Below are 333,348 nucleotides of genomic sequence, written 5' to 3' on the forward strand. Positions count from 1 at the left end.
CTAAGGGGACTCCGCTTCACGTGCTCCGCTCGGAAGCTCCCCGAATCACTCAGCCGTATAGACGAAGAAAGCCCCTCCGTGCTTGCGCTCGGAAGGGCTTCTTCGTCTGTGGACCTAAGGGGACTCCGCTTCACGTGCTCCGCTCGGAAGCTCCCCGAATCACTCAGCCTGATAGACAGAAGAGAACCCCCCGTGCTTCGCTCGGGGGGTTCTCTTCTGTCGGTGGACCTAAGGGGATTCGAACCCCTGACCTCCTCGATGCGAACGAGGCGCGCTACCAACTGCGCCATAGGCCCTGACGTCTTCTACGCTATCACGCCGGAAGAGGTGCCCGTGCCGGTGAGATCAGCCGGCTGCGCGCTTCGCGAGCAGGTCACGCACGTGCGCCTCGATCTCGGCGTCGTCCACGTAACCCATCTTCGCGAAGGGCGACGCGGCTGCCGGGATCTGCACGGGCGTCGCCGGCGCCATCCGCTCGGCGCGCTCGCGCAGCTCGGCGAGACGAGCAGCGGTACGACGCTCCTCCTGCGCATCCATCTCGGCCCGTGCGACCTGCGCGCGGGACCCCGCGACCGAGACCAACGGCTCGGGAAGCGGACGCGGCGTCCAGGTGGCACGGCCCTGATCGTGCAGCTTCGGTTCGACGCGGGCGACGGGCTGCTCGATCGGAGCGACCAGTCGCCGAGCGGCACGAGCCGCAACCGACGCCATGCGCTGAAGAGCGAATCCGGCAGCGAATACTGTCGCGCCACCGAGCCAGAGAAGAAGTTGAGCCTGGGTCGCGACGACCTGCCACACACCGAGTCCCGTGAGAGCCAGTCCCAGAACGAGTACAGAGGTCGAGACGATGCGCACCCGTCGACGCGCACGCGCCTGTCGGACGACCGGATCCGCCCGGGCGGCCGCGAGCTCCTCGCGGAGAAGCATGAGCTCGGCGGCCTCTTTCTCGGACTGCACCCGCTTCGCGAGCTTCTGCTGCGCGAGGGCCGTTCGAGCGTTCAGTTCGAGGCGCACCTCACCGGGCGTCTCGCTGGTCTCGGCCAAGACACGCAGAGCCTGGTTCAGACGGACGGCGTTGCGCTCGGCGGCGTCGTACTGAAAACGACCGCGCCACGAGGGCAGCAGATAGAGCATCCACAGGAGCACGGCGACGAGGACTATCACTCCCCCGCTCAGCACCGGCCCGTCCATGTCGACAACGGTACGGGAACATCGCTGTTCACACGGCTCAGTCCGGGCGTGTGTCGCGACGAGTTCGGCGTGTCGCGCCCTCAGATCGCGAGTCGGTCCGACGGAGGGATCGTCGCGGCGTCCGGGGGAACCTGACCGTTGAGCCATCGCGCCAGCACGCCCTGGGGAACATCCTCCCGAGTGAGCGCGAACGCATAGTGGTCGCGCCAGTCCCCGTCGATGTGGATGTAGCGCCGACGAAGCCCCTCATAGCGGAAGCCCAACTTCTGCACCACGCGCAGACTCGCCGCGTTCTCGGGTCGGATGCAGATCTCCATCCGATGCAGCGCGTACTCGGTGAAGCATGCGTCCGTGGCCAGCGCCACCGCCGTCGGAGTGATGCCCTTGCCGGCGAATCGCTCGCTCACCCAGTAGCCGATCGTCGCCGAGCAGAGCGACCCCCGGGAGACACCCCAGACGTTGAGCTGCCCGGCGACCTCTCCGTCGTACTCCATGACGAACGGGTAGCCCTGACCGTCGCGGTACTGCTGGAGCAGACGTCGGATGCTGAGCCGCATGTCGAACGAGACGGATCCGTACGGGACGGTGGCCTCCCACGGCTGCAGCCACGAGCGGTTGCTCAGAAGCTCATGCTGCAGCGGCCTGGCATCCCGAGACCGCACGAGACGCAGCTCGATCGGACCGTGCCTCATCCCCGTCGCCTGATCCATCCGAGCGCTCCGACGCCGCGACGACGCCTAGAGGCGTTCCGCGAACTCCTTCAGCCACGGCCGCAGCTCGGGGCCGAGGTCGTCGCGGTCCGAGGCGAGCTGGACGATCGCCTTGATGTAGTCGACGCGGTCGCCGGTGTCGTAGCGGCGTCCGCGGAAGATCACGCCGACGACGCCGGGGCCCTCGGGCCGGGTCGCCAGCTCCTGCAGAGCATCCGTGAGCTGGATCTCGCCGCCCTTGCCGGGTTCGGTGTGCTCGAGCACGTCGAAGATCGATGCGGGCAGGACGTAGCGGCCGATGATCGCGAGGTTCGACGGTGCGTCCTCTTGCGCGGGCTTCTCGACGAGACCGGTCACGCGCACGGAGTCGGATCCGTCGATCTCCTCGACGGCTGCGGCGCCGTACATGTGGATGTTCGCGGGGTCCACCTCCATGAGGGCGATGACCGCGGCACCGCTGCGCTCGTGCTCGGCGATCATGGCGGTCAGCAGCGGGTCGCGCTCGTCGATGAGGTCGTCACCGAGGAGCACGGCGAACGAGCTGTCTCCGACGTGAGTGCGGGCCCGCAGCACCGCGTGCCCGAGCCCCTTGGGCTCGCCCTGGCGGACGAAGTGGATGTCGGCGAGGTCGCTCGAATGGATGACACGCTCCAGGCGACCGGTATCACCCTTCTCCATGAGCTTGACCTCGAGCTCCGGCACCGCGTCGAAGTGGTTCGAGATCGCGTTCTTGTTGCGTCCGATGATGACGAGGATGTCGTCGATCCCGGCGCTCGCGGCTTCTTCGACCACATACTGGATCGCCGGCTTGTCGACGACCGGCAGCATCTCCTTCGGCATCGCCTTCGTCGCCGGCAGGAATCGCGTCCCCAGTCCTGCGGCGGGAATAACGGCCTTCATCTTCATGGTTCCCATCGTCACAGCCTAGCCGGGATGCCGCCGTAGACTCGGAAGCATGTCCCATGACGTCGAGCATGAGAAGCGCGCGCTGCGTGCCGAGCTCCGCGAGCGCCGCCAGCTGCTCAGCGACTCGCAGCGGGAGAACGCAGCTGCAGCCATCACGCAGCGTCTGGACGAGCTCGTCGAATCGCTCGGAGCGCAGTCGATCTCGTGCTTCCTCTCCACGACGACAGAACCGGGCACACGCGAGTTCGTGACCGGCGCAGTGCGCCGCGGCATCCGCGTGCTCCTTCCCGTCACGCGCGCGGACGGTCTGCTCGACTGGGCCGTCGCGACCGACGATGACGACGTCGCCGAAGGCCTGTTCGGGCTTCCGGAGCCGACCGGCGAGGTATTGGGGCCGATCGCCGTCAACGACGTCGATCTGATGGTGATCCCCGCCGCGGCCGTCGACCGCACCGGGATGCGCATGGGCTGGGGCCGCGGCTACTTCGACAAGACGATCGGATCGATGGAGAAGTGCCCGCCGGTCTACGCGGTCATCTATGATTCCGAGGTACTCGACTTCCTGCCGCGGGAGGTTCACGACCAGCCGGTCACCGGCGTCGTGACCCCCACGCAGACCCTTCTCCTGTCGCAGTCGCGACGCTGACCCCCGCGAGGACCGCAATGCCCACCTATGCCTATGCCTGCCGTTCCTGCGGCCATGCCTTCGACGCCGTGCAGAGCTTCTCCGACGACGCTCTGACCGTCTGCCCCGAGTGCGGCGGTGAGCTGCGCAAGCAGTACGGATCCATCGGCGTGACGTTCAACGGATCCGGCTTCTATCGCACCGACTCGCGGGCAGGGTCCGGTGCATCGGCATCGACCCCGGCATCATCGAAGTCGGAGCCGACGAAGAGCGCCACCCCGGCGCCCGCGTCGAGCACCGCCTCTTCCTGACCCACAACGGACCTCCGGAGGTTCCCATGCTCAAAGGTTTCAAGGACTTCATCCTCCGCGGCAACATCATCGACCTGGCTGTCGCGGTCGTCATCGGCACCGCATTCACGGCCATCGTCACCGCTCTCGTGAACAGCATCATCACCCCCCTCGTCGCCCTGTTCTTCCAGGCCGACGCCACCGGCGAGTTCGGCTGGACCGTCAAGAACATCTACGGCGACGAGGTCACGTTCCCGATCGGCGACCTGATCTCGGCGATCATCAGCTTCCTCGCCGTCGCAGCCGTCGTCTACTTCGTCTTCGTCCTTCCGATGAACACGTTCAAGGCGCGCGTCGAGGCTCGCAAGGGCACCGCCGCAGAAGAGCCCGCCGAGGAGCCGGCCGCCGCGACCGAGGCCGAGCTGCTCGTCGAGATCCGCGATCTGCTCGCCCGGAACGCCCGCAGCTGACGCTCACCGCATTCATACGAAGCGCACGGTCCCGTGGAGGCCGTGCGCTTCGTCATATCCGAGTCAGTAGTGGGGAGGCACGTCCTGCATCAGCCGGTCGTCGTTGGGCCCCTTCGGTCCCTTCGGCACGCGAGGGGCCGACGCGATCGGCTTCTGAGTCGCCGCCGTCTCCGGGTCGATGTCCGTGCCGGGAACGGGCGTCAATCGCGCGCGGCGGGATCCCGGAACCCGCACGACCTTCTGCCGCGGAGCACTCGGGTCGGGCTGATCAGTCATTCTGCGGATCGATGAGATCGATCGGCTGCGTGTCGTTCTCGGCGCGGACAGCGGATGCCGAGATGCCGAGGACCTCTGCGATGCGGGCAGCCGCGGTCACGGGATCGCTGTAGAGGTCGAAGGCGTGGACGCGGACGTAGTGCCAGCCGAGGCGGCGCAGCACGTGCGGGCGCAGGCGCAGAGCCTCTCGCAGGGACTCCCCCCGTGACTCGGGGTCGGACTCGATCACGACCGCCTTGCCCTTGTGCTGGGCGACGAGTGGCAGGAGACCGCGGTAATCGACGTCCACGGCCGCACCCAGGCGGCGCAGCTCGCGCGCGAGCGCGAGAGTGAGCGGGTCGGCGAGATCCTCGAGGCGCGCCTCGCGCCCCCGGGAGGCCAGGCCGCCGAGGATCGACATCAGGGTGGCGGCGCCGAACTCGAGGCGGCCGTCGTCGAACGAGGACGGTCTGATCGACGACACGATGACCATCGAGCGGCGCGCTCTGGTCATGCCGACCGTGAGCAGCCGCTCGCCGTCGGGCGTCGACAGGTCGCCGAAGTCGCTGAGGACGCGGCCGTGCTTGGTGAGACCGAATCCGAGGGAGAAGATCACGCGATCACGGCTCTCCGCCACGGACTCTTCGAGAGTCAGCACCGCGAAGGGCTCGGCCGTGTCGCGTCCGACGAAGTCTGCGACGTCGGAACGGCCGGCGAACGCCGATGTGACCGCGGCGCGCACGCGCTCGGCATGGCGCCTGCTGGCGGTGACGACCATGAGCGACTCGTCCGGGCGGTGCACCGCGTGCTCGACGACCAGGGTGACCACACGGGCGACCTCGGCATCCGGGCTCTCCACCGCTCCCGAGATGGGGTCGGGGGCTCCGGTGCCGCCTTCGACGTAATCGACGGTCAGGCTGCCGCGGCCCAGATACGAGCCCGCCCACGGCAGGGAGACGATCTCGCCGCCGTAGAACGCGTCGTTGATGAGCTCGGCGAGGTCTTCGCCGCCGGCCCGATAGCTGCGCGTGAGCGTCATCACCGGGAGCAGTTCGGACAGGCGCTCGAACACCGAGACCGCGTCGAACGGGACCTCGTGCTCCCACTCGGCGCCGGGGTCGACGGCGACGTGGAACGGGGTGGGGAGCTGCGTGACCGGGTCGCCGAACGCGACGATCTGGCGCGCACGGCGGATGGCCGGTGCGGCCTCCGCGAGGTTGATCGCAGCCGCGTCGACGAGGAGAACCGTGTCGAACTCGACCGAATCGGGAATCTGCGGCACGAGATACGGCGACGAGATCCACACGGGCGCCAGCACGTCGACGAGGGTGGGCGCGGCGCTCACGATCTCGGCGGTGGTCGTGGCCGGCTGCTTCAGCGCGCGGCGCAGATTCTGCGACTCCTGCGGCTCGTCGACGATCGCGATCTTCCACTGGTTCGCGAGCTGCCAGGCGAGCAGCGGGCCCGCCATCGCCGCGTGCGCCTCATCGACGAGACGGAAGTCGCGCTCGAGACGGTCGACCACAGCGGTGTTCGCGCCCAGAAGAGCACGGTCGTCCTGCAGGGCGCGCTCGAGCAGCGTCTGCCACCAGGCGAACTCCAGCTCGTCCCCTACGCGGGCCTCGGAGACATGGCGCACCGAGAGCTCCGCGAGCAGCGGCTCGAGCCCCAGGTCGGCGAGGCGATCGCGCAGCTGTGCGCGCTCGACGAGGTTGTCGAAGACGTCGGACTTGGCCGCGAGGCCTGCCAGGGTCCGCACGAGTCGCTCGACGGGCAGGGTCGAGAGCGGCTCACGGCGACCGAGGGCGACGTCGAGCTCGGCCAGCTCGGCCGTCACCCGCTGCCATGAGGCGTAGACGTCGGCGAGTCCGAGCGGGACCTCGGGCGCGACGCCTGCCTCCACACAGCGCTGCCACTGCGTGCGCTGTGCCTGGATGCGGAGCAGCGACTCGTGCATCTCGGTGACGTGCACGCCGGGGCGTACGTACTCCTTGGCGAGACGACGAAGACGACGTCGGTTCGCACCCGACATGTTGGGCGCGTCGCGTCGGGACCCGTGCGCCTGGATCAGCTCCCCCAGTGGGCGCTCGAACACCGTCGGGCTGAAGCGATCGAGGGAGTCCCGGATGCCCTGCAGCAGCCGCAGGTACTCACCGAGCTCGTCGATTGTCGAGAACGGACGCATGTGCGTCTGCGCGATGAGGGCGTAGCCGCGCTCGAGCAGTGCAGGGACGCTGTCGGAATGCAGCCGTCCGGCGAGCTGATGAGCGGACTTTGCGGCCTCGGTGCTCGAGAACGTGACCCCGTACCAGGGCGAGTCGTTCGGGCCGAAGCGGAACTCGCCGAGACGAGCCGCATACGCGAGGGCCGCCGCTGCCGAGGAGCGGTCATCGGCCAGGCGGCGCAGAGTCTCGATGCTGAGCCGTGCCGTGGTCGACGGCGGAGTGGGCAGCGACGCGAGCCGCGTGAGATGGCGTGTGGCGTCGAGCACGGACGATGTGGTCCCCGCGACAGGAGACGTGAGCGCCTGACGATAGTCGCGCAGCACGGTACGCAGCCGCACCAGCGCGTCGTCGACGTCACTCACCTTCGGTGCTGTCGCCTTCTCGTTGCGTCCGATCGCGCGCACGAGGTCACGGCGGACGCTCGCTGGCGACACGGCCAGGCTGTCGAGTCCGATGCCTGCCAGACGATGCCGCACTCCGTCGAGCGTCGACCGTCTCGCCGACACGACCAGAACGCGCTTGCCGTTGCGCACCAGTTCGCCGAGCGCGTTGATCACGGTCTGCGTGCCACCGGTGCCGGGGAGCGTCGCGACGGTGAGGGAATGCCCGGCGGCGATCTTGGCGAGCAGTGCTTCCTGCTCGGCATCCGCGTCGAGCAGGAGGTTGTCGGATGCAGGCGCACGGTCGTCCGGTCCGGTGTGGTGCGGCTCCGGTCTGCGCGCCGAGACCTGCTCGCGGTCGCCCACGTGCCCGGCGAGCGCATTGAGCACGATGTGGTCGAGGCTGCCGCCGTCGCGCGCCATCGCACCGCCGACGTCCGCGAACGTCGAGACCACGAGTCTCGGGAGGACCGTGAACGTGTCGATCGATCGTGTGGTCGCCCGAAGGCTGTCGATCACGGGCTGCGGCTTGAATATCCCGCCGTCGTACGCGAGCGCGGCCAGCGCTGCGGCATCGATCGTGATGCCGAAGTGCTCGCGGGCGATGCGCACCAGCTCGGGGTTGACCTCGAAGGCCCCCTGCAGCTTGAGCTCGAAGTCGGTGTGGTGACGACGGATGGCGAGCGGACGGAGCAGGACGGGAGCCGCGAAGTCTGCGCCGCCGATGCGCCATCCCGCGACGCCGACGGCGAGATGCACGGCCTCGATGCCTCGGACGGTGCGGAGCTCCGTGTTCTTCGCCGTGATCCGCTCGGCCGCGAGCCGAGCGGTCCGAAGACCGACCTCGTCGCGGAAGAGGTTCGACAGGAGCGTCGACTTTCCGGTGATGAACTGGGGAAGACTGCCCGGGTGCGCCTTGGAGATGTCGATGCCCGATTCGACGGTGTCTCGGAACGTCACGAGGGGCGACAAGCCACCGAGGTCGGCGGCTTCGGCACGCAGACGCGTGCGCTCGGCCTCTGCGGCGTGGGCGATCCCGAAGCCGACGACGGGCTCGGGCGGCGCACTCAGGGTCGCTGAGGCATCGGTCGCTGCATCATCCGCAGCCTTGCCTTCACGTCGCCACACACCTCACACACTAAGCGCGCCTCGCCGAGACGGCGGTATCCCGGGCGGGTTTCACCGTATTTCCGCCCCTCTGAGGGCGGTCGGAGGCACACGGATGCGCGGAGGACTGCTCCTGCACGGCCGAGACGTGGCGACGGGCTCTCCCCCGGCACCGTGATCGCGCACGTCGAGGGGCGGCCGCGGAGGTCAGTATGGAGGCATGACCTTCCGCTACGACTTCGCACCGACCCCCTTCGGAGACGCCCTCGCCGTGTTCTCCGACGAGGGGATCGTCCGATTCGACCTCTCGGAATCCGACGACCCGTCCGTCCCCTGGCTCCTCGAGAACGTCTCCGGCCAGCTGCACTCCGTCCCCGAGCCCGACCCTGGAGCGGCAGACGAGCTCGCGCACCTCCTCCACGACTACTTCGACGGCGCCCCGGTGCGCTTCGACGAGCACCTGCGCTTCGACTGGCGTCTCAGCACCGGTTTCGCCCGCGCCGCGCTGCAGACGATCAGCACGATCGAATGGGGGCAGAGGCTCAGCTACGGCGAGGTCGCGGTGCTCGCCGGTCGCCCCGGTGCCGCGCGTGCGGTCGGGACGGCCTGCAGACTCACGCCGTTCTCCGTCATCGTTCCGGTGCACCGCGTGGTGAGGTCGGACGGAAGCCCCGGGCAGTACGGCGCGCACCCCGAACGGAAGACGTTCCTGCTCGACCTCGAGTCCCACGGCTGAGCACCGACCGACGACGTGGACCCCGACGAGTAGGCCGTCGGGGTCCACGTGCTGTTCACCGCCTCTTGCGGCCCGAGCTCTCGGTGCAGATCAGTGATCCGTCGCCTTCTCGGCACCGAATCCGGTGAGCGAACGTACCTCCATCTCTGCGGCGAGCGCCGGGGACTCCTTCTGCCGACTCGTGATCGTGCCGAGCCAGCCGAGGAAGAACCCGAGCGGTATCGAGACGATCCCGGGGTTGTTCATCGGCCAGAGCACGATGTCGATCCCGGGGATCATCGACGTGGGCGACCCCGAGAACACCGGCGACAGCACGATCAGGATGATCGCCGCAGCGAGCCCGCCGTACATGCTCCACACGGCACCCCGGGTGTTGAAGCGGCGCCAGAACAGCGAGTAGAGGATGGTGGGCAGATTCGCCGAGGCGGCGACCGCGAACGCCAGTGCGACGAGGAAGGCGATGTTCTGCCCCTGCGCGCCGATGCCGCCGACGATCGCCAGGATGCCGATCACGACCACCGTGCGCCGTGCGACCCGCACCTCGCCGTTCGGGTCGGGCTCGACGGCGTTGCCTGCCGCATCCTTGCGGCCCTTCTGGATCACGTTCGCGTAGATGTCATGCGCGAACGATGCGGCCGCCGTGATCGTGAGCCCCGCCACGACCGCGAGGATCGTCGCGAACGCGACAGCCGAGATGAATCCCAGCAGCACGGGCCCGCCGAGGTACAGCGCGAGGAGCGGAGCCGCGGAGTTCGGCCCACCGGGAGCCGCCGCGATGACGTCGGCCCCGACGAGGGCGCCGGCGCCGTAGCCGAGCACGAGGGTCAGCAGGTAGAAGCCGCCGATGAGCCAGATGGCCCAGACCACCGAGCGACGGGCCTCCTTCGCCGTCGGGACCGTGTAGAAGCGCATCAGCACGTGCGGGAGTCCGGCGGTTCCCAGCACGAGCGCCATGCCCAGCGACAGGAAGTCCCAGGGGTTCGCACCGTACTGTAGGCCTGGCCCCAGGATCGCATCACCCTTGTCGGAGTTGGCGACGGCCGCCTCGAGCAGCGTGTTCAGGCTGAACCCGTTGATCGCGAGCACCCAGATCGTCATCGCGATGGCGCCGCCGATGAGCAGGAACGCCTTCACGATCTGCACCCAGGTGGTGCCCTTCATACCGCCGATGAGGACGTAGACGATCATCAGCACGCCGACCACCGCGATCACGATCGACTGTCCGATCCTGCCGTCGATGCCGAGCAGCAGCGACACCAGGCCACCGGCTCCCGCCATCTGCGCGAGCAGATAGAAGAAGCAGACGGCGAGTGTGGTGATCGCCGCTGCCATGCGCACGGGCTTCTGCTTGAGCCGGAACGACAGCACGTCGGCCATCGTGAACTTGCCCGTGTTGCGCATCATCTCGGCGACGAGCAGCAGCGCGACCAGCCAGGCGACGAGGAACCCGATCGAATAGAGGAAGCCGTCATAGCCGTTGATCGCGATCGCACCGCAGATTCCGAGGAACGACGCGGCGGACAGGTAGTCTCCCGCGATCGCGAACCCGTTCTGGGGGCCTGTGAACGAACGTCCGGCCGCGTAGTAGTCGGCCGCGGTCTTGTTGTTGCGGCTGGCGCGGATCACGATGAACAGCGTCACCGCGACGAATGCCGCGAATATCGAGATGTTGAGGACGGGATTGCTTTCGACGGTCGGCTGTTCGGTCGCCGCGTGAAGGAGATTCATGCGCCGGCCTCCGCCTTCTCGAGCTCTTCACGGACTTCCGTGGCTATCGGGTCGAGCTTTCGGTTGGCGAAAGCGACGTATCCCATCGTGATCGCGAACGTCGTGACGAATTGTCCGAGTCCCATCAGGAGCCCGACGGTGATATCGCCCCACACCCGCTGCGACATGAAATCCGTCGCGAATGCCGCGAGCAGGACATAGACGAAATACCAGATGAGGAAGAATGCAGCGAGCGGGAAGATGAACGAACGCTGGGTCTTCTTCAGCTCTCGGAATCGTGGCGATTCCTCGACGGCGATGTAGTCGATCGCTCCTGCCCGATCGGCAGGTGAATGGTCGGTCATGGGGCCTCCTTGCCTCATGGTCTACGGCTCGCCCTCGTGTGCCGGGCGAATGGTAGGGTCGACGCTACGAAACGGGGAACAGGGCCGTCACCCCCGAAAGTAGGTAGTCGTGAGCACGACGACAGGGATGGAATCCGAGACCGAGCTCGTCGCCAGAGCGGTGCGCGAGCTCGCTCAGCGCACCCGGTTCCCCGTCGCATTCGGGGGCCTGATCGATGAGGGCGTGGTCAGCGTCACGAGCATCGTCGGCAATCGCACCCGCAGCCTCGATGGCCTCAGGGTGCGGCCGGAGCGCGGGCTGGGCGGTCGGGCGATGATGGAACTCCGCCCTCGCATGACCAACGACTACGGCTCCTCGCAGCAGATCACCCACGACTACGACGTCTTCGTCCTCGGCGAGGGGCTGCGGACCCTCTTGGCGCTGCCCATCGTGGTGAGCGGTCGCCCCCGCGGCGTCCTCTACGCCGGCGCGTGGGAGAAGACGCCCGTCGGTGGCGTCACGACCGCCCCTGCGATGCAGGTCGCGCACTCCGTCGCGGAGGAGCTCCGCATCCGCGACGAGGTCGACCGGCGTCTGCGCTCCGTCTCCCCCGGCCCCGAATCCGTCGCCCCGCGCCAGCGCGAAGAGCTGCGCGAGAGCTTCGCCGAGCTGCGCAGCATCGCGGCATCCGTGGACGACGCGGATCTGCGGGCACGCATCGCCCAGGTCGAGCGCCGACTCGTTCTGCTCGCGGAGGATGCCGTCGCACCTTCGACCGGACCGATCCCCACCGTCCACCTCTCCCGCCGGGAGACCGATGTGCTCGCCTGCGCCGCCCTGGGAGCGACCAACGCCGAGATCGCCAGCCAGCTCGGCCTGCGCGAGGGAACGGTCAAGGCGTACCTCGGCACCGCGATGTCGAAGCTCGATGCATCGACCCGTCACGCTGCCGTGACGAAGGCGCGCCGCGCCGGCCTGCTTCCCTGAGCGGCCGGCCGGGACACGACAAGGTGCTCCACTGCACAGTCACTGCCCAGACCGGGTGGCTAGCATGGATACTGGTCGGTGAACCCCGGCCCCGGACGAGGCAGACCAGTACCCGGTGAGCGAAAAGACTGGTCCGAAAGGACCATCATGTCGTGGATCGTGCTGATCGCATCCGGAGTCCTCGAAGCCGTCTGGGCGACCGCCCTGGGCAAATCGGATGGACTCACCAAACTCTGGCCGAGCGTCATCTTCGTCGGCGGGCTGATCCTCTCCATGATCGGGCTCGCTTTCGCGATGCGCGACATCTCCACCGGAACCGCCTATGCCGTCTGGGTGGGCATCGGCGCGACCCTCACCGTGGTCTGGGCCATGATCACCGGCGACAGCGATATCTCCTGGCTGCGAATTCTGCTGCTGCTCGGACTCGTCGGATGCATCGTCGGACTGAAACTCATCGACCCCGGACACGAATGAATACGCGACCCGGGCTCGGATGACGTGTCGCAATTCTTCTCGCCACGGTAATGTCATTTCCATGGCGAGAAGAATTGTGCACCAGCTGGTCGATGACATCGACGGATCCGTACTCGAGGTCGGCGAAGGCGAGACGGTTCATTTCTCGCTCAACGGCGCGTCGTATGAGATAGATCTGAATACCGCGCACGCAGAAGAATTGCGCAAGGCATTCGAGCCCTACATCTCGGCCGGGCGCCGGGCGGGCTCGTCGGGCGCTGTGCGCTCTGCGGCTCCGAGGAAGCGTCCTGGACGCAATCCCGAGGTCGCGGCGATCCGCGCCTGGGCGAACGACAACGGCTACACGCTGTCTGAGCGGGGCCGCATTCCGGCACCCGTCGTCGAGGCGTACAACGCCGCGCACTGACTCACTCGGAGGCCACGACTCCGGCCTGGGCCCACGGCTCATCCCGGAGCGTGATCTCCTGTGCCATGTCCGACAGGAATCGGATGACGACATCGCGCTCCTCCGGGGTGAGCCGGGCCGCCGAATAGAAGCGCTTGGCCTGCTGACGACCGACGGTCTCCATCGCCGCCTGGCGCGTCTCCGGCGTGATCGTGATAGCGAGCGCGCGTCGATCTGTCGGATGCGGCGCACGACGGATGTGCCCGCCCTTCTCGAGACGGTCGAGGAGCTTGGTGGTCGACGCCGTCGAGATGCCGAGGTGTGTGGCGATGCCACCGGGGGTCGCGGTCGCGCCTTTGTTCGCGCACACGATCAGATAGTGCAGCGCGCGCATGTCTGTCTCGTTGAGCTGCATGTAGCGTCTCGACGCGAGCGACAGCTTCTGCTCGGCATCCCTCAGGTCGCCCAACGCACCCATCACCAGAGCTATCTGACGCAGATCTTCTTCCGCGACACCTGATCGATCGATCAGCACGCTGCGCGGATCGCTCGATTCGACGTCGTAGATCGCCGAATGGGCGAGGCCGTCAGGAGAGTGGGAGCCCCGATACGGGAGCACGTCCGACGCCCCGTTCCCCCGGGGACTGGCGTCAGATCCGTTGTCCATGCCATCATGCTACACACCATTGGATTCATGTTATGTTGATTATTAGCTAAGCTAGCGAAATCGAGGAGGTTCCCGTTGGATGAGGTCACCCTCCTTTCCCCGGATGGCGTCGCGATCGGCGTGATCGCGAAAGACGCGGTGCACACGACGGACACTCCCCTGCACCTGGCCTTCTCCTGCCACGTGCTCAACAGAGACGGTCTTCTGCTGGTGACGCGTCGGGCGCTCGCGAAGCGCACGTGGCCGGGCGTCTGGACGAACAGCTTCTGCGGCCATCCTCGCCCCGGCGAGGACATGACCGACGCCGTCCATCGCCGCGCGCTCGACGAGCTCGGCCTCCGCATCACGGACGTCTCGCTCGCGATCCCCGACTACCGCTACCGCGCCGTGGATGCGAGCGGGATCGTCGAGAACGAGATCTGCCCGGTGCACATCGCCGTCGCGGACGGACCGCTCTCCCCCGACCCCGACGAGGTGTCCGAGTGGGTCTGGGTCGACCCGGCCGAATTCGCCGACGCCGTCACTGCCGCCCCCTTCGCCTTCAGCCCCTGGCTGGTGGAGCAGCTTCCTCGGCTGCGCGAGCTCGGGGCGGTATGACCGTGGCATCCACAGCGATCCGAGAAGAGATGAGCACCCGGGTCGAAGAAGTGCTGCGCCAGCGCTTCGCACTGCACTGCGAGAACGCGGAGACGTACGGCGCGGAGTTCGCCGCGCTCTGGCGGGCGACGGCGGACCATGCTCTCGGAGGCAAGCTCGTGCGCCCGCGATTGCTTCTCGACATCCACCGAGCCCTCGTGGCCGACGCGGGCGCCGAGCCTGACATCGCCGCCGTGGACATCGCCACGCACATCGAGCTGCTGCACTACGCCTTCCTCCTCCACGACGACGTGATCGACGGAGACCTGACCCGGCGCAAACGGCCCAATCTGATCGGCGAGCTCGCTGCGGCCAGCCCGGGGTCGACCGAGGAGGACTCGCTGCACTGGGCCAGATCCAGCGCGATCCTGATGGGCGACCTGCTGCTCTCGGCGGCCATCATGGGCTTCGCCCGTGCGGATGTGCCCGCGCACGCTCGAGGGCGTCTCCTCGATCTGGTCGAGCGGACGATCCTCGAGACCGTCGCCGGCGAGCACACCGATGTCGCCCTGAGTCACGGCATCATCGCCTCGGATGTCGACACGGTGCTCACCATGAGCGTGTACAAGACGGCGACCTACTCGTTCTCCCTCCCGCTGCAGGCGGCCGCGCTGCTGGCTGGATCCTCGGTGTCGGCGGAGGAGACGCTGCAGGTGGTCGGACGCCACCTGGGCTTGGCGTATCAGCTGCAGGACGACCTCCTCTGTGTATTCGGCGACCACCGCACACACGGCAAGGACGCCTTCTCCGACCTGCGCGAGGGCAAGGAGACAGCGATCATCGCGTTCGCCAGGTCGACCAGTGCCTGGCCCCGCGTCGAGCGGCGCTTCGGGTCGGCTGACCTGAGCCTGCACGATGCCTCGGAGATCCGCGAAGTGCTTCGCGAATGCGGCGCCGAGCGATTCGTCGTCGGCCTGATCGGCGACCAGTTGGATGCCGTCTACGCACTGCTCGCACAGGCGGAGCTGGCCGGCGAGATCAGCGCGGATGCCGCGCGTTCGATCCTGGTCTCCGCGTCCCGACTCGAGGGCCGACAGTCATGACCCTGCCGCCGAGCGACGCGTCGGACGGGAGTCTGGGGCGCTTCAGTCGGGCAGCCGACACCGCCTCCACCGAGGTGATCCGCGCATACTCGACCTCGTTCGGGCTCGCGACCCGCCTGCTCGGGCAGCGGCACCGGCAGCACGTGCGCAACATCTACGCGATGGTCCGCATCGCCGACGAGATCGTCGACGGCGTGGCCGCTCAGGCGGGTCTCGACGCCTCGGCGCAGACTGAGGCACTCGCCTCGTATGTCGCCGAGACCCATCGTTCGATGCGCGCCGGCTACAGCACCGACCTCGTGCTGCACGCGTTCGCGCGGACCGCGAGGGAGTGCGGCATCGGCGAGGACCTCACCCAGCCGTTCTTCGACTCCATGGGCGCCGACATCGCGGATGCCACGGGTTTCACCGCCTACGACGCCGAGGCGCACGAACGCTATGTCTACGGCTCCGCCGAAGTGGTGGGGCTGATGTGCCTCCGGGTGTTCCTCCGAGATGAGACCCGCACCGACAAGGAGCACGAGATCCTCGAGCACGGAGCCCGCCAGCTCGGCGCGGCCTTTCAGAACGTCAACTTCCTCCGCGATCTCGCCGACGACACCGATCGGCTGCAACGCGGATATCTCGGAGAATCGGGCCGCCTCGGCGATGCAGACCGAGATGCGTGGGTGCGCACGATCTCGACCCAGCTCGACGATGCCCGGCGCTCCATCCCTCTTCTGCCGAAGGACGCGCGCGCGGCCGTGCGCAGCGCGCAAGCCCTCTTCGAATCGCTGACCCGACGCGTGGCGACGACGCCCGCGGCCACCCTGTACGAGCGGAGGGTTCGCGTGCCCGACCCCATCAAGGCCCTGCTCGCCGCACGATCGGTGCTGGTGACGGCTGTGGGGCGGGACCGATGAGCCGGGTGGCCGTGATCGGCGCCGGTGTCGCCGGACTCGCTGTCGCCGGACTTCTCGCCAGAGACGGCCACGACGTGACCGTCTACGAGAAGAACAGCAGGGTCGGAGGGCGCGCGGGCACCATCGAACGCGACGGCTTCCGGTTCGACTCCGGGCCGTCGTGGTACCTGATGCCCGAGGTCTTCGACCACTTCTTCGCGATGATGGGCACCACGACCGAGGAGCAGCTCGACCTGACGCGCCTCGACCCCGGGTACCGCGTCTTCCAGGCGCCGGATGCCGAAGGCCGCCCCGCAGCGTCCGTCACCGTGCCCTCGGGGCGCGCGGAGGTGTCGCGCCTGTTCGAGTCGCGTGAGCCCGGCGCCGCGAAGGCTCTGGACGCGTACCTCGACTCGGCGCACGACGCACGCGTCATGGCCGAGCGGTACTTCCTCTACAACCCTTTCACCCGGTTGCGCGGGCTCATGACCCCCGAGGTGCTGCGAGCCCTCCCCCGACTGTTCACACTGCTCGGCACACGCCTGCAGTCCTTCGCCGCCCGGCGTTTCCGCGATCCTGTGATCCGGCAGCTGCTGGGATACCCGGCCGTCTTCCTCGGCACCGACCCGCGCACGGCGCCCGCGATGTACCACCTCATGAGCGCGCTCGATCTCGACGAGGGCGTCAGCTACCCACAGGGCGGCTTCTGGCGGGTCGTCGAGCGCCTCGCCGAGCTGGCGGAGGGCGCGGGCGCACGGATCGTGCTGGATGCCGATGTCACCGCGATCAGCACCGGCATCCGCTCCGGCACGCCGACCGTGACGGGCGTGGAGTGGCGTGATGCCGACGGAGCCGCGCACCGCGCGGACGCCGACATCGTGGTCTCCGGCGCCGACCTGCACCACACCGAGACGGCACTGCTCCCGCCGCACCTGCGCACCTACCCCGACTCGTGGTGGCAGCGACGCACGAGCGGACCCGGTGCCGTGCTCGTGATGCTCGGCATCCGCGGCTCCCTCCCTGAGCTCCCCCACCACTCCCTGTTCTTCACCGAGGACTGGGATGCCAACTTCGACGCGATCTTCAGCGATCGCCCCATGATCCCCTCGCCTGCGTCGACCTACGTCTGCCGCCCGAGCGCGACCGATGACACTGTCGCGCCGGAGGGGCATGAGAACCTCTTCGTGCTGGTCCCCGTCCCCGCCGACACCGGGCTCGGCGGCGGCGGATCCGACGGCGCGGGCTCTGCCCGGATCGAGCAGGCGGCGGATGACGCGATCGACCAGATCTCGCACTGGGCGGGCATCCCCGACCTCCGCGACCGCATCGTCGTCCGCGAGACGAAGGGCCCCGCGGACTTCCGCGACGACTACAACTCGTGGCGGGGCGGCATGCTGGGCCCCGCGCACATCCTGTCGCAGAGCGCGATGTTCCGTGCTCAGAACGCCTCGCGCCGGGTCTCGGGTCTCTACTACGCGGGCGCGACCACCGCGCCGGGTGTCGGTGTGCCCATGTGTCTCATCAGCGCCGAGATCGTGCTCAAGCGGATCCGCGGCGATCACTCGTCCGGGCCCCTCGACGCCGCGACCTTCACCCCCGCGAAGAGCGGAACCGCGTGATGGGGTTCGTCTATCTGGCGCTCCTCCTCGTGACCCTCGGCTGCATGCTGCTGCTCGACCGGCGCTTCCGGCTCTTCTTCTGGCGCGATGCCGTCTCGGCATCCGTCGTGACGGTGACGGGACTCGCCTTCTTCCTGATCTGGGATGTCGCCGGGATCGCCGGGGGGATCTTCTTCCGCGGTGAGGCCGCAGTGGCGACGGGTATCGTGCTCGCCCCCGAGCTGCCGATCGAGGAACCGGTGTTCCTGCTCTTCCTCGTCGTGTGCACCATGGTCGTCTACACGGGCGCAGTGCGCATCCTGTCGAGCATCCGCCGCCGCTCCACCGTGGAGGAGCGCTCATGACTTACCTGCAGCTCTCGGCGTGGTTCGTCGGCGCGGCGATCGTGGCGGCGATCGTGCTCTCGATCCTCGTCGGTCGGCATCGCGCCCATGCGGGCGCGGTCGCGGTGACACTCGTGGTGCTCGTCATCCTCACCGCCGTCTTCGACACCGTGATGATCGCGACAGGACTCTTCCACTACTCCCCCGAGCACCTGCTCGGCGTGCACATCGGTCTCGCCCCGCTCGAGGACTTCGCCTACCCGATCGCCGGCGCGATTCTGCTGCCAGCCCTGTGGGCAGCGCTCCGCACCCGCCGCCGCTCGCAGGTCGACCGTCGATCCGACGCGGAGGATGCCTCATGACCGCGCCCGCCCGCGGATCCGTCGGCCGGGACTTCGCTCAGATCGTCCTGTCGTCGCGTCCCATCAGCTGGATCAACACGGCCTTCCCCTTCGCGGCCGCCTACCTGCTCAGCACACGCGAGATCGATCTCACGCTGATCATCGGCACCCTCTACTTCCTCGTTCCGTACAACCTCGCGATGTACGGGATCAACGACGTCTTCGACTACGCCTCCGACCTCGCCAACCCGCGCAAGGGCGGCATCGAGGGCGCACTCCTCTCCCCCCGCATCCACCGAGCCACCCTGTGGGCCGCTGCGGCGACGAACATCCCGTTCCTCGTCTACCTCGTCGTCGTCGGCAACCCGGCGTCGTGGGTCTGGCTGGCGATCAGCGTGTTCGCCGTGATCGCGTACTCGGCGCCCGGGCTTCGGTTCAAGGAGCGCCCCTTCCTGGACTCGACGACCTCGAGCCTGCATTTCGTGACCCCGGCGATCGTCGGCCTCACTCTCGCGACCGGGACCGTCACCCCCACCGCGGTCATCGTCCTCGTCGCCTTCTTCCTGTGGGGCATGGCCGCACACGCGTTCGGCGCGGTGCAGGACATCGGCCCCGACCGCGAGGGCGGCATCGGCTCGATCGCCACGGTCATCGGCGCACGATCCACGGTGCGCCTGTCGATCGCTCTGTGGACCCTCGCCGGGGCGGCCATGCTGTTCACCACCTGGCCGGGGCCGCTGGGCGCCCTGCTCGCGGTGCCCTACATCGTGAACGCCGCCCCCTGGTGGAACGTCACCGATGAGACGTCGGGCGGCACGAACCGCGCATGGCGACGCTTCATCGCACTCAACTACTTCGCCGGCTTCCTCGCGACGATGATCCTCATCCTCGCCTGGATCTCCTGATCACCAGCTTGAATCCCCACCTGCACGCCCCGAGAGGAACCTGATGTCCAGCCCCGAGCACGCGCCCATTCCGCCGACCCGCGAACGCACGCGTCGACACTCCTGGGTCCGCGTCCTCATCCCCGTGGTCCTGATCCTCTTATGGTTGGTGGGTGCTGGTCTCGGCGGACCTCTCTTCGGCAAGGTCGACGAGGTGTCCTCTAACGACCAGACCAGCTACCTGCCGGAGTCTGCCGACGCGACCCAGGTGCAGGAGCTCCTCGGGGAGTTCAACGACAGCGACGCGATCCCGGCCATCGCCGTCTTCGTGTCCGACGACGAGCTCTCGGAGTCCGACGTCGACACCATCTCGGATGCCGTGGCAGACGCCCCCACCGTGGAAGGTGTGAGCGAGGACGTGTCGCCCGCCCTCACCTCGGAGGACGGCAAGGCGATCCAGGCGTTCATCCCGATCGAGGGCGACGCCGAACTCGCGGACGCGATCGAAGCGCTGGGGGCGCAGCTCCGAAGCGCCTCCCCCGATGGCGTCACCGTGTACATCACGGGACCGGCAGGCTTCAGCGCCGACCTCGTCGCCGGCTTCGCCGGTATCGACGGCCTGCTGCTCGGCGTCGCCCTCCTGGCCGTCCTCGTCATCCTCGTGCTGGTCTACCGTTCGCTCCTGCTGCCCATCGTCGTGCTCTCGACCAGCCTGTTCGCCCTGTGCGTGGCGCTGCTGGTCGTGTGGTGGCTGGCCAAATTCGAGGTGCTGCTGCTCAGCGGCCAGACGCAGGGCATCCTGTTCATCCTGGTGATCGGAGCCGCGACCGACTACGCCCTGCTGTTCGTCGCGAGGTTCCGAGAAGAGCTGCGCGTCGCCCAGGACAAGGGCACTGCCGTGCTGGCCGCCTGGAAGGGCTCGTTCGAGCCGATCGTGGCTTCTGGTGGAACCGTGATCGCAGGGCTCCTGTGCCTGCTGCTCAGCGACCTCAAGTCGAACAGCACGCTCGGCCCGGTGGCAGCGATCGGAATCGTGTTCGCGATGCTCGCCGCTCTCACCCTGTTGCCGGCGCTGCTGCTGCTCTTCGGACGCGCGGTCTTCTGGCCCCGGCGCCCGAAGTTCGAGCCGGAGGTCGTGGCCGAAGAGCACGGCATGCGCAAGACCGGCCTGTGGGCGCGACTGGCTCAACTGATCACGAAGCGCCCTCGCCTGATCTGGGTCGCCACGACGCTCGTGCTGCTCGCGGGCGCCGCGGGTGCACTGCAGCTCAACGCCGTCGGCGTACCGCAGTCCGATCTGGTGCTCGGCGCATCCGAGGCCCGTGACGGTCAGGTCGCGCTCGGCGAGCACTTCCCGGGCGGCTCCGGCAGCCCGGTGTACGTAGTGGTCGCGGAGGACGAGCTGCAGGACGCGGCCGACGTGCTCCTCGCCGACGACGGAATCGACGGGGTGACGGTCACGGCAGCCGATTCGCCGAGCGGTTCGGCGACGGTCACCGCGGACGGACTGGAAGCGGTCGGCCCTCCCGGAACAGCTGCCCCCGAGCCCACCGTCGTAGACGGCGACGTGCTGCTGCAGGGAACGCTGACGGATGCCGCAGACTCCGATGCCGCAGCCGCGACCGTTCGCGACCTGCGCACCCAGCTCGGCGACCTCGACGCTCTCGTCGGTGGAGTCACGGCCACGGCGATCGATACGAACGACGCCTCGATCCATGACCGCAACCTGATCATCCCCGTGATCCTCGTCGTGATCATGCTCATCCTCATGCTGCTGCTGCGCTCGGTCCTCGCACCGGTGCTGCTGATCCTCACGACCGTACTGTCGTTCGGCACCGCGATGGGCGTCTCGGCGCTGGTCTTCAACGGCGTGTTCGACTTCCCGGGCGCCGACCCCGCGGTTCCGCTCTACGGGTTCGTGTTCCTGGTGGCACTGGGCATCGACTACAACATCTTCCTGATGACCAGGGTGCGGGAGGAATCGCTCGAGCACGGAACCCGCGAGGGCGTGCTCCGAGGTCTGTCGATCACGGGAGGCGTCATCACGTCGGCCGGACTGGTGCTCGCGGCGACCTTCGCGGCGCTCTCGGTGATCCCGATCCTGTTCCTCGTGCAGCTCGCGTTCATCGTCGCGTTCGGCGTGCTGCTCGACACGTTCGTGGTGCGCTCGCTGCTCGTGCCGGCGCTCGCCTACGACCTGGGTCGAGTCATCTGGTGGCCGTCGAAGCTGTGGCGTCGCGGTCGCGACTGATGGGGTGCCCTCGACTGGATTCGAACCAGCGACCTGCCCTTTAGGAGAGGGCTGCTCTATCCTGCTGAGCTACGGGGGCGAGGGTTCCATTCTAGAGGAAGCCTCGCTCCCCGCTCACGCGGCGAGTGCCAGGTACGGCTCCCACCGAGGATCGCTGCGCTCGATGCCGCGGACCGTCCAGGCGGTGCCGTGCGGCGGACGCGGCGCGAATCGCAGCTCCCACCGCATCTCCTGCGGCGTGCGGTCGCTCTTGGTGTTGTTGCAGCGCAGGCAGCAGGCGACCAGGTTCTCCCAGGAGTCCGCTCCCCCGCGTGAACGCGGCATCACGTGGTCGATGGTCGAGGCGGCTTTCCCGCAGTATCCGCAGCGATGGTTGTCGCGACGCAGGACTCCCCGCCGGGTCACAGGCACCCGTCGACTGATCGGAATGCGGACGTAGCGTGAGAGGACGATGACGGCGGGGCGATCGTAGACTCCGTGGCTGCCCCAGACAGGGTCGTCCTCGATGTGTTCGACCACGGTCGCCTTGTCATTCATGACCAGGACCAGGGCTCTCTTGAACGACACGATCGCGAGCGGTTCGTATCCTGCGTTCAGTACAAGTGTGCGCATCGTCATCCTCTCGATCCGCCGGGACGGCTTCCCGGCACTCTCGACTCACACGAAGCCGCACAGGACGGAAGCGTTCGCGGGGATGCAAAAAAGGCGCTGTCTACAGACAGCGCCTCATGCGCACGGCGAGACCGTGGCTTCCCTGCGGACGATGCAGAAGGACGTGACGACCGAGGGCATCCATGGTTCGGATGTTCGGTATTCGCTCCATCAGCTTCTCCCGACTATGCGACAACGGGTTCAGGCTAACCCATCAGGAGCGCGCGAAGGCCAAACAGCGGATGAACGCCCGAAGGCGTGTCCGAAAAAGGAGTAGCAGGAGGAGGAGGGCTCAGCCGGCGTTGGCGGCGAGCCAGGCGATCGGCTCCATGAGCCCGCCGTTGACGTGCACCTCGAAGTGGAGGTGGTTCGCGGTCGAGCGTCCGGTGCTGCCGACGAAGCCGATGAGCTGGCCTGCGGCGACGGTCTCGCCGGCCTGGACCTGACGCGAGCCGTAGATCATGTGACCGTAGGTGGTCTGCACGCGCTGGCCACCCACGACGCTGTCGAGCATGACGCACACGCCGTATCCGCCGATGCTCTCGGCCGAAGCACGGACGACACCCGCGGCTGCCGCGTAGATCGGAGTTCCGGCCGGGGCCAGCATGTCAGCGCCCTGGTGTGCTCCGCCGACGGTGCGGCTGACGCTGTACGAACCCTGAGGCAGCGGGTAGCGAACCTCGCCCGAACCGGGCGAGACGAGCGCGTAGTTGCCGATGTTGAAGCTGCTGGACGATGCCGTCGTGGCGGAGGCGGCAGCGGCGGCACGCGCGGCGGCGGCCTCTTCTGCCTTCTTCTTCTCGATCTCGTCGGGGGTGGTGGCGGTGAACGTGCCACGGCTGAGCGAAGCGGCAGTCGCATCGGAAGCGACGACGAGCGACTGGGCGTCGACGGCAGCGAGCTGCTGGACGGTAGCGGTCGCCTCGGAGGGCTTCGTCGCGGCGTATGCAGGAAGAGCGACGGCGGCGACGAGAGCACCGACGGCCCCGAAGATGGCGACCGAACGCAGGGGCTTCACGACCTTGCGTGCGTCGACCCTGCCGCGGGAGCGGCGGGCGACTGCTCGATCTTCAGTTGTCTTCGCGGGCGATTCGATGTCTTTTGCCAAAACCTGATCCTCCTGCGCCTGCACGCTCGGGTAGCGCTGGCTCGTCGGCACTCTGCTCTCGGGGCACCATGTAGCTCGGGTACGTTGTGCGGTCTGACCGGGAGGGCGACGAGCCTGGAAGGCGAATCCTCTCGGGTGTCGTCAGCGGGCTTCTTCGACGACCTGTCCGAGGTTACCGGAAGATAACGATCCTGTCACCCTGTGAACCTGGCAATCCGCGGAGAGGCGGAATCACGCGGATCTCGGGGTCGATTCACCCTTGAATCCAGCCCCAGGTCAGGCGGGCTCGCCGACGAGGAAGATGTGCGAGGCGAGTTCGACGGGAAGCTCGAGCCCGTCTTCCTTGCCCTCCATCTGGATCAGCACGTAGCCCTCGTTGAAGCGGTAGTCGCCCTTCGCGCCGGGCACGACCCCTGCGTCACGAAGCTGTTCGAGAAGTTCGGGGTCGACCTGAGCAGGCTCGGCGAGGCGGCGAACGGTGCCGTCGATCGGAGCTCCGGCGGCGTTCAGCTTCTGCACGAGGCCGATGACGCCCTCGTCGAACGTGCGAGCGGGGGTGTCACCCAGCTGATCGAGACCGGGGATCGGGTTGCCGTACGGCGACTCGGTCGGGTGGCCGAGCAGCTCGACGAGCCGACGTTCGACCTGCTCGCTCATGACGTGCTCCCAGCGGCAGGCCTCTTCGTGCACGTACGCCCAGTCCAGTCCGATCACGTCGGAGAGCAGGCGCTCGGCCAGACGGTGCTTGCGCATGACGTTCACCGCCTTGCTGCGACCGGCGCCGGTCAGCTCGAGTGTGCGGTCTTCGGAGACGACCACGAGACCGTCGCGCTCCATGCGGCCGACGGTCTGCGAGACCGTGGGACCCGAGTGACCGAGGCGCTCGGAGATGCGTGCGCGCAGCGGCACGATGTTCTCCTCCTCGAGTTCGAGGATGGTGCGGAGATACATCTCCGTGGTGTCGATCAAGTCCGTCATGTGGCCCTCCGGGTCTTCTTAGGCAAGCCTACATTCCCGCGCGGACATCAGGGCGTCACGCGGTGAAGCGACCGGAGGGTCACGCCGTAGAATCGACGCATGGCGATCGAGATTCCCCGTGACCTCCTGCCCGCTGACGGCCGCTTCGGCTGCGGTCCCTCGAAGGTGCGCACCGAGCAGCTCGATGCGCTGCTCGCCGCAGGGCCGACTCTGCTCGGCACCTCGCACCGGCAGGCGCCGGTCAAGAACCTGGTCGGCAGCGTCCGCGAGCAGCTGGCCGCCCTCTTCCGCCTTCCCGAGGGCTACGAGATCATCGTCGGCAACGGCGGATCGACGGCGTTCTGGGATGCCGCGGCATTCGGGCTGATCGAACGACGCAGCCAGAACCTCGTGTTCGGCGAGTTCGGCGGCAAGTTCGCGGCCGCTGCCGCCGCTCCGTGGCTCGAGGCACCCGACGTGCGCAAGTCCGAGCCGGGCTCGCGCACCGCGGCCGAGATCGTCGACGGCGTCGACGTCTACGCCTGGCCGCACAATGAGACGTCCACCGGTGTCGCGGCCCCCGTCGAGCGCGTCGCCGCCGATGGCGCGCTGACCGTCATCGACGCGACCAGCGCCGCAGGCGGCATCGACTTCGACGCCGCGCAGGCCGACGTCTACTACTTCGCGCCCCAGAAGAACCTCGGATCCGACGGAGGCCTCTGGTTCGCGGCTGTGTCACCCGCCGCGATCGACCGGATCGAGCGCATCGCCGCCTCCGACCGGTACATCCCCGAGTTCCTCAGCCTGAAGAACGCCGTCGACAATTCGCGTCTCAACCAGACTCTGAACACACCGGCGCTCACGACCCTCCACCTGCTCGACAGCCAGCTCAGCTGGATTCTGTCGAACGGCGGCCTCGCCTGGGCGGGAGCTCGCACGGCGGAGTCCTCCGGCATCCTCTACGACTGGGCTGCGGCGTCCGCCGTCGCCACCCCGTTCGTGACGGATGCCGCGCACCGCTCCCCCGTCGTCGTCACGATCGACTTCGATGACAGCGTCGACGCCGCAGCCGTCGCCAAGACCCTGCGCGCCAACGGCATCGTCGACACGGAGCCCTACCGCAAGCTCGGCCGCAACCAGCTCCGCGTCGCGACCTTCGTCTCGATCGAGCCCGAGGACGTCCGCCAGCTGACGCGTGCGCTCGACTACGTGCTCGCGAACACCGGCTCCTGACACACCGGGACGTCAACGAGAAGAGGGGCCGCGTTCTCACGCGGCCCCTCTTCTGTTTCACGTCGCTATCGCTCGCGAGTCATTCCTCGTCGTCGGAGTCGTCGTCATCGTCGGAGTCGTCGGAGTCGTCCTGGTCGGAGTCGTCGTCCTCGGAATCCTCGTCCGCGTCGTCGACGACGGAGTCGTCGAGCTCGTCGATGTCGACGCCGTCGAGGTCGCCCGCATGCAGCACGCGCGGCTCCGCGGCGAGGTCCTCATCATCGAGCTCGTCGTCATCATCATCATCATCGTCGTCGTCGTCGTCGTCGAGATCCTCGTCCTCTTCGAGTTCCTCGTCGAGTTCGTCATCCTCGTCGGACTCCGCGTCATCGGCATCGCCCGCGACCGCACCGTCAGCGGCCGCCGCGGCGGCCTGCTCGGCGAGCTCCACCTGATGCGCGCGGTACTCGGCGAGACGCTCGGCCCACGGAATCCACTCGGGGGCGAGAAGCGCGCCGTCGCCGGGCAGCAGCTCGACCTCGAGCACGGTCGGCTCCTCGTCGTCGACGCGAGCGACCGTGACGGTCCAGAACCACCCCGGATATCCGGGGAGGCGGTTCTCGAAGCGCAGCGACACCGACCCGTCCTCCTCGGGGAGGTAGTCGGCAGCGGGGCCGACGGTCGACGCCGGCGTGATCTCGTGCAGCGCGGCGAGCGCGAGATCGTGGGCGTCGATCAGACGCTGATCGACTTCAGGCTTCGAGGTCATCGGCTACCTTGCGCAGGACTGCCGCGATCTTGTGGCCCTGAGCGGACGAGGGATAACGGCCGCGACGAAGGTCGCCGCCCATGCCGTCGAGGAGCTTCACGAGGTCCTCGACGATGATCGCCATGTCGTCGGCGGGCTTGCGCTTCGCCTTCGCGAGGCTCGGGGGCGCATCGAGCACGCGGACCGAGAGTGCCTGCAGGCCGCGCTTGCCGTCGGCGACACCGAACTCCACACGCGCACCCGCCTTCACCGCCGCGCCTGCGGGCATGGCTGAGGCGTGCAGGAAGACGTCCTGGCCGTCATCTGCGGCGATGAAGCCGAAACCCTTGTCTTCGTCGTAGAACCTGACCTTGCCGGTGGGCATGGGAGAAACCTCGCTGAGTCGGTGTGGAGCTGGATCGGACGCACGTGTGCGCTCACCTCCAGCCTACCGGTCACAGGCCGGGGAATCCGTAGGTCAGGGTGCGGAACCACGGGGCGCCGCAGCGAGTAGGCTGTGAGCGATGAGTACCAAGAGTCCCGAACCTGAGGTTCCCGTTCGCCGTATCGATCGCATCCTGGCGTTCTCGGCACTCGGACTCGCCGCGGCATCCATCATCTGCTTCTTCGCGATCATCATCGGCACCGCCGTGGGCATGGAGCAGGCGGATTTCGGTGCGGGCGTCTGGCCTTTCATCGCTGCGATCCCCTACTGGGGCCTGCCCGTGGCCTTCGTGATGATCATCGCGCTGCTGATCATGAGCTTCATCCGCAAGGGGCGCGCGGCATCGCGGCCCTGAGGCATCCGGCATGAGCACGCACGCCCGACCGCTGGCCGAATGGCTGTCTGAGGCGAGCGACGAGCAGCTGGCCTCGCTCTTCTCGGCTCGGCGCGTGCGCCCGGATGCCGGGTGGAACGACTTCTTCGACGCGGCTGAGGCGCTGCTCGACCCCGGTTCCCTCGCCCGCGTCCTCCCCTCGCTCACGCACGACGAGGCGACGGGGCTGGTCGCTGCTGCTGTCGACCCCTCCACCGAGACGATGCCGCAGCGCGCGACTCTCGAGAGCCTCGCGCTTCTCCGGCCCGACGGCGCACCCTTCCCTCCTGTGATCGCGGCTCTCGCCGACCGTGCTGCGCCGACTCCACTCGATGTCTCCCCGCCGCGGGCGGCGAACGAGGCCGACACGGCTCACGCGGCTGAGCGCGCGTTCACGACCGTGGCGGCGCTCGCCGACCTGCTGCTCCTCGCACGCGAGAAGCCATTCGCGCTGCTCACCGGTGGCGCTGTCAGCGCCGGCGAGAAGCGGCTGCTGGCTGAATCCGGAGTCGCGGCTGAATCCGTCGATGCCCTCATCGCCATCGCCGCGGACTCCGATCTGGTCGCGCCAGACGGCCGGCGTCTGCGAACGACGGCACGTGCAGAGGAGTGGCTGAGGTCATCAGTGGCGGATCGATGGAGCGCTCTCGTGTCCGGATTCCGTGACGCGCTTCCCCGAGGAGTGCGCGCGGACCATGAAGGCTGGCTCCCCATGACCGCCTGGTCGCAGGCGCACCCGTGGGATCCGGCCTGGCCCGAACGCAGCGAAGCTCTTCTCGAGCGGGCTCGCCTGCTCGGCCTGCTCACCGATGACGGCGGCGAGCCCGCATGGGCGGCGTCGCTCCGGCAGGGCGGGACCATCGACTCCGCGCCGCTCTCCGGCCTTCTTCCGAGCGAGGTCGATCGGATCTTCCTGCAGAACGACCTGAGCGCGATCTCCCCCGGCCCGCTCGCTCCCGCACTCGATGTCCGGCTGCGCACGATCGCCGCCCGCGAATCCGCGGCGCAGGCCTCCACCTACCGCTTCACTCCCGAGTCGATCGCCCATGCTCTCGTCGCCGGAGAGAGCGAGGAGTCCATCCTCGAGTTCCTCGAGTCTCTGTCGCTCACCGGCATTCCCCAGCCGCTGCGGTACCTCGTCACTCAGACGTCGCAGCGACACGGACTGGTTCGGGTCTCCACCGATTCCGAGACCGGACGCACCCGCATCGAGAGCAGCGACCCGCATCTGATCGAGGCTATGGCGGTCGACCAGGGGTTGCGTCCGCTCGCTCTGACGAAGCACGTGGCCGCGCTCTCGACGCGGGTCGGACGCGACACCGTGTACTGGGCACTGACGGATGCGCGCTATCCGGCGACGCTCGTCGCCGAGGACGGCACCGCGATCACCGGCGAGCGCAATCCCGTCATCGAGGCAGCCCCCGAGAGCGCGGCCGACTACGCGCCGCTCATCGCCGCCCTCCGATCGCATCAGGGCCCCGATGCGGATGCCGCGTGGCTGGACCGCGAGCTCGAAGCCGCCGTGCGCGCGAAGGCAGTGCTGCGTGTCAGCGTGGGCATGCCGGACGGGTCTACGAGGGAGCTGATCCTCGAGGCGACCGGGCTCGGCGGCGGACGCCTGCGCGGACGGGATCGTGCGGCAGACGTCGAGCGCACGCTTCCGGTGTCGAGCATCCGCGCCGCCACCGTGATCGCGCAGTAAGCTGGACAGCTATGTCTGATGGACCCCTGATCGTCCAGAGCGATCGCACCGTGCTGCTCGAAGTCGCCCACGCCGATGCTGAGAGCGCCCGCCACGAGCTGGCGATCTTCGCCGAGCTCGAGCGCGCGCCCGAGCACATCCACACCTACCGCATCACCCGCCTCGGGCTGTGGAACGCGCGCGCCGCCGGTCATACCGCCGAGGACATGCTCGAGACGCTCGACCGCTGGTCGCGCTTCCCCGTGCCCCCGTCGGTCGCCGTAGACCTGCGCGAGACCGTCAACCGCTACGGACGCCTCGTGATCGAGCGCGACGATGAGGGCACTCTGATCCTGCGCTCGACCGACCCCGCCGTGCTCGCCCAGGTCGCGAACAACAAGCGCATCCAGCCGCTGCTGATCGGTCACCCGTCACCCGACACCTTCGTCGTCGACGCCTGGGCGCGAGGCCAGATCAAGCAGGAGCTCCTGAAGATCGGCTGGCCCGCCGAAGACCTCGCCGGGTACACGCCAGGCACCCCGCACGAGATCGAGCTGGCCGAGGACGGCTGGGCGATCCGCCCGTATCAACAGGATGCCGTCGACGCGTTCTCGAAGGACGGATCGGGCGTCGTGGTGCTGCCCTGTGGTGCCGGGAAGACGATCGTCGGAGCCGGCGCGATGGCGGCGACGAAGACGACCACGCTGATCCTCGTGACGAACACCGTCTCTGCGCGCCAGTGGCGCGACGAGCTGCTCAAGCGCACGAGCCTCACCCCCGAGGAGATCGGCGAGTACTCCGGGCAGGCCAAGGAGGTCAAGCCGGTCACGATCGCGACCTATCAGATCCTCACGGCGAAGCGGAAGGGCGAGTACGCCCACCTGGCCCTCCTGGATGCTCTGGACTGGGGCCTCATCGTCTACGACGAGGTGCACCTGCTCCCCGCTCCCGTGTTCAAGCTGACCGCCGACCTGCAGGCGCGGCGCCGGATCGGCCTCACAGCCACGCTCGTCCGCGAGGACGGCCGCGAGGGCGATGTGTTCAGCCTTATCGGCCCCAAGCGCTTCGATGCGCCCTGGAAGCAGATCGAGGCGCAGGGGTTCATCTCCCCCGCAGCCTGCTACGAGGTGCGGGTCGACCTGCCGCCGGACGACCGGCTCGAGTACGCCGCCGCGACCGACGACGAGCGCTATCGCCTCGCTGCATCCGCCCCGGCGAAGATCGACGCCGTGCGCGAGCTCATCGCGAAGCACAAGGACGAGCGGATCCTCGTGATCGGGCAGTACCTCGACCAGCTCGACTCGCTGTCGCAATCGTTGAATGCGCCGCAGATCACGGGCGCCACGCCCATCGACGAGCGCGAGGAGCTGTACCGAGCCTTCCGCGAGGGTGAGATCTCACTGCTCGTCGTGTCGAAGGTCGCGAACTTCTCGATCGACCTCCCCGAGGCATCCGTCGCTATCCAGGTCTCCGGCTCGTTCGGCTCGCGCCAGGAGGAGGCGCAGCGCCTCGGCCGACTCCTCCGCCCCAAGCAGTCGGGCCGCACCGCGAGCTTCTACACGCTAGTCGCGCGCGACACGATCGACCAGGACTACGCGCAGAACCGCCAACGGTTCCTCGCCGAACAGGGATACAGCTACACGATCATGGATGCTGACGCGATCGCTGCCTGAGCGCTCCGCCGGCGCTTCGGGGAGCCCGGTACGCGGTGGGCGAAACCGCCGCTCCGAAGGATAATCAGCATCCCCATGGCCGAAGTCACCATAATGGGGTCATGACTGATGCGCGCATCCTGGTCGTCGACGACGAGCCCAACATCCGCGACCTGCTCTCCACAGGTCTCAGCTTCGCCGGGTTCCAGGTGAAGACCGTCGCCAACGGCGCCGCCACGATCTCGGCGGTGCTGGAGGAGGAGCCCGACCTCATCATCCTCGATGTCATGCTCCCCGACATGAACGGCTTCAGCGTGACCAAGCGCCTGCGCGGCGCCGGGTTCACCGCTCCGATCCTGTTCCTGACGGCGAAGGACGGCACCGACGACAAGATCGAGGGCCTCAACGCGGGCGGCGACGACTACGTCACCAAGCCGTTCAGCCTCGACGAGATCGTCGCACGCGCCCAGGCGATCCTGCGGCGTACGATGCAGGCCGACGAGGAGTCGATCATCCGCGCCGGTGAGCTGTCGATGGACCAGGACACCCACGACGTGCACGTGGGCAAGGAATCGATCGAGCTGAGCCCGACCGAGTTCAAGCTGCTGCGCTACCTGATGCTCAACCCGAACCGGGTGCTGTCGAAGGCGCAGATCCTCGACCACGTCTGGGAGTACGACTTCAACGGCGACGCCGGCATCGTCGAGAGCTACATCTCGTACCTCCGCCGCAAGATCGACCCGCACACCGAGGAGTCCGTGATCCAGACGAAGCGCGGCTTCGGCTACATGCTCAAGGTCGGCAAGTAGTCCGGCCCACCGCCGTTCGCTGACGCCGCACAGCATCCGTATCCCGGGAGGTCCGCATGGCGCACAAGCCTGACGCGATCACCCGCTGGTGGCGGTCGATCAGCCTGCGTGCGAAGGTCACAGGCGTCACCGTGGCCGTTCTCGCGCTCGGACTGCTGGCCGCCGGGCTCGGAACAGTGCCCATCCTTCGCAACTCGCTGATCGACAACATCGACTCCCAGTTGCCGGCGCTGGTGTCCGCCGATCTCGCCGACCGCTACTTCGAGGTGACGGTGGAGGACGGCAAGACCGTCTACACCCCCACCGACTCCCCCAGAGACTTCTTCGTCGCGATCTACGACGCCGAGGGAGTGCTGCAGACGACGACGGGCAACTCCGCCAACGGGGCACCCCTGTTCCCCTCGACATACTCGCCGCTCGCGGTGCAGAACAACGAGGACACCCCGTTCACCCTCGAGGGCACCCAGGGCACGAGCTTCAGGGCGGCTGTCGCCCGTGTGCCCGGTGAGGGCGACGGGTCGCTGCGCATCCAGATCGTCGCGATGCCGCTGGAGTATGCCGATCGCATCATCGGCCAGTACTTCGGGATCTACATCACGGTCGCGCTCGTCACGATCCTTCTGGCGGCCCTGCTCACTCGAGGACTCGTCACGCTCACCTTCCGCCGGCTCGGACAGGTCGAGTCCACAGCCATGTCGATCGCCGCCGGCGACTTCACCCAGCGCCTGACGGATCTCGAGCCCACGACCGAGGTCGGCCGACTGAACAGCGCGATCAACACCATGTTGGATCGCGTCGACGGGTCGCTCGCCCAGCGAGACCGCACCGTGCAGCACATGCGGCGCTTCATCGGCGATGCCAGCCACGAGCTGCGCACACCGCTCGTCAGCGTCCGGGGCTATGCCGAGCTCTATCGGATGGGCGCGATCAAGGGCGAGGAAGACACCGCTCGAGCCATGGAGCGCATCGAGAAGGAGGCGATCCGGATGGGCGTGCTGGTCGAGGACCTCCTCGCGCTCGCCCGGCTGGACGAGGAGCGCGAGCCCGAGATCGAAGCTCTCGACCTCCGCCCGATCGCCCGTGACGCCGCCCTGGATCTGCGCGCGGCCGCGCCCGCGCGCACCGTGTCCGTGATCGACCGCACCGTCGAGGCACCGCTGATCGATGTGACCACGCGCTCGAACCCCGTCGCTCCGTCCCCACAGCCTCCGGTACCGAGGGGACTCTCCCGCGGCACGCTCGCGCGTCTGCGCAGGCGGCCTCGCAACTCATCGACAGAGGTGCCGGCCATCGACTTCACCGAAGCCGCGGACATCCCGGTGCGCACCCCGCCGATCGTGCTCGGCGAAGAGAACAAGGTGCGACAGGTCGTCACGAACCTGCTGGGCAACGCCCGCCGGTTCTCCCCCGAGGAGAGCCCGATCGAGCTCGTCGTCGATGCCGACAGGGTCCGAGGAACGGGGAGCATCGCGATCGTCGATCACGGCGAAGGTATCCCGCCGCAGATCCGCGAGCAGATCTTCGAGCGGTTCTGGCGAGCCGACACCTCACGCGCACGCGAGACGGGTGGCTCCGGCCTCGGGCTCGCGATCGTGTCGTCGATCGTCAGGGCGCTGCACGGCAGCGTCGCGGTGTCCGAGACGCCGGGCGGCGGTGCGACGTTCACGGTGACCTTCCCCCTTGCGCCGTCACGCGCGACCCCGGCGCACCTGCTCGAGGACACCCAGCCGCTCGAGCCTCTCGACCTCTGACCGCCACTGCACGAGAGCCCGCTTTCGCAGATTCTGCACAGCAAGCGGTAGCTGCCCGGAATCGCACGGATGCCGGCATCCGCACTCTCCTATGGTCGGAGCACCAATCGAGAGGAGTTCCATGTCCGTCATCACCGTAGACACCGAAGCCGTAGGTGCCGCTCAGGCCGCAGCGCTGGCAACCATGGGGCGTCTGCAGACCGAGTCCGCGACTCTCATGTCGCAGCTCAACCAACTGCAGGGGTCCTGGGTCGGCACCGCATCGACCGCGTTCCAGTCATGCGCCGAAGAGTGGCGAGGGGCGCAGCTGCACGTCGAGCAGGTGCTCGAATCGATCGGGCATTCGCTCGGCAGCGCGGCGACCCAGTATGCAGACGCCGACCAGTATTCGGCGAGTCTGTTCCGCTGACCTCGTCCGTCCACCTGTGAACGCAGAAACGCCCCGACCGAGGTCGGGGCGTTTCTGTCAGTGCTGATGGATCAGAAGTCCATGCCACCCGACGGGTCACCCATCGGAGCTGCAGCCTTCTCGGGCTTGTCAGCCACCACGACCTCGGTGGTGAGGAAGAGAGCCGCGATCGAGGCTGCGTTCTGCAGCGCCGAGCGGGTCACCTTCGCCGGGTCGATGATTCCTGCAGCGAACATGTCGACGTACTCGCCCGTTGCCGCGTTCAGGCCCTGGCCCGAGGGGAGCTCGGAGACCTTGTTCGCGACGACACCCGGCTCGAGACCGGCGTTCAGCGCGATCTGCTTGAGCGGAGCCTCGATCGCGACGCGAACGATGTTCGCACCGGTCGCCTCGTCGCCCGTGAGCGACAGAGCGTCGAGAGCCTTGGTGCCCGACTGGATCAGCGCGACGCCACCACCGGGGACGATGCCCTCTTCGACGGCTGCCTTCGCGTTGCGGACGGCGTCCTCGATGCGGTGCTTGCGCTCCTTGAGCTCGACCTCGGTTGCCGCGCCCGCCTTGATGACGGCGACGCCACCTGCAAGCTTGGCGAGACGCTCCTGCAGCTTCTCACGGTCGTAGTCGCTGTCGGTGTTCTCGATCTCACGACGGATCTGCGTGACGCGACCCTCGATCTGGTCGGCCTCGCCAGCACCCTCGACGATCGTGGTCTCGTCCTTGGTGACGATGACCTTGCGTGCACGACCCAGCAGGTCGAGCGTGGCGTTCTCGAGCTTGAGACCGACCTCTTCGGTGATGACCTGACCACCGGTGAGGATCGCGATGTCCTGCAGCTGCGCCTTGCGACGGTCACCGAAGCCGGGGGCCTTGACGGCGACCGACTTGAAGATGCCCTTGAGCTTGTTGAGCACGAGAGTCGCGAGAGCCTCGCCCTCGACGTCCTCGGCGATGATGACGAGCTCCTTGCCGTCCTGGATCACCTTGTCGACGATGGGCAGAAGGTCCTTGATGTTCGAGATCTTCTGGTTCGCGATGAGGATGTAGGCGTCTTCGAAGACAGCCTCCTGGCGCTCCGGGTCCGTCACGAAGTACGGGTTCAGGTAGCCCTTGTCGAAGCGCATGCCCTCGGTGAGCTCGAGCTCGGTGCCGAAGGTCTGCGACTCCTCGACGGTGACGACACCCTCCTTGCCGACCTTGTCGATCGCCTCGGCGATGAGCTCGCCGATCGCGGGGTCAGCGGCGGAGATCGACGCGGTCGCGGCGATCTGCTCCTTGGAGTCGATCTCCTTCGCGCTGGCGAGGAGCTCCTCGGTGATCGCTGCGACGGCCTTCTCGATGCCGCGCTTGAGCGAGATGGGGTCTGCGCCGGCCGCGACGTTGCGCAGGCCCTCGCGGACGAGTGCCTGAGCGAGCACCGTGGCGGTGGTGGTTCCGTCACCGGCGACGTCGTCGGTCTTCTTGGCGACCTCCTTGACGAGCTCCGCACCGATCTTCTCGTACGGGTCGTCGAGCTCGATCTCCTTGGCGATGGACACGCCGTCGTTCGTGATCGTGGGGGCGCCCCACTTCTTCTCCAGCACGACGTTGCGACCGCGCGGGCCGAGCGTCACCTTGACGGCGTCGGCGAGAATGTTGAGGCCGCGCTCGAGGCCGCGGCGGGCCTCCTCATCGAAAGCGATGATCTTTGCCATGAGTTTTGTCGTCCCTCCTGGACGTAGACGTTGGGTTTAGCACTCAGAGTGAGAGAGTGCTAACGCCATTCTGGCACTCGACCCCTTCGAGTGCAAGCTGCGCGGAGGGACTGCGCGGCGGTCTACGGGGCGGGCGTCTCCGCCGGAGTCTCCGGCGCGCTCGTCGATCGGTCGAGTCCGATGACGACCGTGAGCTGCTTCGCCCCGGTGTCGTTCAGATCGGCGTAGAAGTCGCTCTGCTCGACCGCCGCTCCGCCGATCAGATTCGCGAGTCCGATGGCCGCCAGCTCATCCTCGTCTGCGATGTAGTACACGGTCGTGGTCGAGAAGTCCTGGCTCGCGCTGTCGCTGGCGAACACGGCGTCGGCCGCCCAGCCGTTGTTGATCAGCACATCGCGCATCTGCTCGTCCAGCCCCGCGTCGGGCGAGGCGTTCAGGATCATCACCGAGTACGTGACGTCGACCACGCCGGTCTCCACCGGCGTGGGAGTCGCGGTCGGGACGGCCTCGGGGAAGAGGCTGATCCGCCCCATCACCACCAGCGAGCCGAAGATGCCGCCGATGATCAGCACCAGTGCGGCCACGAAGGACCAGAGCAGGACCACCCAGCCGTTCATCCCGGGGGCTTCGGCGCGGTGCGCTCCGACGCGTCCGGACGATCGGGGGACGTCGTCGAATCGATCTCGGCTGGGCTTTGACACTCCTCGATGCTAACGGCACCGACCCGTGTATCCGCATCGTGGCGCCTCAGCGCGTGGCGGGAAGCTCCGTCAGCCGACGAAACCGGGGGTTCGCGACGCCCTCTGGAACGATCGCGCGTCGCGGATGCGGCGGAGGCGGCGCACCAGCATGGGGTCGTACTCCAATGCCGCCTCGGACTCGAGGAGACGGCCGAGGAGCTGGTAATAGCGGGCCGAGCTCATGCCCAGTTGGGTGCGGATGGTCTCCTCCTTCGCGCCGCCGTGCCGCGGCCACGCGGTCTCCAGCGCGAGGATCGCACGATCCCGCTCGCTCAGCTCTTCCAGCATGAGATCAGATTAGGTCGCCGGCGCGTCGATCCCTGCGCGCCACTCCCACCATCGGCCGAGTGGGTCGGCTGCCGCACGCACCTCCCCGTCGAGCGCCACCACGAAGCCGGGCCATCCTTCGGCGGCGACGGGAGGCACCCAGACGTCGAGGAGCGCGGGAGGGTCGATCGTGACCCAGCGCGCGTCGAGCCCTCGGATTCGGTCGACGAGTGCCTCACGTGCCTCTCTGGGGATGTGCACGAGCACGCCGGGAGTCGTCACGACGAGCGTGGCGTCGCGCGGCGCGTCGGCGGCGAGCGCGTCGATCCGCTCGATCGCGTCCCCGACCACGAGCATCGGCGGGTCGGATGCCGCGATGTCGAGCGCTGCGGTCACCCGCTGCTCCCGCCCGCGCTCCCCCGGCCACACGAGTCCCTGCAGCCAGCGTCGATCGCGGTCATCACGGGCGTCGAGAGGCGCGAGGTCGATGCCGGCACGCCACACGACGTCGGGCATCCGGATAGGGGGAAGGTCTCCCTCGACACGACTCTCGAGCAACACGGTCGATGGGCCGCCAGCGGGGTCGAGCGACGACCGCAGTCGCCCGTCGGCGCCCACGAAGCGATACGAGTACCGGTCGGGGTATAGGCAGAGCCCTGCGGAGGCGCCGACCTCGAGCAGCGCGATCGGGCCGTCGATCTCAGACAGCACGGGAAGCAACGGGGCGAGTCGCAGCGGCTCGTTCGTCTGCAGCCGCCGCCCGGTGCACTCGACGACGATCTCGTCGGCACGTGCGACGACGAACGACCGCCAGGCGCCGTATCCGTCGAGTGTCGCACCCAGCATCCGCGTCACCGCGAACACGAGCGGAGGCTGCCGCCTGTTCTCCGGGATCCGCGCGAGGATCCCCTGCACCTCAGGGTCGCCCGCGACACCCTCCGCCCATTCGACATACAGGTCGCTGCGCCCTGGCGCCTCCTGCTCGGCGAAGCGCGCGTAGCGCTGCTGCACGGCATCCGTCATGCATCCATTGTCTCGTGGCGCCGAGGGGCGTCGAACGCGAGAGAATGGAGCAGACCCCCAGGAGGACCGATGTCGTACAGCGTGGACAAGACCGAAGAAGAGTGGCGCGAGGAGCTCGGCGAAGAGCAGTACGCCGTGCTGCGTGAAGCCGCGACCGAGCGTGCATGGACGGGCGAGCTGCTCGACGAGGGCCGCGCAGGCCTCTACACGTGCGGGGCGTGCGGCGCCGAGCTGTTCAAGAGCGGCACCAAGTTCGACTCCGGATGCGGATGGCCGAGCTTCTACGAGTCGATCCGCCCCGACGCGGTGCAGCTCATCGAGGACACGACCCTCGGCATGGTGCGCACGGAGGTCCGCTGCGCGAACTGCGGCTCGCACCTGGGCCACGTCTTCCCCGACGGCTTCGGCACGCCCACCGGCGACCGCTACTGCATGAACTCCATCGCGATGAACTTCACGCCCGAAGAGTCGTGAAGGCCCTAGAAGCCGTCCGCGCGCGACAGTCCTGGTCGAAGGTCACAGATGAGGCGCCGTCGCGCGACGAGCTGCTGAAGCTCGTCGCCGCGGCCGGACGGGTCGCCGACCACTCGTCGCTGCGTCCGTGGCGGCTCATCGAGCTGCGCGGGTCCGACCGCGAGGTGCTCGGTGCGGCGATCGCGAAGGCCGAGGGAGACAAGTCACCGTCGTCGAAGCCCCTCCGTGCACCGCTGCTGATCGCCGTGGTCGCCAGCTACCGCAAGAGCGACAAGGTGCCCCGGTGGGAGCAGGAGGCCGTCGCCTCCGGCGTCGCGCACATGCTCAGTCTGCTGCTCGACGAGGCCGGCTGGGGCGTGCTCTGGCGCACCGGACGGTACACGCGCTCGAAGGCCGTCGCCAAGGCTCACGGCATCGGCAAGAACGAGGAGCTGCTCGGGTGGCTCTACGTCGGGGGCAAGCCCGCGGGAAAGAAGCCGGGGCGACGGAAGCCCGTCGACGCCAGCGCTCTCGTCACCCGGATGCCGCAGCCCAAGAAGAAGTAGTCAACTCCGTCGGCGACGCGGCAGCGCGACGATGACGGACGCCACGGCGACGACCACCATCCCGACGATCTGCCAGGGGGCGGGTCCCGCGGCCGCAGGCCACAGCAGGTCGATGATCACCGACGTCGCGAGCTGCCCCAGCACCGACCCGAGCCCCATCAGCAGCACACCCGTGTGCGCCACGATGAAGGCGCCGAGCAGGATGTAGGCCGATCCCAGGAACCCGCCGAGGTACAGCCAGGGCTCGGCGGGCGGCGCCTGCGGCAGACCTCGCACGGCGACGCTGATGCCCGCAGCGACGAGAAGCGCGATCGTTCCTGCGATGAAGCTCATGAGAGTCGCCGAGAGGGGCGACTGCACCCGCTGCGCCAGACGACCGTTCGTCGCCGCCTGCCATGCGATGCCGACACCCGCGGCGAACGGCAGGAGGAGCATCCACAGCGGCGCCGTGGCGAGCACGTCGCCGCTGAGCGAGATCCCGACTGCGGCGAGCGCCAGCGCCCCGCCGAGCACACGCCCGGGGGTCACGGCGACGACGCCGGCGGGTCCGAAGCCGATGCGATCGAGCACGAGGCCGTGGAGCGTCTGCCCCGCGACGACTCCGACCGTGAACAGCGAGACGCCGAGCACGCCGGCCGTGACGCCCTGGGCCGAGACGGTGAGGGCTCCGCACGCGCCGCCGAGGAGCATCCAGAACGGGATCGTCCGATCGCGGATGCCGTCGCGCAGCCGGCCGACTCCTCGCCGGGCCGAGGGGATGCAGGCGATCACGACGATCAGGGCGGCGAGCCCGACCGCGAAGGAGATGAGGCCCGCGACGATGCCGTTGTCGACCTTGACGCCGAGCACCCCGTTGATGCGCGCCTGGATGGCGGTCATGACGCCGATCGCCACCGCCCCGCCGAGCGCGACGGGCGGGGAGAGTCGGCGGGTCTGGGACACCTGTCGACCCTAGCCGAGCGGGCGGATGTCGGCGGCCGGGCGTACCCTGACGGCATGTGCGCGAGTTATGGTCTGGATCCGCGGTTCACCGACACCGAGCTCCTCGCTGCGGCCGACGAGGCGGTGCTCGAGGGGCTCCGGGGGTGGGCGCAGGAGAACGCTCGAGAGACCGTGCGTCCGACCGGCAAGAACCTTCGCAACCTCAATCCGATCGTGGTGCAGCCCGAGACCTCTCCGACGTTGGAGCCTGCGTGGTGGGGGTTCCTGATCGGCGGAGAGCCCTCGAAGTTCCCGTCGATCAACACCCGTTCCGAGCGCCTGCAGGACCGGCCCGGTGGGTTGAAGACCAGGGCGCTCGTCCCCGCGACCAGCTGGTACGAGATGAAGAAGCCCGAGCGCGTGTGGCACGAGTTCCTCATCGACGACGGAGCGCTCTTCGGCATGGCCGCCGTCACCCAACGCGGGCGCACAGCCGACGGAGAGTCCTACACGTGCTACTCGATCGTGATGCGCCCGGCCCCTCCGCACCTCGCCGGCATCCACGATCGGATGCCGCTGCTGATCCCTGCCTCGCTGAGCGAGGACTGGCTCACCGCCGAGCCGACGAAGGAGATCATCGACGAGGCACTGCTCGCCGCCGCGACGCTCGACGAGCGCGTGCACGCCGCCCCTCGTGAGGACGACAAGGGCGCGGAGCGGCTGTTCTGATCACCATGGACTCGACACAACTGAACGCTGCCGCGACCGAGCGCGCAGAAGAGCTGCCCGGCGCAGAGCGGGAGAACCCGTTCGGCCCCGAATGGGACGTGTACAAGGTACGAGGGCGGGTGTTCCTACTGGTCCCCCTCGACGGCACCGGCAGGATCACGCTCAAGTCGCACCCTGACGACGCCGTGGCGCTGCGCGAGACGTTCGCCGACATCGTGCCCGGCTATCACATGAACAAGAAGCACTGGATCACGCTGACGCCCGGGCCTTCTCTGGAGGAAGACCTCGTGACCGAGCTCGTCACAGAGTCGTACCGATTGGTCGTCGAGAAGCTTCCGAAGGCGCAGCGTCCGGTCGATCCGAATCTGTTCGGACGCCCCGCTCCGTGATTCGGCACTGACAACGCGGCACCGGCACCGCGGGACACCGCGCATCCGCCTCGAGGATGACCCCCGGCATCGGCGGAACGGTACCCCGGGAGGACGCGCGGGCCTGGGCGCCGTCTGTAGCGTCGAAGACATGATCACAGCAGAAGGCCTCACGAAGAGATTCGGAGACAAGACAGCCGTCCAGGATGTCTCGTTCACGGTGCAGCCGGGCACGGTCACGGGATTCCTCGGGCCGAACGGCGCGGGCAAGTCCACGACGATGCGCATGATCGTCGGCCTCGACCGGCCCACCTCCGGCACGGCGACCGTCGGCGGACGGGAGTATCGGAAGCTCCGCGCACCGCTCACCGAGGTCGGCGTTCTGCTCGACGCGAAGGCGGTGCACACGGGCCGCACCGCACGCAATCACCTCCGCGCGATGGCGGCGACCCACGGCATCCCCGCCTCCCGCGTCGACGAGGTCATCGACCTCGCCGGCATCGGCCCGGTCGCCCGCAAGCGCGCGGGCAAGTTCTCGCTCGGCATGGGACAGCGACTCGGAATCGCCTCCGCGCTGCTCGGCGACCCGCACACGTTGATCCTCGATGAGCCGGTGAACGGCCTCGACCCCGAGGGTGTGCGCTGGGTGCGCCAGTTCGTGCGCCACGCGGCGTCCGAGGGGCGGACGGTCCTGCTGTCCAGCCACCTGATGAGCGAGATGGCGCAGACCGCCGATCACGTGATCGTGATGGGCCGCGGCCAGGTGCTCGCCGATGCTCCGCTGCAGGAGCTGGTGCGCGCATGGACGACGAACACCGTGCGCGTGCGCACCCCCCGTGCCGCCGATCTGGCGGCCGCCGTCGGAGGGCCCTCGGTCGAGATCGTGAGCTCTGCTCCCGACCTTCTCGACATCGTCGGTCTGCCCGCGTCGCGCATCGGCGACCTCGCCGCGGATCGCGGCATCCCCCTGCACGAACTCACCCCGACCACAGGATCGCTCGAAGACGCGTACCTCGCGCTCACCGGCGACTCGGTCGAGTACCGGACGAAGGAGATCTCATGACCGTCCAGGCTCCTCCCCTCACCCGCGCGCAGGTCGACACCGGCCGACGCCTCACGTTCGTCCGGGCGGTCCGCGGCGAGTGGACCAAGCTCTCCACGCTGCGCTCGACCTGGTGGTCGATCGGCATCGCCGCCGTCCTCACGATCGGCATCGCCGTGCTCATCGCCCAGGCGGTCGACGTGCCGGGCTTCGAGCCCATCCAGGCCGTCGTGATGCCGATCCAGTTCACGATGCTGCTCGCCGGCATCCTCGGCGCGATCTCGGTGACCGGCGAATACTCGACCGGGATGATCCGCTCGACGCTGGCGGCCAACCCGAAGCGCGGATCCGTGCTCGCCGCCAAGGCGACCGTGATCGGCCTCTTCCTGTTCGTGTCGTCGCTCGTGATCTTCACCGCTGCGGCCTTCGCGGTCTCCGCGATCGTCGCCCCGCGTGACCAGAGCATCGACTGGAGCGACCCGTCGATGTCGATCCTGCCGATCGTCGTCTCCTCACTCGCCATGGCGGTCTTCGCCCTGATCGGCGTCGCGTTCGGCTTCATCCTGCGCTCGGGTGCCGGAGCGATCGCCGCGACGGTGGGACTCCTGTTCGTGCTGCCGATCGTCGCGAGCTTCTTCGCGATCGCCGGCGAGGGCTGGGCATGGGTGATGGATGCCGCGAACTACCTGCCCGTGGCCGCCGCGCAGAGCGCGATCCTGCCCGACGGCGCTGCTCTCGAAGGCCCGGTCGCGTACCTGGCGCTGGCCGGCTGGGTCGCCGCGGGGATGCTCGCAGCCTGGGCCGTGCTCCGCACCCGCGACGCGTGATCGCGATGATCCGCGATGCAGCCGCGTAGAGTCGGCCGGTGAGCAGAACGCGCAGCCGCAGCACCTCAGTCCGCGAGGACGAGGCGCTGCGGCTGCCGCGTCCGCCCGGGGTGCTGAGACGCTTCTGGGCACGGCATCCGGTGGTCGCCGACGTCCTGATCGCACTGGTGTGCCTGCTGCTCTCGCTGGTACCCGCCGGCGTCATCACGAACGATCTGCCGATGCCACTCGCGATCGGGGTGGCCATCCTGGTTCCCGCATCAGTCGTCGCCGCCTGCGCGACGCTGCTGTGGCGGCGCCGACGTCCGGTCATACCGTTCGTCGCCTCCTTCGCGCTCGAGGCCGGATTCCTCTTCGCACTGCAGCCGATCGGGTCGCCGCTGCTGCTGGTGACCTGCTACTCGCTCGCTGTGTACCGCTCGTCGCGGGCCGCGTGGACGGGCTTCGGCATCGGGCTGGCCTCGCTCGGTGCCATCGGCGGGCTGCTCACGCTCTCGGGCGTCATCACGCTGCAGATCGCCGCGAACGCCGTCATCATGTCGCTCGTGCTCGGGTTGATCGGCACCCTCATCGGTGTCAACGTGGGCGGCCGCAAACGCTACCTCGACGCCGTGATCGACCGGTCCCGGCAGTTGCTCGTCGAGCGCGACCAGCAGGCGCAGCTCGCGGCCGCGGCAGAGCGCGCACGAATCGCCCGCGAGATGCACGACATCGTCTCCCACTCACTGACGGTCATCGTCGCGCTGTCCGAGGGAGCCTCCGCCACATCCGATCCCGAACAGGCGCGGGCAGCGGCCACGGCTTCAGCCGAGACGGCCCGCAGCGCCCTTTCCGAGATGCGCGCGATGCTCGGCGTCCTGCGAGCCGACGACTCCCCGCTGCCGCTCGCGCCCCTGGCGCCGACGCCGCCGCAGGAGACCGTCGCACACGCGCAGCGGGCAGGTTACCCCGTGACGCTCTCGGTCTCAGGTGGCGCCGACCTCTCCCCGGCCGTGGCCCACGCGGTCGGACGCATCGTGCAGGAGGGCGTCACCAACGCGATGCGGCACGCACCGGGTGCGACGGCGATCGCCGTCCGCCTCGTCTACACGGCGGATGGAGTGACGGCCGAGATCGTCAACGACGGCGCCACGGGCCCGGTCGGCACGTCGGGATTCGGACTGCGCGGTCTCGCCGAGCGCGCCGCGCACGCCGGCGGAACCGTCGTCTCAGAACCGCTCGAGGGCGGCAGATGGATGCTGCGCGCCGAGCTCCCGACGACGCCTGATCCGAGCGAACCCACCGCCCCTGACCTGGAGGACAGACCATGACCGACTCGATCTCGATCCTGCTCGTCGACGACCAGCAGCTCATCCGACTCGGGTTCCGGATGGTGCTCGAAGCCGAGGCCGACATGGTGGTGGTCGGCGAGGCGGAGGACGGCCACGCGGCCATCGCTCAGGCTGCGGCGCTGCAGCCCGATCTCGTGCTGATGGACATCCGGATGCCCGGACTCGACGGCATCGCTGCGACCGAGGCGATCGTCCGCGCGCACCCCGAGACTCGTGTTCTGGTGCTGACCACGTTCGATCTCGACGAGTACGCATTCGGTGCGATCCGGGCGGGTGCCAGCGGATTCCTGCTGAAGGATGCGCAACGGCACGAGATGATCTCGGCCATCCGCGCCATCCACCGAGGAGACGCGGCGCTCGCGCCGAGGGTGACGCGGATGCTGCTCGAACACGTGGCCCCGGGACTGGGTGCCTCTCCCGCGCGGCCGGTCGTCACGATCGATGATCCTACGACCGACCTCACCGACCGGGAGCGCGACGTGTTCCTCGAGATCGCGCGCGGGCTGTCGAATGCCGAGATCGCGCAGGTGCTGTTCGTGAGTGAGTCGACGGTGAAGACGCACGTGGGGCGCGTTCTCGCGAAACTCGGCGCCCGTGACCGCATCCATCTGGTCATCCTGGCCCACCGGCTCGGGCTCATCGACGACGACGCCCTGCCCTCCGACGCGTAGGCCGGCGGGCAGGGCGCGAGGTCTGTCAGGCCTTCGCCGGAGTCCACTCCGACACGCGGTCGAGCGCGTCGACCTCCTCGGTCCTCAGCTCGAGACGCGCGCCGGCGAGGAGATCCGGCACCTGCTCGACACTGCGGGCGCTGGCGATAGGAGCGGCCACGGTCGGCTGGGCGCGCAGCCATGCGAGCGAGGTCGCGGCGATCGAGGCGCCGTGCGCGTCGCCGATCTGTTCGAGCGTGTCGATGATGCGCAGACCCGCTTCGGTGGCGTACTTCGCTGCACCCGAGGCACGGGGCGATGTCTGCCCCTCAGTGTCGGCCGAGCGATACTTTCCGGTCAGGAATCCGCTCGCGAGCGAGTAGTACGGCACCAGGCCGAGTCCGAACTCCTCGGCCACCGGGATGATCGTCTCCTCGACGACGTTGCGGTGCACGAGGTTGTAGTGCGGCTGCACGGCGACGGGCAGGGCGACGCCGGTGCGGCGGGCGATCTCGACCCACTCGCGGATGCGATCGGCGCTGTAGTTCGAGACGGCGACGTTGCGCACCAGCCCGTCGGCGACGAGCTGGCCGAAGGCCCCGACGGTCTCCTCCAGCGGCACGGTCTCGTCGTCGAAGTGCGCGTAGTAGAGGTCGATCGTGTCGACCCCGAGGCGGCCCAGCGATGCTTCTGCGGCCTTGCGGACGTTCGAGGCCGCGAGACCCTTGAACTCCGGGTGCTGACTCACCTTGGTGGCGACGACCACGCCCTCGGGCTTGCGCGAGGCCAGCCACTCGCCGATGATCGCCTCGCTCTCACCGCCTGAGTTCCCCGGCGCCCACGAGCTGTACGAGTCGGCGGTGTCGATGAAGTCGCCTCCCCCGTCGACGAACGCGTCGAGCACGGCGAACGATGCGTCGCGGTCGGCCGTCCAGCCGAACACGTTGCCACCGAGCGAGAGGGGGAGGACGTCGAGGTCACTGTTTCCGATACGAGTCATACTCGGGACAACCCGTGATTCCCGCACACTATTTCGCGTGTGACGCCGAATGTCGTGCGAACCCCGTCGAACAGCAGCCGGGAAACGACGAAGGCCCGCGTCCCCGGTTTTCACAGGGGATGCGGGCCTTCGTGCACTGTGCCGACTACAGGACTCGAACCTGCAACCCCCGTATTACAAGTACGGTGCGCTACCAATTGCGCCAAGTCGGCGGACGCCACCCAGCTTAGCGAGGGGCGGCTCGTGCCGAGAACTACGGCGTGGTGGTCGGGGTGGGAGTCGGCGTCGGGCTGGGCGACTCGGTGGCGTAGTACGCGTCGCTCGCGACGGTCAGCACGAACTGCGAGAACTCGCTCGGGTCGTCGAGCGCACCGACGTAGGCCTCGCCGTTGACGACGATCATGGGCGCTGCGGTCAGCACGAGGTCGTCCGAGCCGACGAGCGGGCCCTCGAGGGCGCGCGAGGTGGCATCCTTCGCCCAGGTCACATAGTCCTGGTCCTCGATGCAGGAGCGCACGCTCTTGACGTTGTCCGAGCCCACGGCGCCGGCGATGTCGGCGAGCTGCGCGTCTGAGAAGCCGTCGGTGTTCACCTCGGGCTGGTCGTCGAGCAGGTCGTGGTTGAAGGCGTAGAACTGCGCCGGCGAATGCGTCGCGACGCATGCCGCGGCCGCGGCGGAGCGCAACGAGTACTTCGTGCCGTTCGAGCTCGCGGTGAGCAGTGCGACCGGGTGGTACGTCACGGTCGCCGCGCCCTCGGTGATCCAGTTCACGAGCTGGCGAGCGTTCGCGCGCTCGAATTCACCGGCATCCGGCGACAGGTAGTCGACGTAGATGTGGATGTCGACGGTGCTCGAGGTGGTCGGTGCGGGGGTCGGTGCCGCCTCGCCTCCGGCCTCGGTCTCGTCGGGGCTGGGAGCTGCGACGCCCTCGTCGGACGCTGCGGTCGCGCTGATGTCCGAGACGAGGATGCCGTCCTCGTCCATGCCGCCCGGGGTGAGCTGCGGCTTAGACACCTGCGCCGAGACGGCGAGGGTGATGGCAGTGCCGATCGCACCGACGGCGACCACGGCGATCGCGCCGAGGATGATCCGTCGCATCACGCGCGCCCTCGACTGCTGGGCATGCACCTTCTGTGCCTTCTCCCGCACGACCTCACGCGAATTGCGAGGGCTGGGGACGTTCGGCGTCTCGTCGCTCGACATCGTTCCTCTAGACAGTCTCAGGGGGGCAGGGTGGCCCCGGACGCCACTCGGGCGGCGAACGCCGCGTTAAGCGGCCGAGAACGATGTTAACCAGCCAGGCTGAGAAATACCCAGATAGACAGGTTTCTGACATACTGAACCCGACCCGATGAGGGGTCACGGCGGATCACTCCGCCGCTCTATCACTACGGATCGTCCGGCACGTACCTGCCGGTGAAGGAGAAACACAATGGCATCTGTGACTTTCGACGAGGCCACCCGCCTCTACCCCGGCGGAACCCGCCCGGCTGTCGACAAGCTCAACCTCGAGGTCGCCGATGGCGAATTCCTCGTTCTCGTCGGCCCTTCCGGCTGCGGAAAGTCCACCTCGCTGCGTATGCTCGCCGGCCTCGAAGAGGTCAACGCCGGTCGCATCCTCATCGGTGACCGCGACGTCACCGACGTGCCGCCGAAGGACCGCGACATCGCGATGGTGTTCCAGAACTACGCGCTGTACCCGCACATGACGGTCGCCGAGAACATGGGCTTCGCGCTCAAGATCGCCGGCGTCGGCAAGGAAGAGCGCGCCAGCCGCGTTCTCGAGGCCGCCAAGCTGCTCGACCTCGAGGAGTACCTGACCCGCAAGCCGAAGGCCCTCTCGGGTGGTCAGCGTCAGCGTGTCGCGATGGGTCGCGCGATCGTCCGTCAGCCCCAGGTCTTCCTCATGGATGAGCCGCTGTCGAACCTCGACGCCAAGCTCCGCGTCCAGACGCGTACGCAGATCGCGTCGCTGCAGCGTCGCCTCGGAGTCACCACGGTCTACGTCACGCACGACCAGACCGAGGCTCTCACCATGGGTGACCGCATCGCTGTCCTCAAGGACGGTCTGCTCCAGCAGGTCGGCTCGCCGCGCGACCTGTACGAGAAGCCCGAGAACGTGTTCGTCGCCGGCTTCATCGGCTCGCCCGCCATGAACCTGTTCAGCGCAGACCTGGCTGAGGGCGGCATCCGCTTCGGCACCGAGGTCGTCCCGCTCGACCGCGACACCGTCGGCCGTGCCAACGGCTCGCAGGTCACTGTGGGCGTGCGTCCCGAGGACATCACCGTCGGCCCGGCCGACGGCAAGGGCCTCTCGGTCGTCGTCGACCTCGTCGAGGAGCTCGGCGCCGACGGCTACCTCTACGGTCACACCGAGATCAACGGCAAGCGCGCCGACCTGGTCGCCCGTGTCGACGGTCGCAGCCACCCCAACGCTGGCGAGACCGTCACCCTGGCTGCGAACGCGGGCCACGTGCACGCGTTCGACATCGAGTCGGGTGTGCGCCTGAACGACAAGCCGATCGTCTCCGCCTGATCGGATCCACAGACGCGGCGCGGGCTGACTTCGGTCACCCGCGCCGCTTCTGCTTTTCTCACCCACCGTCTGGAGAGCCATGCAGGATGCGCTGCGGATCACCGCGAGCTCGATCGACCCGGGGCTGCTCGCCCTCCCCTGGTCGACGACACTGGCCAAGTGGCCGTCCGACCTGATCGTGTCGCTGCCGAAGGGCCTCTCCCGCCATCTCGTGCGGTTCGCCGATCTCTCAGGCCGCGTCGTCGCAGTCAAGGAGACGACCGATGAGATGGCGAAGCGCGAGTACGAGATGCTCGGCAACCTCGCACGACTCGACATCCCCTGCGTCGACCGCGTCGCGGTGATCGCAGGACGGACGGATGCCGCAGGCGAACCGCTTCCGGCCGCGCTCGTGACGTCGCACCTGAGATTCTCGATGCCGTACCGGGCCCTGTTCACCCGGGTGCTGCGCCCCGACACCGCCACACGCCTCGTCGACGCCCTCGCGGTGCTGCTGGTGCGCCTGCACAACGTCGGCTTCTACTGGGGCGACGTGTCGCTCTCGAACACCCTCTTCCGGCGCGACGCGGGTGCCTATGCGGCATACCTCGTCGACGCCGAGACCGGCGAGCTGCACGAGGAGGGTCTGACCGACGGCCAGCGCGCCTACGACCTCGATCTCGCCCGCACCAACATCGCCGGCGAGATCATGGACCTCGCCGCGGGCGGCCGGCTCGAGCACGGCGTCGACGCGATCGCGATCGCCGACGGCATCGTCTCGTCCTACCGCTCGCTGTGGGCCGAGCTGACGGTGCAGGAGTCTTTCGCGTCGGCAGAGACCTGGCGCATCACCGAGCGCGTCGAGCGTCTCAACGCGCTCGGATTCGACATCGACGAGATGTCGATGTCGACGACCGCCGACGGCACGGTCGTCGAGATCCAGCCGAAGGTGGTGGATGCCGGGCACCACCAGCGGCGGCTCATCCGCCTGACCGGACTCGATGTCGAGGAGAACCAGGCGCGGCGCCTGCTCAACGACCTCGATGAGTTCCGGGCTCGATCCACCAAGCAGTGGGCCGACGAGGAGATGTACGCGCACGAGTGGCTGACCCGCGTGTTCGAGCCCGTCGTGCGCGCGATCCCCTGGGAGCTGCGCGCCAAGCTCGAACCCGCCGAGGTGTTCCACCAGGTGCTCGAGCACCGCTGGTACCTGTCACAGGCGCAGGGGCGCTCCGTACCTCTTGCGGAAGTGCTGACGAGCTACATCAACGAGGTGCTACGGCACCGGCGCGACGAGGCGACCATCATGGGTCCGCCCACCGAGACCATGAGCCTGCCGGTGATCACGGGCTCGAATCCCGTCACCGATGACGACGACGAGATCGACTGGCGCGACCTCGTCTGATCGTGTTCTCCGCGGTTCAGTACCCGACGGTGAAGCGCCCGCGACGGTGCGCACCGCGCTCGACCTCGTCGACCACGGCGATCGCGAAGTCCGCACCCGAGATGAACGATTTGCCGTCTGCGTCGCGCACGAGGACGTCGCCGCCGTCGCGGTAGTGACCGGTGCGCTCTCCCTCGGCCCAAGGCCCGAAGACCTCGGCCGGGTGGATGAAGAACCAGTCGAGCGACTCGTCGGTCGATTCGAGCAGTGCGAGAGAGTCGATGCCGACCTGCGCCTCGTGCTTGTACTCCTCGGGGAAGTCGAGGTCGAAGAGGCGAGGGCCGCCGGGAGCGACCAGGCTGCCGCCGGCTCCGCCGACCACGCCGATGCGGGTCTTCGTGCCGCTCAGCTTCTCGACGAGGCCGCGGAGCGCGTCGAGCACCGAATTCTCCATGTCGCCACGGGGAGACAGCGCCGACACGACCGCATCCGCACCATCGAAGACGTCGCCCAGACTCGCGAGGTCGAGCACGGATCCCTGCACATTCCGCGCACCGTCGACCGGGTTCGACGGCTCGGAGCGCGACACCGAGACGACCTCGTGGCCGCGGCTCACCGCCTCCGAGACGATGTGGCGTCCGGCGTAGCCGGTTCCTCCGAGGACGACGATGCGAGCCATGTGCTTCTCCCCTACTTCTTCGCGTTGCGGATCGACGACACCTGGTACAGCGCGACGGACGTCGCGATGCCGGCGTTGAGCGACTCGGTCACGGCCGAGATCGGGATCGAGACGATCTGGTCGCATGTCTCGGCGACGAGGCGCGAGAGCCCCTTGCCCTCGGATCCGGTGACGATCACGACGGGGCGGTCTGCCAGCTGCAGCTCGGGCAGCAGCACGTCGCCGTCGCCGTCGAGGCCGAGCACGAAGACGCCCTGCTTCTTGAATTCCTTGAGCTGCGTGGTGAGGTTGGTCGCCAGGGCGACCGGAACGCGGGCGGCGGCGCCGGCGCTGGTCTTCCATGCGGCCGAGTTCACACCGGCCGAGCGACGCTGCGGAAGGATGATCCCGTGGCCGCCGAAGGCTCCGGTCGAGCGGATGATCGCGCCGAGGTTGCGGGGATCGGTGATGCCGTCGAGGGCGACGAACAGCGGGACCTCGCCCTTGTCGATCACGGCCTCGAGCAGGTCCTGCGGGTGCGCGTACTCGTACGGCGGCACCTTGACGGCGACGCCCTGGTGCACGCCGTCGAAGCCGGCCATGCGGTCGAGCTCCTGACGCGTGACCTCGAGCACCGGGATGCCGCGGTTCGTGGCGATCGACAGCATCTCCTTGACGCGGTCGTCCATCTCGACGCGCTGCGCGATGTAGAACGCCGACGCGGGGATCTTCGCGCGCAGTGCCTCGAGCACCGAATTGCGGCCGGTGACGACCTCGACCTCGGTGGTGTTGTCCTTCGAGCGTGCCGAGCGGTTCGGGTTGCCGCCGGACGTCTGACGCTGCCCCGGCTTGCCCTTTCCACCCGATGCCGCATAGCGCTCGGCGGCGGCCTTGCGCTTGCCGGCGGGGTGCCAGGCGCGATCCTCGGCCTTCGGGGTCGGTCCGCGACCCTCGAGCGACTTGCGCCCCATTCCGCCGGTGCCCTTCGTGGGGCCCTTCTTGTTTCCCTTGTTCGCGCCGGGGCGCTGTGGCTTAGCCATCGATACTCCAATGAGTTCCGGCCGGAGAGTCCTCCAGCGTGATTCCTGCGGCGGCGATCGCATCACGGATGCGATCGGCCGCCGCCCAGTCCTTGTCAGCGCGCGCCTGCGCACGCTGGGTGATCATCGTCTGCACGAGCGCGTCGAGGGCGGATGCCGTGGCACCGCCACCCCCGTCGCTCCATTCGCGTGCGAGCGGGTTGATTCCGAGCACGGCCGTCATGTCATGGACGTCGGAGACATCCTGCCGCGCCTCGTCGAGCTGCCCTGCATCCAGTCTCGCATTGCCGGAGCGGATGCTGTCGTGGATCACGGCGAGCGCGCGCGGCACTCCGAGGTCGTCGTTCATCGCGTCCCAGAACGGCGTGGGCAGCCCCTCTTTATGCTCCTGCCAGCGAGCAGGCGCGAGCCGATTCCCTCGCTCCAGGAACGAGCGGATCCGTCCGAGCGCGGCCTCGGCCTCGGTCCACGACGACTCGGTGAGGTCGAGGCTCGAGCGGTAGTGCGCGGCGGCGAGGGCGTAGCGGATCACCAGAGGATCGCGCTCGGCGAGCACATCGCGCGCGAGAGTGAAGTTGCCGAGGGACTTCGACATCTTCTGCCCTCCCACGGTCACGAGGCCGTTGTGCACCCAGTACCGCGCGAAGCCGTCGCCGGCCGCAGTCGACTGGGCGAGCTCGTTCTCGTGATGCGGGAAGCGCAGGTCGAGACCGCCGCCGTGGATGTCGAACTCCGCACCGAGGTACCGCTTCGACATCGCGGAGCACTCGATGTGCCAGCCGGGACGCCCCGCGCCCCAGGGCGACTGCCACACGGCATCCGCCTGCTCGTCGGCCTTCGCGCCCTTCCAGAGCGCGAAATCCTGCGGGTTGCGCTTGCCACGGGGGTCGGCGTCCTCCGCAGCCTCCATGGCATCCACCGACTGGTTGGTGAGGGATCCGTAGTCGGGCCACGAGCGGACGTCGAAGTAGACGTCACCGGAGCCATCGGGCGCCGGATACGCGTGACCGCGGTCGATCAGGGTGGTGATGATCTCCTGCATCTGCGGGATGGATGCGGTCGCCCGAGGCTCGTACGTCGGCGGGAGGATGCCGACGCCGGCATACGCCGCCGTGAACTCCTGCTCCATGCGGTACGCCAGCGCCCACCACGGCTCGACGTCGGTCGCGTTCGCGAGCACCTTGTCGTCGATGTCCGTGACATTTCGCACGAAGGTGACGCGGCCATAGCGGAGCGTCAGCCAGCGACGGAGCAGGTCGAAGCTCAGTGCGGCGCGCACGTGCCCGATGTGGGGACCGGACTGCACCGTGGGTCCGCACACGTACATCGTGATGTTCTCGGGATCGAGAGGCACGAAGTCGCGCAGCTGCTGTGCGCGGGTGTCGTAGAGGCGGAGAGTCACCGCACAAGCTTACCGGGCCGCCGATTCCGAAGACTGGGTGCGATTTCGGGCCCTGCCGCAGATCGGAAAGGAGCTGGTCAGTCGACCGGGAAGACCCGTCCCGTCTGCACCCCGAGCACGCTCTTCGCGAACGCCTGTCCGACGCGATGCGATGACACGGGCACGAAGCCGGGGAACGACGAGTGGTACGACGGGGCGTCCTCGAGCACCGACGGGCTCACGGCGTTGATGCGGATGCCGCGGGGCAGCTCGGTGGCGGCGGCGAGCACGAAGGACTCGACGGCGCCGTTGACGAGAGACGCGGCGGCACCGGTCGCGATGGGCTCGCGCGAGAGGATGCCGGAGGTCAGGGTGATCGAGCCGCCGTCGCGCACGTACGGCGTGCCGATGCGCACGACGTCGAGCTGTGACAGCACCTTGCCGCGGAACGCCGACTCGTAGTCGGCGCGGCCGAGCTCGCCGAGCGGACGGAACGGCACCTCTCCGACCGCGACGATCACGGCGTCGACCTGTCCCACCGAGGCGAAGAGGCGCTCGATGGACGCCGAGTCGGTGACGTCGGCCGACGGCTCGCTGCTGCGCGACGCCGAGACGACCTCGTGTCCCGTCAGCGCGTCGACGGCCGTGCGACCCACCTGTCCGGTGGCTCCGATGATCAGGACCTTCATGATGCCTCCTCCTCTTCTTCGTGCGAGGACCGCACGACGCTCTCCGACAACGAGCGCGGATGCCGGGGCATTCCCGCGCTCGCGATGCACCGTGTCAGCGCGGGCGCACCATCGCGACCGCAGTGACGGCGATCCCCTCACCGCGGCCGGGGAAACCGAGTCCGTCCGTGGTCGTCGCCGTGATCGACACGGGTGCCCCGCCCAGTGCCGCGGACAGCACCCGCTCAGCCTCCGCTCGGCGGGCACTGAACCGAGGACGGTTGCCCTGGAACTGCGCAGACACGTTCCCGATCGCGAAGCCCGACTCCTCCAGCAGCTCCCTGGTGCGCGCGAGGAAGACCTCGGCGTGCGCCCCGGCGTACTCGGGATGGGCTGTTCCGAAGTGCTCGCCGATGTCGCCGAGCCCCGCGGCTCCCAGCAGAGCATCCACGATCGCGTGCGCCACGGCGTCGCCGTCGGAGTGCCCGGACAGCGCCGGCTCCCCCGGCCACTCGAGGCCCGCCAGCCACAGATCGCCGCCGCCGCCGAACGCGTGCACATCCGTCCCGAGTCCCACTCGAGGTCCGCTCCACGGGACGGGGGCAGCGGCGGAAGCCTCTGCAGAAACCCCGGTGACTGCGGCGAGCAGGTGACGGGCACGCTCGAGGTCGGCTGCGGTGGTGATCTTGAATCCGCGCGCAGACCCGGGGATCTGCCGGACCCCATGTCCCGCGGCAGCATAGAGGGCCGCGTCGTCGGTGTACTCGACGCCGGACGCGAGCGCGGTCTCGTACGCCGCCTCGAGCAGCGCACGCGGGAAGCCCTGCGGAGTCTGCGCCGCGGCGAGCTCCGAGCGATCGATCGGGCCGACCACCGCGTCGCCGTCCACGCGCTTCAGGGTGTCGACCACGGGAAGCGTCGGGAGGATCCCGATCTCACCGTCGATGGCGGCAGCGACCGCGTCGATCACCTCGGGAGGAGTCAGCGCGCGCGCCGCATCATGCACCAGCACGCGCGTGACGTCCCCCCACAGTGCATCGAGCCCGGCCGCCACTGATCGCTGGCGCGTATCCCCGCCGGTGACGACCTTGCCGAGATCGGCACGGTCGCCCGCGGCCGCACGGAGCTCCGTCTCGGCATCGCCCTCGAACCCCGAGGGGGCGACGACGATCACCTGGGCGGGTGCCGCTGCGAAGACGCCGTCGAGGGCGTGGCGGAGGATCGAATGGCTGTCGATGCCTACGAACGCCTTGGGCGCTCCGGCATCGAGTCGTGTGCCGGAGCCGGCGGCGACGACGATGATCGCGGTGTCAGGAACGGGAAGCATGCTCACCCGGTTCACGTTACCGGCGCGCACGAAAAAAGGCGGATGCCGAAGCATCCGCCTTGTCTCGATCCGCTCAGGACGCGAGGACCTCGTCGAGCAGTGCGCTCGCCTTGTCTTCGTCGGTCTTCTCTGCGAGAGCCAGCTCGGAGATGAGGATCTGACGAGCCTTCGCCAGCATCCGCTTCTCACCGGCGGAGAGACCGCGGTCCTGATCACGACGCCACAGGTCGCGTACGACCTCGCTCACCTTGATCACGTCGCCGGAGGCGAGCTTCTCGAGGTTCGCCTTGTAACGGCGCGACCAGTTCGTGGGCTCTTCGGTGAACGGAGCGCGGAGCACCTCGAACACATGGTCGAGCCCCTCACGGCCGATCACATCGCGGACCCCGACGAGATCGACGTTCTCCGCGGGCACCTCGATGATGAGGTCTCCCTGCGTGACGTTGAGCTTCAGGTATTTCTTCGCCTCACCCTTGATGACGCGCTCCTTGACCTCGATGATGGTCGCAGCGCCATGGTGCGGATAGACGACAGTTTCGCCAACCTCAAAAAGCATAAAAACTTGTCCTTTCGGCAACCTCAAGGATACCACAGCAGACATGCGCTAAGGTTCGCGCCCCCACGTCCTCGGGCGCACCCTCGCTTGCGCATAGAATGGGATGCGGATATCCCGTCGGACCTCAGGAGGACCCGTGAAATCGCGCCTTGTTGCGTCTGCCGCCATCAGCGCCCTCGTTCTTCTCGGCGCGACGGGCTGCACGTTCATCTCGCCGCAGGCGACGACCATCGAGTACTCGGCCTCGGACGGCGTGAACGTCTCCGACTCCGACGGACCGATCGACGTGCGGAACGCCTTCATCGTCGCGAACGAAGACGGCTCGGTGGGCAACTTCATCGGTGCGGTCGTCAACCCGACCGCCGAGAAGGCCACGCTCACCATGACCGTCGCGGGCCTCGACCCGTTCACCGTCTCGGTCCCGGCGGGCAAGACCGTCAGCTTCGGCGCCGACGAGGAGCCGCTGCGCATCGACGGCCTCGACACGATGCCCGGCGCCACGATCGAGATCCACTTCCAGTCGGGTGACGGCGCCGGCACCAAGACCGAGATCCCCGTGCTCGACGGCGCGCTGCCGTACTACGCCGACCTCGTGCCCACCGCCGAGAAGGCCGAGCCGACGCCGGTCCCGACCGACACGGCGGCACCGGCTCCGCAGGAGTGATCCGCACCACGATGTGACGAAGAGGCCGGCACCCCCAGGGATGCCGGCCTCTTCCGTCGCCTGAGCGACGTGTGCGCTCAGCCCTCGAAGCGGTAGCCCAGTCCGCGCACGGTGACGAGCATCACGGGCTCCCCCGGGTTCTCCTCGATGCGCGAGCGGATGCGCTTGATGTGCACGTCGAGCGTCTTGGTGTCGCCGAAGTAGTCGCTGCCCCAGACGCGGTCGATGAGCTGGCCACGGGTGAGCACACGACCGGAGTTGCGCATGAGCACCTCGAGGAGCTCGAATTCCTTCAGCGGCATGTTGATCTGCTGACCGGCGACCGAGACGGTGTGCCGGTCGATGTCGAGCGAGACCCGTCCGCCGTCGAGCACGCGCTCGTCGAGTTCGTTCTCGGCCTGCACCACGCGGCGCAGCACCGCCCGCATGCGGGCGAGCAGCTCACGCGACGAGTAGGGCTTGGTGACGTAGTCGTCGGCGCCGAGCTCGAGCCCGACGACGATGTCCACCTCCGAGTCCTTGGCCGTGACCATGATGATCGGCACGGCTGAGGTGGAACGGATCTGCCGGCACACCTCGGTGCCGGGCATCCCCGGCAGCATGAGGTCGAGCAGCACCACGTCGGCTCCGCGCTCGCGGAACGCCGTCAGAGCGCCGGGCCCGTCCTCGGCGATCTCGACCTCGTACCCCTCGCGGCGCAGCAGGTAGGCGAGCGGGTCGGCGAGGTCGGGCTCGTCTTCGACGAGAAGGATGCGGGTCATGCGTTCTCTCCGTTTCGGACGCGAGTCGCGGCCTTCGCCGCCTTGCGCTCGCGCTTCTTCTTGTTCTTCTTGTCCGCGTCGATCCTCGGGGGAGCATCGATCCTCGGAAGCCTGATGGTGAAGGTCGATCCGCGTCCGGGGCGTGACCACAGCCTCACTTCGCCACCGTGTCTCTGCGTCGCGTGCTTGACGATCGAGAGTCCGAGGCCCGTGCCGCCCGTGCGGCGAGATCGGGCCTCGTCCGCGCGGTAGAAGCGCTCGAAGATGCGCTCACGGTCACCCTCGGCGATCCCGATGCCCTGGTCCGAGACGGCGATCTCGACGACGCCTTCGTCGGCTTTCACGCCGATGCCGACCCGGGAGCCCTTCGGCGAGTAGGCGATCGCATTGGCGATGAGGTTGCCGAACGCCTCGATGAGGATCTGCGAGTCGCCACGCACCCACACTCCCCTGTCGCCGCCGCGCGCGATCTCGACACCTGCCGAGTCCGCCTGCACGACATGCGCCTCGAGGGCCGTCGCGAGCACCTCATCGATCGCGACAGGTCGCACATCCGACAGCGCGTCCTCGGCCTGCAGCCTCGACAGGCTCATGATGCGCCCGGTGAGCTGGCCGAGACGCGCGGCCTCCGCCGAGATCCTGGTGGCGAAGTGACGAACCTGAGCGGGGTCGTCCGCCGCCGACTCGATGGCCTCGGCCAGCAGCGTGACCGCACCGACCGGCGTCTTCAGCTCATGACTGGTGTTCGCCACGAAGTCGCGGCGCATCTGATCCAGGCGCTCCTGCTCGGTCACGTCGCGGATGATCAGCAGGGTCATCCGCGGACTGATCACGCTCGCGCGGGCCGACACCAGACGCGGGTCGAGGCTGAGGCCACCGCGCGTCAGTCGCATGGACTCGGAGGCCGAGCCGCCCTCGTTCCGACCGCCGCGCACCAGCTGACGCAGCTCTGGATTCTCGAGCGGAGCGCCGACCTCGATACCGAAGCGCGTCGCCGCATTCGACACCGCGAGCACGAGCCCGGACGAGTCGACCACGCAGGCCGCGTCGTCCATGCTGCCCAGCACCGCGGTGACGCCTTCGGGCACCGAGAGCGAGGTCTCCTCGGCGACCCGCGCTCTCGCGCGATACGCCCATGCCACGAGCAGGGAGAGGCCGACGCCGATCACGAGGCCGACGGCCAACGCGAGCAGCGCGATCTGCGGCAAGGTCATAACCCCAGCGTAGAGTGCGTTCACCTGCGGATCGGCGGGTTCACCCGCCGTCGCGGCGCAGCGAGAAGTACTATTCACGTGCTGGGCACCGTTCGTTAACCTTCGGAGCAGACAATCGCTTTCGGGCCTGTGCGGGAGCGCTGAGCTCTCCTCTCGCGCGAACGGCCCGGCCGTCTCGCGTTGACATCACAGCCGAGACCCGAACGAAAGGTTGCGCCGACATGCGCGAAGTCTTCCATCAGTCCCTCGAGGACCTGCAGTCCCAGCTCGTGGAGATCGCAGACCTCGTCACGGTCTCCATCGACAAGGCCACCCGCTCCTTCGCGACCAGCGATGTAGAGCTCGCCGAAGAGGTCATCGCCGATGACGCCAAGATCGACGAGCTGGCCGTGGCCCTCGACGAGCAGGCCATCGAGATCCTCGCCCGTCAGCAGCCGGTCGCACGTGACCTGCGCGTCGTCGTCACCGCACTCCGCGTCAGCGCTTCGCTCGAGCGCATGGGCGACATGTCCGAGCACATCGCGCAGCTCGCACGCCTGCGCTTCCCCGAGCGCGCGATCCCGAAGGGCCTCAAGGGCACTTTCACGAAGATGGGCGAGCTGGACGTCGAGATCTCGCGCACACTGTCCGAACTGCTGCGCACGCAGGATCTGAAGCTGGCCGACACCATCCGCAACACCGATGACGACATCGACGAGCTGCATGCCAGCGTCTTCGAGAAGGTGCTCAGCGACAACTGGAAGGGCGAGGCCACAGCGACCGTCGACGCCACGCTCGCCAGCCGCTACCACGAGCGCTTCGCCGACCACGCGGTCGCCGTCGCGAAGAAGGTCATCTACCTGGCGACCGGTGACTGGCGCATCGAAGAAGAGGACATCGCCCTCGCGATCGAGCAGCAGCAGGAGCTCGGCCACGCCTGAGGCGCACGAGACACGCGAAAGGGGGCGGATGCTGACAGCATCCGCCCCCTTTCGTCTGCGGTGTTACTTCTTGCCCTGCGCGGCGACCGCTGCGGCACCGGCGGCGGCGGCCTCGGGGTCGAGGTAGCGGCCGGGTCCCGTGGGGACGTTGTTCTCGTCGAGCTCGTAGACCAACGGGATGCCGGTGGGGATGTTCAGCTCGGCGATGTCGTCGTCGCTGATGCCCTCGAGGTGCTTCACGAGACCGCGGAGCGAGTTGCCGTGGGCGGTGACGAGAACCGTCTTGCCGGCTTCGAGGTCGGGGACGATGGCGTCGTTCCAGTACGGCAGCAGGCGGTCGATGACGAGCTTCAGCGACTCGGTGCGCGGCACCTCTCCATCGATGTCGGCGTAGCGCACGTCGCCGACCTGGCTGAACTCGTTCTCGTCGTCGAGCAGGGGCGGCGGCACGTCGAACGAGCGGCGCCACAGCTGGAACTGCTCGGGGCCGAACTCCTCGAGGGTCTGGGCCTTGTCCTTGCCCTGCAGCGCACCGTAGTGGCGCTCGTTGAGCCGCCACGAGCGGGTCACGGGGATCCACAGCCGATCTGCGGCGTCGAGGGCGATGTTCGCGGTCTGGATCGCGCGGCTCAGCAGCGAGGTGTGCAGCACGTCGGGCAGGATGCCGGCCTCGGCCAGCAGCTCGCCGCCTCGGCGAGCCTCGTTCTTGCCCTGTTCGTTCAGGCGGACGTCCACCCAGCCGGTGAAGAGGTTCAGTTCGTTCCACTCGCTCCGGCCGTGACGGAGCAGGATCAGGGTGCGGTTCGCAGTCATGAGCCCAGTTTATCGGCGGAGGTCCACGCGTCCACGCCCCGGCCCTGCGAGGATTGACGCATGGCGTCATCTCCTCTCGGTCGGCCGACCCGCGGCACCACCGGGACGAACAGGCTGCGACGCAACGACAGATGGATCGCGGCGAGCCCGGCCTTCCGACGCGCCGCCGATCCGCTGGTCATCGACCTCGGCTACGGATCGAGCGGCGTGACCGCGTTCGAGCTCGCGACCCGACTGCAGCGCGTGCGGGCGGATGCCGAGGTGCGCGGCCTCGAGATCGACCCGGCCAGGGTCGCGACGGCGACTCGGCAGCTGGTCGAGGTGCAGGCGGGGAGCACCCCCTTCTCCCCCGATCTGCGGGTGTCCTTCGCTCGCGGAGGGTTCGAGGTGCCTCTTCCCGCAGGACGTCGCCCCGCGGTGATCCGGGCGATGAACGTGCTCCGCCAGTACGACGAGGCCGATGTGCCGGGAGCCTGGCGCACGATGGCCGGGCGCCTCGCAGCGGACGGTCTGCTCGTCGAGGGCACCTGCGACGAGATCGGTCGGGTGTCGAGCTGGATCGACGTCGACCCCGCCGGCGCACCGCAGCGCTTCACGATCTCGCTGCGGCTGGCCGATCTCGAGCATCCGAGCATCGTCGCCGAGCGGCTGCCCAAGGCGCTCATCCATCGCAACGTCCCCGGCGAACGGGTGCACGCGCTGCTCGTCGACCTCGACCGTGAATGGGACAGAGCCGCACCCCTGTCGACGTTCGGGGCGACGCAGCGGTTCCTCGCAGCCGTCGGAGCGTTGCGCGATCAGGGCTGGCCGGTGCTCGGTAGCAAGAGCCGATGGCGATTGGGCGAGCTCACCCTCCCGTGGGAGGCCGTCGCACCGCTTGCGTGATCCGCGCGCTCAGCTCGCCTGGCGGGGATCCGGTGCGCTCGGGCGTCGTGACAGGCGCGTGAGGCGAGGGATGTCGGCCGTGGCACCGGCATCCGCGGGCACGATGACCTGCTGGGTCGCGGCGATGTCGGCGCCCTCTGCGCGGACGATGAGATCTCCGACCGGAGTGCGGCGGGACAGGATCGCGAGCGCGATGGGTCCGTCCTCGTGGTGGCGGGCGACCGACGTGATGTGACCGACCTCGTCGTCACCGGCGAGCACCGCATCACCGACGGCGGGAAGCACGGCCTCGCTCCCGTCGAGGTGGAGGGCCGCGAGCCGACGCGGCGGGTGTCCGAGGTTGTGGACCTTCGCAACCGTCTCCTGCCCGCGGTAGCAGCCCTTGTTCAGGTGCACGGCGGTGCGGATCCAGTCGGACTCATGCGGCAGCGAGCGCTCGTCGACCTCGGCCGACCACCGCGGCCGCCAGGCTGCGACACGCAGCGCCTCGGCGGCGAGCAGGCCGGCGACCTCGTCGGCCGCGAGCGTCGCGGCGAGCGCGTCTGCGGCCTCGTTCGTGGCGATCGCCACACGCCAGTCGAGTTCGGCACCGGGGTGCTCTGCCGTCTCGGCGTATTGGTGACCGCCCGCGCTCACGCGCTGCCACGGGTCGACCCAGACGAGTGGAGCGCCGGCAGGAGCCGATGCCGCGGCGAGTGCGCGATCGGCGGCCGTGCCGCCGTCGACGAAGCCGAGGAGCACGAGGTCAGGGCGCACGTCCACCGTGGCCTGCGTGCGGAACTTCATCCGCGTCAGCCACGTCGCGAGCGCTTCGGCGTCGCCGGCATCCGCGATCAGCCACGTGGACGATCCGTCGTCCAGGACGCCGGCCGCGTGCTCGACGCGGCCCTGGGGGTCGAGCACGAGGAGCTCGGTGCTCTCACCCGCAGCGAGTCGGCCCACGGACTGCGAGGTGATCGAATCCAGCCAGCCCAGTCGCTCGGGCCCTGCGACCTCGATGACCGTCCGGTCGTCGAGGGGCACGATCGCCCCGCCCGCGGCGAGGCGGCGCTGCTCGCGGAACGCATCGCCGAAGTGGGCGATGCCGTCGCCAGCGAGCACAGCGCCGGGGATGTCGGTGAAACCGGTCATGTCAGACCTTGGCCAATCGCGCAGACGCGTGCGCCCGCATGGGAGTGCCGAGGGCCGCGATGTCCCAGGCCCACAGCAGGTGGTTGTCGACGAGTCCGTACATGCGCGTCGCGGCGCCGTACTCTTTGGCTCCCGCACCGCGGACGATCGCGTCGGAGGCGATGTCGATGCGCGGACCGCTGATCTCGCCCAGGTAGAGCTCGAGTGTTCCGTCGGCGTGGGCGATCGAGACCTCGATGGGGAATCCCCCCGATGCGGCACGCAGTTCTTCGACGTCGTCGACTCCGCGCGTCACCGGCTCGGTGAGCGGCGGCAGCAGACCGGGGCCGGGATCGGCGTCCGTCGCCGGACGGCTGAGCCGCCAGAACCCGGTCTCTGCGACGAGCGGGATCGAGACGGCCTGGTCGTCGCCGGTGAACGTCGCTGTGGCCGAGTAGTTCAGGAACGGGCCGCCGTCATGGCTGAAGCTCACGCGATGCGTGAACTCGCCCTGGAGCCGTTCATCACCGACCGGATAGTCGATGACGCCTGTTCCCTCCCAGACGCCGACGAGCCACGAGAGCGGCGCGAGGTCTGCGGGAAGATCGGTCGGCAGCTCGAGCACGGTGCGCTCAGCGCTGGCCGCGGAAGAGGTTGCGCAGCACGACGACCGAGACGAACACGATCGCGAGGCTCGCAAGGCCCAGGAGGCCGATGAAGAAGAGTTCGAGCGCCAGGAGGTCCATACCGTCCACATTACCCTCCGTGCGCGCGGGTGTCGCGTCGTGAAATCAAGTGACGAGGGCCGCCAGGCCGAATCCGACCGAGATCACACCCATCAGCAGCAGCGCACCGATCGTGCTTCCGCTCACGCGGAAGATGAATCCCTGGGTGCGTCCGTACCAGAGCTGCACCGCGAAGGAGAGCAGCACGATCCCCCCGAAGGCGACGAGCAGCCACGGCACGCGCCATTCCTCGGGCACGAAGATCCCCACCGCTATGGAGGCGACGAAGGCGACCGCCCAGACGACGAGCACACCGACGAAAGCGTTACGCGGTGCGAGGGCAGGTTCCGACATGAATCCATTGTGACTCACCGACGACGATTCTCACCCATCAGCGCCCGGTATCATTGCGGCACGGCGTATCCCGCCGCCCGGAAGGAGTGCGTGTGGCCCAGGTCCTGGTGTTGACCAATGCTCCGGTCTCGGAGCAGGTCCTGCCCGCGCTCGAGCTTCTCAGCCATCGTGTGCGCCAGATCCCGGCCGAGCCCGCCCAACTCGTGAGCGCCCCCGACTACGACATCGTGATCGTCGACGGCCGCCTGGACCTCGTCGGGGCGAAGTCGCTGTGCCGTCTGCTGCGCGCCACCGGACAGGATGCTCCGCTCCTCCTCGTCGTCACGGAGGGCGGCATGAGCGCGCTCTCCGGCGAGTGGGGGATCGACGACGTGCTGCTCTCCACCGCGGGTCCGGCCGAGACCGACGCCCGTGTGCGCCTCGCGCTCGCCCGCCGTGATGAGGTCGCGGAACCCTCGCGTGTGCAGGCCTCCGGCGTAACGATCGACGAGCAGTCGTACTCGGCGAAGCTACGCGGCCGTCCGCTGGATCTCACCTACAAGGAATTCCAGCTGCTGCACTTCCTCGCCACCCATCCCTCACGGGTGTTCACCCGCGAGCAGCTGCTCAGCGAGGTGTGGGGTTACGACTACTTCGGTGGCACACGCACGGTCGACGTGCACGTCAGGCGCCTGCGCGCGAAGCTCGGCGACCAGGAGCAGATCATCGGCACGGTGCGCAACGTCGGCTACCGATTCAACGTCTACGACGACGAGACGGTCCCGGCGACGCGCTGACGGATGCGACGCCCGTTCACGCGCGCGTCACCTCACGGTGCTTAGATGTACCCCATGATCGATCCCGCTCTCGCCGACGCTGGTCTCGGTGACGCTGAAGATGACGACTTCGATGCCGTCGAGGCCCCGGATGCGCTCCTCCCCGACCATCGCTACCTCGATCGCGAGCTGAGCTGGCTCGCGTTCAACCAGCGCGTGCTCGAGCTCGCCGAGGATCCGTCGCTGCCGGAACTCGAACGGGCGAACTTCCTCGCGATCTTCGCGAGCAACCTCGACGAGTTCTTCATGGTGCGTGTCGCCGGACTGAAGCGCCGCATCGTGACGGGCCTCGCGGTCCCCACGAACATCGGCCGCTCCCCCGCCGACGCACTCGCCGACATCGCTCGCGAGGCGCACGCTCTGCAGTTGCGCCACGCCGAGGCCTGGACCTCGCTCGTGCGTCCGGCGCTCGCCGAGTCCGGCATCGAGATCACCGAGTGGTCCGCGCTCACCGATGACGAGCGCGCCAAGCTCTCCGAGTACTTCGGCGCCCAGGTGTTCCCGGTGCTGATGCCGCTCGCAGTCGACCCCGCGCATCCGTTCCCGTACATCTCCGGGCTGTCGCTGAACCTGGCGATCCGCATCCGCAACGCGCGCACCGGCCGCCAGGAGTTCGCCCGTCTCAAGGTGCCGCCCATGCTGCCCCGCTTCGTCGAGGTGCCCGGTACCGGCGAGATCAAGCGGTTCCTCACGCTCGAGGAGCTCATCGCGAACCACCTCGGAGACCTCTTCCCGGGTATGGAGGTGCTCGACCACCACGCGTTCCGCCTCACCCGCAACGAGGATGTCGAGATCGAGGAGGACGAGAGCGAGAACCTCATCCAGGCTCTCGAGGCCGAACTGCTGCGACGCCGCTTCGGCCCGCCCATCCGCCTCGAGATCACCGACGACATGGACGAGGTCACGATGGACCTCCTCGTCCGCGAGCTCGAGATCACCGATCAGGAGATCTACCGCCTGCCAGGGCCGCTCGATCTGCGCGGCCTGTTCGACCTGTCGCGCATCGATCGCCCCGATCTGCGCTACCCGCCGCACCTGCCGACCACGGCTGTCGCCTTCCAGCCGACAGGAAGCAACACGCGGGCCGACATCTTCAAGGCGATCCGCAAGTCGGACGTGCTCGTGCACCACCCGTACGAGTCGTTCACGACCAGCGTCGTCTCCTTCCTCGAGCAGGCCGCCCGCGATCCGCACGTGCTCGCGATCAAGCAGACTCTCTATCGCACCTCGGGCGACAGCCCGATCGTCGAGGCGCTGATCAACGCCGCTGAGTCCGGCAAGCAGGTGCTGGCGCTGGTCGAGGTCAAGGCCCGATTCGACGAGGCCAACAACATCGTCTGGGCGCGCAAGCTCGAGAAGGCCGGCGTGCACGTGGTCTACGGCCTCGTCGGCCTGAAGACCCATTGCAAGCTCGCACTCGTCATCCGCGAGGAAGACGGCGTGCTGCGCCACTACTCGCACATCGGCACGGGCAACTACAACCCGAAGACCAGCCGCATCTACGAGGACTTCGGACTGTTCACCACCGACGCGCAGGTCGGCAAGGACCTCACCCGTCTGTTCAACGAGCTCAGCGGATACGCGATCGAGAAGAAGTTCAAGCGGCTTCTCGTCGCCCCACTGCACCTGCGCAAGGGGCTGGTACGCCAGATCGACAACGAGCGGCGCAACGCCGAAGACGGCAAGCCCGCGAGCATCCGCATCAAGGTCAACTCGATGGTCGACGAAGAGGTCATCGACGCGCTGTACCGTGCGAGCGCAGCCGGTGTGAAGGTCGACGTGTGGGTGCGAGGCATCTGCAGTCTGCGCACCGACCTCGACGGCATCAGCGACAACATCACCGTCCGCAGCATCCTCGGCAGGTATCTCGAGCATTCCCGCATCTTCGCGTTCCACAACGACGGCGACGCGCAGGTGTACATCGGCAGCGCCGACATGATGCACCGCAACCTCGACCGTCGCGTCGAGGCGCTCGTGCGTGTGACGGACCCCGGGCACATGAAGGACCTGCTCGACTTCTTCGATCTCGCCATGGACCCCGGAACCACCTCGTGGCACCTGGGTGTGGACGGAGTCTGGACGCGGCATTCCGAGGACGCCGACGGCAAGCCGCTCATCGATCTGCAGGACAAGACGATGGGGTTGATCCAGCGGCGCCGTCGAGCGCGGGCGGTCCGATGAGCAGCCAGTCGAGCGCCCAGGCGACGAGTTCGAAGTGGACGGACAAAGCCGTCTACGCGGCGGGCGCCGTCGTCTGGCGACTCATCGACGGCAAACTGCGGATCCTGCTGATCCACCGCACCAAGTACAAGGACATCACCCTCCCGAAGGGCAAGGTCGACCCCGGCGAGATGCTCGCAGAGACCGCCGTGCGCGAGGTGCACGAGGAGACCGGCATCCGCGTCTCTCTCGGCGTGCCGGTCGGCGTGAGTCGCTACCACCTGCCCTCGAGCAAGCAGAAGGTCGTGCACTACTGGGCGGCCGAGGCGACCGTCGACGCCATCCGCGCATCGACCTTCGTTCCGAACAAGGAGATCGCGGCCCTGGAGTGGGTGAGCGTCAAGAAGGCACGCTCCCGGTTGAGCTATCCGGTCGACGTCGAGATCCTCGACTTCTTCGCGAACCTCGTCGATGACGGCGTGCTGCGAACCTTCCCGATCATCGCGCTGCGTCACGCCAAGGCACTCTCCCGCTCGGACTGGGACGGCGCGGATGCCGCACGCCCGCTCACCGATCGCGGCCGCGAGCAGGCGAAGTCGATCGTCGGCCCTCTGCGCGCTTTCGGAGTACGCAAGATCATCACCAGCGACGCCGTGCGCTGCGTGCAGACGGTCAAACCACTCGCGAAGGCTCTGGATCGCAAGGTCGTCACGACCGAGAAGATCAGTCAGGACGCCTGGGAGGACGGACACGACGACCTGCGTTCGGTGATCGGTCGCCGCGTGCGGGCGGTCAAGCCGGCCGTCCTCTGCAGCCACGGCCCCGTACTGCCGGGCCTCCTCACCGAGATCGCACTCGCAACCGGCACGATCCGCGGCTCGTACGTCAACAGTGCAGCCGATCTCGAGCCGGCCGCCTTCTCGGTCGTACACGTCTCGGCATCCCATCCCGGGTCGGGGATCATCGCGATCGAGACGCACATCCCCAAGATCTGACCGCTCGTCGAGCGGCCTCGGGACACGAGTGCGCGCCTGGGGTGCACCCCAGAGAGACGCGCGCCGTTCACCTTCCGTTCACCTGCGCGGGAGAGTCTCGTTAACCGCCGCACATAGCGTCACTGTGTGCCCTGCACCGGGCCCCACCCATCCAAGATCGAAGGATCCACAGTGAAGATCTCCCGAATCGCACGAATCGGCGCCATCGGCGCCGTCGCCGCTCTCGCACTCGCCGGCTGTGCCGCGAACGAAGGCGGCACGGGCTCCACCGACGCGCCGAGCGAGTCGACCCTCTCCGGCACCATCGAGGCCACCGGCGCCTCCTCGCAGGAGGCCGCGCAGCAGTCCTGGGTCGCCGCATTCCAGACCGCCAACCCCGACACCACGGTGAACTACACCGCGACGGGTTCGGGCACTGGCCGCGAGAACTTCATCGCCGGCTCCTCCAACTTCATCGGATCCGACCGCGCGTTCAACGCCGACGAGATCGCCGCCGGCGGCTTCGGCTCCTGCACCTCCGACGACATCGTCGAGATTCCCGTCTACATCTCGCCGGTCGCCGTCGCCTTCAACCTCGAGGGCATCGACGAGCTGAACCTCGACGGCGAGACCATCGCCAAGATCTTCTCGGGCGCCATCACCAACTGGAACGACGCCGCCATCGCGTCGCAGAACGAGGGCGTCGAGCTGCCCGACCAGGCGATCGTCCCCGTGCACCGCGCAGACGCGTCCGGCACGCAGGAGACGTTCACCAAGTACCTCAGCGCCGTCGCCCCGGACGTCTGGACCTACGAGGCCAGCGACGAGTGGCCGCTGTCGACCGGTGAGGCCGGAGACGGCACCTCGGGCGTCGTCGACGCGATCACCAACGGCGTGGGCTACATCGGCTTCGCCGACGCATCGCGCACCGCGGACCTCGGTCAGGTCGCCGTCGAGGTCGAGGGCGAGTACGTCGCGTACTCCGCCGAGGCCGCCGCAGCGCTCGTCGAGGCGTCGCCGCTCGAGGAGGGTCGCTCGGACCACGATCTCGCGTTCGCCGTCGACCCGGCCGCAGCCCCCGCCGGCTCGTACCCGATCGCGCTCGTCTCGTACCTCATCGGCTGCGTCGAGTACGACGACGCCGAGACCGCAGGCCTCGTGAAGGCGTACTTCGAGTACGTCGCATCGGCCGAGGGCCAGGATGCCGCCGCCGAGGCCGCCGGCAGCGCGCCGATCTCGGACACCCTGCGCGACCAGATCAACACGGCGATCGACGCGATCGTCACGGAGTGACCGTCGGCTCAGCCCACCGCTGAGCCCCGGTCCGACGCCCCCGGGTGTCGGTCGTAGTACAAGACCGACGCCCGGGGGCACCCGCATGAAAACCCCGAAAGTCCCTCAGAGCCTGGAGTCGCTCCGATGACCACAACCTCAACGGGTCCCGATACCACCCGTTCCACCGGGACGCGCCCTCAGCTGCGCCGACGGGGTGACCTCGTCTTCTCGGGCACCGCTCTGGCGGCGGGAATCATCATCCTCGTCACGCTCGCGGCGGTCGCCGTCTTCCTCATCGTGCAGGCGATCCCGGCTCTGTCGGCCGACACCTCGAACAACCACATCCTCGAGGGCCAGTCGTTCCTCTCGTGGGTCTGGCCCTTCGTCTTCGGAACGCTGTGGTCGAGCCTCATCGCGCTCGTCATCGCCGCACCGATCGCGATCGGGATCGCACTCTTCATCTCGCACTACGCCCCGCGCCGGCTCGCCGGATTCCTGGGTTACATCATCGACCTGCTGGCCGCCGTGCCGTCGGTCGTCTTCGGTCTCTGGGGTGCCCTCACCTTCGCGCCGATGCTCGTGCCCTTCTACAAGTGGCTCAACACCAACCTCGGCTGGATCCCGATCTTCGGCGGAACGCCCTCGGGAACCGGAAAGACGATCCTCACGGCATCCCTCGTCCTCGCGGTGATGATCCTCCCGATCATGACCGCGATCTGCCGCGAGGTGTTCCTGCAGACTCCGAAGCTGCATGAGGAGGCCGCGCTCGCGCTCGGCGCCACACGCTGGGAGATGGTGCGGATGGCCGTGCTCCCCTTCGCACGCAGCGGAATGGTCTCGGGCGCCATGCTCGGACTCGGCCGCGCGCTCGGCGAGACCATGGCCGTGACGCTCGTGCTCTCGCCTCTCGGCATCATCACGTTCAACCTGATCAACCCGGAGAACCCCACGACGATCCCCGCGATCATCGCGCTGCGGTTCCCCGAGGCCCACGACGAGGGCGTCAACACGCTCATCGCGGCGGGTCTGATCCTCTTCATCGTCACCTTCGCGGTCAACTTCGTGGCCCGCTGGATCGTCTCGCGCCGCGCCGAGTTCTCGGGAGCCAACTGACATGACCGCCACACTCACTCCCTCCCCCGCGCCGTCGTCCGTCGTCGCCCCCGTGCACACCACCTCGGCGGGCCACCTGCCCAAGTGGGCACCGTGGGCGCTGCTGCTGGTCGCATTCGTCATCTCCGCAACGATCTTCGCCTTCATGAACGCCGGCGGCGACCCGGCCGACTTCAACATCGCGCTCACGCTCGTGGTCGGCCTCGTGTTCTACATGGTGCTCGTCTTCGTCATCTCCACCGTGGTCGAGAGCCGTCGTCACGCGATCGACCGACTCATGACCGCGCTCGTGTCCGGCGCCTTCGTGGTCGCGCTCCTCCCCCTCATCTCGCTGCTCTACACCGTGGTCGTCAACGGCCTCATGCGGTTCGACGGCGAGTTCTTCAGCTTCTCGATGCGCAACATCGTGGGCGAGGGCGGCGGCGCGGTCCATGCGATCTGGGGCACGCTCCTGATCACCCTCGGCGCGACGATCATCTCGGTGCCGATCGGCCTGATGACCTCGATCTACCTGGTCGAGTACGGCGAAGGCCGCAAGCTCGCCCGCGGCATCACGTTCCTCGTCGACGTCATGACCGGCATCCCCTCGATCGTCGCCGGTCTGTTCATCTACTCGGTGTTCGCACTGATCGTCGGGCCCGGAACCCGCATGGGCATCATGGGCTCCCTGGCCCTCTCGGTGCTGATGATCCCGGTCGTCGTGCGCGGATCCGAAGAGCTGCTGCGCATCGTCCCGAACGAGCTCCGCGAGGCGGCCTACGCACTCGGCGTGCCGAAGTGGCTGACGATCATCAAGGTCGTGCTCCCGACCGCGATCGCCGGAATCCTGACCAGCATCATGCTGGCCATCTCGCGCGTCATCGGCGAGACCGCGCCGCTGCTGCTCACCGTCGGAGTCGTCCAGGGCATGAACCTGAACATGTTCGGCGGCCAGATGGCGACGCTACCCGTGTTCTCGTACATGCAGGCGAAGTACCCCGGCATCCCGGTCGATGCCTACCTCGACCGGGCATGGGCCGCGGCCCTCACCCTGATCGTCATCGTGATGGTGCTGAACCTGGTGGCACGCATCATCGCCAAGGTGTTCGCCCCCAAGATCAACGGCCGCTGAGCCGTCATACCCGACTGAACCAAAGGATCCCTCTCGTGTCCAAGAGCATCGAAGTCAACGACCTCAACGTCTACTACAGCGACTTCCTCGCCGTCGAAGGCGTCAGCATCGACATCAAGCCCAACACCGTCACGGCATTCATCGGCCCGTCCGGTTGCGGCAAGTCCACGTTCCTGCGCACCCTCAACCGCATGCACGAGGTCATCCCCGGCGCCCGCGTCGAGGGCGAGGTGCTGATCGACGGGAAGAACCTCTACGGTGCAGGCGTCGACCCCGTGCTCGTGCGTCGCCAGGTCGGCATGGTGTTCCAGCGCCCGAACCCGTTCCCCACGATGTCGATCAAGGAGAACGTGCTCGCGGGCGTCAAGCTCAACAACACGCGCATGGCGAAGAGCGACCAGGAGGCCCTGGTCGAGAAGTCGCTGCGCGGCGCCAATCTCTGGAACGAGGTCAAGGACCGCCTCGACCGCCCCGGCTCCGGCCTCTCGGGCGGACAGCAGCAGCGTCTGTGCATCGCCCGCGCGATCGCCGTCTCACCCGACGTGATCCTGATGGACGAGCCCTGCTCGGCCCTCGACCCGATCTCCACCTTCGCGATCGAGGAGCTCATCGCCGAGATCAAGACCCAGTACACGGTCGTCATCGTGACGCACAACATGCAGCAGGCGAGCCGTGTCTCCGACAAGACGGCGTTCTTCAACATCGCCGGCACCGGCAAACCCGGCAAGCTCATCGAGTACGACGACACCCGCACGATGTTCACCACCCCGTCGGTGCAGGCCACCGAGGACTACGTCTCGGGTCGCTTCGGATAAGCATCCCCTCCCCTCTTCTGCCCCCTGGAAAACCCAGACCATCGCGTCCCACGACCGCGTGTCGACTTCTCGACGCGCGGCTCGGGAGGCCGACGGTCTGGGTTTTCCCGTCGATGACCGGGCCTGCACTTCTGGAGGCCCGGATGCGCCATGCACAGAACATGGGAGAACACAGGATTTCTCAGGTCGGTGACGACGGCGATCATCCATCGTCTTCGGATGACGTTCACCCGAGCGGACTCCGCTCTCCGCACACTCCGCCGCATGGCTCGCACCTCCGAACTGAAACGTCTGGGGGTGACCGATTCCGAACTCACCAGGGCCGTGAGATCGGGGGAGGTTGTCCGGCCCCGCCAAGGCGTGTACGCGCTCGCTGACACTCAGGACCGCATCGTCCACGCAGCCTCGCACGGCGGCACGGTCGGATGCTGCGCCGCGGGGCTGCTATACGGTCTCTGGATCCTCGAGACACCGCCGAAATGCCATGTCTGGATGGGGACGGCCGGAACACCGCGCTCTTCCTGCGAGGACTGCCATATCCATTGGGACGAGGGAAAGGTCGCCGTCGGCGCGCCACCGCCGGTCCGGAACGTAATTCTGCAGATCTCACAGTGCGCGTCGGAGGACACGTTCTTCGCGGCATTGGAGTCGGCGCTGCGGCAGTCGCTGCTTCGAGCCGGGGATCTGACGTGGCTCGTGGCGCATCTCCCGGTCGCGATGAGGTGGCTCGTCGCCTTCGCACGAGCGGATGCCGACAGCGGACTAGAGTAGAGTCGCTCCTCCGTCTCCGGCTGCACCGGCTCGGCATAGAAGCCCGGCCTCAGGTGTGGATCGCCGGCGTGGGAGAGGTGGACTTCGTCGTCGGAGCGCGCCTGATCATCGAAGCCGATGGACGCGCGAACCACGACGGCGAGGATCTGAGGGCGAAGGATCTTCAGCGAGACGCAGCCGCAGCCGCACGGGGTTATCAGACCCTACGTTTCACCTACGGGATGATCGTGCACGATTGGCAGGCGGTTGTCGATGCGATCAACGGTGCGCTGCTCCAGGACGGGCATTGATGAGAGGGGAATCCCAGAGCGATGGCCGTCACCCCGGCATGTCGTCCGGCGCCACACCGCTGAGGACGCGGATGATCTGCGTTTTCCAAGTGCGATCGAGGCGACAGTCAGTCCGGGGCGATCGTCAGTCGCGAGGGGAGAGCAGGTACCGGTTCAGGTCGGCAGTGAGCGCGTGGTCGACCGGCAGCTCGACACCGTCGACTGCGGTGATCGGAGCGGCGAGCCGGACGCTCGAGACCAGCCAGGCGGCATCCGCCCGGGGAAGGTCGGATGCCGGGATCTGCCCGTACTCGACCTCGAAACCGCGGCCGGCGAGGTATTCGTAGACGCTGAGCTGGGTCGTGCCGTGCAGGATGCCGCCGTTCGGCGCCGGCGTGACGAATCGGTCGTCGAGGCGCAGGATCAGTGAGGCGGTCGGCGCCTCGAGCACGAAGCCGTCGCGGGAGAGGAAGATCGCGTCGTCCGCGCCCCGCCGGTGCGCTTCGCGCAGCGCGGCCATGTTCACCGCATACGAGAGGGTCTTGGCGCCGAGCAGCAGCCAGGGCGCGTTCTCGGCGACGTCGAGATCGTATCCGCGGTCGAGCGTGACCACGCGGATGCCACGCTCCCGCACCTCGGAGAAGTCGGATGCCGGTGCAGCAGTGACCCACGCGGTCGGGGTGGGTCCGTGCTCGACGCCTCTGCTGAGGATGAGCTTGATGACGTACTCGCCCTGCTCGCAGTGGCTCGCCGCCTGCTCGATGGCCTGTCTCCACTGGGTCTGATTCGGCAGCGGCAGGTCGCAGAGCTGGGCGGAGTGCGCAAGCCGCTCGAGATGAGGGATGACCTCCTGCGCGTGCCCGTCGACGACGCCGATCGACTCGAAGACGCCGTCACCGCGCTGGGTGCTCAGCTCCCCCACACTCAGTGCGGGCGCCGCCGCATCGACGAGCGTGAAGGTGTCGGCGTAATCGGAGCGGTCCGCGTCCGGTGCCGCCGGATCGATCATGAGAGCAAAGCGCCGGGTCATGCTCCGAGCCTAGACTCCCGGGAATAGCCGCAGTGCGATCTTGTTACAATGGAATGGCCGGGCCGCATAACCCCGGGCTCCAAATTTTGCCGCTATGAGCGGCCTTCCGCCGAGAGGCGTTCTTGCGGCCCGGTCTTTTCATGTCTGGGGGCGGATCCGCAGGGGCCGTTCGGCTCAGGCGAGCGCATCCGTGCGCCAGAGCACCGCCGACGCCGACAGGTCCTGCGCGTAGCTGCTGAGCCGCAGGGCCCTGGTCGTGAGTTCGCTCGCACGCGAGGGCTCGGTCGCCTCGTAGTCATCGGCGGTGTGCGTGGCGCCCGATGCCTGCACCCGGCAGAAAGCCGCGGCACGGTCGAGGGCGACCGCGAAGTCGCCACGGAACGCGCCACGGAGAATCGTGTCGATGAGGGCGACGAGCTCGTCGGGATTCGCCGGCACCGGGGCGCCGGCTACCACCGAGTCGACGGAGGTCAACTCGACCCGACCGCGCTCGTAGAGCAGCGCCGCCGTCTGCGGATCGCTGTGGATGGCGAGCTGCAGCAGGTAGAGGCGCCACAGCGCGCCCGGCAGCGTCCGCGCGGGCGCCTTGGACCACAACTCGGCGATCTCGTCGATACCGTGCTCGGCGGTGAAGGCGACGAGACGGTCCGCACTGACACCGCTCTCGTCCGCGCGCACCCGCGTGAGCAGGGCGGATGCGGTCGCGTGCGCGACTCTCGTCTCTTCCGCAGGGTCGTGAGCGCCGACGATGTTGTCGAAAGCGCTGGTCGGGCGGCGTACAGGACGCGAGAACTGCTCGGGCATCAGTCCAGGGTACGCGTGATCGACGACGTCAGGCGGTGGGGATGACGACCACCGGGTCGGTCGTCGGCAGCCCCGACGGCGACCCTCCGGCCTTCTCCACGGTGACGGCGATCACATCGCCGGCATGCATCTCGCCGTCGAGCACCGCGGTCGCCGCTCCGTCATCGACCGCGAACACGCCGGCCGGGATCGGAGTCTCGCCTCGGACGTACCAGAGCTCGTACGTCTCGCCCTCGGACAGAGCGGGTACGCCGTCGGTCACGAGCACGGACTTTCCGAGCGATGCCGACCAGTGCGCGGTGGCGGTGCCGCCGCCCTCGAGCGGGACACTGGCCTGCTGCGCGTCGCCGGACGCCTGGATGTCCTGCAGGGCGATCACGCTCGCGGGCCGATTCAGGTACTCGTTGACGGCTACCGCCCCGACGCCGACACCGACGAGCAGTGCGAGGCACGCGGCGAGTGCGAAGAGGATGCGCAGGCGGTGCGCCGGAGCCTTGGGGCTCGCCTCGCCGCCGATCGATGAGGGCTGCGTGGAGACGGCACGAGCGACGTCCGGTGCTGAGTTCGCATCCGGTGCTGACTTCGCATCCGGTGCTGACTCTGGCAGAGCGTCCGTCGCCGACCCCGTCATGATCACATCGCCGCTCTGCGGCGTCACGGCGATACGTGCGAGCAGCGCAGCGCGGATCTCGGGTGAGGGAGCGGTCGGAGCGACACCGGTGGAGAGGAGCGCCGCACTCTCGGCATCCGCATCCGCGATGCGCTGCCACTCAGGGTGCATGGCGAGCGCCGCGTGATAACGCTGCTGATCATCGGGCGACAGCGCATCGAGTGCTGCTCCTGCCGCGAGTTCCGCGAATTCCTGCTCGTTCATGCTGTCACCCCCATGGCTGTCCTCAGGCGCGAGAGCCCATCTCGCATCCGTGTCTTGATCGTCCCCAGCGGTGCCCCCACGAGCACCGCGACTTCATTTTGACTGTATCCGCCGTAGTAGGCCAGAACGAGAGCTTCGCGCTGCGCCTCGGGAAGACCCGAGAGAGCATTCACGACCTTCTCGCCCTCGATACCCAGCTCGACCGTTTCCGCGACACTGTCGTGCGCGACCCCGATATCCCTGAACCCGGCCCGTACGTCTCTGTCCGCGCTGGACTGGGACGCACGCACCCGGTCGACCGCACGACGGTGCGCGATCGTCATCACCCAGGTTCTTCCCTGCCCCTTGTTCGGAGCGAACTTGGAAGCGGATTGCCAGATCTCCAGAAAAACCTCCTGAAGCACCTCTTCGCTCTGCGAGCGGTTGACGAGCACACGGAGGATGAGCCCGAACACCCTCGAGGAGAGAGAGTCGTAGAGCTCCGCGAATGCGCGCTGGTCACCGTCGCCGATGCGAACGAGCAGGTCAGCGACAGCATCCTTTGCCGTACCGTCTTCGGGTACGTCCATCCCATCGATGACCATCTCTACAAGCATGCCGCATCCACATTGCTTTCTCGTGCAGCCGCCGCCCGAAAGTGACGGAATCGAGTCCTCTTAAGTGCTGTTCGTCGAAAGCTGTTCGCGACAGCCCTCGAAACGGATTGGATCGGGCCGCGACGAAAAAACTTTTGAACTTTCTCCCATCCGATATCCGGGGGGCTCCGAACAGCTGTCAACGCCACGGAGAGGCCGTGGCACAGTTCTGAAGGAGCTCGAGATGTTCAGCACCAAGAAGAAGGTCACCGCAGCGATCACCCTCGGCCTTGCGAGCGCATTCCTGCTCTCCGCATGTTCCATGGGCGGAACCACGGACGAGCCGGCAGAGTCGACGGCACCGGAGTCTTCCGAGGAGACGATGGCACCCGAGACGATGGACCCGGCCGCGAACCTGGTCGGCGCCGGCTGCGCCGCATACGCAGAGGCTGTGCCGGACGGCGCAGGATCGGTCGAGGGCATGGCTCTTGACCCGGTCGCCACCGCAGCATCCAACAACCCGCTGCTCACCACGCTCGTCGCAGCAGTCAGCGGCCAGCTGAACCCGGATGTCAACCTCGTCGACACGCTGAACGGCGACGAGTTCACCGTCTTCGCGCCGGTCGATGACGCATTCGCAAAGATCGACCCGGCCACCATCGAGGCTCTCAAGACCGACAGCGCCACGCTGAGCTCGATCCTGACGTACCACGTGGTCCCCGGACAGATCACGCCTGATGACATCGTCGGCATGCAGACCACCGTTCAGGGAGCTGACCTCGAGGTCACCGGCAGCGGCGACGAGCTGATGGTCAACGACGCCAACGTCATCTGCGGTGGAGTGCAGACCGCGAACGCCACCGTGTACCTGATCGACTCGGTGCTGATGCCCCCGGCTGAGTAAGCCATGGGATGCCGAGGCAGGACTCGGCACACACCATCTCGCCACTCAGGGGGAGGACGGTGAGATGGAGAAGGAGCCGCTGGCGACACGTCGTCAGCGGCTCCTTCTTTGCGCCCTAGACTGGAGGGGCGGGCCTCTAGCTCAGTTGGCAGAGCATCGGACTTTTAATCCGCGGGTCGTGGGTTCGAGCCCCACGGGGCCCACCGTTATCACCGCCGCGTCCATCCGGCCACCCCCTTCACGGCATCCGTCCCGTGCGAGAGTGTCGAGTCATCCCCCACCGGGACCTCCACCTCCACGAAAGGACGCATCATGGCGACTCTCACCGACAGCCGAGTGGCATTCCTGGCCACGGACGGATTCGAGGACAGCGAGCTGACCAGTCCGTGGGAAGCGGTGCAGGGCGAGGGCGCGAGCGCCACGCTGATCGCACCCGAAGGACTGCAGATCACCGGCAAGAACGGTCACGTCCAGCACGTCGATCTCACGTCGGACGCCGCGACGGCCGACGAGTTCGACGCGCTCGTGCTTCCGGGCGGCGTGGTGAATGCCGATCACCTGCGGCTCGACAAGCCGTCGATCGATCTCGCCCGCTCGTTCTTCGAGCAGCACAAGCCCGTCGCCGTCATCTGCCACGGCGCATGGATCCTGATCGAGGCCGGCGTCGTCGACGGACGCACCCTGACGAGCTACCCGAGTCTCGCGACCGATCTCCGCAACGCCGGAGCGACCTGGGTGGACGAAGAGGTCGTGGTCGACGAGGGCCTGGTCTCGAGCCGCACCCCCGACGATCTGCCCGCGTTCAACGCCAAGCTGATCGAAGAGGTCGCCGAAGGGCGGCACGCCGAGCAGACCGCGTGATCTGATCCGCGTATCCGGCGGTCCGGTGTCAGGCGCCCACGCGCGCCCTGTGACGCCGGACCGCCGCTCTGTTCGCGCAGCGCACCGAGCAGAAGCGCTGCCTGCCGTTTCGTGTCACGTCCACGACCACGTTCGTGCACGGCGAGGCCTCGCAGCGTCCGAGGCGATCCATGCCACGCGTGACGAGATGCAGCGACGTGCCGACCGCGAAGATCGCCCGGAGGACGTACGGCAGTGACTGCACGTCGTCTCGGTAGTGCAGGTGCCATCCCTCGCCGTCGTGATTCGTGAGGCGTGGATAGGCCGCGGCCTTCGCCATCTGCGCATTGAGCACTTCGGCTCTCGCCGCGGGGTCCCGCTCGTCGACGATCTGCAACCAGTCATCCACGACCTCGCGGACTCGCTCATGGTCGTCGGGTGCAGGCGGGAACGTCATCGTCATGCCCATCTCGAGCGTTCTCTCCTCGATTCCGGCGCGATCGGCGGGGAAGTCGTCGGCGAGCGATGCGGCCAGCAGCACCGCATACTCGCCGTAAGGGTTGAGATGCATAAGGCCATTACATCACGCTGGATGCATGACGTCACTGCACACCCTCCCGATCCCCCGTCAGACCGCCCCCGCGCACGAGCACGAGCACTCTTGGATCGTCGACTCGCGGCATCCGACCAGCGAGGGCATCGTCCTCTACGTGCGCTGCGGCGGATGCGGCACGCGCAGGGTGGATCTGCAGGCTCACCCGCAGGTGCCGCCGGCTGCACTGAGTCGAGCGACCTCGGGGTGAGCGCTCATGCGGTCAACTCGGCGAGCTTTCTGACCGTGCGGAGGTTGCGCGCGGTGCCGGCGACACCGAGAGCACGATCGAGGACGACTTTCGTGAGCTTCGTGCTGTGCACGCCGCCCTCGGCATAATCGATCCACAGGTCGTCGCCGACGAGCGCGATCCGCTCCCCCGCCACGAGACGCTGCTGCAGCGCCTCGACGGCCCCGGGGGCTGCCGGCCCCTCGAGGAACATCGCGTGCAGCAGCTTCTCGGTCGATCCGCTGAAGGGGTGCGCCTGCAGAGCCTGCACGAGCGCGTCGTGCGTCCGCAGGATCACCGGAGTGTCGACGCCGAACTCCCGGACGATGAGAGCGCGCACCTCCGCACACGCGGATGCCGGATCGTGCGGATGCTCGCACAGGATGTTCCCGCTCGCGATGTAGGTCGACACCTCGCCCAGCACCGGGACCAGCGCCTCGCGCAGCTCTGCCATCGGCACACGATTGCGGCCGGAGACGTTGACCGCGCGCAGCAGGAGCACGCTGCGCGTCACGCAGCGTCGCTCTCGACCAGCGCGGCGCCTGCGTGGGCGAGCTCGGCGAGCGCCGCCGCGCTCGGTTCGGGGGCGACACCCGCGATCAGGTCGGTGAGGATCCGCACCTGCACGCCGTGCGCGATCGCGTCGAGCGCCGACGCGCGGACGCAGTGGTCGGTGGCTATCCCGACGACATCCGCGGTGAGCACGCCCGCGTCCGTCAGGATCGCGCCGACGGTGACGCCCGTCTCGGTCGCCCCCTCGAACATCGAATACGCCGGCACGCCCTGCCCCTTCTGCACGTGATGCGTGATCGCATCCGTCACCAGCAGCGGGTCATACTCCGCACCCATCGTCCCGGCGACGCAGTGCGCGGGCCACGTGTCGACGAAGTCGGGGCTTTCGGCGAAGTGACCCCCGTTGTCGCCCGAGGCATCGTGCCAATCCCGCGACGCGACGATCACGTCGTAGTCACCGGCATGCGCGGCGAGGAAGGCGGACACGGCGGATGCGACGGCATCGCCGCAGGCGACGGCCAGCGCACCGCCCTCGGTGAAGTCGTTCTGCACATCGACGATCAGAAGCGCTCTGCTCATGTCTCGAGGGTACGCCGAGAGGGACGCTCTGTGGCTCCGTGCGTGCCTGGCCCAGGAAACCAAAAGGCCCTGTGATGTTGTTCACATCACAGGGCCTGCTGGAGCCGCTTGTCAGAATCGAACTGACGACCTTTTCATTACGAGTGAAATGCTCTGCCGACTGAGCTAAAGCGGCGCGATCATCGATATTACCCGTTCTGGGGCCGCACCGCGAATCGAGCCTGACTCACTCGCAGCGGAGGCCGTCTTCGGGCACGACGTCGTCGAGGAGGAAAGCCTCCACAGCGCTGTCGACGCACGTGTTGCCCTTGTTGTACCCGGTGTGACCTTCGCCGACGCGGGTGATCAGAACACCCTCTTCGAGCTGGTCTGCGAGCGACTCGGACCACTCGTACGGCGTCGCCGGGTCGTTGGTCGTGCCGACGACGAGAATGGGTCCTGCACCCTCTGCCGTGATCTCGCCGCGGGTGCCGGTGGGCGGGTACGGCCACACCGAGCAGGAGTCGGGACCGTTCCAGTAGGGCGCGATGGTCGGTGCGCCCTCGGCGATCTTCGCCATGGTGTCGGCCTCGGCCGCCGGGTCATCCTCGACCGGATAGTCCATGCAGTTGTACGCGCGGAACGCTTCGCTCGAGTTGTCCAGGTAGGTGCCGTTCTCCCGACCGTTGTAGAAGTCGGCGAGGAAGAACGCCGTCGTCGGGTCGCCCTGGAGGGCCTCGTCGAATGCCTGCGTCAGGTAGGGCCAGCTGTCGGCCGAGTACAGAGCCGCGATGATGCCGGTCATCAGCGCATCGGCGCCCAGCATGCGTCCGTCGCCGTTCTCGAGGGGGGACGCGTCGACGCTCGCGAGCAGCGCGCCGAGGTCGGCCATCGCCTCATCGACCGAGCCGTTGAACGGGCACTCACCCGAATCCAGGCAGTCCTGCATGTAGGCGCGGAGCGCGGACTCGAAGCCGATCGCCTGGGTCGCTCCGACGTCGAGACCCGAGACCGCCGGGTCGATCGCGCCGTCGAGCACGAGGCGCCCCGCCTTCTCGGGATAGAGGTTGGCATACGTCGCACCGAGGAAGGTGCCGTACGAGTAGCCGAGATAGTTCAGCTGCGTGTCGCCGAGCACCGCACGGATCAGGTCCATGTCTCGCGCCGCGTTGATGGTGGTGATGTACGGCAGGATGCCGCCGCTGTTCGCCTCGCACGCGTCGGCGAATTCCTTGTGCGCCTGGAGCAACTCGGTCTCCCACTCGGCGCTCCCCCGGGGGGCCGCGGGGATCGTGTAGAGGTAGTCGTCCATCCCCGCCGCATCGAAGCAGGTGACGGCGCTCGATTGTCCGACGCCGCGCGGGTCGAACCCGATCACGTCGTAGTTCTCGATCAGGTCGGCGCCGACGGCGAAGTCGAGGCTGTCGCGGACCAGCTCGACGCCGCTGGCACCGGGGCCACCGGGGTTGGTCAGCAGCGACCCCTGAGCGGTTCCCTCGGCCTGATGGCGCACGACCGACAGCGTGATCTCACCCTCGCCCGGGTTCTCCCAGTCGAGGGGGGCGGTCACATCGGTGCAGTCGAAGCCCGTGCCGCACTCGGTCCAGCTGAGCGTCTGCCCGTAGAAGGGCATTAGATCTTCAGCGACGCCTTCGGTGTCCGGCGCGTTGGTCACCGACGGCTTCGGCTCGGCCCCCTCGGGGATCATCGCGTACAGGCAGCCGGACAGCGCCACGGATGCAGCGGCGAGGCCGGCGATCACGGCCACGGCGCGTCGGATGCGGGAAGTCGGTCGAGTGTTCACGGTGTCCTCCCGCTCGTGACAGTCACGAGCAAGCTCTCGAGTGCGAGAAGCGGTGCGACGTTGCGCTCCAGCGACTGGCGAGTGTCGGCAAGGTGGTCGAGTACGACAAGCGTACGGGTCTCGGGCCAGGCGGCAGCCAGGGCCGCCAGTTCTTCGCGGAGCTCTCGGTTGATGAGTTCGCCATCGCGGCCGAACTGCAGCATGACCACGTCGCGGAAGAGCGACTGCAGGTCGGTCAGCACCCTGTCGATCCCGTCACGCAGGCTGCGGGTCGCGCGCTTCTTCTGATCGTCTTCGAGCGCGGAGATCTGGGAACGCAGAGCAGGCGGCACGGCCTGGCCCTCGGCGATGCCGACCGTGCGCAACAGGCTCGCACGCTCGGCCGCATCGCGTTCGGCTGTGAGCGCCTTGGCATCGTCGTTGGCTGCCTGGATGATGCGCCCGGCGACCTCGACCGCGTCGCTGACGCCGCGGACTCCCAGCACCGATCGCAGGGTCTCGTCACGACGCCTGCGGGCCGCATCGTCGGTCGCCAGACGCTGAGCCATGCCGATGTGACGTTGCGCGTGACGAGCGGCCTGTTCGGCCACGACCTCGTCGACGCCGGTGCGGAGCGTGATCAGCCGCGCCACGTCTGCGACGTCGGGCTCGCGCAGTCGCAGCGAGCGCACCCGCGATCGGATCGTCGGCAGCAGATCGGCCTCGCTGGGCGCGCAGAGGATCCAGACGGTCTGCTCGGGCGGCTCCTCGAGTGCCTTCAGGAGGACGTTGGAGGTGCGCTCGACCATGCGATCAGCATCTTCGACCACGATCACTCGGTAGCGGCCGGCAGACGGTGCGAAATAGGAACGCTCGACGAGAGCGCGGGCCTCGGCGATCGTGATGATGACCTTGTCGGTGCGGAGAGCAGTCACGTCGGGGTGTGTTCCCGCGAGCACCTGGCGCATCGCCGCCTCGTCGTCGGGGCGATCGGCGACCAGAGCGGCGGCGAAGGCGTGGGCGAGGGTGGAGCGCCCCGAGCCGGGAGGACCGGTGATCAGCCAGGCATGCGACAGTGCAGTCGGATCGGATGCCGCGTTGCGCAGGGTCTCGACGGCGGCGTCCTGCCCCCACACATCGGCCCACGGGAAGGGGGCGGCGACAGTCTGGGGCATGGACTCAGCCTAATCGGGAGCACCGACGTGCGCGGCACCCCTGGGGGGAATGAGAGACGCCCGATGCCTCAGGCGACGAGGGTCGCGACGCGCTCGCGGATCTGAGCAGCGATCACCTCGGGGGTCGCGGCGGCGTCGACCACCAGGAATCGCCCGGGCTCGGCCGCCGCCAGGGCGAGGAAGGACTCGCGGACGCGCGCGTGGAACTCGGTCCTCTCAGCCTCGAGCCTGTCGAAGGGCTTGTCCGCAGAGTCGAGACGCACGCGTGCGGACTCGGGATCGAGGTCGAGCAGCACGGTGAGGTCGGGCAGAGCACCCTCTGCGGCCCACATCGAGAGGTTGCGGACCTCGTCGCCGTCGAGCACACGGCCAGCGCCCTGATAGGCCACGGACGAGTCGAGGTAGCGGTCCTGCAGAACGACCTCGCCGCGCTCCAGCGCCGGTCGGACGACCGTCGCCACGTGATGCGCGCGGTCTGCGGCATAGAGCAGAGCCTCCGCACGGGGAGCGATGTCACCCCGGTGGTGCAGCACGATGTCGCGGATCAGCTGGCCGACCTCCGACCCGCCGGGCTCGCGCGTGCGCACCACGGCTCGGCCCGCGTCTCTCAGCCATTCGCCGAGGAGCTCGGCCTGCGTGGTCTTGCCTGAGCCGTCTCCGCCTTCGAGGGTGATCCAGACGCCGGGATGCGACGTCACGAACCGGCCTTCTTCGCGGCGTTCGCGGCACGGGTCGCCGCCGCCTTCTTGGCTGCAGCGGAGCGCGCGGCGGCCTTCTCGGCATCCGTCGCAGGCTTCTTCGCGGCCGGCTTCTTGACCGCCGCCTTCTTGGCGGGAGCCTTCTTCGCCGCGGGCTTCTTCGCGGGAGCCTTCTTGGCGGCTCCGCGCTTGGGCGCAGGGCCCTTCGCACGCTTGTCCGCCAGCATCTGCACGGCGGTCTCGAACGTGATGTCCTCGACCTTCTGGCCGCGCGGGATCGTCACGTTGGTCTCGCCGTCGGTGACGTACGCACCGAAGCGTCCGTCGCGGATGCGGATCGGCTTGCCGCTGACCGGGTCGGCCTCGAACTCGGCGAGCGCGCTCGACGCACGACGGGAGCCCGCGCCGTACTTCGGCTGAGCGTAGATCTCGAGTGCCTTCTCAAGGGTCACATCGAAGATCTCCGATTCGCTCTCGAGCGACCGGGAGTCTGTGCCCTTCTTGAGGTACGGACCGAAACGACCGTTCTGCGCGGTGATCTCGTCGCCCGTCTCGGGATCGTTGCCGACCACGCGAGGCAGGCTGAGCAGCTGCAGCGCGGTGTCGAGCTCGATCGTGTCGACCGACATCGAACGGAACAGCGAGGCGGTGCGCTGCTTGGGTGCTGCGGCCTTCTTCGCTCCGCGCTTCGGCTTCGGCGCCTCGACGACCTCGCCGGTCGCCTCGTCGACGGCGGCGTCTTCGGACACCGGGTCGTTCTCCTGCACGTAGGGACCGAACCGGCCGTCCTTGACGACGACGATCTTGCCGTTCTCGGGGTTGGTGCCGAGCACACGGTCGCCGGCGACCGGAGCATCGATGAGCTCCTGCGCCTTGGCCGCCGTGAGCTCATCAGGCGCGAGATCTTCCGGCACGTTGACGATGCGCGGCTTCTCGTCCGGGGCCTCGGGGTTCGCGACCTCGAGGTAGGGACCGTACTTGCCGAACCGCAGCGTCGCGTTGTCTGTGATCGGCGTCGAGTTCAGCGCGCGCGCGTCGATCTCACCGAGGTTGTCGACGACCTGACGGAGTCCTACGTGGGAGTCGGACCCGTAATAGAAGGAACGCAGCCACTCGACGCGCTTCTGCTCACCACGGGCGATCGCGTCGAGGTCGTCTTCGAGTGCGGCGGTGAAATCGTAGTCGATCAGATCGGCGAAGTGCTCTTCGAGCAGACGGACGACGCTGAACGCGAGCCAGGTCGGCACGAGTGCCTGGCCGCGTTTGGTCGCGTAGCCGCGGTCGATCACGGTGCCGATGATGCTGGCGAACGTCGACGGGCGACCGATGCCGTGCTCTTCGAGTGCCTTCACGAGCGAAGCCTCGGTGTAGCGCGGCTTCGGCGTCGTGCGGTGACCCTTGGCCTGGGACTCCGACATGCGCAGCTCGTCGCCGACGGCGACGATCGGGAGCGACTGGTTCTCGTCGGCATCCTTGTCATTGCGCTTCTCGTCGCGACCCTCTTCGTACGCCTCGAGGAAGCCCTTGAACGTGTACACGGTTCCGGAGGCCGTGAACTCGGCCTTCTGCCCGGCAGCGTCGACGGCGATCGTGACCGTCGTGGTCTCGTACTTGGCGTCGGCCATCTGGCTGGCGACGGTGCGCTTCCAGATCAGGTCGTAGAGGCGGAACTCCTCGCGGTCGAGCTCGGACGACACAGACTTCGGAGTGCGGAAGGTCTCTCCCGAGGGGCGGATCGCCTCGTGCGCCTCCTGCGCGTTCTTGCTCTTCGACTTGTAGACGCGCGGCTTGAGCGGCACTGCGGTGTCGCCGTAGAGCGCGACGGCCTGGCTGCGCGCCGCCTGCACCGCCTGGGTGCTCAGCGCCACGGAGTCGGTACGCATATAGGTGATGTAACCCTTTTCGTACAGACGCTGGGCGACGCTCATCGCCTGCTTGGCGCTCATCGAGAGCTTGCGCCCCGCCTCCTGCTGCATCGTCGAGGTCGTGAACGGCGCGTACGGGCTGCGGGTTCCGGGCTTCGCCTCGACCTTGGTCACCGCTCCGGTGCCTGCCGCATCGACGGCATGCGCGAGTGCCACGGCCTTCTTCTCGTCGAGGATGACGACGGCCTTCTTGAGCTTTCCGTCATCGTCGAAGTCCGTGCCGCGGGCGAGCTGGCCGCCGTCGACGCGAACCAGACGCACCGTGAATCCGGAAGACGAGGAGGCGAGCGCCTCGACGTCCCAGTACTCGGCGGAGACGAACGCCATGCGCTCGCGCTCGCGTTCGACGATCATGCGGGTGGCGGCGGACTGCACGCGTCCGGCCGACAGCCCGGTCTTGACCTTGTACCAGAGAACGGGCGAGACGTCCCAGCCGTAGAGCCGGTCGAGGATGCGGCGGGTCTCCTGCGCATCGACGAGGTCGATGTCGAGTTCGCGGGTGTTGCCGATGGCGGCCTGGATCGCGTCCTTGGTGATCTCGTGGAAGACCATGCGCTTGACGGGGACCTTGGGCTTGAGGGTCTCGAGCAGGTGCCACGCGATGGCCTCGCCCTCGCGGTCCTCATCAGTTGCGAGCAGGAGCTCGTCGGCGGTCTTGAGCGCGCGCTTGAGCTCGGCCACGGTCTTCGTCTTGCGATCGGAGACCACGTAATAGGGGTCGAAGTCGTTGTCGACGTCGATCGAGTACTTCCCGTATGCCTGCTTGTCGGCAGCCGGGATGTCCTTCTTGTCTGCGAGGTCGCGGATGTGGCCGACAGAGCTGAGCACCTCGTAGCCATCGCCGAGGTACCCCTGAATCGACCGCATCTTCGTCGGAGACTCGACGATGACGAGCTTCTTGCCTTCAGCCAAGGGAGCGTCCTTTCTTCGAAGCACACCATACACACCGCCGTGATGGGTTGGTCACAGTGGTCGCCCGCATTTTCGCCGGAAAGTGCTTCGTGCCGCCGTCAGGATCCCTCGGGTGGCCCAGCACGGGCTCGGGAGACGGCAGCGAGTCCAGCGTACGCCGCGTTCACCTGCACGGTCGCCACGAAGCCGTCGACGGCGCAGTCGGTGAGCGTCGCGCCGGAGGCGGCGGCGACGCGGGCGGCGAGTGCGCACGGTTCCTCGCCGGTCGCAATCGCCCCGCTGGCGGCGTCTGCTGCGGCGAGCGCCGCGGCATCCGCCGCTCCGGCTGCACGCTGCGCAGTGACCGCCGCTCCCCCGACGGCAGCGAGGCCCAGAGAGAGCGCTGCGGCGACCGACAGGAGACCGGCGGCGAGGGCTGAGCCCGCCATCAGCCCTCCCCCTCCGAGGGCCCGTGCATCACAGCCCTCCGGCGAACGCGCAGCTGGACGCCTGCAGCCCGATCCTGATGAGCCCGCCGACCTCGACGTCCGTCTGCGCGGACACGCACACGAGATCTCCGGACGAACTCGTCGACATCCCCGCTCCCGGGACGGCGGTGGTTACCGCCCGCGCCGCGGCTCCCTCGTCTTCGCCCCGGCCGAGCAGTCGTGCGGCATCCGCTGTCGCATCCTGAAGGGCGACTTGACGGGAGGCCGCGCCCAGCGCGCCCGCGCCCAAGAGCAGCGCGAGCAGGACAGCGGGGAGCGCGAGCGCGAGTTCGGCCGCGACGGAGCCGCGTTCCCCGCAGCGGACCACCCCCATCACGACACCGTGAGCGCCCGACGGACGAGGTCGGTGAGGATGCCGCGCACCTCGTCCGACCTCATGATGACGACGAGGAGTCCGGCGAAGGCGACGGCGGCCATTGTCGTGATCGCATACTCGGCGGTGGCTGCGCCACTGTCGTCGCCGAAGAGCGTCGCTGCGCGACTGCGGGTGAGTTCGGGGAGGGTGTTCATGGGTTCCTTCTTTCTGTGGGCGGATGCTCGGTGCATCCGGAGGTGTGCGGTCGTCACAGCGGCAGCGGTGTCGATACGAGGACGCTCAGCAGCATCGGAGCGACCCCGAGCAGGAGAAAGGCCGGCAGGGTGCAGACTCCCAGCGGGATGAGGAGCTTCGTCGAGAGCTTCGCCGCGCGCATTCGGCCATCGACGCGGGACGCGTGGCGCTCCTGACCCGCGGATGCGCGCAGGAGTTCGCCGGCGGGCACACCGGCGGAGCGCGACAGATCGAGCACCGAGCGGATGCGCGCGTCGTCCCCGAGGCGCGATGCGGGGCTCTCCTCGACGAGGCGCAGGGCGCGTGGGATGGAAGCCCCGCCTGCGAGTGCGACCGCCATGAGCTCTGCCCGCATGCCGGGCGTGCCCGGTTCGGGACGAGCGCGCCTGAGCAGCCGCGCCGTCCACATTCGCGCCGCGAGGACGAGCAGCAGACCGGCGATGACGCAGCCCGCGCCGGCCGGAGTGCCGACGATCACGCCGAGCGTGTCGAATCCGAGCGCGAAGCCGAGAAGGAGCCCCGCGAACGGCATCCAGAGGAGCAGCCGGGCGGTGCCGGCCGGCTCGGCCAAGGCGATGCGAACGTCATCAGCGGCTGACGCCGCATCACGAAGCGTCTCGGCGATCATTCTCAGCACCTCGGCGAGCGGAGCGCCCACGGTCGTGGCCACCTCCCACGCCGCGGCGAGATCCTGCCACGCCCCGCCTTCGGCTTCGATCGCGGCGACCAGCGGGGCGCCTGCGTCGATCCGAGCGACGATCGACTCCGCATGGACGTCGCCGATCGAGGCGAGGTGGCGCCACGCGACCACCGGCACCGCGCCCGCCTGCAGCAGCACCGCGAGTGTCTGCACCGAGGTCGCAGTGTCGGCGCCGGTGTCGGGAGCGCCTCGTCGCCTACGACTCACCATGGCCGCACCTCATCGATGCCGAGGCGATCGCCGATCAGAGTGAACTCTCCCGCCTGTGCGATGCGCCGCTGCCCGCCCGGTGCGCGTTCGAGGTGCAGGACCACGGTGAACGCGCTCACGGCCTGGCGCGCGAGCGCCGTGGCATCCATCGAGGCGAGGGCACCGAGGGCCTCCAAGCGCGCCGGCACATCGCTCAGTCCACTGGCGTGCAGGGTGCCGGCGCCGCCGTCATGTCCGGTGTTCAGTGCGGTGAGGAGCTCTCTGACTTCCTCACCGCGGCATTCGCCGACGACGAGCCTGTCGGGTCTCATGCGCAGCGACTCCCGTACGAGCCGGGCCAGAGTGATGCCGCCAGCACCCTCGAGGTTCGGCTGCCTGGCCTCGAGGGCGACATGGTGAGGGTGCCGCGGCCTCAGCTCGGCCACGTCTTCGATCGTGACGATGCGCTCAGCGGTCGGCACCTCCGACAGCAGTGCTGACAGCAGAGTCGTCTTGCCCGTGCCCGTGCCCCCGGTGATGAGGATGTTCGCGCGCTCCGCCACGAGCCCCCGAAGCCAACTGTGCTGACGAGCGTCGAAGGAGCCGAGCGCAGCCAGCGCCTCGAGGTCGGCTGCGCGCACTCGCGGCACGCGGATCGAGAGCGCCGTGCCCGTCGTCGAGATCGGTGACAGCACCGCGTGCACCCGGATGCCGGACTCCAGCCTCACGTCGACACACGGCGCCTGATCGTCGAGGTGTCTGCCGCCGAGGCCGACGAGTGCGACCGCGAGGTCGCGCGCCTCGCGCTCGGAGGCGCTCCAGCCGGAGACGGGTTCGGCGCCGTGACCGCGGTCGACGAAGAGTCCCGATGCACCGTTGACGAAGATGTCGGTGACCGACTCGTCTGCGCAGTGCTCCGCAAGCGGCCCGAACACAGGATCCACGGTCAGCGGTGTGTGCGCTCCGGACCGGAGATCTGCGCTCCACGGCGAGACTCCGCGCGGTTGGAGGACGAAAGGATCAGGCATCCCCCGAAAGTAGGCGAGCGCCCAGCCCTGCATCCGCCGCTGCGCGGCACCTGGCCACGCCCTGTGAGGAACCCTCAACGGACGATAACCGTGCAGAGGGGATGCGGTTCTTGACAGCGCACGGAGGCGCGATCCGTGAGAACGCTCCCAGACAGAGAAGGGCGGCATCTCACGGGGGGAATGAGATGCCGCCCACGGCGTCCCCTCATGGGGGAATCGGGCACGCCAAGGCCAGAATGAGAATTCGGCTGACGTCGAGTGTACGCAAGGCGACCGTCCTGACAAAACCCGGCGCACTACCTACTTTCGGCAGTATGCGACGTCGGTGGCCGAGACTAGATTCGCCGTGACCTGATCGTGCCCCCGCACGGTCTCGCCCGCACGACCTGCCATGCCGCAAAGGAGCGTCTGCCGATGAGCAGTCAGATCGATCATCTTCTCGATGAGACCCGCCAGTTCCCGCCGTCCGAGGACTTCGTCGCCCAGTCGGTCTCGTCACCGGCGCTGTACGAGAGTGCGGCGATCGACCGCGAGGCGTTCTGGGCCGCGCAGTCCCGCGAGCTCCTCGAGTGGCACAAGCCGTTCACGCGGGTGCTCGACTGGTCGACTCCTCCGTTCGCCAAGTGGTTCGACGACGGAGAGATCAACGTCGCCTACAACTGCCTCGACCGCCACGTCGAGGCAGGAAACGGCGACCGGGTCGCACTGCACTGGGAGGGCGAGCCGGGCGACTCCCGGTCGATCACCTACGCCGAGCTGACCGAGGAGGTCAAGCGCGTCGCCAACGTGCTCGAGGGGCTCGGGATCGGTCACGGCGACCGCGTCGCGATCTACCTGCCGATGATCCCCGAAGCGGTCGCGTCGATGCTCGCGGTCGCCCGCGTCGGGGCGATCCACTCCGTCGTGTTCGGTGGATTCAGCGCCGACAGCCTGCGCTCGCGAATCGACGACGCCGGGGCGAAGCTCGTGATCACCGCCGACGGCGGATACCGCAAGGGCCGCGTGTCCGCTCTCAAGCCCGCGGTCGACCAGGCACTCGCCGACCGGGGCGACGGTGAGCAGCAGACGGTCGAGCACGTGCTCGTCGTCAAGCGCGGCGAGAACGAGGTCGAGTGGGAAGAGGGCCGCGACCTGTGGTGGCACGAGGTCGTCCCCGCGGCATCCCCCGAGCACACCGCCGAGGCCTTCCCCGCCGAGAACCCTCTGTTCATCCTCTATACCTCCGGCACCACCGGAAAGCCGAAGGGCATTCTGCACACGTCCGGCGGCTATCTCACCCAGGCGGCCTACTCGCACAAGTACGTGTTCGACCTGCACCCTGAGACCGACGTCTACTGGTGCACCGCCGACATCGGCTGGATCACCGGGCACAGCTACGTCACCTACGGCCCCCTCGCCAACGGCGCCACGCAGGTGATCTACGAGGGCACTCCCGACGCTCCGCACCCCGGCCGCTGGTGGGAGATCATCGAGAAGTACAAGGTCTCGATCTTCTACACCGCACCGACAGCGATCCGCTCGTTCATGAAGATCGGTCGCAGCGTCCCCGCGAAGTTCGACCTGTCGTCGCTGCGCCTGCTCGGCTCGGTGGGCGAACCCATCAACCCCGAGGCGTGGATCTGGTATCGCGATGTGATCGGCGCCGGCAAGACCCCGATCGTCGACACGTGGTGGCAGACCGAGACGGGCGCGATCATGGTCTCGGCGCTTCCCGGCGTCACGGCGACCAAGCCCGGTTCGGCGCAGGTACCGCTTCCCGGAATCTCGATCGATGTGGTCGACGAATCAGGATCCGAGGTGGGCAACGGCAACGGCGGCCTGCTCGTCGTCACCGAGCCGTGGCCGAGCATGCTCCGTGGCATCTGGGGCGATCCCGAGCGCTTCACGGAGACCTACTGGGAGAAGTTCGAGAAGCAGGGCTACTACTTCGCGGGCGACGGCGCACGTCTGGATGCCGACGGCGACCTGTGGCTGCTGGGTCGCGTCGACGACGTCATGAACGTCTCGGGCCACCGCCTCTCGACGGCCGAGATCGAGTCGTCGCTGGTCGCTCACGAGGCCACCGCCGAGGCCGCGGTCGTCGGAGCCGCGGACGAGACCACCGGTCAGGCCGTCGTCGCGTTCGTGATCATCAAGGAGAGCTACCTGTCGGCTCACGACCCCGCGGGCCTCGCACAGCAGCTGCGTCTGTGGGTGGGCGAGCAGATCGGTGCGATCGCACGACCGCGCGACGTGTACATCGTCGGCGAGCTGCCGAAGACCCGCTCGGGCAAGATCATGCGGCGCCTGCTGCGCGATGTCGCAGAGGGCCGCGAGGTCGGAGACACCACGACCCTCGCCGACACAGCGGTGATGAGCATCATCTCGGCCCAGGTCAAGTAGACCGCGCGCAGAACGCCCCCTCCCGGATCCAAGGCCGATTCGGATCCGGGAGGGGGCGTTCTGCACGTGCGGACTCAGGCGAGGATGAAGACGACGTCCACCTCGACCGGGCTGTCCAGCGGCAGCACGGGCACGCCGACTGCGGCGCGCACGTGTCGACCGGCATCTCCGAAGATCTCGCCGAGCACGAGGCTCGCACCGTTGATGACACCGGGCTGTCCCGTGAAGTCGGGAGTGGATGCCACGAAGCCGCCGACGCGGAGCACTCCGGCGATCCGGTCGACACCGCCTGCGGCATCCGCGGCCGCCGCGAGGGCGTTGAGGGCGCAGGTGCGGGCGTAGGTGTTCGCGTCTTCGGCGGAGACCTCGGCGCCGACCTTGCCCGTGGCGGGCAGAGCGCCACCCGAGAAGGGCAGCTGACCGGAGGTGTAGACAAGACCGGCGTGCACCACGGCGGGGACGTATGCCGCGACTGGCGCTGCGACCGCAGGCAGCTCGATGCCGAGTTCGCTCAGACGCTCGGAGACGCTCATGCCGCGCCCCCGTCGAACTGGCGGGATGCCTCGGCGGCCGCGGCAAGACCCGCGTTGCCTGCGGCATCCGCGGTCACCGGGCGCTTGAAGTAGGCGACGAGCCCTCCCTCAGGTCCCTGGATGACCTGCACGAGCTCCCAGCCCTGCTTGCCCCAGTTGTTGAGGATCGCGGCGGTGTTGTGGATCAGCAGCGGGGTGGTCAGGTACTCCCACGTGGTCATGGCACTCCTGTCTGGCCGCATCCGCGCGCGCGGATGCGTCAAAGGCGGTATTCAGGGAACTCCCCTACGATCAAGCGTATGCCTCAAAAGAATCGCACGGTGAAAGGTGCGCTCGGCGGAGTCCTCGGACTCGTCGGGCTCAGCGCCGTAGCCGGCCTCCTCGTCGCGGCCAGCGTCACCCCTGTTCTCGCCATGACGGGTATCGCCGGATCCCAGGCCCTCACGATCTTCGAAGACCTCCCCGCGAACCTCCAGGTGAACCGGCCGATGGAGCAGTCGACGATCTACGCGACAGCCTCCGACGGAACCCCGGTCGAGCTGGCATCGTTCTACGAGCAGAACCGCGTGCCTGTGACGTATGAGCAGATCAACCCCGTCGTGTTCGACGCGGTCCTCTCGAGCGAGGACAAGGACTACTTCAGCCACGGCGGCATCAACGTCGGCGCGACGACGAAGGCCCTCGTCGACAACCTGCGCGGCACCGACGACCGAGGCGCCTCGACCATCACCCAGCAGTACGTCAAGAACGTGCTGATCCAGGAGTGCGAGCAGGAGGCCGACCCGGCGTCGGGCACCTACGCCGACGACCTGCAGCAGTGCTGGGCCGATGCGACCAACGCGGTCGGCGCCAAGGGCATCGAGCGCAAGCTGCAGGAGATGCGTTACGCCCTGCAGATCGAGAAGGAGTACTCGAAGAACGACATCCTGCTCGGGTACCTCAACATCGCCAACTTCGGCGGCACGGTCTACGGCATCGAGTCGGCGGCGAACTATTACTTCTCGACGACGGCCGCGAACCTCACGGTCGCGCAGGCCGCCACGATCGCCGGCATGGTGCAGAACCCGAACCAGTACCGGATCGATCAGGTCGCGGGCACGTGGACCGACAAGGACGGCGTCGGGCACAACAGCGAGGCGGACGGCTACGCCCTGACGATGGAACGCCGCCACTACGTGCTCGACCGCATGCTCGCACTCGGCAAGATCACGCAGGCCCAGTTCGACGAGGCGGATGCCTCCCCGATCACGCCCGCGATCACGCAGCCCACGCAGGGCTGCGTCTCGGCAGGCAACGTGGCCCGCAGCGCCTACTTCTGCGAGTACGTGAAGTCCGTCGTCCTCAACGATCCCGCCTTCGGCGAGACGGAGCAGGAGCGTCGCGATCTTCTTCGCCAGGGCGGCCTGAAGATCTACTCGACGATGAACATCGACATCCAGAGCGCGGGCGCCGAGGTCATGGCGAACACGGTTCCGGCGAACTACGACAACCAGTTCTTCGGCGCTGCCGGCATCTCTCTCGAGACCAGCACGGGTCGAGTGCTCGCGATCACGCAGAACACCAACTTCAGCGAGACGATCCAGGGCGATCAGGCGTACACCGCACTGGTGTTCGGCACCGACAAGGCCCACGGTGGATCCAACGGCTTCTCGGTCGGCTCGACCTACAAGCTCTTCACCCTGATCGACTGGCTCGAGGAGGGCCACTCGGTGCGGGAGACCCTGAACGGCAGCAACCGCGTCTTCTCGAAGTTCAAGTGCGGCGATGATGGCATCCGCAACTCCACCAAGATCCAGAACTTCAACAACGCCGGCGGATACACCGGAACAGTGATGAAGTTCACCGCGGACTCGCTCAACAGCGGCTACCTCGCGATGGCCGAGAAACTCGACCTCTGCAAGATCAACGCCGTCGCCGACCGCATGGGCGTCACCCTTGCCAACGGCGGCAAGACCACGGACGGAAGCCCGGCTCCGTACGACATCCTGGGATCGAAGTACATCTCCCCGCTCGCGATGGCGGGCGCTTACGCCACCGTCGCCAACAACGGCATCTACTGCACCCCGAAGGCCATCGACCGCGTGGTCGACGCCGAGGGCAACGACCTGCCTATCCCGGAGACGACCTGCTCGCAGGTCATCTCGCCCGAAGTCGCCGCGACCGCCGCCTTCGCGCTGCAGGGTGTCATGAACGCCGGCGGAACCGGTAACAAGGCGAACACGCGCGACGGAGTTCCCCTCATCGGAAAGACGGGTACCCACGAGTCGTGGGGAACCATGATGATCGAGTCGAGCACCAAGGTCACCACGGCGATCTGGGTCGGACGCTCGGAGGGCCAGGCCAGCATCCTTCGTCAGAGCTGGGGCGGCACCGCGCTGAACGAGATGCGATACCAGCTCGCGCGAACGATGCAAGGAACGGCGAACGATATCTACGGCGGCGATGCGTTCCCGCAGCCCGATGCGAACCTGAGCAAGCAGGTGCTGACCGATGTCCCCTCCGTGATCGGGATGGACACCGCGACGGCGACAGCCACGCTCGAGAACGCCGGCTTCCAGGTCGTCGTCGGCGCGCCGTCTGACGGCCCCGCCGGTGACGTCATCGTCGCGCAGGACCCCTCTGGTCAGGCCCCGAGCGGTGCCACGGTCACAATCTCGCCGAGCAACGGCCAGGGAACGACCGTGCCGGACATCACCGGTCAGCCGAAGGCCGCCGCACAGAACGCGCTGTTCGGCGCAGGGTTCTCGTCGATCTCCTTCGACAACTCGTGCAACCCGCCTAGCGCCGTCGTGGCGAGCACCAACCCCCCTGCGAACACGGTGACCAACAAGTCCACGGCGATCTCGGTCACCTGCCAGTGACCTCACGACCAACGGCACACCCGGCCCTCATCGCGCTCGGCGCGGTGGGGGCCGCTGGTGCTGCGGCCGCTGTCTGGAGCATCGGCATCGAGCGCTACCTGTTCACGGTTCGGGAGGCGACGGCATCCGCTCTCGCCCCCGGATCCGCACCGCTGCGCGTGCTGCACATCTCGGATGCGCACATGGCGCCGTGGCAGCATCGCAAGCAGGACTGGCTCGCCTCGCTCGCGCAGCTGAAGCCCGACCTCATCATCAACACCGGCGACAACCTCGGGCACCGCGACGGCCTCGAGGGGATCCGTCGGGCGTTCGAGCCGTTCGCCGGCATCCCCGGCGTGTTCGTGCACGGGTCGAACGACGTCAACGGCCCGTCGCCGCGCAATCCGATCCGCTACTTCGCCGGTCCTTCGCAGCGGCACCACGAGCCCACATTCCTCGACACCGATGCGATGGACGCCTTCTTCACCGAAGAACTCGGCTGGGCAGACCTGAACAACACGGCCGCGCGGCTCACCGTCGCCGGCGACACCATCGACTTCTTCGGGGTGAGCGATGCGCACCGGCAGTGGGACCGCCTCGAGGATCTGCCCGCAGCGATCGACGCGCTCGGACCGCGGGAGCCGGGCACCTCGGTACTCGGAGTGACGCATGCGCCCTACCAGCGCGTGATGAACCGCTACATCGAGCTCGGCGCGGATGCGATCTTCGGCGGACACACGCACGGCGGCCAGGTATGCCTCCCCGGCTTCGGCGCTCTCGTCGCGAACTGCGACATCCCCCTCAAGCAGGCCAAGGGCCTGAGCACGTGGACGCAGGGCCGGCGCACGGTGTCCCTCAACGTCAGCGCCGGCTGCGGTCACTCGATCTACGCACCCGTGCGCTTCGCGTGCCGCCCCGAGGCGACGCTGCTCACGCTGACGGCGCGCGGTTGACCCCTCGATTCGGCGCTGAGAGCATTTCGCTGTAGACTCGGAGGGTTGCAAAACGGGGTGTGGCGCAGCTTGGTAGCGCGCTTCGTTCGGGACGAAGAGGTCGCAGGTTCAAATCCTGTCACCCCGACCAGTAACACCGGAAGGCCGCCCTCACGGGCGCCCTTCTCTGTACCAGGACCGAGGCGAAAGGGACCACGTGAGCACCCTGTTCCCTCCCCCGCGTCGCCTCACTCGCGGCATCGCGCTGGCGCTCAGCATTCCTTTCTTCGCGGGCCTCGCCCTGCTCACCCTCACGCCCTCGCGTGTCGAGCAGTCGATGCCGAACCTGCTCGACCTCGTGCTCTCGGCGACGCACCGTCTGGGCTGGGAGTGGCTCGACTTCACGCGCCTCGAGATCATCGCGAACGTCCTCGTGTTCGTGCCGGTCGGCATCCTCGCGTTCGTGCTGGTGCCTCGGCGCTTCTGGCCGCTCGCGGTGGTCCTGGGACCGGCGCTGTCGCTCTCGATCGAGGTCGCACAGCGTGTGGCACTGCCCCATCGCGCTGCCACCGTGACCGACGTCATCGCGAACTCGGGAGGCGCCCTGATCGGTGTCTTCGTCGCGATCGCCGGCACCCTGTTGTTCGCGCCTCAGAGCTCTCACCGTCCACGACGTAATCTGGAAGCATCATGACCTCGCCTGCTCTCGTGGCCTTCGATCTCGACGACACCCTCGCTCCCTCCAAGGGCCCCCTCGACCCGCGCATCTCCTCGCTGTTGCTCGCGCTGATGGAGAGGGTCGACGTCGCCATCATCTCCGGTGGCAACGAGACCCAGTTCCGCTCGCAGGTCATCGCCCGGCTCGGCGAGATCGACGCCACCACGGCCGCGCGACTGCATCTGCTTCCGACGTGCGGAACCCGGTACTTGCGCTACGACGGTACGGACTTCGCCCCCGTGTACGCGCAGGATCTCACTGCCGTGCAGAAGACCGGTGCGCTGACCGCCCTGCGCGAGGAGGCCGAGCGTCTGGGGCTCTGGGAGGAGGAGCCCTGGGGTGACATCCTCGAGGACCGCGGCTCGCAGATCACGTTCTCGGCCCTCGGACAGAAGGCTCCGCATGATGCGAAGCGCGACTGGGATCCGTCCGGAGCGAAGCGCGAGGCTCTGCGGGATGCCGTGGCCGCCCGTCTTCCCGAACTCGAGGTGCGCTCTGGCGGCTCGACGTCGATCGACATCACCCTCGCCGGGATCGACAAGGCCTACGGGATGCGGCAGCTCGCCGAGCACACCGGCATCCCCCTGACCTCCATGCTGTTCTACGGCGACCGTCTGGACGAGGGCGGCAACGACTACCCCGTGCTCGCGATCGGCGTTCCCTCCGTCGCGGTGGAGGGCTGGGAGGACACCGCCGACAAGCTCGACGCGCTCCTCCCCACGCTCTGACGCTCGACCCCTGCCTCCGGCCCGCACGGGAATAGGAGTTCTAGCATGTCGATATGGAACCGCTGCTGATCGTCATCCTGACCGCGGCCGTCGCGAGCGCGGCGTGCTGGATCCTGTCGCTCGTGACCCGCGACACCTCGTGGGTCGACCGCGCCTGGTCGATCGTGCCGGTCGTCTACGTGTGGATTTTCACGGGCACATCCCTCGCTGGCGGTGAGGACGCGAGCCGTCTGGTGCTCATGGCCGTGCTCGTGACCCTGTGGGGTGTGCGCCTGACCTACAACTTCGCGCGCAAGGGCGGGTACACCGGCATGGAGGACTACCGGTGGGCGATCCTTCGCGGACGCATGAAGCCGTGGCAGTTCCAGCTCTTCAACCTGCTGTTCATCATCGGGTACCAGATGACGCTGCTCGTGCTGATCACGCTGCCGGCCGAGATCGCGCTGCAGCATCCTGCTCCACTGAACGCGTGGGACCTCGTGTTCGCCGCGATCTTCCTGGCACTGCTCATCGGCGAGACCGTCGCCGACCAGCAGCAGTGGGAGTTCCACCGACGCAAGAAGCAGGCGGGCGGCACCCTCTCCCCCGGCTTCGCCACCGATGGGCTTTTCCGCGTCAGCCGGCACCCCAACTTCTTCTTCGAGCAGAGCCAATGGTGGGCGTTCTACGCGATCGGAGCGACGGCTGCGGTCGCCTCGGGTGCCGGCTTCCTCGGCGGCGCGCTGAACTGGACGGTGATCGGGCCGTTCCTGCTCAGCATCCTGTTCATCGGATCGACGATCTTCACCGAGTCGATCACCGCGGGCAAGTATCCTTCGTACGCCGAATACCGCCGGACGACGTCGATGCTCGTCCCCTGGCCGCCGCGGACCCGACGAGTCGCCGAGTCCGCGGCCTGACCGGGCCCCGCGTCAGCGCACCACCGCGTCGGATGCAGAGCGCGTCACCGGCACGAGGCGCGTGAGCTGGGTGACATGCGCGGGCTCGAGCTCGGCGAGCGAGGCCACCCCGAGCAGGCGCATGGTGCGCTCGATCTCGGTGCGGAGGATGCTGATCGTGCGGTCGACGCCCGCACGGCCACCGGCCATCAGGCCGTACAGGTAGGCACGGCCGATGAGCGTGAAGTCGGCACCCAGCGCGACCGCGGCGACGATGTCCGCACCGTTCATGATGCCGGTGTCGATCATGACCGTGAAGTCGTCGCCGACGGCCTTGCGCACCTCCGGCAGCAGGTGGAACGGGATGGGCGCACGATCGAGCTGGCGCCCTCCGTGGTTCGAGAGGACGATGCCGTCGACCCCCGCGTCACGCAGTCGCACCGAGTCCTCGACGTTCTGCACGCCCTTGATCACGATCTTGCCGGGCCAGATGTCGCGGATCACCGCGAGGTCGTCGTAACTGATGGTCGGGTCCATCGCGGCGTCGAGCAGCTCGCCGACGGTGCCGCCGGTGGTGCTCAACGACGCGAACTCGAGCTTCGGCGTGGTGAGGAAGTCGTACCACCACCACGGACGAGGAATGGCGTTGATGATCGTCCCGAGCGTCAGCTGGGGCGGGATGCTGAAGCCGTTGCGCTTGTCGCGCAGACGTGCGCCCGCGACGGGGGTGTCGACCGTGAACTGCAGGGTGTCGAAACCGGCAGCGGCCGCCCGACGGGTCAGCTCGTACGAGATCTCGCGGTCGCGCATGACGTACAGCTGGAACCAGTTGCGACCGTTCGGGTTCGCCGCCTTCACGCCCTCGATCGACGTCGTACCCAGGGTTGACAGAGTGAACGGGATGCCTGCCGCGGCGGCGGCGCCGGCCCCTGCAACCTCACCCTCGGTCTGCATGAGGCGCGTGAACCCGGTGGGCGCGATGCCGAAGGGAAGAGCTGACGGGCCGCCGAGGATGTCGACGGACGTGTCGACCGAGGGAGCCGGGCGCAGGATGCCGGGGTGGAACTCGACGTCCTGGAAGGCCTGGCGCGCACGCGTGAGCGAGAGCTCGCCCTCAGCAGCGCCGTCGGTGTAGTCGAACGCCGCCTTGGGCGTGCGGCGTTTGGCGATGGTGCGCAGGTCGTCGATCGTGAGCGCCGAGTCGAGGCGGCGCTTCTTGCCGTCGAACTCGGGCTTCTTGAACTTCATCAGCTCGAGCAGCTCTGCGGGATTGGGAAGCTGGCGCTGGACCATGTCGTGTCCTCTCAGTCGGTGGGTCGGGTGCTGCGGGTGAGTCCCGCCGCCGTGTAGTAGCCGGTGATGTGCGCTCGCACGAGGGCCTGCGCTGTCGTCGCGTCACCCGCGGCGATGGCCGTGATGATCGCGCGATGCTCGGCGCGCAGGCGGTCGGCCATGGCATCCCAGTCGGCGATGGATGCCGCCCCCTCCTGCACGTATGACTCGATGGCGGTGCGGAGCCCGGCCATGATCGCCGCGACGACGGTGTTGCCGCTCGACTCAGCCAGCGCGAGGTGCAGCTGCGCGTCGAGGGCGAGGAACTCGGCGGAAGTCAGCCCCTCGGCATCCATCGCATCGAGGACGCTGTGCGCAGCGGCGAGATCCGGGGCCTGCTGGCCGGCGAGGGCTGCGGCGACGGCATCCTCGAGCAGCAGACGCGTCTGCACGACATCGGTCAGAGGGAAGCCTTGAGCGGCGACCTGGAGGCGCAGCAGTGTCGACATGCCTCCGGTCGGAGTCGCGATGACGATGGCACCCGATTGGGGTCCGGACCCCGTAGCCGTGCGGATGAGGCCCATGACCTCGAGAACGCGCAGCGCCTCACGGACGCTCGATCGCCCCACACCGAGATCGGCGGCGAGGTCGCGCTCCGAGACGAGCCGGTCGCCGGGGCCCAGGCGACCGTCGAGCAGGTCCCGCTCGACATGCTCGAGAACGAGGCGCCAAGCGCGCGCGGGCTGCTCGGGCATCCGCTCTCCTCGTCGTTCGCGTCGGCGGCGTCGATCATCGACGCGCTCCATGTGGTCTGACCACAGTAGCGCGTGTGGTCAGACCACGCAATCCGGGCATGGCAAGACACCGCCCGCAGGCGGGAGGATGAGTCGTGGGCTGTCAGCCCAGGCGTCCGCCGGACTCTTCGAGGTAGCAGGCGCCGCACAGCGACTCGTAGGTCGTGACCTCGGGAGCGACGGAACCGCCCGCTCCCTCGTCGATGGCGACCTGGTCTCCGTCGAACACGAACCGGCCGCCGATCACGCGACCGTTGAAGACCGCCTTGCGCCCGCAGCGGCAGATGGTCTTCAGCTCCTCGAGCGAGTGCGCGATCGCGAGGAGGCGGGCCGAACCGGGGAAGGCGTGGGTGAGGAAATCGTTGCGGATGCCGTAGGCGATCACGGGGATGCCGTCTTCGATCGCGATGCGGAAGAGATCGTCGACCTGCTCGGCGGTGAGGAACTGCGCCTCGTCGATCAGAAGGCAGGCGACGTCGACCGATCCACCGCGGACCGGTTCACCGGCGACGGCGCGACGCACGCGCTCCCGATGCTCGCCGAAGAGCGCCCGGACGTCGGCATCCGGCGCGATGAGGTAGTCGACCTCACGCGTGACGCCGAGGCGACTCGCGATCTCCGACGCGCCCTTGGTGTCGATCTCGGGCTTGGCGAGCAGCACATGCTGCCCGCGCTCCTCGTAGTTGTACGCGGCCTGCAGCAGCGAAGTGGACTTGCCCGAGTTCATCGCCCCGTAGCGGAAGTAGAGCTTCGCCACAGGCCGCTTATTCGTTGATGCCGAGCGTGGCGGCCGTCGCCGCGGTGGACTTCGCTGCCAGCGTCGCATCCGTGTTCAGCTTCTCGCCGAACGTGGGGATGAGCTCGCGCAGCTCGGACTCCCAACCCGGGTACTCGGCCGGGAAGCACTTCTTGAGCAGATCGAGCATGATCGGCACAGCGGTGGATGCTCCGGGCGATGCGCCGAGCAGACCCGCGATCGATCCGTCGGCCGCCGCGACGACCTCGGTGCCGAACTGCAGGATGCCGCCCTTCTTGGCATCCTTCTTCATCACCTGTGCACGCTGGCCGGCATCGATGAGCGTCCAGTCCTCATCCTTGGCCGTGGGCATGAACGTGCGGAGGCTGTCGACCTTCTTGGCGTGGTTCTTCATCAGCTCGCCGACGAGGTACGTGATGAGGTCGGGGTTCGCGAACGCGACACGCAGCATCGGCCACAGGTTGTGCGTGCGCACCTGCGACACGATGTCGAGCATCGAGCCGTTCTTGAGGAACTTGGGGCTGAACGTCGCGAAGGGGCCGAACATCAGCGAGGCCTCTCCACCGACCACGCGCGTGTCGAGGTGCGGCACCGACATGGGCGGAGCGCCCACGGATGCCTGCGAGTAGACCTTGGCCTGGTGCTGGGCGACGATCTTCGGGTTGGAGGTCTTCAGGAACTGACCGCCGATCGGGAAGACTCCGTAGCCCTTGATCTCGGGGATGCCCGAGCGCTGCAGCAGCTTGAGAGCCCAGCCGCCTGCGCCCACGAACACGAAGCGGGCCTTGACCTGGTTCGGCGTGCGCCCGATCGTGGTGCGGTAGTTGACCAGCCAGGTGCCGTCCTTCTGCTTCTTCAGGCTCTTGACCTCGTGGTTGGTGCGCAGCGTCACGCCCGAGTCGGTGAGGTGGTCGAAGAGCTGGTGCGTCAGGGCACCGAAGTCGACATCGGTACCGGCGGGCACGCGCGTGGCGGCGAACGGCTCGCCCTTGCGGCGCTGCTGCATGAGGAGCGGCGCCCACTTGTTGATGACGCGGGAGTCCTCGCTGTACTCGATGCCGTCGAACAGGGGCTGCTTCTTGAGGACCTCGTAGCGATCCTTGAGGTACTTGACGTCCTTCTCGCCACGCACGAAGGTCATGTGCGGCGTCGCGTTGATGAAGGTCGAGGGAGCGTCGAGCACTCCCCGATCGACCAGCGACGACCAGAACTGACGGCTCTGCTGGAACTGCTCGTTGATCGAGACGGCCTTCGCCGGGTCGAGAGGCGCGCCCTTCTGCTGCGGCATGTAGTTCAGCTCGCAGAGCGCCGCGTGGCCCGTGCCCGCGTTGTTCCAGGGGTTCGACGACTCCTGAGCCACATCGGAGAGTCGCTCGAACGCGACGATCTTCCAATCCGGCTGCAGCTCGTGCAGAAGGGTACCCAGGGTGGCGCTCATGATGCCACCACCGATCAAGACGACATCGACGGTTTCGGTCACCACGACAGTCTAGTTCGAGGTCACAGCACGACTGACCACGCGGGCCGGTCTCGTCAGACCGGTTCCGCATGGCGGGGATGCGGTCAGGCTATGGCCACCAGGCGCTCGGCGAGGATCTCGGCGATCTGCACGGCATTCAGCGCCGCTCCCTTGCGCAGATTGTCGTTGCTGATGAACAGCACGAGGCCCTTGTTCTCGGGCGCGGACTGGTCAGCGCGGATGCGGCCGACGAAGCTCGGGTCCTTGCCTGCGGCCTGTAGCGGCGTCGGCACCTCGTCGAGCACCACGCCGGGGGCCGTGGACAGCACCTCGGCGGCGCGCTGCGGCGTGATGTCGTTCGCGAACTCGACGTTGATCGAGAGCGAATGACCGGTGAAGACGGGGACGCGCACGCAGGTCCCGGCGACGCGGAGATCGGGAAGCTCGAGGATCTTGCGGCTCTCGTTGCGGAGCTTCTTCTCCTCGTCGGTCTCGTTCTGACCGTCGTCGACGAGGTTGCCGGCGAACGGGATGACGTCGAAAGCGATCGGGGCGACGTACTTCTCGGGCTCGGGGAAGTCGATCGACGAGCCGTCGTGCACGAGGCGCAGGGTGTCACCCTGGGCGAGGACGCCCTCGACCTGACCGAGGAGCTCCTGGGCGCCGGCGAGACCGGATCCGGAGACGGCCTGATAGGTCGAGACGATGAGGCGCTCGAGGCCTGCCTCGGCGTGCAGTGCCTTCAGCACGGGCATCGCGGCCATGGTCGTGCAGTTCGGGTTCGCGATGATGCCGCGGGGACGGTCGTCGATCGCGTGCGGGTTGACCTCGCTGACGACGAGAGGGACCTCGGGGTCGTTGCGCCAGGCGCTGGAATTGTCGACGACGACGGCTCCGGCCTCGGCGAACCGGGGAGCGTAGGCACGGCTGGCGGTCGCGCCGGCCGAGAAGAGGGCGATGTCGATGCCCCCGGCATCCGCGGTCTCGACGTCTTCGACGATGACCGTCGCGCCGCCGAACTCGATGGCCGTGCCCGCCGATCGCGACGACGAGAACAGACGCAGCTCGCGAATCGGGAAGGACCGCTCGGCGAGAATCTCGCGCATCACGGTTCCCACCTGGCCGGTGGCGCCCACGATGGCGACGGAGAGTCCTGAGTCGGAGATGCGGGTCATGATGTTCCTTGGCGTCGTGCAGTGGTGCAAGAGAGGCTTCGGGCGCGACGTCGGGATGCGGATGCCGCGCCTGGCGCCGATGTCAGGGTTTCGGTGAGTCTATCGTGCCGTGCGGCGGTCGAGGATCGTCGAGGCCGCCAACTCGCTGGCCGTCGGCGGTACGACTGGCTGGAGGATTCCCGCCCGGCGGTCAGCATCCGGTCGAACCGTCAGCCAGGCGGGGAGACTTCAGCCGTTCGTGCGGGGTTCAGCGGCCGGTGCCGGCGTGGACCGTGGCCTCGGCGTCGCCGTCGAGACCATAGGCGGTGTGCACGGTGCGGGCGGCCTCGGCGAGGTCGGTGTCGCGGAGCACCACCGAGATGCGGATCTCGGACGTCGAGATCATCTCGATATTGATGCCACCGGCGGACAGCGCCTCGAACAGCACCGCCGAGACCCCGGAGTGCGTGCGCATTCCGGCACCCACGACCGAGAGCTTGCCGATCTGGTCGTCGTGCACGAGGTTCTGGAAGCCGACCTCGGTCTGCTCCCCCGCGAGCGCCTTGAGCGCTGCCGCCGAATCGGCCTTGGGGACCGTGAACGAGATGTCGGTGCGTCCTGTGGCCGACACGTTCTGCACGATCATGTCGACGTTGGCGCCCGACTTGGCGACGATCTTGAAGATCTCGGCCGCCTTGCCCGGCACGTCGGGCACGCCGGCGACGGTGATCTTGGCCTGGCCGAAATCGGTGGCGACACCGGCGACGATCGGTTCTTCCATGGCTGCTGCTCCCTCGGCTTCGCGAGGGTTCTTCATGCCCTCGCCCAGAACGTATGTGCCCTCGGACGACGAGAACGTCGACCGAGCGTGGATCAGGACGCCGTGACGGCGTGCGTACTCGACGGCACGGATGTAGAGAACCTTGGCGCCGTTCGCCGCGAGCTCGAGCATCTCCTCGCTGCCGATGTGGTCGAGCTTCTGCGCCTTCGGGATGACGCGGGGGTCTGCCGTGAAGATGCCGTCGACGTCGCTGTAGATCTCGCAGACGTCGGCATCGAGAGCCGCGGCGAGAGCGACGGCCGTCGTATCGGAGCCACCGCGCCCGAGCGTCGTGATATCGCGGGTGTCGCGGTTGAACCCCTGGAAGCCGGCGACGATGACGATCGCACCCTCGTCGAGCGCTTCGCGCAGACGGATCGGCGTGACGTCGACGATGCGGGCGGCGCCGTGCTGGGAGTCGGTGATCATGCCGGCCTGGCTGCCGGTGAACGATCGGGCCTCGAAGCCCATCGAGTGGATCGCCATGGCCAGGAGCGCCATCGAGATGCGCTCGCCGCTCGAGAGCAGCATATCGAGCTCGCGCGGCGCGGGGATCGGTGCGACCTCGTTGGCGAGGTCGAGCAGTTCGTCGGTCGTGTCGCCCATCGCACTCACGGCGACGACGACGTCGTGCCCTGCGCGACGCGTGTCGACGATGCGCTTGGCGACGCGCTTGATGCTCTCTGCGTCGGCGACTGAGGAGCCGCCGTACTTCTGCACGATGAGGGCCACGTTCACTCCCTGGGATGTCGGGCGGATCCGCCCACGCTCATTCTACGATCGGCGCATATGCCCTGCTTCGCATGTGACGGGATCGGTGGCCTGTCAGGGGGCGGGCGGGAGTGGAGCGGGCGTGAGATCGGGAGCGACGGATGCCGGTGGACGCAAACGCCCTCCGGTCGCGGCGAACCAGCATCCGACGATGATCAGCGGGAATCCGATGAGCAGCCCGGGAGTCAGAGGTTCGGCGAGCACGATCGCTCCGAGGATGATCGCGACCACCGGATTGACGTAGGTGAACAGCGGCGCCCGCACGGGACCGACCTCCCGGATGAGCGCGAAGAAGGCGAGGAAGGCGACGGCTGTGCAGATGACGGCGAGAGCGAGCAGCGCGACGATCGAGGGCAGCGTCGGCATCTGATGCTGGGTCAGCAGACCGATCGGAAGGTAGATGATCCCGATCATCAGCAGCGACAGAGTGATCGTGCCGAGCGAGGGTACGTCGTTCAGCTTGCGGGCGACGATGAACGGTGCGATCGCGTAGAGGATGGCGACGAGCAGCACCTCTCCCGCGGCGAGCAGACTGACCTCGCCACCGAAGAGCCCCGGACCGGCGACGACGATCGCGACGCCGACGAAACCCACCAGGAGTCCGATACCCCGCGCGGGGCGAAGAACGCTTCGGTCTCCTCCGCCCAGGGCGATGAGCGCGGCGAACAGGGGCACGGTGGCGACGAGCAGACCCGTCATGCCCGAAGGCAGCGTCATCTCGGCGTGGCCGAGCAGCACGAAGGGTCCGGCCATCTCGACGAGTCCGAACGCCAGAACCCACGGCCAGTGCTTCAGTGCCGCACGCAGCGCGCCCCCACGGAACGCGAAAGACAGGAGAAGCAGCGCGGCGATCAGAGTACGCCCCGCGACGATGGCGGGCGGCGAGAGCGACTCGACCGCGATGCTGATGAACAGATACGGGACGCCCCACAGCAGGGCCATCGCCCCGAAGAGCACCCACCCGCGGCGGGAGAACCCTCCCTGGGCGTTCACCGCACGCGCCGGGCGATCACAGCACGCGCCGACCCTCGAATGCGCGACCGAGGGTGACCTCGTCGGCGTACTCGAGGTCGCCGCCGACCGGGAGCCCCGAGGCGAGACGCGACACGGTGATCTGCATGGTCGTGAGCAGGCGGCTGAGGTAACTCGCCGTGGCCTCGCCCTCGAGGTTCGGGTTCGTCGCGAGGATGACCTCCTGCACCGTCCCGTCGGCGAGGCGCGTCATGAGCTGGGCGATGCGCAGATCGTCGGGCCCGATGCCGGCGATGGGACTGATCGCCCCGCCGAGCACGTGGTACAGCCCACGGAACTCGCGGGTGCGCTCGATGGCGGCCACGTCCTTGGCATCCTCGACGACGCAGATCAGTTCGGGATTGCGACGCGGGTCGCGGCAGATCGTGCAGCGCTCCTGCTCTGCCACGTTGCCGCAGACCTCGCAGAAGCGCACGCGGACGCGGATCTCGACGAGCAGCTCGGACAGACGCGCGACGTCGAACGTCGGGGTCTGCAGGATGTGGAACGCGATGCGCTGCGCGGACTTGGGGCCGATTCCGGGGAGCCGGCCGAACTCGTCGATCAGCTCCTGGACGATTCCGTCATACATCAGGAGAACCTCGTCGGGGGCTCGTAGGGCTCTTCGCGCACGAATGTCGCGCCGAGCACCTGGCGGATCACGGCCTCACCGTAGCGCTGGACTCCCCCGGCAGGGGTGCGCTCGGTGATCACCGGGGCTGCGGCGGCGGATGCCACCTTTCGCACCGGCGCAGCAGGCTGCACGGGCGCGGACTGCGCGGGGGCCGACGACGACGGATGCGCCTGCGCGCGGCCGGCGGATGCCCCGGTCTGGGGTGTCGGCACCGGCTCGTACGCGGGGTCGTACGGCGGCTCGTCATCGAAGTACGGCGGCTCGTCATCGAGCGGAAGCGGCGGCTCGTCGCCTCCGACAGGCCGATCGGCACCAGGAGCGTCGACCGGATGGCCGGCAGCCGGCGCGGGCCTGGGTGCGGAGGCTACCGGAGCGGTCGGGGGTGCCGGAGCGGTCGGGGCTGCCGAGACCGGAGCGGCGGACGACGCCGCCTGAGCAGCGGCCGGTGCGGCGATCGGAGGGGTTGCAGGGTCGGCGGATGCCGGGATGGCGGCCACCGCCCACTCGGTCACCGGCCCCGCAGAAGCATCACGTGTCTGAGAGCGCGGTGAGCCCGCTGACGCAGGCTCCGATGCGGCGGCGTCGCCTGTCGGCGCACCGGAAGCGGATGTCGACGGCTGACGAGGCGCCCCGCCCGCGGGCATCGGTGCGGGCCGATACTTCACCTTGACGCCGACTTCGTGCTCGATCGCCATGCGAAGGTGATCCGACGGGCCTGCGCCCGGGATCGTGCCCTTGAACTTCGCGACGTCGTGCTGGCTCGTGAAACCGAGGGTGAGCACCTCGGAATCGGTGTCGAAGGCGAGCGGCTGAACCGCGGTCGCGAGCAGCCAGGAGGTGCGGCTGAGTCCTTCGAGACGCTTGAGCACCCCGGGCCAGGCGGCGGTGATTCCGTCGAACGTGACAGGACCGGCCGGTGCTGGGGGCGCAGCCTCTGTCTCGGCGGCCGACGCCGCGTCGGATGCAGCGGCTTCGGAAGCGGCGGCTGCTTCGGACACCACGGCTCCGGGTGCATCCGATGCGGGCGCCGCACCCGCGGGCGCCTCGTCCTGAGGTGTTGCCGCTGCCCCGGCAGCAGGCGCCGCAGCGGCGGCGGCAGCAGAGGCAGGCGCAGTGGAAGCAGCAGGGGCCGGCGCAGCAGCAGGGGCCGCTGTCGAGCCAGCGGCGTGGGCGCGCGGCTCGGACTGCGTGGCAGCCGCCGGCGCCTGAACTCGCGCGGGCGCCGCGGCAGACACGGAAGCGGTAGTCGGGGCGGCAGCCTCGGCATCCGCTCCGGCGGCCAGCACGCGGGCCACCATCAGCTCGAGGTGCAGTCGGGGCGATGTCGCGCCGGACATGTCGTCGAGGGCCGCGCTGACGACGTCCGCCGTGCGCGACAGGCGCGCGGAGCCGAACGACTCGGCCTGCGTGCGCATACGGGCGAGCTCGTCTTCGGCGACTCCCCGCAGCACCGAGGCAGCACCGGCGCCGACGGCCGCGATCACGATGAGGTCTCGCAGTCGCTCGAGCAGATCGTCGACGAAGCGACGGGGGTCCTGCCCGGTCTGCACGACGCGATCGATCGCGGGGAACGCCGCAGCGGCATCGGCGACGGCCAGCGCATCGACGATCTCGTCGAGCAGGGTGGCGTGCGTGTAGCCGAGCAGCGCCACTGCCCGCTCGTACGCCACCGTCACGGTCTCAGAACCGGCAGGGGAATCGGAGCCGGCGATCAGCTGGTCGAGCAGCGAGAGGGTGTCTCGGGGCGAGCCGCCTCCGGCGCGGACCACGAGGGGCAGCACACCGCGCTCGGCGACCACGCCCTCTTCGGTGCAGAGCTTCTCGACGTACTCGAGCATCGCGGCCGGCGGCACCAACCGGAACGGATAGTGGTGCGTTCGCGAGCGGATCGTGCCGAGCACCTTCTCGGGCTCGGTGGTCGCGAAGATGAATTTGACGTGCTCCGGCGGCTCTTCGACGAGCTTGAGCAGCGCGTTGAACCCCTGCGGCGTCACCATGTGCGCCTCGTCGAGGATGAAGATCTTGTAGCGGTCGCGGCTGGGGGCGAACGTCGCGCGCTCACGCAGGTCGCGGGCGTCGTCGACTCCGTTGTGGCTGGCGGCGTCGATCTCGACCACGTCGAGCGATCCGCCACCCGCGCGAGACAGTTCGACGCAGCTCGGGCACGTTCCGCAGGGGACGTCGGTGGGCCCCTCGGCGCAGTTCAGGCACCGCGCCAGGATGCGGGCAGACGTGGTCTTTCCGCACCCACGGGGTCCGGAGAAGAGGTAGGCGTGGCCTACACGGTCACCGCGCAGCGCGGTCATCAGCGGTTCGGTCACCTGGGACTGCCCGATCATCTCGCCGAACGACTCGGGGCGGTAGCGGCGGTAGAGGGCTGTGGTCACCACAACAGCCTACGGCGTGCCACGGACGTTCAGGCAGGCCAACCCCGTCGACCGACCCGGCGACGCGCGCCGCGCCGCCGAGATAGCGGGGGCGACGCCGAGAATCACGACGAGACGGCCTCGAACACGCCGCCGACCACCTCGACGACCCCGCCGGTCGCGTCGACCAGGTCTCCGACCGCACCGACGAGATGGACGACTCCACCGACGATCTCGATCACGTCGAAAACGGCGCCTGCGACCTCGATCGCACTGTCCAGGCTCTCCCCCGCCCGCAGCACCTGCGACTCGGTGCGGAGTGCCGCCGTCCACGAGCGCTCGAGTCCGAACAGCACGGCATAGGGCAGCAGCCGCTCGTTCAGGAGGAAGCGCTGCAGCCGCGCGGACTCGGCCTCGGCGGAGACGTCCGACCGCAGATCCGCCCCGCCCGTCGACTGGAGGAACCGCAGCGGCTCGGCCTCGGCGAGGGCGACGTACTCGCGGATTCCGGCGAGGTGCTCACGCAGCGGTTTCGCGGCCGGAAGGAACCGTCGCCACGGCCGCGGGGCGACCACGATCACCGCGACGGCGACAACGACACCCGCGATCGGCACGGCGTACACGCCGGCGCCCGGTTCGCTCACCACGAGCGCAGCGAAGAGCAGCAGCAGACACACGCCGATCACGAGGCAGGCAGCCACCCGCAGCAGAAAGGTCACCCAGCCGCGGCGGCCACGGGCGATCAGCCCGGCGGAGGCGAGTCGTGTCTCGGTCTCGTCGAGCACGCCGCGCACTCGACGGTGCAGCGCCCGAGCATCCGAGCTGAACCGTCGCACCCGACCGGAGGTGTGGTCCGGCCCGAACAGCGCCTCGAGGACGCTCAGCTCCTCCGGCGTGAAGGTCGCTCCGTCGACGACTTCGATGCCGATCGGCGCGCGCGTGCGCGCTCCCCCGGCCGGCCGGTCCTCGGCATCCACCAGCAGCCGCACCTTCCGGCGCACCGCCAGGTCGATCAGCGCCGCGGCGATCGCCCTGCGGTCGGCGTTGAGCAGCAGCGCGTCGTACAGCACCGTCGCATCGGGCGACGGTGCGAACCGCGGTCCGGGCGACGCCACGCGCTGCACCGATCGCACCCGCTCGATGACAGCGAGGACGAGCAGCAGCAGCGCGGGCGCGAGCCCGAACAGCGAAGCGGTGATCAGCACCGTCAGTCGATCGGCTCGATCACCGGGATCGCGGTGGTGATGACGGGGACGGATGCCGACAGCCGTGTGCCGTCCTCCCGCAGGGCACCGGCGAACTGGCGCAGCGACGGGCGTCCGGGGATCAGCGGCCCCTGGTCGGCCAACGGGACGACGACCTCTTCGTCCGTCGTGGCGATGTAGGCGACGTCGCGCACCGTGAACGGCACGGGCTCGCCGGTGCGCACCTGCACGCGCAGAGCATCCTTCGTCAGGGTGATCTGCAGCGCCGATCCCTGCCACTGCAGCGGGTACGACAGCGACGGCCAGTCGGCCGGCAGCCGAGGATCGAAGCTCAGCTCACCGGCGTAGTCTCGCATGCCTCCGAAGCCGCAGACGAGCGCGGTCCACACCCCGCCGGCGGATGCGACGTGCACGCCGTCGGCCGCATTGTGGTGCAGATCGTGAAGGTCGACGAACAGCGACTGCTGGAAGTACTGCAGCGCGAGCTCCTGGTATCCGACCTCCGCGGCGAGGATCGACTGCACGACAGCCGACAGCGTCGAGTCGCCCGTCGTCAGCGGGTCGTAGTAGTCGAAGTCGGCCTTCTTCTCTTCGGGCGTGAAGTGGTTTCCCTGCAGGAACAGCGCGAGCACCACGTCGGCCTGCTTGAGCACCTGGAACCGGTAGATCACGAGCGGGTGGAAGTGCAGCAGCAGCGGACGCTGCTCCGACGGCGTGTGTGCGAGATCCCAGAGCTCGCGCTCGAGGAAAAGGGAGTCCTGCGGATGGATGCCGAGGCTCTCGCTGAACGGGATGAACATCGCATCGGCCGCGCGCTCCCAACCCTCGGCCTCGTCCTCGGAGAGCCCCGTGCGCTCGACGACCCTGGCGAACTCCTCGCCGTTAGCCTCCTGCGCCTCCCGCACGACCTTCGCCGCGTAGCGCAGGTTGTAGCGAGCCATGACGTTCGTGTAGAGGTTGTCGTTCACGACGGTCGTGTACTCGTCGGGGCCGGTGACGCCGTGGATGTGGAACGTCTCGATGCCGTCGTCGTCCGCGGTGTCCGCGACGAGGCGCGAGGTGCGCCAGAAACCGAGCGTCGCCCAGAGTCGCGCGGTCTCGATCGCGATGTCGATGCCCTCGCGACGCAGGAAGTCGTCATCGCCGGTGGCGCGCACGTACTTGCCCAGCGCGAAGCTGACATCGGCGTTGATGTGGTACTGCGCGGTGCCCGCCGCGTAGTACGCCGACGCCTCTTCACCGTTGATCGTGCGCCAGGGGAACAGCGCCCCCGCCTCGTTCAGCTGGGCCGCCCGACGACGCGCCGCCGGGAGCATGAGCACTCGTGCCCGCAGCGCGTTGCGCGCCCACTGCGGCGAGGTGTACGTGAGGAACGGGAGGACATAGATCTCGGTGTCCCAGAAGTAGTGGCCGCTGTACCCCGACCCCGAGACGCCCTTGGCGGGCACGCCGGTTCCGTCGGCGCGGGCCGATGCCTGAGCGAGCTGCAGGAGGCACCAGCGGGTGGCCTGCTGGATGTCGTCGTGCTCGCCGATCTGCACGTCGCTGCGGGCCCAGAACGCCGCGAGCCACTCGGCCTGGCGGTCGAACTGCGCCTGCACGCCCTCGACGGCGACGCGGTCGAGCGAGCGGCGGCAGCGGTCGACGAGCTCCCGAGCGGGCACGCCGCGCGAGGTGTGATAGCTGACCAGCTTGGTGACCGAGATGGGGACACCGGCCTTGGCCTGCACACGGAAGACGTTCTTCGAGATGTCCTCTTCGATGAGCGTGCGCGAGGTGTAGTCGTTCTCGGTCTCGATGATGTGGTCGGCGACGACCGCCACCGTCATGCCCGATGCGGCGACCGAGTACGACAGGGCAGACCGGAGTCCGTCCTGCCAGTGCTCGGCGGTCTCGAGCACGCGCTCGGCGATCTTCTCGGACTTGCGGGGGTCGAACCCGCTCTTCGCCTGGTTGGGCGTGCCCGCGTACACGCCGGCGCCGTCCTGCCGGTTGATCATCTGGCAGCTGACCGTGACGGGGGCGTCGGCGTTCTCGACGACGACCTCGAGACGCAGCACCGCGAGGTGGCGCTCCTCGAAGCTGACGATCCGCTCGTCGCGCATGCGCACGCGCTTGCCCGAGGGCGTCTCCCACACCACGACGCGCTCGAGCACGCCGGTGCGCATGTCGAGCGTACGGCGGTATTCGCGGACGTCCGCCTCGTCGAAGGAGATCGGCTCGTCGTCGACGTAGACGCGCATGACCTTGGCGTCTGGCGCGTTGACGATCGTCTGCCCGACCTCGGCGAAGCCGTAGGCCTGCTCCGCGTGGCGGATCGGCCACGTCTCGTGCAGGCCGTTGATGAAGGTGCCGTGCTCGTGCGCGCCGCGGCCTTCGATGTGGTTGCCACGGAGTCCGAGGTAGCCGTTGCCGACGCTGAAGAGGGTCTCCCCCACTCCGTCTTCGGAGTAGCGCGTCTCGATGAGCCGCCAGGGGTCGACGGGGAAGCGGTCGCGGTCGATCATGCGGTCTCCTCGGAGTCGGGGCTGAGGGTGGAGGCGGGGCTGACGGGGGATTCGGTGCTGAGGGGGGATTCGGTGGCCGTCGCGGTCTGGTCTGCGAGGAACACGTCGAGATCCTCGACGACGACGGTCGCGCCGGCGTCACGGAGAGCATCCGCTCCCGCGCCGCGGTCGACGCCGATGACGATCGCGAATCCGGCGGCGGCGGCGGACGCCGCGCCGGACGTCGCATCCTCGACGGCGATGCTGTGAGCCGGGTCGACCCCGAGAGCCACGGCACCGGCGTGGAACATGTCGGCGGCGGGCTTGGAGGCGAGATTCTCGCGCTCGGCGACGACGCCGTCGACCACGATGCGGAAGAACGAGCGGATGCCGGCCGCGGCCAGCACCTCCTCGGCGTTCTTGGAGCTCGACACGACGCCGAGCGGCACACCCGCCGCGGACAGCTTCTCGACGAGCGCGAGCGAGCCGGGGAACGGCGCGATGCCCTCGGCCCGGAGCGACTGTGCGAAGGCGGCGTTCTTGCGATTGCCGATGCCGCAGATCGTCTCGGCCTCCGGCTCATCGTCGACCGCGCCCCACGGGATCTCGACGTTGCGGCTGCGCATCAGGCTCGCGACGCCGTCGTAGCGCTTCTTGCCGTCGACGTAGTCGAAGTAATCGGCGTCCGAGTACGGCGGCGTGATGCCCCAGCGCTCGAAGACGTCGTCGAACACCACCTTCCACGCGCGCATGTGCACCTCGGCCGTCGGCGTGAGCACACCGTCGAGGTCGAACAGGACGCCTTCGGCGCGGAGCGGATCGGGCAGGGCTTCGGGCACAAAAGCCTCCAGGAGAAGGACGACGGGTTCCGGCACCTCTCCGTGCCACTGTGCAAGCGTAGTGCGGCACGGCATCACCGGAAACCCCCGAGGGCGTATGGATCAGAGCATGCGAGAGGTCTGTCTGGCGATCTCGAGCTCTTCGTTCGTCGGCACGACGAGCACTGTGACGGGCGAGTCGTCGGTGGAGATCCGACGGATGCCGCGCTGTCGCGCCTCGTTGCGCGCGTGGTCGATCTCGACTCCGGCGAAACCGAGTGTCGCCATGGCCTCTGCACGGACCGCTGCGGAGTTCTCTCCGACGCCGGCGGTGAAGGAGATCACATCGGCCCCGCCGAGCTGGGCGATGTACGCACCGGCATAGGCGCGCAGACGGTGGATGTAGACGTCGAACGCGAGCGTCGCCGCCTCGTCGCCGCTCTCGCGGCCGGCGAGGATGTCGCGCATGTCGCTGCGCCCGGCGAGCCCCTTGAGCCCGCTGCGGGAGTTCAGAAGCGCGTCGAGGTCGTCGATCGACAGGCCTGCTCGACGAGAGAGGTGCACGAGCGCCGCCGGGTCGAGATCGCCCGAGCGCGTGCCCATGACGAGGCCCTCGAGCGGGGTGAGTCCCATCGAGGTCTCCACCGAACGGCCTCCGTCGATCGCGGTGACCGACGCGCCGTTGCCGAGATGGAAGACGAGCTGGCGGAGCGTGCCGAGGTCGCGTCCGAGGAACGCGGCGGCCGACTCGCTGACGAACTGGTGGCTCGTGCCGTGGAACCCGTAGCGGCGCACGCGGTGCCGGGCCGCGAGTTCGGCGTCGATCGCGTAGGTGTACGCGGCAGGGGGAAGCGTCTGATGGAACGCGGTGTCGAACACCGCGACGTGCGGCACCTCAGAGAACACGGCCTTCGCCGCGAGGATGCCTGCGAGGTTCGCCGGGTTGTGCAGAGGAGCGAGCACCGAGAGCTCCTCGATCTGCTCCTCGACGTTGCGCGTGACGAGCGTCGGCGCATAGAAGCGAGCACCTCCGTGCACGACACGATGACCGACGGCGACCGGCGGATGCTCGTCGAGGAGCGGACCGTGCTCGGCGAACTGCTCGAGCATCACGGCGAACGCCGCGTCGTGGTCCGCGAGAGGCCGCTCGGACTCGTACGAGGCATCGAGCATCGTCACGACGGCATCAGCGGAGGCATCCGGTCGCACCGTGTGCCGGATCGCGCTGACATCCTGGCCGATCCGCTCGATGAGGCCGGCGGCCAGTTCGTTCTCGTTCTCGATGTCGATCAGGCTGTACTTCAGCGAGGAGGACCCGCTGTTGATGACGAGGATCGCGCTCACGGAGTCAGTCCTTGGGTCTGCGCCTGGATGGCCGTGATGGCGACGGTGTTCACGATGTCGTCGACCAGCGCTCCGCGGGACAGATCGTTGATCGGCTTGTTGAGTCCCTGCAGCACCGGTCCGATCGCGACGGCGCCCGCCGACCGCTGCACGGCTTTGTAGGTGTTGTTGCCGGTGTTGAGGTCGGGGAAGACGAAGACGGTCGCGCGCCCTGCGACGGCGGAGTCGGGGAGCTTGGCCTTGGCGACTGCAGCGTCGGCCGCCGCGTCGTACTGGATCGGCCCCTCGACGAGCAGCTCGGGCGCGCGCTCGTGCACGAGCGCGGTGGCGGCGCGGACCTTGTCGACGTCGGCGCCGGTCCCCGATTCCCCCGTCGAGTACGACAGCATCGCGATGCGCGGCTCGATGCCGAACTGGCGGGCGGTGGCGGCCGACGAGATCGCGATGTCGGCCAGCTGCTCGCTGGTCGGGTCGGGGATCACCGCGCAGTCGCCGTAGACGAGCACGCGGTCGGCGAGGGCCATCAGGAACACGCTCGAGACGACGTTGACGCCGGGCTTCGTCTTGATGATCTCGAACGACGGGCGGATCGTGTGCGCCGTGGTGTGCGCGGCACCCGAGACCATGCCGTCGGCGAGCCCGAGGTGCACCATCATGGTGCCGAAATACGACACGTCCGTGACCGTGTCGGCCGCCTGCGCGAGCGTGATGCCCTTGTGCGCCCGCAGTCGCGCGTACTCGGTCGCGAAGCGCTCCACCATCTCCGGATCCGAGGGGCTGATGACCTGCGCGGCGCTGATGTCGACCCCGAGCTCGACGGCACGGGAGCGCACGGCGGATTCGTCTCCGAGGATGGTGAGGTCTGCGACCTCCCGCGCGAGCAGGGTCGCGGCCGCACGGAGGATGCGGTCGTCGTCGCCTTCGGGCAGGACGATCCGTCGGCGGTCGGCGCGCGCCCGCTCGATGAGTCCGTACTCGAACATGAGGGGCGTGACCACGCGGGACTCGGCGAGGCCGAGCTGGGTCGTGAGCTCGGCGATGTCGACATGCGTCTGGAAGAGCCCGAGCGCACGGTCGTACCGGCCTCGCGACTCGGGTGAGATCCGGCCGCGCGCGCCCATCACGCGCACCGCGGTGTCGTAGGTGCCGAGGTCCGTGGCGATGATCGGCACGGTCGAGGTGAAGCCGTCGAGCAGCTGCACGATCGGATCAGGCAGCGGGAACGGACCGTTCAGGATGATGCCGGCGACCCGCGGGAAGGTGCCGGACGCGTCGGCGAGCAGAGTCGCCAGCAGCACCTCGGTGCGGTCGGCGGGGATCACCACGACCGATTCCTCGGTGAGCCGCGGGAGCACGTTCACCATCGACATCCCGGCGACGACGATCGTCAGCGCCTCGCGTGCCAGTCGGTCGGGGTCGCCCTTGATCAGTCGCCCGTCGACGGCCGACAGGATGCCGTTGATCGACGGCGCCACCAGGGTGCGGTCCTCGGGGATCGCCCACACGGGCGTGGTCTTCTGCGGGCGCACCGCGGCGACGGCGGCTTCGATGTCGGTGAGAGCCTCGGGGTCGGCCCGGTTCACGGCGACCGCGAAGAGCTCGGCGCGCTCGACCTCGAGTTCGGAGAGCGCGAGCGCGGCGATCTGCCCGACGGCCGCGGGGATCCGTGCGGTCGTGGTGCCGAGCTGCTCGGCCTGCCGCTGCTGGTCACGCCCGCTGAGCACGAGCAGCACGGGGGCTGCGAGGTTCGCGGCGATCCGGGCGTTGTAGCCGAGCTCTGCGGGGCTCGCCACATCGGTGTAGTCGCTGCCGATGATCACCACGGCGTCGCACTGGGCCTCGACGGCCTTGTAGCGGGCGACGATGGTCGAGAGTGCGCGGTCGGGATCGTCGCGGACGTCGTCGTAGGTCACCCCGATGCAGTCCTCGTAGTCGAGCTGCACGCCGTCGTGCGCGAGCAGCAGCTCGAGCACGTCGTCGCGCGCGGTCACGGACCGGGCGATCGGGCGGAAGACCCCCACTCGCGGCGTGACGCGCATGAGCGCGTCGAGCACGCCGAGGGCGATGGTGGACTTGCCGGTATGACCTTCGGCCGAGGTGATGTAGATGCTCTTCGCCACAGCTCCACACTAGGCGCAGCTCCCCGGGGCCGCGCCGGGTTGACAGCCGTGCGAAATCCGATCAGCAGGGCGTCGAGAGGGCGTCGACGACCGCGGCGGCATCCGCCGAGTAGCGCGTGTAGTACGTCGGGTCGAGGTTGATCTGCACCCGGTGGATCGCGAGCGACTGCTCCATCGACGGCCAGTCGGGCACGCGCGCGAGCCGCTCGTAGAACAGAGTCGCGGCGGTCGCCGGGTCCATCCGCTGCTCCGCCGTTCCCCACCATTCCTGCTGCTGGAAGAGTCCGATGCTGGTCGTGCGGCTGCCGTCCGGGTTCGTGAATCCGCTCGTCTCCCAGTCCCCGTAGTCGATGTTGTGCAGGCTGCTCTCGCCCATCGCGGTCATCACCCCGAGGATCTGACCGTCGCGTCCGAACCCGAGCGCGGTGGCGGTCTGCATGATGGTCGCGGCGTTCACGAGCTGCTCACCCTGCCAGCCCTCGACGCCGGCCTCGGGAAACGTCGCCGGGTCGGTGATGCAGACAGCCAGGGGCTTCTCGTGGGCGAGCCCGAGCGGGATGAGCACTGCGGCGAGCGCGACGACGATCACCGCCACGGCTGACCAGCCGATGCGGCGCAGGACCTTCAGGCGCCGGAGCCGGCGCTGGGCACGCCGACGCGGTGACGGCCGTCGTGTGCGCGAGCGCGGACGACGGGTTGGGCGCCTGCGCGTACGCGGTGCCGCACGCCGCGCGTTCTGAGTGACGCTCATGTGCGCCGGGTTCCGCCTCTGCCGATGAACGCCGCGAGGCTGCCGCCGATCGCGCCGAACAGGTGGGCCTGCCACGAGATCCCCTCGCGCACGCCGACGACGCCCGCCAGCATGGATCCGCCGTACAGCGCGATGACGATGAGAGCGATGACGGCATAGAGCACGCGGTGGGCGACCCGACCGGGGGCGAACACGCGCATCACGGTGTAGCCGAAGTATCCGAAGACGAGGCCGGAGGCGCCCACGGTGAGCGTTCCCGGCGCGTTGACCAGCCACGTTCCGACACCGCCGATCACGGCGGCCATCGCGGTCACGGCCCAGAACCGGCGCGCCCCTTCGACGGCGACGAGGCAGCCGAGCACGAGCAGCGGCACGGTGTTGCCGATGAGGTGCGCCCAGTCGGCGTGCAGCAGGGGTCCGACCAGGATGCCGGCGAGGCCCTCGACGTCCCACGAGCGCAGTCCGAAGCCGGTGAAGGAACCCGGGAGGATCGCGTCAGCGAGCTGGACGAGCCACATGAGGGCGACGAGGAGGACGGGAGACGCGAAACGGCCGAGAGCGCTCGAGCGCGGAGAGTCGGCGGTGCTGATCACGTCTGGTCTTGTCACGTCACGATCCTGGCAGGACTGCCCCGGAGGACGCTGACAAAAAGAAAGTGACCCTCCGCGCACCCAGCAGAGCCCGGTTACCCTTGCTGCGTTTCCGCCCTGGGGGAATTGGCCTGGATGCCGCCACGCGGAGAGCCGTCGACAAGTCTAGCCGATGTCAGCACCTGCTCTTTGACAGACTGGACAGGTCATGGATCCCGCCACCACCTCTCCCCTGTCGACGTGGCGTTTCTCCGGCACTCTGCGCACCTATCAGGCCGAGGTCCTCGATCGGCTCGCCCCCGGCGGCGACGACCCGCTGCACATCGTGGCGCCTCCGGGCTCGGGAAAGACGCTGCTCGGTCTGCTGCTCGCCGCACGCGAGGGCCACCGGGCGCTCGTGCTGTCGCCGACCGTGACGATCCGCCAGCAGTGGATGCGCACCGCGGCAGAGCTGACGACCGACGCGACGACCGTCTCGGACGACCCCGAGCGCCTCGGGGATCTGACGGTGCTCACCTATCAGCTGCTCAGCGTCACCGGAGACGGCTCCCCCTTCGACGACCTCGCCCGTGCGGTGTGGACGGACGAGCTCGTCGCGAGCGGGCGCACCGAGGCGGATGCCGCGACCTGGCTCGCCGAACTCGCGGTCGACAACCCCGCGCGCCACCGTTCCGGCATCCGCAGTCGTGCGCGCCGACTGCGTTCGCGATTCACCCGTCAACGCCCCTCCGAGCTCGCCCGGGTGCTGCACCCGAACGCGGTCGCCCTGATCGACCGGCTCGTCGAAGCGGGTGTGCGCACCGTCGTCCTCGACGAATGCCATCACCTGCTCGATCACTGGGCGATCGTCGTGGCCTACCTCGCCGGACGCATCCGCGAGAACGGCACCGAGCCGAAGCTCATCGGCCTCACCGCGACCCTGCCGTCACCCGACGACGAGACCGAGTTCGAGAACTACAGCCACCTGCTCGGCGACGTCGACTACGAGGTGCCCACACCCGCGGTCGTGAAAGAGGGGCATCTGGCCCCGTATCGCGACCATGTGCTGTTCACCGAACCCACACCCGCAGAGGCCTCCTTCATCCGTCGGCACGAGTCCCTGCTGCATGACCTGATCAGGCAGGTGCTGTCGACGCCGGATGCGCTGTCGTATCTCGAGGAGCATCTGCAACCCTCGGACCCGCCCGGCAGTGCAGAGACGACGATCGATTCAGAGACTCCGCTCGCACTCCTCGACCGGGCGTTCTCGACGGACTTCGCCCTCACCCGATCGTGCGCCCTGGTGCTGCGCGAGGTCGCACCGCAGCATCCGCTCATTGCGGCGATCCCGCCCGCGCTGCTCGATCGCTGCACCACCGACGACCTGCTCACGGTGCTGTCGCGGTTCGCCCAGGCGAGGCTGCTCGCCGACCCCGCGGCGGTGCGCCAGTGGGAGTACGTGCGGCGGTCCCTCGCTGACTTCGGCTATGCCCTGACCGACCGGGGCATCCGACGCGGTCGCAACCCGATCGAGACCACGCTGGCGTTCTCGGCGGCCAAGGATCACGCCGCCGTCGAGATCCTGCACCGAGAACTCGCGGGGCCAGACGGCGACCGGATCCGCGCGGTCGTCGTGACCGATTTCGTCGAGCACGGCAATAACCGGGGACTCGCCGGGGATGCACCCGCAGGGGCACTGCGGACGTTCGACCTCCTCGCGGTCGATCCCGTCACGGCGAGACTGCGTCCGGCTCTGCTCACCTCGCAGCATCTGCGCGTCCGCACCGCCGATGCGGCCCACATCGCCGCCGCGCTGGGCGACCTGCTCGGCGAGCCCGTCGGCGTCGCAGAAGGCATCGGCCCCGTGCGCGATCTGCAGGTGCGTGCCGCCGGCAGCGGACGGGTGGTCGGTGCCGTGTCGGAGCTGATCCGCCGGGGCGACGTGCGGCTGCTCGTCGGCACACGCGGACTGCTCGGCGAAGGATGGGACTGTCCTTCGGTCAACACCCTCGTCGACCTCACCACCGTGGCCACGTCATCGGGCACCCAGCAGCTGCGAGGCCGCACTCTGCGGCTCGACCGCGCGTGGCCCGAGAAGGTCGCGCACAACTGGTCCGTGGTGTGTCTGATCCCGTCGCACGTCGACCTCGACGACGGCTCGGAGTCCGGTCGACTCCGCCGTCGGCATTCCCATCTGTGGGGTCTGAGCGCCGAAGGTGACGGCCGGATCGTCAGCGGTCTCGGGCATGCGCTCTCCCCGCCCGCCATCGAGGCGTGGGAGCGCGTGCTCGACAAGGACCCGTCGACCTCGATCGGGGATCTCGACGCCGTCCTGTGCGAGCGCTGGCCCTCTCGCAGCACGACCAGGGCGGAATGGCGGATCGGCGATGCCTATCGCCCTCAGGAGCGCGAGACGATCGCGGTCCGCCGGACCTCACGCGCGCCGCTGCTGCGCGCCGGCCAGACGGCGAGCGCCGGTGCTGTCGCCGGATTCGTCGCCGGCACCGCGGCGGTCGGCGCCCTCGTCGCCGTGGTGGCCGTCTCAGGGGTCTCCCTCGCTCCCGTTCTCGCGGTGGCGCTCGCGCTCGGCGGCGGTGCGGTGGCGGCGACGGCATCCGCACTGCGCATGCTCGTCCGCTCTCTGCGCGATCGCGCGCGGCCGGCCGAGATCTATCGAGGAGCGGCGGTCGCCGTCGCCCGCACGTTGCACGAGGCGGGCCGCATCGGACGCATCGACGAGTCCGCGATCACCGCGCGCCCTGACGGCAGCGACCCCACGCGGATTCGCATCGAGCTGGGAGGTTCCGCGGCCGACGCACGCACGATCGCGGATGCCGTCGAGGAGCTCTTCGCACCCGTGCGCACTCCCCGATTCCTGCTGCGCATCGACGCGGCCGGGCTGCCGAGGATTCGCGCGATCGAGCGCCTCGCCGACCGCCTCTCACCCGGACGCACGCTTCTGGCAGTGCCTCGCCTGATCGCGCGGCGGCGCGGAGACGCCGAGCGGTTCCGCGATCACTGGCAGACCCTGATCGGCACGTGCTCGCTGCACGAGCTGAACGGAGTGCAGGGACTCGCCCTGCTGCGTGTCGCCCGCAGCGCCGACAGCCGTGTGGACACCGCGGAACCGCGAGCGCGCGTCTGGGGCTGACCCGCGGACGCCTCCCCCTGCGTGGCGCCGACGATGGCCGGTTCCCACCCCATCCCGAGACAGCCGGGTTACGATCGGTTCACGCGCACCGCAGCGCCCACGCGAGAGGGAACGCATGCCAGAGAATCCGCCCCTGATCCCGGCCGTCGTCGACGCCGAGCAGTTCGCGGCGCAGACATCGGCCATCGTCGAGTCCGTCGGACGGGTGATCGACGGCAAGCCGGATGCCGTGCGGAGAGCGCTCGTCTGTCTGCTCGCCGAAGGGCACCTGCTGATCGAAGACGTGCCTGGCGTGGGCAAGACCATGCTGGCCCGCGCTCTGGCCGCCAGCGTCGACGCGACGGTCCGCCGCATCCAGTTCACCCCCGATCTGCTTCCGGGAGACGTGACAGGCGTCAGCGTCTACAACCCCGTCGACCGCGAGTTCGAGTTCAAGCGCGGAGCCGTGTTCGCGCACATCGTGATCGCCGACGAGATCAACCGCTCGTCCCCCAAGACGCAGTCAGCCCTGCTCGAGGCGATGGAAGAGGGGCAGGTCACCGTCGACGGCTCGACCCACATGCTCCCTGATCCCTTCCTCGTCGTCGCCACCCAGAACCCTCTCGAGATGGAGGGCACCTACGCGCTGCCCGAGGCCCAGCGGGATCGCTTCATGATGCGCATCTCGATGGGATACCCGGATGCCGCGGCCGAGGCCCTCATGCTGCGCCAACGCGACACGGTCAATCCGCTCGCCGCCGTGCGCGCCGTCGCCGATGCGGCATCGATCTCGGGGCTGATCGCCTGGGCCCGTTCGGTGCACGTCGCTCCCGCTCTCGAGGAGTACACGGTCGCGCTCGCCCAGGCGACCCGAGCCGACCCCAATCTGCACCTGGGCGCGAGCCCGCGCGCGACGCTGCAGCTGATCAGGGCGGCGAAGGTGTGGGCTGCGCTCGACGGCCGCGACTTCGTGATCCCCGACGACGTCACCGCGCTGATCGTCCCCGTGTTCGCGCACCGGCTGCTCCCTGCTCGTGGAGCGCATCGAGCCGGCGCGCAGCCCGTCGAGGCCGCGCTGCGGCAGATCGTCGAGCGCGTGCGGGTTCCCGTCACCGCGCGGTCCTGACCCGCTCCCCCTCGCCATGCATCGTCGTCGAACCCTCACCCTGCGCGGCACCGGTGCACTCATCGCCGGGCTCGGATGCCTGATCACGGCGAACATGCTCGGCGCGCCGATCCTCCTCTACATCGGCGTGCTCCTGCTCGCACTGACCGCGTTCTCGGTGCTCGTGGTGCGGCTGCCGCGGCGCTCGGGCTCGGTCGCACGACAGGTCTCTACCGATCTGCTGACGGTCTCGGAGACGTCTCGCGTCACCCTGCGTTTCACGCTGCGGGCCCTGCGCGTTCCTCGCGGCCTCTGGCGCGACGTGCTCCCCGACGCGGTGGCCGGTGACTCGGCGGGCGAGTACCCGTCCGAGACGGGCCAGCTCACCTACCTGATCACCGGGGTGCGTCGGGGCGTCTGGGCGATCGGGCCGCTGGTGCTCCGCACCGTCGATCCGTTCGGTCTCGCGCAGCGCGAACAGGAGTTCGGCGAGACCCGCACGGTGACGGTCGTGCCCGAGGTGTTCACGCTCGCGCCGCTCACCGTGAAGGTAGGGGCGGCCGGAGGCACGGCTCACACGTCGTCGAGCCGCCTGGGCCAGGGCAGCGACAACCTCTCACCGCGCCGCTACATCTCGGGCGACTCCATGCGCCGCATCCACTGGCGGGCTACCGCGCATCGGGGGCAGCTGATGGTGCGCCAGGAAGAGGAGGAGTCGAGCCCGGATGCGCTCGTCATCTTCGACCGGAGCTCCGCCCGCTGGGCTCGCCCCGGCGACGAGTCGGATCCCGCGTTCGAGAGGGCTGTGTCGATGTGCGCCTCCGTCGCGGTGCATCTCGCGCAGGAGGGGTACGGCGTCGACGTGATCGACAGCGCCGGGACGCTTCTTGGCGCACTCCGCGGCCACGAGGACGACCGCGACGGCCTGCTCGTCGCTCTCGCCCTCGTCGCGCCTCGCGGCGAGGCCCGCGACATCACCACCCTGGTCGGCGGCACTCCCCCCGGCCCGCTCGTCTACATCACCGGTGAGATCGATGAAGAGGATGCCGCGCTGCTGCGTCCCTCGGGCGCCGCCGCGCCGATGCTGTTCGCGACCGCGCCGCAGCCCGGGGCCGTGCAGGCGGCGGAGCAGCACGGCTGGCGCGTCGCGACCCTCGGCGATGACGTGACCGAGTCCTGGGAGGACGTCCTTCCCGACCGGGTCGGGCTCGGACCCGCCGAGCACCGGGGAGCAGCCGATGTCGCGGGTTGAGCGCGCGGCCGAGCGGGCGTCGCGGCTGTCCTGGCATCGGGAGCACGAGCTGCCCGTCGGCACCGTCCTGCCGTCGGTGCTGGCCGCGGGTGCGGGGCTCGTCGCGATGTGGCCCTACACCTCGGTCATCGAACCGGGCACCTGGTCGTTCGCGGTGCTGGTCGTGATCGTGGTCACCGCGCTCACCGGCATGACGATGCGCACGGTGATGCGCCGTCGCGCGGCCTGGGCTCGGGACCTCGTCACCATCGGAGTGCAGATCCTCGTCGCGATCGGCAGCGTGGTGCTGCTCGTGGCAGGCGACACCGCCGTCTTCGGGGTGATCCCCACCGATGCGACGATCTTCACCTTCCAGACTCTGGCGGCCTCCGCCTGGGAGGAGGTCATGTTCGGGTCCGCGCCGATCGCCGCATCACCGGGGCTCGAGGCGATGATGGGCATCGGATTCGCGGTGGTGGCGATCCTGCTCGATCAGCTCGTCGCTCAGCGGGGAGCGATCCTCGCGAGCCTGCTGACAGCCGTCGTGGGGTCGGTGCCGATGATCGTCACGCTCGGCGATGTGAACGTCGTGTGGTTCGTCATGCTCGGCATCCTGATCATCATCCTGCTGAGGTACACCGCGGCCCAGAACCCGGATTCCCCTCGGCGCACGTCCACCGCGGTCGCGGCGGGGGTCGGTGTCGCCGCTCTCGCGGTCACGGTCATCGTCGCGCCCGTCCTGCCGGTGTCGGCCAGCCTCGCCGGCACAGGCGTGGGCGTCACGGTCGACGCATCGCTGCGACTCGGCGACGACCTTCGCCAGCCGAACCCCGTCGAGGTGCTCACGATGGCGACGACGGCCGACACGGCGCCCTACCTGCGACTCACGACGCTGTCGGAGTTCGACGGACGCGTGTGGGAACCGGATCGCGGCGACCTGCAGTCCCTGAGCGACGGCTTCGGCGCGGACGAATGGGGCGAGGACATCGAGACGACCGACCAGAACACCTCGATCCGCGTGATCCGGATGTCGAGCTCCTGGTTGCCGGTGCCCTACCCCGCGACCAGCGTGCAGGGCATCACAGCGGGCTGGCGCGTGAGCACGGAGAACCGCACCATCACCTCCCGCACCGCGGATGCCGTCGGCAACGACTACACCGTCCGGTCGCTCGAGGTGGCACCCACACTCGAGCAGATCCGTGCGATCCCGGCCGCCGAGCCGATCGTCGATCCCGATGCGGAGCCCGTGGAGCTGCCCGCGGTGATCGCTGAGACGGCGGCGGAGGTCACAACGGATGCGACCAACGACTACGACCGGCTGATCGACCTGCAGTCGTGGTTCCGCAGTCAGTTCGCGTACTCGCTCGACACCCCGGTCGACGAGGGCTTCGACGGCACCGGAGCCGATGCGGTGGCGCAGTTCCTCGAGGTGCGCTCGGGATACTGCATCCACTTCGCGGGCGCGTTCGCGCTCATGGCCGAGAGCCTCGACATGGAGGTGCGCATCGTCGTCGGCTACCTGCCCGGCGTGCGCACCGACAACACCCGTGGCGATGAGGCCGTCTATTCGGTCTCGAGCGATCAGCTGCACTCGTGGCCCGAGGTGCTGTTCCCCGGGGTCGGTTGGGTGCCGTTCGAGCCGACCGCCTCTCTCGGCGTGCCGACCGCGTTCGCGGCAGGTTCCACGACGGGTGGCGGATCCGGCGGATCGACGCCGACCGCGCCCTCTGCCGCCCCCAGTGCGGAGCAGAGCTCGGGGCCGGTCATCGAGCGCGAGGACGCGGGTGACAACGCGGGTGCGAACGGCGAGCTGCGGCGTCTCGATCCGACGCCCGTCATGCTGACGACCCTCGGTGTGCTGGTGGCGCTGCTGCTGCCCGCGCTGATTCGCCTCGCGATCCGCGTCGCACGGCGTGGTCGGGCCAAGAGCGGTGACGCGGCCTCGGCCTGGACCGAGCTGCGGGCGACGATGCAGGACCTGCGACTCCCCCTCTCGGATGCGGAGACGCCGCGCATGCGCGGCGTCGATCTCGTCCGCGACAACGGCGTGGATGCCGACGCTATGCGCGCGCTCGTCGACGCCGTCGAGCGATCGAGCTACGCGCGACCGTCGTCAGATCGATCCGGCGACGTCGATGAGGCACTGGGCGAGGTGATCGTCCAGCTGCGGCGAAGCGTCGACCGTCGGACGCGCGTGCTGGCGTTCATTCTGCCCCGGTCGCTTTTCGCGAGTCGCAGGACCGACGTGCCGTTGGTCGTCTGAGCTGTCAGGCCGCGTGAGCCGTCAGGCTGCGTGCTGTTCGCAGCGCACGGCGTCGCAGGACTCGCACACCACGAACTGCGTGCGGCACGAGAGGTCGGGACAGTTCGCCGTGCGCTTGGTCGCGGTGCCGCATCCGACGCACTCTCCGATGACGGCGGCGTGATCGGAGAAGTCGACGGATCCGCGCTTGTCGAACACGTAGAGCGACCCCTCCCAGAGGCCGTCGTCGCCGTACTGCTCGCCGTAGCGGACGATCCCTCCCTCGAGCTGGTAGACCTCACCGAATCCGCGCGACGTCATCAGGCTCGAGAGGACCTCGCAGCGGATACCTCCGGTGCAGTACGTCACCACGGGCTTGCCCTTGAGGTCGTCGTATTCCCCGGAGTCGAGCAGCTCGACGAAGTCACGTGTGGTCTCGGTGTCGGGCACGACGGCTCCGCGGAAGCGGCCGATCTGCGCCTCCAGCGCATTGCGTCCGTCGAAGAACACGACGTCGTCTCCCCGCTCGCCCATGAGCTCGTGCAGCTGCTCGGGGGTGAGTCGCGTGCCGCCGCCGACGACCCCCTGCTCATCGACGCGCAGCTCGCCGGGCGCCCCGAACGAGACGATCTCGTCGCGCACCTTGACGCTGAGCTTCGGGAAGTCGATGCTGCGGCCGTCGGCGTCGACTCCGCTGCCCTCGCTCCACTTGATGTCGGCATTCTTGAACGGTGCGTACGACCGGAAGGACCGCGCCCACTTCTTGAGGGCCAGAAGGTCACCGCCGAGGGTGCCGTTGACTCCGTCTCTCGAGATCAAGAGCCGGCCCCGGAGCCCGAGCGCCTCGCCGAGGTCGCGCTGCCACACCCGGATCGCCTCGGGGTCGGCGAGCGGGGTGAACACGTAGAAGAGCACGATCTTGGGGGTTGCCACCTGGAGATTTTACGTCGACCTGAGGGGAGTCCTCCGCCGGAGCACGCTCGAGTCCTCTATGTCACATCGCGGGTGACGAACGAGACGCCCCCGGCCACGACAGCCGCGAGCACCCAGCCGCCCGCCACGAGAGCGGCGATCGGGCCGCCGAGCCTGTCGTCCGGCACGATCCCCACCGCTGAGAGATCGAACCGGAGGGCTTCGAGCATCGCGAGGAACGGAAGGTAGACGGCACCCTCTCTCCAGGCGATCGCCAGGAGCACTGCTCCGCTGAGGGACATCGGAACGACGAAGAGCGCGACGAGATGGGTCTGAACGATGACGCCCAGCCCCATTCCCCAGAGGCCCGATGCCGCGCCGAGCACACAGGTCTGTGCGACCGATGACCAATCCAGCGGAAGCCCCTCGCCGGCCAGGCGCAGCGCGGCGTGACCGCCGGCTGCTGCCGCGAGGGCGACCACCGCACCACCGACGGCTGCTCCGAACGCCCTGGCCAGATAGGTCGCACCACGCCGCTGCGACATGAGACGCTGAGCGATGACACCGTCGCGCCGATCGACGGTATACCGGAACGATCCGTAGACCGCCGCGAGAACCGCACCGTAGGTCGCGAGCACCGTCGCGAACGGCCCCGTGAGAGACGCTCGGACTTCCGGCGGCGCGTCGGCGAGCTCCGGAGGTATGTTCGCCACGACGGAGAGCGAGATCACGACTCCCGCGATCGCCACCCAGAGCAGGACGACGTCGCCGGCGAAGGCCCGCGCGTGGGCTCGAAGCACGCGACCGATCACACGCCCCTCCTGCTGCCCCTGAACCACGCGACGGCGACCAGCGCGACAGCCCACACGATTGCGATGCCGAGCGCTGGCGCGAAGTCGAGCAGACGGTCCTGATAGCCGGGAACGCTCACGGCAGCCAGGACCAACCCCGGCGAGAACCTGGCCAGCTCGGGCGCCGTGCGCAACAGAGCGAACTCCAGCACCATCGGGAGGACGAGGACGATCGCTGCCGTGACGTAGTAGTTTCGGGCGATCCAGCCGATGGCCCCTCCGATCAGCGCGCCGAGAACCACCCCCACCAGCGCCCCGCCATAGATCCGCCACGCATCCGAGGTGAGGGAGAGCGAGAGGCCGTTCCGCAGCAGGATGACGGAGACGCCGGCCGTCCAGAAGACGAAGATGCAGATCGAGACAGCGAGCGCGATGAGAGTGCCGGCGACGAGCTTTCCCGAGAATGCGCGTCGAAAGCCGACTCCGGTGAGCGTCCTGTCCATAGAGGCGTAGTAGCACTCGCGGGTCACGCCATACGCGCCGATGAACGCCGCAGAGACGGCGCACCAGGCGAGCGGCTCCAGGAGCCCTGCGGTGGCGGCGCCGGAATCGCGACCCTCGAGGTCGAAGCGCGAGCCGTCCGAGAACAGCACGAAAGCGGGCATCAGGACGGCGACGACATAGACCGCCAGGACGGAGGATCCGCTCACCGCCCGGACGACCTCACTGTGGATGATTCCCTTCATGAGGACGCTCCTTCGACCAGATCGAAATACTTGCTCTCCAACGTGTCGGCACCGTTCGTGACGAGGTCGCCGAGCTTCCCGGCGAAGAGCGCGCGCCGTTTGATGACGACCACCTCATCCACGACCTGTTCCAGCTCTGCGAGCTGATGACTGGCGATCAGCACCGTGCCACCGGTCTCCGCATAGTCGCGGAGGAACCGGCGCAGCCAGCGGATGCCGTCGGGGTCCAATCCGTTGGCGGGTTCGTCGAGGATGAGTGTCCGCGGGGAGCCGATGAGCGCGGCGGCCAGCCCGAGGCGCTGGGCCATCCCGGTGGAGAAGGTCTTCACGCGGCGACGGGCGTCTGCAGCGAGACCCACCTCATCGAGCACGGCGTCGACTCGACCACGCGGCGCGCCGGCCGCGAGGCGGCAGATCTCCAGATGCCTCCTCGCGGTGATCCCGCCCTCGAAACCGAATCCGTCCATGTGGACCCCCACGTGAGAGGCAGGGTCATCGAGTGCGGAGAACGGCATGCCGTCGATGATGGCGTCACCGCTCGTCGGCGTCAGCAATCCGACGAGCGTTCGCAGCGTCGTCGACTTGCCCGCGCCGTTGGGCCCCAGGAGGCCGACGATCGACCCGTACGGCACCACGAACGACAGGTCCTCGACCGCGGCCCGATCTCCGTACCTCTTCGTGAGCCCTCGAACCTCGATCGCGTGCGTGTTCATCTTCATTCCTTTCTCACCTCTCCGCTCTGGAGGGATGACAGTGGCAGCGCCACACCGGTCTCCCAGATCGCCTGCCACAGGTTCCTCGCTCCCAGCCCGACTCGGGCCTGCCCCGTCGCAGGTACGCTCGCTCTCTCGGAGGCCATGTCGACTCCGGCGACGATCACCCCCGCCACCGACGCGCCGTCGACCACCACGGGAATGAGCGCGTCCAGGGGAACCCTCCTCGGCTCCGGCGGCACGGACGTGACCACCCCTTCGCCGACATGATCATTCGCGAGAAGCCCGTTGCTCATCAGGACGACCTCGGCCCCCTCCGGCACGTCCGTCTCCAGGGCCTCTCCCGCCTGCAGAAGAACCACGGTGCCGCCGTGCGCCGCGAAGCCGAAGGTGGCTGTCACAGGCACGGTTATGACGACTCCGGTGATCACTATGGCCGCGGCCGTCGCGGCTGTCACCGACACGAATCGAAGCACCGCGACACCGGACACCAGCACTCTGTGCAAGGCCCGAGAGAGGATCACGAGGCCCGTGAGAAGCGCCGCCGCTTCGAGCATGACGACGAGCACACCGACGATCGGCCCCCCGCCGGCGAGCGCCTGGGCTATTCGAGACAGCGCCACGACCACCAGCACCACGGGGGCCGTGAAACTCGCGAGCCCGAAGGGCACGCTCCACCACCGCTCGAGGCTCTTGCTCGTCCGCCGTCCGCCGAACAGGGCTCGGGTCAAGAAGGCCGACCCGTCACGGATCGCCCGCGCCCTGAGGTTCGGTTCGTCGAGAGCGCACATGAGCGCGATGTATCCGTCGAATCTCACGAACGGGATGAGGTTGATGAGGACGATGGCGGCGCAGGAGACCGCGAGAAGCAGCACGGTCCGACGAAGCGTGGAGGGTGGCAGCATGAACGCGACGATGAGCGCGATCGCACTCACGGAGGCGTGCACAGCCGGTCCTGCCAGGGCCACGGCCACGCGATGGCGGCGATCGGAGAGTCGCCACCCGTCGGTCACATCCACGAAGAACGCGGGGCTGAGATAGAACAGCATGAATCCCGCACGGCGCGGTCGGCCGCCGAACCTGGTGAGCGTTATCCCATGGGCGCTCTCGTGGAGGGCTGTCAGCAGCGAGAGCACTGCGAGCAATGAGATGAAGCCGACGAGCGGCACCGGCGTGGTGAGCACCTCGTGCAGCTCCTCAGCCTGATGCACTGCAGCGAGAAATCCGGAGCAGACGAGGACCGCGACGGCGAGCGTCGAGGCTCGGAGGGGGATCGGGACGATCAGCCGAGCCAGACGGTCGAAGATGACGGGCGCGCGAAGCGTCGCGAACTGCAGCGTGAACGGGGGTCGGTAGACGATTCTGCCGGGTGGGGGCTTCGCCTCGCCTCCGAGGAGCCCACCGACCTGAAAGCGCTGGACCAGACGGAGAAAGCCCTCCGACGACTCGGCGGCGGCGAAGCGCAGGCGCAGGTCGCGAATCGGCGTCTCGCCGTTCATCGCTTTCAACAGCTCGATGGTCGCCTCGGAGACCCTCGAGGAAGGCACCCCGTCGAGCATTGCGATCCAGGGTCCGGCGTCGGCGGCTCGCTCGAAGGAGACTCCGGGCGCGAGACGCGGGCATCCATCGGCGCTGAGGACGACCGACGTCGAGGAATCCCGTCGGCGGGAGAGGCTAGTCGGACGCATCGCGGCCCCCGGCGTCCGACGTCCCCGCCCACGTCGTCGTGAGCAGGAGAATCTCGTCATGCCCCGTCGTCCTGACGGGAGAGATGACAGGAGCGGCGAAGCCTGCGTCGATGAGCTCTCGTGCGAGCGTGTCATGGCCGAGGACTCGCAGTCGGCTCGTGAGCACCGTCGCCTCGCTGCCTTCCGTCAGGTCGGCGACACGAACCCAATTGACCACGCGTTCGGCGCCGCCCTCCTCCATCTGCTGCGAGAAGAGGTAGATCTCCTCCCCGTCGGGCCCGGGTATCGTGACCGCCCGATCCGTCGACATCGAGAGGCTCGCGGCAGAGCCACCGCCTGCAACGGTCATGGCGAGAACACCTCGAGCGGCGAGGTGGCGTCGCACGTTCGCGTAGAAGAGTGATCTGCCCACCCGGTCGAGCAGAGTGATGGAAGTCGCGCCGATGATCACGAGGCCGAACCGCCGGCCCAGCGCGAAGTCGCGCATGTCGCCGACGACACACTCGAGCATCGGATGGTCCGGCACCGCACGGCGAAGGCGCGAGAGCATGTCCTCGGAGAGGTCTAATGCCGTCACCCGTCTACCCGATCTCACCAGAGGTATCGTCAGTCGCCCGCTCCCGGCGCCGATGTCGAGAATCGGCCCTTCGACGCCTCGCGCGAGCGCCAGCATCTCTCTGATCTCCGCACGGTCAGACCCCACCAGCCTGTCGTAGAACTCGGCACCGTCGCCGGTGTAGAGGTCCTGTTCCTTCGGCACCGCTCCGACCATTTCGAATCTCGCCGATACGGCCTCGGTGATCAGACTCGACATATTGCATTTACCTCTCTGCCAGGAGCATCAGGGTGCGGGTGTGTCATCACCCACCCGCACCCCTTGATCAGGTTGCGATCGCTGCCGCACTGCCGATGATGGCGATGATGTAGCTCGCGTGCTCCCACCACTCGAGTGGGGCATCGATCTGTTCGAGTTCGAGGAACTCGAGCGAATCCGTCTGCATGTCATACCTCCGTGAAGGCACCTTGCGAAGGTGCCGCTATGTCAGGGCGAAGATGCCGATGATCACTCCCACAGCGAATCCACGCGTGAAATCGAGGGCGTCATCGAGCGCCTCCATGGACTCGAGTTCTTGGAACTCGAGCGTCGGTGTTGCTGATCGCATGCTCACCTCCTTCCTGTTTCATTTGTCTGCTCGCGATCACGTCGCTGCAGCCGCGCCGATGCCGATCAGCACCAACGCGCCGAGTACGCCCTTGTAGAAGCTGTCCCAACTGGGGGCATCCATCGCCTCCAGTTCTTGGAACTGAAGCTGTGGTCCGGCGCTTTCGATCATTGATTCACCTCCTTCCGCACCTTGGACGATCGGTCGGGATGACCGAACGGCTGAGAGCTCCATGACGAGTCACGGAGAAGATCGGAGAAGTCCGCTGCGACGAGACCCGCGAGCATCGGGTGACGATTCGCCCAGGCTCTCTCTGTGACAGCGGCGATGCGCGCGACGGCCCGAGGAGTCGGGCGTGGCGGAGCCGGGATCTGCCAGCGATCGATGAGGGCGGCGATGCCCGACGGCGGGTCGAGCGGAAGCGCGAGCCCACTCGCTGTCGTCGTCCAGAACTCTTCGAGGCTCCGTCGATCTCCCCAGCGTGGGTCTCCCGCGCAGATCCGACGCCAGACGGCGGCGATGATCGCCGCTGTTGCGACCATTTTGCGCACTTCCAGCGCGAAGGACACCTCGTTCGCGATGTACCAGTGACGGGCGCTGTAGGGGTCGCTCCCCCGCAAGGCCGCCGTTCGCTGGGTCGCTGCGCTCAGACGCGCGAGGCGCAGTCGTGAGCCCGGAGCCGTGTCACCCCGGCTCGCCGTGTCGAGAAGCGCGCTGCCGAGAGCGATCGCATCGCATTTCGCCCTGGTGGTCCTCCGCGGGCTCGTCGAGGCTCCGGCCAGACGGAGGAACGCCTCCATCGCCCCCTCTCGGACGGCCACCGGCGACAGGGTCATCAGATTGCGCGCATCGATGATGGCGTGGCGCGGCCTCAGCGAGCGACCGATGATGAGCCGGTGGCCACTCTCGTTCCTGAGGATGCCGACGCTGTTCGTCTCCGACGAGGTGCCCAATGTCGTCGGCACCGCGATGACTTCCACAGGCGGCGGCGCATCGGGCAAGAAGGTCAGTGCCGACTTCGCCGCGCGTTCGATGGCGAAGTCGAACGTCCGCCCGGGAGCAAGCACGAGCGCGGCGATCTTGCTGGCGTCGAGGATGCTCCCCCCGCCCACCGCGATGATCACGCCCGGCTTCCGAAGAGCGATCTGCTCCGCGATGGAGACGAGAGAGGTGACGTTCACGGAACGAGCGTCGACCACGATCGTCGTGGGCGGACTCCCCGAGAGAACCGGTGTGGGAGTCGACGAGTCCACGATCGCAAGCGCCTCCCGGCCAGCGGTGAGCCGATCGGTCATCTGCCGCGTGATCCCCTGACCGTGCCAGAGCGTCGGAACCCGTGCCGCGAGCTCAGCACTCATGTCGACGCTCCCGCATCTGCGTCAACCCGGCGCGCACTGCCGAATCCGTCTCGCGAAGCTCGGTCGAGGTGAATCCGTACGCCGGGATCAACGCGATCGCGCTGGGGCCCGGCTGCACCAGCACTCCGTGATCCGCGATCTCGGAGACGACTCGAAGCACCTCCGTACCCGACAGCGGGTTCGCGTCGCTGTCGCGCAGGGCAAGCCCCAGGAAGCACCCGGCGCCCGTCACGTCGGTGATCAGTCCGTCCGACTTCAGCGTCGCCGCCAGGCGCGATAGATCGCGTCCGAGCGCCGCCGTGGTCGAGTCCACATCGATGCGGTGCAGCTCGTCGATCACTGCGGTGACAGCCGCCGCGCACGCCGGGGTACCGGCCTGCGTCTCACCGTGGACGAACGTCCAGCCGCCACGCGCGAACGCCGACGAGACACGGGGCCCGACGAGGATCGCGGCCGCGCCCGCCGCACCGTTCGTCAAGGCTTTCGACAGGATCAGCACATCGGGTGCAGCGCCCCATCCGTCGGTTGCGAACATGCGTCCGGTGCGGCCGAACCCTGTCGCGACCTCATCGGCGACGACAAGGAACCCGTAGTGCTCGCGCAACGCGAGCAGCCGCGAGACGAACGTCTCCGACAGTGCGTGTGCGCCGCTGCCCAGGACGGGTTCGACGACCACCGAGGCCACTCGGTGCCCTTCGCGACGCAACAGCGCCTCGAGTTGCTCTCCCTCGTCGTCGTAGGACACGTGCCTCACCGACCTGCGGTCGACGGAATAGACGGATTGAAGAAGATCGTCGCCACTCGAGGCGTGGCTGCCGTACATGGTGCCGTGATAGCTGCCCGTCAGCCCGACGACGAGAGAGCGCGACCCTGCTCCTTGGTGAGACCAGTACTGTCTTGCCAACTTCATCGCGGCGTCGTTCGCCGCTCCGCCCGAGGTCGAGAAGATGACGCGACTGTACCGGTGCGGGTTCGCGAGCTCGATGAGCGCGTCGGCCGCGTCTTCGGCATATCGATGCGGCGCTCGGAAGAGGGACAGGTAGGACGCATCGTGCATGGCCCGGTCCACCGCTTCGGTCACCGCCGGGTTGCCGAAACCGAGAGGGACGTTCCACAGTCCGCTCGTCGCGCAGAGACGTGTGGATCCGTCTGCGAACTCGATGCGGTTTCCGACAGCGCCGACCGCGACTCGATCCGGCGTGAAAGTGGCGTCTGCCGGAAGCATCGAGGGCCACAGTGCATGCGGAGAGCTCACGTTCGGACGCCGTGTGCGGCGCACGCCGCGTCACTCGGCGTGCCGAGGTGGATGTCGAGTGCATCGACCGCTCCGAGGCACAGCCCACGCGCATCACCGGCATCGATGTCGAGTTCGCAGGAGACACGATCGGCCGCGAGCTCGGCTGTCGTCGAGGTCTGGACAGCAGTGACCACGGTGGCGGTCGTCGGAGACAGAAGCCGGCGCCGCAGGGTGGTGAGGTCGGCGAGCACGAAGCCGTCTGCCGTATCGAGAAGGAACGGATCCCTCATTCGAGGTTCGGCATCCGCACGGCCATCTTCACCGGGGCACCAGCCGAAGCCCGCGATCTTCGCGGCACCGTTCGCCAAGCGCATCGTCTTCATGAGGTCTGTCGCGTTGAGGTAGCGCCCGATCCGTTCGCGGCAGATGAGGTCTGAGGGGCCCGCCGAGCCCCCCGTCGCAGCTCCGAGCATCGCCGCAGGCGGCATCGGGACCGTCAGCAGCTCTCTCAGTTCGTCGACGCCGCCGAGGGGTTCGCCCCGCACGCCGATGCTGACCGTGCCGTCCGCGCTCAGCCTGATGGCGCTCGGAGTCCCGAGTCCCTTCGGACCGACCAGTGCACGGCGATTCGCCAGCAGCACGCGCTGATCGATCAGGGCCGACGGGAACACTCCTGTGCGTCGTGCGAGTGCCGCATCGTCGAGAAAGGCCTGCGCACTCGGTTCGTCGAAGAGGCCGACGACCGTGGGGCCGATGATCTGGACGAACGCCGCGGCGACGTAGTCTTCGACTTCGACGGCCCGCTCTCCGAGGAAGAGGGCGTCGCCGATCTCGTTCAGCGCTCCGCTGTAGCGGAAGGAAGGCGCGCGGCCGCCCCACGGCCCGCTGTCGACGGACAGAAGAACCGCATCATGGTCGCCCGCGACATCGGCGACGACAGTCGGGCTTGCGCCGCTCTCGACCATGAACACGCGCGAGAATGCATCCGGTTCTCCCGTGATCCACTCACGCAGTGCCCGTGCTCCGACGAGATCAGATCCGGTGCGTGCCCTCTCGCGCCCCATCAGAGACCCTCGTGTCGAGCCGATGAGGTGTCGACACCCGACCGCTTCCGCGGGCGTGGCATCCTGGCGCCGAGCAGCTGCCCGACGTGCCGGTGGATGAACGGGACGAGTTCCGTGTGCTCGCCCGCATCCGCGCGAGTGAGCAGCTTCGTCATCACGTAGAGCTGCGAGATGACGCCGCCGTCGGACTCGAGATCGCCGCGAAAGCGTCGTGCAACCTGGTCGGCGGCGTGACGTACCGCGAGCGAGTGGCCGAGCAGGAAGGCCGCGTCATAGCCGCGTGGCGCGAGGCCCCAGGCCTCCCAATCGGCGATCGCGAACGGTTCGCGGTGAAGATTGTTCCAGTGCAGGTCACCGTGTGCGGGCAGCCACTCGCGGGGGTCGATGTCCAGGTCGATCCCGAAGAACACCGTGATTCGTCGACGCATGGTTTCGGGGTCCAGGACTCGCCGCTCGGTGGATGTCTCAGCGAGAGCTCCGAGACTGCGCTCGAGCTCTTCCCACCACCCGTCGTCGAGACCGGGGTTCCGTTCGAGGACTGCCGTCGATGCGCAGGCCCGGCCCGGTAGAAGACTCATGAGCTCGGCGCGATAGACCAGCGGGCCTTCTTCCCACGCACGCGCATCCAGCACCCGCGGCTTGGCCACGCCCCGGATCGACGTCGCGTCTCGATTGCCGGTCCACCAGTCCCCCTGCGCCTGCTCGCGGCGCGCCCACACCACGCGAAGCCACTGTCGCGATCCTGCATGCTCGACGGCTGATCCGATCGAGCGATCGCGCCATCCGAAGCGGACCCGCCCGATCGCGTCGAGCCCGAGGTCGGCCAGCGCCCTCGAGTGCGCCATGCGCAGTGCTGTGCGCAGTGCGGTGCTGGGCGAGATCGCCATATCGACCGTGGTCATCAATTCCTCCGAAGATCATCCGTTAGCGGCAGTCTTGATCACGTATGACTGCATAACGTCTTCTTATGAAGGTAGATACCTGGTGGTGAGCCTCGCAAGACCACCGAGAATCGCATACCGGTGCGACGGAATCTCGGCCCTGGCTGCCGCGGGTGGCGACTCCTTGCCGCCTGGTCGTAGGCGGTCCGCGCGATCGGATAGACTGTTCAGGTTGTTCCTTGGTGACGTGTCCGAGCGGCCGAAGGAGCACGCTTGGAAAGCGTGTGTTGTGCAAGCAACCGCGGGTTCGAATCCCGCCGTCACCGCCAAAAAGCATGAAGGGTCTCCGCGCCAGCGGGGGCCCTTCATGCTTTTTATCGAGCACCGTGGGATTCGGGGAAGAGCGAGCGCAGCGAGCACCGGAGTCCCGCCGTCACCGCCAACCCACAGCCGCACAGATCACCCGGCCGCCGTCACCGCCGCAGCCGCAGCCGCAGCCCACAGGCCACAGGCCACAGGCCACAGGCCACAGGCCACAGGCCACCGAGGTCTAGCTGAACCGCACTCCGTAGCTCTGTCCGCCCGGCTCAGCCGGCAACGGCGTCATGCCGAGTCGCTCGTAGAAGGCGGCGGCACCCGTGTTCTTCGGGTCCATGCCCAGGTGCAGTCCGCGCACTCCACGGCGGCTGAGCTCGGCGAACAGCGTCTCGATGAGCGCGCGTCCGAGTCCCTGCCCCTGCGTCTCGGGCAGCAGGTCGATGTGCAGGTGCGCCGGGTACTCCTCCGCATTCGCGTCGCGCCCCGGCGCCTGGCTGTACCCGTGCTCGATCATCCGCTCTTCCCGGGTCGTGGGCTCGGCCGCACGCGGGTATCGCTCCTGCAGCGTCGGCCACCACTCGTCACGGAACCAGGTGGCGAAGGCCTCCGTGTCGTCGGTCGCGACGATGTAGCCGATCACGCGCTCGTCGTCTGTCTCGACCACCCACGCGAGGTCCGGATGCCGTTCGGCGTAGGGCACCGCGAAGAGGTCTCCCCAGAGGGAATCGTCCGAGAAGATCCCGGTCGCGTCAGCGCCGGCATCCGCGGTCCTCATGCACACCTCGTACAGAGCTGCGCGGTCGGACGGACGATACGGGCGGATGCGAGACACGACGGCTCCTCGGTGAGTGGGTGTGTCCCGTCAGCCTATCGGCGCGGGTGCCTCCGCTCGGCGCGACGCCGACTGCACCCACGGCAGCATCACGGAGCCCAGCACCAGCACCACGCCGGCCCCGACGAGTGCACCGCCGAGTGTGTCCGTGGCCCAGTGGACCGAGAGCAGCGTACGGGAGATGGCCATCGCGAGGACCCACAGGATGCCGAGGATCGCCGTCCACACGCGCGGGAACACGAGCCACAGCACGACAGCGATCGTCGCCGCGTTGGCGGTATGCCCCGAGGGGAACGACCCGTAGTCGCTCACCACGATCATGTCCTCCGGGCGTGCACGCCCGAACAGCTGCTTGAGCAGCTGCACCGCTCCGGCACTGGCGAGGAATGCCACGGCGGCGAACACGGCCGCACGCCATCGCCGGGCGAGCAGCAGGGCGATGATCATCAGGACCGGCACGAGGATGATCGCGACCCACCCGCCGCCGATGTCGTTGAGGATCAGCGCGAACGACAGCATCCACTCAGCGCGGTACGTGCTGATCGTCTCGTTCCACCAGGTGTCGAACCCCGGCGGCTCGGTGTACCCGAACACGATCGCCGCCCCGAGGAGCGTCGCCGCGACGAGCATCCCTATTCCCCACCACAGCAGCGTTCGTCGTCTCATCGAACCATTCTGCCGGGTGGATGCTGAATATCAGGGAGCCAGCATGCCGACAGTCCGGGGGCGCACGATCAGCCACAGCGACAGGACGCCGATCGCCGCGCATCCGACCATGACGGAGGCCATGGTGGTCGCGGTGATTCCCGCCCCCTGGGAGACCCAGCCGACGACCGGCGAGATCAGCCCCGCGACACCGAAGTTGGTGGCTCCGATCACGGATGCCGCGGTCCCCGCCGCCTTGCCGTGTCGGTCGAGCGCGAGCACCTGCACGTTCGGGAACGTGAATCCGCAGGCCGTCATGAAGACGAACAGCGGGACGACCGTGCCCCAGAGGCCGAGACCCAGCTGATCGGTGACGATGATCGCCGCTCCCGCGAGCAGCAGCACCGCAGTGGAGTAGGCCATGACCCACTGCGGACCGAAGCGCGCGGCGAGGCGCGAAGCCGTCTGCACACCCGCGACGACGCCCAGCGAGTTCACGGCGAACAGGAGGCCGTACTGCTGCGCATCCAGTCCGTGCGTCTGCTGGAACAGGAACGGCGAGGCGGAGAGGTACGAGAACAGACCCGAGAACGTCATGCCGCCGATGATCAGCACGCCGATGAAGACCCGGTCGGAGAACACCGAGCGGTAGCGCTGCAGGACGGTCGCGCCGCCCTTCTCCTGCCGGCGGGCGATGGGGAGCGTCTCGGGGATGAAGACGATGGCCGACACGAGCATCACGACGCCGTAGAGCGCGAGCACGACGAAGATCCCGCGCCAGGGCATGAGGGTGAGCAGCCACGAGCCGATCAGCGGAGCGATGACCGGTGCCACGCCCGATACGAGGGCGAGGCGCGACAGCATCACGACCAGGCGGCGTCCGCCGAACAGGTCGCGCACGATCGCCATCGCGACGACACCACCGGCGGCGGCGCCGACACCCATGAGAACGCGAGCGCCGCTGAGCAGGGGCAGCGTCGGGGCGTAGGCGGCCGCGGCACTGGCCAGCACGTGCAGCGCGGTCACGGCGATCAGAGGGATGCGGCGTCCGACCTTGTCGCTGAGCGGACCCACCACGAGCTGCCCGAGCGCGAAGCCGATCATGGTGCCGGTCAGGGTGAGCTGGATCGCCGCGGCCGTGGTCTCGAAGTCCTGCTCGAGCACGGGGAATGCGGGCAGATAGAGGTCGATCGTGAACGGCCCGAGTGCGGTGAGCGCACCGAGCAGCACGATGTACAGCGCGCGGCGGCCGTTCGAGATCGAGTCACCGGGGTGCAGCATGATCGGCGCCGTGGCGGGGTTCGATCCGAGGGTGCGGATCGCGCCCGTGGACGACGGGATGCGGATGCTGCCGGTGGCCGTCCGCTCGGTGGCGGAGGTCGTCGGGATGGAGTCAGTGCGTGGAGCGTCGGGCACGACGGTCCTTCCGGAGTTCGAGGGGGATCAGGTCGAGTCGCGAGAGCGGTCGAATCGTCGATAGATTCTCGAAACGATTCGATCCGGGCGAAGTCTCCATGTTACAGCCCGCCGGACCGCCGGTGCAGCCCGGGCGCACTCTCCCCTGCATGCCGAAGAAGAGTCAGCGGAGCCGCGTGAGCCCCTGCTCGAGATCGGCGAGCAGATCGTCGACGTCCTCGATGCCCACCGAGAGGCGCACGACATTCTCGGGCACGGCGAGCTCGGTGCCGCGCACAGATGCGTGCGTCATGTCCGGCGGGTATCCGATGAGCGACTCGACCCCGCCGAGCGACTCGGCGAGCTGGAAGAGCTCGGTCGACTCGGCGAACGACTTCGCGGCCGCAGCTCCCGCGGACAGGCCGAGCGAGAGCATCCCGCCGAATCCGCTCATCTGGCGAGCAGCGATGTCATGGCCCGGGTGCGAGGCGAGACCCGGGTAATACACGGTGGCGAACTCGGGGCGGGATGCCGCCCATTCGGCGATCGCCAGCGCGTTCTCGGAGTGCTGACGCACCCGCACCGCGAGGGTCTTGATGCCACGCGTCGTGAGCCACGCATCGAGCGGAGCCGACACCGCACCGACGGCGAACTGCTGGAACTTGATCTGCTCGTAGAAGCGGTTGTCCCCGAAGACCACGGCGCCGCCGAGCACATCCGAGTGCCCGCCGAGGTACTTCGTGGTGGAGTGCACGACCAGGTCGGCCCCGAGCGACAGGGGCTGCTGCAGCGCGGGCGACGCGAAGGTGTTGTCGACGACCGCGATCGCCCCGGACGCGTGCGCGATCTCGGCGATGAGCGCGATGTCGACGATCTTCAGCAGGGGGTTGCTCGGCGTCTCGACCCAGACGATCTTCGTCTCGGGGCGGATGGCCGCGCGCAGCGCGTCGGCATCCGACAGCTCGACCGTGGTGGTCTCGATGCCCCACGGCGCGAGCACCCTGGTGAGCAGACGGTACGTGCCGCCGTAGACGTCGTTGCCGAGCACGATGTGGTCGCCCGGCTTCAGAATGCCGCGCAGCAGCGCGTCTTCCGCGGCGAGGCCCGAGGCGAACGACAGCGCGTTCGCACCCCCTTCGAGAGCGGCGAGCTGTGTCTCCAGCGACGAGCGCGTCGGGTTGCCCGCACGGTTGTACTCGTATCCGTCGCGGAATCCGCCGATGCCGTCCTGCACATGCGTGGAGGCCTGGTAGATCGGCGGGATGATCGACCCGGTGGTCGGGTCAGGCGCCTGACCTGCGTGGATGGCTCGGGTGGCGAAAGCATGCTCGGACATGTCTCTCAGCCTACGTCGACCCCGACACCGACATCCGATCCTGTTACGCCCGGCGTCAGTGCGACGTCCGTGCGACGTCAGCGTGAGATGTACGAGAGCAGGTCCTGACGGGTGAGCACGGTGTGCGGCTTGCCGTCGAATGTCACGAGCAGGGCGTCGACATCGGCGAGCGCCGCCCTCGCCTGCGCGAGAGGAGCATGGATGCCGATGAGCGGCAGCCGCTCCCCTACGTGATCGCCCACGGCATCCGCCGGCTTGGCGTCGCCTCGGAACAGCAGGTCGAGCAGTCCCTTCTCGTCGACCGTGCCGACGACTTCGCCCATCATCACAGGGGGCTCGGCACTGAGCACGACGAGCTGCGACACGTCGTACTCGGTCATCATGCCGATGGCCTCGAGCACCGTGTCGGTCGGGTGGGCATGCACGAGATCGGGGATGCCGTCGCCGAGCCGGGACGAACGCGCAGCCAGGACATCGGCGACCGTCTCGCCCTCCTCCACCTCGCTGAACCCGTAGGAGCGCATCCATCCGTCGTTGAAGATCTTGCTCAGGTATCCGCGCCCCCCGTCGGGAAGGAGCACCACCATGACGGCATCCGCCGGAAGCTCCCGCGCGACGCGCAGCGCGCCGACCACTGCCATGCCGCTCGATCCGCCGACGAGGATGCCTTCTTCCCGCGCGAGGCGGCGGGTCATCGCGAACGACTCGGCGTCGCCGACCGCGACGATCTCGTGCGGGATCTTCGGGTCGTACGCGCCGGGCCAGATGTCCTCGCCGACTCCCTCGACCAGGTACGGACGTCCGGTGCCGCCGCTGTAGACGCTGCCCTCGGGGTCGATCCCGACGATGTGCACGCGGTCATCCGAGATCTCGCGCAGGTACCGTCCCGTGCCCGTGATCGTGCCGCCGGTGCCGACACCCGCGACGAAGTGGGTGATCGCGCCGTCGGTGTCGCGCCAGATCTCAGGACCCGTGGTCTCGTAGTGGCTGCGAGGGCCGTTCGGGTTCTCGTACTGGTTCGGCTTGAACGCGCCGGGGATCTCACGGGCGAGCCGGTCGCTCACGCTGTAGTACGACTCGGGGCTGTCTGCCGCGACCGAGGTCGGCGTGACGACGACCTCGGCACCGTAGGCGCGAAGGACGTCGATCTTGTCCTCACCGACCTTGTCCGGCAGCACGAAGACGCACTTGTATCCGCGCTGCTGTGCGACGAGCGCCAGACCCACCCCGGTGTTGCCGCTCGTCGGCTCGACGATCGTGCCGCCCGGCCGCAGATCGCCCGATGCCTCAGCCGCATCGATGATGCGCGAGGCGATGCGATCCTTCGCGGATCCGCCGGGGTTGAGGTATTCGAGCTTCACGAGCACCGTGCACTCCACACCCTCGGTGACGTGCTGGAGCTTCACGAGAGGCGTGTTGCCGACGAGGTCGACGATGGAGTCTGCGTACTTCATGTTCACAGCGTACGTGCGACGATGCCGCGACCGGGGTTGTGTTGCACCCGGTCGCGGCATCGTGTATTCCGCAGCTCGACGAGAGGCGGTCAGCCCTTCGTCGAACCCGCCAGGAGTCCTCGCACGAAGTAGCGCTGGAGCGAGAAGAACACGATCAGCGGAACGATGATCGACACGAACGCGCCTGCGGTGAGCAGGTACCAGCCTTCGCCGCGACCGGTGATCTCGGCGAGCACCTTGGTGATCGGCGACGCAGCGCCGTCGGCGAACACCAGGGCGACGAGCAGGTCGTTCCAGACCCAGAGGAACTGGAAGATCGCGACCGACGCGATCGCCGGCATCGTCAGCGGCAGCACGATTCGGAAGAAGATCTGGCCGCGGGATGCACCGTCGACGCGAGCCGCCTCGATGATCTCGCCGGGGATCTCCGACATGAAGTTGTGCAGCAGGTAGATCGCCAGCGGCAGCGCGAACATCGAGTGCGCGATCCACACCTGGGCGTACCCACCCGCCACATCGAGTCCCTGAGTGACCTGCACGCCGAACAGGTTGATGCCCCGCGAGAACGATGACAGCAGCGGAACGAGCGCCATCTGGATCGGCACGATCTGCAGCGCGAACACGAAGATGAACAGGGCGTTGCGCCCCTTGAACTCGATCCAGGAGAACGCGTACGCCGCCATGGCCGCGATCATCAGCGGGATGATCGTTGCCGGGATCGTGATCACGATCGAGTTGAAGAACGACTCGAGGATGGTCAGCTGCGTGGTGCCGGACTGCAGCACGGCCGCGTAGTTGTCGAGCGTGAACTGCGGGTTGGTGAAGAACGTCCACCATCCTGTGGTCTCGATCGCGTCCCTCTCACGGAACGACGAGATGAAGAGCCCGAGCGTCGGGATGGTCCACACCACGGCGATCAGGATCGAGGCGACCGTGGCCCACGGACGGCTGAGACGCTTGCGCGCGCGGCCTGCCGAGGCCTCGAAGCGTCCGGCGGTGGTTATCGCCCTCGTGCTCTGGCCGGTGTCTGAGTTCACGGTGTCGGTCATCGGATCTCCCGCTGCTTCTTGATCTGGCGCGCGTTGTAGATGACGATCGGGAGCACCAGGATGAACAGGATGACGGAGAGCGCAGCGCTGCGTCCCGCCTCGAACTTGGAGAACTGGGTGTACATCTCGTTCGCCAACACCGACGTGCCGTAGTTTCCACCTGTCATCGTGCGCACGATGTCGAAGACCTTCAGCGAGGCGATCGAGATCGTCGTGAGCACGACGATGAGCGCCGGCCTGATCGACGGGATCGTCACCGAGCGGAAGCGTTCCCAGGCGTTCGCGCCGTCGAGCTCGGCCGCCTCGAGAAGCTCGGTGGGAACTCCCTTGATGGATGCCGAGAGCACGACCATCGCGAAACCGGTCTGCACCCAGATCAGCACGACGATGAGGGCCAGGTTGTTCCACGGATTGTTCAGCAGGAACTGCTGCGGCTCTCCGCCGAACCACACCAGGATCTGGTTGAGCAGACCGATCTGCTCGAACTCCGGACCACGGTAGGCGTACACGAAACGCCAGATGATGCTCGCGCCGACGAACGAGATCGCCATCGGCATGAAGACCAGCAGCTTGTAGATCTTCTCGCCACGGGTCTTGTCGATGAAGACCGCATAGGCGAGACCGACGATCGTCGACAGCGTCGGCACCAGCAGCACCCACACGATCGTGTTCACGACCGAGGTGACACCGTCGGACTGCGTGAAGATCCACAGGTAGTTGGAGAAGCCGACGAAGTCGCTGCCGGTCGAGTTCCAGAACGACGCGTACACGGTCTGGATCGACGGAAGGATGAGACCTGCCAGGAGCAGCAGGATCGCCGGGGCCATGAAGGCGACGAGCTGGATCAGGTACCCCACGCCGTCGCGGGATCGGTAGTCCAGGAAGAAGAACAGGGCGCCGACGGCGACCGCGACTCCCATGGCCCAGTAGTAGGAGTTGAAGAACCACATCACCGCGAACGGGATGAGGAGGCACATCGCGAGGCGGATGCCGGTGTAGAGCGCACCTTTGCGAGGGGCGATGTCGACGAGAAGCAGGATGACGACGACGACCACCGCGAACGCGATGACGACGGCGAGGGCCTGGACGATCGGGGGTAGTGACCCGATCCATTGGAAGAACACAGTCGCGTTCATGGATTCCCCTTCATGAGACGGAGCTGATCAGCGGTCCGCGCGGCGATGCGCGGACCGAGTGCGAGACGGTGGGCCGCCCATCGGGGCGGCCCACCTCATCCGATCAGCTGGAAGGCCAGCCGGTCTCGATCTGGGTCAGGACCTCATCGGTCGAGGTGCCGTTCACCCATGCGACGATGCCCTTCCAGAAGGTTCCCGAGCCGACAGCACCGGGCATCTGGTCAGAACCGTCGAAGCGGAACGTGATCGAGTCGTCCTGGAGCAGCTTGATCGACTCCTGCAGGATGGGGTCCTCGACCACATCGAGGTTCACGCCCTTGTTGGCCGACGTCACTCCACCGAGAGCGAGGCGGCTGTCCGCCCACTCGGGGCTCGACAGGTACTCGAGCACCTTCTGCGTCGCCTCGTCGTCGCTGAACGCGCCGACGATCTCGCCACCACCGGTGATGAGCGTCTCATCTGCGTTCGTGCTCGGCGTCAGGAACGCCCAGACGTCTCCGTCTTCGGCGAAGTTCGTGCCCTCAGGGTAGAAGCCCGAGAGGAACGAGGCCTGGTGGGTCAGCGCGCACTCGCCGCTGGCGACCTGCGCCGCCACATCGCCGAATGCGGTCGAGTTGATGGAGCGCACGTCGCCGAAGCCGGCGTTGACGTACTCCGGGTTGAGCAGAATCTCACCGGTCGCGTCGAACGCCTCCTTGATCTGGGGGTCGGTGAACGGGATCTCGTTCTTGACCCACTGGTCGTACACCTCGGGGCCCGCGTTGCGGAGCACGAGGTCCTCGATCCAGTCGGTCCCGGGCCAGCCGGTCGCGACGCCTGATTCGAAGCCGGCACACCAGGGAGCCTTGCCACTCGCGGTCTTGATGGTCTCGGTGAGGGCCAGAAGCTCGTCCCAGGTCGTCGGTTCCTCGACGCCCCACTCGGCGAACTTCGTCGGCGAGTACCAGATCCAGCCCTTGACGCTGGCCATCAGCGGCGCGCCGTAGAAGGTGCCGTCGTACGTGCCGAAGTCGACCCACCCCTGAGTCCAGTACTCCTCGGCGTTCGCCTTGACCGCCTCAGGAGCCGGCTTCAGCAGGTCGCGCGAGGCGTAGTCCGCGAACAGACCCGGCTGCGGGAAGATCGCGATGTCAGGCGGGTTGCCGCCCTGTGCGCGGGTGCCGAGCTGAGTCTCGAAGTCCTGGCTGCCCTCGTACTTGATGGTGATGTCGTTCTCTTCTTCGAAGTCCGCCCAGGACTCCGCCAGGAGTTCGGCCTCTCCCTCGACGATCGTGCCGTAGATGGTGACGGTGTTGTCTCCCTCGCCGCCGCCTTCGCTTCCGCCGTCCGTGCCGCCGGGAGCACCACAACCGGCGAGCGCGATGCCCGCGACTCCCAGCAGGGCGATCGGCGCGTAACGCCGTGAACGCTGTGACAGACCCATGTGAATTCTCCTCTTCGAGTTTCACGGTCCCCTGCGTATTCTGCGCCGCCCCTCGGCGCAGAATCGGGAACCGATTCCAGGACAACCTACCGGGGTCCGACGCCGCGACACAATAAGCCAGGATCACAACACCGCAACCTTTCGCGCGGCCAGCTATCCCCGCATGGGAGCGCTCCCTCGCGAATCCTGTGGAACCGGTTCCCTTTCGACGTGCGCACGGGCTACGCTGACATCGGTGCGCAGGAGGGGCTGGGCGCCGCACGCATGGTCGAGGAGGACCGATGAGCACGATCGCGGACGTCGCGGCGCGTGCAGGCGTGTCCAAGGCGACGGCGAGTCGGGCGCTCAGCGGTCGTGGATACGTCTCAGCGGGCACCCGCAAGAGGGTGACGGATGCAGCCGACGAGCTGGCTTACGTCGCGCATTCCTCCGCCACCAGCCTCGCGACCGGACGCACCCAGACCGTCGGGGTGATCATGCCACCTGTCGACCGCTGGTTCTTCTCCGAGCTGCTGGCCGGCATCCAGGAGTCGCTGTTCGCGCTCGACTACGAGCTCGCCCTGTACGGCATCCGCGAGGGGACCGACACGCGTGAGCGTCTGTTCGACGCAGTGCTGCCCGGTCGACGCTTCGATGGGATCATCGCGGTCGGCATACAGCCGAGCGCGCAGGAGCTCGAGCGTCTGCACCGCTCGGAGCGACCACTCGTCAGCGTCGGACCCTACAGCGAAGGATCGAGTGCCGTGTCGATCGACGACGTCGCCGCCGCGCGCATCGCCACCGAGCACCTGATCGAACTGGGCCACACCGACATCGCCTTCGTCGGAGGGTCCGCCGACCCCGACGACCTCAGCTTCGGTGATGCCCAGCGCGTCGAGGGCTATCTCGAGGCGCTGGCCGCGGCCGGACTCGAGGCGGTCGCACGGATCGCGGACTCTCCCCCGACCATGCCCGGTGGCTATGCCGCCGCGGTCGAGCTGCTCGGCGACCGCCGGGGCCGCCCCACCGCGATCATCGGCGTGTGCGACGAGGCCGCGATCGGAGCGATGATCGCCGCGCGGCGCCTGGGGATCGCGGTGCCCACCGAGTTGAGCATCGTCGGCGTCGACGATCATCAGCACGCCGAGATGTTCGCTCTCACGACCATCAAGCAGTCCCCACGCGAACAGGGTCACGAGGCAGTACGGCTGCTGCAGCAGCAGATCGACCAGCCGGATTCCCCTCGGGAGCACACCGTCACGGCATCCGCCCTGGTCGTGCGCAGTTCCACCGCCGGTCGACGCTGAGCGTCGCGTCATCCCGTCGCCCCACGACGCACGAAAGCCCCGGGAGAACCCGGGGCTTTCGTGAAGCGTTCAGACGCATCCAGGGCGAGGCGCTGGGCCGCGACCTGGAACGGATTACTTGAGGGTAACCGTGGCGCCTGCCTCTTCGAGGGCAGCCTTGGCCTTCTCGGCTGCTTCCTTGTTCGCGCCCTCGAGCACGGCCTTGGGAGCACCGTCGACGACAGCCTTGGCCTCGCCGAGACCCAGCGAGGTGAGCTCGCGGACGGTCTTGATGACCTGGATCTTCTTGTCGCCAGCAGCCTCGAGGATGACGTCGAAGGAGTCCTTCTCTTCCTCAGCCTCGGCACCTGCGCCAGCACCAGCGGCACCTGCGACGGCGACGGGGGCAGCAGCGGTGACCTCGAACTTCTCCTCGAACGCCTTGACGAAGTCGTTGAGCTCGATGAGGGTCAGGCCTGCGAACTGCTCGAGCAGCTCCTCAGTGGTGAGCTTAGCCATGATGTATCTCCTAGATAGATGGGGTTTGTTGAACGAGAACGTCGGGTCGCTTACGCGGCCTCGGCGGTCTCCAGCTTTTCGCGAAGAGCATCGATGGTGGCGGCAGCCTTGCCCATCGTGGCCTTCATCATGCCCGCAGCCTTCGCCAGCAGAACCTCACGGCTCTCGAGCGCGGCGTACTTGTTGACCTCGTCGGCAGAGAGGGCGTTGCCCTCGAAGATGCCGGACTTGATCACGAGAAGCGGGTTGGCCTTGGCGAAGTCACGAAGAGCCTTGGCAGTGGCGACGAAGTCACCGTGCACGAACGCGACGGCCGACGGACCCTTGAGGTCGTCGTCCAGCGCGGTGATGCCAGCCTTGTTGGCGGCGATCTTGGTCAGCGTGTTCTTCACCACGGCGTACTCAGCGTCCTGACGGATGCTGTTGCGCAGCTCCTTGAGCTGGGCAACCGTCAGACCGCGGTACTCGGTCAGCAGAACGGCAGACGAGTTCTCGAATGACTTCGTGAGCTCGGCGACCGATGCATCCTTCTGCGCCATGGTCACTCCTTGGTGTGTACGAGGTGCCTCACGGCGGTGAGGCACCGGGTCCGACCCCTGGCAACAGAAAAGCTCCGGCGCAAGCGCACGGAGCTTTGGAAAGTTCGTGTCCTGCGCGGGCCCCTGCTGAGCAGAGCTTCAATCCTCTTGCGCTTGCGCGCATGACGATGACCAGCGGTCTTCGGTTGACTCAACTGTACCTCACGCATCCCCTGCCCCCAAATCAGGCGAGATCACCGTCGGTGGGCTGCCCGTCCGCCGTGACCGGCGAGCGCGTCAGCCGCGCGGATGAGACTCAGATGGGAGAGCGCCTGCGGAGTGTTGCCCGCCTGACGGGTGTTCACGACGTCATATTCCTCCGACAGCAGACCGAGGTCGTTCGACATCGCGATCAGCCTCGCCATCAGCTCCTGCGCCTCGTCGACACGGCCGGACACCGCGTACTGCTCGACCAGCCAGAAGCTGCACGCGATGAACGGATGCTCTCCCCCGTCGAGCCCGTCGACACCGGACTCTGTGCGATAACGCCGGAGGAATCCGCCAGTGAGCAGGGTGCGCTCGATCTGCTCCACCGTGCGCAGCATCCGTGGATCGCCGGGGGCGCAGTACCCGACCTGCGGGAGCACGAGCAGCGAGGCGTCGACCTCGGTCGAGCCGTAGTGCTGCACGAAGTACCCGTGGTCGGCATCCACTCCGCGCTCGTCGATCTCGCGCCGCAGCTCGTCGCGCACCGTCGCCCATCGATCTGCATCGCCCGGGAGCCCGTGCTCCCGCACGGCACGGACACCGCGGTCGAGCGCCGCCCACATCATGACCCGGGAGTGGGTGAACCACTGCGGTTCACCCCGGATCTCCCAGATTCCGTTGTCGGGGCGGTCCATCGACACGATCACCTGTTCGAGGAGCGCCCGCTGCAGGGGCCACGAGTAGTCGCCCTCTTCGAGGCCCGCGATCCTGGCGCATTCGAGCGCGACCAGAACTTCGCCGATCACGTCTCCCTGGTACTGATCGACCGCGCCGTTGCCGATGCGCACCGGCGCCGCACCCCCGTAGCCGGGCAGGCTCGTGAGCTCGCGCTCGATGAGATCGCGCTCCCCGGCGATCCCGTACATGATCTGCACCTCCGCCGGCTCGCCCGCGACGGCTCGCAGCAGCCAGCGACGCCAGTGGTGCGCCTCGGTGAGGAACCCGTGCGCGATCAGTGCTTCGAGGGTCAGCGCGGCATCCCGCAGCCAGACGAAGCGATAGTCCCAGTTGCGCGAGCCGCCGAACTGCTCGGGGAGCGACGTCGTGGCGGCGGCCACGATGCCGCCGGTGTCCTTGTTCGTGAGCGCCCGCAGTACGAGCAGCGACCGCACGACCTCGCCGCGGTAGGCGCCGTCGTGCACGATGCCGCTCGCCCAGCCCTGCCACCATGATCTCGTGGCGGCGATCGCGTCGTCGACGTCGAGCGGCCTCGGGGCGTGCTCGTGCGACGGGAACCAGCTGAGGGTCAGATCACGGACCTCGTCTGCCGAGACGGTGAACTCCGCCCTGTGTCGGTGGTCCTCGGCGACGAGTCGCACGCCGCGCACGATCACCGCCTCGGGCCCGGCCGTCGCGCGAAGCGCCGGCTCCTCGCTCGTTCCCACCTGTCTCACCCACGGCAGCCTGCGGGAGTAGTCGAAGTGCAGTCGCAGCTCGGTGACGAACTCGACATGACCCGAGATTCCGACGACCCGGCGCACGACATCACTGCGCGAGGGCTGCAGCGGCATGAACTCGTGCACCTCGGCGACGCCGTCTGCGGTCTCCCATCGGGTGACGAGGATGAACGTGTCCGACACGTAGTGGCGCTGAGACGTCGCGGTGGCATCGAGCGGGCGCAGGCTCCAGCATCCGTTGCTCGCCTCTCCGAGCAGCGCTCCGAACAGCGACGGTGCGTCGAAGCGCGGGAGGCACAGCCAGTCGATGCTGCCCTCCTTCGAGACGAGCGCACCGGTGCGGCAATCGCTGAGCAGGGCATAGTCCTCGATGGGAGCGGGCATCGACCGATCATGACACGACTCTCTGTAGGGCGGACGGGTTACGGTGGGACCATGGCCGATGCGACGACGCTCGTGATCCTCGGAGCCGGTGGCGATCTCACCTCTCGGCTCCTCCTTCCCGCGCTGGGACAGCTGCTGACGCGGGAGTCCTCCCGCGTGGTGCGCATCGTCGGCGCCGACCGAGCGGAATGGACCGATGCCGATCTCGAGTCCGTGATCCGTACCTCGTTCGCATCGATGAGTGCCGAGCAGGCCGCAACACGCGTCGATGCGACCTATGTGCGCACCGACATCACCCGAGCGGACGACCTGCGCGCACTGCTGCAGGACTGCACGGGGCAGGTCGCGATCTACTTCGCCGTGCCGCCGTCTGTGGCCGCGGCATCGATCGAGGCGCTCACCCCCGAGATGCTGCCCGACGGTGCGATGCTCGTCATGGAGAAGCCGTTCGGCACCGACGAGCAGAGCGCGCGAGCGCTGAACCGCACGCTCACGGCACTGGTTCCCGAGAGCCAGGTGTTCCGGGTCGATCACTTTCTCGGCAGGTCCACCACCCTCAATCTTCTCGGTGCGCGCTTCGCGAATCGCATCCTCGAACCCCTGTGGTCGGCGGAGAGCATCGAGTCGGTCGACATCGTCTACGACGAATCGCTCGCGCTGGAGGGACGCGCCGGCTACTACGACGCAGCCGGCGCGCTGGTCGACATGATCCAGAGCCACCTGCTCCAGGTGCTCGCCGTGCTGGCGATGGAGGAGCCGGCGACCCTCGACGAGGTCGACTTCCGCGAGGCGACGAGCGCCGTGCTCCGCGCGACCGCGGTGTGGGGCGACGACCCGGTGGGCTCGTCACGTCGGGCGAGGTACACGGCCGGAGACATCGACGGCACGGCGAAGCCGTCGTACGTCGACGAACCGGGCGTGGATCCGGAACGACGGACCGAGACACTCGCCGAGGCGACGTTCGAGGTGCGCAACGCGCGCTGGGCGGGCATCCCGTTCCGGCTCCGCTCCGGCAAAGCCCTCGGGACGCCCGCACGGGAGATCGTCGTGCGCTTCCGTCCTGTACGCCACCTTCCCCGCGGGCTCACCGGCACCTCCGACGGGGCCGTCCTCCGCTTCTCCCTCGGACCCGACCGGATGTCGCTCGAGCTCAACCTCAACGCGTCGGACGACCCGCTCGAGCTCGAACGGGCGACCCTGTCGGCAGAACTCGGAGAAGGTGCCCTCAAGGCCTACGCCGAAGTGCTGTCCGGAGTCCTCGACGGCGATCCGATGCTGGCTGTGAGGGGAGACGCCGCTGAGCAGTGCTGGCGGATCGTCGCACCGATCCTCGAGGCGTGGCGGTGCGACGAGATTCCTCTCGAGGACTACGCCGCAGGTTCTTCCGGCCCCGAAAGCTGGCCCGCCTTCGGCTGAGAACCGACCGGATGCGGGATGGATGCCGAGGCGCGGCGTGTACGGGGAACGAGAGTCCGCGACCGGGGTTACGCTCGATAGGTGACCCCGGAACTCCAAGCTCGCATCGTCGCGGACTCCCGCGACCGCGTGGCCTGGATGAGGGCTCGCTCGCGCGGGATCACCGCGACGGATGTGGCAGGACTCACCAGCGAGAGGTCGATCATCCGAGCGGCCGACTCGAAGCTCGGCGGCGGCCCCCGCTTCGGAGGCAACGCGTACACGGACCACGGCCGGCGCCGCGAGCCCGAGATCGCCGCCTGGGTGGCCGCGACGCACGGCATCCTTCCGTCATCCGCCCTCTTCCGCGCCGAGGTCGAGCACCGCCACCTCGCGACTCCCGACGGCATCGCCGTCGACGCGGACGGACGCGTCAAGCTCGCCGAGATCAAGACCACGAACAAGGCGTTCCGCGGCATCCCCCGCACCTACCTCCGTCAGATCTGGTGGCAGCAGCACGTGCTCGGCGCCGAGCGCACGCTGTTCGTCTGGGAGGAGCATGTCGACTTCTCCCCCATTCACGATGAACCCCGGTGCGTCTGGATCGACCGCGACGACCGCGAGATCGCGAAGCTCATCGGCCTCGCCACCGACCTGATCGATGAGCTGTACCGGCGCACGACCGGCATGCAGGTGCCGACACGCATAGCGGATGCCACGGCGGCGGCCGCCGCCAGCCGCCGCGAGAAACTCCGAGAGCGCGACGCCTTCCGGGCACTCGCACTGGCCGACTGACTCCGCCCCCTGATCTAGGTGCAGGACGCGTTGAGTCCGAGCAGCGCGATCGACAGCTGGCGGGTTGCTCCGGTGGACACCCACGTCGTGCCCACCAGAAGGTTCGTCGCCGTCAGCGTCGTCGTGCTGCCCAGAAGATTCGAGATGAGGCTCGTGAGAAGCGCCTGAGTGAGCACCACCGAATGCGTGTAGAGGCCGCCGGCCGGACCGGACGTCGAGATGTTGGCGGCAGGCACCGTCGCTGTCGTCGCACCCTGGGTGAGCGTGAGCCGCACCCCGGACGCGGGGTAGGGCGACGTCCAGTCGATCCTGACGCTCTGGAAGACTCCGAGGACATTGTTCGCGACCGCGCAGCCGATGATGGTCGGCGCGGGAACACGGAACGCCGTGATCGTCGCGCGTCCGTACTCCGAGTCGGTGAACGCGGCATCTGTGACCTGGGTGACCGGTGCCAGGCCGACACCGAAGAGGAGAGCCACTCCGGCGACTCCGGCGAGGATGCGGTGCCGACGCCGCACGCTCATGACTCGCCCTCACGAGCGATGGCCGCACGAGCGAGCATCCGTCGACGGCGCACGGCGATCGATGCGAGCCCCGCGCCGACCAGGATGACGCCCCCTGCGGCGAACCAGGGCGTCATCGGCGGCATGCCGGTGACGGCGAGTCCGCCGCCGTCAGGCCCGATCACGGCGGACTCCCCCGCACCCCGCGCGTGGACCCGCACCTGCGTGCTGCCGACCTCATCCCCGGCGAGCGCGATGACGAACCTCAGGTGGGTGACTTCGGTGTCGGCTGTCTCGAGGAGCTGCACTTCGACGCCGTCACGGGGTATCGCCCAGTCGGTCTTCAGCGACATCGCTCCTCCCGCGCACCCGTTCGACTGCCACTCCTGCGCGCATTCGAGAGCGTCGACGATCAATGCCGCGTCCCCGCTCGCGCTGATGCCCACTGTCACTGTTCCCGGGTCGGGGGCCTCGGCACTGACAGTCACATCCCACTGCACGGGTTGGCCCGGCAGCAGGCGCGACGCGGCATCCCAGTCGGCGACGGAGACGAGGCGGAGCACGTCGCCCTGAACGACCTGCGTCGAGGGTGCGGCCCAGGCGGGTGCCGCCGCGACGATGACGCCGACGACAAGGCCGAGGCCGAGCGCCGAGACGGCCAGCGATCTTCCGGTCCGCCGCATCATCAGCCCGGCTCCTCTGAGGTTCTCCTCCGCCGGGAATCCGCCGGGCGCGGCCAGAAAGCCCACACGACGAGTGTCGTCGCCGCGATCGTGAGCGCACCGAGGACGTAGGGGTTGCCCATCGCGACGATCGCCGATGCGATCCCCGGCACCGAGAACAGCACGACCCGCACGGTCTGCACCGTGTACGGGTACGGATCGTCGCCGGCGTTGGCGTCTCCGCGCATCGTGATCACCCGTTCGGCATCGCTCGCCCCCGGCGAGGTCGAGGTGACGCGGTGGGTGACCGGAAGGTCGCCCACACGGTCGACCGTGACCACATCGCCGACCTCGATCTCGGATGCGGGAACCTCCTGAACCACCGCTACGGATCCGGCGGGGATCGTCGGCGACATGGATCCGGTGCGGAACATGATGAGCGTGATGCTCGCGGTGAGGGCGAGCACGACCAGGACCATGCAGACCACTCCGGCGATGGCCGCGACCCACAGCAGGATGTCGGCGAGTACCCGACCGATGCCACGCCGTGCCCCTCGCACCGAGCCCGATGGCACCTGGCCGGCGGGCAGGCCCGCAGGCTCGCCGACGGACGCTGCCTGCTCGCGCAGGCTCCGCCTCGTCGGTGTGCTCATCGACGCTCCTTCGTCTCTCTCGTGCTGCCGCCCGCCGCCGTCACGACGACGTGCCGGCCACCTGCCAGGTCTGGATCGCGGTCAGCCCCTGCGCGCCGTTGTCAGCCGCCGCCGGGAGCGTGACCGCGATGCAGTAGTTGACGGTCGTGCCTCCGTTCGCCGCGACCGCCTGGGTGCCGGTCCCTCCTGTCGCCATCGTCGAGTTGTCGGGCACGACCGAAGTTCCCGCCGAGTACGTGGTGCCGTTGCATGTCGTCCCCGCGATCGAGCGGACGCCGTAGCGGAGGTACGTCCCGAGTCCGGTGCCGGCCGTGGACGTCACGCTCAGCTGCAGCGTGCCCGCGACCGAGGGATTCGCCGTCCTCACGCTGAACAGCGCGTATACCGTGTTGCCCGGTGCCATGGCGCTGAACGGCGTGCTGAACGACAGCGCCGCCGGAGTGCCGACCGGGTGGCTCGAGAACGTCGTGCCATCCGTCGCCCCGACGATGTCGAACCGTCCGGCGGTGAAGGTCGCCGTGCCGTACTCCGAGTCGTTCCACGCGGCGAGCGTCATCGTCGCACCGACGCCGAACACCAGCCCGCCCGCAAGCAGGGCGCGTATCCGACGGGAGCGCAGCCGCTTCCCCTCCCGCATGCCTCTGCGGGTGTCGGTCATGATCAGTCCGTGGTCGAGGTGGCGGTGAACTCCCACGTCGCGGTCGCGGCAGCGCCCTGGGTGAGCCCTGCGCCCGCGGTCACCGCGAAGCACAGCTGCACAGGTGTTCCCGCGGTTCCGGCCGGAGTGCCCTCGGCGAGCGGTACCGAGGTGGCACCTGTCTGGTCACTGAGCGTCGCGCCACTCGCGACGACGGTTCCGGTGGCTGCGGAACCGCACGTGTCGCCGGCGGCGATCGCCGTCACCGTGTACGACAGGTTTGCCTCGTTTCCGCCCGTGCCCGCGGCGATCCCTACGGGGAGCAGCGTCGCCGAGTTGGTGGTCGTGGCGTCGAGGCGCACCCAGAACGGCGCGTACACGACGTCGCCGGGCGACATCGACGAGGCGACGGCCGGCAGCTGGAACACGAGCGACGCCGCGGTGTCGCCGTCGTCGACGTTGTGGTCGTCGTACCCGGTGGTCGCGCTCGTCGTCGATCCTTCGAGGTTGAAGGAACCGGCGGCGAAGGTGCCGGTCGCGAACTCCGAGTCGTTCCACGCCGCGAGGGTCACCCCGATCCCGACGCCGAGCACGAGCCCTCCGGCGAGCACTGCGAGAACCTTGCGTTGCGTGTCCTTCGTTGACATTGCACATTCCCCCTCAGGAATTCCGACGCGCGGATGCCTGGGAACGGCCGCCCCTCAGTGGCCTGCATCTGCGTGTTCAGTTCGTTCGGGTCAGTTTTGTCCACGTGTGCGCGCAAATCAAGGGCATCCGGATCACGATTGAACATTTCCTGCGTCATTCGCGTCATAAACGTCCAGGCGTCTTGAAAACCTGTCGAGCGGATGCGGTACGTCGACCCCGCTCGCGGTGTCGACCCCGCCGTCGGCCGCCGTCAGCTCGCGAGAACGCGCCGCGCTTCAGCCGCGACCTCGCCGGCGATCGTGTCGAGCAGCGCCGAGCGCAGGTTCCACTGCTGCCAGTAGAGGCTCACTCGCAGCGGTGGCCCGCCGAGAGGCACCAGCCCGTCCTCGCGCTGCAGCAGTGGAACCATGCCCCACCCGAGCCCGAGGCGCACCGCCAGCGCATAGTCGGCGGAGGCCGGCACGTAGTGCCTCGGCACCCCCTGATGCGGCGCCCCCATGGACGCGAGCCACTCGTGCTGCAGCGCATCGCGGCGGTCGAAGTCGACGAACGGCGCTCTCGCGAGAGTCTCGGCGGTCACTCCCCCACGGAACCAGCGCTCGACGAACCCGCGGTCCGCCATCGCGTGATACTCGAGCACACCGAGCGATGCGACCGAGCATCCCGTCACCGGCTCCGCCTCACTCGTGACCGCCGCCATCACGGTGCCCGATTCGAGGAGCCGCGCGGTGAAGTTCTGGTCATCCCGATGCAGATCGAAGTCGAGGTCATGCGCCGCCGAGAGTCGCGCGAGCGGGGACAGGAACCAGGTCGCCATCGAATCGGCATTGACCGCGAGAGGGATGCGCGTGCGCGATGCCTCCCCGCCTTCGAGCCCCAACCCGGCGAGGGCGTCGTGCTCGAGCAGGGCGATCTGTCGCGCGAGCCGGACGACCGCTTCTCCCGCCTCTGTCAGCTGCACTGGCTTCGAGCGCACGACGAGCACGCGCCCCAGCTGCTCCTCGAGCGCCTTGAGTCGCTGACTGACCGCGGACGGAGTCACCCGCAGCGTTCGCGACGCCGCGTCGAGGGTTCCCTCATCAGCGACGGCGGCGACGGTGGCGGCGAGTTCGGGGTCGATCTTCACATTAGTCATGCTAATGGGCCGGTAGTTATCGTCGCTGGTGCTGATGCTCAGCGATGTCTAGCGTGGAACCATGATCTCCCTCTTCGCAGGCCTCGGACTCGGCCTCTCCCTGATCGTCGCCATCGGCGCTCAGAACGTCTTCGTGCTGCGCCAGGGCATCCGCCGCGAGCACGTGCTGGCGGTGGTGATCATCTGCGCCCTCTCGGATGCCCTGCTGATCGCCGCGGGCGTCGCCGGACTGGGCTTCGTCATCTCGAACGTTCCCTGGCTCGTGGTCGTCGCCCGGTGGGCCGGCGCCCTGTTCCTGCTCGCGTACGGCATCATCGCCGCGCGCCGTGCGTGGCGCGGCGGCGAGGAGCTGCGAGTGGACTCCGAGGAGACCGGGAGCCTCTCGCCGTCATCGGGATCCGGCCCGACGGCGACACGCACCGCTCCCCGCACATCCCTCGCCCCCGTGATCGCGACCGTGCTCGCGCTCACGTGGCTGAACCCGCACGTCTACCTCGACACGGTGTTGATGCTCGGTTCCATCGCCGCCACCCACGGCGACGAACGCTGGCTGTTCGCAGCCGGAGCGATGGCCGCCAGCATCCTGTGGTTCACCGCTCTCGGGTTCGGCGCCCGCTACGTCGGTCGCTGGCTGCGCACCGAGCGTTCATGGCGCATCCTCGACGCACTGATCGCCGTCGTGATGATCGCCCTCGCCGTCAGCCTGGTGCTGCCGGTGCTCGAGGGTTGACTGATCAGGTTCCGTCGATCTGCGCGGTCCGCGCACGGACCATCTCTTCGATCGCCGGTCCAGGCAGAGGATGCTCCGGCTGGAACCGTATCGTTCCCTTGTCCATCCCGATGCCTGGGTGGTCGGTGAGGACACCCGCCACCGCGGAGACGGCGGCAGGACTGAAGGGGTACACGCCGATGTGCTTCTTCGCGCGCATCACCGACAGCAGCGGTTTACCGTGATAGACCAATGCCGGCATGCCGTATCCCGTGCCCTGTTCGGCTTCGGGCACGACCTCTCGCGCGATCGTGTACACGCGATCGATGCTGTCGCGGTCAGCCGATCCGAGTCCGGAGAGGTAGTCGTCGATGGTGCCCATGACGGCATCCTGCCACCGAATCCGGGCGGTCGTCAGTCCCCGTCGAGCGGACGCAGGATGCGGGTGAGGAATCTCTGCGTGCGCTCATGCTGCGGAGCCCCGAAGATCTCGGAGGGCGGCCCCTCTTCGACGACGACGCCCGCGTCCATGAAGAACACGCGGTCAGCCGCCTCTCGCGCGAAGCTCAGCTCGTGCGTCACGACCACCATGCTCCAGCCCTCGTCCGCGAGCTCCTTGATCACGAGCAGCACCTCGCCCACGAGCTCGGGGTCGAGCGCGCTGGTCGGTTCGTCGAACAGCAGCAGGTCGGGGCGCAGCGCGAGCGCGCGGATGATGCCGACGCGCTGCTGCTGACCACCCGAGAGCTCATGCGGACGCGCGTTCTCCTTGTCGGCGAGTCCCACCCTGGCGAGGAGCACGCGCGCCTCGGCGATCACCTCGGTCTTCGGGCGCCCCTGCACGCGCCACGGCCCCTCGATCACGTTCTCGATCACCGAGAGATGCGGGAAGAGATTGTGATGCTGGAAGACCATCGCCGAACGGTCACGCAGTGCCAGGCGCTTCTGCTTGCGCACCCTCGGCTTCACCGGCGCGTCCGGTGCGAAGTCGATGTCTGGGCCCTCGGCCACGACGATCGTGCCGGAGTCCGGCGTCTCGAGACCGTTGAGCGCCCTCAGCACCGTCGTCTTGCCCGATCCGCTCGGACCGATCAGCACCACGACCTCGCCCCGATGCAGCGTCAGGTCGATGCCGCGGAGCACCTCGTTGTCACCGAAACGCTTGTGCAGGCCGCGCGCGGTCAACAGGGCGTCCGTCGTGGGCTCACCCGAGCGGGCGGGCTCACCCGAGCGGGCGGGGTCAGTGGGCGACATTACGGTCGAGCCTCCTCTCGAGCGCGCTCTGCCCGAACGACAGAACGAGACAGAGCACCCAGTAGACCAGCGCTGCGGCGAGATAGAGCACCATGAACTCCAAGGTCGCCGATGCGATCTGCTGCGCAACCTTGAACAGCTCGGTCACCAGGATCAGCGATGCGAGGGACGTGTCCTTCACCAGCGAGATGAACGTGTTCGACAGCGGCGGCACTGAGACCCTGGCGGCCTGCGGCAGGATGATGCGCGTCAGCGTGCGCGTGCGGTTCATGCCGACCGTGTACGCCGCCTCCCACTGGCCCTTCGGCACCGAGATGATCGCGGCGCGCACGACCTCGGCCCCGTAGCCGCCCACGTTGAGCGACAGCGCGATGATCGCGCTCGGCCACGGGTCGATCTTGAGTCCGATCGACCCGAGGCCGTAGAAGATCACGAACAGCTGCACGATCATCGGCGTGCCACGGATCACCGAGATGTAGAAGCGCGCGATGCCCGAGACGATCGGGTTCACCGAGATCCTCATCAGCGCAGCACCGACCGCGATCACCAGACCCACGGCGAACGAGATCAGCGCGAGCGGAACCGTCACCGTCACCCCCGCCAGGGCGATGGGCCCGAGCGAGTCGAGGAACAGCTGCCAGGGGTTCTCCATGGATTACTGGGTGACGTCTTCGCCGAAGTACTTGTCGCTGATCTCCGCCAGGGTGCCGTCGGCGCGGAGCTCTTCGAGGGCCCCGTCGATCGCCTCGACGAGAGACGTCTTGTCCTTCGTGAACACGAACGCCTGCTCACCGGCATCGTCGGTCTCGGCGGCGATCTTCAGGCCCGAGGGGCTGTTGGTGGTCTCGTAATCGAGGAAGGTCAGCTTGTCGTTGACGGTCGCGTCGACCCGGCCCTGGCGCACGAGCTCGACGGCCTGGGCCCAGCCCTCGACACCTTCGACGGTGGCACCCGATTCGGTGGCCAGCTCGTACCAGTTGCTGGTGAGGGACTGCGCGGTGGTCTTGCCTTCGAGGTCGTCGAACGACGAGATCGAGTCGTCATCCTCGGGGACGACGATCACGCCGGGCGAGACGGTGTACGCGGTGCTGAACAGGTACTTCTCCTCGCGCTCGTCGTTGATGCTGACCTGGTTGGCGATCACGTCGAAGCGGCCTGCGTCGAGGCCGGCGAAGATCGCATCCCACTGAGTCTCCTGGAACTCGACCTCGAGGTCCAGCTTCTCGGCCACGGCCTGGATGATCTCGACGTCGAACCCGGTGAGGTCGCCCGTGCCGCCGTCGGCGTGGAAGCTGAACGGACGGTAGGTGCCCTCGGTGGCGACCGTGAGAACGCCGTCCTTGACGAGGCCGAAGCCGTCGCCCGCGCCCTCTTCGCTCGAGCTGCTCTCGGCGGGTGCGGTGCTTCCGCTGCAGGCGGTGAGTGCTGCGGCGGCGACGACCAGTGCGGTGACGGCGATGAGGCGACGGGACATGTGACCCTCCTGGGGTGCGGTGTGAGGCGCGAGTGCTGTGGCGCGGAACTCACCCACAGTACGTGGCATCCGCCCCGCATCCCAACATCCGATGACGCTCGATGTCGTCCGGGGATGCAGAAAGGCCCCCGCATGTCTGCGGGGGCCTTTCAGGAATCACACTCAGATGGAGTTGACGTCCAGCGGGATGCCGGGGCCGAACGTGGTCGACACGGCGCCCTTCTGGATGTAACGGCCCTTCGAGCTCGACGGCTTGAGGCGGACGATCTCCTCGAGCGCTGCGCCGATGTTCTCGTCGAGCTGCTCAGCGGAGAACGAGGACTTGCCGACGACGAAGTGCACGTTGGCGTGCTTGTCGACGCGGAACTCGATCTTTCCGCCCTTGATCTCCTCGACGGCCTTGGCCGCGTTCGGGGTCACGGTTCCGGTCTTCGGGTTCGGCATGAGTCCACGCGGACCCAGGACCTTTCCGAGGCGACCGACCTGGCCCATGAGCTCCGGGGTCGAGACGGCCGCGTCGAACGCGGTCCATCCGCCGGCGACCTTCTCGATGAGCTCGGCGCCGCCGACCTCATCTGCACCTGCGGCGATCGCTGCCTCGGCCGCGGGGCCGGTGGCGAAGACGATGACGCGGGCGGTCTTACCGGTGCCGTGGGGCAGGATGACGGTGCCGCGCACCATCTGGTCTGCCTTACGGGGGTCGACCGAGAGCTTCAGCGCGACCTCGACGGTCGAGTCGAACTTCGACGAGCCGGTCTCCTTGGCGAGGGCGACTGCCTCGGTGGGAGTGTAGAAACGGTCTGCCTCGATCTTCTCGGCGGCAGCCTTGTAAGCCTTGGACTTCGTAGCCATGATTATTCTCCTCAGCCCTCGACCGTGATGCCCATGGAACGGGCGGTGCCGGCGATGATCTTCGAGGCAGCCTCGATGTCGTTCGCGTTCAGGTCGGCCTGCTTGGTCTCGGCGATCTGACGGACCTGGTCCTTGGTGATCTTCGCCACCTTGACCGTGTGAGGCGTCGCCGAGCCCTTGGGCACGCCGGCTGCCTTCTTGATGAGCTCCGCGGCCGGCGGGGTCTTCAGGATGAACGTGAAGCTGCGGTCCTCGTAGACGGTGATCTCGACGGGGATGACGTTGCCGCGCTGCGACTCGGTCGCGGCGTTGTACGCCTTGCAGAACTCCATGATGTTGACGCCATGCTGACCGAGCGCGGGGCCGATCGGCGGCGCCGGGTTGGCTGCACCGGCGTTGATCTGAAGCTTGATCAGGCCGGTCACCTTCTTCTTCGGTGCCATATCCTCTTCCTTTCATCGAACAGATGCGGGTGCATCCGCTCTCCCGCGAACCCGGCATCTCCGGGCTGCGGTCGTCTGCACGCACGCCGAAGCGGCACACAAACCAGACAAGTCTACCTGATGCGAAGGCATGCCCGGGAACGCGAGAACGGCCGCCTCGAATGGGACGGCCGTTCTCGTGAAAGCGGGTGTCAGACCATCTTGGTGACCTGGTCGAACGACAGCTCGACCGGGGTCTCGCGCTCGAAGAGGGAGACGAGCACGGTGAGCTTGCCGCTCTCGGGCTTGATCTCGCTGATCGAACCGGGAAGACCCGCGAACGAGCCCTCCTTGATCGTGATGGTCTCGCCGACCTCGAAGTCGACCTCGGCCGGCAGCGGACGAGCGACGGCGAGGCCGCCCTTCGACGCGATGTTCTTCGCGGTCGGGGCGTCCTTGACCTCGACGAGGGACTTCAGCATGTTGAAGGCCTCTTCGAAACGCAGGGGGGTCGGGTTGTGGGCGTTGCCCACGAAGCCGGTGACACCGGGCGTGTGGCGCACGACCGACCAGGTGTCTTCCGTGAGCTCCATGCGCACGAGCACGTAGCCCGGGATGCGCACGCGGGTGACCATCTTGCGCTGGCCGTTCTTGATCTCGACGACGTCCTCCATCGGGACCTCGATCTGGTAGATCTCGTCCTCGACCTCGAGCGTCGACTTGCGCTGCTCGATGTTCGCCTTGACCTTGCGCTCGAAACCGGCGTACGAGTGGATGACGTACCACTTGCCCGGGAGCATCCGCAGGTCGAGGCGGAACGCCTCGTACGGGTCTTCCTCGACGTCGTCCTCGTCAGACTCGGCGCCCTCGTCCTCATCGGATCCAGCGTCGCCCTGCTCGTCGTCAGCACCGAGATCGGGGCCGTCGTACGGGGTGACCTCGTCGGCCTCAGCGGCCTCGAGCTCGGCGGTCTCTTCCGCCACAGAGTCGTTGAGGACCTCAGCGGCAGCCTCAGACTCAGCCGCTTCGTCCAGATTGAGAGCGTCGTTCACGATCGCGTCAGCCTCCGGGTCGTCGATTTCGATGTCGGTGTCGTCCTGCGTGTCGGACTCGTCCTCGCCGTCGACGTCCTCGATGTGGAGGGCGACGTGCTCGGCCGAGGTGACCGAGTTCTCCTCCGCAGCGAGAACGTTGCCCTCCTGGGCTTCATCCTCTTCACTGGACTGCTCGGCAGCCGTCGCCCAGTCGGCGTCGTCGGAATATCGTTCAGACACGTTGTTTCTTTCCAATCACTGCGGCCGGAGCCGCGAGGGCGTCAGGCGCCCGGGACTCCGAACACCACGTGCGTCACCCAGGCGAACAGGGTGTCAAGTCCGTAGACGATGCCCATGACGATCAGAACGAAGACGAGCACCACCGCGGTGAACTTGACCAGTTCCTTGCGGGTCGGCGTGACGACCTTGCGCAGCTCTGCGATGACCTGACGGAAGAACAGGGCGATGCTCCCGAAGAAGCCTGCGATGCCACGCTTCTTCTCGCGGGTGGCTCCTGACGCGACGACCTCGCCGCGCGGTTCGTCCTGATCCATCCTGAATGTACCTTTCGTGTGTCAGCGTGTGCTGACGCGCAGGGCGGACAGGAATCGAACCTGCAACCTGCGGTTTTGGAGACCGCTGCTCTGCCAATTGAGCTACCGCCCTAGAGACCGGGAGGTCTCGGGGTGTCATCTTCATCCTGCCACCGCAACCGGACCGGAAGGACCGGGGCACGGCGAAAGAATGCAGACAACAACTGCTCGTCAAGCATACGGCATCCTCCGCCCGGTGCCGAACCGGGCCGGGGTGTTGTTGTTAGGCTCGGCGGGCGGATGCAACCGGAGGGAGCGCAGTGAGCGCTGACGTGCAGCAGTTCCAGGTGGACCTGCGCGGGGTCGTCGACCTTCTGAGTCGCCACATCTATTCGAGCCCTCGCGTGTATCTGCGGGAGCTCCTGCAGAACGCCAGAGACGCGATCACGGCCCGAGGCGAGGTCGACGGCGAGGGTGGACGCATCCGCATCACCCCGCTGACCGAGGCCTCCGGCGAGTTCGTCCTGCGAGACGACGGCGTGGGGCTGACAGCCGGCGAGGTGGCCGATCTGCTCGCGACGGTCGGGCGAAGCTCGAAGCGCGACATCTTCGACCTTCCCCGCAGCGACTATCTCGGGCAGTTCGGCATCGGCCTGCTCAGCTGCTTCATGGTCGCCGACACCATCGTGATCCGCTCGCGCAGCGCACGGGGCGGCCCCGCCCTCGAGTGGACGGGCAGCGCCGACGGCACGTTCCGCGTGGTCGAGATCGACGATGACCTGCCGGTCGGCACGAGCGTGCATCTCGTGCCCCGCTTCGATGCTGACGACCTGCTGCGCCCTGCGGCCGTCCGCGAGCTGGCGTCGACCTTCGCCGAGTTCCTCCCCGTTCGCGTCACGATCGACACCCCGAACGGCGACGTCGACGTGACCCGCCGCGCGCCGTTCCTCGACGCCGCCGAGAACGTCGACGAGGCGGTACGGTACGGGCGCGACCTCCTCGGCGCCTCACCGCTCGATGTGATCGAGCTCACCGAGCCCGCGACCGGCACCCACGGCCTCGCCTACGTGCTCCCGTACGCGCCCCCGCCCGGCGCACGGCAGGCGACGCGCATGTACCTCGGCAGGATGCTGCTCGGCGAGCGCGTCGACGACGTGCTTCCGGATTGGGCGTTCTTCGTGCGGGCGGTCGTCGATTCGACCGGCCTCGCGCCGACCGCGAGTCGTGAGTCCCTGGTCGATGACGCGGCACTGGAGCGCGTGCGCGAGCAGTTCGGTGCCGGCATCCGTCGCTGGGTGCTCGAGCTGGGCCTGCGCGAGCCGCACCGGCTCGCCCAGTTCGTCGCGATCCACGAGGTGGGACTGAAGTCGCTGGTGCGGCACGACGAGGAGCTCGCGCGGTTCATCACCCGATGGCTGACACTCGAGACCACCCACGGCACGATGCGCATCGGCGATCTCGTCGAGCAGTACCCGCACGTGCGCTTCGCGCAGTCGGTCGACGAGTTCCGTCAGGTCGCCGGCATCTCCCCCAGCTCCGAAGTGCTGGTCAACGGCGGTTATCTGTACGACGCCGACCTCGTGCGGATGCTGCCCGATCTCTACCCGCAGATCACCGTCGAACTCGTCGACGTGACCGGCGAGCTCGACCGACTCGACCCTCCGCCCCTCGACGACCGCGACGCCGCGATGGCGCTCGAGGCTCGCGCCGGAGGCGTGCTGACAGCATCCGGATGCTCGGTCACAGTGCGCTCGATCGACCAGCCCGAACTCGCCGCCCTCTACGTGGCCGACCCCGAGGTGCTGCGAAAGATCGACCGCGGCCGCACGAAGGGCATCACCGGCTCGCTGTGGGGCGGAGTGCTCGACCGCATCGACTCGACGCTCTCGGCATCGCGCGACGACGATCTGAGCGCCCGCCTGTGTCTGAACTGGTCGAACCGGGTCGTGCGCGCCCTGGTGCGGGTGCAGGACGACGCGGTGTTCGCCCGCACGGTGCAGCTGCTCTACATCCAGGCGCTCCTGGCCGGGCACCATCCGCTCTCGGACGCTGACCGCGCCCTCATGTCCACGGCGCTCGCCGACCTCGTCTCGCTCTCGGCCGGCATCGAAGAGGACTCCGTTCCCTTCGGCGACGCGCTCTGATCCGCACTCCGTCAGAAGGAACCCCGCATGGCACGTCCGCAGAAGCGCTTCACGCAGCTCATCGAGGAGATCGACCGCACTCCCTGGGGTCCTGCGGAGCAGGCGCTGGTGGCGGAGGCCGTCGGCCTCGCGGTCGAACTCGGCGACGAGCGCCTCGAGTACGAGGCACGGATGCGCCAGACCGCATCGGCGAACATGAACGGCGCGACCGACGTGATGCTGAACTCGTTCGCGTGGTGCCTCGCCCGGCATGACGCCGACCCGCAGCGCTTCCCTGCCGACCTCGAATACGGCGGCGCCGACCTGATGTGGCAGTTCAAGTGGATGGCGTCGTCGCTGCGGTCCTCTCCCGCATTCTCGGTCGAGCAGATCGCCGCGGTGCTCGACGACATGGAGGCGCACTACCGCACCGCGGGACTCGGTCTCAGCGGAGTGCTCACCGCACGGTTCGAGGATGCCTGGGATGCCGGCCGCATCGACGAGGCCGAGGCGCTGCGCGTGCAGCTGGAGGCGACTCCCCGAGACGACCACAGCCACTGCGACGCGTGCGGCCGCAGTCAGGTCGCCGGTTTCTTCGCCGAGACCGATCGGGATGCGGAGGCGATCCGGCTCATCGAGGAGATGCTCGAGGGCGGGTTCTCGTGCGGAGAGGAACCCGAGCACGCCCTCTCACGTGTGCTCGTGCCGTATCTGCGCGCCGGACGCCTCGACGAGGCGAAGAGCGCGCACCTGCGCAGCTACCGTCTGGCGAAGGACAACCCCGACAACCTGCGGATCGTCGCGAACAACATCGTGTTCTCGGCGCTGACCGGCAACGAAGCCCGCGCTCTTGCGCAGGTCGAGCGTCACATCTCGTGGCTCGCGCACGACGGTCTCAACGTCGATGCGCATTTCGCCGCCCTCGCCGCATTCGCGTTCGCGCTCGACCGTGTGGCGGCGACCGGCCACGGCGACACTCCGGTGCGAGGCGCCGACGCTCCTGCGCTCACCCCCTTCTTCGGCGAGCACGACGGCATCTGGGGCGCCGCTGATCTCGCTGCCGCCGCCTGGGCGTCCGCCGAGCGCATCGGCGCCGACTTCGACCGCCGTGACGGCACTGAGGGGCACTCGCGCGCACTCGCCCACACACGCGCCCTGGCCACCGAGCACTACGATCTCCCGATCAGATCAGATTCGTTCACCGCTGCTCCCGACGCGACGATTCCCGCCGACGCCGACGCCTGGTTCGACCGGGTGATGGACCTCGCCCAGTTCGGGGCCGAGCACGAGACGTTGCAGGCACTCCCCCACGCGCTCGCCGTCGAGGATCCGTCGAAGCTCGCCCAGCTCATGTCGATGCGCCTCGGCATCCTGATCGCGCTCGATCGCGCCGACGAAGCCGCCGCGCTGCTCCCGTCACGCATCGATGCGCTGCGCGCTGCAGGGCTCGATGCGCAGGCCGACCTCGAGCAGCGGCTCGGCCTCGCGACCTTCGGGCTCAACACCCCCGATGCGGCAGCCGCCCTCGAGGACGAGCTCGCGACCGCCGCAGCCCTTCCCGCCTGGTCGCGCGGTGACGTCGCGATCAGCCGCGCCTCGCTGCACATGCATGCCGAGGAGCCGGGCGCAGCCCTCGACATGGCCGAGATCGCCGCCCGCGCGTTCGCCGAAGCCGACGACGCGCGCCTGTCCAACACCACGACGCTCATCGCGATCGCCGCCGTGCTGCAGAAGAACGACATCGAGGCGGCATCCGCTCTGTTGGATCGGTTCCTCGCCCAGGACGACCTCAGCATCGGACACCGGGCGCAGGCCCTGCAGACCCGCGCCAGGGTGCGCGGCGGCAGCGAGGCGTTCGTGGAGGGTGCGGTGGACGCCGACGAGGCGTCGCGCCTGCTGGCGGGCCTCGGAGCGACCAAGGCCCTGGCTGCGGCGCACCTGCTCGCCGGAGCGCTCTGGGAGGACGCAGGCGACCCCGAGAAGGCCGTCACCCGCTACCGCGTCACCTCGCGTCTCGTCGCCCAGGAGGGCGGCGATCAGCCGGGGGCCGACTTCCGTCTCGCGCGGGCCATGCTCGCAGCGGGCGACGCCGAGGTCGCCGCTGAGCTGTTCGGGCAGGTGCTCGAGAGAGAGGAGCAGGCCGAGGTGCACCCCGCATCGCGCGCGATGACCACCTCCCTCCTCGCCCGCGCGCTCGGCGCATCCGGGGAGTTCGGGCAGGCCGTCGGAGCGTTCGGATACGCAGCCCAGCTCTTCGGCGAGGCAGAGGAGCACGCAGACCAGGCCGTGGCGCTGACCGAGCGTGCGAAGATCCTCGCGCGCTTCGAGGAGAGCGACGAGGCGATCGAGTCGCTCGAGACGGCAGCCGAGATCGTCCGCAAGGCCCCGGATGCAGTCGGCGCCCTCGCCGACGTGCTGCACAACCTGGGTCAGGCCTACGGCGCGCGGCAGGACGACCGCGCCTTCGCCCTCTTCGACGAGGTGGCAGCGCTCGCCCAGGAGCACGAGGCCGGCTGGCTGCTCGCCGATGTCACCGACTCGCGCGGCCGCGCGCTCGCGCAGTTCGGGCGCACTGATGAGGCCGTGGCCGCAGCGCTGACCGCTGCCGACGGATTCGCAGCGATCGGGGATGCAGGGTCGGCCGGCGGCTCAGAGCTGTTCGCCGCCCGTCTGCTCGCCGGCGACGACCGCGCGGCCGACGCCGTGCCGATCTACCGCAGCGCACTGGAGCACGCGACCGAGCATCCGCCGCTCCGTCAGGTGTCGGCACTCGAGCTGGGCGACGTGCTCGAAGCATTGGGCCGTCACGTCGAGGCCGCCGAGGTACGCGCGATCATCGAGAGCTGAGGCGCGGCGGCTCAGAGGAACTGACGCCAGTTCGCCCGGGCGAGGTCGAGCAGCTCGTCTCCCTTGCCCGACATCACGGTGCGGATCGCGTACAACGCGAAGCCCTTGACCTGCGCGGCCTCGATGGCTGGAGGCATCGACAGCTCCTGACGCTCCGTGACGACGTCGAGCAGCGCAGGGCCGTCGTGCGCGAGCACCTCTCGTACGGCATCCGGAAGATCCTCGCTGTTCTCGACACGACGGGCGAAGATTCCCATGGCCTCGGCGATGGCCGCGAAGCTCGGGTTATCGAGGGAAGTGCCGTAGTTCACGAAGCCGGCGGCCTTCATCTCGAGTTCGACGAAGTTCAGCGACGAGTTGTTCACGACGATCGTCTTCACCGGCAGTCTGTTCTGCGTGAGGGTCAGCAGCTCCCCCAGCATCATCGCGAGCCCGCCGTCACCGGCGAGGGCGATCACCTGGCGGTCAGGATGCGAGACCTGCGCGCCGATGCCGTGCAGCAGCGCGTTGGCCATCGACCCGTGCGTGAACGAGCCGATCAGTCGACGGTTCTCGGTCATCGACAGATAGCGCGCCGCCCACACTGTCGGCGAGCCGACGTCAGCGGTGAAGATCGCGTCATCCGCCGCCTGCTCGTCGAGCAGTCGGGCGAGGTACTGCGGGTGGATGGGACGACCGGCCTTGGTCGGCGTCGCGAGGTCGTCGAGCTTCGCCCTGGTCTTGCGGTAGTGCGCAGTGGAGTCGTCGAGGTGGTCGCGGTCGCTCTTCGCCGAGAGTCGAGGCAGCAGAGCCTCGGCGGTCGCCCCGACATCGCCGACGAGACCGAGATCCAGCGGATGCCGCTTGCCCAGCTGCGAGCCCCGGATGTCGACCTGGATCGTCGTGGCGTGCTCGGGGTAGAACTGCTCGTAAGGGAAGTCGCTACCGAGCACCAGCAGGGTGTCGGCCGCTTCCATGGCCCGGTATCCCGAGGCGAAGCCGAGGAGTCCGGTCATGCCGACGTCGAAGGGGTTGTCGTACTCGATGAACTCCTTGCCGCGGAGGGCGTGCACGATCGGAGCACCGAGCCTGTCTGCCAGGGCGATGACCTCGTCATGCGAGCCTTCGACGCCCGCACCCGCGAGGATCGTGGTCTTCTTCGAGGCGTTGAGCAGAGTGGCTGCGCGCTCGAGCTCGTCGCCGCTCGGCACGATCACAGGGCGGGCGCGCTCGATGACGACGGCACGGTCGTCGGCGATCTCGGAGAGCGCGACGTCACCGGGAATCACGAGCACCGCGACGCCCCGCTGCTCGATCGCCGCGCGCATCGCGATCTCGAGAAGGCGCGGCATCTGCTGGGGGTCGGCGACGTACTCGACGTAGACGCTGCACTCGCGGAACAGCTCCTGCGGGTGGGTCTCCTGAAAGTAACCGGTGCCGATCTCTGTGGTCGGGATGTGGGCCGCGATCGCCAGCACGGGCACTCGCGAGCGGTTGGCGTCGTAGAGCCCGTTGATCAGGTGCAGGTTGCCCGGGCCGCATGAGCCGGCCACCACCGCGAGGTCGCCCGTGAGCGCCGCATCCGCCGCCGCCGCGAAGGCCGCGGACTCCTCGTGCCGCACGTGCACCCATCGGATGCTGCCGTCCTTGCGGAGCGCATCGGTGAATCCGTTGAGGGAATCACCCGGGAGGCCGTAGACACGGTCGATCCCATTCGCGCGGAGAGTCTTGACGATGTTCGCTGCGACGGTTGCCATGCTTCCAACCTACGCCCGGGTGCCGGTCCGGGCTCCGGCCCGGAGACGACGAAGGGACGGATGCCTCGACATCCGTCCCTTCGTGTCGCCGTCGCTCAGCCGATGCGGATCAGCTTCTTGTTGACGAACTCGTCGGCGGCGAGGTGGCCGAGCTCGCGCGAGGTGCCGCTGCGCTTGATGCCGCCGAACGGCAGCTCCGGGCTGTCGGCGAGCACGAGGTTGACGTAGACCATGCCCGCCTCGATGTTGTCGGCGACGCGCTCGGCCTGCTCGGCATCGGTCGTGAAGACGTACGAGCCGAGGCCGAAGGTGGTGTCGTTCGCGAGGGCGACAGCTGCATCCTCGTCGGCGACCCGGTAGACGACGGCCGCGGGGCCGAAGAGCTCCTCGCGGTAGACGTTCATCTCGGGAGTCACGTCGGCGAGCACGGTCGGGGCGAAGAACGCCCCGTCGCGGGTGCCGCCGGTCAGCAGCGTCGCGCCCTGCTCGACGGCCTGGTCGATCTGCTTCTGCAGGTTCTCCGCCGCCGTCTCCGACGAGACCGGGCCGAGCACCGTGTCGTCGAGCGTCGGGTCGGTCGCCTTCACCGCAGCCATCGCCGCGGTGAACTTCTCGACGAACGAGTCGTACAGACCGTCGACGATGATGAAGCGCTTCGCGCCGTTGCACGCCTGGCCGTTGTTGTCGAGACGCGCGTCGACGCCCGCCTGCACGGTGGCGTCGAGGTCGTCGGTAGACAGCACGATGAACGGGTCGGACCCGCCGAGCTCGAGCGCGACCTTCTTGAGGTTGCGCCCGGCGATCTCGGCGACCGCGGCACCGGCACGCTCGGATCCCGTGAGGGAGACGCCCTGCACACGCGGGTCGGCGATCATGTCGGCGATCTGGTCATTCGTCGCGAGCACGTTCTGGTACGCGCCCTTCGGGAATCCTGCGTCGTGGTAGATCGCCTCGAGAGCCGTCGACGACTCCGGGCACTGAGGAGCCGGCTTGAGCAGGATCGTGTTGCCGACGATCAGGTTCGGCGCAGCGAAGCGGACGATCTGATAGGCCGGGAAGTTCCACGGCATGATGCCGACGAGCGGTCCGAGCGACGACCGGCGAACGATCGCCGAGCCCTCGCCGAGGATCGCGATCGGCTGGTCGGCCATGATGGCCTCGGCCTGGTCGGCGTAGTACTCGGCGATGTCGGCGGCGAAGTCGACCTCGCCGAGCGCGGCCTCGCGGGGCTTGCCCATCTCGCGCACGAAGACGTCGGCGAGCGCCTCACGGCGTTCGCGGTGCAGCTCGGCCGCACGGCGCAGCAGCGCTGCGCGCTCCGCCACGGTCGACGAGCGGGACCACTCGCGGTGCGCCTCGTCGGCGGCGGCGACCGCCTCCTCGATCTGCGCATCCGTGAAGGTGTCGAAAGACGCCAGCGTCTCTCCGGTGGCGGGGTTGATGACGGCGTAATCGGTCATGTTCTCTCCTCCTCTGGGCTGACCGGTCAGGAGACCGGGATCAGCGTGTACTTGGTGGACAGGTACTCGTGGATGCCCTCGAGACCGCCCTCGCGGCCGACGCCGGACTGCTTGACGCCACCGAAGGGGGCGGCGGCGTTGGACACCACGCCCACGTTGAGACCCATCATGCCGGTCTCGAGCCTGTCGATCATGCGCTGTCCGCGCTGCAGGTTCTCGGTGAACACATACGAGACGAGCCCGTACTCGGTGTCGTTCGCGAGACGGACCGCGTCATCCTCGGTGTCGAAGGTCGCGATCGCGAGCACCGGTCCGAAGATCTCCTCACGGAGGATCGCCGACCCTGCGACGACATCGGTGAGGACGGTGGGCTCATAGAACGTGCCGGTCCCCTCGAGTGCCTTGCCGCCGGCGAGCAGCGTCGCCCCTCGCTCCACGGCGTCGTCGACGAGCTCGCCGGCCTTCGCGACCGCATCCGAGTCGATGAGCGGTCCGATGGCGACGCCCTCTTCGGTGCCGCGGCCGATCTTCATGGCGTTGACCCGCTCGGTGACCTTGCGGGCGAACTCCTCGGCGACGTCCTTGTGGACGATGAAGCGGTTGGCGGCGGTGCACGCCTGGCCGATGTTGCGGAACTTCGCAGCCAGCGCGCCGTCCACGGCCTTGTCGAGGTCGGCGTCGTCGAAGACGACGAACGGGGCGTTGCCGCCGAGCTCCATCGACACGCGCAGCACGCCTTCGGCGGCCTGAGCGATGAGCTTGCGGCCCACCTCGGTCGATCCGGTGAACGACAGCTTGCGCAGGCGGGGGTCGGCGATGATCGGTGCCGACAGCGCCGACGACTTCGACGTCTGCACGACGTTGACGACACCGGCCGGGAGCCCTGCCTTCTCGAGCAGCGACGTGAAGAAGATCGTCGTCAGCGGCGTGAGTGCCGGGGGCTTGATCACCACGGTGCAGCCGGCCGCGAGGGCGGGAGCGATCTTGCGCGTCGCCATCGCGAACGGGAAGTTCCACGGCGTCACGAAGAACGACGGACCGACGGGCCGCTGCGAGACGACCATGTGGCCGGTGCCCTCGGGGTTGATGCCGTAGCGACCGCTGATGCGCACGGCCTCTTCGCTGAACCACCGCAGGAACTCGCCGCCGTAGGCGACCTCTCCGCGCGCCTCGGCGAGGGGCTTGCCCATTTCAAGCGTCATCAGCAGGGCGAGGTCTTCCTTGTGCTCCTGCACGAGATCGAACGCGCGGCGCAGGATTTCGCTGCGGGTGCGCGGAGCGGTGGCTGCCCACGAGTCCTGCGCGGCCACGGCCGCATCCAGGGCGCGGATGCCGTCGCCCGGCGTCGCATCCGCGATCGTGCGGATGACCGCGCCGGTCGCCGGATCCTGCACGTCGAACGTGCCGCCGGTCTCGCCGTCGATCCACTCTCCCCCGATGAAGAGGCCGGTGGGGATGCTGTCGAGCAGCGCCTGCTCTGTCTGAGTGCTCATGGAATCTCTTTCTGTGGGGACGGGGGTGGGGTCAGCGGCGACGCGCGCTGGCGGGAGCATCCATGCTGAGGGTCTCGCCGCGGAAGAACGCCGGGCGCTTGATGGACTGCCAGATCATGATGACGATGCCGATCACGATGATGCCGACGCCGAGGACGAACACGAGGCCGAGGCCGCCGATGCTCGATCCGCTGCCGTACGCGGGATCCATCGAGTCGATGAGCGTCGTCACGAACAGCACGGCGAGGATCGCACCGCCGACGAGCGGGAACAGGAACGTGAAGAAGAAGCTCCTCGCCGAGTCGAACCACTGCTTGCGGAAGTACCAGACGCACGCGAACGCGGTGAGGCCGTAGTAGAAGCAGATCATCATGCCGAGCGACAGGATCGTGTCGGTCAGCACGTTCTCGCTCACCAGACGCATCACGGCGTAGAAGACGGATGCAACGACCGCCGACACGATCGTCGAGTAGCCGGGTGTGAAGAATCGCGGGCTGACGCGCGCGAACTTCTTCGGCAGGGCACCGTAGTGCCCCATCGCCAGCAGCGTGCGGGCGGGTCCGACGGCGGTCGACTGCAGCGACGCCGCCGAGCTCGAGAGCACCGCGAGCGACACGAGGAACGCGAGCGGCCCCAGGATCGGGTCGGACAGCGCGAAGAACACGTTCGCCGAGATGTCCTCGTTCGCGAGACCGTATTCGCCCGTGCCGACGCCCGCGAACATGATCAGGCCGATCGCGAGCAGCAGGTACAGGGCCACGACCACCACGACGGTGACCATCGCCGCACGACCAGGGGTCTTCGCCGGGTCCTTCGTCTCCTCGTTCATGGTGAGGACGACGTCCCAGCCCCAGAAGATGAAGATCGAGAGCGAGAGGCCCGCGGCGAAGGCGCTGAACGACGGCACCTCGAACGGATTGAACCACGACCACGAGAACGCGGTGGGCTCGGGGGCGTCACCCGAGACGGCCTTGACGATCGCGACGGTCGCGAAGACGACGAGCACGAGCACCTGGAAGCCGACGAGGATGTACTGGAACTTCTGCGTCGTCTGCATGTCGCGGTACGACACCAGCGTCGCGCCGAGCATGAAGAGCAGACAGACGACCACGTTGATGAACGGGTTGAACGCCAGATCCGCAATCTCAGGGTTGCCGCTGAGCTGCGCGATCAGGAGGAAGAGGAACTCGACCGCGATTCCGGCGAGGTTCGACAGCACGATGACGGTGGCGGCGATCAGGCCCCATCCGGTCATCCAGCCGATCCACGGGCCGAACGCCCGCACGCCCCAGGTGAACGAGGTGCCGGAATCCGGCATCATCCGGTTGAGCTCGCGGTAGCCGAACGCCGTCAGGAGCATCGGGATGAATCCGACGAGCATGATCGCAGGCACCTGGGTGCCGACGACCGCGACCGTCGGTCCGAGCGATGCGGTGAGCGTGTAGGCGGGCGCGATCGTGGAGACGCCGATGACGACGGCTCCGAGGACGCCGACGGCTCCTGCGCTCAATCCCTTCTGGGAGATGCCGGTCGTCACACCGGATTCGGGCTCCGTCGCCCGGTTCGAGCTGCTCATCAGCGGACTCCTGCTTCGGCGCGGGTGCGCGGGACGACGATCATGGGGACGGGCAGTTCATGCAGCATCTTCGCTGCGGTGGAGCCCAGGAACAGCCGGCGCGGCTGCGCCAGGCGGCTCGAGCCGACGAGGACGACCTCGCCGGGGAGCCACGAGAGGTTCGCGACAGCGTCTTCGACGGTGTCGCCGGGGGCCTCCTCGACCTCGGCATGCAGTTCCTCAGGAAGGAGACCCTTCGCCCGGGCGAGCACGTCATGCGCGTGCTGGTCGCCCACCACGCGGATCGCGCCGGTGTCGAGGCCGGGCGGCACATCGAACGGCACGAGCGAGACCAGGCGGAGACCGACTCGCGACTCGGTCGCGATCGCCGCAGCCTCGTCGAGCAGGTTGTCGGCGCCGGGGCGCGTGCCGATCGCGACGGTCACGCGTGGGAGGACGTGGTCGTCTTCGTCGGCCGTCCCCGCCGGCGCGAGCGCCACCGGGATCGTCGACGAGTGCAGCAGCTCGGAGGCGACGCTGCCGAGGCGGTGGCGGCCGAAGATGCTGCCGTTGGCCGTACCGACCACGATCACCCGGGCGTCGAACTCCTCACCCGCGGCGATCAGCCCCTCGGCGAAGGACTCGCCGAACCGCACGTGACCCGTGCGAGTCAGCTCCTGCGGCAGGCGCACGACCGCATCCTCGAGCCACTCCTTCGCCTGGCGGCGGATGTGGTCCTCGTAGGCCCGCTCCGGGGGGACCGCCGCACTGCGGGTGCCCTCCGACGGCAGCACGATCACGAGGTGCAGAACAGCCCCGAGGCTGCGGGCGAGCCGGGCGCCGAGCGCCGCGGCATCCGCACCCGCATCCGTCGCCGTGTAGCCGACGACGACCGCGCCGGTCATCAGCCGACCTCGGCGGTGTCGCCGGCGGCGCGGCTCGAGTCGACGATGTTCGAGGCCACGAGGTGGCCCATGCGGATCGCGCCGTCGACGTGCTGGTAGCCGGCGCCCGCGAGATCGCTGCACGCGAAGTGGATCGGGCCGACGGCCGAGCGCAGGTCTGCGCCGTAGCGGTGCAGGCCCCCCATGTCGAAGCTCGCCGCGTACGCGCCGCGGGTCCACTCCTCGGTGCCCCAGTCGCTCTCGTAGTAGACGACGGGGTTCTTGGCCTCGGGTCCGTAGTAGTGCGACAGCGACTCGAGGATGCGCTCCTTGCGCTCCTCGGCCGTGAGCGTGAAGAGGTCGTCGGCGTTCTGGTCGCTGACGAAGCCGACCAGGGTGCCGCGCTCGTCTGCGTGGTTCGTGTTGTCGTACGCCTCGTGCGCCAGCTCGTACGGGCTGAACGCGGTGCCGCTCAGGCCCTGCTCGCGCCAGAACGGACGGTCGTAGACGGCGTGCACCTTGATGACGAAGCCCATGGAGATGTGCTGGTGCATCTGGTGCTGGCGACGCGGCAGCGGCGGCACGAAGGCGATGCGACTGTAGAGCACCGGCGCGTGCGCGAGGATCGCGTAGCGCGCACGCACGGTGAGCTCGTCGGTCGTGGCGGTCACACCGTCGGCACCCCACTCGAGCGAGCGCACCGGCTGGTTCAGCAGCACGTCGTCGCCGAGACGCTCGGCCAGCAGCAGCGGCACCTTCTGCAGGCCGCCGACGACGCGCTTGTCGAGGATGAAGTCGGCGTCGACGAGGTTCGAGTACGAACCGGCGGATGCCGCCATCAGCAGCGACTGCAGCAGCGAGAACGAGTGAGTGGGCTTGGTGAGCATCGCGGATCCCGTGGCGAAGGCCAGGTTGCGCACGGCCTCGTCGTCATCGGTCTGCGCTCGCAGCCAGGCATCCCAGGTGACCGAGTCCCACTCCTCGGCATTCGCGTGCTCCCACGGACGATCGGGGTCGATCTCGGCGACCATGGCGTCGAGGCGTTCGGTGATCTCGGCGATGACCGCCTCGGTCGCAGCCGACACCGGGAACATCTCGCCGGTGAAGCGGTGCGTCTGACCGTCAGGGCCGACATACACACTGTCGCCCTCGCGGTAGCGGCTGTAGGTCTCGAGCCCCAGCTCCTCGATGGTGTCCTTCAGCGCGTCCTGATCGGGCGAGACCCACTGTCCGCCGATCTCGAGCATGGCGCCGTCGATGACATCGGTCCACAGACGGCCTCCGACGCGGTCGCGGGCCTCCAGGACGGCGACCGACAGGCCGGCCTTGCGCAGGTCGTTCGCCGCCGTGAGCCCTGCGGCTCCCGCACCGACGATCAGCACGTCACGAGTGATCTCAGCCATCTGCTTCTCCTTCGTTGGAAAGGGGTAGTGCCGGTCGCGATCCGAAATCCCCCGATACGAATCGCGACCGGACGTCTGTTCAGGTCGCGACGGCGTCGCTTCCCGAGGTCTCGGTCGCCTGAGCGGCGTTGCGTTTGTTGAGGTTGCGACGTACGAACGGCCAGAAGAGCACGAGCACGCCGGTGGCGATGAGGCTCGTCCAGACCTGGGTGCGTCCGCCCTCGGTCGTGAGCATGACCACGAGCACCGCGGCGATGCAGGTGATCAGCACGATGTTGAGCCACGGGTGCAGCCACATCTTCAGCTTGAGGTTCGCGACCTCCTCCGGCGTCATCTTCTGCCGCAGACGCCACTGGGTCAGCGCGATGAAGACGTAGACGAACAGCGCGACGAGACCCGCCGAATTCATGATGAAGTCGAAGATGCCCGAGCCAGGAGTGAAGAAGTTGACGAGGGTGGCGATGAGGCCGCCGATGGTCGAGGCGAGCAGCGCCATGACGGGCACGCCGCTCTTCGACTTCTTCGTCATGATCTTCGGCGCGAAGCCCTGCTCGGCCAGCGCCGAGAACATGCGCGACGCGGAGTACAGGCCGGAGTTCAGCACCGAGATCACGGCGGTGAAGATGACGAGCTGCATGATGATGCTCGCGCCGGGGATGCCGAACTGCTCGAGCGCATACGTGAAGGGCGCGTTCGCGACATCGGTCGGCACGGGGAGCTCGTCCCACGGCACGACGGTTACGATGATGAGCACGGAGCCGACGAAGAACAGCAGGATGCGCCAGATGATCGTGCTCGTCGCCTGACGGATGCCCTTCGCCGGATCCTCGGACTCGGCTGACGCCATCACGGCGATCTCCGTGCCGAAGTACGAGAAGATCACCAGCGCGACACCGGTGAAGGCGACGCCGTAGCCGTTCGGGGCGAACCCGCCGTGCTCCCAGAGATTCGAGACCGAGACCTCCGAGTTCGGCCAGAGTCCGAAGGCGAAGAGCAGACCGGCGCCGAGGAACACGACGATCGCGAGCACCTTGATGCTGGCGAGCCAGAACTCGACCTCGCCGAATGTGCGGACCGAGATGACGTTGGTTCCGACGAAGATCGCGATGAGGATCAGCGACCAGGCCCAGGACGGCACCGCCGGGAACCAGCTGGCCATCGTCTCGCCGCCGAGAACCGCCTCGTAAGCGAGAACGCCGACCCAGAAGTACCAGTACAGCCAGCCCACGAGGTAGGCGGCCCAGTTGCCGAGACCGACCCTCGCGTATTCCATGAACGAGCCGATGGCCGGACGCGATGCCGCCATCTCTCCGAGCATCCGCATCGCCAGGAACACCAGCAGGCCGCCGATGAGGTACGACAGCACGGCGGCCGGCCCCACGGCGCGGATGACGTTGCCCGATCCGACGAACAGGCTCGCGCCGATGATCCCGCCGAGCGTGATCATCGTGACGTGACGGGACCGCAGCTTCTTGGTGCGCGGGTTCGCGCCGGCGAAACCGGCCGACGTCTCAGGGGAGACGGGCCGATCCCACTGCGATTCCGGTTGGGTCGACATGTCAGGCCGCAGCGAGCGCCGCGGCGACGACGTCGAGGCCCTCGTTCAGCAGATCGTCGCCGATCGCGAGCGGCGGCAGGAAGCGGATGACATTGCCGTAGGTGCCGCAGGTGAGGACGATGACGCCCTGCGCGACGCACGCCTTGGCGACGGCCGCGGTGAGTGCTGCATCCGGCGCCTTGGTCTCGGGATCGACGAACTCGGCCGCGATCATCGCGCCGTGTCCGCGGATGTCGCCGATGCGGGCATCCTGCTGCTGCATGGCTGCGAGGCGTGTCGTGAGGATCTCGCCGATCTCGCGGGCCCGCTCGATCACGCCGTCGTTCTCGAAGACGTCGATCGCGGCGAGCGCTGCGGCACAGGCGATCGGGTTGCCGCCGTAGGTGCCGCCGAGGCCGCCCGAGTGCGAGGCGTCCATGATCTCTGCGCGGCCGGTGACGGCGGCGAGCGGCAGGCCGCCCGCGATGCCCTTGGCCGTGGTGATGAGGTCGGGCTCGATGCCGAAGATCTCGCTCGCGAACATATGCCCGGTGCGGGCGAAGCCCGTCTGCACCTCGTCGGCGATGAAGACGACGCCGTTCGCGCGGCACCACTCGGCGATCGCCGGCAGGAAGCCCTCGGCGGGCACGATGAAGCCGCCCTCGCCCTGGATCGGCTCGATGATGACGGCGGCGAGGTTGTCGGCACCGATCTGCTTCTCGAGCTGGAGGATGACGCGGGATGCCGCCTCGGGGCCCGCGAGCCCGTCGCAGAACGGGTACGACATCGGAGCACGGTACACCTCGGGCGCGAACGGGCCGAACCCGCTCTTGTAGGGCATCGACTTGGCGGTCAGCGCCATGGTGAGGTTGGTGCGGCCGTGGTAGCCGTGGTCGAAGGCGACGACCGCCTGGCGACCGGTGTGCTTGCGGGCGATCTTGATCGCGTTCTCGACGGCCTCGGCGCCGGAGTTGAACAGGGCGCTCTTCTTCGAGAAGTCGCCGGGGGTGAGGCGGTTGAGGGCCTCGGCCACCTCAATGTACGACTCGTACGGCGAGATCATGAAGCACGTGTGGGTGAACTGCGCGGCCTGAGCGGCGACGGCTGCGGCGACCTTCGGGTGCGCGTTGCCGACCGTGGTCACGGCGATGCCGGATCCGAGGTCGATGAGCGAGTTGCCGTCGGCATCGACGACGACTCCTCCGCCTGCGGCGACAGCCGCGACGGGCACCGTGTGCCCGACCCCCGCCGCTACGGCGTCCGCCTTGCGTGCGAGGATCTCCGCCGACCGGGGGCCGGGAAGGTCTGTCACGAGGCGACGCTCCTGGGGGAGCTCGGGTCCGCCGAGGGGAACTGCAACAGCTGCGTTGTCAAGGAGTGCCATGTGGGCGAGCGTACGACTCGAGCATCGACCACCGCATTCGCCCGGCTGTACAATCTGATCGAGAACATCGCCGGGCCGTACAAAGACCGTTCACGCGATGGAGACGGAGAACCTGCATGGATGCCGCAGAGCAGCCCACTCTTCGCGCACTCCTCAGCCGTCGCGACCTCGGTCTGGGACTCGTCTCGGCAGAGACCGATCTCCCGCTCGGCGCGGTGGATCGCCCACTGCGCTGGGTGCACAGCTCCGACCTCGCCGACCCCACGCCCTTCCTCGCGGAGGACCTCGCACTGCTGACGACCGGCACTCAGTTCGACGCCGGCATCGACGTCGAACTCTACGTCGGGCGGCTGTCCGACCGAGGTGTGCTCGGACTCGGATTCGGCACCGACGTGCACCGCGCCGGTATCCCCGACGAGCTCGTCGTCGAGTGCGCGCGCCGAGGGATCCCGCTGTTCGAGGTGCCCTACCGCACGCCGTTCATCGCCGTCGCCCGTGCGCATTCCGAGGCGATCGCGGCACAGGCGTACGCCCGCAGGTCATGGGCGCTCGACACGCAGCGCGCACTGGCCCTCGCTGCGCTCCGCCCGCACGGACTGGATGCGACCGTCGCCGAGCTCGGCCGCCGCCTCGGAGTCTGGGTCGGCATGTACGACGCATCCGGTGCCCTGCAGCTGTCGCATCCCCGCGCGTCCGTCTCGACGGACCGCCTGACAGCACTCGGCGAGCGGGCCACCGAGATCCTCACCCGCGGCCTCGAAGCCGGGCAGTCGCTCACGATCGACGAGCAGACCTTCATGCTGTTCACGGTCGGGCGCGGCGGTCACCTGCGGGGCGTGATCGCGCTTGCGGTCGACGCGCTCGACTCCGAGGCCCGCACGGTCGTGACCTCCGTGATCGCGATGGCCGGACTCGCGTTCGAGCAGAGCGACCAGCTCGCCCGCAGCAGGCGGAGACTGAACTCCCAGCTGCTGAGCTCGCTGCTCGACGACGATCCGTCCCTCGCCAGGAGGGTGCTCGGCAGCATGCCCGCGGCACCCGTCGTGGTGGCGGTCGCCGCAGACGCCCCGTCCGGCCCCCTGACGGACTGGTGGGAGCGGCGGCGCTCCGAGCACGGCACCGCGAGCTTCCTCGCGGAGTCCCCGGACGGCGTCGTGCTGTGCCTGTCGATGGCCGACGAGGCGCTGCTCGACGAGATCGCGACGCGCTTCGGCATCCGCATCGGCGCCTCCGGTTCGGAGTCGTACGATGCGTTCTCGCGGGCACACGCGCAGGCGCTCGCGGCCCTGCGCCAGCAGTCGGATGCGGGGGTGTTCCACTTCGCGGACGCGGCGGGGTCCAGCATCCTCAGCGCGCTGGCGACCGACGAGGCGCGCCTGGTCGCCGAGTCGCGGCTCGCGCCGTTGCGCGACCATGACGCGCGATCGGGCGGAGACCTCGAAGGCTCACTGCGCGCCTGGCTCGAGCACGACGCCAAGGCTGAGCCGGCGGCGGCCGCTCTCGGTATGCACCGTCATACGCTGCGGTCGAGGATCGCGCAGGCCGGCGCGCTGCTCGGCAGCGATCTGTCGTCGTTCCCCGCTCGCGCCGAGCTGTGGACGCTGCTGCAGACCGCGCGTGACTAGCGGTCCGAAGCGGCCGCTGCACTCCACCTCGGTGTCGCACCCAGCGCGCAGCGTCTCCTCGCCGATGAGAGCACGGTCGATCTCGACGGCGGCGACTGAAGCCGAGGCTGCGATGCACACCACGGTGACGAGCAGATCGCCACGCAGGACGAGGTAGACGGCAGCGAGAGCCAGCAGCACGGCGATTCCCGTATACGCCCAGTCCACCGCAGCTCGAGGACCGGAGTCCTCCTGCCTGTCAGCAGCACATCGACCGCCTCTCCGCCGAGGCGCATGAGCCACGCCGGATCGGACGAGCAGCGATTGATGATGTCGGCGACGATCACCGGGTCCGTCCTGAAGTAGGACACCCTGCATGCGACGCTCAGAGTGCCCGATATGACGATGAGCGAGCCACCGGTCACCTGGGCGACACTCCCATGCGACCACGGCACGACGCGTGTACGCCCGAACAGCGTTCTCGCCAGCGTCACGCCCCGTGCATCGATCGAGATCGCGCCCGATCGCAGTGCGGCCCATGCGATCCTCACCCCCAGCGCGATGCAGATCACTCCAGCCGCCAGGAGCAGGCCGTCGCTTCGGCGCCGCGCACTCCCATCGGCGAGCGCCGGCAGCACGATCGGGTAGATCACGAGAGTCGCAGCGCCTATCTCGGCGACACAAGAATGCTGCCACATGGAATATTGCATTGCAGTGACGTTCGTCATAGTTTTGCGATGATGGCTTTCGGGCCGCATCCGCTCGACGCACTGTCGCGTCACCGCGAAGGAGACGACGTTGTCCAGAACATCCACCGCACCCGACGCCGCCGAGGTCTGGCCCGTCCCCCGCTCGGTCACCCGCATCGTCCTGTTCAGCTGCTGGCTCGCGATCCTCGCCGACGGCTACGACATCGGAGTGATCGGCGCTGTGCTCCCCGCCCTCGCCGAGGACTCCGCCTGGGCGCTGAGCCCCGTCGAACTCGGGGGCCTCGCATCATGGGCCCTGGTCGGGATGCTCCTCGGCGCGCTCTTCATCGGCACTCTCAGCGACCGCGTCGGTCGCAAGCGGATGCTGCTGGTGTCGATGTCGATCTTCACGATCATGCAGCTCGGCGCCGCACTGGCCCCCACCCCCGAGGTCTTCGGCCTCTTCCGCTTCCTCGGCGGGCTCGGCATGGGCGGCGTGATCCCGGTCGCCGCAGCACTCACGATCGAATACTCGGCCCCGAGGCGGCGCGCACTCAATTACGGAATCATGTACTCCGGCTATTCGCTCGGAATCGTCATCTCCGCACTGGTCGCGATGCTGCTGCTGCCGCATCTCGGCTGGCGCTGGGTCATCGCCGTCGGCGCGTTCCCCATCCTGCTGCTTCCGGTCATCGCCAAGGTGCTTCCCGAATCACTCGAGTCGCTCGAGAACCGAGGACGCCATGATCGAGCCGTGGCCCAGGCGCAACGCCTCGGCATCTTTCCCTACATTCCCGCCGCGCGCCCCGAGGCGAAGGCCGGAGAGCGGATGCCGTGGCAGAGCATCCTCCAGCAGTTGTTCTCCCGTCGCTACCTGCGCTCGACCGTGTTCCTGTGGATCTCGCTGTTCTCGGGACTGCTGCTCGTCTACGGCCTGAACTCCTGGCTCCCGTCGATCATGCGGGCCGCGGGATACGATCTCGGACCCGCGCTCACCTTCCTGATGGTGTTCAGCCTCGCCTCAGCCGTGGGCGGTCTGGTTCTCGGGCATCTCGCCGACCGCTTCGGGTCGAAACCGGTGCTCGTCATCTTCTATACGCTCGGCGGGGTCGCCTGCCTGCTGATGATGTTCCCGAACTCGATGCTGCTGAATCTCGTGTTCGTCGCGATCTCGGGCATCGGATCGATCTCGACGTCGCTCGTACTGACCGCCTACATCACCGACTACTACCCCGCATCCGTGCGCGCCACCGCCGCCGGGTGGGCACTGAGCTTCGCCCGCATCGGAGCGATCATGGGTCCGATGGTCGGTGGATGGCTGGCGTCGATGGCGATCGGGGTCGAATGGAACTTCGTGGCTTTCGCGATCGTCGCATTGCTCGCCGCCATCGCCGTGTCGCTCGTCCCGAAGAAGCCTGCCGCTCTCACCTGAGCGGCGTCCGACGCGCACGGTACCCCTGGCTTCCGATGTCGCCGGCCGGGGGTACCGTGTGCCCATGTCCGATCCGACGCTCTGGGACAGCGAAGCGCCCACCTTCGATGACGCATGGGACCATGGCACACGGGCGTCGGCCTGACGGCCGACCAGACCACGGCTCTCCTCGAGGAGGGCGGGTTCCGAGAGATCACGGTGCGGCACCTGACGGAGGTTGAGCTCTGGGGGCGAGACATTCTGGACGAGCGCTACGTCGTCACCGCGCGGCCCCCGGTGCAACGGGCGGACCCGCGGGACTCAGGCGACTGAGTCCCGCAGGTCCGTAGCAGGAGACTCCGGCGCCGCTGATGACCATTCTGTTCGGCGCGGTGAGCGCGTTGACGACAGCAGACCCCCTGGCCGTCGCGCGCACGCTCACGGCGTGGGCGTACGGGTTCTGCGTGATGGAGCGGAACGGCGGATTCCGTCAGGGCGGCGACGTCGACGAGGTGTTCGACCGCGGCCTCGAGATCGTGTTGCGCGGCATCGAGGCCTGAGCCTCGGCACGCTCAGCGCGGCGCGTGCGCCTCGAGGAACTCGTACACATCGGTCGTGTCGACCCCGGGGAACGCTCCCGTGGGCAGCGTCGCAAGCAGGGTGCGGGGCGTCTTCACGTTCGGCCAGGAGTTCTCGCGCCACCGCCCCTCGAGCTCTGCCGGCGCCCTGCGACAGCACACCTCGACCGAGTGCTTCGAGACTCCTCGGTGCACAGTGTCACGACCGACGAACCACTTGGTGTCGTCGAATCGCACACCCACGCTGACCGAGTGCAGCCCTTCACTCGACGCCTCGACGCGGGCCGTGCACCAGTAGGTGCCGTTGCCGGTGTCTGTGTACTGGTAGTACGGGTTGAAGCGGTCGTCCTCGTCGAACACGACGCGGCTCGTCCACCGTCGGCAGCACATCTGGCCCTCGATCGAACCGAGCCTGTCCGTCGGGAAGTTCACGTCGTCGTTCTCGTAGGCCTTCGTGATCGTCCCCGACTCGTGCACCTTGAGGAAGTGCACGGGGATGTCGAGGTGGCGAGTTGCGAGGTTGGTGAACCGGTGCGCCGCCGTCTCGTACGAGACGGAGTAGGCGTCGCGGAGGTCCTCGATCGAGATCGCCCTGCGTGACTTCGCATCTTTCAGCGCCGGCACCACGTGAGCCTCGGGAACGAGCAGCGCGCCGGTGAGGTAGTTCGTCTCAACCCGCTGGCGCAGGAACTCCGCATAGCTGCGCGGCTCCGAGTGCCCGAGGATGCGGCTCGACAGCGCCTGCAGCACGGCGGTGCGCGCATCACCCTTGGCCGGAACGCTGCTCGACAGGTACAGCCGCCCGTTCGCGAGGTCGGCCACGCTGCGCGTGGTCTGCGGCAGGTCGGGTGCGTAGTGGAGGGTGAACCCGAGGTAGGCGGCGATCTCGGATGCCGTCCGCTGGGTGAGCGGGCCGCCGGGGTGCCCGACCGCCGCGAGTATCTCAGCCGCCTTCTGCTCGAGGTCCGCGAAGTGGTTGTCCTGCCTGCGCATCAGGTGACGCAGCTCGACGTTCGCGCGCCGCGCCTCCTCCGGCGTGGCGGCGCGCTCGTCCTTGAGCCGATCGATCTCGCCGTGCAGCGCGAGCAGCGCCTTCAGAGCATCCGTCGGCATGCTCTTGGCGATCCGGAACGGCTCGATCCCCAGTGCCTGGAATGTCTGGCCCTTCATCGCGCGCTCGAGGGCGATCTCGACCGCGCTGCGCTCGTCGAGCGGCTCGCCCTCGAGAAGCGCATCGATCGTGACACCGAGTGCCCGCGCGATCGCCTGCAACTGGGTGAGCTTCGGCTCGCGCTTGCCCGTCTCGATCATCGACATCTGGCTCGGGGCCCGATCGACGGCCGCTGCGAGGTCGTCGAGGGTCATTCCCCGCGCGGTGCGCAGTTGACGGATGCGTCGCCCGATCGTGAGGGCGTCGGCGTCTTCTTCGACCACTGAGGTGCTCATGGGGCCGATTCTGTCACAGAAACAGAATTTTCGACGATCTTCACACGCGGATCGGCCGGTTGAGCGTGACTTCTTCACCCACAGTGGAAACACGCCACCCGGCTTCACGGTCCGGGCATCCAACGGAGGAGACACCATGACGAACACCGATCAGAACCACACCCCTCGCCCCGCAGGTCTGCGTGCCGGCGACCAGGTTCAGACGGCCGCCGAGCTCCGGGAGATCTGGGAGACCGATCCCCGCTGGGACGGTGTCGAGCGCACCTATTCGGCCGAGGACGTCATCCGCATCCGGGGATCTGTCCGCGAGGACTCCACCCTCGCCCATCGCGGGGCCGAGAACCTCTGGAACCTCCTGCACACCGAGGACTACGTGCGGGCTCTCGGCGCCTACACCGGTGGCCAGGCCGTACAGCAGGTGCGTGCGGGACTCAAGGCGATCTACCTCTCGGGCTGGCAGGTCGCGGCCGACGGCAACCTCGCCGGCCAGACCTACCCCGACCAGTCGCTCTACCCGGCCAACTCGGTGCCGGCGGTCGTGCGTCGCATCAACAACGCGCTGATCCGTCAGGACCAGCTCGAGCACGCCGAGGGCGATGTCACCCAGGACTGGCTCGCCCCGATCGTGGCCGATGCCGAGGCCGGGTTCGGCGGGCCGCTCAACGCCTACGAGCTCGCGCAGTCGCTGATCCAGGCGGGCGCCGCGGCGATCCACTGGGAGGACCAGCTCGCGAGCGAGAAGAAGTGCGGCCACCTGGGCGGCAAGGTGCTCGTGCCCACGCAGCAGCACATCCGCACCCTGAACGCGGCACGTCTCGCCGCCGACGTGGCAGGTGTGCCGACAGTCATCATCGCCCGGACGGATGCTCTCGCCGCCGACCTGCTCACCAGCGACGTCGACGAGCGCGATCAGCAGTTCACCACCGGCGAGCGCACGACCGAGGGCTTTTACCGCATCCGCCCCGGCATCGACTCGGTCATCAGCCGCGGCCTCGCGTTCGCGCCGTATGCCGATCTGCTGTGGGTCGAGACGGGTGAGCCCGACATCGAACTGGCCCGCGAGTTCGCCACGGCCATCCACGCGCAGTTCCCCGGCAAGCTGCTCGCGTACAACTGCTCGCCGAGCTTCAACTGGAAGCGCCACCTGTCGGACGCCGAGATCGCGACGTTCCAGCAGGAGCTGGCTGACCTGGGCTACAAATTCCAGTTCATCACGCTCGCCGGCTTCCACGCCCTGAACCACTCGATGTTCGACCTCGCCCGCGGTTACGCCGAGCGCGCCATGAGCGCGTACGTCGAGCTGCAGGAGGCCGAGTTCGCCGCCGAGGCGAACGGCTACACCGCCACCAAGCACCAGCGCGAGGCGGGCACCGGCTACTTCGACGTCATCTCCACCGCGCTCAACCCCGACAGCGCGACCCTCGCCCTCGCCGGCTCCACCGAAGCCGCACAGTTCCACTGACTCGTAAAGGACGCAGACCATGACCACTCCCACCGCTCCCCCGACCATCAGCCCGACCACCGCTCCGATCCAGACCACGCAGCAGGGCCCCGCGATCACCGTCAGCGGTCCGCTGCGTGAGCGCTACGACGAGATCCTCACCCCCGAGGCGATCGCGTTCCTCACCGAGCTGCACCACCGCTTCGCCTCACGCCGCCACGATCGGCTGGCCGACCGGATGCGCCGTCGGTTCGAGATCGGCAACGGCCACGACCCCCGATTCCGCGACGACACCACGCACATCCGCCATGATGCCGAGTGGCGAGTCGCCGGCGCAGGTCCCGGCCTCGAGGACCGCCGCGTCGAGATCACCGGTCCGACCGATCCGAAGATGACGATCAACGCCCTGAACTCGGGCGCTCGGGTCTGGCTCGCAGACCAGGAGGATGCGACCAGCCCCACATGGAAGAACGTCATCGAGGGTCAGCTGTCCCTCCGTGACGCGATCCGCGGCGAGCTCTCCTTCACGGGCCCGTCGACCGAGTCGGGGCCGGGCAAGGAGTACCGCGTCACCGCGGAACGCACGCCCACCATCGTGATGCGCCCCCGCGGATGGCACCTGCCGGAGAAGCACCTGCAGTTCACCGATCGCGCGGGGCGCCGCACCGCGGCATCCGGTTCGCTCGTGGACTTCGGTCTCTACTTCTTCCACAACGCGAAGGAGCTCATCGCGAACGGGCGCGGCCCGTACTTCTACATCGCGAAGCTGGAGTCGAGCGAAGAGGCGAAGCTGTGGGACGACGTGTTCTCCTTCAGCGAGGAGTACATCGGAATCCCGCACGGCACGATCCGCGCCACCGTACTCATCGAGACGCTGCCCGCGGCGTTCGAGATGGACGAGATCCTGTACGAGCTGCGCGACCACTGCGCAGGCCTCAACGCCGGACGCTGGGACTACATCTTCTCCATCATCAAGAACTACCGCGGTCGCGGCGCGCGCTTCGTGCTCCCTGATCGCAGCGAGGTCACGATGACGGTGCCGTTCATGCGGGCATACACCGAACTGCTCGTGCAGACCTGCCACAAGCGGGGCGCCTACGCGATCGGCGGCATGAGCGCCTTCATCCCCAACCGCCGCGACCCCGATGTCACCGCGCGGGCGTTCGAGAAGGTGTCCGCCGATAAGAAGCGCGAGGCCGGCGACGGCTTCGACGGCACCTGGGTGGCTCACCCGGATCTGATCCCCACAGCGCAGGCGGAGTTCGACGCCGTGCTCGGCGACCGGCCGAATCAGCTCGATCGCCAGCGCCCCGAGGTCGCGGTGACCGCAGCGCAGCTACTCGACGTGCACATCGGGCGCCCGATCACGGCACGGGGCGTGCGTGACAACGTCTCGGTGGCGATCCGCTACCTCGAGGCGTGGCTGCGGGGGCTCGGCGCTGTCGCCATCGACAACCTGATGGAGGATGCCGCGACCGCCGAGATCAGCCGCTCGCAGGTGTGGCAGTGGATCCACCAGGACCGCACCACCGAAGACGGCACGCCGATCACGGCCGAGTACATCGAGGATCTGATCCGCGATGTGCTCGCCCAGGCGACGCGATCGGCCGGCGATCGGTTCGACGACGCGGCGGAGATCTTCCGTGACGTCGCGCTGCAGGAGGAGTTCCCGGCGTTCCTGACACTCGGCGCGTACAGCCGCTTCCTCGTCGAAGAGGACTGACTCACACTGCACAGAAGCCCCTCGGATGCCGCGATCCCGCATCCGAGGGGCTCTGCCGTTCCACCCCTGTGGACAACCGGGTTCGAGCGTCTCCGCCCCGCCCTACGCTCGCGGGATGCCGATACCTACGCCCCTTTCCGAACACGCTCTCCGCGTCCGCCGCACCACTTCCCTCAGCCTCGGTTCCGCGTCGCTCGCGCTCACCCTGCTGACAGCGATCCCGATCGCCCTGGTCCTGTTCGGCTTCGAGGAGACCGCTGTGCTCCGCATCCCCATAGAGTTCGTGCGTCCATCCCATACCATCGCGATCGCGACCGGCGCGGTCGGGCTCGTGGTCGGCGGGAATCTGCCACGTGAGGGTGTCCCCAGACCGAGACTCCCGGTGCAACTGGGGGTGGCGGCGCTCCTCACCGCCGGCACGTCCATGGTGCTGCTGGCGATGCCCGTGTTTCTCATGGTCGCCTCCCTGCTCGCCGGCATCCTGACCATGTTCTGACCGACGGCGCCTGTGATCACCGGCGGGCGTAGCCTGAGATCATGAGCGACGCCTGGTCCGACATCTCCGCCGAGTTCCTGCACCTGTACCCGCGTGGACGCCGCCTGCTCGTCGTCGCGGGAGCCGATGCCGAGCGTTCACGCCACGCGGCCGATGGCCTCGCCGCAGCTCTGACCGCCGCGGGCCAGCAGGTCGAGCGCGAGCACACGGACGATGGTGACGAGCAGGTTCTGCGGACCGATGTCATCGCTCCGTTTCGCGGGTCCCCCGACAGCGGCAGCGTGCTCGTCGTCTCGGGTCCGCCCGCGATGCTGAGTGAGACCGCTCGCGGTCTATGGAACTTCATCGTGTGGCAGCTCGCAGGAGACGAGGCCCCGCATGCGATCGCCTCGGCGCTCGTCGACGTGACCGACCCCGCGAATCCGATCCGGCGCTTCGCGGACTACTGCGCGCTTCCGTCGTCGTTCGGCGCCTGACGCGAACCCGGAGGTTCGCGGGTGCCTCGGTTCCCCCGACCGAAGCACCCGCACGTCCACCCGTTCTCCCGCGGGCGGTCCGTCGTACCCGGCGCTCACGCGCCTGTCCCCGAGCTTCCGGACGGGCGGTCCACCGCGTCCGGAAGCCGTGACAGCCGACGAACCCGAAGCCGGAGCTTCGTCGCCATCTGCCGTCATGACCCGCCTGGGGACACGGGCAAGCCCAGGTTATGCACGCGCAGAACGCGCCGGAAGAGACGCCGACCCATCTGTCACCCGGTGCACGAACCCCGGCACGCAGTGCACCCGTTGGCACGCGAATCGCGATCTCGTGTCACCGGATGACGGTCAGAGCGAGGGGCCGAGCTGCTCGTCGCTGAGCAGCATCGCCTCGGCCAGTCGCGGCGGCTGCGTGCGTGCGGCGAGGCGGAACGCACTGGGGCTCAGACCGACATGGCGGGAGAACTGCGCGCGCAGCGCGGCAGCGTCGGCGAACCCCGAGCGCAGGGCGACCGCCGCGAGATCCTGAGGAGGAGTCGACAGCAGCTCTTCCCTGGCCGTCACCAGGCGGCGGCGCAGCAGCCGGCCGGCGAGGCTCTCGTCCGTCCCCGCGTAGAGGCGGAACAGCTGGCGCCGACTGATGTGCAGCTCCGCCGCGAGCTCTTCGATACCGAAGCCGGCGTCGCGATGACGCCGCTCGATGATCCGCCCCGCTTCAGCGCGGAGCTCACTCGCCCGATCGGTCTCACCGTCGCCGGGGAACTGCCGGAAGAGACCACGCACCAGAGCGAGCAGCGCGGCTTCGGTGCCCGCGAGCGCTCCGGCACCCTGGTCTGGGTCCTTGGCCCATTCGAACAGCATCCGTCCGAACGACGCACCCGCTGCTCTCGTCAGGGGTGTGTCCGGGAACATGTCCGCGCCTCGTGCCAGCACGTGTCGATACCCCGGGATCGCCGACACAGGGACGACGACGCCGGTCGTGTCGCTCACGCCGAGATGCTCGACGGCCGAGGCGCCAAGACTCGACATGAATCCCATGCGCCCGACGCTCATGAGCTGGACGCCCGCAGCCGTGTGCAGCCGCTGGCCGCCCTGGTTCGACATCCCGACGATGATGATGTCCTCGTTCTCAGGGGAACCACGGTCGTAGCTCACGGTGTGCGCCGTCTCGAGGGTGCTGTAGAGCATCGTGGCCCCGATCGACCTGCGCAGGAGCGCCGCCTGGAACGCGTCGGGATCGTCGGCTCTCATGGTCCCGAAGTTGGAGAGCTGGAGCATCCCGCGATGTCCATCGAGACGGATCACCTCGTCAGAGAACCACTCGGGAACCGCACGCTCGTCATCGCCGGAGGGCGACGCCCACAGCCCCGTCGACAGCCTGCCCAGCCATGCGGCCAGCTCTGCATCATCGATCACCCGCGACATCGCAACCCCCAGCGGATGCGAGCCGCGTCGGCGTCGGCTGCACCGTCCCGGCCCTCACGATAGGCACCCGGCTGAGACCGTGCAATATACAGTCGACGGTTTCCGGCACCTGGCCAGCCCCTTCGCTAGCGGAACGAAGCCGCCACCGAATTCCGGTGATAGTCGAACACGATGCTGGTCCTCGTCGAGGCGACGCTCGACTGCGCCGACAGGTGCTCGAGCACGAACTCGCGCATCTCCGACGAGTCGGCGACGGCGATGTGCAGCAGGAAGTCGTCGTCTCCTCCGAGGAAGAACACCTGGATGACCTGCGGCAACACTCGCACGCGGTCGGCGAACTCGACGATGCTCTCCCTACGCCCGCTCGGACGCAGCGTCACACCGATGATCGCCTGCAGGCCCGCGCCCAGCATCCGCTCGTCGACACTCGCGTGGAAGCCGCTGATCACACCCCGGTCGACGAGGGCGCGCAGTCGCGCGTGCGCGGTCGAGGGCGCGACACCGAGGTGACCGGCGAGCTCGGCATTCGTCATCCTCCCGTCGTCGCTCAGCAGCTGGACGATTCGCGCATCGATCGCGTCGAGCGCCGGGGCCCGAAGAGTGTTCGACTGCGCGGCCTCGGATGACGTCTCCATGCGAACGATTATGCAGGATCTCCTGCCAGAGCGAATGTTCTTCAGGCATTCTGTCGATAGGTCGACGTTTCTGCGATTCTGGGATGTACCCACGCAACCGTCACTTGGAGGATCGATGAAGATCGGCGTGCCCACAGAGGTCAAGAACAACGAGAACCGCACCGCGCTGACGCCTGCGGGCGCCGACCGTCTGGTGCACGAGGGGCACCGCGTGCTCGTGCAGTCGGGCGCGGGCGTCGGTTCCGGCATCTCCGACGAGGCCTATCGCCTCGCCGGCGCAGAGATCGTCGACACGGCCGAAGAGACCTGGGGCAAGGCCGACCTGCTCATCAAGGTGAAGGAGCCGATCGCGCAGGAGTACGGCTTCCTGCGCCCAGACCTCACTCTCTTCACCTACCTGCACCTCGCGGCCGATCGCGCGCTGACCACCGCGCTCGTCGATGCGGGAACCACGGCCGTCGCCTACGAGACCGTGCAGCTGCCCGATCGCAGCCTGCCGCTGCTCGTGCCGATGAGCGAGATCGCCGGCCGCCTCTCGGTGACCATGGGCTCGTACTCCCTGATGCGGTCAGCGGGCGGACGAGGCGTGCTGATGGGTGGGATCGCCGGCGCTCCTCGCGCCAAGACCGTCGTGATCGGCGGCGGTGTCGCCGGGGAGCACGCGGCCGCCAACGCCCTCGGGCTCGGCTCTCAGGTGACCGTGATCGACATCTCGCTGCCGCGCCTCCGTGAGCTCGAGCACCGCTACGGCGGCGCTCTGCAGACCCGTGCGTCGAGCAGGTACGACATCGCCGAGGAGCTCGCGACGGCCGACCTCGTCATCGGCTCGGTGCTGATCCCCGGTGCCGCCGCGCCCAAGCTCGTCACCGACGACATGGTCGCCACGATGAAGCCCGGCTCGGTGCTCGTCGACATCGCGATCGACCAGGGCGGATGCTTCGAAGGCTCTCGTCCCACGACGCACGACGACCCCACCTTCGCCGTGCACGACTCGATCTACTACTGCGTCGCCAACATGCCGGGCGCCGTGCCCGAGACGGCCACCCGCGCCCTCACCAACGCCACCCTCCCCTACGTGTCGGCCATCGCCGGCGAGGGGTGGGAGCGAGCCGCAGCGGACGACGCCGCACTCGCCAAGGGCCTCAACGTGCAGGCTGGTCGCATCGCACTGGATGCCGTCGCCCGCGCGCACGGCTTCGCCACGGCGTGACCGACTGACCGGCTGAGCTGAGACACGCAGGAGGGCCGAGGAGTCGATCTCCCCGGCCCTCCTGCGTGCCATCGGTCGCGTCTAGCGTCCGTGGTCGAAGCGGATCGTGTTCCGGAGCGCGCCGATCCCCTCGATCTCAGTCGTGACCACGTCTCCGTCGCGCAGCCACCGCGGCTCCGGCATCCCGAGTGCCACGCCTCCCGGCGTCCCGGTGAGCACGATGTCACCGGGGCGGAGTGCCGTGATCTGCGACACATAGGCCACGAGGTCGGCCGCGTCGAAGACGAGCGCCGCGGTGTCGGCATCCTGCACGAGCTCGTCGTTCACCGCGCAGGTGATGCGCAGCCCGGAACTCGGATCGAGTTCGTCTGCGGTGACGACCCACGGCCCCACCGGCGTCGTCGCGTCGAACGCCTTGCCCTGCAGCCACTGCAGCGTGCGCTGCTGCCAGTCCCGCATCGAGATGTCGTTCGACACCGCATACCCGAGGATCGCCGCCCTCGCCTGCTCACGGTCGGCTCGATGCACTTCAGCGCCGACGATGACCGCCAGCTCCGCTTCCCAATCGAGCTTGCGCGTCTCGCGCACGACGATGTCGTCTGCGGGCCCGGTCAGCGTGTCTGCGAACTTGGCGAACAGAGTCGGGAACTCCGGCACCGGCCGCCCCGTCTCGACGATGTGGTCGCGATAGTTCAGGCCGCAGCAGAACACCTTCGCGGGCCGCGGCACCGGGTGGGCGAACTCGTGCGCGTCGACATCGGCCCTGGCCGGATGCCGCAGAGCATCCGCCGCTCGCGTGAGCCAGTCCGGGGCAGCGATCAGCTCCTGCACGTCGGACTCGTCGAGCAGCACCCATCCCGCCGCATCTCCCACCGCCGCGTGTGTGCCGCCGTCTCGGCGCACTGTCGCAAGACGCATCAGGAGTCCTGCGCGCCAGACAGGTGCGCGACGCCCTGGATCTCGATCAGCGCCTCCGGCTGCCAGAGCCGTGTCACGCCGATACCCGCCATCGCGGGGTACTCGGTGCCGGCGAGCTCGCGCCATCGTCTGCCGATCTCGCGGCCGTTGCGCTGATAGTCGTCGACGTCGGTGAGGTAGATGGTGACATCGACGAGGTCGCGTGGTTCGCCACCAGCCGTCGCCAGGGTGGTCAGCACGTTCGAGAACGCCTGGACGAACTGCTCCACGATGCCGCCAGGGACGATGTGCCCGGCGGCATCCATCGCCGTCTGACCGCCGAGGTAGACGAACTCTCCGGCTCGGACGCCGTGCGCGAATCCGCTCGGCTTCACGAGCGACTCGGGATTGATGATCTGCCGCGACATGTGCGGTCTCCTTCGTTTCGGACTGTCTGGGTGTCTGGACGTCTGGACGCCTGGGTGTCTGGGTGTCGATCGACGGCCGGCTCAGCGAGCCGACGCTTCTGCCCCCGCGAGCCGAGGCGCCCACCGCCGATGAGCGGTGTCGGCGCTCTCGTCCTGCGCATCTCGCACCAGCGCCAACCGCGGGCGCACCGCATCGGTGCGCGAGGTCGGGGGCTTGCGGGACCCGGCGCGCAACTGCGGCACCCACTCGGCGCCCGGGCCGCGATACCCCTGATCGGCGGCCGCATGCAGGGTCCACTGCGGATCCCACAGGTGGGTGCGACCGAGTGCGACCAGGTCGGCTCGGCCTGCCAGGAGGATCGAGTTGACGTCGTCGTGACTCGATATGGCTCCGACGGCGATCACGGAGACGCCCGCCGCGGCCGCGACGCGGTTGCGGATCGCATCGGCGAACGGCGTCTGATAGCTACGCCCGAACTGAGGTTTCTCGTGGGTCGCGATCTGCCCCGACGACACGTCGATCGCATCTGCGCCGTGGGCGATGAAGGCCCGGGCGATCTCGACGGAGTCGTCGATCGTGTTCCCGCCGTCGATCCAGTCCTCGGCGGAGAGCCGCACGGTCAGCGGCAGATCCTCCGGCCAGGCGGCGCGCATCGCGTCGAACACCTCGAGCGGATAGCGCAGGCGGTTCTCGAGAGAGCCGCCGTACTCGTCTGTGCGCCGGTTCGAGATCGGAGAGAGGAACGACGAGATGAGGTATCCGTGCGCCGCGTGCAGCTCCGCCAGATCGAACCCCGCGGCCGCTGCACGTCGCGTCGCCGCCACGAACTCCTCGCGGATCACGGACATGGTCGTCCGATCGATCTCCTCGGGCACCTGATTCTTCGGCCCGTACGGGAGCGCCGACGGTGCCACGGTCTTCCAGTTGTCCTGCTCGAGCGGCCGGTCGATCCCCTCCCACATCCGGCGAGTGGAACCCTTGCGACCGGAGTGTCCGATCTGCACGCCGATCATGGCGGTCGAGTTGCCGTGCACATAGCCGACGATGCGCTGCCAGCCATCCGCCTGCGTGTCCGAATAGAGCCCCGCGCACCCCGGCGTGATGCGCCCCTCGGACGACACGCACACCATCTCCGTCATCACGAGGCCGGCACCGCCCATCGCCTTCGAGCCGAGGTGCACCAGGTGGAAGTCACCCGGCACACCCTCGACCGACGAATACATGTCCATCGGCGAGACCACGATGCGGTTCTTGAGTTCGAGTCGTCCGATGCGATGGGGTCGGAACATCGCCGGCTCGTCGGCCTCGCGACTCGCCAGCGGCGCGCCGCGCACGACCTCGCTCGCGAAGGCGGGGTCGCGCACCGCCAGGTTGTCGAGGGTGATGCGCCTGCTGCGGGTGAGCAGGTTGAAGGCGAACTGCAGGGGTTCCTGGTCTGCGTACTGGCCGATCCTCTCGAACCACTCGAGCGAAGCCTGCGCCGCGCGCTGCGTCGATGCGACCACGGGCCGACGCTCGGCTTCATAGGCGACGAGCGCGTCGTCGAGCGAGACATGCTCGTGCACGCAGGCGGCGAGCGCGAGAGCATCCTCCATCGCCAGCTTCGTGCCCGAGCCGATCGAGAAGTGCGCGGTGTGCGCCGCGTCGCCGAGGATCACGAGGTTCTCATGATGCCAGTGCTCGTTGCGCACCGTGGTGAAGTTGAGCCACTTGGAGTTGTTGGTCAGCACCTCGTGACCGTCGAGCACCTCGGCGAAGAGATCTCGGATCCGATCGACCGAGTACTGATCGCTGGCGCCGGGCGGGAAGAGCTCGCCCTCGGTGGCGTCCAGACCGGCCGCGCGCCAGACGTCCTCATGCATCTCGATGAGGAACGTGCTGCTCCCGTCGGAGTACGGGTAGCCGTGCAGCTGCATGATGCCGTGCGGCGTGTGCTGCACAGCGAACGTGAACGCCTCGAACACCCTGTCGGTGCCGAGCCACATGTACTTCGAGACGCGACGATCGAGATCCGGGCCGAAGCGATCGGCGAACTGCCCTCGCACGAAGGAGTTCACGCCGTCGGCCGCGAGCACGAGATCGTACTCAGCCATCAGCTCGGCGGCATCAGGAGCAGGAGTGCGGAACCGGATGTCGACATCGAGCTCGAGACACCGCTGCTGCAGGAGCTGCAGCAGCTCCTTGCGTCCCATCGCCGCGAACCCCTGCCCGCCGACAGTGTGCGTCGTGCCGCCGAACACGATGTCGATGTCGGTCCACCGGGCGAACTGCTCGCCCATGCGCGCGGCGATGACCGGGTCGGCGTTCTCGATCCCTCCGAGGGTCTCATCGCTGAAGACCACGCCGAACCCGAAGGTGTCGTCGGGGGCGTTGCGCTCCCACACGGTGATCTCGTGGGTGGGGTCGAGCTGCTTCATGAGTGCGGCGAAGTAGAGCCCTCCGGGCCCTCCGCCGATGACGGCTACGCGCATGTCAGGCTCCTTGAGTGTCGGATACGGCGAGGTCGAGCGCTGCGGCCGCTCGTTCGCGAAGGATGAAGTGCTGCACCTTGCCGCTGGGGTTGCGGGGCAGCTCGGTGAGATAGTCGATGCGGCGAGGGCACTTGTACACCGCGAGGTGGGCCTTGACGTGGTCGAGGATGTCGGCGGTGAGCGCATCAGAGGGCGCGATGCCCGCGCGAGGCACGACGAATGCGGCGACGATCATGCCCCGTTCGGGATCGAGGCACCCGATGACCGCGCATTCGAGCACGTCGTCATGGCTGAGCACCACCTCCTCCACCTCGGGCGCCCCGACGTTGTAGCCGGCCGTGACGATCATCGAGTCGTTGCGGGCCTGGAAGGTGAAGTAGCCGTCCTCGTCCTGCACGAACGTGTCGCCGGTGATGTTCCACCCGTCGTGGACGTACACGCTCTGCCGCTCGTCGTCGAGGTAACGGCATCCCGTCGGGCCGATCACCGCCAGCCTGCCCGGCTCACCCGCGCCCAGCTCGCGCCCGTCGTCGTCGAGGATGGCCGCGCGGTAGCCGGGCACGGCCCGTCCGGTCGCACCGGGGCGGATGTCGTCTCCGGATGCCGAGATGAACACGTGCAGCATCTCGGTCGCGCCGATGCCGTTGATCAGTCGGAGTCCGCTGGCTGCCTCGACGGCCTCGAACGTCGAGATCGTGAGGTGCTCTCCGGCTGCGACGCCGATGCGCAGCCGACGGAGCTCCCCCGCGAGCCCCTCTTTGATGATGCTGCGATATCCGGTGGGCGCGGTGTAGAGCACCGTGATCCCCAGGGGCTCGATGAGCTTCGCGAGCTCGATCGGTGTGGCCCGCTCGACGAGCACCATCGCACCGCCGGTCCGCAGCGGGAACACGACGTTGCCGCCGAGCCCGAAGGTGAACGCGAGCGGCGCGGTGCTCGCGCTCACGTCGTCCGCGGTCAGGTGCAGCACGTGCCGCGCGAAGGTGTCGGCGTTGGCGAGGATGTCGCGATGGAAGTGCATCGTGATCTTCGGCACTCCGGTGGTGCCGCTGGTCGCGCCGAGGAGGGCGACATCGTCTGCGGCGGTGTCCACCGGATCGAACACGCCTCGCTTGGAGTCGCACGCCCGCACGAGTTCGTCGTCGTCTCCGCCGGCCACGACGATCGCAGGCGGCGCGTGCATCTCGGCGAAGGCGATCTCTGCGTCCGAGACGCCTCGCCGATCGACGATGGCGACGCGCGGCCGCACGCGCTCCGCGATGGGACGCAGCTCCCTGGCCTTCCACGCCACCATGGTGGTGACCACGATCATCCCGGCTCTGAGCGCGCCGAGCCAGCATGCCACGGTCCATGGACCGTTGAGCATGCGCAGCAGCACCCGGTTTCCCGGCACGAGACCGAGATCCTCGGTGAGCACCTGGGCGAACTGGTCGGCGCGCCGGCGGAGCTCGCCGTAGCTCCAGGTGGTCCCGTCTGCGAGCAGGATCGCCGTGCGATCGGCGCCGAGCTCGTCGATGGTCCGGTCGAGGAGTTCGACGGCCGCATTCAGTCGCTCCGGGTAGAGGACGTCCGGAATCGTGAACTCGAGAGTGGGCCAGAGGTGGGCAGGTGGCAGCGAGTCACGTGCGAACGTGTCGACGTGCGCTGAGCGGGAAAGCATCATTGCCGGTCCCTTCGGAAGTGAAGATGGATTGTGGTCAGAGCGGACGACCCGGGCGGATCATCCCCTCCTGAGCGACGGTCGCGACCAGGCGTCCGTCGCGGGTGTAGAACCGGCCTAGGCCGAGACCGCGCCCGTCGGAGATCGCTGCGCTCTCCTGCGCGTAGAGCAGCCACTCGTCGGCGCGTGCTGGCGCGTGGAACCACATGGCGTGGTCGAGGCTGGCCGTGACGAGACCTTCGTCGCGCCACGGAAGTCCGAGGACGCGCAGCATCGGCTCAAGGATCGTGTAGTCGCAGACATAGGCCAGCGCGAGTTGGTGCGTGCGGGGGTCGTCGTCGAGTCTGTCGAAGGAACGCACCCACACCGCCTGGTGCGCCGTGCGGTCGCCTTCGATCTCGATGTAGACGGTGCCCGGCACGTGTCGCATGTCGAAGCTGCGCCCGTGCGACCAGTAGTCGATGTCGGCGCCCTCGACCCCCGAGAGCACCTCGGCGGATGAGCGGAGCAGCTCGGGCATGGGTGCATCCGGCATCGGCGGGGCGTGCTCGGGGAACGATTCGGGGACGTGGAACGATGCCGTCGCCATGAACGCGAGCTTTCCGCGCTGATAGCCCCGCACGTGCCTCGTCGAGAACCCCCGGCCGTCGCGGATCACCTCGACCTCGTAGTGCACCGGCTCCGCGACGTCGACGCCGCGGAGGAACGTGCTGTGCACTGAGTGCAGCGACCGGTCGTCATCGACCGTGCGGAGGGCCGCTGCGATGCTCTGAGCGACGGTGTCCCCTCCGTAGGCCTTGGGCCACGGCACCGGCTGCGGCTGCGCCTCGAAGGCTCGGTCCGTCTGCGTCGTCGTCACCTCGGTGAGAGCGATGGCGCGATGGAAGGCGGCGGACGTGCTCATACGCGCCGGAAGCCGTCGAGCGTGGCGTCGTCGACGTCGTCGAGGTTGACGACGATGTTGTCGGGCGTGCGTGTGGTCAGCCAGACGAGCTCGTCGGTCACCGACATGTTGGCCTCCACATGCGGCATGAACGGCGGCACGAACACCCAGTCACCGGCCGTCATGTCGAGATGCTCGCGGTACCCTTCGCCGAAGTAGATGCGGGCCGAGCCTCGGAGGACGTATCCTCCGGTCTCCGCCTCACCGTGGTGATGCGGCAGCGATCGGTAGCCGGGATCGTTCGACACCTGGCCGAACCAGATCTTCGTCGCCTCGGTGTGCTGCGGTCCGACCCCGGAGACGCGGACGCACCCTCCCGACGACATCGTCTGGGTGTCTTCTTCGCCGGTGCGGGTCACCTGCGGGGTCCGATCCCAGCGCAGTTCGTGCTCGGTCATGAAAGCTCCTTCGCTCCGTGTCGAAGAAGTGTCACACACGTGACGATCGTCACGCAAGTGCGATACCAATATGCAGCGTCAGGTCATGACGGAGGCCACGAAGCGTTCGGCGGCCGGCTCCAGGTGCTCGTGCAGTTCGGCGAACAGGCGTCCGGCCTCGACGCCGATCCACCCTTCGGGCAGCAGGTCCAGCGGCAGCCCCGGATCGAGATACACCAGCCGCCTCCACTGCGTGATCGCCCGGACATGCGCGGCGAATGCCGCCCGCTCATCGGTCTCGCCCAGCATCCCTCCGTAGTTGTCGACGAATCCGCGGTAGAGCGGCTCCATCGCGGCGAGATCCCACCAGTCCCGCACGGCGTCCTCGAGCGGATCCAATGAGATGCGGGAGCCGAGGAAGAGCTCGACATAGCCGTGTAGGCCCGCTCGACGAAGCGCCGTCCCGGTCTCGTCGGCGATCAGCCCCGGCGCGATCCAGAGCCCGCCACTCACCTGACCGAACCCCAGTCGCTGCAGGATCTTGCGCAGCTGGTGACGCAGCGGGCGCTCGCTCTCGGGGACACTGAACGATGCGAGCAGCCACGGGTCGCCCGGCCGCGCCCTGCGCGACTCGAAGATGCGTCGGTCACCCGCCGAGAACACCGCCTCGAGCGAGGACGAAAGGCGGTAGGAGCCTCCACCCTCGGTCACGAGGATGCCGCGCTGCTTCAGTCTCGACACGGAGGAGCGCACCACGCCGGCGTCGACTCCCAGCGCGGACATCATCTCGATGAGGGACGCGATGCGGATCTCGCCGCCGTGGGCGCGGACGTAGCGCCCGAACACCGTCACTATGAGGTGCTGCGGCCGGACCCCGCCCTCGGGCATCAGATCGTCCGCATCCACCGCATCGCCGCCCGTGCTCATGAGCACTCAGCGTACTGGTCTGACCGGGCGAGTCCGGGAGCGGCGCTCATGCCGGCGCTGTGCCTGCCGCATGGTCGAAGATCAGCTGGGTCTGCGACTGGCCGAGATCCGGATGGGAACCCACGTGCACCCTGATGAACTCGCGCAGCGCGGGCACGTCGGCCATCGCGACGTGGATCACGACGTCCCGGTCTCCGCCGAGCAGGAACACCTGCTGCACGCCGGGGATCGCCTGCATCAGCGGAATCAGCTCGGTGACCTGGCTGCGGGCATGATCGAGCACCGCCACCGAGATCAACGCGCTGATCGCCGCACCTGCGGCCTGAGGATCGACGACCGCACGGTACCCGCGGATGACCCCGGCATCCTCGAGCATCCGCACCCGCCCGTGACACGTCGAGGGCGCGAGCCCCACACGGACCGCCAGCTCTTTGTTCGACAGGCGTCCATCCTGCGACAGCTCGCGGAGGATCCGCCTGTCGGAATCGGTCAGTGTGAACGTCATCGTTCGCCTTTCAGTTGCGGCGTCTTCGCCGAATCCCGTACGAAAAATCTCGGCCTTCTCGAATCATCTTCATGACTGTGCCATTTCGCTCGAATCCTTGCAAGACTCGCGTCGCGCTGGGGGCGATGACTCGCCGCGGCGCCCCTCATCCGCACGCAACGACGCTGAAGGACGACCATGGCTGAATTCTCCGACATCCAGACCCGAGAGATCGGGCTGCAGAAGTCGCTCACCGCACGGCAGCTCGGGATGATCGCACTCGGCGGGGCGATCGGCACCGGGTTGTTCCTCGGCAGCCGGTTCGCGATCGGCTTCGCCGGCCCGAGCGTCGTGCTGAGCTATCTGATCGGCGGCATGATCGCGCTGATGCTCATGGCCGGACTCGCCGAGATGACAGTGCAGCATCCCACCTCCGGATCGTTCGGAGCGTACGCGGAGCACTACATCGGCCCTCTCGCCGGGTTCCTGGTGCGCTACATGTACTGGGGCTGCATCGTGCTCGCGGTCGGCACCGAGGTGACGGCGGTCGGCGAATACATGCAGCTGTGGTTCCCCGGGATCCCTCCGTGGATCTGGGTGATCGTCTTCGGCGGAGCGCTGATCCTCGTCAACGCAATGAACGTGAAGAGCTTCGGCACGCTCGAATACTGGTTCTCGGCGATCAAGGTGTTCGCGATCCTCGCGTTCATCGTGGTGGCGGGCTGGCTGGTCTTCTTCGCGGGAGACGAGAAGCGCGGGGTGCACAACTGGGGCGCCGAAGGGGGCTTCATGCCGAACGGTCTGAGCGGCATGTGGTTCGCCGTGATCGTCTCGATCTTCAGCTACCTCAGCATCGAGATGATCGCGGTCGCCGCAGGAGAGGCAGCCGAACCCGAGAAGGCCGTGAAGAAGGCGTTCAAGGTCACCGCCTTCCGTCTGCTCATCTTCTACATCCTGACGTTGTCGCTCATCGTGTCGATCGCCCCGGTCTCCGAGATCCTGTCGGGTTCGAGCCCGTTCGTCACGGTCATGCAGGTCATCGGCATCCCGTTCGCCGACTCGGTTCTGAACTTCGTCGTCATCATCGCCGCACTCTCGGCGATGAACAGCCAGCTGTACATCTCGACCCGCATGATGTTCTCACTGTCGCGCGCCGGCGAGGCACCTCGGATGTTCGGCAAGGTGGGGCGGAACGGAGCGCCGCTCAACGCGCTGCTGCTGTCGACCGGAGGCATCGCCGTCGCGACCGGAATCTACGTGCTGAACCCGGCGGACGCCTTCACCATCATGTTCGCGATCTCGATGTTCGGTGCCCTGTTCACCTGGTTCATGATCTTCGTGACGCACGTCGCGTTCCGTCGTCGGCTCGCAGCACAGGGAGTGAAGCCGAAGTACACCGTGTGGGGAGCGCGGGTCGGCGCTGTCATCGGTGCCGTCCTGATGATCGCGATCGCGATCTCGACCGCCCTCACCGAGGAGTTCCGCGCGACGCTGCCCTTCGGCATCCCGTGCCTGGTGACAGCGATCGGTGCGTACTTCATCGTGCAGAGGCGTCGTCGGCGCGCGGCGGCGGGCGTGATGACATCGGCGGAATCCGCAGTCGGCGCCGTCAAGAACAGCGATTCTTGACGGCGCCCGACCCGTCATCGACAGCGTCGACCCGAGTACGCTCGTAATCGTGACCGAACGCGCTCCTCTCTCTCGCAAGCTGTCCGCCATCGCCGAATCGGCGACCCTCAAGGTCGATGCCAAGGCGAAGGCCCTCAAGGCCGAAGGCAAGCCCGTCATCTCGTATGCCGCGGGCGAGCCTGACTTCGCGACACCGCAGTTCATCGTCGATGCCGCGGCCGAGGCTCTGGCGGATCCGGCGAGCTACCGATACACCCCGGCGCCCGGCCTGCCCGCGCTGCGCGAGGCCATCGCCGCGAAGACGCTGCGCGACTCGGGACTCGAGGTCTCGCCGAGCCAGGTCATCGTCACCAACGGCGGCAAGCAGTCGGTGTACCAGGCCTTCCAGGCCGTGGTGAATCCGGGCGACGAGGTGCTGCTGCCCGCGCCGTACTGGACCACCTACCCCGAGGCGATCCGCCTCGCCGACGGCACTCCGGTCGAGGTCTTCGCCGGCGCCGACCAGGACTACAAGGTCACCGTCGAGCAGCTCGAGGCCGCTCGCACCGAGCGCACGACCGTGCTCGTCTTCGTGTCGCCCTCCAACCCGACGGGCTCCGTGTACACCGCCGAGGAGACCGCGGCCATCGGCGAGTGGGCGCTCGATCACGGCATCTGGGTGGTCTCCGACGAGATCTACCAGAACCTCACCTACGAGGGCGTCAAGGCGACCTCCATCGTCGAGGCCGTTCCTGCTCTCGCCGGCCAGACCATCCTCGTCAACGGCGTCGCGAAGACCTACGCGATGACCGGCTGGCGTGTGGGCTGGATGGTCGGACCCGCGGATGCCATCAAGATCGCCGGCAACCTGCAGTCACACCTCTCGAGCAACGTCAACAACGTCGCCCAGAAGGCAGCGATCGCGGCGCTCACCGGCCCCCAGACCGAGGCCGAGCAGTTCCGCGAGGCCTTCGACCGCCGACGCCGCCTCATCGTGTCGGAGCTGTCGAAGATCGACGGCCTCGTCGTGCCGAACCCGCTCGGCGCCTTCTACGTCTACCCCGATGTGCAGGGCCTGCTCGGCCGCACCTGGGACGGCGTGACGCCGACCACCTCGCTCGAACTCGCGGACTTCATCCTCGAGCGTGCCGAGGTCGCGGTCGTCCCGGGTGAGGCCTTCGGCCCGTCCGGATACATCCGCATGTCGTACGCGCTCGGCGACGACCAGCTCCTCGAGGGTGTGCAGCGCCTGCAGCGACTGTTCAGCTGACCCCGCATCACCGACGCCCCGCCTCGCCGAGGACGCCCCACCGGGCAGACGTCGGCGAGGTGGGGCGTCGTCGTGCAGGGGGACGTCGGCGATGGGCGGCCGACGTCACTCCTCGTCGTGGAATCCGATGAGCCAGCGGATGCCGTAGCGGTCGACGAGGGTGCCGTCATAGTCGCCCCACGGTCGCTTCTGCAGGGCATCGATCACTCGCCCCTCCACGGACAGCCGATCGAACCAGCTGGTCAGGGTCGATGCATCGGCCGTGCCGAGCAGCGAGAGGAACATGCCGCTCATCTGCACGGCATCGTCGTCGGCTCCGGCGTCGGCACCTGCCAGCTCGACCGGGCCGGACAGCTGCCCGTGGGCGATCGCATCGCCGGGGCCGTCGTGGCGACCCGCCTGCGAGTAGGCGAGCAGTTGCAGATCTCCGCCGAAGACGGAGCGGTAGTGCTCCAGGGCCTCGGCCGCGTTTCCCGGGAACAGCAGGTAGGGGATCAGTCCGCTCATGCCGCGAGTGTACGGCGAACGGGTGACGTTGTCAGTCAGGCCGACGTCGTCAGTCGATGCGATGCCGTCAGTCGGGGACGCTGCTGCGATAGCGCCGGGGCTTGCCCTCGCCGAGGTCGATGAGGCGTGCGACGCGGTGCACCTCCACCGGCATCCCGAGCAGCGCGTGGAGAGCTGTGCGGATGCCGGCGTCGTCACCGCCCGCGATCGCCGCGCGCACCCGCCCGTCGTCCCCCTGCTCGATCGACCACCCCAGCGCACCCCGGGCCTGCAGCTGCTGCGTCAGCTCGACGCACGGCACGAGCGTGCCGTCGGCCGCGCGGAAGCGCGTGTTGTCGCGGCCTTCGAGGTCGGCGATGCCGACCGCGCCGTCGTCGAGGCGCACCAGCCTCCCGAAGTCGCCGGTGCGGTATCGCACCAGCGGCAGCAGCGGGTTCTCCCCCGCGGTCACCACGATCTCTCCCATGCTCCCCGAGGGCACGGCGACGTCGCGGCGCGGCTCGAGGACCTCGACGTGCACTCGCCGGTCCAGGATCCGGAACGGCCCGTCGTCGGTTCGCGCGGCGATCGGGCGCGTCTCGTGGAGCCCGTACACGTCGATCACCGGGCACCCGAACGCCGCTTCGAGGCGCGCACGCAGCGGTGAGGAGAGCGCCATGGCGCCCGAGAAGATCACAGCGGGGTGCAGCACGGCGTCGAGTCCGGCATCCAGCAGCTCGGCAAGGCTCGTCGGATGCCCGCTCAGGATCTGCGGATCCGCCTCCGCGAGGAACCGGGCGCGCGCGTCGACGTCGTCCCAGGCGGAGGGATGCAGGTTCAGGCGTGCCATGGCGCGGTGCGCGAAGGTCGAGATCACCGACACGTAGGTGAACGCCTGCCTCTGGAAGACGAGGTTCGCCACTGCCATCCGCTCATCGTCGGCGGTGACCGTGGCCCCGGCGGATGCGGCGAGCGCGACCAGCAGGTGGAAGCCGCGCGCGACCTCCTCGACGTCGTCGGGGATGAGCAGTGCCGCCCCGGTCGAGCCCGAGCTCGTGCCGTGCAGCATGCGGGAGAGATCCGCATCGAGCGGCACGAACGCAGCGAGGTCGTCGACGAGGTCGGACCGTGCGATCGTCGGGAAGTCCTCGAGCGCGGCATGCTCCGGCATCCCCCGATAACGCAACGTGCGCCGTGCGGTTTCGAGATGTTCGCGGAGCCAGTCGTCGGTGGAGAGCGGATGCCGCACCCGCTCGGCCTGCTCGGCGGTGAGGCGGTCGCCGGTCGAGTGGGTCCACTGCGGAGCGTCCGGATGCGCACGCCAGTGTGTGAGCCTCGCCACTCCCTCGGCATCGATGGTCGGCCAGCGCTCCGCGTCGGTGAGCACCGCAGCCTCACCCGGGGCGTACTCGGCGAGGGTCAGCGCACCTCTGAGATCGGGGTCACTCACTGGAGTACCGCGCTGCCGCCTCCTTGCGGCGGGCCTCTTCGAGCTTTCGGGCTATGTCGGCGCGGTGCCTGTGGCCCTCGTACGCCTCGGCGAGCGCCCGATCGCGGGCCAGGGAGTCGCAGGCGGCGAGAAGGGACGCGGCGGTCGCCGCATCCTCCCCCGCGGGGAGGAAGCCGCACCAGAGCAGGAACGTGCGAGCGGCCTCGGTGCGCCGCTCGTCGTCGGAGGTCCACTCCGCAGGAGCGGCCACCGGGGCGACACGCAGAGCGAGCGCATCGACGGCGAGGGCTGCCCATCCGGTCGAGAGCGCCGGGTCGAGCGGTTCGATGAGACCTTCGCTGGCGACGAGCCACAGTCCGATCGCGGCCCCCTGACGCACACGAGGGTCGTCGTCGAACCGGGTGGCGACGATCTGGCCGCCCAGGACGTCTCCCGCCAGGGCACGCACTGAGGTCCGCTCGTCGAGGAACTCCTGGGGAACGCGGGAGATGCGGGCGGCGACCGACTCGAGCGAGGGCCCTGGTCTCGTGCGCGCCCAGGCTTCGGGCTCTCCGCCCGAGCGCTCGCTCCACGCGGCGAGCAGCGTCTCGGTGTCAGCCATGCAGCGCCTCCGCCAGGGCCGCGCACGCTGCGGGAGCGTCGGCCATCGTCTGCAGGTACACCACGTCGTATCCGTCGCGCTCGGCGAGCTGCGCGACCTGGTGTCTGCGGTCCATGAGCACGAGCGTACCGGTCGTCAACACCTCTCGAACGGTGCGGGCGACGCCCTGGTACGGCTCGTTGCCGACGCCGAACATCGACACCAGCCCATCGTCGGAGAGCACCACGACGTGACGCTGGTCGTCGTCGCCCGCCGGCGGAAGCCCCGCGTACCTCGCGGCGTAGAGATCGAGCGGGAACGACGTCGACCTGCCGAAGAACAGCGCGATCGCGGCGATGATCTCGCCGGGGTCGCGGCCGAACCGCGGCATCCCCGCCACCTCGCCCGTGCCCGAGAAGCTCGTGACCCTGACCCGGCCGCCACCACGGAGGATCGAGAGTGCGAGGATCGTGCCGGCGAGCACGGCGGGCGAGCCGTTGCGCGGATGCGTCATCGATCCGGAGGAGTCGATGTAGAGGTCGAGCTCGATGCTCTTCTCGCGGACGATCGGCTCGTCGTCGAGCTCCGAGCGCCGACGGGTCGTGACGCCGGGGATCACAGTGCCCGACCTCAGGGTCAGCGGCCAGTCGAGGTCGGCGAGCGCGTCTCCCACCTCCCACAGCTCGACAGGACCGGGGATGCCGCCGGTCGGCGTCGAAGGAGCGGGGCGCGTGTACGGTCGCACCCATGCGGCCGCCTCATTGCGGTACCAGGCGGCGAGCACGGCATCCTCTCCGCTCTCCCGGTACAGCGCGAGAGTGCGCGCGATGGTCAGACGCTGTCCGTCCTTCTTCCTGCCGTCGTCGGTCGTGTCCTCCGGATCGCCCTCTCCGTCCGGGTCCCTCACCATGCCGGGGTGCCGCGGCAGATCGCCGCGCAGGCGCTGGTCGGCGAGGATGCGGCCGAGCTCGTCTGCCGTGGCGGGGGCGTCGTCGACCCCACATCCGACGCGTGGCTCCGAAGCACCCTCCGGCGCTCCCGCCTGCTCGGCGAGATAGGGGGCCGCGATCACGCCGAACAGCGCGGCACCCGAGACGGGGTCGGTGGCGAACGAGCGCACGGCATCCGCGACGAGAGCGGCGTCGACCGCAGGGTTCGTCGCTGTCGCTCCGGCGAGCTCCGCCGCCACACGCTCGCGTTCGGTCTGGGCTGCACGCAGCACGCGTTCCTTCTCACGGTGCTTCTCGGGGATCCGGCTGAGCGGTACGAGGGTCGTCTGCACGCGAGCGCGCTCCGGTCGGGGCGGCGGCTCGAGCGGGCACAGGGTGCCTGCCGGCAGCTGCCAGAGCAACTCGTATGCGCGGCAGTACACCCACCAGAGACGGTCGGCGCTGCCCGCCGGCGCCGGATAGAGGGCGAGACCGAGCCGGACGATGCCGAGATCCCGGGTGGCGATGGGGGCGCCGGTCTGCTCCGCCCGCTGCAGCTGGGCGACGCGTGTGTTCACGAGCAGATCGCTCCACAGGTTCGAGAGTCTCCGCGCCCCGTCCCCCGCATTCACGCGCGCGGTGGCTGCGGTGATCGCGCGTGCCATCTGGTGGTCGATCTTGAGCGAGTCGATGCGTGTGCTCGGCGCCAGCACGTGGTGCCCGATCTCGTGGGCGAACATGCTCCACAGCTCGTCCGCGAGCCCGCGGTCGGCGAGGTAGTGCGGGTCGACGGTCACCGATGGGGGAAACGAGAACCATGCGGGCGCGCCGTGCGCCGCAGCGGCCCCGGGACGGATGGCCGGGTCGTCGAGGCGCACGCGCCACAGGGCGAGCGCCCGCTCCCACGCCGATCGCGCGTCGTCGGTGAGCGCGACCCGATCGGGCAGCGCGACCCGATCGGGGAGGGCCGTCACACCTGCTCCCGCACGTGCACCCAGGCCAGGTGCGTGTCCGGCCCGATCACGATGGTCGTCCCGTCATCGCTTGGCTCGGCCGTCGTCGGTTGCTCGGGCAGCAGCGAGAGCCTCGCGCCCCACACATCGCTGTCGAGACGCCACCAGGCGCCGGCCACGAGAAACGCGAAGGCACCGTCATCCGGCAGCGGATCGACGCGCTCGGGGGGACGGATCCACGCGCCGCCGAGGCCTCGGAACCCACCGGTGGCGAGGACGTATCCCCGCTGATCGGCCCGGCCCGGCCACCAGAAGCGATCGCTGCGCTGCCGGCGGCGGAACTCGTCGAGCAGGTCGACGCCGACACCGAGCGCCGCGGCGGCCGACACGCGCTGCTCTGCGGAGTCGATATCGTCGAGCCTCGTGAGCGCATCGGCGCGCAGCCCGAGCGCGCCCGCACGCCACGCGGCGATCGCCACGAGGTCGAGCGCGCGATCGCGGTCGGTGAGCGCTGCAGGGTCGAGCGCGATGCCCGCGGCGAGCGCGCGACCGAACAGCATCGGATCACCGTGGGCGCCCCGCACCGATTCCGCCGCGAGCGCCGCATCGAGCCCCGCGACCGAGAGATCGGGAAGCTCCGCGGGCGGGAACGGCGCCGAGACGTTCGCCAGCTGTACGGGGACGCGGTTCACCCGCGCAGCTCCTGCCATCGCACGTAGGCGGTGTAGCGCTGATGCAGGTACTTCAACGCGATCACGTCATCGAAGTCGCGGCCGTACAGCTTGCCGACCGTGGCGATCCGGCGCAGCTGCGCCTCGACCGCGGTGATGCGACGAGAGGCCTCGAGTGCCGGCAGACCGTCGAGGCCTCGGTCGAATTCCCTGAGGAGCGCAGCCACCTCGTCGTCGGTGTCGCGTCCGAGCGCATCGTACTGCCGGCACGATTGGGCGAACAGGTCGGCCAGCCAGCTGACGGTGTCGGTGCTGAGCTCGCGCTCCGCTCCGACGTCGAACCGCGGATGCGTCGCGTTGGGCAGCAGCTTGCCACGGAGCACGAACGGCAGGACCGCCGCGACGTCGTCGAGTTCGACGGCGTCCACGCCCCGGAACCAGGCCATGGCCTTGGCGTACATGATGAGCGTCTGCAGAGCGCGCACCGAGAGTCCGTTGCGGGTCTGCGCCCCGAGATCGACCTCGAGATCGGCACCGCTGTTCGCCTCGATGACTTCGCCGACGCGTCCGCCCGCCGTCGTCACGACGTCCTTGGTGCGGTACTCGAAGCGGCGCCCGCCGTGCTGCACGAACTCGAAATGGCTGAGGAAGAACCGCAGCCGCTCGCGCACGGCATCCGGAATCGGCACCGCGCGGATCTGCGCGCGCATCTCGGACTGCTGCGCCGCGTCGAACGAGAGCTCGGCCGGCACGTGCTCCTCGGGCTTCTCCCCCGCCTCGACCCGGGTGATCAGCTCGTCGAAGAACCGACTGTTGAACCCGGCCGCCTGTACGGTGACGTCCATGCGGTCGCGGAGCGCCTGGATGACGGGGAAGGTTCCGCCGCCCGCGTCGTCGTTCGCGGTGAAGAACCAGCTCTCCACTCCCCCTTCAGGCGCGGTGCGGCGCATCTGGTCGTGGCTCTCGACGTACCCCTCCGCGACCATCGTCAGCAGCGCCGACTGGGTCTTCGTGGGGATGCGGTTGTACTCGTCGATGATCTTGATGGGAAGCCCGAGCCAGTCGCGCCAGGCGATGCGGATGTCGGTCAGCCGCTCTGCTCCGACGAGATCGCGCGGCAGCGGGATGCCGACGAGATCGCTGACAGTGAGCTGCGGCTGTCCCTGCTGCACGGCCCGCCTGACGTTCGACGACGAGGTGCCCGCGAGCACCCCCATGAGCACGGCGACGGTGGTCTTTCCCCGACCGGGTCCGCCGATCAGCAGGCACTTGCCACCGACCGCGAACGTGAGCAGCGGCACGAGGACGTTCGACGAGAACGACGCCTGCGTCGGCAGCGATACGGCCGCCCCGGCATCCCCCAGCCCGATCGAGAGCGGATCGCCGTGCGAGAACTCCATGTCGTAATAGGGAGAGATCACCGCTCGGTTGACGATCCAGTAGTAGACCTGGCGGAGCTTCTCGTCGAGCGGTACCGCGGCCCGCGCGGCCGGCCGGAACAGGTCCTCGGCGGTCAGCGCCTCGATGCCGTGTCCGCTGCCGGGGTTCGTGGGCGAGGCGGAGACTCTGTTCCAGCGGTCGGGCATGCGATCATCCTAACGATGTCGATCGGGCGTGCTGCTGGAGCGCACGCTGCTCGTCGAGCGACCGTGCCTCGAGCGGAACGGCGAAGCTCAGGTGCTCGGCGAGGAGGGGCTGCAGAGCGGATGCCGCGGCCTCGACCCGCGTCGGCACATCGCCGCGCACCTCGAGCCAGGGCACGTCTCGCGCTGCCAGCACATCGCGGAAGCGCTGCTGCATGCCATGACGGATGTGCTCGCCGTCGCGCATCCCGTCCTGCTCGAACGGGATCTCGTCGCCCGTGAGCACGTAGAGCAACGGCGGATGCGTCGCGGCGGCCTCGTACAGGCGCGCGGCCGTCGAACCGACGTAGCGCTCATGCCACAGCGCTGTCGCGAGCACGTCGGTGTCGCACACGAGCACCGGCACCGGCACTTCCCGCAGAGCGCGCTGTTCGAGAGCGATCTGCCGATCGACGATCAGGTCGAATTCGTCGCTGCGCCACGGGGCTTCAAGGCCGCCCTCGCGGATCTCGGAGTGCTCGCGGCCGTACTCGGGGACCCACAGCGTCCCCAGCCTCTCGGCCAATGCCACAGCGAGAGTGGTGGATCCGGTGGACTCCGCCCCCAGCACCACGACCCGGACGGTCAGCCAGGCGCGTACCGCCGGCGCGAGCTCGTGCCAATTGCCGGCGACATCGGCGCGGATGGCGGTTCCCGAGACGGGGTTGATGCGTCGCCCCTCGTCGATCCGCACCCAGCGGGCATCGAGTCGCCGCGCCAGCTCGCCTCCGTACGCATCGCACGAGAACACGGTGTCGACGGGCTCGTCGAGCAGCGACCCGATCAGCGCCATGTGCTCGTCCCACGCGGACTCCGACTCGAAGTCGACCGGGGCGTCATCCATCGCGGCGACCACCCGCACACCGGGGTGCGACTCGCGGATCCAATCGGCGCGCACCTCGAGCGGAATCGACTCGACCGAGGCGCCGAGCACCTGGACGGTGACGCGGTCGCTCGCGCGCTGCGCCTGACGGATGAGATGCGAATGCCCGCTGTGGAACGGGTAGAACTTGCCGAGGACCAGTCCGTGACCGCTCATGCCCGCCACCTCATGCCCGGGCGGGAGCGGACGTCGTGCCCGCCGCCGCGGCATCGCGATCGGCGCCTGCAGCCCGACGCCACGACCGGTGGCCGATCACGCAGAGTCCGATGAAGAGCGCGTAGAGCGCCGCGATGACCCAGAGGCCGGCGACGATCGAGAGGCCGACGAATGCGATGTCGACGCCGATCCAGACGAACCAGTTCTCGATCCACTTGCGGTTGAGCATGTACTGCGCCACGAGGCTCGCGGCGGTCGTCGCGGCATCCGGGATCGCCACCTGCGAGTCGGTGAACGTCGTGAGCACCCAGACCAGCACGGCAGCGCCGGCGATCGCAGCGAGCGCCAGCCATGGCCATGCTCGGCGCGGAGTGTTCACGACGTACGTGCGGCTCTGCTCGGCGCCGTGCGTCCAGCGCCACCAGCCGTGCACGCCCATCAGCAGATAGACGACCTGCAGCACGGCCGTGGCGTAGAGCCCCGCGCCGATGAAGACGACGAACAGCACCACGTTGTTGGCGATGCCGATCGGGTAGTTCCAGACGTTCCGACGCCCGGCGAGCCACACGCAGACCGCTCCCGTGACGAAACCGAGAACCTGAGGCCACTCGGCCTGGAGCCATTCGAGCAACAGGGCTCCTACAGTTCGACGCCGAGCAGCACGGGCTCCGGCTGCAGCACCAGACCGAACTCGGCGTGCACGCGGCTCTGGATGAAGCGCGCGAGCTCCGAGACCTCGGCGGCGGTCGCGCCGCCGCGGTTGGTCAGTGCCAGAGCATGCTTGGTCGAGACGGACGCCCGCGACCGAGACAGCTTGAAGCCCTTGCGGATCCCGGCCTGCTCGATCAGCCACGCGGCGCTCACCTTGACGTCCGGAGCCTCGGTCTTCACCGGCGGCACGAATCCGTCGTACGACGCGAGAGGGATCACCGTCACGGCATCGAGATCAGGGGCCACGGGCCAGCGAGGGCACTCGGGCGGCAGCGCGCGCGCCACGGCATCGGGCACGATCGCGTTCTGGAAGAAGGAGCCGACGCCATGAGTGTCCGGATCGTGCTCGTCGAGCAGCATCCCCTTCGACGCCCGCGTGGCGAGGATGCGCTCACGCACCCAAGCGAGAGGCACCGGAGCGTCCGAGTCGAGCGCGAGAGCCCGACGCAGCTGTTCGCCGCGGACGACCCGCTCTCCGGCCACGACCAGATCGACCGTGACCGACAGGATGACGGCTCGTCGCTGCGGCACGCTGCCGTAGTGGTGCTTGAGCACAGAGGTGCGGAATCCGAGACCCAGATCGGCGGCGGACACCACGGAGGTCTCACCGGTCGCCTCGTCGATCAGCTCGACCTCGACGAGGGTCTCTTGGATCTCCTGGCCGTAGGCACCGATGTTCTGCACAGGAGCCGCGCCGACGGTACCGGGGATGCCGCTCATGGCCTCGAGACCGGCATAGCCGTGTTCGACGGCGTAGCCGACGAGGTCGTCCCAGCCGTGGCCCGCCTGCACCCGCAGCCGGACGCGACCTGCGTGCGGAGAAGGAAGCTCTTCGATGCCGCGGGTCAGGACGCGGATCACCGTGCCCTCGAACGGCTCATCGCCGATGAACAGGTTGGAGCCTCCCCCGAGGACGAACCACTCCTCGCCGCGGGACCACACGTCGGTGAGGGCGTCGACGAGCTCTGCCGTTGTCGAGGCCTCGAGCATCCGCTCGGGCGCTCCCCCGGTGCGGAGCGTCGTCAGCGTCGAGAGCTGCAACGGCTCGATCTCGTGCACCACGCGGTCACCCATCAGGAGGCGATGCGCAGCTGCGCCTTGACCAGCACGGTCGTCTCGCCGAACGTGACCTTGAGGTCGATCCTCGTCGACGCCTCGTCGACCGCTCCGACGGTGGCGAGCACGTGCAGATCGGCTCCGTCGTTCGGGTCGACGACGACGGGCTTGGTGAAGCGCACGCCGTAGTCGAGGATCTGCGCGCCGGGCTCGAGAGCTGCGACGACCACGGATGAGGCGATGCCCATCGTGAGCATGCCGTGCGCAAGGACACCGGGCAGTCCCACCGAGGCGGCGATGTCGTCACGGTAGTGGATCGGGTTGAAGTCGCCGGAGGCACCGGCGTACCGGACGAGCGACTCCCGCGTGAGGTGGACGGTGCGCTCTGCGACGACGTCTCCGACAGCGAACGGCATCACGCGGCTCCTTCTTCGGCGCCGACCAGCAGCACGCTGGTGGCGGTGACGACGTGTGCGCCCGTGGCATCCGTGATCTCGGCGGCGCTCGTGATCATGGCGTTGCCGCCCATCATGCGGATGCCGGTGACGCTGAGCCGCCCGGTGAGCTCGTCGCCCGCGACGATCGGCCGGGAGTACGAGAACTTCTGCTCGGCGTGAATAGTGCGCGCGAGCACGATGCCCGAATCCGGTTCGGCGAGCAGCTGCTGAAGGGTGTGGTCCTGGATGACCATCGCGAAGGTCGGCGGCGCCACGACGTCGTCGAAGCCCGCTGCACGAGCGGCCTCGACATCGGTGTGCTGAGGGGCGTCGGCGAAGACGGCGCGCGCGAACTCCCGCACCTTCTCACGGCCGACGAGGTAGGGGGCGGTCGGGGGGAACTCACGACCGACAAGCTCTTGATTCACTGCCACCCCTCGATCCTACCGAGGGGTGGCAGTGAACCAGGCCCTCAGGCTGCTCGTGCCGACATGGCCGAGCCGAGCAGAACCATGCGCATGCAGCGCTCCGCCGCATCGCGCAGCAGCGCTTCGCCGTGCACCACCGCCTGCTCCAAGGGCATCGGGACCGTGATGATCGAGGCGATGGCGTCGATCCCGATGTCGTGCACCGTCGGTGCCCCCTGACCCAGCGATCCTGCGATCCCGAGCACCGGCACCCCGGCGACCCGCGCGCGCATGGCGATCTCGGCGGGCACCTTGCCTCGCGGTGTCTGGAAGTCGATCGCACCCTCTGCCGTGATGACGAGGTCGGCCACCGCCATCAGCTCGTCGAGTACGTTGGGCAGCAGGCCGCTGTCCAGCAGCACCTCGAAGCGCGGGGCCAGGCGGGCGCCGAGCACGGCTGCGAGTCCGGCCCCGAGACCGCCCGATGCGCCGGTGCCGCCTCCCGTGCGCACATCCATGGTCGAGCCGTGCGGGCTCTGCTCCTCGAGCAGCCCCGCCCACGCATCGAACGCACCGGCCAGATGCTCGACCTGTTCGGGCGTCGCACCCTTCTGCGGCCCGAAGACCCGGGCGACACCGCGCGGACCGCACAGCACATTGTGGATGTTGCAGGCGAGGACGATCTCGACCTCGCCGACGCGCGGGTGCAGACCGTCGAGGTCGAGGCGCACCGCCTCGGAGAGGTGGCGACCGCCCGCTGCGATCTGCACGCCGTCGGCGTCGAGGATGCGCACACCGAGAGCCTCGAGGGCTCCCGCTCCCCCGTCGCTCGTGCCGGAGTCTCCGCAGCCGACCACGATGCGCTCGGCTCCGTCGTCGAGCGCCGCGGCGATGAGCTCGCCGACGCCTCGGGTGGTCGTCTCGCCGGGGTCTCGCCGATCGCGGGGCACGAGACGCAGGCCCGCAGCGGATGCCATCTCGACGACAGCCGTGCCTCGCGCGTGTCCGCCCAGACGCGCCCAGTGCGCCGCGACCGGGGCCCCGACCGGCCCCGTGACGGTGAGCGGCACCAGTTCGCCGCCAGTTGCCGCGGCGAGCGCCACAGCCGTGCCCTCGCCGCCGTCGGGCACCGGGAACTCGTCGACCTGTACGCCCGGGATGACCCGGCGCACGCCGGATGCGATGGCCTGCGCGACGACCTCGGCGCTCAGGCTCTCCTTGAAGCCGCTCGGTGCGATCAGGATGCGCTGCGGGATGTGGATGGACATGGTTTCCTCCTTCTGCGCCCGTGAGGGCGGCTTCGCCCTTTCGGGCACGACGATCACCGCTGCACCGGCGGTGCACGCGGAACGGGGTGTGACGGGGAGTCTGGAACGGGGGTCAGCGCAGGAGCGGCAGACCCATCGCGGGCCAGATCCAGAGGGCGAAGACGGCGACGAGCACGAACATCGCCGGGGCGAGCAGCACCGAGAGCCGTCGCAGATCCTTCGGGGTGAAGCCGTGCGGCACGACGTCGGGATCGGCGAACATCGCGACCGGCTTGGCCGAACTCGGAAGCGTGTGACAGAACCCGGCAGCGGCGGTCGATGCGAAGGCCGCTGCCATCGGATCGACTCCCAGTGCGGGAGCGAGGGAGATCACGACGGGGATGATCGCCGCCGAGCGCGCGGACCGCGACGGGATGAGCAGGTGGGCGGCGGTCGACACCGCGATGACCACCAGCACGAACACCACGGCGCTCGCGGCGCCGAGACCGCTGAGCGGTGCGAGCGCCGTCGTGCTCAACCAGGTCGCCGCACCGGTGCTGGTGAGCGCGGATGCGAGGGCGAGCGTCGCCGACAGGAAGAGGAGGAGCGACCACGGCACGCGTTTGACGGCGGAGGGGAATGTCGTGCAGCCGATACCCGGCGTCACGGCGGCGACAGCGCCCAGCAGCGCGACCAGCGCCGGGGTGAGGTGGTGCACGGGCTCGGTCGCCCAGAGCACGATCACGGCTCCGAGCAGGATCGCCGCCCGACGCTCGATGGAGCTGAGCGGGCCGGTCACGCCGGTCGTGGCGGAGCGCGCGATGTCGGCGGGGGTCACGCGCAGCGGTGTCGTCCGGTCGGCACGACGGGTGAAGCGCCACAGGATGATCTCGCACGCCGCGTGCGACGACACGACAGCGAGCGGAAGGCCGAGCCACAGCCATCCGAGGAAGCTGAATCCCGGCTCACCAGCCGCACGCAGCAGCTGATCGGTGATGATGTGCGCTCCCGCGCCGAGCAGGGATCCGACCGCCGACAGCAGCACCACCGTCGGCATCAGCAGAGCGAGTGCCCTGACGACGCGCTCGCGCCCGGGCAGGATGTCGGCGACCGCGGTGAACACCGGCACGGCGAGCGCCGCGCGCCCCGATGTGGCGGGCACGGCGAAGGCGGTGATCATGAGCGCCACCGTGGTCAGATGGAACAGGCTGCGCGGTCCGCGTGCGAAGCGCAGCAGGTGCGCGGCGCCGCGCAGAGCGAGCCCCGATGACGAGACGCCCGCCGCGATCACGAACGCTCCGATGAGAAGCCAGATCGTCTCGTCTCCGAGTGACGCGAAGAACGTGGTCGCGGGGAGGATGCCGGTGACGATCAGCGCGACGGCGGCGAGGAATGCGACGAGCGTGTCGTCGAGCGCCGTGGCGGCCCACGCCCACACCGCGAGCAGGAACATCGTGATCGTCACCGCGATCGGCAGAGTCATGCCTCCGGTGCCGGTCGGGGTGGAGCCGACGATCGCCATCGCGACGCCGGCGACCAGGATCGCCGCGGCGATCACGAGACGGATCACGGTGCTGCGTCGGGGAACGATCCGCCGACGGCCGGGCCGAGGAGGGCGATCCGTCGGGGTGCGAGGCGAACGGGCCTGTGGGGCAGTCCACCGCGCGGTGGAGCGCTGCGGCGGCACGGTCGCGAAGCGCGCGCGCTCGGCGACGGGAGGGATGCTGTCGACAGAGGTGTTCATCGGAATCGGTACCCTGCCCCGCGTACCGTCTCGATGCGGTCGGCACCGATCTTGCCGCGCAGAGCACGGACGTACACGTCGACGACGTTCGAGGCGGGATCGAAGTCCATGCCCCACACGTGCCCAATCAGCTGGTCGCGGGACAGCACCTGGCCGGCGTTCTCGAGGAACACCTCGAGCAGCGAGAACTCCCGAGAGGTGAGCTCGCGCATCGCACCGGCGACGGTGACGCTGCGGGCGCGCACATCGACCCGCACGTCGCCGTGCGACAGCACCGGACCCGTGGAACGCCCCTCGCCGTCTCCGATGCGCAGTCGCACCCGGGCGACGAGCTCGGCGAACTGGAACGGCTTGGTGACGTAGTCGTTGGCGCCGCTCTCGAGTCCGCGCACCGTGTCGATGACGGAATCGCGGGCGGTGAGGATGATCACGGGGGTCGTGACGCCTTCGCCGCGAAGGTTCGCGAGCACGTCGAACCCGTCGATGCCACCGAGGCCGATGTCGAGCAGCACGAGATCGAAGGCCCCGCTGCGGGCCATCAGCAGCGCGGTGTGGCCGTCGGCCGCCTCGGCGGTGTCGTAGCCGGCGGACCGCAGGCCGCGGCGCACGAACGACGTGATGTGCGGGTCGTCTTCGGCTATCAGGATGCTGCGCATGTCAGGCCTTCCTCTCTGCGGTGCCTGCGACCGCGTCGGACGGAGCGGGGATGTCGAGGCCGAACGTGGCGCCCTCGCCCAGCACGCTGTCGACCCAGGCGGATCCGCCGTGTCCGTCGGCGATGGCGCGCACGATCGCGAGGCCGAGCCCCGAGCCTCGGCGCACACCGGCACTGTCGCCCCGGGCGAAACGCTCGAAGATGCGCTCGGCATCCGCGGCCGCGACCCCGGGGCCGGTGTCTCGCACCCAGACGCGGAGTCGGCGATCCGCGCCGCCGCCGTCGAATCGCGACCCGAGCTCGATACGATCGCCGGGTTCGGTCACCTGCATCGCGTTCGCGGCGAGCTGCAGCGCTGCCTGGGTCACGCGCTGAGGGTCGAGGGCGGTGGGCCCCTCGGCGATCTCCATGAGCTGCCAGCGCCGATCGCCCAGTGCCTGCGCCTTGGCCTCGATGTCGAGGGTGAGGGTCGAGACCTCGCAGTTCGCGATGCGCACGAAGTCGGGCTGCTCGGCCCGCGCGAGCACCAGCAGGTCGGTGACGATGCGGCTCATGCGGTCGAGCTCTCCGCTCACGAGCCGCAGGGTCTCGGCGCGCTCCTCGGGGTCTTCGCTGAGCAGCTCGAGCTGCCCGCGGACGATGGTGATCGGTGTGCGCAGCTCGTGTCCGGCGTCGTCGACGAACCGTTGCTGCGTCGCGTGCACGGTCTCGAGCCTGTCGAGCATCCCGTTGAAGGTCGCGGCGACGGCAGCGATGTCGTCGGTGCCCTCGACGGGCACCCGCGCCGTCAGATCATGCTCGCTGATGTCACGGGCGACCCGGTACACCTCCCGCACCGGGGCGAGGATCTGACCTGCGACCAGCCACGCGACGCCCGAGCTGAGCAGCAGACCGATCAGGGCGACCCACGCGATCGTCGTGAATGCGGCATCCACCTGATCGCGGGCGTCCTGCGTGTACTGCACGATCAGGACGGAGCCCTGCTGCTCTCCGGCGGTGAAATCGAGTCGTCCCCACCGCAGCGGCCCCGATTCGGATGACTCCGTCGCACCCGAGCGCGCATCGTCGGCGAGCAGCGCTGCGACGAGGGCTTCGCCGCCGGGAACCCCGGAAAAGTCGACGTCGCCGTCACCTGTCGCACGACCTCCGGTGTCCGACGCCGCGGAGTCTGGGGCGCCCGTGCGGCCGCTCGCGATCGCGATCGGCGCCCCGTCGACGGCGGTGACCACCACCTCGTCCTCGTGGACCGACTGCCGAGCCAGGTACTCGCTGAGCAGCGCCGTGGCCGACGAGTATCCGCCGGCCGCCGCGTCTTCGGCGAACCGGGTGAACTCCGCCGCCTCCTGCTCGATCTCGGTGTTGGCCGTCTGCTCGACGCTCGCGAGGAAGATGCTGCGCCCCATCAGTCCGACCGCGACCAGGGTGATGAGGGTGCTGAGGATGATCCACAGTGTGATGCGCCAGCGTGCGGGCAGCGTGCGCGGTCGCAGGGTGCGCAGCGGCTCGCCTCCGCTGCGCGGTGCCGGACGATCGATCTGCCGTGGGGCAGGCGAATCGATGACGTCGATCGGCAGCGTCGGAGCGTCAGTCATCATCGCCGCCGTTGTCGTCTCCGTCATCGTCTCCATCGTCGTCCTGAGGTTGCGGAGCCGGAGCCGGAGCAGGGGCCGGTGCGGGGGCCGGGGCCGGAGCAGGCGCCGATGTGGTCGGCACCGGAGCCGGAGCGGGCTTCGGAGCCAGCTCCACCACCACCGGCTTGGACGGCATCTGCGGCGACGGCGGCATCTGCGCAAGGGCGATGCTCCCGGCGGCGAAGATCACCGGAATGGCGATCAGCGCGCTCGGGATCAGGAGGCGTCGTACGTCGGTCATGACTTCATGATGCCGGTTGATGATGACGTCATGATGAGTCTGAGATGAAGATCGCTTCATCTGAGCGGGACAGTCGGTCGCAGGGGCCGAGCGCCATGCGATCGGCCGGGGTGCGAACTGCCCGGTCAGTCCTTCTTCGCGCGCCCTTTGATCGCCTTCATCGCCATCTGCACCGCGATCACCACCAGGTATGCCGCGAAGAGCATGTTGCCCACCAGCGGGTCGATCAGGGTCGCGAGCCAGGCGCCGAGTGCGGTGGTCGTGCAGGCGGAGACTCCGACGATCGCCGCAGCGAGAAGGTCGACGTTGCGGTTGCGGAGGTTGCCGATCGTGCCCGAGATCGCGGTGGGGATCATCATGAGCAGCGATGTGCCCTTGGCCACGAGGTCGCTCGTGCCGAAGGCGAGCATGAGCACGGGCACCACGATCACGCCCCCGCCGACACCGATCAGGCCGGCGAGGATGCCTGTGCCGACACCGACCGCGAGCAGAGCGAGCCCGTTGAGCAGCTGCAGCTCGAACTCGGCATCACGCGAGGGAACGACCAGGAACAGACTCACGATCACGACCACGAGGAAGCCCACGAAGAACCAGCGCAGCACGGTCTGCGAGATCTTCGGCAGCAGTCGGGTGCCGATCTGCGCACCGACGACCGCGCCGGCGGCGAGGATGAGCGCGGGGACCCAGGCCACCGACCCGTTGATCGCGTACGAGATGACGCCGACCGTCGCCGTCGGGACGATCGCCGCGAGGGAGGTGCCGGCACCGAGTCGCTGGTTGAAGTGCAGGAAGAGCACGAGGAGCGGGACGATGACCGTGCCCCCGCCGACGCCGAAGAGCCCCGAGAGGAGGCCCGCGATCAGGCCGATCCCGATGAATGCCGTATAGGCGCGAGGCCCTCTGCTCAGGGTCTCTGCATCAGTCACCGGTTCAGCCTACTCCCGGCTCTCCGATGGCATCGACGGTTCCCGCACCCCCCTGGGACTCGGTGCCTCGGTATGCGACACTGGATCGCATCAGACGGCGTCTTCGCCTCACCGGATCGAAGGAGATCTCATGGTGCGCAGTTCCTATCCCGATGTCGAGATCCCTGCGATCTCGATCCACGAGTTCCTGTTCGGCGATGTCGAGGAGGAACGGCTCGACGCAGTCGCGATCGTCGACGGTGTCAGCGGCGCGACGACGACCTATCGTCAACTGATCGGTCAGATCGACTTGTTCGCCGGGGCCCTCGCCGCGCGTGGCGTCGGTGTCGGCACCAAGGTCGGAGTCCTGTGCCCTAACGTCCCCGCGTTCGCCACGGTGTTCCACGGCATCCTGCGCGCGGGAGCGACGGCGACGACCATCAACTCCCTCTACACCCCCGAGGAGATCGCCAACCAGCTGACGGATGCCGAGGCCACCTGGCTCGTCACCGTCTCCCCACTTCTCCCCGGTGCGAAGGCCGCCGCAGCGGCCCTCGGCTTCGAGGACGACCACGTGATCGTCCTCGACGGCGCCGAGGGCCACCCGTCTCTGCCTGCGCTGCTCGGTGAAGGCCACTCCGCACCCGAGGTATCGTTCGACCCGGCGACTCACCTGGCCGTGCTCCCCTACTCGTCCGGCACGACCGGGCGCCCCAAGGGTGTCATGCTCACTCACCGCAACCTGATCGCGAATGTGAGCCAGTGCCGCTCGACGATCTCGCTCGGCGACGACGACCGCGTGCTCGCCGTGCTGCCCTTCTTCCACATCTACGGCATGACCGTCCTGCTGAACTTCGCGCTGCGGCAGCGCGCCGCGCTGGTCACCATGCCGAAGTTCGACCTCGCCGAGTTCCTCCGCGTCGTACAGGAGCACCGCACGAGCTGGGTCTTCATCGCCCCACCGATCGCCGTCGCCCTGGCGAAGCATCCGCTGGTCGATCAGTACGACACCTCAGCGGTCAAGGTGATCTTCTCGGGCGCCGCTCCTCTCGACGGCGCCCTCGCATCCGCCGTCGAGAACCGCCTCGGATGCACCGTCTGCCAGGGCTACGGGATGACCGAGACGAGCCCCGTCACGCACGCGATCCCCTACGACCGCGCGGACATCGACCGGTCGTCGGTCGGCATGCTGCTGGCGAACACCGAGGCGAGGCTGGTCGCAGAGGACGGCAGCGACATCGAGGAGCCCGCCGCGGGCGCCAGCGCTCCAGGTGAGTTGCTGATCCGCGGCCCCCAGGTCATGAAGGGCTATCTGAACAGGCCGGATGCCACGGCCGAGATGCTCGACTCCGACGGCTGGCTGCACACCGGCGACGTCGCGACGGTCACGCATGACGGGATCTTCCGCATCGTCGATCGTCTCAAGGAGCTCATCAAGTACAAGGGGTACCAGGTGGCTCCCGCCGTGCTCGAGGCGGTGCTGCTCGAGCATCCGTCCATCGCCGACGCCGCCGTGATCGGTGCCCTCGACGACGACGGCCAGGAGGTGCCGAAGGCGTTCGTGGTACTGCAGTCGGGGGCGCAGCTCGACGCGGATGCGGTGATGGCGCACGTCGCCGCGCATGTCGCCCCGCACGAGAAGGTGCGCCAGGTCGAGTTCATCGAGGCGATCCCGAAGTCCGCGTCAGGCAAGATCCTCCGCAAGGATCTGCGCGTGCGCTGATCGAGTTCGCCGGGCGCGACGCCCCGACGACGAAGAAGCCCGCCGTCCCTTTCGGGGCGGCGGGCTTCTTCATGCGAGCGAGATGCTTACTCGGACTTCTTCTCGACAGCGTCCTCGGCGGCAGCCTCGGCCGCCTCACCCTCGGCCTGCGACTCGGCACCGGCGTCGGCGGACTCCTCGACGGGAGCCTCCTCCTCGACCGGAGCCTCCTCGACGACCTCAGCCGGCTTCTCAGCCTTGGCGGCCTTCTTGGTGGACTTCGCCTTGGGGGTGACGGGCTCGAGAACGAGCTCGATCACTGCCATGGGCGCGTTGTCGCCCTTGCGGTTGCCGACCTTCGTGATGCGGGTGTAGCCACCCTCACGGTCGGCGACCAGCGGTGCGATCTCGGCGAACAGCGTGTGCACGACAGCCTTGTCACCGATGACCGAGAGAACGCGACGACGAGCGTGCAGGTCTCCGCGCTTGGCGAAGGTGATCAGGCGCTCGGCGAGCGGACGCAGGCGCTTGGCCTTGGTCTCGGTCGTCTTGATCGACTTGTGGGTGTACAGAGCCGCTGCGAGGTTGGCAAGCAGCAGGCGCTCGTGTGCGGGGCCGCCTCCGAGGCGGGGACCCTTGGTGGGCTTGGGCATATCTAACTCCTGGTCAGGAAAGGTCGGGTCAGCTGGCCTCTGCCAGATGACAATCCGGGTGGGTCAGAAGGACTCGTCTTCGCTGCCGCCGTAGAAGTGGGCGCCGTCGAAACCGGGCACCGAATCCTTGAGCGACAGACCGAGCGAGATGAGCTTGTCGCGCACCTCGTCGACCGACTTCTGGCCGAAATTGCGGATGTTCATGAGCTGCGTCTCCGAGAGGGCGACGAGCTCCGAAACAGTGTTGATGCCCTCACGCTTCAGGCAGTTGTAAGAGCGGACCGAGAGGTCGAGGTCCTCGATCGGCATCGACAGCTCGCTGGAGTTCACTGCCTCCACCGGCGCCGGGCCGATCTCGATGCCCTCAGCCTCGACGTTCAGCTCGCGGGCGAGACCGAACAGCTCGGTGAGCGTCTTCGCAGCCGAAGCGACCGCGTCGCGGGGGCTGATCGCGGACTTGGTCTCGACGTCGAGGACGAGCTTGTCGAAGTCGGTGCGCTCACCGGCACGGGTGGCGTCGACGCGGTAGCTGACCTTGAGGACCGGCGAGTAGATCGAGTCGATCGGAATCTGACCGGCCTCTGCGTACTCGTTGCGGTTCTGGGTAGCCGAGACGTAGCCACGGCCGCGCTCGATCGTGAGCTCCAGCTCGAACTTCGCGGTCTCGTTGAGAGTCGCGATGACGAGCTCGGGGTTCTGGATCTCGACACCGGCCGGAGCCGAGATGTCAGCGGCGGTCACTTCGCCCGAACCGGTCTTGCGCAGGTACGCCGTGATCGGCTCGTCGCGCTCCGACGAGACCACGAGCTGCTTGATGTTGAGGATGATCTCGGTGACATCCTCCTTCACGCCGGGGATGGTGCTGAACTCGTGCAGCACGCCGTCGATGCGAACGCTGGTGACCGCGGCACCGGGGATCGACGACAGCAGGCTGCGACGAAGCGCGTTGCCGATCGTGTATCCGAAGCCGGGCTCCAGAGGCTCGATGATGAACCGGCTCCGGTTCTCGACGATCTTTTCCTCGGTCAGTGTGGGACGCTGTGCAATGAGCACTCTGTGTTCCTTTCGATCACATGCCCGCTATATGACATGTGGTGGGGTGAGGTCTTGAGTTTTTGTGAGTCGATGCCCGCTGGCGGGCGTCGAGCCGCTCGGGCCCTGAGGCACGAGCGGCTCGACGAGCCGGATCAGACGCGGCGACGCTTCGGCGGGCGGCAGCCGTTGTGCGCCTGCGGCGTGACGTCCTGGATCGAACCGACCTCGAGGCCGGCGGCCGTCAGCGAACGGATCGCGGTCTCGCGACCCGAGCCCGGTCCCTTGACGAAGACGTCGACCTTCTTGACGCCGTGCTCCTGCGCCTGGCGGGCGGCCGACTCGGCAGCCATGCCAGCGGCGTAAGGCGTCGACTTGCGCGAGCCCTTGAAGCCCACGCCACCCGACGATGCCCAGCTGATGACAGCGCCGGACGGGTCGGTGATCGAGACGATCGTGTTGTTGAACGTCGACTTGATGTGGGCGTGGCCCAGTGCGATGTTCTTCTTTTCCTTGCGGCGCGGCTTGCGCGCGGCGGCCTTGGGTGCAGCCATGAAAGTGTTCTCCTAGTCCCTGGGGGCCGCGCTTAGCGGGCCTTCTTCTTGCCTGCGACGGTGCGCTTCGGGCCCTTGCGGGTACGGGCGTTGGTCTTGGTGCGCTGACCACGGACCGGGAGGCCACGACGGTGGCGGATGCCCTCGTAGGAGCCGATCTCGACCTTGCGGCGGATGTCTGCGGCGACCTCGCGGCGCAGGTCACCCTCCACCTTGTAGGTACCTTCGATGTGGTCGCGGAGGGCGATCAGCTGGTCATCGCTGAGGTCCTTCACGCGGATGCTCTCGTCGATGTCCGTCGCCTTGAGGATCTCGACCGAGCGGGTACGGCCGACGCCGTAGATGTAGGTAAGGGCGATCACCACGCGCTTGTCGCGCGGGATGTCAACGCCGGCAAGACGTGCCATGCGGTTCTCCTGAGTTTGGTAGAGGTGTGGAGCAGGATCGGTGCCCGGGCCTCTGTCCCGAGGTGTCCCCCACTCGCGTGGGTTCTGATCCTGCCGTTGTGTGTATTGAGTTGTGAGTCAGATCCGAAGAGTCCGCCGGCGTGGCCGACGGGCGCTCAACCCTGGCGCTGCTTGTGGCGCGGGTTGCTCTTGCAGATCACCATGACGCGGCCGTGACGACGGATCACCTTGCAGTGATCGCAGATGGGCTTGACGCTGGGGTTGACCTTCATGATGTTTCCTGTTCGCTGTCTTCGTACCGCCCCGAGCTGGGGCAGGCCGTTACTTCTCGACCGATCAGCGGTAGCGGTAGACGATACGGCCGCGGGTGAGGTCGTAGGGGCTGAGCTCCACGACGACGCGGTCCTCGGGGATGATGCGGATGTAGTTCTGCCGCATCTTGCCTGAGATCGTTGCCAGGACCTTGTGTCCGTTAGAGAGCTCAACGCGGAACATCGCGTTGGGCAGAGCCTCGGAGATCACGCCCTCGATCTCGATGACACCGTCTTTCTTAGCCATAGCCTCGCTGACGCTTCTGCAGACCGGTCGATCTGCGGTGGGTGGTTGGATTGCGATACCTGTGCCGATTCAGACACGCCGAATCAAGGCGCAAGGCACCAAGGATCTATGTTATCCGACAACGGGAGTTCCGGCAACCTGAGCAGGATGCCGGAACTCCCGTCGATGGACGTGAATGGATCAGCCGAGGATCTTGGCGAACTCGGTCGCGATCTCACTGTTGTCGATACGCGTGCCGTTGACCTCGACGGTCGGGGTACCGGTGATCTCGTGGGCCTTCGTCTGCGAGTCGGCGAACTTCGTGTACGTGCCGTCAGCGATGCAGTCGGCGGCGGCTCCCGCGCCCGCCTGCTCGGCGAGGGCACTGAGCTCCGCGACGCTGAGTCCGGCGGAGTTCTCCTCCGGCTGGTTCGTGAAGAGCAGGTTGAAGTAGTCCAGCGTCGCGTCAGGCGCCTCGGCTGCGACGCAGTACATGGACCCTGCCGACAGCGACGAGTACTGGCCGGTCGTCGAGTACCGGTTGAGGATCGAGACCGGGTGGATGTTCAGCGTGATCTGGTTGTCGGCCGCCGCCGCCTGCAGCTGCTCGCCGTACGCATCCTCGAACTGGCCGCACACCGGGCACATGAAATCGACGTACGTGTCGATCTCGTCCTCACCCGTACCGAACGAGATGGCACCGGTCTCCTCGTTCACGATCGAGCTCTGCGGCGCGGTGCCGGGAGAGGTGGCCTGGTTGTTGAGGAACACGACGACGAAGGCGAGGACGGCCAGCACGACCACCACTGCCGCCGAGACGCCGATCACGAACCAGTTGGTGTTGCCTTTCGCGGCTGCCATGGTTTTCCGTTTCTGTCGAGGCCCACTCGCGGCGGACCCGGCCTGAAGTCTTCGGGTGCATGCGCACCCATACACCTATTGTGCCCGGAGAAACCTATGTGCGCGTTGTGACGACGCTCTGGACAGCGGCGGCGTCGGGTGCAGCTCGTGTCGGGTCAGGCGATCGGCGTCGGCGTCACGCCGAACGGTGCCAGGCCCGCCGCTCCCCCGTCGACCGCCGTGAGCACCCAGATGCCACCCTCGTGCAGGGCGACACTGTGCTCCCAGTGCGAGCCGTCGGTGCCGTCGACCGTCGAGACGGTCCAGTCGTCGTCCTCGACGAACGTCTCGTCGCCGCCGGCGGTGACCATCGGCTCGATGGCGAGCACGAGACCGGCCTTGACCTCGGCGCCGGGGTCGGGCGTGCGGTAGTTGAAGACGCTCGGCGCCTCGTGCATCTTGCGGCCGATGCCGTGACCCACGTATTCACGGAGGATGCCGTAGGTCTCACCGGAGACCGCTGACGGGCCCTGTGCCTCGATGTAGCCCTGAATGGCTGCCCCGATGTTCCCCAGGTGCGAGGCGGACGCCATGGCGGCGATCCCGGCCCACATCGACCCCTCGGTCACCCGGGAGAGCTCCTCACGCTGGGCGACCAGCTCGGGGCGGCTGTCATCCGGGACGACGACGGTGATCGCGCTGTCACCGTTCCAGCCCTGGAACTGAGCACCGCAGTCGATCGAGACGATGTCGCCCGCCTGCAGCACACGCTCGCCGGGGATGCCGTGCACGACCTCCTCGTTGACCGAGATGCAGGTCGTGTGGCGGTAGCCGCGCACGAGCTGGAAGTTCGACTCCGCGCCGCGAGCCAGGATCACCCTGTTCGCCTCGGCGTCGAGCTCGAGCGTCGTGACGCCGGGCCGGATCAGCGGACGCACTGCTTCGAGGGCCGCTGCCGTGATAAGGCCGGGTTCGACCATCGCGCGCAGCTGCGCGGCGCTCTTGTAGATCGACTTGCGGAACATCGTGCGCAGATCAGGCCGCGAGACGCAGACCGCGCGCGGTCAGCGCCGCGAAGACGCGCTCGGTGATCTCGTCGAGGCTGCCGACGCCGTCGATGCGGTCGACGATGCCCCGCGGGCCGTAGACCTCGAGGATCGGAGCCGTCTCGTGCTCGTAGATGTCCAGGCGATGCGCGATGGCCTCGTCGGTGTCATCCGATCGCCCCTGCTCCGCAGCGCGGAGCCTGAGACGCTCGATGCTCTCCTCGCGAGGCACGTCGAGCAGGATGACGGCGTCGAGGGAATCGCCTCGCTCCGCGAGGAACGCGTCGAGGTGAGCCACCTGAGCCGAGTTGCGCGGGTATCCGTCGAGCAGGAAGCCGTTCGCGGCGTCATCCTGCGACAGGCGATCGCGGACGATCTCACTCGTCAGCTCGTCGGGCACCAGGTCGCCTCGGTCGAGGACAGCCGTGACCTGCTGGCCGAGCGGCGTGCCCTCTTTGATGTTCGCCCGGAAGATGTCGCCGGTGGAGACGACCGGGATGCCGTAGGACTCGGCGATGCGGACACCCTGGGTGCCCTTGCCGGATCCCTGCGGTCCGACGATGAGGAGACGAGCTGATCGAGTCATCGGAGGAGCCCTTCGTAGTGACGCTGCTGCAGCTGCGCATCGATCTGCTTGACCGTCTCGAGACCGACACCCACGATGATGAGGATCGATGCGCCACCGAACGGGAAGTTCTGGTTGGCGCCGACGGTGGCGAGAGCGATCAGCGGAATGAGCGCGATCAGGCCGAGGTAGATCGAGCCGGGAAGCGTGATGCGCGTGAGCACGTAGTCGAGGTACTCGGCGGTCGGCCGCCCGGCACGGATGCCGGGGATGAACCCGCCGTACTTCTTCATGTTGTCGGCGACCTCGACGGGGTTGAACGTGATCGCGACATAGAAGTACGTGAACCCGATGATCAGCAGGAAGTACGCGGCCATGTAGACCGGGTGGTTTCCCGTGGTGAAGTTCGCGCTGATCCACGTGACCCATGCGGCGGGCTCGGAGCCATCCTGCGGGGTGTTGAACTGGGCGATAAGCGCCGGGATGTAAAGCAGCGACGAGGCGAAGATCACAGGGATCACACCTGCCATGTTCACCTTGATCGGGATGTAGGTGTTCGTGCCGCCGTAGGTGCGGCGTCCGACCATGCGCTTGGCGTACTGCACCGGGATGCGACGCTGCGACTGCTCGACGAACACGACGAGGCCCATCACGATGATTCCGACGAGCAGCACCAGGAGGAAGACCTCGAAGCCCTTGCTCTCCCAGATGAGCCACATGGCGCCGGGGAAGGTCGCGGCGATCGACGTGAAGATCAGCAGCGACATGCCGTTGCCGATGCCGCGCTCGGTGACGAGCTCGGCGAACCACATGATGAGGCCCGTACCGGCGGTCATCGCCATGATGATGAGCAGTTGCGCCCACCACACGTCGTTGGTGAGGAGGTTCTGGCAGGCTGCGACGTCGGTCGTGCCGAAGAGCTGACCACTGCGGGCGACCGTCACGAGGGTCGTCGACTGCAGCAGTGCCAGCGCGATCGTCAGGTAACGCGTGTACTGGGTGAGTCGAGCCTGACCGGCCTGACCCTCCTTGTGCAGCGCCTCGAAGTGAGGGATGACGACCCGGAGGAGCTGGGTGATGATCGTCGCGGTGATGTACGGCATGACGCCGAGCGCGAAGATCGAGAGCTGGAGGAGCGCGCCACCGGAGAAGAGGTTGACGAGCCCGAGGAGTCCCTCTGTGCCTGAGTTCAGAGCCAGGCACTCCTCGACGTTCGGGAAGTTCACGAACGGAGCAGGGACATTCGAGCCAAGCCGGTAGATGGCGACGATGGCGAGGGTGAAACCGATCTTCCGACGCAGGTCGGGCGTGCGGAAGATCCGCGCGATGGCGCTAAACAAGGACGTCCTCCTGAAAAGGTTGCCGATCCCCGAGGGACGGCTGAAAGAACAGGCTAACCCATAAGAGGGGCCGGAGAATCTCCGACCCCTCTCATGAAGTGGTTACTTGACGGATCCGCCGGCCGCCACGATCTTCTGCTCGGCAGAACCCGAGACCTTGTCGACCGCGACGGTGAGCTTCACGGCGATGTCGCCGTTTCCGAGAACCTTGACCTTTTCGTTCTTGCGAACGGCACCCTTGGCGACCAGGTCGCTGATGGTGACGTCGCCACCCTTGGGGTACAGCTCCGCGAGCTTCTCCAGGTTCACGACCTGGTACTCCACGCGGAACGGGTTCTTGAACCCGCGCAGCTTCGGGGTGCGCATGTGCAGAGGCATCTGCCCACCCTCGAAGCCGACGCGAACGGTGTTGCGAGCCTTCGTACCCTTGGTACCGCGACCCGCGGTCTTGCCCTTGGAGCCCTCACCGCGACCGACACGGGTCTTCGCGGTGTTGGCTCCGGGGACCGGACGCAGGTGGTGCACCTTGAGCACGCCGGGGCGGGATGCCGGAGCATCCTTCTTCGGCGCAGCCTTCTTGGCTGCCGGCTTCTTGACGGCGTCGGCCTTGGCCGCGGTCGCCTTCGCCGGTGCCTTCTTGGCGGCGGGCTTCTTCTCGGCTGCGGCCTTGGGAGCGGCAGCCTTCTTCGGGGCCTTCTCAGCCTCGACGGCTTCGTTCTTCTCAGCCATTAGTCGATCTCCTCAACCTTGACGAGGTGGGCGACGGTCTTGACGTAACCGCGCGTCTGCGCGTCGTCGGGGCGAACGGTGCTGTCACCGATGCGCTTCAGACCGAGGCTGCGCAGCGTGTCACGCTGGTTCTGCTTCTCGCTCACCTTGGACTTGACCTGCGTGACCTTCAGGCGCGCAGCCATCAGGCACCTACCTTCTGTGCGGCGATGGCGTCAGCCTCCGCACGGACGAGACGCGCGGGTGCGACCTGGTCGAACTCGAGGCCACGACGTGCGGCGACCGCACGGGGCTCCTCGAGCTGCTTCAGAGCCGTCACCGTGGCGTGCACGATGTTGATCGTGTTCGACGAGCCGAGCGACTTCGACAGCACGTCGTGGATACCGGCGCACTCGAGCACGGCGCGGACGGGACCACCGGCGATGACACCGGTACCGGCAGCGGCCGGACGGAGCAGGACGACGCCTGCTGCTGCCTCACCCTGCACGGGGTGCGGGATGGTGCTTCCGACGCGCGGGACGCGGAAGAAGTTGCGCTTGGCCTCTTCGACACCCTTCGAGATCGCCAGAGGGACCTCGCGGGCCTTGCCGTAGCCGACGCCCACCAGACCGTTGCCGTCACCGACGACCACGAGAGCGGTGAAGCTGAAGCGACGACCACCCTTCACGACCTTCGAGACACGGTTGATGGTGACCACGCGCTCGAGGAACTGGTTGTCCCCACGGTCGCGGGAGTTGCGGTCACGGCCACCCTGGTTGCGGTCACCACGGCCACCGCCGCGGCGGTTGTCGCGCTGAGACGGCTCTGCCTGCGTGGTGCCGGCGGCAGTCTCGGAAGTGGCAGCTGCCGCTTCGGTCACTTCATTCTCCTTGTTGTCACTCACAGTGCCAGACCCCCTTCGCGGGCGCCGTCGGCGATGGCGGCGACACGACCTGCGTAGCGGTTGCCGCCACGGTCGAACACTGCCTCGGAAACGCCGGCAGCCTTCGCGCGCTCGGCGAGAAGCTCGCCGACCTTGCGGGCCTTGGCGGTCTTGTCACCCTCGAGCGAGCGCAGGTCGGTCTCGAGCGTCGATGCCGACGCGACGGTGTGACCCTTGCTGTCGTCGACAAGCTGCACGAAGACGTGGCGAGCCGAACGGTTGACGACGAGGCGCGGACGCACCTCGGTGCCGACGACCTTCTTGCGAAGGCGGGCGTGACGACGCGCGCGGGCGTCAGACTTTGACTTGAGAGCCATGGTTACTTACCACTCTTTCCGGCCTTGCGACGCACGACCTCGCCGGCGTAGCGCACGCCCTTGCCCTTGTACGGCTCGGGCTTGCGGATCTTGCGGATGTTCGCAGCTGCCTCGCCGACAGCCTGCTTGTCGATACCACTGACCGTGAGCTTGTTGTTGCCCTCGACCGTCAGCGTGATACCGGCGGGCGGGTCGATGAGGACCGGGTGCGAGAAGCCGAGGGCGAACTCGACCGAGCTGCCCTTCTGAGCCACGCGGTAACCGGTTCCGACAACCTCGAGACCCTTGGTGTAGCCCTGGGTCACGCCGATGATGTTGTTGTTGATGAGCGTGCGGGTCAGGCCGTGAAGCGACCGGGACTCGCGCTCGTCGTCGGGGCGGGTGACGAGAACCTGGTTCTCCTCGACCGCGACCTCGATGGGCTTTGCGACCGTCAGGGTGAGCTCACCCTTGGGGCCCTTCACCGCGACCTCACGGCCGTCGACCGAGATGGTCACGCCCGCGGGAACGTCGATGGGAAGTCGTCCAATACGCGACATTTTCGATTACCACACGTAGGCGAGAACTTCTCCGCCCACGCCCTTCTGCTCTGCCTGACGGTCGGTGAGAAGACCGGAGGAGGTGGACAGGATGGCCACGCCGAGGCCGCCGAGGACCCTGGGGAGCTCGGTGGACTTCGCGTACACACGGAGGCCGGGCTTCGACACGCGCTTGATGCCCGCGATCGACCGCTCACGGTTGGGGCCGTACTTCAGCTGCAGGGTGAGGTTCGAGCCGACGCGAGCGTCAGTCGTCTCCCATCCAGCGATGTAGCCCTCCTGCTGGAGGATCTCGGCGATGTGCGTCTTGAGCTTGCTCGACGGCAGGGTCACGGAATCGTGGTGCGCCGAGTTCGCGTTACGCAGACGGGTCAGCAGATCTGCGACCGGGTCTGTCATTGTCATTGTTGTTTTCCTTTGTTCATGAGGTTCCGGCTGCCGTTACACGACAGACGGCCTGCGATGACACGCAATCTTCAATTATAAGGGATCGGGCGAGGCGCTGTGCGCCCCGCCCGAAACCGCTTACGCCTTGGCGTCTTCCGTACGGAAGGGGAAGCCGAGGTGACGCAGAAGTGCGCGACCTTCGTCGTCCGTCTTCGCGGTGGTGACGACAGTGATGTCGAAACCGCGAACCCGGTCGATCTTGTCCTGATCGATCTCGTGGAACACGCTCTGCTCCTGGAGACCGAAGGTGTAGTTGCCGTTGCCGTCGAACTGCTTGGCCGACAGACCGCGGAAGTCGCGGATGCGGGGCAGAGCGAGCGAGACGAGGCGGTCCAGGAACTCCCACGCACGGTCACCACGGAGGGTGACATGTGCGCCGATGGCCTGGCCCTCGCGCAGCTTGAACTGCGCGATCGACTTGCGTGCCTTCGTGACGAGCGGCTTCTGACCGGTGATCTTGGTGAGATCGTCGATCGCGCCGTCGATCACCTTGCTGTCACGGGCCGCTTCACCGACACCGGTGTTAACGACGACCTTGACCAGACCGGGGATCTGCATCACGTTGGTGTAGCCGAACTCATCCTGCAGCTTCTGCTGGATCTCGGCCTTGTACTTCGCCTTCAGGCGGGGCTGGATCTTGCCAGCCACCGCAGCGTCGGTGGTTGCCATCAGAGGTCCTTACCTGACTTCTTCGCGTACCGCACACGGACGGTGCGCTTGACGCCGTCCTTGGTCTGCTCCTCGACCCGGTGGCCGACCTTGGTCGGCTTCTTGGTCGAAGGGTCGACGACTGCGACGTTCGAGATGTGGATGGAGGCCTCGACAGTCTCGAGGCCGCCCGTCTTGGTGCCACGCTGCGTCTGACCGACGCGCGTGTGCTTGGTGACGTAGTTCACGCCTTCGACGATGATGCGGTTCTTGTCGGCCAGGATCTCGAGGACCTTGCCCTGCTTGCCGCGATCTCCGCCACGCTCCTGCGTCGCTCCGGTGATGACCTGAACCAGGTCACCCTTCTTGATCTTCGCCATGACTTAAATAACCTCCGGCGCCAGCGAGACGATCTTCATGAACTTCTTGTCACGAAGCTCGCGACCGACCGGTCCGAAGATACGGGTGCCGCGGGGCTCCCCGTCGTTCTTCAGGATCACGGCGGCGTTCTCGTCGAACTTGATGTACGAGCCGTCGGGACGGCGCGTGGACTTGACCGTGCGGACGATGACGGCCTTGACCACATCGCCCTTCTTGACGTTTCCGCCCGGGATCGCGTCCTTGACGGTCGCGACGATCGTGTCACCCAGACCGGCGTAACGACGACGCGAGCCGCCGAGAACACGGATGGTGAGCAGTTCCTTCGCGCCGGTGTTGTCGGCGACCTTGAGGCGGGATTCCTGCTGGATCACTTGGCCTTCTCCAGAATCTCCACCAGACGCCAGCGCTTCGTGGCGCTGAGCGGGCGGGTCTCGTTGATCAGGACGAGGTCGCCGATGCCGGCGGAGTTCGCCTCGTCGTGCGCCTTGACCTTCGAGGTGCGGCGGATGACCTTGCCGTAAAGCGGGTGCTTCACGCGGTCCTCGACCTCGACCACGATGGTCTTGTCCATCTTGTCGCTGATGACGTAGCCACGACGCGACTTGCGGTACCCACGGGCATCCGCATCGCGGACATCGTGTGCGGCGTGCTCAGCCTCGACGGCGGCTTCCTTCTTGGTGGCCATCACTCAGCCTCTTCCTTCACGGCGTCGTCAGCGGAGTCCGCCTTCTTCGCCTTCGACTTGGTCGCCTTCTTGGCCGGAGCCTCGACGGGAGCGGGCGTCGCACGGATGCCCAGCTCGCGCTCGCGGATCACGGTGTACAGACGCGCGATGTCGCGCTTGACGGCGCGGATGCGGCCGTGGCTCTCCAGCTGGCCGGTGGCCGACTGGAAACGGAGGTTGAACAGCTCCTCCTTGGCCTTACGCAGCTCCTCAACGAGGCGCTGGTCTTCGAACGTGTCGAGCTCTGCCGGAGCGAGCTCCTTGGTGCCGATCGCCATTACGCGTCGCCCTCCTCGCGCTTGATGATGCGTGCCTTGAGAGGCAGCTTGTGAATTGCTCGGGTCAGTGCCTCGCGAGCGAGTTCCTCGCTCACACCGGAGACCTCGAAGAGGACGCGACCCGGCTTGACGTTGGCGACCCACCACTCGGGGGAACCCTTACCGGAACCCATGCGGGTCTCAGCAGGCTTCTTGGTGAGCGGACGGTCGGGGTAGATGTTGATCCACACCTTTCCGCCACGCTTGATGTGACGCGTGACCGCGATACGAGCGGACTCGATCTGACGGTTCGTCACATACGCAGGCGTGAGCGCCTGGATGCCGTACTCGCCGAAGGAGACCTTCGTGCCACCGGTCGCCTGGCCGCTACGGCCGGGGTGGTGCTGCTTACGGAACTTGACCTTACGGGGAATAAGCATCAGGCAGACGCTCCTTCTGCGACGGGTGCCTCGTTGCGCGGTGCACGACGACGGTCGCCACCACGGTCATCACGACGAGCCTTGGGGGCGTTGGCCTGCTCGCGAGCGAGCTCCTTCGCCGTCAGGTCGCCCTTGTAGATCCAGACCTTCACGCCGATGCGGCCGAAGGTGGTCTTCGCCTCGTAGAAGCCGTAGTCGATGTTCGCGCGCAGCGTGTGCAGCGGCACACGACCCTCGCGGTAGAACTCCGAACGGCTCATCTCGGCGCCGCCGAGGCGGCCGGAGACCTGGATGCGGATGCCCTTGGCGCCAGCGCGCTGCGCGCCCTGGAGACCCTTGCGCATCGCACGACGGAACGCCACACGAGCAGAGAGCTGCTCGGCGATGCCCTGTGCGACGAGCTGAGCGTCGGCCTCGGGGTTCTTGACCTCGAGGATGTTCAGCTGGATCTGCTTGCCCGAGAGCTTCTCGAGGTCGCCGCGGATGCGCTCGGCCTCTGCTCCACGACGACCGATCACGATGCCCGGACGGGCGGTGTGGATGTCGACGCGGACGCGGTCACGGGTGCGCTCGATCTCGATGTTCGAGACACCGGCGCGGTCGAGCTGCGTCTTCAGCAGGTTGCGGATCTTGATGTCCTCGGCGACGTAGTCGGCGTAACGCTGACCCGGCTTCGTCGAGTCCGAGAACCAACGCGACACATGGTCAGTCGTGATGCCGAGGCGGAAGCCGTACGGGTTTACTTTCTGTCCCATTACTTGCTCGCCTTCTTGTTGCTGTCGCTTGCCGCAGCCGGAGCTGCCTCAGGCGTCGAGAGCACGACCGTGATGTGGCTCGTGCGCTTCTTGATCTGGAAAGCGCGACCCTGTGCACGGGGCTGGAAACGCTTGAGCGTCGTGCCCTCGTCTACGTAGGCGTTAGCCACGTACAGGTCCTGCTCGTCGAGGTACTCGCCGTCACGATCCGCCTTGACCTGCGCGTTGGCCATGGCCGACGCGACAAGCTTGTAGATCGGCTCACTGGCGCTCTGCTGTGCGAACTTCAGGATCGCCAGAGCCTCCTGGGCCTGCTTGCCCTTGATGAGCGCGACGACACGACGAGCCTTCTGAGGGGTCACGCGGATGTGTCGCACGCGTGCGATGGACTCCACCATTTCTCTCTCCTCTATCGCCACCGCGTCAGCGGCGGCGGCCCTTCTTGTCGTCCTTCTCGTGGCCGCGGAAGGTGCGGGTGGGCGCGAACTCGCCCAGTTTGTGGCCGACCATGGTCTCGGACACAAACACGGGGATGTGCTTGCGACCGTCGTGGACCGCGATCGTGTGACCCAGCATGGCCGGGATGATCATGGACCGGCGGGACCAGGTCTTGATGACGTTCTTGGTGCCGGCTTCGTTCTGCACGACCACCTTGCGAAGCAGGTGATCGTCGACGAAGGGGCCCTTCTTAAGACTGCGAGGCATCTTCTCTTACTCCTACTTACGCTTCTTGCCGGCGTTACGACGACGCACGATGTACTTGTCGCTTTCCTTGTTGGCGTGACGGGTGCGACCCTCAGCCTGGCCCCACGGGGAGACGGGGTGACGTCCACCGGACGTCTTGCCCTCACCACCACCGTGCGGGTGGTCGACCGGGTTCATCGCGACACCACGGACGGTCGGGCGGACGCCCTTCCAGCGCATGCGGCCGGCCTTACCCCAGTTGATGTTCGACTGCTCGGCGTTTCCGACCTCGCCGATGGTCGCGCGGCAGCGCGCATCGACGTTGCGGATCTCGCCCGAGGGCAGACGCAGCTGAGCGAAGTTGCCATCCTTGGCGACGAGACGGACGGATGCACCGGCCGAACGTGCCATCTTCGCGCCGCCACCGGGACGGAGCTCGATCGCGTGGATGACGGTACCCGTCGGGATGTTCTTCAGCGGGAGGTTGTTGCCCGGCTTGATGTCGGCACCTGCACCCGACTCGATGACGTCGCCCTGCTTCAGCTTCGCCGGCGCGAGGATGTAGCGCTTCTCGCCGTCGAAGTAGTGCAGCAGCGCGATGCGTGCCGTGCGGTTGGGGTCGTACTCGATGTGAGCGACCTTGGCGTCCACGCCGTCCTTGTCATTGCGACGGAAGTCGATGACGCGGTACTGGCGCTTGTGGCCACCACCGATGTGACGGGTCGTGATACGGCCCTGGTTGTTGCGACCACCGGTCTTCGAGAGCGGGCGCAGCAGCGACTTCTCCGGCGTCGATCGGGTGATCTCGGCGAAGTCAGCCACCGACGAGCCGCGACGGCCCGGGGTCGTGGGCTTGTACTTGCGAATAGCCATTATTGTCCTTATCCCCCGGATCAGCCGATTGCCGTGAAGATGTCGATGGTGCCCGACTTCAGGGTCACGATGGCGCGCTTGGTGTCCTTGCGCTTGCCCGTGCCGAAGCGGGTGCGACGAGCCTTGCCGACGCGGTTGAGGGTGTTGACCCCAGCGACCTTGACGCCGAAGATCTTCTCGATGGCGAGCTTGATCTCGGTCTTCGAAGCGCGCGGGTCCACGAGGAAGGTGTACTTACCCTCGTCGATGAGACCGTAGCTCTTCTCGGACACGACCGGCTTCAGGATGATGTCGCGCGGGTCCTTGTTCAGGGCCGTCTGGAGAACAGATGCCTGCTCGCTCATGCGGAGACCTCCTGGTTGGCGCCGGACTTGGAGGCGATGAAGCCCTCGAGCGCGGCCTGGGTGAAGACGATGTCGTCGGAGACGAGCACGTCGTATGCGTTGAGCTGGTCGAACGTCAGCACGTGCAGGTTCGACAGGTTGCGGATGCTCTTCAGCGTCACGTCGTCGTTGCGCTCGATGACGACGAGCACGTTCTTCGACGAGACGACGTTGGTGAGGAAGTTCACCGCGGTCTTGGTCGAAGGCGTGCCGTCGATGCCGAAGGACTCGATGGCGTGGATGCGGTCACCGCGGAAGCGGTCGCTCAGTGCACCACGGAGGGCAGCGGCGATCATCTTCTTGGGGGTGCGCTGCGAGTAGTCGCGCGGCTTGGGGCCGTGCACGATTCCACCACCGGTCATGTGCGGCGCGCGGATGGAGCCCTGACGGGCGTTACCCGTGCCCTTCTGCTTGAAGGGCTTGCGGCCGGCACCCGAGACCTCACCGCGACGCTTGGTCGAGTGGGTTCCCTGGCGAGCCGCCGCGAGCTGCGCGACGACGACCTGGTGGATGAGCGGGATGTTCGTCTTGGCGTCGAACAGTTCGGCGGGAAGCTCGATCGAGCCAGCCTTCTTGCCGTCTGCCTTGAGGACGTCAAGCGCGAGAGTGGAGTCAGCCATGATCAGGCACCCTTCACTGCGTTGCGGACGTAGACGATGCGGCCACGAGCACCGGGGACGGCGCCCTTGACGAGCAGCAGACCCTTCTCGATGTCGACGGCGTGCACCGTGAGGTTGAGGACGGTCACGCGCTCGCCACCCATACGGCCGGCCATGCGCATGCCCTTGAAGACGCGGCTCGGGGTCGACGATGCGCCGATCGAGCCGGGCTTGCGGTGGTTGCGGTGCGAACCGTGCGAAGCCGAGACACCCTTGAAGTTGTGACGCTTCATGACACCGGCGAAGCCCTTGCCCTTGCTCGTGCCGACGACGTCGACGAGCTGGCCTGCTTCGAACGTGCCGTCGACCGTGAGCTCCTGGCCCAGCGAGTAGTCAGCGGCATCCGCGGTGCGGATCTCGGTGACGTGACGACGCGGCGTGACGCCTGCGGCCTCGAAGTGAGCGGTCAGCGGCTTGTTCACCTTGCGCGGGTCGATCTGGCCGTACGCGATCTGCACGGCGTTGTAGCCGTCCTTCTCGGGGGTACGGATCTGCGTGACCACGTTCGAGGCGAGCTCGATGACGGTGACGGGAACGAGCTTGCCGCTCTCGTTCCAGACCTGGGTCATACCGAGCTTCGTGCCCAGCATGCCCTTGGAAATCTTGGAGTTGATGTCAACCATGTCCGACCTCAGAGCTTGATCTCGATGTTGACATCGGCAGGAAGGTCGAGACGCATCAGCGAGTCGACAGCCTTGGGCGTCGGGTCGACGATGTCGATCAGACGCTTGTGGGTGCGCATCTCGAAGTGCTCGCGGCTGTCCTTGTACTTGTGGGGCGACCGGATGACGCACACGACGTTCTTCTCGGTCGGAAGGGGCACGGGGCCGACGACCGTGGCGCCCGCGCGGGTCACCGTGTCGACGATCTTGCGTGCGGACGTGTCGATCACCTCGTGGTCATACGACTTCAGGCGAATGCGGATCTTCTGTCCCGCCATTGTCTGCTCTCTCTCTTTAGGCGTCTTACCGACCTGGGCCGGGTGACCCAGGGGCATTGGACGCACGTCGGCGCTGTTCGCGCCTCGGCACTCGAACGGCTCTCGCGAGTCGATCTGCTGCACCACTGTTCTGCTGTCATTCCGCACGCCTCTCGACGAGCGGATGTCCGACCTCCGCCGCGCACGGCGGAGCCCTCGTGATGAAGATGTCGGGATCGTTCTGCCACCCGCGGCCTAGGTCCCTGCGCGTCTGCGCCGCCTATGCACTGCCGTGATGGTGATCCAGCAACGCTGAGCGCGCCGGAATGTCGAACCTGTCTATTCTGCCACGGCCGATTTCACTTGCGCAAACCCGGGCGTGTCGCGCCGGCTGTGCATCTCCTGAGCGCGCGCCCCGGTCGTCGGATCGGCGCCTCTGATCGACGCCGACGACGACCCCTCAGCGCGCTGAGGAGAGCGGGGCGAGGCATCCCCATGCCTCGCCCCGCTTGGGGAGGGCGTTCAGTGCGAGGGGGCACACCGAACGCGAGGAGACCGGCGTGAAGGGACGCCGGGATCCTCGACCGAGGGCGCGGCGAAGTGACCGCCGCGCAGGCGGGAAGACGTCAGAGCGCACAGAGTGCGCGCGTCGCACGATGATCCCCAAAATCGTATTCCCCAGTTTGACGCGGCGAACCGCGTGAATTCAGGATGCCGAACCCCTTCGACACCCCTGATCGCAAGTTCCCCAGGCGATCGAGAACCATCCTACGGGAACAGGTCGCTGAAACGCGATACCGCCGCCCGGAATACTTGGTTCCGGACGCAGAAGAGCGGCGACTCCCCTCGGGGAGCCGCCGCTCTCGGTCTCAGTGGCGAGCGCTCACTCGTTGCCGACGGCCTTGTCGGCGCTCTCGCGGATCTCGTCGATCTTGTCCGCGGCACCCGGAGCGAGCTTCTTCGCGAAGTCGGCGACGCCGTCGAGGACCTTGTCGCTGATGTCCTCGGCCTGCTCGCTCTTGACGGCCTCGGCGATCTTGTCCTTGTTCTGCTCGTACAGATCCTTGCCCTTGTTGACGGTGTCCTCGATACCCATGCGGGCCCCCTTGTATGCGATCGGATGCGGCGGATCCCCGACGCACGTTCATTCTGCCCGGATCGGCGCCTGGGCGGAAGAGACGCGAAAGGGACGGTCATATAGACCGCCCCTCCCTGGCGCGACTACTCGGCGGTGACGGCATCCCGTCGACGGCGGTACGCGAGGAACAGCCCACCGGAGATGAGCATCAGGAGCGCCATCGCGATCAGGCTCCGGGCCGTCTCGGCTCCGGTCGTCGCGAGCGGATCGGCCGCCTTCACATCGACTGTCGCGTCGTCGACGAGCTGCGCCTCATCGGTCTGCTCGGTCGGCGAATCCACTACGACGGCATTGGTCACCGACGGGTACGCCTGCTCGCCGATGCGCACGCGCAGCGTGAGAGCGACCTCCTCGTCGAGGGCGAGACCGTCCTCGAGCGTGCCGCCGCGACGAGGCTCAGATTGAACTGCGCTCCCCCGCCACTGTTCGTGACGTCGACGTCGAATCCGACGTTCTCCCCTGCCAGAACGACCTCCTTTCCGGCGGAGGCCGGATCGACGTTCTGAGCCGAGATGGTGGGCGCCCACAGAGCGGCGGATGCCGTCTGCGCCGTGACCCCGAGGGCGAGCGCCCCGGCGATCAGAGAGACGACGGCGGTGATCGCCGTCAGTCTCCGGGCGCGCTGAATGTTCTTTCGACGCAGGGTCGAACGCATGCTGAAACTCCCCTTAACCCTGCACGCCACTCCCCGGTGTGCAGGCACTCCCCTATCCGCACGCGCACCGCCATACGGCTCAGGAGGGCTTCGGGGCTCTCCGAGCATCAGTGGTGTCGTGACCGGCCTTGACCTCGGGCACGAGCGTGCGTACTGCACGGAACGCAGTACTCACAACGATATATGACACTTCGCGTTATATTCAACGGCATACATCGGCGCGGCGTGCGGCGGGACGACAGAAGGGGCCGGACCCGAAGGTCCGACCCCTTTTGTCAGGAAGCAGATGCTTACTTGATGATCTTCGTGACCGTACCGGCGCCGACGGTGCGTCCACCCTCACGGATGGCGAAGCCGAGGCCCTCTTCCATGGCGATCGGCTGGATCAGCTCGACCGTCACGTCGGTGGTGTCGCCGGGCATGACCATCTCGGTGCCCTCGGGCAGCGTGATGACGCCGGTGACGTCGGTGGTGCGGAAGTAGAACTGCGGGCGGTAGTTCGTGTAGAAGGGGTTGTGACGCCCACCCTCATCCTTGGACAGGATGTATGCGGTACCGGCGAAGTCGGTGTGCGGCGTGACCGAACCCGGCTTGACGATGACCTGACCGCGCTCGACGTCCTCACGCTTCGTGCCACGGAGCAGGAGACCGCAGTTCTCGCCGGCCCATGCCTCGTCGAGCTGCTTGTGGAACATCTCGATACCCGTGACCGTGGTCTTGACGGTCGGACGCAGTCCGACGATCTCGACCTCGGAGTTGATGGCCAGCGTGCCGCGCTCGGCGCGGCCGGTGACGACGGTTCCACGACCGGTGATCGTGAAGACGTCCTCGACGGGCATCAGGAACGGCTTGTCCTTGTCGCGCACGGGGTCGGGAACGTTGTTGTCGACGGCCTCCATGAGGTCGAGGATGGACTGGGTCCACTTCTCGTCACCCTCGAGTGCCTTCAGAGCGGAGACGCGGACGACAGGAGCGTCCTCGGCGAAGCCCTGCGAGGCGAGCAGCTCGGAGACCTCGAGCTCGACGAGCTCCAGGATCTCCTCGTCGTCGACCATGTCGCTCTTGTTCAGCGCGACCAGCAGGTACGGCACGCCGACCTGCTTGGCGAGCAGAACGTGCTCACGGGTCTGAGCCATCGGGCCGTCGGTGGCGGCGACCACGAGGATCGCGCCGTCCATCTGAGCAGCACCGGTGATCATGTTCTTGACGTAGTCGGCGTGGCCGGGGGCGTCAACGTGCGCGTAGTGGCGCTTCGGGGTCTCGTACTCGATGTGCGAGATGTTGATGGTGATTCCACGCTGGCGCTCTTCCGGCGCCGAGTCGATGGAAGCGAAGTCGCGCTGCACGTTGGTGTCAGACGGGAACTTGTCAGCAAGCACCTTCGAGATCGCTGCGGAGAGCGTGGTCTTGCCGTGGTCAACGTGACCGATGGTTCCGATGTTGACGTGCGGCTTGGTCCGCTCGAACTTGGCCTTAGCCACTGGGTCCTCCTCAGGACGTCATGTAGAGGGTGCCGGGCACTGGTTTGCGACCGGTTCTCTACGGGTGTGAATCTCAGTTTAGTAGAGAGGGAATGTGAAGTTGTAGGGGACCTGGGAGCCGAGCCGGAACTCGACTCCCAGGAAGTGTTATTCGCCGCCCTGGTGCTTCTGGACGATCTCGTCCGCCACAGCGCGGGGAACCTCAGCGTAGCTGTTGAACTCCATCGAGTAGACGGCGCGACCCGAGGTCTTCGAGCGCAGGTCGCCGATGTATCCGAACATCTCGGACAGCGGGACGTGCGCACGGACGACCTTGACGCCTGCGGCGTCCTCCATCGACTGGATCTGGCCGCGACGCGAGTTCAGGTCGCCGATGACGTCGCCCATGTACTCCTCGGGAGTACGCACCTCGACCGCCATGAGCGGCTCGAGGAGTGCCGGGCTCGCCCGACGCAGGGCTTCCTTCATACCCATCGATCCTGCGATCTTGAACGCCATCTCCGAGGAGTCGACGTCGTGGGCCGCACCATCGACGATCGTCGCCTTGACGCCGACGATCGGGTAGCCGGCGAGCACGCCGACGTTCATCGCGTCCTGGAAGCCGGCATCGATCGAGCCGATGTACTCGCGCGGGATGCGACCACCGGTGACCGCGTTGACGAACTCGTACGTCTTCTCGTCGTCGAGGTCGAGCGGCTCGATGTTGAACTGGATCTTCGCGAACTGACCCGATCCACCCGTCTGCTTCTTGTGCGTGTAGTCGTACTTCTCGACGCCCTTGCGGATCGTCTCGCGGTACGCCACCTGCGGCTTGCCGACGTTGGCCTCGACGTTGAACTCGCGCTTCATGCGGTCGACGAGGATGTCGAGGTGCAGCTCGCCCATGCCCTTGATGGTCGTCTGACCGGTCTCGGGGTTGAGCTCCGTGCGGAAGGTCGGGTCCTCTTCAGCGAGCTTCTGGATGGCGACACCCAGCTTCTCCTGGTCGGCCTTGGTCTTCGGCTCGATCGCGACCTCGATGACGGGCTCGGGGAACGTCATCGACTCGAGGACGACCGGTGAGGCCGGGTCGGTCAGGGTGTCACCGGTGGTGGTGTCCTTCAGACCGATGACCGCGTAGATGTTGCCTGCGGTGACCGAGGGAACCGGGATCTCCTTGTTGGCGTGCATCTGGAAGATCTTCCCGATGCGCTCCTTCTTCCCCTTGGTCGAGTTGATGACCGCGGCACCGGAGTCGAGCTGACCCGAGTAGACGCGCACGTAGGTGAGGCGACCGAAGAACGGGTGCACCGCGACCTTGAACGCGAGAGCTGCGAACGGGTCCTTGGCGTCAGGGTGACGCTCGATGATCGTGTCGTAGTCCTTGGGGTCGTGCGCCTCGATCGATCCCACGTCGAGCGGGTTCGGGAGGTAGTCGACGACCGCGTCGAGCATCGGCTGGACGCCACGGTTCTTGAACGCGGAACCGCAGAGGACCGGGTAGATCTCGGAAGCCACGGTGAGCTTGCGGATCGCGCCCTTGATCTCGGCGACGGTCAGCTCTTCGCCACCGAAGAACTTCTCGAGCAGAGCGTCGTCGGTCTCGGCGACGGTCTCGAGGAGCTGCTGACGGTACTCGTCGGCCTTCTCCTTGAGGTCGGCCGGGATCTCCTGGATCTCGTAGGAGGCGCCCATGGTGACGTCACCCTTGGAGTCACCCGCCCAGACGAGCGCACGCATCTCGACGAGGTCGATGACGCCGATGAAGTCGTTCTCTGCACCGATGGGCAGCTGGATGACCAGCGGCTTGGCGCCGAGGCGGTTGATGATGGTGTCGACGGTGAAGTAGAAGTCCGCGCCGAGCTTGTCCATCTTGTTGACGAAGCAGATGCGGGGGACGTTGTACTTGTCGGCCTGACGCCACACGGTCTCGGACTGGGGCTCGACGCCCTCCTTGCCGTCGAAGACGGCGACGGCACCGTCGAGGACGCGGAGCGAACGCTCCACCTCGACCGTGAAGTCCACGTGACCGGGGGTGTCGATGATGTTGATCTGGTTCTTGTTCCAGTAGCAGGTCACGGCGGCAGACGTGATCGTGATGCCGCGCTCCTTCTCCTGCTCCATCCAGTCGGTGGTCGATGCACCGTCGTGGGTCTCGCCGAGCTTGTGGTTGACGCCCGTGTAGAACAGGATGCGCTCGGTCGTGGTGGTCTTGCCAGCATCGATGTGAGCCATGATGCCGATGTTCCGAACCTTGCTCAGGTCGGTGAGCACGTCTTGTGCCACAGGAGTGTCCTTATCTTTTGTGCAGTCGTACTGCGAAGAGGGGGGTGCCCGCCCCCGATGTGTGATCGGGGGCGGGCGAAGCTGTTTACCAGCGGTAGTGAGCGAACGCGCGGTTCGACTCGGCCATCTTGTGCGTGTCCTCGCGGCGCTTGACCGCTGCACCGAGACCGTTCGACGCGTCGAGGATCTCGTTCTGGAGACGCTCGGTCATCGTCTTCTCACGACGACCCTTGGCGTAGCTGACGAGCCAGCGCAGCGCGAGGGTGTTCGCGCGGTGCGGCTTGACCTCGACCGGAACCTGGTAGGTCGAGCCACCGACGCGGCGGCTCTTGACCTCGAGAGTCGGGCGCACGTTGTCGAGCGCCTTCTTCAGAGTGGCGACGGCGTCCTGACCGTTCTTCGCCTCGACGCCCTTGAGGGCGGTGTAGACGATCGACTCGGCGAGCGACTTCTTGCCGTCGACCAGGATCTTGTTGACCAGCTGGCTGACGATCGGAGCGCCGTATACCGGGTCGTTGACGACGGGACGCTTAGGGGCGGGACCCTTACGAGGCATTGGACTCAGCCCTTCTTCGCGCCGTAGAGGCTGCGAGCCTGCTTACGGTTCTTGACGGCCTGGGTGTCCAGGGCGCCACGGACGATCTTGTAGCGAACACCGGGGAGGTCCTTGACACGACCACCGCGGACGAGCACCAGGGAGTGCTCCTGGAGGTTGTGACCCTCACCCGGGATGTATGCGGTCACCTCGGTGCCGTTGCGGAGCTTCACACGAGCGACCTTGCGCATCGCCGAGTTCGGCTTCTTCGGGGTGGTGGTGTAGACGCGGGTGCAGACCCCGGCCTGCTGCGGGTTCGACTTGAGTGCGGGCGCCTTGGTCTTGGTGACCTTGGGCGAGCGACCCTTGCGAACCAACTGCTGAATGGTTGGCACGTTCTCTCCTCATAATGCTGCACGGTGACAGCGTGATGGGTTTCACATCAGTGACCCACCGGCACGCCGGAATCGACGAGCCTTTGTGGTGGTGGGTATGCCGTGGGGGCGGACCGGCCATGGAGCCGACGCCCAGCGCACACGTCGAGACGTGCACACACCTGATCAAGTGTAATGCCGCGTAACGCGCCGGTCAAATGAGCGTCGGCCTCCACGCCGGGCGATCAGCGCAGATCCCGCATCCGCGCCGCGACGCCGCCGCCCTCCCCCGTCCGACGCTCCGCGGTCACCGCGATGATGAGGAGCACCGCCCCCATCACTGCGAGTGTGATCCACCAGGGCATGGACTCGACCCCGCGGCCGATCTGCACCGAGAAGACGAAGACGTTCTCGATCGGCAGCACGATGAGTCCGAGCAGGAACGGGGCGGCGAGGCGGTTGCGTGATCCGATGAGGATCGCGGCCAGAGCGAGCACCATCACCAGGATCGCCCGCCAGGTGAGCGGATCCGTGAAGGTCGAGACGATCGACGCGATCATCATCGTGACGATCCCCGGCGTGAGCAGCGCCCACGAGCCGCTCCACCGTGCGGGCCAGCTGTTCAGCGTGCCGCGCTCTCCCGCACTCGCGCCGTCGGTCCGCCGCATGGCGAGCGCACCGGCGACCAGCAGGAAGGCGCCCAGCGGCAGCGAGAACCACTCGACTCGCAGATCACGCGGGCTCCATGCCACGACGGCGGTGACGAAGGCGATGGCGAAGAGGAACCAGACGGGCGGTGCGGTCGTCGCCCGCACGCTCACGCTGCGTGCGGTCACGACGGTCGCGATCAGGTAGCCGAGCATGAGCATCCACATCGGCCAGATCGAGAACCAATCCCGCTCGATCGCGGTCCAGGTGCCGGCGGCGAGGGCGAGTGCGGCGGGAGCCCCCAGCCAGCGCGTTCTCCGCAGCGCCGAGTCGACGCCGGCCGAGGCGCGGAGCGCACGGGCGACGAGCGCGAGCACCAGGGCGCCCACCGCGCTCACGCCGAGGCAGGCGACGAAGAGGCCCAGACCCTGCAACTGCGCGAAGTCCCAGCCGAGTCCGATGCGGATGCCCTGAAGCGGTCCGACGACTGCCGCGAGGCCCGCAGCGATGAGGGTCGGGATGCGCAGCTCGCGGAGACGGTGCAGCCTCGATCCGGGCTGGGCGCGACCGACCAGAGCGTCGAGGGCGAGCAGCACCCCGGCACCGGCGAGGAGTCCTCCGACTCGCCACGAGACCCCCGTCTGACCGACCGCGTCGGGTTCGATGAGGGCGACGAGAGCGAGGATCGGCCCGATCGCCACGAGCATCCCGGCGGCGAACAGCGCGGTCGCCCGACCGCCGCGGACCGTGACGAGCACGGCCACGAGCGCCGCCCCCAGCGACGGCGGAAGCAGATAGGCCTCGAGGAGGTCGACGCCGGCGATCCCCCAGACGCACCACAGTGCCCCGGTGAACGCCGCGCCCGCGACGCCCCACGCGTAGCGGCGACCGGCGAACAGCGCAGCGGCGACGCCGCCGATCCCGATCACGAGGAGCACGATCAGCGCGGTTCCGAGCCCCGCTGCCTCACGACCGACCGACAGGCCGGTGGCGATGAGGCCGGTGAGGAGCGCGGACGATTCGATCGCGATGCGTGCGGCGTCGGCCGTCGCCGGGGCGTGCCCCCTCGCGACGAGCACTCCACGGATCGAGGAGGACGCCGCGAGGGCGAGGGCGACGAGCACCGCGACGATCGGGAGGGCGACCGGCGACCCGCTCGAGGCGAGCAGCTGGGCCCCGAGGCAGACCACGACGACCGCGAGGGTCGGCACGAGCATCCCCGCTGCCGCCGTACGCACGAGACGCGTGAGTCCGGGTCGGCGCGTGAGCAGCAGCGTCAGGGCGAGGACGAACATCAGTCCGGTGGAGAGCGCGGTCCAGCCGCTGCGCTCCTCGACCACCTGCAGGACACCGATGCCGAACGGCACGGCGGAGACGACGAGGATCGCCTGCCATGACCGCGCACCGATGCGCGGAAGATACGTGGCCGAGATCGCCACGAGCAGACCCGCGGATGCCGTCAGGCAGAGCTGCGCGATGCTGCCGACCCCACCCTCGGCCAGCGCCGTCGCGATGAGGATCAGTCCGTAGGCGAAGCCCGCGCCGACCGAGATGAAGCGTCGGCGCGCCGGACGCACGGCCGCGACGGAACCCAGCGCGATCAGCGTCGCGAGGCCCGCGAGAGGCACGGCGGATGCGTCGCGCCAGGCGACGATCACCGAGGCGACGAGAGCGAGATACGCGCCGATGAGCAGGAGGGGCACGATGCCCCTGCCCGCCGTGCGCTGCGGCGCCCTGGCCATCACCACCGCGACCGCGACGACGGCACTCGTGAGGACGGCGATCGCCGCAGGCAGCACCAGCAGTCCGCTGCAGCCGAGCACGAGCACTGCGAGCGCACCGGATGCGAGGGACACCCGTGCGGCGGGTACGGAGAGTGCGCGGAGGCCGTCCCGATCGCGGGCGAGGCGGCCGAAGGCGGCGAGACCGACGCAGACGGCCGCGAGTCCGGCGGGGGTGCCCCACCCCGCGAGGCCGAACGCATCGACACCGTCGTTCTGTCGGAGGAAGCCGGTCATGGTGGTGCCGCCGGTGATCACGGCGTCGGCGAGAAGAGCGAGGGCCGGCACGGCGAGCACCGACAGCGCGCCCCCGGCGACCTGTCCGCGGGGCACCCGAGCGGGGAGCGGAACCACCGCCCCGATCAGCACGAGCGCGACGGCGGCCACAGCGGGGATGATCGCGAAATACCACGAGATCGAGAGCTCCCGGATGCCGGGGATGGCGTAGACGACGAGCACGATCGCCGCCGAGCCCGCCGCTCCGGCGACATAGGCCCAGAGACCACCGAGCATCCGCCGAGCCGCGATCACGGCGTGCACCGCGATCAGGGCGAGCATCCCGCTCATGGCGAGCAGTGACGCGGTCTCGCTCGCCAGGTCGATCCGCCACACGAGCACGAGTGCGCTCGCAGTCGCGATCAGCTGCACGGCCACGAGGGTGACGCGCTCGACGTTCGGCGGACGGAGGAACTCGATGATCACCGCTGCGGCGAAGGCGACGCCTATCGCGCCCGCCACGCCCGAGAGCGAAGTCGCTCCCGCCGCTCCCAGCATCGCGGGGGTGAGCGCCAGCGTGACCGTCGCCGTCCACTGCCAGACCCTGATGCCGCGTTGCGTGCCGGCACCGAGCATCACGATCGCGGCGACGGCGGAGACGACCGCGGCCGTGAGCCAGGGGTCGACCCCGGGCGCTGCGAGCTGTGCGACGGCATGCACGTCGAGTCCCGCGAACACCAGCCCGAGGCCGCCGACCGCTTCGGCGGAGAAGCGCAGGCCACGACGGGAGAGCAACCAGGCTCCCCCGAGGAACAACAGGGTGATCAGCCCGACGATCACACTGCGCAGGGCACGATCGGCGAGGTCGGGGTTGAAGTAGGTGAAGACGATCGCGGCGACGGCGAACAGGCCGGCACCGGCGGTCGCGAGGACCGATTGGAGCGTCGCGCTGCTCTGCGGAGATGCCGGAGGCTTCGCACTGCTGCCTGCTCCCGGAGGGGGCGGGGGCGGCTGCGACTCGGCCGACACCGCGGCATGCGCCGTGTCCGGCACGGCGACGGACACGGAGGCGGATGCGGAGACGAATGCCGGAGCACCTGTTGCTGCGCCCGTCGAGGCAGCCGGCCCGGAGACGAGCGGGACGCGGGTGAGAGTCTCGTCCCGAGCCCGGATCGCCGCGGCGGCCGCCAGCGATGCCTCCCAGACCTCGGTGCCCATGGGGCCGCGCAGATCCGCGCCGCATCGCGCGCAGCATCCGCCGTCCAGCATCCCGCGGCACACGGGGCAGCTCGTGTGGTCGAGGAGCTGCAGGGCGAGCACCTCGCCCCAGGTCGTCGGGTGCGAGCCCGAGGTCGACGGGGTCACAGATGTGATGGTCATGACCGCTCCTCCGATTCGGGCACCCAGCGCAGGATGTCGCCCGGCTGACACTCGAGGACGCGGCAGATCGCCTCGAGGGTCGTGAAGCGCACCGCTTTGGCCCTGCCGTTCTTGAGCACGGCGACGTTCGCCGGCGTGATCCCGATGGCGTCCGCGAAGTCCTGCACGCTCATCTTCTTGATGGCGAGCTGCACGTCGAGGTCGATGACGATCGGCATCAGACGACCTCCGACATGTCCTGCTCGAGCTCGAGCGCCTTGCGGAGGAGCCCCCGCAGCACCACCAGCAGCAGCGCGAGGGCGGCGCTCACGACGATTCCCAGGACGGCCAGCAGCGACAGCGACAGCGACACCGCTCGGCTGGCGACGATCACCATGTACGAGACGAGGATGATCGCGCCCGCAGCGATCAGGGCACCGAGGATGATGTCGACGTAGCGGAACGCCTCGACCCGGAAGATGCGCCCCTCCTGCACGAGAGACAGCAGGAACCAGATGCAGACCAGCGTCACCTCGATGAGGCCGATGAAGACCACGGCACCGATGATCCCCGGGATCTCGAGCTGCGCGACGTCGGGATTGCGGAGCGCGGTGATGCGCGCGACCTCGGGGATGACCAGGGTCTGGCTGGCCAGCAGAAGCGCGAGCAGGACGATGATCAGCGCCTGGAGGACGCGGGAGACACGAGGATGCATGAATGGGCCTATCGATCGCCAATGGGTATCTATCGAAAAACGATACCCACCGCCACGCGACGTCGCCACTCCCGCGTCGACCTCTCAGCGGATATGCAGGCAGCGGCGCGATCGCCGCCGGTCGCCCCGGGTCTACTGGACGTCGGGATCGAACGGGGAGTCGAGCGAGTCGGTGAGCTCCGCCAGCAGCGCCTCGATCTGCGGCTCGACATGCTGCGAGATCGCCGCCTGGATGTAGATGCGGTGCCGGAGCAGGAGGCTGCAGATCTCGCGACCCACCATGTTGGCGTACTCGTCGGCGAGCGCCACCTCCTGCCGCAGCGCCACCTTCGCCTCATCGCTCAGCGGTGGGAGGGGCGGAAGATCCGCCGTCGCATCGTCGGCCATGCCCGCGATCGTGAACAGGAACGGTGCCCCGGGAATCGGCTCCGGATCCAGCGGCAGGCCGTCGAACTCGGGGTCGAGCCCGTCCGCTGGCCGGTAGGTGCGTGCCCGATTGCGTGCGGTCTGCTGGTCGAGCTCGCGCTGCAGCATCGGCAGATTCCTGGCCGTGTACTCCGCGACGGCATGGTCGACGATGGTCTTGATCCGCGTCGAGAGCCCGTGCTGCACGCCGTGCGGCGTGTTCGAGCCGATGCCCGCCGCCGAGAGTATCGGCGACCCCAGACAGCGCCGACAGGGCGCGACTCTTCCTCGATGGGTGGCCGGCTCCCACCGAGGCACCCAGCGCAGCCAGGCCTCGACGGCCTGGTCGACCTGCGTCTCCAACGAGCGCTCCACACCTAGAGCGTACGGCGCACCCGGCGTGCACACGGCGATTTCCGCATGACGGCGGGGCGTCACTCCTCGTCGTCGCGTTCCCAGGGCCACTGCGGATGCTGCGCGCGCGTGCGCCGGAGCGCGATTCCACCCCAGGCTGCGATCGCGGCGGCGAGGACGAGCACCGCGCTCGGCCCTCCCGTCACGAGATCGCCGGCGACGGCCGTCGCGACGATGAGGTCACCTCGGGCCGTCGCCACGCCGATCCACACGGCGACCAGGTGCCCCAGCGCCGTCGCGATCGCGATGCCCGGAACGGCGAGGAACGACGGGTTCGATCGCCGCAGGGCGAACCAGAGGGTCAGAGCGAAGACGACCACGGCGACCAGCATGCCCGCAGCCCCCGGCACCTGACCGAGCCCGGGGACCGAGATGATGTCACTGTCGGTCGCCACGCTCACCGCACCGAGGCCGAAGACGGCGAGGGCGAAGAAACTGATCGCCGCGAGCACCAGCGCCAAGACGGCCGAAACCCCCGCGGACTCGGGTCCACGGGGGTTCGGCGATGACATGTTCGTGACTACCTCGACAGCGTCGGGCCGGCCTCGAGGGTGCGCTCGTACTCGCGCTGCGCCTCGGCATTCAGCTCGGTCTTGCGGGCGCCGCTGCGTGCGACCCACGCACCGAACCAGATCGTCAGCTCACGGGCGAACACGAAGGCGGCGATCGCGAGCGGGTGGAAGAGCTGCGCGCCGACGAGCTCATTGCCCTCGCTCGCGCTGAGCAGCCAGAACGGCGCCTCGAAGAGGGCACCGAGGATGTGACCGCCGTAGGCGATCAGACCGACGATGATGCCGAAGACCACCCAGAGGCCCCACCGACCGCGGTTGATGAAAGCACCGAGCAGCCAGAAGCCCAGGAAGAACACCACCACGGGAACCCAGTAGCCCCACGTGGTGAGCGGCGCGAGAGCCGACTCGGCGATGTTCTCGCCCGTGACGTCGCCGGCGAAGGCGCCGAGCCCGAGCGTGGCGCCCAGGTACAGGATCGCGAAGGCGACGGTGGCGAGCAGGCCGATGGCGCCAGCCGTGCCGCGGTTGCCGCGCTCGCGGGGCGGCTCCGGAGCCTGCACGAAGATCGGCTGCTGCTGCAGGGGCGGGGCGATGACGGGCTCGGCGACCGCGGGCTCGGACGGGACGATGCGCGTCTCGGTGTCGTCGACCGATGAGTACGCGGCACCGGCCAGGGCCGACTGCTCGTGTGCCACGGGCGGCGTGTAGGCCGCAGTGGCGTCAGCATCCGTGTTCCAGGACGTCGTCTTGTCGTCCTTCTCGGCATCAAGGTACTTGGGGTCGTTCAGCTCCGGCGTCGCGAAGGTGCCGGGGTGCTCGTTCTCGGCGGCCTCGAAGGCGGCCAGGTCGGGGTCGACGGCGGGCGTCGTCGTCGCGGCCGACTTGTCGTCAGCAGGGTCGGTGGTGTCGGCGGGCGTGCCGGAGACACCTGCACCCGCTGCGGCGGCGGCGTCGAGTCCAGCGTTCGCGCTGTCGACGACGTCGTTGACGTCCTTCGGCCGCTCAGGCTGTGGAACCTCGGGGTCACTCATGGGGTGCGCCTCTCATCGGAAGTGTGCTCTGCGAGGTTACCGCCGTCCCCGCGCCCGCTGACGGAGGCGTGCCGACGTGTCGCCCAGCCCGTATCCGTGCGGATCTCCCTGCACCCGTGGCGCGTCAGGAGTCAGGGCAGGGTCGACCGAAGGGTGTCTCCGACGAACGAAGCCACCGCGGGCAGGATCGGGATCGCGAACCAGATCAGAGCGCCCACGACACCCGTGCACAGGACTCCGGCGATCCAGCTGATCGCCACGTTGCGTCCCGCGACCCGTGCCATGCCTCCACGCTACGACCGGTGGGTGCCACCACCGCGTCGCAACGCCGAGGAGCGTGCGCCGATCAGCCCTTCGTCGCACCCGCCGTGAGCCCGCCGACGATGTAGCGCTGCAGGAACAGGAAGAGGATCATCACCGGGATGGCTGCCATCACAGCTCCCGCCGAGAACGCCGACCAGTCCGCGTAGCGCGGGTTCGCGACGAGCTTGGTGAGGCCGACGACCAACGTCTGCTGCTCGACATCGACGAGCATGACGCTCGCGATCACGTATTCGTTGACCGTGCCGATGAACGACAGCAGAGCGACGACCGCGAGGATCGGCGCCACCAGCGGAAGGATCATGGTGAAGAAGATGCGCGCGTGACCCGCGCCGTCGATGCGGGCGGCCTCGTCGAGCTCCATCGGCAGCGTGTTGAAGAAGCCGTACATGAGGTAGGTGTTCACGCCGAGCGCGCCACCGAGGTACACGAGGATCAGGCCCGTGTGCGTGTTGAGGCCGATCGCGGGGAACCAGTCCCCCAGCGTCGACATGAGGAGGAAGATCGCGACCACGGCGAGCAGCTGCGGGAACATCTGCACGACGACGATCGTGACGAGTCCGATACGTCGGCCGGCGAAGCGCATGCGCGAGAAGGCATATGCCGCGAGGGCCCCGATGAAGACGGTCACGGCGCCGGTGACGACGGCGATGACCAGGGTGTTCAGGAACCACAGTCCGTAGGGATTCTGAGGGTCGCTGAGGATGCGCACATAGCTGTCGAGGCCGATCGCCGAGAACAGCTGATTGGATCCCGTCAGGGTTCCGCGTGGGTTCAGCGACGCCGAGACGACGTACAGGAGGGGGAAGAGCGCGAACGCGCTGACGATGATCGCCACGACATGGCGCCATCCGGTGTCCGCGAACCAGCCGCCGAACGAGCGGCGACGAGGGCCGAGATTCCGCTCGACCGTGACGGGGGCGGCGGTGCGAGTGTCCGTGGTGCTCATGTCAGTTCAGCTCCTCGAGGGCCTTGGTCTTGCGGAAGCTGATGATCGAGATCGTCGCGACCACGATGAAGATCAGGATCGTGAACGCGGATGCGAGGCCGTAGTCGCGGGACTGACCCGTGAAGGCCACCTTGTAGACCATCGAGATCAGGATGTCGGTGTGACCGACCGGGATGCTCACGTCATCGAAACGCGGTCCGCCCTTGGTGAGCATGTAGATCAGGTTGAAGTTGTTGAAGTTGAACGCGAACGAAGAGATCAGCAGCGGAGCCACGGTCACGAGCAGCAGCGGCAGCTTGATTCGACGGAAGACCTGCCACGGGTTCGCGCCGTCCATCACCGCCGCCTCGTTGACGTCCTCGGGGATGCCCTGCAGCGCGCCCATGCAGACGAGGAACATGTAGGGGAAGCCGAGCCAGAGGTTGACCAGCAGCACCGACACCTTCGCGAGGGTCGGATCGGTGAGCCACGGGATGTCCGCTCCCCCGAAGATCACCTGGTTGATGAATCCGAAGCTCTCGTTCATCATCCCGGCCCAGACGAGGGCGGAGAGGAAGGCGGGGAACGCGTACGGGAGGATCAGGATGATCCGATAGCCGTTGCGGAACCGCATCCGCGTGTTGTTGAAGACGAGGGCGAGCAGCAATCCCAGGAAGAACGTCGTCGCGACCGACAGCAGGGCGAACACGAAGGTCCAGATCGTCACCGAGATGAGCGGACCGCGGATGGAGTCGTCGGTGACCGCGCGGACGAAGTTGTCGAAGCCGACCGTCGTCTGCCAGCCCGGCAGCAGTGCCTCGCCGTCGTCGGCGGTGAACGCCCCCTCGCCGGTGTCCGTGTAGACCGTGCCTGTCGTCGTGTCGGTGATGGTGTCGGCATCCGCGTCGTACTCGAGGGTCGAGACGTAGAGATAGCCCTTCTGCCCGTCGGGTGCGCGCAGGCTGCCGTCGTTCGGGTCGTCGCTGAACGGCACGGAGAGTTCTTCGAGCTGTTCGGACAGGGTGAAGACCTTCGCGAGCGGGAGCGTCGTCCACCCGTCGACGGCGACCGCCTGGCCGCCCTCGAAGTCGGCATCGACCTCCTGCAGCGGCTGCTCGGCAGTGCCGAGCAGGGCGTCACCGGAATCGGGGTCGGTCACGAGGAGGCCGTAGGTGCCGAACTGCTCGACGACCGTCACGGGGTAGGTGGCGGAGTCCTCGACCCGCTCCTGGGCGGAGGCGAGGAGCGAGGAGATCGCCTGATCCTTCGTGCCGTTGTGCCCGGTGCCGTAGTTCGTGAACCCGATGTATCCCGTGTACAGCAGCGTGAACACCTGGAAGATGATCAGGAAGATGATCCCGGGCGTCAGATACTTCGCCGGTACCCGCCTGCGCGAGAAGTAGATGTAGTTGACCAGCACGGTGACGGCGACGACGAGGCCGAGCACCAGCCACTCCTGCTGGCCGAAGAGCACGAATGCCGCGTAGAGCGCGATCGCATCGACGACCGCCAGCAGCAGGATCTTGAGCAGCATCCAGCCGATGTGTCCGGATGCGGCCTCGGCGATCTTCGCCGCCTGGCGCTGGCGCTTGGTGAGTGGAGCCGTGGGCTCAGCGAGTTCTGTCATCTCGTCCCCGTCGTCGAGCTGCCGGGGGGGACGACGTCCGCCCCGGCAGGGATGGTGCTGGGTGTGTTACTTGATCGCCGTGGTTACGTCGTCGACGAGCTTCTGCCACGTCGACGCCGGGTCGGAGCCGTTGATGATCGCCGCCTCCGCGACGCCCCAGAACTCCCACACCGCGCCCATCGCCGGGATGGCGGGCATCGGCACAGCGTCGGCGCCGACGGCCTGGAATCCGGCGATGATCGGGTCGGATGCCGCTGTGTCGGCCGCTGCCGTCAGCGCGGGGAGGATGTTGCCGGCCTCGAACAGCTCGAGCTGGACCTCTTCGGTGCCGATGTAGTTGACGAGGAAGTCGTTCGCGGCGACCTTGTTCTTCGACTCGGAGCTGACGAAGAAGCCCTTCACGCCCGCGAACGGCGATGCCGTCTCACCCGTGGGGCTGGGAACCGGATCGATCGCGACGTTGATGCCCGCTTCGGTGGCTGCGCCGACGTTCCACGGACCGGTCAGCCAGAAGGCCGCGGTGCCGTCGAGGAACTGCTGCTTGGCGATCTCGCCGTCGATGTCGGTGTTCAGCGTGCCTGCGGCGCCTTGCGCTGCGAGCCAGTCGGCGAACGCCGTGCCACCCGCACTGCCGAGCTGCAGGTCTGCGGAGTCGTAGCTCCCCGACTCGTCGGTGCCGAAGACCGGAGCACCGAAGGCCGTCTGGAACGGGTACAGGTGGTACGGGTTGCCCTCGGCGCCCTGCTCGACGACGAACGTGCCCTTCGAGACCATGTCGTCGAAGCTCGTCGGAGCTGCGGGGACCATGTCGGCGTTGCGCAGCACGGCGATGTTCTCGACCGCGTACGGGAGCATGTAGACCGTGCCGTCGTACGTCGCCGCCTGAAGGGCGACGGGGAGGTAGTCGGCCGACGAGTCACCGAGCTCGAGGGGCGCCACGACGCCGTTGGTCGACAGCTCGCCCAGCCAGTCATGCGCACCCATGACCACATCGGGGCCCTTGCCTGTCGGAACCTGCTGGATGAAGTCGTCCTTCATGTCGTCGACCGACTTGCCGACCAGCTCGACCTTGACGCCGGTCTTCTCCTCGTAGGAGTCGGCTGCACTCTGCAGCGCATCGACGCGCTCGGCGTCGACCCAGACCGTCAGCGTGCCGCTGCTCTCACCGTCGGACGACGAGTCTCCGCCGTCGGTGCCGGTCGAGCAACCGGCAAGGGTAAGAGTCGAAACGAGCGCGATGGCTCCGGCGGCAACGATGCCCCTCTTGTTCACCTTCATTGGTGTGTGCCTCTCTGAGTGCTGTGACCTGCAGGACTGCAAGCGCTTACAGTATGCAACGAGATAGGAGAGATTCGCAACGAAGCCCCACGTCGATACCAAGCTGTGACCGGGGTCGCACGGATGAATCGTTGTGGAAACGCTTCCAAAGACGCGGGAAATCAACGCTATCGATAGACTTTGCCCATGGCTGACAGTTCCTTTGACATCGTCTCGAAAGTGGATCACCAGGAGGCCGAGAACGCCCTCAATCAGGCGCGCAAGGAGATCGAGCAGCGCTACGACTTCAAGGGCACCGGCGCATCGATCGCCTGGAGCGGCGAGCAGATCCTGATCATCGCCGGCACCGAGGAGCGGGCGAAGGCCGTCCTCGACGTCTTCCAGACCAAGCTGATCAAGCGCGGCATCTCGCTCAAGAGCCTCGAGTCCGGCGAGCCGTTCGCGAGCGGCAAGGAGTTCCGCATCACCTCCACGCTCAAAGACGGCATCTCGTCGGAGAACGCGAAGAAGATCAACAAGTTGATCCGCGATGAGGGCCCCAAGGGCGTGAAGAGCCAGATCCAGGGTGACGAACTGCGCGTGCAGTCCAAGAGCCGCGACGATCTGCAGTCGGTGATCGCCGTGCTCAAGGGCGCTGATCTCGACCTCGACCTGCAGTTCATCAATTACCGCTGACGCCGCATAGCGAAGGGGACGGATGCTCGGCATCCGTCCCCTTCGCTATGCCCGCCAAATCGCATTCCGATATATGGGCGCCGGTGCCCGAGACTGGACTGAGTCGCGTCCCGATGCGACAGACGATGCGGCGATGCATGACGCGCTGCCGAACCTCGGTTCCGCGCTTCGCGGATCGCGGTTCCCGCCTTGTGGGGACTGGGCGCAGTCAGCTCCGTGCGCGCCATCGTCTGTGGCCGGCGAGTGTTCTGAACACTCGCCGGCCACAGAATTTCTTCTGTACCAAATCCCGAGATCACGCACTGCCGGCGAGTGCCCATGCGCCTGCCGAAAAATGCGCCTGTGGATTGTTGGCATCGCGATCTACTTCGTGATGTAGTGGCCGTCCGGGCACATCATGGGGGCCCGGATCTGGAAAGCAACTGGGGGCGGTCCATGAACAGCAACAACTCGATGACGAGTATCCGAGAGAGCAAGCAGCTTCTGGCAGAGGAGGTGTTCCAGCACATCGGCGCGCAGATCGTGGACGGCGTGTTGGCACCAGGGCATCGCATCCGCGATGTCGATGTGGCCGAAGAACTGCATGTGTCGCGGACTCCGGTGCGAGAGGCGTTACAGCGTCTCGAGCGCCTCGGTCTCGTGACGATGTACCCGAGCCGATACACCGAGGTCACCGCGGTCACACCGGAGACCGTGGAGCAGACGCTCGAGTTCGCCGGATACCAGGCGGGAATGGCGGCGCGTATGGGCGTCGCCAGAATGACGCAACACGAACGAGAGAGACTCGCGGCTCTCGTCGAGGAGATGTACATCGGTCTCGATGACGATGCGCACATCTCCAACTCGCGATGGGCGGTGTTCTCGTTTCTCAGCGAGCGCAGCCGCAATGTCCAGCACCAGGTGCTGATCAACGACGCGAGCCTGGCACTGTTCCGCAATCTGCGGGGCTGGAATGTCCCCGAGAGCGACCGGGAGCGCATGCTCCAGGTCTACCGGGACTTCCGGGTCGCAGTGCTGAACGCCGATGCGGACGAGGCCGAGCGTCTCGCCCGGCAGATGCACTACGTCTGACCAGAAGACGAGACGCCGCGCCTGATCGCGATCAGCGCGCTGCCGACCACCCTCTGACCCACGCGTCGAGACGACGATACGCTTCCTCTCTCGCCTCATGGCGAGAGAGGAAGACGTCGTGCAGCGCGCCGTCGATGCGTTCGACGGTGACCGATGGCCCGAGCTTGAGCGCTGCGCGGGCGATGTTGTCGACCACCAGCACCGAGTCTGCTCGGGTGAGGTCCTCGGACCACCGCGTGGGCGCCGCGAAGCGCGCCGAGAGCAGCACGCACACAGGGGCGTCGATCGACAGACCGGCTGCGACAGCGGCGTGCCCCGAGAGCACGGCGTGGAACCACCCGGCGTGCACGGCCATCGTCTGCACAGGTCGCCACAGGACGTTGACATCGACGGGGTCGTCCGGATCCGCGACCTCCTGCTGCGCGCGCGTGTAGAAGCCGAGATCGACCTGCGGGGCGACCTCCCGAGGAGCCCAGCGCGCCTGCAGCTCCGCCACCGGCGCGATCAAGGGCCGCGCCGACGCGACCTGGAACTCCAACCACGGGCTGTTCAGGATCACGGCGGCGGCGGCGTCAGGGTGTCGCGACGCCCACAGGCTCAGCGTGAGCCCACCGGTGGAATGCCCCAGCAGCACGAGACGACGGGCGGATGCCGTGCCCTCGGCACCCCTCCCCATCGCCTCGAGTGCTGCGGCGATGTCCTCGTCGTAGGTCGCGAGGTCGGTGATGTAGCCGGGTGTCTGGCCGTCGCGCAGACTGCGACCGTACTTGCGCAGGTCGAGCGCGAAGAAGCGTGCACCCCGCGCCGTCCAGAACCGTGCGAGCCGCTTCTGGAAGAAGTAGTCCGACCACCCGTGCACGTACAGCACGTCGACGCCCTCGAGCAGCCGACGGCTGCCTCGCAGGCGGTCCCACCACCCCTGCTCGCTCGGCAGCGCCCGCACGAGCGTCGCCACGACGGGCCCCTCGTCGTCTGCGGTGAGTTCGAGCGTCAACTGCTCGAACTCGTCGCCGAGTACGTCTGCTGTCCACTCAGGCATGCGGCCAGGCTAGCCGACCCCTGCCCGGCTACTGCGGAGCGGTGTGTCCGACCGTGAGGTTGCGCACGGCAGCCGCGGCAAGAGGTGCCGGGTCCGCCGCACCCGCACCGTTGTCATAGGTCGTGAATCGGAGCCAGTCGATGCCCACCCGCACGTCCAGGACGTTCTCCCCGTGTTCTCCGGAACTCGCCTTGGCCGCATCCGCACCCTCGACATCCACCGGCGTGCCCTCCAGCGTCTCGAACGCCCATACCCCTGCCGGGAGCGTGGTGAGCATCAGATAGCTCGGTCCTTCGTACTCGCTCTCAGAGGACCGGAAGTAGCAGATCCGCGATCCGTTGACGTACTCGTACACCTCTGCGGGAATACCCCATCCGCCGAAATCGGTATAGAGCCCCGCGTCGGACACGCCGAACAGGGTGTTCACGTCCTGCTCGGTGATGAACTTCTCGCACGGGGCGCCGACGATCTCGCTGTCGATGTACTCCACCTCCCGGAGAGTGGATGCAGCTGAGGCCGCGAGACGACGCATCGCCTCCTCCATCCGCTCGGTGTCCGCGCCCCCGAGACCGGGTCCGGTCACCGTGGCGGTCAGCAGCACCTCGCCGTCGGGGAACTCGAAGTAGCACCCACTGTCTTCGCAGCGCGCCTGCTCGCCCCAGTACCCCTGCCGCTCGGTCGCACCGGCGATCACGGCGGTTGCCCCCGGCACCAGCACGACCTCCCAGTGGCGATCGAACGTCGCCCCCGCAGAGCAGGCGATCCCGCCGGCTCGCTGGAACATGTGCTGCCCGGGGCCGGGGATCCAGCCCATCGTCGACACGACCGAGAGCACGGGTTCCACGGGCGTCTCAGGCTCCCCCACGAGCGCGCTCATCTCGGCGGCGACGTCGTCGCACGTCACGTCGAACGCCGTCTCCGGGTCGACGATCGGCTCAGGCGTGGGCGTCGGAGTCACGGATGCCGACGGAGATGCCGTCGGCTTCGGTGTCGGAACCGGCTCAGGAGCGCATCCGGAGACCAGCAGCAGAGCGGCCGTACCGAGCACGAGGAGAGAGCGCGTGCGCATGCGCCCAGCTTAGGGACAGTGACGCTCCGACACGCGAGGCGCCGACAACGATCGGATGACGATCATTCGCCGCGGGAGACGCGCACCATCTCGTCGCGGGGAACGACCTTGACCCGGGCACGCTCGTGCGGAGCGCCGAGGGCGACCTCGTGCTCGTCGAGACGGTGCCAGCCCTCGAGGTCGGTCCAGCGGACGCCGCGCTCCTGCAGCAGCGCGGGGATCGCCTCTTCCGAGGGGTCCTCCGGGTGCCACCACGAGCCCTGGTCGTTGATGATGTGCCGCACGGTCTCCATGGCGTCGGACTTCGTGTGACCGATCAGGCCCACCGGTCCGCGCTTGATCCAACCGGTCGCGTAGATGCCGGTCATCTGCTGGTTCGAGTCCTTGGCGAGCACCTGGCCCTCGCGGTTCGGGATGACGCCGTGCTTCTTGTCGAAAGGCACACCCGGAAGCGGGGACCCGAAGTACCCGATCGCGCGGTACAGCGACTGCAGCGGCACCTCGCGCATCTCGCCGGTGCCCACGGCACCGCCCTGCCCGTCGGGCTTCGTGCGCTCGTAGACGAGTGCGGCGACACGGCCGGCCTCGTCCTTGCGCACCTCGACCGGGCGAGCCCAGAAGTGCAGGTGCAGACGACGCGATGCGGTGCCGCCCTCGTTGTCGGAATCGCCTCTGGCGTCATTGACTGACGGGCGCTTGCGCCACGACTGCAGGATGCGGTCGATGACCATGACCTGCTTGTTGCTGGCCACGGCATCCTTCGACGCCTCGTCGTAGTCGAAGTCCTCGTCGTAGACGACCATGTCGACGTCGCGCAGCTCGCCGAGCTCACGCAGTTCGAGAGGGGTGAACTTCACCTGTGCGGGGCCGCGGCGGCCGAACACGTGGACGTCGGTGACCTCGCTCGCCTTCAGTCCCTCGTAGACGTTGTCGGGAACCTCGGTGACCAGCAGATCCTCGGCGTGCTTCGCCAGCATCCGTGCGACGTCGAGTGCCACGTTGCCGTTGCCCAGCACGCCGACGGATGCGGCATCCAGCGGCCAGTCGCGCGGCACGTCGGGGTGGCCGTCGAACCAGCTCACATAATCGGCGGCGCCGTATGAGGCCACGGCGTCGATGCCCGGGATCTCGAGCGTGGTGTCGCGGATCGCACCGGTCGCGAAGATCACGGCGTTGTAGTGCTTCTTCAGGTCGTCGAGGGTGATGTCCTCGCCGAAGCGCACGTTGCCGAAGAGACGGATGTCACCGCGGTCGAGCACATCGCGCAGGGCGTTGACGATGCCCTTGATGCGCGGATGGTCGGGGGCGACGCCGTAGCGCACGAGCCCATACGGCGCGGGGAGCTGCTCGAAGAGGTCGATCGAGACGTCGAACTTGCGCTCGGCCTTCAGCAGGATGTCGGCGGCATAGATGCCGGCGGGGCCCGCTCCGACGATGGCCAGTCTGAGCTTGGTCATAAGGGGTCCTTTCGTATGCCGTCACGCCCGGCGCACGCGGCCGAGGGCCGCGACACGCTCAGCTGGAGCGTTCGACGAGGGTCTCAGCGAAACGGGTGAGCGCCTCGCGTACGGTGCCTCGCGGGAGCGGGGCGAGCGCGTCGATCGCATCCTGGGTCCAGGAATGCGCGAGCGCGAGGGTCTTCGAGGTGCCGACGTGATCGCGCAGCTCGGTGAGCGGTCCGTCGAGGATCGCAGGATCCTCGCCCTCGGCGATGCGGGTGACACCGTCGTCGATGCGGGCGGCGAGGTCGATCGACGTCTCATCGGACTCGGCCTTCAGCAGCAGATAAGGCATGGTCGGCACCCCGGCACGCAGATCGGTGCCCGGCACCTTTCCGGTGTCCTCGGGCTTCGCCGACAGGTCGATCACGTCGTCGAGCAGCTGGAAGGCGACGCCGATCTTCTCGCCGTACACGCGCAGCGGCTCTTCGTACTCCGACGGGGCGTTCGAGAAGATCACACCGCCCTGGGTCGCCGCGGCGATCAGGGATCCGGTCTTGTCGGCGAGCACCTGGATGTAGAACTCGATGGGGTCGTCGTCGGGCTGGGCGCCGATCGTCTCGTGCATCTGACCGAGCACGAGTCGCTCGAACGTGTCGGCCTGCAGGCGGATGGCCCGCTCCCCCAGACGCGACATCAGCTGGCTCGCCCGCGAGAACAGGATGTCGCCGGTGAGGATGGCGATGTTGTTGCCCCAGACGGTCTGCGCGGCGGGAACACCGCGGCGGCGGTCCGCGCCGTCCATGACGTCGTCGTGGTACAGCGAGCCGAGGTGGGTGATCTCGAGCGCCTTGGCGACGTCGATCACCTTCTCGGTGTTTCCGTCGCCGAGCTGGGCGGCGAGCAGCGTGAGCACGGGGCGGATGCGCTTGCCCCCGGCCTCGTAGAGATACCGGCTCGCAGCGTCTGCCAGAGGATCGGCGACACGCACGTCGTCGGCGAGGCCGGTCTCGACGAGCTCGAGGCCGTCTTCGATCGCCTGAGCGATGCGTCGCCCCGCGGTGCCGATGAAGACACGGTCGCTGAAACCGAGACGGCTCGCCAGTCGCGAACCCGGGGCTACGCGGCTCGAAGTCACGTGCTCAGCCTACCTTCGTCAGACGTACGGGTTCGCGCGCGGCGTTCACGCGGGCTTGAACGCCCGGTGGAGCGCGACGATGCCGAACGACAGGTTGCGGTACTCGACCTCGGCCCAGCCGGCCTCGCGGATCCATGCCGCGAGCTTCTTCTGATCGGGCCAGTCACGGATCGACTCGTTCAGGTAGTCGTAGGCGTCGCCGTTGGTGCCGGCGACTCGGGCCACCCTGGGCAGCACCTGCGAGTTGTAGAAGCGGTAGGCGGCGCGGAACACGGACCCGGGAGGGGTGGAGAACTCGTTGATCACGAGGCGACCGCCGGGCTTGGTCACGCGCAGCAGCTCGCGCAGCGCCTTCTTCGGGTCGTTCACGTTGCGCAGCGCATACGACATCGTGACGGCGTCGAACTCCCCGTCGGCAAACGGCAGGTCAGTCGCATCCGCCTGCACGAACGAGAGATTGCGGATGCTGCCGTGACGGCGCTGCCCCTCGGCGAGCATGCCGGGCGAGAAGTCGGCGGCGACGACCTGGGCTCCGCTGCGGGCGAGGGATGCCGACGACGACGCGGTGCCCGCGCCGAGGTCAAGGATCTTCTCGCCGGGCTTCGGGGCGACGGCGCGGGTCGTGGCCGCGCGCCACAGCGCGTCGTTGCCGACCGTCATCGCCGTGTTCGTGCGGTCGTAGCCCGCGGCGACCTGGTCGAACATGCCGCTGACGCGGGCGGGGTCCTTGCCGAGATCGGCGCGGTTTGCATCGTTCGAGGTCACGACTCCAGTCTAGGTGCGAGGTGCAGGGCTTCGAGGCGGTCGAGCCAGAGATCTGCCGTCGCATCGTCGAACGGTGCGGTCCGGTGGCGCACGCGCTGCTCGAGGTCGAGCGCCAGCGCTTCGAGCCTCGTCATGACGTCTGCCGGATACCCGTACTGCGCGCTGTGCTCCTCCCATTCGTCGCGGTCGTCGACCCAGATCCCGCGGTCGCCGTCGACCCGGACGACGTCGAGATCCATGTCGATGCCCACAGCCAGCAGCGGGTCGTCCGACCAGCGCACGTCCCATCCGATGTCGATGTAGATGCGCATGGCCTTGGGATGGTCGCGGTTGACCGTCAGCGCGTAGTCGGTCTGCCTCGGGACGAGGGTGACGTTCGGACCGGAGGTCACGAAGGATGCCCCGGGGCGCGCGCTGTGCCAGCCGGCGGGCTGCCCGAGCCAGTCGCCCCACTCGTCGGCGCCGAGGTACACGCACTCGTGCCGCCAGTGCGGGGATCCGTCCCACTTGCGCCACTGGAAGATCATCTCGGTGCCGGGGGCGGGTCGCACATCGCTCATGCGTTCAGCGTAGGCCGCGCCCCGGACCTTCCTCCTGAGCGAAGAACTAGGCTGGAGGGGTGAGCAGCAGGCTGGTCGTGGAGACCCGTGAGATCGATCCGGTCGAGGATCTCCTGGCATTCGCCGACCCGGCGCGGCCCCTCGCGTGGCTGCGCCGCGGAGACGGGATCGTCGCCGTGGGCGACGGGGTCGTCGAGACCATCCGCGTGCCGGCAGGCACGGCGCCGCTGCGCTCCGCGGCGATCGCCGACGCCTGGCGAGAGCTCGCGCAGGATGCCGAGGTCGACGACGCACTCGGACTCCCCGGCTCGGGCCTCGTCGCCTTCGGGGCGGTGACGTTCGATGAGGACTCCGCCGCCGACAGCGTGCTGATCGTCCCGTCGCTCGTGATCGGGCGTCACAGCGGACGCACGTGGCTCACGCGCATCCGCTCCGCTGCTTCCTCCGCCGCCGCGTCGGAGGACCCTGTGACCCGGGAGTACGGCCCGCACTGGGCGGGCACGGTGGGCCCCGGCGCCCAGAGTCCGCAGGGCTATCAGGATTCCGTGCGGCGGGCGCTCGGTCGCATCGCGGACGGCGAGCTCAGCAAGGTCGTGCTCGCGCGCGACCTCACCGGCAGCATTCCGGCGGGTTCCGATCTGCGTCGCCTCGTGCGGGCGCTGTCGACCGGCTACCCCGACACGTGGGCTTTCGCCGTCGACGGGCTGATCGGCGCGAGCCCCGAGACCCTCGTCACCGTGCAGCAGCGCACCGTCACGGCCCGTGTGCTGGCCGGAACCATCGGACGCGGCGCCGATGCGGACGCCGACACCGTGGCATCCGCTCATCTGGCATCCAGCACGAAGGACCTCGACGAGCACGAGTACGCCGTGCAGAGCGTGCTCGCCTCTCTTCGTCCGCACACGCGGGTCCTCGCCGCGAGCGAGCAGCCCTTCCTGTTGAAGCTGCCGAACCTCTTCCATCTGGCGACCGATGTCGAGGGCGAGCTGGCCGACGGCGGCTCGGCACTCGACCTGGTCGGCGCGCTGCATCCGACCGCCGCCGTCGCAGGCACCCCGACCACTGCGGCGATCGCGGCGATCCGCGAGCTCGAGCCGTTCGACCGAGGTCGCTACGCGGGTCCGGTCGGATGGGTGGATGCCTCGGGCAACGGCGAGTGGGCGATCGCTCTGCGCTGCGCGCAGTTCTCCCCCACCGCGTCCGAGATCGCCGTCACGGCGTATGCCGGCGCGGGGATCGTCGCGGGGTCGGACCCCGAGTCCGAGATGCTCGAGACCCGCGTCAAGTTCCGCCCCCTGGTCGACGCGCTCGCCTGATTCTCGGCGCCGCACTCAGCTCGCGGCGAGGCGCTTCTTCTCGGCCTCGACGTCGAAATCCGCCTCCGGCCACTGCGGGTCGATGCCCTGCAGCGCGTCGAGCAGCAGCTCCTGCACCGCGAGGCGGGCGAACCACTTGCGGTCGGCGGGGATCACATGCCACGGCGCCGCGGTCGTCGAGGTGCGCTCGAACACGGTCTGATACGCGGCCATGTAGTCGTCCCACAGCAGCCGCTCGTCGACGTCGCCCGGGTTGTACTTCCAGTACTTGTCCGGTCGCTCGAGTCGCTCCATCAGACGCGCCTTCTGCTCGTCGGGCGAGATGTGCAGCATCACCTTGATGATGCGGGTGCCGGATGCCGCGGCGTCGGCCTCGAACGTGTTGATCGCGTCGTAGCGACGCTCGATCTCATCGGCGGGAGCCAAGGAGCGCACGCGACCGATGAGCACGTCTTCATAGTGCGAGCGGTCGAAGACCCCGATGAATCCGGGTTCGGGCAGACGCGGCGCGACGCGCCAGAGGAAGTCATGGGCACGCTCTTCCTCGGTCGGCGCCTTGAACGCCGAGAGCGCCACCCCCTGCGGGTCGACACCGCCCACGACGTGACGGACGATGCCGCCCTTGCCGGCTGAGTCCATGGCCTGCAGGATCAGCAGCACCGAGTCCTTCGCGACGCCCACCCGGCTCTCGGCGAACAGTCGCTCCTGCAACTGGTTGAGTTCGTGCAGGCCGGCCGCGAGATCGCGCGCACCGTCGGCCTTGGCCCCGTGATAGCCGGGAGTGCTCTCGGGGTCGACGTCCGCGAGACGGAATCCGTCGCCGACCTGCAGGGTCTTGGCCCACTCGTGCGCTGTCATGCGTTCATCCTGCCATTGCGCACCCGCGCCACGAGGAGAACAGGTCAGCGGGTGAGCGGAACCTCGATCAGCTGGCGTCCGCCGGCGGGGGCGGTCAGCACCTGGTCGAGAGCCGTACGGGTGGTGACGCGCTGGTACTCCCAGCCGTAGGCGAGGGCGAGCTTCTCGAGTCGCACGGTGTGGGGCGTGTAGAACGCCCTGTCGAGGTCGGCGCGGTCGGCCGTCGAGGCCACCTCGAGCCCGTCGAAGATCGTGCCGCCGCCGTCATTGCCGACGATGACCTGGATGCGAGGTTCGTCCTCATCGGGCGGCAGCAACAGCGCGCCGACATCGTGGAGGAAAGCGAGATCGCCCAGCAGCACCCGGGTGACTCCGGGAGAGCCGCCGGCCTGGCTGGCCAGGGCGATGCCCGTCGCGGTGGCGATCGTGCCGTCGATCCCCGCGAGTCCGCGGTTGGCGTGCACCGGCACCTTCTTGCCGCCGAGCACCGCATCGGCGACCCGGACAAGCCGAGACGAGCCGAACACGAGTCGGTCATGCGGCCAGGTCGCCCGCCAGACGGCGTCGGCGAGCAGCGCGCGATCGAGAGGTCGACGCACGGCCGCGAGTTCGGCCTTCACGGCATCGCGACGTGCGGTGAAGTCGCTGGAGGCGAGTCCGTCCTGGTCGGGCGCACGCTCGCTGAGGTCGACGGCGTGAGCTGCGGATGCGTGGAGCCACGCGCCGAGCCACTCGCGATCTGCGGTTCCGGGCGCGACCGAGACCGATGCCGCGGGAGTCGTGCGCCCGTTGAGGTTCAACGCCTCGCCGCCGCGGCGGACCGCGATCACGTCGACATCGCCGCGTGACAGCAGCCGGGTCACCTCACGACTGAGCGTCGGATGCCCGAGCACGACCGCCCGCTCGATGCGCCCGCCGAGGTCCTCGGCGCTCAACAGCGCGCGGTAGCCGTGCACGATCTGTCGACCGAAGCGGGCGCCGCTCACGATCTCGGCGATCAGCGGCCACGATCCCGCGTGGGCGATCCCCTCGGCGTCCGCTCCCGCGTCCGCACCGGCGATCACGACGGTGCGTGGCCCGCGATCGAGCACGAGAGACTCGGCGACACGAGCTGTCGGTGCGTCGCCCGGCGTGATCTCGAGAGCGGGGATCTCGCCCGAGAGCGGTTCGCGCGAGGGCAGGTTCAGGTGCACGGGGCCGGCGACTCCGGGCAGGCCGTGTGCGGCATCCGCCCCCAGAGCCACCGCGACGGCACGCTCGGCGAGACCCGACCAGTCGCCGTCGCCGGGCACGGGGGCGTCGATCTGCTCGCGCACCCAGGCGCCGAACAGGCCGGGCTGGGTCGTCGCCTGGTTCGCACCGACACCACGGAGCTCGGGCGGCCGGTCGGCGGTCAGCAGCAGCAGCGGCGCCCCGGAGTGGAAGGCCTCCATCGCGGCGGGCAGCAGGTTCGCGGCGGCGGTGCCCGAGGTGCAGAGCACCGGAGTGGGAACCCCGGTCTCACGCGAGAGGCCGAGAGCGGTGAAGCCCGCGACGCGCTCGTCGATGCGCACGTGCACGCGTAGGTGCCCCTGGTTCGCGGCGTGCACCGCGGCGAGCGCGAGCGCCTGCGAACGGGAGCCGGGCGAGAGCACCAGATCGCGCACCCCGTGAGCGATGAGGTCGGCGATCAGGGATGCCGCAGCATCCATCGCCGGCGATGCCGTCACGGACGCGTGTCCGGCGCGGGGCCGTCGGGTGCGGCGCCGTCCGGTGCGGGGCCGTCGGGTGCGGCGCCGTCGTCGGTCTCGTCCTCGAGCCGCGCGAGCTCCTCTTCGAGACGGCGGATGCGTGCATCCTGCTCGGTCTTGCTGATGCTGCGGAGGAACTGGGGGTCGTCGTCAGGAGCGACGATGCGGATCTCTCCGCCGTTGTCGTTCGCACGGCGGCGGCCGATCGTGAACCAGAGGATCCCTCCGATGACCGGGACGAGGATGACGATGACGATCCAGATCGCCTTGCGCACTCCGCGGTGCCTCGTCGGCGGCTGGACGGCGCAGTCGACGATGCTGTACACCCAGAAGATGGCTGCCAGGAACCCGCCTACGATCAACAGTCTCGCCACCCCTCCAGTGTAGGCGGGTGAACGGGAGGTGGATCGGCCGCGGCGGCATGACGGGGGCTCGGATCGCGTTCCGACACCCGATTGTTAGACTGCGCGGATCATGCCCACCCCGTCGATGCACCTGCGACAGCACGGCGCCGAGCGGATGCTGATCGTCCGGATCGGTCTCACCCTCGGCCTCGCCCTGCTGCTGGTCATCGGCGCGTGGTCGACGTCTCATGGCAAGGCGGACGCGCATACGCCCCTGTGTCTCGCACCGGGGATCTCGGCGGCGTCGGCATCCGGCCATCACGACAGCGACGTCGCAGTCGTCGACGCGGTGTCGTCCGATACCGGCATGGCCGTCGCGGCCGCGCTGTGCTGCATCCTCCTCGTGCTGCTGTTCCTGCGCTTCGGTCGCGCCGCGCGCCTCCTCGTGAGGAGCCGCGGGCTCCTGACCGCCGCTCCGACTCGCGCCGGCCCTCGCCTGCACGTCCCCGCGCTCACTCTCACTCAGCTCTCCCTCTCCCGCACCTGAATCAGGCACGCCGTCGTTCGGCGACTCCGGCCGCACCGCGGCACCGTCACCCCTGCCTGATATCACCCGTTGGAGAACCCCATGAAGACCCCTGTAAAGGCGACCCTGATCGCCGTCGCCGCAGCAATCGTCCTCGCGATCGTCGGCATCGCCTACGCCATGTCGCAGCGCGCCGCCGAGCCGGCTCCCCCTGAGGGCGAGAAGCTGCAGACCGTGCGCACCGACTCGCACGTGCTCGACGAGGGAGGCACGGATGCTGTGACCGTCGTCGAGTTCCTCGACTTCGAGTGCGAGGCCTGCGGCGCGTTCTATCCGATCGTCGAAGACCTGCGGGAGCAGTACTCCGGTGACATCACCTACGTCGTGCGGTACTTCCCGCTGCCGGGTCACATCAATTCCACCCAGGCCGCACTCGCCGCCGAGGCCGCGGCGCAGCAGGACCGGTTCGAGGACGTGTACCACCGCCTGTTCGAGACGCAGTCGCAGTGGGGCGAGCAGCCGAAGGAGACGCCCGAGGTGTTCCGCGGATTCGCCGCAGACCTCGGACTCGACATGGCGGCCTACGACGCGGCCGTCGCCGACCCCGCCACCCTCGCGCGGGTGCAGGCCGACAAGAGCGACGGCGAAGCCCTCGGCGTGCGCAGCACCCCCAGCTTCTTCATCGACGGCGAACCCGTGGTGCTGGAAGCCTGGGGCGACCTCGAGGCCGCGATCGAGAAGGCCGTGAACGAGAAGGCCGTGAACGGGTGATCTGCTGAGTCCGACCCAGGATCAGTCTCGATCGAGGCGCAGGACGCGGTCGTCCCCAGGCGAGGGGCTGCCGCGTCCGTCGGTGTTGTTCGTGAGGACCCAGGGCGAGCCGTCGGGACCTGTGACCACGTCGCGCAGGCGGCCCAGCTCGCCCACGAACTGCTCGGTGCTGGTCGTCAGATCGTCGAGCGGCACGACGCGCAGGCGCTCGCCCCGCAGGTTGGCGATGAGGATGTCGGATCCGGTGACCGCGATGCCGCTCGGGCTCGCGTCGTCGGGCGACCACTGCTGCACGGGGTCGATGAAGTCGTCGTCATCGGCGATCCCCTCGACCTCGGGCCAGCCGTAGTTGCCGCCCGACTCGATCACGTTGAGCTCGTCCCAGGTGTCCTGACCGAACTCGCTCGCGTACATCGCGCCTTCCGCCTCCCACGCGATGCCCTGCGGATTCCGGTGCCCGTAGCTGTAGACGGGCGAATCGTCGAAGGGATTGTCGTCGGGGATGTCGCCGTCGGGGGCGAGTCGCAGGATCTTGCCCGACAGGGCATCGACGTCCTGGGCGCTGTCGCGGTCTCCCGCGTCGCCGGTCGTGACGTACAGCATCCCGTCCGGTCCGAACGCGATGCGTCCGCCGTTGTGGTTGCCCGCCGCCGGGATGCCGTCGATCACCGTCGTCGGCTCACCGAGCGAGAGATCCCCCGCCTCGCCGATGAGCTCGCGCCGCTCGACACGGTTCTCGTCCTGGGTGGTGAAGTAGGTGAACAGCTCGCCCTCGTGCACCGCGAGTCCGAGCAGACCGCCCTCTCCGGCGGGTGCGACACCGTCGATCACGGCGACTTGCCGGGTCTCGCCATCGTCGGCGATCTCGAGCACCCGCGCACTGTCACGCTCGCTCACCAGTGCGACGCCGTCGTGGAAGGCGATCGACCAGGGCGCGTCGAGCCCTTCGACGATGGAATCGGTCGCTGCCTCGGGCATCGGTGCCGGCTGCGACGCGCAGGCCGTGAGCAGGGCGACGGATGAGGTCGCGAGCGCGATCGAGGCGCGCAGTCGTGCGGTTGACGAGCGGGTAGACCGATGCGCGGGCATGAGTCCATTCAAAGTGATGTCCTGTCGCACCGCCACTGGCGCTCCGCCCCTGCCGCTTCCGGTCGCACTTTGTGCCGCTGGAATGGCGCGCTGACGACTCGAAGTGAGACCGGAGGATCGGAGAGCGGCACGAACTGCCACAGGAACGTTCGACCCCGGAGTGCGACCCACGCTCGCTACGCTGAGCGCATGACCGAGGCGCGAACCCCTACGCATCCCGTCCTCGCCGTGGTCCGGCGAATCCCCGCGACGCTCACGATGGTCGCGCTGATACTCGTCGTCGGCGTGGCGTGGCAGGGACTGTGGCGCCCGTTCGAAGACACGCCGCTGTTCTCGACCGTGGCCTACGGGCTGCCGAACTTCCTCGACGCCAAGTGGTGGACGCCCCTCACCGGGACGTTCTTCGTCAACGCACCCTGGGTCTACCTCTTCACGATCTCGGGATTCTGGGGCATGGCGTACCTCGAGTTCCGTCGTGGTTCCCGCGTCGCGCTCGCCTACTACTGGGTGGGTCAGCTCTTCGCGATGTTCGCGACCGCTCTGGTGCTCGCCTTCGCGTCGCAGCTGCCGTGGGCGTGGGCCGAGGCTCAGGCCCAGGCGCTCGACGTCGGCGCCTCCGGGGGCACCATGGCGTGCATCGCGGCCGCCGTCGGGCTGTTCCGCCCGCCGTGGCGCGTGCGAGGCTGGCTCATCCTGCTGGGGTTCGTCTTCATCGCGATGCTGTTCTGGGGTGCGCTCGCCGACCTCGAGCATCTGCTCGCGGTGCTGCTGATCCTGTTCGCCGACCGCACTCTGCGCGTGCAGAGGACGACGGTACGCGAGCAACGACTCATCGCCGTCATCGCACTGCTGGTGCTGGGGGCCGTCGAGATCATCACGACGCTGGTGGCGACCGATGGCCCTTTCGGCCCCACAGAGCCGGCATCCGGCGGATTCATCGATCTGGCGATCGACCTCGTCGTGATCCTGGTGCTCGTGAACGGACTGCGTCGTGGCCGTCGCTGGTCGTGGGTGCTCGTGATCCTGCTCGGGCTGTTCAACATCCTGATCGCAGCGCTCGTGCTGACGCTCATAACCGTCTTCTCGCAGGCCGACATCGACCTGCGCTGGGACGGCGAGACCGAACTCGCTCTCGCGAACGGCTTCCTCTGGCTCATCACCCTGGTGTACCTGGTGGCGGTACGGCGGGCTTTCCGGGCGAAGCGCAGGTCGCCCCTCGGCATCCAGCCGGCGCCCTCGGTCGACGACGTGAAGACCGAGCTGCGCGCGCACGGCGGCGGCACGCTGTCGTGGATGACGACCTGGGAGGGCAACAGCTACGCCCGCAGCACCGCGGGGATCGTCGCCTACCAGCGGAGGTCCGGTGTCGCTCTCGCCCTCGCGGATCCGATCGGGCCGGCGGAGGTGCGAGCAGCTGCCGTAGCGGACTTCATCCGCACCGCGGAGAACGCGGGCCTCGTGCCGTGCTTCTTCAGCGCCGACGACGCCACCCGGCAGGCCGTGCCGTCGACCTGGCGGAGCATCGTCGTCGCGGACGACACGATCGTCGACCTGCCTGGGCTGGAGTTCACCGGCAAGCGCTGGAACTCGGTGCGGACCTCGCTCAACAGGGCCGGCCGTGACGAGATGACGTTCAGGATGACGCACCTGAAGGCGGAGTCGTGGGGCGTGCAGCAGCAGCTGCGAGCGATCTCGGAGGCGTGGGTCGGCGACAAGGACCTCCCCGAGATGCGCTTCACGCTCGGAACGCTCGAGGAGGCGGAGGATCCGGAGGTGCGGCTCGCACTGGCGATCGCCCCGAACGGCGATGTCGACGGCTTCTTGTCGTGGCTTCCCGTCTACGGCGAGGGCGGCACCGTGCGCGGGTGGACGCTCGACCTCATGCGTCGGCGGGAGGGCGGCTTCGCTCCGGTCATGGAGTACCTGATCGGCTCATCCGCCCGGCAGTTCTCGGAGGAAGGCGCCGAGATCATGTCGCTCTCGGGAGCACCCCTCGCCCACGACTACCCGCCGGATGCCGGCATGATCGCCGCGCTGAGCGATCGTCTCGCCGAGGCGCTCGAGCCCGTCTACGGCTTCGGGTCGCTGCACCGCTTCAAGCAGAAGTTCCATCCGCGATACGAGACCATGTACCTGCTGTTCCGCGACGAGAGCGACCTCGCGCCGATCGGCACGGCGCTGACGCGGGCGTTCCTGCCGGATGCGACGCTGCGGCAGTTCGCGGGCGCGGGGCTCGAACTGGTCCGCGGCAGCAAGGACTGACCCCGGTCGTGCGAGGTCACCCATGCAGGGTGACCCCGGGTGCGCGGACCAGCCCGGACAGCCAGGATGAAGTCACCGTCGAGGAAGGACTCACGATGACCGACACCCCTGCGCCCGTCACTTTCGCGAACTTCGCCCGGGTCGAAAGCGCTCGCATGTTCGACGCGATCGCTTCCGCCGCCGGCGGGTCGAATCGTTGGAACCACTACCGAGTGCCCACCCCGATCGACCAGCAGACGGTGATCCGGATGAATCGCGACACTCTGTACAGCGCCGCGATCATCGACGTCTCGCACGGCGCGACCATAACGATCCCCGACGCCGGCGACCGGTACATCTCGGTGATGCTCGTCAACGAGGACCACTACATCAATCGTGTGCTCCATGACCCCGGCACCCACGAGCTGTCGGCGCAGGACCTCGGATCCGACTTCGTCCTCGCAGCGGTGCGGGTGCTGGTGGATTCCGAGGATGCCGACGACGTCGCGACGGTCAACGCGCTGCAGGACCGTTTCGCGTTGACGTCGGTCGCGGGCGGCGAGTTCCCCGCCCCCGTCTATGACGAGGCGAGCTTCGCAGAGACCAGAGCAGCACTGCTGACGTTGGCGAAGGGACTCGGGGGACTCGAGCGGTGCTTCGGTCGTGCCGACGCCGTGGAACCCATCCGCCATCTCCTCGCCACTGCGTCAGCCTGGGGCGGGCTGCCAGAGTACGAGGCGTTCTACATCAACGTCGACCCGCGCCTGCCTCTCGGCGAGTACACGCTGCATGTCGACGACGTACCCGTCGACGGCTTCTGGTCGGTGTCGCTGTACGACGGCGACGGGTACTTCGCGGCGAACGAGCAGGGGGCATACAGCGTCAACAGCGTGACCGGAGTGCGGGACGCCGACGGCTCGATCACGATCCGATTCGGCGGCGACCTCGACCTGCCGAATGCGCTGCCCCTCCCTGAGGGGTGGAACTACCTGGTGCGCCTCTACCGTCCGAGACCCGAGGTCATCGACGGCACGTGGTCGTTCCCGAGCCTCCGGATGCCCTGACGGAGTGAGGCGCCGATTCGGCCTCGTCAGCCGTCGCGCGGTGGCTTGCGCAGCTTCTTGACGTCGGTGCGCTGCTTCTTGGCGGTCAGCCGCCGCTCCTTCGACCCGCGGCTGGGCTTGGTCGCTCGACGCTGAGGCGCTGGCGGGCGCAGAGCGTCGGCGACCAGGGCCACGAGCCGTTCGCGTGCGGCGTCGCGGTTGCGCAGCTGGGCGCGGTGCTCGGAGGCGGCGATCGTCAGCACCCCGTTCACCAGCCGACCGCTCAAGCGATCGAGGATCCGATCGCGCTGGTGCGGCGTGAGCACGGCGCTGTTCGCGGCATCCCACACCAGCTCCGCCCGAGAGTCCGCCGTATTCACGCCCTGCCCACCGGGGCCCGACGAGCGCGAGAAACGCCACGACAGCTCGACCTCGGGGATCGTCAGAGTGGACGAGACCCGGAGCCCTGGACGGTGGGATGACGGCATGCATCCATCATCCCTCCCGCCCGGTCAGTTGTCGGCGCGTGCGAGCTCCGGCGGCACGACAGCATCCTCGTCGACATGCCCGCGCTTCGCCGTGTTCGCGATGTGCGCGCGGGAGACCACGATCACGGCGACGACCATCAGCGCGACCCCCAGCCAGTACGGGGCCGCGTGGCTGACCGTGACGTACAGCGCGCCCGCGATCAGCGGTGCGGCGGTGTTCATCGCGGCGTTGAGCGACTGGGTCGCTCCCCCGAGCCACCCCTGCTCGTCGTCTCCGACCGCATTCGACATCGCACCGTCCAGCGCGGCCGTCGATGCTCCCTGGCCTGCAGCGAGCATCAGCGCACCGACGATGAACACCCAGGGCTGCGCGAACACCGAAGCGACGACCGCGAGGCCGACGAGTCCGATCGTCTGCGCCACGATGCCGCTGATGATCACACCGCGCTCGCCGATGCGAGGCAGCAGGATGCCGAGCAGCACACCCTGGATGAGGATGTCGATGATGCCGACACCCGCGGTGAGCAGGCCGATCTGGGTCGGGCCCCAGCTGATCGAGTCGAGCGCCAGCACGCTGAAGTTGTTGACGAAGAAGCCGAACGGCAGCGCGAGCAGGCCGAATCCGATCATCAGCCCCCGCAGCTCCTTGCGCCCGAATGCTTCCTTGAAGACGCCGAACGGCTGGATCTCGCGCACCGAGATGCGCTCGATCCGGTTCTCGGGCTTCAGGCTCTCAGGCAGCAGGAAGATGCTGAGGATCGCGATCACGAGGGCGACGGCTGCGGTGAGGAAGACCGGCAGCTGCAGGCTGACGGCCGCGAGCAGTCCGCCGATCGCGGGTCCGATCATCATGCCGATTCCCGACAGGGCGCCGAGCAGCCCGAACCGCTGAGCGCGCTTCTCGGGCGGGGTGATGTCGGCGAGATAGGCGAAGAGGGCCGGAAGGTCGCCGGCGGTCAGTCCCTGGATGACACGCGCGAGCACGAGCACCCAGATCGCTCCCCCGATGCCGAACAGCGCCATGGCGAATGCCGCTCCGAAGGCGGCGGCGATGATCACCGGTCGTCGCCCGAAGCGGTCGGAGAGGCGACCGAGGAAGGGGGCGACCAGGAAGGCGCACAGGCCGTTGATCGCTTCGAGCACTCCGACCCAGATCGCGAGATCGCCCTCGTGCGACACGTATTGCAGCACGACGAAGGGCAGGACGGGGAGGACGACGGTCATGCCGATGACGGTGAGCATCGTCAGCACGATGAGCATGATCCAGGCGCGCTTTTCGCTGCGCGCAGGCGGGTTCTTTAGTGAAGTTACTCCGAAACTGTATCAATACCAGTTTTGTTGTCAAGCCAGTTATGTATCGAGTTCGCGATACCCTGGATGCATGACGAACTCTGAGCCGCTCGGACGCCGCGAACGAAAGAAGGCGGCGACCCGCAAGAACATCTCCGATGTGGCGACGATGATGTTCCTCGAGCGCGGCTTCGACAACGTCAGCATCCGCGAGGTCGCGGATGCGGCCGACGTCTCCCCCACCACCGTGTTCGCGCACTTCCCCCAGAAAGAGGCGCTCGTCTTCGACGAGGACGACGAGCAGCGCGATCGCCTCGTCTCGGCCGTCCGCGACCGCGCCGAGGGCATCACGATCAACCAGGCGATCCGCGACTTCTACGTGGTCGAGGTCGGCGCCAACATCGATGAGCACGGCAACGACGTGACGCGGATCTTCCTCACCTTCCTCAACGAGACGCCCGCGCTGCGCGACTACGCGTCCAGAATGTGGCTCCGCCACGAGGACGCGCTGTCGGACGCGATCGCCGACGAGCTCGGACTCCCCGAGCCGACGGCGGAGATCCGCGTGTACTCGCGCTTCGTCCTGCAGATGCAGCTGCTCGTCAACGAGCACGAGGACCAGCTCGGGATCCTCGACGCCGGGTTCTCCGTCCTTGAGAACGGCTGGGCCCCGGTGGAGGCAGCCCTAACGACGTCAGAGGACTGAATCCGCCCTGGCGGCGTCAACGCCCTCCGCCGTGTCGGCGATGCCAGGATGGTCGCATGGCATTCGGGATGGCTCGTGACGTGCTGCGCCCCACGGACTCTCCGCGCGCGGATCGAGTGACCTATGTCGAGCTGTTCTTCGACCTCGTGTTCGTCCTCGCGCTGACTCAGCTGTCTGCGTACCTCTACGAGAACCAGACCCCTCTGGGTGCATTCGAGGGGGTCATCATGGTGTGCGCGCTGTGGTGGGCATGGGTGTCGACCACCTGGGTGACCAACTGGCTCGACCCCGTGAAGCTTCCCGTGCGCGGTGCGGTGATCGTCCTGGCCTTCGTGGCGCTCGTGATGAGCGTCTCGATCGCCGAGGCGTTCGGCGATCGGGCCTGGGCGTTCGCGATCGCCTACGTCGTCCTCCAGGTCGGGCGCACGGCCTTCATCGTGTGGGCGACAGCCCGCCACGATCGGCGGGTGGCCCGCGATTTCTCGCTCATCCTGTGCTGGACGGTCGCCGGAGGCGCATTGTGGATCGTCGGCGCACTGCTGCCCCTCGAGTGGCAGCTGCCGTTGTGGGCCGCAGCGCTGGCACTCGAACTGCTGGGCACCGTGCTCGGTTTCCCGGTCCCCGGACGGGGGAAGATCCCTCTGCGCTCCTGGGATCTCTCAGGTCCCCACATCGCCGAGCGCACATCCCTCTTCGTACTCATCGCGCTCGGTGAAGGTCTGCTGGTCACCGGCTTCGCGTTCGTCGAGAAGGAATCGTCGGCAGCATCCATCGCCGCGATGGTTACGGCGTTCGTCACTGCAGCGGCCACCTGGTGGATCTATTTCGATCACGGCGAACGCATCGGCGCCGAGGCGATCGAGGCGTCAGATCAGCCGGCCCGGCTCGCGCGCACCGTCTACACGTGGGTGCATCTTCCGATCATCGCCGGCATCGTGCTGATGAGCGTCGGCGACAAAGAGATGCTCGCGCTTCCCGACCAGTACGGACTCGCCGCAACGGTCGTGATCGTCGGCGCACCGATCCTCTTCCTCACCGGTAGCGTGCTGTTCCGCTTCGAACTCGAGGGGCGCTGGGCGCGAGCTCAGCTGGTCGGCCTGGTGGCTCTTGCTCTTCTGGCCGCTGTCGGATTCGCAGGCTTCATCGCCAACGCCCTCACGCTGTCGATCGCGAGCGCGATCGTTCTCGTCGGTGTCGCAGCGGGCGAGACTGTCGAGCGCCTGCGTCTCGGTCGCCGCTCAGGGGGGTGACCGGGCACGTCGAGGATATCTATAAGATAAAGAACCATTGCTTTAAAACTCTTTTAGATAAAGATTTATTGTTCTAAAATGAGTTCATGCCCACGACCCCCACCCCCGTCAAGCGGTCCCTGCGCGTGATCGGGCAGAACCTCGCGAATCAGCGCAAGCTGCTCGGCCTGACAGCGAAGATGGTCGCCGAACGGGCCGGAACCACTCCGCCCACGATCAGCAAGCTTGAGAACGGCGAGGGCACGACACTGGAGATCGCGCTGCGAGTGATGCGCGTGCTGGGCCTGATGGATGCTGTCGTGGCCGCGACGGATCCGTTCGCCACAGAGCGCGGACGCCTACTCGCCGACGAGAAGCTCCCCGAACGCGTCCGAGTGCGCGGCGATGCCTGACGTCTACGAGGTGACGACGGTCATCGGGCGCGAGCAGGTGCTCGCCGGGAGAATCTACCGCACCAGAGCGTCCGGCTCGTTCGAGTACAGCTCGGACTACCTGCGAACGCGAGAAGCTTTCGCGCTCACCCCCGCGCTGGGGCTGTTTCCTGGCGCCCAACCGCTTCTCCCGCTCAACCCGTTCAGCGATTCGGCACCGGACACGTGGGGACGGAAGGTACAGAATCGCGCATCCGGTCGGCGACTGGACGAGCTCACCCTGATGTTCGGCGTCAATGACGAGGGGCGCCAGGGGGCGACCCGCTTCTGGGCCGACGGTGCCGCAGTGGCCTCTGGCGATGGCGTGCCTGTCGAAGCCGATCTGGCAGACATCATCCGCGTCGCCGATCAGATCGAGCGGGGCGAGACGGATATCGATGACGTCGCGGTCCGTCGCCTGTTCCGAGCGACCGGCTCGCTGGGCGGCGCCCGCCCGAAGGCGAACGTGAGGATCGGTGCAGACCTGTGGCTGACGAAGTTCCCCAAGCCCGTCGGTGACGACTGGAACGTGATCGCGTGGGAAGCAGCGATGCTCGATGCGATGCGAGAGGTCGGAATCAATACCCCGCCGCACCGGACGAAGAGCGTGCTTGTCGACGGCACTGCGCGCACGGTGCTCTTCGTGAAGCGATTCGATCGTCTGGACGACGGAACTCGCATCCCCTACATTTCCGCGATGACCGCACTGGAGGCCGCCGACGGAGAGGGCGGGGACTGGATGGACGTCGTCGACTTCGCCCAGATCTCCGGCTCGGATACCGGCGAACTGTGGCGCCGAGCCGTCTTCGGTGCGCTCATCGGAAACCTCGATGATCATCTCCGCAACCACGGCTTTCTCCGGAGCGCCACAGGCTGGAAGCTTGCGCCTGCATTCGATGTCAATCCAGAACCGCTGGGCGACGGCGATGAGCATCAGCTCGCATTGCTGGGAAGTCGTTCCGTCGAGCTCGATTCGTTCATGTCGAACGATGCTCTCAGCCTGTTCCGCGTCAAGAGGCCAGCGGCCGGCCGTTTCTTGGAGCGCATGCACGCGGCCGTCGCTGACCTTCCCCGTTTTGCCGCAGCTCATGGCGCGGACAGCTTCTCGGTGGGAGTCATGGCTTCGCGCATCGACTCAGCGATCACAGCACTGAAGGGACGATGATCGTTCCACGTTCTCGAGGTCAGATCCCGGACGGAGTGGACGCGACGGCGGGAGTCGAACCCGCAACGCCGTCAGGTATGAGCTGAGGCCCGGGACCGCCCGGATCGCCGCGATGGGGACGACGTTACCTGGCCGTGATCCGGAATACCAGGAACGTTGCGGGGATTGACAGAGTGAGTCCGACGATGACGAGAGTCGTCACGCCGCGTCATCCGACACTGTCCGGACTGCGGTGTACGTTCGCCTCATGGCCGTTGATGAGGACACCGCCCCCACCAGCCTGAGGACCCACCGCTATCTGCGGCTGTCGCTCGTCTTCATCGTGTTCGCCCTGCTGACGTCAGTGCTGATCCAGACGGTCGTGACGTCCTGGGAGCCGTTCGCACTCGGTTGGGATCCGCCGCCCTCGATCAGCCACTCCTTCTACACACCGGCCCGCACCGTCTTCGTCGGGGCCCTGATCGCGGCAGCCCTGGCGCTCCTCGCACTCTCGGGACGTGACCGCGCGACGACTTTCCTCGACATCTCGGCGCTCTTCGCCCCACTGATCGCGATCGTGCCGACCGGTCTCGCGAATCGCCAGCGGATCGACGGACACGAGTGCCCGGACAACTTCGAGTGCGTGCCGGTCGAGTTCCAGGGCGACATGCGACTCGGCATCGCCGTCTACGTGGCGGTCGTGTTCGTCGCGGTGCTCACGATGGCGGTGATCCGCCACCGCACTCGCACGCCGAACCCCTCGGCCCGGCTCGTGTCGATCATCGCGCTCATCACCGCCGCCGTCATCGCCGCGCTGGCCTTCGTGCCCGCACTCGATGAGAACTTCCCGTTCAACTTCTGGCCGGTGCACAGCATCCACTTCGTGGTGACCCTGCTGTTCTTCGGAGTCTTCGCCGCGGTGCCGATCCTCTATGCAGGCGGCCCGATCGATGCAGAAGAGACCCCGCCGAGCCCGCGCCAACGATCGATCTACCGCTGGATCGCAGGGCTGCTGATCGTCGACCTCCTGCTGCTCGTCATGGCGCTGCTCTTCCGCCAGGCGTTCGGCGAGACTCCGGTCGTGCTCTTCGGCGAGGCCGTCGCCCTGATCCTGTTCGCCTCGTTCTGGTGGGTGCAGACGTTCCAGCGGTGGGATGACCCGGACCCACCCTCGATCGTCGCGCGCGGGCCGCTACCCGCGTGAGCCTGGAACCGGTGCGTCAAGAGCCCGCAGCAGGCGCCCCAGCGATTCCCTGAGCTCCGCGCGATGCGGCTCGGGGAAGCTCGTCGTGTACTCGACGCCCTCGGGTATCCAGAGCAGCGCATACATCGCCTCCCGCCAGTCCGAGCCGCCGAACGGCCAGCGGGTGCGATCCTCCCCCTCGGCCGTCGCCCCCTCGGACCACGGGCCGAACATGCCCTCCATCACAGGCAACGACAGTTCCATCACGGCATCCGCCTCGACCTTCTGCGGAGTCCACGATGCGGCGATCAGCACCCGCTCCTCGATCTCCTCCTCGGTGATCTCGCGACGTGTGAACAGCACTCGCGTGTGCTCGACCGAGACGATGCGGTCGACGCGGAAGGTCCGCCAATCGTCGCGATCGAGATCCCAGCACAGCAGGAACCACTTGCGCCCAGAGGGAGCGAGGGCGTGCGGCTCGACCCGTCGGGTGCTCTCGGCACCCGCCCCGTCGACGTACTGCATGCGCAGTCGCTCGTGGTCGCGGGTCGCCATCGCGATCTCGCCCAGCACCGCCGGCGACACGACCGGACCGTCACCGATCCGCGGCGGCTGCACGGAGGCGGCGAGAGCATTCACCCGCTGTCGCAGCGCCGACGGCAGCACCTGCTCGAGCTTCGCGAGTGCGGTCAGGGTGACCTCCGCCCCGCCGACGAGCTGCTGCGTCGCCGCCACGCGCAGGCCGATCGCCATCGTGACGGCCTCGTCGTCGGTGAGCAGCAGCGGCGGTACCGCACTGCCGGCCTCGAGGCGGTAGCCGCCGGCCGCTCCCGGCGTCGACTCGACCCGGTATCCGAGCTCGCGCAGCCGGTCGACATCGCGGCGCACGGTGCGCTCCGTGACCCCCAGTCGGCCGGCGAGCTCGGTGCCGGGCCAGTGCCGGTGCGTCTGCAGCAGGTTGAGCAGTGCGAGAGCGCGGGAGGTGGTGTCGGACATGTCTTCAGATTGTCAGATATTGCGGACAGGATCTGTCCTGGTTGGTTCATAGTCTCTGAGCATGTCGAACGAATCCATCATCGAAACAGAAGGCCTGACCAAGGTCTTCACCGTCAAGAAGACGCCGGTGCACGCAGTCACCGACCTCTCCTTCACCGCGGTCCGCGGCGAGCTCGTCGCGTTCCTCGGCCCGAACGGCGCGGGCAAGTCCACGAGCCTGCGGATGCTGACGACACTGATCCCTCCGACCTCAGGCACCGCGCGGGTGGTCGGCCATGACATCCACACGGATGCCGCCGGGGTGCGCGCCCGCATCGGTTATGTCGGCCAGCTCACGAGCGGAAGCTTCTCGCAGCGCGTCCGCGACGAGCTGCTGAGTCAGGGCGCGTTCTACGGCATGACCCGTCGCGACAGCATCCGTCGGGCGGACGAGTTGATCGAGTCGCTCGACCTCGCATCGTTCGCGACGCGCACGGTGCAGCAGCTCAGCGGCGGGCAGAAACGGCGGCTCGACATCGCGCTCGGGCTCATGCACGCCCCGCCGCTGATCTTCCTCGACGAGCCGTCGACCGGGCTCGACCCGCAGAGCCGAGCGAACCTTTGGCAGCACATCCTCGACCTCCGCACGCAGCACGGCACGACGGTGTTCCTCACGACGCACTACCTCGAAGAGGCCGACCGCTATGCCGAACGCGTCATGGTCATGGACAAGGGGCGGATCATCGCCGACGACGACGCGTCGTCGCTGAAGGCGACCCTCGCCGGCGACGTGCTCACCTTCGGCTTCGCGAGCGAGGCGGATGCGGCGAGCGCTCGCCCCGTCATCGCACGGCTCAGCACGGCCGACGCGACCATCGACGGCGACGCGGTGTCGCTCGCCGTCCCCGACGGCGATCAGCTACTGCCGGTGATCGTCCGCGAGCTGGATGCCGCCGGCATCCTCGTGCATCGGGCGACCGGCGTGCCTCCCACGCTCGACGACGTGTTCCTCGCCCTCACCGGGCGCACGCTGCGCGAAGCGGGAGAGGGCGGCGCCGGCGAATCCGACGCAGCATCCGACACCGACGCCGCCCCCGGCAGCATCGAGAACGACAAGACAGGAGTCCTCTCATGACCACCACCGGCCTTCCCCGCACCGACACCCTTGTGCGTTCGAACCTCGCACGCGATACGAAGAACGTGCTCACCCGTGAGCTCAAGCCGGTGCTGCGTGATCCGTTCACACTGATCTTCAGCCTGCTGCAGCCGCTCGTGTTCCTGGGGCTGTTCGCTCCGTTGCTGATCGGCGGTTCCGGTCAGCCGGCGAGCGAGACCTTGGCGTGGTTCGTGCCTGGGGTGCTCGTGATGATCGTGCTGTTCGGCACCGGCGCGACGGGGTCGAATCTGCAATACGAGATGATGACGGGCTCGCACGAGCGCACCCTGGTCGCTCCCCTGGCCCGCTCATCGCTGCTCGTCGGGCGGGCGCTCAAGGAGGTCGCGCCGATCGTCGTGCAGGCGCTCGTGATCGTGCTGATCGCCTGGCCGTTCGGATTCGCGATCAACATTCCGGGGCTGCTGATCGGGCTCGCCCTGCTCGCGGTCTTCGGCGTCGGGCTCGGCTCGTTGTCATACTCGCTGGCACTGGCCACCAAGGACCGGGAGTGGCTGTTCTGGGGAGTGCAGCAGTCGCTGATCTTCCCGCTGCTGATCCTCTCGGGAATGCTGCTGCCGCTCGATGACGGCCCGGCGTGGATGCGCGCGGTCGCCTCGGTCAACCCGGTGAACTGGGTCGTGCAGGCCGAGCGGGCGCTGTTCGCCGGCGACCTCGGCGATGCCACCGTGCTCTGGGGCTGGGTGTCGGCGCTGGCCGTCGCCGCGATCGGCCTCGTCGTGGGGGTTCGGGCCATTCGCCGCAGCAGCTGAGGGCGACGCGACACCGGCTCTGCGCCTCCTCGCCCGATTCGGGCCGGAGGCGCAGAGCCGGGGGCGCCTCGTTCAGCTCTCGAGCGTCGCCACGATCTTGCCCCGACCGCCACCGGACGCGAGGTCGGCGAGGGCCGCCGGGAGCTGCTCGAACGGATAGGTCTTCGAGACGACGGGCGTGATCACCCCGTCATCCACCAGCGACGCGATGGTGCTCAGTTGCGCACCGTCGGCCCGCATGAACAGGAACTCGTAGGTGACCCCGAGTCGCTTCGCCTGGCGCCGGATCTTTCGACTCAGCGCGGCGATCGCGAGCCGCACCACGGGGTTCAGCCCCTTGCGCTTCGCGAACGCGGGGTCGGGCGGCCCCGAGATTCCGACGGCCAGGCCGCCGGGTCTCAACACCCGCAGTGATCTCTCGAGATTCTCTCCGCCGAGACTATCGAGGACGAGGTCGTAGTCCGCGAGCACCTCTTCGAAGTTCTCGGCGCGGTAGTCGACCACGACGTCGGCACCCAGGCGGCGGACGAACTCGGCGTTGGCTGCGCTCGCTGTCGTCGCGACGGTGGCTCCGAGATGCTTGGCGAGCTGGATCGCGATTGAGCCGACGCCGCCAGCGCCCGCGTGGATCAGAACCTTCTGGCCGGGTTCGACCCGGCCCCGCTCGACCAGCGCCTGCCAGGCCGTGAGCGCCACGAGCGGCAGGGATGCGGCCTCGGCCGCCGTGATGCGCGTCGGCACGAGAGCGAGATCCGACTCGGCGACGGCGATCCGTTCGGCGAACGCCCCCATGCGGCGCTCGTCGGGCCGTGCGAACACCCGATCCCCCGGGCGGAACGACTCGACGAGTTCGCCGACGCGGATCACGGTGCCGGCGACGTCGTTGCCGAGCACCACCGGCAGCGAGTACGGCAGGATCTGCGCGAACTCCCCCAGGCGGATCTTCTCGTCGAGCTGGTTGAGGCCGACGGCCTCCACCCGGACCAGGACGTCTCGGTCACCGACCTCGGGTTCAGCGACGTCCCGCAGCTCGAGCGGCTGCTTGTACTTCGTGAGCACGAATGCGCGCATGTTCGTTCTCCTCGGTGTCTCAGGCGGGTGTCAGACGGCGGTCGCGCGCAGCTGCGGATAGACCGCGTCGAGCGGCGCACTGAGACCGGCCTTGAGCTGCACCGAGATCTCGTCGGCGAGCACCTCGTACTCGCCCCGTTCGGTCGCGTCGAGGATCGCCCGCACGAGGTCGGCCGGATCGGTCTTGGGGTCGGAGACGTGCTCGGCCATCGCCGTGTCGACGTAGCCGACGTGCACGCCGACGACGTGCACTCCCGCGGGCGCAAGCTCGAGACGCAACGAGTTGGTGGCCGACCACAGCGCCGCCTTCGTGGCGCTGTAGATGCCGCCGACGGCGAACCACGCGAGAGCCGAGTGGATGTCGATGACCGTGGCTCCGTCGCGTCCCGACAGCAGCGGGGCGTATGCGCGCGTCAGGAACAGCGGGCCGAGGAAGTTGGTCTCGACGTTGCGGCGGATCTCGTCGTCCGTATGCGTGAGTATGCCCGCCGTGGGCACAGAGGCGCCGGCGTTGTTGATCAGCACGGTCACGTCGGATGCCACCTCCACGGCATCGCGGATGGACTGCGCATCGGTGACATCGAGCGTCAGCGGCACCACCCGTGCGTCGTCCCACTCGCGCGGCGTGCGGGCGCTGGCGTAGACCTTGGCAGCTCCCCGTGCGAGCGCCTGGTGCACGAACTGGGTGCCGATACCTCCGTTCGCGCCGGTGACGAGGACGACAGCTCCGTTGAGTGAAGGCATGGACCGCTCTTTCTTTCTTGCGACAATGGGGAATGTTCACTGAGCGTACGCACAAGCGACTCCAGTCATAACCGACTGTACTCAGTTTCTATTCCGAGAGGATCCCCATGTCGACCCAGGCCACGCCTCTCGGGCGCCGCGAGCGGAACAAGCAGCAGAAGCTCGAGCGGATCACGGCGGCCGCAGCCGAGCTCTTCGCCGCCCACGGCATCGACGACGTCACGACCCAGCAGATCGCTGAGAAAGCGGATGTCGGCACCGGGACGCTCTTCCTCTACGCCAAGACGAAGGGCGAACTACTCCTCCTCGTGCAGAACGCGCACTACGCGGTGGCCCTGGAGACCGGCCGCACAGCTGCCGCGCGAGAAGCGGACACCATCGACGCGACGATGGCCCTTCTGCGCCCGATCATCGAGTGCAATCGGGTGCAGGTCGAGAACGGCCGCACGTACCTCCGAGAGATGGTGTTCGGCAACCCGGCCGACTCGCATCACGCCGAGGCGCTGCGGATCGTCGGCGACACCGAGACGGCGCTGACCGGCATCCTGAGCAGCGATCCACAGATCGACGAGCACCGCGCCCAGATACTCGCGCGCATCGTCTCGGCCGCGATGTTCGTCACGATGGCTGCGAGCGTCAACGCGGAAGCGAGCATCGACAAGATCGCCGCGGAAGTCAGGACCCAGGTCGGCGCACTGCTCGACCGGTGAGCGGCGCTGCTCAGCGCCTGATCGAATCGTGGAACGGGTTCGGCTCGAGCGTGAAATCGGTCGACGCATCCGCCCAGGTGCCGCCGTCGACCGGTGCCCGTCGGCGACGGAGCGCCGCGATCGCCTTCGTCGCGGGGGCCCCGACCGCCAGAGCAGCCACACCGGTGAGAGTGTGATCCTCCGACCCCAGCACACTCGCGCGGTGCCATGCCTCGTGCACCGCCCCTCCCCGGGCGGCGGGCACCTGCCTGGCAGGCAGCGCGCCGGCCCTGCGCAACGCGACGAGCTGCTCGACGTGCTCCCACCAGGTCGACTCGACCGAGGGATGGAAGTAGTTGTCGCGCAACCAGTCGGGGTGCGGATGCCGGAAGCGCCCCGCCACGACCTCGCTGCGTCCGCCGAGCAGGCCGCTGCCGACGAAGACCGTGTTCAGCAGGCTCTTGCTCACCCCGAAAGAGTCGAGTGCGATCACCGGCACGCCGAGCGCCACCGCCTCGACAGCTGCGGTCGAGCTCACGGTGACGAGCCCCGCGGCCGTCGACAGCGCCCTGGCCATGGAGCCGTACGACACCACGAGGTTCTCGGGCAGCCGTGCCGGCAGCAGATCGAGGTACGGGTCGCGTTCGAGGTGGGTCTCGGACTCCCCCGGCCGTGAACGCAGCTTCACGACGACACGGCGATGGAGGTCGGCCTCAGCCGCCCGCACCAGGGTCGCCGCGATCTCCGCGCGCTCGTCCCGACCGACCGGCACCAGCGCCTGCGCCGCGAACACGATGTCGGTGGCGGGCATCCGCACCGGACGCAGCTCCGACTGCGGCACCTGTTCCGGCGACCGGGGTCGCTCGGCCACGAGAGTGCCCGTCGGGCCTGCGGTGTCCGAGGTGAGGACGCGCGCACGATCATGCGCGAGCATCCGCGACCTCGACCGCGCGAACGGCAGGGTCGCGAGCGCCGTCGGCACGTGCACCCCGATCCGGCGTCCGAGCTCGGCGAACGCCCGCTCCTCCCGATGCGAGTGCACGACGAACAGATCGGCGTGGCGGCGATATTCCAGAGCTCCGCGCTGGGCGGGGATCGCCATGCCGGGCAGCCCCGCCACGACGACGGGGCGACGGGTGAGACCGTCGATGACCCTGCCCATGAGCCGCACGAACGGACCGCGGCCGGCGAGCAGCACGACGTCGGGTCGCTGGCCCTCGAGCCACCCCGCCGCCTGCGCGAATGCCACCCGGGTGACGTTCTCGGGCAGCATCGCTGTGCCGGTCAGCGCCGTGCGCTGCTGCTCGACGCTCGCCGTCAGCGGTGTCTGCACCAGCAGCAGGTGCGGACGGATGCCGGGCACGCTGCCGAGCAGCGACGCCGACCACTTCACGAACGAGTCGGCGTCCGCGATCGCGACGACCCGCAGCGCACCCGATCCGCTCATCCCCGATCCGCTCACGCCCGCACTGATCATGCCGAGAGGCGACGCAGCTTCGCCATCGGCGCGCGCTCGCTGTCGAAGACGCGCTTGACGCCGTCGCCGAGCGCCGCCTCGATCACGCGGATGTCGCGTACGAGGTGCTCGAGGCCGGTCGGCTCGAGCGAGGCCGCGTGGTCCGATCCCCACATGGTGCGGTCGAGGGTGATGTGGCGCTCGACCGCGACGGCGCCGATCGCGACGGCCGCGAGCGAGATCTGCAGGCCGCGCTCGTGACCCGAGTAGCCCACCGGCACACCGGGGTAGCGGTCGCGCAGCGTGGCGATCGCCCGGAGGTTCGCCTCTTCGGGCTCGAGCGGATACGTCGACGTGGCGTGCATGAGCACCACGCGGTCGGTGCCGAGAGTGGTGAGAGCTCGGTCGATCTGCTCGATCGTCGACATTCCGGTCGAGAGGATGATCGGCTTGCCGGTCTCGCGCAGCGCGACGAGCAGCTCGGTGTCGGTGAGGCTCGCCGAGGCGACCTTGTGGGCTGTGACGTTGAGGTCCTCGAGGAAGTCGACGCTCGGCACATCCCACGGGGAGGCGAACCAGTCGAGGCCGAGCATCGTGGCGTGGTCGCCGATCGCGATGTACTCGTCGCGGCCGAACTCGACGCGGCGACGGTAGTCGAGGTAGCTCATGGTGCCCCACGGCGTCTCGCGAGGCACGTCGCGCATGTGCTCGGGGGTGGAGATCTCGGGCGTGCGCTTCTGGAACTTCACGGCGTCGGCACCCGCCTTCGCAGCGACGTCGATCAGACGCTTGGCGATGTCGACGTCGCCGTTGTGGTTGAGGCCGATCTCCGCGATGAGATAGGCGGGGTGACCGCCGCCGATCACGCGTGAGCCGATGCTGACAGTCATGGTTCCTCCGGTCGTCGAAATGGCCTTCTCTCCTGAGTACGCGCCGGGGATGAACGCCTGGAGACCTGTCGGTTACCGGGGTCGGTCAGGCAGGCAACACCCGTTCGATCAGCTCGCGCACGGCCCCGTGCCCGCCCGTGCGCCCCAGAACGACGCGTGCCGCCTCGAGCACGAGCGGATGCGCGTTCGCGACCGCGATCGGCCAGCCGACGATGCGCAGCGCCGGCAGATCGTTGATGTCGTTGCCGAGGTACGCGATCTCACCGAGCGGGATGCCGTTCTCCTCCGCCCATCCGCGCAGCGCCGACTCCTTGTCTTCGATGCCGTGCAGCACCGGCACGCGGAGCTTGTCGGCCCGCGCGCGCACGACCGGGTTCGCCTCGGTCGAGAGGATCAGCATCGGGATGCCGGCACGACGCAGCAGCGACACCCCCATGCCGTCCTCCCGGCTGACCCGCACGCGCTCGACGCCGTCGGCGTCGACGGTCGCGGTGTCGTCGGTGTGCACCCCGTCGAAGTCGGTCACGATCGCCCGCACCGGAATCCGCTCGGGCGTCTCGTGCAGGGCGGCGAGCGCACGCGCGATCCGCAGCTGCTGCTCGTCGTCGATCTCGATTGCTGTCCATTCGGGCACCTCGGCGATGCGGATGCGTCCGAAGAAGCGGTGCTTCGCCTCACGGAAGCCGTCGGCGCGGAACACGTAGAACGCGCCCGTCTCGAGGAAGTGCGGCTCGCGATCCTGACGCCGCGGCCTGTGGGTCGCGTCGTGGTTCAGTGCCACGGCCGCCCCGGCATCAGCCTGCCCCGCCTCGGCCCGCGCCCACAGGAACCCGTACGTCTCGTGCGCCGAGAACACACTGTCTGCGCCGCCCGCGCGCACCTCGCGCACGGCGTCCGCGAGCACGCCGCTGGGGATGAACGGCGAGGTCGCCTGCAGGAAGGCCACCACATCGGCCCCGTCATCGGACCTGTCGAGCTCGTCGAGCGCGTGCAGGATCGCGCTCTCGGATGATGCCGTGTCACCGGAGATCTCGGCGGGCCGCCGCACGACCCGCGCCCCGGCGGCCGCGCTCACCGCGGCGATCTCGTCGTCGTCGGTCGACACCACCACCAGGTCGATGCCGTCGGCTGCCTGCGCACTGCGCACGGCCCGCTCGATCAGCGGCACGCCGCCGACCCGTCGCACGTTCTTGCGAGGCACGCCCTTCGAGCCGCCCCGCGCCGGGATGATCGCGACCACCCGGGGTGCGGCGTCCTCGTGGTCCTCTTCCGTGCTCGTGCTCGCGCTCATGTCCGTCTTCATGGTCGTCATCCCTCACCGTCCTCGCAGTGCGCGCCACGCGCGTCCGATCCGTCGCCGCGCGCCGAGCGCCGTCAGCCGCAGCTGTTCCACCCGACCGATTCCGCCTGCCGGACGCAGCGCACGACGCACCGCGGTCTCCGGCGGCGCCCCCGGCAGACGCAGCTCCGACAGCCGATCCGGAGCGAAGTACCTGTCGCGGTCGGAGGGGTGGATGCTCGTCAGCAGCGCCTCCGCCCGCCCGCGCAGGTGTCCGGCGACGACCGGCTGCATGGCATAGCCGACCGCGTCGATCAGCAGCTGCATCCGCTCGGGCTGCCGATACGGCGAGTCGCGCCGGGTGAGCGCATCGACGATCGTCGCGGGCACACGGTTGCTGTTCTCATACGGGGTCAGCCGAGAGAGCACGGTGTCGGCGCCGACCGCCTCGATCTCCGTGCCGAACACCGCCTGCACCGTGGGCAGCGCGGTCGAGAACCCGGCGATGACGGCGCGCGCGTCGATCCGCTCGGCCAGCATCTCTGCGGCGAGCGCTCCGCGGTACTCGTGGAAGACGACGCCGTGCACCGCCGCCCGATCGCGCAGCGCGTCGCTCAGCCGAGGCGGCGCGGCGGGATGGGGCTTGAAGACGATGTGCGCGGGCATGAGGTCCGCAGCCCGGTCGATCATGCGGGTCTGCAGCGTCACCTCCTCACTCTCGCTCACGAGCCCGAGCGCAGACAGGTACTGGCCGAGGACGAGCACGGTCGACTGCCCATCGAACGCGCTGACGAGATCGGCCGCGTCATCCACCCCCGCCGCCGTCTCGGCGAGCACCGCGCGGAACAGCGCAGGAGAGACAGGTACCGGCGTCGCGGTGGGAGAACCGACCAGCGGCGTCACCCCCGGCACGACTTCGGCGTGCACGACGCGGCCGATTCGGGCGGTCACCGTGTGGGGCAGACGCACGCGCATGGGCGAGTAGGTCATCAGCCCGTCGCCGATGATCGTGAGCCGAGCGTGCGGAAAGAGCATCATCAGGGTGCGAGCGGGGGCGACCTGCGGGCTCTGCACCAGCACCTCGAGGTCGTCGCCGTCGAGGCCCCAGGCGCGCGTGAACAGCCTGCGCAGCAGCGGCAGATCGGCGGCATCCGGCTTCCACGAGCTCGGATGCAGCGGACCGAGCAGTGCACTCAGATCCTCGACCCGGTCGAACCGATCCCGAAGACTCGCCAGCGCGGGGTCGGCGAGGATGCCCACTGACGTCTCCGGCACCCGCGACGAGACGAACGGCACGAGGATGCGCTCGCCGTGCTCTCCGAGGAGGCCTTCGTCGAGCGCGGCCGCGGCCGTCGCGAGTCCGTACGCGCTGTGCAGCGCGAAGAGCTGGGTCATGCGGCACGACCGACCGCGCGCAGCAGTGGGGCGAGCACGCGCCGCCGCGGGCCGTCGAGTCGCGCCAGCACCGCTGCAGACTCGGTCTCGGGCAGCCGTGCGAGCAGTCCGCGGATGCCCGCGCGCATCTCGGCGCGCAGAGACGGCGTCATCCGCCGTGCCCGCACGAGGTGCCGCGAGCTCAGCGCCAGCACGGTCCACACCGCCTTCGGCAGGAAGCGGTCGGCCTCGGCATCCGCCGCCGCGATGTCGAGCACCTCGTCCATGGCGCGGACGAAGTCGAGCTGTCGCCGATCGCGCACCTGGGTGAGCGACGTCGACACCCCTCGGCGATAGAGGAGGGCCGGAGCATCGACCACCGCGAACGAGCGGGCCTGCAGGTGCAGGCGCCAGATCCACGGGCGATCCTCGGCGGTGAAGAGTCCGGGGGTGAATGCGGCGAGACCATCGTCGATCAGCCGGCGATGCAGCATGCCCGCCCACGCGAACGGGTAGTCGACCATGGTCGGCTCGTTCTCGGGCAGGATCGCCTCGCGCGGCGAGCCCACCCGCTCGCGCCACGGGTACGGGGCCGGCACGAGGGTGCGCACGCCGGCCTTCACGGTCACGTGATCCGTGCGCACGAAGTCGCAGTCCAGGTCGCGCAGGCGACGCGTCAGCACGTCGAGCCGCTGCGGCTGCATCCAGTCGTCCCCGTCGAGGAAGCAGAAGGCGTCGCCCTCGACGTGCGCGAGTCCCTGGTTGCGGGCGCTCGCGAGCCCCTGGGGCTGCGGGTTCTCGATGACTGTCGAGTGCGGGAAACGCTCGGCGTAACGCCGCATCAGCGTTCCGGTGTCGTCGCGGGATCCGTCGTCGATCGCGACGAGCTTGAGCGCCGCCGGGTCGTCGAACTGGCGGGTCAGCGTCTCGAGCGTCGTGCCGATGTAGGCGCCCGCATCCTTGGCGGGCAGGATGACGGTGACGAGCGGTGTGCGCACAGAACTCCCCCGGGTCGACGGTCTCGGCATGCTCGCAGGCGATCGTTGCCGGTCGGGGACGCGAGGGTGAACGTGCGGTGACGCGATCGGATGCATCCGCTGAGCGCGGTACGGCGGATTCGCGCCTCGCTCGGCGATCGGCGACGATGGGACCATGCTCTGGCCGTTCGGAACGACATGGCGCCCGGTGCGGCAGAAGCACCGCGGCACCGTCGACCTGCGTTGGCTGAGCGCCCGTACGTGGACGCGCCGCTGGTATCCGCAGGGCATCGACCTCGGACTGTGGCACGGTCGGCGCACCCTCGCCGTGAGCTGGTTCCGTCAACAGCTCGACGGGCACCACCTGGCCTCGCGGGTCGCGTTCGTCGACCTCGACCGGTCACGCCACCTCGACGTGCTGCTCGCCGTCGAGGAGGACGGCGAGCTGCAGCCCGCACGGATCCACGCCGGGGGCCTTGCCTGGTTCGACGACCGCCTCTTCGTCGCAGCGACCGGCAAGGGCATCTGGGAGTTCGACCTCGCCCGCATCCGCCGCGTCCGAGGCGCGGACGCGCGACGCCTCGCCGGTGCCGGCGGTCGTGGCGTGCGCGCCACCGCACTCGTCGCGGTGCGCACCCGCGTGCATCCCGTCGACATCCGCTGCTCGTACCTCGGTCGAGTGTTCGACGACGACGGCACGCCGCTCCGCCGCGTCCTGATCGGCGAGTACACGAAGGACGACCAGGGGCGCGTCGCGGAGTTCTCCATCCCGGAGTCCGACGACGACGGCTTCCACGAGGAGAGCCGCTTCACCCCCGGCATCCGCCACATGCAGGGCGCGGTGCGCTGGGGCGACCGGCACTTCGTCTCGCAGTCCGACCGCATGCACCCAGGAATCCTCTGGACCGGCGACCGCGACGCCCTGGTGCGCGACGAGATGCCACTTCCGGTCGGATGCGAGGACCTCGCCCTCGACCTCGACGCGAAGCTGCTGTGGTCGCTCGGGGAGCATCCGTGGAGGCGCGTCGTACGCGGCATCCCGTTCGCTTCTCTCGGCGTCGGCGACGCACAGCGCTCGGACGGCTGACAGCAGACGCCTCAGGTCGCGAACGTAGACTGTCCGCGTGAAGAACCGCGCACCTTTCCTCGTCTACACCGTGCTCCGACTGCTGGCATTCCTCGTGCCGCTCGCGATCCTGTGGTTCTTCTTCCCGATCTTCCGCGAGTTCTGGTGGCTGGCCGCGATCTTCGCCGCCCTCATCGGCGTCAGCATCTCGATGCTCTTCCTGCGCGCACCGCTGACCGACGCATCGGCGCGACTGGTCGAGCGTCGGGGCGGACGCAGCGAAGCCGAGCAGGCCGACGCGGATGCCGAGGACGAGGCGATCGACGGCTCCGGGCACCCCGAGTCGGGCAGCACCGAGTCGACGCCGCGAGGCTGAGAACGAGATCGAGACCGAGAGGTCACGCATGGCCGTCGTGCTCGGTCAACGACCGGCGGGCGCGACGAACATCTCCTCGATGATTGCGACGATCGACTCTCGATCATGATGGTCGAGCGCCGCGCACCGATCGATGATGGTTGCGACAGCGACGGGGTCGGCCCGCAAGCGGTCCGTCGGCCACCGCACGACGTTCTCCGATGTCGTGAGCTCGATCACTCGTCCCCGCGGGGAAGCGGCGAGGAGTGAGCTCCAACGCACGGTCTCGCTCGCACCGAGAACGCGGACGGCCGTGACACCGTCGGCGTTCACACGGATGTCGACGCGTCGGATGCTGCGCACGATGAGCCGCACTGCATACACGAGTCCGGCGGAGAGGAGGAGCGCGAAGCCGCCGAAGAACATCGGCAGGTCGAGACCGGGCGTGGTCCACACCACGACGACGAGGACCGACGCTGCGGCGAGCGCGACGAAGAAGAGGACCGCGAGCGCGACAGCCCCGCGGTAGGTGCGGAACGTCACGCCGTCGGATTCGATGTCCGCGACCACATGACCTTCACCCCACGACGGCGCCCGCCCTTCGAGCGCACGCTCCAGAACACCTGCAACGACCATGACGGCCACGAATGCGTAGAGCGCCGGTTGCCCGGACGCCACGACGACCGCGAGTCCCACGAGCAACAGCACGCCGAGCGCGAGCACCGCCCAGGTCGGAGCCTGAGGGGGAGGCTTCTGCTGCTCCTGGCGCCGCACCTGTGCGACGAATCCGTCGATCCTGCGGGATGTCTCCATGCTCGCGCCCGTCGGTTCGCCAGACTCAGCCGGCGAGCGCCCAGAAGAACGCGCCGGCGTAGAGCAGCGCGGTCAGCGAGGTCAGCGCCAGCGCGATGACCAGCTCCTTCGCCTGACGGTACGTCCAGACGATCAGGATCGCCGGGAGCCCCGAGAGCAGCGCCAGCAGTCCGATCCAGGCGATGGGGTACAACAGCGCGATGAACGCCAGGATGCCGAAGGGCGCCAGCACGAACAGCGTGAACAGCACCTGCGTCGCGCGCTTTCCGATCAGGACCGTCAGGGTGCGCTTGCCGACCAGACGGTCCTGGTCGATGTCGCGCAGGTTGTTGGCGAGCAGCACGGCGCAGGCGAACAGCCCTGCGGCGATGGCTCCGAGCCAGGCCTGCTGCGGCAGCGTGAAGGCCTGCACCCAGGTGGTGCCGAGGGTCGCGACGAGCCCGAAGAAGATGAAGACGAAGACCTCGCCGAGAGCGTTGTAGCCGTAGGGGCGCTTGCCACCGGTGTAGAACCAGGCGGCGATGATGCAGGCCGCGCCGATGGCGAGCATCCACCACTGCTCCGTGCGGATGACGATCGCGACGCCGACCGCCGCGGCGAGGGCGAAGAACACGAGCGCCGCGATGAGCACGGTGCGGGGCTTCACTCGACCCGATGCCGTGAGGCGGGCAGGGCCGACGCGCACCGCATCCGTGCCACGGATGCCGTCGCTGTAGTCGTTCGCGAAGTTGACGCCGATCTGCAGCAGCACCGCGACCGCGAGGCACGCGAGGGCGATGACCCAGTGGAACTCCGGACCCGTGCTGCGCGCGGCACCGGTGCCGATCACGACCGGCGCGATCGCGAGTGGCAGCGTGCGCACGCGAGCGGCGCCGATCCAGTCGCCGACCGTGACAGGGCCCGCCTCGATGACGGGCCGCTGGGCCGGGTTGCCACTCGCCCGCTTCGCGGGGTTGCCGCTCACACGGGTCGGATTCTTCTTGCGCTTCGAGGATGCTGCCACGCAGGGAATCCTACTGGGGCACGCGATGGAGGCCTGCGCGGTTGTGGCCGTCAGTCGCGACGGAACGTCAGGTGCGTGACGCCGGACTCGGCGACCTCCGACTCGACGTCGTAGCCGTTCTCGATACCTCGGAGGCCGTCCCAGATGCGCTCGCCGCTGCCCAGCACGAGCGGAGCGACGGCGAGGTGCACCCGGTCGACCAGCCCCGCGCGGAGGAACTGCCGCACGACGTCGATGCCGCCGCCGATGCGCACGTCGTCGCTGCCCGCCGCATCGATCGCACGCGGCAGGATCTCTTCCGGCGCCGCATCGACGAAGTGGAAGACCGTGCCGTTCGCGAACTCGATCGAGTCGCGGCGAGTGTGAGTGAGCACGAAGACCGGCACATGGAAGGGCGGCTCATCACCCCACCAGCCGCGCCACTGCGGGTCATCCGGATTCTGGTGCAGACCGAACATGCCCGCGCCCATGATCTCGGCGCCGATGCCTTCGAAGTAGGCGTGGGCGTACTTCTCGTCGATCCCCGTCGTGCCGGCGCCGGAGTCGTCGCCCAGCACACGGGTACGGAACGTGCGCGTGGCGGCATACGCCGCGACCAGACGCGGCCAGTCGTCACCGAACGGCTTCTCGGGAGTCTGATCGGTGGTGGTCGCGAATCCGTCGAGGGAGACGTTGAGATCGACGCGGACAGCCATGATGGTCTCTTTTCTGCAGTTGCCGATTGATGCGGGTCAGGCGTTCGGGTTACTGCCCTTGCCGTCGAGCCATAGGGTGTCGGACGCATCACCGTGCGCACCGCCCTTGCCGACGTGCTTGTCGTTGATCTTCGGTCCTTTGAGGATCACGTGCACCATCGCCTGGGCATGGCCGTGACCGAGGCTGTACTCCTCCTTGAGCCAGTTGAGCACCACCGTCGATTTCGTGGTCTCGTCGAACCCCTGCTCCTTGGCGAGCTCGATGAACTGCCGAGGGGTGAGGCCGGTCTGGGTCTCGACCTTGTCGAGGTATGCCTGGAAGGACATGGATGCTCCTGAATATGTCGGTGTGAAGCGGATGATCGTCGGTGCGGGTGCGGGTGCGTCAATCGTCGGAGAGGAAGGTCTGGATGATCGCGGCCGACGCGTGGATGCCGATGAGGCGCAGCGTCCCCTCGCCGACGTTCGTGAAGCAGTGTGGCACGAAAGCGGGACCCGTCGCGGTGTCGCCCGCAGTCGCGACGAGCGTCTCGTCGCCGACTGTGATGCGCACCGTGCCCTCGAGCACCACCCAGGTCTCGGGGTATGGATGCCAGTGCAGCCCGGGGCCTTCACCCGGCTGGTTCTCGACATAGAAGTACGAGATCCCCGCACCGTGCTCGGCACCGACGAACCTGCGGCTTCGGCCGGTGCCGATGCGGATGTCCGCTGCGGCGACGGCTTCGAGAGCTGAGGGGGTGGTGTGCATGAGCCCAGTCTCGACAGACGTGACGCCTCGTCCTAGAGTTTCGATGTGGATCGAAACATATCTTTCGAGCGGACGGATGCACCGGTCGAGGGCCTCGAGCATCCGGGCCACCGAGTCGAGTTCCATCTGAGCCCTGGTGACATCCAGGCCGTGCGGTTCGGGATCTCCCCCGGCCACGAGCTCGCCCATGCAGTGCGCATCCTGCTGCGCCCCGAGCAGCATCCGCTGCAGTGGGGATGGCTGCGCGCCGTGCGGGATCGGCTGCCGCGTGAGAGCTTCCGACTGCTCGCCGCCGTGATCGGCGATGACGGCTACCTGCCCGACTTCCTCACCGCGACGCCACGGTGGGACATGACCCCGGATGCCGAGCTCGCAGCGCTCCGAGATACCGCCCTCGATCCGATGCGGGTCGATCTCGGCAAGATGGTGCTCCGCTCGTCCGGATCGCGTCAGCAGGCGCTGCGGGAGATGCAGGAGCATCCGGCTCGAGCCCGCGAGATGATCGCGACCGCCTGGTCAGAGGTGTGGGACGCCGCTCTCGCGCCGGTGTGGCCGCAGATCGAGCGACTCCTGCGTGCCGATGTCTCGGTGCGAGCGCGCGTCATCGCGACGTCCGGCATCGCGGGGATGTCCGGAGCTCTGCATTCCACGGTGAGCTGGGGCGACGGAGCCGTGCGGGTCTCGCTGCGCAGACACAGCGAGCAGGTCGACTGCCGCGGAAGCGGCCTCGTGCTCGTCCCCTCGGTCATGTCGTCGTGGGGATGCATGGTGCTCACCGAGCCGCCGGCGCAGCCGACGCTCTTCTACCCGGCGCGGGGTGTGACCTCGGGCTGGGCGCGCGAGGCCCAGGAGATCGCCGACGCGCTCGGCGCCCTGCTCGGCCCCGCCCGCGCATCGATCCTGCTCGCTGCCGGCGCCGAGCGCACCACGTCGCAGGTGGCGCAGGATGCGGGGATCGCCGTGTCCACGGCATCCCATCACCTCACGGTCCTCCGCGACGCCGGGCTCGTCTCCAGCGAACGCGACGGCGCCAGGATGATGCATCTGCGCACCCCTCTCGGCGAGGCGATGGTCGGCGCACTGCTGTAGCCGCGGGCGCCCCTGTTACTCGGATGACTCCGGTGCGACGGCGATGATCGGCCGGTGCTCGTAATAGGTCTGCAGCACGACGGTGGTGCGGGTGCTCACGTTCGCGGCGAGGCGGATGTCGCGGACGAGCTCTTCGAGCGCGCGGGGCGAGGCGACCCGCACGAACAGCATGTAGCTCGCGTCGCCGGCGATCGAGTGGCATGCCTCGATCGCGTCGAGGTGCTCGAGGAGCTCCGGCGCATTGTCGGGCTGCGCGGGGTCGAGAGGGGTGATCTCGATGAACGCCGAGAGCGGGGTGCCGACAAGTTCGGGGTCGAGGATCGCGCGGTACCCGGTGATGACCCCACGGGTCTCGAGGCGACGGAGTCGCGACTGCACGGCCGACACCGACAGGCCCACGGCATCCGACAACTGAGACAGAGTCGCCCGGCCGTCTCGAGAGATCGCGGCCAGGATCGCGCGGTCGACAGAATCATCCATGGATGTAAGATTATCGTCAGGATTCCGTATATGCCGGAATCTTTCCGTCAAACTCTCCGATCGGAGGTCCCGATGTCCATCATTTCCGCCCACAGCACCGCTGTTCAGGCCATCGTCGGCGAACCCGAGGTCGTCGAGGACGCATCGATCGCCGAGCAGAGCGCCGCCTGGGCGCAGCTCAAGGACGCCGCTGTCGCGATCCGCGAGATGCAGATCAAGGACGGCTCCATCCCGGATGCCGCGCACCACGCCGCCGCCCGTGAGCTCGTCGCCGCGATCACCGCCGGCATCCGCGCTCTCGCCCCTGCCTTCCCGCACGACGCCGAGTACCTCACCGCCTCCGTGGTCGACTTCGACCGCTGGGTCGCAGAGGGCTTCGGCGTGCCGGACTTCCTCGATTCGCTCATGGCCTTCCAGCCGCAGCAGCACCGTGTCGACGGCATCCGTCATCTGGTCGTCTTCCCGATGTACACGCAGAACGGCTCGAGCGACCGACTCGTCGAGGCGCTCATCGTCGAGACGATCTGGCCGGAGTTCATCGCCGCCCTCGAGGCCGGCGACTACGGCAACAAGCTGTTCGTCTCGCTGCGCCTGGTCGACTTCACCCCCGGTTACGACACCAACTCGGCCGTGCTGTTCCCCGAGACGGTCGCCATGCGCGAGATCCCGTCGTTCACGTGGGGCGCGATCTTCCAGGACCGCGAGGCCGCCCGCTACCGCCGGGTCACCCGTGCGGCCGCCGCGATCACCAACCTCGACCTGCCGGAGCGCGCGAGCGCGATGCTCGACGACCAGCAGGTGGCCGAGAAGACCTTCGTCATGTGGGACATCATCCACGACCGCACCCACATGCGCGGCGACCTGCCCTTCGACCCGTTCATGATCAAGCAGCGGATGCCGTTCTTCCTCTACTCGCTCGAAGAGATGCGGTGCGACATGACGGCGTTCCGCGAGTCGGTGAACATCGAGCGCGCCCTCGCTGCCCGCATCGCCGCGGGCGAGCAGCTCACCGAGACCGAGCAGGAGATGCACGACTATGCGCACCTCGTGCAGTACGCGGTGATCTTCGACCGGATCTTCCGCTTCTCGATCACCGGCACCCGCACGCGCAACTACGACGCCGTCGGCGGACAGCTGCTGTTCGCCTGGCTGCACCAGCGTGGAGTGCTGCACTGGACAGACACCGCTCTCGCATTCGACTGGGACAACGTGCCGGATGCCGTCGTGGCTCTGGGCGACGCGATCGATGACCTGTACTGGCACTCGATCGACCGCCCGAAGGTCGCTCACTGGCTCGCCGCGTACGAGCTCGTGCGCGGAACGCTCACGCCGCACCCGGCATCGCAGTGGGCCCGGGGTCTGCCGGACGAGATCCTCGCAGGCTCCCCGAAGGGGTACACGGATGCGGTGATGGACGACGAGTTCCCGCTGTCGATGTTCTTCGAGACCCTCGATAAGAAGATGAAGACGGTCATCGAGTCGACCGTCGGCATCCGAGGCACCGACGACTGACTCGAATCGCGCATTTCTGGGGTCCGGTCGTGTGGTGCGACCGGACGCAGCGTCTGCGGCCATTCCTGCCCGGGGTGGCCGCAGAACTGTTTCTTCACGAGAGTTGAGCACATGACCGTCACGGATCGCACGATCGTCCTCGCCGGAGCCACCAGCGACTCCGGCCTCGCCCTCGCACGGGCCCTCGTCGACGCGGGTGCGAATGTGGTGGCGACGGGCCGATCGGCCGAACGCCTGGAACCGCTGCGCGCGCGCGGCGCCGAGGTCGAGGTGACCGATGCCGCCTCCCTCGACTCGATGACGGATCTGGCCGCGCGGCTGGGCGCCGTCGACGCCGTGATCCCGCTGGTCGGCGGATGGCGCGGTGGCGGAGGGCTCGCCGGACAGACCGATGCCGATTTCACCGCCCTCCTCCCCGCCCTCGAGGCGGTCAGGGCGACCAGTCGCGCGTTCGACACTGCGCTGCGCGCCTCGGATGCCGGCCGTTTCGCGATCGTGTCATCGACCGCGGCGGGCCGCCCTCTCGCGGGTGGCGCGAATTATGCGGCCGTGAAGGCGGCGAGCGAGGCCTGGACCCGCGCGGTCGCGCAGGGCTTCGCGAAGGCCGCACGGGATGCCGGAGAGCCGCTGCGCGCGGCATCCGTCGTCTTCCGTGCGAAGGCTCTCGATCCGGCATCCCTCGTGCCGCGAGTCCTGGCGCTCTGGGATGCCGACGCCGCCGAGCTCAACGACCAGATCATCACGCTCGACTGAGTTCGTCGGGCACGACCGACAGCACCGGACGCCGTCAACGCCACCGTCAGCGTCGTCGCGCCTCCGGTATCTCGGGTGGCAGACCGCGCACCGGCGGCGGTGACTCCACGAGCCGCCCGTCGTCGTTGTGCTGGTCCGCATCCGAGGTCCGGGCGCCTGCATCCGCATCGTCGTCCGGATCGGTCGGAACCGTCTCGCCTGCGTCCTGCGACGGATCCTGCGCCGGATCCTGCTCCGGCGCATTCGCGTAGAGCTCGGTGAGCTTGCGGTACGACTTCGTGAAGAACGCCAGCGTCCCGGCGATCACCATGACGATGCCGGCGAACAGGCAGATCAGGGCGATGCCCCTGGCCTCGCCCTCGCCGAGCAGCCACTCCCACTGCCGCTGACCGGCGTCGGTTCTCATGTACGGGATGATCAGGAACTCGGCGATCGGCGCGATCAGGAACGCCGTGATCGGTGCGGCGGCGGCCTCCATCGCTGCGGCCACCCCGAACACGCGGCCCTGACGGTCGTAACGGACGACCTTCTGGATGATCGTCTGCTCGGCAGCCTCGGCGGGCGGCACGAGCGCCATGTACAGCCACATGCCTATGACGTAGAGCGGCCACCACTCGCGCAGCATGAAGACCGAGCCGAGGATGCCCATGGCGATCACGACGAGCAACAGGGTGCGCATGGGTTTGGCGCCGAGCCCGAACTTCGCGACCAGGCCGCCGCCGATCAGGAAGCCCGTCGAGGAGAACGCGAGAGCGAAGCCCCACATCTGAGCGTCGAACAGGGTCAGGCCGTACGGATCCATCAGCGCCATGTAGACGCCGCCGATGAGGTTGTTGAAGGTCGAGAAGATGATGAGCGCGAAAAGCCCCGGTGCGAGCCGGATGGCCTTCACGCTGCCGCGGAAGTCGAGCGCGCTCGTGGCGTCGGGGTCGGGCTCGGGTGCGCCCTCGGGGATGCGGATGAAGAGCAGGTGCACGAACGTGAGCACCATGGCGCCGATGGCGATCGCGAGCGTCCATCCCATACCGAGGAAGCCGATCGACAGGCCGGAGAACACGCTCGTCACGAGGAACGCGAGGCCCTGCACGGTGCCGACGAGGCCGTTGGCGTTCGCCCGCCTGTCTTCGGGCACCAGCAACGTGACGGTGGTCGAGAGCGCGATGTTGCGCAGCTGCTCGATGACGCCGCCTAACAGGATGACGGCCGAGAACACCCAGAACCACGGGCCGCCGAGGTCGAGCAGCGCCGCCTCGGGCTGCCAGACGTACAGCACCCCGGCGACCAGGAAGGCGACGGCCGAGATGACGCTCGAGAGCAGCATCACCGTGTGCTTGCGGTTTCGGTCGACGATCGTGCCGAAGATCATCGCGAAGAAGGCGATGAACAGCATGTACGCGCCACCGATGACACCGGTCGCGAGCACTGACTGCGTCTCGATGTACACCCAGAACGTGAGGGCGAACCACAGGAAGCTCGTCGTCACGTTCGCGATGAGCGTGTTGACGAGGACGTTCGCGAAGGCGGTCTTCGCTGCGGTGCGCTCCATGAGTTCGAGGGTAGGCGGAGCATCCGACATTCGGTAGAGCGCGTCCCGATCTGCGAACTCGGCCCCGCATCCGCCCGTAGGCTTGTGCGGTGACTATTCAGCATGACCCCGCGGTCCGCGGCTTCGCGAGCGACAACTATTCCGGCGTCCACCCCGAGGTCCTCGCGGCCATCGCAGCGGCGAACGGCGGCCACCAGGTCGCGTACGGCGAGGATGCCTACACCGAGCGCCTGCAGGAGGTCTTCCGCGCGCACTTCGGCGAGGGCGTCCACGCCTTCCCGGTGTTCAACGGCACCGGCGCGAACGTCACCGGCCTGCAGTCGATGCTGCCCCGGTGGGGCGCCGTGATCGCAGCATCCTCCGCGCACATCAACGTCGACGAGGGTGGTGCACCCGAGAAGATCGGCGGCTTCAAGATCCTCGCCGTGCCGACGGATGACGGCAAGCTCACCCCCGAGCTCGTCGACCGCGAGGCCTGGGGCTGGGGCGACGAGCACCGCGCGCAGCCGCTCGTGGTCTCGATCACGCAGTCGACCGAGCTCGGCACCCTGTACTCGGTCGAGGAGATCCGCGCGCTGGCCGACCACGCGCACGAGCGCGGGATGACCCTGCACCTCGACGGCGCGCGCATCTCGAATGCGGCCGCCGCCCTCGATGTGCCGCTGCGCGCCTTCACCCGCGACGCCGGCGTCGACGTGCTGAGCTTCGGGGGCACCAAGAACGGCGCCATGCTCGGAGAGGCCATCGTGGTTCTGAACCCCGAGGCGTCGAACGGCCTGCAGTACTCGCGCAAGTTCAACATGCAGCTGTCGTCGAAGATGCGCTTCGTGTCGGCGCAGCTGATCGCGCTGCTCGAGGGCGACCTGTGGCTGCGCAATGCTCAGCATGCGAACGCGATGGCCCAGCGTCTGCGCGGCACCATCGAGGCCGGCATCGCCGACGGCGCGATCAACGGCGTCTCGTTCACGCAGCCGACCCAGGCGAACGGCGTCTTCGCCCAGCTCCCCGAGGGCGTTGCCGACCAGCTGCGCGAGTCGTTCCGCTTCTACGACTGGGATGCCGCACGCAACGAGGTCCGCTGGATGTGCGGATTCGACACCGAGGAGTCCGACGTCGACGAGTTCGTCGCCGAACTCGCCCGTCTCACCTCGCGCTGAGACGGCCGGTCGCGGCGCCCGCGACATACGAAGTGACCCACCGCCAGAAGTCGTGACGGTGGGTCTTTCGCGTATGACGTGGATCGGCGGCTAGCGCAGCAGCCCGAGGTTGGCCAGCGCCAGACGGATGAGAGTGCCGCGCCCGCCCTCCATCTCGGCGGCCACCGCGTCGGACCCTGCGGCCTCCGCCGAGAACCAGGTGACCTCGAGAGCGTCCTGACGCGGCTCGCACGTGCCCGTCACGGGGACCACGAACGCGAGTGAGACGGCGTGCTGCCGGTCGTCGTGGTAGGCGCTGACGCCGGGGATCGGGAAATACTCGGCGACCGTGAACGGCAGCGGCTGCGGCGGCAGCAGCGGGAACGCCATGGGGCCCAGGTCGTTCTCGACGTGGCGGAACAGCGCGTCGCGGATCGTCTCGCCGAAGCGCACACGCCCCGACACGATCGTGCGCGTCATCTCGCCCATCGGGGTGGAGCGCAGCAGGATGCCGATCTCGGTCACCTGCCCTGATCCGTCGGTGCGCACCGGGATCGCCTCGACGTAGAGCATCGGCAGATGACGACGCGCCTCTTCGAGCTCGAACTCGCTCAGCCAACCGGGGTTCGTGTCTCGCGCAGGGGGCTGAGCGGCGCCGAAGCCCTCGATCCCGTCGTCGGGCTCTGGGTCGGGATCAGGTGTGCGGACGGCCATGTGTCCTTTCTACCAGCCGCGCCTTCGGCCCGACACTGACTTGACATCCCGCACCGGCATACGATTCGTCAGGCCGACCGGGCGCGTGTCCGCGCCCGCTGGCAGGATGGTGCAGGTGAGCGAAGAACTGACGATCGACGGCACCCTCACCCGCTGGTCCACCGCAGATCGGGCGGGGATGCCGCTGCTGGTGCTGTTGCACGGCTATGGAGCAGACGAGCACGACCTCTTCGGGCTGACGCCCTATCTGCCGGACGGCGTCGCCGTGGCATCCGTCGCCGCCCCTCTCTCACCACCCTGGCCGATGCCCGGCCGCTCGTGGTACGCGATCGAGGGACTCGACGGACGCAGCTCGGACTCAGTGACCGCCGCCGCCGAGGCCTTCCTCCGCTGGCTCGACGAGGCCGCGGCGGATGCTCCAGCCGTGGCGCTCCTCGGATTCTCGCAGGGCGCGGCCGTCGCCCTCCAGGCCATGCGCCTCGACCCCGAGCGGGTCGACACCGTCGTGGCACTCAGCGGATACGTCGCCTCGGGAGAGCTGCCGAACGACGAGTCCCTGACCGAGCGGAAACCGCACGTGTTCTGGGGTCGAGGCACGAACGACCAGGTGATCCCCGAGGCCCGCATCGTGCACACCGCGCAGTGGCTCCCCGCACACTCCGAGCTGTCGGGGCGCGTCTACACCGGGCTCACGCACAGCATCTCGGAAGACGAACTCGGCGACGTGCACGCCTTCCTCGCGAAATGGCTGGGCCGCAAAGCAAAGAGCTGAGCGGCACCTCGGAGCGATCAGAATCACGACACGCCCGGGGTTGCGAAACTCCGACACGCCCGGGTATCGTCGTGGAGTCCTGTCCGCCGTGTCTGGAAGTCCTTTGATCTGATCCGTCGCCTCCGCGCTCATTCCTTCGCGCGCTGACCCGACGATCGCCGACTCCACGGCAGACCATCGCCCGCTGTCCTTCGCGACGGCATCCCCGCTCAGACGGGGTCCCGGGCGACCGGTGTCAGTGCACCCTCGCACTCGACAGGAGACACCATGTCAGTCCCCGCTCTTCACTCCTCGGTCGCTCTCGACCGTCTCACGTTCACCTGGCCGGACGGCACGACCGCGCTCGACGCCGTGTCCGGATCCTTCGGCACCGGTCGCACCGGACTCGTCGGTCGCAACGGTGCAGGCAAGTCCACGCTGCTGCGGCTCATGGCGGGCGAGCTGACCCCGACCTCGGGCTTCCTCACGGCGACCGGCGAGGTGGCCTATCTGCCGCAGCAGCTCACGCTCGACGTCGATCGCAGGGTCGCCGATCTCCTCGGAGTCGCCGTGCCCCTGGACGCCGTCAGGGCGATCGGCGCCGGCGACGTCGATCAGGCGCACTTCGACGCGGTCGGCGACGACTGGGACATCGAGGCACGCGCCGAGATGTCCCTGGCCGAAGCGGGTCTCGCCCCCGAGTTCCTCGACCGCAGGGTCGGCGAGCTGTCCGGCGGCGAGGCGGTGCTCGTCGCGATCGCCGGGATCCGCCTGCGGCGCGCGCCGATCACCCTGCTCGACGAGCCGACCAACAACCTCGACCGCGACGCGCGCGCGAAGCTCGCGACGATGGTCAGGTCGTGGAAGGGCACGCTCATCGTGGTCAGTCACGATCTGTCGTTGCTCGAACTCATGGACGACACCGCCGAGCTCTACGCCCAGACACTGAGCGTCTTCGGCGGACCGTACTCCGAATGGCGGGCCTGGTTGGATGCCGAGCAGGAGGCGGCGAGACAGGCCGAGGTCACCGCGAAGCAGGAGTTCCGCAAAGAGAAGCGTCAGCGCATCGAGGCGGAGGTGAAGCTCGCTCACCGCTCGCGCACGGCGAAGAAGGCCGAGATCGAGAAGCGGGTGCCGAAGATCATCGCCCACGGCCGCAAGATGGCGGCCGAGGTGTCGGCGGGAAAGCTCCGCACAGAGGTCGGCGCGAAGGAGGATGCCGCCCGCACAGCGCTCGACGAGGCCGGGCGACGCCTGCGTTCCGACGCATCGATGAAGATCGAGCTGCCGGATCCGCAGGTGTCGCGCAGCCGCCGCATCGCGACGATAGGCGACGGCGAGCGCTCATGGATCATCCAGGGCCCCGATCGCGTCGCGCTGATCGGCCGCAACGGCGCCGGCAAGACGACGTTGCTCGAACGACTGGTGGCGAGTGCCGGCGGCGGAGTTCACGACTCAGCACAGATGCCGCCGATCCGTCCGGATGACGGTGCGGAGGGCGACTTCGAGGAATCCCTGCTGAATACGGAATGGCCGTCGGTGAGCACGGAACGACCGGTACTGACCGCGACAGCTCTCACCGACCGCATCGGCTACCTGCCGCAGCGCATCGACGGGCTCGACGAGAACCGGTCCGTGTTCGAGAACATCGCGGATGCCGCACCTCAGGTGCCCGAGAAGGAGCTGCGCAATCGACTCGCGAGGTTCCTGATCAGAGGGGCCACTGCCGAACGGCCGGTCGCCGCGCTGTCCGGCGGCGAGCGCTTTCGGGCGGCGCTGGCGACGCTGCTGCTCTCGGATCCGGCACCGCATCTCGTGGTGCTCGACGAGCCGACGAACAACCTTGACATCGACACCGTCGATCAGCTCGTCGATGCTCTACGCGCCTACCGCGGGGCGGTGCTCGTCGTGAGTCACGACGACGCGTTCCTCGCCAGGCTCGACCTGGACCTCACACTCGAGGTCCAGCCCGACGGCTCGCTCGCGGCGATCTGAGCTCAGGCCCGCCGGCTCCGCATCGCCCGGGTGTGGGCGACCGCGGGGTCGGCGGCCAGCAGCGTGTAGTCCTCGGAGTCGCGAGGCACGAGCGCGACCCGTCCCTCGGCGTCGTGGGCGATGCCCCAGCCGTAGCGCTTGCCGAGCGGCGACGAGCGCAGGCACGGCTGACCCTTCGAGAAGAACGCCTCACGCGCCGCCGCGTCGTCGGGATCGAGTCCGTGGCGCAGCGCATGGGTCGTGAAGATCACGTCGTCGGAGGTATGCGCATACGGCTCCTGCGCGATCAAGCGGTAGTGAAGCGCCGCGATCGTCGGCTTCTCGCCCGTCGGCGGCTCTTCGGCATGGTCGACGGGGCAATCCTCTGCGACCTCGATGAAGGTGCTCACGTAGTCCGTGGTGTGCGCTGCCATGCCTACAGCATGCCCTCACCCTCCGACAATGGCGACGCCGATGTCGGTGGCACGGGTGATGATGGAGGGATGAGCGACGTGCTCGACCGCTTCACCCCTGCCACGCAAGACTGGTTCCGGGGTGCCTTTCCCGCACCCACTCCCGCCCAGGCCGGTGCGTGGAACGCGATCTCGGCGGGCAAGCACGCGCTCGTCGTCGCCCCCACCGGCTCGGGCAAGACCCTCTCGGCGTTCCTCTGGGCCATCGACAGCGTCTTCCGCGAGCGCACGGCGAGCATCGAGCCCACAGGGACGAACGAGCGCACAGGGACGAACGAGCGCGCCGGCAAGAAGGAGCGGAAGGCCGACCGCGACAAAGACGGTTCGCGCACCCGCATCCTCTACATCTCGCCGTTGAAGGCACTCGGCGTCGACGTCGAGCGCAACCTGCGATCGCCTCTCATCGGCATCGGGCAGTCCGCTCGGCGCCTCGGCGTCGAGGCTCCGGCCGTGACGGTCGGCGTGCGTTCGGGCGACACCACCTCGAGCGATCGCCGCAAGCTCGTGGCCGATCCCCCCGACATCCTCATCACGACCCCCGAGTCGCTCTACCTGATGCTCACGAGCCGCGCGGGCGAGACGCTGCGAGACGTGCACACGGTCATCATCGACGAGGTGCACGCGGTCGCCGCGACCAAACGAGGGGCCCACCTCGCGGTGAGCCTCGAACGGCTCGACGCCCTGCGCCGCTCGCACGGCCACGAAGCCGCCGCACAGCGCATCGGACTGTCGGCGACGGTCCGTCCGATCGATGAGGTCGCACGTTTCCTCGGCGGTGCCGCCCCTGTCGAGATCGTCGCACCGCCCGCATCGAAGACGTTCGAGCTCGGCGTCGTGGTGCCGATGGACGACATGACGAACCCGCCGCCTCCTCCCGGTGCGCCGAAGGATGCCGGCGATGCCGCCGACGCCGAGTACACGGAGGTCACCGGGTCCGTCTGGCCGCATGTGGAGGAGGCGATCGTCGATCGCATCCTGCAGAACAAGTCGACCATCGTCTTCTCGAACTCGCGCCGCCTCGCCGAGCGTCTCACGGGCCGACTGAACGAGATCTACTCCGAGCGCATCGGCGTCGCGTTGCCCGAGGCATCGGTGCCGGCCGCCATGATGGCCCAGGCCGGTGCCACCGCCGGAGCCGACCCCGTGCTCGCCAAGGCCCACCACGGCTCGGTGTCGAAGGAGCAGCGCGCCCAGGTCGAGGAGGAACTCAAATCCGGCGTGCTGCGCTGCGTCGTCGCGACGAGCAGTCTCGAGCTCGGCATCGACATGGGTGCGGTCGATCTGGTGATCCAGGTCGAGGCGCCGCCGTCGGCGGCATCCGGTCTGCAGCGCGTCGGACGAGCGGGCCACCAGGTCGGCGAGATCAGCCGCGCGGCCCTCTTCCCGAAGCACCGCGGCGACGTGCTGCACACCGCGATCGTCACCGAGCGGATGCTGGCGGGCAAGATCGAGGCGATCCAGGTGCCTCGCAATCCGCTCGACATCCTCGCCCAGCAGACCGTGGCGGCCAGCGCCCTCGGTGAGATCGGCGTCGAGGAGTGGTTCGAGACCGTGCGGCGCTCCGCACCCTTCCAGTCCCTCCCCCGGTCGGCATACGAAGCGACCCTCGACCTGCTCGCGGGGCGTTTCCCCTCCGACGAGTTCGCCGAACTGCGCCCGCGTCTCGTGTGGGACAGAGATGCCGGCACCCTCACCGGACGCCCCGGCGCACAGCGCATCGCCGTCACGAGCGGCGGCACGATCCCCGACCGCGGCCTGTTCGGCGTGTTCGTGGCCGGCGAATCGACCGGCGCCCGAGTCGGCGAGCTCGACGAGGAGATGGTCTACGAGTCCCGCGTCGGCGACGTGTTCACGCTCGGCACGACGAGCTGGCGGATCGCCGAGATCACTCACGACAGGGTCAATGTCATCCCTGCCTACGGACAGCCGGGCAAGGTGCCGTTCTGGCACGGCGACGGAATCGGTCGTCCGTTCGAGCTCGGAGAGGCCCTCGGCAGATTCTCGCGCGAGGTGTCGGCTGCGACGCCCGAGAAGGCGGCGCAGCGGCTGATCGAGGCAGGACTCGACGAGCAGGCGCGGATGAACCTGATGGCGCACCTGACCGAGCAGCGCGAGGCCACGGGCACGCTGCCTACCGACCGCACCCTCACGGTCGAGCGCGGCCACGACGAGGTCGGCGACTGGCGGGTCATCCTGCATTCCCCATACGGCATGAAGGTGCACGCGCCCTGGGCTCTGGCGATCAACGCGCGCATCCGCGAGCGCCTCGGCGTCGAGGGTTCGGCAGTAGCGAGCGACGACGGCATCATCGTGCGCATCCCGGATGCCGAGGCCGAGCCGCCCGGCGCCGAGCTGTTCGTGTTCGACCCCGACGAGCTCGAGCAGCTGGTCACCCAGGAGGTCGGCGGATCCGCCCTGTTCGCCTCCCGATTCCGCGAGTGCGCCGCCCGCGCACTGCTGATGCCGCGGATGAACCCGAACAAGCGCACACCGCTCTGGCAGCAGCGTCAACGGTCGGCGCAGCTGCTCGAGGTGGCCCGTCGGCATCCGACCTTCCCGGTGATCCTCGAGACGCTCCGCGAGGTGCTGCAGGACGTCTACGACCTCCCGTCGCTGCGCAAGCTCGCGGTGTCCATCGCCGATCGCCGCATCCGACTGATCGAGACCCAGCCGTCGCAGCCCTCGCCCTACGCACGCGACCTGCTGTTCGGCTACGTGGGCGCGTTCATGTACGAGGGCGATTCGCCGCTCGCCGAGCGCCGTGCGGCCGCACTGTCGGTCGACCCCGCGCTTCTCGGCGAGCTGCTCGGCACGGTCGAGCTGCGCGAGCTTCTCGACCCCGACGTCATCGCCCAGTTCGAGCGCGAGGCACAGCGGCTCGCCCCCGAGCGGCGCGCTCGCGGACTCGAGGGCGTCGCCGACCTGCTGCGGATGCTCGGCCCCATGGACGCGGCCGAGATCGACGCGAGGCTCGACCCTGAGACTGGTTCGGGCTCCGAGCACCTCGACGCGCTGATCGCCGCACGACGCGCGATCCCTGTCACGGTCGCCGGCACCACCAGGGTCGCCGCGATCGAAGACGCCGGCCGGCTGCGCGATGCGCTCGGAGCGGCGCTGCCGACCGGCATCCCGGTCGCGTTCCTCGAACCGCTCGCCGACCCACTCGGCGACCTGGTCGCCCGCTACGCGCGCACGCACGGTCCGTTCACGACGGATGCCGTCGCTGCGCGCTTCGGGCTCGGCGCCGCCGTCGCTCGCCACACGCTGCAACGACTCGAGCACTCGGGCCGCCTCACCAGCGGCTACTTCCTTCCCGAGGCGTCAGGCTCCGGCAACGAGACCGAATGGTGCGACACCGAGGTGCTGCGCCGCCTGCGGATGCGGTCGCTCGCCGCGATCCGCGGCAGCGTCGAACCCGTCTCACCGGAGGCGTACGCGCGTTTCCTCCCCGACTGGCAGCACCTGGGGCGTCCCTTGGAAGGCCTCGACGGCGTCCTCACCGTGATCGAGCAGTTCGCCGGCGTCCCGATCCCCGCAAGCGCGTGGGAGTCCCTGGTCCTGCCGTCACGCGTGCGCGACTACTCCCCCGCACTGCTCGATGAGCTGACCGCCGCGGGCGAGGTCATCTGGTCAGGCCACGGGACGCTGCCCGGCCGCGACGGCTGGGTGTCGCTGCACCCCGCCGACCTCGCGCCCTTCACCCTCCCCGAACCCGACGACGAGATCGCCGCCGACTCTCTCGAGGCGCGAGTGCTCGCGGCGCTGGAGGCCGGTGGCGCCTACTTCGCGGCGCAGCTCAAAGACATGGTCACTGCCGAGAACGAGCAGTCCGTCCTCGAAGCGCTGTGGGCGCTCACCTGGGCAGGACGAGTGACGAACGACACCTTCGCCCCGATCCGGTCGCTGCTCGCGGGAGGGTCACAGGCGCATCGGGTCACCCGCCGGGCCCCGCGCACACGTGCCTATCGGGGCATGTCGCTCGCCCGCACAGCACCGCGCCCGACCTCCATCGGCGGACGCTGGTCGCTGCTCCCCTCCGTCGAGACGGATGCTGCTCGTCGAGCCACGGTGACCGCCGGGCTGCTCCTCGACCGCTACGGCGTCGTCACGCGCGGAGCCGTGCAGGCCGAGGGCGTACCCGGCGGCTTCGCCCAGACGTATCGGGTGCTCGCCGGTTTCGAGGAGGCGGGGCACTGCCGGCGTGGCTACGTGATCGAGCGACTCGGGGCGGCGCAGTTCGCGGCATCCGCCACCGTCGACCGACTCCGCACGTTCGCCGGCCTCGCCGACCCCCCACCCCGCAAGGCCGTCACGCTCGCCGCGACCGACCCCGCCAACCCCTACGGCGCCGCGCTCGGATGGCCCAAGCGCGACGATGTGTCGCACCGCCCGGGGCGGAAGGCCGGCGGCCTGGTCGTGCTCGTCGACGGATCGCTGGTGCTCTATCTCGAACGCGGCGGGCGCACGGTGCTGTGCTTCACCGACGACGCCGAAGTGCTGCGGGCCGCTGCGACGGACCTGTCCACGACTGCGCGTGCACGACGTCTCGACACCCTCACGGTCGAGAAGGTCAACGGCGAGGGCGTCTACGGCACCGATCTCGCGCTGGCGCTGCAGGAGGCCGGGTTCGTCGCGACCCCGCGCGGCTACACGCTTCGCAAGGCGATCTGACGGTGCGCGTGGCCCCTGCTCCTAGGCTGGACGCATGATCCGGGAGTTCTTCGACGGCGTCCGCACCCTGCTGCGCGGCTTCGGCACGTGGCGGCGACGTCCAGGCCTCATGGCACTGGGACTCGTTCCCGGCGTCATCGCGGCCATCGTCCTGCTCGCGGGGCTCATCCCCCTCGCTCTCTCGCTCGGCCCGATCTCCGACATGCTGACGCCGTTCGCCGACGGGTGGATCCCCGCGTGGCGTTCCGCGCTCCGGGCAGCCGTCGGAATCGTCGTCTTCGTCGCCGCACTCGCTCTCGCGAGCGCCGTGTTCAGCGCTCTCGCCTTGGCGATCGGCGACCCGTTCTATCAGCGCATCTGGCGAGCCGTCGAGACGGATCTCGGCGACGCCCCGGCCACGGACGGCGGCGGCTTCTGGATGGCGGTGGGCGAAAGCCTTCGCCTCGTGCTGCTCGGCATCCTGATCGCGCTCTTCGTGCTGCTCCTGGGGCTCGTCCCTTTCGTGGGCGGTTTCGTGGCCGCGGTCGCCGGTGTCGTGCTCTCGGGACGGATGCTGGCACGCGAGCTGACTGGCCGCGCCTTCGACGCCCGCGATCTCTCGCCCGCCGACCGCGCCGCGTTGTTCCGAGGCAGCAGGGCGCGGGTGCTCGGATTCGGCGTCGCGACGCAGCTGTGCTTCCTGATCCCCGGCGGTGCCGTCGCGGTGATGCCGGCGGCCGTGGCCGGGGCGACGACCCTCGCCCGCTCCATGCTGCAGCGCACACCCCTGCAGGCGGTCGCACAAGCGACTCCCCCGCCGCCCGCGCCGGGCTCCAGCCCCGCGCCGCTCCCCCCGTCTCCTGCACCCGACGCCACCCCCGCACTGTTGCTCCCGCCGCCCGCATCGGGCGCCACCCCCGCACCGCTTCTCCCGCCGCCGGCAGCTCCGTCGCAGGCCGCTCCGCCGCGTCCGGGCCCAGGACGTGTCTGATGCCCGAGGGCGACACCGTCTTCCGCGCGGCCAGACGTCTCGACGAAGCCCTGGTCGGCCGCGAGGTCACGCGTTTCGACCTGCGCGTCCCCCGCTTCGCGACCCTCGATCTGACCGGCCAGCCGATCCACTCGTCGATCGCGCGGGGCAAGCACCTGCTGCTGCGCATCGGTGACAGCACCCTGCATTCCCATCTGCGCATGGACGGCGCATGGCTCGTCTACCGCACGGGAGAGAAGTGGCGGCATCCGGCGTTCAAAGTGCGGGCGATCGTCGGAACAGCCGAGCGCGAGGCCGTGGGCATCGACCTCGCCGAGATCGAGGTCGTGCCGACCCGCGACGAAGACGAGCTTGTCGGGTACCTGGGCCCCGACCCGCTCGGACCGGGCTGGGATGCGGCCGAAGCAGTGCGACGACTCGGCGCAGACCCCCGCAGCATCCACGTCGCCCTGCTCGATCAGCGGAACGTGGCCGGATTCGGCAACGAGTACGCCGCGGAACTCCTGTTCCTCCGCGGAATCCTGCCGACGACGCCCACCCCTGAGGTCGACGTCGCAGCCCTCCTCGACCTCGGCGTACGCACGATCCGCACCAACCGGGACCGCCGACATCGCACCTTCACAGGGGTCGACCGCCCTGGCCAGGGGACGTGGGTCTACGGCCGCGCAGGGCGCCCCTGCAGGCGGTGCGGAACCCTCATCCGACGCGGTGAACAGGGCGCGGATCCGACTCGCGAACGCATCACATTCTGGTGCCCCGTCTGCCAGCGCTGACCCGCATCCTCGCTCGGGACGACCCGCATCCACGCTCGGGAAGACCCCGCATCCATGCTCGGGAATGAATCCGGCGGCCCTGTGGTTATTGATATATCCGGAGAACTCCGGAACACGGGGAGGAATCGTGGGCAAGAACTACGTCGACATTGAGAACGACCAGGGCGCGACGCTGCGGTACCGCAAGCACGCCAACGGCCGCGGTCTCGTCGCGCACGGCGCGAAGGTCCATCCGAAGGCGCACATCGAAGCGGGCGCGTACATCGAACCCGGCGCGCGCATCGGTGCAGGGGCGACCATCGCCCGCGGCGCCTGGATCGAACCGGATGCCGTGATCGGCGAGGGCGCGCACGTCGACGCGCACGCACACATCGGCCAGGGTGCCGCCGTCGGTGACGGCGCGCACATCGGCGTCCGCACCGAGGTCGGAGCCGGAGCACGCATCGTCCGCGGCGCGCGCATCGGCGACGACGAGACGGTGGCGGCCGGCCTGACCGTCGCCACCAACCAGAAGGGGCTCTGGCTCGCAGCCTGAGCCCAGGCGTCGTCGACCGCCATGCCGAGCGCGACGCCGACCTCGGGAGCGCCGCATCGGGCGGGTACCCTGGAGCACATGGCGACTCAGGGACGACGACCGGCTGGACGCGCCGGCAAGGGTTCGCCCGTGCGCCGCAACAGGGCAGCACCGGCGCAGCGCTTCCCGCCTCCCAAGCCGCCGAAGAAGACCGCCAAGGTGGTCTTCGACGCCCCGGAGGCCGAACCCGAGGAGCCCCGCAGCTTCCGCCTCGGCGCCGTTCCGGGGGCCACGCCGGGCAAGTGGATCGACGCGTGGAAGCGCCGGATGCCCCACGTGCCGCTCGAGCTCGTGCCGATCGAGGTCGCGGCCCAGTCCGAGGCCATCGGCGACCTCGACGCCGCGATCGTGCGACTGCCTCTGGATGACGACTCGCTGCACCTGATCACGCTGTACGACGAGGTTCCTGTCGTCGTGGCGTCGATCGAGTCACATCTGCTCGCCGCCGACGAGCTGACAATCGCAGATCTCGCCGGCGAGGTCGTGATGACCCCGATCGACGATCCGCTCGGCCCTCTCGACATCCCCGGCGCCGTCGCACCGCGCTTCGCGCCGCTTCCCGTGGCCGACGCCATCGTGACCGCGGCTGCCGGCACGGGCATCGTGATCGTCCCGATGTCGCTGGCTCGGCTGCATCATCGCAAGGATGTGGATCAGCGCCCGCTCGTCGACGGACCGGTGTCGACCGTCGCACTCGCCTGGCGGCGCGAGCACACGACGCCCGACGTCGAGACCTTCATCGGGATCGTCCGCGGACGCACCACGAACTCGTCACGGTGACGACGCGGCGACGATGCGGTGATGATGCGCGGTCGACGCGGCGAGGACACCTGCACCAGTCCGTGATCGCAGTATGACGCCGGCGGCATCGACCCCGTCGCGTCGTCGTTAGACTCTCGTGGTGGTCTCGCTTCTCTATGTCTGTGTGCGCCCCGAACTCGGGGCGGCGGATGCCGAGCACGCCTCGTTCCGACGGGCGCTCGGCGTCGACGTCGTCGACCGCCTCGATCTGCTCACCGAACGGCTCGATTCCGCCCGCCTCGCGCGCTACAGCGGCGTCGTGGTCGGCGGCTCGCCCTTCAACGTGAGCGACGAGCACAAGTCCCCGGTGCAGCTGCAGGTCGAGGCCGACCTCGAGCAGATCGCCCGACGGTCGATCGCCGGCGAGATCGCCGCCTTCTTCACCTGCTTCAGCATCGGAGTCGTGACGCGGATGCTCGGCGGCGAGGTCACCTCGGACACCCCCGAATCCGCGAGCGCGACCGTGATCTCGACGACCGCCGCGGGTGCCACCGATCCGGTCTTCGGGCCGAGCTCCCCCGCGCTCACCGTGTTCACGGCACACAAGGAGAGCGCTGCCGCCGTGCCCGAGGGCGCAGTGCTGCTCGCCACGAACGACACCTGTCCCGTGCAGGCCTACCGCGTGGGCACGCACCTCTACACGGCGCAGTTCCACCCCGAACCCACTCCACGCGATTTCGCAGACCGCATGACGTTCTACCGCACCACCGGCTACTTCGACCCCGACGAGTTCGACCTCGTGCAGGGTCAGGTGCTCTCGGCATCCGTCACCGAGGGTGCAGCGCTCCTGCGCCGGTTCGCGCAGACGTTCGCCACGCGCTAGACACGGCGCCGCCCGGCCTAGCCCCGCAGCAGCTCCACCCGCTCGCGCAGGTATGCCTCCAACGGCATCCATCCGCCCGCAGTGCTCCAGTGCACGGACGGCACGCCGTCGATCATCTTCAGGGGCCCGGACTCGCCGCCCGCATCGACGGCATCCACGTCGATCACGGTCCACCCGATGTGCGCGACCTCGCCCTCACCGAAGCCCCCGCGCAGCGCGAGTGCTCGCCGCGCGGCGCGCTCGCGTGCGGACTCCGCCGTGTACCCGCGCCGACCGGGGTCGGCGGCGCGCAGCACCTCGGCCGTCGCGAGAGCGTGGGTCTCGGTGAGCAGCAGCACACCGAGGTGCCAGGCCTCGCCGACGCGGACGATCCGCTGACCGCGCCAGCGCGAGTCGCGCTCCTCCCCGAGCCCTTCCTTCGGCAGACCTGCCAGGTCGGTCACGGCCTGCGTGAGCAGTGCGGATGCCGTCGTCACAGCTCCCCCTGGGGTGTCTCTCGCACCAGCTTCGGGTCGACGAGCCGCGCCGCGTCGCCGCGTATCAGCATGCCGATCAGCGGGAACAGGAGCACCGACAGCATCCCCGCCCCGACGAGAGCTGCCGCCGTGCCGGTGTCGATCATGTCGTGGTCCACACCGATCGCCGTCACCGCGACGATGATCGGCAGGCCGGTGGCGGCCAGCAGTCCGAGCGCGGTGCGATCCTTCAGGGTCGCGCGCGGTGGCGCGGAGAGCTGCGCCGTCGATCCGCGGAGCACGAGCAGCGCGACGACGAAGAGGGGCAGCATCAGCATCGCCGACGACGAGGTCACGAGAGCCTCGAGGTCGAAGTTCACGCCGGTGTAGAGGAAGAAGATCGGCACCAGGAAGCCGAAGGCGATCGCCTCGATCTTGGTCTCCATCGCCTCGGCATCCCGCTTCGGGGCCCGGGCCATGATGATCCGCCAGATGGCACCGGCGACGAAGGCCCCGAGGAGCATGTCGAGATCGAGCATGACGCTGAGACCGACGAGCGCCGCGACCAGCAGCAGCACGAACCGCACGCCGAACTGGTCGGAGGTGTGCAGCGTCGCGCGCACGAATGCGTGCAGACGCCCGTGCGACACCCGGTGCGCCATGAACACCGCGAGACCCGCGAGAACCACGAAGGCGAGCAGCACCGCCGTGGCGAGAGGGGTGCTGCGGGTGCTGAGGAAGAGCGAGATCGCGATCAGCGGCAGAAATTCGCCGGTCGCACCGATCACTGTGACCGCGCGGCCGAACGGGGTGTCGGTCTCCTTCGCGTCGCGCAGGATCGGCATCAGGGTGCCGAGGGCCGTGGAGCTGAGGGCGATCGCGATCACGACCATCCCCTCGCCCGGTGCGATGGAGAACCCGATGACGAGGCCCAGCACCGCACTGATGATCCATCCGATCGAGGCGCGCGCGAGCGGCCTGCCTGCCACCGCCCGGAAGTCGATCTCCGACCCTGCGACGAAGAACAGCAGCGCCAGACCGAAGTCGCTGAGCTTCTCGAGGATCTCCGTCGGCTCGACCCAGCCGAGCACCGCCGGGCCCACGAGGATCCCGAGGATGAGCTCGAACACGATGATCGGCACGCGGATGACGGGACGTATGCCGCGCGCGAGCAGCGGCGCTGCCACAGCGAGCAGCGGGATCAGCACCAGTCCGAGATCGCCCGCGTTCACAGTCTCAGAGTAGCGAGGGTGCGCCCGCGATTCGCCCCGGTGGTCGCATGCACGGCAGAATCGATGCACACCCCCGAGGAGCCCCCATGTCTCAGCCCGACACCGCCCGCCTGCTCATCGCCTGCGACGATCAGCCCGGCATCGTCGCCGCCGTCGCCGGCGTGCTCGCAGCGCACGGCGCGAACATCATCTCGCTCGACCAGCACTCGACCGACTCCGAGGGTGGTCGGTTCTTCCAGCGCACCGTGATCCACCTGCCCGGCCTCTCCGCCGCCCGCGTCGCTCTCGAGGCCGACCTCGCGCAGGTCGGCGAGCGGTTCGGCATGGAGTGGTCGCTGCACGACACCGCACGGCGCAAGCGCGTCGCGATCTTCGTGTCGAAGTACGATCACTGCCTGATGGAGCTGCTGTGGCGCACGCAGCGCGGTCAGCTCGACATCGACATCACCATGGTGGTGTCCAACCACCCCGACCTCGCCGAGTCGGTGCGCTCGTTCGGCGTGCCGTTCGTGCACATCCCCTCGGGTGACAAGCAGGAGATGGAGCAGCGTCAGCTCGACCTCCTGCGCGGCAACGTCGACCTCGTGGTGCTCGCGCGCTACATGCAGATCCTCACCGACGGCTTCATCGAGGGCCTCGGCGCACCGGTCATCAACATCCACCATTCGTTCCTGCCGGCATTCATCGGTGCGAACCCTTACGCCCGCGCGAAGGACCGCGGCGTGAAGCTCATCGGGGCGACCGCGCACTACGCGACGGCCGACCTCGACGAGGGTCCGATCATCGAGCAGGACGTGACCCGCGTCACGCACTCCGAGTCGGCCGCCGACCTGCAGAGCCGCGGCGCCGACGTCGAGCGCCTGGTGCTCGCGCGCGCCGTGCAGTGGCATGCCGAGGACCGCGTGATCGTGCACGGGCGCTCGACCGTCATCCTCTGATCCGGGACTCCCGCGTCTCGGAGTCGGAGAATCACTCCCCGGCTTGTCGGCGGTTCTCTGTGATCCGGGCATCGAGATCCTCTGACGCGATGGCCCGGGGCCGGCTCGGCACTCCGGCGAGCAGCTCGGCGAAGGCCTCGGCCGCCGTCGGATACCCGGCGAGCGGTGCGCCCTGGCCCATCCACAGCGACTGCAGCTCGCCGAGGTTCTGCTGACCTGCCGCCGTGCGGAACTGTCCCGTGAGCCAGTTCTGCATCGGGAACGGGGCGATCATGCCGCCCGCCTCGATAGCGCGCACCACCCTGTTCCGAGCACCACGGGCGAGACGCCCGCTCATCGCGCGAGTGAGCACGGTGCCGTCGGCGGCGGTGGATCGAATGGCTGCTCGGTGCACGTCGTTCGCCGCCGATTCCGCCGTCGCCAGGAACGCGGTCCCGACCTGCACGCCTGAGGCTCCGAGCGCGAACGCCGCCGCGACGCCGCGCCGGTCGGCGATCCCGCCCGCGGCGATCACAGGCACGTCGACCGCGTCGACGACCTGCGGGATGAGCGCGAACGTGCCGACGAGCGACTCCTCAGGCGGTCGCAGGAACGAGACGCGATGCCCTCCGGCCTCCAGCCCGGTCGCGACGACGGCGTCGACCCCGACCTCGGCGAGGGCTGTGGCTTCAGCGACGGTCGTGGCGGCTCCCACGACCCGGATGCCGCGGCGATGCGCCTGATCGACAAGCTCGACCGAGGGCACGCCGAACACGGTGCTGAGCACCGGCGGAGCCGACTCCCAGATGGCGTCGAGCTGCTCGTCGAGCGGGGGCAGGTACCGCTCGGGTCGGCTCGGGACCTCGACGCCCACGGCGTCGTAGAACGGCTCGAGGGCCTGCGCGAACACGGTGTGCTGCGGGTTGGGTACGACCTCATCGCCGGTGGGCAGCCAGATGTTGACGGCGAACGGACGCGACGTCGCCTCGCGCAGAGCGGCGACGGTCGAGCGGATGCGGTCGCCGTCATAGCCGTAGAGGCCGTACCCGCCGAGTCCTCCGGCCTCGCTGACGGCCGCCGTCAGAGCGACCGAGGAGAGTCCGCCGAACGGGCCGAGGAAGATCGGATGCTCGACGCCGAGCATCTCACGCAGGTCAGTCATGCTTCGAGGCTATCGCCGCCAGGACGCTGGAGGGCGGGCGCCAGCAGTCGATCCTGCTCCCAGATCCCGGTGTTACGCTCGCTGTGAGGGAGGCGCGCATGAGCGAGTGGTTCGGGCAGATGCTCGCCTTCGTCGCGTCCGCGCTCGGGATCGTCACGGTGCCGGATGCCGCCACCCTCGGTCTCGCGATCGCGTTGATCGCCCTGACGACGCTCACCATCGTCGTCGCGCTCAGCGTCGCTCCGCCCTCGCCGAGCACCGCTCCGCATCCGCTGCGGGCGATCGACGTCTCGACGCTGCTGGCTCAGAGCGATCCGGATGCCGCCGGTCACCCGCGCCCTCGTGCGCCGGGAGTCGCCGTTCTCGCGTAGTCCGTCCTCGTACGGGACTGCGCGGCTTTCGCCGACCCTTCCCGACACACGAACGGACTTCCCATGGACATCTTCGCCTTCCCGCCCCTGACCGCCCTCCTCGATGCCGCCTACGGCGCCCTCGCCGGACTCGTCTCCCTGCTCGAACCCTTTGCGGGGGCATCCTCCGCCGCTCTTGCCGTGGTACTCGTCACCCTCCTCGTGCGCGCCCTGCTGATCCCCGTCGGCTTTTCGCAGGCCAGGGCGGAGCAGACGAGAGCGCGTCTCGCACCTCGAATGCGCGAACTGCAACGACGCCACAAGAAGAATCCCGAGCGACTGCAGAAGGAGATGCTCGAGCTCTACCGCTCCGAGAACACGTCTCCGTTCGCCGGCATGCTGCCGGTGCTCGCACAGGCACCGATCGTGGGCCTGCTGTACACGCTCTTCATCCGCCCCGAGATCGCCGGGCACCCCAACGACCTTCTGACGCATGACCTCTTCGGCGCTCCGCTCGGCACGAGCCTCGTCTCCTCCGTGTTCGGCGGCACCGCGTCGCCGTCGACGCTGCTGGTGTTCGGCGTGCTGATCGTCATCATGCTCGTCGTCGCCGACATCACGCGTCGGGTCTTCACACCGGCCCCGGTCGAGGGCGACTCTCCACTGAACTCGGCGACCATGCTGCGCGTCACGAGCGCACTGCACTACCTGACGGCGGTGTTCGCGGTGTTCGTGCCGCTCGCCGCGGCGCTCTACCTCACGGTCACGGTCGTATGGACCCTCGTGCAGCGCACGCTGCTGCGCCGCCGCTATCCTCTGCCCGTACCTGCGGCGGTCGCCGCCTGACGCGCCACCGTGGTCACTCCGGCAGCGGGATCGGCGCGGTGAACGGCCCGGTCTCGTCGTCGGGACCCGTCCCGTAGCGATCCGTCTCGCGGCGATCCGTCCCGTCGGCATCCATCCCGGCGCGGTCGGACTCGGCATCCGCTCGGCGTCGCTGTCGACGCACACCGAGCGTCGTGCCGACGCTGGCCGCGACCACGAGGGCGATCGCGAGCATACGCAGCGGGGTCGCGCTCTGGCCGAGGATCAGCCAGCCGGCGAGAGTCGCGAACGCGGGCTCGAGGCTCAGCAGCACGCCGAACACGCGCTGCGGCAGACGGCGGAGTGCGGCGAGTTCGAAGCTGTACGGGATGACCGACGACAGCACGGCGGTGACCGCCGCGAGCAGCAGCAGCTGCATGTCGCCGGCGACCGTGACGGCCGCCGGAACGCCGACCGGGATCAGCAGCACGGCGGCCACGACGAGTCCCACCGCGAGGCCGCTGCTGCCGGGGATGATCGCGCCCACCCGCGCGCTCATCCGGATGTACATGGCCCAGAACGCTGCCGCGATCAGGATGAACACGAGGCCGAGCGGGTCCAGCGGCTCGGAGCCGATCAGCCCGTCGACTCCCAGCAGCACCATGCCGAGCAGAGCGACGCCGACCCACGCTGCATCCGCGAGGCGCCGGGTGAGCACGGCGGCGAGCACGAGCGGGCCGAGGAACTCGATCGCGACGGCGGGCCCGAGCGGGATGCGGTCGATCGCGGCGTAGAAGAAGCCGTTCATGCCCGCGAGAGACAGCCCGAAGAACACGGCGGCGAGCCACTGCGACCGGTTCCAGCGGATGGGGCGCGGCCGCACGATGACGACCAGCAGCAGAGCGGCGATCGCGACGCGCAGCGACGTCACCCCCCACGGGCCGAGCACGGGGAAGAGCTGAGCTGCCACTGCTGCGCCGAACGGCAACGAGAGGCAGGAGCAGACGACGAGAGCGACGCCCACGAGAGGGCGGGACGACGCGGATTGCTGCACCCACTCAGCCTACGGGCCTGTCAGGTCGGCGTGATCTCACCGGGTCAGAGGTGCTTTCCTCCCGTGACCGCGAGCACGGCTCCGGACGTGTACGACGACTCCGCCGAAGCGAGGTAGACATACGCTCCCGCGAGCTCCGCAGGCTGCCCCGCCCTTCCCAGAGGCGTATCGGCGCCGAAGGTGTTCAGCCGTTCCGCGTCCCACCCGGTCGCCGGGATGAGCGGCGTCCAGAACGGACCGGGAGCGACGGCGTTCACCCGGATACCACGCTCCCCCGCTTCCTCGGCCAGCGCCTTGACGAAGGCGACCTGCGCGGCTTTCGTCATCGCGTAGTCGATGAGGCCCGGCGACGGCTCGAAGGCCTGCACGGATGCTGTGACGATGATGCTCGCTCCCGCTTCGAGGTGCGGATACGCTGCGCGCGCCGAGTAGAGCAGCCCGAAGAGGTTCGTCTCGAAGACACGGCGCAGCTTCTCGGTGTCGAGATTCTCGAAGCCGTCGATGTCGTGCTGGTACGCCGCATTCAGCACGAGCACGTCGAGCCCTCCCAACGCGCTGCGGGTCTGGGAGACCACCTCTGTGGCGAAGGACTCGTCGCGGAGGTCTCCGGCGAGGCTCACGCCCTTCCTGCCCTTGGCGTGGACGAGTCCGATCGTCGCGTCGGCGTCCTCCTGCTCTTCGGGCATGTGGACGATCGCGACGTCGGCGCCTTCCCGGGCGAAGGCGATCGCCACGGCACGTCCGATGCCGGAGTCTCCACCCGTGATCAGGGCCCGACGGCCCGCGAGGCGCCCATGACCGACGTACGATTCCTCGCCGTGATCAGGAACGGGACGCGTCTCTTCCGTCAGTCCGGGCTGGTCCTGCCGCTGCGCGGGGAAGCCGTCCTGGCGGTGCTGGCTGCGGGGGTCTGCGGTGTTCTCTGCCATGCCCCGAGGCTCGCGGCGACCGGCGCGGCTCGGCAGGGGGTTGACAAAGCACCCCCGTTCTCCGCACACCCCGTTCGCCGAGCGACACGGGAACGCGTTCGAGGATCAGACGAGCGGCCCCGGAGGCACCTCGTCGGCTCCAGGAGCGGAACCGGAAGCCTCCTGCGGCTCGGGCACGAGGTACAGACCGCTCGGCGCGTTGGCGGTGAAGGCCAGCGCCTCGATCCACGCCCTGTTGATCGACGGCTGCCGGCTGCCGAAGTACTTGAAGACCAGCGAGCTGCCCGGCTGCACCCACACGGTGGTGCGGCCGCCGCCAACGCTCGAATCCTCACGCCAGCTGAAGGGGAAGGGCTCAGCCCTGCGCAGCTTCGCCGTGATGACGAGCTGCAGGTGAGTGAGCGCGCGATCCTCGATCTCGGTCTTCACGCTGCCCTCGTAGATGAACTTGCCCATGCAGCCCTCTCCTCCCAAGTTCCAGGTGCATCGCATCGATCATAGGGGGAAGGAATGACATCGTCCCCACCGGATGATCGGACCCCGATCGCGGCCTGTACGTGGGTGAGCTTGCGGGCGCCGGGCCGCGAAGTCAACCCCCTCCGCACCCTTTTTCGTCCCGTCTATCCTGGCTCTGACTGCGAGGAGACGGCACCATGAATGCACGCCACATCGACGACCGATCCGATGAGGGATACACCCCCACCACGACCCATGCGGAGTTCGGAGCGGGCAACCCTCGGTTGCGCGTCTCGCGAGACGACCTGCGCTCCGAGTTCCTGCTCGAGGTCGACGTGGTGCGCATCGGTTCCGCCGCCGACAACGAGCTGCGCCTCGACGGATCAGACCCGGTGCACGCCACGATCACGCACGACGACCGCGACGAGTACGTCGTGGAGCTGCACGGCGAAGGCGAGATGAACACCAACCCCGATGCGGATGCCACGCACCCCGGCGAGCGCAAGCAGACCCTTCGCACGGGTGCGCGCTTCACGGTCGGACCGTGGGAGCTCGTGTTCGCTCGCGACGAGTTCGCCGACCACGGCCGCCCCTACGGCGGCCGCAAGGGCGGCGAGTACTCCGATCAGCCGCTGCAGCCTCCCCGTCCTGGCTACGACGATGCGGCGAGCGTCGAATCGGATGCGCCGACGCACGCCGACTCCGCCGACTCCGCCGAATCCACCGCCGCCGAGAAGTGACAGCTGAACAGTCGGCGCTGGAGCGTCTGAGCGAGGTCGCTGCGGAGCGTGGACTGCGCGTCTGCGTCGTCGAATCCCTCACGTCCGGACGCCTCGCGAGCACGATCGGCGCGGGTGACGATGCCGGTGAGTGGTTCGCCGGCGGCATCGTCGCCTATCTCACCGACGTCAAGGAGAGCCTGCTCGGTCTGGTTCCAGGGACAGACCCGTGCTCTGCCGAGTGCGCGGAGCATCTCGCCGAGAGCGCCCGACGACTGTTCGACGCCGACCTGTGCGTGTCGACCACCGGTGTCGGAGGGCCGGATGCCGAGGGCGGACATGAACCCGGAACCGTCTTCGTCGGATGGGCGACGAACGAGGGCGTCGGCCATCGGATGCTGGCGCTGACCGGCGATCCTCAGGAGATCCTCGACGAGACCGTCGACACCGCCACGCGGCTGCTCGCGTTCCACGCCGAGGGGATCCGCCCTGTGGGGCCCCGGCGTGCGGGGTCGCCTGCGGCATCCGTCGTCTGAGCGCAGCTGTGCCCGTTCGCTGAGCGCAGCCCCCCTCAGCGCCCCGGCACGAGGCCGATCCGCAACGGAGCCCCGGTCTCGGAAGCGGCGGTGATCGCCTCGTCGATCGCCACCAGCTGACGCACCTCGCCCACCGCGTCTGCGAAGGGATAGGCGCGCCCTCGACCGGCGAGGAAGGCGACGGCCTCGGCCAGCTCGGCGCCCGTGTAGTTGTGCACTCCGGTGACCGTGACCAGGCGGCGCACGATGCTCTCGGCGTCGAAGGGCACGGGGTCTGCGGGGAACACGCTGCCGACGAGCACGACCGTCCCGCCGGTGCCCACGCCCGCAAGGGCCTCGGTTACGGCATGACCCGACGCCTCGATCACGACGTCGGGGTCGCGGTCGAGCTGCCCGGCTCCGAACCGGGCGGCGAGGGCAAGACGGGCGGGCGCAGGGTCGAGGACCTCGACGGTCGCCCCGTGCTCGACCGCGATCGCCGCGGCGGAGAGCCCGACGAGGCCCGCACCGTGGATGCGCACGGTGGCGCCGTCGAGGTCACGGTCACGCGCTGCTCTGGCCACGGCGGCCCAGGCGGTGGCGGTCGCGCAGGACGCGGGTGCGAGTACGGACGCCGGCAACGACTCGGGAACCCGCACGATCGCCGTGCCGGCTCGTACCTGCACGTGGGTGCCGAAGGCGCCGGTGAGGTCTCCGTGCACGCCGATCCGGTCGTGGCCGTACTTGCCGAGGTCGCGGCACTTCTGCGTGAGGCCGCTCGAGCAGCGATCGCACGTGCCGCACGAGATCGTCACCGACCAGACGACACGATCGCCGATGCGCAGCGGAGTGCCGTCGACCGCGGTCGCGCCCGCGTCGCCCGTCGCGATGACCCGTCCGACGCTCTCGTGGCCGAGCACCAACGGCACGGGAGCCGACCGGCGACCCTGCACAGTGTGCACATCCGAGCCGCAGATCGTCGACATCTCCACCGCCACGAGCACATCGTGCTCGGCCAATGCGACACCGGGCACCGCGATCATCTCGTGGGCGTGCCCCTCGCCGATCCACACCATCGCGGTCGCGGCCGGGCGCAGGGTGACGTCACGGCGGTGGCCGGGAGGACGGATCAGCAGCGTTCCCATGTCGTCGCCCGACTCAGACGGTGGCGGTGAGGGGCAGCAGCCCACGTTGGGCGAGTGCGCCCTGAAGCTCCGTCACATCGGCGAGAACCGCGTCGGCGCCGGCCTCGGTGAGCGCCCGGATGTCGTGGGCACCGGTGAGCACGCCCGCGACGAATCCCGCCCCGGCCCGGCGGCCGGATTCGACGTCGCTGACGGTGTCGCCCGCCACCGCGACCGCGGCGACCGACGAGGTCTGCGTGCGGATCAGTGCCGTGAGAACGAGGTCGGGTGCGGGGCGCCCTCGGCCGGCATCCACCGGCGACAGAGCGAGATCGATCAGGCCGCTCCAGCCGAGACGGTCGATCAGGGCATCCCGCGTCACAGGCGCGAACCCTGTCGTGAGCACGACCGAGACACCGGCATCCTTCAAGTCCTGGATGGCGTCGGCCGCCCCGGCGATCTCAGTGACTCCCTGCTCGGCGACGATCTCGGCGTACGCTCCCTCGAAAGCAGCCGTGGCGCGCGACGCAGCGACGCGATCGCCCCCGGCGAGATGCGTGAACACGTCGATCTTCGACTGGCCCATCGTCGCGCGCACATGGGCGAGGGCGTCGTCCCACGGCATCCGATCGGCGACTCCGGTGCGTTCGGCGGCGCGCTGGAATGCGGTCTCGACCACCCCGTCGTCGAGCACGGTCGTGCCGGCCATGTCGAGGACGACGAGTTCGAGCGCGCGGCCCTCTTCGATCGCGCGGCCCTCTTCGAACGGAGTGGTCATGGTGTTCCTTCCATTGCGGGTGTCCACCCGAAGGCGGCGGTGAGATTCTCTTCGGCGAGCCCCAGCCCCGTGGTCATTCCGATGCCGGTGGTCGCGGCGAGCACCAGCACCCCCTCGTCGCCCCTGTCGATGAGGAAGTCCTGCGACGCCTTGGCGTAGACGCCCTGCCAGCGCTCCAGCACGCGCGGTGCCGGCATATCGAAGAGCACCTCGGCCTCGGCGAGGAAGGCGGCGAACGCGGCTTCGGGCTGGAAAGGCGCAGGCGCGGTGGAGGCGGCGTGCGAGTCGCCGATGATGAGCGTGCCGTCGGGCAGCTGCGTGTACATCTGGTTGAGGTCCAGGGCTGCGAGATCGGGGCGCTCGGCATGCAGGCGCTCCCGCAGTGCGGCCGTCGCGTCGCCGTCGGCGAAGCGCCCGTACCGCACGAGCGACCAGCCGGTCAGCAGCGGCGCCGAGAGCGGATGCCGGAACGTCACCGCCGCGCGCATCATGTCGAGCGCGCAGCGGACCACTCCTACCCGCTCGGCGACCTCGGGCAGCAGCTGATCGATGTCGTGGTTCACCGCGACGACGATGGCACCGGCCGTGATCGCCCCCCGGGTCGTGTCGACGCGCCCCCGCGACACCGCGGTCACCGCGGTGCGGAAGCGGAAGTCGACACCCAGGCTCGCGAGGTGCCGGACGATGGCTGGGGCCGCGGTGCGGGGGTCGGTCTGCAGATCGGTCTCGATGTGGGCTCCGCCGACCAGGCCGTCAGCGCGCAGCGGTGCCAGTCGCAGCAGCTCGTCGGTCTCGAGCATCCGGATGCCGCCATCGGCCGCAGCCCGTTCGAGCACCGCGATCTCGTCGGCGTGACGGGCCGCGACCAGGGTTCCGGATTCGCGCAGCCAGAAGCCGGCGTCGCGCGACAGGCGCAGCCACAGGTCGCGGGAGCCATCCGCATAGCGACGCGCCTCCCCCGCCTGCGCCCCGATGCAGAGGTGGCCGAAGTTGCGGATGGTGGCGCCGACCGGAGCATCCGCTCTGTCGACGACGATCACGCTCAGGCCTCGTCGCACGGCCGCGTAGGCGGCGCCGAGCCCGACGATGCCGGAGCCGACGACGACGAGATCGGCGGAGTCGGTCGTGAGCGCAGCGCGGGTCATCGGAACACCTTGCGCATCCACATCGCGAGCCCTTCGACGATCAGCACCGTCGCGAGGATCATCAGCACGATCGCGGTGACCGTCTCGTAGCGCGAGCCCTGACTGGCGTTGAGCAGGTAGTAGCCGACCCCGCCGCCACCGACGATGCCGAGGATCGTCGCCGCGCGGATGTTCGTGTCGAGCATGTAGAAGCTGTGCCCGATGAGCGCCTGCATGCCCTGCGGCACAGTGGCCGAGGTGTAGGTCTGCAGACGCGTGGCGCCGACGGCGCGGAGCGCGCGCTCCGGCCCACGGTCGACCTCTTCGAACGAGTCGGCGATCAGCTTGCCGAGCAGTCCGATGCCGCCGATCGCGAGGGCGATGACACCTGCCTGTGCCCCGAGGCCGGTGATCACGACGAGCACGATCGCGAGGATGAGCTCGGGGATGCCGCGGATGCCGACGAGCAGGAATCGGGCCACGCCTCGCGCGCCGGAACTCGGTGCGACGTTGCTGGCGGCCAGCGACCCGAGGATCAGCGAGGGCAGCAGGGTGAGCACGGTGGCCGCAAGCGCGATCGCCACGGTGTCGCGCATAGCGGTGAACATCGCTGAGGCGTCGTAGCTGCCGAACGACGGCGGCCAGAACTTGGCGGCGACCTCGGGCAGCTTGGCCCAGAACGTGAAGAAGTCCATCCAGTTGATCTGGCTGACGACGACGCTGCCGATCACGACGAGAGCTGTGATCACCACGCCGATGGTGTTGCGCACACGCTCGGCCGTCCACGGCCGGCGGACGGCCGTCTGCGGAGAGGCCGCCCACGCGGGGGTCGTGCTCGCGGCGTCGCTCGCCCGGTCTCCGAGGCGCGGGTGGATGAGCCGGTCGATCCACGAGCGGGTCTGCTTCTGCCCGCCGAGCATCGCGCCGCGCACCATGCTCGAGACGATCTCCATCGCGACGCACAGGATGAAGATGACCAGTGCGATGCCGAGGCCCTTGCCGTAGTTGAGTGCCTTGAACGCGTACGACATCTCGAGTCCGAGACCTGCGACGCCGACGTAGCCGAGCACGACGCTGCCACGCAGGTTGATGTCGTTGCGGTGCAGCACGGTCGCGACCCAGCTCGGAAGCACCTGCGGCAGGATGCCGGAGGCGAACTCCTGCATCTTCGACCCGCCGGCGGCGCGGATCGCGAGGCGGGGGCCCTCGTCGATCTGCTCGATCGCGTCGGCGAACATCTTCGAGATCATGCCGATCGAGTGGATGCCGATCGCGAGGATGCCGGGCAGTGTGCCGAGCGAGAACATGAGCACGAAAGCCATGGCGAGCACCACGTCAGGAAGCGCGCGGGTGAGCACGCCGACGAATCGCGCTGCGGCACGCCATCCGTTTCCCGGGGTCGTGTTCGACGCCGCGAGGTAGGCGATCGGCACCGAAAGCACCGCGGCGAGCAGCGTGCCGACCAGTACGAGTCCGACGGTGAGGGCGATCAGCCAGGCGAGGTCGGCCGGTTCGGGGAAGGAGAGTCCGCCGACGCGGGCCATGAAGTTCTCGGCGTTGCCCCAGCTCTGCACCATCGCGGGGATCGAGATGCCCACCTCGTTCACCGCGAGGATGCCGAGGACGACGAGGGCGAGAAGGGTCAGCCCGGCGGCGATGCGCTCGGGCGAGATCGGACGCCGCGGGGTGCGATCGGCGACGGTCGCGGACCCGGGCACCTCGTGGGCACGCGGGGCGCCGGAGAGGATGGTCACGAGACTCGCGTCCTGTCGAGCTCTGCGGCTTCGGTGACGCTCTCGCTGTCGGTGGTGCGCACGGTGGTTTCGCCCGCGGCCTTATCGCCGGCGGTCTCGATGGCGACGTCCGCCGCGATCTCGATGAGCTCGGACTGCACCGCCGTGATCTCGGCGGTCGTCGTCGCGACGCGTCCGTAGATCTCCATGACCTCGGACTTCGTCAGGTCGGTGGTGGGCATGTCGAGCACGACCTCGCCGTGCCGCAGACCCACGATGCGGTCGGCCCACGAGATCGCGAGGTCGACCTGGTGCAGGCTGCAGACGACGGTGAGCCCTTCGTCGGCGGCGATCTCGCGGATCAGTGCCATGACCTGGTCGCTCGATTCGGGGTCGAGTGATGCGACAGGCTCGTCGGCGAGCAGGATGTCGGGCTTCTGCATCAGTGCGCGGGCGATCGCCACGCGCTGCTGCTGGCCGCCCGAGAGCGTGTCGCTGCGCTGGTAGGCGCGATCGAGCAGGCCGACCCGGTCGAGATGACCGAGGGCGCGGAGCTTGGCCCCCTTCGAGTAGCCCCACAGACCGAGCCTCGGCCCGCTGACCTCGGACAGCGACCCGGTGAGCACGTTCTCGAGCACGGTGAGCGAGGGCACCAGCTCGAACTGCTGGAAGATGAAGCCCACCCGACTGCGGAGCCGGCGCAGAGCCTTGCCCTTCAACGCGGGGACCTTGGAGCCCAGCACCTCGATGTCGCCGGAGGTCGGAGTCTCGAGGCCGTCGAGATGCCGCAGTAGCGTCGACTTGCCCGAGCCCGAGAGGCCGAGCAGCACGACGATCTCGCCGCGTGACACCTGTAGCGACACGTCCTTGAGCGCCGTGGTCGAACCGAAGTTCTTGGTCACGCCCGCCAGGCGGATCAGGGCATCGGATGCCGCATTCATCTCATTCTCCTCGTGATTCTCTGAAGTCGGATCGTTGAGCGAGCGAAGCGAGACGAAACGCAGTGAGTCTTCAGCGCGTTTCGTCTCGCTCGCTTCGCTCCCTCGCTCAACGAACGGGAGCGAAGCGGACGCCGGGCGTCAGCCCTGGCACTGCTCCGCTTCGGTCTCCTTGCAGATGTCGCGGATCAGGTCGTAGTACGCGTCGTCGACCGGCTTCGTGGCGAAGAAGACGCTGCGGAACGAGTCCGTGTCCGCACTGTCGATGCCCGCGGCGATGATGTCGTCGATCGTGATCTCGGAGAGTCCGTCGATGAGCTTCTTCGAGACGTCATCAGGAAGAGTCGAGGAGTAGACGAGCGGGGCGCCGGGGACCATGGTCTCGTCGATGACCTTCACGGCATCCGACTTCTCGACCTCCGAGTCCTCCGCGAAGCCGACCTCGCACTCGACTCCCTCGCCGACCTTCTGCACGCTGACGTCGTGCTTGCCCGCGAAGACCGGGGTGATGTCCGTCTTGGGGTCGATGCCCGCCTCGAGCAGGTTGTACGACGGGAAGAGGTAACCCGACGTCGACGACGGGTCGACGAAGCAGACCTTCTTGCCTGCGAAGTCCTCGATGCTCGAGATGTCGCTGTCGGCGGGGACGATCGCCTGCGAGTAGTAGCCGGGCTCCTGGCCCTCCTCGGTGACGATCGAGGAGATCGGGGTGAGCTTCGCGCCGTTGTTGGTCGCGGTCACGTAGGTGAAGCCCGAGAACGAGGCGACATCGACCTTGCCGGCGACAGCGGCCTCGATGAGAGCTGCGTAGTCGGTGGACTCGTGGTACTCGACGGTCTTGCCGGTGAGATCGGCGATGTAGTCCATCAGCGGCTGGTAGTTCGTCTCGGTGTCGACCGAGTCGGGCACGACGCCGAAGACGAGTGTGTTCTCATCGACGGCGAAGCCGCTGGCGGTGGACGACTCGTCGGCACCGGACGAGCCGGTGGCCTCTGCGGAGCCGGAACAGGCGGCGAGGCCGAGCGCGAGGATCGCGGCGCCGGCGAGTACGGGGAGAGCGCGGAGCTTCATGAGGACCTTTCACGGTGGGAGGAGGTGATCCGTGAGCAACTCTGACAGCCTGAACGTCGAGATATATACCTAACTCAGAAGAGTTCAGGCGTCGTTCACCAGTGATTTCCCCGGATGAACGCGCGCGGAACGGTCGCGCTCTACCACTGTGTGCCAAGTAGTATGCCTATGTGGCCGAAGCTGTATACACCCAGATCGCCGACGAACTGCGCGCCCAGATCGCCGCGGGCACCCTGCGCCCCGGTGACGATGTGCCGACCGAGGCGGATCTCGCGGCCCGATGGCAGACATCGCGCGGCCCCATCCGCAATGCGCTGGCCGTGCTGAAGCGCGAAGGACTGATCGAGACGGGCCGCGGGCGTCCCGCACGCGTGGTCGCGCGCAAGGCGAGCCAGGCGGTCGACATGTCGGTGCCGTTCACACGATGGGCGCGAGATCTCGGGGTCATCCCGGGGGCGAGGACGCAGGAGCTGACCCTGCGTCGCGCGGGCGATCGCGCGGACATGCTGGGCGTCGCGCCGGACGACATCATCGTCGGCGTCGTGCGACTGCGCCTGCTTGACGGGCGGCCCACGATGCTCGAGCGGCTCTTCTACACGGAGACGGTCGGACGCCGCCTGTTCGACGTGGACACCGACGAGATCTCGATCACCGAGTACCTCGGCTCTGTCGGGCACCCCATCGTCGGGCTCGAGCACCAGATCGATGCGGTCGCCGCCGACGAGCAGGATGCTTCCCTGCTGCGAGTCCCCCAGGGGACGCCGATCCTGCGGTTGAGCCGCATCTCGCGCGACGCGGACGGGCGCATCTTCGAGGCATCCGAGGATCGATACCTGAGTGAGGTCGTGCGCTTCACGGTCGCAGCGTCCGGGATATCGACGGACGGTCACTACATGCGTGCAGTCGGCTAGAAGCCGGGGCAGCCGACTTCTCATCCGTGGGGGAGAGAAGCCGATCGCGAGCGCGATGGGGATCAGATTCCAAGGACCGCGCTCGCGATCACAGCGCTGGGGATGCGCTATTTCTGGGGTATACCCAATGTAAGCGTCCGGCTACACCATGGAACACAGCCTAATGTCGAGACATCCCCTAGACCTTCGTCTAGTATTTCGCCATCGAGGCGCGGATTTCCGCGGTTCTCCAGGGCGAATGCCGGTATATCTCTGACGTCGGAAGCGCTCGCAAGCGCCCGTTCGTCAGGGCTTCGCGACGGATCGGGCGATCGGCAGACGTGCGGCCACGACCCACCGACCATCGACTTCTCCGGCTGTGAACTCACCGCTCGCGCCGAGCACACGCTCGGCCATACGGCCGATTCCGGTGCGGCTGGAGGAGAGCTCACGCCGCGGGGTCACTGACAAGGGGCTGCTCACGGTCATCCGCGCCATGTCGTCGTCGACATCGAGTCTGATCTCGACCTCGCCCTGACCGGCGTACTTGAGGACGTTGGTGGCGGATTCGCGCATGATGCGCGCGAAGATGATCTCGGCTGCCCGGGGGATGCGCTCGTCCGCAGGATCTCCGTCGAGCAGTACCGAGTGCCCGGCGGATTCGAATTCCTGCTTCGCCTCATCGATGGATGCGGCGAGGTCGCCGGTCGGCATGCCCTCGGAACGGGGGCCGTCGTCGGCGAGGTCGATCACGAAGCGGAGATCGGTCATCGCCTTTCGGGCGGCGATCCGGATCGCCTCTTGCGAATCGGTGCTGGTGCGATCATCGTCGAGCATCTGCACGTGCAACGACACCACGGTGAGGTGGTGCGCGATGCTGTCGTGCAGCTCGCCGGCGATCCAACGTCGTTCGGCGAGTACTGCTTGGCGCTCCTGCTCGGCCTTCTCGGCCAGCTGCACTTCGAGGGTCCGCCCTCGGGCGAACGCGACACGAAGCGCGAAGCCGACGGCACCGGCGACGGTCGCGGAGATGAGGTAGATGCCGAGGTTGATCGGCGTGCTTGTCTCGCCGAAGGCAACGAGTGCCGTCGCGAGGAGGAAGACTCCCGCGTACGAGAGGATGAGTGCGTTCCAGCCGAGTCGCATGACCAGAGCCGCCGCGAGTGCGGCGACGGTCAGCACTTCAGTCTGAGTTCCGGTGAAGAACGAGAGCGCGAACACGACGGCGAGTGCGCACGTCGCGATGAGGGGCCACCAGAGATACAGAACGAGCACGGCGGTCGATGTGATGCTGACCGCGGCGACGAACGGGTCCACTCCCGGCGGGAGGAACAGTCCGACTATCCCGAAGGCGACTATCGTGCCGACGGTTGCGAGAACGGCGATGCGTTCGATCGTGCTGAGCTTCTCTCCCCTCCCGAGCCGTGAAACGACAGAGTCGCCAGTGCGGGGGGGACCAAAAGCCATGCTTCAGTATCTCCTAATAGCCAGGTAGATTAGCGAGTGAAGCCAAAGAACTGGTTGAATGCCTGCCAGAAAGTCATAGTGATTCACCTCCGTTGTTGGACTTTTGTGAAGTAATAAGTTCATCTTCTCGGTGATCTGCACGCTTCACATCTGTCAGACGTCTAGACATCACTAGCCAAAGGTCTAGGTCTGAACGCCGCACAGCGACCCCAGTTAGGCTTCCCACATGCCGGAAATCCGCGTTCTCATCGTCGATGACGACCCACTGGTGCGTTCAGCACTCTCGCACTTCGTATCTCGCGACCCCGAGATCAACGTCGTAGGCGAGGCCGAGACGGGCCTGGAGGGCATCGCGGCGGTCGAGCGCGAGCATCCTGACGTCGTCATGATGGACGTGCAGATGCCGGAGATGGATGGCATCGAGGCGACGTCGGTGATCAGCGAGCGCTGGCCGGAGGTGAAGATCCTGGCCGTGACCACGCTGGATGGCAGTGACACTGTCCTGCCGATGCTGAGCGCGGGCGCCTCGGGGTACCTGTTGAAGGACTCGAGTGCGGCGAGCATCCTCGAGGGCGTGCGAGAGGTGTACAGCGGTGCGAGCTCGCTGTCTCCGCGGATCGCGTCGCTGCTGATCAAGCATGTGCGCGACACAGAGCCGGTGGGCAACGACGGAACGCTGGAGGTGCTCACCGAGCGTGAGCAGGAGGTGCTGCAGCGTCTGGCCCAGGGCATGTCGAACGCCGAGATCGCGCGGACGCTCATCGTCTCGGAGGGCACAGTGAAAGCCCACCTCGGTCGCATCATGTCCAAGTGGCACGTGCGCGACCGCGTGCAGATTCTCGTCACCGCGGCGCACGCCGGCCTGGTCGAGTTCCGCTGAGTCTCTGACCTGGTTTCCGCGGCTGCTGCTCCGGGCACCAAGAAGACGCAACGGTGACCGCGGTCGCTGTGCGGTGCACGGCATGCAGAAACACTTGGTGTTCGCGAGTTCCAGACGAGGCGAGCAAGGTCCAGCCAGCGAGGGCAGGCTTCAGCCGACGCGAACGAGTGTCGGCGATCGGTGGCGCTTTCCCGGGAGGCTGAGTCGCGGGGTGCGCCATCGTTGCTCGGGATCCCACCATCTCGGACCCCGCACCTGTGGGAGGCCCGCGTCCATGCGGATCTCCCACCCGGAGGTGCCGAGGGATCGGTGATGCCACCAGCACAACGGCACACCGTTATCCGTAT

At 68.3% G+C, this 333,348-nt stretch carries 341 protein-coding genes, 8 tRNA genes, 1 other RNA gene, 1 pseudogene and 1 riboswitch; of the genes and pseudogenes, 114 read left to right on the top strand and 237 right to left on the bottom strand.

All coding sequences use genetic code 11. From position 1 onward, the window contains the following. Positions 1 to 223: 223 nt before the first annotated feature. From RQG77_RS09195 to galU, 4 genes are all read right to left on the bottom strand, one after another. Positions 224 to 296: transfer RNA gene (locus tag RQG77_RS09195), tRNA-Ala, on the bottom strand. Between the two features lie 49 nt (positions 297 to 345). Continuing rightward, a complete protein-coding gene (locus RQG77_RS09200) occupies positions 346 to 1,191 on the bottom strand; it encodes a hypothetical protein (RefSeq protein WP_311244458.1) in 846 nt (281 codons plus the stop codon). 80 nt (positions 1,192 to 1,271) lie between these two features. Next, positions 1,272 to 1,883, bottom strand: a complete 612-nt coding sequence (locus RQG77_RS09205) for a GNAT family protein (protein WP_311244459.1) — start codon at positions 1,881 to 1,883, stop codon at positions 1,272 to 1,274. Positions 1,884 to 1,928: 45 nt separating this feature from the next. Next, positions 1,929 to 2,816: a UTP--glucose-1-phosphate uridylyltransferase GalU gene (galU, locus tag RQG77_RS09210; RefSeq protein WP_311244460.1), complete on the bottom strand. Its 888-nt coding sequence runs from the start codon at positions 2,814 to 2,816 to the stop codon at positions 1,929 to 1,931. Positions 2,817 to 2,856: 40 nt separating this feature from the next. On the opposite strand from galU, the gene RQG77_RS09215 reads away from it, so the two are divergent. The 3 genes from RQG77_RS09215 to mscL are packed head-to-tail and all read left to right on the top strand — an operon-like array spanning position 2,857 to position 4,192. Continuing rightward, positions 2,857 to 3,453: a 5-formyltetrahydrofolate cyclo-ligase gene (locus tag RQG77_RS09215; protein ID WP_311244461.1), complete on the top strand. Its 597-nt coding sequence runs from the start codon at positions 2,857 to 2,859 to the stop codon at positions 3,451 to 3,453. 17 nt (positions 3,454 to 3,470) lie between these two features. Then, positions 3,471 to 3,743 (top strand): FmdB family zinc ribbon protein, encoded by a 273-nt coding sequence (locus RQG77_RS09220; RefSeq protein ID WP_311244462.1) that lies wholly within the window; start codon positions 3,471 to 3,473, stop codon positions 3,741 to 3,743. Positions 3,744 to 3,769: 26 nt separating this feature from the next. Further along, entirely contained in the window at positions 3,770 to 4,192 is a 423-nt protein-coding gene (gene mscL, locus RQG77_RS09225) for a large conductance mechanosensitive channel protein MscL (protein WP_311244463.1), read from the top strand. A 63-nt stretch (positions 4,193 to 4,255) separates the two neighbouring features. On the opposite strand, the gene RQG77_RS09230 is transcribed toward mscL, so the two are convergent. Together RQG77_RS09230 and RQG77_RS09235 are read right to left on the bottom strand one after the other, a co-directional pair. Beyond that, positions 4,256 to 4,468 carry a hypothetical protein gene (locus tag RQG77_RS09230; protein ID WP_311244464.1) on the bottom strand — a complete coding sequence of 71 codons (213 nt, stop codon included), beginning with the start codon at positions 4,466 to 4,468 and terminating at the stop codon, positions 4,256 to 4,258. After that, positions 4,461 to 8,180, bottom strand: a complete 3,720-nt coding sequence (locus tag RQG77_RS09235; protein WP_396653406.1) for an AAA family ATPase — start codon at positions 8,178 to 8,180, stop codon at positions 4,461 to 4,463. Before RQG77_RS09235 ends, RQG77_RS09230 begins: the two co-directional genes overlap by 8 nt. A 199-nt stretch (positions 8,181 to 8,379) precedes the next feature. Here RQG77_RS09235 and RQG77_RS09240 point away from each other — a divergent pair, with 199 nt between their 5' ends. After that, positions 8,380 to 8,895, top strand: a complete 516-nt coding sequence (locus RQG77_RS09240) for a methylated-DNA--[protein]-cysteine S-methyltransferase (RefSeq protein ID WP_311244465.1) — start codon at positions 8,380 to 8,382, stop codon at positions 8,893 to 8,895. Positions 8,896 to 8,985: 90 nt separating this feature from the next. Here RQG77_RS09240 and RQG77_RS09245 read toward each other — a convergent pair whose 3' ends face one another. Both RQG77_RS09245 and RQG77_RS09250 read right to left on the bottom strand, forming a co-directional pair. After that, a complete protein-coding gene (locus RQG77_RS09245) occupies positions 8,986 to 10,623 on the bottom strand; it encodes a cation acetate symporter (protein ID WP_311244466.1) in 1,638 nt (545 codons plus the stop codon). Continuing rightward, a complete protein-coding gene (locus RQG77_RS09250; protein WP_311244467.1) occupies positions 10,620 to 10,967 on the bottom strand; it encodes a DUF485 domain-containing protein in 348 nt (115 codons plus the stop codon). The genes RQG77_RS09245 and RQG77_RS09250 overlap by 4 nt, the downstream gene beginning before the upstream one ends. A gap of 109 nt (positions 10,968 to 11,076) precedes the next feature. Between RQG77_RS09250 and RQG77_RS09255 the strand changes: the two genes are divergently transcribed. The 3 genes from RQG77_RS09255 (at position 11,077) to RQG77_RS09265 (ending at position 12,814) form a co-directional block, all read left to right on the top strand. Then, positions 11,077 to 11,934 carry a LuxR C-terminal-related transcriptional regulator gene (locus RQG77_RS09255; RefSeq protein ID WP_311244468.1) on the top strand — a complete coding sequence of 286 codons (858 nt, stop codon included), beginning with the start codon at positions 11,077 to 11,079 and terminating at the stop codon, positions 11,932 to 11,934. A 69-nt stretch (positions 11,935 to 12,003) separates the two neighbouring features. Next, positions 12,004 to 12,071: riboswitch (guanidine-III (ykkC-III) riboswitch) on the top strand. Positions 12,072 to 12,081: 10 nt separating this feature from the next. After that, entirely contained in the window at positions 12,082 to 12,408 is a 327-nt protein-coding gene (locus RQG77_RS09260) for a multidrug efflux SMR transporter (protein ID WP_056513710.1), read from the top strand. A 61-nt stretch (positions 12,409 to 12,469) separates the two neighbouring features. Further along, entirely contained in the window at positions 12,470 to 12,814 is a 345-nt protein-coding gene (locus RQG77_RS09265; protein ID WP_311244469.1) for an Lsr2 family protein, read from the top strand. Between the two features lies 1 nt (position 12,815). Here RQG77_RS09265 and RQG77_RS09270 read toward each other — a convergent pair whose 3' ends face one another. Further along, positions 12,816 to 13,460: a MarR family transcriptional regulator gene (locus RQG77_RS09270; RefSeq protein WP_311244470.1), complete on the bottom strand. Its 645-nt coding sequence runs from the start codon at positions 13,458 to 13,460 to the stop codon at positions 12,816 to 12,818. A gap of 75 nt (positions 13,461 to 13,535) precedes the next feature. Between RQG77_RS09270 and idi the strand changes: the two genes are divergently transcribed. The 8 genes from idi to RQG77_RS09310 are packed head-to-tail and all read left to right on the top strand — an operon-like array spanning position 13,536 to position 21,438. Beyond that, positions 13,536 to 14,057 (top strand): isopentenyl-diphosphate Delta-isomerase, encoded by a 522-nt coding sequence (gene idi, locus RQG77_RS09275; RefSeq protein ID WP_311244471.1) that lies wholly within the window; start codon positions 13,536 to 13,538, stop codon positions 14,055 to 14,057. A gap of 29 nt (positions 14,058 to 14,086) precedes the next feature. After that, entirely contained in the window at positions 14,087 to 15,139 is a 1,053-nt protein-coding gene (locus RQG77_RS09280; RefSeq protein WP_311244472.1) for a polyprenyl synthetase family protein, read from the top strand. Beyond that, the gene (locus RQG77_RS09285) at positions 15,136 to 16,041 is read left to right on the top strand and encodes a squalene/phytoene synthase family protein (RefSeq protein WP_311244473.1); all 906 of its coding nucleotides are present in this window, start codon (positions 15,136 to 15,138) and stop codon (positions 16,039 to 16,041) included. Before RQG77_RS09280 ends, RQG77_RS09285 begins: the two co-directional genes overlap by 4 nt. After that, complete coding sequence (gene crtI, locus RQG77_RS09290; RefSeq protein WP_311244474.1) at positions 16,038 to 17,639, top strand: phytoene desaturase family protein; 1,602 nt, start codon at positions 16,038 to 16,040, stop codon at positions 17,637 to 17,639. The genes RQG77_RS09285 and crtI overlap by 4 nt, the downstream gene beginning before the upstream one ends. Then, on the top strand, positions 17,639 to 17,983 hold the full coding sequence (locus RQG77_RS09295; RefSeq protein ID WP_311244475.1) for a lycopene cyclase domain-containing protein: 345 nt from the start codon (positions 17,639 to 17,641) through the stop codon (positions 17,981 to 17,983). The genes crtI and RQG77_RS09295 overlap by 1 nt, the downstream gene beginning before the upstream one ends. Continuing rightward, positions 17,980 to 18,324: a lycopene cyclase domain-containing protein gene (locus RQG77_RS09300; RefSeq protein WP_311244476.1), complete on the top strand. Its 345-nt coding sequence runs from the start codon at positions 17,980 to 17,982 to the stop codon at positions 18,322 to 18,324. Before RQG77_RS09295 ends, RQG77_RS09300 begins: the two co-directional genes overlap by 4 nt. Beyond that, on the top strand, positions 18,321 to 19,208 hold the full coding sequence (locus tag RQG77_RS09305) for a prenyltransferase (protein ID WP_311244477.1): 888 nt from the start codon (positions 18,321 to 18,323) through the stop codon (positions 19,206 to 19,208). Before RQG77_RS09300 ends, RQG77_RS09305 begins: the two co-directional genes overlap by 4 nt. Positions 19,209 to 19,251: 43 nt before the next feature. Further along, entirely contained in the window at positions 19,252 to 21,438 is a 2,187-nt protein-coding gene (locus RQG77_RS09310) for an MMPL family transporter (protein ID WP_311244478.1), read from the top strand. A 5-nt stretch (positions 21,439 to 21,443) separates the two neighbouring features. On the opposite strand, the gene RQG77_RS09315 is transcribed toward RQG77_RS09310, so the two are convergent. The 4 genes from RQG77_RS09315 to RQG77_RS09330 form a co-directional block, all read right to left on the bottom strand. Then, positions 21,444 to 21,517: transfer RNA gene (locus RQG77_RS09315), tRNA-Arg, on the bottom strand. A gap of 35 nt (positions 21,518 to 21,552) precedes the next feature. Beyond that, the gene (locus tag RQG77_RS09320; protein ID WP_056514881.1) at positions 21,553 to 22,050 is read right to left on the bottom strand and encodes an HNH endonuclease; all 498 of its coding nucleotides are present in this window, start codon (positions 22,048 to 22,050) and stop codon (positions 21,553 to 21,555) included. A 331-nt stretch (positions 22,051 to 22,381) separates the two neighbouring features. Continuing rightward, positions 22,382 to 23,197, bottom strand: a complete 816-nt coding sequence (locus RQG77_RS09325) for a M23 family metallopeptidase (RefSeq protein ID WP_082488462.1) — start codon at positions 23,195 to 23,197, stop codon at positions 22,382 to 22,384. 276 nt (positions 23,198 to 23,473) lie between these two features. Continuing rightward, positions 23,474 to 24,175 carry a metal-dependent transcriptional regulator gene (locus tag RQG77_RS09330; RefSeq protein WP_311244479.1) on the bottom strand — a complete coding sequence of 234 codons (702 nt, stop codon included), beginning with the start codon at positions 24,173 to 24,175 and terminating at the stop codon, positions 23,474 to 23,476. A 99-nt stretch (positions 24,176 to 24,274) separates the two neighbouring features. On the opposite strand from RQG77_RS09330, the gene serC reads away from it, so the two are divergent. Then, positions 24,275 to 25,387 (top strand): phosphoserine transaminase, encoded by a 1,113-nt coding sequence (serC, locus tag RQG77_RS09335; protein ID WP_311244480.1) that lies wholly within the window; start codon positions 24,275 to 24,277, stop codon positions 25,385 to 25,387. Between the two features lie 79 nt (positions 25,388 to 25,466). Here the strand turns inward: serC and RQG77_RS09340 are convergent, their stop codons facing one another. Further along, positions 25,467 to 26,135: a DUF3027 domain-containing protein gene (locus RQG77_RS09340; protein WP_311244481.1), complete on the bottom strand. Its 669-nt coding sequence runs from the start codon at positions 26,133 to 26,135 to the stop codon at positions 25,467 to 25,469. Continuing rightward, on the bottom strand, positions 26,119 to 26,499 hold the full coding sequence (locus RQG77_RS09345; protein ID WP_311244482.1) for a cold shock domain-containing protein: 381 nt from the start codon (positions 26,497 to 26,499) through the stop codon (positions 26,119 to 26,121). The genes RQG77_RS09340 and RQG77_RS09345 overlap by 17 nt, the downstream gene beginning before the upstream one ends. A 139-nt stretch (positions 26,500 to 26,638) precedes the next feature. Between RQG77_RS09345 and RQG77_RS09350 the strand changes: the two genes are divergently transcribed. From RQG77_RS09350 to RQG77_RS09375, 6 genes are all read left to right on the top strand, one after another. After that, positions 26,639 to 26,914, top strand: coding sequence for a multidrug ABC transporter ATPase (locus RQG77_RS09350; RefSeq protein ID WP_311244483.1), 276 nt, complete (start codon positions 26,639 to 26,641; stop codon positions 26,912 to 26,914). A gap of 10 nt (positions 26,915 to 26,924) precedes the next feature. Then, positions 26,925 to 28,634: a helicase-associated domain-containing protein gene (locus RQG77_RS09355; RefSeq protein ID WP_311244484.1), complete on the top strand. Its 1,710-nt coding sequence runs from the start codon at positions 26,925 to 26,927 to the stop codon at positions 28,632 to 28,634. Positions 28,635 to 28,645: 11 nt separating this feature from the next. Next, a complete protein-coding gene (locus RQG77_RS09360; protein WP_311244485.1) occupies positions 28,646 to 30,286 on the top strand; it encodes a DNA repair helicase XPB in 1,641 nt (546 codons plus the stop codon). Positions 30,287 to 30,387: 101 nt separating this feature from the next. After that, a complete protein-coding gene (locus RQG77_RS09365) occupies positions 30,388 to 31,074 on the top strand; it encodes a response regulator transcription factor (RefSeq protein ID WP_042539813.1) in 687 nt (228 codons plus the stop codon). 56 nt (positions 31,075 to 31,130) lie between these two features. Further along, positions 31,131 to 32,825: a HAMP domain-containing sensor histidine kinase gene (locus RQG77_RS09370; RefSeq protein WP_311244486.1), complete on the top strand. Its 1,695-nt coding sequence runs from the start codon at positions 31,131 to 31,133 to the stop codon at positions 32,823 to 32,825. 121 nt (positions 32,826 to 32,946) lie between these two features. Continuing rightward, the gene (locus RQG77_RS09375) at positions 32,947 to 33,234 is read left to right on the top strand and encodes a WXG100 family type VII secretion target (RefSeq protein WP_056312559.1); all 288 of its coding nucleotides are present in this window, start codon (positions 32,947 to 32,949) and stop codon (positions 33,232 to 33,234) included. A 71-nt stretch (positions 33,235 to 33,305) separates the two neighbouring features. On the opposite strand, the gene groL is transcribed toward RQG77_RS09375, so the two are convergent. The 4 genes from groL to RQG77_RS09395 all read right to left on the bottom strand — a co-directional run bounded on the left by groL (position 33,306) and on the right by RQG77_RS09395 (position 36,955). Next, positions 33,306 to 34,925, bottom strand: coding sequence for a chaperonin GroEL (gene groL / locus RQG77_RS09380; RefSeq protein ID WP_042539806.1), 1,620 nt, complete (start codon positions 34,923 to 34,925; stop codon positions 33,306 to 33,308). Between the two features lie 122 nt (positions 34,926 to 35,047). Further along, on the bottom strand, positions 35,048 to 35,626 hold the full coding sequence (locus RQG77_RS09385; protein WP_311244487.1) for a LytR C-terminal domain-containing protein: 579 nt from the start codon (positions 35,624 to 35,626) through the stop codon (positions 35,048 to 35,050). Between the two features lie 69 nt (positions 35,627 to 35,695). Next, positions 35,696 to 35,953 (bottom strand): DUF3263 domain-containing protein, encoded by a 258-nt coding sequence (locus tag RQG77_RS09390; protein WP_311244488.1) that lies wholly within the window; start codon positions 35,951 to 35,953, stop codon positions 35,696 to 35,698. A 9-nt stretch (positions 35,954 to 35,962) separates the two neighbouring features. After that, positions 35,963 to 36,955, bottom strand: coding sequence for a DUF2332 domain-containing protein (locus RQG77_RS09395; protein WP_311244489.1), 993 nt, complete (start codon positions 36,953 to 36,955; stop codon positions 35,963 to 35,965). Positions 36,956 to 37,024: 69 nt separating this feature from the next. On the opposite strand from RQG77_RS09395, the gene msrB reads away from it, so the two are divergent. Further along, positions 37,025 to 37,429 carry a peptide-methionine (R)-S-oxide reductase MsrB gene (gene msrB / locus RQG77_RS09400; RefSeq protein WP_311244490.1) on the top strand — a complete coding sequence of 135 codons (405 nt, stop codon included), beginning with the start codon at positions 37,025 to 37,027 and terminating at the stop codon, positions 37,427 to 37,429. After that, a complete protein-coding gene (locus RQG77_RS09405) occupies positions 37,426 to 37,974 on the top strand; it encodes a nitroreductase family protein (protein WP_311244491.1) in 549 nt (182 codons plus the stop codon). The genes msrB and RQG77_RS09405 overlap by 4 nt, the downstream gene beginning before the upstream one ends. Here the strand turns inward: RQG77_RS09405 and RQG77_RS09410 are convergent, their stop codons facing one another. Continuing rightward, positions 37,975 to 38,916 carry a DMT family transporter gene (locus tag RQG77_RS09410; protein WP_311244492.1) on the bottom strand — a complete coding sequence of 314 codons (942 nt, stop codon included), beginning with the start codon at positions 38,914 to 38,916 and terminating at the stop codon, positions 37,975 to 37,977. Between the two features lie 54 nt (positions 38,917 to 38,970). Between RQG77_RS09410 and RQG77_RS09415 the strand changes: the two genes are divergently transcribed. The 6 genes from RQG77_RS09415 (at position 38,971) to RQG77_RS09440 (ending at position 43,863) form a co-directional block, all read left to right on the top strand. Continuing rightward, a complete protein-coding gene (locus RQG77_RS09415) occupies positions 38,971 to 39,624 on the top strand; it encodes an SOS response-associated peptidase family protein (protein WP_311244493.1) in 654 nt (217 codons plus the stop codon). Positions 39,625 to 39,629: 5 nt separating this feature from the next. Next, positions 39,630 to 40,013, top strand: coding sequence for an MmcQ/YjbR family DNA-binding protein (locus tag RQG77_RS09420; RefSeq protein ID WP_311244494.1), 384 nt, complete (start codon positions 39,630 to 39,632; stop codon positions 40,011 to 40,013). 130 nt (positions 40,014 to 40,143) lie between these two features. Further along, positions 40,144 to 41,055, top strand: coding sequence for an ATP-binding cassette domain-containing protein (locus RQG77_RS09425; RefSeq protein ID WP_311244495.1), 912 nt, complete (start codon positions 40,144 to 40,146; stop codon positions 41,053 to 41,055). Continuing rightward, positions 41,052 to 41,861, top strand: a complete 810-nt coding sequence (locus tag RQG77_RS09430) for an ABC transporter permease (protein ID WP_311244496.1) — start codon at positions 41,052 to 41,054, stop codon at positions 41,859 to 41,861. Before RQG77_RS09425 ends, RQG77_RS09430 begins: the two co-directional genes overlap by 4 nt. 38 nt (positions 41,862 to 41,899) lie before the next feature. After that, positions 41,900 to 43,171 (top strand): histidine kinase, encoded by a 1,272-nt coding sequence (locus RQG77_RS09435; protein WP_311244497.1) that lies wholly within the window; start codon positions 41,900 to 41,902, stop codon positions 43,169 to 43,171. Beyond that, positions 43,168 to 43,863 carry a response regulator transcription factor gene (locus RQG77_RS09440; RefSeq protein WP_311244498.1) on the top strand — a complete coding sequence of 232 codons (696 nt, stop codon included), beginning with the start codon at positions 43,168 to 43,170 and terminating at the stop codon, positions 43,861 to 43,863. Before RQG77_RS09435 ends, RQG77_RS09440 begins: the two co-directional genes overlap by 4 nt. Before the next feature lie 25 nt (positions 43,864 to 43,888). Here RQG77_RS09440 and RQG77_RS09445 read toward each other — a convergent pair whose 3' ends face one another. The 3 genes from RQG77_RS09445 to RQG77_RS09455 form a co-directional block, all read right to left on the bottom strand. After that, positions 43,889 to 44,842, bottom strand: a complete 954-nt coding sequence (locus RQG77_RS09445; RefSeq protein ID WP_311244499.1) for an aldo/keto reductase — start codon at positions 44,840 to 44,842, stop codon at positions 43,889 to 43,891. A gap of 139 nt (positions 44,843 to 44,981) precedes the next feature. Then, positions 44,982 to 45,054 (bottom strand) — tRNA-Thr (locus tag RQG77_RS09450). A 41-nt stretch (positions 45,055 to 45,095) separates the two neighbouring features. Beyond that, on the bottom strand, positions 45,096 to 46,046 hold the full coding sequence (locus RQG77_RS09455) for a thioredoxin domain-containing protein (protein ID WP_311244500.1): 951 nt from the start codon (positions 46,044 to 46,046) through the stop codon (positions 45,096 to 45,098). Positions 46,047 to 46,275: 229 nt separating this feature from the next. Here RQG77_RS09455 and RQG77_RS09460 point away from each other — a divergent pair, with 229 nt between their 5' ends. Together RQG77_RS09460 and RQG77_RS09465 are read left to right on the top strand one after the other, a co-directional pair. After that, entirely contained in the window at positions 46,276 to 47,379 is a 1,104-nt protein-coding gene (locus RQG77_RS09460; protein WP_056312585.1) for an ABC transporter ATP-binding protein, read from the top strand. A 79-nt stretch (positions 47,380 to 47,458) separates the two neighbouring features. Then, positions 47,459 to 48,763, top strand: coding sequence for a DUF4032 domain-containing protein (locus RQG77_RS09465; RefSeq protein ID WP_311244501.1), 1,305 nt, complete (start codon positions 47,459 to 47,461; stop codon positions 48,761 to 48,763). 16 nt (positions 48,764 to 48,779) lie between these two features. Here RQG77_RS09465 and RQG77_RS09470 read toward each other — a convergent pair whose 3' ends face one another. From RQG77_RS09470 to RQG77_RS09495, 6 genes are all read right to left on the bottom strand, one after another. Further along, complete coding sequence (locus RQG77_RS09470) at positions 48,780 to 49,421, bottom strand: NAD(P)H-binding protein (protein WP_311244502.1); 642 nt, start codon at positions 49,419 to 49,421, stop codon at positions 48,780 to 48,782. An 11-nt stretch (positions 49,422 to 49,432) separates the two neighbouring features. Beyond that, on the bottom strand, positions 49,433 to 50,440 hold the full coding sequence (gene rlmB, locus RQG77_RS09475; protein WP_056312591.1) for a 23S rRNA (guanosine(2251)-2'-O)-methyltransferase RlmB: 1,008 nt from the start codon (positions 50,438 to 50,440) through the stop codon (positions 49,433 to 49,435). Beyond that, a complete protein-coding gene (gene cysS, locus RQG77_RS09480; protein WP_311244503.1) occupies positions 50,433 to 51,842 on the bottom strand; it encodes a cysteine--tRNA ligase in 1,410 nt (469 codons plus the stop codon). The genes rlmB and cysS overlap by 8 nt, the downstream gene beginning before the upstream one ends. Before the next feature lie 77 nt (positions 51,843 to 51,919). Continuing rightward, positions 51,920 to 52,510, bottom strand: coding sequence for a short chain dehydrogenase (locus RQG77_RS09485; RefSeq protein WP_311244504.1), 591 nt, complete (start codon positions 52,508 to 52,510; stop codon positions 51,920 to 51,922). A 94-nt stretch (positions 52,511 to 52,604) separates the two neighbouring features. Then, the gene (gene ispD / locus RQG77_RS09490) at positions 52,605 to 53,816 is read right to left on the bottom strand and encodes a 2-C-methyl-D-erythritol 4-phosphate cytidylyltransferase (protein WP_396653410.1); all 1,212 of its coding nucleotides are present in this window, start codon (positions 53,814 to 53,816) and stop codon (positions 52,605 to 52,607) included. A 73-nt stretch (positions 53,817 to 53,889) separates the two neighbouring features. Further along, positions 53,890 to 54,372: a CarD family transcriptional regulator gene (locus RQG77_RS09495; protein ID WP_056513806.1), complete on the bottom strand. Its 483-nt coding sequence runs from the start codon at positions 54,370 to 54,372 to the stop codon at positions 53,890 to 53,892. Between the two features lie 136 nt (positions 54,373 to 54,508). Here RQG77_RS09495 and RQG77_RS09500 point away from each other — a divergent pair, with 136 nt between their 5' ends. Then, entirely contained in the window at positions 54,509 to 55,036 is a 528-nt protein-coding gene (locus tag RQG77_RS09500) for a DNA modification methylase (protein ID WP_311244506.1), read from the top strand. 77 nt (positions 55,037 to 55,113) lie between these two features. Here the strand turns inward: RQG77_RS09500 and RQG77_RS09505 are convergent, their stop codons facing one another. Both RQG77_RS09505 and RQG77_RS09510 read right to left on the bottom strand, forming a co-directional pair. Then, positions 55,114 to 55,797 (bottom strand): response regulator transcription factor, encoded by a 684-nt coding sequence (locus tag RQG77_RS09505; RefSeq protein WP_056312600.1) that lies wholly within the window; start codon positions 55,795 to 55,797, stop codon positions 55,114 to 55,116. Then, entirely contained in the window at positions 55,794 to 57,011 is a 1,218-nt protein-coding gene (locus tag RQG77_RS09510; RefSeq protein WP_311244507.1) for an ATP-binding protein, read from the bottom strand. Before RQG77_RS09510 ends, RQG77_RS09505 begins: the two co-directional genes overlap by 4 nt. Before the next feature lie 221 nt (positions 57,012 to 57,232). Here RQG77_RS09510 and phoU point away from each other — a divergent pair, with 221 nt between their 5' ends. Beyond that, positions 57,233 to 57,931, top strand: coding sequence for a phosphate signaling complex protein PhoU (gene phoU, locus RQG77_RS09515; RefSeq protein WP_311244508.1), 699 nt, complete (start codon positions 57,233 to 57,235; stop codon positions 57,929 to 57,931). A 63-nt stretch (positions 57,932 to 57,994) separates the two neighbouring features. Here phoU and RQG77_RS09520 read toward each other — a convergent pair whose 3' ends face one another. Further along, the gene (locus RQG77_RS09520) at positions 57,995 to 58,744 is read right to left on the bottom strand and encodes a phosphoglyceromutase (protein WP_311244509.1); all 750 of its coding nucleotides are present in this window, start codon (positions 58,742 to 58,744) and stop codon (positions 57,995 to 57,997) included. A gap of 60 nt (positions 58,745 to 58,804) precedes the next feature. Between RQG77_RS09520 and RQG77_RS09525 the strand changes: the two genes are divergently transcribed. Then, on the top strand, positions 58,805 to 59,629 hold the full coding sequence (locus tag RQG77_RS09525) for a class I SAM-dependent methyltransferase (RefSeq protein WP_311244510.1): 825 nt from the start codon (positions 58,805 to 58,807) through the stop codon (positions 59,627 to 59,629). Between the two features lie 9 nt (positions 59,630 to 59,638). Here RQG77_RS09525 and RQG77_RS09530 read toward each other — a convergent pair whose 3' ends face one another. The 4 genes from RQG77_RS09530 to RQG77_RS09545 are packed head-to-tail and all read right to left on the bottom strand — an operon-like array spanning position 59,639 to position 61,818. Next, positions 59,639 to 60,760 (bottom strand): folate-binding protein, encoded by a 1,122-nt coding sequence (locus RQG77_RS09530; RefSeq protein WP_311244511.1) that lies wholly within the window; start codon positions 60,758 to 60,760, stop codon positions 59,639 to 59,641. Position 60,761: 1 nt separating this feature from the next. After that, a complete protein-coding gene (locus RQG77_RS09535) occupies positions 60,762 to 61,364 on the bottom strand; it encodes an FABP family protein (protein ID WP_311244512.1) in 603 nt (200 codons plus the stop codon). 7 nt (positions 61,365 to 61,371) lie between these two features. Beyond that, the gene (locus tag RQG77_RS09540; RefSeq protein WP_311244736.1) at positions 61,372 to 61,494 is read right to left on the bottom strand and encodes a hypothetical protein; all 123 of its coding nucleotides are present in this window, start codon (positions 61,492 to 61,494) and stop codon (positions 61,372 to 61,374) included. A 36-nt stretch (positions 61,495 to 61,530) separates the two neighbouring features. Continuing rightward, positions 61,531 to 61,818, bottom strand: coding sequence for a hypothetical protein (locus RQG77_RS09545; protein WP_056312614.1), 288 nt, complete (start codon positions 61,816 to 61,818; stop codon positions 61,531 to 61,533). Between the two features lie 92 nt (positions 61,819 to 61,910). On the opposite strand from RQG77_RS09545, the gene RQG77_RS09550 reads away from it, so the two are divergent. The 9 genes from RQG77_RS09550 to RQG77_RS09590 all read left to right on the top strand — a co-directional run bounded on the left by RQG77_RS09550 (position 61,911) and on the right by RQG77_RS09590 (position 71,142). Beyond that, positions 61,911 to 62,594, top strand: coding sequence for a response regulator transcription factor (locus RQG77_RS09550; protein WP_056312616.1), 684 nt, complete (start codon positions 61,911 to 61,913; stop codon positions 62,592 to 62,594). A gap of 54 nt (positions 62,595 to 62,648) precedes the next feature. Then, entirely contained in the window at positions 62,649 to 64,814 is a 2,166-nt protein-coding gene (locus RQG77_RS09555) for an RNA degradosome polyphosphate kinase (protein ID WP_311244513.1), read from the top strand. Further along, complete coding sequence (locus RQG77_RS09560; protein ID WP_311244514.1) at positions 64,811 to 65,788, top strand: NUDIX domain-containing protein; 978 nt, start codon at positions 64,811 to 64,813, stop codon at positions 65,786 to 65,788. The genes RQG77_RS09555 and RQG77_RS09560 overlap by 4 nt, the downstream gene beginning before the upstream one ends. A gap of 171 nt (positions 65,789 to 65,959) precedes the next feature. Next, positions 65,960 to 67,060: a phosphate ABC transporter substrate-binding protein PstS gene (gene pstS / locus RQG77_RS09565; RefSeq protein WP_311244515.1), complete on the top strand. Its 1,101-nt coding sequence runs from the start codon at positions 65,960 to 65,962 to the stop codon at positions 67,058 to 67,060. A 126-nt stretch (positions 67,061 to 67,186) separates the two neighbouring features. Next, the gene (gene pstC, locus RQG77_RS09570; protein WP_311244516.1) at positions 67,187 to 68,155 is read left to right on the top strand and encodes a phosphate ABC transporter permease subunit PstC; all 969 of its coding nucleotides are present in this window, start codon (positions 67,187 to 67,189) and stop codon (positions 68,153 to 68,155) included. A 1-nt stretch (position 68,156) separates the two neighbouring features. Beyond that, positions 68,157 to 69,266 (top strand): phosphate ABC transporter permease PstA, encoded by a 1,110-nt coding sequence (gene pstA / locus RQG77_RS09575; protein WP_311244517.1) that lies wholly within the window; start codon positions 68,157 to 68,159, stop codon positions 69,264 to 69,266. A gap of 35 nt (positions 69,267 to 69,301) precedes the next feature. Next, positions 69,302 to 70,081, top strand: a complete 780-nt coding sequence (gene pstB / locus RQG77_RS09580) for a phosphate ABC transporter ATP-binding protein PstB (protein ID WP_311244518.1) — start codon at positions 69,302 to 69,304, stop codon at positions 70,079 to 70,081. A gap of 219 nt (positions 70,082 to 70,300) precedes the next feature. Beyond that, positions 70,301 to 70,852 carry a type IV toxin-antitoxin system AbiEi family antitoxin domain-containing protein gene (locus tag RQG77_RS09585; RefSeq protein ID WP_311244519.1) on the top strand — a complete coding sequence of 184 codons (552 nt, stop codon included), beginning with the start codon at positions 70,301 to 70,303 and terminating at the stop codon, positions 70,850 to 70,852. Further along, positions 70,804 to 71,142, top strand: coding sequence for a DUF559 domain-containing protein (locus tag RQG77_RS09590; protein ID WP_311244520.1), 339 nt, complete (start codon positions 70,804 to 70,806; stop codon positions 71,140 to 71,142). Before RQG77_RS09585 ends, RQG77_RS09590 begins: the two co-directional genes overlap by 49 nt. A 124-nt stretch (positions 71,143 to 71,266) precedes the next feature. On the opposite strand, the gene RQG77_RS09595 is transcribed toward RQG77_RS09590, so the two are convergent. From RQG77_RS09595 to sigK, 4 genes are all read right to left on the bottom strand, one after another. Beyond that, on the bottom strand, positions 71,267 to 72,151 hold the full coding sequence (locus tag RQG77_RS09595; RefSeq protein ID WP_311244521.1) for an aminodeoxychorismate lyase: 885 nt from the start codon (positions 72,149 to 72,151) through the stop codon (positions 71,267 to 71,269). A 174-nt stretch (positions 72,152 to 72,325) separates the two neighbouring features. Further along, the gene (locus tag RQG77_RS09600) at positions 72,326 to 72,955 is read right to left on the bottom strand and encodes a DNA-directed RNA polymerase subunit beta (RefSeq protein WP_311244522.1); all 630 of its coding nucleotides are present in this window, start codon (positions 72,953 to 72,955) and stop codon (positions 72,326 to 72,328) included. Positions 72,956 to 72,983: 28 nt separating this feature from the next. Continuing rightward, on the bottom strand, positions 72,984 to 73,829 hold the full coding sequence (locus tag RQG77_RS09605; RefSeq protein ID WP_311244523.1) for an anti-sigma factor domain-containing protein: 846 nt from the start codon (positions 73,827 to 73,829) through the stop codon (positions 72,984 to 72,986). Then, a complete protein-coding gene (gene sigK, locus RQG77_RS09610) occupies positions 73,826 to 74,425 on the bottom strand; it encodes an ECF RNA polymerase sigma factor SigK (RefSeq protein ID WP_200934014.1) in 600 nt (199 codons plus the stop codon). The genes RQG77_RS09605 and sigK overlap by 4 nt, the downstream gene beginning before the upstream one ends. A 223-nt stretch (positions 74,426 to 74,648) precedes the next feature. Here sigK and RQG77_RS09615 point away from each other — a divergent pair, with 223 nt between their 5' ends. The 3 genes from RQG77_RS09615 to RQG77_RS09625 all read left to right on the top strand — a co-directional run bounded on the left by RQG77_RS09615 (position 74,649) and on the right by RQG77_RS09625 (position 76,169). Next, positions 74,649 to 75,308 carry a fasciclin domain-containing protein gene (locus RQG77_RS09615; RefSeq protein WP_311244524.1) on the top strand — a complete coding sequence of 220 codons (660 nt, stop codon included), beginning with the start codon at positions 74,649 to 74,651 and terminating at the stop codon, positions 75,306 to 75,308. Between the two features lie 130 nt (positions 75,309 to 75,438). Beyond that, positions 75,439 to 75,511, top strand: a tRNA-Lys gene (locus RQG77_RS09620). Positions 75,512 to 75,620: 109 nt separating this feature from the next. Beyond that, positions 75,621 to 76,169 carry a type 1 glutamine amidotransferase domain-containing protein gene (locus tag RQG77_RS09625; RefSeq protein WP_311244525.1) on the top strand — a complete coding sequence of 183 codons (549 nt, stop codon included), beginning with the start codon at positions 75,621 to 75,623 and terminating at the stop codon, positions 76,167 to 76,169. A 28-nt stretch (positions 76,170 to 76,197) separates the two neighbouring features. Here the strand turns inward: RQG77_RS09625 and RQG77_RS09630 are convergent, their stop codons facing one another. After that, positions 76,198 to 76,719, bottom strand: a complete 522-nt coding sequence (locus RQG77_RS09630; protein WP_311244526.1) for a CGNR zinc finger domain-containing protein — start codon at positions 76,717 to 76,719, stop codon at positions 76,198 to 76,200. Between the two features lie 25 nt (positions 76,720 to 76,744). Here RQG77_RS09630 and RQG77_RS09635 point away from each other — a divergent pair, with 25 nt between their 5' ends. Beyond that, positions 76,745 to 76,951 (top strand): hypothetical protein, encoded by a 207-nt coding sequence (locus RQG77_RS09635; RefSeq protein ID WP_311244527.1) that lies wholly within the window; start codon positions 76,745 to 76,747, stop codon positions 76,949 to 76,951. A 4-nt stretch (positions 76,952 to 76,955) separates the two neighbouring features. Here the strand turns inward: RQG77_RS09635 and RQG77_RS09640 are convergent, their stop codons facing one another. From RQG77_RS09640 to RQG77_RS09695, 12 genes are all read right to left on the bottom strand, one after another. After that, positions 76,956 to 77,483, bottom strand: coding sequence for a DUF1697 domain-containing protein (locus tag RQG77_RS09640; RefSeq protein ID WP_311244528.1), 528 nt, complete (start codon positions 77,481 to 77,483; stop codon positions 76,956 to 76,958). Beyond that, complete coding sequence (locus RQG77_RS09645; protein ID WP_311244529.1) at positions 77,480 to 78,061, bottom strand: isochorismatase family protein; 582 nt, start codon at positions 78,059 to 78,061, stop codon at positions 77,480 to 77,482. Before RQG77_RS09645 ends, RQG77_RS09640 begins: the two co-directional genes overlap by 4 nt. A gap of 99 nt (positions 78,062 to 78,160) precedes the next feature. Further along, positions 78,161 to 78,236: transfer RNA gene (locus RQG77_RS09650), tRNA-Thr, on the bottom strand. A 51-nt stretch (positions 78,237 to 78,287) separates the two neighbouring features. After that, positions 78,288 to 79,844: an alpha/beta hydrolase gene (locus tag RQG77_RS09655; protein WP_311244530.1), complete on the bottom strand. Its 1,557-nt coding sequence runs from the start codon at positions 79,842 to 79,844 to the stop codon at positions 78,288 to 78,290. Continuing rightward, entirely contained in the window at positions 79,841 to 80,998 is a 1,158-nt protein-coding gene (locus tag RQG77_RS09660; protein ID WP_311244531.1) for a DNA polymerase III subunit delta', read from the bottom strand. The genes RQG77_RS09655 and RQG77_RS09660 overlap by 4 nt, the downstream gene beginning before the upstream one ends. 68 nt (positions 80,999 to 81,066) lie before the next feature. Next, positions 81,067 to 81,696 (bottom strand): dTMP kinase, encoded by a 630-nt coding sequence (tmk, locus tag RQG77_RS09665; RefSeq protein ID WP_311244532.1) that lies wholly within the window; start codon positions 81,694 to 81,696, stop codon positions 81,067 to 81,069. Beyond that, entirely contained in the window at positions 81,693 to 84,533 is a 2,841-nt protein-coding gene (gene topA / locus RQG77_RS09670) for a type I DNA topoisomerase (RefSeq protein WP_311244533.1), read from the bottom strand. Before topA ends, tmk begins: the two co-directional genes overlap by 4 nt. 98 nt (positions 84,534 to 84,631) lie before the next feature. Then, the gene (locus tag RQG77_RS09675) at positions 84,632 to 84,961 is read right to left on the bottom strand and encodes a helicase (RefSeq protein WP_311244534.1); all 330 of its coding nucleotides are present in this window, start codon (positions 84,959 to 84,961) and stop codon (positions 84,632 to 84,634) included. 28 nt (positions 84,962 to 84,989) lie between these two features. Continuing rightward, positions 84,990 to 85,334 (bottom strand): TadE family type IV pilus minor pilin, encoded by a 345-nt coding sequence (locus tag RQG77_RS09680; protein WP_311244535.1) that lies wholly within the window; start codon positions 85,332 to 85,334, stop codon positions 84,990 to 84,992. Beyond that, positions 85,334 to 85,531 (bottom strand): DUF4244 domain-containing protein, encoded by a 198-nt coding sequence (locus RQG77_RS09685; RefSeq protein ID WP_311244536.1) that lies wholly within the window; start codon positions 85,529 to 85,531, stop codon positions 85,334 to 85,336. The genes RQG77_RS09680 and RQG77_RS09685 overlap by 1 nt, the downstream gene beginning before the upstream one ends. 53 nt (positions 85,532 to 85,584) lie before the next feature. Next, a complete protein-coding gene (locus RQG77_RS09690) occupies positions 85,585 to 86,481 on the bottom strand; it encodes a type II secretion system F family protein (protein WP_311244537.1) in 897 nt (298 codons plus the stop codon). Next, the gene (locus tag RQG77_RS09695; protein WP_311244538.1) at positions 86,475 to 87,488 is read right to left on the bottom strand and encodes a TadA family conjugal transfer-associated ATPase; all 1,014 of its coding nucleotides are present in this window, start codon (positions 87,486 to 87,488) and stop codon (positions 86,475 to 86,477) included. Before RQG77_RS09695 ends, RQG77_RS09690 begins: the two co-directional genes overlap by 7 nt. 414 nt (positions 87,489 to 87,902) lie before the next feature. Here RQG77_RS09695 and acs point away from each other — a divergent pair, with 414 nt between their 5' ends. Continuing rightward, positions 87,903 to 89,870 carry an acetate--CoA ligase gene (acs, locus tag RQG77_RS09700; RefSeq protein ID WP_311244539.1) on the top strand — a complete coding sequence of 656 codons (1,968 nt, stop codon included), beginning with the start codon at positions 87,903 to 87,905 and terminating at the stop codon, positions 89,868 to 89,870. Positions 89,871 to 89,944: 74 nt separating this feature from the next. Here acs and RQG77_RS09705 read toward each other — a convergent pair whose 3' ends face one another. Together RQG77_RS09705 and RQG77_RS09710 are read right to left on the bottom strand one after the other, a co-directional pair. Beyond that, entirely contained in the window at positions 89,945 to 90,403 is a 459-nt protein-coding gene (locus RQG77_RS09705) for a RidA family protein (RefSeq protein ID WP_311244540.1), read from the bottom strand. Continuing rightward, entirely contained in the window at positions 90,400 to 90,624 is a 225-nt protein-coding gene (locus RQG77_RS09710) for a hypothetical protein (RefSeq protein WP_311244541.1), read from the bottom strand. Before RQG77_RS09710 ends, RQG77_RS09705 begins: the two co-directional genes overlap by 4 nt. Before the next feature lie 78 nt (positions 90,625 to 90,702). Here RQG77_RS09710 and RQG77_RS09715 point away from each other — a divergent pair, with 78 nt between their 5' ends. The 6 genes from RQG77_RS09715 (at position 90,703) to RQG77_RS09740 (ending at position 96,520) form a co-directional block, all read left to right on the top strand. Beyond that, on the top strand, positions 90,703 to 93,264 hold the full coding sequence (locus RQG77_RS09715) for a penicillin-binding protein (RefSeq protein ID WP_311244542.1): 2,562 nt from the start codon (positions 90,703 to 90,705) through the stop codon (positions 93,262 to 93,264). Further along, the gene (locus tag RQG77_RS09720; protein ID WP_311244543.1) at positions 93,261 to 94,196 is read left to right on the top strand and encodes a metallophosphoesterase; all 936 of its coding nucleotides are present in this window, start codon (positions 93,261 to 93,263) and stop codon (positions 94,194 to 94,196) included. The genes RQG77_RS09715 and RQG77_RS09720 overlap by 4 nt, the downstream gene beginning before the upstream one ends. Positions 94,197 to 94,249: 53 nt before the next feature. Next, positions 94,250 to 94,326, top strand: a tRNA-Pro gene (locus tag RQG77_RS09725). A 66-nt stretch (positions 94,327 to 94,392) separates the two neighbouring features. After that, the gene (locus RQG77_RS09730) at positions 94,393 to 94,869 is read left to right on the top strand and encodes a VanZ family protein (protein ID WP_311244544.1); all 477 of its coding nucleotides are present in this window, start codon (positions 94,393 to 94,395) and stop codon (positions 94,867 to 94,869) included. After that, on the top strand, positions 94,866 to 95,621 hold the full coding sequence (locus RQG77_RS09735) for an HAD-IIB family hydrolase (RefSeq protein ID WP_311244545.1): 756 nt from the start codon (positions 94,866 to 94,868) through the stop codon (positions 95,619 to 95,621). The genes RQG77_RS09730 and RQG77_RS09735 overlap by 4 nt, the downstream gene beginning before the upstream one ends. Positions 95,622 to 95,674: 53 nt before the next feature. After that, positions 95,675 to 96,520: a DUF1295 domain-containing protein gene (locus tag RQG77_RS09740; protein WP_311244547.1), complete on the top strand. Its 846-nt coding sequence runs from the start codon at positions 95,675 to 95,677 to the stop codon at positions 96,518 to 96,520. 12 nt (positions 96,521 to 96,532) lie between these two features. On the opposite strand, the gene RQG77_RS09745 is transcribed toward RQG77_RS09740, so the two are convergent. From RQG77_RS09745 to ffs, 17 genes are all read right to left on the bottom strand, one after another. Next, positions 96,533 to 97,792, bottom strand: coding sequence for an alpha-hydroxy acid oxidase (locus tag RQG77_RS09745; RefSeq protein WP_311244548.1), 1,260 nt, complete (start codon positions 97,790 to 97,792; stop codon positions 96,533 to 96,535). A gap of 11 nt (positions 97,793 to 97,803) precedes the next feature. Then, positions 97,804 to 98,526, bottom strand: a complete 723-nt coding sequence (locus RQG77_RS09750) for an FCD domain-containing protein (protein ID WP_311244549.1) — start codon at positions 98,524 to 98,526, stop codon at positions 97,804 to 97,806. A gap of 142 nt (positions 98,527 to 98,668) precedes the next feature. Then, positions 98,669 to 99,322 carry a thymidine kinase gene (locus RQG77_RS09755; protein ID WP_311244550.1) on the bottom strand — a complete coding sequence of 218 codons (654 nt, stop codon included), beginning with the start codon at positions 99,320 to 99,322 and terminating at the stop codon, positions 98,669 to 98,671. Positions 99,323 to 99,329: 7 nt separating this feature from the next. Continuing rightward, positions 99,330 to 100,802, bottom strand: a complete 1,473-nt coding sequence (locus tag RQG77_RS09760; protein WP_311244551.1) for a malate:quinone oxidoreductase — start codon at positions 100,800 to 100,802, stop codon at positions 99,330 to 99,332. A gap of 83 nt (positions 100,803 to 100,885) precedes the next feature. Then, positions 100,886 to 101,956 carry an aspartate-semialdehyde dehydrogenase gene (locus RQG77_RS09765; RefSeq protein ID WP_311244552.1) on the bottom strand — a complete coding sequence of 357 codons (1,071 nt, stop codon included), beginning with the start codon at positions 101,954 to 101,956 and terminating at the stop codon, positions 100,886 to 100,888. 247 nt (positions 101,957 to 102,203) lie between these two features. After that, entirely contained in the window at positions 102,204 to 103,487 is a 1,284-nt protein-coding gene (locus tag RQG77_RS09770) for an aspartate kinase (RefSeq protein WP_056313625.1), read from the bottom strand. Between the two features lie 93 nt (positions 103,488 to 103,580). Then, positions 103,581 to 104,519, bottom strand: a complete 939-nt coding sequence (locus tag RQG77_RS09775; protein WP_311244553.1) for an EamA family transporter — start codon at positions 104,517 to 104,519, stop codon at positions 103,581 to 103,583. A 16-nt stretch (positions 104,520 to 104,535) separates the two neighbouring features. Further along, the gene (gene recR, locus RQG77_RS09780) at positions 104,536 to 105,129 is read right to left on the bottom strand and encodes a recombination mediator RecR (protein ID WP_056312693.1); all 594 of its coding nucleotides are present in this window, start codon (positions 105,127 to 105,129) and stop codon (positions 104,536 to 104,538) included. Further along, positions 105,129 to 107,558 carry a DNA polymerase III subunit gamma and tau gene (locus RQG77_RS09785; RefSeq protein ID WP_311244554.1) on the bottom strand — a complete coding sequence of 810 codons (2,430 nt, stop codon included), beginning with the start codon at positions 107,556 to 107,558 and terminating at the stop codon, positions 105,129 to 105,131. Before RQG77_RS09785 ends, recR begins: the two co-directional genes overlap by 1 nt. A 104-nt stretch (positions 107,559 to 107,662) precedes the next feature. After that, positions 107,663 to 108,742 carry a DUF2207 family protein gene (locus RQG77_RS09790; RefSeq protein ID WP_311244555.1) on the bottom strand — a complete coding sequence of 360 codons (1,080 nt, stop codon included), beginning with the start codon at positions 108,740 to 108,742 and terminating at the stop codon, positions 107,663 to 107,665. Positions 108,743 to 108,744: 2 nt separating this feature from the next. Beyond that, positions 108,745 to 111,249, bottom strand: a complete 2,505-nt coding sequence (locus RQG77_RS09795; protein ID WP_311244556.1) for a glycosyl hydrolase family 65 protein — start codon at positions 111,247 to 111,249, stop codon at positions 108,745 to 108,747. Then, positions 111,246 to 112,067: an HAD-IA family hydrolase gene (locus RQG77_RS09800; protein ID WP_311244557.1), complete on the bottom strand. Its 822-nt coding sequence runs from the start codon at positions 112,065 to 112,067 to the stop codon at positions 111,246 to 111,248. Before RQG77_RS09800 ends, RQG77_RS09795 begins: the two co-directional genes overlap by 4 nt. A 102-nt stretch (positions 112,068 to 112,169) precedes the next feature. Beyond that, a complete protein-coding gene (locus RQG77_RS09805; protein ID WP_311244558.1) occupies positions 112,170 to 113,390 on the bottom strand; it encodes an acetate kinase in 1,221 nt (406 codons plus the stop codon). Beyond that, a complete protein-coding gene (pta, locus tag RQG77_RS09810; RefSeq protein ID WP_311244559.1) occupies positions 113,387 to 115,510 on the bottom strand; it encodes a phosphate acetyltransferase in 2,124 nt (707 codons plus the stop codon). Before pta ends, RQG77_RS09805 begins: the two co-directional genes overlap by 4 nt. A 61-nt stretch (positions 115,511 to 115,571) precedes the next feature. Next, a complete protein-coding gene (locus RQG77_RS09815; RefSeq protein WP_311244560.1) occupies positions 115,572 to 116,105 on the bottom strand; it encodes a hypothetical protein in 534 nt (177 codons plus the stop codon). A 152-nt stretch (positions 116,106 to 116,257) separates the two neighbouring features. Then, positions 116,258 to 116,869 (bottom strand): rhomboid family intramembrane serine protease, encoded by a 612-nt coding sequence (locus tag RQG77_RS09820; protein ID WP_311244561.1) that lies wholly within the window; start codon positions 116,867 to 116,869, stop codon positions 116,258 to 116,260. A 43-nt stretch (positions 116,870 to 116,912) separates the two neighbouring features. Beyond that, positions 116,913 to 117,009: signal recognition particle sRNA small type (gene ffs, locus RQG77_RS09825), an RNA gene on the bottom strand. A 50-nt stretch (positions 117,010 to 117,059) separates the two neighbouring features. Between ffs and RQG77_RS09830 the strand changes: the two genes are divergently transcribed. The 4 genes from RQG77_RS09830 (at position 117,060) to RQG77_RS09845 (ending at position 124,559) form a co-directional block, all read left to right on the top strand. Further along, entirely contained in the window at positions 117,060 to 119,981 is a 2,922-nt protein-coding gene (locus tag RQG77_RS09830; protein ID WP_311244562.1) for a DEAD/DEAH box helicase, read from the top strand. Positions 119,982 to 120,096: 115 nt separating this feature from the next. Continuing rightward, positions 120,097 to 121,086, top strand: coding sequence for a MoxR family ATPase (locus RQG77_RS09835; RefSeq protein ID WP_311244563.1), 990 nt, complete (start codon positions 120,097 to 120,099; stop codon positions 121,084 to 121,086). 16 nt (positions 121,087 to 121,102) lie between these two features. Continuing rightward, complete coding sequence (locus RQG77_RS09840) at positions 121,103 to 122,317, top strand: DUF58 domain-containing protein (protein ID WP_311244564.1); 1,215 nt, start codon at positions 121,103 to 121,105, stop codon at positions 122,315 to 122,317. Then, positions 122,304 to 124,559 (top strand): DUF3488 and transglutaminase-like domain-containing protein, encoded by a 2,256-nt coding sequence (locus tag RQG77_RS09845; protein WP_311244565.1) that lies wholly within the window; start codon positions 122,304 to 122,306, stop codon positions 124,557 to 124,559. The genes RQG77_RS09840 and RQG77_RS09845 overlap by 14 nt, the downstream gene beginning before the upstream one ends. 21 nt (positions 124,560 to 124,580) lie before the next feature. Here the strand turns inward: RQG77_RS09845 and RQG77_RS09850 are convergent, their stop codons facing one another. The 13 genes from RQG77_RS09850 to RQG77_RS09910 form a co-directional block, all read right to left on the bottom strand. Continuing rightward, on the bottom strand, positions 124,581 to 125,471 hold the full coding sequence (locus RQG77_RS09850) for a rhodanese-related sulfurtransferase (RefSeq protein ID WP_311244566.1): 891 nt from the start codon (positions 125,469 to 125,471) through the stop codon (positions 124,581 to 124,583). Positions 125,472 to 125,527: 56 nt separating this feature from the next. After that, entirely contained in the window at positions 125,528 to 126,262 is a 735-nt protein-coding gene (locus RQG77_RS09855) for a hypothetical protein (RefSeq protein WP_311244567.1), read from the bottom strand. After that, entirely contained in the window at positions 126,259 to 126,987 is a 729-nt protein-coding gene (locus RQG77_RS09860) for an ABC transporter permease (protein ID WP_311244568.1), read from the bottom strand. The genes RQG77_RS09855 and RQG77_RS09860 overlap by 4 nt, the downstream gene beginning before the upstream one ends. Next, entirely contained in the window at positions 126,984 to 127,700 is a 717-nt protein-coding gene (locus tag RQG77_RS09865) for an ATP-binding cassette domain-containing protein (protein WP_311244569.1), read from the bottom strand. The genes RQG77_RS09860 and RQG77_RS09865 overlap by 4 nt, the downstream gene beginning before the upstream one ends. 2 nt (positions 127,701 to 127,702) lie before the next feature. Then, positions 127,703 to 129,448 (bottom strand): daptide biosynthesis intramembrane metalloprotease, encoded by a 1,746-nt coding sequence (gene mpaP, locus RQG77_RS09870; RefSeq protein WP_311244570.1) that lies wholly within the window; start codon positions 129,446 to 129,448, stop codon positions 127,703 to 127,705. Next, positions 129,375 to 130,202 carry a daptide-type RiPP biosynthesis methyltransferase gene (gene mpaM, locus RQG77_RS09875; RefSeq protein ID WP_311244571.1) on the bottom strand — a complete coding sequence of 276 codons (828 nt, stop codon included), beginning with the start codon at positions 130,200 to 130,202 and terminating at the stop codon, positions 129,375 to 129,377. The genes mpaP and mpaM overlap by 74 nt, the downstream gene beginning before the upstream one ends. 67 nt (positions 130,203 to 130,269) lie before the next feature. Further along, on the bottom strand, positions 130,270 to 130,389 hold the full coding sequence (gene mpaA3, locus RQG77_RS09880; RefSeq protein WP_311244572.1) for an MpaA3 family daptide-type RiPP: 120 nt from the start codon (positions 130,387 to 130,389) through the stop codon (positions 130,270 to 130,272). A gap of 36 nt (positions 130,390 to 130,425) precedes the next feature. After that, positions 130,426 to 130,551: an MpaA2 family daptide-type RiPP gene (gene mpaA2 / locus RQG77_RS09885; RefSeq protein ID WP_311244573.1), complete on the bottom strand. Its 126-nt coding sequence runs from the start codon at positions 130,549 to 130,551 to the stop codon at positions 130,426 to 130,428. A gap of 36 nt (positions 130,552 to 130,587) precedes the next feature. Further along, a complete protein-coding gene (gene mpaA1, locus RQG77_RS09890) occupies positions 130,588 to 130,722 on the bottom strand; it encodes an MpaA1 family daptide-type RiPP (RefSeq protein ID WP_311244574.1) in 135 nt (44 codons plus the stop codon). Beyond that, complete coding sequence (mpaC, locus tag RQG77_RS09895; protein WP_311244575.1) at positions 130,719 to 131,909, bottom strand: daptide-type RiPP biosynthesis dehydogenase; 1,191 nt, start codon at positions 131,907 to 131,909, stop codon at positions 130,719 to 130,721. Before mpaC ends, mpaA1 begins: the two co-directional genes overlap by 4 nt. Then, the gene (gene mpaD / locus RQG77_RS09900) at positions 131,899 to 133,164 is read right to left on the bottom strand and encodes a daptide-type RiPP biosynthesis aminotransferase (RefSeq protein ID WP_311244576.1); all 1,266 of its coding nucleotides are present in this window, start codon (positions 133,162 to 133,164) and stop codon (positions 131,899 to 131,901) included. Before mpaD ends, mpaC begins: the two co-directional genes overlap by 11 nt. Continuing rightward, positions 133,161 to 134,210 carry a daptide biosynthesis RiPP recognition protein gene (gene mpaB, locus RQG77_RS09905; RefSeq protein WP_311244577.1) on the bottom strand — a complete coding sequence of 350 codons (1,050 nt, stop codon included), beginning with the start codon at positions 134,208 to 134,210 and terminating at the stop codon, positions 133,161 to 133,163. Before mpaB ends, mpaD begins: the two co-directional genes overlap by 4 nt. Continuing rightward, a complete protein-coding gene (locus RQG77_RS09910) occupies positions 134,210 to 135,112 on the bottom strand; it encodes a hypothetical protein (RefSeq protein ID WP_311244578.1) in 903 nt (300 codons plus the stop codon). Before RQG77_RS09910 ends, mpaB begins: the two co-directional genes overlap by 1 nt. 220 nt (positions 135,113 to 135,332) lie before the next feature. Between RQG77_RS09910 and RQG77_RS09915 the strand changes: the two genes are divergently transcribed. Next, positions 135,333 to 135,420: transfer RNA gene (locus RQG77_RS09915), tRNA-Ser, on the top strand. A 221-nt stretch (positions 135,421 to 135,641) separates the two neighbouring features. Here RQG77_RS09915 and RQG77_RS09920 read toward each other — a convergent pair. The 8 genes from RQG77_RS09920 to RQG77_RS09955 form a co-directional block, all read right to left on the bottom strand. Further along, positions 135,642 to 136,241 carry a GNAT family N-acetyltransferase gene (locus RQG77_RS09920; RefSeq protein ID WP_311244579.1) on the bottom strand — a complete coding sequence of 200 codons (600 nt, stop codon included), beginning with the start codon at positions 136,239 to 136,241 and terminating at the stop codon, positions 135,642 to 135,644. A gap of 30 nt (positions 136,242 to 136,271) precedes the next feature. Continuing rightward, positions 136,272 to 136,907, bottom strand: coding sequence for a phosphatase PAP2 family protein (locus RQG77_RS09925; RefSeq protein WP_311244580.1), 636 nt, complete (start codon positions 136,905 to 136,907; stop codon positions 136,272 to 136,274). Positions 136,908 to 136,937: 30 nt separating this feature from the next. Beyond that, positions 136,938 to 138,302 (bottom strand): multidrug effflux MFS transporter, encoded by a 1,365-nt coding sequence (locus tag RQG77_RS09930; protein WP_396653408.1) that lies wholly within the window; start codon positions 138,300 to 138,302, stop codon positions 136,938 to 136,940. A gap of 163 nt (positions 138,303 to 138,465) precedes the next feature. Next, positions 138,466 to 139,617, bottom strand: a complete 1,152-nt coding sequence (locus RQG77_RS09935; RefSeq protein WP_311244581.1) for a cystathionine gamma-synthase — start codon at positions 139,615 to 139,617, stop codon at positions 138,466 to 138,468. Positions 139,618 to 139,694: 77 nt separating this feature from the next. Next, a complete protein-coding gene (locus tag RQG77_RS09940) occupies positions 139,695 to 141,071 on the bottom strand; it encodes a cystathionine beta-synthase (protein WP_311244582.1) in 1,377 nt (458 codons plus the stop codon). 89 nt (positions 141,072 to 141,160) lie between these two features. Then, positions 141,161 to 142,120, bottom strand: a complete 960-nt coding sequence (locus RQG77_RS09945; RefSeq protein ID WP_056312730.1) for a carbohydrate ABC transporter permease — start codon at positions 142,118 to 142,120, stop codon at positions 141,161 to 141,163. After that, the gene (locus RQG77_RS09950; protein WP_056513994.1) at positions 142,117 to 143,256 is read right to left on the bottom strand and encodes a carbohydrate ABC transporter permease; all 1,140 of its coding nucleotides are present in this window, start codon (positions 143,254 to 143,256) and stop codon (positions 142,117 to 142,119) included. The genes RQG77_RS09945 and RQG77_RS09950 overlap by 4 nt, the downstream gene beginning before the upstream one ends. A 103-nt stretch (positions 143,257 to 143,359) precedes the next feature. After that, a complete protein-coding gene (locus RQG77_RS09955; protein ID WP_056513998.1) occupies positions 143,360 to 144,679 on the bottom strand; it encodes an ABC transporter substrate-binding protein in 1,320 nt (439 codons plus the stop codon). 281 nt (positions 144,680 to 144,960) lie between these two features. On the opposite strand from RQG77_RS09955, the gene RQG77_RS09960 reads away from it, so the two are divergent. Next, positions 144,961 to 145,965, top strand: coding sequence for a LacI family DNA-binding transcriptional regulator (locus RQG77_RS09960; protein ID WP_311244583.1), 1,005 nt, complete (start codon positions 144,961 to 144,963; stop codon positions 145,963 to 145,965). A 114-nt stretch (positions 145,966 to 146,079) separates the two neighbouring features. Here the strand turns inward: RQG77_RS09960 and rplL are convergent, their stop codons facing one another. The 3 genes from rplL to RQG77_RS09975 form a co-directional block, all read right to left on the bottom strand. After that, positions 146,080 to 146,463, bottom strand: coding sequence for a 50S ribosomal protein L7/L12 (gene rplL / locus RQG77_RS09965; protein WP_056514013.1), 384 nt, complete (start codon positions 146,461 to 146,463; stop codon positions 146,080 to 146,082). Between the two features lie 50 nt (positions 146,464 to 146,513). Beyond that, positions 146,514 to 147,002: a 50S ribosomal protein L10 gene (gene rplJ, locus RQG77_RS09970; RefSeq protein WP_045255761.1), complete on the bottom strand. Its 489-nt coding sequence runs from the start codon at positions 147,000 to 147,002 to the stop codon at positions 146,514 to 146,516. A 233-nt stretch (positions 147,003 to 147,235) separates the two neighbouring features. Beyond that, complete coding sequence (locus RQG77_RS09975; protein ID WP_311244584.1) at positions 147,236 to 149,029, bottom strand: glycoside hydrolase family 15 protein; 1,794 nt, start codon at positions 149,027 to 149,029, stop codon at positions 147,236 to 147,238. Positions 149,030 to 149,080: 51 nt separating this feature from the next. Here RQG77_RS09975 and RQG77_RS09980 point away from each other — a divergent pair, with 51 nt between their 5' ends. Together RQG77_RS09980 and RQG77_RS09985 are read left to right on the top strand one after the other, a co-directional pair. Then, positions 149,081 to 150,445, top strand: coding sequence for a glucose-6-phosphate dehydrogenase (locus RQG77_RS09980; RefSeq protein WP_311244585.1), 1,365 nt, complete (start codon positions 149,081 to 149,083; stop codon positions 150,443 to 150,445). Positions 150,446 to 150,526: 81 nt separating this feature from the next. Continuing rightward, positions 150,527 to 151,219, top strand: coding sequence for a YqaJ viral recombinase family protein (locus RQG77_RS09985; protein WP_056312743.1), 693 nt, complete (start codon positions 150,527 to 150,529; stop codon positions 151,217 to 151,219). Positions 151,220 to 151,233: 14 nt separating this feature from the next. Here RQG77_RS09985 and RQG77_RS09990 read toward each other — a convergent pair whose 3' ends face one another. From RQG77_RS09990 to RQG77_RS10015, 6 genes are all read right to left on the bottom strand, one after another. After that, entirely contained in the window at positions 151,234 to 151,743 is a 510-nt protein-coding gene (locus RQG77_RS09990) for a hypothetical protein (RefSeq protein ID WP_311244586.1), read from the bottom strand. After that, the gene (locus RQG77_RS09995) at positions 151,740 to 152,408 is read right to left on the bottom strand and encodes a hypothetical protein (protein WP_311244587.1); all 669 of its coding nucleotides are present in this window, start codon (positions 152,406 to 152,408) and stop codon (positions 151,740 to 151,742) included. Before RQG77_RS09995 ends, RQG77_RS09990 begins: the two co-directional genes overlap by 4 nt. Then, a complete protein-coding gene (locus tag RQG77_RS10000) occupies positions 152,408 to 153,037 on the bottom strand; it encodes a signal peptidase I (RefSeq protein ID WP_311244588.1) in 630 nt (209 codons plus the stop codon). The genes RQG77_RS09995 and RQG77_RS10000 overlap by 1 nt, the downstream gene beginning before the upstream one ends. Before the next feature lie 40 nt (positions 153,038 to 153,077). After that, positions 153,078 to 153,695 (bottom strand): SipW-dependent-type signal peptide-containing protein, encoded by a 618-nt coding sequence (locus RQG77_RS10005; RefSeq protein WP_311244589.1) that lies wholly within the window; start codon positions 153,693 to 153,695, stop codon positions 153,078 to 153,080. A gap of 2 nt (positions 153,696 to 153,697) precedes the next feature. Continuing rightward, positions 153,698 to 154,321 (bottom strand): SipW-dependent-type signal peptide-containing protein, encoded by a 624-nt coding sequence (locus RQG77_RS10010; protein WP_311244590.1) that lies wholly within the window; start codon positions 154,319 to 154,321, stop codon positions 153,698 to 153,700. A gap of 251 nt (positions 154,322 to 154,572) precedes the next feature. Then, the gene (locus tag RQG77_RS10015) at positions 154,573 to 155,448 is read right to left on the bottom strand and encodes a LysR family transcriptional regulator ArgP (protein ID WP_311244591.1); all 876 of its coding nucleotides are present in this window, start codon (positions 155,446 to 155,448) and stop codon (positions 154,573 to 154,575) included. Positions 155,449 to 155,518: 70 nt separating this feature from the next. Here RQG77_RS10015 and RQG77_RS10020 point away from each other — a divergent pair, with 70 nt between their 5' ends. Continuing rightward, positions 155,519 to 156,187 (top strand): LysE/ArgO family amino acid transporter, encoded by a 669-nt coding sequence (locus tag RQG77_RS10020; protein WP_311244592.1) that lies wholly within the window; start codon positions 155,519 to 155,521, stop codon positions 156,185 to 156,187. Between the two features lie 4 nt (positions 156,188 to 156,191). On the opposite strand, the gene RQG77_RS10025 is transcribed toward RQG77_RS10020, so the two are convergent. From RQG77_RS10025 to RQG77_RS10065, 9 genes are all read right to left on the bottom strand, one after another. Further along, on the bottom strand, positions 156,192 to 156,548 hold the full coding sequence (locus RQG77_RS10025; RefSeq protein ID WP_311244593.1) for a DUF1801 domain-containing protein: 357 nt from the start codon (positions 156,546 to 156,548) through the stop codon (positions 156,192 to 156,194). 32 nt (positions 156,549 to 156,580) lie between these two features. Beyond that, the gene (locus tag RQG77_RS10030) at positions 156,581 to 157,420 is read right to left on the bottom strand and encodes an amino acid ABC transporter ATP-binding protein (protein ID WP_311244594.1); all 840 of its coding nucleotides are present in this window, start codon (positions 157,418 to 157,420) and stop codon (positions 156,581 to 156,583) included. After that, positions 157,407 to 158,072 (bottom strand): amino acid ABC transporter permease, encoded by a 666-nt coding sequence (locus tag RQG77_RS10035; protein ID WP_056312758.1) that lies wholly within the window; start codon positions 158,070 to 158,072, stop codon positions 157,407 to 157,409. Before RQG77_RS10035 ends, RQG77_RS10030 begins: the two co-directional genes overlap by 14 nt. 3 nt (positions 158,073 to 158,075) lie before the next feature. After that, positions 158,076 to 158,894 (bottom strand): amino acid ABC transporter substrate-binding protein, encoded by an 819-nt coding sequence (locus tag RQG77_RS10040; protein WP_056312760.1) that lies wholly within the window; start codon positions 158,892 to 158,894, stop codon positions 158,076 to 158,078. Positions 158,895 to 159,056: 162 nt separating this feature from the next. Continuing rightward, positions 159,057 to 159,746: a 50S ribosomal protein L1 gene (gene rplA / locus RQG77_RS10045; RefSeq protein WP_311244595.1), complete on the bottom strand. Its 690-nt coding sequence runs from the start codon at positions 159,744 to 159,746 to the stop codon at positions 159,057 to 159,059. Positions 159,747 to 159,757: 11 nt separating this feature from the next. After that, positions 159,758 to 160,189, bottom strand: a complete 432-nt coding sequence (rplK, locus tag RQG77_RS10050; protein WP_056312763.1) for a 50S ribosomal protein L11 — start codon at positions 160,187 to 160,189, stop codon at positions 159,758 to 159,760. A gap of 191 nt (positions 160,190 to 160,380) precedes the next feature. Beyond that, positions 160,381 to 161,442 carry a transcription termination/antitermination protein NusG gene (gene nusG, locus RQG77_RS10055; RefSeq protein WP_311244596.1) on the bottom strand — a complete coding sequence of 354 codons (1,062 nt, stop codon included), beginning with the start codon at positions 161,440 to 161,442 and terminating at the stop codon, positions 160,381 to 160,383. Positions 161,443 to 161,483: 41 nt separating this feature from the next. Beyond that, positions 161,484 to 161,756 (bottom strand): preprotein translocase subunit SecE, encoded by a 273-nt coding sequence (gene secE / locus RQG77_RS10060; protein WP_056514052.1) that lies wholly within the window; start codon positions 161,754 to 161,756, stop codon positions 161,484 to 161,486. 39 nt (positions 161,757 to 161,795) lie between these two features. Next, positions 161,796 to 161,868 (bottom strand) — tRNA-Trp (locus RQG77_RS10065). 187 nt (positions 161,869 to 162,055) lie between these two features. On the opposite strand from RQG77_RS10065, the gene RQG77_RS10070 reads away from it, so the two are divergent. After that, positions 162,056 to 163,879, top strand: coding sequence for an HSP90 family protein (locus tag RQG77_RS10070; protein WP_311244597.1), 1,824 nt, complete (start codon positions 162,056 to 162,058; stop codon positions 163,877 to 163,879). 27 nt (positions 163,880 to 163,906) lie between these two features. Then, entirely contained in the window at positions 163,907 to 166,705 is a 2,799-nt protein-coding gene (locus RQG77_RS10075; RefSeq protein WP_311244598.1) for a hypothetical protein, read from the top strand. 11 nt (positions 166,706 to 166,716) lie between these two features. Here the strand turns inward: RQG77_RS10075 and poxB are convergent, their stop codons facing one another. From poxB to gabT, 8 genes are all read right to left on the bottom strand, one after another. Further along, entirely contained in the window at positions 166,717 to 168,441 is a 1,725-nt protein-coding gene (poxB, locus tag RQG77_RS10080; RefSeq protein ID WP_311244599.1) for a ubiquinone-dependent pyruvate dehydrogenase, read from the bottom strand. A 95-nt stretch (positions 168,442 to 168,536) separates the two neighbouring features. Then, the gene (locus RQG77_RS10085; RefSeq protein WP_311244600.1) at positions 168,537 to 169,901 is read right to left on the bottom strand and encodes an NAD-dependent succinate-semialdehyde dehydrogenase; all 1,365 of its coding nucleotides are present in this window, start codon (positions 169,899 to 169,901) and stop codon (positions 168,537 to 168,539) included. Between the two features lie 26 nt (positions 169,902 to 169,927). Continuing rightward, complete coding sequence (locus RQG77_RS10090) at positions 169,928 to 171,394, bottom strand: NAD-dependent succinate-semialdehyde dehydrogenase (RefSeq protein WP_311244601.1); 1,467 nt, start codon at positions 171,392 to 171,394, stop codon at positions 169,928 to 169,930. A gap of 31 nt (positions 171,395 to 171,425) precedes the next feature. Continuing rightward, entirely contained in the window at positions 171,426 to 172,970 is a 1,545-nt protein-coding gene (locus RQG77_RS10095; RefSeq protein ID WP_311244602.1) for an APC family permease, read from the bottom strand. Next, complete coding sequence (locus tag RQG77_RS10100) at positions 172,970 to 173,854, bottom strand: universal stress protein (RefSeq protein WP_311244603.1); 885 nt, start codon at positions 173,852 to 173,854, stop codon at positions 172,970 to 172,972. The genes RQG77_RS10095 and RQG77_RS10100 overlap by 1 nt, the downstream gene beginning before the upstream one ends. Beyond that, complete coding sequence (locus tag RQG77_RS10105; RefSeq protein WP_311244604.1) at positions 173,854 to 175,236, bottom strand: NAD(P)/FAD-dependent oxidoreductase; 1,383 nt, start codon at positions 175,234 to 175,236, stop codon at positions 173,854 to 173,856. Before RQG77_RS10105 ends, RQG77_RS10100 begins: the two co-directional genes overlap by 1 nt. A 79-nt stretch (positions 175,237 to 175,315) precedes the next feature. Then, a complete protein-coding gene (locus tag RQG77_RS10110; protein ID WP_311244605.1) occupies positions 175,316 to 176,794 on the bottom strand; it encodes an amino acid permease in 1,479 nt (492 codons plus the stop codon). Position 176,795: 1 nt separating this feature from the next. Continuing rightward, on the bottom strand, positions 176,796 to 178,157 hold the full coding sequence (gene gabT, locus RQG77_RS10115; protein WP_311244606.1) for a 4-aminobutyrate--2-oxoglutarate transaminase: 1,362 nt from the start codon (positions 178,155 to 178,157) through the stop codon (positions 176,796 to 176,798). Between the two features lie 116 nt (positions 178,158 to 178,273). Between gabT and RQG77_RS10120 the strand changes: the two genes are divergently transcribed. The 4 genes from RQG77_RS10120 (at position 178,274) to RQG77_RS10135 (ending at position 182,421) form a co-directional block, all read left to right on the top strand. Next, positions 178,274 to 179,782: a PucR family transcriptional regulator ligand-binding domain-containing protein gene (locus tag RQG77_RS10120; protein ID WP_311244607.1), complete on the top strand. Its 1,509-nt coding sequence runs from the start codon at positions 178,274 to 178,276 to the stop codon at positions 179,780 to 179,782. 777 nt (positions 179,783 to 180,559) lie between these two features. Next, a complete protein-coding gene (locus tag RQG77_RS10125; protein WP_311244608.1) occupies positions 180,560 to 181,882 on the top strand; it encodes an aromatic acid/H+ symport family MFS transporter in 1,323 nt (440 codons plus the stop codon). 114 nt (positions 181,883 to 181,996) lie between these two features. Then, complete coding sequence (locus RQG77_RS10130; RefSeq protein ID WP_311244609.1) at positions 181,997 to 182,194, top strand: hypothetical protein; 198 nt, start codon at positions 181,997 to 181,999, stop codon at positions 182,192 to 182,194. Between the two features lie 38 nt (positions 182,195 to 182,232). Then, positions 182,233 to 182,421, top strand: a complete 189-nt coding sequence (locus tag RQG77_RS10135) for a TetR-like C-terminal domain-containing protein (protein ID WP_311244610.1) — start codon at positions 182,233 to 182,235, stop codon at positions 182,419 to 182,421. Between the two features lie 12 nt (positions 182,422 to 182,433). Here the strand turns inward: RQG77_RS10135 and RQG77_RS10140 are convergent, their stop codons facing one another. Beyond that, complete coding sequence (locus RQG77_RS10140) at positions 182,434 to 183,885, bottom strand: helix-turn-helix domain-containing protein (protein WP_311244611.1); 1,452 nt, start codon at positions 183,883 to 183,885, stop codon at positions 182,434 to 182,436. Between the two features lie 136 nt (positions 183,886 to 184,021). On the opposite strand from RQG77_RS10140, the gene aceA reads away from it, so the two are divergent. The 4 genes from aceA (at position 184,022) to RQG77_RS10160 (ending at position 188,021) form a co-directional block, all read left to right on the top strand. Continuing rightward, entirely contained in the window at positions 184,022 to 185,347 is a 1,326-nt protein-coding gene (gene aceA / locus RQG77_RS10145; protein ID WP_311244612.1) for an isocitrate lyase, read from the top strand. A 19-nt stretch (positions 185,348 to 185,366) separates the two neighbouring features. Continuing rightward, positions 185,367 to 187,049: a malate synthase A gene (aceB, locus tag RQG77_RS10150; protein WP_311244613.1), complete on the top strand. Its 1,683-nt coding sequence runs from the start codon at positions 185,367 to 185,369 to the stop codon at positions 187,047 to 187,049. 115 nt (positions 187,050 to 187,164) lie between these two features. Beyond that, positions 187,165 to 187,545, top strand: coding sequence for a hypothetical protein (locus RQG77_RS10155; protein ID WP_311244614.1), 381 nt, complete (start codon positions 187,165 to 187,167; stop codon positions 187,543 to 187,545). A 41-nt stretch (positions 187,546 to 187,586) separates the two neighbouring features. Continuing rightward, complete coding sequence (locus tag RQG77_RS10160; protein WP_311244615.1) at positions 187,587 to 188,021, top strand: hypothetical protein; 435 nt, start codon at positions 187,587 to 187,589, stop codon at positions 188,019 to 188,021. A 348-nt stretch (positions 188,022 to 188,369) separates the two neighbouring features. Here the strand turns inward: RQG77_RS10160 and RQG77_RS10165 are convergent, their stop codons facing one another. Both RQG77_RS10165 and RQG77_RS10170 read right to left on the bottom strand, forming a co-directional pair. Next, on the bottom strand, positions 188,370 to 189,437 hold the full coding sequence (locus tag RQG77_RS10165) for a helix-turn-helix domain-containing protein (protein ID WP_311244616.1): 1,068 nt from the start codon (positions 189,435 to 189,437) through the stop codon (positions 188,370 to 188,372). A 134-nt stretch (positions 189,438 to 189,571) separates the two neighbouring features. Further along, a complete protein-coding gene (locus RQG77_RS10170) occupies positions 189,572 to 190,081 on the bottom strand; it encodes an Lrp/AsnC family transcriptional regulator (protein WP_311244617.1) in 510 nt (169 codons plus the stop codon). Positions 190,082 to 190,196: 115 nt separating this feature from the next. Between RQG77_RS10170 and ald the strand changes: the two genes are divergently transcribed. Continuing rightward, positions 190,197 to 191,291, top strand: coding sequence for an alanine dehydrogenase (gene ald, locus RQG77_RS10175; RefSeq protein ID WP_311244618.1), 1,095 nt, complete (start codon positions 190,197 to 190,199; stop codon positions 191,289 to 191,291). An 81-nt stretch (positions 191,292 to 191,372) separates the two neighbouring features. Here ald and RQG77_RS10180 read toward each other — a convergent pair whose 3' ends face one another. The 8 genes from RQG77_RS10180 to RQG77_RS10215 all read right to left on the bottom strand — a co-directional run bounded on the left by RQG77_RS10180 (position 191,373) and on the right by RQG77_RS10215 (position 199,500). Next, the gene (locus tag RQG77_RS10180) at positions 191,373 to 192,209 is read right to left on the bottom strand and encodes a fumarylacetoacetate hydrolase family protein (protein ID WP_311244619.1); all 837 of its coding nucleotides are present in this window, start codon (positions 192,207 to 192,209) and stop codon (positions 191,373 to 191,375) included. Beyond that, positions 192,209 to 192,616 carry a RidA family protein gene (locus RQG77_RS10185; protein WP_311244620.1) on the bottom strand — a complete coding sequence of 136 codons (408 nt, stop codon included), beginning with the start codon at positions 192,614 to 192,616 and terminating at the stop codon, positions 192,209 to 192,211. Before RQG77_RS10185 ends, RQG77_RS10180 begins: the two co-directional genes overlap by 1 nt. Before the next feature lie 81 nt (positions 192,617 to 192,697). Beyond that, the gene (locus RQG77_RS10190; protein ID WP_311244621.1) at positions 192,698 to 195,088 is read right to left on the bottom strand and encodes a bifunctional salicylyl-CoA 5-hydroxylase/oxidoreductase; all 2,391 of its coding nucleotides are present in this window, start codon (positions 195,086 to 195,088) and stop codon (positions 192,698 to 192,700) included. Between the two features lies 1 nt (position 195,089). Continuing rightward, complete coding sequence (locus RQG77_RS10195; protein ID WP_311244622.1) at positions 195,090 to 196,751, bottom strand: AMP-binding protein; 1,662 nt, start codon at positions 196,749 to 196,751, stop codon at positions 195,090 to 195,092. 34 nt (positions 196,752 to 196,785) lie between these two features. Then, positions 196,786 to 197,652 (bottom strand): acyl-CoA thioesterase domain-containing protein, encoded by an 867-nt coding sequence (locus tag RQG77_RS10200; RefSeq protein ID WP_311244623.1) that lies wholly within the window; start codon positions 197,650 to 197,652, stop codon positions 196,786 to 196,788. Next, positions 197,649 to 198,089 carry a cupin domain-containing protein gene (locus RQG77_RS10205; protein WP_311244624.1) on the bottom strand — a complete coding sequence of 147 codons (441 nt, stop codon included), beginning with the start codon at positions 198,087 to 198,089 and terminating at the stop codon, positions 197,649 to 197,651. The genes RQG77_RS10200 and RQG77_RS10205 overlap by 4 nt, the downstream gene beginning before the upstream one ends. 78 nt (positions 198,090 to 198,167) lie before the next feature. Then, a complete protein-coding gene (locus tag RQG77_RS10210) occupies positions 198,168 to 198,995 on the bottom strand; it encodes a PaaX family transcriptional regulator C-terminal domain-containing protein (RefSeq protein WP_311244625.1) in 828 nt (275 codons plus the stop codon). 46 nt (positions 198,996 to 199,041) lie between these two features. Next, complete coding sequence (locus RQG77_RS10215; RefSeq protein ID WP_311244626.1) at positions 199,042 to 199,500, bottom strand: Lrp/AsnC family transcriptional regulator; 459 nt, start codon at positions 199,498 to 199,500, stop codon at positions 199,042 to 199,044. 177 nt (positions 199,501 to 199,677) lie between these two features. Between RQG77_RS10215 and RQG77_RS10220 the strand changes: the two genes are divergently transcribed. Both RQG77_RS10220 and RQG77_RS10225 read left to right on the top strand, forming a co-directional pair. Next, complete coding sequence (locus RQG77_RS10220) at positions 199,678 to 201,108, top strand: amino acid permease (protein ID WP_311244627.1); 1,431 nt, start codon at positions 199,678 to 199,680, stop codon at positions 201,106 to 201,108. Between the two features lie 49 nt (positions 201,109 to 201,157). Next, the gene (locus RQG77_RS10225) at positions 201,158 to 202,357 is read left to right on the top strand and encodes a pyridoxal phosphate-dependent aminotransferase (RefSeq protein ID WP_311244628.1); all 1,200 of its coding nucleotides are present in this window, start codon (positions 201,158 to 201,160) and stop codon (positions 202,355 to 202,357) included. Positions 202,358 to 202,462: 105 nt separating this feature from the next. Here the strand turns inward: RQG77_RS10225 and RQG77_RS10230 are convergent, their stop codons facing one another. The 17 genes from RQG77_RS10230 to RQG77_RS10310 all read right to left on the bottom strand — a co-directional run bounded on the left by RQG77_RS10230 (position 202,463) and on the right by RQG77_RS10310 (position 219,142). Further along, positions 202,463 to 202,864, bottom strand: coding sequence for a VOC family protein (locus tag RQG77_RS10230; RefSeq protein WP_311244629.1), 402 nt, complete (start codon positions 202,862 to 202,864; stop codon positions 202,463 to 202,465). Positions 202,865 to 202,931: 67 nt separating this feature from the next. Next, positions 202,932 to 204,293, bottom strand: coding sequence for an AMP-binding protein (locus tag RQG77_RS10235; protein ID WP_311244630.1), 1,362 nt, complete (start codon positions 204,291 to 204,293; stop codon positions 202,932 to 202,934). After that, positions 204,286 to 204,894: a phosphohydrolase gene (locus RQG77_RS10240; protein ID WP_311244631.1), complete on the bottom strand. Its 609-nt coding sequence runs from the start codon at positions 204,892 to 204,894 to the stop codon at positions 204,286 to 204,288. The genes RQG77_RS10235 and RQG77_RS10240 overlap by 8 nt, the downstream gene beginning before the upstream one ends. Further along, complete coding sequence (locus RQG77_RS10245; protein ID WP_311244632.1) at positions 204,887 to 206,776, bottom strand: VWA domain-containing protein; 1,890 nt, start codon at positions 206,774 to 206,776, stop codon at positions 204,887 to 204,889. Before RQG77_RS10245 ends, RQG77_RS10240 begins: the two co-directional genes overlap by 8 nt. After that, positions 206,773 to 207,447, bottom strand: coding sequence for a potassium transporter Kef (locus RQG77_RS10250; RefSeq protein ID WP_311244633.1), 675 nt, complete (start codon positions 207,445 to 207,447; stop codon positions 206,773 to 206,775). The genes RQG77_RS10245 and RQG77_RS10250 overlap by 4 nt, the downstream gene beginning before the upstream one ends. Next, a complete protein-coding gene (locus RQG77_RS10255) occupies positions 207,444 to 209,012 on the bottom strand; it encodes a MoxR family ATPase (protein ID WP_311244634.1) in 1,569 nt (522 codons plus the stop codon). Before RQG77_RS10255 ends, RQG77_RS10250 begins: the two co-directional genes overlap by 4 nt. A 4-nt stretch (positions 209,013 to 209,016) precedes the next feature. Next, complete coding sequence (locus RQG77_RS10260) at positions 209,017 to 210,087, bottom strand: AAA family ATPase (protein WP_311244635.1); 1,071 nt, start codon at positions 210,085 to 210,087, stop codon at positions 209,017 to 209,019. Between the two features lie 10 nt (positions 210,088 to 210,097). Continuing rightward, positions 210,098 to 210,718 (bottom strand): nicotinamide riboside transporter PnuC, encoded by a 621-nt coding sequence (gene pnuC, locus RQG77_RS10265; RefSeq protein WP_311244636.1) that lies wholly within the window; start codon positions 210,716 to 210,718, stop codon positions 210,098 to 210,100. 8 nt (positions 210,719 to 210,726) lie between these two features. Then, positions 210,727 to 211,857: a UDP-N-acetylmuramate dehydrogenase gene (locus RQG77_RS10270; RefSeq protein WP_311244732.1), complete on the bottom strand. Its 1,131-nt coding sequence runs from the start codon at positions 211,855 to 211,857 to the stop codon at positions 210,727 to 210,729. A gap of 14 nt (positions 211,858 to 211,871) precedes the next feature. Continuing rightward, positions 211,872 to 212,270: a MaoC/PaaZ C-terminal domain-containing protein gene (locus RQG77_RS10275; RefSeq protein ID WP_056312842.1), complete on the bottom strand. Its 399-nt coding sequence runs from the start codon at positions 212,268 to 212,270 to the stop codon at positions 211,872 to 211,874. Continuing rightward, positions 212,270 to 212,725, bottom strand: coding sequence for a MaoC family dehydratase N-terminal domain-containing protein (locus RQG77_RS10280; protein ID WP_311244637.1), 456 nt, complete (start codon positions 212,723 to 212,725; stop codon positions 212,270 to 212,272). The genes RQG77_RS10275 and RQG77_RS10280 overlap by 1 nt, the downstream gene beginning before the upstream one ends. A gap of 38 nt (positions 212,726 to 212,763) precedes the next feature. Further along, positions 212,764 to 213,966, bottom strand: a complete 1,203-nt coding sequence (locus RQG77_RS10285; RefSeq protein ID WP_311244638.1) for a glycerate kinase — start codon at positions 213,964 to 213,966, stop codon at positions 212,764 to 212,766. A gap of 112 nt (positions 213,967 to 214,078) precedes the next feature. Then, on the bottom strand, positions 214,079 to 215,689 hold the full coding sequence (locus RQG77_RS10290; protein ID WP_311244639.1) for an SLC13 family permease: 1,611 nt from the start codon (positions 215,687 to 215,689) through the stop codon (positions 214,079 to 214,081). Continuing rightward, entirely contained in the window at positions 215,686 to 216,345 is a 660-nt protein-coding gene (locus tag RQG77_RS10295) for a response regulator transcription factor (RefSeq protein WP_194765352.1), read from the bottom strand. The genes RQG77_RS10290 and RQG77_RS10295 overlap by 4 nt, the downstream gene beginning before the upstream one ends. A gap of 1 nt (position 216,346) precedes the next feature. Beyond that, on the bottom strand, positions 216,347 to 217,963 hold the full coding sequence (locus RQG77_RS10300; protein ID WP_311244640.1) for an ATP-binding protein: 1,617 nt from the start codon (positions 217,961 to 217,963) through the stop codon (positions 216,347 to 216,349). Further along, entirely contained in the window at positions 217,929 to 218,216 is a 288-nt protein-coding gene (locus RQG77_RS10305) for a hypothetical protein (protein WP_311244641.1), read from the bottom strand. The genes RQG77_RS10300 and RQG77_RS10305 overlap by 35 nt, the downstream gene beginning before the upstream one ends. Positions 218,217 to 218,341: 125 nt before the next feature. Next, complete coding sequence (locus RQG77_RS10310; RefSeq protein ID WP_311244642.1) at positions 218,342 to 219,142, bottom strand: sulfite exporter TauE/SafE family protein; 801 nt, start codon at positions 219,140 to 219,142, stop codon at positions 218,342 to 218,344. A 130-nt stretch (positions 219,143 to 219,272) separates the two neighbouring features. Here RQG77_RS10310 and RQG77_RS10315 point away from each other — a divergent pair, with 130 nt between their 5' ends. Continuing rightward, positions 219,273 to 220,844, top strand: a complete 1,572-nt coding sequence (locus tag RQG77_RS10315; RefSeq protein ID WP_311244643.1) for an AMP-binding protein — start codon at positions 219,273 to 219,275, stop codon at positions 220,842 to 220,844. A gap of 86 nt (positions 220,845 to 220,930) precedes the next feature. On the opposite strand, the gene rplQ is transcribed toward RQG77_RS10315, so the two are convergent. The 47 genes from rplQ to RQG77_RS10550 all read right to left on the bottom strand — a co-directional run bounded on the left by rplQ (position 220,931) and on the right by RQG77_RS10550 (position 255,157). Beyond that, positions 220,931 to 221,476, bottom strand: a complete 546-nt coding sequence (gene rplQ / locus RQG77_RS10320; RefSeq protein ID WP_056514152.1) for a 50S ribosomal protein L17 — start codon at positions 221,474 to 221,476, stop codon at positions 220,931 to 220,933. Between the two features lie 63 nt (positions 221,477 to 221,539). After that, on the bottom strand, positions 221,540 to 222,529 hold the full coding sequence (locus RQG77_RS10325) for a DNA-directed RNA polymerase subunit alpha (RefSeq protein WP_017829188.1): 990 nt from the start codon (positions 222,527 to 222,529) through the stop codon (positions 221,540 to 221,542). Between the two features lie 134 nt (positions 222,530 to 222,663). Further along, entirely contained in the window at positions 222,664 to 223,062 is a 399-nt protein-coding gene (rpsK, locus tag RQG77_RS10330) for a 30S ribosomal protein S11 (RefSeq protein ID WP_045253826.1), read from the bottom strand. A 32-nt stretch (positions 223,063 to 223,094) separates the two neighbouring features. Then, positions 223,095 to 223,469: a 30S ribosomal protein S13 gene (gene rpsM, locus RQG77_RS10335; RefSeq protein WP_045253827.1), complete on the bottom strand. Its 375-nt coding sequence runs from the start codon at positions 223,467 to 223,469 to the stop codon at positions 223,095 to 223,097. A gap of 155 nt (positions 223,470 to 223,624) precedes the next feature. Continuing rightward, the gene (rpmJ, locus tag RQG77_RS10340) at positions 223,625 to 223,741 is read right to left on the bottom strand and encodes a 50S ribosomal protein L36 (RefSeq protein ID WP_005050492.1); all 117 of its coding nucleotides are present in this window, start codon (positions 223,739 to 223,741) and stop codon (positions 223,625 to 223,627) included. A gap of 64 nt (positions 223,742 to 223,805) precedes the next feature. Beyond that, complete coding sequence (gene infA, locus RQG77_RS10345) at positions 223,806 to 224,027, bottom strand: translation initiation factor IF-1 (protein ID WP_017201569.1); 222 nt, start codon at positions 224,025 to 224,027, stop codon at positions 223,806 to 223,808. A gap of 180 nt (positions 224,028 to 224,207) precedes the next feature. Continuing rightward, a complete protein-coding gene (locus RQG77_RS10350; protein WP_056312856.1) occupies positions 224,208 to 224,867 on the bottom strand; it encodes a thioredoxin domain-containing protein in 660 nt (219 codons plus the stop codon). Between the two features lie 155 nt (positions 224,868 to 225,022). Then, on the bottom strand, positions 225,023 to 225,871 hold the full coding sequence (map, locus tag RQG77_RS10355) for a type I methionyl aminopeptidase (RefSeq protein ID WP_311244644.1): 849 nt from the start codon (positions 225,869 to 225,871) through the stop codon (positions 225,023 to 225,025). 10 nt (positions 225,872 to 225,881) lie between these two features. Beyond that, positions 225,882 to 226,478: an adenylate kinase gene (locus RQG77_RS10360; protein ID WP_311244645.1), complete on the bottom strand. Its 597-nt coding sequence runs from the start codon at positions 226,476 to 226,478 to the stop codon at positions 225,882 to 225,884. Then, complete coding sequence (gene secY, locus RQG77_RS10365) at positions 226,475 to 227,797, bottom strand: preprotein translocase subunit SecY (RefSeq protein WP_056514161.1); 1,323 nt, start codon at positions 227,795 to 227,797, stop codon at positions 226,475 to 226,477. Before secY ends, RQG77_RS10360 begins: the two co-directional genes overlap by 4 nt. 102 nt (positions 227,798 to 227,899) lie before the next feature. Continuing rightward, complete coding sequence (gene rplO / locus RQG77_RS10370; protein WP_311244646.1) at positions 227,900 to 228,526, bottom strand: 50S ribosomal protein L15; 627 nt, start codon at positions 228,524 to 228,526, stop codon at positions 227,900 to 227,902. Further along, on the bottom strand, positions 228,526 to 228,711 hold the full coding sequence (rpmD, locus tag RQG77_RS10375; protein ID WP_042538783.1) for a 50S ribosomal protein L30: 186 nt from the start codon (positions 228,709 to 228,711) through the stop codon (positions 228,526 to 228,528). The genes rplO and rpmD overlap by 1 nt, the downstream gene beginning before the upstream one ends. Further along, positions 228,711 to 229,409 carry a 30S ribosomal protein S5 gene (gene rpsE, locus RQG77_RS10380; RefSeq protein ID WP_056514163.1) on the bottom strand — a complete coding sequence of 233 codons (699 nt, stop codon included), beginning with the start codon at positions 229,407 to 229,409 and terminating at the stop codon, positions 228,711 to 228,713. Before rpsE ends, rpmD begins: the two co-directional genes overlap by 1 nt. Next, a complete protein-coding gene (rplR, locus tag RQG77_RS10385) occupies positions 229,406 to 229,765 on the bottom strand; it encodes a 50S ribosomal protein L18 (protein WP_029260926.1) in 360 nt (119 codons plus the stop codon). Before rplR ends, rpsE begins: the two co-directional genes overlap by 4 nt. Before the next feature lie 2 nt (positions 229,766 to 229,767). Continuing rightward, positions 229,768 to 230,304: a 50S ribosomal protein L6 gene (gene rplF, locus RQG77_RS10390; RefSeq protein WP_056514166.1), complete on the bottom strand. Its 537-nt coding sequence runs from the start codon at positions 230,302 to 230,304 to the stop codon at positions 229,768 to 229,770. Positions 230,305 to 230,310: 6 nt separating this feature from the next. Then, positions 230,311 to 230,709: a 30S ribosomal protein S8 gene (gene rpsH, locus RQG77_RS10395; RefSeq protein ID WP_045253835.1), complete on the bottom strand. Its 399-nt coding sequence runs from the start codon at positions 230,707 to 230,709 to the stop codon at positions 230,311 to 230,313. 120 nt (positions 230,710 to 230,829) lie between these two features. Next, positions 230,830 to 231,420, bottom strand: coding sequence for a 50S ribosomal protein L5 (gene rplE, locus RQG77_RS10400; RefSeq protein WP_210098739.1), 591 nt, complete (start codon positions 231,418 to 231,420; stop codon positions 230,830 to 230,832). Further along, complete coding sequence (gene rplX, locus RQG77_RS10405) at positions 231,420 to 231,779, bottom strand: 50S ribosomal protein L24 (protein ID WP_056514171.1); 360 nt, start codon at positions 231,777 to 231,779, stop codon at positions 231,420 to 231,422. Before rplX ends, rplE begins: the two co-directional genes overlap by 1 nt. A gap of 3 nt (positions 231,780 to 231,782) precedes the next feature. Continuing rightward, positions 231,783 to 232,151 (bottom strand): 50S ribosomal protein L14, encoded by a 369-nt coding sequence (gene rplN, locus RQG77_RS10410; RefSeq protein WP_053097479.1) that lies wholly within the window; start codon positions 232,149 to 232,151, stop codon positions 231,783 to 231,785. Further along, positions 232,148 to 232,465, bottom strand: coding sequence for a 30S ribosomal protein S17 (gene rpsQ / locus RQG77_RS10415; protein WP_042538763.1), 318 nt, complete (start codon positions 232,463 to 232,465; stop codon positions 232,148 to 232,150). Before rpsQ ends, rplN begins: the two co-directional genes overlap by 4 nt. Beyond that, positions 232,465 to 232,782 carry a 50S ribosomal protein L29 gene (gene rpmC / locus RQG77_RS10420; RefSeq protein ID WP_017829202.1) on the bottom strand — a complete coding sequence of 106 codons (318 nt, stop codon included), beginning with the start codon at positions 232,780 to 232,782 and terminating at the stop codon, positions 232,465 to 232,467. Before rpmC ends, rpsQ begins: the two co-directional genes overlap by 1 nt. Further along, a complete protein-coding gene (gene rplP / locus RQG77_RS10425) occupies positions 232,782 to 233,201 on the bottom strand; it encodes a 50S ribosomal protein L16 (protein WP_056312870.1) in 420 nt (139 codons plus the stop codon). The genes rpmC and rplP overlap by 1 nt, the downstream gene beginning before the upstream one ends. Next, complete coding sequence (gene rpsC, locus RQG77_RS10430) at positions 233,201 to 233,956, bottom strand: 30S ribosomal protein S3 (protein WP_017201587.1); 756 nt, start codon at positions 233,954 to 233,956, stop codon at positions 233,201 to 233,203. Before rpsC ends, rplP begins: the two co-directional genes overlap by 1 nt. Beyond that, positions 233,956 to 234,354 (bottom strand): 50S ribosomal protein L22, encoded by a 399-nt coding sequence (gene rplV, locus RQG77_RS10435; protein WP_053097482.1) that lies wholly within the window; start codon positions 234,352 to 234,354, stop codon positions 233,956 to 233,958. Before rplV ends, rpsC begins: the two co-directional genes overlap by 1 nt. 25 nt (positions 234,355 to 234,379) lie before the next feature. Beyond that, positions 234,380 to 234,661 carry a 30S ribosomal protein S19 gene (rpsS, locus tag RQG77_RS10440; protein WP_017829205.1) on the bottom strand — a complete coding sequence of 94 codons (282 nt, stop codon included), beginning with the start codon at positions 234,659 to 234,661 and terminating at the stop codon, positions 234,380 to 234,382. Between the two features lie 12 nt (positions 234,662 to 234,673). Continuing rightward, on the bottom strand, positions 234,674 to 235,513 hold the full coding sequence (gene rplB / locus RQG77_RS10445; RefSeq protein ID WP_045253842.1) for a 50S ribosomal protein L2: 840 nt from the start codon (positions 235,511 to 235,513) through the stop codon (positions 234,674 to 234,676). A gap of 20 nt (positions 235,514 to 235,533) precedes the next feature. After that, a complete protein-coding gene (rplW, locus tag RQG77_RS10450) occupies positions 235,534 to 235,857 on the bottom strand; it encodes a 50S ribosomal protein L23 (protein WP_017829206.1) in 324 nt (107 codons plus the stop codon). Continuing rightward, entirely contained in the window at positions 235,854 to 236,516 is a 663-nt protein-coding gene (gene rplD / locus RQG77_RS10455; RefSeq protein WP_045253843.1) for a 50S ribosomal protein L4, read from the bottom strand. The genes rplW and rplD overlap by 4 nt, the downstream gene beginning before the upstream one ends. A 2-nt stretch (positions 236,517 to 236,518) precedes the next feature. After that, the gene (gene rplC / locus RQG77_RS10460) at positions 236,519 to 237,178 is read right to left on the bottom strand and encodes a 50S ribosomal protein L3 (RefSeq protein ID WP_311244647.1); all 660 of its coding nucleotides are present in this window, start codon (positions 237,176 to 237,178) and stop codon (positions 236,519 to 236,521) included. Between the two features lie 8 nt (positions 237,179 to 237,186). Beyond that, complete coding sequence (gene rpsJ, locus RQG77_RS10465; RefSeq protein WP_017201594.1) at positions 237,187 to 237,495, bottom strand: 30S ribosomal protein S10; 309 nt, start codon at positions 237,493 to 237,495, stop codon at positions 237,187 to 237,189. An 862-nt stretch (positions 237,496 to 238,357) separates the two neighbouring features. After that, entirely contained in the window at positions 238,358 to 238,570 is a 213-nt protein-coding gene (locus tag RQG77_RS10470) for a hypothetical protein (RefSeq protein WP_311244648.1), read from the bottom strand. Positions 238,571 to 238,695: 125 nt separating this feature from the next. Then, positions 238,696 to 238,911, bottom strand: a complete 216-nt coding sequence (locus RQG77_RS10475; RefSeq protein ID WP_311244649.1) for an LPXTG cell wall anchor domain-containing protein — start codon at positions 238,909 to 238,911, stop codon at positions 238,696 to 238,698. Further along, positions 238,908 to 239,267 (bottom strand): hypothetical protein, encoded by a 360-nt coding sequence (locus RQG77_RS10480; RefSeq protein WP_311244650.1) that lies wholly within the window; start codon positions 239,265 to 239,267, stop codon positions 238,908 to 238,910. Before RQG77_RS10480 ends, RQG77_RS10475 begins: the two co-directional genes overlap by 4 nt. A gap of 290 nt (positions 239,268 to 239,557) precedes the next feature. Then, positions 239,558 to 240,748, bottom strand: a complete 1,191-nt coding sequence (gene tuf / locus RQG77_RS10485) for an elongation factor Tu (RefSeq protein ID WP_045278755.1) — start codon at positions 240,746 to 240,748, stop codon at positions 239,558 to 239,560. A 147-nt stretch (positions 240,749 to 240,895) separates the two neighbouring features. Continuing rightward, positions 240,896 to 243,013 (bottom strand): elongation factor G, encoded by a 2,118-nt coding sequence (gene fusA, locus RQG77_RS10490; protein WP_056514179.1) that lies wholly within the window; start codon positions 243,011 to 243,013, stop codon positions 240,896 to 240,898. Positions 243,014 to 243,098: 85 nt separating this feature from the next. Beyond that, a complete protein-coding gene (gene rpsG, locus RQG77_RS10495; protein WP_056117669.1) occupies positions 243,099 to 243,569 on the bottom strand; it encodes a 30S ribosomal protein S7 in 471 nt (156 codons plus the stop codon). 5 nt (positions 243,570 to 243,574) lie between these two features. Beyond that, on the bottom strand, positions 243,575 to 243,943 hold the full coding sequence (gene rpsL, locus RQG77_RS10500; protein ID WP_042538704.1) for a 30S ribosomal protein S12: 369 nt from the start codon (positions 243,941 to 243,943) through the stop codon (positions 243,575 to 243,577). Positions 243,944 to 244,167: 224 nt separating this feature from the next. After that, positions 244,168 to 247,947, bottom strand: a complete 3,780-nt coding sequence (locus tag RQG77_RS10505) for an SCO7613 C-terminal domain-containing membrane protein (protein WP_311244652.1) — start codon at positions 247,945 to 247,947, stop codon at positions 244,168 to 244,170. Next, positions 247,944 to 248,165 (bottom strand): helix-turn-helix transcriptional regulator, encoded by a 222-nt coding sequence (locus tag RQG77_RS10510; RefSeq protein ID WP_056312887.1) that lies wholly within the window; start codon positions 248,163 to 248,165, stop codon positions 247,944 to 247,946. The genes RQG77_RS10505 and RQG77_RS10510 overlap by 4 nt, the downstream gene beginning before the upstream one ends. Then, positions 248,165 to 248,641: a DUF2975 domain-containing protein gene (locus RQG77_RS10515; RefSeq protein WP_311244653.1), complete on the bottom strand. Its 477-nt coding sequence runs from the start codon at positions 248,639 to 248,641 to the stop codon at positions 248,165 to 248,167. Before RQG77_RS10515 ends, RQG77_RS10510 begins: the two co-directional genes overlap by 1 nt. Before the next feature lie 132 nt (positions 248,642 to 248,773). Beyond that, the gene (locus tag RQG77_RS10520; protein WP_311244654.1) at positions 248,774 to 249,421 is read right to left on the bottom strand and encodes a spermidine/putrescine ABC transporter substrate-binding protein; all 648 of its coding nucleotides are present in this window, start codon (positions 249,419 to 249,421) and stop codon (positions 248,774 to 248,776) included. Between the two features lie 59 nt (positions 249,422 to 249,480). Next, positions 249,481 to 249,972 (bottom strand): hypothetical protein, encoded by a 492-nt coding sequence (locus RQG77_RS10525; RefSeq protein ID WP_311244655.1) that lies wholly within the window; start codon positions 249,970 to 249,972, stop codon positions 249,481 to 249,483. An 8-nt stretch (positions 249,973 to 249,980) separates the two neighbouring features. Beyond that, entirely contained in the window at positions 249,981 to 251,003 is a 1,023-nt protein-coding gene (locus tag RQG77_RS10530; RefSeq protein ID WP_311244656.1) for an ABC transporter, read from the bottom strand. A 131-nt stretch (positions 251,004 to 251,134) separates the two neighbouring features. After that, entirely contained in the window at positions 251,135 to 251,287 is a 153-nt protein-coding gene (locus RQG77_RS10535; protein WP_311244657.1) for a hypothetical protein, read from the bottom strand. Positions 251,288 to 251,349: 62 nt separating this feature from the next. Then, on the bottom strand, positions 251,350 to 252,273 hold the full coding sequence (locus tag RQG77_RS10540) for a sugar ABC transporter permease (protein WP_311244658.1): 924 nt from the start codon (positions 252,271 to 252,273) through the stop codon (positions 251,350 to 251,352). A gap of 1 nt (position 252,274) precedes the next feature. Beyond that, entirely contained in the window at positions 252,275 to 253,879 is a 1,605-nt protein-coding gene (locus tag RQG77_RS10545) for an ABC transporter permease subunit (protein ID WP_311244659.1), read from the bottom strand. A gap of 66 nt (positions 253,880 to 253,945) precedes the next feature. Continuing rightward, positions 253,946 to 255,157, bottom strand: coding sequence for a maltose ABC transporter substrate-binding protein (locus RQG77_RS10550; RefSeq protein ID WP_311244660.1), 1,212 nt, complete (start codon positions 255,155 to 255,157; stop codon positions 253,946 to 253,948). 186 nt (positions 255,158 to 255,343) lie between these two features. Here RQG77_RS10550 and RQG77_RS10555 point away from each other — a divergent pair, with 186 nt between their 5' ends. Both RQG77_RS10555 and RQG77_RS10560 read left to right on the top strand, forming a co-directional pair. Beyond that, positions 255,344 to 255,832 carry a YajQ family cyclic di-GMP-binding protein gene (locus RQG77_RS10555; RefSeq protein WP_311244661.1) on the top strand — a complete coding sequence of 163 codons (489 nt, stop codon included), beginning with the start codon at positions 255,344 to 255,346 and terminating at the stop codon, positions 255,830 to 255,832. A 435-nt stretch (positions 255,833 to 256,267) separates the two neighbouring features. Then, a complete protein-coding gene (locus tag RQG77_RS10560) occupies positions 256,268 to 256,903 on the top strand; it encodes a GntR family transcriptional regulator (RefSeq protein ID WP_311244662.1) in 636 nt (211 codons plus the stop codon). A gap of 31 nt (positions 256,904 to 256,934) precedes the next feature. Here RQG77_RS10560 and RQG77_RS10565 read toward each other — a convergent pair whose 3' ends face one another. The 6 genes from RQG77_RS10565 to RQG77_RS10590 all read right to left on the bottom strand — a co-directional run bounded on the left by RQG77_RS10565 (position 256,935) and on the right by RQG77_RS10590 (position 262,913). Then, positions 256,935 to 257,942, bottom strand: coding sequence for an alpha/beta hydrolase (locus RQG77_RS10565; RefSeq protein WP_311244663.1), 1,008 nt, complete (start codon positions 257,940 to 257,942; stop codon positions 256,935 to 256,937). A 28-nt stretch (positions 257,943 to 257,970) separates the two neighbouring features. Then, positions 257,971 to 259,011 carry a hypothetical protein gene (locus RQG77_RS10570; RefSeq protein WP_311244664.1) on the bottom strand — a complete coding sequence of 347 codons (1,041 nt, stop codon included), beginning with the start codon at positions 259,009 to 259,011 and terminating at the stop codon, positions 257,971 to 257,973. Between the two features lie 62 nt (positions 259,012 to 259,073). Beyond that, complete coding sequence (locus tag RQG77_RS10575; RefSeq protein WP_311244665.1) at positions 259,074 to 260,468, bottom strand: FAD-dependent oxidoreductase; 1,395 nt, start codon at positions 260,466 to 260,468, stop codon at positions 259,074 to 259,076. Positions 260,469 to 260,526: 58 nt separating this feature from the next. Continuing rightward, positions 260,527 to 261,588 (bottom strand): polyprenyl synthetase family protein, encoded by a 1,062-nt coding sequence (locus RQG77_RS10580; RefSeq protein WP_311244666.1) that lies wholly within the window; start codon positions 261,586 to 261,588, stop codon positions 260,527 to 260,529. A 45-nt stretch (positions 261,589 to 261,633) separates the two neighbouring features. Continuing rightward, positions 261,634 to 262,293 carry a ubiquinone/menaquinone biosynthesis methyltransferase gene (locus RQG77_RS10585; RefSeq protein ID WP_235560798.1) on the bottom strand — a complete coding sequence of 220 codons (660 nt, stop codon included), beginning with the start codon at positions 262,291 to 262,293 and terminating at the stop codon, positions 261,634 to 261,636. A gap of 56 nt (positions 262,294 to 262,349) precedes the next feature. After that, positions 262,350 to 262,913, bottom strand: a complete 564-nt coding sequence (locus RQG77_RS10590) for a hypothetical protein (RefSeq protein ID WP_311244667.1) — start codon at positions 262,911 to 262,913, stop codon at positions 262,350 to 262,352. A 59-nt stretch (positions 262,914 to 262,972) separates the two neighbouring features. On the opposite strand from RQG77_RS10590, the gene RQG77_RS10595 reads away from it, so the two are divergent. After that, positions 262,973 to 264,229, top strand: coding sequence for an isochorismate synthase (locus RQG77_RS10595; protein ID WP_311244668.1), 1,257 nt, complete (start codon positions 262,973 to 262,975; stop codon positions 264,227 to 264,229). 15 nt (positions 264,230 to 264,244) lie between these two features. On the opposite strand, the gene RQG77_RS10600 is transcribed toward RQG77_RS10595, so the two are convergent. From RQG77_RS10600 to RQG77_RS10610, 3 genes are read right to left on the bottom strand one after another with little or no spacing between them, the layout of a single operon-like run. Next, positions 264,245 to 265,087, bottom strand: coding sequence for a polyphosphate kinase 2 family protein (locus RQG77_RS10600; RefSeq protein ID WP_311244669.1), 843 nt, complete (start codon positions 265,085 to 265,087; stop codon positions 264,245 to 264,247). 44 nt (positions 265,088 to 265,131) lie between these two features. Further along, on the bottom strand, positions 265,132 to 266,778 hold the full coding sequence (gene menD, locus RQG77_RS10605) for a 2-succinyl-5-enolpyruvyl-6-hydroxy-3-cyclohexene-1-carboxylic-acid synthase (protein WP_311244733.1): 1,647 nt from the start codon (positions 266,776 to 266,778) through the stop codon (positions 265,132 to 265,134). A gap of 14 nt (positions 266,779 to 266,792) precedes the next feature. Continuing rightward, entirely contained in the window at positions 266,793 to 267,191 is a 399-nt protein-coding gene (locus RQG77_RS10610; RefSeq protein WP_311244670.1) for a PLDc N-terminal domain-containing protein, read from the bottom strand. 100 nt (positions 267,192 to 267,291) lie between these two features. Here RQG77_RS10610 and RQG77_RS10615 point away from each other — a divergent pair, with 100 nt between their 5' ends. Together RQG77_RS10615 and RQG77_RS10620 are read left to right on the top strand one after the other, a co-directional pair. Continuing rightward, the gene (locus RQG77_RS10615; RefSeq protein WP_311244671.1) at positions 267,292 to 267,708 is read left to right on the top strand and encodes a hypothetical protein; all 417 of its coding nucleotides are present in this window, start codon (positions 267,292 to 267,294) and stop codon (positions 267,706 to 267,708) included. Positions 267,709 to 267,789: 81 nt separating this feature from the next. Next, positions 267,790 to 268,458, top strand: a complete 669-nt coding sequence (locus RQG77_RS10620; protein ID WP_311244672.1) for a thioredoxin domain-containing protein — start codon at positions 267,790 to 267,792, stop codon at positions 268,456 to 268,458. Between the two features lie 21 nt (positions 268,459 to 268,479). On the opposite strand, the gene RQG77_RS10625 is transcribed toward RQG77_RS10620, so the two are convergent. Further along, positions 268,480 to 269,547 carry a PQQ-dependent sugar dehydrogenase gene (locus RQG77_RS10625; protein ID WP_311244673.1) on the bottom strand — a complete coding sequence of 356 codons (1,068 nt, stop codon included), beginning with the start codon at positions 269,545 to 269,547 and terminating at the stop codon, positions 268,480 to 268,482. A gap of 189 nt (positions 269,548 to 269,736) precedes the next feature. Between RQG77_RS10625 and RQG77_RS10630 the strand changes: the two genes are divergently transcribed. Both RQG77_RS10630 and RQG77_RS10635 read left to right on the top strand, forming a co-directional pair. Continuing rightward, entirely contained in the window at positions 269,737 to 271,809 is a 2,073-nt protein-coding gene (locus RQG77_RS10630) for a DUF2156 domain-containing protein (protein ID WP_311244674.1), read from the top strand. Between the two features lie 95 nt (positions 271,810 to 271,904). Further along, positions 271,905 to 272,852: a DUF1214 domain-containing protein gene (locus RQG77_RS10635; protein ID WP_311244675.1), complete on the top strand. Its 948-nt coding sequence runs from the start codon at positions 271,905 to 271,907 to the stop codon at positions 272,850 to 272,852. A gap of 26 nt (positions 272,853 to 272,878) precedes the next feature. Here the strand turns inward: RQG77_RS10635 and arfB are convergent, their stop codons facing one another. Further along, positions 272,879 to 273,319, bottom strand: coding sequence for an alternative ribosome rescue aminoacyl-tRNA hydrolase ArfB (gene arfB, locus RQG77_RS10640; RefSeq protein ID WP_311244676.1), 441 nt, complete (start codon positions 273,317 to 273,319; stop codon positions 272,879 to 272,881). Positions 273,320 to 273,343: 24 nt separating this feature from the next. Continuing rightward, positions 273,344 to 274,579, bottom strand: coding sequence for an MFS transporter (locus tag RQG77_RS10645; protein ID WP_311244677.1), 1,236 nt, complete (start codon positions 274,577 to 274,579; stop codon positions 273,344 to 273,346). Between the two features lie 121 nt (positions 274,580 to 274,700). Between RQG77_RS10645 and RQG77_RS10650 the strand changes: the two genes are divergently transcribed. The 4 genes from RQG77_RS10650 to RQG77_RS10665 all read left to right on the top strand — a co-directional run bounded on the left by RQG77_RS10650 (position 274,701) and on the right by RQG77_RS10665 (position 278,140). Then, positions 274,701 to 275,315 carry a TetR/AcrR family transcriptional regulator gene (locus RQG77_RS10650; RefSeq protein ID WP_311244678.1) on the top strand — a complete coding sequence of 205 codons (615 nt, stop codon included), beginning with the start codon at positions 274,701 to 274,703 and terminating at the stop codon, positions 275,313 to 275,315. Positions 275,316 to 275,371: 56 nt separating this feature from the next. Then, a complete protein-coding gene (locus tag RQG77_RS10655; RefSeq protein ID WP_311244679.1) occupies positions 275,372 to 276,565 on the top strand; it encodes a low temperature requirement protein A in 1,194 nt (397 codons plus the stop codon). Between the two features lie 86 nt (positions 276,566 to 276,651). Further along, the gene (locus RQG77_RS10660) at positions 276,652 to 276,957 is read left to right on the top strand and encodes a helix-turn-helix transcriptional regulator (protein ID WP_311244680.1); all 306 of its coding nucleotides are present in this window, start codon (positions 276,652 to 276,654) and stop codon (positions 276,955 to 276,957) included. Then, positions 276,950 to 278,140 carry a HipA domain-containing protein gene (locus tag RQG77_RS10665; RefSeq protein ID WP_311244681.1) on the top strand — a complete coding sequence of 397 codons (1,191 nt, stop codon included), beginning with the start codon at positions 276,950 to 276,952 and terminating at the stop codon, positions 278,138 to 278,140. Before RQG77_RS10660 ends, RQG77_RS10665 begins: the two co-directional genes overlap by 8 nt. A 36-nt stretch (positions 278,141 to 278,176) precedes the next feature. Here RQG77_RS10665 and RQG77_RS10670 read toward each other — a convergent pair. Continuing rightward, positions 278,177 to 278,252 (bottom strand): annotated as a pseudogene (locus tag RQG77_RS10670). A 135-nt stretch (positions 278,253 to 278,387) separates the two neighbouring features. Here RQG77_RS10670 and RQG77_RS10675 point away from each other — a divergent pair. Next, positions 278,388 to 279,323 carry a hypothetical protein gene (locus RQG77_RS10675; protein WP_311244682.1) on the top strand — a complete coding sequence of 312 codons (936 nt, stop codon included), beginning with the start codon at positions 278,388 to 278,390 and terminating at the stop codon, positions 279,321 to 279,323. Here the strand turns inward: RQG77_RS10675 and RQG77_RS10680 are convergent. Further along, the gene (locus RQG77_RS10680) at positions 279,312 to 280,298 is read right to left on the bottom strand and encodes a WYL domain-containing protein (protein ID WP_311244683.1); all 987 of its coding nucleotides are present in this window, start codon (positions 280,296 to 280,298) and stop codon (positions 279,312 to 279,314) included. The genes RQG77_RS10675 and RQG77_RS10680 overlap by 12 nt on opposite strands. 61 nt (positions 280,299 to 280,359) lie before the next feature. Here RQG77_RS10680 and RQG77_RS10685 point away from each other — a divergent pair, with 61 nt between their 5' ends. Together RQG77_RS10685 and RQG77_RS10690 are read left to right on the top strand one after the other, a co-directional pair. Beyond that, positions 280,360 to 281,412, top strand: a complete 1,053-nt coding sequence (locus RQG77_RS10685) for an ATP-binding cassette domain-containing protein (RefSeq protein WP_311244684.1) — start codon at positions 280,360 to 280,362, stop codon at positions 281,410 to 281,412. Next, entirely contained in the window at positions 281,409 to 282,203 is a 795-nt protein-coding gene (locus RQG77_RS10690) for an ABC transporter permease (protein ID WP_311244685.1), read from the top strand. The genes RQG77_RS10685 and RQG77_RS10690 overlap by 4 nt, the downstream gene beginning before the upstream one ends. A 72-nt stretch (positions 282,204 to 282,275) precedes the next feature. On the opposite strand, the gene RQG77_RS10695 is transcribed toward RQG77_RS10690, so the two are convergent. Beyond that, a complete protein-coding gene (locus RQG77_RS10695) occupies positions 282,276 to 283,274 on the bottom strand; it encodes an NADP-dependent oxidoreductase (RefSeq protein ID WP_311244686.1) in 999 nt (332 codons plus the stop codon). Positions 283,275 to 283,304: 30 nt separating this feature from the next. Beyond that, the gene (locus RQG77_RS10700; protein ID WP_311244687.1) at positions 283,305 to 284,018 is read right to left on the bottom strand and encodes an SDR family oxidoreductase; all 714 of its coding nucleotides are present in this window, start codon (positions 284,016 to 284,018) and stop codon (positions 283,305 to 283,307) included. 107 nt (positions 284,019 to 284,125) lie between these two features. On the opposite strand from RQG77_RS10700, the gene RQG77_RS10705 reads away from it, so the two are divergent. Further along, on the top strand, positions 284,126 to 284,728 hold the full coding sequence (locus RQG77_RS10705) for a TetR/AcrR family transcriptional regulator (protein ID WP_311244688.1): 603 nt from the start codon (positions 284,126 to 284,128) through the stop codon (positions 284,726 to 284,728). Positions 284,729 to 284,738: 10 nt separating this feature from the next. Here RQG77_RS10705 and RQG77_RS10710 read toward each other — a convergent pair whose 3' ends face one another. The 5 genes from RQG77_RS10710 to RQG77_RS10730 all read right to left on the bottom strand — a co-directional run bounded on the left by RQG77_RS10710 (position 284,739) and on the right by RQG77_RS10730 (position 290,734). Then, complete coding sequence (locus RQG77_RS10710) at positions 284,739 to 286,184, bottom strand: DUF6716 putative glycosyltransferase (protein WP_311244689.1); 1,446 nt, start codon at positions 286,182 to 286,184, stop codon at positions 284,739 to 284,741. Next, positions 286,181 to 287,053: an N-acetylneuraminate synthase family protein gene (locus tag RQG77_RS10715; RefSeq protein WP_311244690.1), complete on the bottom strand. Its 873-nt coding sequence runs from the start codon at positions 287,051 to 287,053 to the stop codon at positions 286,181 to 286,183. Before RQG77_RS10715 ends, RQG77_RS10710 begins: the two co-directional genes overlap by 4 nt. Before the next feature lie 85 nt (positions 287,054 to 287,138). Further along, on the bottom strand, positions 287,139 to 288,365 hold the full coding sequence (locus RQG77_RS10720; protein WP_311244691.1) for an acylneuraminate cytidylyltransferase: 1,227 nt from the start codon (positions 288,363 to 288,365) through the stop codon (positions 287,139 to 287,141). Positions 288,366 to 288,368: 3 nt separating this feature from the next. Next, positions 288,369 to 289,727, bottom strand: coding sequence for a polysialyltransferase family glycosyltransferase (locus RQG77_RS10725; protein WP_311244692.1), 1,359 nt, complete (start codon positions 289,725 to 289,727; stop codon positions 288,369 to 288,371). Then, a complete protein-coding gene (locus tag RQG77_RS10730; protein ID WP_311244693.1) occupies positions 289,724 to 290,734 on the bottom strand; it encodes a glycosyltransferase family 2 protein in 1,011 nt (336 codons plus the stop codon). Before RQG77_RS10730 ends, RQG77_RS10725 begins: the two co-directional genes overlap by 4 nt. 124 nt (positions 290,735 to 290,858) lie before the next feature. On the opposite strand from RQG77_RS10730, the gene RQG77_RS10735 reads away from it, so the two are divergent. Both RQG77_RS10735 and RQG77_RS10740 read left to right on the top strand, forming a co-directional pair. Continuing rightward, positions 290,859 to 291,770 carry a hypothetical protein gene (locus RQG77_RS10735; protein ID WP_311244694.1) on the top strand — a complete coding sequence of 304 codons (912 nt, stop codon included), beginning with the start codon at positions 290,859 to 290,861 and terminating at the stop codon, positions 291,768 to 291,770. A 37-nt stretch (positions 291,771 to 291,807) separates the two neighbouring features. Then, a complete protein-coding gene (locus tag RQG77_RS10740) occupies positions 291,808 to 292,125 on the top strand; it encodes a DUF4229 domain-containing protein (protein WP_311244695.1) in 318 nt (105 codons plus the stop codon). A gap of 45 nt (positions 292,126 to 292,170) precedes the next feature. Here RQG77_RS10740 and RQG77_RS10745 read toward each other — a convergent pair whose 3' ends face one another. From RQG77_RS10745 to RQG77_RS10765, 5 genes are read right to left on the bottom strand one after another with little or no spacing between them, the layout of a single operon-like run. Further along, positions 292,171 to 292,917, bottom strand: a complete 747-nt coding sequence (locus RQG77_RS10745) for a hypothetical protein (RefSeq protein ID WP_311244696.1) — start codon at positions 292,915 to 292,917, stop codon at positions 292,171 to 292,173. A gap of 25 nt (positions 292,918 to 292,942) precedes the next feature. Beyond that, positions 292,943 to 293,920, bottom strand: a complete 978-nt coding sequence (locus tag RQG77_RS10750; RefSeq protein WP_056514340.1) for a 1,4-dihydroxy-2-naphthoate polyprenyltransferase — start codon at positions 293,918 to 293,920, stop codon at positions 292,943 to 292,945. 50 nt (positions 293,921 to 293,970) lie between these two features. Then, on the bottom strand, positions 293,971 to 294,618 hold the full coding sequence (locus tag RQG77_RS10755) for a dihydrofolate reductase family protein (RefSeq protein ID WP_311244734.1): 648 nt from the start codon (positions 294,616 to 294,618) through the stop codon (positions 293,971 to 293,973). Between the two features lie 33 nt (positions 294,619 to 294,651). Next, positions 294,652 to 294,942: a DUF4287 domain-containing protein gene (locus tag RQG77_RS10760; protein ID WP_311244697.1), complete on the bottom strand. Its 291-nt coding sequence runs from the start codon at positions 294,940 to 294,942 to the stop codon at positions 294,652 to 294,654. A gap of 58 nt (positions 294,943 to 295,000) precedes the next feature. After that, entirely contained in the window at positions 295,001 to 295,363 is a 363-nt protein-coding gene (locus RQG77_RS10765) for a cupin domain-containing protein (RefSeq protein ID WP_311244698.1), read from the bottom strand. 45 nt (positions 295,364 to 295,408) lie between these two features. On the opposite strand from RQG77_RS10765, the gene RQG77_RS10770 reads away from it, so the two are divergent. Next, a complete protein-coding gene (locus RQG77_RS10770; RefSeq protein WP_311244699.1) occupies positions 295,409 to 296,452 on the top strand; it encodes a DUF5937 family protein in 1,044 nt (347 codons plus the stop codon). A gap of 15 nt (positions 296,453 to 296,467) precedes the next feature. Here RQG77_RS10770 and RQG77_RS10775 read toward each other — a convergent pair whose 3' ends face one another. After that, a complete protein-coding gene (locus tag RQG77_RS10775) occupies positions 296,468 to 296,932 on the bottom strand; it encodes an Lrp/AsnC family transcriptional regulator (protein WP_056514350.1) in 465 nt (154 codons plus the stop codon). A 72-nt stretch (positions 296,933 to 297,004) separates the two neighbouring features. On the opposite strand from RQG77_RS10775, the gene RQG77_RS10780 reads away from it, so the two are divergent. Both RQG77_RS10780 and RQG77_RS10785 read left to right on the top strand, forming a co-directional pair. Beyond that, entirely contained in the window at positions 297,005 to 298,444 is a 1,440-nt protein-coding gene (locus RQG77_RS10780) for a DUF6421 family protein (RefSeq protein WP_311244700.1), read from the top strand. A gap of 111 nt (positions 298,445 to 298,555) precedes the next feature. Continuing rightward, complete coding sequence (locus tag RQG77_RS10785) at positions 298,556 to 299,197, top strand: SDR family oxidoreductase (protein ID WP_311244701.1); 642 nt, start codon at positions 298,556 to 298,558, stop codon at positions 299,195 to 299,197. 46 nt (positions 299,198 to 299,243) lie between these two features. On the opposite strand, the gene RQG77_RS10790 is transcribed toward RQG77_RS10785, so the two are convergent. Next, positions 299,244 to 300,743, bottom strand: coding sequence for an MFS transporter (locus RQG77_RS10790; protein ID WP_311244702.1), 1,500 nt, complete (start codon positions 300,741 to 300,743; stop codon positions 299,244 to 299,246). Between the two features lie 89 nt (positions 300,744 to 300,832). On the opposite strand from RQG77_RS10790, the gene RQG77_RS10795 reads away from it, so the two are divergent. Next, on the top strand, positions 300,833 to 301,900 hold the full coding sequence (locus RQG77_RS10795) for a low specificity L-threonine aldolase (RefSeq protein WP_311244703.1): 1,068 nt from the start codon (positions 300,833 to 300,835) through the stop codon (positions 301,898 to 301,900). Positions 301,901 to 301,990: 90 nt separating this feature from the next. Here the strand turns inward: RQG77_RS10795 and RQG77_RS10800 are convergent, their stop codons facing one another. Beyond that, a complete protein-coding gene (locus RQG77_RS10800) occupies positions 301,991 to 302,593 on the bottom strand; it encodes a DUF4916 domain-containing protein (protein WP_056312995.1) in 603 nt (200 codons plus the stop codon). 106 nt (positions 302,594 to 302,699) lie between these two features. On the opposite strand from RQG77_RS10800, the gene RQG77_RS10805 reads away from it, so the two are divergent. After that, positions 302,700 to 303,365, top strand: coding sequence for an alpha/beta fold hydrolase (locus RQG77_RS10805; RefSeq protein WP_311244735.1), 666 nt, complete (start codon positions 302,700 to 302,702; stop codon positions 303,363 to 303,365). A 267-nt stretch (positions 303,366 to 303,632) separates the two neighbouring features. Further along, complete coding sequence (locus RQG77_RS10810) at positions 303,633 to 305,339, top strand: ABC-F family ATP-binding cassette domain-containing protein (RefSeq protein WP_311244704.1); 1,707 nt, start codon at positions 303,633 to 303,635, stop codon at positions 305,337 to 305,339. 2 nt (positions 305,340 to 305,341) lie between these two features. On the opposite strand, the gene RQG77_RS10815 is transcribed toward RQG77_RS10810, so the two are convergent. Beyond that, the gene (locus RQG77_RS10815; RefSeq protein WP_311244705.1) at positions 305,342 to 305,752 is read right to left on the bottom strand and encodes a DUF6157 family protein; all 411 of its coding nucleotides are present in this window, start codon (positions 305,750 to 305,752) and stop codon (positions 305,342 to 305,344) included. Between the two features lie 69 nt (positions 305,753 to 305,821). On the opposite strand from RQG77_RS10815, the gene RQG77_RS10820 reads away from it, so the two are divergent. From RQG77_RS10820 to RQG77_RS10845, 6 genes are all read left to right on the top strand, one after another. Then, the gene (locus RQG77_RS10820) at positions 305,822 to 310,462 is read left to right on the top strand and encodes an ATP-dependent helicase (protein ID WP_311244706.1); all 4,641 of its coding nucleotides are present in this window, start codon (positions 305,822 to 305,824) and stop codon (positions 310,460 to 310,462) included. 34 nt (positions 310,463 to 310,496) lie between these two features. Beyond that, positions 310,497 to 311,432, top strand: a complete 936-nt coding sequence (locus RQG77_RS10825; RefSeq protein WP_311244707.1) for an EI24 domain-containing protein — start codon at positions 310,497 to 310,499, stop codon at positions 311,430 to 311,432. Continuing rightward, the gene (locus RQG77_RS10830; protein ID WP_311244708.1) at positions 311,432 to 312,205 is read left to right on the top strand and encodes a DNA-formamidopyrimidine glycosylase family protein; all 774 of its coding nucleotides are present in this window, start codon (positions 311,432 to 311,434) and stop codon (positions 312,203 to 312,205) included. Before RQG77_RS10825 ends, RQG77_RS10830 begins: the two co-directional genes overlap by 1 nt. A 127-nt stretch (positions 312,206 to 312,332) precedes the next feature. Continuing rightward, positions 312,333 to 312,740 carry a DapH/DapD/GlmU-related protein gene (locus RQG77_RS10835; protein ID WP_056313010.1) on the top strand — a complete coding sequence of 136 codons (408 nt, stop codon included), beginning with the start codon at positions 312,333 to 312,335 and terminating at the stop codon, positions 312,738 to 312,740. 78 nt (positions 312,741 to 312,818) lie between these two features. Further along, on the top strand, positions 312,819 to 313,559 hold the full coding sequence (locus tag RQG77_RS10840) for a LysR family transcriptional regulator substrate-binding protein (RefSeq protein ID WP_311244709.1): 741 nt from the start codon (positions 312,819 to 312,821) through the stop codon (positions 313,557 to 313,559). 121 nt (positions 313,560 to 313,680) lie between these two features. After that, complete coding sequence (locus RQG77_RS10845; protein WP_311244710.1) at positions 313,681 to 314,403, top strand: glutamine amidotransferase-related protein; 723 nt, start codon at positions 313,681 to 313,683, stop codon at positions 314,401 to 314,403. Positions 314,404 to 314,420: 17 nt separating this feature from the next. Here the strand turns inward: RQG77_RS10845 and RQG77_RS10850 are convergent, their stop codons facing one another. Further along, positions 314,421 to 314,879 carry a glutaminase gene (locus RQG77_RS10850; protein ID WP_311244711.1) on the bottom strand — a complete coding sequence of 153 codons (459 nt, stop codon included), beginning with the start codon at positions 314,877 to 314,879 and terminating at the stop codon, positions 314,421 to 314,423. Next, positions 314,876 to 316,090 (bottom strand): cation:proton antiporter, encoded by a 1,215-nt coding sequence (locus RQG77_RS10855; RefSeq protein WP_311244712.1) that lies wholly within the window; start codon positions 316,088 to 316,090, stop codon positions 314,876 to 314,878. Before RQG77_RS10855 ends, RQG77_RS10850 begins: the two co-directional genes overlap by 4 nt. Before the next feature lie 86 nt (positions 316,091 to 316,176). Here RQG77_RS10855 and purU point away from each other — a divergent pair, with 86 nt between their 5' ends. Then, entirely contained in the window at positions 316,177 to 317,028 is an 852-nt protein-coding gene (gene purU / locus RQG77_RS10860) for a formyltetrahydrofolate deformylase (protein WP_311244713.1), read from the top strand. 31 nt (positions 317,029 to 317,059) lie between these two features. Here the strand turns inward: purU and RQG77_RS10865 are convergent, their stop codons facing one another. After that, entirely contained in the window at positions 317,060 to 318,169 is a 1,110-nt protein-coding gene (locus RQG77_RS10865; protein ID WP_311244714.1) for a DUF561 domain-containing protein, read from the bottom strand. Positions 318,170 to 318,267: 98 nt separating this feature from the next. On the opposite strand from RQG77_RS10865, the gene RQG77_RS10870 reads away from it, so the two are divergent. Both RQG77_RS10870 and RQG77_RS10875 read left to right on the top strand, forming a co-directional pair. Beyond that, positions 318,268 to 318,540 (top strand): DUF6412 domain-containing protein, encoded by a 273-nt coding sequence (locus RQG77_RS10870; protein WP_311244715.1) that lies wholly within the window; start codon positions 318,268 to 318,270, stop codon positions 318,538 to 318,540. A 63-nt stretch (positions 318,541 to 318,603) separates the two neighbouring features. Continuing rightward, positions 318,604 to 319,365 carry a membrane protein insertase YidC gene (locus RQG77_RS10875; protein WP_311244716.1) on the top strand — a complete coding sequence of 254 codons (762 nt, stop codon included), beginning with the start codon at positions 318,604 to 318,606 and terminating at the stop codon, positions 319,363 to 319,365. A gap of 13 nt (positions 319,366 to 319,378) precedes the next feature. Here RQG77_RS10875 and RQG77_RS10880 read toward each other — a convergent pair whose 3' ends face one another. From RQG77_RS10880 to RQG77_RS10890, 3 genes are all read right to left on the bottom strand, one after another. Continuing rightward, positions 319,379 to 320,377 carry a DMT family transporter gene (locus RQG77_RS10880; RefSeq protein ID WP_311244717.1) on the bottom strand — a complete coding sequence of 333 codons (999 nt, stop codon included), beginning with the start codon at positions 320,375 to 320,377 and terminating at the stop codon, positions 319,379 to 319,381. Between the two features lie 44 nt (positions 320,378 to 320,421). After that, complete coding sequence (locus RQG77_RS10885; RefSeq protein WP_311244718.1) at positions 320,422 to 321,306, bottom strand: SDR family oxidoreductase; 885 nt, start codon at positions 321,304 to 321,306, stop codon at positions 320,422 to 320,424. A gap of 105 nt (positions 321,307 to 321,411) precedes the next feature. Further along, a complete protein-coding gene (locus RQG77_RS10890; protein WP_311244719.1) occupies positions 321,412 to 321,762 on the bottom strand; it encodes an ATP-dependent DNA ligase in 351 nt (116 codons plus the stop codon). Positions 321,763 to 321,959: 197 nt separating this feature from the next. Here RQG77_RS10890 and RQG77_RS10895 point away from each other — a divergent pair, with 197 nt between their 5' ends. Further along, positions 321,960 to 322,502 (top strand): FHA domain-containing protein, encoded by a 543-nt coding sequence (locus tag RQG77_RS10895; RefSeq protein ID WP_311244720.1) that lies wholly within the window; start codon positions 321,960 to 321,962, stop codon positions 322,500 to 322,502. Continuing rightward, entirely contained in the window at positions 322,499 to 323,017 is a 519-nt protein-coding gene (locus RQG77_RS10900) for a nicotinamide-nucleotide amidohydrolase family protein (RefSeq protein ID WP_311244721.1), read from the top strand. Before RQG77_RS10895 ends, RQG77_RS10900 begins: the two co-directional genes overlap by 4 nt. A 35-nt stretch (positions 323,018 to 323,052) precedes the next feature. On the opposite strand, the gene RQG77_RS10905 is transcribed toward RQG77_RS10900, so the two are convergent. The 6 genes from RQG77_RS10905 to RQG77_RS10930 form a co-directional block, all read right to left on the bottom strand. Continuing rightward, positions 323,053 to 324,141 carry an alcohol dehydrogenase catalytic domain-containing protein gene (locus tag RQG77_RS10905; protein WP_311244722.1) on the bottom strand — a complete coding sequence of 363 codons (1,089 nt, stop codon included), beginning with the start codon at positions 324,139 to 324,141 and terminating at the stop codon, positions 323,053 to 323,055. A gap of 13 nt (positions 324,142 to 324,154) precedes the next feature. After that, positions 324,155 to 324,898: an HAD family hydrolase gene (locus tag RQG77_RS10910; protein WP_311244723.1), complete on the bottom strand. Its 744-nt coding sequence runs from the start codon at positions 324,896 to 324,898 to the stop codon at positions 324,155 to 324,157. Continuing rightward, positions 324,895 to 326,043, bottom strand: a complete 1,149-nt coding sequence (locus RQG77_RS10915; RefSeq protein ID WP_311244724.1) for a TIGR03364 family FAD-dependent oxidoreductase — start codon at positions 326,041 to 326,043, stop codon at positions 324,895 to 324,897. The genes RQG77_RS10910 and RQG77_RS10915 overlap by 4 nt, the downstream gene beginning before the upstream one ends. Then, a complete protein-coding gene (gene phnE / locus RQG77_RS10920) occupies positions 326,040 to 327,776 on the bottom strand; it encodes a phosphonate ABC transporter, permease protein PhnE (RefSeq protein ID WP_311244725.1) in 1,737 nt (578 codons plus the stop codon). The genes RQG77_RS10915 and phnE overlap by 4 nt, the downstream gene beginning before the upstream one ends. Further along, a complete protein-coding gene (gene phnC / locus RQG77_RS10925; RefSeq protein WP_311244726.1) occupies positions 327,773 to 328,696 on the bottom strand; it encodes a phosphonate ABC transporter ATP-binding protein in 924 nt (307 codons plus the stop codon). Before phnC ends, phnE begins: the two co-directional genes overlap by 4 nt. Before the next feature lie 138 nt (positions 328,697 to 328,834). After that, positions 328,835 to 329,764: a phosphate/phosphite/phosphonate ABC transporter substrate-binding protein gene (locus tag RQG77_RS10930; RefSeq protein ID WP_311244727.1), complete on the bottom strand. Its 930-nt coding sequence runs from the start codon at positions 329,762 to 329,764 to the stop codon at positions 328,835 to 328,837. 170 nt (positions 329,765 to 329,934) lie between these two features. Here RQG77_RS10930 and RQG77_RS10935 point away from each other — a divergent pair, with 170 nt between their 5' ends. Next, positions 329,935 to 330,675 carry a GntR family transcriptional regulator gene (locus RQG77_RS10935; RefSeq protein WP_311244728.1) on the top strand — a complete coding sequence of 247 codons (741 nt, stop codon included), beginning with the start codon at positions 329,935 to 329,937 and terminating at the stop codon, positions 330,673 to 330,675. Positions 330,676 to 330,960: 285 nt separating this feature from the next. On the opposite strand, the gene RQG77_RS10940 is transcribed toward RQG77_RS10935, so the two are convergent. Beyond that, positions 330,961 to 332,121, bottom strand: a complete 1,161-nt coding sequence (locus tag RQG77_RS10940; protein ID WP_311244729.1) for a histidine kinase — start codon at positions 332,119 to 332,121, stop codon at positions 330,961 to 330,963. 226 nt (positions 332,122 to 332,347) lie between these two features. Here RQG77_RS10940 and RQG77_RS10945 point away from each other — a divergent pair, with 226 nt between their 5' ends. After that, positions 332,348 to 333,001: a response regulator transcription factor gene (locus RQG77_RS10945; protein ID WP_311244730.1), complete on the top strand. Its 654-nt coding sequence runs from the start codon at positions 332,348 to 332,350 to the stop codon at positions 332,999 to 333,001. Positions 333,002 to 333,348 lie beyond the last annotated feature (347 nt).

It is taken from the genome of Microbacterium sp. WCS2018Hpa-23 (assembly GCF_031843845.1).
In the GTDB taxonomy this organism is placed as follows: Bacteria; Actinomycetota; Actinomycetes; order Actinomycetales; family Microbacteriaceae; genus Microbacterium.

Excerpts from the sequence above, each read along its gene's own strand:
- RQG77_RS09200 (WP_311244458.1), bottom strand. The coding sequence starts at position 1,191 with ATGGACGGGCCGGTGCTGAGCGGGGGAGTGATAGTCCTCGTCGCCGTG.
- RQG77_RS09205 (WP_311244459.1), bottom strand. The coding sequence starts at position 1,883 with ATGAGGCACGGTCCGATCGAGCTGCGTCTCGTGCGGTCTCGGGATGCC.
- galU (WP_311244460.1), bottom strand. The coding sequence starts at position 2,816 with ATGGGAACCATGAAGATGAAGGCCGTTATTCCCGCCGCAGGACTGGGG.
- RQG77_RS09215 (WP_311244461.1), top strand. The coding sequence starts at position 2,857 with ATGTCCCATGACGTCGAGCATGAGAAGCGCGCGCTGCGTGCCGAGCTC.
- RQG77_RS09220 (WP_311244462.1), top strand. The coding sequence starts at position 3,471 with ATGCCCACCTATGCCTATGCCTGCCGTTCCTGCGGCCATGCCTTCGAC.
- mscL (WP_311244463.1), top strand. The coding sequence starts at position 3,770 with ATGCTCAAAGGTTTCAAGGACTTCATCCTCCGCGGCAACATCATCGAC.
- RQG77_RS09230 (WP_311244464.1), bottom strand. The coding sequence starts at position 4,468 with ATGACTGATCAGCCCGACCCGAGTGCTCCGCGGCAGAAGGTCGTGCGG.
- RQG77_RS09240 (WP_311244465.1), top strand. The coding sequence starts at position 8,380 with ATGACCTTCCGCTACGACTTCGCACCGACCCCCTTCGGAGACGCCCTC.
- RQG77_RS09245 (WP_311244466.1), bottom strand. The coding sequence starts at position 10,623 with ATGAATCTCCTTCACGCGGCGACCGAACAGCCGACCGTCGAAAGCAAT.
- RQG77_RS09250 (WP_311244467.1), bottom strand. The coding sequence starts at position 10,967 with ATGACCGACCATTCACCTGCCGATCGGGCAGGAGCGATCGACTACATC.
- RQG77_RS09260 (WP_056513710.1), top strand. The coding sequence starts at position 12,082 with ATGTCGTGGATCGTGCTGATCGCATCCGGAGTCCTCGAAGCCGTCTGG.
- RQG77_RS09265 (WP_311244469.1), top strand. The coding sequence starts at position 12,470 with ATGGCGAGAAGAATTGTGCACCAGCTGGTCGATGACATCGACGGATCC.
- RQG77_RS09270 (WP_311244470.1), bottom strand. The coding sequence starts at position 13,460 with ATGGACAACGGATCTGACGCCAGTCCCCGGGGGAACGGGGCGTCGGAC.
- RQG77_RS09280 (WP_311244472.1), top strand. The coding sequence starts at position 14,087 with ATGAGCACCCGGGTCGAAGAAGTGCTGCGCCAGCGCTTCGCACTGCAC.
- RQG77_RS09285 (WP_311244473.1), top strand. The coding sequence starts at position 15,136 with ATGACCCTGCCGCCGAGCGACGCGTCGGACGGGAGTCTGGGGCGCTTC.
- crtI (WP_311244474.1), top strand. The coding sequence starts at position 16,038 with ATGAGCCGGGTGGCCGTGATCGGCGCCGGTGTCGCCGGACTCGCTGTC.
- RQG77_RS09295 (WP_311244475.1), top strand. The coding sequence starts at position 17,639 with ATGGGGTTCGTCTATCTGGCGCTCCTCCTCGTGACCCTCGGCTGCATG.
- RQG77_RS09300 (WP_311244476.1), top strand. The coding sequence starts at position 17,980 with ATGACTTACCTGCAGCTCTCGGCGTGGTTCGTCGGCGCGGCGATCGTG.
- RQG77_RS09305 (WP_311244477.1), top strand. The coding sequence starts at position 18,321 with ATGACCGCGCCCGCCCGCGGATCCGTCGGCCGGGACTTCGCTCAGATC.
- RQG77_RS09310 (WP_311244478.1), top strand. The coding sequence starts at position 19,252 with ATGTCCAGCCCCGAGCACGCGCCCATTCCGCCGACCCGCGAACGCACG.
- RQG77_RS09320 (WP_056514881.1), bottom strand. The coding sequence starts at position 22,050 with ATGCGCACACTTGTACTGAACGCAGGATACGAACCGCTCGCGATCGTG.
- RQG77_RS09330 (WP_311244479.1), bottom strand. The coding sequence starts at position 24,175 with ATGACGGACTTGATCGACACCACGGAGATGTATCTCCGCACCATCCTC.
- serC (WP_311244480.1), top strand. The coding sequence starts at position 24,275 with ATGGCGATCGAGATTCCCCGTGACCTCCTGCCCGCTGACGGCCGCTTC.
- RQG77_RS09340 (WP_311244481.1), bottom strand. The coding sequence starts at position 26,135 with ATGACCTCGAAGCCTGAAGTCGATCAGCGTCTGATCGACGCCCACGAT.
- RQG77_RS09345 (WP_311244482.1), bottom strand. The coding sequence starts at position 26,499 with ATGCCCACCGGCAAGGTCAGGTTCTACGACGAAGACAAGGGTTTCGGC.
- RQG77_RS09350 (WP_311244483.1), top strand. The coding sequence starts at position 26,639 with ATGAGTACCAAGAGTCCCGAACCTGAGGTTCCCGTTCGCCGTATCGAT.
- RQG77_RS09355 (WP_311244484.1), top strand. The coding sequence starts at position 26,925 with ATGAGCACGCACGCCCGACCGCTGGCCGAATGGCTGTCTGAGGCGAGC.
- RQG77_RS09360 (WP_311244485.1), top strand. The coding sequence starts at position 28,646 with ATGTCTGATGGACCCCTGATCGTCCAGAGCGATCGCACCGTGCTGCTC.
- RQG77_RS09365 (WP_042539813.1), top strand. The coding sequence starts at position 30,388 with ATGACTGATGCGCGCATCCTGGTCGTCGACGACGAGCCCAACATCCGC.
- RQG77_RS09370 (WP_311244486.1), top strand. The coding sequence starts at position 31,131 with ATGGCGCACAAGCCTGACGCGATCACCCGCTGGTGGCGGTCGATCAGC.
- RQG77_RS09375 (WP_056312559.1), top strand. The coding sequence starts at position 32,947 with ATGTCCGTCATCACCGTAGACACCGAAGCCGTAGGTGCCGCTCAGGCC.
- groL (WP_042539806.1), bottom strand. The coding sequence starts at position 34,925 with ATGGCAAAGATCATCGCTTTCGATGAGGAGGCCCGCCGCGGCCTCGAG.
- RQG77_RS09390 (WP_311244488.1), bottom strand. The coding sequence starts at position 35,953 with ATGCTGGAAGAGCTGAGCGAGCGGGATCGTGCGATCCTCGCGCTGGAG.
- RQG77_RS09395 (WP_311244489.1), bottom strand. The coding sequence starts at position 36,955 with ATGACGGATGCCGTGCAGCAGCGCTACGCGCGCTTCGCCGAGCAGGAG.
- msrB (WP_311244490.1), top strand. The coding sequence starts at position 37,025 with ATGTCGTACAGCGTGGACAAGACCGAAGAAGAGTGGCGCGAGGAGCTC.
- RQG77_RS09415 (WP_311244493.1), top strand. The coding sequence starts at position 38,971 with ATGTGCGCGAGTTATGGTCTGGATCCGCGGTTCACCGACACCGAGCTC.
- RQG77_RS09420 (WP_311244494.1), top strand. The coding sequence starts at position 39,630 with ATGGACTCGACACAACTGAACGCTGCCGCGACCGAGCGCGCAGAAGAG.
- RQG77_RS09425 (WP_311244495.1), top strand. The coding sequence starts at position 40,144 with ATGATCACAGCAGAAGGCCTCACGAAGAGATTCGGAGACAAGACAGCC.
- RQG77_RS09430 (WP_311244496.1), top strand. The coding sequence starts at position 41,052 with ATGACCGTCCAGGCTCCTCCCCTCACCCGCGCGCAGGTCGACACCGGC.
- RQG77_RS09440 (WP_311244498.1), top strand. The coding sequence starts at position 43,168 with ATGACCGACTCGATCTCGATCCTGCTCGTCGACGACCAGCAGCTCATC.
- RQG77_RS09445 (WP_311244499.1), bottom strand. The coding sequence starts at position 44,842 with ATGACTCGTATCGGAAACAGTGACCTCGACGTCCTCCCCCTCTCGCTC.
- RQG77_RS09455 (WP_311244500.1), bottom strand. The coding sequence starts at position 46,046 with ATGTCGAGCGACGAGACGCCGAACGTCCCCAGCCCTCGCAATTCGCGT.
- RQG77_RS09460 (WP_056312585.1), top strand. The coding sequence starts at position 46,276 with ATGGCATCTGTGACTTTCGACGAGGCCACCCGCCTCTACCCCGGCGGA.
- RQG77_RS09465 (WP_311244501.1), top strand. The coding sequence starts at position 47,459 with ATGCAGGATGCGCTGCGGATCACCGCGAGCTCGATCGACCCGGGGCTG.
- RQG77_RS09470 (WP_311244502.1), bottom strand. The coding sequence starts at position 49,421 with ATGGCTCGCATCGTCGTCCTCGGAGGAACCGGCTACGCCGGACGCCAC.
- rlmB (WP_056312591.1), bottom strand. The coding sequence starts at position 50,440 with ATGGCTAAGCCACAGCGCCCCGGCGCGAACAAGGGAAACAAGAAGGGC.
- RQG77_RS09485 (WP_311244504.1), bottom strand. The coding sequence starts at position 52,510 with ATGAAGGTCCTGATCATCGGAGCCACCGGACAGGTGGGTCGCACGGCC.
- ispD (WP_396653410.1), bottom strand. The coding sequence starts at position 53,816 with ATGCTTCCCGTTCCTGACACCGCGATCATCGTCGTCGCCGCCGGCTCC.
- RQG77_RS09495 (WP_056513806.1), bottom strand. The coding sequence starts at position 54,372 with ATGCTTTTTGAGGTTGGCGAAACTGTCGTCTATCCGCACCATGGCGCT.
- RQG77_RS09505 (WP_056312600.1), bottom strand. The coding sequence starts at position 55,797 with ATGACCCGCATCCTTCTCGTCGAAGACGAGCCCGACCTCGCCGACCCG.
- RQG77_RS09510 (WP_311244507.1), bottom strand. The coding sequence starts at position 57,011 with ATGACCTTGCCGCAGATCGCGCTGCTCGCGTTGGCCGTCGGCCTCGTG.
- phoU (WP_311244508.1), top strand. The coding sequence starts at position 57,233 with ATGCGCGAAGTCTTCCATCAGTCCCTCGAGGACCTGCAGTCCCAGCTC.
- RQG77_RS09520 (WP_311244509.1), bottom strand. The coding sequence starts at position 58,744 with ATGACTGCGAACCGCACCCTGATCCTGCTCCGTCACGGCCGGAGCGAG.
- RQG77_RS09525 (WP_311244510.1), top strand. The coding sequence starts at position 58,805 with ATGGCGTCATCTCCTCTCGGTCGGCCGACCCGCGGCACCACCGGGACG.
- RQG77_RS09530 (WP_311244511.1), bottom strand. The coding sequence starts at position 60,760 with ATGACCGGTTTCACCGACATCCCCGGCGCTGTGCTCGCTGGCGACGGC.
- RQG77_RS09545 (WP_056312614.1), bottom strand. The coding sequence starts at position 61,818 with ATGTCGGAACCTGCCCTCGCACCGCGTAACGCTTTCGTCGGTGTGCTC.
- RQG77_RS09555 (WP_311244513.1), top strand. The coding sequence starts at position 62,649 with ATGATCGATCCCGCTCTCGCCGACGCTGGTCTCGGTGACGCTGAAGAT.
- RQG77_RS09560 (WP_311244514.1), top strand. The coding sequence starts at position 64,811 with ATGAGCAGCCAGTCGAGCGCCCAGGCGACGAGTTCGAAGTGGACGGAC.
- pstC (WP_311244516.1), top strand. The coding sequence starts at position 67,187 with ATGACCACAACCTCAACGGGTCCCGATACCACCCGTTCCACCGGGACG.
- pstA (WP_311244517.1), top strand. The coding sequence starts at position 68,157 with ATGACCGCCACACTCACTCCCTCCCCCGCGCCGTCGTCCGTCGTCGCC.
- RQG77_RS09585 (WP_311244519.1), top strand. The coding sequence starts at position 70,301 with ATGACGTTCACCCGAGCGGACTCCGCTCTCCGCACACTCCGCCGCATG.
- RQG77_RS09595 (WP_311244521.1), bottom strand. The coding sequence starts at position 72,151 with ATGACCCGGCGCTTTGCTCTCATGATCGATCCGGCGGCACCGGACGCG.
- RQG77_RS09600 (WP_311244522.1), bottom strand. The coding sequence starts at position 72,955 with ATGCCCGAGCAGTTCTCGCGTCCTGTACGCCGCCCGACCAGCGCTTTC.
- RQG77_RS09605 (WP_311244523.1), bottom strand. The coding sequence starts at position 73,829 with ATGAACGAGCAGGAATTCGCGGAACTCGCGGCAGGAGCAGCACTCGAT.
- sigK (WP_200934014.1), bottom strand. The coding sequence starts at position 74,425 with ATGCTTGTAGAGATGGTCATCGATGGGATGGACGTACCCGAAGACGGT.
- RQG77_RS09615 (WP_311244524.1), top strand. The coding sequence starts at position 74,649 with ATGTTCAGCACCAAGAAGAAGGTCACCGCAGCGATCACCCTCGGCCTT.
- RQG77_RS09625 (WP_311244525.1), top strand. The coding sequence starts at position 75,621 with ATGGCGACTCTCACCGACAGCCGAGTGGCATTCCTGGCCACGGACGGA.
- RQG77_RS09630 (WP_311244526.1), bottom strand. The coding sequence starts at position 76,719 with ATGCATCTCAACCCTTACGGCGAGTATGCGGTGCTGCTGGCCGCATCG.
- RQG77_RS09635 (WP_311244527.1), top strand. The coding sequence starts at position 76,745 with ATGACGTCACTGCACACCCTCCCGATCCCCCGTCAGACCGCCCCCGCG.
- RQG77_RS09645 (WP_311244529.1), bottom strand. The coding sequence starts at position 78,061 with ATGAGCAGAGCGCTTCTGATCGTCGATGTGCAGAACGACTTCACCGAG.
- RQG77_RS09660 (WP_311244531.1), bottom strand. The coding sequence starts at position 80,998 with ATGCCCCAGACTGTCGCCGCCCCCTTCCCGTGGGCCGATGTGTGGGGG.
- RQG77_RS09675 (WP_311244534.1), bottom strand. The coding sequence starts at position 84,961 with ATGGCGGGCTCAGCCCTCGCCGCCGGTCTCCTGTCGGTCGCCGCAGCG.
- RQG77_RS09680 (WP_311244535.1), bottom strand. The coding sequence starts at position 85,334 with ATGGGGGTGGTCCGCTGCGGGGAACGCGGCTCCGTCGCGGCCGAACTC.
- RQG77_RS09685 (WP_311244536.1), bottom strand. The coding sequence starts at position 85,531 with ATGAACACCCTCCCCGAACTCACCCGCAGTCGCGCAGCGACGCTCTTC.
- RQG77_RS09690 (WP_311244537.1), bottom strand. The coding sequence starts at position 86,481 with ATGGTGAGTCGTAGGCGACGAGGCGCTCCCGACACCGGCGCCGACACT.
- RQG77_RS09695 (WP_311244538.1), bottom strand. The coding sequence starts at position 87,488 with ATGCCTGATCCTTTCGTCCTCCAACCGCGCGGAGTCTCGCCGTGGAGC.
- acs (WP_311244539.1), top strand. The coding sequence starts at position 87,903 with ATGAGCAGTCAGATCGATCATCTTCTCGATGAGACCCGCCAGTTCCCG.
- RQG77_RS09705 (WP_311244540.1), bottom strand. The coding sequence starts at position 90,403 with ATGAGCGTCTCCGAGCGTCTGAGCGAACTCGGCATCGAGCTGCCTGCG.
- RQG77_RS09710 (WP_311244541.1), bottom strand. The coding sequence starts at position 90,624 with ATGACCACGTGGGAGTACCTGACCACCCCGCTGCTGATCCACAACACC.
- RQG77_RS09715 (WP_311244542.1), top strand. The coding sequence starts at position 90,703 with ATGCCTCAAAAGAATCGCACGGTGAAAGGTGCGCTCGGCGGAGTCCTC.
- RQG77_RS09735 (WP_311244545.1), top strand. The coding sequence starts at position 94,866 with ATGACCTCGCCTGCTCTCGTGGCCTTCGATCTCGACGACACCCTCGCT.
- RQG77_RS09740 (WP_311244547.1), top strand. The coding sequence starts at position 95,675 with ATGGAACCGCTGCTGATCGTCATCCTGACCGCGGCCGTCGCGAGCGCG.
- RQG77_RS09745 (WP_311244548.1), bottom strand. The coding sequence starts at position 97,792 with ATGGTCCAGCGCCAGCTTCCCAATCCCGCAGAGCTGCTCGAGCTGATG.
- RQG77_RS09750 (WP_311244549.1), bottom strand. The coding sequence starts at position 98,526 with ATGCCCGAGCAGCCCGCGCGCGCTTGGCGCCTCGTTCTCGAGCATGTC.
- RQG77_RS09765 (WP_311244552.1), bottom strand. The coding sequence starts at position 101,956 with ATGACCCGCATCTCCGACTCAGGACTCTCCGTCGCCATCGTGGGCGCC.
- recR (WP_056312693.1), bottom strand. The coding sequence starts at position 105,129 with ATGTATGACGGAATCGTCCAGGAGCTGATCGACGAGTTCGGCCGGCTC.
- RQG77_RS09795 (WP_311244556.1), bottom strand. The coding sequence starts at position 111,249 with ATGATCGACCGCGACCGCTTCCCCGTCGACCCCTGGCGGCTCATCGAG.
- RQG77_RS09830 (WP_311244562.1), top strand. The coding sequence starts at position 117,060 with ATGGATCCCGCCACCACCTCTCCCCTGTCGACGTGGCGTTTCTCCGGC.
- RQG77_RS09835 (WP_311244563.1), top strand. The coding sequence starts at position 120,097 with ATGCCAGAGAATCCGCCCCTGATCCCGGCCGTCGTCGACGCCGAGCAG.
- RQG77_RS09840 (WP_311244564.1), top strand. The coding sequence starts at position 121,103 with ATGCATCGTCGTCGAACCCTCACCCTGCGCGGCACCGGTGCACTCATC.
- RQG77_RS09845 (WP_311244565.1), top strand. The coding sequence starts at position 122,304 with ATGTCGCGGGTTGAGCGCGCGGCCGAGCGGGCGTCGCGGCTGTCCTGG.
- RQG77_RS09860 (WP_311244568.1), bottom strand. The coding sequence starts at position 126,987 with ATGAAGGGAATCATCCACAGTGAGGTCGTCCGGGCGGTGAGCGGATCC.
- RQG77_RS09865 (WP_311244569.1), bottom strand. The coding sequence starts at position 127,700 with ATGAACACGCACGCGATCGAGGTTCGAGGGCTCACGAAGAGGTACGGA.
- mpaP (WP_311244570.1), bottom strand. The coding sequence starts at position 129,448 with ATGACGAGATTCTCCTGCTCACGACGACGTGGGCGGGGACGTCGGACG.
- mpaM (WP_311244571.1), bottom strand. The coding sequence starts at position 130,202 with ATGTCGAGTCTGATCACCGAGGCCGTATCGGCGAGATTCGAAATGGTC.
- mpaA3 (WP_311244572.1), bottom strand. The coding sequence starts at position 130,389 with ATGCAGACGGATTCGCTCGAGTTCCTCGAACTCGAACAGATCGATGCC.
- mpaA2 (WP_311244573.1), bottom strand. The coding sequence starts at position 130,551 with ATGCGATCAGCAACACCGACGCTCGAGTTCCAAGAACTCGAGTCCATG.
- mpaA1 (WP_311244574.1), bottom strand. The coding sequence starts at position 130,722 with ATGATCGAAAGCGCCGGACCACAGCTTCAGTTCCAAGAACTGGAGGCG.
- mpaC (WP_311244575.1), bottom strand. The coding sequence starts at position 131,909 with ATGAGTGCTGAGCTCGCGGCACGGGTTCCGACGCTCTGGCACGGTCAG.
- mpaB (WP_311244577.1), bottom strand. The coding sequence starts at position 134,210 with ATGGGGCGCGAGAGGGCACGCACCGGATCTGATCTCGTCGGAGCACGG.
- RQG77_RS09910 (WP_311244578.1), bottom strand. The coding sequence starts at position 135,112 with ATGACCACGGTCGATATGGCGATCTCGCCCAGCACCGCACTGCGCACA.
- RQG77_RS09925 (WP_311244580.1), bottom strand. The coding sequence starts at position 136,907 with ATGAGACGACGAACGCTGCTGTGGTGGGGAATAGGGATGCTCGTCGCG.
- RQG77_RS09935 (WP_311244581.1), bottom strand. The coding sequence starts at position 139,617 with ATGTCCGAGCATGCTTTCGCCACCCGAGCCATCCACGCAGGTCAGGCG.
- RQG77_RS09940 (WP_311244582.1), bottom strand. The coding sequence starts at position 141,071 with ATGAAGTACGCAGACTCCATCGTCGACCTCGTCGGCAACACGCCTCTC.
- RQG77_RS09945 (WP_056312730.1), bottom strand. The coding sequence starts at position 142,120 with ATGACCGACACCGTGAACTCAGACACCGGCCAGAGCACGAGGGCGATA.
- RQG77_RS09950 (WP_056513994.1), bottom strand. The coding sequence starts at position 143,256 with ATGAACGCGACTGTGTTCTTCCAATGGATCGGGTCACTACCCCCGATC.
- RQG77_RS09955 (WP_056513998.1), bottom strand. The coding sequence starts at position 144,679 with ATGGGTCTGTCACAGCGTTCACGGCGTTACGCGCCGATCGCCCTGCTG.
- RQG77_RS09960 (WP_311244583.1), top strand. The coding sequence starts at position 144,961 with ATGAGCACGATCGCGGACGTCGCGGCGCGTGCAGGCGTGTCCAAGGCG.
- rplL (WP_056514013.1), bottom strand. The coding sequence starts at position 146,463 with ATGGCTAAGCTCACCACTGAGGAGCTGCTCGAGCAGTTCGCAGGCCTG.
- rplJ (WP_045255761.1), bottom strand. The coding sequence starts at position 147,002 with ATGGCGCAGAAGGATGCATCGGTCGCCGAGCTCACGAAGTCATTCGAG.
- RQG77_RS09975 (WP_311244584.1), bottom strand. The coding sequence starts at position 149,029 with ATGCCCGCTCCCATCGAGGACTATGCCCTGCTCAGCGATTGCCGCACC.
- RQG77_RS09980 (WP_311244585.1), top strand. The coding sequence starts at position 149,081 with ATGGCCGATGCGACGACGCTCGTGATCCTCGGAGCCGGTGGCGATCTC.
- RQG77_RS09990 (WP_311244586.1), bottom strand. The coding sequence starts at position 151,743 with ATGAGCGTGCGGCGTCGGCACCGCATCCTCGCCGGAGTCGCCGGAGTG.
- RQG77_RS09995 (WP_311244587.1), bottom strand. The coding sequence starts at position 152,408 with ATGATGCGGCGGACCGGAAGATCGCTGGCCGTCTCGGCGCTCGGCCTC.
- RQG77_RS10000 (WP_311244588.1), bottom strand. The coding sequence starts at position 153,037 with ATGAGCACACCGACGAGGCGGAGCCTGCGCGAGCAGGCAGCGTCCGTC.
- RQG77_RS10005 (WP_311244589.1), bottom strand. The coding sequence starts at position 153,695 with ATGACCGACACCCGCAGAGGCATGCGGGAGGGGAAGCGGCTGCGCTCC.
- RQG77_RS10010 (WP_311244590.1), bottom strand. The coding sequence starts at position 154,321 with ATGTCAACGAAGGACACGCAACGCAAGGTTCTCGCAGTGCTCGCCGGA.
- RQG77_RS10020 (WP_311244592.1), top strand. The coding sequence starts at position 155,519 with ATGATCTCCCTCTTCGCAGGCCTCGGACTCGGCCTCTCCCTGATCGTC.
- RQG77_RS10025 (WP_311244593.1), bottom strand. The coding sequence starts at position 156,548 with ATGGGCACCATCGACGACTACCTCTCCGGACTCGGATCGGCTGACCGC.
- RQG77_RS10030 (WP_311244594.1), bottom strand. The coding sequence starts at position 157,420 with ATGTCGCCCACTGACCCCGCCCGCTCGGGTGAGCCCGCCCGCTCGGGT.
- RQG77_RS10035 (WP_056312758.1), bottom strand. The coding sequence starts at position 158,072 with ATGGAGAACCCCTGGCAGCTGTTCCTCGACTCGCTCGGGCCCATCGCC.
- RQG77_RS10040 (WP_056312760.1), bottom strand. The coding sequence starts at position 158,894 with ATGTCCCGTCGCCTCATCGCCGTCACCGCACTGGTCGTCGCCGCCGCA.
- rplA (WP_311244595.1), bottom strand. The coding sequence starts at position 159,746 with ATGGCTACGAAGTCCAAGGCTTACAAGGCTGCCGCCGAGAAGATCGAG.
- rplK (WP_056312763.1), bottom strand. The coding sequence starts at position 160,189 with ATGGCACCGAAGAAGAAGGTGACCGGCCTGATCAAGCTTCAGATCAAC.
- secE (WP_056514052.1), bottom strand. The coding sequence starts at position 161,756 with ATGGATCAGGACGAACCGCGCGGCGAGGTCGTCGCGTCAGGAGCCACC.
- RQG77_RS10075 (WP_311244598.1), top strand. The coding sequence starts at position 163,907 with ATGGCACGTCCGCAGAAGCGCTTCACGCAGCTCATCGAGGAGATCGAC.
- poxB (WP_311244599.1), bottom strand. The coding sequence starts at position 168,441 with ATGGCAACCGTCGCAGCGAACATCGTCAAGACTCTCCGCGCGAATGGG.
- RQG77_RS10085 (WP_311244600.1), bottom strand. The coding sequence starts at position 169,901 with ATGACCGATTACGCCGTCATCAACCCCGCCACCGGAGAGACGCTGGCG.
- RQG77_RS10090 (WP_311244601.1), bottom strand. The coding sequence starts at position 171,394 with ATGAGCACTCAGACAGAGCAGGCGCTGCTCGACAGCATCCCCACCGGC.
- RQG77_RS10095 (WP_311244602.1), bottom strand. The coding sequence starts at position 172,970 with ATGAGCAGCTCGAACCGGGCGACGGAGCCCGAATCCGGTGTGACGACC.
- RQG77_RS10100 (WP_311244603.1), bottom strand. The coding sequence starts at position 173,854 with ATGACCGGCGCGGTCGTCGTCGGCTACACGGCGACGGATGCGGGTGCG.
- RQG77_RS10105 (WP_311244604.1), bottom strand. The coding sequence starts at position 175,236 with ATGGCTGAGATCACTCGTGACGTGCTGATCGTCGGTGCGGGAGCCGCA.
- RQG77_RS10110 (WP_311244605.1), bottom strand. The coding sequence starts at position 176,794 with ATGTCGACCCAACCGGAATCGCAGTGGGATCGGCCCGTCTCCCCTGAG.
- gabT (WP_311244606.1), bottom strand. The coding sequence starts at position 178,157 with ATGGCACTCCTTGACAACGCAGCTGTTGCAGTTCCCCTCGGCGGACCC.
- RQG77_RS10120 (WP_311244607.1), top strand. The coding sequence starts at position 178,274 with ATGGATGCCGCAGAGCAGCCCACTCTTCGCGCACTCCTCAGCCGTCGC.
- RQG77_RS10130 (WP_311244609.1), top strand. The coding sequence starts at position 181,997 with ATGGGACCATGGCACACGGGCGTCGGCCTGACGGCCGACCAGACCACG.
- RQG77_RS10135 (WP_311244610.1), top strand. The coding sequence starts at position 182,233 with ATGACCATTCTGTTCGGCGCGGTGAGCGCGTTGACGACAGCAGACCCC.
- RQG77_RS10140 (WP_311244611.1), bottom strand. The coding sequence starts at position 183,885 with ATGAGCACCTCAGTGGTCGAAGAAGACGCCGACGCCCTCACGATCGGG.
- aceA (WP_311244612.1), top strand. The coding sequence starts at position 184,022 with ATGACGAACACCGATCAGAACCACACCCCTCGCCCCGCAGGTCTGCGT.
- aceB (WP_311244613.1), top strand. The coding sequence starts at position 185,367 with ATGACCACTCCCACCGCTCCCCCGACCATCAGCCCGACCACCGCTCCG.
- RQG77_RS10155 (WP_311244614.1), top strand. The coding sequence starts at position 187,165 with ATGCCGATACCTACGCCCCTTTCCGAACACGCTCTCCGCGTCCGCCGC.
- RQG77_RS10160 (WP_311244615.1), top strand. The coding sequence starts at position 187,587 with ATGAGCGACGCCTGGTCCGACATCTCCGCCGAGTTCCTGCACCTGTAC.
- RQG77_RS10170 (WP_311244617.1), bottom strand. The coding sequence starts at position 190,081 with ATGGAGACGTCATCCGAGGCCGCGCAGTCGAACACTCTTCGGGCCCCG.
- ald (WP_311244618.1), top strand. The coding sequence starts at position 190,197 with ATGAAGATCGGCGTGCCCACAGAGGTCAAGAACAACGAGAACCGCACC.
- RQG77_RS10180 (WP_311244619.1), bottom strand. The coding sequence starts at position 192,209 with ATGCGTCTTGCGACAGTGCGCCGAGACGGCGGCACACACGCGGCGGTG.
- RQG77_RS10185 (WP_311244620.1), bottom strand. The coding sequence starts at position 192,616 with ATGTCGCGGCAGATCATCAATCCCGAGTCGCTCGTGAAGCCGAGCGGA.
- RQG77_RS10190 (WP_311244621.1), bottom strand. The coding sequence starts at position 195,088 with ATGCGCGTAGCCGTCATCGGCGGAGGGCCCGGAGGGCTCTACTTCGCC.
- RQG77_RS10195 (WP_311244622.1), bottom strand. The coding sequence starts at position 196,751 with ATGATGCTTTCCCGCTCAGCGCACGTCGACACGTTCGCACGTGACTCG.
- RQG77_RS10200 (WP_311244623.1), bottom strand. The coding sequence starts at position 197,652 with ATGAGCACGTCCGCCGCCTTCCATCGCGCCATCGCTCTCACCGAGGTG.
- RQG77_RS10205 (WP_311244624.1), bottom strand. The coding sequence starts at position 198,089 with ATGACCGAGCACGAACTGCGCTGGGATCGGACCCCGCAGGTGACCCGC.
- RQG77_RS10210 (WP_311244625.1), bottom strand. The coding sequence starts at position 198,995 with ATGAGCACGGGCGGCGATGCGGTGGATGCGGACGATCTGATGCCCGAG.
- RQG77_RS10215 (WP_311244626.1), bottom strand. The coding sequence starts at position 199,500 with ATGACGTTCACACTGACCGATTCCGACAGGCGGATCCTCCGCGAGCTG.
- RQG77_RS10220 (WP_311244627.1), top strand. The coding sequence starts at position 199,678 with ATGGCTGAATTCTCCGACATCCAGACCCGAGAGATCGGGCTGCAGAAG.
- RQG77_RS10230 (WP_311244629.1), bottom strand. The coding sequence starts at position 202,864 with ATGAGCGGACTGATCCCCTACCTGCTGTTCCCGGGAAACGCGGCCGAG.
- RQG77_RS10240 (WP_311244631.1), bottom strand. The coding sequence starts at position 204,894 with ATGGCTGACACCGAGACGCTGCTCGCCGCGTGGAGCGAGCGCTCGGGC.
- RQG77_RS10255 (WP_311244634.1), bottom strand. The coding sequence starts at position 209,012 with ATGCCCGACCGCTGGAACAGAGTCTCCGCCTCGCCCACGAACCCCGGC.
- RQG77_RS10260 (WP_311244635.1), bottom strand. The coding sequence starts at position 210,087 with ATGAGCGGTCACGGACTGGTCCTCGGCAAGTTCTACCCGTTCCACAGC.
- RQG77_RS10275 (WP_056312842.1), bottom strand. The coding sequence starts at position 212,270 with ATGCCGTTCGCTGTCGGAGACGTCGTCGCAGAGCGCACCGTCCACCTC.
- RQG77_RS10285 (WP_311244638.1), bottom strand. The coding sequence starts at position 213,966 with ATGTCCATCCACATCCCGCAGCGCATCCTGATCGCACCGAGCGGCTTC.
- RQG77_RS10290 (WP_311244639.1), bottom strand. The coding sequence starts at position 215,689 with ATGAACACCTCTGTCGACAGCATCCCTCCCGTCGCCGAGCGCGCGCGC.
- RQG77_RS10295 (WP_194765352.1), bottom strand. The coding sequence starts at position 216,345 with ATGCGCAGCATCCTGATAGCCGAAGACGACCCGCACATCACGTCGTTC.
- RQG77_RS10300 (WP_311244640.1), bottom strand. The coding sequence starts at position 217,963 with ATGACGGAGACGACAACGGCGGCGATGATGACTGACGCTCCGACGCTG.
- RQG77_RS10305 (WP_311244641.1), bottom strand. The coding sequence starts at position 218,216 with ATGACCGACGTACGACGCCTCCTGATCCCGAGCGCGCTGATCGCCATT.
- RQG77_RS10315 (WP_311244643.1), top strand. The coding sequence starts at position 219,273 with ATGGTGCGCAGTTCCTATCCCGATGTCGAGATCCCTGCGATCTCGATC.
- rplQ (WP_056514152.1), bottom strand. The coding sequence starts at position 221,476 with ATGCCCAAGCCCACCAAGGGTCCCCGCCTCGGAGGCGGCCCCGCACAC.
- rpsK (WP_045253826.1), bottom strand. The coding sequence starts at position 223,062 with ATGGCTGCACCCAAGGCCGCCGCGCGCAAGCCGCGCCGCAAGGAAAAG.
- rpsM (WP_045253827.1), bottom strand. The coding sequence starts at position 223,469 with ATGGCACGTCTTGCCGGCGTTGACATCCCGCGCGACAAGCGCGTGGTG.
- rpmJ (WP_005050492.1), bottom strand. The coding sequence starts at position 223,741 with ATGAAGGTCAACCCCAGCGTCAAGCCCATCTGCGATCACTGCAAGGTG.
- infA (WP_017201569.1), bottom strand. The coding sequence starts at position 224,027 with ATGGCTAAGAAAGACGGTGTCATCGAGATCGAGGGCGTGATCTCCGAG.
- RQG77_RS10350 (WP_056312856.1), bottom strand. The coding sequence starts at position 224,867 with ATGGCAGCCGCGAAAGGCAACACCAACTGGTTCGTGATCGGCGTCTCG.
- map (WP_311244644.1), bottom strand. The coding sequence starts at position 225,871 with ATGTTCCGCAAGTCGATCTACAAGAGCGCCGCGCAGCTGCGCGCGATG.
- RQG77_RS10360 (WP_311244645.1), bottom strand. The coding sequence starts at position 226,478 with ATGACTCGATCAGCTCGTCTCCTCATCGTCGGACCGCAGGGATCCGGC.
- rplO (WP_311244646.1), bottom strand. The coding sequence starts at position 228,526 with ATGGCTGAGAAGAACGAAGCCGTCGAGGCTGAGAAGGCCCCGAAGAAG.
- rpmD (WP_042538783.1), bottom strand. The coding sequence starts at position 228,711 with ATGGCTGCGCGCCTGAAGGTCACGCAGGTCAAGTCCAAGGTGAGCGAG.
- rplR (WP_029260926.1), bottom strand. The coding sequence starts at position 229,765 with ATGGCTCTCAAGTCAAAGTCTGACGCCCGCGCGCGTCGTCACGCCCGC.
- rplF (WP_056514166.1), bottom strand. The coding sequence starts at position 230,304 with ATGTCGCGTATTGGACGACTTCCCATCGACGTTCCCGCGGGCGTGACC.
- rpsH (WP_045253835.1), bottom strand. The coding sequence starts at position 230,709 with ATGACAATGACAGACCCGGTCGCAGATCTGCTGACCCGTCTGCGTAAC.
- rplE (WP_210098739.1), bottom strand. The coding sequence starts at position 231,420 with ATGGCAACCACCGACGCTGCGGTGGCTGGCAAGATCCAGCCCCGCCTG.
- rplX (WP_056514171.1), bottom strand. The coding sequence starts at position 231,779 with ATGGCGAAGATCAAGAAGGGTGACCTGGTTCAGGTCATCACCGGAGCG.
- rpsQ (WP_042538763.1), bottom strand. The coding sequence starts at position 232,465 with ATGGCCACCAAGAAGGAAGCCGCCGTCGAGGCTGAGCACGCCGCACAC.
- rpmC (WP_017829202.1), bottom strand. The coding sequence starts at position 232,782 with ATGGCGATCGGCACCAAGGAGCTCGCTCCGGCAGAGCTCGACACGTTC.
- rplP (WP_056312870.1), bottom strand. The coding sequence starts at position 233,201 with ATGCTTATTCCCCGTAAGGTCAAGTTCCGTAAGCAGCACCACCCCGGC.
- rpsC (WP_017201587.1), bottom strand. The coding sequence starts at position 233,956 with ATGGGACAGAAAGTAAACCCGTACGGCTTCCGCCTCGGCATCACGACT.
- rplV (WP_053097482.1), bottom strand. The coding sequence starts at position 234,354 with ATGGTGGAGTCCATCGCACGCGTGCGACACATCCGCGTGACCCCTCAG.
- rpsS (WP_017829205.1), bottom strand. The coding sequence starts at position 234,661 with ATGCCTCGCAGTCTTAAGAAGGGCCCCTTCGTCGACGATCACCTGCTT.
- rplB (WP_045253842.1), bottom strand. The coding sequence starts at position 235,513 with ATGGCTATTCGCAAGTACAAGCCCACGACCCCGGGCCGTCGCGGCTCG.
- rplW (WP_017829206.1), bottom strand. The coding sequence starts at position 235,857 with ATGAGCGAGCAGGCATCTGTTCTCCAGACGGCCCTGAACAAGGACCCG.
- rplD (WP_045253843.1), bottom strand. The coding sequence starts at position 236,516 with ATGGCTGACTCCACTCTCGCGCTTGACGTCCTCAAGGCAGACGGCAAG.
- rplC (WP_311244647.1), bottom strand. The coding sequence starts at position 237,178 with ATGGTTGACATCAACTCCAAGATTTCCAAGGGCATGCTGGGCACGAAG.
- rpsJ (WP_017201594.1), bottom strand. The coding sequence starts at position 237,495 with ATGGCGGGACAGAAGATCCGCATTCGCCTGAAGTCGTATGACCACGAG.
- RQG77_RS10470 (WP_311244648.1), bottom strand. The coding sequence starts at position 238,570 with ATGGGTATCGAGGACACCGTCAACAAGGGCAAGGATCTGTACGAGCAG.
- RQG77_RS10480 (WP_311244650.1), bottom strand. The coding sequence starts at position 239,267 with ATGCGTTCGACCCTGCGTCGAAAGAACATTCAGCGCGCCCGGAGACTG.
- rpsG (WP_056117669.1), bottom strand. The coding sequence starts at position 243,569 with ATGCCTCGTAAGGGTCCCGCCCCTAAGCGTCCCGTCGTCAACGACCCG.
- RQG77_RS10505 (WP_311244652.1), bottom strand. The coding sequence starts at position 247,947 with ATGACCATCACATCTGTGACCCCGTCGACCTCGGGCTCGCACCCGACG.
- RQG77_RS10510 (WP_056312887.1), bottom strand. The coding sequence starts at position 248,165 with ATGCCGATCGTCATCGACCTCGACGTGCAGCTCGCCATCAAGAAGATG.
- RQG77_RS10515 (WP_311244653.1), bottom strand. The coding sequence starts at position 248,641 with ATGCATCCTCGTGTCTCCCGCGTCCTCCAGGCGCTGATCATCGTCCTG.
- RQG77_RS10525 (WP_311244655.1), bottom strand. The coding sequence starts at position 249,972 with ATGTCATCGCCGAACCCCCGTGGACCCGAGTCCGCGGGGGTTTCGGCC.
- RQG77_RS10530 (WP_311244656.1), bottom strand. The coding sequence starts at position 251,003 with ATGAGTGACCCCGAGGTTCCACAGCCTGAGCGGCCGAAGGACGTCAAC.
- RQG77_RS10535 (WP_311244657.1), bottom strand. The coding sequence starts at position 251,287 with ATGGCACGGGTCGCGGGACGCAACGTGGCGATCAGCTGGATCGCCGGA.
- RQG77_RS10540 (WP_311244658.1), bottom strand. The coding sequence starts at position 252,273 with ATGAGCACCACGGACACTCGCACCGCCGCCCCCGTCACGGTCGAGCGG.
- RQG77_RS10545 (WP_311244659.1), bottom strand. The coding sequence starts at position 253,879 with ATGACAGAACTCGCTGAGCCCACGGCTCCACTCACCAAGCGCCAGCGC.
- RQG77_RS10550 (WP_311244660.1), bottom strand. The coding sequence starts at position 255,157 with ATGAAGGTGAACAAGAGGGGCATCGTTGCCGCCGGAGCCATCGCGCTC.
- RQG77_RS10555 (WP_311244661.1), top strand. The coding sequence starts at position 255,344 with ATGGCTGACAGTTCCTTTGACATCGTCTCGAAAGTGGATCACCAGGAG.
- RQG77_RS10560 (WP_311244662.1), top strand. The coding sequence starts at position 256,268 with ATGAACAGCAACAACTCGATGACGAGTATCCGAGAGAGCAAGCAGCTT.
- RQG77_RS10565 (WP_311244663.1), bottom strand. The coding sequence starts at position 257,942 with ATGCCTGAGTGGACAGCAGACGTACTCGGCGACGAGTTCGAGCAGTTG.
- RQG77_RS10570 (WP_311244664.1), bottom strand. The coding sequence starts at position 259,011 with ATGCGCACGCGCTCTCTCCTCGTGCTCGGTACGGCCGCTCTGCTGCTG.
- RQG77_RS10575 (WP_311244665.1), bottom strand. The coding sequence starts at position 260,468 with ATGACCAAGCTCAGACTGGCCATCGTCGGAGCGGGCCCCGCCGGCATC.
- RQG77_RS10585 (WP_235560798.1), bottom strand. The coding sequence starts at position 262,293 with ATGTTCGACCAGGTCGCCGCGGGCTACGACCGCACGAACACGGCGATG.
- RQG77_RS10590 (WP_311244667.1), bottom strand. The coding sequence starts at position 262,913 with ATGAGCGATGTGCGACCCGCCCCCGGCACCGAGATGATCTTCCAGTGG.
- RQG77_RS10600 (WP_311244669.1), bottom strand. The coding sequence starts at position 265,087 with ATGACAGCGCACGAGTGGGCCAAGACCCTGCAGGTCGGCGACGGATTC.
- menD (WP_311244733.1), bottom strand. The coding sequence starts at position 266,778 with ATGGATGCTGCGGCATCCCTGATCGCCGACCTCATCGCTCACGGGGTG.
- RQG77_RS10615 (WP_311244671.1), top strand. The coding sequence starts at position 267,292 with ATGCCCACCCCGTCGATGCACCTGCGACAGCACGGCGCCGAGCGGATG.
- RQG77_RS10620 (WP_311244672.1), top strand. The coding sequence starts at position 267,790 with ATGAAGACCCCTGTAAAGGCGACCCTGATCGCCGTCGCCGCAGCAATC.
- RQG77_RS10625 (WP_311244673.1), bottom strand. The coding sequence starts at position 269,547 with ATGCCCGCGCATCGGTCTACCCGCTCGTCAACCGCACGACTGCGCGCC.
- RQG77_RS10630 (WP_311244674.1), top strand. The coding sequence starts at position 269,737 with ATGACCGAGGCGCGAACCCCTACGCATCCCGTCCTCGCCGTGGTCCGG.
- RQG77_RS10635 (WP_311244675.1), top strand. The coding sequence starts at position 271,905 with ATGACCGACACCCCTGCGCCCGTCACTTTCGCGAACTTCGCCCGGGTC.
- arfB (WP_311244676.1), bottom strand. The coding sequence starts at position 273,319 with ATGCCGTCATCCCACCGTCCAGGGCTCCGGGTCTCGTCCACTCTGACG.
- RQG77_RS10645 (WP_311244677.1), bottom strand. The coding sequence starts at position 274,579 with ATGCTCATCGTGCTGACGATGCTCACCGTCATCGGCATGACCGTCGTC.
- RQG77_RS10650 (WP_311244678.1), top strand. The coding sequence starts at position 274,701 with ATGACGAACTCTGAGCCGCTCGGACGCCGCGAACGAAAGAAGGCGGCG.
- RQG77_RS10655 (WP_311244679.1), top strand. The coding sequence starts at position 275,372 with ATGGCATTCGGGATGGCTCGTGACGTGCTGCGCCCCACGGACTCTCCG.
- RQG77_RS10660 (WP_311244680.1), top strand. The coding sequence starts at position 276,652 with ATGCCCACGACCCCCACCCCCGTCAAGCGGTCCCTGCGCGTGATCGGG.
- RQG77_RS10665 (WP_311244681.1), top strand. The coding sequence starts at position 276,950 with ATGCCTGACGTCTACGAGGTGACGACGGTCATCGGGCGCGAGCAGGTG.
- RQG77_RS10675 (WP_311244682.1), top strand. The coding sequence starts at position 278,388 with ATGGCCGTTGATGAGGACACCGCCCCCACCAGCCTGAGGACCCACCGC.
- RQG77_RS10680 (WP_311244683.1), bottom strand. The coding sequence starts at position 280,298 with ATGTCCGACACCACCTCCCGCGCTCTCGCACTGCTCAACCTGCTGCAG.
- RQG77_RS10685 (WP_311244684.1), top strand. The coding sequence starts at position 280,360 with ATGTCGAACGAATCCATCATCGAAACAGAAGGCCTGACCAAGGTCTTC.
- RQG77_RS10690 (WP_311244685.1), top strand. The coding sequence starts at position 281,409 with ATGACCACCACCGGCCTTCCCCGCACCGACACCCTTGTGCGTTCGAAC.
- RQG77_RS10695 (WP_311244686.1), bottom strand. The coding sequence starts at position 283,274 with ATGCGCGCATTCGTGCTCACGAAGTACAAGCAGCCGCTCGAGCTGCGG.
- RQG77_RS10700 (WP_311244687.1), bottom strand. The coding sequence starts at position 284,018 with ATGCCTTCACTCAACGGAGCTGTCGTCCTCGTCACCGGCGCGAACGGA.
- RQG77_RS10705 (WP_311244688.1), top strand. The coding sequence starts at position 284,126 with ATGTCGACCCAGGCCACGCCTCTCGGGCGCCGCGAGCGGAACAAGCAG.
- RQG77_RS10710 (WP_311244689.1), bottom strand. The coding sequence starts at position 286,184 with ATGATCAGTGCGGGCGTGAGCGGATCGGGGATGAGCGGATCGGGTGCG.
- RQG77_RS10715 (WP_311244690.1), bottom strand. The coding sequence starts at position 287,053 with ATGACTGTCAGCATCGGCTCACGCGTGATCGGCGGCGGTCACCCCGCC.
- RQG77_RS10720 (WP_311244691.1), bottom strand. The coding sequence starts at position 288,365 with ATGACGACCATGAAGACGGACATGAGCGCGAGCACGAGCACGGAAGAG.
- RQG77_RS10725 (WP_311244692.1), bottom strand. The coding sequence starts at position 289,727 with ATGACCCAGCTCTTCGCGCTGCACAGCGCGTACGGACTCGCGACGGCC.
- RQG77_RS10730 (WP_311244693.1), bottom strand. The coding sequence starts at position 290,734 with ATGCCGAGACCGTCGACCCGGGGGAGTTCTGTGCGCACACCGCTCGTC.
- RQG77_RS10735 (WP_311244694.1), top strand. The coding sequence starts at position 290,859 with ATGCTCTGGCCGTTCGGAACGACATGGCGCCCGGTGCGGCAGAAGCAC.
- RQG77_RS10745 (WP_311244696.1), bottom strand. The coding sequence starts at position 292,917 with ATGGAGACATCCCGCAGGATCGACGGATTCGTCGCACAGGTGCGGCGC.
- RQG77_RS10760 (WP_311244697.1), bottom strand. The coding sequence starts at position 294,942 with ATGTCCTTCCAGGCATACCTCGACAAGGTCGAGACCCAGACCGGCCTC.
- RQG77_RS10765 (WP_311244698.1), bottom strand. The coding sequence starts at position 295,363 with ATGCACACCACCCCCTCAGCTCTCGAAGCCGTCGCCGCAGCGGACATC.
- RQG77_RS10775 (WP_056514350.1), bottom strand. The coding sequence starts at position 296,932 with ATGGATGATTCTGTCGACCGCGCGATCCTGGCCGCGATCTCTCGAGAC.
- RQG77_RS10780 (WP_311244700.1), top strand. The coding sequence starts at position 297,005 with ATGTCCATCATTTCCGCCCACAGCACCGCTGTTCAGGCCATCGTCGGC.
- RQG77_RS10785 (WP_311244701.1), top strand. The coding sequence starts at position 298,556 with ATGACCGTCACGGATCGCACGATCGTCCTCGCCGGAGCCACCAGCGAC.
- RQG77_RS10790 (WP_311244702.1), bottom strand. The coding sequence starts at position 300,743 with ATGGAGCGCACCGCAGCGAAGACCGCCTTCGCGAACGTCCTCGTCAAC.
- RQG77_RS10800 (WP_056312995.1), bottom strand. The coding sequence starts at position 302,593 with ATGGCCGTCCGCACACCTGATCCCGACCCAGAGCCCGACGACGGGATC.
- RQG77_RS10805 (WP_311244735.1), top strand. The coding sequence starts at position 302,700 with ATGGTGCAGGTGAGCGAAGAACTGACGATCGACGGCACCCTCACCCGC.
- RQG77_RS10810 (WP_311244704.1), top strand. The coding sequence starts at position 303,633 with ATGTCAGTCCCCGCTCTTCACTCCTCGGTCGCTCTCGACCGTCTCACG.
- RQG77_RS10815 (WP_311244705.1), bottom strand. The coding sequence starts at position 305,752 with ATGGCAGCGCACACCACGGACTACGTGAGCACCTTCATCGAGGTCGCA.
- RQG77_RS10820 (WP_311244706.1), top strand. The coding sequence starts at position 305,822 with ATGAGCGACGTGCTCGACCGCTTCACCCCTGCCACGCAAGACTGGTTC.
- RQG77_RS10825 (WP_311244707.1), top strand. The coding sequence starts at position 310,497 with ATGATCCGGGAGTTCTTCGACGGCGTCCGCACCCTGCTGCGCGGCTTC.
- RQG77_RS10830 (WP_311244708.1), top strand. The coding sequence starts at position 311,432 with ATGCCCGAGGGCGACACCGTCTTCCGCGCGGCCAGACGTCTCGACGAA.
- RQG77_RS10840 (WP_311244709.1), top strand. The coding sequence starts at position 312,819 with ATGGCGACTCAGGGACGACGACCGGCTGGACGCGCCGGCAAGGGTTCG.
- purU (WP_311244713.1), top strand. The coding sequence starts at position 316,177 with ATGTCTCAGCCCGACACCGCCCGCCTGCTCATCGCCTGCGACGATCAG.
- RQG77_RS10865 (WP_311244714.1), bottom strand. The coding sequence starts at position 318,169 with ATGACTGACCTGCGTGAGATGCTCGGCGTCGAGCATCCGATCTTCCTC.
- RQG77_RS10870 (WP_311244715.1), top strand. The coding sequence starts at position 318,268 with ATGAGCGAGTGGTTCGGGCAGATGCTCGCCTTCGTCGCGTCCGCGCTC.
- RQG77_RS10875 (WP_311244716.1), top strand. The coding sequence starts at position 318,604 with ATGGACATCTTCGCCTTCCCGCCCCTGACCGCCCTCCTCGATGCCGCC.
- RQG77_RS10885 (WP_311244718.1), bottom strand. The coding sequence starts at position 321,306 with ATGGCAGAGAACACCGCAGACCCCCGCAGCCAGCACCGCCAGGACGGC.
- RQG77_RS10890 (WP_311244719.1), bottom strand. The coding sequence starts at position 321,762 with ATGGGCAAGTTCATCTACGAGGGCAGCGTGAAGACCGAGATCGAGGAT.
- RQG77_RS10895 (WP_311244720.1), top strand. The coding sequence starts at position 321,960 with ATGAATGCACGCCACATCGACGACCGATCCGATGAGGGATACACCCCC.
- RQG77_RS10905 (WP_311244722.1), bottom strand. The coding sequence starts at position 324,141 with ATGGGAACGCTGCTGATCCGTCCTCCCGGCCACCGCCGTGACGTCACC.
- RQG77_RS10910 (WP_311244723.1), bottom strand. The coding sequence starts at position 324,898 with ATGACCACTCCGTTCGAAGAGGGCCGCGCGATCGAAGAGGGCCGCGCG.
- RQG77_RS10915 (WP_311244724.1), bottom strand. The coding sequence starts at position 326,043 with ATGACCCGCGCTGCGCTCACGACCGACTCCGCCGATCTCGTCGTCGTC.
- phnC (WP_311244726.1), bottom strand. The coding sequence starts at position 328,696 with ATGAATGCGGCATCCGATGCCCTGATCCGCCTGGCGGGCGTGACCAAG.
- RQG77_RS10930 (WP_311244727.1), bottom strand. The coding sequence starts at position 329,764 with ATGAAGCTCCGCGCTCTCCCCGTACTCGCCGGCGCCGCGATCCTCGCG.
- RQG77_RS10940 (WP_311244729.1), bottom strand. The coding sequence starts at position 332,121 with ATGGCTTTTGGTCCCCCCCGCACTGGCGACTCTGTCGTTTCACGGCTC.
- RQG77_RS10945 (WP_311244730.1), top strand. The coding sequence starts at position 332,348 with ATGCCGGAAATCCGCGTTCTCATCGTCGATGACGACCCACTGGTGCGT.